This is a genomic window from Acinetobacter pittii (assembly GCF_022449185.1).
Taxonomy (GTDB): Bacteria; Pseudomonadota; Gammaproteobacteria; order Pseudomonadales; family Moraxellaceae; genus Acinetobacter; species Acinetobacter pittii_I.
The window spans coordinates 1-461,373 of the sequence record NZ_JAKUKO010000002.1; the positions used below are offsets into that span (position 1 = coordinate 1).

At 38.3% G+C, this 461,373-nt stretch carries 419 protein-coding genes, 8 tRNA genes, 1 rRNA gene, 6 pseudogenes and 1 riboswitch (1 of these 435 only partly in view); of the genes and pseudogenes, 255 read left to right on the plus strand and 179 right to left on the minus strand.

Going from position 1 to position 461,373, the window contains the following annotated elements; translation table 11 throughout:
- Both rrf and MKX14_RS06045 read left to right on the plus strand, forming a co-directional pair.
- A 5S ribosomal RNA gene (gene rrf, locus MKX14_RS18315) occupies nt 1-75 on the plus strand; the annotation flags it as partial.
- A 160-nt stretch (nt 76-235) separates the two neighbouring features.
- Nucleotides 236-832 (plus strand): glutathione S-transferase family protein, encoded by a 597-nt coding sequence (locus MKX14_RS06045; RefSeq protein WP_240282252.1) that lies wholly within the window; start codon nt 236-238, stop codon nt 830-832.
- 48 nt (nt 833-880) lie between these two features.
- On the opposite strand, the gene MKX14_RS06050 is transcribed toward MKX14_RS06045, so the two are convergent.
- A complete protein-coding gene (locus MKX14_RS06050; protein ID WP_240282032.1) occupies nt 881-1,585 on the minus strand; it encodes a TIGR04219 family outer membrane beta-barrel protein in 705 nt (234 codons plus the stop codon).
- A gap of 639 nt (nt 1,586-2,224) precedes the next feature.
- On the opposite strand from MKX14_RS06050, the gene MKX14_RS06055 reads away from it, so the two are divergent.
- Both MKX14_RS06055 and MKX14_RS06060 read left to right on the plus strand, forming a co-directional pair.
- Nucleotides 2,225-3,703 carry a sodium-dependent transporter gene (locus MKX14_RS06055; protein WP_046812143.1) on the plus strand — a complete coding sequence of 493 codons (1,479 nt, stop codon included), beginning with the start codon at nt 2,225-2,227 and terminating at the stop codon, nt 3,701-3,703.
- A 12-nt stretch (nt 3,704-3,715) separates the two neighbouring features.
- The gene (locus MKX14_RS06060; protein WP_046812142.1) at nt 3,716-3,859 is read left to right on the plus strand and encodes a methionine/alanine import family NSS transporter small subunit; all 144 of its coding nucleotides are present in this window, start codon (nt 3,716-3,718) and stop codon (nt 3,857-3,859) included.
- Nucleotides 3,860-3,900: 41 nt separating this feature from the next.
- On the opposite strand, the gene rsmB is transcribed toward MKX14_RS06060, so the two are convergent.
- Nucleotides 3,901-5,205, minus strand: coding sequence for a 16S rRNA (cytosine(967)-C(5))-methyltransferase RsmB (gene rsmB / locus MKX14_RS06065; RefSeq protein ID WP_240282033.1), 1,305 nt, complete (start codon nt 5,203-5,205; stop codon nt 3,901-3,903).
- Nucleotides 5,202-6,164: a methionyl-tRNA formyltransferase gene (fmt, locus tag MKX14_RS06070; protein WP_240282034.1), complete on the minus strand. Its 963-nt coding sequence runs from the start codon at nt 6,162-6,164 to the stop codon at nt 5,202-5,204. Before fmt ends, rsmB begins: the two co-directional genes overlap by 4 nt.
- 347 nt (nt 6,165-6,511) lie before the next feature.
- Between fmt and ilvD the strand changes: the two genes are divergently transcribed.
- From ilvD to MKX14_RS06085, 3 genes are all read left to right on the plus strand, one after another.
- Nucleotides 6,512-8,341 (plus strand): dihydroxy-acid dehydratase, encoded by a 1,830-nt coding sequence (gene ilvD, locus MKX14_RS06075; RefSeq protein ID WP_069124289.1) that lies wholly within the window; start codon nt 6,512-6,514, stop codon nt 8,339-8,341.
- 313 nt (nt 8,342-8,654) lie between these two features.
- A complete protein-coding gene (locus MKX14_RS06080; protein ID WP_240282035.1) occupies nt 8,655-9,944 on the plus strand; it encodes a hypothetical protein in 1,290 nt (429 codons plus the stop codon).
- A gap of 77 nt (nt 9,945-10,021) precedes the next feature.
- Complete coding sequence (locus tag MKX14_RS06085) at nt 10,022-10,753, plus strand: sulfite exporter TauE/SafE family protein (protein ID WP_240282036.1); 732 nt, start codon at nt 10,022-10,024, stop codon at nt 10,751-10,753.
- Between the two features lie 8 nt (nt 10,754-10,761).
- Here MKX14_RS06085 and MKX14_RS06090 read toward each other — a convergent pair whose 3' ends face one another.
- The 4 genes from MKX14_RS06090 to MKX14_RS06105 form a co-directional block, all read right to left on the minus strand.
- Entirely contained in the window at nt 10,762-11,652 is an 891-nt protein-coding gene (locus tag MKX14_RS06090; protein WP_108009639.1) for a LysR family transcriptional regulator, read from the minus strand.
- Nucleotides 11,653-11,732: 80 nt separating this feature from the next.
- Nucleotides 11,733-13,028: a solute carrier family 23 protein gene (gene ycdG / locus MKX14_RS06095; protein WP_032012852.1), complete on the minus strand. Its 1,296-nt coding sequence runs from the start codon at nt 13,026-13,028 to the stop codon at nt 11,733-11,735.
- 297 nt (nt 13,029-13,325) lie between these two features.
- The gene (gene ppc / locus MKX14_RS06100) at nt 13,326-16,010 is read right to left on the minus strand and encodes a phosphoenolpyruvate carboxylase (RefSeq protein ID WP_240282037.1); all 2,685 of its coding nucleotides are present in this window, start codon (nt 16,008-16,010) and stop codon (nt 13,326-13,328) included.
- Between the two features lie 170 nt (nt 16,011-16,180).
- Complete coding sequence (locus MKX14_RS06105) at nt 16,181-16,804, minus strand: TetR/AcrR family transcriptional regulator (RefSeq protein ID WP_240282038.1); 624 nt, start codon at nt 16,802-16,804, stop codon at nt 16,181-16,183.
- A gap of 149 nt (nt 16,805-16,953) precedes the next feature.
- Here MKX14_RS06105 and MKX14_RS06110 point away from each other — a divergent pair, with 149 nt between their 5' ends.
- The 4 genes from MKX14_RS06110 to dnaJ all read left to right on the plus strand — a co-directional run bounded on the left by MKX14_RS06110 (nt 16,954) and on the right by dnaJ (nt 22,915).
- Nucleotides 16,954-18,060, plus strand: a complete 1,107-nt coding sequence (locus MKX14_RS06110; RefSeq protein ID WP_240282039.1) for an efflux RND transporter periplasmic adaptor subunit — start codon at nt 16,954-16,956, stop codon at nt 18,058-18,060.
- Nucleotides 18,057-21,182, plus strand: a complete 3,126-nt coding sequence (locus tag MKX14_RS06115; RefSeq protein ID WP_240282040.1) for an efflux RND transporter permease subunit — start codon at nt 18,057-18,059, stop codon at nt 21,180-21,182. The genes MKX14_RS06110 and MKX14_RS06115 overlap by 4 nt, the downstream gene beginning before the upstream one ends.
- A 139-nt stretch (nt 21,183-21,321) precedes the next feature.
- Nucleotides 21,322-21,699 (plus strand): membrane protein, encoded by a 378-nt coding sequence (locus tag MKX14_RS06120; RefSeq protein ID WP_002119294.1) that lies wholly within the window; start codon nt 21,322-21,324, stop codon nt 21,697-21,699.
- A gap of 103 nt (nt 21,700-21,802) precedes the next feature.
- Complete coding sequence (gene dnaJ, locus MKX14_RS06125; protein WP_002119101.1) at nt 21,803-22,915, plus strand: molecular chaperone DnaJ; 1,113 nt, start codon at nt 21,803-21,805, stop codon at nt 22,913-22,915.
- Nucleotides 22,916-23,029: 114 nt separating this feature from the next.
- Here dnaJ and MKX14_RS06130 read toward each other — a convergent pair whose 3' ends face one another.
- Nucleotides 23,030-23,383, minus strand: coding sequence for a hypothetical protein (locus MKX14_RS06130; protein WP_032005063.1), 354 nt, complete (start codon nt 23,381-23,383; stop codon nt 23,030-23,032).
- Nucleotides 23,384-23,566: 183 nt separating this feature from the next.
- Between MKX14_RS06130 and dapB the strand changes: the two genes are divergently transcribed.
- Both dapB and MKX14_RS06140 read left to right on the plus strand, forming a co-directional pair.
- Complete coding sequence (dapB, locus tag MKX14_RS06135) at nt 23,567-24,388, plus strand: 4-hydroxy-tetrahydrodipicolinate reductase (protein ID WP_002119175.1); 822 nt, start codon at nt 23,567-23,569, stop codon at nt 24,386-24,388.
- 50 nt (nt 24,389-24,438) lie between these two features.
- Nucleotides 24,439-25,092 carry an START domain-containing protein gene (locus tag MKX14_RS06140; protein ID WP_002119284.1) on the plus strand — a complete coding sequence of 218 codons (654 nt, stop codon included), beginning with the start codon at nt 24,439-24,441 and terminating at the stop codon, nt 25,090-25,092.
- Nucleotides 25,093-25,132: 40 nt separating this feature from the next.
- Here the strand turns inward: MKX14_RS06140 and MKX14_RS06145 are convergent, their stop codons facing one another.
- Both MKX14_RS06145 and dkgB read right to left on the minus strand, forming a co-directional pair.
- Complete coding sequence (locus MKX14_RS06145; protein WP_240282041.1) at nt 25,133-26,323, minus strand: MFS transporter; 1,191 nt, start codon at nt 26,321-26,323, stop codon at nt 25,133-25,135.
- A 4-nt stretch (nt 26,324-26,327) separates the two neighbouring features.
- On the minus strand, nt 26,328-27,131 hold the full coding sequence (gene dkgB, locus MKX14_RS06150; RefSeq protein WP_240282042.1) for a 2,5-didehydrogluconate reductase DkgB: 804 nt from the start codon (nt 27,129-27,131) through the stop codon (nt 26,328-26,330).
- Between the two features lie 120 nt (nt 27,132-27,251).
- Between dkgB and MKX14_RS06155 the strand changes: the two genes are divergently transcribed.
- Nucleotides 27,252-28,154 (plus strand): LysR family transcriptional regulator, encoded by a 903-nt coding sequence (locus MKX14_RS06155; RefSeq protein ID WP_240282043.1) that lies wholly within the window; start codon nt 27,252-27,254, stop codon nt 28,152-28,154.
- Here the strand turns inward: MKX14_RS06155 and MKX14_RS06160 are convergent.
- Complete coding sequence (locus tag MKX14_RS06160; protein WP_240282044.1) at nt 28,138-28,512, minus strand: hypothetical protein; 375 nt, start codon at nt 28,510-28,512, stop codon at nt 28,138-28,140. The two genes, MKX14_RS06155 and MKX14_RS06160, sit on opposite strands and share 17 nt — an antisense overlap.
- A 90-nt stretch (nt 28,513-28,602) precedes the next feature.
- Here MKX14_RS06160 and MKX14_RS06170 point away from each other — a divergent pair, with 90 nt between their 5' ends.
- Nucleotides 28,603-30,027, plus strand: coding sequence for a PLP-dependent aminotransferase family protein (locus MKX14_RS06170; RefSeq protein ID WP_240282045.1), 1,425 nt, complete (start codon nt 28,603-28,605; stop codon nt 30,025-30,027).
- A gap of 2 nt (nt 30,028-30,029) precedes the next feature.
- Here MKX14_RS06170 and ahr read toward each other — a convergent pair whose 3' ends face one another.
- The 8 genes from ahr to MKX14_RS06210 all read right to left on the minus strand — a co-directional run bounded on the left by ahr (nt 30,030) and on the right by MKX14_RS06210 (nt 35,317).
- Complete coding sequence (gene ahr, locus MKX14_RS06175; protein WP_240282046.1) at nt 30,030-31,058, minus strand: NADPH-dependent aldehyde reductase Ahr; 1,029 nt, start codon at nt 31,056-31,058, stop codon at nt 30,030-30,032.
- 38 nt (nt 31,059-31,096) lie between these two features.
- Nucleotides 31,097-31,657 carry a DNA-3-methyladenine glycosylase I gene (gene tag, locus MKX14_RS06180; protein ID WP_240282047.1) on the minus strand — a complete coding sequence of 187 codons (561 nt, stop codon included), beginning with the start codon at nt 31,655-31,657 and terminating at the stop codon, nt 31,097-31,099.
- A gap of 30 nt (nt 31,658-31,687) precedes the next feature.
- Complete coding sequence (locus tag MKX14_RS06185; RefSeq protein WP_005066589.1) at nt 31,688-31,933, minus strand: hypothetical protein; 246 nt, start codon at nt 31,931-31,933, stop codon at nt 31,688-31,690.
- Between the two features lie 9 nt (nt 31,934-31,942).
- Nucleotides 31,943-32,479: a M23 family metallopeptidase gene (gene lytH / locus MKX14_RS06190; protein WP_240282048.1), complete on the minus strand. Its 537-nt coding sequence runs from the start codon at nt 32,477-32,479 to the stop codon at nt 31,943-31,945.
- A gap of 47 nt (nt 32,480-32,526) precedes the next feature.
- Nucleotides 32,527-33,561 carry an A/G-specific adenine glycosylase gene (gene mutY, locus MKX14_RS06195; protein ID WP_240282049.1) on the minus strand — a complete coding sequence of 345 codons (1,035 nt, stop codon included), beginning with the start codon at nt 33,559-33,561 and terminating at the stop codon, nt 32,527-32,529.
- A 142-nt stretch (nt 33,562-33,703) separates the two neighbouring features.
- On the minus strand, nt 33,704-34,066 hold the full coding sequence (locus MKX14_RS06200; protein ID WP_240282050.1) for an HIT family protein: 363 nt from the start codon (nt 34,064-34,066) through the stop codon (nt 33,704-33,706).
- 183 nt (nt 34,067-34,249) lie between these two features.
- The gene (locus MKX14_RS06205) at nt 34,250-34,987 is read right to left on the minus strand and encodes a dienelactone hydrolase family protein (protein ID WP_240282051.1); all 738 of its coding nucleotides are present in this window, start codon (nt 34,985-34,987) and stop codon (nt 34,250-34,252) included.
- A 171-nt stretch (nt 34,988-35,158) separates the two neighbouring features.
- Nucleotides 35,159-35,317, minus strand: coding sequence for a DUF1328 domain-containing protein (locus MKX14_RS06210; protein WP_002053759.1), 159 nt, complete (start codon nt 35,315-35,317; stop codon nt 35,159-35,161).
- 193 nt (nt 35,318-35,510) lie between these two features.
- Between MKX14_RS06210 and MKX14_RS06215 the strand changes: the two genes are divergently transcribed.
- The 3 genes from MKX14_RS06215 (at nt 35,511) to rarA (ending at nt 38,623) form a co-directional block, all read left to right on the plus strand.
- A complete protein-coding gene (locus MKX14_RS06215) occupies nt 35,511-35,969 on the plus strand; it encodes a YcgN family cysteine cluster protein (RefSeq protein WP_240282052.1) in 459 nt (152 codons plus the stop codon).
- Between the two features lie 110 nt (nt 35,970-36,079).
- Nucleotides 36,080-37,252 carry a PQQ-dependent sugar dehydrogenase gene (yliI, locus tag MKX14_RS06220; RefSeq protein WP_240282053.1) on the plus strand — a complete coding sequence of 391 codons (1,173 nt, stop codon included), beginning with the start codon at nt 36,080-36,082 and terminating at the stop codon, nt 37,250-37,252.
- Nucleotides 37,253-37,357: 105 nt separating this feature from the next.
- A complete protein-coding gene (rarA, locus tag MKX14_RS06225; protein ID WP_240282054.1) occupies nt 37,358-38,623 on the plus strand; it encodes a replication-associated recombination protein A in 1,266 nt (421 codons plus the stop codon).
- Between the two features lie 13 nt (nt 38,624-38,636).
- Here rarA and yfdC read toward each other — a convergent pair whose 3' ends face one another.
- From yfdC to dapA, 5 genes are all read right to left on the minus strand, one after another.
- Complete coding sequence (yfdC, locus tag MKX14_RS06230; protein ID WP_046812119.1) at nt 38,637-39,473, minus strand: formate/nitrite transporter family protein; 837 nt, start codon at nt 39,471-39,473, stop codon at nt 38,637-38,639.
- A gap of 149 nt (nt 39,474-39,622) precedes the next feature.
- Nucleotides 39,623-39,826: a hypothetical protein gene (locus tag MKX14_RS06235; RefSeq protein WP_032036259.1), complete on the minus strand. Its 204-nt coding sequence runs from the start codon at nt 39,824-39,826 to the stop codon at nt 39,623-39,625.
- Between the two features lie 192 nt (nt 39,827-40,018).
- On the minus strand, nt 40,019-40,738 hold the full coding sequence (gene purC, locus MKX14_RS06240) for a phosphoribosylaminoimidazolesuccinocarboxamide synthase (protein ID WP_002119240.1): 720 nt from the start codon (nt 40,736-40,738) through the stop codon (nt 40,019-40,021).
- A gap of 36 nt (nt 40,739-40,774) precedes the next feature.
- On the minus strand, nt 40,775-41,377 hold the full coding sequence (locus MKX14_RS06245; RefSeq protein ID WP_046812148.1) for a lipoprotein-34 precursor (NlpB): 603 nt from the start codon (nt 41,375-41,377) through the stop codon (nt 40,775-40,777).
- A 15-nt stretch (nt 41,378-41,392) separates the two neighbouring features.
- A complete protein-coding gene (gene dapA, locus MKX14_RS06250) occupies nt 41,393-42,286 on the minus strand; it encodes a 4-hydroxy-tetrahydrodipicolinate synthase (protein WP_046812118.1) in 894 nt (297 codons plus the stop codon).
- Nucleotides 42,287-42,614: 328 nt separating this feature from the next.
- Here dapA and pncA point away from each other — a divergent pair, with 328 nt between their 5' ends.
- From pncA to norM, 3 genes are all read left to right on the plus strand, one after another.
- The gene (gene pncA / locus MKX14_RS06255) at nt 42,615-43,259 is read left to right on the plus strand and encodes a bifunctional nicotinamidase/pyrazinamidase (protein ID WP_240282055.1); all 645 of its coding nucleotides are present in this window, start codon (nt 42,615-42,617) and stop codon (nt 43,257-43,259) included.
- A gap of 52 nt (nt 43,260-43,311) precedes the next feature.
- Nucleotides 43,312-44,250 (plus strand): bile acid:sodium symporter family protein, encoded by a 939-nt coding sequence (locus tag MKX14_RS06260; protein WP_240282056.1) that lies wholly within the window; start codon nt 43,312-43,314, stop codon nt 44,248-44,250.
- A 179-nt stretch (nt 44,251-44,429) separates the two neighbouring features.
- Nucleotides 44,430-45,773, plus strand: a complete 1,344-nt coding sequence (gene norM, locus MKX14_RS06265; protein WP_240282057.1) for an MATE family efflux transporter — start codon at nt 44,430-44,432, stop codon at nt 45,771-45,773.
- Nucleotides 45,774-45,788: 15 nt separating this feature from the next.
- Here norM and MKX14_RS06270 read toward each other — a convergent pair whose 3' ends face one another.
- Nucleotides 45,789-46,259 carry a DUF523 domain-containing protein gene (locus MKX14_RS06270; protein WP_240282058.1) on the minus strand — a complete coding sequence of 157 codons (471 nt, stop codon included), beginning with the start codon at nt 46,257-46,259 and terminating at the stop codon, nt 45,789-45,791.
- A 519-nt stretch (nt 46,260-46,778) separates the two neighbouring features.
- Between MKX14_RS06270 and hppD the strand changes: the two genes are divergently transcribed.
- A complete protein-coding gene (hppD, locus tag MKX14_RS06275; protein WP_240282059.1) occupies nt 46,779-47,834 on the plus strand; it encodes a 4-hydroxyphenylpyruvate dioxygenase in 1,056 nt (351 codons plus the stop codon).
- A 65-nt stretch (nt 47,835-47,899) separates the two neighbouring features.
- Here hppD and araD read toward each other — a convergent pair whose 3' ends face one another.
- The 4 genes from araD to fahA form a co-directional block, all read right to left on the minus strand.
- Nucleotides 47,900-48,679, minus strand: a complete 780-nt coding sequence (gene araD / locus MKX14_RS06280) for an IclR family transcriptional regulator (RefSeq protein WP_039254009.1) — start codon at nt 48,677-48,679, stop codon at nt 47,900-47,902.
- Between the two features lie 294 nt (nt 48,680-48,973).
- On the minus strand, nt 48,974-49,522 hold the full coding sequence (locus MKX14_RS06285) for a VOC family protein (protein ID WP_002119119.1): 549 nt from the start codon (nt 49,520-49,522) through the stop codon (nt 48,974-48,976).
- A 17-nt stretch (nt 49,523-49,539) separates the two neighbouring features.
- Nucleotides 49,540-50,172 carry a maleylacetoacetate isomerase gene (maiA, locus tag MKX14_RS06290; RefSeq protein ID WP_014207986.1) on the minus strand — a complete coding sequence of 211 codons (633 nt, stop codon included), beginning with the start codon at nt 50,170-50,172 and terminating at the stop codon, nt 49,540-49,542.
- Complete coding sequence (gene fahA, locus MKX14_RS06295; protein ID WP_240282060.1) at nt 50,159-51,466, minus strand: fumarylacetoacetase; 1,308 nt, start codon at nt 51,464-51,466, stop codon at nt 50,159-50,161. The genes maiA and fahA overlap by 14 nt, the downstream gene beginning before the upstream one ends.
- A 356-nt stretch (nt 51,467-51,822) precedes the next feature.
- Between fahA and aroP the strand changes: the two genes are divergently transcribed.
- From aroP to zigA, 3 genes are all read left to right on the plus strand, one after another.
- Nucleotides 51,823-53,211 carry an amino acid permease gene (gene aroP, locus MKX14_RS06300; RefSeq protein ID WP_240282061.1) on the plus strand — a complete coding sequence of 463 codons (1,389 nt, stop codon included), beginning with the start codon at nt 51,823-51,825 and terminating at the stop codon, nt 53,209-53,211.
- Nucleotides 53,212-53,372: 161 nt separating this feature from the next.
- Complete coding sequence (gene zrlA, locus MKX14_RS06305; RefSeq protein WP_240282062.1) at nt 53,373-54,059, plus strand: D-Ala-D-Ala carboxypeptidase ZrlA; 687 nt, start codon at nt 53,373-53,375, stop codon at nt 54,057-54,059.
- 141 nt (nt 54,060-54,200) lie between these two features.
- Nucleotides 54,201-55,466, plus strand: a complete 1,266-nt coding sequence (zigA, locus tag MKX14_RS06310; protein WP_133482260.1) for a zinc metallochaperone GTPase ZigA — start codon at nt 54,201-54,203, stop codon at nt 55,464-55,466.
- Between the two features lie 32 nt (nt 55,467-55,498).
- On the opposite strand, the gene MKX14_RS06315 is transcribed toward zigA, so the two are convergent.
- Complete coding sequence (locus MKX14_RS06315) at nt 55,499-56,611, minus strand: acyltransferase family protein (RefSeq protein ID WP_240282063.1); 1,113 nt, start codon at nt 56,609-56,611, stop codon at nt 55,499-55,501.
- Between the two features lie 353 nt (nt 56,612-56,964).
- Here MKX14_RS06315 and hutC point away from each other — a divergent pair, with 353 nt between their 5' ends.
- The 11 genes from hutC (at nt 56,965) to MKX14_RS06370 (ending at nt 70,157) form a co-directional block, all read left to right on the plus strand.
- On the plus strand, nt 56,965-57,717 hold the full coding sequence (gene hutC / locus MKX14_RS06320) for a histidine utilization repressor (RefSeq protein WP_005066641.1): 753 nt from the start codon (nt 56,965-56,967) through the stop codon (nt 57,715-57,717).
- A complete protein-coding gene (locus tag MKX14_RS06325) occupies nt 57,714-58,289 on the plus strand; it encodes a HutD/Ves family protein (RefSeq protein ID WP_240282064.1) in 576 nt (191 codons plus the stop codon). The genes hutC and MKX14_RS06325 overlap by 4 nt, the downstream gene beginning before the upstream one ends.
- A 252-nt stretch (nt 58,290-58,541) precedes the next feature.
- On the plus strand, nt 58,542-60,218 hold the full coding sequence (hutU, locus tag MKX14_RS06330; RefSeq protein WP_032059438.1) for a urocanate hydratase: 1,677 nt from the start codon (nt 58,542-58,544) through the stop codon (nt 60,216-60,218).
- An 87-nt stretch (nt 60,219-60,305) separates the two neighbouring features.
- Entirely contained in the window at nt 60,306-61,844 is a 1,539-nt protein-coding gene (hutH, locus tag MKX14_RS06335) for a histidine ammonia-lyase (RefSeq protein ID WP_133482266.1), read from the plus strand.
- Nucleotides 61,845-61,908: 64 nt separating this feature from the next.
- Complete coding sequence (proY, locus tag MKX14_RS06340) at nt 61,909-63,321, plus strand: amino acid permease (protein WP_240282065.1); 1,413 nt, start codon at nt 61,909-61,911, stop codon at nt 63,319-63,321.
- A gap of 51 nt (nt 63,322-63,372) precedes the next feature.
- The gene (gene hutI / locus MKX14_RS06345) at nt 63,373-64,578 is read left to right on the plus strand and encodes an imidazolonepropionase (protein WP_240282066.1); all 1,206 of its coding nucleotides are present in this window, start codon (nt 63,373-63,375) and stop codon (nt 64,576-64,578) included.
- Between the two features lie 10 nt (nt 64,579-64,588).
- Nucleotides 64,589-65,509: a formimidoylglutamase gene (gene hutG / locus MKX14_RS06350; protein WP_044099660.1), complete on the plus strand. Its 921-nt coding sequence runs from the start codon at nt 64,589-64,591 to the stop codon at nt 65,507-65,509.
- Between the two features lie 254 nt (nt 65,510-65,763).
- On the plus strand, nt 65,764-67,590 hold the full coding sequence (locus tag MKX14_RS06355; RefSeq protein ID WP_240282067.1) for a DUF885 domain-containing protein: 1,827 nt from the start codon (nt 65,764-65,766) through the stop codon (nt 67,588-67,590).
- 104 nt (nt 67,591-67,694) lie between these two features.
- Nucleotides 67,695-68,333 (plus strand): HAD family hydrolase, encoded by a 639-nt coding sequence (cbbZ, locus tag MKX14_RS06360; RefSeq protein ID WP_240282068.1) that lies wholly within the window; start codon nt 67,695-67,697, stop codon nt 68,331-68,333.
- Between the two features lie 23 nt (nt 68,334-68,356).
- A complete protein-coding gene (gene murI, locus MKX14_RS06365; protein ID WP_240282069.1) occupies nt 68,357-69,157 on the plus strand; it encodes a glutamate racemase in 801 nt (266 codons plus the stop codon).
- A 715-nt stretch (nt 69,158-69,872) separates the two neighbouring features.
- A complete protein-coding gene (locus MKX14_RS06370; RefSeq protein ID WP_240282070.1) occupies nt 69,873-70,157 on the plus strand; it encodes a hypothetical protein in 285 nt (94 codons plus the stop codon).
- 245 nt (nt 70,158-70,402) lie between these two features.
- Here the strand turns inward: MKX14_RS06370 and glmS are convergent, their stop codons facing one another.
- The 8 genes from glmS to MKX14_RS06410 form a co-directional block, all read right to left on the minus strand.
- Nucleotides 70,403-72,241 (minus strand): glutamine--fructose-6-phosphate transaminase (isomerizing), encoded by a 1,839-nt coding sequence (gene glmS / locus MKX14_RS06375; protein WP_240282071.1) that lies wholly within the window; start codon nt 72,239-72,241, stop codon nt 70,403-70,405.
- A gap of 12 nt (nt 72,242-72,253) precedes the next feature.
- Nucleotides 72,254-73,618 (minus strand): bifunctional UDP-N-acetylglucosamine diphosphorylase/glucosamine-1-phosphate N-acetyltransferase GlmU, encoded by a 1,365-nt coding sequence (gene glmU / locus MKX14_RS06380; protein ID WP_017386163.1) that lies wholly within the window; start codon nt 73,616-73,618, stop codon nt 72,254-72,256.
- 16 nt (nt 73,619-73,634) lie between these two features.
- On the minus strand, nt 73,635-74,150 hold the full coding sequence (pgpA, locus tag MKX14_RS06385; protein ID WP_032036213.1) for a phosphatidylglycerophosphatase A family protein: 516 nt from the start codon (nt 74,148-74,150) through the stop codon (nt 73,635-73,637).
- Nucleotides 74,128-75,045 (minus strand): thiamine-phosphate kinase, encoded by a 918-nt coding sequence (gene thiL / locus MKX14_RS06390; protein WP_240282072.1) that lies wholly within the window; start codon nt 75,043-75,045, stop codon nt 74,128-74,130. The genes pgpA and thiL overlap by 23 nt, the downstream gene beginning before the upstream one ends.
- Before the next feature lie 16 nt (nt 75,046-75,061).
- Nucleotides 75,062-75,511 carry a transcription antitermination factor NusB gene (gene nusB, locus MKX14_RS06395; protein ID WP_002119137.1) on the minus strand — a complete coding sequence of 150 codons (450 nt, stop codon included), beginning with the start codon at nt 75,509-75,511 and terminating at the stop codon, nt 75,062-75,064.
- Nucleotides 75,512-75,514: 3 nt separating this feature from the next.
- A complete protein-coding gene (gene ribH / locus MKX14_RS06400; RefSeq protein WP_002119264.1) occupies nt 75,515-75,985 on the minus strand; it encodes a 6,7-dimethyl-8-ribityllumazine synthase in 471 nt (156 codons plus the stop codon).
- An 11-nt stretch (nt 75,986-75,996) separates the two neighbouring features.
- Nucleotides 75,997-77,118: a bifunctional 3,4-dihydroxy-2-butanone-4-phosphate synthase/GTP cyclohydrolase II gene (gene ribBA, locus MKX14_RS06405; RefSeq protein ID WP_002053756.1), complete on the minus strand. Its 1,122-nt coding sequence runs from the start codon at nt 77,116-77,118 to the stop codon at nt 75,997-75,999.
- 238 nt (nt 77,119-77,356) lie between these two features.
- Nucleotides 77,357-78,664 carry a hypothetical protein gene (locus MKX14_RS06410; protein ID WP_080947672.1) on the minus strand — a complete coding sequence of 436 codons (1,308 nt, stop codon included), beginning with the start codon at nt 78,662-78,664 and terminating at the stop codon, nt 77,357-77,359.
- A gap of 59 nt (nt 78,665-78,723) precedes the next feature.
- Here MKX14_RS06410 and serB point away from each other — a divergent pair, with 59 nt between their 5' ends.
- The 3 genes from serB to MKX14_RS06425 all read left to right on the plus strand — a co-directional run bounded on the left by serB (nt 78,724) and on the right by MKX14_RS06425 (nt 81,423).
- Nucleotides 78,724-79,947 (plus strand): phosphoserine phosphatase SerB, encoded by a 1,224-nt coding sequence (gene serB / locus MKX14_RS06415; RefSeq protein WP_046812091.1) that lies wholly within the window; start codon nt 78,724-78,726, stop codon nt 79,945-79,947.
- A gap of 409 nt (nt 79,948-80,356) precedes the next feature.
- Nucleotides 80,357-80,692, plus strand: a complete 336-nt coding sequence (gene aciT, locus MKX14_RS06420) for a ciprofloxacin tolerance protein AciT (protein ID WP_002119105.1) — start codon at nt 80,357-80,359, stop codon at nt 80,690-80,692.
- 251 nt (nt 80,693-80,943) lie between these two features.
- Nucleotides 80,944-81,423, plus strand: coding sequence for a hypothetical protein (locus MKX14_RS06425; RefSeq protein WP_002119134.1), 480 nt, complete (start codon nt 80,944-80,946; stop codon nt 81,421-81,423).
- Between the two features lie 44 nt (nt 81,424-81,467).
- Here MKX14_RS06425 and dtd read toward each other — a convergent pair whose 3' ends face one another.
- Complete coding sequence (gene dtd / locus MKX14_RS06430) at nt 81,468-81,911, minus strand: D-aminoacyl-tRNA deacylase (protein ID WP_240282073.1); 444 nt, start codon at nt 81,909-81,911, stop codon at nt 81,468-81,470.
- A 168-nt stretch (nt 81,912-82,079) separates the two neighbouring features.
- Here dtd and pncB point away from each other — a divergent pair, with 168 nt between their 5' ends.
- From pncB to MKX14_RS06460, 6 genes are all read left to right on the plus strand, one after another.
- A complete protein-coding gene (gene pncB, locus MKX14_RS06435) occupies nt 82,080-83,294 on the plus strand; it encodes a nicotinate phosphoribosyltransferase (protein ID WP_005078724.1) in 1,215 nt (404 codons plus the stop codon).
- A 148-nt stretch (nt 83,295-83,442) separates the two neighbouring features.
- Nucleotides 83,443-84,291, plus strand: a complete 849-nt coding sequence (gene rhdA, locus MKX14_RS06440; protein WP_240282253.1) for a sulfurtransferase — start codon at nt 83,443-83,445, stop codon at nt 84,289-84,291.
- Entirely contained in the window at nt 84,288-85,139 is an 852-nt protein-coding gene (gene asd / locus MKX14_RS06445) for an archaetidylserine decarboxylase (protein WP_086376033.1), read from the plus strand. The genes rhdA and asd overlap by 4 nt, the downstream gene beginning before the upstream one ends.
- 427 nt (nt 85,140-85,566) lie before the next feature.
- Nucleotides 85,567-86,787 (plus strand): acetamidase/formamidase family protein, encoded by a 1,221-nt coding sequence (locus MKX14_RS06450; protein ID WP_240282074.1) that lies wholly within the window; start codon nt 85,567-85,569, stop codon nt 86,785-86,787.
- Between the two features lie 130 nt (nt 86,788-86,917).
- Nucleotides 86,918-87,337 carry a hypothetical protein gene (locus MKX14_RS06455; protein ID WP_240282075.1) on the plus strand — a complete coding sequence of 140 codons (420 nt, stop codon included), beginning with the start codon at nt 86,918-86,920 and terminating at the stop codon, nt 87,335-87,337.
- Nucleotides 87,338-87,376: 39 nt separating this feature from the next.
- A complete protein-coding gene (locus MKX14_RS06460; protein WP_240282076.1) occupies nt 87,377-88,573 on the plus strand; it encodes an alpha/beta fold hydrolase in 1,197 nt (398 codons plus the stop codon).
- A gap of 68 nt (nt 88,574-88,641) precedes the next feature.
- On the opposite strand, the gene phoR is transcribed toward MKX14_RS06460, so the two are convergent.
- From phoR to MKX14_RS06475, 3 genes are all read right to left on the minus strand, one after another.
- Nucleotides 88,642-90,000, minus strand: coding sequence for a phosphate regulon sensor histidine kinase PhoR (gene phoR / locus MKX14_RS06465; protein WP_002121907.1), 1,359 nt, complete (start codon nt 89,998-90,000; stop codon nt 88,642-88,644).
- Nucleotides 90,001-90,009: 9 nt separating this feature from the next.
- Complete coding sequence (phoB, locus tag MKX14_RS06470) at nt 90,010-90,720, minus strand: phosphate regulon transcriptional regulator PhoB (protein ID WP_000650776.1); 711 nt, start codon at nt 90,718-90,720, stop codon at nt 90,010-90,012.
- Nucleotides 90,721-90,974: 254 nt separating this feature from the next.
- Nucleotides 90,975-91,646 carry a TetR/AcrR family transcriptional regulator gene (locus tag MKX14_RS06475; RefSeq protein ID WP_240282077.1) on the minus strand — a complete coding sequence of 224 codons (672 nt, stop codon included), beginning with the start codon at nt 91,644-91,646 and terminating at the stop codon, nt 90,975-90,977.
- A gap of 210 nt (nt 91,647-91,856) precedes the next feature.
- Here MKX14_RS06475 and MKX14_RS06480 point away from each other — a divergent pair, with 210 nt between their 5' ends.
- Nucleotides 91,857-92,690 (plus strand): SDR family NAD(P)-dependent oxidoreductase, encoded by an 834-nt coding sequence (locus tag MKX14_RS06480; protein ID WP_039766441.1) that lies wholly within the window; start codon nt 91,857-91,859, stop codon nt 92,688-92,690.
- Between the two features lie 56 nt (nt 92,691-92,746).
- Here MKX14_RS06480 and ypnP read toward each other — a convergent pair whose 3' ends face one another.
- From ypnP to MKX14_RS06505, 5 genes are all read right to left on the minus strand, one after another.
- A complete protein-coding gene (gene ypnP / locus MKX14_RS06485; RefSeq protein WP_240282078.1) occupies nt 92,747-94,114 on the minus strand; it encodes an MATE family efflux transporter in 1,368 nt (455 codons plus the stop codon).
- 106 nt (nt 94,115-94,220) lie between these two features.
- The gene (ybdL, locus tag MKX14_RS06490) at nt 94,221-95,375 is read right to left on the minus strand and encodes a pyridoxal phosphate-dependent aminotransferase (RefSeq protein WP_240282079.1); all 1,155 of its coding nucleotides are present in this window, start codon (nt 95,373-95,375) and stop codon (nt 94,221-94,223) included.
- Between the two features lie 28 nt (nt 95,376-95,403).
- A complete protein-coding gene (locus MKX14_RS06495) occupies nt 95,404-96,714 on the minus strand; it encodes a DUF445 domain-containing protein (protein WP_005078711.1) in 1,311 nt (436 codons plus the stop codon).
- Nucleotides 96,715-96,727: 13 nt separating this feature from the next.
- Nucleotides 96,728-97,291: a CC0125/CC1285 family lipoprotein gene (locus tag MKX14_RS06500; RefSeq protein ID WP_108009723.1), complete on the minus strand. Its 564-nt coding sequence runs from the start codon at nt 97,289-97,291 to the stop codon at nt 96,728-96,730.
- A 59-nt stretch (nt 97,292-97,350) separates the two neighbouring features.
- Nucleotides 97,351-97,890 (minus strand): DUF924 family protein, encoded by a 540-nt coding sequence (locus MKX14_RS06505; protein ID WP_240282080.1) that lies wholly within the window; start codon nt 97,888-97,890, stop codon nt 97,351-97,353.
- A gap of 168 nt (nt 97,891-98,058) precedes the next feature.
- On the opposite strand from MKX14_RS06505, the gene gshA reads away from it, so the two are divergent.
- From gshA to MKX14_RS06535, 6 genes are all read left to right on the plus strand, one after another.
- On the plus strand, nt 98,059-99,636 hold the full coding sequence (gene gshA / locus MKX14_RS06510) for a glutamate--cysteine ligase (protein WP_005066727.1): 1,578 nt from the start codon (nt 98,059-98,061) through the stop codon (nt 99,634-99,636).
- A gap of 16 nt (nt 99,637-99,652) precedes the next feature.
- Complete coding sequence (locus tag MKX14_RS06515) at nt 99,653-100,168, plus strand: disulfide bond formation protein B (RefSeq protein WP_032009493.1); 516 nt, start codon at nt 99,653-99,655, stop codon at nt 100,166-100,168.
- Nucleotides 100,169-100,332: 164 nt separating this feature from the next.
- Nucleotides 100,333-103,626, plus strand: coding sequence for a type VI secretion system Vgr family protein (locus MKX14_RS06520; RefSeq protein WP_108009725.1), 3,294 nt, complete (start codon nt 100,333-100,335; stop codon nt 103,624-103,626).
- A complete protein-coding gene (locus tag MKX14_RS06525; RefSeq protein WP_240282081.1) occupies nt 103,616-105,520 on the plus strand; it encodes a glycoside hydrolase family protein in 1,905 nt (634 codons plus the stop codon). The genes MKX14_RS06520 and MKX14_RS06525 overlap by 11 nt, the downstream gene beginning before the upstream one ends.
- Nucleotides 105,507-106,247, plus strand: a complete 741-nt coding sequence (locus MKX14_RS06530; RefSeq protein WP_108009727.1) for a lysozyme inhibitor LprI family protein — start codon at nt 105,507-105,509, stop codon at nt 106,245-106,247. The genes MKX14_RS06525 and MKX14_RS06530 overlap by 14 nt, the downstream gene beginning before the upstream one ends.
- A 99-nt stretch (nt 106,248-106,346) precedes the next feature.
- The gene (locus MKX14_RS06535) at nt 106,347-107,072 is read left to right on the plus strand and encodes an SH3 domain-containing protein (RefSeq protein WP_108009729.1); all 726 of its coding nucleotides are present in this window, start codon (nt 106,347-106,349) and stop codon (nt 107,070-107,072) included.
- A 65-nt stretch (nt 107,073-107,137) separates the two neighbouring features.
- Here the strand turns inward: MKX14_RS06535 and MKX14_RS06540 are convergent, their stop codons facing one another.
- On the minus strand, nt 107,138-108,481 hold the full coding sequence (locus MKX14_RS06540; protein WP_108009731.1) for a hypothetical protein: 1,344 nt from the start codon (nt 108,479-108,481) through the stop codon (nt 107,138-107,140).
- A gap of 211 nt (nt 108,482-108,692) precedes the next feature.
- Between MKX14_RS06540 and MKX14_RS06545 the strand changes: the two genes are divergently transcribed.
- Nucleotides 108,693-109,274, plus strand: a complete 582-nt coding sequence (locus MKX14_RS06545) for a YqiA/YcfP family alpha/beta fold hydrolase (protein WP_005066751.1) — start codon at nt 108,693-108,695, stop codon at nt 109,272-109,274.
- 14 nt (nt 109,275-109,288) lie between these two features.
- Nucleotides 109,289-111,172: a DNA topoisomerase IV subunit B gene (parE, locus tag MKX14_RS06550; RefSeq protein WP_057106181.1), complete on the plus strand. Its 1,884-nt coding sequence runs from the start codon at nt 109,289-109,291 to the stop codon at nt 111,170-111,172.
- A 129-nt stretch (nt 111,173-111,301) separates the two neighbouring features.
- On the opposite strand, the gene allA is transcribed toward parE, so the two are convergent.
- A complete protein-coding gene (gene allA / locus MKX14_RS06555) occupies nt 111,302-111,805 on the minus strand; it encodes an ureidoglycolate lyase (protein WP_205668745.1) in 504 nt (167 codons plus the stop codon).
- Nucleotides 111,802-112,812: an allantoicase gene (gene alc / locus MKX14_RS06560; protein ID WP_046811819.1), complete on the minus strand. Its 1,011-nt coding sequence runs from the start codon at nt 112,810-112,812 to the stop codon at nt 111,802-111,804. The genes allA and alc overlap by 4 nt, the downstream gene beginning before the upstream one ends.
- Nucleotides 112,813-113,011: 199 nt before the next feature.
- On the opposite strand from alc, the gene hpxO reads away from it, so the two are divergent.
- The gene (gene hpxO, locus MKX14_RS06565; RefSeq protein WP_086266280.1) at nt 113,012-114,169 is read left to right on the plus strand and encodes an FAD-dependent urate hydroxylase HpxO; all 1,158 of its coding nucleotides are present in this window, start codon (nt 113,012-113,014) and stop codon (nt 114,167-114,169) included.
- Between the two features lie 51 nt (nt 114,170-114,220).
- Here hpxO and tsx read toward each other — a convergent pair whose 3' ends face one another.
- The 5 genes from tsx to puuE form a co-directional block, all read right to left on the minus strand.
- Nucleotides 114,221-114,946: an outer membrane protein OmpK gene (gene tsx / locus MKX14_RS06570; RefSeq protein ID WP_240282082.1), complete on the minus strand. Its 726-nt coding sequence runs from the start codon at nt 114,944-114,946 to the stop codon at nt 114,221-114,223.
- A 121-nt stretch (nt 114,947-115,067) separates the two neighbouring features.
- Nucleotides 115,068-116,435: a nucleobase:cation symporter-2 family protein gene (locus MKX14_RS06575; protein WP_240282083.1), complete on the minus strand. Its 1,368-nt coding sequence runs from the start codon at nt 116,433-116,435 to the stop codon at nt 115,068-115,070.
- Between the two features lie 24 nt (nt 116,436-116,459).
- Nucleotides 116,460-116,783 (minus strand): hydroxyisourate hydrolase, encoded by a 324-nt coding sequence (gene uraH, locus MKX14_RS06580; protein WP_046811817.1) that lies wholly within the window; start codon nt 116,781-116,783, stop codon nt 116,460-116,462.
- Nucleotides 116,780-117,283, minus strand: a complete 504-nt coding sequence (uraD, locus tag MKX14_RS06585; protein WP_046811825.1) for a 2-oxo-4-hydroxy-4-carboxy-5-ureidoimidazoline decarboxylase — start codon at nt 117,281-117,283, stop codon at nt 116,780-116,782. The genes uraH and uraD overlap by 4 nt, the downstream gene beginning before the upstream one ends.
- Nucleotides 117,284-117,382: 99 nt before the next feature.
- On the minus strand, nt 117,383-118,348 hold the full coding sequence (puuE, locus tag MKX14_RS06590) for an allantoinase PuuE (RefSeq protein WP_046811816.1): 966 nt from the start codon (nt 118,346-118,348) through the stop codon (nt 117,383-117,385).
- Nucleotides 118,349-118,600: 252 nt separating this feature from the next.
- Here puuE and MKX14_RS06595 point away from each other — a divergent pair, with 252 nt between their 5' ends.
- The 4 genes from MKX14_RS06595 to dsbD all read left to right on the plus strand — a co-directional run bounded on the left by MKX14_RS06595 (nt 118,601) and on the right by dsbD (nt 122,275).
- Complete coding sequence (locus tag MKX14_RS06595; protein ID WP_002053923.1) at nt 118,601-118,951, plus strand: HPF/RaiA family ribosome-associated protein; 351 nt, start codon at nt 118,601-118,603, stop codon at nt 118,949-118,951.
- 153 nt (nt 118,952-119,104) lie between these two features.
- Nucleotides 119,105-119,650 (plus strand): ankyrin repeat domain-containing protein, encoded by a 546-nt coding sequence (locus MKX14_RS06600; protein WP_032062527.1) that lies wholly within the window; start codon nt 119,105-119,107, stop codon nt 119,648-119,650.
- A 12-nt stretch (nt 119,651-119,662) separates the two neighbouring features.
- Nucleotides 119,663-120,430 (plus strand): transporter, encoded by a 768-nt coding sequence (locus tag MKX14_RS06605; RefSeq protein WP_046811815.1) that lies wholly within the window; start codon nt 119,663-119,665, stop codon nt 120,428-120,430.
- 18 nt (nt 120,431-120,448) lie between these two features.
- Nucleotides 120,449-122,275 (plus strand): protein-disulfide reductase DsbD, encoded by a 1,827-nt coding sequence (dsbD, locus tag MKX14_RS06610; RefSeq protein ID WP_240282084.1) that lies wholly within the window; start codon nt 120,449-120,451, stop codon nt 122,273-122,275.
- On the opposite strand, the gene MKX14_RS06615 is transcribed toward dsbD, so the two are convergent.
- Together MKX14_RS06615 and est are read right to left on the minus strand one after the other, a co-directional pair.
- Nucleotides 122,270-123,463, minus strand: a complete 1,194-nt coding sequence (locus MKX14_RS06615) for a GGDEF domain-containing protein (RefSeq protein WP_240282085.1) — start codon at nt 123,461-123,463, stop codon at nt 122,270-122,272. The two genes, dsbD and MKX14_RS06615, sit on opposite strands and share 6 nt — an antisense overlap.
- Nucleotides 123,464-123,635: 172 nt before the next feature.
- Nucleotides 123,636-124,547 carry an alpha/beta hydrolase gene (gene est / locus MKX14_RS06620; protein WP_086355271.1) on the minus strand — a complete coding sequence of 304 codons (912 nt, stop codon included), beginning with the start codon at nt 124,545-124,547 and terminating at the stop codon, nt 123,636-123,638.
- A gap of 152 nt (nt 124,548-124,699) precedes the next feature.
- Here est and MKX14_RS06625 point away from each other — a divergent pair, with 152 nt between their 5' ends.
- On the plus strand, nt 124,700-125,137 hold the full coding sequence (locus tag MKX14_RS06625; protein ID WP_005066784.1) for a DUF2147 domain-containing protein: 438 nt from the start codon (nt 124,700-124,702) through the stop codon (nt 125,135-125,137).
- 38 nt (nt 125,138-125,175) lie between these two features.
- Here MKX14_RS06625 and yffB read toward each other — a convergent pair whose 3' ends face one another.
- Together yffB and crc are read right to left on the minus strand one after the other, a co-directional pair.
- On the minus strand, nt 125,176-125,526 hold the full coding sequence (yffB, locus tag MKX14_RS06630; RefSeq protein WP_068564562.1) for an arsenate reductase: 351 nt from the start codon (nt 125,524-125,526) through the stop codon (nt 125,176-125,178).
- 452 nt (nt 125,527-125,978) lie between these two features.
- A complete protein-coding gene (gene crc / locus MKX14_RS06635) occupies nt 125,979-126,803 on the minus strand; it encodes an exodeoxyribonuclease III (protein ID WP_002122009.1) in 825 nt (274 codons plus the stop codon).
- A 38-nt stretch (nt 126,804-126,841) separates the two neighbouring features.
- On the opposite strand from crc, the gene pyrE reads away from it, so the two are divergent.
- From pyrE to MKX14_RS06650, 3 genes are all read left to right on the plus strand, one after another.
- Nucleotides 126,842-127,492, plus strand: coding sequence for an orotate phosphoribosyltransferase (pyrE, locus tag MKX14_RS06640; RefSeq protein ID WP_000211305.1), 651 nt, complete (start codon nt 126,842-126,844; stop codon nt 127,490-127,492).
- Nucleotides 127,493-127,817: 325 nt separating this feature from the next.
- Complete coding sequence (locus MKX14_RS06645) at nt 127,818-129,110, plus strand: AAA family ATPase (RefSeq protein WP_087400260.1); 1,293 nt, start codon at nt 127,818-127,820, stop codon at nt 129,108-129,110.
- A 26-nt stretch (nt 129,111-129,136) separates the two neighbouring features.
- On the plus strand, nt 129,137-129,811 hold the full coding sequence (locus MKX14_RS06650) for an RloB family protein (protein ID WP_087400258.1): 675 nt from the start codon (nt 129,137-129,139) through the stop codon (nt 129,809-129,811).
- 250 nt (nt 129,812-130,061) lie between these two features.
- Here MKX14_RS06650 and MKX14_RS06655 read toward each other — a convergent pair whose 3' ends face one another.
- Both MKX14_RS06655 and MKX14_RS06660 read right to left on the minus strand, forming a co-directional pair.
- Complete coding sequence (locus MKX14_RS06655; protein ID WP_240282086.1) at nt 130,062-132,248, minus strand: TonB-dependent receptor; 2,187 nt, start codon at nt 132,246-132,248, stop codon at nt 130,062-130,064.
- Between the two features lie 230 nt (nt 132,249-132,478).
- A complete protein-coding gene (locus tag MKX14_RS06660) occupies nt 132,479-132,691 on the minus strand; it encodes a DUF1737 domain-containing protein (RefSeq protein WP_002122004.1) in 213 nt (70 codons plus the stop codon).
- 802 nt (nt 132,692-133,493) lie between these two features.
- On the opposite strand from MKX14_RS06660, the gene hemG reads away from it, so the two are divergent.
- Complete coding sequence (gene hemG / locus MKX14_RS06665; RefSeq protein WP_240282087.1) at nt 133,494-134,048, plus strand: menaquinone-dependent protoporphyrinogen IX dehydrogenase; 555 nt, start codon at nt 133,494-133,496, stop codon at nt 134,046-134,048.
- A gap of 22 nt (nt 134,049-134,070) precedes the next feature.
- On the opposite strand, the gene MKX14_RS06670 is transcribed toward hemG, so the two are convergent.
- Both MKX14_RS06670 and MKX14_RS06675 read right to left on the minus strand, forming a co-directional pair.
- Nucleotides 134,071-134,940, minus strand: coding sequence for a hypothetical protein (locus tag MKX14_RS06670; protein ID WP_240282088.1), 870 nt, complete (start codon nt 134,938-134,940; stop codon nt 134,071-134,073).
- A gap of 1 nt (nt 134,941) precedes the next feature.
- Complete coding sequence (locus tag MKX14_RS06675; RefSeq protein WP_240282089.1) at nt 134,942-135,757, minus strand: hypothetical protein; 816 nt, start codon at nt 135,755-135,757, stop codon at nt 134,942-134,944.
- A gap of 961 nt (nt 135,758-136,718) precedes the next feature.
- On the opposite strand from MKX14_RS06675, the gene gshB reads away from it, so the two are divergent.
- The 8 genes from gshB (at nt 136,719) to lpxC (ending at nt 145,955) form a co-directional block, all read left to right on the plus strand.
- On the plus strand, nt 136,719-137,663 hold the full coding sequence (gshB, locus tag MKX14_RS06680; protein ID WP_063097684.1) for a glutathione synthase: 945 nt from the start codon (nt 136,719-136,721) through the stop codon (nt 137,661-137,663).
- 237 nt (nt 137,664-137,900) lie between these two features.
- On the plus strand, nt 137,901-138,998 hold the full coding sequence (gene murG / locus MKX14_RS06685; RefSeq protein WP_240282090.1) for an undecaprenyldiphospho-muramoylpentapeptide beta-N-acetylglucosaminyltransferase: 1,098 nt from the start codon (nt 137,901-137,903) through the stop codon (nt 138,996-138,998).
- An 11-nt stretch (nt 138,999-139,009) separates the two neighbouring features.
- Complete coding sequence (gene murC / locus MKX14_RS06690) at nt 139,010-140,458, plus strand: UDP-N-acetylmuramate--L-alanine ligase (RefSeq protein WP_240282091.1); 1,449 nt, start codon at nt 139,010-139,012, stop codon at nt 140,456-140,458.
- A 37-nt stretch (nt 140,459-140,495) separates the two neighbouring features.
- Nucleotides 140,496-141,422 carry a D-alanine--D-alanine ligase gene (gene ddlB / locus MKX14_RS06695; RefSeq protein ID WP_032054508.1) on the plus strand — a complete coding sequence of 309 codons (927 nt, stop codon included), beginning with the start codon at nt 140,496-140,498 and terminating at the stop codon, nt 141,420-141,422.
- A gap of 2 nt (nt 141,423-141,424) precedes the next feature.
- Nucleotides 141,425-142,279, plus strand: coding sequence for a cell division protein FtsQ/DivIB (ftsQ, locus tag MKX14_RS06700; protein WP_046811808.1), 855 nt, complete (start codon nt 141,425-141,427; stop codon nt 142,277-142,279).
- Between the two features lie 60 nt (nt 142,280-142,339).
- Nucleotides 142,340-143,602 (plus strand): cell division protein FtsA, encoded by a 1,263-nt coding sequence (gene ftsA / locus MKX14_RS06705; protein ID WP_133481201.1) that lies wholly within the window; start codon nt 142,340-142,342, stop codon nt 143,600-143,602.
- A gap of 164 nt (nt 143,603-143,766) precedes the next feature.
- Nucleotides 143,767-144,942 (plus strand): cell division protein FtsZ, encoded by a 1,176-nt coding sequence (ftsZ, locus tag MKX14_RS06710; RefSeq protein WP_002121912.1) that lies wholly within the window; start codon nt 143,767-143,769, stop codon nt 144,940-144,942.
- Between the two features lie 110 nt (nt 144,943-145,052).
- Nucleotides 145,053-145,955, plus strand: a complete 903-nt coding sequence (lpxC, locus tag MKX14_RS06715) for a UDP-3-O-acyl-N-acetylglucosamine deacetylase (RefSeq protein ID WP_199977150.1) — start codon at nt 145,053-145,055, stop codon at nt 145,953-145,955.
- Nucleotides 145,956-146,052: 97 nt separating this feature from the next.
- Here lpxC and MKX14_RS06720 read toward each other — a convergent pair whose 3' ends face one another.
- Nucleotides 146,053-146,499 (minus strand): DciA family protein, encoded by a 447-nt coding sequence (locus MKX14_RS06720; protein ID WP_005804431.1) that lies wholly within the window; start codon nt 146,497-146,499, stop codon nt 146,053-146,055.
- A gap of 100 nt (nt 146,500-146,599) precedes the next feature.
- Here MKX14_RS06720 and MKX14_RS06725 point away from each other — a divergent pair, with 100 nt between their 5' ends.
- The 5 genes from MKX14_RS06725 (at nt 146,600) to MKX14_RS06745 (ending at nt 153,488) form a co-directional block, all read left to right on the plus strand.
- Complete coding sequence (locus tag MKX14_RS06725; protein ID WP_046811806.1) at nt 146,600-147,292, plus strand: M23 family metallopeptidase; 693 nt, start codon at nt 146,600-146,602, stop codon at nt 147,290-147,292.
- A gap of 249 nt (nt 147,293-147,541) precedes the next feature.
- The gene (gene aceE / locus MKX14_RS06730; protein ID WP_046811805.1) at nt 147,542-150,259 is read left to right on the plus strand and encodes a pyruvate dehydrogenase (acetyl-transferring), homodimeric type; all 2,718 of its coding nucleotides are present in this window, start codon (nt 147,542-147,544) and stop codon (nt 150,257-150,259) included.
- Between the two features lie 2 nt (nt 150,260-150,261).
- Nucleotides 150,262-152,250, plus strand: coding sequence for a 2-oxo acid dehydrogenase subunit E2 (aceF, locus tag MKX14_RS06735; RefSeq protein ID WP_240282092.1), 1,989 nt, complete (start codon nt 150,262-150,264; stop codon nt 152,248-152,250).
- 146 nt (nt 152,251-152,396) lie between these two features.
- The gene (locus MKX14_RS06740) at nt 152,397-152,675 is read left to right on the plus strand and encodes a hypothetical protein (protein ID WP_032057090.1); all 279 of its coding nucleotides are present in this window, start codon (nt 152,397-152,399) and stop codon (nt 152,673-152,675) included.
- Nucleotides 152,676-152,711: 36 nt separating this feature from the next.
- Nucleotides 152,712-152,897: riboswitch (yybP-ykoY riboswitch) on the plus strand.
- 15 nt (nt 152,898-152,912) lie between these two features.
- A complete protein-coding gene (locus MKX14_RS06745; protein ID WP_005804434.1) occupies nt 152,913-153,488 on the plus strand; it encodes a TMEM165/GDT1 family protein in 576 nt (191 codons plus the stop codon).
- Nucleotides 153,489-153,546: 58 nt separating this feature from the next.
- Here MKX14_RS06745 and foxA read toward each other — a convergent pair whose 3' ends face one another.
- Nucleotides 153,547-155,703: a TonB-dependent siderophore receptor gene (gene foxA / locus MKX14_RS06750; RefSeq protein WP_240282093.1), complete on the minus strand. Its 2,157-nt coding sequence runs from the start codon at nt 155,701-155,703 to the stop codon at nt 153,547-153,549.
- Nucleotides 155,704-155,930: 227 nt separating this feature from the next.
- On the opposite strand from foxA, the gene MKX14_RS06755 reads away from it, so the two are divergent.
- The 5 genes from MKX14_RS06755 to recJ all read left to right on the plus strand — a co-directional run bounded on the left by MKX14_RS06755 (nt 155,931) and on the right by recJ (nt 162,244).
- Nucleotides 155,931-156,728, plus strand: coding sequence for an MBL fold metallo-hydrolase (locus MKX14_RS06755; protein WP_108009772.1), 798 nt, complete (start codon nt 155,931-155,933; stop codon nt 156,726-156,728).
- A 194-nt stretch (nt 156,729-156,922) separates the two neighbouring features.
- Complete coding sequence (guaB, locus tag MKX14_RS06760; RefSeq protein ID WP_002121951.1) at nt 156,923-158,389, plus strand: IMP dehydrogenase; 1,467 nt, start codon at nt 156,923-156,925, stop codon at nt 158,387-158,389.
- A 149-nt stretch (nt 158,390-158,538) separates the two neighbouring features.
- The gene (gene glmM, locus MKX14_RS06765; protein WP_046811800.1) at nt 158,539-159,876 is read left to right on the plus strand and encodes a phosphoglucosamine mutase; all 1,338 of its coding nucleotides are present in this window, start codon (nt 158,539-158,541) and stop codon (nt 159,874-159,876) included.
- Nucleotides 159,877-159,886: 10 nt separating this feature from the next.
- Nucleotides 159,887-160,543 carry a pyridoxamine 5'-phosphate oxidase gene (gene pdxH, locus MKX14_RS06770; RefSeq protein ID WP_046811799.1) on the plus strand — a complete coding sequence of 219 codons (657 nt, stop codon included), beginning with the start codon at nt 159,887-159,889 and terminating at the stop codon, nt 160,541-160,543.
- A complete protein-coding gene (gene recJ, locus MKX14_RS06775) occupies nt 160,544-162,244 on the plus strand; it encodes a single-stranded-DNA-specific exonuclease RecJ (protein ID WP_240282094.1) in 1,701 nt (566 codons plus the stop codon).
- 47 nt (nt 162,245-162,291) lie between these two features.
- On the opposite strand, the gene MKX14_RS06780 is transcribed toward recJ, so the two are convergent.
- Nucleotides 162,292-163,059, minus strand: coding sequence for a putative porin (locus MKX14_RS06780; RefSeq protein WP_005078653.1), 768 nt, complete (start codon nt 163,057-163,059; stop codon nt 162,292-162,294).
- A 392-nt stretch (nt 163,060-163,451) separates the two neighbouring features.
- Between MKX14_RS06780 and prfB the strand changes: the two genes are divergently transcribed.
- The 5 genes from prfB to MKX14_RS06805 all read left to right on the plus strand — a co-directional run bounded on the left by prfB (nt 163,452) and on the right by MKX14_RS06805 (nt 168,311).
- Nucleotides 163,452-164,547 (plus strand): peptide chain release factor 2 gene (prfB, locus tag MKX14_RS06785; RefSeq protein ID WP_240282095.1). Its coding sequence is split into 2 segments (ribosomal slippage): nt 163,452-163,523 and nt 163,525-164,547, totalling 1,095 coding nucleotides; the frame shifts between segments, so codons are not numbered across the junction.
- A gap of 221 nt (nt 164,548-164,768) precedes the next feature.
- Complete coding sequence (locus MKX14_RS06790; RefSeq protein WP_002121891.1) at nt 164,769-165,071, plus strand: ArsR/SmtB family transcription factor; 303 nt, start codon at nt 164,769-164,771, stop codon at nt 165,069-165,071.
- Nucleotides 165,072-165,098: 27 nt separating this feature from the next.
- Nucleotides 165,099-166,157: an alkene reductase gene (gene nemA, locus MKX14_RS06795; RefSeq protein WP_240282096.1), complete on the plus strand. Its 1,059-nt coding sequence runs from the start codon at nt 165,099-165,101 to the stop codon at nt 166,155-166,157.
- 157 nt (nt 166,158-166,314) lie between these two features.
- The gene (kdtA, locus tag MKX14_RS06800; protein WP_240282097.1) at nt 166,315-167,607 is read left to right on the plus strand and encodes a 3-deoxy-D-manno-octulosonic acid transferase; all 1,293 of its coding nucleotides are present in this window, start codon (nt 166,315-166,317) and stop codon (nt 167,605-167,607) included.
- Nucleotides 167,604-168,311: a 16S rRNA (uracil(1498)-N(3))-methyltransferase gene (locus MKX14_RS06805; protein WP_240282098.1), complete on the plus strand. Its 708-nt coding sequence runs from the start codon at nt 167,604-167,606 to the stop codon at nt 168,309-168,311. The genes kdtA and MKX14_RS06805 overlap by 4 nt, the downstream gene beginning before the upstream one ends.
- Here MKX14_RS06805 and MKX14_RS06810 read toward each other — a convergent pair.
- Nucleotides 168,291-169,271, minus strand: a complete 981-nt coding sequence (locus tag MKX14_RS06810) for a mechanosensitive ion channel family protein (RefSeq protein ID WP_240282099.1) — start codon at nt 169,269-169,271, stop codon at nt 168,291-168,293. The two genes, MKX14_RS06805 and MKX14_RS06810, sit on opposite strands and share 21 nt — an antisense overlap.
- Nucleotides 169,272-169,384: 113 nt before the next feature.
- Nucleotides 169,385-169,960: a DUF805 domain-containing protein gene (locus MKX14_RS06815; protein ID WP_240282100.1), complete on the minus strand. Its 576-nt coding sequence runs from the start codon at nt 169,958-169,960 to the stop codon at nt 169,385-169,387.
- Between the two features lie 564 nt (nt 169,961-170,524).
- Between MKX14_RS06815 and acs the strand changes: the two genes are divergently transcribed.
- Nucleotides 170,525-172,474, plus strand: coding sequence for an acetate--CoA ligase (gene acs, locus MKX14_RS06820; RefSeq protein ID WP_240282101.1), 1,950 nt, complete (start codon nt 170,525-170,527; stop codon nt 172,472-172,474).
- A 42-nt stretch (nt 172,475-172,516) separates the two neighbouring features.
- Here the strand turns inward: acs and ywoC are convergent, their stop codons facing one another.
- A complete protein-coding gene (gene ywoC / locus MKX14_RS06825; protein WP_108009794.1) occupies nt 172,517-173,059 on the minus strand; it encodes a cysteine hydrolase family protein in 543 nt (180 codons plus the stop codon).
- Nucleotides 173,060-173,164: 105 nt separating this feature from the next.
- Between ywoC and lrpB the strand changes: the two genes are divergently transcribed.
- Nucleotides 173,165-173,578, plus strand: coding sequence for an Lrp/AsnC family transcriptional regulator (gene lrpB / locus MKX14_RS06830; protein ID WP_240282102.1), 414 nt, complete (start codon nt 173,165-173,167; stop codon nt 173,576-173,578).
- Between the two features lie 92 nt (nt 173,579-173,670).
- Here the strand turns inward: lrpB and sfnG are convergent, their stop codons facing one another.
- Together sfnG and msuE are read right to left on the minus strand one after the other, a co-directional pair.
- Nucleotides 173,671-174,783, minus strand: a complete 1,113-nt coding sequence (sfnG, locus tag MKX14_RS06835; protein WP_240282103.1) for a dimethylsulfone monooxygenase SfnG — start codon at nt 174,781-174,783, stop codon at nt 173,671-173,673.
- Between the two features lie 44 nt (nt 174,784-174,827).
- Nucleotides 174,828-175,565: an FMN reductase gene (gene msuE, locus MKX14_RS06840; protein WP_005066848.1), complete on the minus strand. Its 738-nt coding sequence runs from the start codon at nt 175,563-175,565 to the stop codon at nt 174,828-174,830.
- Nucleotides 175,566-175,941: 376 nt separating this feature from the next.
- Between msuE and agmR the strand changes: the two genes are divergently transcribed.
- Nucleotides 175,942-176,592, plus strand: a complete 651-nt coding sequence (gene agmR, locus MKX14_RS06845) for a response regulator (RefSeq protein ID WP_002122041.1) — start codon at nt 175,942-175,944, stop codon at nt 176,590-176,592.
- 43 nt (nt 176,593-176,635) lie between these two features.
- On the opposite strand, the gene MKX14_RS06850 is transcribed toward agmR, so the two are convergent.
- Both MKX14_RS06850 and luxQ read right to left on the minus strand, forming a co-directional pair.
- Entirely contained in the window at nt 176,636-177,403 is a 768-nt protein-coding gene (locus tag MKX14_RS06850) for a hypothetical protein (protein ID WP_240282104.1), read from the minus strand.
- Nucleotides 177,404-177,792: 389 nt separating this feature from the next.
- Nucleotides 177,793-181,290, minus strand: coding sequence for a hybrid sensor histidine kinase/response regulator (luxQ, locus tag MKX14_RS06855; protein WP_240282105.1), 3,498 nt, complete (start codon nt 181,288-181,290; stop codon nt 177,793-177,795).
- Nucleotides 181,291-181,472: 182 nt separating this feature from the next.
- Between luxQ and MKX14_RS06860 the strand changes: the two genes are divergently transcribed.
- The 4 genes from MKX14_RS06860 to MKX14_RS06875 all read left to right on the plus strand — a co-directional run bounded on the left by MKX14_RS06860 (nt 181,473) and on the right by MKX14_RS06875 (nt 186,518).
- Nucleotides 181,473-181,805 (plus strand): DUF485 domain-containing protein, encoded by a 333-nt coding sequence (locus tag MKX14_RS06860; protein WP_108009798.1) that lies wholly within the window; start codon nt 181,473-181,475, stop codon nt 181,803-181,805.
- A gap of 1 nt (nt 181,806) precedes the next feature.
- Nucleotides 181,807-183,522, plus strand: a complete 1,716-nt coding sequence (locus MKX14_RS06865; RefSeq protein ID WP_108009800.1) for a cation acetate symporter — start codon at nt 181,807-181,809, stop codon at nt 183,520-183,522.
- A 168-nt stretch (nt 183,523-183,690) separates the two neighbouring features.
- Nucleotides 183,691-184,383 carry an ion channel gene (locus tag MKX14_RS06870; RefSeq protein ID WP_133481223.1) on the plus strand — a complete coding sequence of 231 codons (693 nt, stop codon included), beginning with the start codon at nt 183,691-183,693 and terminating at the stop codon, nt 184,381-184,383.
- Between the two features lie 167 nt (nt 184,384-184,550).
- Nucleotides 184,551-186,518 (plus strand): BCCT family transporter, encoded by a 1,968-nt coding sequence (locus tag MKX14_RS06875; RefSeq protein WP_240282106.1) that lies wholly within the window; start codon nt 184,551-184,553, stop codon nt 186,516-186,518.
- Between the two features lie 62 nt (nt 186,519-186,580).
- Here the strand turns inward: MKX14_RS06875 and omp33-36 are convergent, their stop codons facing one another.
- Complete coding sequence (omp33-36, locus tag MKX14_RS06880; RefSeq protein ID WP_046811782.1) at nt 186,581-187,489, minus strand: porin Omp33-36; 909 nt, start codon at nt 187,487-187,489, stop codon at nt 186,581-186,583.
- 1,005 nt (nt 187,490-188,494) lie between these two features.
- Here omp33-36 and MKX14_RS06885 point away from each other — a divergent pair.
- Entirely contained in the window at nt 188,495-190,204 is a 1,710-nt protein-coding gene (locus MKX14_RS06885; RefSeq protein WP_046811781.1) for a GGDEF domain-containing protein, read from the plus strand.
- 37 nt (nt 190,205-190,241) lie between these two features.
- Here MKX14_RS06885 and uvrA read toward each other — a convergent pair whose 3' ends face one another.
- Nucleotides 190,242-193,073 (minus strand): excinuclease ABC subunit UvrA, encoded by a 2,832-nt coding sequence (gene uvrA / locus MKX14_RS06890; RefSeq protein ID WP_240282107.1) that lies wholly within the window; start codon nt 193,071-193,073, stop codon nt 190,242-190,244.
- Nucleotides 193,074-193,369: 296 nt separating this feature from the next.
- Here uvrA and ydhM point away from each other — a divergent pair, with 296 nt between their 5' ends.
- The 4 genes from ydhM (at nt 193,370) to glpM (ending at nt 196,003) form a co-directional block, all read left to right on the plus strand.
- A complete protein-coding gene (gene ydhM / locus MKX14_RS06895; protein ID WP_092708387.1) occupies nt 193,370-193,972 on the plus strand; it encodes a TetR/AcrR family transcriptional regulator in 603 nt (200 codons plus the stop codon).
- A 3-nt stretch (nt 193,973-193,975) separates the two neighbouring features.
- Nucleotides 193,976-194,953, plus strand: coding sequence for a zinc-binding dehydrogenase (mecR, locus tag MKX14_RS06900; RefSeq protein ID WP_240282108.1), 978 nt, complete (start codon nt 193,976-193,978; stop codon nt 194,951-194,953).
- A gap of 64 nt (nt 194,954-195,017) precedes the next feature.
- A complete protein-coding gene (locus MKX14_RS06905; protein ID WP_000580165.1) occupies nt 195,018-195,371 on the plus strand; it encodes a DUF1304 domain-containing protein in 354 nt (117 codons plus the stop codon).
- A 290-nt stretch (nt 195,372-195,661) separates the two neighbouring features.
- On the plus strand, nt 195,662-196,003 hold the full coding sequence (glpM, locus tag MKX14_RS06910; RefSeq protein ID WP_240282109.1) for a GlpM family protein: 342 nt from the start codon (nt 195,662-195,664) through the stop codon (nt 196,001-196,003).
- A 42-nt stretch (nt 196,004-196,045) separates the two neighbouring features.
- Here the strand turns inward: glpM and MKX14_RS06915 are convergent, their stop codons facing one another.
- The 3 genes from MKX14_RS06915 to tenA form a co-directional block, all read right to left on the minus strand.
- Nucleotides 196,046-196,852 (minus strand): SDR family NAD(P)-dependent oxidoreductase, encoded by an 807-nt coding sequence (locus MKX14_RS06915; protein WP_240282110.1) that lies wholly within the window; start codon nt 196,850-196,852, stop codon nt 196,046-196,048.
- A 103-nt stretch (nt 196,853-196,955) separates the two neighbouring features.
- Nucleotides 196,956-197,327: a MerR family transcriptional regulator gene (locus tag MKX14_RS06920; RefSeq protein ID WP_240282111.1), complete on the minus strand. Its 372-nt coding sequence runs from the start codon at nt 197,325-197,327 to the stop codon at nt 196,956-196,958.
- 66 nt (nt 197,328-197,393) lie between these two features.
- Nucleotides 197,394-198,068: a thiaminase II gene (gene tenA / locus MKX14_RS06925; protein ID WP_240282112.1), complete on the minus strand. Its 675-nt coding sequence runs from the start codon at nt 198,066-198,068 to the stop codon at nt 197,394-197,396.
- A 262-nt stretch (nt 198,069-198,330) separates the two neighbouring features.
- Between tenA and MKX14_RS06930 the strand changes: the two genes are divergently transcribed.
- From MKX14_RS06930 to ssb, 3 genes are all read left to right on the plus strand, one after another.
- Entirely contained in the window at nt 198,331-199,413 is a 1,083-nt protein-coding gene (locus tag MKX14_RS06930) for a DUF475 domain-containing protein (protein WP_108009816.1), read from the plus strand.
- A 146-nt stretch (nt 199,414-199,559) separates the two neighbouring features.
- Nucleotides 199,560-200,924: an MFS transporter gene (yajR, locus tag MKX14_RS06935; protein ID WP_240282113.1), complete on the plus strand. Its 1,365-nt coding sequence runs from the start codon at nt 199,560-199,562 to the stop codon at nt 200,922-200,924.
- Between the two features lie 50 nt (nt 200,925-200,974).
- Nucleotides 200,975-201,562 (plus strand): single-stranded DNA-binding protein, encoded by a 588-nt coding sequence (gene ssb, locus MKX14_RS06940; RefSeq protein ID WP_240282114.1) that lies wholly within the window; start codon nt 200,975-200,977, stop codon nt 201,560-201,562.
- Nucleotides 201,563-201,602: 40 nt separating this feature from the next.
- Here ssb and MKX14_RS06945 read toward each other — a convergent pair whose 3' ends face one another.
- Together MKX14_RS06945 and MKX14_RS06950 are read right to left on the minus strand one after the other, a co-directional pair.
- Nucleotides 201,603-201,926, minus strand: coding sequence for an AzlD domain-containing protein (locus MKX14_RS06945; protein WP_032057180.1), 324 nt, complete (start codon nt 201,924-201,926; stop codon nt 201,603-201,605).
- Nucleotides 201,923-202,618 (minus strand): AzlC family ABC transporter permease, encoded by a 696-nt coding sequence (locus tag MKX14_RS06950; protein ID WP_240282115.1) that lies wholly within the window; start codon nt 202,616-202,618, stop codon nt 201,923-201,925. Before MKX14_RS06950 ends, MKX14_RS06945 begins: the two co-directional genes overlap by 4 nt.
- Before the next feature lie 68 nt (nt 202,619-202,686).
- On the opposite strand from MKX14_RS06950, the gene ydcN reads away from it, so the two are divergent.
- Complete coding sequence (ydcN, locus tag MKX14_RS06955; RefSeq protein ID WP_002117406.1) at nt 202,687-203,235, plus strand: helix-turn-helix domain-containing protein; 549 nt, start codon at nt 202,687-202,689, stop codon at nt 203,233-203,235.
- A gap of 305 nt (nt 203,236-203,540) precedes the next feature.
- The gene (locus MKX14_RS06960) at nt 203,541-204,983 is read left to right on the plus strand and encodes an amino acid permease (RefSeq protein WP_240282116.1); all 1,443 of its coding nucleotides are present in this window, start codon (nt 203,541-203,543) and stop codon (nt 204,981-204,983) included.
- 65 nt (nt 204,984-205,048) lie between these two features.
- Here MKX14_RS06960 and MKX14_RS06965 read toward each other — a convergent pair whose 3' ends face one another.
- Nucleotides 205,049-206,548 (minus strand): PLP-dependent aminotransferase family protein, encoded by a 1,500-nt coding sequence (locus MKX14_RS06965; protein ID WP_240282117.1) that lies wholly within the window; start codon nt 206,546-206,548, stop codon nt 205,049-205,051.
- A gap of 156 nt (nt 206,549-206,704) precedes the next feature.
- Between MKX14_RS06965 and gabT the strand changes: the two genes are divergently transcribed.
- Nucleotides 206,705-207,997 carry a 4-aminobutyrate--2-oxoglutarate transaminase gene (gene gabT, locus MKX14_RS06970; RefSeq protein ID WP_002117401.1) on the plus strand — a complete coding sequence of 431 codons (1,293 nt, stop codon included), beginning with the start codon at nt 206,705-206,707 and terminating at the stop codon, nt 207,995-207,997.
- Nucleotides 207,994-209,442, plus strand: a complete 1,449-nt coding sequence (gabD, locus tag MKX14_RS06975) for an NAD-dependent succinate-semialdehyde dehydrogenase (protein WP_017481786.1) — start codon at nt 207,994-207,996, stop codon at nt 209,440-209,442. Before gabT ends, gabD begins: the two co-directional genes overlap by 4 nt.
- Nucleotides 209,443-209,546: 104 nt before the next feature.
- On the opposite strand, the gene MKX14_RS06980 is transcribed toward gabD, so the two are convergent.
- Nucleotides 209,547-210,521: a LysR substrate-binding domain-containing protein gene (locus tag MKX14_RS06980; RefSeq protein WP_017387540.1), complete on the minus strand. Its 975-nt coding sequence runs from the start codon at nt 210,519-210,521 to the stop codon at nt 209,547-209,549.
- 20 nt (nt 210,522-210,541) lie between these two features.
- Entirely contained in the window at nt 210,542-211,168 is a 627-nt protein-coding gene (gene ycaC / locus MKX14_RS06985) for an isochorismate family cysteine hydrolase YcaC (RefSeq protein WP_002052204.1), read from the minus strand.
- A gap of 277 nt (nt 211,169-211,445) precedes the next feature.
- On the opposite strand from ycaC, the gene MKX14_RS06990 reads away from it, so the two are divergent.
- The 5 genes from MKX14_RS06990 (at nt 211,446) to MKX14_RS07010 (ending at nt 216,352) form a co-directional block, all read left to right on the plus strand.
- Nucleotides 211,446-212,318 carry a pirin family protein gene (locus MKX14_RS06990; protein ID WP_240282118.1) on the plus strand — a complete coding sequence of 291 codons (873 nt, stop codon included), beginning with the start codon at nt 211,446-211,448 and terminating at the stop codon, nt 212,316-212,318.
- Between the two features lie 440 nt (nt 212,319-212,758).
- Nucleotides 212,759-214,057, plus strand: coding sequence for an FAD-dependent oxidoreductase (locus MKX14_RS06995; RefSeq protein WP_050501297.1), 1,299 nt, complete (start codon nt 212,759-212,761; stop codon nt 214,055-214,057).
- A gap of 4 nt (nt 214,058-214,061) precedes the next feature.
- On the plus strand, nt 214,062-214,889 hold the full coding sequence (chiG, locus tag MKX14_RS07000) for an SAM-dependent methyltransferase (protein WP_240282119.1): 828 nt from the start codon (nt 214,062-214,064) through the stop codon (nt 214,887-214,889).
- A gap of 8 nt (nt 214,890-214,897) precedes the next feature.
- Entirely contained in the window at nt 214,898-215,323 is a 426-nt protein-coding gene (locus MKX14_RS07005) for a GFA family protein (protein ID WP_240282120.1), read from the plus strand.
- 18 nt (nt 215,324-215,341) lie between these two features.
- Nucleotides 215,342-216,352 carry a hypothetical protein gene (locus tag MKX14_RS07010; protein ID WP_046811766.1) on the plus strand — a complete coding sequence of 337 codons (1,011 nt, stop codon included), beginning with the start codon at nt 215,342-215,344 and terminating at the stop codon, nt 216,350-216,352.
- Between the two features lie 357 nt (nt 216,353-216,709).
- Here the strand turns inward: MKX14_RS07010 and MKX14_RS07015 are convergent.
- Nucleotides 216,710-216,785 (minus strand) — tRNA-Thr (locus tag MKX14_RS07015).
- Between the two features lie 124 nt (nt 216,786-216,909).
- The gene (gene sxtP, locus MKX14_RS07020) at nt 216,910-218,154 is read right to left on the minus strand and encodes a multidrug efflux MFS transporter SxtP (RefSeq protein ID WP_240282121.1); all 1,245 of its coding nucleotides are present in this window, start codon (nt 218,152-218,154) and stop codon (nt 216,910-216,912) included.
- 139 nt (nt 218,155-218,293) lie between these two features.
- Between sxtP and sxtR the strand changes: the two genes are divergently transcribed.
- From sxtR to MKX14_RS07050, 6 genes are all read left to right on the plus strand, one after another.
- Nucleotides 218,294-219,199 carry a multidrug efflux pump transcriptional activator SxtR gene (gene sxtR, locus MKX14_RS07025; protein WP_046811765.1) on the plus strand — a complete coding sequence of 302 codons (906 nt, stop codon included), beginning with the start codon at nt 218,294-218,296 and terminating at the stop codon, nt 219,197-219,199.
- 584 nt (nt 219,200-219,783) lie between these two features.
- Nucleotides 219,784-221,412 (plus strand): NAD(P)/FAD-dependent oxidoreductase, encoded by a 1,629-nt coding sequence (locus MKX14_RS07030; protein WP_133481255.1) that lies wholly within the window; start codon nt 219,784-219,786, stop codon nt 221,410-221,412.
- 40 nt (nt 221,413-221,452) lie between these two features.
- Nucleotides 221,453-222,415 (plus strand): isocyanide synthase family protein, encoded by a 963-nt coding sequence (locus MKX14_RS07035; RefSeq protein WP_046811763.1) that lies wholly within the window; start codon nt 221,453-221,455, stop codon nt 222,413-222,415.
- 33 nt (nt 222,416-222,448) lie between these two features.
- A complete protein-coding gene (locus MKX14_RS07040) occupies nt 222,449-223,243 on the plus strand; it encodes a TauD/TfdA family dioxygenase (RefSeq protein WP_240282122.1) in 795 nt (264 codons plus the stop codon).
- 22 nt (nt 223,244-223,265) lie between these two features.
- Complete coding sequence (locus MKX14_RS07045) at nt 223,266-224,573, plus strand: cation:proton antiporter (RefSeq protein WP_046811761.1); 1,308 nt, start codon at nt 223,266-223,268, stop codon at nt 224,571-224,573.
- Between the two features lie 43 nt (nt 224,574-224,616).
- Nucleotides 224,617-225,216: a TetR/AcrR family transcriptional regulator gene (locus MKX14_RS07050; RefSeq protein ID WP_080947629.1), complete on the plus strand. Its 600-nt coding sequence runs from the start codon at nt 224,617-224,619 to the stop codon at nt 225,214-225,216.
- A 154-nt stretch (nt 225,217-225,370) separates the two neighbouring features.
- On the opposite strand, the gene MKX14_RS07055 is transcribed toward MKX14_RS07050, so the two are convergent.
- Together MKX14_RS07055 and MKX14_RS07060 are read right to left on the minus strand one after the other, a co-directional pair.
- On the minus strand, nt 225,371-228,415 hold the full coding sequence (locus MKX14_RS07055; RefSeq protein ID WP_240282123.1) for an efflux RND transporter permease subunit: 3,045 nt from the start codon (nt 228,413-228,415) through the stop codon (nt 225,371-225,373).
- Nucleotides 228,412-229,539 carry an efflux RND transporter periplasmic adaptor subunit gene (locus tag MKX14_RS07060; RefSeq protein ID WP_240282124.1) on the minus strand — a complete coding sequence of 376 codons (1,128 nt, stop codon included), beginning with the start codon at nt 229,537-229,539 and terminating at the stop codon, nt 228,412-228,414. Before MKX14_RS07060 ends, MKX14_RS07055 begins: the two co-directional genes overlap by 4 nt.
- Before the next feature lie 133 nt (nt 229,540-229,672).
- Between MKX14_RS07060 and MKX14_RS07065 the strand changes: the two genes are divergently transcribed.
- On the plus strand, nt 229,673-230,290 hold the full coding sequence (locus MKX14_RS07065) for a TetR/AcrR family transcriptional regulator (RefSeq protein ID WP_240282125.1): 618 nt from the start codon (nt 229,673-229,675) through the stop codon (nt 230,288-230,290).
- Nucleotides 230,291-230,391: 101 nt separating this feature from the next.
- Here MKX14_RS07065 and MKX14_RS07070 read toward each other — a convergent pair whose 3' ends face one another.
- Nucleotides 230,392-231,276 carry a DMT family transporter gene (locus tag MKX14_RS07070; protein WP_240282126.1) on the minus strand — a complete coding sequence of 295 codons (885 nt, stop codon included), beginning with the start codon at nt 231,274-231,276 and terminating at the stop codon, nt 230,392-230,394.
- A 227-nt stretch (nt 231,277-231,503) separates the two neighbouring features.
- Here MKX14_RS07070 and MKX14_RS07075 point away from each other — a divergent pair, with 227 nt between their 5' ends.
- Together MKX14_RS07075 and MKX14_RS07080 are read left to right on the plus strand one after the other, a co-directional pair.
- A complete protein-coding gene (locus MKX14_RS07075) occupies nt 231,504-232,247 on the plus strand; it encodes a hypothetical protein (RefSeq protein ID WP_240282127.1) in 744 nt (247 codons plus the stop codon).
- A gap of 24 nt (nt 232,248-232,271) precedes the next feature.
- Nucleotides 232,272-232,664 (plus strand): hypothetical protein, encoded by a 393-nt coding sequence (locus MKX14_RS07080; RefSeq protein ID WP_240282128.1) that lies wholly within the window; start codon nt 232,272-232,274, stop codon nt 232,662-232,664.
- Between the two features lie 46 nt (nt 232,665-232,710).
- On the opposite strand, the gene MKX14_RS07085 is transcribed toward MKX14_RS07080, so the two are convergent.
- The 5 genes from MKX14_RS07085 to MKX14_RS07105 all read right to left on the minus strand — a co-directional run bounded on the left by MKX14_RS07085 (nt 232,711) and on the right by MKX14_RS07105 (nt 237,886).
- Nucleotides 232,711-233,712: an aldo/keto reductase gene (locus MKX14_RS07085; protein WP_240282129.1), complete on the minus strand. Its 1,002-nt coding sequence runs from the start codon at nt 233,710-233,712 to the stop codon at nt 232,711-232,713.
- 112 nt (nt 233,713-233,824) lie between these two features.
- Nucleotides 233,825-234,727: a helix-turn-helix domain-containing protein gene (locus MKX14_RS07090; protein WP_002052189.1), complete on the minus strand. Its 903-nt coding sequence runs from the start codon at nt 234,725-234,727 to the stop codon at nt 233,825-233,827.
- Between the two features lie 51 nt (nt 234,728-234,778).
- Nucleotides 234,779-235,642 carry a DMT family transporter gene (locus MKX14_RS07095; RefSeq protein WP_240282130.1) on the minus strand — a complete coding sequence of 288 codons (864 nt, stop codon included), beginning with the start codon at nt 235,640-235,642 and terminating at the stop codon, nt 234,779-234,781.
- Between the two features lie 63 nt (nt 235,643-235,705).
- Nucleotides 235,706-236,578 carry an aspartyl/asparaginyl beta-hydroxylase domain-containing protein gene (locus tag MKX14_RS07100; protein WP_240282131.1) on the minus strand — a complete coding sequence of 291 codons (873 nt, stop codon included), beginning with the start codon at nt 236,576-236,578 and terminating at the stop codon, nt 235,706-235,708.
- Between the two features lie 507 nt (nt 236,579-237,085).
- A complete protein-coding gene (locus MKX14_RS07105; RefSeq protein WP_240282132.1) occupies nt 237,086-237,886 on the minus strand; it encodes a GNAT family N-acetyltransferase in 801 nt (266 codons plus the stop codon).
- 697 nt (nt 237,887-238,583) lie between these two features.
- Here MKX14_RS07105 and MKX14_RS07110 point away from each other — a divergent pair.
- Entirely contained in the window at nt 238,584-239,135 is a 552-nt protein-coding gene (locus tag MKX14_RS07110; RefSeq protein WP_240282133.1) for a TetR/AcrR family transcriptional regulator, read from the plus strand.
- Between the two features lie 206 nt (nt 239,136-239,341).
- Entirely contained in the window at nt 239,342-240,253 is a 912-nt protein-coding gene (locus tag MKX14_RS07115; RefSeq protein WP_017403294.1) for an STM4504/CBY_0614 family protein, read from the plus strand.
- Between the two features lie 87 nt (nt 240,254-240,340).
- Here the strand turns inward: MKX14_RS07115 and MKX14_RS07120 are convergent, their stop codons facing one another.
- Both MKX14_RS07120 and MKX14_RS07125 read right to left on the minus strand, forming a co-directional pair.
- Nucleotides 240,341-240,559, minus strand: coding sequence for a DUF6500 family protein (locus MKX14_RS07120; RefSeq protein ID WP_240282134.1), 219 nt, complete (start codon nt 240,557-240,559; stop codon nt 240,341-240,343).
- A gap of 27 nt (nt 240,560-240,586) precedes the next feature.
- On the minus strand, nt 240,587-240,922 hold the full coding sequence (locus tag MKX14_RS07125) for a winged helix-turn-helix transcriptional regulator (RefSeq protein WP_240282135.1): 336 nt from the start codon (nt 240,920-240,922) through the stop codon (nt 240,587-240,589).
- 116 nt (nt 240,923-241,038) lie between these two features.
- Between MKX14_RS07125 and ywrO the strand changes: the two genes are divergently transcribed.
- The 5 genes from ywrO to MKX14_RS07150 all read left to right on the plus strand — a co-directional run bounded on the left by ywrO (nt 241,039) and on the right by MKX14_RS07150 (nt 245,717).
- Nucleotides 241,039-241,596, plus strand: coding sequence for an NAD(P)H-dependent oxidoreductase (ywrO, locus tag MKX14_RS07130; RefSeq protein WP_240282136.1), 558 nt, complete (start codon nt 241,039-241,041; stop codon nt 241,594-241,596).
- 150 nt (nt 241,597-241,746) lie between these two features.
- On the plus strand, nt 241,747-242,088 hold the full coding sequence (locus MKX14_RS07135) for a DHCW motif cupin fold protein (protein ID WP_001017481.1): 342 nt from the start codon (nt 241,747-241,749) through the stop codon (nt 242,086-242,088).
- Between the two features lie 537 nt (nt 242,089-242,625).
- Nucleotides 242,626-244,095 (plus strand): hypothetical protein, encoded by a 1,470-nt coding sequence (locus tag MKX14_RS07140; protein WP_240282137.1) that lies wholly within the window; start codon nt 242,626-242,628, stop codon nt 244,093-244,095.
- 371 nt (nt 244,096-244,466) lie between these two features.
- Nucleotides 244,467-245,345 (plus strand): YagK/YfjJ domain-containing protein, encoded by an 879-nt coding sequence (locus MKX14_RS07145; RefSeq protein WP_240282138.1) that lies wholly within the window; start codon nt 244,467-244,469, stop codon nt 245,343-245,345.
- 99 nt (nt 245,346-245,444) lie between these two features.
- Nucleotides 245,445-245,717: a hypothetical protein gene (locus tag MKX14_RS07150; protein WP_202724397.1), complete on the plus strand. Its 273-nt coding sequence runs from the start codon at nt 245,445-245,447 to the stop codon at nt 245,715-245,717.
- A 96-nt stretch (nt 245,718-245,813) separates the two neighbouring features.
- Here the strand turns inward: MKX14_RS07150 and MKX14_RS07155 are convergent, their stop codons facing one another.
- Nucleotides 245,814-246,548 (minus strand): hypothetical protein, encoded by a 735-nt coding sequence (locus MKX14_RS07155; RefSeq protein ID WP_240282139.1) that lies wholly within the window; start codon nt 246,546-246,548, stop codon nt 245,814-245,816.
- A gap of 79 nt (nt 246,549-246,627) precedes the next feature.
- The gene (locus tag MKX14_RS07160; protein ID WP_240282140.1) at nt 246,628-247,272 is read right to left on the minus strand and encodes a DUF805 domain-containing protein; all 645 of its coding nucleotides are present in this window, start codon (nt 247,270-247,272) and stop codon (nt 246,628-246,630) included.
- Between the two features lie 883 nt (nt 247,273-248,155).
- On the opposite strand from MKX14_RS07160, the gene MKX14_RS07165 reads away from it, so the two are divergent.
- From MKX14_RS07165 to MKX14_RS07200, 8 genes are all read left to right on the plus strand, one after another.
- A complete protein-coding gene (locus tag MKX14_RS07165; protein ID WP_240282141.1) occupies nt 248,156-249,196 on the plus strand; it encodes a DUF932 domain-containing protein in 1,041 nt (346 codons plus the stop codon).
- A gap of 235 nt (nt 249,197-249,431) precedes the next feature.
- Complete coding sequence (locus tag MKX14_RS07170; RefSeq protein ID WP_032049996.1) at nt 249,432-249,779, plus strand: DUF2513 domain-containing protein; 348 nt, start codon at nt 249,432-249,434, stop codon at nt 249,777-249,779.
- A 141-nt stretch (nt 249,780-249,920) separates the two neighbouring features.
- On the plus strand, nt 249,921-251,849 hold the full coding sequence (locus MKX14_RS07175) for an McrB family protein (RefSeq protein ID WP_240282142.1): 1,929 nt from the start codon (nt 249,921-249,923) through the stop codon (nt 251,847-251,849).
- Nucleotides 251,849-253,162 carry an McrC family protein gene (locus MKX14_RS07180; RefSeq protein WP_240282143.1) on the plus strand — a complete coding sequence of 438 codons (1,314 nt, stop codon included), beginning with the start codon at nt 251,849-251,851 and terminating at the stop codon, nt 253,160-253,162. Before MKX14_RS07175 ends, MKX14_RS07180 begins: the two co-directional genes overlap by 1 nt.
- 209 nt (nt 253,163-253,371) lie before the next feature.
- Nucleotides 253,372-254,277 (plus strand): helix-turn-helix transcriptional regulator, encoded by a 906-nt coding sequence (locus tag MKX14_RS07185; RefSeq protein WP_240282144.1) that lies wholly within the window; start codon nt 253,372-253,374, stop codon nt 254,275-254,277.
- Nucleotides 254,278-254,393: 116 nt separating this feature from the next.
- Nucleotides 254,394-255,473: a chemotaxis protein gene (locus tag MKX14_RS07190; RefSeq protein WP_125739103.1), complete on the plus strand. Its 1,080-nt coding sequence runs from the start codon at nt 254,394-254,396 to the stop codon at nt 255,471-255,473.
- A gap of 67 nt (nt 255,474-255,540) precedes the next feature.
- The gene (locus MKX14_RS07195) at nt 255,541-257,169 is read left to right on the plus strand and encodes a DNA repair protein (protein WP_240282145.1); all 1,629 of its coding nucleotides are present in this window, start codon (nt 255,541-255,543) and stop codon (nt 257,167-257,169) included.
- Nucleotides 257,166-257,435: a YkgJ family cysteine cluster protein gene (locus tag MKX14_RS07200; RefSeq protein ID WP_114172625.1), complete on the plus strand. Its 270-nt coding sequence runs from the start codon at nt 257,166-257,168 to the stop codon at nt 257,433-257,435. The genes MKX14_RS07195 and MKX14_RS07200 overlap by 4 nt, the downstream gene beginning before the upstream one ends.
- Nucleotides 257,436-257,722: 287 nt before the next feature.
- On the opposite strand, the gene MKX14_RS07205 is transcribed toward MKX14_RS07200, so the two are convergent.
- Nucleotides 257,723-258,313 carry a DUF805 domain-containing protein gene (locus MKX14_RS07205; RefSeq protein ID WP_032050375.1) on the minus strand — a complete coding sequence of 197 codons (591 nt, stop codon included), beginning with the start codon at nt 258,311-258,313 and terminating at the stop codon, nt 257,723-257,725.
- Between the two features lie 266 nt (nt 258,314-258,579).
- Between MKX14_RS07205 and MKX14_RS07210 the strand changes: the two are divergent.
- The 5 genes and pseudogenes from MKX14_RS07210 to dptH form a co-directional block, all read left to right on the plus strand.
- A pseudogene (locus tag MKX14_RS07210) lies at nt 258,580-258,861 on the plus strand (DUF932 domain-containing protein); the annotation flags it as partial.
- Nucleotides 258,862-258,953: 92 nt separating this feature from the next.
- Nucleotides 258,954-259,187 carry a helix-turn-helix transcriptional regulator gene (locus MKX14_RS07215; RefSeq protein ID WP_240282146.1) on the plus strand — a complete coding sequence of 78 codons (234 nt, stop codon included), beginning with the start codon at nt 258,954-258,956 and terminating at the stop codon, nt 259,185-259,187.
- 160 nt (nt 259,188-259,347) lie between these two features.
- Nucleotides 259,348-260,958 carry a DNA phosphorothioation-dependent restriction protein DptF gene (dptF, locus tag MKX14_RS07220; protein ID WP_240282147.1) on the plus strand — a complete coding sequence of 537 codons (1,611 nt, stop codon included), beginning with the start codon at nt 259,348-259,350 and terminating at the stop codon, nt 260,956-260,958.
- Nucleotides 260,958-262,271: a DNA phosphorothioation-dependent restriction protein DptG gene (gene dptG, locus MKX14_RS07225; protein ID WP_240282148.1), complete on the plus strand. Its 1,314-nt coding sequence runs from the start codon at nt 260,958-260,960 to the stop codon at nt 262,269-262,271. The genes dptF and dptG overlap by 1 nt, the downstream gene beginning before the upstream one ends.
- Nucleotides 262,252-267,405, plus strand: a complete 5,154-nt coding sequence (dptH, locus tag MKX14_RS07230; protein WP_240282149.1) for a DNA phosphorothioation-dependent restriction protein DptH — start codon at nt 262,252-262,254, stop codon at nt 267,403-267,405. Before dptG ends, dptH begins: the two co-directional genes overlap by 20 nt.
- Before the next feature lie 466 nt (nt 267,406-267,871).
- Here the strand turns inward: dptH and MKX14_RS07235 are convergent, their stop codons facing one another.
- The 6 genes from MKX14_RS07235 to dndB form a co-directional block, all read right to left on the minus strand.
- Complete coding sequence (locus tag MKX14_RS07235) at nt 267,872-269,134, minus strand: DNA phosphorothioation-associated DGQHR protein 1 (protein ID WP_240282150.1); 1,263 nt, start codon at nt 269,132-269,134, stop codon at nt 267,872-267,874.
- Between the two features lie 17 nt (nt 269,135-269,151).
- A complete protein-coding gene (locus MKX14_RS07240) occupies nt 269,152-269,694 on the minus strand; it encodes a hypothetical protein (RefSeq protein ID WP_240282151.1) in 543 nt (180 codons plus the stop codon).
- A gap of 168 nt (nt 269,695-269,862) precedes the next feature.
- Complete coding sequence (gene dndE / locus MKX14_RS07245; RefSeq protein ID WP_240282152.1) at nt 269,863-270,222, minus strand: DNA sulfur modification protein DndE; 360 nt, start codon at nt 270,220-270,222, stop codon at nt 269,863-269,865.
- The gene (gene dndD / locus MKX14_RS07250) at nt 270,203-272,209 is read right to left on the minus strand and encodes a DNA sulfur modification protein DndD (protein WP_240282153.1); all 2,007 of its coding nucleotides are present in this window, start codon (nt 272,207-272,209) and stop codon (nt 270,203-270,205) included. Before dndD ends, dndE begins: the two co-directional genes overlap by 20 nt.
- A complete protein-coding gene (gene dndC, locus MKX14_RS07255; RefSeq protein WP_240282154.1) occupies nt 272,206-273,699 on the minus strand; it encodes a DNA phosphorothioation system sulfurtransferase DndC in 1,494 nt (497 codons plus the stop codon). Before dndC ends, dndD begins: the two co-directional genes overlap by 4 nt.
- Nucleotides 273,700-274,821 carry a DNA sulfur modification protein DndB gene (gene dndB / locus MKX14_RS07260; protein ID WP_240282155.1) on the minus strand — a complete coding sequence of 374 codons (1,122 nt, stop codon included), beginning with the start codon at nt 274,819-274,821 and terminating at the stop codon, nt 273,700-273,702.
- Nucleotides 274,822-275,393: 572 nt separating this feature from the next.
- Here dndB and MKX14_RS07265 point away from each other — a divergent pair.
- Nucleotides 275,394-278,045, plus strand: a complete 2,652-nt coding sequence (locus MKX14_RS07265; RefSeq protein WP_240282156.1) for a type I restriction enzyme HsdR N-terminal domain-containing protein — start codon at nt 275,394-275,396, stop codon at nt 278,043-278,045.
- A gap of 23 nt (nt 278,046-278,068) precedes the next feature.
- Here the strand turns inward: MKX14_RS07265 and MKX14_RS07270 are convergent, their stop codons facing one another.
- The gene (locus MKX14_RS07270) at nt 278,069-279,238 is read right to left on the minus strand and encodes a tyrosine-type recombinase/integrase (protein WP_240282157.1); all 1,170 of its coding nucleotides are present in this window, start codon (nt 279,236-279,238) and stop codon (nt 278,069-278,071) included.
- A 183-nt stretch (nt 279,239-279,421) separates the two neighbouring features.
- Nucleotides 279,422-279,511, minus strand: a tRNA-Ser gene (locus MKX14_RS07275).
- Nucleotides 279,512-279,633: 122 nt separating this feature from the next.
- Between MKX14_RS07275 and MKX14_RS07280 the strand changes: the two genes are divergently transcribed.
- On the plus strand, nt 279,634-281,514 hold the full coding sequence (locus MKX14_RS07280) for a potassium transporter Kup (RefSeq protein WP_086264760.1): 1,881 nt from the start codon (nt 279,634-279,636) through the stop codon (nt 281,512-281,514).
- 55 nt (nt 281,515-281,569) lie between these two features.
- Here the strand turns inward: MKX14_RS07280 and MKX14_RS07285 are convergent, their stop codons facing one another.
- Nucleotides 281,570-282,013, minus strand: coding sequence for a hypothetical protein (locus MKX14_RS07285; RefSeq protein ID WP_240282158.1), 444 nt, complete (start codon nt 282,011-282,013; stop codon nt 281,570-281,572).
- A gap of 255 nt (nt 282,014-282,268) precedes the next feature.
- On the opposite strand from MKX14_RS07285, the gene MKX14_RS07290 reads away from it, so the two are divergent.
- From MKX14_RS07290 to MKX14_RS07300, 3 genes are all read left to right on the plus strand, one after another.
- Complete coding sequence (locus tag MKX14_RS07290; RefSeq protein ID WP_240282159.1) at nt 282,269-283,348, plus strand: DNA/RNA non-specific endonuclease; 1,080 nt, start codon at nt 282,269-282,271, stop codon at nt 283,346-283,348.
- A gap of 97 nt (nt 283,349-283,445) precedes the next feature.
- Entirely contained in the window at nt 283,446-284,045 is a 600-nt protein-coding gene (locus MKX14_RS07295) for a LysE family translocator (protein ID WP_032057207.1), read from the plus strand.
- A gap of 45 nt (nt 284,046-284,090) precedes the next feature.
- Nucleotides 284,091-284,333: a hypothetical protein gene (locus MKX14_RS07300; protein WP_108009872.1), complete on the plus strand. Its 243-nt coding sequence runs from the start codon at nt 284,091-284,093 to the stop codon at nt 284,331-284,333.
- A gap of 10 nt (nt 284,334-284,343) precedes the next feature.
- On the opposite strand, the gene MKX14_RS07305 is transcribed toward MKX14_RS07300, so the two are convergent.
- From MKX14_RS07305 to MKX14_RS07315, 3 genes are all read right to left on the minus strand, one after another.
- Nucleotides 284,344-284,508: a hypothetical protein gene (locus MKX14_RS07305; protein ID WP_017400529.1), complete on the minus strand. Its 165-nt coding sequence runs from the start codon at nt 284,506-284,508 to the stop codon at nt 284,344-284,346.
- Nucleotides 284,509-284,549: 41 nt separating this feature from the next.
- Entirely contained in the window at nt 284,550-285,239 is a 690-nt protein-coding gene (gene aqpZ / locus MKX14_RS07310) for an aquaporin Z (protein ID WP_063097739.1), read from the minus strand.
- A 132-nt stretch (nt 285,240-285,371) separates the two neighbouring features.
- Nucleotides 285,372-286,376, minus strand: a complete 1,005-nt coding sequence (locus tag MKX14_RS07315; RefSeq protein ID WP_240282160.1) for an AraC family transcriptional regulator — start codon at nt 286,374-286,376, stop codon at nt 285,372-285,374.
- Between the two features lie 109 nt (nt 286,377-286,485).
- Between MKX14_RS07315 and MKX14_RS07320 the strand changes: the two genes are divergently transcribed.
- Nucleotides 286,486-287,124 (plus strand): hypothetical protein, encoded by a 639-nt coding sequence (locus MKX14_RS07320; RefSeq protein WP_240282161.1) that lies wholly within the window; start codon nt 286,486-286,488, stop codon nt 287,122-287,124.
- A gap of 40 nt (nt 287,125-287,164) precedes the next feature.
- On the opposite strand, the gene hisF is transcribed toward MKX14_RS07320, so the two are convergent.
- Entirely contained in the window at nt 287,165-287,923 is a 759-nt protein-coding gene (hisF, locus tag MKX14_RS07325; protein ID WP_000880078.1) for an imidazole glycerol phosphate synthase subunit HisF, read from the minus strand.
- Between the two features lie 112 nt (nt 287,924-288,035).
- Between hisF and thrB the strand changes: the two genes are divergently transcribed.
- Genes thrB through MKX14_RS07345 form a run of 4 tightly spaced genes read left to right on the plus strand, consistent with a single transcriptional unit; the run spans nt 288,036 to nt 290,366 of the window.
- On the plus strand, nt 288,036-288,986 hold the full coding sequence (gene thrB, locus MKX14_RS07330; protein WP_240282162.1) for a homoserine kinase: 951 nt from the start codon (nt 288,036-288,038) through the stop codon (nt 288,984-288,986).
- Between the two features lie 12 nt (nt 288,987-288,998).
- Complete coding sequence (locus MKX14_RS07335) at nt 288,999-289,628, plus strand: DUF1294 domain-containing protein (RefSeq protein WP_240282163.1); 630 nt, start codon at nt 288,999-289,001, stop codon at nt 289,626-289,628.
- Nucleotides 289,629-289,664: 36 nt separating this feature from the next.
- Entirely contained in the window at nt 289,665-290,057 is a 393-nt protein-coding gene (locus tag MKX14_RS07340; RefSeq protein ID WP_005078529.1) for a DUF4870 family protein, read from the plus strand.
- 3 nt (nt 290,058-290,060) lie between these two features.
- Nucleotides 290,061-290,366, plus strand: a complete 306-nt coding sequence (locus tag MKX14_RS07345) for an antibiotic biosynthesis monooxygenase family protein (RefSeq protein WP_046812842.1) — start codon at nt 290,061-290,063, stop codon at nt 290,364-290,366.
- 33 nt (nt 290,367-290,399) lie between these two features.
- On the opposite strand, the gene MKX14_RS07350 is transcribed toward MKX14_RS07345, so the two are convergent.
- Nucleotides 290,400-291,302, minus strand: coding sequence for a DMT family transporter (locus MKX14_RS07350; protein WP_240282164.1), 903 nt, complete (start codon nt 291,300-291,302; stop codon nt 290,400-290,402).
- Between the two features lie 98 nt (nt 291,303-291,400).
- On the opposite strand from MKX14_RS07350, the gene MKX14_RS07355 reads away from it, so the two are divergent.
- Nucleotides 291,401-291,952 carry a helix-turn-helix domain-containing protein gene (locus tag MKX14_RS07355; RefSeq protein ID WP_002116909.1) on the plus strand — a complete coding sequence of 184 codons (552 nt, stop codon included), beginning with the start codon at nt 291,401-291,403 and terminating at the stop codon, nt 291,950-291,952.
- A 69-nt stretch (nt 291,953-292,021) separates the two neighbouring features.
- On the opposite strand, the gene hisA is transcribed toward MKX14_RS07355, so the two are convergent.
- The 5 genes from hisA to hisB form a co-directional block, all read right to left on the minus strand.
- On the minus strand, nt 292,022-292,753 hold the full coding sequence (gene hisA / locus MKX14_RS07360; protein ID WP_000905538.1) for a 1-(5-phosphoribosyl)-5-[(5-phosphoribosylamino)methylideneamino]imidazole-4-carboxamide isomerase: 732 nt from the start codon (nt 292,751-292,753) through the stop codon (nt 292,022-292,024).
- A 94-nt stretch (nt 292,754-292,847) separates the two neighbouring features.
- Complete coding sequence (gene wrn / locus MKX14_RS07365) at nt 292,848-293,489, minus strand: 3'-5' exonuclease (protein WP_133481306.1); 642 nt, start codon at nt 293,487-293,489, stop codon at nt 292,848-292,850.
- 86 nt (nt 293,490-293,575) lie between these two features.
- Entirely contained in the window at nt 293,576-294,124 is a 549-nt protein-coding gene (locus MKX14_RS07370) for a DUF805 domain-containing protein (RefSeq protein ID WP_133481308.1), read from the minus strand.
- 150 nt (nt 294,125-294,274) lie between these two features.
- Nucleotides 294,275-294,892, minus strand: a complete 618-nt coding sequence (gene hisH, locus MKX14_RS07375) for an imidazole glycerol phosphate synthase subunit HisH (protein ID WP_002116911.1) — start codon at nt 294,890-294,892, stop codon at nt 294,275-294,277.
- Complete coding sequence (hisB, locus tag MKX14_RS07380) at nt 294,892-295,485, minus strand: imidazoleglycerol-phosphate dehydratase HisB (protein ID WP_002116767.1); 594 nt, start codon at nt 295,483-295,485, stop codon at nt 294,892-294,894. Before hisB ends, hisH begins: the two co-directional genes overlap by 1 nt.
- A gap of 102 nt (nt 295,486-295,587) precedes the next feature.
- On the opposite strand from hisB, the gene MKX14_RS07385 reads away from it, so the two are divergent.
- From MKX14_RS07385 to MKX14_RS07395, 3 genes are all read left to right on the plus strand, one after another.
- On the plus strand, nt 295,588-295,971 hold the full coding sequence (locus MKX14_RS07385; RefSeq protein WP_002116928.1) for a GNAT family N-acetyltransferase: 384 nt from the start codon (nt 295,588-295,590) through the stop codon (nt 295,969-295,971).
- Nucleotides 295,972-296,077: 106 nt separating this feature from the next.
- Nucleotides 296,078-296,153, plus strand: a tRNA-Phe gene (locus MKX14_RS07390).
- Between the two features lie 126 nt (nt 296,154-296,279).
- Nucleotides 296,280-296,355, plus strand: a tRNA-Phe gene (locus MKX14_RS07395).
- A 169-nt stretch (nt 296,356-296,524) separates the two neighbouring features.
- On the opposite strand, the gene ypeA is transcribed toward MKX14_RS07395, so the two are convergent.
- From ypeA to ompR, 5 genes are all read right to left on the minus strand, one after another.
- Nucleotides 296,525-296,956, minus strand: a complete 432-nt coding sequence (ypeA, locus tag MKX14_RS07400) for a GNAT family acetyltransferase (protein ID WP_002116887.1) — start codon at nt 296,954-296,956, stop codon at nt 296,525-296,527.
- A gap of 130 nt (nt 296,957-297,086) precedes the next feature.
- Nucleotides 297,087-298,601, minus strand: a complete 1,515-nt coding sequence (locus MKX14_RS07405; RefSeq protein ID WP_002116671.1) for an acetyl-CoA hydrolase/transferase family protein — start codon at nt 298,599-298,601, stop codon at nt 297,087-297,089.
- 35 nt (nt 298,602-298,636) lie between these two features.
- Complete coding sequence (locus tag MKX14_RS07410; RefSeq protein WP_078210314.1) at nt 298,637-298,759, minus strand: hypothetical protein; 123 nt, start codon at nt 298,757-298,759, stop codon at nt 298,637-298,639.
- A 33-nt stretch (nt 298,760-298,792) separates the two neighbouring features.
- Nucleotides 298,793-300,250, minus strand: a complete 1,458-nt coding sequence (gene envZ, locus MKX14_RS07415; protein ID WP_002117035.1) for an ATP-binding protein — start codon at nt 300,248-300,250, stop codon at nt 298,793-298,795.
- 17 nt (nt 300,251-300,267) lie between these two features.
- Nucleotides 300,268-301,032 carry a two-component system response regulator OmpR gene (gene ompR, locus MKX14_RS07420; RefSeq protein ID WP_000060753.1) on the minus strand — a complete coding sequence of 255 codons (765 nt, stop codon included), beginning with the start codon at nt 301,030-301,032 and terminating at the stop codon, nt 300,268-300,270.
- Between the two features lie 657 nt (nt 301,033-301,689).
- On the opposite strand from ompR, the gene tex reads away from it, so the two are divergent.
- Both tex and ychM read left to right on the plus strand, forming a co-directional pair.
- Nucleotides 301,690-304,038, plus strand: coding sequence for a Tex family protein (tex, locus tag MKX14_RS07425; RefSeq protein ID WP_002116875.1), 2,349 nt, complete (start codon nt 301,690-301,692; stop codon nt 304,036-304,038).
- A gap of 295 nt (nt 304,039-304,333) precedes the next feature.
- Nucleotides 304,334-306,520 carry a SulP family inorganic anion transporter gene (ychM, locus tag MKX14_RS07430; protein ID WP_240282165.1) on the plus strand — a complete coding sequence of 729 codons (2,187 nt, stop codon included), beginning with the start codon at nt 304,334-304,336 and terminating at the stop codon, nt 306,518-306,520.
- A gap of 67 nt (nt 306,521-306,587) precedes the next feature.
- Here the strand turns inward: ychM and MKX14_RS07435 are convergent, their stop codons facing one another.
- From MKX14_RS07435 to MKX14_RS07445, 3 genes are all read right to left on the minus strand, one after another.
- Nucleotides 306,588-307,478, minus strand: a complete 891-nt coding sequence (locus MKX14_RS07435; protein WP_002116932.1) for an SDR family NAD(P)-dependent oxidoreductase — start codon at nt 307,476-307,478, stop codon at nt 306,588-306,590.
- Nucleotides 307,479-307,761: 283 nt separating this feature from the next.
- Nucleotides 307,762-308,187 carry a CopD family protein gene (locus MKX14_RS07440; protein WP_240282166.1) on the minus strand — a complete coding sequence of 142 codons (426 nt, stop codon included), beginning with the start codon at nt 308,185-308,187 and terminating at the stop codon, nt 307,762-307,764.
- Complete coding sequence (locus MKX14_RS07445) at nt 308,184-308,519, minus strand: DUF3817 domain-containing protein (RefSeq protein ID WP_240282167.1); 336 nt, start codon at nt 308,517-308,519, stop codon at nt 308,184-308,186. The genes MKX14_RS07440 and MKX14_RS07445 overlap by 4 nt, the downstream gene beginning before the upstream one ends.
- Nucleotides 308,520-308,790: 271 nt before the next feature.
- On the opposite strand from MKX14_RS07445, the gene MKX14_RS07450 reads away from it, so the two are divergent.
- Nucleotides 308,791-309,738, plus strand: coding sequence for a GlxA family transcriptional regulator (locus tag MKX14_RS07450; protein ID WP_240282168.1), 948 nt, complete (start codon nt 308,791-308,793; stop codon nt 309,736-309,738).
- 119 nt (nt 309,739-309,857) lie between these two features.
- On the opposite strand, the gene metY is transcribed toward MKX14_RS07450, so the two are convergent.
- Nucleotides 309,858-311,135: an O-acetylhomoserine aminocarboxypropyltransferase/cysteine synthase family protein gene (metY, locus tag MKX14_RS07455; RefSeq protein ID WP_240282169.1), complete on the minus strand. Its 1,278-nt coding sequence runs from the start codon at nt 311,133-311,135 to the stop codon at nt 309,858-309,860.
- 295 nt (nt 311,136-311,430) lie between these two features.
- Here metY and ettA point away from each other — a divergent pair, with 295 nt between their 5' ends.
- Nucleotides 311,431-313,092: an energy-dependent translational throttle protein EttA gene (gene ettA, locus MKX14_RS07460; RefSeq protein WP_005067029.1), complete on the plus strand. Its 1,662-nt coding sequence runs from the start codon at nt 311,431-311,433 to the stop codon at nt 313,090-313,092.
- 180 nt (nt 313,093-313,272) lie between these two features.
- Nucleotides 313,273-313,866 (plus strand): hypothetical protein, encoded by a 594-nt coding sequence (locus MKX14_RS07465; RefSeq protein WP_060465011.1) that lies wholly within the window; start codon nt 313,273-313,275, stop codon nt 313,864-313,866.
- 104 nt (nt 313,867-313,970) lie between these two features.
- On the opposite strand, the pseudogene MKX14_RS07470 reads toward MKX14_RS07465, so the two are convergent.
- Nucleotides 313,971-314,527: pseudogene (locus MKX14_RS07470) on the minus strand (hypothetical protein).
- A gap of 149 nt (nt 314,528-314,676) precedes the next feature.
- Here MKX14_RS07470 and MKX14_RS07475 point away from each other — a divergent pair.
- The 9 genes and pseudogenes from MKX14_RS07475 (at nt 314,677) to MKX14_RS07515 (ending at nt 323,756) form a co-directional block, all read left to right on the plus strand.
- Nucleotides 314,677-315,075 carry a cation efflux protein, CzcI-like gene (locus tag MKX14_RS07475; RefSeq protein WP_240282254.1) on the plus strand — a complete coding sequence of 133 codons (399 nt, stop codon included), beginning with the start codon at nt 314,677-314,679 and terminating at the stop codon, nt 315,073-315,075.
- A gap of 56 nt (nt 315,076-315,131) precedes the next feature.
- Nucleotides 315,132-315,326: a hypothetical protein gene (locus tag MKX14_RS07480; protein ID WP_240282170.1), complete on the plus strand. Its 195-nt coding sequence runs from the start codon at nt 315,132-315,134 to the stop codon at nt 315,324-315,326.
- Nucleotides 315,317-315,934: pseudogene (gene czcN, locus MKX14_RS07485) on the plus strand (methyltransferase family protein). Before MKX14_RS07480 ends, czcN begins: the two are co-directional and overlap by 10 nt.
- Before the next feature lie 144 nt (nt 315,935-316,078).
- Complete coding sequence (locus tag MKX14_RS07490; RefSeq protein WP_240282171.1) at nt 316,079-316,252, plus strand: hypothetical protein; 174 nt, start codon at nt 316,079-316,081, stop codon at nt 316,250-316,252.
- A gap of 199 nt (nt 316,253-316,451) precedes the next feature.
- Entirely contained in the window at nt 316,452-316,844 is a 393-nt protein-coding gene (locus MKX14_RS07495; RefSeq protein ID WP_345892610.1) for a cation efflux protein, CzcI-like, read from the plus strand.
- Between the two features lie 57 nt (nt 316,845-316,901).
- Entirely contained in the window at nt 316,902-318,311 is a 1,410-nt protein-coding gene (locus MKX14_RS07500) for a TolC family protein (RefSeq protein ID WP_240282172.1), read from the plus strand.
- Nucleotides 318,311-319,519, plus strand: coding sequence for an efflux RND transporter periplasmic adaptor subunit (gene czcB, locus MKX14_RS07505; protein WP_240282173.1), 1,209 nt, complete (start codon nt 318,311-318,313; stop codon nt 319,517-319,519). Before MKX14_RS07500 ends, czcB begins: the two co-directional genes overlap by 1 nt.
- Entirely contained in the window at nt 319,509-322,667 is a 3,159-nt protein-coding gene (czcA, locus tag MKX14_RS07510) for an efflux RND transporter permease subunit (RefSeq protein ID WP_240282174.1), read from the plus strand. The genes czcB and czcA overlap by 11 nt, the downstream gene beginning before the upstream one ends.
- Before the next feature lie 132 nt (nt 322,668-322,799).
- The gene (locus MKX14_RS07515) at nt 322,800-323,756 is read left to right on the plus strand and encodes a cation diffusion facilitator family transporter (protein ID WP_046813438.1); all 957 of its coding nucleotides are present in this window, start codon (nt 322,800-322,802) and stop codon (nt 323,754-323,756) included.
- Between the two features lie 19 nt (nt 323,757-323,775).
- Here MKX14_RS07515 and MKX14_RS07520 read toward each other — a convergent pair whose 3' ends face one another.
- A complete protein-coding gene (locus tag MKX14_RS07520) occupies nt 323,776-324,114 on the minus strand; it encodes a hypothetical protein (RefSeq protein ID WP_002117013.1) in 339 nt (112 codons plus the stop codon).
- A 273-nt stretch (nt 324,115-324,387) separates the two neighbouring features.
- Between MKX14_RS07520 and MKX14_RS07525 the strand changes: the two genes are divergently transcribed.
- The 4 genes from MKX14_RS07525 (at nt 324,388) to MKX14_RS07540 (ending at nt 328,499) form a co-directional block, all read left to right on the plus strand.
- Nucleotides 324,388-325,335: a hypothetical protein gene (locus MKX14_RS07525; protein WP_002116860.1), complete on the plus strand. Its 948-nt coding sequence runs from the start codon at nt 324,388-324,390 to the stop codon at nt 325,333-325,335.
- Between the two features lie 323 nt (nt 325,336-325,658).
- Nucleotides 325,659-326,651: a hypothetical protein gene (locus MKX14_RS07530; protein ID WP_240282175.1), complete on the plus strand. Its 993-nt coding sequence runs from the start codon at nt 325,659-325,661 to the stop codon at nt 326,649-326,651.
- 127 nt (nt 326,652-326,778) lie between these two features.
- Nucleotides 326,779-327,003 (plus strand): helix-turn-helix transcriptional regulator, encoded by a 225-nt coding sequence (locus MKX14_RS07535; protein ID WP_240282176.1) that lies wholly within the window; start codon nt 326,779-326,781, stop codon nt 327,001-327,003.
- Nucleotides 327,000-328,499, plus strand: coding sequence for a hypothetical protein (locus MKX14_RS07540; protein WP_033854111.1), 1,500 nt, complete (start codon nt 327,000-327,002; stop codon nt 328,497-328,499). Before MKX14_RS07535 ends, MKX14_RS07540 begins: the two co-directional genes overlap by 4 nt.
- Nucleotides 328,500-328,522: 23 nt before the next feature.
- On the opposite strand, the gene MKX14_RS07545 is transcribed toward MKX14_RS07540, so the two are convergent.
- The gene (locus tag MKX14_RS07545; protein WP_033854112.1) at nt 328,523-329,176 is read right to left on the minus strand and encodes a hypothetical protein; all 654 of its coding nucleotides are present in this window, start codon (nt 329,174-329,176) and stop codon (nt 328,523-328,525) included.
- A gap of 338 nt (nt 329,177-329,514) precedes the next feature.
- Between MKX14_RS07545 and MKX14_RS07550 the strand changes: the two genes are divergently transcribed.
- The 14 genes from MKX14_RS07550 (at nt 329,515) to MKX14_RS07620 (ending at nt 342,103) form a co-directional block, all read left to right on the plus strand.
- Nucleotides 329,515-330,144, plus strand: a complete 630-nt coding sequence (locus MKX14_RS07550) for a hypothetical protein (RefSeq protein ID WP_240282177.1) — start codon at nt 329,515-329,517, stop codon at nt 330,142-330,144.
- A 77-nt stretch (nt 330,145-330,221) separates the two neighbouring features.
- Nucleotides 330,222-332,042, plus strand: coding sequence for a hypothetical protein (locus MKX14_RS07555; protein ID WP_240282178.1), 1,821 nt, complete (start codon nt 330,222-330,224; stop codon nt 332,040-332,042).
- Nucleotides 332,043-332,524: 482 nt separating this feature from the next.
- The gene (locus MKX14_RS07560; protein ID WP_430622873.1) at nt 332,525-333,700 is read left to right on the plus strand and encodes a helix-turn-helix transcriptional regulator; all 1,176 of its coding nucleotides are present in this window, start codon (nt 332,525-332,527) and stop codon (nt 333,698-333,700) included.
- 122 nt (nt 333,701-333,822) lie between these two features.
- Complete coding sequence (locus tag MKX14_RS07565; protein ID WP_240282180.1) at nt 333,823-334,962, plus strand: helix-turn-helix transcriptional regulator; 1,140 nt, start codon at nt 333,823-333,825, stop codon at nt 334,960-334,962.
- A gap of 207 nt (nt 334,963-335,169) precedes the next feature.
- The gene (locus MKX14_RS07570) at nt 335,170-335,571 is read left to right on the plus strand and encodes a hypothetical protein (RefSeq protein WP_240282181.1); all 402 of its coding nucleotides are present in this window, start codon (nt 335,170-335,172) and stop codon (nt 335,569-335,571) included.
- Between the two features lie 69 nt (nt 335,572-335,640).
- Entirely contained in the window at nt 335,641-335,964 is a 324-nt protein-coding gene (locus tag MKX14_RS07575) for a hypothetical protein (RefSeq protein ID WP_240282182.1), read from the plus strand.
- An 81-nt stretch (nt 335,965-336,045) separates the two neighbouring features.
- Nucleotides 336,046-336,423, plus strand: a complete 378-nt coding sequence (locus MKX14_RS07580; RefSeq protein ID WP_240282183.1) for a hypothetical protein — start codon at nt 336,046-336,048, stop codon at nt 336,421-336,423.
- A gap of 272 nt (nt 336,424-336,695) precedes the next feature.
- Complete coding sequence (locus MKX14_RS07590) at nt 336,696-337,259, plus strand: hypothetical protein (RefSeq protein WP_240282184.1); 564 nt, start codon at nt 336,696-336,698, stop codon at nt 337,257-337,259.
- 28 nt (nt 337,260-337,287) lie between these two features.
- Nucleotides 337,288-337,644: a hypothetical protein gene (locus MKX14_RS07595; RefSeq protein WP_240282185.1), complete on the plus strand. Its 357-nt coding sequence runs from the start codon at nt 337,288-337,290 to the stop codon at nt 337,642-337,644.
- A 2-nt stretch (nt 337,645-337,646) separates the two neighbouring features.
- Nucleotides 337,647-338,465, plus strand: coding sequence for a caspase family protein (locus tag MKX14_RS07600; RefSeq protein ID WP_240282186.1), 819 nt, complete (start codon nt 337,647-337,649; stop codon nt 338,463-338,465).
- Between the two features lie 21 nt (nt 338,466-338,486).
- A complete protein-coding gene (locus MKX14_RS07605; protein ID WP_240282187.1) occupies nt 338,487-338,945 on the plus strand; it encodes a hypothetical protein in 459 nt (152 codons plus the stop codon).
- 15 nt (nt 338,946-338,960) lie between these two features.
- On the plus strand, nt 338,961-339,443 hold the full coding sequence (locus MKX14_RS07610) for a hypothetical protein (protein ID WP_240282188.1): 483 nt from the start codon (nt 338,961-338,963) through the stop codon (nt 339,441-339,443).
- Between the two features lie 678 nt (nt 339,444-340,121).
- Nucleotides 340,122-341,345, plus strand: a complete 1,224-nt coding sequence (locus tag MKX14_RS07615) for a DUF3800 domain-containing protein (RefSeq protein ID WP_240282189.1) — start codon at nt 340,122-340,124, stop codon at nt 341,343-341,345.
- A gap of 152 nt (nt 341,346-341,497) precedes the next feature.
- Nucleotides 341,498-342,103 (plus strand): hypothetical protein, encoded by a 606-nt coding sequence (locus MKX14_RS07620; RefSeq protein ID WP_240282190.1) that lies wholly within the window; start codon nt 341,498-341,500, stop codon nt 342,101-342,103.
- Nucleotides 342,104-342,529: 426 nt separating this feature from the next.
- Here the strand turns inward: MKX14_RS07620 and MKX14_RS07625 are convergent, their stop codons facing one another.
- The 4 genes from MKX14_RS07625 to MKX14_RS07640 are packed head-to-tail and all read right to left on the minus strand — an operon-like array spanning nt 342,530 to nt 344,618.
- Nucleotides 342,530-342,985, minus strand: a complete 456-nt coding sequence (locus MKX14_RS07625; protein WP_240282191.1) for an NF045616 family extracytoplasmic (lipo)protein — start codon at nt 342,983-342,985, stop codon at nt 342,530-342,532.
- A gap of 1 nt (nt 342,986) precedes the next feature.
- Entirely contained in the window at nt 342,987-343,652 is a 666-nt protein-coding gene (locus tag MKX14_RS07630) for a zinc protease (protein ID WP_240282192.1), read from the minus strand.
- Nucleotides 343,630-344,172 (minus strand): PAAR domain-containing protein, encoded by a 543-nt coding sequence (locus MKX14_RS07635; protein ID WP_240282193.1) that lies wholly within the window; start codon nt 344,170-344,172, stop codon nt 343,630-343,632. The genes MKX14_RS07630 and MKX14_RS07635 overlap by 23 nt, the downstream gene beginning before the upstream one ends.
- A 17-nt stretch (nt 344,173-344,189) precedes the next feature.
- A complete protein-coding gene (locus tag MKX14_RS07640) occupies nt 344,190-344,618 on the minus strand; it encodes a PAAR domain-containing protein (protein ID WP_240282194.1) in 429 nt (142 codons plus the stop codon).
- A 324-nt stretch (nt 344,619-344,942) separates the two neighbouring features.
- Between MKX14_RS07640 and MKX14_RS07645 the strand changes: the two genes are divergently transcribed.
- On the plus strand, nt 344,943-345,560 hold the full coding sequence (locus tag MKX14_RS07645) for a hypothetical protein (protein ID WP_240282195.1): 618 nt from the start codon (nt 344,943-344,945) through the stop codon (nt 345,558-345,560).
- A gap of 218 nt (nt 345,561-345,778) precedes the next feature.
- Here MKX14_RS07645 and MKX14_RS07650 read toward each other — a convergent pair whose 3' ends face one another.
- Nucleotides 345,779-346,189: a hypothetical protein gene (locus tag MKX14_RS07650; protein WP_240282196.1), complete on the minus strand. Its 411-nt coding sequence runs from the start codon at nt 346,187-346,189 to the stop codon at nt 345,779-345,781.
- Between the two features lie 845 nt (nt 346,190-347,034).
- On the opposite strand from MKX14_RS07650, the gene MKX14_RS07655 reads away from it, so the two are divergent.
- The gene (locus MKX14_RS07655) at nt 347,035-348,975 is read left to right on the plus strand and encodes a hypothetical protein (RefSeq protein ID WP_240282197.1); all 1,941 of its coding nucleotides are present in this window, start codon (nt 347,035-347,037) and stop codon (nt 348,973-348,975) included.
- Between the two features lie 86 nt (nt 348,976-349,061).
- Here MKX14_RS07655 and MKX14_RS07660 read toward each other — a convergent pair whose 3' ends face one another.
- The 10 genes from MKX14_RS07660 to MKX14_RS07705 form a co-directional block, all read right to left on the minus strand.
- A complete protein-coding gene (locus MKX14_RS07660) occupies nt 349,062-349,301 on the minus strand; it encodes a hypothetical protein (protein WP_024438261.1) in 240 nt (79 codons plus the stop codon).
- Between the two features lie 76 nt (nt 349,302-349,377).
- Complete coding sequence (locus MKX14_RS07665) at nt 349,378-350,610, minus strand: tyrosine-type recombinase/integrase (RefSeq protein WP_039210197.1); 1,233 nt, start codon at nt 350,608-350,610, stop codon at nt 349,378-349,380.
- Between the two features lie 173 nt (nt 350,611-350,783).
- Nucleotides 350,784-350,859: transfer RNA gene (locus MKX14_RS07670), tRNA-Glu, on the minus strand.
- A gap of 88 nt (nt 350,860-350,947) precedes the next feature.
- Nucleotides 350,948-351,023: transfer RNA gene (locus tag MKX14_RS07675), tRNA-Glu, on the minus strand.
- A gap of 121 nt (nt 351,024-351,144) precedes the next feature.
- Nucleotides 351,145-352,044: an alpha/beta hydrolase gene (locus MKX14_RS07680; protein ID WP_240282198.1), complete on the minus strand. Its 900-nt coding sequence runs from the start codon at nt 352,042-352,044 to the stop codon at nt 351,145-351,147.
- Between the two features lie 120 nt (nt 352,045-352,164).
- Entirely contained in the window at nt 352,165-353,586 is a 1,422-nt protein-coding gene (locus MKX14_RS07685) for an amino acid permease (protein WP_199997183.1), read from the minus strand.
- Between the two features lie 128 nt (nt 353,587-353,714).
- A tRNA-Glu gene (locus MKX14_RS07690) sits at nt 353,715-353,790 on the minus strand.
- 25 nt (nt 353,791-353,815) lie between these two features.
- Nucleotides 353,816-353,891: transfer RNA gene (locus tag MKX14_RS07695), tRNA-Ala, on the minus strand.
- A gap of 57 nt (nt 353,892-353,948) precedes the next feature.
- Nucleotides 353,949-355,457 carry a glutamate--tRNA ligase gene (gene gltX / locus MKX14_RS07700; RefSeq protein WP_046813105.1) on the minus strand — a complete coding sequence of 503 codons (1,509 nt, stop codon included), beginning with the start codon at nt 355,455-355,457 and terminating at the stop codon, nt 353,949-353,951.
- A gap of 116 nt (nt 355,458-355,573) precedes the next feature.
- A complete protein-coding gene (locus MKX14_RS07705; protein ID WP_133481333.1) occupies nt 355,574-355,873 on the minus strand; it encodes a DUF4179 domain-containing protein in 300 nt (99 codons plus the stop codon).
- 399 nt (nt 355,874-356,272) lie between these two features.
- On the opposite strand from MKX14_RS07705, the gene sbp reads away from it, so the two are divergent.
- Entirely contained in the window at nt 356,273-357,274 is a 1,002-nt protein-coding gene (gene sbp / locus MKX14_RS07710; protein WP_032004899.1) for a sulfate ABC transporter substrate-binding protein, read from the plus strand.
- Nucleotides 357,275-357,361: 87 nt separating this feature from the next.
- On the opposite strand, the gene MKX14_RS07715 is transcribed toward sbp, so the two are convergent.
- Nucleotides 357,362-357,961 (minus strand): TetR/AcrR family transcriptional regulator, encoded by a 600-nt coding sequence (locus tag MKX14_RS07715; RefSeq protein ID WP_240282199.1) that lies wholly within the window; start codon nt 357,959-357,961, stop codon nt 357,362-357,364.
- A 122-nt stretch (nt 357,962-358,083) separates the two neighbouring features.
- Here MKX14_RS07715 and MKX14_RS07720 point away from each other — a divergent pair, with 122 nt between their 5' ends.
- The 9 genes from MKX14_RS07720 (at nt 358,084) to rrmA (ending at nt 367,297) form a co-directional block, all read left to right on the plus strand.
- Nucleotides 358,084-358,689 carry an NAD(P)H-dependent oxidoreductase gene (locus MKX14_RS07720; RefSeq protein WP_240282200.1) on the plus strand — a complete coding sequence of 202 codons (606 nt, stop codon included), beginning with the start codon at nt 358,084-358,086 and terminating at the stop codon, nt 358,687-358,689.
- A gap of 258 nt (nt 358,690-358,947) precedes the next feature.
- Nucleotides 358,948-359,871 carry a 16S rRNA (cytosine(1402)-N(4))-methyltransferase RsmH gene (gene rsmH / locus MKX14_RS07725; protein WP_240282201.1) on the plus strand — a complete coding sequence of 308 codons (924 nt, stop codon included), beginning with the start codon at nt 358,948-358,950 and terminating at the stop codon, nt 359,869-359,871.
- Complete coding sequence (gene ftsL / locus MKX14_RS07730; RefSeq protein WP_002116847.1) at nt 359,871-360,203, plus strand: cell division protein FtsL; 333 nt, start codon at nt 359,871-359,873, stop codon at nt 360,201-360,203. The genes rsmH and ftsL overlap by 1 nt, the downstream gene beginning before the upstream one ends.
- 11 nt (nt 360,204-360,214) lie before the next feature.
- Nucleotides 360,215-362,047, plus strand: a complete 1,833-nt coding sequence (gene ftsI / locus MKX14_RS07735; RefSeq protein ID WP_046813101.1) for a penicillin-binding protein PBP3 — start codon at nt 360,215-360,217, stop codon at nt 362,045-362,047.
- Between the two features lie 3 nt (nt 362,048-362,050).
- The gene (murE, locus tag MKX14_RS07740; RefSeq protein ID WP_240282202.1) at nt 362,051-363,550 is read left to right on the plus strand and encodes a UDP-N-acetylmuramoyl-L-alanyl-D-glutamate--2,6-diaminopimelate ligase; all 1,500 of its coding nucleotides are present in this window, start codon (nt 362,051-362,053) and stop codon (nt 363,548-363,550) included.
- An 8-nt stretch (nt 363,551-363,558) separates the two neighbouring features.
- The gene (gene murF / locus MKX14_RS07745; RefSeq protein ID WP_240282203.1) at nt 363,559-364,959 is read left to right on the plus strand and encodes a UDP-N-acetylmuramoyl-tripeptide--D-alanyl-D-alanine ligase; all 1,401 of its coding nucleotides are present in this window, start codon (nt 363,559-363,561) and stop codon (nt 364,957-364,959) included.
- Nucleotides 364,960-366,078 carry a phospho-N-acetylmuramoyl-pentapeptide-transferase gene (gene mraY / locus MKX14_RS07750; protein ID WP_002116751.1) on the plus strand — a complete coding sequence of 373 codons (1,119 nt, stop codon included), beginning with the start codon at nt 364,960-364,962 and terminating at the stop codon, nt 366,076-366,078.
- 59 nt (nt 366,079-366,137) lie between these two features.
- Complete coding sequence (locus tag MKX14_RS07755; RefSeq protein WP_002116981.1) at nt 366,138-366,470, plus strand: DUF7709 family protein; 333 nt, start codon at nt 366,138-366,140, stop codon at nt 366,468-366,470.
- 2 nt (nt 366,471-366,472) lie between these two features.
- Nucleotides 366,473-367,297 carry a putative RNA methyltransferase gene (gene rrmA / locus MKX14_RS07760; protein ID WP_240282204.1) on the plus strand — a complete coding sequence of 275 codons (825 nt, stop codon included), beginning with the start codon at nt 366,473-366,475 and terminating at the stop codon, nt 367,295-367,297.
- Nucleotides 367,298-367,352: 55 nt separating this feature from the next.
- Here the strand turns inward: rrmA and ponA are convergent, their stop codons facing one another.
- On the minus strand, nt 367,353-369,914 hold the full coding sequence (gene ponA, locus MKX14_RS07765; protein WP_240282205.1) for a penicillin-binding protein PBP1a: 2,562 nt from the start codon (nt 369,912-369,914) through the stop codon (nt 367,353-367,355).
- Between the two features lie 161 nt (nt 369,915-370,075).
- Here ponA and pilM point away from each other — a divergent pair, with 161 nt between their 5' ends.
- From pilM to MKX14_RS07850, 17 genes are all read left to right on the plus strand, one after another.
- Complete coding sequence (pilM, locus tag MKX14_RS07770) at nt 370,076-371,134, plus strand: pilus assembly protein PilM (RefSeq protein WP_005067078.1); 1,059 nt, start codon at nt 370,076-370,078, stop codon at nt 371,132-371,134.
- Nucleotides 371,134-371,775: a PilN domain-containing protein gene (gene pilN, locus MKX14_RS07775; protein WP_032004890.1), complete on the plus strand. Its 642-nt coding sequence runs from the start codon at nt 371,134-371,136 to the stop codon at nt 371,773-371,775. The genes pilM and pilN overlap by 1 nt, the downstream gene beginning before the upstream one ends.
- Entirely contained in the window at nt 371,772-372,551 is a 780-nt protein-coding gene (locus MKX14_RS07780) for a type 4a pilus biogenesis protein PilO (RefSeq protein WP_240282206.1), read from the plus strand. The genes pilN and MKX14_RS07780 overlap by 4 nt, the downstream gene beginning before the upstream one ends.
- An 11-nt stretch (nt 372,552-372,562) precedes the next feature.
- On the plus strand, nt 372,563-373,090 hold the full coding sequence (gene pilP / locus MKX14_RS07785; RefSeq protein ID WP_108009930.1) for a pilus assembly protein PilP: 528 nt from the start codon (nt 372,563-372,565) through the stop codon (nt 373,088-373,090).
- Between the two features lie 62 nt (nt 373,091-373,152).
- On the plus strand, nt 373,153-375,306 hold the full coding sequence (pilQ, locus tag MKX14_RS07790; protein WP_240282207.1) for a type IV pilus secretin PilQ: 2,154 nt from the start codon (nt 373,153-373,155) through the stop codon (nt 375,304-375,306).
- An 11-nt stretch (nt 375,307-375,317) separates the two neighbouring features.
- Nucleotides 375,318-375,887, plus strand: a complete 570-nt coding sequence (gene aroK, locus MKX14_RS07795) for a shikimate kinase AroK (RefSeq protein WP_002116987.1) — start codon at nt 375,318-375,320, stop codon at nt 375,885-375,887.
- Nucleotides 375,888-375,915: 28 nt separating this feature from the next.
- On the plus strand, nt 375,916-376,998 hold the full coding sequence (gene aroB / locus MKX14_RS07800; RefSeq protein ID WP_240282208.1) for a 3-dehydroquinate synthase: 1,083 nt from the start codon (nt 375,916-375,918) through the stop codon (nt 376,996-376,998).
- Nucleotides 376,999-377,014: 16 nt separating this feature from the next.
- Complete coding sequence (locus MKX14_RS07805; protein WP_108009934.1) at nt 377,015-377,884, plus strand: hypothetical protein; 870 nt, start codon at nt 377,015-377,017, stop codon at nt 377,882-377,884.
- A gap of 461 nt (nt 377,885-378,345) precedes the next feature.
- Complete coding sequence (gltB, locus tag MKX14_RS07810; protein ID WP_171458911.1) at nt 378,346-382,821, plus strand: glutamate synthase large subunit; 4,476 nt, start codon at nt 378,346-378,348, stop codon at nt 382,819-382,821.
- 69 nt (nt 382,822-382,890) lie between these two features.
- Nucleotides 382,891-384,312 carry an FAD-dependent oxidoreductase gene (gene gltD, locus MKX14_RS07815; protein ID WP_240282209.1) on the plus strand — a complete coding sequence of 474 codons (1,422 nt, stop codon included), beginning with the start codon at nt 382,891-382,893 and terminating at the stop codon, nt 384,310-384,312.
- 173 nt (nt 384,313-384,485) lie between these two features.
- A complete protein-coding gene (locus MKX14_RS07820; protein ID WP_086399360.1) occupies nt 384,486-385,373 on the plus strand; it encodes a metal-dependent hydrolase in 888 nt (295 codons plus the stop codon).
- 130 nt (nt 385,374-385,503) lie between these two features.
- Nucleotides 385,504-386,094, plus strand: coding sequence for a LemA family protein (locus tag MKX14_RS07825; RefSeq protein ID WP_002117090.1), 591 nt, complete (start codon nt 385,504-385,506; stop codon nt 386,092-386,094).
- Between the two features lie 24 nt (nt 386,095-386,118).
- Entirely contained in the window at nt 386,119-387,201 is a 1,083-nt protein-coding gene (locus MKX14_RS07830; protein ID WP_240282210.1) for a TPM domain-containing protein, read from the plus strand.
- On the plus strand, nt 387,195-387,755 hold the full coding sequence (locus tag MKX14_RS07835) for a TPM domain-containing protein (RefSeq protein ID WP_240282211.1): 561 nt from the start codon (nt 387,195-387,197) through the stop codon (nt 387,753-387,755). Before MKX14_RS07830 ends, MKX14_RS07835 begins: the two co-directional genes overlap by 7 nt.
- 348 nt (nt 387,756-388,103) lie before the next feature.
- Entirely contained in the window at nt 388,104-388,598 is a 495-nt protein-coding gene (locus tag MKX14_RS07840; RefSeq protein WP_240282212.1) for a pilin, read from the plus strand.
- A 72-nt stretch (nt 388,599-388,670) separates the two neighbouring features.
- Complete coding sequence (tfpZ, locus tag MKX14_RS07845; RefSeq protein WP_240282213.1) at nt 388,671-389,405, plus strand: TfpX/TfpZ family type IV pilin accessory protein; 735 nt, start codon at nt 388,671-388,673, stop codon at nt 389,403-389,405.
- Nucleotides 389,406-389,502: 97 nt separating this feature from the next.
- A complete protein-coding gene (locus MKX14_RS07850) occupies nt 389,503-391,131 on the plus strand; it encodes a PglL family O-oligosaccharyltransferase (RefSeq protein WP_046811886.1) in 1,629 nt (542 codons plus the stop codon).
- Nucleotides 391,132-391,175: 44 nt separating this feature from the next.
- Here the strand turns inward: MKX14_RS07850 and bfr are convergent, their stop codons facing one another.
- The gene (gene bfr, locus MKX14_RS07855) at nt 391,176-391,640 is read right to left on the minus strand and encodes a heteropolymeric bacterioferritin subunit Bfr (protein ID WP_016143648.1); all 465 of its coding nucleotides are present in this window, start codon (nt 391,638-391,640) and stop codon (nt 391,176-391,178) included.
- Between the two features lie 244 nt (nt 391,641-391,884).
- Nucleotides 391,885-392,079, minus strand: coding sequence for a bacterioferritin-associated ferredoxin (gene bfd / locus MKX14_RS07860; protein WP_009392016.1), 195 nt, complete (start codon nt 392,077-392,079; stop codon nt 391,885-391,887).
- Between the two features lie 102 nt (nt 392,080-392,181).
- Between bfd and MKX14_RS07865 the strand changes: the two are divergent.
- Nucleotides 392,182-392,259 (plus strand): annotated as a pseudogene (locus tag MKX14_RS07865) (hypothetical protein); the annotation flags it as partial.
- A 39-nt stretch (nt 392,260-392,298) separates the two neighbouring features.
- Here MKX14_RS07865 and MKX14_RS07870 read toward each other — a convergent pair.
- The 5 genes and pseudogenes from MKX14_RS07870 to gmk all read right to left on the minus strand — a co-directional run bounded on the left by MKX14_RS07870 (nt 392,299) and on the right by gmk (nt 396,124).
- Nucleotides 392,299-392,682 carry a RidA family protein gene (locus tag MKX14_RS07870; protein ID WP_002116996.1) on the minus strand — a complete coding sequence of 128 codons (384 nt, stop codon included), beginning with the start codon at nt 392,680-392,682 and terminating at the stop codon, nt 392,299-392,301.
- Between the two features lie 146 nt (nt 392,683-392,828).
- On the minus strand, nt 392,829-394,934 hold the full coding sequence (gene spoT, locus MKX14_RS07875) for a RelA/SpoT family protein (protein WP_046811885.1): 2,106 nt from the start codon (nt 394,932-394,934) through the stop codon (nt 392,829-392,831).
- Between the two features lie 15 nt (nt 394,935-394,949).
- Nucleotides 394,950-395,072 (minus strand): annotated as a pseudogene (locus MKX14_RS07880) (hypothetical protein).
- A gap of 71 nt (nt 395,073-395,143) precedes the next feature.
- Entirely contained in the window at nt 395,144-395,422 is a 279-nt protein-coding gene (gene rpoZ, locus MKX14_RS07885) for a DNA-directed RNA polymerase subunit omega (RefSeq protein ID WP_002116990.1), read from the minus strand.
- Nucleotides 395,423-395,494: 72 nt separating this feature from the next.
- Complete coding sequence (gene gmk, locus MKX14_RS07890) at nt 395,495-396,124, minus strand: guanylate kinase (RefSeq protein WP_002116973.1); 630 nt, start codon at nt 396,122-396,124, stop codon at nt 395,495-395,497.
- 122 nt (nt 396,125-396,246) lie between these two features.
- Between gmk and ispH the strand changes: the two genes are divergently transcribed.
- The 12 genes from ispH to rplS all read left to right on the plus strand — a co-directional run bounded on the left by ispH (nt 396,247) and on the right by rplS (nt 407,336).
- A complete protein-coding gene (gene ispH, locus MKX14_RS07895; RefSeq protein WP_108009948.1) occupies nt 396,247-397,197 on the plus strand; it encodes a 4-hydroxy-3-methylbut-2-enyl diphosphate reductase in 951 nt (316 codons plus the stop codon).
- A 169-nt stretch (nt 397,198-397,366) separates the two neighbouring features.
- Entirely contained in the window at nt 397,367-397,840 is a 474-nt protein-coding gene (locus MKX14_RS07900) for a pilus assembly FimT family protein (protein ID WP_240282214.1), read from the plus strand.
- Complete coding sequence (gene pilV / locus MKX14_RS07905) at nt 397,834-398,394, plus strand: type IV pilus modification protein PilV (protein ID WP_078219781.1); 561 nt, start codon at nt 397,834-397,836, stop codon at nt 398,392-398,394. The genes MKX14_RS07900 and pilV overlap by 7 nt, the downstream gene beginning before the upstream one ends.
- Nucleotides 398,394-399,395 carry a PilW family protein gene (gene comB, locus MKX14_RS07910; protein WP_240282215.1) on the plus strand — a complete coding sequence of 334 codons (1,002 nt, stop codon included), beginning with the start codon at nt 398,394-398,396 and terminating at the stop codon, nt 399,393-399,395. The genes pilV and comB overlap by 1 nt, the downstream gene beginning before the upstream one ends.
- Nucleotides 399,392-400,201, plus strand: a complete 810-nt coding sequence (gene pilX / locus MKX14_RS07915) for a PilX N-terminal domain-containing pilus assembly protein (protein WP_240282216.1) — start codon at nt 399,392-399,394, stop codon at nt 400,199-400,201. Before comB ends, pilX begins: the two co-directional genes overlap by 4 nt.
- A gap of 11 nt (nt 400,202-400,212) precedes the next feature.
- A complete protein-coding gene (gene comC, locus MKX14_RS07920) occupies nt 400,213-404,067 on the plus strand; it encodes a PilC/PilY family type IV pilus protein (RefSeq protein WP_240282217.1) in 3,855 nt (1,284 codons plus the stop codon).
- Nucleotides 404,068-404,078: 11 nt separating this feature from the next.
- Entirely contained in the window at nt 404,079-404,561 is a 483-nt protein-coding gene (gene comE, locus MKX14_RS07925) for a type IV pilin protein (protein ID WP_017387038.1), read from the plus strand.
- Nucleotides 404,558-404,983 carry a type IV pilin protein gene (pilE, locus tag MKX14_RS07930; RefSeq protein WP_240282218.1) on the plus strand — a complete coding sequence of 142 codons (426 nt, stop codon included), beginning with the start codon at nt 404,558-404,560 and terminating at the stop codon, nt 404,981-404,983. Before comE ends, pilE begins: the two co-directional genes overlap by 4 nt.
- Nucleotides 404,984-405,130: 147 nt before the next feature.
- Nucleotides 405,131-405,382, plus strand: a complete 252-nt coding sequence (gene rpsP / locus MKX14_RS07935; protein ID WP_000260334.1) for a 30S ribosomal protein S16 — start codon at nt 405,131-405,133, stop codon at nt 405,380-405,382.
- A 19-nt stretch (nt 405,383-405,401) separates the two neighbouring features.
- The gene (gene rimM, locus MKX14_RS07940) at nt 405,402-405,950 is read left to right on the plus strand and encodes a ribosome maturation factor RimM (RefSeq protein ID WP_002116736.1); all 549 of its coding nucleotides are present in this window, start codon (nt 405,402-405,404) and stop codon (nt 405,948-405,950) included.
- A gap of 42 nt (nt 405,951-405,992) precedes the next feature.
- Nucleotides 405,993-406,748 (plus strand): tRNA (guanosine(37)-N1)-methyltransferase TrmD, encoded by a 756-nt coding sequence (gene trmD / locus MKX14_RS07945; protein WP_086265002.1) that lies wholly within the window; start codon nt 405,993-405,995, stop codon nt 406,746-406,748.
- Between the two features lie 219 nt (nt 406,749-406,967).
- Nucleotides 406,968-407,336, plus strand: a complete 369-nt coding sequence (gene rplS, locus MKX14_RS07950; RefSeq protein WP_002116654.1) for a 50S ribosomal protein L19 — start codon at nt 406,968-406,970, stop codon at nt 407,334-407,336.
- A 51-nt stretch (nt 407,337-407,387) separates the two neighbouring features.
- On the opposite strand, the gene lip is transcribed toward rplS, so the two are convergent.
- Together lip and MKX14_RS07960 are read right to left on the minus strand one after the other, a co-directional pair.
- Nucleotides 407,388-408,329 (minus strand): lipase family alpha/beta hydrolase, encoded by a 942-nt coding sequence (gene lip / locus MKX14_RS07955; protein ID WP_240282255.1) that lies wholly within the window; start codon nt 408,327-408,329, stop codon nt 407,388-407,390.
- Between the two features lie 115 nt (nt 408,330-408,444).
- The gene (locus MKX14_RS07960; RefSeq protein WP_240282219.1) at nt 408,445-409,476 is read right to left on the minus strand and encodes a lipase secretion chaperone; all 1,032 of its coding nucleotides are present in this window, start codon (nt 409,474-409,476) and stop codon (nt 408,445-408,447) included.
- A gap of 153 nt (nt 409,477-409,629) precedes the next feature.
- Between MKX14_RS07960 and truB the strand changes: the two genes are divergently transcribed.
- The 3 genes from truB (at nt 409,630) to MKX14_RS07975 (ending at nt 411,985) form a co-directional block, all read left to right on the plus strand.
- The gene (truB, locus tag MKX14_RS07965; protein ID WP_240282220.1) at nt 409,630-410,535 is read left to right on the plus strand and encodes a tRNA pseudouridine(55) synthase TruB; all 906 of its coding nucleotides are present in this window, start codon (nt 409,630-409,632) and stop codon (nt 410,533-410,535) included.
- A gap of 19 nt (nt 410,536-410,554) precedes the next feature.
- Nucleotides 410,555-411,331 carry a sulfite exporter TauE/SafE family protein gene (locus MKX14_RS07970; protein WP_108009960.1) on the plus strand — a complete coding sequence of 259 codons (777 nt, stop codon included), beginning with the start codon at nt 410,555-410,557 and terminating at the stop codon, nt 411,329-411,331.
- A gap of 213 nt (nt 411,332-411,544) precedes the next feature.
- Nucleotides 411,545-411,985: a hemerythrin domain-containing protein gene (locus tag MKX14_RS07975; RefSeq protein ID WP_004705252.1), complete on the plus strand. Its 441-nt coding sequence runs from the start codon at nt 411,545-411,547 to the stop codon at nt 411,983-411,985.
- 11 nt (nt 411,986-411,996) lie between these two features.
- Here the strand turns inward: MKX14_RS07975 and MKX14_RS07980 are convergent, their stop codons facing one another.
- The 3 genes from MKX14_RS07980 to serA all read right to left on the minus strand — a co-directional run bounded on the left by MKX14_RS07980 (nt 411,997) and on the right by serA (nt 415,166).
- Nucleotides 411,997-412,860 carry an EamA family transporter gene (locus MKX14_RS07980; RefSeq protein ID WP_240282221.1) on the minus strand — a complete coding sequence of 288 codons (864 nt, stop codon included), beginning with the start codon at nt 412,858-412,860 and terminating at the stop codon, nt 411,997-411,999.
- A gap of 90 nt (nt 412,861-412,950) precedes the next feature.
- Nucleotides 412,951-413,835, minus strand: coding sequence for an EamA family transporter (locus tag MKX14_RS07985; protein ID WP_240282222.1), 885 nt, complete (start codon nt 413,833-413,835; stop codon nt 412,951-412,953).
- A gap of 98 nt (nt 413,836-413,933) precedes the next feature.
- The gene (serA, locus tag MKX14_RS07990; RefSeq protein ID WP_002116919.1) at nt 413,934-415,166 is read right to left on the minus strand and encodes a phosphoglycerate dehydrogenase; all 1,233 of its coding nucleotides are present in this window, start codon (nt 415,164-415,166) and stop codon (nt 413,934-413,936) included.
- Between the two features lie 377 nt (nt 415,167-415,543).
- Between serA and MKX14_RS07995 the strand changes: the two genes are divergently transcribed.
- Nucleotides 415,544-416,953, plus strand: a complete 1,410-nt coding sequence (locus MKX14_RS07995) for an FAD-binding oxidoreductase (protein WP_002116692.1) — start codon at nt 415,544-415,546, stop codon at nt 416,951-416,953.
- A gap of 94 nt (nt 416,954-417,047) precedes the next feature.
- Entirely contained in the window at nt 417,048-417,416 is a 369-nt protein-coding gene (locus tag MKX14_RS08000; RefSeq protein WP_108009964.1) for a hypothetical protein, read from the plus strand.
- A gap of 44 nt (nt 417,417-417,460) precedes the next feature.
- Here MKX14_RS08000 and MKX14_RS08005 read toward each other — a convergent pair whose 3' ends face one another.
- Both MKX14_RS08005 and mdaB read right to left on the minus strand, forming a co-directional pair.
- On the minus strand, nt 417,461-417,775 hold the full coding sequence (locus MKX14_RS08005; protein ID WP_078224974.1) for a putative quinol monooxygenase: 315 nt from the start codon (nt 417,773-417,775) through the stop codon (nt 417,461-417,463).
- 13 nt (nt 417,776-417,788) lie between these two features.
- Nucleotides 417,789-418,376, minus strand: a complete 588-nt coding sequence (gene mdaB / locus MKX14_RS08010; RefSeq protein ID WP_046811870.1) for an NAD(P)H-dependent oxidoreductase — start codon at nt 418,374-418,376, stop codon at nt 417,789-417,791.
- A 237-nt stretch (nt 418,377-418,613) separates the two neighbouring features.
- Here mdaB and MKX14_RS08015 point away from each other — a divergent pair, with 237 nt between their 5' ends.
- Nucleotides 418,614-418,982: a hypothetical protein gene (locus tag MKX14_RS08015; protein WP_108009966.1), complete on the plus strand. Its 369-nt coding sequence runs from the start codon at nt 418,614-418,616 to the stop codon at nt 418,980-418,982.
- Nucleotides 418,983-419,350: 368 nt separating this feature from the next.
- Nucleotides 419,351-420,580: an MFS transporter gene (gene cmr / locus MKX14_RS08020; protein WP_108009968.1), complete on the plus strand. Its 1,230-nt coding sequence runs from the start codon at nt 419,351-419,353 to the stop codon at nt 420,578-420,580.
- A 36-nt stretch (nt 420,581-420,616) separates the two neighbouring features.
- On the opposite strand, the gene MKX14_RS08025 is transcribed toward cmr, so the two are convergent.
- The 5 genes from MKX14_RS08025 to parA form a co-directional block, all read right to left on the minus strand.
- The gene (locus tag MKX14_RS08025) at nt 420,617-421,153 is read right to left on the minus strand and encodes a hypothetical protein (protein WP_046811868.1); all 537 of its coding nucleotides are present in this window, start codon (nt 421,151-421,153) and stop codon (nt 420,617-420,619) included.
- A 25-nt stretch (nt 421,154-421,178) separates the two neighbouring features.
- On the minus strand, nt 421,179-423,329 hold the full coding sequence (gene yccS / locus MKX14_RS08030; protein WP_108009970.1) for a YccS family putative transporter: 2,151 nt from the start codon (nt 423,327-423,329) through the stop codon (nt 421,179-421,181).
- Between the two features lie 203 nt (nt 423,330-423,532).
- Nucleotides 423,533-424,102: a superoxide dismutase family protein gene (sodC, locus tag MKX14_RS08035; protein ID WP_075383285.1), complete on the minus strand. Its 570-nt coding sequence runs from the start codon at nt 424,100-424,102 to the stop codon at nt 423,533-423,535.
- A 125-nt stretch (nt 424,103-424,227) separates the two neighbouring features.
- Nucleotides 424,228-425,346: an AI-2E family transporter gene (locus MKX14_RS08040; protein ID WP_108009972.1), complete on the minus strand. Its 1,119-nt coding sequence runs from the start codon at nt 425,344-425,346 to the stop codon at nt 424,228-424,230.
- Between the two features lie 124 nt (nt 425,347-425,470).
- Complete coding sequence (parA, locus tag MKX14_RS08045; RefSeq protein ID WP_005804567.1) at nt 425,471-426,115, minus strand: ParA family protein; 645 nt, start codon at nt 426,113-426,115, stop codon at nt 425,471-425,473.
- Nucleotides 426,116-426,273: 158 nt separating this feature from the next.
- Here parA and MKX14_RS08050 point away from each other — a divergent pair, with 158 nt between their 5' ends.
- On the plus strand, nt 426,274-426,741 hold the full coding sequence (locus MKX14_RS08050; protein WP_108009974.1) for a Holliday junction resolvase-like protein: 468 nt from the start codon (nt 426,274-426,276) through the stop codon (nt 426,739-426,741).
- Between the two features lie 139 nt (nt 426,742-426,880).
- On the plus strand, nt 426,881-427,444 hold the full coding sequence (locus tag MKX14_RS08055) for a hypothetical protein (RefSeq protein WP_032036652.1): 564 nt from the start codon (nt 426,881-426,883) through the stop codon (nt 427,442-427,444).
- A gap of 53 nt (nt 427,445-427,497) precedes the next feature.
- On the opposite strand, the gene MKX14_RS08060 is transcribed toward MKX14_RS08055, so the two are convergent.
- Nucleotides 427,498-428,028, minus strand: coding sequence for a hypothetical protein (locus tag MKX14_RS08060; protein WP_005078420.1), 531 nt, complete (start codon nt 428,026-428,028; stop codon nt 427,498-427,500).
- 26 nt (nt 428,029-428,054) lie between these two features.
- Nucleotides 428,055-428,843: a class I SAM-dependent methyltransferase gene (locus MKX14_RS08065; RefSeq protein ID WP_240282223.1), complete on the minus strand. Its 789-nt coding sequence runs from the start codon at nt 428,841-428,843 to the stop codon at nt 428,055-428,057.
- Nucleotides 428,844-428,970: 127 nt separating this feature from the next.
- On the opposite strand from MKX14_RS08065, the gene MKX14_RS08070 reads away from it, so the two are divergent.
- The 8 genes from MKX14_RS08070 (at nt 428,971) to astE (ending at nt 440,619) form a co-directional block, all read left to right on the plus strand.
- Nucleotides 428,971-430,248 carry a hypothetical protein gene (locus MKX14_RS08070; protein ID WP_240282224.1) on the plus strand — a complete coding sequence of 426 codons (1,278 nt, stop codon included), beginning with the start codon at nt 428,971-428,973 and terminating at the stop codon, nt 430,246-430,248.
- 413 nt (nt 430,249-430,661) lie between these two features.
- A complete protein-coding gene (mmuP, locus tag MKX14_RS08075) occupies nt 430,662-432,095 on the plus strand; it encodes an amino acid permease (protein ID WP_240282225.1) in 1,434 nt (477 codons plus the stop codon).
- Nucleotides 432,096-433,126: 1,031 nt separating this feature from the next.
- Nucleotides 433,127-434,401 (plus strand): Glu/Leu/Phe/Val family dehydrogenase, encoded by a 1,275-nt coding sequence (gene gdhA, locus MKX14_RS08080; protein ID WP_017387023.1) that lies wholly within the window; start codon nt 433,127-433,129, stop codon nt 434,399-434,401.
- Nucleotides 434,402-434,536: 135 nt separating this feature from the next.
- Nucleotides 434,537-435,751, plus strand: coding sequence for an aspartate aminotransferase family protein (astC, locus tag MKX14_RS08085; RefSeq protein WP_005078409.1), 1,215 nt, complete (start codon nt 434,537-434,539; stop codon nt 435,749-435,751).
- 18 nt (nt 435,752-435,769) lie between these two features.
- Entirely contained in the window at nt 435,770-436,801 is a 1,032-nt protein-coding gene (gene astA / locus MKX14_RS08090; protein WP_016142929.1) for an arginine N-succinyltransferase, read from the plus strand.
- A complete protein-coding gene (gene astD, locus MKX14_RS08095; protein ID WP_086399341.1) occupies nt 436,801-438,270 on the plus strand; it encodes a succinylglutamate-semialdehyde dehydrogenase in 1,470 nt (489 codons plus the stop codon). The genes astA and astD overlap by 1 nt, the downstream gene beginning before the upstream one ends.
- Nucleotides 438,271-438,288: 18 nt before the next feature.
- Nucleotides 438,289-439,632, plus strand: a complete 1,344-nt coding sequence (astB, locus tag MKX14_RS08100; protein WP_108009986.1) for an N-succinylarginine dihydrolase — start codon at nt 438,289-438,291, stop codon at nt 439,630-439,632.
- Nucleotides 439,633-439,644: 12 nt separating this feature from the next.
- Nucleotides 439,645-440,619 carry a succinylglutamate desuccinylase gene (gene astE, locus MKX14_RS08105; RefSeq protein WP_240282226.1) on the plus strand — a complete coding sequence of 325 codons (975 nt, stop codon included), beginning with the start codon at nt 439,645-439,647 and terminating at the stop codon, nt 440,617-440,619.
- Between the two features lie 60 nt (nt 440,620-440,679).
- Here astE and MKX14_RS08110 read toward each other — a convergent pair whose 3' ends face one another.
- Nucleotides 440,680-441,480: a hypothetical protein gene (locus tag MKX14_RS08110; protein ID WP_240282227.1), complete on the minus strand. Its 801-nt coding sequence runs from the start codon at nt 441,478-441,480 to the stop codon at nt 440,680-440,682.
- Between the two features lie 586 nt (nt 441,481-442,066).
- Here MKX14_RS08110 and MKX14_RS08115 point away from each other — a divergent pair.
- Nucleotides 442,067-442,375 carry a hypothetical protein gene (locus tag MKX14_RS08115; protein WP_046811856.1) on the plus strand — a complete coding sequence of 103 codons (309 nt, stop codon included), beginning with the start codon at nt 442,067-442,069 and terminating at the stop codon, nt 442,373-442,375.
- A gap of 35 nt (nt 442,376-442,410) precedes the next feature.
- On the plus strand, nt 442,411-443,766 hold the full coding sequence (locus MKX14_RS08120) for a S8 family peptidase (protein ID WP_046811855.1): 1,356 nt from the start codon (nt 442,411-442,413) through the stop codon (nt 443,764-443,766).
- 102 nt (nt 443,767-443,868) lie between these two features.
- On the opposite strand, the gene MKX14_RS08125 is transcribed toward MKX14_RS08120, so the two are convergent.
- From MKX14_RS08125 to ilvY, 3 genes are all read right to left on the minus strand, one after another.
- Nucleotides 443,869-444,303: a hypothetical protein gene (locus MKX14_RS08125; protein ID WP_240282228.1), complete on the minus strand. Its 435-nt coding sequence runs from the start codon at nt 444,301-444,303 to the stop codon at nt 443,869-443,871.
- A 95-nt stretch (nt 444,304-444,398) separates the two neighbouring features.
- Nucleotides 444,399-444,818 carry a hypothetical protein gene (locus tag MKX14_RS08130; protein ID WP_240282229.1) on the minus strand — a complete coding sequence of 140 codons (420 nt, stop codon included), beginning with the start codon at nt 444,816-444,818 and terminating at the stop codon, nt 444,399-444,401.
- A 146-nt stretch (nt 444,819-444,964) separates the two neighbouring features.
- Nucleotides 444,965-445,831, minus strand: a complete 867-nt coding sequence (gene ilvY, locus MKX14_RS08135; protein ID WP_240282230.1) for a LysR family transcriptional regulator — start codon at nt 445,829-445,831, stop codon at nt 444,965-444,967.
- Nucleotides 445,832-445,939: 108 nt separating this feature from the next.
- Between ilvY and ydfC the strand changes: the two genes are divergently transcribed.
- Together ydfC and MKX14_RS08145 are read left to right on the plus strand one after the other, a co-directional pair.
- Complete coding sequence (gene ydfC / locus MKX14_RS08140) at nt 445,940-446,842, plus strand: DMT family transporter (protein ID WP_240282231.1); 903 nt, start codon at nt 445,940-445,942, stop codon at nt 446,840-446,842.
- Nucleotides 446,843-446,909: 67 nt separating this feature from the next.
- Nucleotides 446,910-447,194, plus strand: a complete 285-nt coding sequence (locus tag MKX14_RS08145) for a YciI family protein (RefSeq protein WP_100291038.1) — start codon at nt 446,910-446,912, stop codon at nt 447,192-447,194.
- Nucleotides 447,195-447,298: 104 nt separating this feature from the next.
- On the opposite strand, the pseudogene MKX14_RS18320 reads toward MKX14_RS08145, so the two are convergent.
- The 5 genes and pseudogenes from MKX14_RS18320 to MKX14_RS08165 form a co-directional block, all read right to left on the minus strand.
- Nucleotides 447,299-447,406 (minus strand): annotated as a pseudogene (locus MKX14_RS18320) (hypothetical protein); the annotation flags it as partial.
- Between the two features lie 20 nt (nt 447,407-447,426).
- Complete coding sequence (locus MKX14_RS08150; protein WP_240282232.1) at nt 447,427-447,900, minus strand: hypothetical protein; 474 nt, start codon at nt 447,898-447,900, stop codon at nt 447,427-447,429.
- Nucleotides 447,901-447,985: 85 nt separating this feature from the next.
- On the minus strand, nt 447,986-450,055 hold the full coding sequence (glyS, locus tag MKX14_RS08155; RefSeq protein ID WP_240282233.1) for a glycine--tRNA ligase subunit beta: 2,070 nt from the start codon (nt 450,053-450,055) through the stop codon (nt 447,986-447,988).
- On the minus strand, nt 450,055-451,032 hold the full coding sequence (gene glyQ / locus MKX14_RS08160; protein WP_104079784.1) for a glycine--tRNA ligase subunit alpha: 978 nt from the start codon (nt 451,030-451,032) through the stop codon (nt 450,055-450,057). Before glyQ ends, glyS begins: the two co-directional genes overlap by 1 nt.
- A gap of 89 nt (nt 451,033-451,121) precedes the next feature.
- A complete protein-coding gene (locus MKX14_RS08165) occupies nt 451,122-451,547 on the minus strand; it encodes a hypothetical protein (protein ID WP_240282234.1) in 426 nt (141 codons plus the stop codon).
- Nucleotides 451,548-451,576: 29 nt separating this feature from the next.
- Between MKX14_RS08165 and MKX14_RS08170 the strand changes: the two genes are divergently transcribed.
- From MKX14_RS08170 to MKX14_RS08185, 4 genes are all read left to right on the plus strand, one after another.
- Entirely contained in the window at nt 451,577-451,993 is a 417-nt protein-coding gene (locus MKX14_RS08170) for a lysozyme inhibitor LprI family protein (RefSeq protein WP_240282235.1), read from the plus strand.
- A gap of 109 nt (nt 451,994-452,102) precedes the next feature.
- Nucleotides 452,103-453,365: a putative DNA modification/repair radical SAM protein gene (locus MKX14_RS08175; RefSeq protein WP_199978355.1), complete on the plus strand. Its 1,263-nt coding sequence runs from the start codon at nt 452,103-452,105 to the stop codon at nt 453,363-453,365.
- Nucleotides 453,366-453,367: 2 nt separating this feature from the next.
- Nucleotides 453,368-454,159, plus strand: a complete 792-nt coding sequence (locus tag MKX14_RS08180) for a TIGR03915 family putative DNA repair protein (protein WP_240282236.1) — start codon at nt 453,368-453,370, stop codon at nt 454,157-454,159.
- Between the two features lie 138 nt (nt 454,160-454,297).
- On the plus strand, nt 454,298-455,398 hold the full coding sequence (locus MKX14_RS08185) for an HPP family protein (protein ID WP_240282237.1): 1,101 nt from the start codon (nt 454,298-454,300) through the stop codon (nt 455,396-455,398).
- 64 nt (nt 455,399-455,462) lie between these two features.
- Here the strand turns inward: MKX14_RS08185 and MKX14_RS08190 are convergent, their stop codons facing one another.
- Nucleotides 455,463-455,717, minus strand: a complete 255-nt coding sequence (locus MKX14_RS08190; protein WP_002116779.1) for a PspC domain-containing protein — start codon at nt 455,715-455,717, stop codon at nt 455,463-455,465.
- Between the two features lie 248 nt (nt 455,718-455,965).
- Between MKX14_RS08190 and MKX14_RS08195 the strand changes: the two genes are divergently transcribed.
- Nucleotides 455,966-456,613 (plus strand): hypothetical protein, encoded by a 648-nt coding sequence (locus MKX14_RS08195; RefSeq protein WP_014207770.1) that lies wholly within the window; start codon nt 455,966-455,968, stop codon nt 456,611-456,613.
- A gap of 70 nt (nt 456,614-456,683) precedes the next feature.
- On the opposite strand, the gene mmgC is transcribed toward MKX14_RS08195, so the two are convergent.
- Nucleotides 456,684-458,507 (minus strand): acyl-CoA dehydrogenase C-terminal domain-containing protein, encoded by a 1,824-nt coding sequence (gene mmgC, locus MKX14_RS08200; RefSeq protein ID WP_002116803.1) that lies wholly within the window; start codon nt 458,505-458,507, stop codon nt 456,684-456,686.
- Nucleotides 458,508-458,764: 257 nt separating this feature from the next.
- Between mmgC and MKX14_RS08205 the strand changes: the two genes are divergently transcribed.
- Nucleotides 458,765-461,107 carry a hypothetical protein gene (locus MKX14_RS08205; RefSeq protein ID WP_240282238.1) on the plus strand — a complete coding sequence of 781 codons (2,343 nt, stop codon included), beginning with the start codon at nt 458,765-458,767 and terminating at the stop codon, nt 461,105-461,107.
- Nucleotides 461,108-461,151: 44 nt separating this feature from the next.
- Here the strand turns inward: MKX14_RS08205 and aroE are convergent, their stop codons facing one another.
- Nucleotides 461,152-461,373, minus strand: partial view of a shikimate dehydrogenase gene (gene aroE, locus MKX14_RS08210; RefSeq protein ID WP_240282239.1) — the final stretch only. It continues 567 nt past the right edge of the window; 222 of the gene's 789 nt are visible here — the last part of the coding sequence; its start codon lies beyond the right edge, outside the window; it ends in the stop codon at nt 461,152-461,154.

The window sequence follows — 461,373 nt, forward strand, 5'->3', positions numbered from 1 at the left end:
CGAACTCAGAAGTGAAACCTCTTAGCGCTGATGGTAGTGTGGGGTTACCCATGTGAGAGTAAGTCATCGCCAGCTCATTATTCCAAACACCCCCATTCGTAAGAGTGGGGGTGTTTTTTATTGCGATAAAAAATATATGTGTGGGGGAATAAATATAAAAATACCAAGGAAGAGTTGTGCTATAAATAATAAGAAAATTAATCTTTTAAGTATGCATAATAAGGGAAGAGCATCTATGATAATTTATGGTGATGTCGGTTCGGGTAACTGCTATAAGATAAAACTATTACTTTCCTTATTAAATATTAATCATAGATGGATCCACGTTGATATTTTAAACAAAGAAACTCAATCAGCTGATTTTTTGTCGTTAAATCCTAATGGAAAAATACCTGTATTAGTCCTAGAAGATGGTCGTGTTATGAGTGAGTCGAATGCTATCTTAGGTTACTTGGCTGAAGGAACAAAATTTATTCCTACAGATCCTTTTATTAAAGCAAAAATGTACCAATGGATGTTCTTTGAGCAGTATAGTCATGAACCATTTATTGCAGTTGCTCGTTTTATTAATAAATATTTAGGGTTACCACCAGAAAGAATAGAGGAATACCATAATTTACAGCCAAAAGGCCATAAAGCACTGTCTATTATGGATAAAGCTTTAGTAGATCACGACTATCTTGTTGGAGATCAATTAACTATTGCTGACATTGCCTTGTATGCATACACGCATGTCGCTGAAGAAGGTGGTTTTGATTTGGAGCTATATCCAAATATTCAAGCGTGGTGTCAAAGAATTCGAAAATATTTAGGTTATGTAGATATGATTTAAATAAAAAAGAACTCATATCGAGTTCTTTTTTAGTTCTGAAATTCTGATTTAGAAATGTGCTTCTAGACCTACATATGGGCCTTTAAACTCAAATTTAAGATCATTGTTATCATAGTCATCTAAGTCGATATTAAGTACGCGATAACCTGCTGTTAGACCCAGATCAATGAGTAGGTTATCTGCAAATTTATATTTTACTTCTGCCAGTGCATCTGTAATTCGTGCATCATCAAAGTTTGTATAAGTTGCTTCACCTTTAGCACTTAAGCCTGTAAATGGAAGTTTTACTTCACCTGACAAATAAGCAATAGGATATGTTTTATCAATATCCACGCGCTTACCTGTATAGGCAGTAATATCACCATTTAATACAGTTGCACCAAGACCCGCATCTACACTTACGATATTATCTAGTAACTCGTAGTAGAGGATGAAATCGCTATGATCTAAATCAACTTTATAGTTGGCTTGACCTAAAGTTTCTGATTTAGTTTCGGTATCTAAATTTACATAACGAATTTTTGCATTTGGAATAAATGGAATTGGGTGTTCTACTGCTAATGAGATTTGAGCACTACCTTTTTGATCTAAATCCTGATCTTCAGGTGATTGAGAAGACATATTAGCTTTACCGTCATAGAACCAGTAACCTACGTCGCCTTTTACTCCTACGAAGTCTGCTTGAGCAAAGCCACTTAAGCCTATCCCGAGCGTTAATAAAGATATTTTTAATATTTTCATTTTTACATCCACATAAAAGAAATCTTTGAGCGCATGATATAGACATCTTGCTACAGATGCATTGATAAAAAATAAGGATTTGAGGTGTGTGATATGAGTAAATTTTTAAACCTTAAAAAAATTTATTTAATTCAAATAATTAATATTTTATTCTTCATTTAAATGAGTTTAATCTTGTAGAAAATTTAGTATAAATTTTGTCAATCGTATGGGACTTATTAAATTTTAATTGATAACTGGGGAGTTAAAAATAAATTAGTGGATAAGTTTAGTAATTAAATAAGTATTTTCAGGGATTGCAATAAAATTGCATTGAATAATAATTTTGATCTACAAGTAGTAGTACGTAAATATTAGCTGAAAAATAACCAATTGTGAAAAAAACTCAGAAAATTCGTAAAATTTCTGACGGAAATTACAGTAAAAAGAAATAAAAACAGGTATTGTTCAGCTATATAGGGGCAAAAAATGGACAAAAATCTTTAAGGAAGAATTTTCTATTTTTGCTTGTTTGTTAAGGGAATAAAAATACTCAAAAGGTGCTTTTTATTTTCTACAAACACAAAAGTATTTTTTGGTTCTTTTTTTGCATGCGGAATAACAATCAACAATAGCAGTAAAAATAAGTAATCTTTTAACATTAGGTGTTCTATGACAGATTCTCGTGAAAACTGGACGTCACGATCTGGTTTTATTATTGCAGCCGTTGGTTCGGCTGTAGGCTTAGGTAATATCTGGCGCTTTCCATACGTTGCTTATGAAAATGGTGGCGGTGCGTTTCTTATTCCCTATCTATTGGCACTCATTACTGCTGGTTTACCGTTATTATTTTTAGATTATGCGGTAGGACATCGTAGTACTGGTTCACCTCCTAAAGCGTATCGTGCCCTATTTAAAGGCGGGGAAACATTAGGTTGGTGGCAAGTTTGTGTCTGTATCATCATTGGTTTGTACTATGCAAGTGTACTCACTTGGGCTGGTAGTTATGTTTACTTCTCTATTGGCCAAATGTGGGGAAGTGATCCGGAAGGTTTTTTCTTTAATACCTATTTGCAGACCACAAAAGCAACCGGTTTTGATTTACAGTTTGTAGGTCATTTATTCTGGCCGATTGTTGGGATTTGGGCACTTACTCTAATCATTCTTTATGGTGGTGTGAAAAAAGGGGTTGAATTATCGAATAAGATTTTCATGCCTTTATTATTCATTCTCTTCACTATTTTAGTGATTCAATCATTACGTTTACCAGGCGCGGTTCAAGGCTTAAATGCTTTCTTTACGCCGAACTGGTCAGCAATGATGGATTATAAAGTTTGGCTAGCGGCTTATGGCCATACTTTCTTCTCATTATCTGTTGGTTTCGGGATTATGGTGACATATTCATCATATTTGAAACCTAAAACGAATCTAACGGGCTCTGGTTTGATCGTTGGTTTTGCCAATGCATCAACTGAAATTCTTGCTGGTATTGGTATCTTTGCTGCTTTAGGCTTTATGGCACATGCTGCGGGTACAGAGGTTAAAGATGTTGTAAGTGGCGGTATTGGTCTAGCATTTATTGCATTCCCGAAAATCATTTCAAGTTTAGGTGAAAGTGCTGATTTATTTGGTCTTTTATTCTTCTCTTCATTATTTGTTGCTGGTATTTCTTCAATGGTGAGTATTTTGGAAGTACCTATTGCAGCAATGCAAGACAAGTTGAAGTGGGGGCGTAAGAAGGCTGTAACTATTATTGGTGGTGGTAGTGCACTTGTATCAATTATTCTATTCTCAAGTGTAAATGCAATTAAATTAGTAGATATAGTTGACCACTTTATCAACAATATTGGTATTGTGGGTGGTGCCTTCATATCGATTATTTGTATTGTTTGGTTTAATCGTTCCGCTTTGGTTAAATTGCGTGATCATATCAACAGTATTTCAACTATTCATTTGGGTAAGGGGTGGGATTTCACTTTAACTGTGATCACTTCTTTAATCTTGTTAACTACGCTTAGTATGACCGTATTTAATTTGATCAAAAATGGCTATGATACTTATAGTATGAGCTTACAAGGTATATTCGGCTGGGGCAGTGTGATTTTCTGTGCAGTTGTTGCTATCGTGTTAAGTAAAATGAAAGATCGCTAGGAGAATAGAATAATGAATACTTCGGCAATCGTAATGATGGTAATTTCAATGGTGTTTGTATGGGGTGGATTAGCTTTATCCATCATACATTTAACAAAACATCCTGAAGAGTTAGATGATGTTTTAGAAGAAGTAAAAGATCAGCACACACTTTAATGCTGATCGAGTAAAAAAGCAGGCTTAAAGCCTGCTTTTTTTTATGCAATTTTTTGGATTTTACAATAATAAAATCCGTCACCAGACTGCGCTTGTGGCAGTAATTGGCGACCATAGGTTTGCTCAATTCCCCAATCAGCGTCAATCTTGATCTCTTTTGCATTTCGATTTACAGCAAAAAATTTCATCATCTGCTGTTCATTTTCAGCTTTTAAAATTGAACAGGTGATGTAAAGTAATGTGCCGCCAACTTTAAGTTGCTGCCACATGTGGTCCAAGATCTGCTTTTGTAGCTCAATGGTTTGAGCTATATCGGTAGATTGGCGCAATAGGCGTATGTCAGGATGGCGACGAATAACCCCTGTGGCAGAACATGGTGCATCAAGCACGATACAATCTACTGGCTGTGCAGGTACCCATTGAGTTGCATCGGCTGCCAAAATTTCCGTATGACTTTGATCAAGTGCTAAGCGATTTAAGTTCTCAGTTACACGCACTAAACGGCTTGGGTCCTGATCAATCGCAATGAGCTGAGCAGGTTTAAATTTTTCAAGTAAGTGAGCAGTTTTACCACCTGGGGCAGCACACGCATCAACTACTATTTTATCGTTCAAATCTGGCAATAATGTTGCGCAAAGCTGAGCGTGTTCATCTTGTACAGAAAACCAACCTTGTTCAAAACCAGGTAGTTGAGTAATTTGTACAGACTGTTCAAGAACAATACCTGCCCCAGACAAAGTACAAGCACGTGCCTGAATATCTAAACTTTGTAGTTTTGCTAAATAAGCATCGCGGCCAATATGACGTTGGTTCACCCTTAAGGTTAAAGGCGCGACTTGCTTCAAAGATTGACAGAGAGATTCAGTTTGTTCACCCCAATCCTTTTTTAAGCGTTTGAAAAGCCAGCTTGGTAAGCCATGCGCCTGCTGTAAGCCTTGCTGAAAGTCATCAGTCTCACGAGTAGCTCGGCGTAAAATTGCATTCACAATACCACTGAGTGCAGGGAAACCAAGTTGTTTAGTCGCATCGACTGTTTCTGAAATAGCGGCATGTACTGCAATACGCGTGCATAAAACTTGATAAAGACCAACATAAAGACAGGTTTCTAATGCCTCATTATTTAAAGGCTTGCTGAGTAGCGGTAGGCTAATTGATTTAAGTGCAAACCATTGACGCAATGTACCTAATACAAGCTCATGAAACAAAGCACGATCACGCTCTGCGACCTGATTCAACTGTGTATTTAAAATACTAGCGAGTGATTGGCCTTGCTGAACTTTTAGTAACGTCTGGACGACTTGAGCACGCAGGTTAAAACGTGAGGAATTTGAGGTAACCTGACTCATGGCAAAATTTGTCCTACATGAAGTTTTTGAGTTTGTGCAATTTGTTGAGCGTTTAATGCTTTGCCACCCGGCCACTGCACGCTAGTCAGACAAATAAATGTATTTTCACCGCAAGCAACGTGCACACCTTGTTTATCGATTGCAATAATTTCACCAGCTTGAGCATTCGCTTTGCTTTGGCTAGATACTAAAGAGTTCCAGACACGTAGAGCATTATTTTCATCAAGTTGAACAAAAGCAACTGGCCAAGGGTTGAATGCACGAATATTTCGGTCAACTTGAACAGCATTAATTGACCAGTCAATACGAGCTTCTGACTTTACGAGTTTATGAGCATAGACCGTTAAGCTTTCGTCTTGAACTTCGCGTTCTGCCAAATATTTTTGTAGTGTTGCTTCTGACTCGAGTACCGCACAAATTGCTGTTGCACCTTGAGCTGCGAGTTTGTCATGCAAAGTCGCTGAGGTATCTTCGGCAGTAATTGGACAGTATGTTTTATACATCATATCGCCTGTATCTAAACCAGCAGCCATTTGCATGATAGTGATACCAGTTTCGTTGTCACCTGTTGCAATCGCACGCTGAATTGGTGCTGCACCACGCCAACGAGGTAATAGTGAGCCGTGAATATTTAAACAGCCATATTTAGGTGTATCGAGCACAGCTTGTGGAAGGATCAAACCATAGGCTGCAACCACCATCACATCAGCACCTAAAGCTGCCAGTTCTTGTTGAGCTGCTAAACCTTCTTCGGTTGAAGCTTTGAAGTGAAGGGGTTGATAAACAGGGATATTATGCTCAAGAGCAAGTTGTTTTACAGGAGAAGGCGTTAGTTTTTGTCCACGACCCGATTTACGATCTGGCTGAGTATAAACCGCGATAATTTCATGGGAAGTTTTTAATAAAGCCGCCAATGCTGTTGCAGCAAATTCGGGGGTGCCAGCAAAAATAATTTTCACAAATGCAATCCAAAAAGAGTTTAGGCGTAGTATACGTGAAAAACGATTGAAGCCCTAAACTCATGGTGATTGAGCATTTTAGTTTTTAAATAGTGAACAAAAAATTATTGAAAAACTTTTATTGATAAAAAAAGGTTATGAAAAAATAAAAAATTATTCATGTAAGTTTTGCTAAATATTGACTGTCTATTACTGTTCTTGGCTTTCCGAATATTATTTGCTTCTATAGAATGGAGAATGATCAAATTATGATGATGAGTCAATATTCCGACTGATCTAACGCTATATCAGTATCATTCGCCAGAGCGGGAAAAATTCCGCTCAAGCACAACTTGTTGGAAACACTAATGCCTGACTATCGTTCAAAAACATCGACACACGGAAGAAATATGGCTGGCGCACGTGGCTTATGGCGTGCAACAGGAATGAAAGATGAGGATTTCGGCAAACCGATTATTGCGGTGGTCAACTCATTTACTCAATTTGTGCCGGGCCATGTACATCTTAAAGATCTAGGGCAGCTTGTCGCAGCAGAAATTCAGGCAGCAGGTGGTGTTGCTAAAGAGTTCAATACGATCGCAGTAGATGACGGGATCGCAATGGGGCATGACGGCATGCTTTATTCTTTACCATCACGTGATTTGATTGCTGACTCAGTTGAATATATGGTGAATGCACACTGTGCAGATGCCATGGTGTGTATTTCAAACTGTGACAAGATTACTCCGGGAATGCTCATGGCTGCGATGCGTCTGAATATTCCTGTTGTTTTCGTGTCTGGCGGACCAATGGAAGCTGGTAAGGTTAAGTTCCGCGGTAATGAAAAAGCGATTGACCTTGTTGATGCAATGGTTGTTGCGGCTGATGAAAGTTATACAGACGAAGAAGTTGAAGAATTTGAACGTTCGGCATGTCCAACCTGTGGTTCATGTTCAGGTATGTTCACTGCAAACTCAATGAACTGTTTAACAGAAGCTTTAGGTTTATCTTTACCGGGTAATGGTTCGATTGTTGCGACGCATGCAAACCGTAAAAAATTATTCTTAAAAGCGGGCCAACTTATTGTTGAATTAGCTAAGCGCTATTATGAACAAGAAGATGCAAGCATTTTACCTCGTTCAATTGCAACCAAGGCTGCATTTAAAAATGCGATGACCCTTGATATTGCAATGGGTGGTTCAACCAATACCGTTCTGCATTTATTGGCTGCGGCAAGTGAAGCAGAAGTTGATTTTACAATGGATGATATTGACGAATTATCACGTCGAGTTCCTGTACTGTCTAAAGTAGCGCCTGCAAAACAAGACGTTCATATGGAAGATGTTCATCGTGCTGGCGGTATCATGGCGATCTTAGGCGAACTTGATCGCGCGAAGTTGCTTGATGTATCTGTACCGACTGTACACGAGAAAACTTTAAAAGATGCGTTGGATAAGTGGGATATTATTCGTACTGAAGATGCAGACGTTTATGAATTCTACCGCTCATCTCCAGGTGGTGTTCCAACTCAAGTTGCATTCTCGCAAAATCGCTATTATTCAACATTAGATGGCGACCGTGAAAAAGGCGTTATCCGTAATGCAGAAAATGCATTCTCTAAAGATGGTGGTTTAGCAGTTCTATACGGCAATATCGCGCTTGATGGTTGTATCGTGAAAACCGCGGGTGTAGATGAATCGATCTTGAAATTTACGGGCACAGCACGTGTATTTGAGAGCCAAGATGCAGCTGTAGATGCAATTTTGGGTCATGATATTAAAGCTGGCGATGTGGTGGTGATTCGCTATGAAGGTCCACGTGGTGGTCCGGGTATGCAAGAAATGCTTTACCCAACCAGCTATCTTAAATCGAAAGGTTTAGGAAAAGACTGTGCATTAGTAACAGATGGTCGTTTCTCTGGTGGTTCATCAGGTCTTTCGATTGGTCATGTTTCACCAGAAGCGGCTGAAGGCGGTGCAATTGGTTTGGTTGAAGATGGCGATACTATTGAAATCGATATTCCAAACCGTACGATTCACTTAAACGTTGATGATGCGACTATGGCACATCGTCGTACAGTGCAAGAAGCGAAAGGCTGGCATCCGAAAGAAGAACGTAAACGTAAAGTATCAAAAGCGTTAAAAGTTTATGCAATGCATACAACAAGTGCAGCGAAAGGAGCTGTACGCGTTCTATAAAATATTCAATTTTAATAATTGATTATGAATCATGCACCCTTTAACACGATGAATTGCTATCATGTTAAGGGTGCATTTTTCATGTCTGGTAAATAAAATCAGCTTGTAGAAAAAGGTGTTTTTAGATCATTCTATGGGTTTGCCATAAAATGGTGATAAAATCTTCACCTACGTAGAAACTTGCTAAAAACATGACTTATTTTCTGCGTAAACTAAGGTAGTTATATTTCAATCTCGACTACTGTTTTACCTTGCACTATGATCAAAACAATCTTTGATCTCGCTTAGGATTTATTTTTTAGAGGCACAACTCATGTCACTGCTACGCCGTTGGTTTGACCCTATTCGATCGAGCTGGTTTTACCAAAAGCCTTCTCGTCAAGCGGTGTTACCCACGGAAAATGGTTTAAGTATTTATTTACGACTTGATGATGTGTATAGCTATTTGGCTGTTCAGCAATTGTCTCAGCTAGATGAAATTTTAAGTGATGAACTTAAGCCTTTAAAAATTATTATTTCCCATACGGCTTCTGAACCTCCAAACAGCATGTCGTATGAAGAGTGGCAGAATTATTGTCTGAATGATGCCAAGATATTAGCCAAACAACATCGTTTCGGTTTTGATGAGTTTCCAGAAATCCCAAGCCCAGAATCTTTAAAACAAGCGGCAGTCATATTAAAAAGAACCCCATTACAAGGTCAGAATTTCTTCCATTTACTAGAAGATATTTTCCACATGCTTTGGCAACAACAATATGGAAAGTTGCGAACTTTACATGCCATGGCAGTTAAACATCAGCTTCCTCAACATTTTTCAGAACGCATTTTTACGGATGAGCCTGTACCTGCGGCATACTTTGAATTTGGTGGACGTAAATATCACGCAGTAGATGATTTACTACGTTTAACTCGTCGTCTGAAGCAGCAAAAATTACTGACGGGTAATCCAATTTTTTTAATTAATCATATCGAATGGCGTGAACATTTGATTAATGATGCTGAGGCACTCACCGAGATTCAGACCCTTCATCCTGAGCTTGATATCTATATTGCTTTAGAAGATCCAATGAGTTGGCTGTTACTTGCCTATATTAAGGAAGAGCTGGCTGATTATTATGATATTCAACTGAAAGTTTACCCTTTAAGTTATCAAGGTCGGGACTGGTTTGACTGGAGTTTGGCGACTCGTGTTTCTAAACGAACAGGTGTGGCTTTTACGCCATTTTGTCGTCCTACTGAGGAAAGCACATTAGAGATGGCAAAGCTTTTCTATAGTGTGCAAGAGAATCAGCAAATCGATACAATTTTTACAATATTGCAGGCAGTTTGGACGAAAGGAAAAGATTTATCTTTCTTAAAACATTTTCAACAGTTACAGCAGCAACTTGGGATTGAGCAGCTAACCGACCAAGATGTGCAATCTGTTTTGGCGCAGAATGATGCACTTTGCAAAGACAAGCATCAGCCTGATTTGCCAGTTTTAGAGCTGCGTATTGATGGTCAGAGCTACGTATTTAATAGCTTGTATCGTGTATGGATGATCGAAAGTATTTTTAGTAATGTATTAGAAGAGAAATATAAAACAGCCTCAACTTTTAATTGAGGCCTACTTCTAAAAACAAGAATAGGGCAATACCTGTTTTTTCCGTAGCATATCCTTTAAGGAATCGGAGATAAACAGTGACTTTTTTAGCAATTATTATGGTGGTCTTTGCCTTCGCTGGCATGATTAAAGGCATGATTGGTTTAGGATTGCCCGCAGTATCTATGGGCTTACTCACCATCGCAATGAGCCCTTTTCAGGCAGCTTCTCTTCTGATAGTTCCTTCAATGGTCACCAATGTCTGGCAACTTTTTGCTGAAGGACATGTCTGGGCTTTTATTCGCCGTTTCTGGACCTTACTCGTAGGCATTGTGGTCGGTTCAATATGGAGTTTTCTACCGACTTTAAGTCAAAGCCATGGGCAGAGTAGTGAAATTTTATTAGGCTGTATGTTGGCCTTATATGGGCTTTATGGACTATGTGTCAAAAAGCTTCCGCACTTAAGTAAGTATGAGCGTTGGCTATCGCCGATTATTGGATATATTGGTGGGGCAGTGACCGTAGCAACTGGTGTCATTATTATTCCTATCGTTCCTTATTTGCAGTCTTTACATTTAAAGCGTGATGAGTTGGTTCAGGCTTTAGGACTAACGTTTACTGTCTCTACCATTTGCCTTGCAGTCTTTTTACACCACAACCCTATGTCGGGAATGACATTGGATTATCGTTTATCTTTTGCTGCATTGTTGGCAGCGCTCGTTGGAATGTGGTTAGGTAAAAAAATCCGTTATCGGTTAAATGAGCAGTTATTTCGCCGTATCTTTTTTATAGGTTTGGTGTCATTAGGGCTTTATATGATTTTACATTAAGCCAATTTTTAAGGGCGATGTTGCAATAAAAAATCTGAAAATTGTTGGTAACTGCTAGGCAGCTGGTTGAAATTTTGTGTGGCTAAAAGTAGTTTACGATTTGCCCACGCGCCTTGCAGTTGAATGGAATGAAAATCGTAGTTTGATTGCAAACGCTGTGCGGCACGAGCTGGCATAATCGCAATTCCAACGCCTTTGGCAACGACCTCAGCAATCGCCCCAAAGTTAGGTAAGCGCAAACGGTACTGTATGTTAAAGCCTAATAACTTAGCTTGAGTTTCAATGGACTGTTGCAAAGAGTGATGAGTCTTAAGACCAATAAAACCATAGCTTAGAGCCTCTACTAAGTTCAGCTCTTGATATTGAGCCAACTCATGCTTAGCAGGACAAATCAGAACTAATGGATCACTAGCAAATTCTTTAGTTTGCAAATGTCTAGTATCAAAAAAACTTGAGACCAGCCCAAGATTTGCAACTCCTTGCGTTAATGCCTCTACAATTTCTGAACTTTCTGCCTCGTGTAAATCAATGTTCATTTCAGGATGAAGCACCAAATATTGCGGTAATAACGGAGGCAAATATTCGCTTTGAGCAGAAGAGTTACACCAAAGCGTTAATGACTCTGTTGTAGGCGGCCTAAAACGCTGCATTTCTTGTTCGAGTTGTTCTTTTTGTGTCATCAGTTGACGGGCATGCTCTACAAACGCGTGTCCCGCTGTGGTGAGCTCCACTCCCGTCGTCTGGCGAATAAATAAGGGCGTTTCAAAATATTGTTCGAGTTTTTTTATACGTTCACTGGCGGCTTGAAGTGAAATTGCAGAGCGGTCTGCACCTTTGGTTAGACTACCCGTAGAGACAATATGAAGAACCAGTTGTAAATCAAAAAAATCAAAACGCATGACAGGGAACGTATTGAAGGCTAAAAAGTCATCATACTAAATAGTAATAAAAAAAGGCAGCTTGCGCTGCCTTTTTGAATTTAGGTTTTATCTTTTAAACTAAACAGCCAATTTAAAATAATGGCCGCAAAAGTTGCGGTACCAATACCACCTAAATTGAAGTTACCGAACAATAATTCAAAGTTACCAGCACCTAAAATAATCGTGACTGAAGCAACAATTAGATTTTTATTGTTAGAAAAATCAACTTTGTTTTCGATCCAGATTTTGGCCCCAGCAATGGTAATCAAACCAAATACGACAATAGATGCACCTGTTAAAACTGCGCTTGGAATCGTACTAATTACCGCGCCAAATTTTGGAGATAGCCCTAAGAAAATTGCAAAGACACCTGCGATGACGAAAACAATGGTTGAGTACACACGAGTGACTGCCATCACACCAATGTTTTCACCGTAAGTAGTCATCCCAGGAGCGCCGACACTACCAGATAATGTTGTTGCCAAACCATCTGCAACAAATGCTTTACCTAATTGTGGAGTCAGGTTTTCACCAGTCATCGCGCCAACAGCTTTAATATGTCCTAGGTTTTCTGCTACTAAGATAAGTGCAACTGGTGCAATAATTAGCATAGCATTCGTGTCAAAAGTAGGATGCGAAAAGCTTGGAATCCCGAACCATGCAGCTTGTGAGATCTGGCTAAAATCGATGGGTTTACCTAAACCTAACCCATTGGTGGTGATGGCGTAAATTGCATATGCCAAGATCAAACCAATCAACAGAAGTAAACGTTGCAACAGGCCACGAGTAAAGACTGCAATACTACCCATACAAAGTACAGTAATTAAGGCCATCCACATTTCAAATGGTTGGCCTGCAACACCTTTAATCGTAACAGGTGCAAGGTTTAGACCAATAATCATCACAATGGCACCAGTCACCACAGGCGGCATGAGTTTTTCAATCCAGCGTGTACCAGTAAGCATCACGATAAAACCGATGATGGCATAAAAAACGCCACATGCTACGATTCCACCTAAAGCCATAGATAGATTTGGATTGGCACCCGAACCTGTAATATGCCCAGTTGCAGCTGCAACCACACCAATAAAGGCAAAACTTGAACCTAAGTAACTTGGAACACGACCACCTGTAATTAAAAAGAACAAGATGGTACAGATTCCAGACATTAAAATAGCAAGGTTAGGATTAAAACCCATGAGTAAAGGTGCTAAAACAGTCGCTCCAAACATGGCAAATGCATGTTGAATACCCAAAACAGCACTTTGAACGGGTGGGAGATATTCATTGGTAGAGACTGGCCGATGGTCAATATCACCTTGGTAAGGCTGCCATTTTGGAAACCAATTGGACATAAAATAAGCTCATTATTCTTTAATTGCTGCCATGATACTCTTTCTTGAGAGTGCATTTAATCTCTACAGAGAAGTATGTGAGTGAAAAGTAATTATTTTTTAACGATTGGTATAATTTTAAAAAAACTAAATGTGCGTATTTAGTTATTTTTTTCTCATAAAAATTAATTTTATGATTTTTAAAAAATATTCAAAAAAATAGAAAATCGGAGAAAATTTAAGAAAAATAAAGAACTTTGCAAGTAAAAAGCAGCACATCGAGATGCACTGCTTTATAAAACAATCGGTAAAATCAGCTTAGCCTGTATTACGTAAACCAGCCGCAATACCTGCAATACTCACCATAAGTGCATGGTCAACAGGGGTGTGTTCTGCCTGACGCTCAGCAAGATAATCACGACGACGCTTCATGAGTTCAGCCTGTAAAAGATGCAAAGGCAATAAGTAAGGTTTACGAACCTGCATGGATTGATCAAGAACATCATTATTACTCAGAAGCTTTGATTCATCTTTTAAGGTTAATAAAGTTTGCACAGCATCTTTTAGGCGCTGACGTAATTGGTTACCAAGAACTTTCAAATCTTCATCTTCAGTCAAATGAGACTCGTAATAGAGTGCAATATTGGCATCGGCTTTAGACAATACCATTTCCAGCATATCAATCAGCGTCTGGAAATAAGGCCATTGCTGAAGCATTTCATCAAGTGTTGCTTTTTGCTGATCGGCAATCACTTCATTAATGGCAGCACCTGTACCTAGCCATGCAGGTAACATCAAACGAATTTGTGTCCAAGCAAATACCCATGGAATCGCACGTAAAGACTCGATGCCGCCACTCACTTTTCGTTTTGCAGGACGCGAGCCTAAAGGCAACATTTGTAATTCGAGTTCAGGCGTAACCGTACGTAAATACTTCACAAAATGTGGGTTTTCACGAACTGTCTGGCGATAGACCTTAACAGAATGATCTGTCATACGGTTCATGAGTTCACGCCATTCGGCTTTAGGCTCTGGTGGTGGTAATAATGTCGCTTCAAGTGTTGCTGCGGTATAGATTTCAAGGTTTTGCATGGCAATACCTTCTAGACCGAATTTGAAACGGATCATTTCACCTTGTTCTGTGACACGAATTGCACCAGAGATCGAACCCGGCGGCTGTGAAAATAGTGCTTGTTGGGTTGGTGCGCCACCACGGCTAATTGAACCGCCACGACCATGGAATAGTGTTAACTGTACGCTGTGTGTACGAGCAATAGCAGTCAGCTCTTCTTGAGCACGATATTGCGCCCAGTTGGCAGACATAAAACCGGCATCTTTTGCAGAGTCGGAGTAACCGATCATGACTTCGTGTTTACCCTGAATGTGCTGTTTATACCAATGCATATTGAACAGCGTATTCATGGTTGTTGCAGCGCCATCTAAGTCTTTTAAAGTTTCAAATAGAGGAACTACACGTAAAGGGTGCTGAATACCTGCTTCTTTTTGCAATAACAACACAGCTAAAACATCACTTGGATATTCAGCCATAGAAATAATATAAGCCCCTAAAGACTCAGGTGGTTGGTCTGCCAAAGTACGCATGGTTGCAAATACTTCTTGAACATCTGGATGACCAATCAAACTGCCTTCAGGCTCATTAATATATTTCGGTAAAAGCGGGCGTTTGCTTTGTAATTCCTGAATGAGGAAATTTTGGCGCGCTTGTTCGGTCCATGACTCAAAATTACCTAAACCTAAATATTCGGTAATTGCTGAAATCGCTTGGCGATGACGGCCTGATTCTTGGCGAATGTCGAGTTTAAGTAATTCAATACCAAAACAGTTCACACGGTGGATAAAGTCGAGCAGTTGACCATTCGCAATTTCAGGTAGGTTACTGTCGATTAAAGAGCGGTAGCACAGCAATAATGGTTGTAAAAGCTCATCTTTGCTTTTAATGACATTGCTATCGTCTGCTTCTAAGCCTTGTAAACGCTGAGCTAACCAGTGTCGAGTCGCTTTTAAACGCTCTCGTGTAGCACGTAAATATTCACGATAAGGTTCGGCATGTTGGCTACCAATTGCCTGAATCATTTCTTCGGAACACGTCTGGATTGAAAGTTCCCAACGTAAGTTTTCGATATCTCTTAAATACAGATCGGCAGCTTGCCAGCGTGATAACCACAGCACTTCTTGGGTAATTTGATGGGTAACGTTCGGGTTACCATCACGGTCTCCGCCCATCCAAGATGCGAAACGTACTGGTGCAATATTAAGTGGTAAATTGAGTTGGCAGTTTTCTTGAACTAATTCATTTAATTCACGAATGAATTTAGGTACAGCATTCCAAAGTGTTTGCTCAATTGTGGCAAATCCCCATTTTGCTTCATCGACTGGAGTTGGACGGTGCTGTCTGATTTCATCTGTTTGCCAAGCCGAACTAATTTGTTGCTTTAAATTCGCAAGTGCATTTTGGCGTTCGCGTGGGGTAAGTTTTTGCTGATCAAGCTGTGAGAGACAAGCGTTAATATCATCATATTTTTGAATCAGGGTACGACGACTCACTTCAGTTGGGTGTGCCGTAAGTACTAACTCAATCTTAAGATCGCAAATTTGCTGGAACAGTTTTTCTGTCGAAATACTTTTATCTTTAAATTTTTGAAATAAGTGAACAAGCGGATTCGGAGAGTTTGCATCCGAATCAAATTCTGCCTGTCTACGGCTACGCACTACATGATATTGCTCAGCAATATTGGCAAAATTTAAAAAATGAGAAAAAGCGCGGGTGAGAGGAAGTAACTCTTCATCGGGCAGTTCTAAAAATAATTGTTCTAGTTGCTTTTCGGCTTCAGCTTGACCATCACGTGCACCTTTGGCAAGAGCACGGATTTGCTCGATCTGATTAAACAGTTCTTGTCCAGCATGTTGTTTTAGGGTTTCACCTAATAAATTACCAAGTAAGCGGACATCCTCACGCAGTGGCGCATCGATTTGCTGAACCATGCTATTTTCTCCTGTTCTTATTCTTATCGAATATAGCGCGATTAACAAACATTCCAAGCTTTGAGCGTAAGAAAATGTGAATTTTTGCTTAAAAAATAACATTTAATTCGCTTGTCGTGTCTTAAAAGCTGGCATGCACTCAGCGCAACTTTTGACAATCGGACTTTGGTTTAATTCCGATATTTGAGCAAGAATAAATTAATTGTATCGCGAATAATTTGCTCTAGCTCCTGAGCATTTGGGGCAACCGTAATGCCCAGTAAAACTTTGTGATGGCGTACACCAAGCAATAAGGTCAAAAGTAATTCTGTTTGATAGATTGGATCATCGGCTTGAATAAAACCTAATTGAGCAGCTTTTTGAAAAAACTCAGCTAATTGATTTTCCATTCGTGTATGTGATGCATCAAAAAACTGTAGGGCAAGTGGATTCTGTTCTGCTGCAAGCTCCATCAATACATGGTCAAGCTTTAATGCTTCAGGTGAATAAATAATTTGTAACGCACGTGAACATACATTAAAGAGTGTTTGATGGAAGTCTGCTGATGTATCTAAGTCAAATTGTTTAGTATCCAATGTCTCTTCACAGGTTTCTTGAATAGCACAGATAAACAGATTCACTTTGTCTTGAAAGTGATTATAAACCGTGAGTTTAGTGACACCTGCTTCCTGCGCAATCTGGTTCATGCTGGTTCCGTGATAGCCAGATTTTAAAAAAATAGCTTTAGCGGCTTGTAGGATACGAGCACGCTTTTCCAGATCTTTAGGGCGACCACTTTGATTAATTGTTTGCACAAAATCCTCTAAATAATAATTTAAAAAACAATTGCTTATATTTTTTTCTTTAATTAATGTACCTATGGGTATATTAATTAAAAAATAAACAAACTATGATGCAAGCATATTGTGCCTTAAAAAATCAGTTTGAATAAGAGCGATAAGATATGAATCTGTTAAAACCTCTCATCATGAGTATGGTGATTGTTTGTACGGTCACATTAATAGGGTGCAGTAAAGAAGCACCTAAAACAGAAGAAATACCCTATGTGATGGTGGCGCAGCCATTAACCACACTCAATGAACAAAAAAGCTATGCAGGGGATGTGCAGGCTAGACAACAAACGGCTTTGGCATTTCGGGTGGGTGGGCAAGTTACAGCGCGCTATGTCGATGTAGGTGACCGAGTTAAAGTTGGACAAGTATTAGCAAAGCTCGATGTGGCAGATGCTCAGTTACAATTAAATGCTGCTAAAGCCCAACTGGATAATGCACAGGCTTCAGCAAAAACAGCAGCAGATGAACTTAAACGTTTTCAACAATTACTCCCTATTAATGCAGTGAGCCGTTCACAATTTGATACGGTAAAAAATCAATATGACGCTGCGCAAGCTGCGCTACAGCAAGCTCGTTCTAACTACGAAGTTTCTGCCAACCAGACAGGTTATAACCAACTCGTTTCTAATAAAAACGGGGTAATTACTGCGCGAAATATAGAAATTGGACAAGTCGTTGCAGCAGGACAAGCTGCTTATCAACTTGCAATTGATGGAGAGCGTGAAGTTGTTATTGGTGTTCCTGAACAAGCGGTTAGCGAGATTAAAGTTGGTCAAGGCGCTTGGATCACCTTGTGGTCTAAACCGAATGAAAAATTTGCCGGATATGTACGCGAAGTTTCTCCGGCAGCTGATCAGTCTCGTACCTTTACAGTGAAAGTTGCACTCAAAGAAGGACAGTCTGTTATCCAACTTGGACAAAGTGCACGCGTATTTTTTACCTCAACTCAAACCAACGTGATGAGTGTGCCACTTTCGAGTGTTTCAGCAACAGATAATCAGCCTTATGTCTGGGTTGTTAATGCGAATCAGACTTTACGTAAAGTACCTGTAACGGTTGGTGCATATGGCAGAGACAGTGTACCCGTGCTATCTGGTTTAACACCAAATGATTGGGTGGTGATTGGTGGTGTGCATTTGCTACGCGATAAGCAGAAGATTCACCCGATTGACCGTGAAAACCGTGCGGTGAAAATTCAGGGAGCAATCCAACCATGAAATTCAATCTCTCGGAATGGGCATTAAATAATAAAGGTATCGTCCTTTATTTTATGCTGTTACTTGGCATTATCGGCGCGATCTCTTATTCAAAACTCTCACAAAGTGAAGACCCACCATTTACCTTTAAAGTCATGGTCGTACAAACCTATTGGCCGGGAGCAACAGCGAAAGAAGTTTCTACTTTAGTTACGGACCGTATCGAAAAGGAACTCATGACAACAGGGCAGTATGACAAGATTATGGCTTACTCGCGTCCGGGTGAGTCAATGGTTACTTTCTTTGCCAAGGACTCGCTGACATCGGCACAGATCCCGGATGTTTGGTATAACGTTCGTAAGAAGGTGAATGATATTCGCCATGAACTGCCAAACGGTGTACAAGGTCCATTTTTTAATGATGAATTTGGGGACACTTTCGGTAATATTTATGTACTGACAGGCAAAGACTTTGACTATGCACTTTTGAAAGAATATGCAGATCGTTTGCAATTACAGCTTCAACGAGTCAAAGATGTCAGTAAGGTCGAATTGATTGGTCTGCAAGATCAAAAAATCTGGGTTGAGATTTCTAACACTAAAGCGGTACAGCTCGGAATTCCAGTTACAGCGATTCAAGAAGCCTTACAAAAGCAAAATAGTATGGCAAGTGCTGGCTTTTTTGAAACGGGTACAGACCGTATTCAAATTAGAGTAAGTGGTCATCTACAAAACATTGATGAAATTAAAAAAACACCTTTATTGGTTGGTGATAAAACCATCCAGCTTGGTGACGTTGCTGATGTTTATCGTGGTTTTAGTCAGCCTGCTCAACCACGTATGCGTTTCATGGGTGAAAATGGTATTGGCATTGCCGTTTCGATGCGTAAAGGCGGTGACATTATTGCCCTTGGTAAAAATCTAGAAACAGAATTTGCCCAACTGCAAAAGACCTTGCCACTCGGTATGAAATTGCAAAAAGTTTCTGACCAACCTGTAGCAGTACAACGCAGTATTCATGAGTTTGTGAAGGTACTCGCTGAAGCAGTCATTATTGTCTTGTTAGTGAGTTTTTTCTCTTTAGGCTTCCGTACGGGATTGGTGGTCGCTTTTTCTATTCCATTAGTTTTAGCAATGACCTTTGCCGGTATGAGTTTATTCGATGTCGGACTGCATAAGATTTCACTTGGTGCTTTGATCTTGGCATTAGGCCTGTTAGTCGATGACGCCATTATCGCCGTCGAGATGATGGCCATTAAGATGGAGCAGGGTTATAGCCGGATTAAAGCCGCCGGATTTGCGTGGAAAACTACTGCATTTCCAATGTTAACCGGAACACTCATCACTGCGGCAGGTTTTTTACCGATTGCTACGGCTCAGTCTAGTACAGGTGAATACACACGCTCTATCTTTCAGGTCGTGACCATTGCTTTATTGGTGTCTTGGATCGCAGCAGTTTTATTCGTACCTTATTTAGGTGAAAAGCTATTACCAGATTTTACCAAGTTAGGACATCAGGCCCCTTGGTATGTCCGTTTGTGGGCAAGATTAACTAAAAAACCGCAACCGCAAACTGTGGCAATTTCACAGGACCATCATTACGATCCTTATCAATCTAGTTTCTATTTACGTTTTAGAAAGATGGTCGAGTTTTGTGTGACTTATCGTAAAACCGTGATTGCAACGACGGTGGGGATTTTTGTGCTCTCTGTACTGATGTTTAAGATGGTACCTCAGCAGTTTTTCCCGCCTTCAAACCGTGCCGAGATTTTAGTCGATTTAAAACTTGAAGAAGGTGCTTCTTTAACAGCAACAGAACAAGCTGTGAAAAAGGTTGAAAAATTCCTGTCTAAACAAAAGGGTATTGACAACTATGTGGCCTATGTAGGGACAGGTTCACCACGTTTTTATTTACCTTTAGACCAGCAACTACCGCAAGCTAGCTTTGCTCAGTTTGTTGTACTCGCATCATCACTTGATGATCGTGATGACATTCGTCGTTCGTTAGAAACACAAATTAAGCAGTTACTCCCACAAGGCCGTACTCGTGTGTCATTACTCGAAAATGGCCCGCCTGTTGGTTATCCATTGCAATATCGTGTGTCAGGTGAAGATTTAAATCTGGTACGTAAAGAAGCGCAGCAAGTCGCTAAAGTGATAAGCGAGAACCCGAATACCACTAATGTGCATTTAGATTGGGGCGAGCCAAGTAAGATCATTTCTATTCAAATTGATCAAGACCGTGCTCGACAAATGGGTGTCTCTAGTCTGGATTTAGCGAACTTCATTAATGCATCAATTACTGGTAGTGCAATTGAGCAATATCGTGAAAAACGTGAACTCATTGAAATTCGCTTACGCGGGGACCAAGCAGAGCGTGTTGAAGTGGCTTCACTGGCAAGCTTAGCTGTACCAACGAACAATGGAACCACCGTACCTTTAGCTCAAATCGCGAAGATTGAGTATAAGTTTGAAGATGGTCTGATCTGGCATCGTAACCGCTTACCGACGATTACTGTTCGCGCAGATATTCGTACCAATTTGCAGCCTGCTACCGTTGTGGATGAGTTAGCTGAATCAATGGACAAGTTACGTGCTGAATTACCAAGTGGTTATCTCATTGAAGTGGGTGGAACTGTAGAAGAGTCTGCGCGTGGGCAAAATTCTGTAAATGCAGGTATGCCACTCTTTTTGGCAGTAGTCATGACATTACTCATGATTCAGCTCAAAAGCTTGTCTCGTTCGACCATCGTGTTGTTAACAGCTCCACTGGGTTTAATTGGTGTTGTTCTGTTCTTACTGTTATTTAATAAACCTTTTGGTTTTGTCGCTATGCTAGGAACCATTGCCTTGTCTGGCATGATCATGCGTAACTCGCTTATTTTGATTGATCAGATTGAACAAGATAGGCTGGCAGGACATCCAACTTGGGAAGCGATTATTGAAGCAACGGTGCGCCGTTTCCGTCCAATTATCCTTACCGCTTTGGCTGCGGTGTTGGCGATGATCCCACTTTCGCGCAGTATTTTCTTTGGTCCGATGGCAGTTGCAATTATGGGCGGATTGATTGTTGCTACCTTACTGACATTGTTTTTCTTACCTGCACTCTATGCAGCATGGTTTAAGGTGAAAAAAACCGCATAAAATACATAAATTTTTTGTGAATAAAGGTGCGAAATATTGAAAAGTTCAATATAGTAGCACCTGTCTTTACACAAAAAATATAGGATTATTTCACTGCATAAAAAATAGGCAAAATGCAGTGAATTGAGGTGAAATACAGATGGGGCAAGACCATATCGAACAGCATCGCCGTTATATAGTAATTTCTTATGCGTTCATGTTTCTTGCATTGTTTACGGTTATTTTTGCGGCCTTTGCTTATTTGGTCGCTCGTAAAGTGGCAGTTGTAGATAATGCAGAAGTTTGGATTCATGCGCATGCGCTATGGATTATGCGCAATGCGATTCTATTTCTATTTATGGCAATTTTTGCTGTTGTCTGGTTTATTCCGCTCTTCTTCTTTGCATGGGATAGTAATCTTTGGGTCACTGCCTCTACGGTTGCTGGCGTAGTTTTTAGCGCTATTGCGTGGTTATTTCTATTAAATGCATGGTTAAAAGGCTTGTCTAAATATTTAAAAAATAAGGCAGTTTTTTAATATATCTATTTTTTAAACATTTCCCCCTTGTAAATTCGGCTAAAGCCCCCCATTTAGTCGGCAATAGAGTATTGATAAAATTCCGTGAGGAGCACCGCCAAAAATGGCTAAACGTGATTATTATGAGGTTTTAGGCGTTTCAAAAACCGCAAGTGATGATGAGATCAAAAAAGCCTACCGTAAATTGGCGATGAAATATCATCCTGATAGAAACCCTGACAATGCCGAAGCTGAAGAGAAATTTAAAGAAGCTGCTGAAGCTTATGAAGTTTTATCGGATAGCGAAAAGCGTAGCATGTACGATCGCATGGGACATAATGCGTTCGAAGGTGGCTTTGGCGGGGGCGGTGGTGGCTTCGGTGGATTTAGTGCAGAAGATATTTTTAGCCAGTTCGGTGATATTTTCGGTGGCGCATTCGGTGGTGGTGGACGTCAACAGCGTCAACGTCGCGGATCAGATTTACGCTATGTAATGGAACTTACCCTTGAAGAAGCTGTAAAAGGGGTGAAAAAAACCATTACCTTTACTGCTCCTGCACCATGTGATGTGTGTGATGGTAAAGGTTCTAAAAATCCAAAAGATGTTGAAACCTGTAAAACTTGTCATGGTTCAGGACAAGTTCGTATGCAGCAAGGTTTCTTCTCTGTACAACAAACATGTGGTACGTGTCGTGGTCAAGGTAAAATTATTAAAAACCCTTGTCAGGCATGTCATGGTTCAGGTGTTGCCGATCGCCAGCAAACGTTGGAAGTTACAATTCCAGCGGGTGTAGATAACGGTGACCGCGTTCGTTTGAGTGGTAAAGGCGAAGCAATTCGTGATGGCCAATCAGGTGACTTGTACGTTGAAGTAGTCGTTCGTGAACACGAAATTTTCCAACGTGATGGCGCGGATCTTTATATGGACGTACCAGTGAGCATTGCTGATGCTGCACTTGGTAAAGAAATTGAAATTCCAACTTTGGAAGGTCGCGTTAGCTTGAAGATTCCTGAGGGAACTCAAACAGGTAAATTATTCCGTTTACGTGGCAAAGGCGTTCGCCCAGTACGTAGTAGCATGGTTGGTGATTTACTCTGCCGTATTGTGGTAGAAACACCAGTCAATTTAAATTCTCGCCAACGTGAATTACTTAAAGAGTTGCAAGCTTCTTTTGATGGCGAAGACAGTGCTTCTTCACCAAAGAAAAAATCATTCTTTGATCGTTTGTTCGATTAATACTTGATTAGATAAGAAATTAAAAAGAAGGCGGATATTTATAAAATATCCGCCTTTTTATTGCGCTGATTCATCTTATTATTTTTATTCTGCTTAAAAGAAAATTACGTCTGCTTACTCTGTAGGATGAGCAACATCAATATCGTCAACACTTACAGTCGGTTCGCTAGAAGCAAGAGTAGGAGCATTTTCGATCACTGGTGCGGCTACTGCTTCTGCCTGTACAGCTACTTTCGGTGCTTCTGCTGTTTTTTCGCCAATAATTGGGTCAATATCTTCAACTTTAACGTCAGCATTGGCATCGCTTGTTTGAGCTGTAGGCGTTGCTGTTTGAGTATTTACGTTTGTTGTAATGCGCGCTTTAGATAAGCTTTCTAATGTGTCTCCTGGCTGGATTGCAGGCTCTGCAAATGCCACTGAACTCATAATCCCCATCATTACTGTAAAACCAATAATTCTCGAATGCATGCTGAACTCCTTATAGTCATCTTTTTCTCATTCGTGGCTCCGTAGTCTGCCGATCAATTCTTTAACTTTTGTGAAAACAGCTTAAATTTCGTCCTAACTCAAAAAATAATTTTTACTTTTTAAGATGAGCAAAGAGTTTTGATATAGTAGATAAATTACGTAAAACCGAAGATTGGGAAGATTATGTCAGCAGCTCCACGCATTGGTATTTTAGGTGCAGGCGGTCGTATGGGCCGTACGCTTATTCAAGCAGTTCAACAGGCAGGCTATCAATTAGCTGCCGCGGTAGAGCGTCCGGAAAGTAGTTTGGTGGGCACTGATGCAGGTGAGCTTGCTGGTATTGGTTCAGTGGGTGTGAAGGTTTCAGGAAACTTGGCAGAAGTTCTTAAAGACTGCGATGTAATCATTGATTTTACTGCACCAGTTGCAACGGCTCAGCATTTAAAGCTTTGCCGTGAAGCTGGGGTTGCCATGGTTATTGGTACAACAGGTATGTCAGATGAGCAAAAAGCTGAGTTAGACGAAGTTGCTACGCATACCCCAGTGGTTTACGCTGCGAACTATTCAGTAGGCGTAAATGTATCAATCAAGTTACTTGAGCTTGCAGCAAAAGTATTTGGCGATACAGTAGATATTGAAGTGATTGAAGCTCACCACCGTCATAAAGTAGATGCGCCGTCAGGTACAGCATTAATGATGGGCGAAGCAATTGCAGATACTTTAGGTCGTAACTTAAAAGAAGTTGCTGTGTATGGTCGTGAAGGGCATACAGGCCCACGTGACCGTCAAACGATTGGCTTTGAAACCATTCGTGGTGGTGACATCGTTGGCGAACACACTGTCATGTTTATTGGTGAAGGTGAGCGTGTTGAAGTGACTCATAAAGCGACTAACCGTATGAACTTTGCTGCTGGTGCAGTACGAGCTGCTGCATGGGTTGTGGGCCGTGAAGCGCGTAAATATGACATGAAAGATGTTTTAGGATTGAACGACGTACAGGTTTAAAACCCTGTCCGTATTCCATGTGTAGCGAGAAAAACAAGATAGAGCAGAACATGAATAAAAAACAAATTGCCTTGACCACTCTTCTTTGCTTAAGCAGCCTCTGGACGGGGGCTGCTTCTACAGAAAAAGCTAAACTCAGCTTAGACCGCAATAATATTAAAGTCTGGACCTATCAAAAAACTGATAATCCAGTCTTTCAATATAAAGCAGAAACCACATTTGATGTGCCACTTGAACGCGCTGTTGCTGTGATTTTAGATGTAAATCGTGCTGACCAGTGGGTGCCTTATATGGGCAAAGTTGAAATGTTGTCTCAAGATGAGAAAAAAGGTGAGTTCACACTGTATATGGTGTTGGATTTTCCGTTTCCTTTGAAAGATCGCGATGTGGTTGTAAAAGGAAAAATGAGCAAGGCTGCAAATGGCGTTGTGACAATTAAAAATACTGCAATTAGCGGAAATTATCCGATACAACCTGATGTAGTGCGCTTAACACGCTATGAAGGGGATTGGACATTCCAGAAACTTGCAAATAATAAGGTGAAAGTAACCACCAGTGGTTACGCTGACCCTGCTGGTGCAATTCCGTTGAGCTTTGTAAATATGTTTGTTCAACAGCAGCCTTACCAGATGTTGCTTAAAATGAAGCGGGAAGTGACCAGTCCGATTTATGAACACCCTAAATTACCAGATATTTTAAAATAAATAGCTTAAAAAAAGCGCCTGAGATCAGGCGCTTTTTTTATTAATCTGAACACTGCTGTAAAGCTTGTGCAGGGATACTTTCGCGTTTGATTTGAAATAAAACCAATAACAAACCTAAGCCAGCCAGTAATGCACCAGCAAAAGATACTGCGCTATAACCCCAACCTAGATCGAGTACTAACGCGCCTGCTGCTGCACCTACGGCATTACCTAAGTTAAACGCACCGATATTTACTGAAGAGGCAAGCCCCGGTGCTTCATGAGCGACTGACATTACACGCATTTGCAAAGGTGGAACTAAAGCAAAAGTTGCAGCACCCCAGATCACTAATGCAATGGCTGCTCCAATCTGGCTTTGCGCAAGAATTGGGAAAGTCACCATCATCACAATCAACAGAACCAAGAAACCAATCAAAGTTTTATTAATCGACAAATCTGCAAAACGTCCGCCTAAATGGTTACCAATTGAGAAACCTACACCAATCAGCACTAACATGAACGTAATGAAAGTCGGTGAAGCATGGGTAAACTCAGTCAAACTTGGCGCAATATAGGTATAGAGCGTAAACATTGCACCTGCACCGAGTACGGTAGTGAGCAGTGCAAGAACCACAGGAGTACGCGTTAATACCTTCAATTCAGCTTTCACATTTGGTTTTTTGGCAACCATACCTTGTGGGAGTGCTTTCCATAAAGCGAGCATGGTAATTACACCAAGCAAGGAAATTGCAAGGAAAGACATACGCCAGCCAATGTTTTGGCCAACCCAAGTTGCCAACGGTACACCACCGATATTGGCAATGGTTAAGCCCATAAACATAGTTGCTACAGCACTGGCCTGTTTATGTGCGGGCACAATGCTTGCCGCTACAACTGAACCTATCCCGAAGAAAGCACCGTGGTTTAGGCTTGTGATAAGACGTGCACCTAATAAGCTCATATAGCTTGGTGAAAATGCTGCGATTAGGTTACCGACCGTAAAGATCGCCATCAGCAAAATAAGTGCATTACGTCGTGCAAAACCACCAAACCACAGGGTCATGAATGGGGCACCTAGCATGACACCAAGTGCATAACCTGTAATTAACATACCAGCCGTTGGAATTGAAATCCCTAAATCATTAGCGATATTCGGCAACAATCCCATTGGAGAGAATTCCGTGGTGCCAATGGCAAAGGCACCAATTGCCAATGCCAATAACGAGAACGCCGTATTTGATTGAGTGTTCATGAGTTTAGTCCCAAACTGGTGCCCATGGCTCTGGGCTAACTTCACGACTGTTACGGTCGAGCTCGGCAATCATTTGCATTTCAGCTGAAGTCAACTCGATATCCTGTGCTTTTAAGTTGCTAATCAGGTTTTCACGTTTAGTCGAAGATGGAATGACTGCAAAACCACGTTGCAATGCCCACGCTAGTGCAATTTGCGCTGTCGTTGCTTTATGTGCTGCTGCAATTTCAGCGAGAACTGGGTCTTGAAGCACTTTGCCGTACGCGAGCGTCATATATGAAGTAACATCAATATTCTTCTCTTGTAAAAAATTCACAAGTTTATGGTTTTGAAGATAAGGACTTAGCTCAATCTGGTTGGTTGCAATATTTTCAGCACCAATTGTGTCAATGGCTTGTTGAGTAAGCTCAATATTGAAGTTTGAAATACCAATTTGTTTAGTAAGACCTTGTTCTTTCGCTTCAAGTAAAAGCTTCATAACTTCAGGAATCGAAACGCCTAAGTCCGGTGCTGGCCAATGAATTAAAGTGAGGTCAACATGGTCAATACGAAGCTTTTGTAGGCTCTCTTTTAAGCTTGGAATAAACTTATCTTGAGCAAAATTATCTACCCAGATTTTTGTGGTTAAAAATAAGTCCTGACGTGATACACCGCTTTCGGCAATCGCTTGACCAATCGCTGCTTCATTATCATAAATTTGAGCAGTATCAATGACACGGTAACCTACGTCTAAAGCAGTTTTAACAGAATCAATAACTGCTTGTTCTTTAAGACGGAAAGTTCCTAGACCAAAACGTGGGATATTCATGTATTTACCTAAATTTGAATAATCATTTAACTTGATGTGCATTTTGCTTTTTTTATTGTTGCGAAAAAATAGATGAATAAGCAAAATATCTTTGATCATTAGTCAATAATGGAATAAGACATGAAATCAACAATTGAAGAGCTGGTTGCGTTTATCGCAATCGTTGATACGGGCTCTTTTGTTGCGGCGGCAGAACATTTAAAACAAACGCCTTCAGGAGTCAGTCGATCTTTAACACGCTTGGAAGCTAAGTTAGATGTAACCTTATTAGAACGAACGACACGTAAATTAAAACTCACTCAAGAAGGGCAACAGTTTCTGGTAAAGGCCCGTAAAATCTTAAATGAGCTAAATGCGGCTGAAGAAGAACTACAAAAATCTGATCAGGGCACTGCGGGACTCATTCGAATTGATTCGGCTACTCCGTTTGTTTTACACGTGATTGCACCATTAATGCATAAGTTTCGCGAGTGCTATCCAAACATTGAAATTGAGTTAAATAGTAATGATCAGGTGATTGATTTGCTGCAACATAAAACTGATGTTGCATTTCGATTCGGAGAACTTAATGATTCAAGTCTTCATGCCAAACTGGTGTGTAAAAGTCGCTTATTTATCGTTGCAAGCCCTGAGTATTTAGCAATTAAAGGTACACCGACACAACCGGAACAGCTCGAACAACATGATTTGATTGGTTTTACCAGACCTTCATATATCAATAGTTGGCCGATTAAAATCGGTGATGAATATTTTTTTGCGCAATCAAAAATTAAAGCATCGAGTGGGGAAACGGTGCGTCAGCTGACGATTAGAGGACATGGTATTGCACGACTATCTGAATTTGAAATTTGGAAAGACATTGAAGAAGGGCGATTGATTGCTTTATTTGAGGACCAAATTGAACATCAATATCAAAGCATCCATGCTGTGTATTATCAACAAGAGCACCTACCAAAAAGAATTCGTTTATTTATTGAGTTTTTGGCAGCACAGTTAAAAGACGGTTTTAAAAACGCTCTCTAAAAGTAGTGTAACTGTCAGTTGGAAAATGAACTTCTAAAATAGGAGTAATTTGTCCTTCTGCTGAATGCTGAGATAGAAAATAGTTTTTTTGCTGTTCTCGGCAGCTAAAATATAAAGTCGAATAAACTGAATTCACCATTACAACTTCATTTGAGCTATTACGTTTATATTGATAATGAGAAATCGTACTGGTCTTTTCATCAGTACGTTGTTCCAGTTTATAATCTTGCTGATTCGTCATTTTTAAATAACCTTCAATCAGACTTTGGCAAACAGTATGCCTGTGCTGCTCATTTTTTGGTGGTAGTTGGCAACCTGTTAAAACAATAGTAAATAACAATATAGCTTTTAATTTCATGACTTTGCTACTTTTTAAGTTGATTTCTATAGCCTAAAGGTGTTCTATAAAGGAGTACAGATACAGAAATTTTTAAAAAAGCAGCACAGAATGACTTTCCAATATCAGGTTCTTGCCAATCAATTAGCACATCGTATTTATCAAGATGAGCTTAAACCTCATCAGAAACTTATTTCTTTACGAGATTTTGCTCGTCAGCACAGTATTAGTTTAAGTACGGCAAAAAGTTGCTATGAATTGCTTGAGGCGAGGGGGCTTATTTATGTAAAGCCGAAGTCAGGTTATTTTGTGGTTGCCCGTGCACAAGCTGGCCCCATTCCTGAAAGTCCAGATTTCTTGTCTTTACCTCGACAAGTTTCAAATCTGGAATTGCATAATCAAATTCAGGAAGCTGCCTTACAAAGCCATCTTGTACCATTAGGCTCTATTCAGTTAACGCCTCATTTTATTCCGGTGGAAGGTTTACGTCGTTCTATTCAACGGGCTTTAAAAAATTGTCAGCCTCAAGACTTTCTTTATTGTAATAAACAAGGGCATGAGCAATTAAGAAAAGCATTATCTGATCATTGGCGTGAAGATGGTATTTTTATCGCGGCAGAAGATATTTTTATTACCAATGGCTGCATGCCTGCTTTATCTTTGGTGATTCAACATCTAACAGAAGTAGGCGATAGTATTTTAATTCCGACGCCTACTTTTAATGGACAACTACAGCTTATAGCCAGTTTAAAACGACAGATTATTGAAATTCCAGCGCATCATCGTGGTATCGATCTTGAGCGCTTAGAATCATTTATGAAGCAGGGTTTAGCTAAAGTTTGCTTAATGACAGCCAACTATCAGAACCCATTGGGATATTGTTTAAGTAATGCAGAAAAACAAAAGATTGCCGAATTAGCAGCAAAGTATCAGTGCTTTATTATCGAAGATGATATTTATGGAGAGTGTGGCTACAGCGGTGAGCGACCATTACCTATTCGCTATTGGGACCGCGAAGGCTATGTGATTTGGTGTGGGTCAGTTTCTAAGTCATTGTCGAGTGCATATCGCGTAGGGTGGTTCTGTTTAAGTGCGAAGCTACAACATTTAAGGCTTGAGCTGGTAGCCAGTAATATAGGGGTCAATACACCGCTACAATTAGGCCTAGCTGATTTTATTTATAGTCGTGGTTACAGGGAGCATTTAGAGCAGTTAAGACCGAATTTGATGCGGCAAGTCGAGGAGTATCGTAGTTGTATTTTAAATGCATTTGAAGGTATTCCAATTGCACTGAGTCAACCAGAAGGTGGTTATGCTTTATGGATGCAGTTACCTAAAACTGTAGATAGTTTGGCGCTCTATTACACTGCAAAATCTCACGGAATTACCGTAGTTCCCGGGCATGTTTTTGGTGAGGATGAACGCTATCGGCATTTTATTCGTTTAAATGCAGGTCACGAGTTAACAGCAGATGTCCGCCAAGCAATTAAAGACTTAGCGGACTGGTCACGGCAACAGATTAAAACAGCGAGTTAGTCTTATTCTGCAAAGTCTGCTTTAAGCACAATGCGGTAGCGTGCCTGCCCTGAGTGTAGACGTTCAATTGCTTCATTGAGCTGTGACATTGGAAATAGCTCAATTTGAGGTGCAATTTTTTTACGTGCAGCAAACTTTAAAAGCTGACGTAGTGCAGCAGGTGAGCCTGTAGGTGAACCAGTCACTGACTTAGCACCACCAATAAGAGAGCCAACAGAAACAGGAACAGGCTCAAGCGTAAGGCCTAAGAAATGTAAGGTTCCGTTTGGTGCCAGTGTTGCAATAAAAGCAGGCCAATTTAGAGTCACATTCACGGTACTTAGCAATAAATCGAATTTACCTTTTTGAGCTTTTACTGCCTCTGTATCGCGGCTATTCACTACATGGTCCGCTCCCATTGCCTTGAGTTCTTCTGTTTTGTCAGGATTAGAACTAAAAGCAGTGATTTCACAGCCCCATGCTTTAAGTAGCTTAATGGCTATATGGCCTAAACCACCAATACCAATTACACCGACATGATGCGTTGCCTGTATTTTGTGTTTGAGTAGCGGGTCAAAAACGGTAATTCCGCCACAAAGTAAAGGGCCTGCACTTTCAGCATTTAAATCTTCAGGGAGGGGAATGGCCCATTGCCAACCTGCACGGACCTTATCGGCAAAGCCACCAGCATGCCCGACGATTGTTGCAACATTTCCACCTGTACACAGTACTTGCTGACCACCAATACATTCATCACAGGCTTGACAACTTTCAGCTGTCCAACCAATGCCGACACGTTGCCCAATTTGTAGACCTTTTGCTTCTGAACCCAAAGCAACAATTCGTCCAATAATTTCATGACCTGCAACCACAGGGTACACGGTCGAACGCCATTCATTATTTAAAACAGAAATATCAGAATGACATAAACCACAATATTCAACTTTTACCTCAACTTGATGCGGTTGTAATTCACCTGCGTCAAATTGATAGGGAACCAGTTTTTCACCTGCCTGCATTGCAGCATAAGCTTGAATCGTATTATTGCTCATCGGAAACTCCTTAAGCGGCTTTGAACCGTTCTGGTGGGTTATGAAGCTTTAAATTGACAATCGTTTTCATGATCATCGACCATGCCTACTGCCTGCATAAAAGCATAGCAGGTGGTTGGGCCAACAAATTTGAAACCATTCTTTTTAAGAGTTTTGGAAAGTTTTACGCTCAGTTCTGTTTGAGCAGGGGCCTTACGATAATCTACAACATCATTGTTTTGTGGAGCTGCATCTACAAACTGCCAAAGCCATTTAGGAACATCACCGACTTGTACTTTGAGCGCTTGCCAAGCAATAGCATTATCACGAATGGCTTTGAGTTTACCTAAGTGACGAATTAAGCCAGCATCGGATAATTTTAGTTCTAGAAAATCATCTGTAAATGAAGCGATGTCTGCAATCGGATGATTAAAAAAATGCTGACGATAGCTTTCTCTTTTTTTCAGTACGGTAATCCATGAGAGGCCTGCTTGCTGACCTTCAAGACAGAGCATTTCAAATAATCGTGCTTCGTCGTGTTCGGGTTTGCCCCATTCTTCATCATGGTAAGCAATATAGAGTGGATCGTCGGAACACCATCCGCAACGTTGAATTTTCATGATAATGCTCCTTATATTTATCTTAGAATTTTAAAGTTTAAATAACACCCATTCATTCGGGCGAGTATCCCAATAATACAGTTCTGCTTGTGTTAAGTCTTCAAACTTTAGCCAAAAGTCTTTGCCAACTTTGTCTGAAAAACCGGTACTGATCAGTAGGGCATCATCGCTGATTTCCATGATCCAGCCTTGATAGCTATTGCCATTTAAAACGATCTTTTGCTGGTTGCCAGACTCGGCAAACTCTACTAAGCGATTGATCAGCGCTTCCGACATAAAATGTTCCTAGCGTAAATATGAATAAGGATTAACAGCACCACGACCTTTACCATCTAAGTAAAGACCATAATGAAGATGAGGTGAAGTATAACGTGCATTGCCCGTATTGCCGACATAGCCAATGAGGTCGCCCTTTTTGACATAGTCGCCTACGTTTAAGCCACGTTTGTGACCATCAAGATGAGCATAATAATGCCATGTTCCTGCTGGACCTAAAATCCAGATGACTTTGCCTCCGAGGTTATTATTACGAAGATCAGCAACGAGTCCTTCGGTTGTGCTGTACACTTTGGTTCCACGTGGAGCCAAAATATCAATTCCTTCGTGACTACGGCCTTGACTCCGAGCAGCTCCCCATGTGTCTTTTAATTCATCACGGTCAATACCTTTTACAGGTACAGCCAGTCGATTTGGAAGCTGCATACTTTTAAGTTTGAAGACCTGAGCAGGTGGAAGTGGGGCAGGTTTTTTAGGTGCACTAGCACAGGCAGCCAAAAGAATAATCAGAAAACCAAGTGAGAAATGAGAAACAAAACGTCGCACAAAATACTCCCTGTCACAGCCATATCAAAATTATTTTATTCACTATGTCATGAACGGCTTGTCGAGATCAATTTTTTCATCGCGGTTGGAACACCTTTGGCAATGGCTTGTTCCGGACTCAACCATTGACCTTCAAGTTCAATAGCCAGATGTTCTTTTTGATCAGGTTCCACGTGGAACACATGAGCATTAAGTAACCATGTGAAATGAGTGAAGCTATGGCTGATCTGAAAAATTTGTGCTTGAGGCTGTAGTTTAAATTGTTGGCTTAAGCTCAGTCGTTCATGTTCATTTTCTAAAATAGGTAAACAGAATAAACCACCCCATAGACCATGAGCTTGACGTTGTTGCCAGAACCATTCACCTTCGCACTGAATAATAAGAACATCTGCTGTTTTAACAGGCGGTGTTTTTTTCGGTTTTTTAAAAGGTAATTCTTGTTCTAACCCTTGCTGATAAGCCTGACAATGAGCTTGCATTGGACAATATAAACAAAGCGGTTTTTTAGGCGTACAAATGGTTGCGCCGAGATCCATAATCGCTTGAGTGTAGTCATGATTACGATGTGTCGGGCAAAGCTCTTCAGCCAGTTTCCACATTTCACGTTCGTGCTGTGGTTTGCTTAAATCATCTTCAATTGCAAAGAAACGAGCTAAGACACGTTTCACGTTGCCATCCATGATGACGCCATACTGGCGTAAACCTAAAGACATGAGCGCGCCTGCGGTAGAGCGGCCAATGCCGGGTAACGCAATCCATTCTTCTAGCGTTTCAGGAAATTTACCTTGCTGAGTGACAAGACCAGCCGCTTTATGCAAATTGCGGGCACGAGCGTAATAGCCAAGACCTGCCCAATAAGGTGCTACTTCATCCCAAGTTGCATGACCTAAAGCTTCTACCGTCGGAAAGCGCTCCATAAAGCGATCAAAATATTGCAAAACCGTTTTCACCTGAGTTTGCTGTAGCATAATTTCAGAAACCCAAACTTTGTACGGATCATCGGCAACTTGCCAAGGCAAATCGTGACGACCATGTTGGTCGAACCAATTTAAGAGGGCATCAGAAAAAGAAAATTCAGGCATGAACAGCTATAGAAGAAAAGTAAGGGGTAAATTATAGCTGAAATTTAGATGAAATTTTGTTTAAAGCAGGCAAACAAAAAGAGTGTATTAAAACAGAGACTACTTCAAAGCGCGTAATCTCTGTTTCAATCAGATAAAAGGATTAATCCTTTTGTACACCCCAACGTTGGTCAAGTTTCAACGGTTGGTTTTTATAGTAAGGAATGACATGAATGTGGAAATGATCTGAAGTTTTTCCAAAAACTTCACCATCATTAAAACCAATATGAAAGCCATCTGGTTGATGACGAAGCTGTGTCTCATGACGGGCAATTTCAAGAAGTGTAAGCAAGCCTTGATGCTCTTTAGATGTGATCTCAAAGAACGAGTTGACGTGACGTAATGGAGTTACGACACAGTGGCCTTTAGATAACGGATTAGAATCAGGCAAAATTACGGCAAATTCATTCTTATCAATGATGTCATATTCATCAAATTCGCAATACGGACATTTCTTGTCAGTCATTGTTGTATCCTCTCATGTTATTCCATTAAACCCCGAGTGCGGGAAATAAGACTAGGCTTTGCTCTAGCTCAACGGGAATATAGTTATTGAAGTATGGTTTAAAAAATACAGTAAAAATATTGCAAAGTCATAAACATTTAACGGAGCAAATGCAAAAAATCATTTGCTCCAAATTTGCTTCTTTTATTTTAGAGTACGATCTAATAAAGCGTACATTTTAGCAAGGCCTTGTTTTTCCGCTTCGCTATTGTAGCCAAGGTCTACACCGTTCGCTTTAGCTCTTTCATCGGCAAGCGGGTTACTAAAGCCATGTTTAGCACCTTCTAAAACCACTACCTCGTGTTTAACCTCAGCAGCTTGCATCTCTTTTTCAAAATTAGCAACATCTTCTAAGGTGACCATACTGTCTAGTTCACCATGTAGAACTAAAATTTCACCCTGAATGTTGCCTTTTTGAGCAGGAGCTTTAGGCGTTAATGTACCATGGAACGTTACACTTGCTTTAAGTGGAGCACCTGAACGCGCAAGATCTAATACGACTTTACCACCATAGCAATAACCTACAGCGGCAATTTTTCCACTGTTTACTTCCGGCTGAGCAGCTAAAGTTTGAAGCCCTGCATTAGCACGATCAGTCACCGTGTCTAAGTCTTCAAATGTCTGCATCATCCATTCATAGGCTTGAGCTGCGGTGGTTGTAACCTTTTTATCACCATACATATCAATTGCAAGCGCAGCATAGCCGTGTTCAGCAAGTTCACGTGCGCGTTGCTCTGTATATTCGTTACGTCCCCACCACTCAGGAGCAACAATCACACCCGCAACAGGTGTTTCGCTATCTGGAGCCGCAAAGTAACCAATTAAATGGCTACCATCTGGTGCAGTATATTGAATTTCACGGGTTTTAATTGCAGTACTCATGACATTAATCCTGAAATTTAAATCGATTTAAATACGCTTGATTAAAGCATAAAAATTAAGAACTAAAATAAATAACTATGTAAAAATCTACATCAAAAGAAAAAGATACAAAGCTATAAGCAATAAAAAAGAAGGAAACCAGTTCCTTCTTTTTATGTGATCATGATTAAATTAAGTTCGGCCTCGAGAAATGAACCCAATTACAGCTAGAATTACAGCTACAACTAATAAAATCACGGCAAAGTCTTTAGATAGCCCTGCAACACCACCAAACCCTAATAGACTGGCAATGAGTGCGATTACTGCAAAAATTATCGCCCAACGGAACATAATGCTGTCCTCCTTATTTTTCATTGTCATTTAACTATATAGCGTGTTTTTTACTCGGAATGTGTCGTTTATGTGGTTGAAATGTATATTAAACAATCATTTTGTGATGTCATAAATACAGCTTCTTTTTTAGTACAGACCACTTCAATGCTATACTGATATATCGTTTTATCTCATCAACTGTTAAAAGATTATGTCTACCGAGACCTCACTTCGACCACTCTTTTGGAAAAACTATCCGTTAGAGCAACTGACTCAGGCTGAGTGGGAAGCTTTATGTGATGGGTGTGGTTTATGCTGTCTGGTAAAACTAGAAGATGAAGATACGCATGAGGTGGCTTATACCAAATTGGCCTGTAAGTTACTTGATTGTGGTACAGGGCGTTGCACGGACTATCCTAATCGTCAACAGCAAGTACCTGACTGCCTGCAATTAACGGTAGAATCTTTAAAAACAATCCACTGGTTGCCATCAAGCTGTGCCTATAAGCGCTTGAATGAAGGCAAGAATTTACCTTCTTGGCATTATTTAAATACGGGTTCGAGACAAAGCGTGGTTAAAGCGAAAAAGTCAGTTGCAGGACGTTGCCTTTCTGAAGTTGATGTCCATGAAGATGATCTTGAAGATTATATTGTGCGGTGGGTGCGCTAATTTAGTCTTAAAAGAGAATGTTTGATTACAGCGTATAATAAAGTAACACTTTTATCGTAATTTTTTTGCTCATCTCCGTAATATAACAATAAAAACAAAAGGAGATAAAAATGATGAGACGATTAGCAGCCCCCTTATTATGTAGTAGCTTTTTTTTGTTAATGGCCTGTGGGTCTAATAATACCAATTCAAAAAATCCTGAACAAAATACGACTGCAAAAGCAGATCAGTCTGTTGCCATCAAACAAACTTATCAGGTTGAAGTAGTCTCACATTTTAATGAGCCTTGGGCTGTGACCAGTCTGCCTGATCAGCGTTTATTAGTGACTGAACGGCAAGGTAAATTAAAAATTTTTAACCCAAAAAATAAACAAATGTTGGATGTGCAAGGTGTTCCCACGGTGAACTATGGGGGGCAAGGTGGTTTAGGAGATGTCATTTTACACCCTGACTTTGCCAAGAATCATTGGGTTTATCTTAGCTATGCTACAAAAGGACAAGGCGGTTCTGGCGCAGTGATTTCACGTGCGAAACTAGATTTATCTCATCCTAACCAGCCAAAACTCACCGATATAAAGCAGATTTGGCAGCAAGTACCTAAAGTCTCGGGACAAGGCCATTATGGACATCGCATGCTTTTTGGTACAGATGGTAAGCTGTGGGTCAGTTCAGGTGAGCGACAAAAGTTTGATCCTGCCCAAAACATGAAAAGTAACTTGGGTAAAATCTTGCATTTAAATGAGGATGGCACCGCGGCTGTAGGTAACCCTTTTTATAAGCAAGGCGGGGTTACTGCTGAAATATGGTCACTTGGACACCGTAACCCTTTAGGTATGGCTTTTGACCGCCAAGGACAGTTGTGGGTGGTTGAGATGGGGCCTAAAGGTGGTGATGAGCTTAATATTATTACCAAAGGTGAAAATTATGGTTATCCAATCGTTTCAAATGGAGACCATTATTCGGGCCAACCTATTCCAGATCATCACACTCGGCCAGAGTTTAAAGCACCAGAAATTGACTGGACTCCTGTTATCTCTCCATCGAGTATGATCATTTATCGTGGTCAGCAATTTCCTGCATGGCAAAATAAAGCCTTAATCGGCGGGTTATCTTCCGAAGCGATTATTGTGGTGGATTTAGAGCATAAGCCCGTGAAAGAAGTGCAAAGATTGGATATGAAAAAACGTATTCGTGGGTTGCATGAAGCACAAGATGGTTCGATTTGGGTGATTGAAGATGGCTCAAATGCGCGTTTACTCAAGCTGAGTAAGAAACCCTCTTAATGCTAAGCAAGCGCCTGTAAATAAAGAACGTGTCTCATAGATTCAAATTGTAGATTTCTGTGAGACGCAATAGACTATAGCGAAAAGACGATAAAGCCATTTGAGATGTCAGACACCCATATTCCACTTCCCGAACGCCTGCGCCCAAGAGACTTGTCTGAAATTATTGGGCAAGACCATTTATTAGGTGAACATGCGCCCTTACGTCAAATGATTGATCAGGGTCATTTGCCTTCTATTATTTTTTGGGGACCACCAGGCGTTGGTAAAACAACGATTGCTTTACTTTTGGCTCAAGCGATAGATCGGCCATTTGTGAGTTTATCTGCGCTGAATACGGGCGTAAAAGAATTACGTGAAGTGATTGCAGAAAGTGGTGATTTACTGACACCTGTTGTTTTTATTGATGAAATTCATCGTTTTAATAAATCACAGCAAGATGCTTTGTTGGGTGCAGTTGAAAAAGGCAAAATTACTTTAATTGGTGCGACCACTGAAAACCCATCTTTTGAAGTCAATAGTGCGCTTTTATCACGTTGTCAGGTCTATACCTTAAATAGTTTAGACAGTGAGGCAATTCAGACATTACTCAACAATGCACTTCAAAGCGATAAATTCTTAAAAGAACGTTATATCCATATTGAAGAATATGATGCACTCATTCAGTTTGCAGCAGGTGATGCTCGAAAAGCGCTTAATTTACTGGACTTGATTGCAAGTACTTTTGAACCAGAAGTTGAAAACACGATTACCAATGCGGTTGTGGTAAAAGTCGCTCAGCAAAATATTGCGCGTTATGACAAATCGGGCGAGCAGCATTACGACCTTGTTTCTGCCTTTATTAAATCAATTCGCGGCAGTGATCCAGATGCAACGCTATATTGGATGGCTCGTATGCTTAAAGGCGGAGAAGATCCGGTTTTTATTGCAAGACGTATGCTGATTGCCGCCTCAGAAGACATTGGAAATTCCAACCCCAATGCGCTATTGCTTGCAGGTGAGTGTTTCCGCTCTGTACAAGCGGTAGGTATGCCGGAGGCCCGAATTATTCTAGGTCAAACAGCAGTTTACCTAGCAACAAGTGCAAAAAGTAATAGTACTTATTTAGCGATTAATAAGGCTCTTGAACTTGCTGAAAAAACAGCAAATTTACCTGTGCCTTTACATTTGAGAAATGCGCCAACCAAGCTTATGAAACAGCAAGGCTATGGAGTTAATTATCTCTATCCTCATGACTACCCAGAGCACTTTGTGCTGCAAGACTATTTGCCGCCTGAGTTGAAGGGAACCAAACTCTATGAGTCTGCAAGAAATAAGCGTGAGGTTGAAGGTGAGCGCTTACAGCAACGCAGATGGCAGCAGGAACAATAGTTCCTGCTTTATGCTATTCCAGCTCTTCAGTGACCTGACCATAAATCAGTAGCGTGAATACACCTGTACCGCCAATAATATTGCCAATAGTGGTTGGGATGAGGAAAGTAAACAGATACTTGCTAATAGAAGCTTCTCCTTGCCAGACCAGATAGGACATTTCTGTAGAACCAACCACTACATGGGTAAAGTCACCCAGTCCTATCAAATAAGTCATAAAAAAGATGAGCAGGAATTTATTACTGACCGAGGGTAACATCCAGACCAATGCAGCAATTAACAGCCCTGACATAATGCCTTTAAGCAGATTCTGGGTTGCAGAAAAGGAACCCACATGATGTGCGAGTTCATCTAGTGCTTTATCAATATCTGGCGTAAACAGGTGAGTAGTTAGGAAAAATAAACTCGCCAAAGCTGTTCCAATGATGTTGCATAGAATCACAATGCCCCATAAGCGGACCACTGCTCGTAATTTATCGAAAGTAAAGGGATTAAATAAAGGCACAACTGTGGTGATGGTATTCTCGGTAAAGAGTTGCATGTGACTCAAAATAGCGATTAGAAACCCAATGGTATAACCGACATTAGTGATTAAGTCGGTCCAGACTGCATCAGCTGGGAGATAAGCAGCAATAATCGCTTTAAATACAAATGAAAAACTGATGACTAAACCCGCGGCAATCCCTGAAAAGATCAGTGCAGTTGTTGGACGATCAAGCTCTTCGGCACCATCACGGCGGATAATTTCATAAACTAGACGGGGTGACAGTTTCTCATGTTCTTCGACTGCCATTTTTTCACGCCAGCTTAAAGTTTTCTCGACTTTCTTTTCCTCTATTTCATGGTCCATCAGGTTTACTCCTCACTGAATAAATATCTTATATTTATTGTTTTATTTATTGTTAAGGCAGTATTCAGGATAAATCTAGTCTATTCATAACAGCTTTATGTGTCTTTTTATAAATTGAATGCACAATGGCTGGATCATCAATAACAAGATTAAAGAAAAGTATAAGCTCTTAAAGTACGGATGAGTGCCATATAGTCGCCTTGAGAGGCTTCAGAAATGACGGTTTCTACTTCAGCTTCGCTCCATCCTTGTTTTAAGGCAGAAGTGCTAAAGTTGTTTAATAAGACCAAAGGATTTTCACCAAAATGGATTGGATGATTCATTAATCTCTTTTCAAGCTTAGATAATTCCATAGGTTCACCCTAGTTTTTAAATTTAATTATTGTGAAGTACTTTGTGTTTTTTTAGATTTTAGTGTTTTAAATTAAGCTTATGCAAGTATTAATTTATTAAAATAGACAAATCTGTCTACATTATTTGGGGCGCATGGCGCTGAATATAAAAAAACCGGGCTTTAGCCCGGTTTTTTTATGAAGTTTTACTGATTAGATGTCAGATAAATCTACGCCTAAACGAGCAGCAACTTCTTCATAAGCTTCAACAACACCGCCTAAACCTTGACGGAAACGGTCTTTGTCGAGTTTCTTCTTAGAGTCTTTATCCCATAAACGGCAGCCGTCTGGAGAGAACTCATCACCAAGCACGATGCGGTCATGGAAAACACCGAATTCAAGCTTGAAGTCCACCAAAATCATGTTGCCTTCAGCAAATAATGCTTTTAATACATCGTTTACTTTATAAGTTAAAACTTTCATTTGTTCTAACTGTTCAGCAGTCGCCCAACCTAAAGCAATCGCTTGAGATTCGTTAACCATTGGGTCGCCTAGACCGTCATCTTTATAGAACAATTCAAATGTAGGAGGAGTTAACTCTTTACCTTCTTCTACACCTAAGCGACGGCATAGAGAACCAGCTGCGTAGTTACGAATTACACATTCAACTGGAATCATTTGAAGTTTTTTAACAAGCACTTCAGTTGGAGAAAGCAATTTTTCAAAATGCGTTTCAATACCTGCAGCAGCAAGTTTTTCCATGATGAAGGCGTTAAAACGGTTGTTCACCTTGCCTTTACGATCTAGTTGTTCGATTTTTTCGCCGTTGAACGCAGAGGCATCATCACGAAAGACTAAAATCAGATGGTCGGCATTGTCTGTTTCATATACAGATTTTGCTTTACCAGTATAGAGCAAGGTTTGTTTTAACATGAGGGAACCTTTTTAAAAAAAATGCCTAGTAAACGACTAGGCTGGCCAATTTTGGTAAATCTGGTTTAACACTTCAGCAGCCACATCTGGGCTTGCAAAAGTGTTATCTACATTAAATAGAGCAAGAGTATGACTAGAACCTACACCAGTAAGTTTAAGCACATAAGTATTGTCATTTACTTTAATCGTCGCTTGATTACTGCCTTGAGCGATGATGTTGAAATTTAAAGTACTTAAAGTTGCTTTGGTGTATTGCCAGATCTCGGCTGTATTTCCATCAACTTTTAACAACGGGTTTTTATTACCGTCAGTCACAAGCTGAGGACGTCCAAGCGCAGTCGTCGTTTCAGCAGTGGCATCTGCTGTAGCATTACCTTGCGTTTGTTCAGGACGTGGTAATGCATAACGGTTGCCACGTTTGTTTTCAAACTTCGGTGCGTTATCAATAGCAAGCTGTTCTACAGTTGGAGCAGGATACAAAGGGGTCGCTGGTCGTACAGTTGCATCGGCAGGATATTCAAGCGGGGCAAGTTGCTTGGCATTCTTATAATCTAAAGAGTGATTATTAATTGCGAAGCGACCACAACCAGCTAAACTTAAGGCTGAAACTGCAAGGACTAAACCAAGACGTAATTGCATCATAAATTGCTCTTATTAAATAATTCCCGCATCTTTTAGGGCATTGCGGAGAGGTTCGCGATATTGCTCAGCGAGAGGAGTGAGTGGTAAACGAATACCAGTATCAATCAGTCCCATCTCATGTAGTGCCCATTTCACAGGAATTGGGTTAGATTCGCAAAATAGAATATTGTGTAAATTTGCAATCTTATTGTTAAGCGTCTTCGCTTGTTGTTCATCTTTGGCAATCGCAACAGCACATACTTCACTCATTGCTTTAGGTGCAATATTTGCAGTAACCGAGATATTACCATCAGCGCCAAGAAGCATAAGTTCCCAAGCTGTTTCATCATCACCTGAGTACACAGCCATCTTGCCATTTAACGCCTCAATTAAAGCTTTACCACGAGGTACATCACCTGTTGCATCTTTAATGCCAACAATATTCGAGATCTCTGCTAAACGTACAGCTGTGTCGTTTGAAAGGTCTACGCCAGTACGACCAGGTACATTATAGAGAATAAGCGGTAATTCAACAGCTTCAGCAATCGCTTTATAGTGTTGGTAAAGGCCTTCTTGGGTTGGCTTGTTATAATATGGTGTTACAAGTAAAGCTGCATCAGCACCGAGGTCTTTGGCAGCGTTAGTTAATTCGATTGCTTCACGGGTTGAGTTTGCACCAGTACCGGCAATAATTGGAATACGTTTATTGGCTACACGAATAATTTCTTTAATAACCTGTGTGTGCTCTTCCATGCTCAATGTTGAGGCTTCGCCGGTTGTACCGACGGCTACAATACTGTTTGTACCTTGTTCTATGTGCCACTCAACCAGCTTCTCAAGACCCTTCCAATCTACACCGCCGTCTTTCAACATTGGTGTGACGATTGCGACGATTGAGCCTTGAATGGTCTGTGCTTGCTGAGTCATTTTTAAAAATATCCTATTTATCCATCCGAATCTGAGGTAAGAAAAACAAAATGTGGGATGGTTGCAGTATTTTGATTGTCCAGTTCTAACAATAACAGATTGTTGAATGACAATTATGCAAATTATGACTGATCAGACGCATAAGAACAATACGCCTAACGGATAATCGCGATGTAAACTTGAGGAAAAGATAGGATGTTTTCGTTATTGCGCATTAAGAACACCCAATAAACACAACAATACAGTTGGATTCAGCTGAGCCTTACTTAATATGTACTTTTTTTATGGCAAGATAGAATGCAATTTCCCAGTTGGGATTGAAGATGACATGGAAATGAATAAACAACCACAAAATGCGGTTTTAATCGTAGTTGATGTACAAAATGGTTTTACACCGGGTGGAAATTTAGCAGTTGCTGATGCCGATAGAATTATTCCAACTATTAACCAACTTGCTGGTTGTTTTGAAAATGTCGTCCTGACTCAGGACTGGCACCCGGATAATCATATCTCTTTTGCAGCCAATCATTTTGGCAAGCAACCATTTGAAACCATTGAACTCGACTATGGACAGCAGGTGCTTTGGCCTAAACATTGTGTACAAGGTACTCAAGATGCCGAGTTTCATCCTGATTTAAATATTCCGACAGCTCAACTGATTATCCGAAAAGGCTTTCACGCTCATATTGATAGTTACTCGGCTTTTATAGAAGCTGATCACTCTACAACGACGGGTTTAACAGGTTATCTAAAAGAGCGCGGTATTGATACGGTTTATGTGGTCGGAATTGCTACGGACTTTTGTGTAGCATGGACTGCTTTAGATGCAGTTAAGCAAGGTTTTAAAACTTTAGTGGTTGAAGATGCTTGTAAAGGGATTGATCTGAATGGTTCGTTAGAACAAGCTTGGCAAACCATGCAGCAGCAAGGTGTTGTCCGTATTCAATCGAATGATCTGTTGAGCGAGTTTTAAGTATATTGCTCTAGTTTTTAACTTTCATATTTTATTTTTAGGGATAGAAAGTATGGCTGCATTCCTACGCTTTACCCAATTTATTCAAAAAACTTTTGCTCTATGGGTGATTGTTTTTGCAGCGCTAGCGCTATGGCAGCCTGAATTTTTTGTCTGGCTCAAAGCGTACATTCCATGGATTTTGGGCATTATTATGCTCGGCATGGGAATGACCATGACCGTCGATGACTTTAAAGGGGTATTACAAAGCCCTAAAGCGGTATTGATTGGGGTGGTAGCGCAGTTTGTCGTAATGCCTGGATTAGCATATGTTTTATGTAAATTACTTAATTTACCCCCTGAAATCGCGGTTGGGGTCATTTTGGTAGGTTGTTGCCCAGGGGGAACGGCTTCAAACGTAATTACTTACATGGCTAAAGGCAATGTGGCGTTATCGGTCGCCTGTACCTCGGTATCAACACTTTTGGCACCTATATTAACCCCTGCGATTTTCTATCTGCTTGCTAGTCAATGGCTAAAGATTGACGCAGCTTCGATGTTTATTTCGATTTTGCAGGTGGTGCTACTACCTATTGTAGTCGGTCTAATTTTAAGAACATGGCTTAAACGTCAGATCGAATCTTATATTCAAGTGATGCCTTTAGTTTCGGTTATTGCAATTGTCGCGATTGTGGCCGCCATTATTGGTGGAAGCAAAGCAGCAATTTTACAGTCGGGTTTGCTTATTTTGGCGGTAGTGATACTGCATAATGGATTTGGATATTTATTAGGTTTTGCAGCAGCACGCTTCTTTAAACTACCGTATGCGGACAGTAAAGCAATTGCCGTAGAAGTTGGTATGCAAAACTCAGGTTTAGGCGTGGCGCTTGCAGCAGTACATTTTGCTGCTTCTCCAATTACGGCTGTACCAAGTGCTATTTTCAGTCTTTGGCATAATATTTCTGGTCCTGCGCTTGCGACTTATTGGGCAAGTAAACACAAACAAGAATAACGGTATAAACAACATCTATTACAAAAGAAGGCCAAACGAATAGTTTGGCTTTTTTATTTAAAGAATATTTGAGGGGAAGCTGAATTTAGAACTGGTATGTCTTTTGCTTTGGATTGATGCACTAAAAATAACGTGAATATCAACATAAATCGCAAAGAAAAAAATAAGGCTTTTTTTTGATGAACCAGATTTTTAAATTATTTATTCCCATGCTCTCAAGCAATTTAATTCTAGTTTTAAGTGGATTGGTTGATATTGCTTATGTAGGGCATTTTAGTAATGACCATGTCGCCGCATTATCGGTAACCTTATCTTTATATACAGTGATTTATGTCATTGGAATGGGTATTCTGCAAGGTGTGATACTCAAGCTCTCGGAAGCATATGGTTGCCATGACATACCCCATATTCGTCAAATCTTTATTCAAGGCATTTGGCTGATGTTATGTTCGGCATTGGTGAGTATTGGCTTGCTTTACTTGTTCCATGATTTACCAAAATTATTTGGTGCATCTGAACATGTGGTTTCAATTACTAAAAACTGTATTTGGGTCTTGGTATTTATTTTACCTGCGCATTTACTGATGCGCCTATGTACAGCTTTGTCTCAGGTCACTGAAAATGCGCATAAGGTTTTACTATCAGATAGCATTTTTTTCATTCTTAAAATTATTTTGTCCTATCTTTTGATTTATGGGGTCGCTTTATTTTCAATTCCACCACTCGGTGCCATAGGGGCTTTGTTCGCTACTCTCATTGTACGGTGGTTTATGTTGGCTGTTTATTACCTGTTTTTCCTAGAGAAAAGCTACATTTTTATTGAGCAACCAGAACGTTCGGTTGAAGATGGCCGACAAAGTCTGCGTATGATTTTAAAAATAGGAATACCTACCGCGATCATGGCGTTGATGGATGTTGTTGCATTTTGTTCGGTGGCTATTTTGATTTTGCCTTTTGGGAGTGTGGTGTCAGCAGCCCATCAAATTGTCGCGAGCACGGGTGGTTTTATGTTTATTTTTCCTTCCTCAATTGCCTCGGCTTATAGCATTTTGGTGTCGCGATCTATGGGCAGTGGCGACATGGAAGAAGCAAACAAAATTGCCAGACAAAGTATATGGGTAATTATGGCAGTGAGTGGCAGTCTGTCCCTAGGTTTATGGTTGGAGCGGGACTTAATTGTTACCTTCTATTCAGATGATTTGGCTGTGCAGGTTTTGGCTGCATCACTGCTGTTAATTGTCTGTATATCTCATTTTCTAGATGGCTTCATGACCTTACTCACCTCTTTGCTGCGCTGTTGGGATGTCTCAATTTTACCCATGCTGATTTTTTTAGTCGTGGTGCTATGTTTCGGATTGGGTGGTGGCTGGTGGATGGCCTATAAAGGCCTGTATTGGGGGAGCCATTCGATTTCTGCAATGGGAATTTATGGTTTCTGGAGTATGGCTGCCATAAGTTATTTAGTGGCTTGTCTAATGAGTGCCTTATGTTTCCGTTTTAGAAAACAATTAAGAGGATTTTGATTGAGCAGACAATGGTTAAAGAGGATGTGCTGCTAACCAATCTTCAATTTCGTTTTCAGAAATCACTTTAAAACCATGGCGCTGTAACAGTGCTGTGGTAATCCCAACGCCCGTAATTTTCTCGCCTTGAAAAGTTCCGTTATAAATTTTTTGACTGCCGCAAGATGGGCTATTTTCTTTTAAAACCACACAGCTTGCTTTTATTTGCTGTGCAATTTCTAGAGTGCGGTGAGCACCTTTTAAATAGAGCGCTGTCACATCTAAACCAGATGAGTCAGTAATTTTTGCCTTGCCATCAAGCACATCTTTACCTGTTCCTCCTACAATTTCTGCGGGTAAGCGAGGCGTGCTAAATCCACCTAATAACTCTGGGCAAAGTGCATGGGCTTTTTTATTTAAAAATAATTGCTGAAGTGTAGTGTGCAGGCATGTTTGACCATCATAACGTACAGGTTCACCAATTAAACAGGCACTGATTAAAAGCATGAGTTTTCCGCCGTTAGAACTTTAAAAGCCATGTGAGTGTACCCAATGATTTATAAAATATGAAATTAAAAACGGGTGCAAACAAACGGCGTAATTTGATTAATAAATTACACAATTCATAATTAAATTATGTATTGCATAATTTAATTGTTTTTAGTAGCATCTGTTTTAAGGTAAATGGCCATTGGAGGTCCAACAAGGATGTTGGCCTCCATAAATCTAGGAATGACTTTAGGAAAAGGCGATTTTTAAAGGTTTATTGAAAAATCTCAATCGTACTTTTAGATAAGAAAGGACTGTGTGTATGGAAAATAAACACCATATAGAAGGGAAATTAATCATCGGCTTCGTGCTCACTCAATCATCGTTTTAATTATTGGTTTTTTTCTCATAGGATGCGTTGGGCTAAGGCATTTTGACGGTTCAAACACTCTCCCCGCAAATGCGTATTCTATAGAGAAAGGAGCTGACCAGATCAGCAGAAATAAACGGATCAGGTAATCACCAGAGGGAAACTAGATGGATATTTTAGAGAACCCATTAGAACTATGCGGTTTTGCATTTATTGAGTTTGTTTCAAAAGAAAATGAATTAGATACAATTTTTGAAACCATCGGCTTTTCAAAAGTAGCCAAGCATAAATCGAAAAAAGTGTACTTATGGCGTCAAGGAAATATCAATATTATCCTGAATTATCAGCCAGAATCTTATGCTTCATTCTTTTTCAATGAGCATGGCCCATCTGCTTGCGCAATGGGATTCAAAACACGTGATGCAGCAAAAGCTTTTAAAAAGGCTGTTGAGCTTGGTGCAGAACCAATGCAATCTAATATTGGGCCAATGGAGCTTAACATTCCGGCAATTAAAGGTATTGGTGGCATGCCAATCTTCTTGGTTGACCGTGACATTTATGAAAATGACTTTGTTTTCTTTGATGATGCGCAGCGTCACCCAGAAGGTGCTGGTTTAAAAGAAATTGACCACTTAACTCATAACGTCTACAAAGGCCGTATGGAGTACTGGGCAAACTTCTACGAGAAGATTTTTAACTTCCAAGAAATTCGTTACTTCGACATTAAAGGCGAATATACAGGTTTAACATCTAAAGCGTTAACTGCTCCAGATGGCATGATCCGTATTCCTTTAAATGAAGACTCAGACAAGGGTAACGGTCAGATTGCAGAATTCTTAGCTGATTTTAATGGCGAAGGTATTCAGCATATTGCGTTTATTTGTGATGACTTAATTTCGACTTGGGATAAGTTAAAGGGCTTGGGTCTGCAATTTATGACTCCACCGCCAAACACATATTATGAAATGTTGGAAGACCGTTTACCTGAGCATGGCGAACCGACTAATGAATTACAGCAGCGCGGTATTTTGCTTGACGGTAATACTAAAGACGGTCAGAAGAAGCTTTTATTGCAAATCTTCTCTCAAAATATGATTGGGCCAGTTTTCTTCGAATTTATTCAACGTAAAGATGACGACGGTTTTGGTGAAGGTAACTTCAAGGCACTGTTTGAATCGATTGAACGTGACCAAATTCGCCGTGGTGTTCTCGAAGCAAAATAAGTTTTGCTTTGTCTCTAATCTAAAAAAACCAAGAGCATTGCTCTTGGTTTTTTTATGGCTAATGATTAGCGGCTTTTAATATATTGATTAATTAAATTAATCTCATTTTTAAGCGTTTCAATAATTTTACTTTGTGGGTCGACGGGTAAAAACATTTCACTATCCAGTGCCACAATACAAAACTCAATGCTCTGGTTTGAGTTAAATACTGGTAGACCTACTGCGTTAATACCTGTGAGTAAATCACCTTTCGCTGCTGACATTTGTTGCTGGCGAATAGTTTCTTTAAGCTCTGTAAATGCTTGCCAGTTCTGTGGGGCAATATTTAGTCCAAGTTCCTGATGCTTTTGCCATTCGGCTTCCATTAAGGGACGAACAAAATGCTCTGGAAGATAAGAAGCAAATAAACGTCCTGCAGCAGAATTAACTAAAGGCATAATTGAGCCGACTTTAGTGACAATCGAAATAGGGTGGTTAGACTCAATTGACTGAACCACAACAGGCCCTTTCGGGGACCATTTACTAATTTGTATGCCGCAACCAATTTTGTTTTGTAGGTCGTAAATTAAATGCTGTACGAGCTGTAGTGTGTCGCTATGTTGAACACAGTTAAGACCTAAGCGCCATGCCTGATCACCTAAAGCATATTGTCCATCATCAAGCTGTTTTGCATATTCCATACGAATAAGGCTGACCAGATAGCGGTGAACCTTAGCAGGATGCATTTCGAGCTTGCTAGACAGATCTTTGAGAATAATAGGTTGATTGTGTTCCAAAAGGGCGTTTAGTACAGATAAACCGACTTCAAGTGATTGAACCCCCCCAGATACTTTTTCTTCAATCATTTAAATACCCTTAATAAATTTACTTTAGCTGTTAAACAGTGACGATCAAAACATAAATTGAAATTGGCGCGTTTTACATCATGCCTGAGCCTAGTGAAAAATAGAAATCACCTTTTTCTATTAGCGAAATTGACATGTTTAATAACCAAAAATTTTCTAAAATCACTATGCTCTTATTTATAGCGCAATTTTCTAGAAATTTAGCGGTTTTAAATAATATAAATCGGCATTGATATAGAACTGCTCTTAAAACAATTCTAATCAATGCCGATTTTTTAGTGCGCTCTTTAAAAATTAGGTTCCTAATTCTTCTTCATGCAAGAAATGAGTGTGGTGTGGAGCGCGTTTGGTTTTGCTCCATTCCTCTAGCATTTCAGTTTTCATTTCTTCAGTAATTTTTGCAATTTTTTCTTCAGCATGCGCATCGTTATAAGTCAGTTCTAAACGATGGCCATTTGGGTCAAAGAAGTAAATTGAGTGGAAAATACCGTGATTGGTCACACCCAAAACTTTCACACCATTTTCTTCTAAATGTTGCTTGGCAGCCATCAACGCATTTAAGTCTTCAACTTCAAAAGCAATATGTTGTACCCATTGAGGCGTATTTTCGTCTCGGCCCATTTCTGGTTGAGTTGGCAATTCAAAAAATGCCAAAACGTTACCTTGACCAGCATCTAAGAATAAATGCATATATGGGTCAAAGGCTTTAGTTGACGGCACATGGTCTTCAGCAAAAGCTAAAATAAAGTCCATGTTGAGCATTTTTTTGTACCACTCAACTGTTTCTTTCGCATCCTTACAACGATATGCAACGTGATGTATTTTTTTAATGGCAAATGTCATATTAAAACTCCTTTTTACTATTCCCAATCTGGTTGTTGTTCTGGCGCCGCGTTATAAAAGGCTGGGATAGACAAACAATGGTGATAAATCGATTCAATTTTTGGAAACGCAGATAAATCAATCTTGAAGCGTTTCGCGTTGTAGACCTGTGGAATCAGGCAGCAATCGGCAATGGTTGCTTGTTGTCCAAAGCAGAATTGTCCATTTGAATCTTGAAGTTGCTGTTCGAGATTTTGAAAGCCTTCAATAATCCAGTGTTGATACCAATAATTTTTCTGCTCATCTGAAACATTTAAGTCATTTTTTAAATATTTCAGTACGCGTAAGTTATTTAATGGATGAATATCGCAAGCGATTGCTTGAGCAAAAGCGCGAACTTTTGCTCTCTCTTGCACATCACTTGGAAGTAGTTTGGTTTCTGGATATTGCTCATCTAGATATTCCAAAATACTTAACGATTGAGACAAGGTTAAATCGCCGTCAATTAAAGTCGGGACCAGAGCACTACGGTTTAACTTTAAATAGTCTTCGCTTTGCTGTTCGTTTTTTACTAGATGAACCGGAACAGTCTCATAAGCTAAACCTTTAATGTTTAGACCAATCCGTACTCTGTAGGCTGCAGAGCTACGAAAGTAACTATACAGCTTCATAGTCAGGCTCCGAAGTTTCTGCAAAATCGAAATTTAATGCAGGAAGGACTGTATTTCGAACTTCACCGAAGCCAATGCGAATACCATTTTTCTCACAATGACCTTTCATGATCAGGGTATCGCCGTCTTGCAAGAAACCACGAGTTTCACCATTGGCAAGTGTTAAAGGCTTGGTGGTGTTCCATGTAAGCTCAAGCAAGCTACCATAAGAGTCAGGTGTAGAACCTGAAATGGTACCTGAACCCATTAAATCACCAACCTGAACATTACAGCCACCAATGGTGTGGTGAGTAAGCTGTTGAGCCATAGACCAATACATATATTTAAAATTGGTTTTGCAGATCACGTCAGCTTGTGCCGATTTCGGGCTTTGAATTTCAACACTCAAATTAATGTCGTAACTATTCGCGATATTTTCTTGTAAATACGCTAAAGGTTTAGGCTCTTGTTTTGGGCCTTCGACTTTAAATGGCTCAAGTGCTTCAAGCGTTACCACCCAAGGTGAAATCGAACTTGCAAAAGTTTTCGCATTAAATGGTCCAAGTGGAACATATTCCCATTGTTGGATATCGCGTGCTGACCAGTCATTGAGTAATACCATTCCAAAAATATGATCCCAAGCATTTTCAATCGAGATCGGCTGGCCAAGCTCTGTTGGTTTACCAATAACAAATGCTGTTTCAAGTTCGAAATCGAGTTTACGTGTCGCTGAGAAAACTGGGCGCTCTTCATTTGGAAGTTTAATTTGTCCAGATGGACGCACGACTTGAGTGCCACTGACGACAACAGAGCTAGCACGGCCATTGTAACCAACAGGCAATTCAGTCCAGTTTGGAAGTAAGGCATTTTTAGGGTCGCGGAACATACAGCCTACATTGGTGGCATGTTCTTTAGACGAATAGAAATCGGTATAACCAGATACTTGAAGTGGTAAATGCAAAGTAACACTGTCTTGCTTAACCAAAACTTCTTGGCGCAAGGCTTCATTTTCTTTGAGTGTTAAATTTTCAACTGAAAGAAGAGACTGTAGTGTCTTACGAGTTTTTGACCAGTTAGCTTTACCAGACTCAATAAATTTATTCAGTGTAGGCTGGTTAAAATATGTGTCTTGTTCTGAAAGTTTTAAAAGACCGTGCTTTTCAAGAGCAGCGAGATCAATCACCCAATCACCAATAGCTACACCAACTTGACGCTCACTTTCGTTAGCTCTGCTAAAAACACCGTAAGGCAAATTATGAATAGTGAAATCTGATTGAGGTGAAACTTCAATAAAAGAGTTTAGTTTTTGTTCCATTTTCGCTTCCTTGTCTTTATCTCGGGTCTTATACAAATAAAAGTTCGGTCTAGGACTGAGCTACTCAATAAGTTTTAACCTTTGCTTAGATCATCTTTTGTCTTATGAGTTTGATATAGACCGAGCACAACCAATTGCTTCATGTCTCTATAATACTGAATTCATCAAATTACGCAATACATAATTTAATTACACATTTCATAATAATTGTCATTTCTTGTATTTTCTGTTTTCATTCGCGGTCATGAGAAAAGTCACGCAATTATTTTTTCATGAATCTCTATGAAAGTTTGATCAATTTATGATATACGTAATTTATTGGAAAAAAATTACGTGACACGGATGAGAATAATCATATGTCAGCACAAGAGCAAGGAAACCTGAAACATGGTTTGAGTAATCGGCACATCCAGCTTATTGCATTGGGTGGGGCGATTGGCACAGGGCTTTTTCTTGGTATATCACAATCGATTAAATTAGCAGGTCCATCGGTCATCCTCGGTTATGCCATTGCAGGATTTATTGCTTTTTTAATGATGCGTCAGCTTGGCGAAATGGTGGTAGAAGAGCCAGTTAGTGGATCTTTTAGTCATTTTGCCTACAAATATTGGGGACCATTTGCAGGGTTCATGTCAGGATGGAACTATTGGGTACTCAATGTACTCGTCTGTATGGCAGAACTAAGTGCAATTGGTCTTTACATTCAATATTGGTGGCCGCAAATCCCGACGTGGGCATCTGCTTTAACTTTCTTTGTCTTAATTAATGGCATTAATCTGCTACACGTTAAGTTTTTTGGCGAAATGGAATTTTGGTTTTCTATTGTCAAAATCTTAGCGATTCTTGCAATGATTGGCTTTGGTTCATATCTACTTGCAACAGGCACAGCAGGTCCACAGGCAAGCATTTCAAACCTCTGGGCAATTGGCGGTTTCTTCCCGTTTGGTGTTGAAGGCTTAGTGATGGCCATGGCAGTCATTATTTTTGCTTTTGGCGGTATCGAGCTTTTCGGTATTACAGCGGCTGAAGCACGTGACCCAGACAAAACCTTACCTAAAGCGGTAAACCAGATTATCTATCGTATTTTGATTTTCTATATTGCAACGCTTCTTGTTTTATTCTCATTATTCCCTTGGAATCAAATGGCACAAGGTGGCAGTCCTTTTGTAATGGTGTTTGCTTCTTTAGACAGTCAAGGCGTTGCGACTTTACTCAACTTCGTGATTTTGACTGCTGCGGTTTCAGTTTATAACGGTACAAGCTATTGCAGTAGCCGTATGTTGTTAGGCCTTGCTCAGCAAGGAAATGCACCAAAAGTATTTGCACGTATTAATAAACGCGGTATTCCAACCAATGCTGTGATCCTTTCTGCGGCAGTTACTATTTTATGTGTGTTGTTAAATTACATTTTCCCTGAAAAAGCATTTGGTTTGCTCATGATGCTTGTAGTTGCAGCGATTGTGATTAACTGGGTCGTAATTTCATGGACACATTTAAAATTCCGTAAGTTTATGATGCGCCAAGGTCAAACTACGAAATTCCCAAGTTTCATGTATCCATTTAGTAATTACCTTTGCATGGTGTTTATGCTTGGAATTTTAGTTGTCATGTCGCTAACGCCAGATATGCGTGTGGCGGTGATGATGATTCCGGGATGGATTTTGTGCTTAATGGTGGCTTATCAATTTAAACGCCGTAAGTTAAAAGCTGAGCAGCCTGTACATGCTTTAGAAGCAGATATGTAATCAGGTCTGAGTTAGAAACTAAAAAGGACGTATCAATACGTCCTTTTTTATTTTTAAAATTTACAACAGAAATTAAAGGATTTTATTATTGTTATAATATAACATTTCATTAATTTAATGATGAGCAATTTTCCCATTTTTGGTGAAGATAGAGCATATTTATGAAGCGTTATTTCGGTTTAATTTTATTATCTCTCACAGCATGTAGCACTCAAACACCCAAGCCAACAACCCCTCTGCATACCCAAACATCTTTACCTCAACCTACAAAAACATTGGTCAAAATAAAGCCTCAACCCGAGGCGTATGTTGCGTGGTTAGCAACAGGTGATCACAGGCAGTCTGTGCAGGCTTATAAGCAATTTCTTAAGCAGAAAGGACTTGCCAATTTAGTCCCGGATTATGAGTTATTACGTTCAGCTCGAGAATGGCAAAAATGTGGCGTCGAGCCTTATGCGGTGCCACCAAGAGAGATTTGGTCCAACATCGTTCCGACACTTAGTATTTTAAAAGCGTTAGTTGAGGATGGTGTAATTAATGATTTTGAAGTGACTTCGGTCTACCGAGCGTTATCTCTAAACCGCTGTGCGGGTGGTGCTGATGCTTCTCGACATGTCTTTAATGCAGCGCTTGATTTTCGAATTGGCCCAGAACAGCCGAGTGATTTAGACCAGTTTAATATTCAGCAAACCAAAACCAAACTTTGTCAGTTTTGGGCGACAAAAGGTCAAGCGCTTAATATGGGACTGGGTGTTTATGCTTCAGGACAAATTCATATTGATAGCCAAGGATTCCGTGCCTGGGGGCCTGACCATCATTACAAAACCTCAATTTGTCAGGGACTATAAAAGCAATTTTTTCAACGACTAAGTAAATTGACCCAAACAAAAGCGGAATAAAAACTTGATCAATAGTTATGTTATAACATAACATTATTGTGGTTTAGAAATAGATTACGCCTGTGATCTGGTCATATTAAATGGCCAGCCATGATCAGTTTAAATATTATTCAAAGAGATCAAGCCATGCGCACTGCAATCGCCAACTCATTTGCCAAGCTTCCTGTCACTGTTCTATCGGGCTTTTTAGGTGCAGGAAAGACCACATTACTCAACCATATTTTAAATAATCGTGAAGGCCGCCGTATTGCCGTGATCGTCAATGATATGTCTGAGGTGAATATTGATGCTGCATTAGTACGTGAAGGTGGGGCAGAGCTTTCAAGAACGGATGAAAAGCTGGTTGAAATGAGTAATGGCTGTATCTGTTGTACGTTACGCGAAGATTTATTGGTTGAGGTGAGACGTTTAGCTGATGAAGGACGCTTTGACCAATTGGTGATTGAGTCGACAGGCATTTCAGAACCATTGCCTGTTGCAGAAACTTTTACTTTTGAAGATGAGGATGGAAACTCACTCAATGAGTTTGCTCGACTCGACACCATGGTTACGGTAGTCGATGCTTTTAATTTTCTTAAAGATTACAGTTCAGTTGACTCCCTGCAACAACGCGGCGAGTCATTAGGCGAACAAGATGAGAGAACTGTGGTTGACCTCCTTATCGACCAAATTGAATTTTGTGATGTGATTGTGCTGAATAAAATTGATTTGATTGATCTGGCGCAGCAAGAGCAACTTATCGCCATTTTAAAAACGTTAAACCCGCGTGCCCGAATTGAAATTGCTCAATTTGGAAAGATCGCTTTAGATAAAATTTTAAATACGCAATTATTTGATTTTGATGAAGCTGCGCAAGCACCAGGCTGGTTAAAAGAGTTACGCGGCGAGCATACGCCAGAGACTGAAGAGTATGGAATCAGTAGCTTTGTTTACCGTGCCCGCCGACCTTTCCATCCCGAGCGTTTTTATGATTTGGTACAGGCTGAATGGCCGGGAGTCGTGCGTTCCAAAGGCTTTTTCTGGTTGGCTGCCGAACCAACATTGGCTTATTCATGGTCACAAGCGGGTGCAATGGCTCGACATGGCTTAGCTGGTTATTGGTGGGCGGCCGTTGCAGAAGAAGATTGGCCGAGTGACCTAGCCAGCATTGAACAAATTAAGAAAAATTGGGATGCCCGCACAGGTGATGCGCGTCAGGAGCTAGTTTTAATTGGTATGCAAATGGATGAGCAAGTTTTAATACAACGCTTAGACCGTTGCTTGTTAAGTGATGAAGAAATGGCTTTAGGACCACAAGTTTGGCAGAGTTGGTCTAATCCTTTTAAGCAAGATGATGAAACCATGTTGATTGCTTAATTAAAAAGCCCCTATTTTAAAGGGGCTTATTTTTATGATTTATCTTTAATGAAAACCTTTCGAATGTAGCTGTTGAGCGGGGTGGAATAGTATTTTTCAATCGTTGCGCTAATAATAAAAGTCAAAACCAGATAGCTAATTAAAAGCATAATTTTGATGCTAGCGTCGGTTTGAGCAGGAATAAACGTAACTTTCATAAGGCCCAGCACAACCAGATGAAACAAATAAGTCTCATAACTTCTTTGCCCCAACCAGACCATCACTTTAGTCAATAGGTTATGCGCCTGTGTTTCGGAAGGATGCTGAAAACACAAAATGAGTAAGCCTGTAGCAAAAGCAAATAAGCTAATACCCCATGTACTCACTTCTTTAATTGGCGCATATAAATATAGCGCGGTCATGCTCAAAATAAGCAACCAAGAAAAAGGCTTTTTATAAGTCCAGTTTGGTCGGTAGGTATGAGAAAATATCGCCGTTAAACAGCCAATTGCTATACCATCAAAACTTGAAAAATAATGATATAAATAGGCGCCACTTTCTTCTCCAAAATGGAGAGATCTAAAATAAGGTCCGTAAAGAATTACCCCAATCAATACAGCAATAAAGACCTTATTACTACGCGTGAACAGGCACAATAATGGAAAAACAAAGTAAAAAACTTCTTCTACAGAGAGTGACCACAACACACCCAAAGCATAGTTTACCCAACCAAATTTAATAATCAGGATGTTCATCCAGAAGGTTAGAGCTGCAAATATGGTTAAGGGATAGGAAACCTCAATGCCATTGGGGGCTTGGTTCATAAAGGGTTTTAAGTCAAATGAACCAAGTATGCTGACCCCTAAAATGAGTAATATCAGACACGGTAAAATACGTGCTGCCCGTCGGATATAAAAATGCTTGAGGTTAATTGCAGAAAACTGTTTGTCTCGTTTTAACGTGTGATGGGTAATTAAAAAACCTGAAATCACAAAAAACATGGTGACGCCATAATTTCCATTTCTTGCGATGACTGTGCTAAATGCTTCACCTAAAAAATCAAAACCTAACCATGTATCTTTAAGTTTATAGGGAATATTAAAATGGTGTAAAAGAACCAAAAGGATAGAGATTCCTCGAAGAATATCTATTTTATAATTACGCATTCGATGTGCTTCCAGTTTTATTAATATACTGTGTGGCAGAAGAATACTATTGATCAGTTATTTTAAATAAAAATTTTAAGCAGCGTTTCGTAAATTAGAAAAGACGATACTTTTTACATCCTTGAATTGAGTACAGGCATAGCAGAAATAACGATTAAATAAATATTGATAAAGCCTTTATATATTTGAATTTCTCTACATAAAACTTTAAATTAGCTCTTATCGAGCGATGTTTATTTTTTAAACTTTTTAAAATCTATTTAATTCATAAATTAACATGTTGTATGTGGTTGTATATACATAGCATGTCAACTAAAATACCTTTTTGCCTGCCGCCTTTTTGAGTATTTGTTATGCCCAGAACATCAAAACAAGAACATGCTGAGCTTTCGATTGAAGCTGATAGTCCAGTTCCTTTATATCAACGCGTCAAACAGCTGATTTCACAAAAGATTTATGAAGGCTCGTGGGCTGTAAATAAAAAAATTCCTTCGGAAAGTGAACTGGTTAATCAACTCGGCTGTAGCCGTATGACGGTAAACCGTGCGCTACGTGAGTTAACGACGGAGGGCCTACTTGTGCGAATTCAGGGCGTTGGTTCTTTCGTAGCTGAAGGGCAAGGCCGAACTGCACTTTTTCAAATTAATAATATTGCTGATGAGATTATTGCACGAAACCATAAGCACCACGCTGAAGTTTTAGTCCTAGAACAAATTTATGCAAATGCAGAGCAAAGCGTGTTAATGCAGACTCGCGAAGGGCAAAGATTATTTCACTCGATTATTGTGCATTATGAAAATGATGTACCTGTTCAGGTCGAAGATCGTTTAGTCGATGCAGCACTTATTCCAGATTATCTACAACAAGATTTTAAAACCATTACCCCAAATGCTTACCTCATGGCAAAAGCTCCTGTCTCAGAAGGTGAGCATATTGTCGAGGCAGTTTTAGCATCTCCGCAAGAGTGTAAGTGGTTGAAAATTACTAAAGCTGAGCCTTGTTTACTGATCCGTCGCCGTACATGGTCAAACAAACAACTCATTTCAAGTGCGCGTTTGATTTATCCGGGTAGCCGTTATTATCTCGAAGGGAAATTTAATCCATGATTGAATTGATCAGGGCCGATCAATATACAAAAATGCTTTGGAAAAACGGTGCGGGTTTCACTTTAGAAATTGCGCGAAGCCAAGGTGAGGCTGACTTTGAGTGGCGCATTTCGATGGCAGATGTGACCAATTCTGGGCCATTTTCGTTATTTCCCAATAAGCAGCGCATTATTAGCGTACTTGATGGACAGGGCATGGTACTGCATGTCGATAACCTTCCTGCCAAAACGCTGAACCAAGGCGATATTTTTGCTTTCCATGGTGAGAGTCAGGTTCAAAGTGAACTGGTCGACGGTGCAATTCGAGATTTAAATTTAATTTATGATCCTGCAAAGTTTCATGCCCGTTTTCAGTGGTTGAATGATGCAGCGGAGCAGGCATTTATCAGCTCGGCAGACCTAATTTTTATTTTTAATCAGGGCGCTGAAACGGAAGTGAATGTTGATGATTATTCCTTTCAGATTGCTGCTAATGAGACTTTAAAAATTGAAAAAAATACTGGGGTAACATCAGTTCATTTTACGCAAAATCAGCCAAACAGTTGTTATGTTATTGAGCTAATTCAACGGTAAAACTTAAGTGATTTGCTTATTTGAAAGCACATGTCTCGTGAAAAGATATGTGTTTTTTTTATGCTAGATACAAAAATAAATTAATTTAATTCATAAGCTTATTCAATTTTTTTAAAAAAATATGAGCAAGCCTCTTCACGCCGAAAAATATTTGTGTAGTATATGGATGTATATACAAGTTAATACATTACTATACAAATGCAGAGACAAGTGATGTTCTGCTGATGTAAGCTCAAAGGAAGGAGTCCGACTGTGACAACAACGACAACAAAATTTCGTGATGTAGAAATTCGTGCACCACGCGGCACTGAATTAACGGCTAAGAGTTGGTTAACTGAAGCCCCATTACGTATGTTGATGAATAACCTTGATCCGGACGTTGCAGAAAACCCGAAAGAGTTAGTTGTATACGGTGGTATTGGTCGTGCAGCACGAAACTGGGAATGTTTCGACAAAATTGTAGATACGTTAAAAAATCTTGAAACTGATGAAACTTTATTGGTTCAATCAGGCAAACCAGTAGGTGTGTTTAAAACTCATAAAGATGCACCACGTGTTTTAATTGCAAACTCAAACCTTGTACCACACTGGGCAAACTGGGAACATTTCAACGAGTTAGATGCAAAAGCTTTGGCTATGTACGGTCAAATGACAGCAGGTTCATGGATCTACATTGGTAGCCAAGGCATTGTACAAGGTACTTACGAAACTTTCGTTGAAGCAGGCCGCCAACACTACAACGGTGATTTAAAAGGCCGTTGGGTGCTTACTGCTGGTTTAGGTGGTATGGGTGGTGCTCAGCCTCTAGCTGCAACACTTGCAGGTGCATGTTCTTTAAACATCGAATGCCAACAAGCAAGTATCGATTTCCGTTTACGTACCCGTTATGTAGACGAACAAGCAACTGATTTAGACGACGCTTTAGCGCGTATTGACCGCTATACAAAAGAAGGTAAAGCAATTTCAATTGCGCTTCATGGTAACGCTGCTGAAATTTTACCTGAGCTTGTACGCCGTGGTGTACGTCCAGACATGGTAACTGACCAAACAAGTGCACACGATCCACTTAATGGCTACTTACCAGTAGGCTGGACTTGGGATGAATACCGTGCACGTGCGAAAACTGAACCGGAAGCTGTTGTAAAAGCTGCAAAACAGTCGATGGCGAAGCACGTACAAGCGATGCTTGATTTCCAAAAAATGGGTGTTCCAACATTTGACTATGGTAATAACATCCGTCAAATGGCGAAAGAAGAAGGTGTAGCAAACGCTTTTGATTTCCCAGGCTTCGTACCTGCATACATCCGTCCATTGTTCTGCCGTGGTATTGGTCCATTCCGTTGGGCAGCGCTTTCTGGTGACCCAGAAGACATTTATAAAACAGATGCCAAAGTTAAAGAGTTAATTCCTGATGATGAGCATTTACATCACTGGTTAGACATGGCACGTGAACGTATTAGCTTCCAAGGCTTACCAGCGCGTATTTGCTGGGTAGGTTTAGGCTTACGTGCAAAACTTGGTTTGGCATTTAACGAAATGGTTCGTAGCGGTGAATTGTCTGCACCAGTTGTGATTGGTCGTGACCATTTAGACTCAGGTTCGGTTGCAAGTCCAAACCGTGAAACTGAAGCAATGCAAGACGGATCAGACGCAGTATCAGATTGGCCTTTATTAAATGCATTGTTAAATACAGCGGGCGGCGCAACTTGGGTGTCTTTACATCACGGTGGTGGTGTAGGTATGGGCTTCTCTCAACACTCAGGCGTTGTGATTGTGTGTGATGGTACAGATGAAGCTGCTGCACGTATTGCTCGCGTACTGACCAATGACCCTGCAACAGGTGTTATGCGTCATGCCGATGCAGGTTATGAAATTGCGATTAACTGTGCGAAAGAGCAAGGCTTACACTTGCCAATGATCACGCAATAAAAATACACGGAAGAACTGGCGGTGCTTTTTGCAATTGTGAAAAGCACCGTCTCAGCAGAATATAGTGCAAAAAATTAGGAAGCCAACATGGAATTATTGATCCAACCGGGAAAACTGACCTTAGCCGATTTACGTCAAGCCTACCTCAACCCAATTAAAGTTAAATTAGATGAAAGTGCTTCATCTGCAATTAATGCAAGCGTGGCTTGCGTTGAGAAAATTGTAAATGAAGGGCGTACAGCTTACGGCATTAATACAGGTTTTGGTTTACTTGCTTCAACTAAAATTGCTCCTGAAGATTTAGAAAAATTACAGCGTTCATTGGTTCTTTCACATGCCGCAGGTGTTGGTGAAGCACTTGATGATGCAATGGTTCGTTTAATTATTCTATTGAAAGCAAATAGCTTGGCGCGTGGTTTCTCTGGTATTCGTCGTAAAGTGATTGATGCTTTGTTGGCCTTAATTAATGCCGAAGTTTACCCACACATTCCACTAAAAGGTTCAGTAGGGGCTTCAGGTGACTTGGCACCACTTGCACACATGTCTTTAGTGTTACTTGGTGAAGGTAAGGCGCGTTATAAAGGTGAATGGTTACCGGCAGTTGAAGCTTTAAAAGTTGCAGGTTTAGAACCTATTTCTTTAGCAGCTAAAGAAGGTTTAGCACTTTTAAATGGTACACAGGTTTCAACTGCTTATGCTTTACGCGGCTTATTTGAAGCGGAAGATTTATTTGCAGCTGCAACTGTTTGTGGTGGCTTAAGCGTTGAAGCAATGCTGGGTTCACGTGCACCATTCGATGCTCGTATTCATGAAGTACGTGGTCAACGTGGTCAAATTGATGTAGCTGCGGCTTATCGTGACCTATTAACAGACTCAAGTGAAATTGCACATTCACACGAAGACTGTAGTAAAGTTCAAGACCCATACTCTTTACGTTGCCAACCACAGGTGATGGGCGCATGTTTAACCCAAATCCGTCAGGCTGCTGAAGTATTAGAAATTGAAGCAAATGCTGTATCTGATAACCCGCTTGTTTTTGCTGAACAAGGTGACGTGATTTCTGGTGGTAACTTCCATGCAGAACCTGTTGCAATGGCAGCTGATAATCTAGCTTTGGCAATTGCAGAAATTGGTTCACTGTCTGAACGTCGTATTTCGATGATGATGGACCGTCACATGTCACAACTTCCACCGTTCTTGGTGGCAAATGGTGGTGTTAACTCAGGCTTTATGATTGCCCAAGTAACTGCCGCTGCTCTTGCAAGTGACAACAAAGCACTTGCACATCCGGCAAGTGTGGATAGCTTGCCGACTTCAGCGAATCAGGAAGACCATGTATCAATGGCTCCGAATGCGGGCAAACGTCTTTGGTATATGGCTGACAACGTCCGTGGCATTTTAGCTGTTGAATGGTTAGGCGCTTGTCAGGGTCTAGACTTCCGTGAAGGCTTAAAAAGCTCGCCTAAACTTGAACAAGCTCGTAAAATCTTGCGCGCTCAAGTGCCTTACTACAGCGAAGACCGTTTCTTTGCTCCTGATATTGAGCAGGCAAGTGAGTTACTCGCGAGTGGTTGCCTAAACGAGTTACTCATTCCAAAACTACTCCCTAGTTTATCTGAAGTGTGATTGAAAAAACGGTCACATGGAGTGGCCGTATCTAACTAAATATCCTCAAGGATTGGAGATTATAATGTCGCAAAGCTCCACACTACAGCGGGGGTTGAACACTCGCCACATTCGTTTCTTGGCATTAGGCTCAGCAATTGGAACTGGGCTTTTCTATGGTTCGGCAACCGCTATTAAAATGGCTGGGCCTTCAGTCTTGCTCGCGTACATCGTCGCAGGGATTGCGATTTATATCGTGATGCGCGCACTGGGCGAAATGGCTGTCCATAATCCTGTCTCCGGTTCATTTAGTCATTATGCATCACAATACATAGGTCCTTTGGCAGGTTTTACCACAGGATGGACTTATGTTTTTGAGATGATCATTGTGGCTTTGGCCGATGTCACTGCTTTTGGTATTTATATGGGGTTCTGGTATCCCGATGTGCCGCGGTGGATCTGGATTTTATCTCTCATCATGTTCTTAGGTGCAATTAACCTCATTCATGTAAAAGTCTTTGGTGAACTCGAGTTTTGGCTTTCAATTATTAAAGTGAGTGCCATTGTTGCCATGATTTTAGGTGGAATCGGCTTAATGTTTTATGGTTTTCATGCAGACCATAGCAGCGTGGTACCGGGTATTCAAAATCTATGGATCTATGATGGTTTTATGCCACATGGGATTGCAGGCTTGATCGCATGTTTATCTGTAGTGGTATTTGCTTTCGGTGGTATTGAAATTATTGGTATTACAGCAGGTGAATCACAAGACCCGAAAACAACCTTACCAAAAGCGATTAATGCAGTTCCAGTTCGTATTTTACTGTTCTATGTACTAACTATTTTTGTGCTGATGTCGATTTTCCCATGGAACCAGATTGGTAGCCAAGGAAGTCCATTTGTACAAATTTTTGAAAACTTAGGCATTCAATCAGCAGCTACAATTCTAAATATTGTGGTCATTACCGCGGCAGTTTCAGCAATCAATAGTGATGTATTTGGTGCAGGGCGTATGCTGTATGGCATGGCGAACCGTGGTCAAGCACCTCGAATTTTCCAGAAATTATCACGTAATGGTGTGCCTTGGATGACGGTGGTGGTTATGGCTGGTGTGCTATTAATTGGTGTAGTGCTGAACTATTTGATTCCTGAAAATGTATTCATGATCATTGCCTCAATTGCAACATTTGCAACGGTTTGGGTGTGGTTGATGATCTTGCTTTCACAAGTTGCGATGCGCCGTAAATTATCTACTGCTGAAATTAAGGCATTGGATTTCCCAGTCATTGGTTGGCCATATGCTCCTGCTTTTGCAATTGGTTTTATGGCGTTCATTTTAGTCATGATGGGTTATTTCCCAGACTCGCGCCCTGCAATTTATGTCGGAATCACATGGCTTGTTCTGTTAATGATTGCTTATCGTATTTGGGTAAAACCTCAGCAAGATTTGGGAAAGCAAAATAATTCAGTCCCGCATAATATCGAGATAGAAAGCTAACAAATGAACTGCCCAATGGTTTAACGATTGGGCAGTTTCGAGGATAGGCGAATGAAAAAACTTTGGCAAAACTGCCATATTGCGACCATGCAAAATGGGCAATATTCCTACATTGAAGATGCTGTAATCGTCACAGAAGGGCATCTCATACAGTGGATTGGAAAACAACAAGAACTTCCTGCCGATACATATTCCGAAACAGTTGACTTAAATGGCGCTTGGGTAACTCCAGGATTCATCGACTGTCATACGCATAGTGTTTTTGGTGGCAACCGTAGTGTTGAGTTTGAAAAGCGTTTACAAGGTGTGAGCTATGCTGAAATTGCAGCAAGCGGTGGCGGTATTGCTAGTACTGTTCGTGCAACACGTGAAGCAAGCGAAGAACAATTACTAAGCTCAGCACTTAAACGTATTCGCTGTATGCAACAAGACGGTGTAACCACTATCGAGATTAAGTCTGGCTACGGACTCAATTACGAAAATGAGCGCAAGATGCTGCGTGTGATCCGTCAAATTGGTGAAGCTTTACCAATGACGGTAAAAAGCACTTGCTTGGCTGCACATGCGTTACCGCCAGAGTACAAAGACCAAAGCGATGCTTATATCGAGCATATCTGTACAGAAATGCTGCCTAAACTGCATGCCGAAGGTTTAGTCGATGCAGTTGATGCGTTCTGTGAGCATTTGGCATTTTCACCAGCTCAGGTTGAACGTGTTTTTAAAATAGCACAGTCTTTAAATTTACCCATTAAGCTTCATGCTGAGCAGCTCTCATCGCTAGGTGGCTCAAGTTTGGCAGCACGTTATCATGCTTTGTCGGCTGACCATTTAGAGTACATGACCGAAGATGATGTTAAAGCCATGGCAGAGTCGGGCACGGTTGCAGTGTTATTACCGGGTGCCTTTTATTTATTGCGTGAAACACAATATCCACCGATTGAAAGTCTTATTAAACATGGTGTGCGTATTGCGCTATCGAGTGATTTAAACCCGGGTACATCTCCAGCACTTTCTTTACGTTTAATGCTCAATATGGGCAGCACACTTTTTCGCTTAACGCCTGAGCAAGCATTAGCGGGTGTCACCATTCATGCTGCACAAGCGCTCGGTTTAGAGCAAACACACGGCAGTTTAGAGCAGGGTAAAGTCGCTGACTTTGTGGCTTGGGATATTGAGCATCCATCTGAAATAGTTTACTGGCTGGGCGGAGATTTGCCTAAGCGAGTCGTTCAGCATGGACAAGAAGTTATTTTTTAGACGGTGGCATATGAATCACACATTTAAATGGCAAGGCCGCCATGATGGCGAGGGTGAAGCACACCAACGTATTCACCATATTATGAATAAAACCCAACCTGCTGAATTTGCCCTGATTGGTTTTAGCTCTGATGAAGGTGTGAAGCGTAACAAAGGCCGAGTTGGCGCTGCCGAAGCACCAGATGCAATCCGTACTCAACTGGCTAATTTACCGATTCATCGCCCAGTCAGTATTGTCGATTTGGGTACAGTGACCTGCGAATATGACAATTTAGAGCAAGCACAAACCGAGTTGGCAGAACAAGTCGCAAACAGCTTGCAAAATGGTTTAAAGCCGATTGTATTGGGCGGTGGACACGAAGTTGCATTTGGCAGCTTTAGCGGTCTGTTCCAATATGTACAAGCCCACGCGCCAGATAAAAAAATAGGCATTATTAATTTTGATGCCCATTTTGATTTGCGTGAAGCAGAGCATGCCACCTCTGGAACACCATTTTTACAGGCAGCTCGACTTTCAGAACAGCATCAAAAACAATTTAATTATTTATGTATTGGGGTCGCCAACCATGCCAATACTAAAGTTTTGTTTGATACAGCCGATGCTCTAAATTGTTCATATTTACGTGATCATGAGGTTAATATTTTTAACCTAAACAACGTGCTCGCGGCGGTTGATGCTTTTATTGAAAAAGTAGACTGTTTGTACGTTACGATTGATTTAGATGTCTTCGCGGCTGCGGTTGCACCGGGGGTCAGTGCACCAGCTGTCAAAGGAATTGATTTAGCCACTTTTGAAGCGATTTTTAAGCATATTCAAGAGACTGGAAAAATTAAACTTCTAGATATTGCTGAATGCAATCCAAAATTTGATTTAGACAATAGAACAGCAAAACTGGCTGCCTATATTGTTTATCAATATTTGTTTTCTTGAGAAACAATTTTTAGTGTAGAAATTAAAAAGTGCACTGAGATCGTTCATGTGCACTTTTTTTTAAGTTCTTGGTCTATTAAAGTCAGATGTGGAATATAGATAGCAACTATAAATAATATAATTAAAAAGAAAATTAATTTATAAAATCATTTAGTTAAAAAAATACTCGATTTTTACACCATTTTATATGCTGCTTGGCACGTAATTTGTTTTGTCTTTATTTTAACCTTTGTTAAATATTTCTGGATAATTAAATGAAAAACAGAACCTTACAATTGGCTTGTATCAGTGTTTTATTTTGGATGTCTCATTCTTCTAATGCTACAACCCCCGAAATAAATACAAATAGCATCGAAAAATCACAATCTAAACAAAACAGTCATGTCTCTGTTCGAGTGAAAGCTTTAAACCAACTTTTACAGGAACAGTGGGAATATACTTTGAAAAATAGTCCTGAAACTGCAACGACTTTAGGCGATTTACGCTACAACGATCGATGGACCGAGGTTTCAAAAAATCAGATCGAGAAAGATAAAAAAACTACTCAAAATTTTTTAAAACGTTTTGAAGCAATCGATAGCACAGGGTTTTCAGCAACCGATCAATTAAATAAAGACTTAATGATTTATCAGTTGAAAGAGACGCTTAAAAATTATGATTTGAAACTCTATGAGATGCCTTTCAATCAAATGTGGGGACTACATTTACAATTTCCGGGATTTATTAGTTCGATTCCCTTTGATAATGCTAAACAATATCAAGACTATATTGCTCGTTTAAAACAAATTCCTCTTATTCTTGATCAAGGTATTCAGTTAGCGAAACAAGGCCAAAAAGATGGTTTGATGCCACCCAGATATTTAATTGAAAAAGTAGCAAAGCAGATTAATAGCATTGCGACTCCCGCAGGGAAGGACAGTGTGTTTGCCTCTCCATTAAAGCAATTTCCAAAAAATATTTCGAAAGCAGAACAAGAGCGTTTAAGCCGTGAATTACTACAGGCCATAGATCAAAATGTTCGACCTGCCTATCAAAAACTCGGAGCATTTATTCAGAAAGATTACTTACCCCATGGACGACAACACGAGGGTATATGGAGCTTGCCAAACGGTGACGAGCTCTATCGCTTTTATGTAGAAAACAATACGACAACCTCTGAAAGCCCTGAAAATATTCATCAGCTTGGGTTAAAAGAAGTTGCTCGCATAGAAGCGGAAATGCTGAAAATTGCCAAAGTACAAGGTTTCAACGACTTAAAAAGTTTCCAACAATCATTAAAAACAAATCCCGCTGTTTTCCCAAAATCTCGTGAAGAAATTTTAGAGATTTATCGGGGGTATATTGCCCAAATGCAGCCAGAGTTGCCGAAGCTGTTTGGTTTATTACCTAAAAATAAAGTCGAAGTTTTACCTGTAGAGCAATATCGAGAAAAAGAAGCGGCAGGTGCGGAGTATCACCAAGGAACACCTGATGGTTCACGTCCCGGACAGGTGTATGTAAATACTGGTGACTTCTCTGAACGTTCCAAAATATCCATGGAAGCGACCGCTTACCATGAAGCAATTCCCGGCCACCATATGCAGATTGATATTGCCCAAAACCTGCCAAATTTGCCGGTGTTCCGAAAGCAGCCGAATCACACCGCCTATATTGAAGGATGGGCACTTTACGCAGAGCAATTGGGCAAAGATGTGGGTTTCTATAAAGACCCGCTTTCAGACTATGGAAGACTATCGAGTGAGTTGTTCCGTGCTTGTCGTTTAGTGGTTGACACTGGCGTGCATTATAAAAAATGGACCCGTCAGCAAATGATTGATTTTATGCGAGAACATTCTGCGTTAGATGAACCAGATATTCAGGCAGAGGCAGACCGCTATATTGCTATTCCTGCCCAAGCATTAGCATATAAGATGGGACAACTAAAAATTTTAGAGCTACGGGAGCTCGCCAAACAGGAGCTTGGAGACCGTTTTGATATCAAAGCCTTCCATGACATGATCTTAAATGCAGGAACATTGCCTTTAAATATTCTGGATGCACGTATTGAAAATTGGATTAAGGAACAAAAAGCGGCAGCTTAAAACAAAAATCGAAATTTAGGTCAGGTCTTTAGGGGCCTGATTTAAAAAATAGATAGGAAATATAATATAATTATAAAAAATATATTTTATTTCAGAACTTTAAAATGGAAAAATCTTTAAAAGAATACCAAGCTATTATTTTTGATATGGACGGTACTTTAGTCGACTCCTTTAGCTTCTTTTTAGGTGCTTTAAATCAGCTTGCCAAGAAGCATAAATTTAAATCTGTAGAGCTACATGAAGTAGAGCAGTACAAACATCTTTCACCAAAAGAAATTATGAAAGAGATGAAAGTCTCCAGATGGAAACTGCCTTGGATTGCCAAAGATTTCATTCGTTTAATGAAAGAAAGAGATCAAGACGTTTACATGTTTGAAGGCATGCGGGATCAGCTAATAGAACTCCACAATCGAGGCTATACGCTCGCAATTATTACTTCAAACTCTAAAGAAAACTGTCAAAATCTTTTGGGTGCAGAGCTATGTGAGCTTTTTGCTCATATTGATGGTGGCTCTTCTGTATTTGGCAAAGCTAAACGAATTAAGCGTGTTCTCAATATTTTGAATTTAAATAAAGAGCAAGCCATTTATGTTGGCGACCAAACCACTGATGGCGAAGCTGCACATAAAGCAGGCATTGATTTTGCTGCGGTAGGTTGGGGTTATACATCGGCTGAAAAATTAAAAACCATTCAGCCCAAAGTCGTGCTCAACGACTTAGCAACCATGAAAGAATTTTTCTAAATATATGAAATGCAGGACAAACCATGAATAACAATAACAACCCAATTGGAATGATTGATTCTGGTTTAGGCGGGCTGTCTCTATTTAAGTACATTCGGCAGGCACTACCGAATGAAGATATTATCTATTTCGCTGACTCGAAATATGTCCCGTATGGAGACAAAGAAAGTGACTGGATTATTTCACGAACCACGCATTTAATTTCAAACTTAGTTGCTCAGGGCAAATGCAAAGCGATCGTGATTGCTTGTAACACCATGACGGCTGTAGCGATTGAAACGATTAGAACGCAAATTAATGTGCCACTTATTGCGATAGAACCAGCGGTAAAACCCGCTGTGGCAGTCACACAAACTAAGCATATTGCTGTCTTGGCAACTGCCACCACGGTAAAGGGCAAAAACTTAAAAAGTTTAATTGAAACTTACGCACAAAATATCAAAGTGTCTTTAGTACCTTGTATTGGTTTAGCCGAAAAAATCGAAACGGGCAAAGCGCATACCGCGGAAGTTAAGGATTATTTAGTAAATATTTTGGCGCCGTTAGTCGAGCAAAAAGTCGATACGATTATTTTAGGATGTACGCACTATCCGTTTGTCTCAGATACGATTCAGGAAATTGTAGGACGTGATATTCAAATTATTGAGCCTTCGGAAGCTGTAACTGCGCAATTAATGCGTCAACTCAATCAATATGATTTAAGTTCTGAAAGTCCAAATGAGGGGAATCATATTATTTGGACCAGTTCAGACCCGTTGGAAGTTGCGGACGTTACTTTTTCTTTGTTAGGTACGCGATTACCCGTAAAAGCTATAGAAAAGTAAACTCTAGAAAAGATGATAAGAGGTATATGCTTATCATCTTATATATCTATATAAAATATTAAATTAAAATTAAAGATTAATCTATTTTATTAACTAAATATATATAACCCAAGTTTATATTTTAAATTTAATTAAAAGTCGCAAATATAATAAAGATGATAATATTATTTAAATATTAATTAAATTATTATATTTAAACTTTTTTATTAAAATAAATTGACGTTCTTTATTATACCGATTATTATTTCGTTGCTGGCCTACATTGCCAGACGGTTTTGACAGACCGTAAGTCCCCATAGCGGATTATAGTTCTACTATAAGTCGTTAGACCCTTGCGTCCCCTTTCTTTGCGGTAGGACGGAAGGGGGACGCCCCGTGCGTGCTGGTCTCTATGGGCACCAGTCTGTCAACCCTCTTTCGTTCTACCACCCTAATCAATTGACGGTGATTTGGTGGTAGGACTCCATTTTTAAGGAGTTGGCCATGCCATTATTTAAACTCATTTTCTCTCTCAGTTAATAATTTTATTTATTTAAAATATGGATTTTCTATGTCCTGATTTTTTAAATTTATAAATTACTTTTATTTTATAATCTTAATTATTTTGTTTTCCTATTCTTGTGGGAGGGTTAATTATTATTTAAAAAATTATTTTAATATTTAAACGAATAATATTTTTATTTTATTTAAAGATATAAATAATCATGAGAATAATATGAAACTTCATAAATTTATATTGTTTTTAAACCTTGTGGTCGGTGCTTACGGTATTACAAATGATGACGCTAATGCTCAGCAGGAATTTAAAAGAATTTGCTTGTCAGGTGAACACATGCAAGCAAGTTGCGATTGTATTTGCCAACAGCTCGCGCAACTGTATTCACCTCAAATCGTGCAACGTTTAAAACACACCAGTTTGCAAAGTCCTGTTCTCCCACAGGACTTTGCCCCTAACTTGTTCAGCAGCATTCAACGCTGCGACAAAAATGAAATGAGCTAAGTATTTCGCTTAGCTCCTTTATCTCTGTGTCGCAATGATCTCTCAAACTTTAAATCAGCGCAAAAGTGAAAAGTCCGTTGTGACACGGGGACCTAAGCAGAGTTCTCTATTTTCTTTCACGGGAAAGGGGCTGTGTAGGCGTATGAAGGCAATAAAAAAGCCCGATAGGCAATTAATGCATATCGGGCTTTCTAATCAATAGAAGCGATCTACACCCTTTATGGCATAGATAGCATGTCTGATTATTATTCTACAGTTACTGACTTCGCCAAGTTACGTGGCTGGTCAACGTCCGTACCACGTAATACAGCAACGTGATAAGACAACAACTGAACTGGTACGCTATAAACGATTGGAGCTAACCATTCGTTTACTGTTGGAATATGAACCACATGTTGACGGTCTTTTTCGACTACACCGCTATTTTCATCCGCGAAAACAAATAATTCACCACCACGTGCTTGAACTTCTTCCATATTTGATTTTAGCTTATCAAGCATTTCATCATTTGGAGCAAGAATCACGATTGGCATTTCACTATCAACAAGTGCTAATGGGCCGTGTTTTAACTCACCAGCTGCATAGCCTTCTGCATGAATATATGAAATTTCTTTTAGCTTTAATGCGCCTTCTAATGCGATTGGATAATTCGTACCACGGCCTAAGAATAAGCAGTGATTTTTTTCAACGAATAATTCAGACAAACGTAAAATTTCTGGATCATGTTTAAGCGTATCAAGAATAACTTTCGGGCTGTGCCATAGCTCACGCGTAATTTCTTCAAGAAGAGCAGGGCTAATACGTTGTTTCACTTGACCAATTTTCAAGATTAACAACATAAGCGCAGCAAGCTGAGTCGTAAACGCTTTAGTTGATGCAACACCAATTTCAGGACCAGCAAGCGTCAATAAGTGATGATCAGTTTCACGAACCATTGAAGACGTAGCAACGTTACAGATAGTCAAAGTCTGAATATCGATATTGTTTGCTTTCGCACGTTTTTGAGTTTCACGTAGTGCAGCTAAAGTATCAGCAGTTTCACCTGACTGTGAAATACAAATATAAAGTGTATTTTCAACAATTACAGGGGTGCGATAGCGGAATTCACTTGCGATTTCAACTTGGCAAGGCACGCCAATCAGTTGCTCAAACCAATATTTCGCAATCATTCCTGAGTGGTAACTTGTACCACAAGCAATGATTTGTACACTTTGAATTTTGTTGAAATCTGCATCAGCATTTTTCAAGAAATCATCACGTAAGCTATTGCCATCAAGCGCTTGAGAAATCGTTTGCTTGATTGCTTCTGGTTGCTCATAAATTTCTTTGAGCATGTAGTGTTTGTATTCACCTTTTGATGCACTACTTACAGTTGCATCAAGCTCTCGCACTGGACGCTCAACGCGTTCGCCATTTGCAAATACTTCAATTGAAGTACGGGTAAGACGGGCAATATCGCCTTCTTCTAGGTACATAAAGCGGTTAGTTACAGGCAAAAGTGCAAGTTGGTCTGAACTAATAAAGTTTTCACCAATACCTACACCAATCACGAGTGGTGAACCTTCACGTACAGTAATCAGTTCATCTGGATAATCGCTGTGGATAATACCTAGCGCGTAAGCACCTTTAAGCTGAGGTACTACAGTTTCAACAGCATCTAAAAGGCTATCTGTGCTTTTTAGAGCTTCAGCAACTAAGTGTGCAACAACTTCTGTATCTGTTTGAGAAGTAAAAACATAACCTAAAGCTTGAAGGTCATCTTTTAGTTCTTGATAGTTTTCAATAATACCGTTATGTACAACAGCAACCTTACCAGACATATGCGGGTGAGCATTGTTTTCAGTTGGTTTACCGTGTGTTGCCCAACGGGTATGTGCAATCCCGATAGCCCCTGTAAGCTGGTGTTCAGCAACTGCATCGGCAAGATTAATAACTTTACCTACACGACGCTCACGTAAAATTTGTTGGTTATTCAGTAAAGCAACACCCGCAGAATCATAACCGCGGTATTCAAGACGTTTTAAACCTTCAATTAAAATCTCGGTTACACAACGTTCTGCAACGCCTCCGACGATACCACACATACTTCAATCCTCTTATTTTTTAACCTTTTGGGGACGTTGATAATTTGCTTTTGAAATTTGTTGCGCACGTTCAAAGGAGAGACTTTGTTCGGCTACATCTTTCGTAATCACAGAACCCGCACCAACTGTTGCGCCATTCCCAATGGTCACCGGAGCAACCAGCGAGCTATTAGAACCGATAAAAACGGCATCGCCAATAGTGGTTTTGTGTTTATTTGCACCGTCGTAATTACAAGTAATCGTACCTGCCCCAATATTCGATTCAGCACCGATTTCTGCATCACCTAAATAGGTGAAATGGTTGGCTTTACTGCCCAATCCAATCGTTGTGTTTTTAACTTCAACAAAGTTGCCGATATGTACTTCATTTGCCAATTTAGCGCCTGGGCGTAAGCGTGCAAATGGTCCAATTTGAGCATTTTCACCAACTACTGCACCATCAAAAACGCTATAGGCTTGAACCTTAGTGCCTGCTGCAATTTTGGTGTTCTTTAAAATACAACCAGCGCCGATTTCTACAAAATCGCCCAGTTCACAGTCACCTTCAATAATCACATTTACGTCAATACGAACGTCATGTCCAACTTTCACAGAACCGCGTAAATCAAAACGGGCAGGGTCTGCAAAAGTTACGCCTTGTTGCATAAGCTCTTTTGCTTGCTGTTGCTGGAACTCACGTTCAAGTGCAGCAAGTTGTAAGCGGTCATTGACGCCTTCAACTTCAAAAGCGAGTTCTGGTTGAATAGATGCGATTTCTAGCCCATCTGCAACAGCCATTGCTACAATATCAGTTAGATAATATTCGCCTTGCGCATTTTCATTTGAAAGTTTAGGCAACCACTCATGAAGTTTTGCATTGCTAACACAGTAAATACCTGTATTGATTTCTTGAATCTGACGCTGAGCTTCTGTTGCATCTTTATGTTCAACAATCGCTTGAATCTTACCTTCTTGACGAACGATACGACCATAACCTGTTGGGTTGTCGACATGTAAAGTAATCATGCCAATGCCCGTTTTACTTGAAACGTCAACAAGTTGCTCTAGCGTTGTTTGACGTACTAAAGGTACATCACCATAAAGAATTAATGAAATACCGTCTTTAGGAAGTACGGGTAAAGTCATTTGTACCGCGTGACCTGTACCTAGTTGTTCTGCTTGTTCAACCCATTGAATCTTTTCTTGTGCAAAAGTTTGTTTGACGTGGTCACCACCATGTCCATAAATCGTAATAATATTTTCTGCGTGTATTTTTTTTGCTGTTTGAATGACATGTCCTAAAAGTGGGCGACCCGCTAAAGGTTGTAATACTTTAGGAAGCTGAGAACGCATACGCGTTCCTTTGCCTGCAGCAAGAATAATGACGGTAGTTGACATGAATAACTCTAATGATTTAACTCAAATGGATAATAATTAGTGTACAAAGAGCAGCCCATACACCGGCAATAATATCGTCAAGCATAATACCAAAACCACCATGCACTTGACGATCAATAACGCGTATAGGCCAAGGTTTCCAAACATCGAAAATCCGAAATAATATAAATCCCCCAATCACCCACATCCAATTCATTTGTTGTAAATAAAGCAGGGGAAGGAAGGTAATAGATTGACCTGCAAACTCGTCCCACACAATTCGACCATCATCGTGTACATCAATAACTTTTGCAGTTTGACCACAAATATAAATCCCGACCAAGGACATGATGAGGATAGCGATCAAGCTTAAGTTAAAGCCAAGCGATAACCAGATTGGAATGAAGAGTAGGGCAAAGGCAGAGCCAAAAGTACCGGGAGCTTTAGGTGCGAGACCAGATCCGAAACCAACTCCACAGAAAACGATGCAGCGGTTGAACCAAGACATGTCCTTAAAATGAATCGGTGGCTTATGCAAAGTGTTGGTATCCATGAATTTGCAATGGGTAATCTGAACCCAAGTGCTCAAAAGTTAGTTGTGTTTGCTCAACGATCTCTCCGATCATTGTAATCTTAATGTCTAGTTGTTTTTGCAAAAGTTTTTCATAATTTTGCGGTGTTATTGTAAAACATAACTCGTAATCATCACCACCAGCTAAAGCATATTGCCAGCGCTGCTGTTCCGGTAATTCTTGTAGTGTTGAATCAATCGGTAACTTTTCTAAAAGTAACCGCGCACCGACCTTTGAAGCTTTTAAAATATGGCCTAAATCTTGGGCTAATCCATCAGAAATATCAATCATACTAGAGGCTAATCCCTTCAACTGTTGTCCAAGCTGACAACGTGGGGTCGGGTAGTCTAGTCTTTCTTGTAATGGATGACCTAGGTGCTGTAATCCATACGCGGCATCACCCACTTGACCGCTTACACAAATATAGTCACCGACTTTGGCACCTGAACGTAACACGGCTTGTCCGGTTTCAATCCAGCCCATGGCCGTAACAGTAATGGTGAGATGAGGGCCTTGGGTCGTGTCTCCACCAATGAGAGCAGCCCCAAATTGATTACAGCAGTCATAAATTCCCTGACTGAATCCTTCAAGCCATTCATGATCAATTGTAGGTAGGCTGAGCGCCAGTAAAATACTATGCGGTTTTGCCCCCATTGCTGCAATATCTGAAAGATTAACAGCTACGCTTTTCCAGCCAATTGCATGGGCAGAAGTATCAAGAGGAAAATGACGTCCAGCAACCAGTGTATCTGCACAGATCACCAATTGTTGGTTTACGGGAGGGGTAATTAAGGCTGAGTCATCTCCAATACCCAAGGTGACATCTGTGTAAGATTGTCTGTTAAAGTATTGGTCAATAATAGAAAACTCAGCCATATCAACTTCAAACCTATTAGTTTGCTTGTTGTTTTTCAGCACTACGTAGTGTTGAACTTAAACGATCTAGAACGCCATTAATATATTTATGGCTATCTGCTCCACCAAAGTGTTTAGCGAGTTCAATAGCTTCATCTAGAACGACACGATAAGGTACTTCTAAATGATCACGTAACTCGTAAGCACCCAAGCGTAATGTTGCGAGCTCTACACCATCAAGTGCACTAAGTTCACGGTCAAGAACCGGAATAAGTAATGCATCAAGATCTTCGTGCTGTGCAATCACTTGTGTTAGAAGTTCGTGATAGTAGTTTAAGTCTACCTTGTGCATTGCATTTTCAGCACGGGTGCGTGCTTCGATTTCATGTACAGGGTTGTGACTCATTTGCCACTCATAAATACCTTGTACAGCAAAACGACGTGCTTTACGTTTTGCTGCATAAGCGGCTTGCAGTGTTTGAGACATGCTTTAAATTGCCTTTAATAAATTAACCATTTCAATAGCAGTCAATGCAGCTTCGCTACCTTTATTTCCTGCTTTTGTACCTGAACGTTCGATGGCTTGCTCGATGCTATCAGTAGTTAATACACCATTGATGACAGGCAAGCTGCTTTCTAACGCCACTACACCTAAACCTTTAGCACATTCACCAGCAACGAAGTCAAAGTGTGGTGTGCTACCACGAATCACTGCGCCAAGTGCGATGATTGCATCAAACTGGTTTGATGTAGCTAATTTTTTAGCAACAATCGGGAGTTCCCATGCGCCAGGAGCGTGAATAACAGTAATGTTATCTTCATTTACACCATGACGTTTTAATGTGTCGATTGCACCATCCAATAAGTGTTCAACAACAAAGCTGTTGAAACGACCCACTAAAATCGCATAACGACCTTCGCTTGCGAGATGTAATAAACCTTCAATACGGCGAATTGCCATAGCAACCTCGATTATTTCGTTGTGATTTGATCAGCAGTGACATATTCCACTACTTCTAAATTAAAGCCAGATAAAGCATTGAAACGTAATGGTGAGCTAAGAAGCTTCATTTTTTCAACACCTAAATCACGCAAAATTTGAGCACCGACACCAATAGTTTGATATTGATGTGAAAGTGCTGCATTGGATTTCACCGGTTTTGGCTTATTTAAATCATCCAACGCTGGTCCCAAGTCTTGCAAATGATCTTGTCCGATCCAGACTAAAACACCGCGATCACTCGCTGCAATCGTCTGTAGGGCACGGTCTAAATTCCACGCAGGTTCACCATCAGCTTTATTTAGCTTAAGCAAATCGCGAATTGGACTAAAACCATGCACACGTACTGTTGTAACACCTTCTTTTGGCTCGCCTTTAACTAAAGCCAAATGAATGTCCGGGTTACCAATCTCACGATAACGATAAAGTTCAAATGAACCATATTCTGTTTGAATGGTTTTTTGATCTAAACGTTCAACCGTTTGCTCATTGGTCATGCGGTAGTGAATCAAGTCCGCAATTGTACCAATTTTTAAGCCATGCTTCTCGGCAAAAATTTCTAAATCTGCACGGCGTGCCATTGTGCCATCTTCATTGATGATTTCACAAATGACTGAAGCTGGTTCAAAGCCCGCTAAACGTGTTAAATCACAGCCTGCTTCGGTATGACCTGCACGGTGTAAAACACCACCTGGTTGAGCCATGAGTGGGAAAATATGGCCCGGCTGTACGATATCGCTTGGTTTTGCATGCGCTGCGACAGCCGTTTGAATTGTATGTGCACGTTCTGCTGCTGAAATACCCGTGGTAATACCTTCGGCAGCTTCGATTGATAGGGTAAAGTTGGTACTATGCTGAGCGCCGTTTTGATCAACCATCAACGGAAGATTTAACTGTTTACAGCGCTCACGGCTTAGCGTTAGGCAAACTAGACCACGTGCATGGGTAATCATGAAGTTAATATCTTCAGGACGAACATGCGTTGCTGCCATGACAAGATCACCTTCATTTTCGCGATCTTCGTCATCCATCAAAATAACCATTTTGCCTGCACGAATATCGGCGACAAGATCTTCAACACGACTCAGCGGCATTCGCTCTCACCTTTTTTTGTCGTTAGACAATTTCTATTTAATAAATTTTGCATAGTTTACGCTGTTTAGAGAATTTTGCCTATGATTCTGATTTATCCAAATTTACAACTCAACATAATAGATCTGGATTTACTTATCTCAATAAAGCATAAGAAAATAAAATTCTTGATTATAAATACCATGAATTTAAATAAAAAAACCTAGCCTTTAGGCTAGGTTTGAATGCGCACAATGACTTTTAAGATGCTGCACTGCTCGGGCTATCATTTTGTGGAATTGACTTTTTGCCCATCAAAATTTCAGTTCGAATATTTTGGGCAAGTTCAGCACATTCTGCATTCATACCATTGATCATAAATGCATGACGTGTCATCACATTGCTTGGGTTTGGCATAGCAACAAGTTGGTAGCTGTCTTGAATTGCTTTGAGTTGTTCATTTTCGAGATATAAAGCAGACTCTTTAGCGTGAAGATGCTGTGCTAAACGTTGAGCAGCTTCTTTTGCATCGATTTGCATAGCTTCTACAGCATTACATGTTGCACTACGAGTTTGCAGCGCAAAACGTTTATCTTCACGGTAACGTTTATATAAAACATCTGAAAGTAATTGGAATACGGTTCCAATCATAAGCAGACATTCTACGGCATGCGTATGAGAGGTTGAAATCGCAAGTGTCGCGCCTTCGGCATTAAACTCATCTACTACTTCAATATCTGTGAGCTTCAATTGATAATGCTTAACGCATAACTCAATACTCTTGTTTAAAAAGAGCTGGCAGAGTTTGAAATAAGGAACAGATACCGATTGGTTAACACTGCTTAATAACTGTTTAGGATCATAAAACTGAATATTGAGTGCCAACGTATGTTGGTCAGCTGAATCTGAAGTTTTCTCGGTTTGTTGGCGAGCTGCTGGTTTCGCTTTCGCTTGTTGTTGCGCTTGTGCAACCAAAGTTACCGTATTTTGTTTTTCTAGAGCCAATGCTTGAGTTAACTGCTGAATTTCATGCTTCAAGCGGTTTTCTTCATTAATGCGTGCCAAATATTCGCTACGGGTTGGACGAGCAATCGCGCGATAGGCAAGCCACAATAAAACATGCAAAAACAGAGAAGCTAAAATTGCAAGCCATTGAGTACGAAGAATTTCTCCAATACTTGGCTGAATCAGCGTAACTTCGATAGATCCCACTTTCTTTTCATTTTGAAGGGCATCACGAGCAAAAATTTCGCCTTGGCGGGTTTTTGAAATTCCGCTTGTTGCTAGAACCTGTTTGTTCGCATCAAGAATGCGAATAGACGCAACACTTGGATTGGTCGCATAGCGATTGGCAATCAGAGCTAAAGACACCGTATTAGCAGGTTCAAGCTCAGATAAGCTATCTGCAACGAGCTGACTGGTCATGAGCTGACCTTGACTCGCACGGTTTTCATTAAGCTGGTGTGTCGTTGCAATGACCAATAAAAAGGTATGCAATGCAAAACTAACGATCAGTAGGCTAGCAAATAGCCCTTGTCTAGGCGCAATCAAGTTAAACTTCCAAGGCAATTATATTGAAATTCGATTATGATTCTTACAATAGTTGTCACTCAGACTAGAGTCAATTCATGCGAGAAATCATTCTTATATCCTTTTTAGGACCGGACCAACCAAACCAGTTTACCCGATTAATGCAAGTACTATCCGTACATTCATTGCAAATACTGGATGTAGGTCAGGCTGTTATTCATAATCAACTTACATTAGGCATTGTGGTCGCTTCTGATAATGAAACTGCGACCGCATTGGCAATGAAAGAGATTCTGATTTTAGCACATGATATTGGCTTAACAGTGCGCTTTAAACCAATCACGGGCGCAGAATACGATCAATGGGTAAGTGAAGGTGGTCGGACTCGTTATATCGTCACGGCTTTAGCCCCAGAACTCACTGCGGCACACTTACAAGCAGTTACAAAAATTGTGTCTAGCCAAGGCTTTAACATCGAAACAGTAACGCGTTTATCAGGTCGTGTAGACTTCGAAAGAGATAACAAATTCCCACGTCGTGCCTGTGTACAGTTTGGTCTAAGTAGCGGCCCAACTTTAGATGCACAAGCCATGCGTGCTGCATGTTTACTTCTTTCAAGCGAATTAAATATCGATGTTGCTGTGCAAGAAGACAATGCTTATCGACGTAACCGCCGTTTGGTGTGTTTCGATATGGACTCAACATTAATTGAACAAGAAGTGATTGATGAGTTGGCGATTGAAGCAGGGGTAGGTGCTCAAGTTGCTGAAATTACTGAAAGAGCGATGCAAGGTGAGCTTGATTTCCAGCAAAGCTTCCGTGCACGTGTTGCATTATTAAAAGGGCTTGATGCTGCTGTTTTACCTAAAATTGCAGAGCGTTTAACCATTACCGAAGGTGCAGAACGTCTTATCTCGACTTTAAAAGCACTTGGCTATAAAACGGCAATTTTATCTGGTGGATTCCAGTATTTTGCTGAATATTTACAAGGCAAACTCGGTATTGATGAAGTTCACGCTAACATTTTAGATGTGCAAGACGGTTTCGTAACAGGCGAAGTGAAAGGTGCGATTGTAGATGGCGCCCGTAAAGCTGAGTTATTACGCGAACTTGCAAATAAGATGGGGATTTCTCTAGAGCAAGCGATGGCAGTAGGCGATGGTGCAAACGATTTACCGATGCTTGCGATTGCAGGTTTAGGTGTTGCCTATCGTGCAAAACCATTAGTACGCCAAAACGCAAATCAAGCGATTTCAAGTGTTGGTTTAGATGGTGTGCTTTATTTACTCGGTATGCATGATAAAGATTTAAATCGTGCTTAACCTATATGGATAAGCTTTAAGCGCTACTTCAGAGTAGCGCTTTTTTTATGCAGAATAGTCATAAAAACAAGCAAGTTATGACAAAATTTTGCACAGAAAAAAGGCAATAAAAAAATCTGAAAAAAACTTATTTTGGTCCTTAAAAACAGCATAGTTTTTTGTAATGACACGCCAGAATTGATGCCATATAGGGAATCGAACTTTTTGAATTTTACAAAAATGTAATGACAAAAGAATGTTGCGACAAAGTATGTCGCATTAAGAAAAAACGGGTCTTTTTTTCTAAAAAAAAACATCCATAATGCATCCTAAGCTTCAACACAAATCATGAATTAAAGTTGTTTTTGGAATGAGGTCGGGTATTAAAGACCGAATGTTTTTAGACGTTTTCATTAAGACGGAGGTTTCTATGGTAACAGCGAATTTTGCCGCTATCGCCGGATTCAGCTTAATTGCTGTCGCGCTTGTTGCTGTTTTCTTTTCTCCTTACCGTCGTTGGCTTGGTTTTATGCTTGCAGGGATGTTCTTTTGGGGGCTATTGGAAGTGGTCCGTTTTGGAGTTCAAGTCACTTTTGAAATGCCAGTCACATATAGTTATTTAACTGCATTAAGTCTAGCGATGGTAATGGTTACATTTATTTTGTTACGTGAGGATAAACAAGCACAAAAGGCATTGGCAAATCGCCAATATATAGAACACACGCCAGTATATGAAGATGATCAGCAGCAATGTTCTAGCCGATAATTAAATTGTTATCTAACGGTAAAAAGGTATGCACAGCATGCCTTTTTCATTTACGAAACGTGATTTTTATTATACAAAGCATTTATTAAAAAATAGCCAGTTATGCTACGATAGATGGGTCTGTTGACGTTTCATCTAGATTGCGTTGCCAGCTAAAAAATATCAATTGATGCATAAAACACAGGCAATGGTATGTCCTTGCTAAGTTTTGCTCTAAAGTTTTCATAAAAATACAATAGGCGTGAATGTTCATGAAACTTTCTTCCATACCTGTAGTCAAGTTACCTCTTGTTGATGTCAGTACAGACCCATTAGATTTGTTGGTAGCAGGTTTAGTGCTGCGTATGAAGCAGTTGGCGCGTACTAGCCCTAAGTTTATTGAACTGATTCATGACCGCGCATTCCGTATTCAGATCGGTACAGATTTAGGTGTTGCACGTCAGATCATTATTAATAATGGTCAGATTGATACCGTTGCAGGCGCACCTGAAAAGGCTGATTTTATTTTGCAATTTGCAGACAGTGAGCAAGGTGTAAAAACTTTGATCAAAGGTGACCCAACAGCATTTATGACGGGTATGCAAGATGGCAGCATTAAAATGGAAGGTGACTTCAGCCTATTGGTATGGTTCAACCAAGTTGCTAAGCTCATTCCGCCTAAGTTACCAAAACCAGTAAAAGATAAAGTGCGTCAGGCACGTGCTTTTATTAAAGAGAAAACTGGACGTTAATATCCAGATATAAAAAAACTCCCATTTTGGGAGTTTTTTTATATTTATGCTTCGATTTCTAGATTGAATGTCACCGGACCATCATTAATCAAATGAACTTTCATATCCGCAGCAAAAATTCCGGTTTGAACGTTTTCAAATTGAGAATGTGCATATTCAACCAATTGTTCGTATAACGCTTTTGCGTCGCTAGGTGGCATTGCTGGGCCAAAGTCTGGACGCAGACCTTTTTGTGTTTGTGCCATCAAGGTAAATTGTGACACAAGCAGGATTTCACCATTTGCTTGAGATACATTCCAGCCCATTTTGCCTTGCTCATCATCAAAGATTCGATATTTCAAAATCTTATCAATAAGTTTTTGGCCAATAGCCAAAGTATCATCTCGGCCAATGCCTAAAAAAACCAGTAGGCCGTGTTGGATTTCACCTGTAGTTTCACCGTCTACAACCACTTTGGCTTCAAGAACTCGTTGTATTAAAGCGCGCATAGTTAAAGCAAATTTCTATAATTAATTGAATTAACGTAGTTTAGCAGAATTTAAATTAAATGATTTTTAAAAGGAAATTTCATGGAACTGCAACAATGGTATAAAACCTCGTAATTCATCCATAAAAATATGCTTTAATGCTAAGAAGCAAGCGAATAATCATTGACTATGTCTCCAATTATCCATTCTTTACTAGATACAGACTTGTACAAATTTACGATGCTACAAGTGGTTCTGCATAAATTCCCACAAACACATAGTGTCTATCATTTTCGTTGCAGAAACTTAGAAGATACAGTCTATCCATTAGTGGATATTTTGGATGACTTAAACGAGCAACTCGACCATTTATGTAATCTCAAATATAAAGAAGACGAGCTACAATATCTAAGAAAATTACGCTTTATTAAAAGCGACTTTGTCGATTACTTAGAATTATTCCAACTCAAACGTCGTTTTATTCAGGCTAGTATTGATGCAGAAGGCCGTTTAGATATTCATATTGAAGGACCGATGGTTCAGGCGATGATGTTCGAGATTTTTGTCCTAGCCATTGTAAACGAATTGTATTTTAGCCGTATCAAAACAGATCAAGTTTGGGCCGAAGGCGAACGCCGTTTACAAGCAAAACTCGATTTGATTCAGCAATATGAAAAATCTCAACAGCCAAACGATCCACCGTTTTTAGTTTCTGATTTTGGTACACGCCGTCGTTATAGCTTTGCTTGGCAAAAACATGTCGTGGCAGCTTTTCATAAAACTGTACCAAATGTCTTCCGGGGTACAAGTAATGTGTTGCTGGCTAAAGAGCTTAACATTACTCCAATCGGGACCATGGCACATGAATTCCTACAAGCGTTTCAGGCACTTGATGTACGTTTGCGTGATTTCCAAAAAGCTGCTTTGGAAACGTGGGTACAAGAGTACCGTGGAGATTTAGGAATTGCCCTAACTGATGTGGTAGGGATGGACGCTTTCTTACGCGACTTTGACCTTTATTTTGCCAAACTATTTGATGGTTTACGTCATGACAGTGGCGACCCGTATGAATGGGGTGATAAGGCGTATGCACATTACCGTAAATTAAAAATTGATACCAAAACCAAAATGCTGACCTTTAGCGATGGTCTTAATTTGCCAAAGGCATGGGAATTACATCAATACTTTAAAGATCGTTTTCAAGTGAGTTTCGGTATTGGAACTAACCTAACCAACGACATGGGGCAAAAGCCGCTGAATATTGTGCTGAAACTGGTTGAATGTAATGGTCAGTCGGTTGCGAAGATCTCTGATAGTCCGGGTAAAACCATGACTGACAACGATACTTTCTTGGCCTATTTACGTCAGGTTTTTGAAATCGAAGAACTTGAAGAAGTGGTTTAAGTAAAAAGTAGTCTCGCTATTTTTTATTTTTAAAAGTGAGAATGCTGATATCTGATTTTCTGCTAAAGCGTAGCAGAAAATCAGAGTTTGTTAGATATATGCTTATGCTAAGATTGAAAATAAGCTGGTATAAAAAGAAACCATGACGATGATACTCCCTGATTTTAAACTCGATTTATTAATAGAAGCAGAAGAATTAGTGCCTTATTTAGGCAATGAATATATTCGCGTCGTAGATTTGAGCCGTGCATCGGTTTATGAACAACTCCATATTCCACATGCCATTCATTTACAGCCTAAATGGTTAGTGGCTCAACAAGAAGAAGCCACTGGTGTTTTGCCAGATGAAGCGGGTTTGCAAGCACTGATTGAAAAATTGAATATTTCACCTAATCATCATGTTGTGGTTTATGACGATGAAGGTGGGGCATGGGCTGGGCGTTTAATCTGGAATTTGCATTGCCTAGGATTTACCCGTACCAGTTTAATTAACGGGGGTATCCATGCATGGTTAGGTGCTGGCTTACCCACTACAGCAGAAGTTGAAAAAATTTCTCCTGTTACGGACTTACTTCAAATTGATTTATCACATGCTGCTCAGTTCCGTGTGAACTATGAAGAGCTACGCAAACAAGTTGAGCAAGAAAGTGTGCAACTGTGGGATTGCCGGACGAGTGATGAATATAGTGGTGTCCGTTTAGCAGCGCGACGCGGCGGTCACATTCCAAATGCCCTCCATTTTGAATGGAGTACTGCACTTAATCGTCAAAATCATCTAAAATTGCATCCGCTTGAACGCACGCGGCAGCGCCTTGAACAACTTGGGTTCGATTTACAACAACCTGTAGTTGTGTACTGCCAGTCACATCACCGTTCCGGTTTGGCCTATATTCTGGCTAAACTCTTGGGCTGGGAAGCAAAAGCCTATGATGGTGCGTGGAGTGAATGGGGCAATCGCCTCGATAGTCCTATTATTACTGGAGAATCACCGTCGTGAGTTTCACATCTCGATTAAAAAAAGAATTATTTATTAAGGCACAAAACCTTGTACCACAGCATCAATTGAGCCGTGTGGTAGGTAAAGTTGCTGCGAGTGAAAATCCAGTTGTGAAAAACGCTGTTATTCATGCATTTAAAGCTAAGTATGGGATTGATTTATCGATTGCTGAACAAGGCAATGCACTGAAATATAAATCTTTTAATGACTTTTTTACCCGTGCATTAAAAGAAGGTGTACGTCTGATTGATGAAAATGCAGATAGCATTGTGTCACCAGCGGACGGCGCAATTTCCCAAATTGGTAAAATTACTGCGGGTGAAGTCTTTCAAGCAAAAGGTCAAAGTTTCTCTGTAGAGAAATTAATTGGCGATCCACAACTTGCTCAACCATTCCAAGAGGGTGAGTTCGCGACAGTTTATTTATCACCACGCGATTACCACCGTGTTCATATGCCGTTTGCAGGGACATTAACAGAAACGTTATATGTGCCAGGCGAGCTATTTTCGGTAAATCAGGTCACTGCTGAAAATGTACCGGGATTATTTGCTCGTAATGAACGTATGGTGTGTTTGTTTGATACTGAACTTGGCCGTATGGCTGTTGTTCTAGTGGGGGCAATGATTGTTGCTGGTATTGAAACTGTGGCAACAGGCAAGGTAAAACCTTCAGGTCGTATCGAATTACAGCATCATCAGTTAAAGCTAGAGAAAGGTGCTGAGCTTGGACGTTTTTATTTGGGTTCTACAGCCGTTATTTTATTTGAAAAAGATAAGATCGAATGGGAACAACGTTTTAAAGCTGAGTCTGTAGTTGTAATGGGCGAGCGCATGGGACATACAGTTTAGTAAACGATATAACCACTATAAAATAAGTAAACCCTGACTTTAATTATTCAGGGTTTATTTTTTATTTAAGTTATATAAAATTAAAATATATAACTATGTTTGGATTTATATTATATGGAAATATAATTATTATTAAGTGATCTAAATGAGTACGTTATATAAGCTAGTCTATAAATATGTATCTGAAAAGAGCAAAAATATTAATATAATTGAAAATTAATAAATAAAAATAGAATGAAATATTTAAGTTAGACTTAAGTCGAGGTTTTAATTTTATTTTAAGATAAGTTATTAAATCTAAAAAAATTATTTATTTTTTATGACCATGAAGCGCTTTTTTGATATTACACAACTTTAGCCTTGGCACAATGCTTGCTACTTGTTTAGGACTTTACTGTAACTTTCATATTTTTTAGGTTCTGGAATCATGTTAAAAGTTAAACGCCTGACAGCTTCGGTTTTATCTGTACTTTGTATTTCACTCACCCATGCCAATGATTTTAAAGTTTTAAATCAAATTTCAAAACAGCCTACTCAACTTCAAACTGGGGAATATAAAGGTAATTATTATGTTCCCTCTACTTTAAATACCATTACATGGGGCTATTTACCAAATCGAGATGCTAAACCGGTGCTTACTGTTCCGTCGGGTAGTGTGGTGACATTCGATACGGTTTCTCATGAAGGTTTGCTTGAAGACCAGGGGCGTAATGCTGAAAAATTCTTTAAATCGAAAGGTGTCAAATCTAATGAAATATTGGAAGATGCAAAAATAATTACGCAATCAAATTTAAAGCATGATTTTCATAAAGATGGGCCGCATATTGTGACAGGCCCTGTTGCAATTGAAGGCGCACAGCCTGGTGATATTCTAAAAGTTGAAGTGCTTAAAGTTGAACCACGTGTTCCTTATGGTGTTATATCAAATCGACATGGTAAGGGGGCTTTAGTAGGGGAATTTCCTAAAAAAGCAAAGCAAGAAAATGCATCGGCTGAGCATCCTGAACGCTATGGAAATGTATCGATTTTCACTCCAATTGAAAAAAATGCTAAAGGTAAATATGAAGGGGTATTAAAAACAGAATCTGGTAAATCAATACGTTTTCCGCTCTATCCTTTTATGGGAATTATGGGGGTAGCAGCCAATACGTCTGAGCCTATTCACTCTGTACCACCTGCAATGTATGGCGAAAATATTGATATTAATGAACTAGGTGCAGGTTCAACTGCGTATTATCCTGTTCAAGTCAAAGGTGCATTATTCTATACGGGTGATAGTCATTTCGCGCAAGGCGATGGAGAGGTGGCATTAACGGCACTAGAAGCTTCAGCCCGCGCCACGCTGAAATTTACCTTACTCAAAGCAGGTAAGGACAAAATACCGGGCAAAGAGCTAAAACAACCTTTAGCTGAAAATGCTGAGTTTTGGATTACACCGGGACTTGATGAAGATCTTGATGAAGCGATGAAGAAATCTACACGTGAAGCCATTCGTTTCTTAAACCAAGAATACGGTATTGATGAAGCGACAGCGTATGCCTATTTAAGCGCAGCAACTGATTTTGAAGTTTCACAAGTAGTAGATAAAACTAAAGGGATCCATGCAAAAATTAGAAAAGCTGATTTTAAAGAGTTTGAGAGTAAATAATTGAGATGACCTGAGCTTGGTATTTAAAATATTAAATACCAAGTTAATTTTATTTTAACTATTAATAATTTTTATATATTTTATAATTGAGTATAATAAATATCACATATATTAATTAGTATAAAATCTAATGCACTCACTTCCGAACGTTCTACTATATCTTGCTGCACTATTAACATTCTGTGCTGCATTACTTCATTTTGTTTGTGTGTTCTGGGGAGCAAATGGTTTTCGGTTTTTAGGGGCTGGTAAAAGTATTGTCCAGATGGTCGAAAGAGGGCACTGGTATCCTAATTTTACAGCTATAGCTGTGGGGTTAATTCTAACTGTATGTGCTATTTATGCTTTCTTTGCAGCAAAGGGAATACAGGTATTACCTTTTACAAAAATTATTTTGTCGCTTGTTGCAGCGGTTTTTCTTATGCGTGGTCTGGCTTTTCCATGGTTAAAGGCTAGATTTAGTGGGAATAGTGATCTATTTTGGTATATAAGTTCTTTCATTTGCCTCTTGTTGGGTTCGTTATATGCAATAGGGACATATTTTTTATAAGTTCAATTTGAAATGATTAGAAAGTAGAGGAGTAATCCCTTGATTAGAAAAAGTAATTATTTTTTAAAAATTTTATTTAGCAGTGCTTGTTTGGTGTCAGGTTCTGCTATGGCTGCTCCAATTACTGATTTGAGTAAGCAAATTGTGAGCGAAAAACCGGGTTCAATATTGTCGCTAGAACAGCAAGCTGTGACGGATTTATTTCCTCATGCCGATCAGCGTTTGTTGGTCAATTATCGTAGTCGAGGTGTGAACGATGAACCTATCGTTACCTCAGCATTTATTTTACTACCGAAAGGAACGCCACCAAAAAATGGCTGGCCGATACTTGCTTGGGCGCATGGCACGACAGGAGTAGCTGATACTTGTGCACCTTCGGGCGACTATGTGGGTGGGCCAGTTCACTCATACCAAGAAGTTGCTTCCAAAGCTTTAGATGGTTGGCTTGCACGTGGCTATGCAGTTGTTGCACCTGATTATCAAGGTTTAGGTACATTAGGCGCACATCCCTATATGAATGCAAAGAGCCAACTGCATACAGTGGTTGATGCAGTGCGTGCATTACATATGCTTAAGCCCAAGAGCTTTAATAAACAGTGGTTGGTGATGGGGCATAGTCAAGGCGGGGCTGCTGCTATTACAGTGGCGGCTTATGGTCAAAAAGATGCTCCCGAACTAGATTTAAAAGGGGCAATCGCTCTTGCGCCAGGCGGCTATCAATATGAGGGCATTGCAGAATATGTGAAAACTAATCCGAACCCAGAACCTAGTGTGGCAGCATTTTTCCCGATTGTATTATTGGGAGCACAAGCAGCAGAACCAAGTATTGTTCCTGAAAACCTAGTCAGTCCAGAAATGAATGCGGTGCTAACTCAAGCACGTAGCCGCTGTTTATCTGAACTTCAATCTGATTTGAAGAAGTCTCCTTCTAGCATATTTCGCCCTAATGCAGACTTAAAACCTCTTCTGGCTTATCTAAAGCAACAGTCCATTGAAAATATGGTGCCGACCGTGCCATTAATGATTGTTCAAGGCTCTAAAGATCATTTAGTCGACCCTAGAGGCACATCTGCTTATTATCAACAGCTATGTAAATTAAAAAAACCAACTATTTATCAAACGATTGATGGTGGCGATCACCGTGATGCACTGCGTCAAAGTAATACTTTTGCCACTAGTTTTTTAAACGTAATAGAGAAAAATCAGACAAAATCGTATTGCTCTAATTTTAAGTAAATTGGTTTAAATGCTACAAAAAAGCCGACTTTTCATGAGTCGGTTTTTTAAATGTGAGAGGGGCAAATTTAGGTCATGTTATATAGTCTTTCTTTCGGAAAAACTGCGGTAAACGTTGATCCTTCATTTTCTTTAGACTGCACATCTAAATAAGCGCCGTGTTGCATCAGCACGTGTTTTACAATCGCAAGACCTAAACCTGTACCACCTGTTTGACGACTACGGTCACTATCAACACGATAGAAGCGTTCGGTCAGTCGCGGCAAATGTTTAGGGTTAATTCCAATGCCTGTGTCTTGTACACTAAAGTAAGCATGTTCACCATCATCATGCCAGCCAATGGTAATCGTTCCACCTTTTGGTGTGTACTTAATGGCATTGGTAATTAAATTACTAAATGCACTGGCAATTTCCATGTCGGAACCAATCAAGTCACAGTGGCTATCAATATGTAAATTGAGCGTGTGTCCATAATCGGCATTGTAGGCCTGAGCATCATCAAACAATTGATTCATTAAGCTCGGCATTTCAATAATCTGGTTTTTCGCAATTTTCTTGTTATTTTCTAAATTCGATAATAGCAGTAAATCATTGACCAAAGCATTCATACGCTTGGTTTGTGACTGCATTTGATCAAAGGCTCGTTTCCAGCGTGGACTAATATCTTCCTGATCTGTAAAGGTTTCAATATAACCACTGAGCACGGTTAATGGTGTACGAAGCTCATGCGAAATATTATCGACAAAGTCTTTACGCATTTGCTCAAGGTTATGCATACGAGTCACGTCGTAAGCCACCAATAAACGACTTTCTCCACCAAATCTTGTGAGTTTAACCTGCACATAACGGTCATCATCAAAATTTGAGTGAAGCTTAATCCCGTCAGGTGCCTGATCAATATTGTTAAAATATTCAATAAAGGTTGGCTGACGTAAAATCGTTAATAAGTTACGACCACGATCGAGAGGGCTGATTCCTAACAAACGTTCCGCAGCAGGGTTCCACCATTCGATTTGATGTTGGTCATCAATTAAAACAACCGCTTCAGCAAGCGCCACCAAAGATGACTGTGCACGGTCAATTAAACCGACCATTTCGGCCTGAACTATTCGTTCCTGACGCTGAGCACGGTAAACATTAAATAATAATGCCCCCCAAATCCCGTTAAGGTTTGGAGGAACGTCATAAGGTTTATTCGCAATCCAGTCATTGACCAGATATAAAGAACGCAACTGGAGTGTAAAAAACACCACGAAGGCGATAAAAATACAGCTCCAGAAATACCCAATACCGAAACCGACTAAACCGGCAATAATTAGAAAAAATAATAAAAGCCGTAAATCTTGTTTGGCAAACGTCCATAAACTACTGTAGCGAGAAAGCTTTTGTTCACGTACCTGTTCAGGGACGGGGTAGGGTTCATACATAAATCTTGGTTAACCTGCGGCTAAATCTGCACGTGTTGAGAAACGGTAGCCAGTTCCACGTACAGTCTGAACAAATCGGTCAACACCAAAAGGTTCTAGCACTTTACGCAAACGACGGATATGCACATCGATAGTGCGGTCTTCAATATATACATTACCGCCCCATACCTGATCGAGCAACTGGGCACGCGTATATGCACGTTCTGGATGGGTCATAAAAAACGCAAGTAAGCGATATTCAGTTGGGCCCATATCTAAAATGCTGTTGCCAAAGCTAACACGTTGGCTTACAGGATCAAGAATTAAACCATTGGCATCAATTGTTTTTTCACCACTTAATGCATTGGCACGGCGCAGAACTGCCTTAATACGTGAAACCAGTTCACGTGTTGAAAAAGGCTTCGTCATGTAATCATCTGCACCCGCATCAAGACCTTGTACTTTATGGTCTTCTTCTCCGCGAGCGGTCAGCATAATCACTGGAATTTCTGCTAGGTTCTCATCGCGTTTTAAGCGGCGGCATAAATCGACACCACTTACGCCTCCAGGTAACATCCAATCAAGCAAGATAAGCGCCGGACGTTGGTCGACGATAATTTGATGAGCCTGTTTGGCATCTTCTGCCTGTAAACACTGAAAGCCTGCCATGTCCAAAGAAGTATGGATCATTTCACGAATAGGAAGCTCATCATCGACAATTAAAATATAGTCATCTTTCACAACGCAATATCCTATAGATTTAACGGTGAACCGTTTTGTAGTTATGACAGGCTTATTACAAAGATTAATTATGACAATTTCATTGCAGAAAAGTCTATAAAATTGAATTTAGCAATAATTTGTGACAAAACCAAGGCAAAGGTATGACCAAATGATGACATATAAACTTTAAACTTCTTAAAATCATTCAATAGGTTATCACCTTAATTGCTTCGCTATTTTTTCACATTTTTAGCTGTCAAAAAACTTTAATATTATTTTGAAACTTGGGCTAATAGGGCTAAGAAAACGATACGGCATGCAGTTAAAACCTGCTCAAGCGACTGCTCAAATCCTCCCATGACCCATCGAATCGCAATTTGAGTGACATATCCATTCAAGCCAGTTGCGATTAAAGAGAGCTCATTTTCATGGTGTTGAATTTGCGGCATGGTGAGCATAACAAAGGCCTGAATCATGCGATCAAATTGCGCAAGCGTTTCTTGAATGGTGGCTTGATTATGTAATTCTTGTACCAAAACGGCATCGACATAGATGATACGAGCTAATCTTGGGTCATCTTTTAAGGTGGTCAGCAGTGCTCTCAAACCCGCATCAACCATTTTTTCTGGTTCGGGTGCAGCTTTAATCACGGCTTGCATCAGATTTTGCTGTAATTCTTCAATCATTTTTAAAAAGATGGTTTGAAATAAATCTTCACTTTTCTTAAATGATTCATAAAAATAACGTTCGGTGAGTTTTGCCTCTTGGCAGACATCTTTTACCGTTACTGAAAAAAAGCCAAGGGTTCCGTAGGTTGCAATACCCGCTTCAATTAGTTTTTCGCGGCGCGCCTCTTTACGTTCAGATAGAGATAACCCTTTGAACTGACGTTCTTTACTCACACTTTTTGTTTTCTTTTTACTGGTTGAGTCGTTAGTCGCCATAAATAAATTGTTTCCTAAAGAATGGTTTCCTAATTTATAGGTTTTAGCCAAATACGCTCACTATGATAAAGCCCTCAGCAGAATTGTGCCATTCTATCTGAAATTACAGTGTACTATATTGACAATGTGTATTGTCAAAATTATATTGAAGGTGTCTAAAGTGCACATGCAATGAACCGATTGTGCAAATCGAAAAACAAAGGATGGACAATGAAAAATTTTAAAAACAAAGTCGCTGCAATTACGGGCGCGGGTTCTGGCATTGGGCAACAGTTAGCAATTCTTTTGGCAAAACAGGGCTGCCATCTTTCGTTGAGTGATATTAATGAAAAAGGATTACAACAAACTGTTGAGCTTTTAAAGCCTTACAGCAATATTACTGTTACCACCAAAAAGCTTGATGTGTCTGACCGTGAAGCCGTAAAGCAGTGGGCACAAGAAACTGTGCAAGATCACGGTTCTGTTAACCTGATTTTTAACAATGCTGGTGTTGCGTTAGGTTCGACTGTCGAAGGCGCAACCTACGAAGATTTAGAGTGGATTGTTGGGATTAACTTCTGGGGTGTTGTGTACGGTACGAAAGAATTTTTACCGTTCATTAAGCAAACTCAAGATGGACACATTATTAACATCTCGAGCTTATTTGGTCTGACTGCCCAACCTACACAATCTGGTTATAACGCAACTAAATTTGCTGTGCGTGGTTTTACCGAGTCATTGCGCCAAGAGTTAGATATTGAAAAAAGTGGCGTGAGTTCTTTGTGCGTACATCCGGGTGGTATCCGTACCAATATTGCTAAAGCTGCAAAAATGAGTGACAGTTTGACTAGTTTAGGTATGGACCCGACTAAATCGATTCAAAACTTTGACAAGCTACTTCGTACTCCTCCAGAAGAAGCTGCCCGTCAAATCTTGGATGCTGTTTTGAAAAATAAACGCCGTTTATTGATTGGTAGTGATGCAAAAATTCTTGATGCATTCCAGCGTTTATTCCCGACCGGATACCAACGTGCTTCAACCATTGTGACTAAGTTAATGAAATAATTTTCAACGCAAAAAAGCCATCAATTGATGGCTTTTTTTATAATATTTAAATAGTTCTAAATAAGAACTTTGATCGTCTTTTTCTTCCAGATAAATTGATAATACAAGCCTTGAATAATACATAGACTGACAAATGCCAAGGCATAGGCAACCCAAATGCCTTTAAGTCCCCACATTGAGCTAAACCAGTAAGCACATGGAATTTCAATAAATAAAATGGCAGAGATGTTAATCAGCATTGGAACAGTCACGGTACCGCTCGCACGCATGATAGAGGCAAAAATGGCACCTGCGCCAAAGAATAAAATCGCCCAAAGTACAATAAATAAAAGCTGTTGACCTAACACCACCACAGTTGGGTCAGTAATAAACAAAGCCATTAAATATTTTGAAAATAGATAACCAAGTGCAATTAACACACCTGTAAATAAAAAGTTCATTCCCAGAGCCGTGCGAGTTACTCGTGCTAATAGATCTGATTTACCCGCACCAATCGCTTGCGCTGCAAAAATTGAGGCTGCGATGGAGATCGAAATCGCTGGAAACTGAATGTAGTTGAGTACCTGATTCACTGCACCATACGCTGCTGTAGCATGTGAACCATAATGGTTAACCAACCCAACAATAACTAAACCTGCCATTGAGGTCGTAATCATTTGAATACCAGTTGGGACGCCTAAGCGTAAAATGATTTTGCTCAGTTCTGGATTATGACGAATATGTTGCAGAAGTTGACGATTCGGCCGAAGTGAATGATTTTTCTTGTTAAGATAAATCGCAAGAAAAATTAATATTGCGATATAACTAATAATTGATGCTATAGCAGGAGCAATAATCCCTAGGGCAGGAAAGCCAAAATAACCTTTGAGAAGAATTGGTGTAATAATTACACCGATGACACTGGTTAAAGCGAGGGCCAGTAAAGGGGTCGTACTGTCTCCCACACCACGTAAAATTGAGGTATAGATAATATAAACGAACAGAAGAGGACTACCCGCCAACATCCATTGTACATAAGGCAAAGCAAGATGCATTACCTTGGGATCTGTACCTAAAAGCTCCAAAATATCATGGGCGAAAAACACACCAAGAATCGCGGTAATAATTCCACCAATGATGGTCATAAATAGGGTAGAACCGACCACACTTTGGACTTTCTCTATATTTTGCGCACCCCATGCTTGCCCTACTAAAACAATAGTACCTGTTGAAATTCCGATAATAAAAGCGAGTAGCAAAAATAAGATAGGGAAATATACAGAAACTGCCGCAATTGCATCTACTCCCATCATTTGACCAACAAAGATGGTATTAATAGTTCCCGACAAGTTCTGCAAAATATTGGTTGCAATCAAGGGTAGCAAGAAAACAAAAAATGTTTTCCATAGATTTTGCTGTTGAATTAAGGACTGTCTTGGTGGCATGTGTTCTCCATCGCCCATCTCTTTGATGAGCGGGGCGGATATTCAACTTAGCATAGTTGGAGCGAATGACTTGTAGTATTTTTACAGCGCTAAGTGGCTAAATTTATTAACATTGATTTAAAATTTCTCCTGCTTTTTGCAGAGTCTCATCATTTTTAGCAAAGCAGAATCGAATCAAGCGTAAAGACTCAGGCGCTTGCTGGTAGAAAACCGAAACTGGAATTGCCACAATCTTGTGTTGCTCGGCAAGAAACTGGCACATTTCCACATCGTTTAAGTCAGGTCTAATTTGACTGTAATCAAGGTTTTGGAAATAAGTACCTTGAGAAGGTTTTAGTAAAAAACGACTATTATGAATTGCCTGATTAAATCGATCTCTTTTCGTTTGATAAAACTGCGAAAGCTCTTGAATATGTTCTGGATGTTGCTCCATATATTCCGCTAGGGCAATTTGACAAGGTGTCGTGCCACAGAAATTTGCATATTGATAAATCTGGCGGAATAAACGCATTAGCTCAGGTGAGGCGACGCAGTAACCCGTTTTCCATCCCGTCACATGAAAGGTTTTTCCAAAAGAACCAATCACAAAACTACGCTCTCTGAGCTCTGGAAAATGCAATGCGCTAAAGTGTTGTTGACCATCAAAAACTAAGTGTTCATAGACTTCATCGGATAAAACCAGAATATTTTTATCTTGAATTAGTTCAATGAGTTCTAACCAGTCTTGTTTTGCCCAGATTGTACCAGTTGGATTATGGGGCGTATTCACCACAATCATACGGGTTTTGTCATTGATGAGATCTTTAACTTGTTGCCAGTTCACCTTAAAGTCAGGTGCTTCAAGTGCAATATGAACAGCTTTACCGCCTGCTAACTCGACAGAAGGGCCATAGCTATCATAACTTGGGTCAAAAATAATGACTTCATCACCTGCATTGATGCAGGCTTGTATAGCACAAAAAATTGCAATGGTTGCGCCGGGCGTAATCGTGATTTGAGTAACAGGATCAAGTTGAATTTGATCACGCTGCTGAAATTGTAAAGCGAGTTGCTCCCGTAAACCGAGAATACCATCGCCAGGCGGGTACTGATTATGTCCAGCTAAAGTCGCTTGAGATAAGGCTTCAAGTAAGGCTTGTGGCGCCGGAAAATCTGGAAAGCCTTGTGACAGGTTGAGCGCACCTAGACGATGTGCCAGTGCCGTCATGGTACTAAAAATAGTCACGCCTTGAGTGGCCAATTTTGACTGTAGCTGAAGCATATTGTTCTCTTATTAAAAATATTTAAAGTTATAAAATTGATTCAATCACTGCCCGAATTACACCGAGTGTCAAACCAATAAATGCACCCACTACCACACCATTTACACGGATCATGTGTAAGTCGCCACCGACTTCATTTTCAATTTTCCCGATCATTTCACGTGAATCCCATTCATGAATGCGTTCACTCACATAGCGTATGATTTTATGGCTATATTGATCCGTAAAATTCATGGCAAGTCCTGTCATTTCTTTGTTGAGAACTTCACGTACTTTTACATTTTGAACAAGGTTTTCACCGAGCTGCTGAATCGCAGCTCGCAGGTTCATTGCAATGCCAGAGTCTTCTTTCATTAAATCTTCTTTAATGGCATCACACAAAATGGTGACAGCACCACTAATAAAATTTAGAACTTGAGGACTATCAAGGAGCGCATCTTTACCGCTGTTAAGGCGTTGACTGGCAACACTATCGGGTTTCGCTAGCTCCAGCATGAGTGAATGTGCAATCGTTTCAATTTCTTGTCGCCATGGGTGTTCATGGTCGGCCAGCATCGATTCTACTTTTTCAACCAATGAGTCGATTGTACGTTGTTGAACATCAATTCCAATCCAGCTTGCACCTCTTGCAAGTGACCAGACGCCTAGTGCTTTAAACATTTTTCGGGTTAATTCACGAGTTTTATCTGGATTTTGTACGACCCATTCATGAGCGATATCGAGACCACGCTGTAAAACGTCTTGGTGGAAATCATTTTCCAATACCGCGCGTAGCATCTCACTGGCGAGTTTGTTGACTTGGGTATTACGTACCCATTGCACACTGTTGTTTTGCACGAAATTAGCAATTTGCTCTTGGCTCACAAATTCAAAAATTTTCGGTACAGTTTGCTGAATGAGCTGCACTACTTGCGTATTGTTTTGTGGACTTGCCAACCATTGACCAATTGCGAGACTTAAGTCTGTTTTTTCTAAGCTTCTTTCGACGACTTGAGGCGAAAGAAAATTTTCCTGTACAAAACGGCCCATTGACTCGGCAATGCGTGCCTTGTTACGCGGAATAATCTCGGTATGGTCCCGTAAAAACTTAGGAATTGGTAACTTACCAAAAGGGTTCCGAAATAGAACTGTAATCGCGTACCAATCAGCTAGACCACCAACTACACCTGCTTCGGCCCCTAGCATCAAAATATGAATAAAACCTGTGTACTCTGGCAGAAAACGGTCGGCTACCATCAGTGCAATCCACAGCACAACGACGATGATCAGCGCTAGGGTAGCAAAATATTTACTACGTTTAAGACTGGGCACGTGGTGAACTTCTTCTGCCATGCTCATAAATTTATCCTATTCATTTTTGTTTTACTGGAGGCTCGGGCGGTGGCAACAGCGCTCCTGTCGGACTCAATCCATATTTTTGTCCGATTGATTTCAAGATCAAGGTTGCATCAAAAGCGTCTTGAGGAGCCTGCTTTTGATCCCGATAACATTCAATAGTATACGACACTTGAACAGGGTCGATATTGACCACTTGTGGGAAATCATAGAACGGATCATGCCAGAAACCCGGATAGCGACGACCATAGCCATAAGGATAAAAGCTTGGAGCAGATGGATAAATCACAGCCTGACGTGGTGGTTTCTGACTTTGGTTACTTGGGTCATTCAGTACTTTAAAAAAGCGGAAACCTTTTTGTACGGTCGTTTGCGCTGATTTTACCAAAGTGATTTCTTCAGCTGCGCCGTAACTCATATTCGGATCGGCTTGAAAACTAATACGAAACGTTTGCGCATTTAAAGGGTATGCGGAAAATTGACCAAGTTGATCAAAGGTTTTTGGTTTACTTGGAGTCGTTGCACAAGCAGTTAAGGTTAAGGCAGTGCCTAATGCTAAACAAAGAGAGAGATATTTCATGGTGAACTCCCAGCTGAGCATTAAAACAAAGATGACTCAGCATTAAAAATTAAGAAGCTTTAAAAACTACTGTTCGGTTCTAATAAAAATTCGGTTTCCTCTGGAGTAGAAACACGTCCGAGAATGGTATTGCGATGAGGATAGCGTCCAAAGCGATCAATAATGACTTTATGCTTTTTCTCAAAGCTTAAGTTAATTTCATTGCCGAGACGTTGAAATAGTTTCAAGGCAAATTCATGGATCAATTTTGATTCACTATGCATAAACGGCATATATAAAAAAGAGCGTTGCTCTGGATTAAGCTGTGCATCGAGTTGCAAACTAATTGCTTCTTGTGCCAAAGCTAATGCCAAGTTGTCATAGGCAAAAGATTGGGGCTGATCACGATAGATGTTGCGAGAAAACTGATCTAGTACAATAATCTCTGCCAAACGGCCTTCAGCTGTTTTTCGCCAAGACCAGAGTTCTGCTTGAGTTGCCTGTCGATGAACATCAGAAAAATTTTCACTGATTTTTTTGTCAAAATCATCACTTTTTGCAAACCAAAGTGAACGGTGTTCAGGAGAAAACCAGAAGTTTAAAATGTCTTGTTCGTTCATGATATTGACAACTCTTTAGCAATTATTCTTCAATAAAATCACAATTCTTTCGTGTCTTAAATAACAAGATTGTGATAAAAATTGCCAAACTGGAATGATGTGATTATATAAGTAACCGTATCATCTCACGATTTTGTATATAGTGATCTTTAATAAGCGAGCAAATGCATGAGTCAACCCACTACACCATCTCAATCAGTTATTCCTGCTTGGGTGGATTCGTCGCTACTACAAGGCATGTTACGTGGAATAGAGCGTGAAAGCCTACGTATGCAAAGTAATGGGTTCTTATCACAAGAGTTACATCCGAAAGCATTAGGTTCAGCTTTAACACATCCAAAAATTACGACTGATTATTCAGAAGCGTTGATGGAGTTTATTACTTCACCTAAGCCAACGATTGAAGAAGCTCTGCACGAGCTAACCGATATTCATGCGGTTGTGCATCGTCATTTAGAAAATGGTGAAAAACTCTGGCCGCTGTCTATGCCATGTATGTTAGACGACAATGAAGAACGCATTCGTCTAGCGCAATATGGCACTTCTAATATTGGCCGTTTTAAAACACTATATCGCCGTGGGTTAGGAATTCGATATGGTCGTCGTATGCAGACCATTTCAGGGGTGCATTACAACTTATCTTTCCCAGATACACTTTTTGCTGAGCTGCAAGCTCATGAAACTGACGAACAATTAAAATCATTAAGTTTGCAGGATTACCGTAGCCATCGTTATTTTGGCCTTATTCGTAATTTTATTCGTTTAACACCATTGGTCATGTTCTTGGTGGGCGCGAGTCCAACGGTATGTCGCTGTTTCTTGACCGGACACAAACATCATTTGTTGCCTTTAATCAAAGGTTCATACTATTTACCGTATGCTACAGCACTCCGTATGGGGCGATTGGGCTATCAAAACTCAGCACAAAAAAGCTTAGGTATTCATTACAACAATTTGTCTGGCTATCTGGATGGTTTACAAAAAGCCGTTCATTCTCCTTACCCACCATTTAGCCGTTTAGGGTTAAATGATGCATCTGGTGAGCCGTTGCAAATTAATGATCATGTTTTGCAGATTGAGAATGAATATTACAGTCTAGTACGTCCAAAACAGGTGCCTCAAGCAGGTGAAACACCGTCTCAAGCTTTAAAAAATCGAGGCGTTGGTTATGTTGAGTTACGTGCTGTAGATGTAAATCCATACTCGGCAATCGGCGTTGATGAAACGACAGCAGGCTTTCTTGAAGTGTTAGCACTTTATTGTCTGTTAAGTGATAGCCCAGACTTGTTATGTCCTGAGCAAGACTTGGTTGAGAAAAATCAGACAGAGGTGGTCAACCGAGGTCGAGCGCCAAACGCAACCATTACAGATTTAACAGGGTCATATCACATCGAAGATTGGGCACGTTTATATATTGCAAAAATGCAAGATTGTGCACAGCTACTCGATCAGACCTATGCAACGGACTTGTATGGTTCAGCTTTGGCGGTCATGCAAGCACGAATTGATGAAGTTGATGAAACTTTATCTGCCCATGTCATTGACGATACGTTAAAGCATGGTGGAACTTGGAGTTTTGGTAGCCACATGGCTCAGTTACATGCTGAAAGTTATGAACAGCATGAGCTTAGTGTGGAAACTTTGAAACATTTTGAACAGTTGGCTGCGCAATCTTTACAGCAGCAAGAAAAACTTGAGCAAGATACCAAGATCAGTTTTGATCAATATCTTGAACAATATCGATAATAAAACGAGGTTTTACATGCGATTAAGTTACCGTTTGGTGAGTGGACTACTTGTTTTAGCAAGTATAGTCGGCATGTCTTTTGCGTTGTATCTGGAACATGTAAAAGGTTTAGAGCCATGTCCGCTCTGTATTTTTCAACGTGTTGGCTTAATGGCAATGGGCCTTGTAGCACTCATAGCCTTTTTGCATAACCCAGTTTCCAATGCGGTTAAACGTTTTTATGCATTTTTAGCAGGCATCGCAATTTTATGGTCAGTCGGTGTAGCAGGCCGTCATGTCTGGTTGCAACATTTACCACCAGATCAAGTACCAAGCTGTGGCCCGGGTTTAAATTATTTAATTGATGCCTTACCAATGAAAACGGTTTTACAAGAAGTATTGTCTGGATCAGGTGAATGTGCAGCAATTGATTGGACCTTTTTAGGTCAATCTTTACCAGTTTGGTCATTGGTCTATTTCCTCTTACTATTACTGGTCTGTTTATGGCAGTTATTCCGTTTTTATCCAGTGTTTAAGACTGCTAAAAAGTAAGTTTAAATAGATTAAAAAAAGCCCAATATTATGTTGGGTTTTTTTTATTGTTTTAGAATTAATCAAACTATAAAAAAACAAATTGAAAAAAAGAATAATGATGTAGACAGATAGTTCTGTTTTTTATAAAGTGCAGCCGTTTTATATCCTTATGATTATAAAAAATGCTTTTTAATATCTTTAATGTTTTGGAAAAAATAGGGTTAAGTGCGCAAAAACGTGCCGTTCATGTGCAATTTGCTAATGAACTACTCAATAGCCAAGTTTTTTTACAACGTATAGAAGGCCAACATCAGCTAAATGGGGGATTGGAAGCTGAGTTGATCTGCCTCTCAACGAGTGCCCAAATTGCATTGAAGCAGTTTATAGGTGTGCAAGTTGCCGTTGATCAGGTTACTGATTCTGGACAATTATTCCGAACTACAGGAATTGTAACAGAAGCGAGTTATGGCCAGAGTGACGGTGCTTTAACGCTTTATAAACTCACCTTAAAAGACGCGACAAACTTATGGCACAAGCGCCGTAATAGTCGTGTTTTTATGAATAAAAGCATTATTGAAGTCACAGAAGTTTTATTTAAAGAATGGCAAGAAAGAAGTCCACTTTTTGCGACAAGTTTAAGTCTCGACCTCAGTGGGTTAAGCCAGAGTTATGATATTCGCCCATTTATCATGCAGCACAATGAGTCTGACTATGACTTTCTTACACGCTTATGGCGAAGTGAGGGTGTTAGTTGGCTCATTGATGAAGCAGAGCTTTTTGTTCCTCATTTTACTGCACCTATACAACCTCAAAAACTTAGATTGGTTGATGATAATAGCCAGTACCAAGCTTTAGAACGACGCAGCATCCGTTATCACCGCAGTAGTGCGACAGAATATCAAGATAGCATTACAGGTTTTGTAGCAGTGCGGACTCTACAGCCGACTGCTGTACATGTGCAGCGTTGGCAACCTGATGCTCTAGCACATGAAGAAGGTGTAGGTTCAGTTATTACTACACACCTACATTCAGAGCAATTTGATTCAGCGAGTTTGAGCCTTGAACAAGCATGGCATGTTAGCCCTGCTTGGATGCAAGATTTGAAAGGGGAAGATCAGGCCACTGCTTCAAGTAGTAATCAGCTAGATAAATTAAATCAGCACTTCACTGACATGTATGCGAGTCAGGCCAAATACTTTAAGGCCTATAGTAGTGTCCGTGATAGCCAAGTTGGTTATTGGTTTAACCTACAGGAGCATCCTGAAATTGATCAGCATGAAGGGGCTGATCAAGAGTTCCTGATTATTGCTAAAAATTTTTATAACCAAAATAACCTACCGAAAGATTTACATCAGCAAGTGAGCCAGTTGTTAACCCAAAGTCGTTGGGATAAACATGGTTATGATGATATTGAGCGCCAAGGTAATGAGCTGACCCTAATACGCCGTCAGATCAAGACGGCACCTGAATATAATCCAGAACAGCATCGCCCAATTGCTTACCCGCAAAGAGCCAAAGTCGTGGGGCCAGAGGGAGAAACTATTCATGTTGATGAATGGGGGCGCATTAAGGTGCGTTTTCTATTCACCCGTAGTGATGATCATGGGCATGATGGTGGCGCGGGTAGCAATGACAATGATACCGACTCAGCTTGGGTGGATGTACTGACTCCTTGGGCAGGCGAGGGCTATGGAGCACGTTTCTTGCCACGTATTGGTGAAGTGGTGGTCATTGACTTCTTTGATGGCAATATTGACCGTCCATTTGTGACTGGGCGCATTCATGAAGCGCAGCGCTCACCCACCAAGTTCGATATAAAAGGGCAACTTCCTGCGACTAAAAAATTGAGCGGGATTCGCAGTCAGGAAATCAATGGAAGTGGCTTCAACCAATTACGCTTTGATGACACAACTGGGCAAATCAGTACCCAACTCCAAAGTAGTCATGCAGCAACACAGCTGAATTTGGGTAATTTAAGCCATCCGAAAGAACAAGCGACGAGTCAGGGTCGTGGTGAAGGCTTTGAGCTAAGAACAGATGCTTGGGGAGCTGTGCGTGCAGGTAAAGGCATGCTCATTAGTACCTATGCACAAGAGCAAGCTATTGCAGACCATTTAGAGGCGGCACAAGCACAATCCTTACTTTCACAAGGTTATGAAAGCATGAAAATGCTCAGTGAAGTTGCAGCAAAGCAACAGACTGATGCTTTGAACGTGATTAATCGCTTACCCAAATTCATCCAGTCACTTGAGCTAAAAACCACAGGACAGGCATTAAATAGTACGGTAAACCTATTTAAAGAAGGTATTAATAACGATCCTATTCACGCTTTAAAAGACTGTGGCGGCTTTATTCAAGACATTGGTGCACTAGGTGGAAATGCAAAAGGTGTCGTAGATGAATTTAATGCTTTCTTTACTGATGCCAAAGATGCGGTAGAAAATTTAAAAGCTTTCATCGAAAACGTTGAAGAACATGGTGCTGATATCGTTAAAGGTAAACTTGCCAGCATTAAAGATCGCATTCATAAAAATCCATTTGAAAGTATTCAAGAGGTCGGAAAAGTCTTAGCTAATGTCGAGACTAAAGACTTTGACATGATGAGTGTATGTGGAACATTTAGTAAAGGCAGTAAATTGGAAGTATCACCTTCTAAAGCATTAAGTTCTTTGCAAGGCTTTATGGAGGGCTATACCCAAGGTTTAGAAAGTAGTTCCGATACTAAACAGCAAGAACAAGGCAAAATTTTTAGACAAGCGCTTATGTTATTAGCATCGCCAAATGGCATTGCTTTGACGACACCTGAAAATATTATTTTGCAAGCTTCGCAAGATATTGCAGAAAGTGCTAGTGGCTCCATTAATTTAAGTGCACAGAAAAATATCATTGGGCATGCGCAAGACAAAATAAGCTTGTTTGCCGCGCAAAAGGGTTTCCGTGCTTATGCAGCAAAAGGAAAGCTCGAACTACAAGCACAAGACGATGCCATTGAAGCAATTGCTAAAAAGGTCATCAAGCTCATTTCTACTGAAGAAAAAATTGAGCTTACCAGTCCAAAAGAAATTGTATTAACGGCAGGTGGATCTCAGCTCAAAATTAATGCGGATGGCGTATTTTCAACAACAGGCGGCAAGTTTGAAAGTAAAGCTGGGCAGCATTTGTTTACGAGTGGAGCTAAGGTTTCTTATGAGGTTCCACAGCTTCCAAATACTGCTATGTATAGTAATAAGTTAGATGTTTATGATTTATTTTGGGAGAGCGATTTTAGTCAGTTTACTTATAAAGCTTTTATTCAAGAAACAAATTCATTTATCTCAGGAGCCTTAGATGAACATGGGCGAACTGGGAAAATTACAAAAGAAGACCCGTTTAATATAAAAGTTTTAGTTGGAAAAGAGCAAGAGCTGTGGGATGTAATTGTTGATGAATGGGATAATGAGGATTTTCTTTTAGGAGTAAAAAATAATGAAAAATAAATGTTTAGTAACCTTTATTTTATTAGACTTACTAGGGCATCCCATTAAAAATGCTAAATATCAAATAAAAAATGGTAATAATCTCATTGCTGAAGGATTAACAAATTCTAAAGGAGCGATTGTTGATATAAGTAGAGATAAAGGAGTTGTACTTGATGTTTATTTCCAAAATATTTTAAATCAGATGCAACTTATCAGCAGAGTTTGTCTTGAAAAAAGTCATGCTATCGTCAAGTTATATAGTCCATCAGTTTTAATAAAAACTCAGCTGAGAGAGAAAGGGAAGACTGGTCAATATAGTAGAAAAACATATAAAGTGAAAAAGGGTGATACTTTATTAAAAATTTCAAAAGATATGAATTGTAAAATTGAAGAGATTCAAAGAATAAATAAAATTAATGATGCAAATAAGATTTCGGAAGGACAAATACTAAAGCTACCTTTAAACAAAGGAAATAATGGAGAACCAAAGAAAATAAATAATAGTTCTAATATTAATAATGGAGTCGCTAAAAAGGATAATCATGATGATAAAGATGACCATTGGTTTGGTACATTAGCGAAAGCTCCGGATTGGATGCCAGATATTAGTGCAGATAAGATCTATAATCATATTAAAGATCAGATTCTTAATAGTACTGCACCAGAATTAAAAAATATGAATGCTGAAAGTCAAGATACTGGAAATCCAAAACAGAATATATCTAATTATAAACCCAGTATTATTTTCCCTTTTAAAGTAAAACCTATCAATGATATTGGTGGAGAACTATCAAATTATTATTGGGGAGCTAAACTCAATGATACTAATGCTTCAATGGCAATCTTTGGAAGAAATAGAAGTGGTAATAGAAAGCATGCGGGAAGAGATTTATATAGTAATTGTAAACCTGTCAGCAAAGCAGAAAGTGGCTTTGAAGTAGTTGCTATAGCACCAGGTAAAGTAATAGCTTCGCAAGGATTCTATCTACAAACTAATCAAGTAAGTATTAGGCATAAAACTGATGATGGTAGAGAGTTTGTAATTAGGTATGGTGAATTAGATCCAAAATCAATAACATTAAAAGTGGGGGATCCCGTTAAGCAAGGCCAAATATTGGGCAAAACAGGCGTAATGAAAAATAAGAATGGACCAGCTGCTATACCTATTGCTGGAAAAACAGCACATAATGTTTCAATGCTACATTTTGAATATTTTACAGGCAATGGTTTTTCATTAGATGATGCGTCAAATCTTACAATAAAAGAACATGGACTTTATTCGAGACGTGATGATATAGCTGATCCTTTAGCAATATTGTTAGAAGGATATAGAAATAGTTTTGATTTACAGTTGCCTCAAACTACTTCTCAGAAATCAATTGGAAATAGAATACCTATAAGCAATTTAACAACAAGTGCAAATGCAAGATTATTTGTTCAAGAATGGGAAGGAAAATATTTAACTCCTGATGGGCAAGGAACATACTATTACGATGATTCTAAAGGATATTGTACAGTTGGATGGGGACATCTCGTAGGTCAATCATCATGTAAAGCTTTAGGTAAAAAAGCTTTAAAAGATTTTATCTCAATATCTCAGACTAAAACTTATTTTGAAGAAGATGTTTTGAAACATGAAGCTTATGTCAAAAAAGCTATTAAAGTTCCTTTATATCAATATGAATTTGATGCTTTAGTATCGTTAGCATTCAATATCGGGAATATTGCTAGTAAAGCCCCAAATTTATGTAAGCTTATTAATGAAAGTAATTATAAAGATGGGCCTAAAGAAATGTTAGATATAAATAAAATAACTGTAAATGGGAAAAAAGTTCCAGATCTCGGTTTGACGAAAAGGCGTAATAGTGAATATCAATTGTTTATTAAAGGAACGTACGATGCAAGGCATTAATCTTAATTTTTTTAGTGTGCTATTAGTCTTTAGTTTGAGTGCCTGCTCAAATGCTGCAGATTATAAGCCACAACAGTTAGATGAGAAAACAGTATATAAAAATAGTGAGCATGATCTGAATAATACATATTCTGATATAAAAAGCTATATTAGTGATAATAAAAACGAAGTTAAGTATCTTGTTGATACTCAACGTTCTTGGTTGAGAAATAGAAATTTAAAATGTAATTTTAATGGGAAAGAAGCAAATAATGAAAATTATAAATGTCTGAGTGATTTTAATAACTCTAAAATTAAAGATTTAAGAATATCATACCTGGACTTTGATAGTTTAGAAGGGAACTTAATAAAGCCATTTAATTATAAAGATGGTGTTATAAAAGAATTAGAAGTAGGCGGGTGTTATTGTAGTGAAAGTACAATTAAGATTTTAAAAAATAAGATTTATATATATCAAGCTTGTGATCAAAAATTAAATGAACCACGTATATATAATATTGTTGGTAAGAAAAAAGATGAATTTTCTGTAGAGTATCAAATTGATACCAATAATAATAAAGTCCCAGAGTTTAATTTGGTGTTTGTAACTAATGGAAAAAATGTTTGGAATATTGTTCCTAAGGTTTTTAGAAAAGAAGACTTATTAAATTTAAATTTTAAAATTGGCTATACAACTGATGCGAATTTAAAAAATAAGAAAATTGATTGTAATGATTATGAGGAATAATTATAAATTATTAGAGCTTTGATTGTATTTTATAATAGTAATATTATCTAAAAAATAATATTACTATTTTACTAAAATTTAAAATGGAACTTATCCTAAATGAAGAAGCAACTTAAGTTTATAATTTTTACTTTTCTAATGATTGGTCCTATAGTATCTTCATACGCTGACTTTGGTTTTATTCAAGATAAGGATGGATACGTTAATGTACGAGGAAATTCAAGTTTAAATTCTAAAGTTACGTCCAAATTAAATAATAATGAAATTGTTTCTTGTGTGATGGATGAAGGGACAAATAATTTTTGTTTAGTTAATGCAAGCAATGGTGTAACTGGATTTGTCTATAAAAATAGAATAAATAATTTTAGTGGTTACACTTCTATTAAGCTATCTCAATATTCTAGAGAAAAGGTTGTCTATAGTGATAAAAATATAATAGTAGAAGTGGATGCAAAAAAAGCTATTTTAGATCCTAAACTTTATAAAACTTTTAAAGGTGAATATAAGTATTTTAATAATAAACAATTCTTTGGTACTGATGGTACTTTACCTAATAATGATTTTTTACAACTTGATAAAATCATAATTAAGGATAAAGATAAGAAAATAGAAATTGGTAAAAATGATATAGAGCAATACTTTTTTCCTAAAAATGGTATAGATAGTGACAAGAACGAGCTTGCTGATTTTAAAATATATTATTTAAATAATAATATTTATATTTTAAATACTTTTAATAATGGTGGTGCAGCAGCTTACAATATTGTTTTAAATATAAAAAATGGAAAAGTAATTGCCAATAAAGCTTGGAGGGCTGAAATTTAAAAATATTTTCTTTCTTCTACAAAAGTTAATTAATTAAAAAAGCCCAACATTAAGTTGGGCTTTTTTTACGTCTCTACAATTCCCTCTAAATCTTCGAGCTTATAGTTCGGCATATCAATAATATGGGTTTGAATACCTTCTTGAACGTAATCATTAGCATGAGGATATAACCAGCGAGTGATCTGTTCGGCAACACTCGAGTGATACTGAATTTCAAAATGATTTAAACCATAAAACACGGCTTTATGTGAGTCTGGAACCTTAAGCTGAAAACGTGGGTTAGGGTGTTCGCCTAGCGCGCTTTTTACACTCACTAAGTAGTCGCCAATTACGGTCAACGCTTTATTGCGCACCTTTTCAAATTCTAAGGTCCCTGCCACTAAAAAGGTGTTGATATGAGAAGGTAGCGGAGCAGGCGCGCGGTTATCATCCATCATACCAATACGAGCATCCATATGTTCCCAATCATCATCACGAACGCTGCCGTGGCGTAGGTCTAAAATACCATTACTCCGAATATTAACCAGTTGACCGAGTAAGCCGACAAAAGGGAAAGCCCCAAGTTTATCTTGTATGGTAAAGCCAAAGCGCTCTAAAACTGCCCCATGATGTGGAGAGCCAATACAGACTAGATTCTCGACCATATGGATCCATTGATACATATTTTGTTTGCCATAAAACAAGGCACTACGGGAAACCAGTCCGCCCATACTATGGCCAATGATATCAATGCTGGTAATTCTTGGATTACGTTGTACCAAGTCTTCTAATAAATTCGAAAAACTGCGTCCATTGGCTGAAATACGTCGGCCTGTATTGTAATTTAAATACAACATGGTGTTATGGTCACGCTGCGCTAACAGGCGCTCACCAATGCCGCCATAGTGTGCATTTGACCAACTCAGATGGTTCATACACAAACCATGAGCCAAAATCACAATACGGCCTGCAAGTTCACCTTGTTGTATTGCACCGTAGTGATCGTATAACACCATGGGTAAGGCGAGGGGGCTATGCTGTTTCAGTAGATAATCTCCAAAAATCCCATTCAAAATGCCGACTAAAAAATGTAGGCTTGGGGTGAGTGGTTTTTCGTGAAGTGTAGGATATTTTTCAATAATATGACGTAAGCTTGGCGCTAAAAAACAACTCCCATATTTTTGTAAAGCACCATAAGAAAATTGATATGCCTTTTGCACAAATGGTCGTTTTTGAAAGTTTTTAGCATTTTGTGTGCTCACACCAAAAGCATTTTTTAATACTTCAATATTAATAACTTGAATTAATTCATGTACACCATTTAAGCTGGTACTGAACAGTTGAGCTAAACCTTCTAATACGTCTGCCTGACTAGGTGGCGTACGATCCCATTTACAATAAGTTTCATGTAGTGGTGTTAAGCTCGGCATATCTTTTCCCCATATACGTTATAACCGACGTTTTAAGCTGTACTTTTTATCAACGGCAGCTAACGTTTCCATCTTAGTAGTTTAAATAACACATGTTTTTAAAATACTGATGAATGGTTAGTTGAGTGGTTTTTCTTGTCTGACAATAGTGTTTTTATATACAAACTGAGAACAAAAATGTGAGTTTATTCTCAATTTAGAGGGAAAATATATGAATATTATCTACCTCCATGGCTTTAATAGTAGCTCTCTTTCAATTAAAGGGCTGAGCCTTAAGCAGTATTGTAGCGAATTGGGCATAAATGTGCATTTGCCAGATTTAAACAGATCTCCTGATCTAGTGGTTGAGCAAGTTTCAGAGCTGATAGAGTCTTTACAAGATGTAGCCTTAGTCGGTAGTAGCCTTGGCGGGTTTTTTGCGACATATTTTGTCGCGAAATATAATGTTCCAGCTGTACTGATTAACCCTGCTATGCAACCATGGAAACTGTTTGATGAGTTATTTCAAGTTGAAAGTATGCCCTATGTGGTGAATGATCAATGGTCAATTGACCATGTTCAGTTACGGCAGTTACAACAACTGGAACTGAAACAACCTGAAAATGCCGACAAAATACTCGTCTTATTGCAACAAGGCGACGAAATTTTGGATTATCGTCAAGCACAACGCTATTATAGTGCTGCAACGCCATCCTCATTGATTTTGACGGATGCTCATGGCAATCATGCTATGGAAGATTTTGAAGAAAAATTACCGTTAGTGATCGAATTCTTTGCGCACACCATCAAATAAGGAAAACGTACAACGTGACACAATATACGGCTCAATCGCTTGAAGTCCTTTCTGGTTTAGACCCTGTTCGTCGTCGTCCAGGGATGTATACCGATACGACTCGACCTAACCATTTAGCCCAAGAAGTTATTGATAATGCTGTTGATGAAGCATTAGCGGGTCATGCCGACAAAATCTGTGTCACGGTTTATAAAGATGGTTCATTGTCTGTTGAAGATAACGGCCGTGGTATGCCAGTGGATATTCACCCTGAATATGGCCAAAGTGGTATCGAAATCATTCTGACCAAGCTCCATGCGGGTGGTAAATTCAGTACCGATAACTATCAGTTTTCAGGTGGTTTGCATGGTGTGGGGATTTCAGTTGTAAACGCTTTATCAACACGTGTTGAGGTCGAAGTTCAACGTCAGGGTAACCTATACCAAATGGCCTTTGAGCAAGGTGAACCAGTGGCACCTCTAGCTGTTCTCGAAGGTAAAGCTCCAAAGCGCGCGACAGGTACAACGGTACATTTTTGGCCAGAAGCGAAATATTTTGATAGTCCAAAATTTGCTTTAAAAGCACTTAAACACAATTTAAAAGCTAAAGCTGTTTTAGCGGCTGGTTTAAAAATTATCTATATCGATCAAATTAACGATGAAAAAATCGAATGGCAATTTGAAAATGGCCTCGTTGATTATTTGATGGATGAATTACAAGACCGCGAAATTTTGCCAAATCCCGCTTTTGTGAGTAATGGTCAGGCAGACCGTGCGGCGTGTGAATTTGCGATTTGCTGGAATGTAGAAGGCGGTGAGCAGGTTCAAGAAAGTTATGTGAACCTGATACCAACCGCACAAGGTGGTACTCATGTGAATGGTTTACGTTCAGGTGTAACTGAGGCATTACGTGAGTTCTGTGAGCTACGTAACTTGTTGCCACGTAACCTCAAACTTTCGGCAGAAGATGTATGGGATGGTGTGAACTATATTTTGTCACTGAAGTTCCAAGAACCGCAGTTTTCAGGTCAAACCAAAGAGCGTCTTTCGAGTCGTGAAGCATCCAATATTGTTTTAAATATTGCTAAAGATGCTTTTGCACTCTGGCTCAACCAACATGCTGAAATTGCCATGCAATTGGCAGAAATGGCGATTTCTAAAGCTGGTCGTCGTTTAAAAGCAGCAAAAAAAGTCGAGCGTAAAAAGATTGTTTCTGGCCCTGCTTTACCGGGTAAATTGGCAGATTGTGTTGGTCAAACACGTGAGGACAGTGAGTTATTTATTGTCGAGGGTGACTCAGCAGGTGGTAGTGCCAAGCAAGCGCGTGATAAAAACTTTCAGGCGATCATGCCAATTCGTGGAAAAATCTTAAATACATGGGAAGTTTCTTCAGATGAAGTACTCGCTTCCCAAGAGGTTCACGACATTGCGATTGCGATTGGTGTAGACCCAGGCAGTGATGATTTATCTGAACTCCGTTACGGTAAAATCTGTATTTTGGCCGATGCTGACTCGGATGGTTTACACATTGCGACTTTGCTTTGCGCTTTATTCGTTAAACATTTTCCAGCATTGGTTGAAGAAGGACATTTGTATGTGGCAATGCCACCATTGTTCCGTATCGACATTGGTAAAGATGTTCATTACGCGCTTGATGATGATGAACTTGAAACTATTTTGAAAAATATTAAAGGTAATCGTAATCCGCAAATTACCCGATTCAAAGGATTGGGTGAGATGAACGCGATTCAATTACGTGAAACGACTATGGATCCGAACACGCGTCGTTTAGTTCAGCTCGATCTAGATGATGTGCATCTAACGGCAGGTTTACTCGACAAGTTACTTGCGAAAAAACGTTCGGCAGATCGTAAGCAGTGGCTTGAGCAGAAGGGTAACTTAGCTGATATTACTGTTTAGCAAAATGAAAAAATCCCCGTTCAATTGACGGGGATTTTTTATATAAACCTAAGATTGTTAGAAATCACCACAACGATTTCTGCTATTAAGGTTTAGATCATTAAAATAGACAGATCTGTATATGTTAATTTAGGTCGTAATTTTTATAACCTGTGGAAATTGAAAAACATCACAATTTGCTCCACCTCCAATTCGATCTACCACTGCAAAATCACTCGGCGCTTCAAAGGTAAGCAAAGGATGATGCCATGTGCCTGCCCGATAATTAATACTTTGCTTTCCATTCGAGACGAAAGCACATAGTTTTGAAATATCAGGAGTATTTTCGTCCAAAGCGGGTGCCACGATAATTAAAAACTTTTGTTGCTGTAGTGGAATAAATGCCTGAGAGCCTTTCGGATGGCGTTCTAGCATTGAAATTTCTAGAGGCAACACACTGGCTTTAATATTACGGAAAATACTAATTCCTGCCTTTGCTTCCCCTTCAATTTCAGTTTCAACGAGCGCATGGTAGCGCTCGGTGTGGGCATCATTAATATGAAAAAAGTCATGCCCGTCGCAACAGATGACTTCTCCAAAGGGCTGAAAGTTTTCAATTGTTAAGGGCTGAATTTGAACATTCTTCATTATCATGACTTGGCAATTTTCCCCCATAAACGAACACGGCTAATACCACCATCTGGAATCATATTAATACGAATATGCGAGATTTTTTCATGTTGTAAAATCTCATTCACATATTCATGAATATGATCCATTTGCATCGGTTGGGCTTCTAGTAAGTACGACCAGAACATACTTTGAGGAATTAACTGTGCATCGGTTGCATTTTCAAGGTAAACCGCCTGAATAGATACTTGGGCAGGGAAGTTTCCTTTAAAATGAGCTGTATCAATTTCAAGTTTCTCAATTTTGCCGCTTTTACCCAACGCAAGAATACACCAGTCATAACCCGGTGCACGGCGGCGTTTGGTTTCCCATCCATCGCCCATATTGACTCCGCGGCCTGGGTTAATCAAATTACGCGGGTGTCCAAAATGAGCATCACTATAAGCAACTACACGGCCACCATTTTCAAGGGCTAATAAATCGAGAGTTTGTTCGCTGTCAGTTACCTGAATATGAACATCACCATAGACACGTAAACGGGCAATACCGCCATCTGGGAAAATATTAAGGCGTATATGAGTGAAAAGTGCATCATTATTGATCATAAAAATATGATGCTGGCTCGGGCCTAGTTCAGTATTTCCTAAAACATTCTCCCATTTTGCCCCTGTCAGGTCCCCATTTGGTGCATAACATGCTTCTAATGATGCAGATGCAGGATAATTTCCTGTAAAAAAGCTGGTATCAATATCAAGAGCAGTGATTTTTCCACTTACACCAAGCTTCACGATACACCAGTCATAGCCTGCATGACGTTTACGGCGCGTCTCCCATCCATCCATCCATTTGCCGTTGTCATCAAATTTATCTTCAACAAAAATAGGTGCATCAAATTGCAGCATACGCTTTGCTTCTGCAAAGAAATCATCTGAACACTCAATGACTTGTGCACCAATTCGGGCATCTGCCAAATTGGTTTTAGTATTCAAAATCTCAGGAAGTTCAAAAGCTGGAGCGTGCAATGTTGCCATAATGGAGTATCCGTATTTCTTGTTAAAAACATGATTTTTCATTTAAAACTGCGCCAACACAGAGCGTGCTGAGACGAGTTTTACACGTAAATATATAAGCATGGTGCATGCCAGTTTTGTGGAAAAGCTAAATAAATTTTGAACGATGGCATGTTTTTAGCATAAGCACCCTATAGGTGAATATCTATAGGAGAGTGTTATGAATGTGGTGATTATTGGTGCAGGAATGGGAGGTCTAACCACAGGCATTGCATTAAAGAAATTTGGTCACCAAGTTCGCATTTTTGAGCAAACTGAAAAAATTCTTCCTGTCGGCGCTGCAATTTCGCTGTGGTCGAATGGTGTGAAATGTCTGAACTATCTGGGATTAACTGACAAAATCGCCAAACTTGGTGGACAAATGGATGATTTGGCCTATGTGGACGGTTTAACTGGAGATGTGATGACACAATTCAGTTTACTGCCATTAATTGAAGAAGTGGGCCAAAGACCTTATCCGGTTGCACGTGCTGATTTACAAAATATGTTGATGGATGAATTTGGTCGTGATCAGATTTATTTAGGCAAAAAAATGGTCAGCCTTGAAGACAAAGCTGATTATGTCGAGGTTCATTTTGCAGATGGTAGCTCAACGCAGGCCGATCTATTAATTGGGGCCGATGGTACGCATTCACTGACTCGTGCCTATGTGTTGGGCCAGCAAGTACAGCGCCGTTACGCGGGTTATGTAAACTGGAATGGTTTGGTTGAGATATCTGAAGATTTAGCTCCGGCCCAGCAATGGACGACTTATGTGGGCGAAGGCAAGCGAGCTTCTTTAATGCCAGTTGCAGATGGAAAGTTCTATTTCTTTTTAGATGTGCCTTTACCAGCAGGATTAGATAATAATCGAGATGAATATAAAAAACTTCTAAAACAATATTTTGTTGATTGGTGTCAACCCGTACAGCAGCTTATTGAACGCTTAGACCCGCAAAAGACCAATCGGGTAGAAATACATGACATTGAACCGTTTACTCAATTTTATAAAGGTCGCGTGGTGATTTTGGGTGATGCTGCACACAGCACGACACCTGATATTGGGCAAGGCGGTTGCCAGGCCATGGAAGACGCGATTTATTTAGCGCGTTCTCTGCAAATTAACACTTTGGGGCTAGAAGATGCTTTGCGACGTTATCAAAACAAACGTAATGAACGTGCTAATGAATTGGTACTTCGTGCACGCAAACGTTGTGATGTGACGCATATGAAAGATGAAGCTGTTACTCAAGCATGGTATGAAGAATTACGTCGTGAACAAGGTGGGCATATTATGCAGGGGATTATTAGTAATATTGTGGGTAATCCACTCGATTAAAACAAAAACAGCAAGGAATTTTCCTTGCTGTTTATCTTCTAAATTTGGATTTTAGAAGTGGTATTTAACCAATGCACTAACGTTATTTTCGTCGGCACCTTTAATACCAAATTTGTTATTCCACACTGAGTGCTCGATACCTAGGTATAGGCGTGTATCAGGAGAAATGTGTTTGCCTACATTCCATTTCCACTGAGTTGTCCAGTTTAACTCGCTCGCATGGTCGCCTTCAGCAGTTGACCAATCAAGGAAACCGTCTACCAAGAAATCTTCAGATCCTAATTTTAATGGAATACCATATACGAATGTCATTTGATAATCGTCGTCGATGTTCTCATTATTTGCACGGTAGAAGTTTAAATTTGCATATTGGAAATATGGGATATCTAAATCAACTGCAAAACCATAAAGGAAGTTATCGAAGTTATTGCCGTCTTCACTGTTACCTTCCCAAGTAGTACTGATGAGTACATCTTTGATTGGGCCATACGACAGTTTTTTACCAGACACTTCGCCTAAACTTAGTCGTGGTGATAACTCGAAGTAAGTACTCTTGTGGTCATTTTCACCACGCATGCGGTCCATAAAGAAAAACACATCAGCGTATTTAACTTTCGCTGCATATTCCAAAGTAATCGTGGTTTCTTTGTCATCTACAACTTCATAGTTTTCACCATAAAGTCCAGTCACACTAAAATCTTGCCAGATTGGTTTCGCCTGAACCATGGCAGTTGCAGAAAACAAGGCACAAGTCGCCGCAAGTTGCTTTAATTGCATTTAAATGATCTCCCCCCAAATAAAGCACGCTAAGGATACAGGGTCTTAAGCAAAAATGAAGCCAAATTTGATCAACGGTTAAAAAAAGGCCCACCGAAGTGGGGCACTAAAAACTAAATCTTTAATGAGTATTTCTTGTATTTATTGTTTGGCTCAAATGTCGGGTACGCGAGCTACGAAATGAAGGTAAATGATTAAATAGTAAATTCAATAAGATAGCAAAAATACAAGTTGAACTAATGCCCGAATGGAACAAAGTTTGTACCCAAACTGGGAAATGAGCATAAAACTCATGGTTAATAATTGGGATCATCCCAGCTGATAAAGCGGTTGCGACAATAATTAAATTTTTCTGATCGTTATAATCTATCTTTGCCAAAGTGCGGATTCCACTCGCTGCAACCGACCCAAACAAGACCAAACCTGCACCACCAAGTACGGGCATTGGAATCGCTGCAATCAAACGACCCATAATAGGTAGCAGACCTAAAATAATCAGAATGACACCACCTGCTGCGACTACAAAGCGGCTTTTGATGCCTGTAATCGCAACCAGTCCAACATTTTGGGCAAAAGCGCTTTGCATGAATGAACCAAAGAGAGGCGCAAAAGCACTGGAAAACATATCTGCACGAACACCATTGGCGATACGTTTTGAATCGACTTCAGTTCCTACAATGTCTCCGACAGCAATAATATCGGCTGTGGTTTCCGTCATAATCACTAAGGTAACGATTAGCATTGATAAAATTGCACTTAGCTCGAAAGTCGGTAAACCGAAAGCAAATAAGTGTGGAAATTGGAGCCATGCGCCTGAACTCACCTGACTAAAATCACCAAAACCCATGAAGTAGGCGAGGATAGTACCAGCCACAATAGCCAACAAAATTGATAAACGACGAATGCTTGCTTGCGGCAGCATATTCAGAACAATCACAATGCCTAAGGTCAGCAGGGCCAAAGAGATATTTTCTACGCTCCCCCAGTCAGGTGCTTTATTGTTGCCACCCATCATCCAGCGAATCGCAACGGGTAACAAAGATAGACCAATAATCGTGATGACGCATCCTGTCACAACAGGTGGGAAAAAACGAATAATTTTAGAAAAGTAAGGTGCAAGACACAGTCCAATTAGAGATGCAGCAATGACCGCGCCGTAGACAGCAGGTAAACCACCGCCTGTAGTGATAATGGCGACCATGGTTGCAACACCCGCGAAAGATACACCCTGTACCAGAGGTAATTTTGCGCCTAGATATTTGGTACCGATGGTTTGGATCAGGGTTGCCAATCCACCTACAAATAGCGCAGCCGCAATTAACATTCCGATTTGTGCTGAGCTTAAGCCTGCTGCCGTTCCAATAATCAAAGGCGGGGCTACAATCCCACCATACATGGTCAGCACATGCTGTAAGCCGTAAGCAAAACTTTTGGAAATTCCTAAATATTCATGCTCTGGAGAAATTGTATTTTTTTGCTGATGATTCATATTTTTCTCCTATTCATAATTGAGTTAGCTACCGCGATAAGTGGAGTAAGCAAACGGGCTGATCAGTAATGGAATGTGGTAATGCTGATTGATGTCTTCTATAAAAAATTGGATACAAACACGTGGGAAAAAAGTCTTAATTTGCTGCGATGAAAAATAAGGAGCAATTTCAAATTCAAGCTGATAAGCACCTTTTGCAAAGTCTGTTATGCTAAAATCACTCACTCGACCATCTTGATTAGTGGTGGCTGTCGCTATCAGCTCATGGGTTGCTGCATGAAACAACTTCACTTCTACGTCTGCAGCTGGTTTACCTAAATTCGTATCTAAAATATGAGTGCTGATCATGCTTGTATTTCCTGAGATAGACGTAATAGAGCAATCGCTGAGAGTTGCTCATGTACAATTACTTTTTCGATAGCTAAGTCGTTTTGTAGTCGTTCATGTAGCTTTTTTAAAATTTCATCGCTACTGAGGCCTGCCGCTTTAATTAAAAAAATAAAGCCAAACTTTTGTTCATAATCAAGATTACCTTGCAGCAGAGCTTGTTGTGTTTGTTCATCTAAAGAAATGCCAGCTTGTTCTTTAGATGAAAAATCTTGCTCTTTTGCATTGAGTTGTTTTTTAGCTTGGCGTTCACCAATTTTTGGATGGGTGGCTAATGCCGCTAGTATCTCTTGCCATGACCACATTTGACTTAACTGTTCTGCATATTCCAAAAGAGATACTTTTGTTGAATAGGGACGATTTGAGATGATTTTTTCGGCCCATGCTTGAATGTGGACACAGTTTTTTAACAAAGTCTTGAGTTGTTCGGGCGGGGCTTGATTAAACTCGGCTAAAAACACTGTCATTCCTAAACTCATTGTCTTGATATAGAGTTTTAGCAATAACAGTGCCAATAGCGAGTTTTAATTCGCTTAAGGATTTTGAAAATTAAAAATCAATTATTTAGTTATGTGATTTTTATACCAATGTTCAGCAATATCCTGACGACGACATATCCAGACCCGATCATGCATTTGAATATAGTCGAGAAATTTCTGTAATGCTTTAAAACGGCCCGGGCGTCCTAAAATGCGGCAATGCATTCCAATCGACATCATTTTTGGTGCAGTTTCTCCCTCTGCATATAACACATCAAAACTATCTTTCAAATATTGAAAAAACTGTTCTGAACTATTAAAGCCGCCTGGTGAACAGAACTTCATGTCGTTACATTCTAAAGTGTAAGGAATAATCAGATGAGGACGTGATGCACCCTCAGCATTGGTAAGCGTTGTCCAAAAAGGCAGGTCATCACCATAATAATCAGAGTCATATTGTATTTGTGGAAACTCTGCGAGTAACTGACGTGTATTGGGGCTGTCACGTCCGGTATACCAACCTATCACTTTATTTCCAAACAAGTTTTCTAAGACTGTTAGAGCCTGTTCCATATGCTGTTTTTCAACTTCAATATCGGTATCTTGATAGTGAAGCCAGCGATAACCATGAGAAACCACATCGTAATCAGCTTGCTTAATCGCTTCTACAATATAAGGGTTGCGGGCAAGCGCCATTGCAACTCCAAAAATAGTCATTGGAAGTTTGCGCTTTTGGAATTCACTATGAATGCGCCAAAAACCAGCACGTGAACCATATTCGTACATAGAGTCCATCGACATATGTTTGGCTGGGTAACTTGCGGCACCAATAATCTCTGATAAAAACTGTTCTGAGCCATCATCGCCGTGTTCAATATGCTTTTCGCCACCTTCTTCATAATTAAGCACAAATTGCACAGCAACCTTGGCATTGTTAGGCCATTTAACCTGTGGCGGTTGCCCGTGATAACCGATTAAATCACGTGAATAAGGAGACTTCTGGATTTGCTCAATAAGCTCTGCTCCAGATAGATAAGATTTGGACACGATTGCTCTCCTTTTGTTCAATTTTTCATAAAAATTTAAAAAATCAGCTTGCATATTTTTATAGATGGACTGATATTGAAGATATGAAGATCTTCAAAATAAATTAAAAGCAGTACGTTTAAGTCAGGAGATAACAAACCATTACACCATCAAAATGTACAATTGAAGTCAGTTCATGCATGCTTAAAACATGCCAACATAAAAAAGTTTTGCATAGAAAAGATCCACAGTAAGAAAGAGAGGATGGTATTTATGAATATTGAAATCCGCACAGATAAAAACATCCATAACAGCGAACGTTTAATTACTTATGTACGTGCAGAACTTACTCAAGAATTCCAACGTCATAGCGAACGTATTACGCATTTTTCGGTTCATTTTAGTGATGAAAATGGGGACAAAGGTGGTGACAAAGATATCCACTGTATGATTGAAGCCCGTCCTGCTGGTTTGAAACCAGTTGCAGTGCACCATAAAGCAGGAAATATTGATGCTTCAATTCATGGCGCGATTGAAAAATTAAAACGTAGCCTTGAACATACGTTTGAGAAAAAGGAACACCCGAGAGGTGGTCAACCAGAATTCATTGATGATGAAGTTTAATTTAAAATCCTAAAAAGCCCTTCGGGGCTTTTTTTATATTTAATGAAAATAAAACTATTCACAACATTAGGTTTGCAATGCGATGCAATCAACCTCTAAAATCTTCAGAAGAGATTAGGCATAATAGCCCTAATATATTTTTGAGAGATGGTCATGTTAACCACCCAGCAGCAAGCTTTAATTAAAGCCATAGAAGAATTAGAACTCGCGCAAGTGCAAAAATTACTTGCTGAAGGACTTGATCCGAACTTTATTGATCCGGAACAAGGGCCACCTGTATCAATCATTTGTGATGGAATTTTTAAATGGTGGGAAGATGTATCAGAAGCTTATGAAGCGGGTACACCACTATCACAAGAAGAAAAGCAACAATCATTACAGGTTTACCTCGATATACTCGAAGCGTTGATTCAAGCCAAAGCGAATGTACACCTTTGGGATGCAGAAGAGTTTTATGGTCCGTTATGGGATGCGGCAAGCTCGGCATGTGCGCCAGCTGTTCAACGTTTATTAAATGAAAAAGTTGATCCAAACACACGCGATGAAGAGGGACTCACTATTTTATCTTCAATCAGTCAGTTGTTCTTTGATTGCGACTTTGATGAAATAGATTGGTCAGAAGCGCTTCAAGAAGAGCGTGAAACATTAGAATTATTGCGCCAACATGGGGCAAAAATGTCAAAAGAACTAACTACTTGATTGGATAATAGAATGAGAACATTTCAAATTTTAACTTTTGCTCTGACCACTGTTGCTGCTGGAAGTACTTTCGCTGCGGAGTTTTCTTTTGACCGCCCAGGTGCTGGTATTGGAACAGGGATTACTCCGGTTGGTAAATTGGCTTGGGAACAAGGTTTGCCAAGTGCAACTTATACAGAGTCAACGGTTGATGGTGTTAAAGAAAAGACCGTAACTGTAAATGAGGATATGTTATTCCGTACCGGTTTAGCCGAGGGCTTGGAATTACAATTAGGATGGCAAGGTCCAGCATGGACTCAAACCAAACGTGCTGGTAAAAAACATGACACTTCAGGCTTTGGTGATGTCAGCATCGGTTTGAAAAAAGCAATTGATCTAAACGATGAAAACTTATCAATGGCTGTGTTAGCGGAAGCGATCATTGCCACTGGAAATGATGAATTTACTGCACATGACGATATTTATAGCTTAAGTTCAGCAGTCGCTTATAAATATAATGACTTAGTCGGCACATCAATTACCATGCGCTACGAAGTACAAAATAGTAACTGGGCAGTAACTGCAATCCCGACGATTGATTATAAAATCGCAGGTAAGCTGTCAGGTTATTCTGAGTTTATTTACCGTAAAGCTGAAAGCCAAGACTACGAATATGGTTTAGGGACAGGTTTAGTCTACGCCGTAAATGATCGTACTCAGCTCGATGCAAGTATCGGGGTTGATTTAGAGGGTCAAGACAAGAGCTACAACGGTGGCTTAGGCGTGGCATTCTTGTTCTAATCGAAGCAATTTAAATTTATGTTAATGAAAAAGCTTATTCATCAGGGAATTCTTTATTTTCTAGCAGTTGCTGTTTGTGTGTTTAGCCAGTTGGTTTCTGCGCAAGATAAGTTACTCTCACCCGAACAAGCTTTTTCATTTTCGGTTGAATCTTCTGAGCCGCATACCGCGAGTTTATCTTGGCAGATTCAGCCAAATTATTATCTTTATCAGCATAAATTTTCTGTACAACAAGGTACTCAACCTTTAACTTTAAAGTTACCTAAAGCGGTTGCCCAATATGATGAAAATTATGGGCAAAGTCAGGTTTACTACCATCAAGTTAATTTCCAAATTAAGACTAAGCCTTCAGAGCACTATAGTGTGACTTGGCAGGGCTGTGCCAAAGACCGTATTTGTTATCCACCTCAAACCATTGAGTTTCAAACCGATGCAGATGGCTTGGTGGGTGTGCAAAACCAAGCAGGAACAGCGCCAAAACGATTACTAGATTTAGCGAATACACAATCCGACACTTCCTCGGGTTCAGAATCTTTAGAAAAAGAGCAGAGTACAGAGACAGCAGCTGATACAACTACACCTCAAATTGCACAAGATCAGATCTGGTCAGCTAAATTAATTGAACACTCGCTTTGGTATGGAGTTTTATTATTTTTAGGTTTAGGCATGTTGCTCGCATTTACGCCATGTTCTTTACCGATGCTTCCTATTTTAACTTCACTGATTATTCGCGAACATAAAGGTTTAAAGGCTTGGACCATTGCGCTTACTTTTGTGTGTAGCATGGCATTAGTTTATGCAGGCTTGGGTTTAATTGCTTCTTCGGCAGGCTTAAATTTCCAACGCTGGTTACAACAGCCAGCAACTTTAATTGCTTTTAGTTTGCTGTTTATTGTTTTTGCGCTGAACTTATTTGGTTTGTTTGAGCTTCGTTTACCTCAGACATGGTTAAACCGACTTGACCGTATTCAGTCAATGCAACAAGGCGGTACTTTGGTCGGTGCTGGGGTTATGGGTGTCGTTTCTGCGCTTTTGGTGGGGCCTTGTATGACCGCACCTCTCGCTGGAACTTTATTATTTATTTCTCAAACGCAAAATCAGTGGCAAGGTGCTTTGCTTTTATTCTGCCTAGGCTTTGGAATGGGAATTCCGCTATTGCTGGCAAGTATTTTAGGGGCAAAATTCTTGCCTAAAGCGGGCGACTGGATGCATCAGATTAAAGTAATTTTTGCTTTTCTGATGTTGGGATTAAGTCTTTATTTTATTCGTCCTTTGCTGCCAGATTTGGGCATGCAAGTGCTTAGCCTCGTATTAGGCCTTGCTTTTATAACCTATGCTGTTTATCAGTTTTTCTGGAAAAAAGGGCAGCTACAGTGGCTCTATGCGATTTTATTATTAATCGTTACCCCTTTTGTAGCCTATAACCAATATCAACACATTCAAAATCGAACTTTGCAAAGTTCTGACCACATGGCCGAGTGGCATATTGCAACTACAGCAGCGGACTTTGAGAAAATTTTAGTGGCAGCACCTACTGACCGAGCTATTGTGGTTGATATCTACGCAGATTGGTGTGTTGCCTGCCAACCGATTGAGCACCGTATTTTAAAAGCACCAGAGGTTCAATCTGCTCTTGCACCTTATTATTTAATTAAGCTTGATTTGAGCCATTATGACCAGTCGCATGAAGCGCTACTCAAGCAGTGGAATATTTTAGGGCCACCGACCTATTTATTTTTAAGCCCAGAGCAAAAAGAGATTCGTGCTTTACGTTTAACGGGCGCTTTTAGCCAGCAAGAGCTTTTGCAGCAACTCGCGAGTTTGGCAAAATTCAAAGAATCATAAGGTATCGATAGCTTCGGTCTGATGAAATGTACGTACCTGATTACGTCCCGAAGCTTTTACTGCATAGAGTGCTTGGTCAGCCTGCCGAATAACCAGATAAGGATCTTGTGCAAAAGCTGAACTGCTTATTCCAAAACTCGCACTAATGTGAATAGGATTATTTTGAGCGGTAAAAACAGGTAATTCTTGTAAAGCACAGCGACAACGCTCAGCAATTTTTTCAGCTTGAATAATATCGGTGTGGGGGAGTAATAAAATAAATTCTTCTCCACCAAATCGACCAATAATGTCCTCACTGCGCAAATTATCAGAAAGGCACTGCGCAATTTCGATTAAGACCTGATCCCCTTGGTGATGTCCGTATATATCATTAATTTTTTTAAAATGATCGATATCAAGAAGTACTACTGCATAATCAAATTGTTGTTGGTGTAGCGACTCTAAATGTGTGTTTAAACTACGTCTATTTAATACATTGGTTAAAGGGTCGATTTGGCTTAGACGTTGAATATAAGTTTCTCGCTGACGCCATTGGGTGAGTAATATTTCAAATAAAATAAAACAGGCCAATAAAATAGGCATAATAAAAAAAGCCATACTTCCTAACCAAAACGGATTAGTTTGGGCTCGTTGCATAGCAATAAGATTAAATAATGGCGCATAAGGCAAAACACCTTTCATACTTAGATACGTACATATTGTTAAAATAATCGTCGCAGGTATAAGGGCGCTATAAACAATTTTCCGCTCGAATAACACCAAACCCACACCGATAGTACCTACATAACCGACCATAGTGGCTGGACTGATACTGCCAATTAAATATCCATCGTGGCATAGCATGAGTGCAAAGAATTGTACACTAATCAAAGGAATAAATTTTTGAGCCCATTCGTCATTTTTGTAGCGATAACAGGGGATTATCAAAGCGCCTAATAAAAATAAAGTAAATAAATTGAGCAAGATTTGTGATTCGACTAAAGGCAGATTTGCCCATTGCCAAACGCTTGGCGTAATTAAAATATAGCCTTTCCATAAAATCCAACTGAAATTCATTGCACAGGCAAGTGTGAGCATCAGTGCACTTTTTTGTAAGGGAGTCCAGTTGATAATGTGATTATTGTGGATGAAATCGATTATCACCTGTTTTGTTCTATGTATTGGATGAGTGATTAAACGATTTTTCATAGTAAGTAAGGGCTCCTAAATATAGATGCCTCTTTATTGGACCATCCTAAAATTGGATTGTTTAAATAATTTATATTTTAAACATAACATGATTTTCAATTTATACATGATGTCTTTTATAAAGAAAATGATGTGAAAAGTTTTGGGACTATTCACATCATTCATCAGTAAATTAAGTTTTATCAAGCTCATGGGCAAATTCAGCAATATCTGCCAATGCTTGTTTAGCTTCATCAAACCATGCATTAAACATCTGGAAGTTATGCCACATGCCCGTATAAAGTTTGAATTGAACGTTAACACCAGCATCTTCAGCTTTTTCTCTAAAACGCTTGGCATCGTCTAATAAGATTTCTTTAGAACCCACTTGAACTAAAGTTGGTGGTAGGCCATGCAAGTCATCGAAAATAGGTGAAACACGCGGGTCATCGGCTGCGATATGATTGCCTATATAGTACTGAGTGCCTGTTTGTAGGGCTTCAATTGATAATAAGGCATCATGCTTTTTGTTAAACCGAAGAGACTCACTAGTTAGGGTTAAATCTAGAAAAGGTGACAATAAAATCAGGCCACTTGGCATAAGTTCGGGTTGTTCTTTCAAACGTAAGCAAAGTGCTAACGCTAAATTTGCCCCGCATGAATCACCCGATAAAATAATATCTTTCGGCTGAATACCTTGTACCACCAAAGACTGATAGATGTCATATAGGGCTTCAGTTGCCTCAGGGTATGGATGTTCAGGTGCAAGTGGATAGTCCACATGAATAATCTGCATTTGAGTACGGGCAGCTAAATCCGTCATAAAAGCATGATGTGTTTTGACACTACCAAGGAAAAAAGCACCGCCGTGAATGTGAAAAATCAGTTGAGTCGCAGAATCTTGCGGTTTGATTTCTTCACCTTTAATACCTGCTAGTCGAATCGGGCGCACGGATACATTTTTTTGTCGTGGGAAAGCACGACACATCTGATCCAGCACAGGGCGTAAGGCAGTAGCCGGCAAATTTAGCTGGCTTGGCTTGCGAATTGTTGTTTTAAGAAAAGTTTCTGTAAAATAATATTTCCAAACATTTGATATATTCATATAGCATCCATTTTTATGCTAGTTTCTTGTTTTCTTGTAAATTTTATTTTGCAAGATTACAAGGTTACACGAAACAGTCACATTCAAAAATTGCAATATCTTTGCGACTTCTGAATACTAAAAATCTTGAAAGACCCAAGGATATTACAAAAATGAAAAAGATTGCTTTAGCTTTAGGACTCATTGGTATGGCTGCATTTGCCAATGCGGCTGATTCACTCAATGGAACGGTATGGAAAACGATTGATGATCAGACCAACAAGCCAAAAGCCGTAGTGAAATTTACGGAACAGAAGGACGGAACCTTAACTGCAACCATTCAGAGCATTTTGACACCAGGTGAAGAAAACGCTTGTACAAAATGTGAAGGTCCGTACAAAAACAAACCGCTTAAAGGTGTCACCATTGTACATAATTTAAAAAATGTAGGTGGTAACAGTTATGAAAACGGTACGATTTTAGACCCAAAATCAGGTAAAACTTACAAACTGAAAGGTGAGTTAACCGATGGCGGCAAAAAGCTTAAATTACGTGGTTATATTGGCGTTTCTGCACTTGGTCGTAACCAAACATGGATTCGCGCGAACTAAAAGTTTTAATAAAAAAACGAGCCATTTGGCTCGTTTTTTTATGCTTGAATATTTTGATAGGCGGTTTCATCGAAACCTACAATAAAGCCTTGTGGAGTTTTTAAAACAGGTCTTTTAATCAAACTTGGTTGAGCAATGAGTGCTTCAATGAGGTTTTCTTCACTGCTTAGAGCACGATTTTGTTCTTCTTCTGAAAGCTTGCGCCATGTCGTTCCTTTTTTGTTGAGAACGGTATCTTGTCCAATTTCTTTTAACCAGATTTTTAGAGTATCTGCATCAATGCCTTGTTTTTTATAATCATGAAAATCATAGTTAAGCCCTTTAGCCTGCAAGGCATCAAATGCTTTTTTCATTGAGTTACAGTTTTTAATTCCATAAATTTTTAACATTTTATCGGACCATGTCAAAAAGAGAGATCACACAGCCTAACCCAAAATGCTTTTAAGCACTACTTTATACCGATACTTTTAAAACAAATGAAAATTAATGATTAATTGAAAGAGAAATGTCATGTTATTGTCATAAGACAAGGTAATAATGAGCTTAATAAGAAGAAGTTAAAACTAAAAGAACTTAGCGCAAAATAAGAGACAGAAAAGAGAAAACCCGCATTTAATCATCCTGATCATGCGGGTCTCATTTCAACGTCCAATGTCACATCCTTGCAAATAAACTTATCATAAGTTTATTTTATCTTCCTACGGCGTCCTATCCTTTTGCGTCATCCTGACTGCTTCCCTGTGCCGTGGGGCTATAATGCCGTTAAAGCTGTGTAAGAAAAATACTCAAAAACGACATATGCTGTAAGCGAAAACGACAATGTAAGTGAACAAGTGTTCACTTATTCTTGAATTTTATAGTCGATAATAACGGGTGCGTGGTCGCTAAACCATTGATCTTTATAAACCCAAGCATTAATTGTACGTGCTTTCCAGTCTGGCGAGCATGCATGGTAATCAATACGCCAACCTACATTTTTTGCACGAGCTTGACCGCGATTTGACCACCATGAATAAAGTTCTGCTTCTGTGCGAACTACACGGAAGGTATCAACATAACCAAGCTCATCATAGATATGATCAAGCCAAGCACGTTCATGTGGTAAACAACCTGATGATTTCTGGTTACCTGACCAGTTTTTGATATCAATTCGTTTATGAACAATATTGTAGTCACCACAAATGATGACTGACTTGTTTTCATCACGCCATTGTTTCAAGATTTTTGCGTATTCACCTAAAAATAAATCTTTACGTGCTTGCGCTTCTTCACCACTTGAGCCCGAAGGTAAGTATAATGACGCAATATGTACCGGATGTGACAAACCTAAATCGAATTCCGCGGAAATAAAGCGGCCTTGACTGTCAGCCAACTCAAACCCTAATCCATCTTTAACAGATACAAAGGGTAGGCGGCTATATATTGCAGTCCCGGCGTAACCTGCACGCTCTGCTGGAAAGAGATGGGTATGCCATCCTTCGGGTCTGAATTTTTCAGTCCATTGTTCATGGGTAATGCGGCTTTCCTGCATGCATACGACATCGGCATCTGATTGTTCTAACCATTCAAGTAAGCCTTTCGTCACCGAAGAACGTAAGCCATTTACGTTAATGGAAACGACTCGAAGAATTTTTACATCACTTGGATACTGATCCTTTGGTATCATGCGAAAATTTAACCTCAATTGTGAATTTGGAGCACCTCATGACAACGCCTGTGTCATTTCACCCGCAAGCATTTATCGAACTCGCATTATCACGCGGTGTGCTTAAATTTGGTGAGTTTACTTTAAAATCTGGACGCGTGAGTCCTTATTTTTTTAATGCAGGCCTACTCAACGATGGTGAAGCTTTATCTCTTTTAGCACAAGGCTATGCTGATAAATTAACACAATGTGAAAATGTTGATGTGATTTTTGGACCAGCTTACAAAGGTATTCCATTTGTAGCAGCGACTGCTGTGGCTTTATCGCAAGTCCATAACAAAAGCGTGCCATGGGGCTTTAACCGTAAAGAAGCGAAAGATCATGGTGAGGGCGGTGTTTTAGTTGGTGCTGCGGTTGAAGGTAAAAAAGTCTGGATTATTGATGACGTAATTACCGCAGGTACAGCGATTCGTGAAGTGGTAACGATTTTGAAAAACGCTGGCGCAACTATTGCGGGTGTTTTGGTGGCATTAGATCGTCAAGAACGTGGTCAAGGTGAACTTTCTGCAATTCAAGAAGTTCAAAAAGAATTAGAAATTCCTGTGCATGCACTGATTACCATGAAAGATTTAATGGATTACTTAGAAGCAAAAGGCGAAAAAGAAGCGCTAGCAAATATGCAAGCGTATCGCGAGAAATATGGTATCTAAGAGTTAGATGTAGAAAAAGGAAGCTAAGGCTTCCTTTTTTATAATTTAATCAAATTACTGGGTTGGTTGAATTATAGTTGCATGGTGCGAAAAATCATAAAAAGCCGTTTCTGTGCGCTGAATTTTAAAATGATTTTAAATAAGATTTTGATAATTATGGTGAAATTAAAAAAAATCGCATGAGTTGTATTGTGTAGATTTTAGAAAACGTTAAGTTATTTGTTGTTTTATAGTCTTTTGTACAAAAAAAAATTAAAAAAACATTTACTTTAGTTTTTTTTAGTCAATAATTGGTCTTAATATACCAATCACTGGTAATTTTTAAATGATTATTGAATTTTCTATAAAAAACTTTCGCTCTATCAAAGACGAACAAACGATCTCATTCGAAGCAACTAATTCTAAAGATTTAGAACAATATTTCGTGTTTGAACCAAAATTAAAACATCCCAAAAAGTCGCCTTTACGTCTTTTAAAGTTAAATATTATCTATGGAGCTAATGGCTCTGGTAAATCAACTATTATGGCTGGAATTAGGGCTCTAGATTTTTTAATGAGAGCAAGATCAGATGATAAAGATGATTCTATCCCTCTTATTGAACCTTTTAAATTCGATCATCAAACTATAGAAGAACCTTCCATATTTAAAATTTCTTTTATTGCTTCTGATAATATTATTTACAACTATGAACTAGCAGTTAATAAAACATATATTGTTGAAGAAGCACTATATTCAACAGATCCTGGAAAAGGTTTAATTTTCCATAGAACATCAGACCCTCTGAAAAAAATTAGCAATATTGATATAAAACCACGTGCTCAAATGAAAAGTGATGATAAAAACACTTTAATTAACAGTACATTATGGAATTCAACAGTTTTAGGAACTTTTTCTAGTCTTAATATTGAAAATAAAATATTTGATGTTGTTAATGAATGGGTTGAACATACATTAATGCAACCAGTTGACCCTAGAACTGATTTAAAAAAGTATATATCTGATCGTATAGATAATAATAAAATCAATAAAGATCAAGTTATTAAATTCATGAAAGAAGCAGACTTTTGTGTTAGTGATTTAACTTTAGAAAAAGCAAAGCTCTCAAAAGAGCAACTAGAATTAATAGAGAAATTAAAGAGTGAAGATGATGATGTGGCAAAAATTCTAACAAAACAGCTAGTTAATCAAAAGGATCTTTTCTTTACTCATACCCTTGAGACAGGTGATTTTAAACTCAAATATGAAGAGGAGTCTTTAGGTACTCAACGGTACTATCAATTGAGCGGTCTATTAGACATTGTAACTTCTCAAGACAAAGTTATTCCTATTGATGAGTTCGAGTCTTCATTACATCCCGATTTAATCCAACATTTTTTATTATCTTTCATAAAAACTCAGCACCATTCACAAATGCTTATTACTACTCATTATCGGGAGTTTTTATCGAATAAAGATTTTTTTAGGAAAGATAGTATTTGGTTTTGCGACAAAGATCATAAAGAATCATCAACAGGTCTTTATTCATTAATTGATTTTGATACAAAAACAATTAGAGAAACTAGTTCCGTTTATAATGCTTATAAAGCTGGTAAGCTAGGTGGAATTCCAAACATTTAATTTAATAATCACGGTTGTTATAAAATATGGCTCGACAAAAAAATAAAGGTTCAACCTTAAAAAAAGGGAACTTTTCTATTTATGTTTTAGTGGATGGTGAATGTGAGCAAGACTATTTGTCTGCTATAAAAACTGTTGAGCCTTTTAAGTCTTTATTAAGTTCTCAAAGAGTTAAAATTGCCCCAGAAATACCAAAAACTAAATCATTAGATGCTCAGTATAAAGCTGTAAGTCAAGCCTTAGATGACTATGATAAAGTTTTTTGGATTGTAGACTATGATGTTATTAGAAAAGAAACTTTGATGCAAAAAAGAGGAACTCAGACCTCTTTAGAAAAATTTTCGTTACTATCTACAAAATTTAAAAGTTTAATTTCATTAAAGAAATATAAAGGAAAAGAAGTTTATGTATTAATTAATAACCCTTCGATTGAGTTCTGGTATCTGCTTCATTACGTAAATACAGCAAAGCTCTATACAACATCTGAAGAAGCAGAAAAAAAGCTTGCTACTTATTTAACAACCTATACTAAGAATGACGAAAAATTTAGAAAATCAGTTTTTAGTTTATTAAAAGATAATTTACATACAGCTATTACTAATGCTAAAAACTTAATAGAAGATCCTAGCGATATTCAAGCAAGAGCTGATATGTATAAAATTTTTGAAAATGATCTAAAAATACTAAGACCGCCAAATTGATTAAATTATAAATATCTATAAAAACGTTCATATCCTAGTTCTTTATTTAATATAAAATCTCATGCGAATCACTTCTCACCACACTTCTTACACTCCATCGTCATGCTCCACTTGTCTTGCTGACCTTATTCAGTCATCACCAAAGGCGAAAAAGAAGCCCTAGCAAATATGCAAGCGTATCGTGAAAAATACGGTATCTAAAAATAAAAAGGCATACTTCTAAATAGGGGTATGCCTTTTTAATATTTACTTAAAACTGATAATTCAAACGCAATAACACATTACGTGGTGTGCCTGGCATACTGTCTGAACGCCAGTATTCTTTATTAGTTAAATTGTTCACCGCAAGTGTGACATTCCACGGATCTGCACTATAGCCAATTGCTGCATCGACACGATTGAAGCCTTCCATTTTTACCTGATTATTAATATTTGGATAATAAGACCCGACATAGGTCACACCCACTTCGGTATACCACTGTTCAGTTGGTAAATAACGAACAAATAAATTACCAGTGTTCTTAGATGTATTTGCTAAATAGTTACCTTCTTGTTCAGGCTTTTGTTTGTCTTCTTTTACTTTTGCATCTGTGTAACCATAACCACCACGGACAAAGACATTATCAAGTACACGACCAATAAAACTAAATTCAAGACCACGGGATTGATGCTGACCAGCAGTTGCCCATACATCTGGTTGTTCATTAGGATTTGGTTTATAGCGGATATTATTTTTACGAATATCAAAGACAGAAAATTGAGTATTTAAACGATTATCTAACCATTCGCTTTTTACCCCAACTTCATATTGCTCGTTATATTGAGGCTCTTTATCCATTTTTGTGACATCGGTGCTTCCAGTAACTTGGTTAACACCCATTTGTCCGCCAAATGGTGCAAAGCTCTTAGAGTAAGACGTATAAAAGCTATGTTCAGGAAGCGGTTGCCATACCAAACCAACATTTGGGCTAAAGCTGCTATCTTTTACATTACGATGTTCTTTAGTCAATTTGTTGGTGGTTGAAAAATCGAAGTAATCGTAGCGCACACCCAGCATGAGTTTAAGTTGGTCATTTAGACCAATTAAATCTTGAATAAATAGGCCGTAAGTTGTGCCTTCATTATAGTTATGCTGACTAATCTTTAATGGGCCATTACCACGACTGTACTCTCGTTCACCAGTGATTGGATTAACATAACCATAAATGGCTGACCCATTTTGAGTTTTATTGGCTAGACGTGGCTCTCGTTGTTCATAAGTCCAGTCTGTACCCACCATAATTTGGTGTTCAAGCTGACCAGTTTTGAACTTACCCTTAATATCAAAGGTATTGGTGGTGGTCTTATTGCTGGTTTGTTGCCAGTAGTAATTTTGGTCGATGTAACCTTTTTTAGTACAAGACTCATTCTTTGAGTTTTTACCATCTAAACCACAATAAGTTCCAAAATAAAAGTGGTCAAAGTTCTGTTCTGCTTGTCGGTAACTTGCTGCCCAGTGAAAGTTCCAATCAGGCGCATATTGATAATTCACATCGGTGCGGACAACTTGCAAAATATCATCAACATAATCGCCGTCTTGAGCAAATCCCATTTTAATTGAAGTTTCCGCAGGCAGAATGTCGCGTGATGGTCCGCGATCAGGCACACGAGCTAATTTGTCATAGGTATATTGTGTGGTCCAAGTGAGTGTTTCATCGTCATTTTTATAAGTGAAACTTGGTGAAAACATTTCAATTTTATTTTCAATACCAGAGCGGAAGCTGCCTGACTCACCATATTCTCCAGTTAAACGTACTGCTAAATTGTCATTAAGTACTTGGTTAATGTCAGCCGTTGTTCCGTAGTTATCATATGAACCAGCATACGCACCAACTGAACTTTTAGAGTCAAAATTGGCGAATTTACTCACCATATTCACAACCCCGCCGCCAGCACTACGGCCATATAAAACAGAGGCGGGGCCTTTTAAAATTTCAATACGTTCGATATTTGCTGTACTACGACGTACTTGTCCGCTTTCACGTATGCCATCACGGTAAATATCACCTGTATCAGCACCAAAACCACGAATCGTGATCCCATCACCGCGCATATCATAACTGGTTGATACGCCAGGGGTGCCTTGCAGCATAACGCTTAAATCATTTGATCCATAAATTTTATATTTCTGAACATCAATTGTATCAACGGTTTGAGGAATATCTTTTTTGTCTAAACCGTTACGTGTGACATTGGCCTTGTCATAGTCGATATAACTTTTAATTGGGTCGAGTTCGCTCATGGCCTCAATTTTTATAGTGGGCATGGTAGCGGCCACTTTTGATGAGTCACTCACATCTTCTGCATAGACACCTTGAATATTCAAGATCATTAAACTGAGTAAGCTCAGCGGGAAAAGACGCTTCATTTGGGGAGATGGTATAGAAATTCTTAACATAAAAATAAAATCAATTAACAAAAATAAAAGTATAAATGATAATTATAATCATTTAATTATTTAAAATAAAAGAACTATTGCCTTAAAAAATGACATATTTATTTTTTAATAACTGATTTTTAATAAGTTAATTATAAAAATAAACGAATTGTATGAGTTGACTCATTAGTTTTTCTTGTTAATTGGGTTTTAAAGGGGACTTTTCATCGATTAAAAGCACCCTTCTGGAATTACGCGTTATTTTTGAGAACATCTAAAATATCCATTTCTGGATCATAATTTTCATCAATTGTTTTGCAAATTGCTTGTCCCACAATAACATGCGTGCCGTTAAAGGTCATAGTGGGTGCTTCATATAACTCCCAACCATGATTCAGAGCTTTAGTTACTCGCGCACAAAAAGCAGAGTCATCGGGGCCAGTTAAATAGCGATAAAGTTTCATGTTTAGCCTTTAAAAATAATATTTTATGATCATAGTTTAACTGAATTTAGCTTAGTCTAAGCGTGAATAAGGAACTGACTTAAAAATATAAGCGCTGGAGTCATCAATAGAGTTACCGCACTAAATTGACATCTTTTAAGAATGAAAATAGTTCAACAGAGTGTTTCACAAATTAGCTTTATTGCTATTTTATAAAAATTTTTCGAATTTAATAATTTCAAAACGTTTTCTCATAGTCAAAATAATAACAAAGTCGTTGATTTAAAAGCTTAACTTGTAAATCAGCCCATATGTATTTCTTGATAAAAGCTCAATGATATAGTTTTATGGCTGTAAATTATATATTGCTTATATTAGAGTGATTATGCAATGAGGCAAAGTTTTATAGAAAAGTATTAGTGGATAGTTGTTGTATTAGTCAGGGTTTAAAAAGTAAACTGAAAGAGTAGGGAGTCCGTTGAATTTTCTTCATCAGATGAATAGCACTCAAAACAACCTAATGAAATAGAGACTTTATGTGCATATTAATTAGTATAACAAAATAATCCAATGATTCGAATTATGGAATCATTGGATGAAAAAGGATTTGGGTAATTATGAATAGTAATTTATTTTTTATACGATCTAAGTTTATTTTTGATCTTACAAAAGTAAATCGCCAATAGAAAATCGTATATATAATAAACATATTTATAGAGTTTCATACGTCTAAAAAATAATTTTAATTGTAAAATCTGTTGGATAATTTTAAAATATTTTATAGAATTAATCAATTTTAATGTATTAAAAGGATTTATTGTAAATGAAAAATATTCTTATATTATTTTCAACTACAGATGGTCAAACATTAAAAATAAGCAACTATATAAAAGATATATTGCTTGGTTATGGTTTTAAAATTTCTGTTTTTTCTCTAGATAATTACTCAAAAATAGACATTAAATATGATTTCATTCTTATAGGTGCTAGTATTCGTTATGGAAACTATAATCAATCTCTTTATAAATTTATTGAAAATAACTTGCAAGAGTTAGAATTAATAAATAATGGTTTTTTTTCAGTTAGTGCAACAGCTAGAAAAAAAGGTAGAGATATACCTGAACTAGATAATTATTTTAAAAAATTTAAAGAAAAGACAAATTGGAAACCTAATATTGTTGGTGTGTTTTCAGGAGCTATTAATTATCCTAAATATAATATTATTGATAGATACATGATAAAATTTATAATGTATCTAACCAATGGACCTACAAATTTATCTAAGAAATTTGAATTTACAGATTGGAATAAAGTCTCCTTATTCGCTATTAAAATAGTTGATATTTTAAAATATCAAAATAATTTTGATATTCAGTAAATTCATTTGATTACTAAAGATATTATTTTAGAGCTTCATACGCTGCATTAGAAAGTATGGGATCAGAACTTAACTTTGCATTTTCCCATATTTCATTACGTAAAGCCGGGTTAAATTTAGTTAGTTCCTTCATTATTTCAATGCGTGTTCTTCTACAACTATGGGAATCTTTTAATTTCCAAAAGCTTTCTGAGCATTTAGAACCGAGTAAATCAGCAATTAGATGTACAGTTTGAGCTCTTTTGAATGTGTCATTTTCTAAAGGTCTTATGATTTTTTTGTTTTTTAAGTCAAAAGCATATTGGTCATTAAATCGCTGTTGACCTCGTTTTCGCACAATCAAATTTAAGCTAATAGAAAAATCATCTGGAGAGCGTTGCTGATGTATTTCTTTACCTGCGCGAAAGAGATAAGTTTGACCTAGTTTTAATTGATTGAAAGAGATCTTTTTCATTTCAATACTTTCGCCAGTTTCACCTATGACTGAATCATAATCATATTCGTAAGTTTCTGTATAGTAACCAGAACCATAATGACCAACTGTTAAGAAACTGAAATCATGATCATGTGCTATAGAATAAATTAGTAGACCTCGATCAACATCTACATTTACAAACTTTCTTTCTTTATCTGAAATCCAACAAACTGCCCTTATCACAAAATCTTCATCTTTATAAAGAACATAGCCACTAGCTTGATAAGGATTACTTTCTTGAAAAGGTTTATTTGAGTACCTTAATTCGTCACATACAGCCTTAGGTAATAAGTCTTTATCATTACTTAATTTTATCAACATTGGAGCAGCAGAGTTAATAGAATTTAAATCATCTAAGTCTATATTTTTTTTAATATAATCAACAAATTCATCTAAAGAGATTTTATCTTTATTCATTTTATTTATTCCTATTTTTGATTAAAAATAAACTTTGATTAATTGCATTAATAACATGAGGATGTTGTTCCTCGGCTAAAACTCTTGTAAGGAATATTTCTGCTTGATCAGGGTTTACTTTACAGAAAGTTCTTGTGGCTTCCCATCTAATAAAGTAATCCCTATGATTAAAAGCTAAATGTTCTGCTACATCTGAACAATCTTTATAATTCATATGTCCCATAGTGAATAACATAAGTTCTAAACGTGATGACGCAAGACTATTTGATACTATATGGCTAAATTTCCCAGTATTTATAGAATAAACTTCTCTTATTGATTCATTAGTAACACTTGTATTATTAGTTAAATATAAAAGATAAGTTGAGACTGTAGAATTATTTTCTACGACCACCATCTCATGATCTATTAAAGTGGATTGTCCACTGGATATGGTTTCTTTTGAAATTTTAACTATTTCTTTTTTATCATTATTTTTTGAGAATCTTTGTATGTTGGCGCTGCCGATCAATACGCCAACAGTTTGTTTGCTGCCGTTAGTGGATATGAAATTCCTCGGTGGGATATTTGCAGGTAAAATTTCTAATTCTAAATGAATTGATCGTGTTTGAAGTAATGTTAGACGAGATGATATTGCTGGATTAAATGAAGGAATAAAATCGTGTTTTTTTTCTAATAACTCTAATAAATACTCACCTATAGTGTGACAAACTTTAGTTGATAGATATGTATTAAATATATCTAGATTAATAGAATTTTTACTAAAAACAGATTCTATACCATTAAAAACTTCATTAAAATTAAACTGTTTATTCATTTTAAGCTTATTTGGTAATATTAATTTTTAAGTTGAAAAAGAATTTATAAATGGTAATTAGGGGTAATTGAATTAAAAACTCTTATTACCCCTAATTCTTTATCTAACTAAAAATTAGATAAACCACCAAATCAGTGCTAACTGACCATTTCCATCACATACATTTTGTTCTAGGTTTACTAAACAATCATCAATACGCATTTTTAAATCCTCTGTAATATAGGGTTGAGGCCACAATATATATTAAAAAATTTGAAATAGTAAATATTAATATTCAATTTTTTATATTTTTTATTAAAGTAGTAAGATTAATTTAAAGGAGGGTTGTTTTATTTAATTTATTCTAAACAGCTTTTAAATTAATTTTAATAATATCGTTGGATATTGGTTTTTATATAAATAATAAGTTTAATTTAATAATAAATTTTTTATTAATTATTTTAAATTTAACTTAATAGAGGTGATGTAATTGTTAAATCATCTGAATCGAGGATAAGAAATTGACTTAAATATAGTGGTTAGAGTCATCAGTAGATTGGTAACACCAAACTAAAACCTTTTAAGAGTGGGAATGATTCAATTGAGTATTTCAGGCATTACATTACCTTTATTGCTATTTGGTATGAGTGTCCTAAATTTAATAATTTCAAAGTGTTTTCTGAGACTTAAAACAATATTAAAGCCATTTGTTTAGAAATTTACCTTGTTGTCTAGTCATGATTCATTTGATCTAATGCATAGATTGTCGATATTGAAATAGTTGAGCATTTAGTCAGACAAAGCATTGGCGATTAGTTATTACATCCGCTAGGATTTAAATTTAAAAACAAAAATGAAAGAACTGAATTCTGATTAGTTTAAAGTAAAAAAATAACCGATAAGGTTTTACTGAAATTAAGAAAAACCAGTGAAAAATCTCAGTTATACTCATGCTAATTTAAATTTTAAGAAGAGCTTGAGTATGCGTGTACTTGTCGTCATGGATCCGATTGAAACCGTAAACCTTAAAAAGGATTCAACCATGGCAATGTTGTGGGCGGCGAGCCGTCGTGGACATGAATTAGGTTATGCATTACAACAAGATTTATATATCGATCAGGGCAAAGCTTACGGCCTCATTTCACCGTTAAAGGTGTTCGAAGATTACAACCATTACTATGAGTTAGGCGAAAAGAAAAAAGAATCTATCGCGGCTTACGATGTTGTGCTCATGCGTAAAGACCCGCCGTTTGACATGAATTTTGTTTATACGACTTATGTGCTTGAGCAAGCTGAGCGTGAAGGTTCATGGATTATTAATAAACCTCAATCATTACGTGATTGCAACGAAAAACTTTTTGCAACGCAATTTCCAGAGCTACAAGTACCTACACTTGTGACATCACAGCAAAGTTTAATTCGTGAATTTATTAAAGAACATGGTGATGTGATTGTTAAGCCACTTGATGGTATGGGCGGTATGGGAATTTTCCGTTTATACCAAGACGGTGTAAATATTGGTTCTACCTTAGAAATGCTTACAGAGCTAGGTACTCGTCCAATTATGGCTCAGCGTTATATTCCTGAAATTGTAGAAGGGGATAAGCGTATTTTAATGGTGAATGGTGAACCTGTTCCTTACTGTCTAGCTCGTATTCCACAAAATGGTGAAGTACGCGGTAACTTGGCGGCAGGTGGTTTAGGCCAAGCGCGTCCGCTTACTGAAAATGATAAATTGATCGCAGCTAAAATTGGTCCTTTCTTGCGCGAAAAAGGTTTAGTTTTTGTAGGCTTAGATGTGATTGGTAATTATGTCACTGAAATTAATGTCACTAGCCCGACCTGTATTCGTGAAATTGATGCTCAATTTGGTACATCAATTGCCGATGATCTATTTGATGTATTAGAAGCTGGTCGCACAGCTTAATTATTTATTTCAGGTGATTTTCAGCGGTATTTATTGGAAATCACCTGAAAATATATGAATTAATAAAATAACAATACTAAATACACCACAGCTTTGTAGGCATATTTTCAAAAAAGCACATCTTTCTGTTATAAACGAGTGAAATTAGCTTTTCGTTAATGAAGCTTTAGGATTAAAATAAACGGCTACAAAAATAGATGACAATTTCCATTGTTTTTTGAGTTGAAGAATTAGACCGTGACCGATTCACAGCAAAGCAAACCTAAACATGTCATGATGATGGCTGCCGGTACAGGTGGACATGTTTTTCCAGCCCTCGCCGTAGCCAAAAAACTTCAACAACAAGGTTGTCAGGTTTCATGGTTAGCCACGCCAACAGGTATGGAAAACCGATTATTAAAAGATCAAAATATTCCAATATATCAAATTGATATTCAAGGTGTTCGTGGCAACGGATTAGTCCGTAAAATTGCTGCACCTTTTAAAATTTTAAAAGCCACTTTAAGCGCAATGCGTTATATGAAACAGCTTAAAGTTGATGCAGTTGCAGGCTTTGGCGGTTATGTTGCGGGGCCGGGTGGTTTGGCCGCACGTTTGTTAGGTATTCCTGTACTTATTCACGAACAAAATGCAGTTGCTGGTTTTACCAATGCGCAGTTGTCTCGTGTTGCTAAAGTCGTATGTGAAGCATTTCCAAATACCTTTCCTGCTGGTGGAAAAGTCGTTACAACAGGAAATCCTGTACGTCATGAAATCACAGATATTTTAAGCCCAAAGTGGCGTTATGATGAGCGTGTGCAAGCAGGACAGCCTCTAAATATTCTAATTGTTGGTGGTTCTTTAGGCGCCAAAGCACTCAATGAGCGCTTACCTCCAGCATTAAAACAATTACAAGTTCCACTCAATATTTTTCACCAGTGTGGTCAGCAACAAGTTGAGGCAACTCAAGCACTTTATGCAGATGCACCAGCTAATTTAACTGTACACGTTTTGCCGTTTATTGAAGATATGGCAAAAGCTTATAGTGAAGCGGATTTAATTATTTGCCGAGCTGGAGCACTCACAGTAACAGAAGTTGCAACAGCAGGTGTGGCTGCAGTTTTTGTACCACTCCCTATAGCAGTTGATGACCATCAAACTGCAAATGCCAAATTTCTGGCGGATGTCGGCGCTGCAAAAATTTGCCAGCAATCGACTATGACACCAGAAGTTTTAAATGAATTGTTCACTTCGCTGATGAACCGCCAATTACTTACTGAAATGGCAGTGAAAGCGCGTCAACATGCCCAACCAAATGCGACTCAGCATGTGGTTGATCTTATCCAAAAAATGTAATCGGATTTACTATGTCTCCATCAACAGCTGCGAACCAAGCAAAAAAACTGATTAAAGTGCCTGAAATGCGCCGTATTAAACACATTCATTTTGTGGGGATCGGTGGCGCTGGGATGTGTGGCATTGCAGAGGTTTTGGGTAACCAAGGCTATAAAATTTCCGGTTCAGACATTAAAGCGTCTAAAACTACAGAACAATTAGAGAAAAATGGCATCAAAGTTTATATTGGCCATCAACCAGAAAATATTAAAAATGCCAATGTGCTTGTAGTTTCTACAGCAATTGATCCGGAAAATCCGGAAATTAAAGCTGCAATTGAACAGCGTATTCCAATTGTACGTCGTGCAGAAATGCTAGGTGAGCTTATGCGTTACCGTCACGGTATTGCTGTGGCTGGTACACATGGTAAAACCACAACTACAAGTCTTTTGACGACGATGTTGGCGGAAGAAAACCTTGATCCAACTTATGTTATTGGCGGCTTACTTAACAGTACAGGCGTAAATGCAGCGTTAGGTGAAAGCCGTTTCATTGTGGCTGAAGCTGATGAATCAGATGCATCTTTCCTTTATTTGCAACCAATGGCAGCGATTGTAACCAATATCGATGCTGACCATATGGATACCTATGAAGGAAGCTTTGATAAATTAAAAGATACGTTTGTACAGTTCCTTCATAACTTACCATTTTATGGCTTGGCTGTAGTTTGTGGTGATGATGCAAACATTCGTGAAATTCTGCCGCGTGTAGGCCGTCCGGTCATTACTTATGGTTTTAATGAAGATAATGACATTCGTGCAGTTGATATTGAACAAGATGGTATGCAATCGCACTTCACTGTGTTACGTAAAGGTCGTGAATCATTGCGTTTAACAATTAATCAACCAGGCTTACATAATGTTTTAAATGCCTTGGCAGCAATTGGTGTTGCCACAGATGAAGGCGTTTCTGATGATGCAATTAGCCGTGCATTAGAGGGATTTAGTGGTGTTGGCCGCCGTTTCCAAGTGCAAGGTGAATTTGAACTTGCTGATGGCAACGTTAAATTAGTTGATGACTATGGACATCATCCAAAAGAAGTAGAAGCAACAATTAAAGCTGCTCGTCAAAGTCATCCGGACCGTCGTTTGGTTATGTTGTTCCAACCACATCGTTATTCTCGTACCCGCGATTGTTTTGATGACTTCATTGAAGTGCTCTCTCAAGTCGATCAATTATTATTGTTGGAAGTTTACCCTGCTGGTGAAAAGCCTATTGTGGGTGCAGACAGCCGTACTTTAGCGCGTAGTATTCGTTTACGCGGACAAGTAGAACCAATTTTGGTTGATCCGGTGGAAGGTAATTTGCAAAACATCATGCAAAATGTGTTACAACCAAATGACTTGTTATTAACGCAAGGTGCGGGTAACGTGGGAGCAATTTCAGTAGAACTTGCACAACACCATTTGTATGTGAAATAAACAAAAAGTATTGAATAATCGGGTTAAGGATTTAAACGTGTCAAATGCTACAAAATTCGGCAAAGTTGCCGTGTTATTTGGTGGGAAATCGGCTGAGCGTGCTGTGTCTTTGGATAGTGGTCAGGCAGTTTTGGACGCTTTGTTACGTTCAGGTGTTCAGGCTGAAGCATTTGATCCGCAAGACCGCAGTGTGACTGAACTTGTAAATTATGATCGTGCATTTATTGTATTGCATGGTCGCGGCGGTGAAGATGGCCAGATTCAAGGTGTGCTTGAATGGTTAAATCTGCCTTATACAGGAACTGGTGTGCAAGGTTCTGCTATTGGCATGGATAAAGTTAAAACCAAGCAAATCTGGCAAGGTAGTGATTTACCTACAGCGCCATATCGCATTATTACTAAAGAAACAGATTTAGATGCGGTGATTGCTGAGTTAGGCTTGCCTGTCATTATTAAACCTGTACATGAAGGCTCGAGTGTCGGTATGAGTAAGGTTGAGAAAGCAGAAGACTTTGCTGCTGCAATCGAAAAGGCGACTCAGCACGATGCTGTGGTGATGGCAGAAAAGTGGATCACCGGTCGTGAATTCACAATTTCATTCCTCAATGGACAGCCTTTGCCCGTTATTCGTTTGCAACCACCAGCAGATGTTGCTTTCTACGACTATGAAGCGAAGTATCAACGTAATGATGTAGAGTATGGTATTCCTTGCGGTCTGAGTGAGGCTGAAGAGAAAAACCTACAGGCATTGTGTTTACGTGCTTTTCAGGCAGTGGGTGCAGAAGGCTGGGGCCGTATTGATGCGATGCAGGATGAGCAAGGCAATTTCTGGCTTTTAGAAGTAAACACTGTTCCAGGTATGACCAGTCACTCTTTAGTTCCAAAAGCTGCTAAAGCTGTTGGTTATAGCTTTGATGAATTGTGTGTTGCGATTCTTGAGCAAACATTGGAAGGTACGGCTTAAATATGGCACAACTTCCGGCTTCCATGCGCCGTAAACGTGCGGCCATCACCTCTATTCATGATAAACCGCCTACGCGTAAGCAGAAGCTTGCGAATGCTGGTGGATGGGTGCTGTTGGTTATTGCTTTTGTAGTGCTGGCATTCGGAATTTATGGGTTATATAAAGTTATTACAGATGCAACAGTTGCAAAACTAGAGGTTGTAGGTTCAACAAGTTCAGTTGAAACACAACAAGTGATGCAACATGTTGCTCCAATTATAAAAGCGAATTATTTCACATCTGATTTAGAACAGATTCGTGACAAAACATTAGAAATTTCATGGGTAGACCGAGTTGTTGTATCACGTGCTTGGCCTAATGCTATTCGTGTTCGTGTCATGCCTCGACATGCTATCGCCCGTTGGGGAACAGGTCGCTTGTTAAGCGATGGAGGCGATGTATTTAGTGAGGCGGAGCCGACAATTCATCCTGAACTTCCGTTGCTTCATGGGCCGGTAAGTCAGTCAAAAATGATGATGCGACGCTATAATGAAATTAATCAATTATTCCATCCTGTTAATTTACGCTTAAAAGAGTTATATCTGACTGAGCGAATGACTTGGTTTATGCAATTTGATTCTGGTTTACGTATTATTGTTGACCAAGATCAAACAATGAATAAGTTGCAACGTTTAAGTCATCTGGCACAATCTGACTTAAAACCGGTGTGGTCGAAAATCTCAGCCATTGATTTGCGATATCGTAATGGATTATCTATTCAATGGAAGAACGCAACACCACCTAAAATTGTGAATGGTCAGTTTGTTGTAACGAGTGATGACACAAGCATTGCAGGTGGAACAAAAGCAAAGCCATAATATGTGGCTTTAAAATAGGCAATTTGCCTGGTATTAAACAACAAAGAAATGGTATGAGTGATGAGTGAAGCTGTTCCCTCAGTTGTTGCGATTGACATTGGGACGCATAAAGTTTCAGTTTTGATTGGAAAAATTCATGCGCCGGATAACATTCAAGTTATCGGTATGGCAACTGCTCGCAATCGAGGCATGAATAAAGGAAAAATTGTAAGCCTCGATAAAGTCATTGCTGCGATTAAAAATGCTGTTGCTGAAGCGGAAAATATGGCCGAATGTCGCATTCATAGCGCATGGGTATCTATTCCGAGTACCGAGTTGCAAAGTTTTTATGCCTCTGGTCGTACACCAGTATCTAATCCGGCACATGTGATTACAACAAATGAAGTCGTGCGCGCGTTAGAATTGGCAAAAGCAAGTCATGTGACTTCTGATTACTATTTAGCAAGTGCAGTGCCGTTAGGCTTTGAATTAGGTGATTCTGCTGAATGGGTGCAGAATCCAATTAATATGACTGCTCATAGTATGACTGGACATTATCAGTTAATGATGATGCCTATAGCGACTATGCAAAACCTTGATCGTGCCATGAAAGGTGCAAATATCGGGGTTGAAAAAATGGTGGTGTCTTGTCTGGCAACCGCTGAGGCAAGCTTACTGAAAGATGAAAAAGAGTACGGTGTTTGTCTGGTTGATATTGGCGCAGGCATTACAAATATTGCTGTTTATCTAGATGGTCGTTTGGCTCTAGCACGTACATTGCAACGCGGTGGTGAGCACGTTACGCGTGATATTGCAGCTGTATTGCAAACTACGACAGAAGAAGCTGAACGAATTAAAATTCTGCATGGTTGTGTCGATTTAAGTGCTGTTAAGCCAGATCACATGATTCAGGTAGAAGGAATTGATGGCCCTCAAACAATTAGCCGAATTGAGTTGTCAGAAATTATTATTGCCCGTTATGAAGAGATCTTTAGCCAGATTCGCGATGAACTCGAACAAAGCGGTGCAATTCATGGTTTATACCATGGGGTAGTATTGACAGGGGATGCTTGTCAAATAGAAGGTATGGTGAGTTTAGCTCGTCGTATGTTGGGTGTATCTGCACATTTGGGTAATCCGCCGTTACAGGTTTATGCTGATGATCAACATCAAGCAGCCTTACGTCGTTCTATGTATGCAACAGCAGCTGGTGTGCTCATGTTTAGCCAAAGTGAGTTGCAAGATGCTGTTGAAGAGCCTGAAGAGGCAAATGACCGTTCGGTATGGGAACGAATGGTAAATGGCTGGAATGCGTTTAATAGCAAGTTAAAAGCCATTTTTTAGGATGTATGTATTTATTGGTAGAATTGTTAGGAAGTTGTAAGAGAAAACCGCTGTACTTGACAAGGTTGGTATTGCACAGCATTCTTAAAATTAGTTATTTTTGAAAATCAAGGCAGTATACGGGCTGAAGTGACTGCCATAATGTATTAGGAACCCTAAAGGTCATGGCCTCATTTGAATTTATAGAAGATGAACTAAACGATGGCAACGGTCAAGCCCGTTTCACTGTATTTGGTGTAGGTGGTGGTGGCGGTAATGCCGTTCAACATATGGTGCAGTCTGATATTCAAGGTGTTAAATTCGTTTGTGCCAATACAGACAAACAAGCACTAGACTGTATGAATGCACCTTTCAAAATTCAGTTAGGCGAGCAAAGTACACGTGGTTTAGGTGCGGGTGCTAACCCTGAAGTAGGGCAAGTTGCAGCAGAAGAAAGCCGTGAAATCATTCGTCACCACCTTGAAGGTACGGATATGGTTTTCGTTACCGCTGGTATGGGTGGTGGTACGGGTACTGGTGCAGCGCCTGTTGTGGCTGAAGTTGCCAAAGAAATGGGCATTTTGACTGTTGGTGTAGTTACAACACCATTTAATTTTGAAGGTCGCCGCCGTTTAAAGTCTGCTGAACGTGGTATTGAAGCACTTGAAGCACATGTTGATTCATTGATTATTATCCCTAACCAACGCTTATTAAGCGTATATGGCGATATTTCAATGAAGGATGCTTATAAAAAAGCTGATGACGTGTTGTTAAACGCTGTACGTAGTATCTTTGACTTGGTTGTTAACCGTGGTCACATTAACCTTGACTTCGCCGATTTGAAAACTGCAATGAGTACTCGCGGTTATGCAATGATGGGTGCTGGTTTAGGTCGTGGTGAAGATCGTGCGCGTCAAGCTGCTGAACAAGCGATCCGTAGTCCATTACTTGATAACGTAAATATTATTAATGCCAAAGGCGTATTAATTAACATTACGGGTGGTGATGATATTACGCTACGTGAGACTGAAATCATTACTGACGTTGTGAACCAGATTGTTGACCTTGATGAAGGCGAAATCTTCTACGGTACAGTATTTGATCCAGATGCACGTGATGAATTGCGCGTAACAGTGATTGCAACTGGTTTAACTCGTAATGCAGCAGATGCTGAGCCGAGAAAGCGTAATACGGTCAGCCATGCATCGTCTCAATCAGCTCAATCTGTTGATGAAGATGACGTTCCTGCAATCAATAAGCGTCAAAATGCTGATAATGAAGTCAGTAGCACAGCAAGTTCTACTCCGCGTTCTTCTCCAATGAGTATTCAAGATTACTTGAAAAATCAGCAACGTAAGTAAATTATCGTTAGATTTAATGAAGGGCAGTGTTTAAACACTGCCTTTTTTTATTTTTGATCAATGACTAAATATGCTAACGTATAGCGGTTTTAAAAAAGAAGTTACAAAGCATGGTGAAACAGCGTACTCTCAATCGTGTGGTAAAAGCGAGTGGAATAGGTCTTCATAGCGGTCAAAAAGTGATGATCAATTTCATTCCACATACCGTGGATGGGGGTATTGTATTTCGCCGTATCGATTTGGATCCGCCAGTTGATATCCCCGCTAATGCATTGCTCATTCAAGAAGCTTTTATGTGCTCCAACTTAGTCACTGGAGATATAAAAGTAGGCACAATTGAGCATGTAATGAGTGCGATTGCAGGTTTAGGAATTGATAACCTGATTGTTGAAGTATCTGCTTCTGAAGTTCCAATTATGGATGGTAGTGCCGGTCCATTTATTTACCTTTTAATGCAAGGTGGATTGCGTGAACTAGATGCACCGAAAAAATTTATAAAAATATTAAAACCCGTTGAAGCACTTATCGATGATAAGAAAGCAATTTTTAGCCCTCACAATGGTTTTCAATTAAATTTCACGATTGATTTTGACCATCCGGCATTTGCTAAAGAATATCAATCTGCCACGATCGACTTTTCGACCGAAACTTTTGTTTATGAAGTCAGTGAAGCACGTACTTTTGGTTTCATGAAAGATCTGGACTACTTGAAAGCAAACAATTTAGCACTAGGTGCAAGCTTAGATAATGCAATTGGTGTAGATGATACAGGTGTGGTCAACGAAGAAGGTTTACGTTTCGCTGATGAATTCGTTAGACATAAAATTTTAGATGCAGTAGGTGATTTGTATTTGCTTGGTCATCAAATTATTGCCAAGTTCGATGGCTATAAATCAGGACATGCTTTAAATAATCAGTTGTTACGCAATGTTCAAAGTGATCCGAGTAATTATGAAATTGTAACATTTGATGACGAGAATCAATGTCCAATTCCATATGTGAGCGTGACATAAGTCATTGTCTTTACTTGGCTATGTTATAATGTAACATTAAAAAGTGTGATTATTATCACATAATAATAATGATTCTAATTAAGAAATTTAAAGCTCATCATTTTTTATTGCTTGCCAAACGTAGTAAAGCTTGGCTAAGCTTAGGGTCGCTCACAAAGTCGGCTGCACTACGTAACATTTCTTGTGTTTCCGGGGGGATGGGTTTAGATGGCTCAGATGAAGGTGCATTTGGAATATTTTTATTTCTTAATCGAACCTGAATTCTTTGTAGGTCTTTTAGCCCTTCGAGCTGAGATAATTTAGATACATATTGGTTCTGTAAATAACTGAGTTGACTAATCATCGCTTGATTTTCACCAGTAATGATTAAAGAACCATTTTGATAACACACAACCTGCCATTGTTCCGGTTGGGGCAATAAGGGTTGGATAATTTTCGTAAGTCTTTGCCATTGCGCGACTTGCGTTGTTAGAAACGTAAGGTTTCCTGTTTTTATGTGTTTTCCGGTTTGTTGAAAAACGTTATCGGGTTTGGACATGGTCATTCTCGGATAGATTCTTGTCTTAATCTTAAGCGTTCATTTCAATTGATATCAAGGAAGAGATCATAAGGAACTTGAGTAAGAACAGTTTCAAGAGGTTTTTATGCACACGCGTCGTATTTTATTAGCGTTTTCACTTGCAGCTTCAGCGGCATCAGTTGCTTTTGCAGATTATCAAACAATTAACCAATCTACTGACTCAGATCGATTGGAACAGCTATCAAAAACATTATCTCAAGGTTCATATACTCATCCCGATGATTTAGATCTTCCGGCGAGTGCGAAAGTTTCAGTGACCTTACGCCAAAAAACAGTTGAACTCAATAATGAGTCGCTCGCAAAGAAGTACGGTAACACAACAGCAAAAAATTCTTTTAATGCCTCTTCTTCAAATTCTTACTCTTGGTTAGTTTCTCATCCTCTTCCTGATACTGTACGAGTTTCTTCAAACTTTGGTGGCCGCACTATGGGTGGTCGTGCAGAACATCATGGCGGTTTAGATCTTGCTGCTCCGAGTGGTACACCAATCTACGCTACAGGCCCAGGTATTGTAACTAAATCTGGCTGGGGTACTGGCTATGGTCAATATGTTGAAATTAACCATGGTAATGGTTATTTAACGCGTTATGCTCATGCTTCACGTCTAATGGTGCGTGTAGGCGACCAAGTATCTGCAGGCGAACATATTGCTAATGTAGGGTGTACAGGTCGCTGTACAGGTCCACATTTGCACTATGAAGTAGTAAAAGATGGTCAACGTAAGAACCCAACTACTTACTTAGCGATGCTTCCATAAAAGCATAGTTAAAAAGGTAAGGTTATTAAATTTATGAATCTAAAACTAAGCTAAACCTTTTTTAACGCAAAGATTGTATAAAAAAACGCCATTATTGGCGTTTTTTTGTTATTTTGTTTACTGCTCGGTCAATGACTATTCATTCAGAAAATAATAGGGCCCCCTCACATTCACCCGAGGCAATAACTTGAAAGGGGTAAAACGTGGTAAAAATACAAAGTAGATTAGAGAACAAGGAACAGGTGAATTATGGCGTTTTACGGTGACTCCGACGCACAAGAAACCCAAGAATGGCAAGATGCATTCGATTCAGTTTTACAACATATGGGAACTGAGCGAGCGGCATTCTTGTTGGAAAAACTTTACCAACAAGCAATTGCTAAGCATGTTCCAATTCAACGTCTCAATACACCTTACTTAAATACAATTTCTGTTGAAGAACAACCTGCAATGCCAGGCGACCAAGATATGGAACGCCGTATTCGTGCATTGATTCGTTGGAATGCCTTGGCAATGGTACTTCGCGCGAACAAAACAGGTGATGATTTAGGTGGACACTTGGCGAGTTTCGCATCAAGTGCAACATTATATGACGTAGGTTTTAACCATTTCTTCCGCGCAAACAGCAATAACTTTGGCGGAGATATGATTTATTACCAAGGGCACTGTGCTCCTGGTATTTATGCACGTTCATTCCTTGAAGGACGTTTAACTGAAGAGCAGTTAAGTAATTTCCGTCGTGAAGTTGGCGGTAACGGTTTACCAAGCTATCCACATCCATATTTAATGCCTGACTATTGGCAATTCCCAACCGTATCAATGGGTCTTGGTCCAATCATGTCGATTTATCAAGCACATATTCAAAAATATTTGATGAACCGTGGCTTGATCAAAGAAGAAGATCGTAAAGTTTGGGCTTATCTTGGCGATGGTGAAATGGACGAGCCAGAAAGTACTGGTGCTATTTCACTTGCTGGCCGTGAAAAGCTTGATAACCTTATCTGGGTTGTTAACTGTAACTTACAGCGTCTAGATGGTCCTGTACGTGGTAACGGTAAAATCATTCAAGAACTAGAATCTTTATTCCGTGGTGCGGGCTGGCGTGTAATTAAAGTGGTATGGGGCCGTCATTGGGACCCACTTCTTGCAAAAGACACCTCAGGCGCTTTGAAAGCGGTAATGGAAGAGACAGTTGATGGTGAATACCAACGCTATCAAGTGAAAGGTGGTGCATACACGCGTGAGAAGTTCTTTGGCAAGTACCCAGAAGCTGCGGAACTTGTAAAAGATTTAAGCGATGAAGATATCGATAATCTCAACCGTGGTGGTCATGACCCTTACAAAGTGTTTGCTGCCTATGCAGAAGCAATGAAAGCTAAAGGTCAACCAACAGTTATTCTTGCGAAAACTGTTAAAGGTTACGGTTTGTCTGAAGAAATTGAAGCGGTGAACAAAACTCACCAAATCAAAAAAATGCAAATCGACTCTTTGAAATATGTACGTGACCGTTTCAACCTTCCATTTACAGACGATAAGTTAGAAGAGCTTCCATTCTATCGCCCAAGTGAAAACTCTCCAGAAATGAAGTACATGAAGGCGCGTCGTGAAGCGTTAGGTGGTTACCTACCTGCACGTCGTAAAGAGAGTGAAATTTTAGCGATTCCTGAATTATCAGTATTTGATGCTGTATTGAATGGTTCAGGTGGTAAAGAACAATCTACCACTATGGTGATGGTTCGTTTAATTGCTTCTTTACTCAAAGAAAAAGCGATTAAAGACCGCGTAGTACCAATCGTTCCAGATGAAGCACGTACTTTTGGTCTGGAAGGTATGTTCCGTCAGCTTGGTATTTATGCTGCTCACGGTCAAAAATATACTCCAGAAGACCAAGAACAGTTAATGCATTACCGTGAAGCAAGTGACGGTCACATGCTTCAAGAAGGGATTAACGAAGCTGGTGCGATGAGTGCATGGGCTGCGTTGGCAACAAGTTATTCAACGAATAACTTGCCAATGATTCCAATGTACATGTACTACTCAATGTTTGGTTTCCAACGTATTGGTGACATTGCGTGGGCAGCTGGTGATGCGCAAGCTCAAGGCTTCTTGTTAGGTGCAACTGCTGGTCGTACAACGTTGAACGGTGAAGGTCTACAGCACCAAGATGGTCATTCACATATCTTGGCGAACACTATTCCAAACTGTGTATCTTATGATCCATGTTTTGGTTATGAGTTAGCTGTAATCGTACATGACGGTTTACAACGTATGTATGTGAACCAAGAGCGTGTGTTCTACTACTTAACTGTAATGAACGAAAACTACGAGCATCCTGCAATGCCTGAAGGCGCTGAGGAAGGCATTAAACGTGGTATGTACTTGTTCGAAAAAGATGAAAAAGCAACTGTCCAATTACTTGGTTCAGGTGTAATTCTTCGTGAAGTAATCAAAGCTGCGAAAATCTTACGTGATGAATATCAAATCCACTCAAACGTTTGGAGTGTAACAAGCTTCAATGAGTTGTCACGTGATGGTATGGCATGTGAAGAATACAATCGTTTACACCCACTTTCTGAAGAAGTGAAAGAATCTTGGGTATCTAAACAGTTACGTGGTACAGAAGGTATCGTTGTTTCAGCAACAGACCATATGCGTGCTTATAGCGAACAAATCCGTGCGTATCTTCCAGATGGTCGCCCATTTGTTGCATTAGGTACAGATGGATACGGTCGTTCAGATACACGTGCTAACTTACGTAGTTTCTTTGGTGTTGATGCTGCACATATCGTTGTTGCTACTTTGAAAAAATTAGCTGACGAAGGTGAAGTGGATGCACGTTTAGTTAAAGACGCAATTTCTAACTTTGAGTTAGATACTGACCGTCCAGTGGCATGGGCTCCTCAAGCGCATCCAGAAGTTCAGGCAGTTGCTGAATATAATGAAACGCAAACAGGTGAGGGGAACTAAGCATGCAAATTAAGACCCCTGATATTGGTGTAGATAAAGCAGTTGTTGCTGAAATTTTAGTAAAAGTTGGCGACAGCATTGCAGAAAATGACAGCCTTGTTTTGCTTGAGTCAGATAAAGCCTCTGTTGAAGTACCTAGCACTTCAGCAGGTGTGGTAAAAAGCATCTTAATCAAAGAAGGTGATAGCGTAACTGAAGGTACGGTATTGCTTGAACTTGAAGCTGAGGGTGCTGCACCAGTAGCTCAAGCAGAAGAAGCTCCAAAAGCTGCACCAGTAGCTGAACAAACAGCAGCACCGGCAGCGGCTCAACAGCCTTCAACTGCTGCTCAACCAGCAACGGCAACCACTAGCCAAGTGGTTGAAGTTCAAGTTCCCGATATTGGTGTTGAAAAAGCGCTAGTTGGTGAAATTTTAGTAAAAGTTGGCGAACAGATTGATGTTGAACAAAGCATCGTTGTGGTTGAGTCTGACAAAGCAACTGTAGAAGTACCAAGCAGTGTTGCAGGTACTGTAGAAAGCATTCAAGTTAAAGAAGGCGATACAGTTAAAGAAGGTGTTGTTCTTATTCAAGTAAAAACAACGTCTGCATCAAGTGCGCAAGCAGAAGCTCCTGCTTCTACAACAGCAGCTCTGGTGGCAGCACCTGCACCAGCTCAGCAAGAAACTGTAGCATCGACTGCTGCTCAATCTGGACCGGTTGATATTAACGTTCCTGATTTGGGTGTAGATAAAGCAGTTGTTGCTGAAATCTTGGTTCAGGTTGGTGACAAAGTTGATGTAGACCAAAGCCTTGTTGTTGTTGAGTCAGATAAAGCAACTGTGGAAGTTCCAAGTACTGTTGCGGGTGTTGTGAAAGCAATTCACTTGCAAGCAGGCCAACAAGTTTCACAAGGCGTATTGCTGGCAACAATTGAAGCTGAAGGCCAAGCACCTGCTGCTGCACCAGCGGCGAAAGCAGAATCAGCTCCAGCTCCGCAGGCGGCAGTGCCTAAAGCAGCAGCTCCTGCTGCGACTCAAGCAGTATCTGCTCCAGCCTCTTCGGGTAATGATAAATTAACTAAAGAACAAGAAGCCGAAAACGCTAAAGTCTATGCAGGCCCTGCTGTGCGTAAGCTTGCTCGTGAACTTGGTGTAGTTTTATCTCAAGTTAAAACTTCTGGTGAACATGGCCGTGTTGTTAAAGAAGATATCTTTGCTTATGTGAAGAGTCGTTTAACTGCACCGCAAGCGGCGCCAGTTACTGCGGCTGCACCAGCGGTTTCGGGTTTGCCAAAGCTTCCTGACTTTACTGCGTTTGGTGGTGTGGAAGAAAAAGTACTGACGCGTTTGCAGCAAGTATCAATTCCGCAATTGTCGTTGAACAACTTTATTCCGCAAGTCACCCAGTTTGATTTGGCTGATATTACTGAGTTGGAAGATTGGCGTAATGAGTTAAAAGGCAACTTCAAAAAAGAAGGTATCAGCCTGACGATTATGGCATTCATTATCAAAGCGGTTGCGTATTTGTTGAAAGAAGAGCGTGAATTCGCAGGTCATCTATCTGATGATGGTAAATCAGTGCTCTTGCGCAATGAAATCCATATGGGTATTGCGGTAGCAACACCTGATGGTTTGACAGTGCCAGTACTACGTAATCCTGACCAAAAATCAATTAAGCAAATTGCAGTTGAATTGGGTATGTTGGGTCAAAAAGCACGTGATAAGAAATTAACACCAAAAGACTTACAAGGTGCGAATTTCACCATTTCAAGTTTGGGCGCAATTGGTGGTACAGCATTTACACCACTAGTGAACTGGCCGCAAGTTGCAATTTTAGGTATTTCACCTGCAACAATGCAGCCAGTATGGAATGGTAAAGACTTTGATCCACGCTTAATGTTGCCATTGTCATTGTCTTATGACCACCGTGTAATTAATGGTGCAGATGCGGCTCGCTTTACTAATAAGCTTACGAAACTTCTTAAAGATATTCGTACTTTATTAATCTAATATTTTTAAATGAATCATTAAAACCTCGCTTCGGCGGGGTTTTATTTTGATATTTAATTTAATTGGTTTTAAGTTAATCTAAAGACGAAAAATGAAATGTCGAGAGAGGAGAAATTTCTCGTTAGTCGGTAAAGGAGAAAGAATAAATGGTAGGATTTTTAAAAATTATGGTGCCGATTCTATTAATTGTATTTTTATTAATGGGGTTGTGGGTGAGTGTTTTACACTTTCCTTGGGAATGGATGACCTACGTTGCAATGGGCTTGGAAGTATTTGTAGCAATGCTTATTTTGCCATTTGAATTTCAATCTCAGCACGTAACTGGCATTAATAATTTTGGATTTATTAACTTAAGTATTTGTTTAGCTTTATTATTGGGTCTAGGACGATTGTTAGTTTGGGCGTGGATAAAATTTTTCGCCTGAATGTTTGAAAAATAGAACTACTCGAATATAATAAACGCATACTTCATTGGGGAGTAGCCGCTATTCATTTCTAAATGAATAGGTGATGATCAACATAATTGTTCAACAGAACATGGTCATCATAGCTTAAACGTCTCATCGTTTCCGAGTTGGCAAGACCTTTGATTTACCACTCTGCAGATATTTGGCTAGCAGGAGGGGTAGGTCATGGGCATTTATGCTAGCCAGAGAAACGACATGCAAGAATTTCTGATTTCTACTTCAATTGTTGCCCTCGCTGAAATGGGCGATAAAACTCAATTATTGGCCCTTTTACTGTCTGCACGTTTCCGTAAGCCAATCCCTATTCTTATTGCGATTCTTTTAGCTACTCTAATTAATCATGGTATTTCTGCTGTACTTGGACAGTGGATTACGACCGTCCTGAGCCCCGAAATTTTAGTCTGGGTTCTTGCAGCTGGTTTCATTGGTATGGCGTTCTGGATGCTTATTCCAGATAAGCTCGATGATGAAACGGATAGTATTAATAGATGGCAAAAGTTTGGTGTTTTTGGCGCAACCTTTATTCTATTTTTCTTGGCTGAAATTGGTGACAAAACCCAAATAGCAACAGTCGCTTTAGCTGCACGTTATGACAGCATTTTTTGGGTGATGTTAGGTACAACTTTAGGGATGATGATTGCCAATGCACCGGCTGTATTTATTGGTAATAAATTGGCTGAACGTTTATCTATCTCGCTCATTCATAAAATTGGTGCTGCTATTTTCTTAATTGTAGGTATCTCTACTTTAGTACAGCATTATTTCTTCTAACGCATTTTAAGCTGCCAAAAAAACGCACTCGAATCGAGTGCGTTTTTTATAGGTAATTTTAATAGTTAAATTTCACAGTAAAGTTAATTTGACGTGGATTACCTAAAGTCACCAAATTTTCATTTAAGGCACCTGCATAGTAATCTTTATCGAATAGATTACGGATCGCAAGTTGTGCGCCCCAATGTCCAGCGTCATAGCCAGCTTCTGTATCAAATACGGTATAGCCTGGAATATGGACATCTAGCTTATCCATAGTTTTATAGGTTTCACCACGGAAACCACCGCCGATATACCAACCAAGTTTTGAGGCAGGGTCAAATTTATAACGAGCCAACAGGCTGTAAGCATGTTCAGGAATATTGTCGAGTGCTTTTCCTACATTGCTCGCGTTTGCATCTTTACTAATTTCAGCATCAATGGTGTAGGTATAGGCAGCTGTTAATTTTAAACCTTCTAAAATTTCTGCGCTTAGCTCAGTTTCAATACCGCGAGTTAACTGTTCGCCACGTTGTACTTTATAGCCACTATTCGCAGTATCAGTGACTAAAACATTTTGACGTTTTAAATCATACCAAGCGATAGCACCTTGAACTCGTTGATCTGGGCTTTGTAATTTCATTCCGACTTCAACCTGTTTCCCTTCTTCAGGTTTGAACGGGTTGTTATTTACATCAGTACCGCTATTTGGGGTAAATGAAGTGGCATAGCTGACATAAGGAGCCACAATGTCATTAAGGGTATACATGACAGAGGCACTGCCCGTAAATGCATTGTCTGTTTGTTTACTTGTACTGCCAGTCACCAAACTTGTCGTTTGAGTTTGCGCCCAGTCTTGACGACCAGATAAGCTTAAAAGTAATTGGTCATTAAGCTGAATGCGATCACGTAAATAAAGCCCTAAATATTTGAGACGGTTGATATCACGAACATTTTGAGTCAATTTTACATTTTGACCATAAACGGGGTCATAGATACTTAAATCGCCAATATCGTATTTATCATTGGTGTAATCACTTTTTTCCTGAAAAGCATCTACTCCAATATTAAGGTCGTGTTGCATACCATATAAATCAAACTGTTTATTTAAACGGTTATCGATGGCAAAGCTTAAATTATCAATAATTTGGTGGCGGCTATTATTTTTACGGCTAATGGTTGTATAGTCGATTTCACCTTGTTTGTTTTTTGCCCAAAAGTTGTTACCTGTGCGAGCAAAGACAGCAGTGCCATCCATTTCAGTTTTTTGTACGGCAAAGTTCTGATTAAAGTTCCAACCATTATCAAAAGCGTGTTTAAAGGTATAACCTGTGCGGTAAACATCGGCTTCATATTTACCAAAATTAGGGTCGCCAATATATAAACTTCGGTCTATAGCGCCGTTAGGGTTATCTTTTAAAGTACCAATGACAGGCAAGCCTTGTTGACGAATGTATTCGCGATGCTGATAGCTTGCGATGACAGAGAGATCAGTATTATCCCCTAAGTCAAAGTTATAAGAGGGGGAGATGTAGTAATTTTTAAAATATACATAATCTGTTGGGTCATCTTGATCCGAGATACGGCCATTTAAACGGAAAGCACCTTTTTCACTATTATTAGGACTATAGTTTAAATCGAACGTTCCTTCTTTAAGGTTGTAGCTGCCATAAGTCATAGTGGCCCGAGCAAAGTTTTCAGCTTGAGGGCGTTTAGTCACTAAGTTGACCATACCTCCTGGAGCAACCAAACCAAAATTAATAGATGCAGGCCCTTTTAAAACTTGTACTTGATCCATGCCTGATAACTCAGTAGCAACATACGTATTTTGGCCTACTCTTAAACCATCTACATAAACTGAATCAGAAGAAGTTTGTCCTCGAATAACAAAATCATCCCAACCACGACGACCAAGTTTCCCAGCTTCTACGCCTGCGACACCTTCAAGAGCATCTGCTAAAGTTCTTGCTTGTTTCTGGTCGAGCTGTTCGCGGGTTACTACCGAAACCGACTGAGCAGTTTTAAATAAAGGTGCGTCTGATTTTAAAGCAGAGTTTGCTTTCGTTGCGACGTAAGGTGAAGTGCTTTCTTTTTGCGCTTTAACAGAAATCGTGGGGAGAACACTGGTCGAATTTTGTTGTTCTGTTATTTCTTCAGCGTGACTTGCTGTCATCGAAGTAAAAATAGCAACTGCTAACAATGTTTTTGAGGTTGAAAAACGAAAGGGTTGATTCATGGGAGGCCTAAGCAGCACAAAAAGTAAATTTGATAATGAGAATTATTTTAATTTATTGTGGTTTAATTTTAAATAACATTATGATTCATTTATAAAATAAGAAAAGCAAAATCAATTTTAAAATATTATGAGAAAGATCAATCAATTTGTTGCAAGTGTTTTGGAATCCCTTTATTTTAGTATGGATATAAAAATATCTAATATTTAAAGTTTTTTTGGGGAATTGTATGGGGTTTGAAAAAACAACATCGCAGATATTATTTGATAATGGCGTACATAAATGTATTAGTTTTACCAGCTTGGTTAAAGGGGAAGGCATCCAAGCCAATCAATTTTTAATTATTGACCATGAACGCGCTGCTGTAATAGACCCGGGTGGCGATTTGACCTACGTTCCATTAACGATGGAATTAAATAAATATACACGTTTGAAAAATCTAGACTATGTGATGGCCTCGCATCAAGATCCGGACATTATTACTTCAATGCCACGCTGGCTGGTTTATACCGATGCTAAAGTCGTTGCATCAAAATTATGGGCACGTTTTTTACCACACCTAAATTCCTCATTTATGAGTGAGCGTATGAAAGGGAATTGGGAAGACCGTCTTATTGAGCTGCCAGATCGTGGTCAAGTGATTCAATTAGGTGAATCAAAGCTTGTCATGGTTCCAGCACATTTTCTACATTCGGTCGGTAATTTTCAGTTTTATGATCCCGTTGCCAAAATTTTATTTTCTGGTGATATGGGAGCTTCTATTGTAGAGGATGCAAATCAGCCTCTAAAAGATTTCGATACCCATGTAATGAAAATGAAAGCTTTCCACCAACGTTATATGTGTTCCAATAAAGTGATCCGCTTATGGGTCAACATGGTTCGTCGGATGGATATTGAAATGATTGTTCCTCAGCATGGTAGCCCATTTATTGGTAAAGAGATGATTAACCAGTTTTTAGACTGGATTGAAACATTGCCATGTGGAGTAGATTTGATGACTGAAGAAATTTTTAGCTGTCCTACCTAAATATTATGTCTAATGATCAACCCAGATAAAATTCTGGGTTGCAAAAACCTCGATTAAAAAATAACGTTAAAACTATAATAAGTGACAAATATTTAGGACTGAGGAATATCTATTGCTGAAAAAGGCAAAGATAATATGAAAATTGCATTGAAATTTGTTTATAATAGCTCACGGAATTTACCAGTGAGATTGTTATGCTGACCATCGTTCAAGAAGCGCTAACCTTCGATGATGTCTTATTACTTCCTGCCTACTCTACTGTTCTCCCAAAAGATGTCTCTCTAAAGACACGTTTAACTCGCGGCATTCATTTAAATATCCCATTAGTTTCAGCTGCAATGGATACAGTGACTGAGTCACGTATGGCGATTGCGATGTCACAAAATGGTGGTATCGGGATTTTGCACAAAAACATGGATATTGCTGCTCAAGCTGCAGAAGTACGCCGTGTGAAAAAATTCGAAGCGGGTATGGTGAAAGATCCAATCACTGTAACGCCTGAAACTACAGTACGTGAACTCATCGCAATTACCTCTGCTAATAACATTAGTGGTGTACCTGTTGTTAAAGACGGCAAGGTTGTTGGTATTGTGACAGGCCGTGATACGCGTTTTGAAACCAATTTAGAACAACCTGTTAGCAACATCATGACAGGCCAAGATCGTTTAGTCACTGTACGTGAAGGCGAGTCTAAAGAAAACATTCAAGCATTATTGCAAAAACACCGTATTGAAAAAGTTTTGGTCGTTGGTGAGAGCAACGAACTTAAAGGCTTAATTACAGTAACTGACTTCCGCAAAGCTGAGAGCTATCCAAACAGTTGTAAAGATGATCTTGGTCGTTTACGTGTTGGTGCTGCGGTAGGTACAGGTGCTGATACACCAAGTCGTGTGGAAGCATTGGTTGAAGCTGGTGTTGACGTCATTGTTGTTGATACAGCACATGGTCACTCTGCTGGTGTAATTGAACGTGTACGTTGGGTGAAACAAAACTTCCCTCAAGTACAAGTGATTGGTGGAAACATTGCAACTGGTGATGCTGCATTAGCATTATTAGATGCAGGTGCAGATGCTGTAAAAGTAGGTATTGGCCCTGGTTCTATCTGTACAACACGTATTGTGGCTGGTATCGGTATGCCACAAATTTCTGCGATTGACAGCGTTGCTAGCGCATTAAAAGATCAAATTCCTTTAATTGCAGATGGCGGTATCCGCTTCTCTGGTGATATGGCAAAAGCGATCGGTGCGGGTGCAAGCACGATCATGGTTGGTTCATTACTTGCAGGTACTGAAGAAGCGCCGGGCGAAGTTGAGTTTTTCCAAGGTCGTTACTACAAAGCATATCGTGGTATGGGTTCATTAGGTGCAATGGCGGGAGCAACTGGTTCTGCTGACCGTTATTTCCAAGATTCAAAAGCAGGTGCTGAGAAGTTAGTACCAGAAGGAATCGAAGGCCGTGTTCCATATAAAGGCCCAATGGGTAACATCGTTCATCAAATGATGGGTGGTTTACGTTCATCGATGGGTTATACAGGTTCAGCTGTGATTGAAGATCTTCGCCAAAATGCGAAATTTGTGAAAATTACTTCAGCAGGCATGTCTGAGTCACATGTTCATGATGTAACGATTACTAAAGAAGCTCCAAACTATCGTGTTGGTTAGATTTTCGTAACCAAAACAACGAAGAAAGCCGTCATTACACTGACGGCTTTTTGTTTTTGGTGTAAAGTAAATCTGACGAAAAGAGATATGGCGGAATTGCCATATATGAAGTAAGCCACGGCTGAAGTGGCGTAAAAATGAGATAAGCTATGAGTTATTTTGGAACGGATGGTATTCGTGGAAAATTTGGGCAAATGCCTATTACTCCAGAGTTTGCTTTAAAACTCGGTTTTGCTGCAGGGAAGGTATTAAAACGAACGAGTCCAAAAAATAAGCCACTTGTTGTATTAGGAAAAGACACTCGTTTATCTGGTTATATTTTAGAGTCTGCTTTGCAGGCGGGGTTAAACGCTGCTGGCGTATATGTTCATTTACTTGGTCCATTACCAACACCAGCTATTGCACACCTTACCCGTGCTTTACATGCTCATGCAGGTATTGTTATTTCTGCATCCCATAACCCATATTTTGATAATGGGATTAAATTTTTCTCAAGCGAAGGTAAAAAATTACCAGATGCTCTACAAGAAGAAATTAACCTCGAATTAGAAAAAGATTTATATATTGATGACACAGCAAATTTAGGTAAAAGTGTTCGTGTAAATGATGCGAATGGTCGCTATATCGAATTTTGTAAATCTACTTTCCCTTACCACTTTGATTTAAATAATTTAAAGATCGTATTGGACTGTGCTCATGGTGCAGCGTATAGCGTTGGTCCTTCGGTTTTCCGTGAGTTAGGTGCAAAAGTTGTTGCTTTATATAATGAGCCGGATGGTTTAAATATTAATGAAGGTTGTGGTTCAACACATCCCGAAAACCTACAAAAAGCTGTAGTTGAGCACGAAGCAGATTTAGGGATTGCCTTTGATGGTGATGCTGACCGTGTTGTGATGGTCGATAAGTTTGGTAACTTAATTGATGGCGACCATATTTTATATATTTTAGCGACTCAGGCTCAAAATAAACCAGCAGGCGTAGTTGGTACTGTCATGAGTAACATGGCACTCGAAGTAGCCCTTGAAAAAGCGAATGTTGGTTTTGTTCGTGCTAAGGTTGGTGACCGATATGTGTTACAAGCTTTAGAAGAAAATGGTTGGGTAACAGGTGGTGAGCCTTCTGGTCATATTCTAACTTTAGACAAGAGTACGACAGGTGATGCGATTATTGCAGCACTTCAAGTTTTAACTGTGATGGTCGAGCAAAATAAAGCTCTTCATGAATTGGTTCAAGACTTTAAACTATTCCCACAAATTCTTGTGAATGTACGTTTAGAACAAATGCTTGATCCGTATTCTATTCCTGCATTGGTTGCCGAGTTTGATAAAGCAGAAGCACAGCTCAAAGGACGTGGACGAATCTTGATTCGTAAGTCAGGAACAGAGCCTGTAATTCGTGTTATGGTTGAAGGTGATGATGAGCAAGAAGTGAATGCTTTAGCTCAGCATTTAGCAGATTCAGTTCGTTCACAAGCACAAGTCGCATAAGGTGCATGACATGAGTGATGTCATTAAAGATTTAAGTGAATTACGCTTAAGCTACGAGCAAGGAGAATTGCATGAGGGGCAAGTTGAATCTAATCCTCATCATCAGTTTCTTGGTTGGTTTAACCATGCTCTAGCAGCCAATTTGCATGAACCCTATGCAATGTCATTAGCGACAGCAAGTGCGAATGGCAGACCTCATGTTCGAACAGTTTTGTTACGTGGGGCCACAGAATCAGGGTATGATTTTTATACTAACTACGACAGTCAGAAAGGTATAGATTTGGCAGAAAATCCATATGCTGAATTGTTATTTTATTGGCCAAGTCTAGAGCGTCAGGTACGAGTAGGTGGGCATGTTGTAAAAATTCCTGAACAGGAATCTACAGACTACTATCATAAACGTCCACGTGATAGCCAGATTGCAGCTCATATCAGTACTCCCCAAAGTGGCAAAATTGAAAGTCGCGAGCTGTTACAGCAACGTTTTCAAGACTTACAACAACAAGTTCAAAGCCACGAAGTACTCAATAAGCCGGAGTTCTGGGGTGGATACCGTCTACAGCCAGATTATTATGAGTTCTGGCAAGGGCGACCAAATCGTTTACATGACCGCTTGAGTTATGAAAAAATCGACGGTCAATGGACGTTGCACCGACTGATGCCTTAAATGACAAAAATACAAATTAAACAAAGACCTTTATTGACACGCCCTGAACAGTTTCAGGGCGTGCCTCCGTTTATTGCCGAAATTTTGGCAAGACGGGGCGTACAATTCGAGCAAGAACTAGAGTTAAAGCTTAAGAATTTATTGGCCCCTGAACTCAAAGGGTTGGACGCTGCTGTAGCATTAATGGATCAAGCCATCGATGAGCAGAAAAAAATAGTTATTGTGGGGGACTATGATGCTGATGGCGCAACCAGCACTGCTTTAATGATGCTCGTGCTTCGCGATATGGGGGCACAAGTTGACTATTTGGTTCCAGACCGATTTAAATACGGTTATGGGCTTACTCCCGCAATTGCAGAGCTTGCACATCAAATTTATCAACCCGATTTATTAGTTACTGTCGATAATGGGATTTCCAGCCATGCTGGTGTTGATGCGGCACATGCACTGGGTATGCAAGTGGTTATTACAGATCACCATTTAACCACTAAAGAAACACCGCTTGCAGAAGCAGTTGTAAACCCAAATCAGTTAGGTTGTGAGTTCCCAAGTAAGGCGCTTGCAGGTGTTGGAGTTGCATTTTATGTGCTGGCCAATTTAGCAAGTTTACGTAACAAGCAAAACAAAAGTACAAGTAAAGTCACTCAATATCTAGACTTGGTTGCTTTGGGAACGTATGCGGATGTTGCTGTTCTAGATTATAACAACCGTATTTTGGTCGACGCAGGTGTAAAACGTATTCAACAACATCAATGCCGAGTCGGAATATTGGCGTTGCTAGATATTGCTGGCCGTGAGGCTTCATCTTTGCGTGCACAAGATTTAGGTTTTGTTTTAGGTCCGCGTATTAACGCTGCTGGACGCATGGAGAGCATGCGTATAGGCATTGAATGTTTATTAGCTGACACTATGGAATTTGCCTATCCAATCGCGAGACAGTTAAATCAATTAAATATAGAGCGCCGTCAAATCGAAGGGGAGATGAAGCAACAAGCCTTGTCTGCTTTAGATAGCTTGCAGCTCTCAAAGGAAGACGTTCCTCCAGCTCTTATACTCTTCGAAGAAAACTGGCATCAAGGCGTGATTGGAATTGTAGCGGGGCGTTTAAAAGAGCAGTTTCATCGTCCCACTATTGTGTTTGCACCTGATGAAGATGGTATTCATATAAAAGGATCTGCACGTTCAATTGATGGGGTGCATATTCGAGATACGATTGAACAGGTTGCTGAACAACATCCAGAATTGGTGAGCCATTTTGGTGGTCATGCAGCAGCAGCAGGTTTAACTATACGTAAAGAAAACTTTGAAGCTTTTAAAACAGCATTTACCAATTGCATTGCAGCAATGGAAGAGTCTTTGTTTCAAGCAACGCTATGGACGGATGGGGAATTACCAGCTTCGGCTTTGCAACTAAATACATTAGATTGGATAGAACAGCTAGGACCGTGGGGACAAAAATTCCCTTTTCCTCAGTTTGAAGGACATTTTAAAGTTGTTGATTATCGCTGGCTTAAAGAAACGCATTTGAAACTTAAATTAGCACTCGACCAATACAGTTTTGATGCAATTGCTTTTAATGCAGCGGGTCGTTTTGAATTTGACCCAATGCGGGATTATGTACATTTGGTCTATGAAATAGATCGTAATGCATTTAATGGTAATGTGAATTTACAATTACGCATCGTACATTTAAACCAATAAAAAAAAATCCGCTCAATTGAGCGGATTTTTTATGACTTTAGGCTTGATTAGAAGCGGTATGCTGCACGAACACCATAAGTGTTGTCGTTATCACCAAATCCAACACGGCCTTCAACACTTACTTGCTGATTTAAGAATTTTTTAGCATTGATACCAAATTCATCTTTATCAGTTAAGTCGTTGTTGTAGTAATCAGCACCAACACTTAAAGTTTTGTCGATGTAGTAGTCACCACGAACTTTATATTCGTCTAGGTCACCGAACGCACCGAACGCTTCAAGGTTTACGTCATGTTGACCTACTTGAGTTACGTATTTAGCACGAACTGTTGGATCAGCGCCGTCTTTACCGTCTTTTTCGTCGTAGCCTTTAACACCTAGAGCAAGTAATAAACCTGGAGCTGGTAAATAACCTACTTCAGCTGCATAAGTAGTTACTTTGCTGTCAATATTGGTGTTGTCGACTTCACGCTCATTTCGACCTACATCACCACTAAGGTAGAAATCTGAGTTAGGAACGTAATATTCAACACCTACGCCATATTGAGTATCTTTTGTACCGCTGTTATCGCCATAGTTGATAAGGGCGTTAACGTTACTTGCACGGCTTAAGAAAGCTGCTTCAGCAAGTGGAGCGTTACGAGTTTGAACAGGATTAAAGTAATAAGTCCCGTCAACACCGAATTTACTTACGCTGCTACCGTTGTCCGGATCAAGATAATTGTAAGAACCACCAACTTCAGCTTGGTAAGCGTTTGCTGCGCCACTCACTGCGAGTGCAGATAAAAGAGCTGATGCAATTGCTAGTTTTTTCATGGAATCTCTCCCCTCTAAAAAGCGATTTTATAAATGTTTTGTTACAACTTTTAGTCTAGACGAAAAAGCTTGATCGTCAATCTTGCACGAGTAACCGTACTGTAACCGTGTGATACTTATGTAAACTAGTTTAATTTAAGATATTGATTTTAAAATATAAAAACATAATGTTTTATTTTATTAAAATTGAGGATATTTTGTGTAGATCATAAAAAATGCTGTAAAAGTACCCAATTTTGTATGAGGATGTTACCAATTAATCTTAAGTTGAACTGAAGAAAATTTATAAGTTAAATTGATGAAATATGATGAGAAATACAAAGCGGGTTCGTAGATAACCGCAGCTATGCTAAAATAATTGACTGTTTATCTGCTCTTATGGGAACACTCGCGTGGAAATTAATCCTTATCTAAACCAATTGAAAGACTTAACTGATCGTAGCCAAACACTACGGGGGTATCTTTGACTACGATCTGAAAAAAGAACGTTTAGAAGAAGTTTTACGTGAGTTAGAAGACCCAGCGATCTGGAATGATCAAAGCCGTGCTCAGGCGATGGCGAAAGAAAAGGGCGAACTAGAAAACGTTATTCATGTATTGGATGGCTTATCTACACAGCTTGAAGATGCAAAAGCGATGTTAGATTTGGCTGTAGAAGCCGACGATGAAAGCCTGCTTGAAGATGTTCAGTCTGAGCTTGGTGCTGCCGAAGATGAACTGGCTAAACTTGAATTCCGTCGTATGTTTAGCAACCCAATGGACCCGAATCCTTGCTATGTAGAGATTCAATCAGGTTCAGGTGGTACTGAAGCACAAGATTGGGCGTCTATGCTTTTACGCATGTATATGCGCTGGATTGAACGTCATGGCTTTAAAGCAGAACTTATGGAAGTGTCTGACGGTGACGTAGCTGGTATTAAATCAGCAACGATACGTGTTGAAGGTGAATATGCCTACGGTTGGTTACGCACAGAGTCAGGTGTACACCGTTTAGTTCGTAAATCACCATTTGACAGTGGCAACCGTCGTCACACTTCATTCTCTGCGGTATTTATTTCACCAGAAGTTGATGACAATATTGAAATTGATATTAACCCTTCTGATGTTCGTACCGATACGTACCGTGCATCTGGTGCAGGTGGTCAGCATATTAACAAAACCGACTCTGCTGTACGTTTGACTCACATTCCAACAGGTATTGTGGTGGCATGTCAGAACCAGCGTTCGCAACACGCTAACCGTGACCACGCATGGAAACAGTTACGTGCACGTTTGTATGAATTGGAAATGCAAAAACGTAATGAAGCAGCTCAAGCTCTAGAAGACTCGAAGTCTGATATTGGTTGGGGAAGCCAAATTCGTTCATATGTATTAGATGATTCGCGTATTAAAGATTTACGTACGGGTGTTGAAAACTCTAATACTGGTGCTGTTCTTGATGGTGACCTTGATCGTTTTATTGAAGCGAGTTTAAAACAAGGTTTATAAGAGTCTGCTGAACTTTTAGTTTAAATACAGTTCATCTATGAATATGTAGAACTCTTGGATTTTTAGCGATTAAAACGGCAAAGCAGTTCAGCCTTCGAATATTAATCGAAAAAATGCGATATGAATATCGAAAAAAATAGATATGAATATCGAAAAAATGCGATATTATACTTCCGAAATGCTGAACAAAGCTTTGTTCGTTTACAAGACGTGTTGAGCCTATGGATATTGATGCAATTAGCAAAGCCCTTTCCAACCCTCTACGTCGGCAAATTTTGCAATGGTTAAAAGAACCTGCACATTATTTACCGGTGGAAGAATGTGGTGGTAGTTTTGAGAAGGGTGTTTGTGCAGGTCATATTGAACGTTTGGGTAAAGTAGCTCAGTCTACGATGTCTAATCATTTGTCTGTGTTACAACAGGCGGGGCTTATTCAGGTCCAAAAATATGGTCAATGGTCTTATTTTTCACGTAACGAAGCTTTGATTCAGCAATATATCGAACATTTAAAACAAACACTTTAAATTATTAAAGTGTAAGTCGAGGCGATTATGGCTGAACTCAATACTCCTTTAACGGTTGGTGATTTTGAAATCAAAAATCGATTGGTCATGGCTCCATTAACGCGTGCGCGTAGTGGTGAAAGCCGAGTGCCTAATAATTTAATGGTTGAATACTATCAACAACGTGCAAATGCTGGCCTAATTTTGACTGAAGCAACAGTGATTGGTTCAAAAACTGTGGGTTACGCAGACACCCCAGGGCTATGGTCACAAGAGCAGGCACAAGCTTGGAATAAAATTATTGAGGCAGTTCATGCTCAAGGTTCAAAAATTGTAGTTCAGCTTTGGCATGTGGGCCGTATTTCAGACCCTGAACTTTTAGATGGTGATATTCCTGTTGCACCAAGTGCAATTCAACCTGCGGGTGAAGTGAGTTTATTACGTCCTAAACGTCCGTATGTAATACCGCGTGCACTTTCAATTGAAGAGATTCAAGAAGTTATTGCTCAATACAAACATTCAGCAGAACTGGCTAAAGCAGCAGGTTTTGATGGTGTTGAATTACATGCAGCGAACGGCTACTTAATTGACCAGTTCCTTCAAAGTAATACCAACCAACGTGATGACAAATACGGTGGTCCTGTTGAAAACCGTGCACGTTTATTATTAGAAGTCGTTGATGCATTTATTGAAGTGTGGGGCGCTGGCCGAGTAGGTGTTCATATTGCACCGCGTGGTGATTCACACGATATGGGTGATGAAAACCCATTAGCAACTTTTGGTTATGTAGTGGAACAACTTAACCAACGTAATGTTGCTTTCATTTTCTCTCGTGAATATGAAGCTGCTGATAGCATTAGCCCTAAACTTCGCGAAAAATTTAATGGTGTATGGATTGCCAATGAGAATCTAACACCAGAATCAGCAAAACGTATCTTGCGTGAAGGTCAGGCAGATGCTGTATCTTTTGGTAAGGCATATATTGCTAACCCAGATCTTTTACAGCGTTTAGAAAAAGACTTGCCATTAAATGAACTTCAAGCAACAACTTTGTATGCTAAAGGCGCTGAAGGTTATACAGACTATCCAACGCTAGAAGCTTCATAATATCTTTGAGATTTCGACTTACTGACCTAGTTCATTTCTTAAGTAAGTAAATTGCTTTTCTTGTAATGGTAGAGTTTAGGTATCGAAACTCTGCCATTTTTTCTATCTATGTTATATTTTCCCCAGTTTTAAACTTTGACTATTTGAGGCAAACCGCTTGGCGACCCCTTTTTGGTACAACACCGCACTCCATTTATTAAAACCTTTTTACCAATGGCGGATAAAAAGACGTGCAGAAAGCCAGGAATTATATAATCAGGAATGTCTTGAAAGATTTGGGCCGTTTGAATCTCCAAAAAATGTAAGAGCAATTTGGTTCCACGCTGTTTCGGTTGGAGAAACCAATGCTGCGCAGCCTTTAATCGAGCATTATCTTAAACTCGGTCAACCTGTATTAGTTACTAATACAACAAAGACGGGGCAAGCGCGTGCCAAATCATTATTTTTAAAAGCTCCTTATTTAGATTTATTTCAAGCAGTTTATTTGCCTGTTGATCAAAAGCATCTTTTAAAACAATTTTTTGAGTTGTATCAGCCAAAGCTTTTAGCATTGGTTGAGACCGAGCTTTGGCCAAATTTAATTGATCAAGCCAAGCTACAACAGGTTCCTTGTTTATTATTAAATGCGCGATTATCAGAAAAATCAGCAAAAGGTTATAGCCGCGTTTCAGGGCTAACTGCAGGAATGCTGAAACAAATTGACTGGGTGCTGGCACAAGATAATGTGACTCGACAACGTTATGTAGAACTTGGTTTAGATCAACAAAAAAGTCAGGTAGTTGGAAATATTAAGTTTGATATCCATGCGCCAGAGACTTTTATAAATCAGGCTGAGCAATTACAACAACAATGGTATTTGGGACAGCGTAAAGTCCTAACAATTGCCAGTACGCATGCGCCAGAAGAACAACAAATTTTGCAGGCACTTGCACCTTATCTAAAGTCAGATCCAGATTTAGTTTGTATTGTCGTGCCTCGACATCCTGAACGTTTTGATGAAGTATTTGAAATTTGCCAAAACCTAGATTTAATTACTCATCGTAGAAGTATGAATCATAGTATTCACGCCAGTACACAGGTTTATCTGGCGGATAGTATGGGTGAGCTTTGGCTATGGTATGCCTTAAGTCAGGTGTGTTTTGTGGGTGGATCACTTAATGAACCGGGCGGTGGGCATAATATTTTGGAGCCTATGGTTTTAAATGTACCGACCGTAATTGGACCTCGTTACTTTAATTTCCAAACCATTGTTGATGAATTTATTGATGAAAATGGGGTGCTCATTGCTCAAGACGCTGAGCAAGTTGTAGCAATCTGGATGGCATGTTTAGCCGAGCCTGTAGAAGCAAAGCAGGTGGTAGAGCAGGCGCATAAAGTTTTGCAGCGTAACCAAGGTTCATTACAAAAACATATTGGAGTAATTAACCGGTATTTGGTCGAAAAACCATGAATATCGTTTTACTAGAACCTGATGATGTTCAGTCAGATTTATGGTTAATCCGTTCAAAACGCCAATTGCAGCATTTACGTGAACATCTTGATATTACGGTTGGCCAAAATCTAAAAGTTGGTGTTCGTAATGGTGCACGTTATACCACTGAAATTATTTCGATGAATGAGCAAGAAGTTTGTATCAGACCTATTAGTGAAGAAGCTGTACCTGCAAAACTTCCAGTACATTTAATCGTAGCGTTACCAAGGCCCAAAGTTTTACGCCGTTTAATTATGGACAGTGTGACTTTGGGAGTTGAAAGAATTAGTTTGATTCATAGTTACCGCGTAGATAAAAGCTATTGGCAAACTCCATTTTTACAACAACTTGATAACTATGTGACTTTAGGGCTTGAGCAAGCAGGCGACACCATTGCTCCTGAAATTCAATTATATAAACGCTTTAAACCTTTTGTTGAAGATGTGCTACCAAACTTAATTTCAAAGGGAAGTCCCGCCTACGTGGCTCATCCGTATGCCGAGCAGAGCATGCCAGTTAATATTCCGCATGCGTGCAGTGTAGTCGTTGGACCCGAAGGCGGCTTTATTCCCTATGAAATTGATTTACTCACAAAAAACGGCTGCCAAGCTGTGAGCTTAGGCAACCGTATTTTAAGAACTGAAACGTCTATTTCTTATATTTTAGGTCGTCTCTTTAGTTGATACTTCAGGGTTTAACGGTGGCTGATTTGCTGCCATTTTTAATTCCTGAATAGGGTAAGGAATATTAATACCATTTGCATTGAAAGCTTGTTTGACTTGAGCTTGAATGGTGCTCGTAGATGACGAAATATCAGTTTCAGTGGTATCAATCCACCAACGTACAGTCAGGTTAACCGAGAAATCTGCTAAAGCTGTGACGTTAACCGAGAAAGCCGGTTGACTGAGTACATTTCGATCATTATTAAGAATATCTAAAACAATCTGTTTGGCTTTTTGTTCATCGTCTTCATATCCAATGCCGACTACAAACTCACAACGTCGTTGTTGATAAGCCGTATTTACAGTTAAAGCACTCGTATAAACAGTGGCATTTGGAATAACAATACGACGGCCATCTGGCGAACGTAAGAATGTTGCACGAATTTGGATATCTTCAACAGTTCCTTCAAGTGAATTGACCACGATTGAATCGCCAATACGGAACGGTTCGCTCAATAAAATCAAAATACCTGAAAGCAAGTTTTGGAAAATATCTTTAAATGCGAAACCAATTGCGACCGAACCGATCCCTAACGCGCTCATAAGTTGCCCTGGGGTAAAACCTGGGATCATGATGACAAGTGCAATTAAGAATCCAAAAAATAAAATTGTCGTACTTCCTACACGGTTTAGAACCAACACTAGGTTTTGGCGCGTATAAGAGCGATTTTCTAAGGTTTTACGAACAAAGAACTTAAATAATTTGGTGAGTAGCCAAAAAATAATAAAAACGATAATTGCAATACAAATATAAGGCACACGTTCCCAGAAGCTATCCACGATTTTATCAATAGTGGTATAGGCATCATGATACTTTTCGGTATGCTCTAGAACCGTTTGAGTGGTTTTAGTACCTGCTTCTTGCAAAAGTTCGCCTGTATTTTTTGCAACATCCGTTAAGGATTTTTGTTCATCAGCCACGACAAGTCTCTATTTTAAAAAATTATGAAAGCGATGATCAGCTTTCATCATAGTAGGAGATAAAATGTGCGCCTACTATAATGAGTTCATTTGAATAATAAAGTGTTTTTTAATTAAAAGTATTCGGTTCCTTTTTGTAAGATTTGTGACGGAGTTTGAATAGTATCGGTACCAGAGAAGTAGTAAAAAAAGCCTGCGGTAGAAATAAGGCTAATTAAAATAGCGAATAAAATAAACCAAGCCATTAACTTTTCTATGAATGTTGAGGGTCGAGCTGGACCATATTGATTTGGGCCTGCTGTACCTGAGGCAAGCAGTAAATAAATCATAAAAAAGAACTGAACAACTGGAATGAATAGTAGTAATCCCATCCAACCACTTTTATTTACATCATGCAAACGTCGCACGACGAGAACAATATTTAAATAAATCAGGAATAGCCAAAAAGCCCAGACTACCAAAGCACTGAGGCCAGAAAGAGAGCTATAAAACTCAAAATTAAATAAATTACTTGAAAGCTGAAAACTTCCAAGAAATGAGGCCAGAATAAAATAACCCACGATTGTGACTAAATAAATCAGTCCATATCCACCTAAATAACTCATACGGTTAAAACGGCCATGAATTGAAAAAGGGCTATCTTTTAAAGGCAGCTGTGGTGGGCGTGAGGAAGTTGTTTGGGCAAACATATTATTTTATTCCTAGGTTGCATATGAGAGACAAAATAATCTTTGTTGATGATCAAAACCATCAAATATTGAAAAAATTATAAAAGTAATGCGAGGGTCTGTTTATATTTTATCTATGATTGCGACAGAGAATACTTTTTAGATGATGGTAGGCAGATATTATGAATATTTAGTTATTCTAAATGAGTAATATCTAACGACACAGCATCAAAAAGTATTTCTGTCCCAAAGGATTGTAGCTAAAATTACCCAAAACTGCGTTATGAAATTTGACAATAGAGGCGCTATTTTTCTGCATTTCATGCCTTGTTTCGTGAAATTTTAGCTTACAACGCAATTTATATATAAAGTATGAACAGACCCTATAGACAAATGTTTTAAATCAACTTAATTTTATAAAAATGTTCATAATTTCGTATGCTTGAGTAAGTGATTAATATATGACCAAAGTCGCATTGTCTAGGCTTTGAAAGAGTCATCATGCTGAAAAGGCATACAAATAAGATCCAGTAAAATAATAGCCACAGTCTCGAGATGGGATGCACAAGATCAAGGAAGTTGCGTATGAATGAGATCTATCCAGTACCAGAGGAATTTAAAAAAACAGCTCGTACTGTTGAAGAAGACTACTTTAAACGTTATCAACACTCTATCGAGAACCCAGATGAATTCTGGGCAGAGCAAGCTAAAATTGTCGATTGGATAAAGCCATTTACCCAAGTTAAAAATACCAGTTTTGACAAAGACAATTTCAAAATTGAATGGTTTGCTGATGGTGAGTTGAACGTGTCAGCAAACTGCCTAGACAGGCATCTTAAAGAACATCCACATAAACCTGCAATTATTTGGGAAGGTGACCACCCTTCTCGTCATAAAATCGTTTCTTATAAAGAGTTACACGATGAAGTTTGCCGCTTTGCCAACGTTTTAAAGAAATATGGCATTGGTAAAGGTGACCGCGTTGTTCTGTATATGCCAATGGTGACCGAGGCTGCAATTGCCATGTTAGCCTGTGCCCGTATTGGTGCTGTTCACTGTGTAGTGTTTGGTGGGTTCTCGCCAGATTCTTTAGCAAGTCGTATTGAAGACAGCCAAGCTAAACTGGTGATTACCGCAGACTCAAGTCTACGTGCCGGAAAACTATTACCACTCAAAGAAAATGTTGATTTGGCTTTAGCATTGCCGGGTACTGAGTGTGTTGAAAATGTGATTGTGGTTTACCGTAATGCAAACCCGATTGAAATGAAGCCGGGCCGTGATTTGTGGTATCACCTCATTATTATGGAAGTGGATGCCAATTGTCCTCCAGAGCCGATGAAGGCAGAAGACCCTTTATTTATTCTTTATACATCGGGCTCGACAGGTAAACCGAAAGGTGTGTTGCATACGACAGGCGGTTACTTAGTTTATGTAACCAGTACCTTTAAAGAGGTTTTTGATTTAAAACAAGACGATGTGTACTGGTGTACAGCCGATATCGGTTGGATTACAGGTCATAGTTATCTGATCTATGGCCCACTTGCAAATGGAACTACGACCTTAATGTTTGAGGGTGTCCCTCAGTATCCAACATGGGCACGTCTTGGTCATGTAGTCGATAAACATAAAGTCTCTATTTTATATACGGCCCCAACCGCGATTCGCGCCATGATGCGAGAAGGTGATTCGTTTGTACGTGAAAGTAACCGTAGCAGCCTGCGTTTACTTGGTTCGGTTGGTGAACCAATTAACCCTGAGGCTTGGAATTGGTACTACAATGTTGTTGGTGAAGGCCGCTGCCCGATTGTTGATACATGGTGGCAAACCGAAACAGGCGGTATTTTGATTGCTCCATTGCCGGGTGCAACAGCTTTAAAACCAGGTTCAGCAACACGTCCATTATTTGGGATTCAACCCGCCATTGTGGATGGTGAAGGTAATGAGCTAGAAGGTGCGGTTGAAGGTAACCTTGTGATTAAAGATTCATGGCCAGGCCAGATGCGTACTATTTGGGGTGACCCAGATCGCTTTATTGAAGCTTATTTCTCGACCTTTAAAAATACTTATTTTACAGGTGATGGTGCTCGCCGTGATGAAGATGGTTATTACTGGATCACAGGGCGTGTTGACGATGTCTTGAACGTTTCAGGCCACCGTCTGGGCACTGCTGAAATTGAAAGTGCTCTTGTTTCGCATGAATCAGTAGCAGAAGCAGCTGTAGTTGGCATGCCGCATGATATTAAAGGGCAAGGTATTTGTACTTTCGTGACCTTACAAGCGGGCGTTCCAGAGTCGGAAGAGCTGCGTAAAGAGTTAATCAACTGGGTACGTAAAGTGCTTGGACCTGTAGCTTCACCAGATGCATTACACTGGGCACCAGCATTACCTAAAACGCGTTCGGGTAAAATCATGCGCCGTATTTTAAGAAAAATTGCAGCGAATGAATTAGATAGTTTAGGTGATACCTCAACCTTAGCTGAGCCTGCAGTGGTAGATCAGTTAATTGCAACGGTTTATCCTGATAAGCAAAACTAATTTAAAAAAAAGCCCCAATGGGGCTTTTTTATTGAGCCTTATTTAAGATTTCGCTAAAAAATCGGCAGTATTTTCTACATTTGCAAATGTACTCAGCGCAGTTAAAAAAGCAGTTTGTACGTCTTCAGCTTTTACAGTTTTTCCATCATGGCTTAAATCGCGAGTTGCGGTTGCATCTGCAATTAAGATGGGTTGATAGCCAAGTTCTTTGGCTGCACGAGTCCCTGAATCAATACACATATGCGTCATCATGCCTGTAACCACGAGTTGTTCAATTTGATGTGTTTTTAAAAGCTCATCTAAATTGGTTTCTAAAAAACTGTTTGGATAATGCTTTGTTACGATTAATGAATCACTGCCAGCACTGAGTTCAGGATGAAGTAAAACCCCATCTGTATTTTCTTGAAAGAAACTCGCTTGTGGCGGGTTAATATGCTGCACATAAATGATGGGCAAGTTTTTCTCGTTAAAATATTGTTCAAGCTGCTTTATTTCTTCTAGCGCTTGATCTGGCCCAACCAATTCCATTTTGCCATTTTTAAAATAATCATTTTGAACATCGATAACTAATAGGGCTTGTTTCATGAGATTACTCTTGTTGATATGAGATAAAACAAGATTATTCTCTGCTTGAAAAATCGGCTATAGTCAGATGAAAGCATTACCGCCAGTTTTCTTTCGCCATGAAAAATGAATATTGAATTAGACCCGATTGATCTAAAAATTATTGCATTGCTTAAACAAGATTCCCGTCTGACAAATAAAGAAATTGGGCAGCGTGTCCATCGGACAGGGCAGGCGGTGGGTGCTCGAATTGCTCAGTTAATGGATACTGGTGTGATTAAAAACTACACCATTGCTGTTCAATATTCGCATAAACAATTTATTCATTTGCATTTAAATGAACAACGCGCCTTTGAAGAAATTGAAAATTTAGTGAAGCAATACGAACAAATCGATGAATGTTTTAAAGTCATGGGTAATGCTTGCTATATGATTGTCAGCCATTTTGAACCAGCAGCATTAAATGAATTTATCGAAAAACTTTCAAAATGGTGTCGTTACTCAGTTGAAACTGTGATTCGAGAAGTCGAAAAATCTTAAAAAATAAAGCTCCAAGCCGAGTCTTGGAGCCAATAAATTCTTTATTTTTAATTTATTGTTTTTATTATCTTGCGCTGTTTTAACTGGAGTGTTTAGGCTGATTTAGCTTGAATTTCTACCTCCTTTTCCTGTTGAAGTTCTAACTGGCGAACGAGTGGTAGAACCTTTTCTCCAAAATATTCCACCTCTTCAATAAAATGTAAAAATCCGGAAAGAATCAAATCAACACCTACATTTTTGAGTGCCACAATACGCTCTGCAATTTGCTGCGGCGTACCAATTAAATTGGTTTTAAAGCCATCGTTATATTGCACTAAGTCTTCAAAAGTTGATTTTGCCCAGTTACCTTGTTGCTCTGGAGAGGCTGCTCCAGCTTCACGTGTAGCATCACCAAACGCATTTACCGCTTCAGTGTTGGCTTTATCAATAATTTCTTGAAGTACCGCTTTTGCTTCTTCTTCAGTATCTCTAGCAATGATGAACGCATTTACCCCAATTTTAACATGATGGTTATTAGCTTTTGCTTTGATACGAATATCTTCGACTTGTTTTTGAATTTCTTCTAACGTATTACCGTTGGTAAAATACCAATCAGAAACACGTGAAGCCATGTCACGCGCAGCACGTGAACTGCCGCCCTGAAAAACTTCAATATAAGGCTTTTGCAGAGGTTTTGGTTTAAGTGTGTAATTCTGAAATTGGTAATATTTACCATCGAAACTATAGTTATCAGTGGTCCAGATTCCTTTTAACGTGCGAATAAACTCTTCGGAGCGAACATAACGTTCATCATGCTCAGGCCACTCTTCACCAATGGCATCAAACTCACCTCTGAACCAGCCACTTACCACGTTAATCGCAATACGGCCTTGAGTTAAATAATCAATCGTTGCAAGTTGTTTAGCGGCAAGTGCCGGTTTCCAAGGGCCGGGCAGAATAGCCGCAATGACTTTTAATTTTTCAGTTTTAGCTAGTAATGCATGACTGAAACTTACCGATTCATGTTGGTTTTCTGCCCCGTACCCCGCCGTAAAACGAATTTGGGTGAGCGCATATTCAAAACCATTGTTTTCGGCAGCCTGTGCAAGTCGAACATTGTAGTTATAACTCCAGTCTGTACGCTGTTCGATATTACTCACTACAAGGCCACCGCTTACGTTTGGTACCCAATAAGCAAATTTAATTGGTTGTTGTAATTGCGTCATGGTTCGCTCTCCCCATTCGTTCTTTTTATTTAGCAATATTGCGCTTAGGCAACATGCGTTAATGATTTGCCAGACTTGTGATGCAAACGAGATTCTGCCGCATCAAGGTCTGGTACAGCTGCTGAAGGTAATACTTCTTCTTGCTCAATTTGCTTGTTAATACCAAGCTCTTGATTTGCTTGCTGTGATTTAGATTTAACCACTTCAGCACGTTTACCTTTCGCTGGCGCCCATTCTAAAATTGGTAATGCACGTGCCACTGCTAACGTAATACGATCTGATAATTGCTCGCTTTTTACTGTATATTCAGGAGTAAAGTCACGATCGGTCGCATATACGCCAATTGGTAAAGTTTGTGCTTGGAAGAAGCTAAATAATGGACGAAGTTGATGTTCAAGTACGAGTGCATGACGATCACTACCGCCTGATGCTGCTAAAAGTACAGGCACATCGACTAAAGCAGTCTGTTCAACAAAATCGAAGAAATGTTTGAAAAGACCTGTAAAAGATGCACGGTAAACGGGTGTACCTACAATTAAAGCATCTGCTGCTTCAACTGCTGCAAGGTCATCTTGTACGCGCTGTGGAAGTTGGTTGCGATAAAATGCGCCGCCTAATAGAGGCCCGATTTCGCTTAATTTAATAAAGTGAACTTTAATATCGATTGCTTCTGATAATTCATCAAGAATGGCTTGAACCAGACTTTCCGTTTTAGATGGGGTATTTAAGCCACCAGAAACAGCAACGATATTTAAAGGTTTTGGTGATGTGATACCAGTCATAATTTGGTTCCTAAGCCTAAAACAAGAGATTGGACTTATTAATCAACAACGACGGTAAACTGTAAAATAACGAAATTGGTCAACCTTATCAGTTTTAAATATAAAAGATAAATAGTGGATTTTTATAGTTTTCTTTTATATTAAGTTGCTGTTTTTACTTTATATAATTATAGGTGATATATTTTTTATAATAAAAAAGAAGCTTATATAAAAAACAGATTAATTTTTATTAAAAGTTAAAAAACATCAGAAAATATGGGCTAAGTTCTGCATTTATCAACATTTTGCATAAAAATGGATAAGATGAACGTATCTTTCATCTAAATAGTATGGTTACAATAGGCCATACTTATGCTCAAGATTACTTTAATCGCTTATGAATATTTTAATCGTTGATGATCATCCTTTGTTTCGTCATGCTTTAATTCAAGCAGTACGTTATAGCCTGCCACAGGCACAAATTCATGAAACAGCCTCGGTTGATGAGTTTTATGAGCGTTTGGAAAATGGGGCAGAACCTGATCTAGTATTACTCGATTTAAACTTACCGGGTGCTTCAGGCTTTTCGGCTCTGGTTTATGTAAGAGCACAGTATCCATCTATTCCGATTATTGTGGTTTCTGCACATGAAGAAACTTCAATCATTCAGCGTGCAATCGCTCATGGTGCGATGGGTTATATTCCTAAGTCGGCTCATCCAAGTCATATTGGCGAAGCGATTCGTCAAGTCTTAGAGGGTGATATCTGGTTGCCACCTAACTTGCCATCTAATCTTAACCTTGACCCGAGAGCAGCAGATGAAACTGCTCTAGCTGAACGTATTCAATCATTAACACCTCAGCAGTTCCGTGTCTTGATGATGGTTGCGGAAGGTTTGTTAAATAAACAAATCGCATATGAGCTTGATGTTTCAGAAGCAACGATTAAAGCTCACGTAACGGCTATCTTTAGAAAATTAGGTGTGCAAAACCGTACACAAGCCGTATTGGCCATTAGCGCACTCAATATTGAAGATAAGAAAATCTAAAAAGAAAAAAGACCTCGATTGAGGTCTTTTTTATGTGTGCCACTTAAGCAAGGCAATCTTGCTTTGGTGTTAGGCTGTCGCAGTACAATGGGTTAAGCGCGCATTGCAAATCATCAATTTGTTCTTGAGTCACATAGCCTTTCATTTTTAAATATTCAGCCACGCGGTCATCGCGTAGGCTTAAGAAGGCTGCATCATAAACGCCTAAATCAACAAACAAAGCAGCTGTTTCTAGACTGTTGAAGCGATCAAGGAAAATATCATTGCCATACATCAAGAAGATATGGTCGAGTTTTGCTTTTTCATCGACATGGAGTCGTTCAGCAAGTTGATCTGGATGCGTTTTAATAAAGAGTAAATCCGATAATTCATCAAACTGAGTCATATCTAACTGATTCTCGCCGAGTTTGACATGGCCAAGCCAAGCTTTGAAAACGAGTACAGCGCCGCCACGGAGTAGCATGCTCCAGATTTGATGACGTGTGTCATGATCAAGATTTTCACTTTCAGCGCTAAGAACTTTTAAGAAATTTTCTTCTTGTTTTGCCAATTTATCAAATAAACCTAAACCTTGCGGATGATAAGCCGCAGGTGCAAATACATCAAAATTTAGATCATGAAATACATTGAGTGCCAGCGGGACTGCACACTGATAAATCGTATTTAATGCTTTGATGTGGGCCTCATTCAGTTTGCTGTGGGGGAAAATACTTTGCCAATCTAGTTCAGGAAGTAAAGCATTGGCACTGTATTGACGATAAAACTGTTGAGACGAAAGTTGGCCTTGCGGGCTGTTATCAGAAATATTCATGGCAATTGTCCTTTGCATTAATTCGTGAGCAGGGGTACTTAATATGGAAATGGGTTATAAAAATAGCTGTACATAGAATAAATTGGTTTTGAATATTTATGTGTCATGAAGAATGCAAGAAGAATACGACTAAAGTCGTATATGGTTGTTTTTATCTAATTATAATTTTAAAAAACAGAAGCTTATGAAATTGTAACTAAGTATACAAGTGTTCACTTACAAAAAAGGTGAGCTTTGCCATAGAAAAAGGGCTATTGGAAAGTTTGGCCAATTATTTAATCAACAAAAGTAGACTTTTTGAGCAGTTCTGCCTATTGGCTTAAATTAGACCAATAATTTTTGCCAAAAATCTCTCCCAAACTTATTAAAAGGTTTGGGACAGAAAATATTTAATCTACCTCACTGGCAATTTTAAGTCCCGATAACCATGCTCTTAGAGAAGCAGGCTTAAGTGGTTTTTTGAGTAAAACAATATTCAGTTCTTTCAATTGTTGAGGTAACTCAGGATGAGAGTCGGCTGTAATCAGTGCAACCGGAACATCATGTTGACGATTTTGCAAAATAAAATCGACACCGAGTTGGTTGTTATTTAAATGCTGATCGATAAGCCAGACTTGAATATTTTCTTTTTGAATAATTTCAAGTGCTTGTTCTGGTTCAGTGGCTTTAAAAACCTCATACCCCCATCGACCTAATAAGCTACTCATACCCTCAAGAATGGTTTCATCATTGTCTAAACATAAAATTCGGTAGGCCTTAGTTTTTAAAGGCACTGCTTGTACGGTTGGGGTTATCACTTTTGGAGCTTCTACCACCGGAACCTCAATCATAAAGCAGGAGCCTTTATCGAGTTGCGAATAGACATGGACCGGATAGTTCAACAAACCCGTCATACGCTGCACAATAGCAAGACCCAAACCTAAACCTTGCTCACCCCACGGTGATAAATGCCCACAGCGTTCGAATTCTTGAAATAGTTTAATACGTTGCTCTTCGGCAATTCCGGGACCTGTATCCCAGACTCCAATTCGAATGTGTCCAGGTTTTTGAGCTGAGCGTAATACACCAACAATCACTCGGCCTTTGGCTGTATAGCGCAAAGCATTACTTACAAAGTTTTGGATAATACGTCGAATCCACTGTGAATCTGTGTCAATCCAGAATGATACATCGTGAACTTTGAGTGAAATATTTCGCTGTGCAGCAATCGACTTAAACTGTAGTTCGAGGTCGCTTAATAAATCGTGCAGAGGATAAGGCTGTCTTTTTGGCTGTATGGTACCGCCTTCCAAACGTGCAATATCGAGTAGGGCAGAGAGCATACTTTCTGCACCATACAAAGCACGGTCAAGTTGTTGCAAAGTTTGACGGTCTTCTTCGGTCGCAATGCTTTGTTCAAGAACCGTACTAAACAGACGAGCCGCATGCATAGGTTGTAATAAGTCATGACTGGCCGCAGCAATAAATCGGCTTTTTGACATATTGGCCATATCGGCTTGTTCGCGTGCAAGCTGTTGTTCGGTTAAGGCATCGGCAAGTTGTTGGGTTCGGTCTTTTACACGGGCTTCGAGTATTGCCTCATTCGCACGGAAAGCCGTAATGTCGGCGAAGGTAGTCACAAAGCCACCACCTGAAATAGGATTACCGCGCATTTGAATAACGCGTCCGTCTTTACGGATTCGTTCAAACTCATGCGCACTTCCGACTTTCATCCAGTGTAAGCGTTTACGAACATGTTCTTCGACTGAACCGGGGCCGCATTCGCCGCGTTCAGCGTTATAACGAATCAGATCGGCAATGGGACAACCCACATAGACTAAATCTTTAGGGTAGCCAAACAATTTTAAATATTGGTTGTTCCATGCGACTAAACACATGTTTTTATCAACCACACTCACCCCTTGGGTCATGTGGTCAATCATGGTCATCAGCAAGTTTTGATTGAAACGTTGCCATTGCGAGGCTTGGTCTAAAATATTGGCGACTTGGCCTAATGCCAAACCATTATTGATCATTGCTGTAGTGAGCAAAGTACGTGCGGAAGCAGCCCCAATAATGCCCGCAAGATATTGCTCGGTGAACCGCCACCACATGCCATTGGCGATACTATTCGTGTTAAGCGTGAGATGATTTTGTTCACAAAAGTTCTCGAACGCTTGAGTTGTGGGTTGCTCACCTGTAATTCTTTTAGCAAGAGCGAATAGGTCACCTACTTTTAAACGTGCAGCATCGTGCGGTAAATAAGTTAAATCGGTAGAGGTATGCGGTGATGGCAGGGGTTTGGTTTCATAGTAGAAAAAGCTTTCTGCCTGAATTTGTTCTGCCACACTTGGGCGGTAAAGTTTAGAAATCCAAATATATAAAACAATATTTAAACCAAGTGACCAAATAACGCCGTGGGTTAAAGGTGCAAATGATTCAAAACCAAAAAGTGACTCTGGTCGTAAAGCGTTAATTCCAAAAGGACCAAAAAGCAAGATACTTTGGGCTGTTTCTTGATAGGCTTCTGGCAAACTACGTAAGATGGTTGGAAATAGTAATGTGTAACTCCACATTAAAAAGCCAACAATAAGACCTGCATAAACGCCTTGGCGACTTCCACCTCGCCAATACAATCCTCCAATGAGAGCCGGTGCAAACTGGGCAACCGCACTAAATGCCAATAAACCAAATACTGAAAGCTGGTTAATATCATTAAAGAAATGGAAGAATAAAAAGCCAAGTAGCATCACTGCGACAATACTAATGCGGCGGCTGAATTTAAGAACTTTTGGGAGGTGTTTATCGTGTCGTGAAAGTAGCTTGAAGCGCCACAGGGCAGGCATAATCAAGTCATTACTGAGCATGATAGACAGGGCAACAGATGAAACCAGTAACATGCCTGTTGAGGCAGAGAACCCGCCTAAAAAGGCCAATAGGGCTAACCACTCTTGATTATAACTCAGGGGTAATGAGAGTACTGCAACATCGGGCACTGTTAGGAATTTTGGCGCTGCATGTAAAGCCCAGCTTGCAATCGGGATAATAGCTAGAATCGTTAAAATGAGATAAGCCGCAAACCATTTACGTGCACCGCGAATGTGCTTTTCATCGCGTAATTCGACAACAGCCACATGAAACTGACGGGGTAAACAGATAATTGCGAGGCCTGCCAATAAGGTCTGAATCCAGAAAGTTTCAGGTACCCCAAATAACTGAACTTCTTGAAAGGTTTGGTTTACGTCGGCCGAGACTTGTACTAAGTTCGCGGGTGCTTCAAAAATAAAAAATAAAGCGACACAGATTAGGGCGAATAATTTTACAAAAGATTCAAATGCCACCGCTAACATGAGGCCGCCATGCTGTTCGGTATTTGCAATCTGCCTTGTACCAAAAATCATGGCTAAGATTGCAAGTACACTGGTCAAAAGCAAAACACTATTGGTGGTCGTATGAATATGAGCATTTTGCTCTAATATGACTGATGTACTTAAGGCAATTGCGCGTAACTGTAGGGCGAGGTAGGGAATAATCGCAATAACTGCCAAGATCGTAACCAGCGATGCCAATACACCGCTTTTGCCATAACGTGCAGCAACAAAGTCGGCAATTGAAGAAATCGCGTGATGTTGACGTACTCGGCCTAAACGTCGCCAGATGTCATAACCAAACCAGACAAATAACAGCGGACCTAAATAAATAGGTAAGAAAATGACGCCTTCTCGGACGGCAGCTCCGGTTGCACCATAAAATGTCCAAGATGAACAGTAAACACCTAAGGTCAAACTAAACAAGAACATGCGGCCACGTGTACTCAGGCGACTAGCATGTTTCTCGCCAAAAAAAGCACAAATGAATAAGAGTGCTATATAAAGAGTGAGTACCCCAATAATCAGCCAGCTGTTCATATGACCTACATGATTAAAACCTTGCGCCTATCATACCGCAAGCAGAAACAAAGCTATAAATTGATTAAATTTTAACGACCAAAGTCTAAGTTACGAATTACACGTTATTTTGCTAATTTTAATAATGAGAAACTACTATTAAAAAAGTGACCAAGGTTGGGCACAGGGCAAGGAGTTTGGTTATGGATCAAAGCCAAGTAGAACAGATTCTACGCAATCCAAAGTTTCAAAAGATGGTCAAGAAAAAAAGTGCATTAAGCTGGACGCTCACAACCATTATGTTAGTGCTTTATGTGGGCTTTATGCTACTTGTTGGCTACAACAAAGAATTTTTAATGAGTTCATTTAGTGGTGGTGTAACGACATGGGGTATTCCACTAGGCTTAGGAATTATTATTTTATCTTTCCTACTGTGTGGCGTGTATTCCTATATCGCAAACAATACCCTTGACCAGTTGAGTGAAGAAGCGTTGAAGGAAGTTGAAGCCATCACGCATGAGAAAGGATTACACTAATATGAAATGGAATTCATTAAAAGCGAAAGCCTTATTGGCAGCAGCATCGCTATATTCAACTGTTGCTATGGCAAGCCCGGACTTAGGTGAAGCGGAGCAACAAGCCACCAACTGGCACGCCATCATCATGTTTGTCATCTTTGTTGGTTTCACTTTGTTTATTACTAAGTGGGCTGCAAAGCAAACCCAATCAGCGCAAGATTTCTATACTGCAGGGGGCGGAATCAGCGGTTTCCAGAACGGATTGGCAATTGCCGGTGACTATATGTCAGCAGCATCTTTCCTTGGTATTTCCGCGATGGTGTTTAGTTCGGGTTTTGATGGTTTACTTTATTCTCTTGGGTTTATGGTAGGTTGGCCAATCGTTTTATTCTTGGTTGCAGAGCGTTTACGTAACCTCGGTAAATATAACCTTTCAGATGTAGTGTCATTCCGTCTCGAAGAAAAACCGGTCCGTACCTTAGCTGCCTTGAGCTCGCTTGTGGTTGTAGCATTCTACTTGATCGCTCAAATGGTAGGAGCTGGCCAGCTCATCAAATTACTATTTGGTTTGAACTATAACATCGCTGTTGTCATCGTTGGTCTATTAATGATGGCATACGTAATTTTTGGTGGTATGTTGGCAACGACATGGGTACAGATCATTAAAGCGGTCATGTTGCTCAGTGGTGCGACTTTCATGGCATTCATGGTGATGAAAGCGGTTGGTTTCAGCTTCAGCAACATGTTTACTCAATCAATTGAAGTATTCAGTAAAGTCCACAGTGTAAGCTTTGAAGAAGCTGCAAAAATTATGGGTCCGGGTAAACTTGCCGCAAACCCGATTGATGCATTGTCTCTTGGCTTGGCACTCATGTTTGGTACAGCAGGTCTTCCACATATTCTTATGCGTTTCTTCACTGTAAAAGATGCAAAAGAAGCGCGTAAATCGGTTGTGGTTGCGACAGGTTTCATTGGTTACTTCTATCTTTTAACTTTTATTATTGGTTTCGGTGCGATCCTTTTCGTATCAAACAACCCTCAATTCCTTGATGTTGCGAAAATGGCAGTATCAGGCAAGCTTGAACTTGTTGGTGGTAACAACATGGCAGCCGTGCATTTAAGTGACGCTTTAGGCGGTGACTTATTCATGGGCTTCATTTCAGCAGTAGCGTTCGCAACGATTCTTGCTGTTGTTGCTGGTTTAACACTTTCAGGTGCATCTGCAATCTCACATGACTTATACGCTAACGTATTCAAGAAAGGTCAAACGACTCCAGCTTCAGAACTTCGTATGTCAAAAATTGCGACACTTGGTTTAGCAATCTTTGCCATGATTTTGGGTATTTTGTTTGAAAAGCAAAACGTAGCATTCATGGTGGGCTTAGCGTTCTCTGTGGCATGTTGTGCAAACTTCCCGATCCTTGTTCTTTCAATGTTCTGGAAAGGTTTAACCACTCGTGGCGCGGTTATTGGTGGTGTAGTTGGTCTTGTAACAGCAGTAATACTTATTATTCTGTCTAAAGCAGTTTGGGTAGATACGTTAAAAATCTCTGATACACCAATCAACCCGTTCAATGGTCCTGCATTATTTGCGATGCCATTGTCATTCCTTTGCTGTTGGTTATTCTCGGTGACTGACAATTCTGCACGTGCTAAAAAAGAGCGTGCAGCATTCGATGCCCAATACGTTCGTTCAATGACAGGTATTGGTGCTTCTGGTGCCTCAGATCACTAAAATCAACACTTAGTACATATCTCATTAAAAGCCCTGCGGGGCTTTTTTTGTTGATCGGATACATTAAAGTGAAAGAAGCTCTTTAATAAAGAACAACTTGTTTGTCTTATTTTTTGTACAGTATGATTTCCTATAATTCAAAACATAATGAAAAAGGAAAATAATTAAATGCGTTCTATTGTCGAGTTCTGGGCAAGCTTTCGATTGCTACCTTCTGCATGGTTGCTGCTTGTACAGTTTATTCTACTCATTTTGGCCATGCTGACTTTTCATGATGTATTTTACCGGACCCTAACGTGGGCTTTAGGAGTGCTTGCCTTACTTATTATTGCCAAAGTGATTCGCCAAACCCCCATGTTTACTTTTCTGGGATTAACTTTTGTCAGTGGGGCGATTATATCTTCAGTCTTTATTTTATTAGGTTATAACAATTTAACGATTCAGATTTTTGCCCATAGCTGTGAAGCGCTAGCTTACTTTTCGGCTGCTTACGGTTTATTTCGTTATATGTTTGCTGATCGATATTTAACAAGAGATGAATTATTTGCAGCTGCCGCCGTTTTTACTCTGCTGGCTTGGGGCTTTGCATTCCTCTATAACATTTGTCAGCTCTTGATTCCTGCTAGCTTCCAAAACCCAAACAATGTTCATCATTTACAGACTTGGCTAGATCTACTCTTTCTGAGCTTTAGTTTACAGTCTGCGACTGGTTTATCCGATTTAATGCCGCTTAGTCCCCCAGCACGTGTTTTAGCCATGCTACAAATGTTTTGTGGCGTAATGTATCTAGCTTTGATTGTTACACGTTTAATTGCGCTACAGTATATTGCTCATCCGACAAAAGGGGAATCTGATAAATAAGGAAGAAGGTGTTTCAATTTGTTTACACCTTTGTAACTGCAATATTATTTAAGTTTATTTAAAGTATTATCGGCTTTCTCTATTGAAAGATTTAACTTTGTTCATTCTGTGAATGTCTCTATTGGCTTTATGCCTGTCACTTTTCATTAAAATAACATGGAGGAGTTATGCCTTCCAAACAACCAGGTTGGTTCGCAAACGTTAATCCTAACGTATTTTTGGGTACGGTTATTATCATTGCCTTGTTTTTGGCAGTTGTAGTGATCGCACCGAGTTCTTTTGAACTTCTAACGCAGCAACTAAAACAGTGGATTACTGATTCATTTAGCTGGTTCTATGTTTTATCTGTTGCCTTCTTTCTCATTTTATTAATTTATATCGCCTGTTCATCAATAGGCCGAATAAAATTAGGGCCTGATCATAGCCAGCCTGAATATAATAATGGGTCTTGGTTCGCCATGCTGTTTACCGCAGGGATGGGTATCGGTCTCATGTTCTTCGGGGTTGCCGAGCCTGTCATGCATTATGTGAATCCACCAAGTGGAGATGCACAGACCATTGATGCAGCGCAGCAAGCACTCAGAGTAACTTTCTTCCACTGGGGATTACATGCTTGGGCAATTTATGCATTAGTAGGATTATCTCTAGCTTATTTTGCTTATCGACATAATTTACCCTTAAAGACCCGTTCAGCGCTCTATCCGCTCATTGGTAAAAAGATTTATGGGCCATGGGGAGACAGTATTGATATATTCGCGACCATTGGTACCGTATTTGGTGTCGCGACTTCTCTCGGATTCGGTGTTACCCAGATTAACTCTGGTTTACATTATTTGCTCGGCATAGAGCAAAGCACCCATATTCAGATTATTTTAATTGTTGTGGTAAGTATTTTAGCTTCTTTGTCTGTCTTCTTGGGTCTCGACAAAGGGGTTAAGCGACTATCTGAATTAAATCTGATTTTAGCTGTTATTTTATTAACCTTTGTTTTTATTTGTGGACCAAGCATTTACTTGCTTCAAACGACAATCCAAAACACAGGACAGTATTTTTCTAATTTATTTACTATGACCTTTAACCTCTATGCATACCAACCGAATGGCTGGATAGGTGGTTGGACAATTTTGTATTGGGCTTGGTGGATTTCTTGGTCTCCTTTTGTAGGAATGTTTATCGCAAGGGTTTCACGTGGTCGTTCAATACGAGAATTTATTGTAGGAGTTCTGCTCATTCCGACAGGCTTTACAATTATATGGATGGGCTTTTTAGGAAATGCAGCATTATTCAGCATTATTCATGAACACCAAACGACATTACTCCAAGCGGTACAACAAGATTCCTCTGTCGCATTATTTGAATTTTTAGGGCACTTGCCATGGTCTGGTGTCATGAATGTTATTGCAACAACGCTTGTTATTCTTTTCTTTGTGACTTCTGCTGACTCAGGAGCCTTAGTAACTGATTATTTAACGGCAAAAACTGACAACTCACCAACTTGGCAACGTTTATTCTGGACAGTTTTAATGGCTGTACTCGCCATTATCTTATTACTAGTCGGCGGTCTGGCTGCGCTTCAATCTTCAATCATTATGAGTGCATTGCCATTTACTGTGGTCATGCTGTTAATGAGTTGGGGATTAATAAAAGCATTGCATCTTGATGTCACTAAAATGACAGCGATTCAGGAAGCTCGTATCACTCCACGTGCTATTCATAATCCACGAAGCTGGCAACAGCGTCTAGGGTTAATCATGCATTATCCCCATAGTGAAGAAGAAGTAAGAGAATATATTGAAAAACAGGTAAGTCGTGCGTTTGAAAATATAAAACATGAATTTAGACGCCGTCATCTAGAAGTTTCAATTACTCAACTTAATGATGGGATGCAACTTCGAGTCGATCATCACAATGAAATTAATTTTATTTATAAAGTTGTTTCACGTGAAACAGTGCCACCAAGTTTTTTAATTGGACGCACTGAAGCTGAAGATGGACAATATTTCCAAGCCGAAGTTTTTTTAAGAGAAGGTGGACAGAACTATGATGTAATGGATTGGACTCAAGAAGATTTAATTCAAGACATTATTGATCAGTATGAACGTCATCTGTATTTCTTAAATATTGTACGAAGTTAATATTTGGCTGTAAAAAAAAGGACTCATTTGAGTCCTTTTTTTAATTCGATTTCTAAATTAAATTAGAAACGGAATTTAGTATTTAAACCGATAGTTTGTGTATCGTAGCTAGTAGAAGCATTTTTAACGTCAGCTTTCATGTACGATGCACCAACTGCTAAAGCTGGAGTAATGAAGTAGTTTACGTTACCACCCCAAGCTTGACGGAATTCACCAAGGTCATTGCCTTTGATGTCAGCTGAACCATCGTTACCAACGAAAGATGCGCCAACGCTTAACTTAGGAGTTAAGTAAAGGTCAGTTTTTAAACCGTATTGGTTTTCTTGACCGAAAGCACCAGCAGCTTCAAAACCAATTGCCATGTTAGTTCCATCGATTGGACCTACATATTTAGCACGAGCTGTAACAGCATCTTGGTCGTCTTGAATCGCAGCAGTTTGGTTTACAGCAGAGTAGATACCGTTGCTGATGATACCGAAGTTATCTAAAGCGAATTGGTTAGCAACACTTGTATAACCAACAGTCATCAAGAAGTTAGGTAACAACATAGCACCAACTTCTAATGCATAACGGTCGCCGTTGTCATCATGAGAGAAGTTGTTTTTACCATCAACATCAGTGTGGTTATAAGTTGCGCTAGCATATACAGGAAGGTAAGGAGTAGGAACGTAAGCCTCACCTTTAACACCGTATGTACCAACGTGATAGTTTAAACCGTTGTTCTGGTCATACTGTTGGTAGCTATAACCTAAAGATACGCTAGAAGCTTGGTTCAAGAAAGCTGCTTCAGCTAAAGGACCCTTAGCGGTATCAACATTTTTTAAATAGAATGTACCAGCAACGTCACCAGTGAAGTTTTTATCGTTTGCAGTTGTGTCAACATATTCAGATTGACCTTGAACTTCAAATTGATAAGCATGAGCACCGGTCATGGCTAATAATACAGCAGTGGCTAAACCAAGTTTTTTCATAATCATTTCCAGCATTAACAAGAGATAAAGCTGGAGTCATTGTATTGTAACAATTTATGAAGTCAATAATGTCAAAAAGCTAATGTTAAGCATATTTGGGACTTATGTTAAAAAAGGTGAAAAACTAATCAAATGAAAAGTGACTTGTCAACCTGATAAAAAAATGAACATTTACAATAAGCTAATATTTATATCTCATCACTAATTAAGTATTAAATGTTAAAAAGATATTACAATAATAATTGAAAAAATCGATCATTTTAATCGGTTTTAACATTAACAAAAATATAGCTGTGTTTATAATGTGAGTAAAAAATCGCCATTTTATTATCAAATTCTTTCTATTTTGAGGAATAGTTAACAATATTTAGATTAGTTTAACTAAAAAATTTAACTATTCTTAATTATTATATAAGTGAATAAAGTAAAAGAAATCTCTATTTTAAGTTAAAAAAACGATTAAAAATTCAATTCTGATTAATTTAATCAACTTTACAAAAGTAGAGATAAATCACATAATTCAGTTGCAAAGTTCACTACCTAACGTTTTTTAGGATTTAAAGTGCTTGCCCAGATACGATGTGTATAGCACATCAGACTTTACGAGCTCAGCTTTCCCCAAGGTTGAGCTTTTTTTTATCTGTAAGAAAATCTTAAAATTATAATAAAAGTTATGTGAAATTTATTAAAAAATCGTAGATCAAAAAAAATCCAGTATAGAGCTGGGCAGAGAGTGTTGGAAGAGGCATTCGAGAGGATAAGTAAATATGTTTTATTCTCATGATGAAAAAACTTTGATCTTTAAAGTAAGGTTTTTATAAAATCACTCAATTTTTCGATTCATTTTATTATTTAAGCTTACTAAAATGTAGGAATCGTATAATTATTAAAAGATAAATGAAGGGTCTAATGATGAAATTCTAGTTATTAAAATGCTAGGATGGATTTAAGCCTAATTTATATCGTATTAAAAATGGCAGGACATTTACGGAGTACCAGCTAGAAATGTCAGGATTACGTTCAGAGCATATTAGTAATCGACTGTTCTTTTTTATGCTGGTTATTATTTTATCCTTATTATTCATGGCAGTACCTCTTATTGTTGGAAGCTATCAGGATTATATAAAAACTAGACAAGCCCTAGTGGAAATAAAAAGTTTAAGAGCAGTAGCCGATATTGCCTATAAAGTTTCTAAGGAACGTGCTCCTGCCAATAAAATGATGTCGAGTGGTCCTAGTGATTTATTAAAAAATCAACAAGAATTAAAAAAATTTCGCATAATTGTCGACAAACAAATTGATGAAAGCATTTTTATTTTAAAACAAGCAGGTTATGTTTCATTAGCAAATGAGCTGCAAACCAGTTTCAAAGAAAATCTTAGACAAGCCCGACGAGTTGTTGATTATTATGGTGAAACTCCCTATGCAGTCAGAACTTCCATTCAAATGGATAATGCTATTGTAGGGATGTTTGGAGTCTGGGATCATTGCAGGGAAATACTGCAAAAATTGATGTTACAGTTAAAAAGTAAAGATAGCCGTATTTCTAATTACTTTACGCTGATTATAGTACTAACCGATATGCGCGATCAGGCGGGACGGATGGCGTCTAATATTATTGCTCCGGTAAGTTTTAAGGAAGAGATTCCAAGTAATAATCGGGCGCGTTCTCTACAAACTCAACACCAAGCTAGATATTTATGGATATTGGTCAATACTTTACAACCTGAACAGGCAAAAACTCCAGAATATCGTCGATTATATTCTCGTGTGAAAACAGAATTTATAGATAAGGGAATTCCGATTGTAGAAAAGCTATTAGAAGAAAGCCAGAAGGGTGAGCCGTATTATTTAAACGGTACTCAATTGACAGAAGCAATCGTAGGTAAATTCACTACTGTGGTTGATTTACAAAGTTATATTCTTGATAAAAGTATCATTATTGCCACTCAAGAGAGTGTAATTGCTCGAAATAATTTCTTTTTAACTTTATTAATTTCTTTAATTTCTTTAGCTACAGCCTTACTTACACTGATATATGCGCAAAGACGAGTATTTTCGCCTTTAATTAAAGCGAGAACTTTAATTTTAGATTTATCGCATAGTTCTGATCATTGTAAAGATGAGATGAATGTTACCACCAAAGGTGAATTTTTTTCCCTATTTGAAGCAATTGACCGATTACAACGTATGTTGCAACAACGGGACGCTTTTGAATTTCAGTTAAAGAATATTGCCAATACTGATCCACTCACTGGAGTTTCCAATCGTTTAGCTTTGTCTGAATATTTAAAAATTGTTGAAAGTTACCCTCAAAAATTTACGCAAACCTGTTTAATGATTATTGATATTGATCGTTTTAAACAGGTGAACGACCAATATGGGCATATTGTAGGTGATCGCGTCATTGTCAGTATTGCTGAGCAATTAAAGCAAAATATACGCAGTTCGGATTTAATTGTTCGTTATGGGGGAGATGAATTTTTAATATTGCTAGAGCAGGTGCAATTTGTAGATGCCCGTCTTTTAGCAGAGAAAATTCGGATTGCGATTTCTTTAGAAGAAGTTTGTTTATCTGGTTCAGATGAAAAATTGCATGTCTCTGTCAGTATTGGTTTTGCCATAGGCGCGGCGAGTTGGATAGAGCTTTTAGAGAAAGCTGACCGTTCGCTATTAAGAGCAAAAGCCCGAGGACGAAATGCAGTTGAGGGATAAAAAAGCCGGAAGCTAATTTCCGGCTTTTTTAAATTTCTTATTTCAACATCGGTTTCAAGAAACGACCCGTATGGGAAATCTCAACCTCAGCCACTTGCTCAGGTGTGCCTTCGGCAATGATCATACCGCCACCTGAGCCACCTTCAGGACCTAAGTCCACAACCCAATCCGCTGTTTTAATCACGTCAAGGTTATGTTCAATTACCACAATGGTATTACCCTTGTTACGTAGCTCATGCAAAATGTCGAGTAACTTAGCAATATCATGGAAATGTAGACCTGTTGTTGGTTCATCCAAGATATATAAAGTTTTACCCGTATCTCGTTTTGCTAACTCACGTGCAAGTTTTACACGTTGTGCTTCACCACCCGATAAGGTCGTAGCGGCTTGACCTAAACGAATATAGCCTAAGCCCACCTGAGTTAAGGTTTCTAAGCGGCGGTGAATGACTGGAATGGCATTAAAGAATTCAGCAGCATCTTCAACAGTCATTTCTAGAACATCAGAAATGTTTTTGCCTTTATAGCCGACTTCAAGTGTTTCACGGTTATAACGTTTGCCATGACATGCATCGCAAGGCACATACATATCTGGCAGGAAGTGCATTGCGACTTTAATCATACCGTCGCCTTCACACGCTTCGCAGCGTCCGCCTTTCACGTTAAACGAGAAACGGCCTGCACTATAACCACGGGCTTTTGCCTCTGGCGTTTGAGCAAATAACTCACGGATTGGTGTAAATAACCCTGTATAAGTCGCTGGGTTAGAACGTGGCGTGCGTCCAATTGGGCTTTGGTCAATATCAACAACTTTATCTAGATGTTGTAGACCATCAATCGAGTCAAACTTTTCAGCGGTTAACGTTGTTGCACCGTTGAGTTGTGTAGCTGCCAATGGAAGCAAAGTACGGTTGATTAGTGTTGACTTACCTGAACCTGAAACGCCAGTCACACAAGTCATAATGCCGAGCGGAATCGTTAAATCGACATTTTTTAAGTTATGACCTGCTGCACCTGAAAGCTTGATGACTTCATCTGGACGTGGTGATTCAGTACGTTTTTTTGGCACTTCAATTTTGAGTTTGCCAGAAAGATATTGTCCTGTAAGAGAATCAGCATGTTTAGCCAATTCATCATACGTACCTTCAGCAATAATCACACCGCCGTGTACACCGGCACCTGGACCGATATCAATAATATGGTCAGCAGCACGGATTGCATCTTCATCATGTTCAACGACTAATACCGTATTACCTAAATCACGTAAGCGAATCAGGGTTTGTAATAAACGATCGTTATCGCGTTGATGCAGACCAATTGATGGTTCATCGAGCACATACATGACGCCCATTAAACCTGCGCCAATTTGTGAGGCTAGACGGATACGCTGCGCTTCACCACCAGATAGGGTTTCGGCAGAACGAGCTAGACTTAAATAGTTAAGTCCCACACTCACTAAGAAGTGTAGACGTTCACGAATCTCTTTAAAGATTTTATCTGCGATTTCGCCTTTAGCTCCTTCAAGGTTTAAACCTTGGTAGTAGCTTTCAGCATCACCAATCGACATGCGGGTAATGTCAGCAATAGTTTTGTCTTTCACACGAACATGACGTGAAATTTCATTAAGACGTGAACCATCACATGCATCACACGCTGCATTAGAAAGGTACTGAGCTAAATCATCTCGTACATAGTTACTTTCAGTTTCACGGTAACGACGTTCAAGGTGCGGCAAAATTCCTTCAAATGGTTGTACGCGAGTGTGTTTACGGCCACGTTCGTCGATATAGCTTAAATCGACTTTTTCTTTACCCGTACCTTGTAAGAATTTCTTTTGAGTATCTTTATCTAGCTGGTTCCAAGGCGTATCAAGTTGAAAACCGAAATGGTCGGCAACTTTTTGTAGCATTGAATAGTAATATGGACGTTGACGATCCCATCCACGAATAGCACCCTCACTAATTGCAAGATCAGGATTTGGAATCAGCTTTTCAGAGCTAAAATGACTGCGTGTACCTAAACCGTCACAAACAGGGCAGGCACCGAAAGGGTTGTTAAATGAAAACAAACGTGGCTCAAGCTCTGCAACAGCGCGATCACATTCAGGACATGAGTGCTTTGCAGAAAAAACACGATCAGGATGTTCACCATTCATCCATGATAAAACAGCAATATCGCCACCTAAACGCAGTGCAGTTTCAAATGATTCGGCAATACGGTTACCTAAGTCATCACGCACTTTGAAGCGGTCAACTACGACTTCAATGGTATGTTTTTTCTTTTTGTCGAGTTCTGGTGGTGTATCAATATCAATGATTTCGCCATCCACACGGGCACGAACAAAACCTTGACCTTGTAGTTGCTCGAACAGGTTACTGTATTCACCTTTACGCTCACGAACGACCGGGGCAAGCAACATGAGTGCTGTGCCTTCTTCAAGGGTTTTTACCGCATCGACCATTTCAGAAACAGTTTGCGCGACCATCGGCAAATCATGTTCTGGGCAGTAAGGCGTGCCGACACGTGCGTAAAGCAAACGCAAATAGTCATAAATTTCGGTAATCGTACCAACCGTTGAACGTGGGTTATGACTGGTAGACTTTTGCTCAATGGCAATCGCTGGTGATAAACCTTCAATCGAGTCAACTTCAGGTTTTTCCATTTGCGATAAAAACTGACGGGCATAGGCCGAAAGTGATTCGACATAACGGCGCTGCCCTTCGGCATACAAGGTATCAAAGGCAAGAGAAGATTTTCCTGAACCTGATAGCCCCGTAATTACCACAAATTTGTCGCGTGGAATATCGAGTGACACATTTTTTAAGTTATGGGTGCGTGCGCCTCGAATACGGATATGACTTTGGCTCATAAAACATCTCAATTGTGTATTGATGAAAATTTAGGTGTTGAGTGATCAGCCGCAGGGAGGTGTGACTGGTTATAAACAACAGACCCTATATATGATAACGATTTAAAATTGTTCAAGTGGTATAAAATGATTTAAAGCGACAAATTGTGACGGTTAAACGACAAACGACAAAATTTGTTTAATTAAGCAGGTTGTATTTTTAACATTCCTCCTTCTACATTTCTACTCTAAGCAAATTTTAACCAGCAACATAATTTTACTAGACGACTGGTCTAATAGTTGTTTATGATGAATGCATGAAACGATTAAATAAAAGCGAAACCACACGACAACACATTTTAGATACCAGTTTTGAACTGGTGCTACATAAAGGTTTTGTCGGTGTTGGTTTGCAAGAAATTTTAAAGGCTTGTGACGTACCTAAAGGTTCGTTCTATCACTACTTTGCTTCAAAAGAGGCGTTTGGCTGTGCGTTGCTCGAGCAATACATGGCCAATTATAAAGTTCGTATGGAACAACTTTGGCAACATAGCGAGCAAAGTGCTCATGCCCGTTTAATGGCTCTATGGCAGGCATGGATTGATGATCCCGTAAACGGTAGTTGGGCTGAAAATTGCCTGATTGTGAAGTTGGCGGCAGAGGTTTCTGACTTGTCAGAAGATATGCGTCAAATTCTCAATGACGGTGTGTACAAATTAACGCAGCGTCTAGCTTTACTACTCAAAGAAGGGCAACAAGAAGGGTCAATTCCAAAACATATTGATCCTTTGAAAACTGCGCAAGTCATGTATCAGTTATGGTTGGGTGCCGCTTTACTCACAAAATTGTCTCAAGACAAAGCACATCTACATCTAGCTTTAGAAACGACCCAACAACTCTTAAAACCGATAGAGGAATAAAGAATGCGAAGTATTATCCATGGTAATTTTGGCGAACCTGTAGACGTTTTAGAGCAGGCGGATATGCCAAAGCCAGAACCGAAAGCAGGCGAAGTGCGTATTAAAACTATCATGTCTCCTATCCATAATCATGATGTATGGACAGTACGTGGAAGTTATGGCTATAAACCAACCTTACCTGCGATTGGTGGTAGTGAAGCAGTTGGTATTGTTGATGCGTTGGGTGAAGGCGTTACACATGTGCAAGTCGGGCAACGTATTGCAGTTGCAGCTGTGCATGGCAGTTGGGCTGAATACTTTATTGCTCCAGCACAAGGGCTTATTCCGCTCAATAATGAAATTGATGACGAAACAGCAGCACAGCTGATTGGTATGCCAATTAGTGCTCTCATGCTACTCGACTTTGTAAATGTTCAACCGGGTCAATGGCTCATTCAAAACACCGCGAATGGTGCAGTCGGTAAAACGGTTGCCATGATTGCGCAGGCACGTGGTTTACCTGTCATTAATTTAGTTCGTCGTACTGATGCGATTGCAGAGATGCAAGCATTAGGTATTCAACATGTTGTTGCGACTGATCAGCCTAACTGGAAAGAAGAAGTTAAACAGATTCACGGCGACCAACCGCTGATTGCTGGTGTGGACTCGATTGGAGGAACCGCAAGTGGCGAAATGCTGAATTTACTCAGTGAAAATAGCTTGCTCGTTTCTTTCGGTAGTATGACTGGCGAAACCATGCAGATTTCATCGGGCGATTTGATTTTCAAACAAGCGACAGTAAAAGGTTTCTGGGCGAGTGTGGTTAATAAAGAAATGCCAGCAGCTCGTAAAAAGGAACTGATCGTTGAGCTGCTAACACTAGCGACTCAGAAAAAATTAATTCTGCCTGTAGAAGGTGTGTTTAGTTTTGATGAGATTAAAACTGCCGCTCAAAGAGCAACGCAAGGTGCTCGACAAGGCAAAGTATTGTTAAAACCGTAAACACTAAAAGATCAGTCGAGAGACTGGTCTTTTTTCATATCTTTAAAATAAAAAGGAAAATCGTATGATCGGACAAATTTTAATTGCGCTTATCGCAATATTACATGTCTATATTTTAGTGTTAGAGATGTTTTTGTGGGACAAGCCTTATGGCATGAAAGCCTTTGGAAATAATGCCGAAAAAGCAAAACTCACCAAAGTGATGGCACAAAACCAAGGTCTTTATAATGGCTTTTTAGCGGCGGGTTTATTTTGGTCTCTATTGGCTGATGCACCGTTTGCGACATCAATCGCCAATTTCTTTTTAGGCTGTGTACTGATTGCAGGTATTTATGGCGGTCTGACTGCCAGTAAAAAGATTATTTATATTCAGGCGGTTCCTGCTTTAATTGCTTTGGTCGCTGTTAATTTTTTATGATGAAATGAAATCTAGGTAATACTTTTAATTTCACGACGGAGCTTTAATCCATGAGATTAGATACTATTAGTTAATTCTGTTACTTTTGTTTTGGCAAAAGTAACCAAAACCATTGTCATCTGCAAAACCTGTTGTTTTACATCATCTATCCACTCTCTTGCAAAAACATTCATTTATAATCATAGGTAGGTTGCAGATGACGTTTAGCACAAGCAGATTGTGGTTTAAGTATCTTTAGTCAAACTGCACAATATGGAAGTTTATAGTTAAGCGTTGGATCTAGATTAAATATGTGGGCGTTATTTTTAAAATGTATGTTGGGGGCTGGGGTTGTCCTCATTATTTCGATTTTATCGAAAAGTAAGGCATTTTATATTGCAGGTTTAGTCCCACTTTTTCCTACCTTTGCTTTGATTGCTCACGTGATTGTTTATCAGCAAAAAGGAGCCGAGGCATTACAAAAAACGGCTCTGTTTGGTCTATGGTCACTTATTCCCTATGCCATTTATTTAGTTGCCGTTTATGTGCTGGCAACGCGCATGTTGATGTGGTCTTGTCTAGGAGTGGCAACGCTATGTTGGGTTGTGGCCGCGGCAGGTTTGATTTATGGCTGGCAGTTATTTCAGCATTAAAAGATTAAGGAAAACTCCTTAATCTTTTAAATCGAACCATTTTTATGAATGCTCAATAACACGAGTTCTGAGCATGCCTTCAACTAAATTAATCATCTTTTGGCGAGAAAGGATTCGAGGCAATTGAGACGTTAAATAATTGCTACAACCCACCACAACCGTTGATTTATTCTTATCTAATGCTTTAACTGTTGCAGACACAACGTCTTCAACCGTAGAGCTTTTCATGCCACTGGTATCGGCATTTGCGACCTGAGTAAAATTGGTTTGGGTATTGCCCGGACAAACCGCCAGAAATTTAACTCCTGAAGAGCCGTATTCTCCTGCAAGAGCCTCAGTAAATTGCAATACATAAGATTTAGTTGCCCCATACACAGCAATATAAGGTAGGGGTTGAAACGCACCTGTAGATGAAATATTAATCATGATACCTTTTTTGTTCGCAAGCATGTGGGGCAAAAATAAATAACATAAAGACGTTACACTGCTGATATTTAGCGTAATCATTTCTTGATAGGTAGATATAGATTGATCTAAAAATTTAGTCCATTTTCCAAATCCTGCGTTGTTAATTAAAATCTCTACCGTTAATTTTCTAGCTTGTACTTCATCAAATAAGCTTTGAGCTGAATTGGCTTGAGCTAAATCTAAAACGATCACCTCAACATTTACGTTATATTTTTTTCTAAGTTCATCAGCTAAATCATTCAGTTTCTGCTCAGAGCGTGCCGTTAAGATGAGATGAATTCCTAAAGATGCAAGTTCTTGAGCATAGGCTTTGCCTATTCCTGAAGATGCACCTGTGATTAATGCTGTTGAATTTTTAAATGTAGAAAGGTGAGCACTCATTTTATTTATCCGTAATAAAAGAAGTTATTACCATAAACCTTGTCCCTAAGGGCAGAGTCAAGCACTCATTTTGAAAGCTATTTTCAGATTTTAATGAACAGTTTTAAGCAGAAACCTTATTGGTAATATAAGTTTTAATAATCTCATCTTCCAGTTGTTTTAAATCTTTTTGCAAACGGTTTAAAGCTTCTTTTTGCTCAATAATTTGTTGGTTCTTTTTTTGAATAAGCTGCTGTGCAACTTCTACAGGAAATCGATTATTTTTATATTTCAAAGCTGACAAGTCATACAGTTCTGAAAGGCTAAATCCGACAGCTTGCGCGAGGCGAATCATCTTAACCGATTGAACATCAATCTCTTCATAAATACGATAATTGCCTTTTCTTTTTGCGACAGGTAGCAAGCCTAATTTCTCATAATGCCGAATGGCCTTAGGAGTGGCTCCAGTCAAGGCCGCTAATTCGCCGATATACATATCTGTCTCGCATTTTATTGAAAATCGATCAGGCTATTAAGTGCACTGACCGATTCTTTTGAAGTTTTAAATGTGATCTAAACCTAACCACTGTCTTTGGTGATAGGCACTATCCCAAAATAACCACTCAAGTTTTGCACCCATGGTGTACGCGGCATGCATTTTCTCTAAAGTATCTGCATCACAACGTGCGGCAACTTTATCCACTGTCGCAATCACATTACGAACGGCAGTATGGAACTCTTCGCCTGCATAGGTATCGACCCACGCTTGATAAGGGTTATTAGGAATTGATTTATTTACAATATCTTTGCCAACTTCGGCATAAATCCAGAAGCAAGGTAATAGGGCCGCAAGTACAACAGGGTAGCTTTCAGACCAAGCAGTTGCTGTTAAAAATGAAGTGTAGTGGTGGCCTGCCAAAGTTAATGGTGTATTTTGAAATTCTTCTTTGGTGACACCAAAATTTTTCATGAAGTCATCATGCAAGCTACGTTCAACCACAATTGCAATTTTAGCTGCATCTGAAAATTGCATAATATCGTCGGCCTCGAAAGCTTTTGCAGCTGCAACAGCAAGCACACGACCATAGGCCACTAAATATTGAGCATCTTGAATAACATAATGACAAAAAGCTTCTTTATCTAAAGTACCGTTAGCAAGTTCCTGATTGAAAGGCAGGTCGAGAATTTTTTGATATAAATTTAAATTGCGTTGCCAAAGTTCTTGAGAAAAAAGCATAAAAACATTCCATTTAAATTAAGACAGCTGAACCCGATTTTAAATCAATTTTAAAATACAAAAATAATAATGATAGATATATCGAAAGAAAATATTTAATCCGATTAATAAGTTAATTAAATATTATAAATTTCTTTATTAAACAGAGAGATAAAGTAAAGGGAATAACGGCACAAAACAACATCGTTTTATGGTTAATTACCGATATAATAGCGGCGTTTTTAAGAAAGATTAAATTTAGTTCTTGGTATAGGTCTGATCCATGAAGCATTTCCGATTTTCGATATTTTTTACGGTGGTGTGTTTAGCACTATCCGCGTATTGGGGTTTTACCCACGGACCTGAAGCGGGCGTGTCTACCATGCTTAAAGCTTTAACAATTACAGCCATTTTAGCTGTAATGGAAGTCTCTTTATCTTTTGACAATGCTGTCGTAAATGCATCGGTTCTACGTAACTGGGATCCGTTCTGGAAAATGATCTTTTTAACGGTAGGTATTTTAATCGCCGTTTTTGGTATGCGTTTAGTTTTCCCTGTTGTAATTGTTGCAGTGACTGCAGATATGGGTGTTATTGAAGTAGCTAAATTGGCACTCAATGATCCGAAAACCTACTCTGAACGTTTAATGGCACACCACGCTGAAATTTCGGCTTTTGGTGGAACATTCTTATTATTGGTGTTCTTAAACTTCTTCTTTGATGATGAAAAAGAAACCCATTGGTTTAGATGGCTTGAAACTAAACTTTCTAGTTTAGCAAGCGTACCGGCAATGTCTGTTTTTATTGCTTTGATTGCTCTTATTGTGATGGCAGGTTACGTAGATGACCACCAACGTTTAGCAGTCACCATGGCTGGTATTTGGGGTATTGTGGTTTATATTGGCGTTGAAGTATTAAGTCATTTGTTAGGTGGTGAGCCTGAAATTGATGAAAATGGTAATGCTGTATTACAAGATGGCTCGGGTGCTGCGTCTGGTGTGGTTAAAGCAGGTTTAGGTGGTTTCTTATATCTTGAAGTATTAGATGCATCATTCAGTTTTGATGGTGTAATCGGTGCTTTTGCAATTACTAGCGACGTTGTTGTGATTATGCTCGGTCTTGCAATCGGTGCTATTTTTGTCCGTTCAATGACAGTTTACCTTGTAGAAAAAGGCACACTAGATGCCTATGTGTTCTTAGAACATGGCGCGCATTATGCAATTGGTGCTTTAGCATTCATTATGATTGCAAGTGGTACTGGCGTACATGTACCTGAAGTTGTTACTGGTTTAATTGGTGTAGCGTTTATTGTTTGGGCTGTTATTGCTTCAATTCAATATTCAAAGCGCGAGCAACAGTCGCCTTAAGCTAATTTTCAGTAAAGTTCGATAGAATAAAGAGGCTAAATGCCTCTTTATTTTTTTAAGCCCAAATCGTTATTTTAAATAAGGTGTTCCGTATTTTTAGAAACGAATCGGCTTATAATTTACCTAGTTTGATAACGTGTATTGATATGATGAATGCTTTGGAACGTCGCTCAACTTTTGCCTTAAGTAGTATTTTTGCACTACGCATGTTGGGCTTGTTCATGATTATTCCTGTCTTTTCTGTAGTTGGGCAGTCATATCAATATGCGACTCCAGCACTCATTGGTTTGGCTGTAGGTGTCTATGGCTTAAGTCAGGCGATTTTGCAAATTCCATTTAGCTTACTGGCAGATCGTTTTAGCCGTAAACCACTTGTGGTCTTTGGCCTATTACTTTTTGCGATTGGTGGTGCAATTGCGGGTTTATCTGACACCATTTATGGCGTAATTATTGGCCGTGCTATCGCTGGGGCGGGTGCAGTTTCAGCTGTTGTCATGGCGCTTTTAGCCGATGTGACACGTGAAGAGCAGCGTACTAAAGCCATGGCCGCGATGGGCATGAGTATTGGTCTGTCTTTCGTGGTCGCTTTTAGCCTTGGGCCTTGGCTCACAAGCCTTGTCGGTATTTCTGGCTTATTCTTTGTCACGACCATTATGGGCTTGATTGCGATTGCGATGTTATTGCTTGTACCTAAAGTCACTCGTCATCATCGTAATTATCAGCAAGGCTACATGGCACAGCTTAAGCAAGTCATTCAAATGGGTGATTTAAACCGTTTGCACGTTTCGGTTTTTGCATTGCATTTATTGCTGACAGCCATGTTTATTTATGTGCCTTCACAGCTCATCGAGTTTGCACATATTCCTTTAGCAAGTCATGGTTTGGTGTATTTACCCCTATTAGTCATTAGCCTGTTTTTTGCATTTCCAAGTATTATCATTGCTGAAAAATATCGCAAAATGCGAGGAATTTTCTTAACAGCAATTACAGGGATTATTGCAGGTTTGCTGCTGCTCATATTTGGTTATCAATCAAAATATGTTTTGCTTGCTGGCCTAGGAATTTTCTTTATTGCATTTAATGTGATGGAGGCTTTATTGCCTTCTTGGTTGTCGAAGTCTGCTCCAATCCAGTCAAAAGCAACGGCTATGGGCGTAAATGCCAGTAGTCAGTTTTTAGGCGCTTTTTTTGGTGGCACACTAGGTGGTCAATTATTGATGTTACATAATACTGCGATTGGATGGAGTGTCTTAGCAGGGATTGCTATAATATGGCTGCTAATTAGTTTTGGTTTAGCTCAGCCGCGGTATTTGTCATCGATTGTGTTGCCATTGCCGCAAGTGCAACAGGTGAATGAGTGGACCAAACAGCTATTGGCAATTCGTGGTATCGAAGAAGTTGTGGTGATGCCTGACCAGCAAGTTGCTTATATTAAAGTCGATAAACAGTCTCTTGATGATGCTTCGCGACGTGATTTAACGCAGTTGTTCGGTAAAGAGGTAGCCATTTAAGCATAACTCTTATAAAGTAAAACATAGAAATTATAGGATGAAGACAGCTAATGCGTGGTGTAAATAAGGTTATTTTGGTTGGTACTTTGGGTCGTGATCCTGAAACAAAAACTTTTCCAAATGGGGGCTCGTTAACCCAGTTTTCAATCGCGACAAGTGAAGTTTGGACCGATAAAAATACAGGTGAACGTAAAGAACAAACAGAATGGCACCGTATTGTTTTGCATAACCGTTTAGGGGAAATTGCTCAGCAGTTTTTACGTAAAGGTTCTAAAGTTTATATCGAAGGTTCATTACGTACACGTCAGTGGACAGACCAAAATGGCCAAGAGCGCTACACTACAGAAATCCGTGGCGACCAGATGCAAATGTTAGATGCTCGTCAACAAGGTGAACAAGGTTTCGCTGGTGGTAATGATTTTAACCAACCACGTTTTAACGCACCTCAACAAGGTGGTAATGGTTATCAAAACAATAACAACCAAGGTGGCGGCTACGGCCAAAACAGCGGTGGTTATGGTAGCCAAGGTGGTTTCGGTAATGGTGGAAGCAACCCTCAAGCGGGTGGTTTTGCGCCTAAAGCTCCGCAACAACCAGCTTCTGCACCAGCTGATTTAGACGACGATTTACCGTTCTAATCAAAGTTTCAAAAAAGGCGAGTTCATCTCGCCTTTTTTATTACTCAATTCCAAGCAAACGTATCAGTGCCGTGCCAGCAGCTGCCAAGCAAATCACTAATAACAGCGGTACTTTTTTCCAAACCAAGAAAAGCGCTAGAGCCACCCCAAATATACGCGCGAACCCCGCAAAATGTTGACCTTCAAAAAATGTAGTGGTCACGGCAATCGCACAGAGCAAAACAGTTGCACCGTTTGAGAGTAAAACTTGGTATTTTTCAGAAAACGAAAACTTGGCACCCAAGTGAAACCCAGCGAAACGGATCCCATAGGTTCCAAGTGCTAGCAAGCCTATACCTAAAATAATTAGTAATTGTTGACTCATTTCTTTCTACCAAATATTAAGCCAAAAAGTGAAATTAGAATTGGAAGTCCTGAGGCCAAAAAAGGTGTGGTAATCAGTGCCAAAGTTGATCCGGCAAATGCTGCTTTTCGGGTAGATTTATTCTTTAAAGCATTAAAAGTAAGTGCAATTAAAATTGCTGGGAAAATGGCATCTAAGCCGAATGTTTTAGGGTCTGGAATAGCACTTCCAATAAAATAACCCGCCGTTACACCCAGTGGCCAAGTCAGCATGATGCCTATACCACACAACCAGTAAGCAGCCTTTTTTGTCTCAAAATCGGGCTGTGCCATACCAAACAAAACGCTTTCATCGTTCATGATATGAGCCCCGAAATATTGAGAATACTTGCCACGGATTAGTTCATTGACTGCAATACCAAAAGGTAGATGTCTTAAATTGACGAGTAGTCCTGCAATCGCCGCTGCAATTGGGCTACCACCTACAGCCAAGAAACCAATAAAAATAAATTCGGCAGTTCCTGCGAGCACAAACACGGATAGGCAAAGCGGGATCCAGAGCGCTAAGCCATAACTTGCAGCGAGTGAACCTAAAGACATACCAACGACACTCGTCGCTAGACATACAAAGAAAATCGAGCGGGTAGTGTCTTTACTAAGTTTTTTAATTAGAGAGTATGTGGACATAGCATGATATAACGAACGATTTTCCATTATAATGAATAAGTCTGATCGTTTTGTCAAAACGAACGATCGTTTTTTTTATAGAACGGATGTGGTGAATGTCTCAGCCAATCGAAATTATTGCCAAAGGTTTAACGCGTGAACGTCAAAGAGCAGGGCTTTCATTGGCAGAGGTTGCTCGTCGTGCAGGTGTTGCCAAATCTACACTTTCGCAGTTAGAGGCAGGGCAAGGTAACCCTAGCATTGAAACCTTATGGGCACTTTGTGTTGCGCTCAATATTCCATTTGCACGGTTGATGGAAGAGCCGAGTAATCAGGTACAAGTGATTCGCTGTGGTGATGGGCCAACAGTGAGTTCTGAGATTGCCAATTACAAAGCGATTTTGTTGGCGACTTGTCCGCCACATGCGCGCCGAGATGTGTATTTACTGATTGTTGAGCCGGGCGAAGACCGTCTTTCAGAGCCGCATCCAGTTGGTTCTGTGGAGCATATTATTGTGGTTGAAGGTAAAGCTTTAGTGGGCTTAATTGATGAAGCTGTTGAGCTTGGAGTTGGAGACTATATTTGTTATCCAGCTGATCAAAAACATATATTTAGAGCGTTGGAAACAGGTACAAAGGCATTATTAATTTCTGAACAAAACTAAAGAATTTCAAGCTGATTAAAATAAAAACTAAAAGCCATTTACCAGCTTCCTCTACAAAAAGGGCCAATTTTGCGTATAAATTTTGCAATTGGCTCTCTCTTTTATTCCAAAAATGGCTCTCGTTTCTTGAGTGCCGAAACGACAAATTAAAGCTATTGGAAGTATGCATACGGAAGCGCCGGATAAGCTCAGTGAATTTTCTGTTTTAGGAATTGGGCAGAACGGCTAAATTTTTAGGGGATATTTTTTGGCTTCGGAGGATTTCCGAGACTAGCCGATATCCTCCATATATTAAGGAAAATGATATGGCAGCTCATCAAAATGGTTCTGAAGCCAATCACTCCCAAAGTTTAAAACATGGACTCAAATCACGCCACTTAACGATGATCTCGATTGCAGGGGTTATTGGTGGTTCTCTATTCGTTGGCTCAGGCAGTATTATTTACAATACGGGACCTGTAGTTTTCTTAACTTACGCTTTAGGTGGTCTACTCGTTTGGTTCATCATGCGTATGTTAGGCGAGATGGCCGTTTTAAACCCTGATAGTGGCTCTTTTTCAACTTATGCTGACCGTGCGATTGGCCGTTGGGCAGGGTTTTCAATTGGTTGGTTGTACTGGTGTACTCTAGCCATGCTCATGGGTTGGGAAGCCTATGTAGCAGGTAAGATTTTAAACAATTGGTTCCCGTTTATACCGATCTGGGTCTATATGGTCGTGGTGATTGGCGCACTGGTTGTCGTTAATTTACAAAACGTGAAAAACTATGGTGAATTTGAGTTTTGGTTCGCCCTCATCAAAGTCATCGCGATTGTTATTTTTCTTGTGATTGGTAGCTTAGCCATCATGCATTTGTGGCCTTGGGGTAATCCAGCTGCATCTGGTATCAGTAATTTAACCTCTCAAGGCTTTATGCCTAATGGTGGTTCATCCGTTATTACCGCCTTACTTGGGGTCATGTTTGCCTATATTGGCGCTGAAATTGTGACTGTAGCAGCGGCAGAATCGGCAAATCCATCTAAAGAAATTCGTAAAGCATCAAACTCGGTGGTTTGGCGAATTATTTTATTCTATGTAGGCTCAATGTTTGTGGCGGTATGTTTGATTCCTCACAACAATGAACTTTTGAAAGATTCGACTTGGGGAACTTATAGCGTTACGTTGTCTGCGCTTGGTATTCCGGGTGCGCGCCATATCGTAAACTTTGTGGTTCTAACCTCGGTATGTAGCTGCTTTAACTCAGCGCTTTATACGTGTTCACGTATGTTGTTCTCATTATCTAAACGTGGTGATGCACCGAAAAGCTTTGGCTCTGTAAACAGTAAAAGTAGTCCGTGGGTGGGCGTGATTGTGTCATGCTTCTTCTCTGTAATTGCTGTGGTTTTAACTGCAACTAAGAGTATGGATGTTTACGACTTTTTCATGCTAACGACGGGTGCAGCAACACTGTATGTATACCTGACCATTGCTTATTCTCAGCTTCGTATGCGTAAAAAATTAGAAGCTGAAGGCGTGAAAATCGACTTTAAAATGTGGATGTTCCCTTACTTAACTTACGTGGTAATCTTTGCAATTATTGGTGCAATTCTGACTATGTTGATTGAAGGTACCTATTTTAAAGAAGTGATTTACACTACAGTATTGTTCGGCATTATTGTGTTCTTCGGTTTGCTGTCTGAAAAACTGGGATGGGGGAAAGAGCGTAGAGCGACTCATTTAACTCATAGCCATGAAGAAAAGTTAGTTTAATTTTTTAAATAAAAAAGAGCCTCACTGCGAGGCTCTTTTTTATTTGGCTTAGTACGAGAAAACAACTAATTCAGCGTAGGGATGCCTGCTTCACGTAAGCATTGAAGCAAGACGCCAAAAGCCATCACCATATCTTTTTCATTTACACAGGCAAAGCCCATAAGCAGTCCACGTTCTGCATGTGCATGCGACTGCATGTAGTACTGAGACAGTGGTCGAACTTTGACACCACGTTCAAGCGCAGTCGCTGCAATCGCGACATCATCACAAGCGTTCGGTAGTTTTAAAACCAGATGTAACCCTGCGGCTTCATCATATTCATGAATAAATTCGGGGCCAAGGTAGCGTTGAATTAAGCTCACCAAGTAGTCGCGGCGCTTGCCATAGAGTAGGCGCATACGGCGAATATGCGCTTCGTAATGGCCTTCACGAATAAATTCAGCTAAGGCTTTTTGCTCAAGCAAATGGCCCCCACGGTAAAGCTCGGCTGCCACAATTCGTAATGGTGAAAAAAGTGGTTTGGGTACGACCAAATAACCAATTCTTAAAGAGGGGTAAATGGTTTTACTAAACGTGCCCATGTACAGCACAGGCGCATCATTTTCTAAGCCTTGTAAAGACGGATACGGTTGACCTGAAAAACGAAACTCACTGTCATAGTCATCTTCGACAATCCAGCTATTATGCTGGCGTGCAATTTCAATCAGTTTGCGTCGTCGATCTAGGCTTAAATGTGAACCTAGCGGATATTGATGTGATGGTGTGACAAAAATGAGTTTAGGCGGCTTTGCCGGATTTTCTTCAGGAATAATACCTTCAGCATCGACAGGCATCGGTTGAATATCGAGACCATTAATTCGTAAGGTATTACGCATTCCCCAATAAGCGGGATCTTCAAGCCAGATTCGATCACCAATATCACTGAGTGCACGTGAGACCAAATCAATCGCTTGGTGAATGCCTTCGGTAATAATAATCTGATCTGCATCGCACTGAACCGAACGTGCAACACGTAAGTAATCTGCCAAAGCACTTCGAAGCTCGATACAGCCACCAGCGTTGCTATAAATCAGGCGGTTAATGTCCGGTTCGCGGCTTAGGCGTGCTTGAATACGACTAAAAATATGATGTGGAAACTCTGTTACATCGGGTGCTCCCGGCACAAAAGCTCCCCATTGGTGTGGCGACGCTGCTGCATAGCCTAATAAGTTAGAACCACGCTGCGAAAGGGCATAAGAGCTTTGAACTTTCGGGCTTGAAACCGCTTTTTTCTTATTTTGAGTATTTAAAAAACTCTCTGGTAATTTTTCGGCAACCCATGTGCCATGACCTGTACGGGCTTCTAAGTAGCCTTCAGCTTGTAGCTGTTCATAGGCGGTAAGCACTGTATTTCTAGAAACATGAATTTCACTGGCTAAGTCGCGTGACGCAGGTAGACGAGTCTTGGGCTGGATGACTCCATCAATAATGGCACCACGCAGGCAACGGAAAAGGCGTTGATGTAGTTTCCCTTCAGTGTCCTGTTGGAGTCGTTGCAGCAAATGATCTCCAAGTAAACTACGCAATTGGCTCTCTCCTACAGTTAAAAAGTGGCTCTCGTCAGTTGGCGTCAGACGAGCGAAATTACATGCATAGGCAGTCGTTGTAAAGCACCCTGAAAATTAAGCACAGGATGCAAGAAACCAAAGCTGCAACTGATGATGAAAATATGAGGGAATCAAATGGATAATCAACATTCTGCACTTAACGCACGTAAACAGCAAGCAACTCCACGTGGTGTAGGCGTGATGTGTCAGTGGTATGCGGAAAAAGCTGAAAATGCCACGCTTTGGGACAAGGAAGGCAATCAATTTATCGACTTTGCTGGTGGTATCGCGGTTTTAAATACAGGCCATCGCCACCCTAAAGTGATTGCAGCGGTGACTGAGCAACTCACTAAATTTACTCACACTGCCTATCAAGTAACACCATATGAAAGCTATGTCGCTTTAGCTGAGCGTATTAATGAACGCGCGCCAATTGCGGGTCCTGCGAAGTCAGCTTTTTTCACAACTGGTGCAGAAGCAGTTGAAAATGCAGTGAAGATTGCTCGTTCTTATACAGGTCGTCACGGCATTATCACTTTTGGTAACGGTTTCCACGGTCGTTCATTTATGACGATGGCAATGACAGGTAAAACGGCTCCTTACAAACGTGATTTCGGCGTAATGCCAGCGGGTGTGTTCCACGCGCGTTACCCAGTGCCTGCTAAAGGTATTTCAGTAGACGCGGCAATTGAAAGCGTTGAAGATATTTTCAGTGAAGATATTGCACCACATGATGTTGCGGCAATCGTACTTGAGCCAGTACAAGGTGAAGGTGGTTTTAATGTTGTGCCAGCTGAGTTCTTAAAACGTTTACGTTCAATTTGCGACAAGCACGGTATTTTATTGGTTGCTGACGAAGTGCAATCAGGTTTTGCCCGTACTGGTAAATTGTTCGCAATGAACTATTACGAGACTAAAGCAGATCTCATCACGATGGCGAAAAGCTTGGGCGGTGGCTTCCCTATTTCAGGTGTTGTTGGCCGTGCAGAAGTAATGGATGCGCCTAACCCAGGTGGATTAGGTGGTACTTACGCAGGTAGCCCGATTGCAGTTGCTGCTGCGCACGCGGTTATTGATGCGATTGAAGAAGAAAACCTATGCGACCGTGCAAATGAATTAGGTGCAGAGTTAGTCGCTACCCTTAAAGATATTCAACAAGCAACAGGCGACGTCGTAACTGATATTCGTGCATTAGGTTCAATGGTTGCAGTAGAGCTTGAAACAGCTGAACAAGCAAAAGTTGTACAAAACTATGCAATGGAAAACGGGTTGTTACTTCTTACTTGTGGTAAATACGGTAATGTAATTCGTTTCTTATATCCATTAACCATTCCTGCTGAACAATTCCGTCAAGGCCTTGATATCTTGAAACAAGGTTTTGCAACTCTAAAAGCAGGTAGTGCAAAAGCAATGGAGCAATCTGCATGATTCAAAATAATTTGCAGTATTTATTAAAACATCCTGATATTTCATTAGAAGCACCTGCATCAAATGACTATATCGAGGTGAATGATGCTGCTACAGGTGAAACTTTGGCATGGGTAAAAACCTATGACCGTGCAGGAGTTGAAGCCGCAATTAACCGTTCAGCAAAAGCGCAGGCTGCTTGGAAAAAGCAAACTGCCTTGGCTCGTGCTGATGTGCTATTGGCATGGTACAACCTCATGCTTGAGCACAAAGAAAATCTGGCTCAAATCTTAACAGCTGAGCAAGGTAAGCCATTAGCAGAAGCACGTGGTGAAATTGGTTATGCAGCATCTTTTATACGATGGTTTGCCGAGCAAGCTCGCCGTATTGATGGTGAAGTGTTGACGCCAACCTTGCCAAACCAACGTCTGCTCGTGATTAAACAAGCGATTGGAGTTACTGCTGCCATTACGCCGTGGAACTTCCCTGCTGCCATGATTACGCGTAAAGCAGGTCCAGCCATTGCTGCGGGTTGTTCAATGTTGGTTAAACCAGCAGAACAAACACCGTTAACCGCCTATGCACTTGAAGTATTGGCTTTACAGGCAGGCTTACCAGCCGATGTTTTAATTAACATTAGTGGTGATGCGGTTGAAGTCGGTAAAACACTATGCGAAAGCGATATTGTTCGTAAGTTAAGCTTTACAGGTTCAACCCAAGTGGGCCGTATCTTGATGCAACAATGTGCGCCAACTATTAAAAAGCTTTCACTTGAACTCGGTGGTAATGCACCAGTTGTGGTATTTGACGATGCCAATCTTGAACAAGCTGTTCAGGGCATTATGGCAAGTAAATATCGTAACAGCGGTCAGACTTGTGTTTGTGCTAACCGTATTTATGTTCAAGACGGTATTTATGATGCATTGGCAGAGCGTTTGGTTGAAGCTGTGTCTAAGCTTAAAGTTGGCGATGGCCGTCAAGAAGGTTCAACTCAAGGGCCTTTAATTGATGAAGATGCGATTGCAAAAGTTCAGTCTCATATTGCAGATGCAACTGAGAAAGGCGCGACAATTCGTATTGGTGGTCAACGCTCGGCACTTGGTGGCACATTCTTTGAACCAACAGTTTTAACTGGCGTAACGCAAGATATGAAAGTGTCTAAAGAAGAAACTTTTGGTCCGCTTGCCCCACTGTTCCGCTTTAAAACTGAAGATGAAGCCGTAGCAATGGCGAACGATACCGAGTTTGGTTTAGCTGCTTATTTATTTACTCAAAGCACAGCTCGTCAATGGCGAGTGGGTGAAGCACTTGAGTACGGTATGGTCGGCATTAACACGGGCGCAATTTCAAATGAAGTTGCTCCGTTTGGTGGCGTAAAACAGTCAGGTCTAGGTCGTGAAGGTTCAAAATTCGGCATCGAAGAATATGTCGAAATGAAATACCTCTGCGTAGACTTATCTGAGTAAGGAACAAAGCGAGTTCGTTTTGTTCTGAACGAAAACATACAGTTATGCTGTATGTGATGTTTCACAAAAAACCGGTCATGCCCATTCATGACCGGTTTTTTATTTTAAGTCGATAGATAGCCATCACGACTTTCAGGCAAACGCCTGAGTTCATCAATCAGCGTTTCAATGAGTTTTTCAACTACAAGACGCTGGCCTTTTCTCGAAACATATACCAATTGCAGCGTACCAATATTCGACTTCCAGTCAGGAAGAATATGGATAAGCGTACCCTTACGAATTTCAGATTCGACGGTTAAAAAAGGAAGGTCGGCAATGCCTAAACCATCCATCACGGCATAATACACACCAGCCAAATCATTACTTTTGATTCGTGGTTGATAAGGCACATCAACCGATTCACCATTACGAATATTGCATAAATGCCAAATAGGATTTTGCTTTTGCGTACCTAAGCTAATACTTGGAAAGTCCTGTAATTCTGAATAATGTTCAATGATCCGACCTTGCAGTAATTCAGGCGAAGCCACCAGACAATGATCGGTTTTAATCACATCACGAACAATTAAATTCGAATCTTCATTGGGTTCGAAATTGGTGCGAATCGCGAGGTCGATGTCATCATGCAAGATATCTACTCGACGGCTTGTTAGCTCGAGTGCGATCTCAACTTTGGGGTAGGTTTTTAAAAACTGATTTAAAATTTTTCTAATTTGAAAATGCATCATCAGAGGTGGGCAACTTACTTTGACCAATCCTTGAGGTTCACTTTTTTGCTTTAATAACACGTTTTCTGCACATTCAACTTGAGTAATAACCTTGCAGCATTCCTCATAAAACTCTTGGCCTAAATCGGTCACCTTAAAATGACGTGTTGTCCTTTGAATCAGGCTGACATTAAATTTATTTTCAAGGTCAATAATGCGTCGGCTGAGCTTAGATTTACTAATATTTTCGGCTTCACTAGCCGCACTAAAGCCGCCGTGTTTTACGACCAAATAGAAATAATAAAAATCATCAAAAGAGCTTATCAATGTCCGATCAATCCATTTAAATTTAAGATTAGAGCGCTTAAGCACTCTAATCTTGGCAATTCAGCTTATTTTTGCGATGTATTAAAGCTATAGCTGGTCATCAGGTTGCGGTAATCAGGAATATGATTTGAGAACAACGCACCTAGACCTTCCACATCATTACGCCAGTCGCGGTGTAACTCACACGCCATACCAAACCACGTCATAAGCTGAGCACCTGCTTTTGACATACGATCCCAGGCAGCATCACGTGTTAATTCATTGAAAGTACCAGAAGCATCGGTAATCACAAACACTTCAAAGCCTTCAGCGAGTGCAGATAAAGCTGGGAATGCCACACAAACCTCAGTCACTACCCCTGCAATAATCAGTTGTTTTTTACCTGTCGCTTTAACCGCTTTTACGAAGTCTTCATTGTCCCATGCATTGATTTGACCAGGACGTGGAATAAATGGTGCATCTGGGAAAAGTTCTTTTAATTCTGGAACTAAAGGACCATTTGGACCATTTTCAAAACTAGTGGTAAGAATAGTTGGTAAATTAAAATATTTAGCAGCATCTGCAAGTGCTAATACATTGTTTTTAAATTTATCTGGATCGATATCTCGAACTAAAGAAAGCAAACCTGCTTGATGGTCAACTAAAAGAACCGCAGCATTATCCTTGTCTAAACGCACGTAATCTTGAGCCATTTTTTATGTCCTCGTGTTATCAAAATAAATAATCAAAAATTATTGAGTAGGTCGTTATTGCCTAAAATTATGCTAGTTGAGTTTTATGTCGTGATTAAGTCTAAAAAATAGGATTAAGAATTTTAAAAATAGGACGATCTTAAAAAGAGTACCTCAAACTTTATGATTGTCTCATAGATGAAATAATGTGTTGCTAATCCTGATCTATAAACTGCAATTATTGAGGCGTAAAATCAATCTCAGTTCAAGAAAATCCTACATATATAGGAGAGATCAGATGAAGAAATTTCTTGGTGCATATCAGAATAACCACATGCATTGGGTGGGTGATGGTTTCCCTGTATATAACCTATTCTCTTATGACCGTTTAGGCCAAACCCTAAGCCCATTTTTGCTACTCGATTATGCAGCGCCATATACATTCTCGCCAACGACTGAACAGCAAGGCGTAGGTTCGCATCCTCACCGTGGCTTTGAAACAGTGACCATCGCCTACCAAGGTGAGGTGACTCATAAAGATTCAAGCGGCGGCGGCGGAACCATTAAAACCGGTGATGTGCAATGGATGACTGCGGGTGCAGGCGTTTTGCATGAAGAGTTCCATTCTCCTGAATTTGCAGAGCATGGTGGTCTTTTTGAAATGGTGCAATTGTGGGTAAATTTACCTGCTCATTCAAAAATGACGCCTGGAAAATACCAAGCAATTGAAGCGAAAGATATTCCAGACATTGCACTAGACGAGCACGGTAGTCATTTGCGCGTGATTGCAGGTGAATATGCAGATGCAAAAGGTGCAGCAAGTACATTTAGTCCGTTAAATGTATGGGATGGTAAATTGGTTAAAGGCCAAAAACATACCCTCTATGTACCTGAAGGTCACACCACGCTTGTTGTGATATTAGATGGTGCGGTTGTAGTCAATGATGCAAATCGTCTTGAAGGTAAAACCGTTGCGATTTTGTCTCGTGAGGGTGTTGAGTTTAGTTTAAATGCAGAAGAAGACACTAAATTTTTAGTGTTGACTGGTCAACCACTCAATGAACCAATCGAAGGTTATGGTCCATTCGTCATGAATACCAAAGCTGAGATTATGGAAGCGATTAATGATTTTAATCGTGGAAAATTCGGTTCAATCATGCAAGAAGCATAAATTGCCGAATTGCATTTGAATAACCTCTAAAAACAAAGTAATAAAAAGCCCGCTATCAAGTGTGAATAGCGGGCTTTTTCGCTGTAAAGATTCTGTTTTTATGATGGTTTTCATTGTTGTTGCGGCATTGTTTTATGTGATTTGCTTCTCATTATTATGAGTTAATAATATATTAAAAAAAGATGCTTGTAAAACAAATGATATAAAAATAGTTAAATTATCTTATTTTATTTAAAAGATTTTTTTTAAATTTTCAAAAAATATAAGGTTTTATCAACTTCTATGATTTTGTAAAAAAATATAAAAACTTGATCTGATTAGCAGCTAAATATTTTCTATATAAATTGATGCAAAAAATAAAAATCTGGTAGTTTTTAATACGGTGTTTTTTTGGGGTATGAGTGATAATCAAAAAAATTCTCGAAAAATGGGACATCATTTTGAATATCGCAATTATTGGCAGTGGAATGGCAGGGCTTGCGGCAGCAAGAATTCTGAAAGATGCAGGGCATACGATCACGATATTTGAAGCACTTCCTGGCCGGGGAATGGATAGCCATAGCATTGAGTTCGATGGTGGAATTATTGATGCACCGCTACGTGTGATGAATCCTCACTTATGGAAAAATACACTCAGCCTTGCTGCTCATTTAGGTATTAAGACCTTTCCAGTTCGTACTTATATGTCATGTAGCTGGTTATTCGAAGATCGTACGGAAACATGGTTAACGACATCTCGTAGCCGTATTGGTAATTTCCCGATTATTAATAACCGTAAAGGCATTCAGCAATATGGCTGGCGTCTTGTGAAAGGGATGTTGCAACTAAAAACTGCGATTCACCAGTTTTTCAAATCTAAAAATCAAGATATTACCCTCGCTGAATTTATTAATCAGAACGATATTGAAGAAGTATTCTGGCATGGTGTGGTTATGCCAGTGCTCTATACAATTTGTACGTGTAATCCAAAAACAATTGGCGATTGGCCTGCAAAAAACTTACTTGAGTTTTTACGTCACTTAACTGATGGCGACATGTTGTTGCGCATGAAAGGTGGCACACCAGCATTTGTAGATAGCTTGATTAAAGGCATCGATATCCATAGCGGATCGGCAATTAAGAAAGTTGAATTACAAGGCGAAAAAGTACTGGTTGAAAACAGCCAAGGCGAACAGAACTTATTTGATCGAGTAATTGTTGCAACGCCAACATCTAAAATCGATGAGTTTTTAAATCCTGAACAGTTTGCAGAAGATATGAACCTGCTTAAGCAATTCCGCTTTGAGCAAGGTGATCTTGTTATTCATACTGATGCGACCGTTATGCCACCACGCCGTAAGGACTGGTCAGTGCTGAGCTATATGATGGACCGTAAGTTTACGCGTCAGCAATTTACAGTTTGGATGAATGCGGTTGAGCCAACACTCGTGGGTAAAAATCCTGTATTCCAAACTTGGCGTCCAGTGGTTGATATTGACCCTAAAAAAGTTATTTCAAAAGTGACTTTAACGCGTGCGGTTGTAGACTCACAAACGGTTGCTTTAAACAAAGAATTGCAACAACGCCATTTAGACCCAAGCCGTAAAGTATTTTACTGTGGTTCATGGTCGTGTGATGGCTTGCCAATTTTAGAGTCAGCAGTGACTTCTGCCATGCATATTGCTGAAATTTTAGGTGCACCTTTACCATTTGTAGGTTTAAAACCTAAGGTGGAAGTTGCCCCAGAACTCGGCTACTAAAATTGTGAAAACAAAAGTTCGAGCAGCTCTCTCTCGACTCATTCCCCATAAATATGCAATTGATGCATCAAGCTTAGGGGATGATGGGGAGCTTGCTTGGACAAATTTGGGTTTTTGGAAAAATACCCAAAACTACCGTGAAGCTTGTTGCCAATTGGCAGATCATTTGGCACAAGCTGTCAATTTAAATTCAAAAGATCATCTCTTAGATTTAGGCTGCGGCCAGGGTGCAAGTTTGTTGCACTGGTTACAGCATTATCAGCCTAAAAGCCTCAGTGCAGTTGACTTACAAGCCCAATGTGTCCATAAAATTCAAAAGCTTATTCCCGAAATAAGCCAGATTTTTTGCGGTTCATTTTTAAATTTAAAACAATTTGAATTTAAACAATACTTCGATGTGGTGATGTGTATTGATGCCGCTTATCACAGCAATTTAAATTCATTTCTAGATTCCATCGCTCCAGTTTTAAATTCAAAAGGCCGATTAGGCTTTCATTACCTAATGCGTGCCGATTCATGTCAAAACATGACCGCTCTACAAGAACAAAAGCATCGTTATTTACTCAAAGCAGCAAATGTCGCTTGGGATACTGTGCCAAATGAAAAAATGCTCAGAGCTACCTTGGAACAACAAGGTTTTGTCGATATTCAAATTGAAGATTTATCTAAGCAAGTGTTACTCGGTTTTTCGCAATATATTCAAAATCAACAAGGACAAAAGCAAAGCCGAGGATTGGCAAATTTTAAAATTCAAATGACTGCAAAGTTATGCCAACAACTCTACCAAAATGGATATGTACGTTATATTCAAATCACAGCAATAAAAAAATAGGATGAGCTATGTCAGCCAAATATCAAGGATCGTGTTTATGTGGAGCTGTGAGCTACCAAAGTGAAGCAGAGCCACGTTATAGCTTTAATTGCCACTGTCGAGATTGCCAAAAGGCCACAGGTTCGGCCTATGCACCAATCGCTTTTTTTCACCAGTCTGAATTGAAAGTAAGTGGTGAACTTAAATATTTTGAGACTTTGGGATCTTCTGGCCGACCTATTAAAAGAGCGTTTTGCCCGACGTGTGGTTCTCAGCTTTTTGGCTTACCTGAAATTGCGCCTGAAATGATTTCAATACGTGCAGGTACTTTGGATGACCCGAGCCTGTATCAGCCTAGAGCAGAGGTGTTTGTGAGCCAAGCCTATGAATGGGATACGTTGAACCCAAACCTTAAACATTTTGAAAAAATGATAGAGAAGAGAAAAGAAGGTTAATAAATATCGTCAAAAATTATGATTCCTTTTTCTTTTAACTATCTCTGGATTTTCTTAATTGCTTCCTTAGGGAGTTTCGTTTTTTTTCTATTTGCAGTGGGCATAATTTTTAGTTCTAAATTACGCTCTGCAATTAGGAATGGAAATATATTGAGCGGGCTCATTTTCTTAATGAGCTTCTTATGTTTCTTGTTAAATATCGGCTTAAATGTGCTCTTACTCATCAGTGAGGATAGTGTAAAAAAAGAACATGCGGCTTTAAATAAAGTACTTGTAAAAGAAGAAAAAGTTTTAGGTATTCAGATGCCTAAAGGTACTCAACTTGAGCTATATCAACCTGATCAGTTTGAGTCATTTAGAAGTGCGACTTTCCCTAAACCTATTCATTTCGGAAATTTCAACATCAGTTCTATTGAGATAGCGAGAGGATATGAACTTGAGCTATTTAATGACAGATCTATTACTTTAGAAGGAGAGGGTACAGATCTGGTTGAAGGATGGCCATGTAAGGTTTCTGTTTATATAAAAGTTTACCTAGACAAAGATGCCAAAATTAACGGACTGGAATACTGTTCACTTGCGCATTTAGTTCGGTTGAATCATCTGGAAATTCAGCCAGTAGCTAGTATTGAACGTTCAAAAGACCAGAAATATCCAGATGGCTTTGTTTCAACGGATTACTGGGAAATTAAAGGCGCTTCTATAAAATATAAAAATATTTCGATGAGTTGGGCTGATATTTATTTAGACCAAGATAAAAACTTAGTAGGTATTGAAAATGCAAGATTGGAAGAAGATTTAAAAATAGGCAATATTAAGTATCCTAAAGGTACTGAATTCAATTTACTGGTTCGTCCTTTAGCTAAGCAAGAAGCATGGTTATTCATTCCCCCTGAAAAGTTGAACGCAATAGATAAAAATGGAAAAATTTATACCCATCAACAAGCAATTCTCCAAAGCCCAAATGGAGTAGTAAAACAGGTTCTTGATATATCCGACCCTAATCTTATGATGAGAATGATGAATTAATAGCTTTGGATTAGTAAATATTTGGCTAGAAAAAAATGAGGTGTACGCTTTTTCGTACATCCATTCGGGAAATTTGCGTCTTTCTATGACTTCATAAATTATCTATGATGCACTTAACGGGAACAGGAAGTTCCAAAACGTAAAACAACAATAATAAGTTTAAGCATCAGGACGTGAGGTATTACAGGAAGTGTACCTAGTAACGAAATACGAAAAAAGCCCAACAGGATGTTGGGCTTTTTTCATTTCTTATTAACGAATTTCTTTGCCACCTAAGACAATAGAGTCACAAGGTAGATTGTAAAATCTATAGACAACAAAAAACCCCATAAATCAAATATTCATGAGGTTTAATGATGGTGCCGGCACACGGATTCGAACTGTGGACCTACTGATTACAAGTCAGTTGCTCTACCAACTGAGCTATGCCGGCGATGTGGAGTGAATTTTACAGTTTCTTAAAAAAATTACAAGCCAAAAAATGAGCATTTAAATTTTTTCATATCATTTTTAAATTCTCATTGGGTTTAGCCTGAAAAAGTTAGGGTTTCAACACATTAATGCGCTTTCGCGTGTTTTGTATAAATTACTAAAAATATTCCAAGTAATGACAGTACAACGGTTAAGCCAACAATCGCACTCCAACCACCGTGTAGCCAGAACCAACCGCCTGCCGAGCCGACAATACTTGAACCCATATAGTAAAAAAGTAAGTAGAGCGAACTAGCATGTGCTTTAGCTTGTTTGCTTTCAGCGCCAACAGAACTACTGGTAAGTGAGTGGGTAATAAAGAAACCTGTGGTAATAAATGCAATACCAATAATAATGCCGAAAAGAGAAGTGAGCAGGGTCATAAGGCTACCCACAATCATGAGCGCAAAACCACTCATCATCATGGTTTTTTTACCAAAGCGATCCGCTAAGCTACCTGCCAACGATGAAGACACCATACCAAAGCTATACGACAAGAAAATAAGACTAATTTGTGTCTGACTGAGTGAATAAGGTGCTCCACTTAAACGGAAAGTGGCATAGTTAAACAAGGTGACAAAAACACTAGTCAGCAAGAACCCAATGGCAAACAGGCGTAATAATTTAGTATTGCTTAAATGAGCGCGCCACATTTGCATGTGAAAGCCTAAATTCAGCCCTTTTTTCAGCACAAAATTACGCGAAGCAGGAAGTAGTTTCAAAAAGGCAATTGAGCAAACAAAACAGATTGCCCCAAGTAAGCCTAGGGCTGTGCGCCACGAAAAATATTCAACCAAAATACCCATGCCGACACGGCCCATCATGCCACCAAAGGCCGTACCTGCAATATATAAACCCATAGTTTTACCTAGATGCTCAGGTGCAATTTCTTCGGCAATCCAAGCCATCGTTACTGCTGGTACACCACCAAGTAGTAAACCTTCTAATGCACGTGCCATCAGTAAACTGTGCCAGTTAGGGGTAAACATTGAGACAATATTTAAAGTTGCTGCACACAGCATTGAGCTGAAGATTACACCACGACGGCCAATCGCTTGTGAAAAGGCACTCGATAGCACAATCGAAATTGCTAAAAAGGCAGTTGTTAATGACAGTGCCAAAGAGCTACTCGCAGGGCTAATTTGGAAACTTTGGCTAAATGCAGGCAACAGCGGCTGTACACAATAAATTAGTGAGAAGCTAGCAAAGCCAACCAGGAATAAAGCGAAGCCTGCATGCTTATAGGCCTTAGTGCCTTTGTGAATCCACTCGCGGGACAGAACAGAAGTCGTCTCAGTGCTTAAGGTACTGGGTGTAGATGAAGAACTCATATCATGACCATGACAGAAAGAAAGAGCAGTGCCTGAAAGCATGCTGCATTGAGAAAATTCGATAAATTAAAATTAGCAATTTGAATGGTATTTTTCTAATATATTTAACAATGGGTCATGATATGTTTTATATATAGCGATGGAACTCAGGCATATACGCTACTTTTTAGCAGTAGCAGAAGAAAAAAACTTTACCAGAGCTGCGCAGCGTTTAAACATGAGCCAGCCACCTTTAAGCATGCAAATCCGCGACTTAGAAGAAGAATTAGGCGCAGATTTATTTATTCGATCACCTCATGGGGTGGAGCTGACCGAAGCGGGGCTTGCCTTTTTAAATGCGGTTCAGCCTGTACAGCAGCGTGTAGAAGATGCAGCGAACCTTGTTAAACAAGTGGCAAATGGTGAAGTGGGCCAATTGCGATTAGGCTTTACAGGCACTTCAATGTTGAACCCTCTAATTCCTAAATGTGTTCGCTATTTCCAGCAGCAATATCCGAAAGTGAATTTAAAACTTGAAGAAGCCAATACCTTACTTCTCATCGATTTATTGCTCGAAGACCGCTTAGATGTTGCAATTATTCGCTCACCACGCAACATTCCAGATAGTTTAATTATTCAAGAATTATTAGCAGAGCCACTCATTGCTGCTTTACCTTCCGAGTCTTTCCAACTCGACGATGCATCATCAGAAATTGATTTAACAGCACTACGAGAGCTTGATTTTATTGTCTCCCCACCATCCATTAGTGCAGGGCTTTTTGATGCGATTAAACAAGCCTGCCATGAGCGTGGCTTTGAACCTAAATTTGGACAAAATGCCCCACAAATTGTGTCGATTTTATCGTTGGTGTCTGCAAATTTAGGGGTGTCTTTGGTTCCTGAGTCGACCAAACAATTGCAAATTCAGGGTGTGGTATATCGCTCTTTGAAAGCGCCTGCACCTACGGTGGGCTTAGGGCTTGCTTATAAAAAACATGCCCCTTCACAAATGGCGATTAATTTTGTCTGTATAGTAGGAAATGTCCTCTATAAAACACATACATAATCAGTATTGATAATTGCTGGCTTAAAAGATTTTGGTATAGAAGAAAATTAATTGTGAGTAAAAAATAGACTTTCGAATAGTGTTTTTGTATTTATAATTTTGTGAAATAGAGAACAGAGTCATTAATTTTCAATGTTATAATTTATTTATTCTTAATAATGTTTCATGTTTTTATGGAAAAGTGAACTTTATATACTATTTTTTAATGATAAACTAAAAAATAATTGTAAAAGACTTTTTAATCTTTGTGATTTTTAAAAAAATTAAGGTAATTTTTTTAATTTTAATGATTTAAATTTGACTAAATGGTTATTATTAATATCTATATTTTTAAAAATTAAGTGTAATTAAACTTAATAATAATGGTTTTTAAATTTTTTATTTTTAAATTTTTTTTAAATATATTTTAAATAAATTAAATCCTTAGTATTTTGAATGTTTAACTAAACTGAAGAAAAACAATTGTAAAAAGATTATTTAAGTCAAATTAAAGCCTCATAGATTTACATTAAGGCCAATGATACACTCGCGTATCGTTTTGGAAGCGATATATAAATAATCATTTTTATAATTAGGAGATAATAATGAAAGTACACTCAACAGATGTACTTATTATTGGCGGTTCAATGGCCGGAAGCTGTTTAGCAAGACAGTTGAAATTAGAAAAACCTGAGTTAACAGTCACGGTTATAGAAAGAAAGAAATCTTTTGATCATGGTATTGGTGAATCAATGTTAGAGATTTTCTGGGACTATGCATGTAAGGATTTAGGGCTCTCTAAATATCTGGAATCAAATTATTACTATAAGCATGGTCTACGTTTTTTCTTTGAAAAAGATAATAAGGATACATCAATCACTGATATGAGTGAGATGGGTCGTACTTGGTACCATACCATTCCTGCGCATCAAATAGACCGTTCTAAATTTGATGAAGATCTTGTTGCTATGAATGAAAAAATTGGCGTCATCACAGAAAGAGGAGTGACTGCTACAGAAATTATAATTGGGGAAGACAACCAGCAACATGAAGTCTTAGCATCGAATGGTAAAACGTATCAATGTCGTTGGTTAGTTGATGCCTCTGGATTAGCAGGTGCCTTAAATAGAAAATTACAAGATGTAGAGAAACTAGATGTTCATCCTGTTTCGGCAGCATGGATGAGAGTTAAAGGTCTACAAGACCTTGATAGTATGGGGGATAAGGAATGGAAACAGCGTGTACGTTTTACTAACCGTTCATTATCAACTAACCATTTTATGTATCGTGGATATTGGGTTTGGTTAATCCCACTTGATGCAGATACATACAGTATTGGCGTGGTCTGGCACCATCAAAAGTCTGATGTATCGATAAAAAGTCAAAAAGACTTAGAGGAATTTTTATTATCCCATAAATGGGCTCAGGAGCTATTCGGAAGTGATTATGAAATAGTTGATTTTTCTGCCATCAAAAATATGGCACGTATTGCAAAAACTATTTTCTCTCCACAGCGTTGGTTTAGAACGGGGATGTCAGCCGGATTTATCGACCCGCTTTTTTCTTCAGGTTCTGCATGGTTAACCGATCTAAATAGAATGATAGTCGATATTATTCGATCAGATTTAGAAATGCAGCCCGAAGAGGCTGAGAAAAAGATACGTGGTTATGATTTATATGCACATTGGTGGTACGAAAACTTCCTCTTGCATATTACGGGTAATTATCATGGAAATTATGAAATGCATAAGGTGTTATTTAGAGCACTCCTTATGGATTATTTCGGAATTGTATTTCCAGCAAGTGTAGGAGAATATTGGAAAAACTTCGCTAAACTAAATAATGAAGAACTCATTGAAATTGAAAAAAATCTAAAAAGCCAAATTATGGAAGGTGGAGCAGCCTTTGCCCATAAAATTAAAGATGAAATGGCGGTTATTTTAGAAAAAACTGGTCAACCATTATTAAACAATATTAAAAAATTCCATGATGTTGAAATTCCATCAAAATATATGATGAATGCACATAATCGTGGTCAAAAAATTGATGAGAATGAAATTAATAATGTTCGGCAGAATATTGAAATTGAATCATTAATCGAAGCAACAAAGTCAATTGCTGGTTTATTTAATCGAACTTTATCTGAGAACGATTTAAATGAATTAAGTGAAAAATATTTGCAAGGAGATATTAAGAATCTAAATCAAGGTTTAAAAGATTTAAGTTTAATTTAAAAGTTTTCAAACATTTATAAGAGAAATAAGGATTTTTGCGGTGGAACAAATTTTAGATAATGATTTAACTTTGGCTGAACAGATTGTAAAGTTAATTTTTTATAAACGTCGTTTATTAACGAATGACTTAGAACAAGAAAACTTTCAAGAAGAAGCTTCTTTACATATTCAGAAAGTATTGCATTTTGTAAAGAATCAGCAACCTATTCATATGATTTTACCTGCATTTCCAGCCAAGTCACCGAATAGGAAAAAAACTTTAGATATTTTCCCTGATAAGGGTGAAGAGCTTGCTTTAGCTACCTTAAATAAATTATGCGAGAAAATAAAAAATATTTATGCACCTGGAGCAAAGTTAACCATTTGTTCTGATGGAAGGGTTTTTGCTGAACTGGTACGAATTCCAGATGAGGCCATATCTTCTTACAAGTATGATCTCATTGAGAGAGTAGGAAAACCTTATGCAGATAATATTGATTATTTTGATTTAGATGATGTTTTCCAAGATATACCTGAATATAGCACATTGCGTGAAGAGTTGATGGTTCAATATGGCGAGTCATTATTAAGCTTAAAACACCGTTGTAAACAAGAAAAACCAGCAGCTGAAATGTACCGCGGGATTTGTCGCTTTTTGACTGAGGATTTTTCAGGTCTTGATGAGTTTAAAGGCTGGTCAAAGAACCAGATATTAAATGTAGCTCGTATGAATGCATATCGGGTAATTCAAAGAAGTAACGCATGGACTAATTTACTGAAGGAACAATTTCCGCATTCAGTTCGTCTCAGTATTCATCCACAACCTCGAGTTTCAGAAAAAATTGGAATATTTCTGATGGACTCAGATGACAATTGGCGCACACCTTGGCATTCGGTTGTTATACAAGATGATGAAGGATTTACTTTGGTTCCCCGCCACAAAGCAGAAGAAGAAAATGCTTTATTAATCTTTAAAAATGGAAGAGCTAGCCATTATCTGCGTAATAGCCAACAAGAAATGTAAGTAAATATAGTTTTATATTTAGAGATTTTAATAATGTTTACTGTAAAAGATTTATCTCCATTTGGAGCATTAATAACGGCATCAGTCGATCATGACAATATTAATGAGATTGGTACCGAAGTTTTAAATAACTTGTTGTCTCAACACAAAATTTTAGTATTTCGGGGATTTAAACCTTTACCAGATCCACAATACATTAACTTCTGCGAATCATTAGGAGATCTGATGTACTGGGAGTTTGGTGCTTTACTTAACGTAAAAATGGAACAAGATCCTAAAAACCATATTTTCTCAAAAGGTCGGGTTGAATTGCATTGGGATGGTGCTTTTGCCAAACAAACTCCAAGAATCAATGCTTTTCAGTGTACCGTCTCATCAGAAGACGGACGAGGTGGGGAAACACTTTTTGTTGATACCACACGTATTTTAAAGGATATCCCTACTAGCCAATTAGAAAACTGGAAGAATATTAAACTGTCTTACTCGACTGAAAAGAAAGCACATTATGGTGGCTCAATTGATGTAAAACTCATTGAGACCCATCCTCATAAAGGTCATTCAGTTATCCGGTTTATTGAAATCGAAAATGAGGATAATCAGGAAGTGAATCCTGTAGAGCTCTCTATTAAAGATACAAATCATCAACCCATAAAACCACAAGAAATTGTTCAGTCAATTACTGAAATTTTATATGACCCTAAATATATGTACCGACACCAGTGGGTCAGTGGCGATTACATGTTGATTGATAACAACTCGGTATTACATGGCCGCGCAAAAGTTGAGGGGAATGTAGATAGACATTTAAAACGCGTCCACATCCTATAAATAAAGGATAGATAATAAACCTATGGAAAGTGTTAATGGAGCAAATGCTTCAGCAGTAAGTGCTTCAGCTGAAGTGATTACAACGGATTTTTTTATTGAATTAATGGTGATTCTGCTTGTTAGCAGAATCATTGCCTGGATCGCACAACGTTTTTTAGGTCAAACCAAGTCGGTAGGCGAAATTATAGCGGGAATTATATTAGGACCTAGTATATTTGGGCTTTTTTTCCCAAATGCATTTGCCTCATTTTTTAACCCTGATGTATCCATCATATTTACAGCAATATCCCAGTTTGGCTTATTGTTATTGATGTTTCATATGGGGTTGGAATTTGATATATCCTCTGAATTTAAAGAGCGTAAAAAAACCATTATCTCAATTAGTGCATTAGGTATTGCTTTACCTTTTTCATTAGGGATAGCGAGTGCTGGATGGTTTTGGAGTAGGATTCATGAGGCTCAACCAGATCGTTTGAGTTTTGCTCTTTTTATGGGTGTTGCTATGTCTATCACAGCGATTCCAATTTTAGGGCGAATCTTTATGGAAATGGGGCTCGAAAAAACTCGCATTGCCTCAGTGACGATGGGTGCTGCTATTATCGATGATATGTTGGGATGGATATTATTAGGAATAGTATCTGCTTTGGCAGTGAGTAATCTAGATATTCTCTCTTTCTCGATAAAAATTCTACTTCTGGCTATTTATATATTTTTCATTATTATTTTTTTTGGGCCTTTTGCCAGAAAGAATATTGATCGATATATTCAGAAAAAGAAGGGACTCGATGTTACTTTAACCTCAGTTCTTATTATTTTACTGCTTCTTTCATCCATGGTAACAAGCCGTTTAGGTGTGTTTTCAATTGCTGGGGGAATTATCCTTGGTATCGCATTGAAAAAAAGTGAATTACTCCATAAAGAATGGAAGGAGAAAATATCACCTCTTGTATATACTATCTTTCTACCGATTTTTTTTACATATACTGGTTTAAGAACAGATATTGGATCATTGCAATCCATTTCTGATCTATGGGCATTACTGTTCATTTGTGCGATTGCTTTTTCTGGTAAGTTTTTCGGTGGCTATCTTGCTGCTTTATTTTCAGGTGAAAAGCATAGGGATGCGTTGGTCATCGGTATATGTATGAACACGAGAGCACTGATGGAGTTAATTGTGATTAATGTTGCGTATGACTTAGGTGTGTTACCAAAAGAAATATTTACAATGTTAGTCCTTATGGCATTAATCAGTACCTTTATTACCACACCGATTATTCGTCGTTTATTAAGAAAGCAGCTTGTTGCTAATCAAGTAAGCACGGTATTTTAATTTCTAACATTTATTGTTTTCTACTTAGGAAGGTAATGAGTACATGAAACAAAAGAGTCCCCAAATTAGGGCTGAGTTAATTCGGATAGCAACCGAAAAATTCTTGGCTTTGGGATATGAGCGAACTACGATGGCTCAAATTTCAGCAACATTTGGGGGCTCTAAGACAACTTTATATACTCACTTTCCAACAAAAGAAGAGTTGTTCTTGGCCGTTGTGGAGGTTCTGGCGAAAGGACCTGTTGAACATGCATTTGCAGCACTGACAATAGAAGGAGATATTCACCAAACACTCATTAATTTTGGCAGAAAATATCTTGAGGTAACATGTAGTGAAAAAATTCTAAAAATTTTTCGTATGGGAATCGCCGAAAGTGAAAATTCTGAAGCAGGCTATTTACTATATGCTTTTGGTCCAAAGCTTTGCAGACAAAGAATTACCCGTTATTTTGAAGAAAAGAAAGAAAATAAAATTATAAAAAATTGTGACCCGCATTTAGCAACAATTCACTATTTAAAATTAATCGAATCTGACCTAATGGAACTGTTCCTTTTAGGAATTAAAGATGTCCCATCTAAAGCAGAAATTGAAAATTCTGTACAATCAGGTGTAGAAATTTTCTTAGCAGCTTATCTTGTTTAACTCCAGTTTTTATTCAAATAAAATTTGAATAATGAGCTACTTCAAATTTAAAAGTTACTCAATTTCCTACACCATAGATATTTTTAAACCCTAATTTTATAAATTATAAAAAAGCACAAATAGAAAATCTATTTGTGCTTTTAAGTTATAAACCTTAGCTTTTTACCCTAAACCAAGCTGCATAAAGCGCTGGTACAAAGAATAAGGTGAGTACAGTCGCTACAGCCAAACCACCCATAATTGCAATTGCCATTGGTCCCCATAAGGTGGAAAGTGTTAGAGGGATCATTGCTAAAATTGCAGCCAAAGCTGTGAGTAGAACAGGACGAGTACGTCCTACAGTGGCTTGAATAATTGCTTGTTCAGGTGATTGACCTGTCGAAATATTCCTATCTATCTGATCAACCAGAATAACTGAATTTCGCATAATCATGCCAGCCAGAGCAATTACGCCTAATGTGGCCACAAAACCGAATGGTGCACGAGTAATCAATAAGGCTAGGCTTACTCCGATCATGCCAAGTGGAGCTGTTAATACCACCATAAACATGCGACTGAAGCTTTGCAGCTGTAACATTAAGAATATTGCCCACAGTAACAACATGACAGGCATAACAGATTGAATGGCTGCATCTGCTTTAGCACTTTCTTCAATCGTTCCACCTGTTTCGATACTGTATCCAATAGGCAACATTTTACGAAGGTCATTTAACAAGGGTTCAATTTGTTTTGAAACATCTGGTGCTTGAGCACCATTTACATCAGCACGCACGCTGAGAGTGGGTAAACGGTTACGTATCCAGATCCCGCCTTCTTCTAATACAGGTCTAAGTTCAGCAACTTGGTCGAGAGGAATATTTCTTCCGTTTAATGCACGAATCGTAATTTGGCCCATTTGAGCTGTATCAAGCCGATTATCTGCTTTCGCTCTTGCTACCACATCAATTAATTCGGTACCTTCTCTAATTTGAGTGACCGTATAACCACTTAATAACATTTGTAAGGTACGTGAAATATCTTGCGAACTGATTCCTAAACTACGGGCACGTTCCTGATCAATGATAAATCTGATGGCTTTACTGCGTTCATTCCATTGAAAATTGACATCGCGTACATTTGGATGTTGACGCATAATGTCACGGACTTCGCCAGCAATTTCACGAACTTTTTCCGGATCTTTACCACGAACCCTAAACTGTACAGGGTAGCCGACCGTCGGTCCTAACTCTAGTCGATAAACCCGTGTGCGAATATGTGGAAACTGTTGAGTAAGACGATTATGCAAATCAGAAGTTAGCTGACTCGCTTGTTTAATGTCTTTAGGATAAACAATTAACTGAGCATAATTATTTTTAGGTGTTTCCGGATCAAGAGATAAATAAAAACGGGGAGAACCACTTCCTACATAAGCTGTGTAATCTCGAACCCGTTGATCGCTAGAAAGTAATTTTTCAACCTGTTTCGTTGCATTTAAAGTTGCTGTGTAGCTAGCACCTTCTTCGAGTTGTACATCAATTAAAATTTCTTCACGCGGTGAATCTGGAAAGAATTGTTGAGGAACAAATTGGAATGCAACTAAAGATAAAACAAAGCTGAGAACGGTTGCCAGTAAAACCCATTTTCTGTTTTTGACGCACCATACAATTTTACGGCTAAACCATTGTGAGAGTTTATCTCTATAGGAATTTTGTGTGGAGTGAGGCTCATGAGGTTTTACCTTGGGAAGTAAAACGGTGCCTAGAAAAGGCGTAAATAATACTGCTACTAACCACGAAACAATTAAAGAAATCCCAACGACCCAAAAAATTGATCCGGTAAATTCACTGGTTGAAGATAAAGCAAAGCCAACTGGGACAAAGCCCGCGGCTGTAATTAATGTGCCTGTTAGCATTGGAAAAGCTGTACTACTCCAGGCAAAACTGGCAGCTTTAAAACGGTCTAGACCTTCTTCCATTTTAACTTGCATCATTTCAACTGCAATAATCGCGTCATCAACTAACAAGCCCAAGGCAATAATAAGAGCACCTAACGAGATTCTTTGTAAATTGATATCTAGGCGCCACATCAAGAAAAAGGTAATACCTAAAACTAGAGGTACAGATAAAGCAACCACAATCCCTGTTCGCACACCCAAAGCAAATAAACTAACAGCTAAAACAATGGCTAGTGCTAGCACAAAGTGTCCGAGAAACTCATTCACCGAATGTTCGACAAGGCTAGGCTGGTCTACTATTTTTTCAATAGTAATGCCAGCAGGTAAGGCTTCTTGTACCTCTTTAATGCGCTGATCAAGTTGTTTTCCTAAAGCAAGAATATCGCCTTTTTCTGTCATGGAAACTGCAAGTCCAGTGACTCGTTCACCATTTCGTCTCATTGAGATTTGGGGAGGGTCAATAAACCCTTTACTAATATGGGCAACATCTCCTAGATGAATATTGTGTGATCCAACCTGAACTACAATATTTTTTAAGTCTTGTACGGTTTTTACATCTCCATCAACACGAGCATATATACGTGCATGAGGACCTTCAAAAGTTCCTGCTGATTCAACCGCATTCTGTTTTTGTAAATCGTTGACCAAATCTAAGGGTGAAATACCCAGCTGGGCTAACTTTGCATAATTGAATTCAATATAAAAGCGAGGTTCTTGAATACCTAACAACATAACTTTTGATACATCGGGAACCTGAAGAAGATGATCTCTTGTAGAAAGAAGTACCTGCTTCATTTTGACGTCGTCAAATCCATCAGCATGAAATGCATAAATAGATCCAAAGGTATCCCCAAAGTCATCATTAAAAAAAGGACCTTGAATATCTTTAGGTAAATTCTGTCGTATGTCGTTTACACGCTTACGTGCCTGATACCAGCTTTCTTCAATTTGGCTTTTACGAGTCCAATCCTTCAGAACTAAAAAGATCGTTGCTTGACCTGGGCGTACATAACTTTGTACATAATCATAATTAGGTACTTCTTGCAGTGTACGCTGAATCTTTTCGACCACCTGTTGTTCTAGATCACGTGTGGTAGCACCTGGCCAATTGACGTCTATAGTCATGACTTTGATCGTCAAATTAGGGTCTTCAGCTCGCCCTAATTTAAAATAAGCCACGGTACCTAAAAGTAGGGAAAGTAGCATCGCAAAAATAACTAATGTTCGATGCTGGAGGCCCCAGCTGGATAAGTTAAATCCTTTCACGGCAACCTCCCATCCCACGCTTTTACAGCCATCTTAGTGTCTAGGCGATGTACCCCAGCCGTGACAATTCGTTCGCCAGCCTGAATTCCTTTGGCAACCGTAATGGTTTCAGTATTGATTTTGCTCAATAAGACGGGTCGAAGTTGAAGATTTTTCGCGCCCTGAGGGAGTACCCAAACCGCGGTTTGCTGTCCTTTTTGAAACAGGGCACCAATAGGTAAAATAATTTCCTGATTTACATTGTTATTTAAAAAATGGACGGTTGCTGTCATACCTAATTTAGCTGCAGCAGGTAAATTCGATATAGAAATTCGAACACGATAAGTTCGGCTGTTCGGGTCTGCAACAGTCGCTATCTCACGCACATGCCCTGTAAATGTATGCTCGGATAAGCTAAGTAATTTGATGCTAGCTTGTTGATCTATTTTAAGTTGATTAATCTGACTTTCTGGAACATCGATCTGTACTTCATTTTCACCGTTTTGAGCCAGTTTAAATATAGGAGTTCCAGCTGAGATAACCTGCCCACTTTCTGCCTGAACTTCAGCAATTGTTCCCGCTGCGGGTGAACGCAAAGTCGTATAACTTAGATCGTTTTTTGCTCGGTCAAGTCGGCTTTGAGCTGCATTGACCTGTGCTTGAGTATTTTGATATAGGTTTTCAAGACTATCGAGATCGGCTCGTGAAATAGCGCCTATGTTAACCAGACTACGATTGCGATGTAGATCTCTTTGTACTCTTGCGAGGGTACTTTGAGCTTGGTGCAATTCAGCAGATGCTTCCTGAATACTTAGTCTAAAAGGAGTATCGTCTAACTGTGCTAATGGCTGATTTTTGCTAATGGTTGCGCCTGTATCAACTAAACGTTTTATGATACGACCTGCTACCCGAAAAGAGAGTTGGCTTTCAACTCTAGGCACAATATTTCCGGAAAAAGATAAATTAGAAAGTTCACCAGCAGGAGATGCTGTGGTGAGTTGAACCGCAATAACTTTTTCTGGCTCCTCGGTTTTATGGCTACAGCCAACGAAGAATATAAGACTTATAAAAATTAAAACGATAAAAATCATATAGATATTTTGTTCTAATGATTTCAATTGATTTTTAAACTCTATTGGAGGCATTTCATAGGTCCTTAAAGGGAGTTTTTAAATAACTAAAGTTTTCAGAGAAATATTTTTGTACTGGTTCGCAAAATATTTGAATTTTGTACTGATTTGTATAAAATAGTCAATGAATTTTTCAAGGTGATGAGTAATGGAAACTAAATCACGAGGAAGACCGCGTTCTTACGATCCTGAACAAGTACTAGAGCGTGCTTTACATGCATTTTGGAAAGGTGGGTTTTCTGGAACTTCTCTAGACACTTTAGCTTTGGTCACAGGATTAAACCGACCAAGTCTTTATGCGGGTTTAGGAGATAAACGTACAATTTATATAAAAGCCATGCGTTATTTTCAAAAATATGCCAAAACCGAATTTGGCAAGGCATTGCAATCTAAAGAGACGGATCGCTCTTTTGCCGATGTGATTTTGAGATATTTGCAAACAGCCCTTGAAGTGGATGGATACCACGAAGATATTAATTTAAGCGGATGTGCAGTTATATCTACTGCCATGGCTGACGCGCTGGCAGATAATGAGATTCAGGCTGTATTAAAAGAGGTCTTAACGGAAATGGATGAACAGCTGTATCAACGTCTGGATATGGCTCGGCTAAATCTAGAATTGCCTAGTGATACTGATATTAATGCCTTAGCTTTCTTAATGACTTCGGCTGCACATAGTATTGGAATTCGCGCTAGGGCTGGTTTGAATTTACAACAAATTGAAGGATTATTGCTTTCTGTATCTAAAATGCTTTGCCCTGCGTAAGAAAAAAATTCGGTTTAAATTAAAGCTCTCTAAAATTTATCATTTATGTTTTAAAGAGAGCTTAGATTTTATTTTTCAGTAATATAGACGTAAAATTGATATCAATGTTTAGGCGTTCTGTTCATTAAAAAGATGCCGAAAATAATAAAAATCGCGCCATATAAAAACGATAAAGTCGGCTGTTCATGAATGAAAACCCAAGCCATAAGTGCTGCAAAAATCGGTTCTGAAAGCTCGGTCACTTGTACCTTTGCCGCACTCATATAAGACAATGCTTTAGTAGTACAGAAAAAGCCGAGTATGGTCGGCAGCATAGCTAAACCAATCAAACCTAAAACAATGTCACTATTAAAATTAATACTGTGAAAATTAATTAAAAACGGAACGGCAAGATAAACACTGCCAAACAGTAATAAATACTTGGTAAGAAACAGCCCGCCGTTTAATTTGAACTTTTTCACTAAAACCGAAAATAGGCCATAACCCGTACCGGCAATAGAAGCATTGATCAGCATTAAAAGGCTATTTTCACCTTTCCATGAAATAATACTAATACCAGCGACTGCCAATAATGTTCCAATAAGAGAGTGAATATAGATGCTTTCTTTTAAAATGAACCGACCAAAAAATAGGGCAGAGATGGCAGCCGAAGCCATGAGTACCACGACTACATTGGCGGCAGCACCGTGGTTATAGGCAATCGTCTCGAAAAAGAATAAAGAGAAAATCCCTAAAAAAGCACATATGGCAATTTGAGTAAAAACGCTGAGTTTACTTGGCGTGCTGCTAATGTATGCAATCTTTTGGCTAACAGGGACTTTAAATAAAAAAGCACTTAAAAAGAAAAAGGCGATAATGGTTTTTAAAAAGGCAATGTCTTGTGGGTTTAAACCACTGTGCATGAGTAATTTACTAATTACACCAATAGAGGCATTGAGTGCAGCTGCACAAAGCGCAAATAGGCTTCCAATAATTAGATTATTCACTCTTATAATTCTTCCTAAGTTTTACGCATGCAGTCTACAATATTTTTTGGATGAATATTCAACAAAAATAATCAATTAACGCTTAATATTTTCAATGATTTATTTTGAATTGATTTAATAAATTTTACTCAAGACTAAAGCATTCTATAGACTTTTGTTTCAAATAATTGTGATTTAGAGCGCCAGCTCATATTATATAATTAGTTAATTATTAAAGAATTTTAAAAATGATTAAATCAATTATTACAGGCTGCGCGGTTCTTACACTTTCAGCTTTGGCGGTCACGCATGCAGAGTTTTCTTATGAACAAGAGCTACAACAAAGCTGTAATAAAGTGAAGCAATACGCGAGCTTAGGTAAGAAATTCTATGACCAAAAACAATATAAAAAGGCGCTCGAAAATTTCCAAAACCAAGCCTCTTGGACTGCTTTTTGTAAAGCTAATGCAGATGAAACCACAGTTAAATTTACTGACCGTGATATTGAAGTTGCCAACAATAATGTGGGCTTAGCCTATGCTAAATTAGGTCAGCCACTTTGGGCGAGAGCATGGTTTATGCTCGATGAAAAATCAAAATCTAGTCAGTTTAATCTTAAGCAATTACCTACACCTAAAGCATCAAATGACCTATCAGGTGAATATGTCCGTTACTCTGGTTTTGGGGAGTGGGATCACATCACGGTAAGCCGTAAGCAGGGCCAATATGCAATTAGCTATGCCGGTTTATATATGGGACTTAGAAGCTTGATCTATGGCCCAAATATGGGTGAGTTTGACACCAAAATGCCGACTAATAAAAAGCAAACGGTTTATAAAAATGAAGACTGCCGAATTCAGCTCGATTTTAAATCTAACGCAAAATTAGGTAACTATATTCAAGTTAAACAAAGCGAAGGCGAGTCGGGTTGTGGCTTTGGACATAACGTCTATGCAGATGGAACGTATTTAAAAGTTGAGTCTGGGAAATAAGACCAAACATATAGGAACTAAATAATGAAAAATATATTTGCGCCTTTACTACTTCTTTCGACGGTTATTTTTTCTGCTCACATTTATGCAGAGCCAACTAGCACATGCAAAGAAGTGAAATTCCAAAAGGCCGATCAAACTTGGAGTGGGCACTATTATCTAAATGGTGTGATGGAAGTGGGTTCGGAACTTTTACTTCAACCAGACGGCAAGTTTCAATGGATGCTCGCTGTTGGCGCTTTAGATCAATATGCCGAAGGCACATGGTGGAAAAATGAAGACTGTATTGGTTTAAAACCAGAGGCTAAATTTAAAAAGGATTTAAGCATTTTCCCTGAAAGCCTAACGATTTCGGATAAATCCTTAGATGCGATCTGGGAAGGTGGACGCCAGCAGGGCACATATAGCAAAAATTAAATTAAAAAGTCCGACACAGAGTCGGACTTTTTTTATAGCTTCGTTTTTAATGATTTACCGCAGCAAGTTGCTGAGCGTTATAGCGTGCGCCCATGTTTGGATATCTCGCAATAATCGCGTCGATTTCTGCCAAATCTGCCGCTGTTAAATGAAGGTCTACAGCACCTGCATTTTCCACAAGTCGCTCGATTTTACGTGTACCCGGAATTGGAATAATGTCGTCACCTTGCGCCAAAATCCAAGCCAAAGCCAGTTGAGCCGCTGTTGCGTTTTTGCTTTGAGCAAAGTCGCTAAATGCTTGCGCCAAGCTTTGGTTATTTTTCCAGTTATCGCCTTGATAGCGTGGCAATTGACGACGGAAATCGTTTTCGTCTAGGCTACCCACATCAAGCGTATTGGTGATTAAACCACGTGACAGCGGTGAATACGGCACAAGGCTAATGCCTAACTCGCGAATCGTTTGCAAATGAGTTTGCTCAAACTCACGGGTAAGCAATGAATATTCATGTTGAACCGCTGCAATCGGGTGAATTGCATGCGCTTTACGAATGGTTTCCGCCGACGCTTCACTGAGTCCTAAATAACGAACTTTACCTTGTTTGACCAAGTCCGCCATTGCACCAATGGTGTCTTCAACTGGAACATTCGGGTCAATGCGATGCGCATAATACAAATCAATCACGTCTGTATTTAAACGTCTTAAACTGTTTTCGACCGCAACTTTAATCCACTCAGGAGAGCCGTCGATATAAGACTCTAAAGAGTTTTGTGGGTTAAGGTTATCTTCTTTATAGCGGAAGCCAAATTTGGTCGCCAAAAATACTTTGTCGCGATGTTTTTCTAAAACTTTTGAGAGTAAAACTTCGTTTGCGCCGTTGCCGTACATGTCGGCGGTGTCCCAAAAGTTAATGCCGAGGTCTAAGGCCTTTTCTAGAGTTGCAATGTTTTGTGTGTCGTCTGAGGCACCATAGGCAAAGCTCATTCCCATGCAACCTAAACCAAGTGCTGATACTTTTTCGCCTGTTTGTCCTAAAGTTCTATATTTCATTTTTCACACTCTTTTTTGCAAAATCACTTGAGTAGAAAAACTATAAAATGCTTTGGCTCAAACTGACGTATAACATTCAAACCAATAATTATAAAATTCAAACAATCTGTTTTTAGGCCACACAGTCTTCACGGAACTTTTTAGGTGAAAAGCCCGTATTTTTCTTAAAGAAGTTGGTGAAATACGCTGAATATTCAAAACCTAAGCTATACGCAATTTCAGAAATATTCCAACTAGTGTGCTGTAGCAGCGCTTTGGCTTCTTGCGTAATACGCGAGCTAATATGCTCAGAGGTGGTTTTACCTGTGGCTTCTTTTACAGCTCGGTTTAAATGGTTCACATGCACCGACAAGCCATAGGCATAGTCATTTGCAGTTTTGAGTTTAAGCTGAAAATGGGGCGAGTCGATCGGGAACTGGCGCTCTAATAACTCAAAGAATAAATGGCAAATCCGAACCGCAGCATTGCTATGTTTTTCAAACTGTTGGGTCGGTTGCATTTTCATGGCTTCATGCACAATCAGGTGCAAATAGTTTCTTAAAACGTTGTATTTATGAATATAGTCTGAATTTATTTCAGTCATCATCTTTTTGAAAATAAATGAAATTTCTTCAACTTGTTGATCATTTAAAAAATATAGCGGGTCGCCGTCGACCTTAAACAGCGGGGAATCTTTTAAAAAGCTTTGTCTTGATTCTTGGTTTACAAACTCTTCGGTAAATAGACAAAACCAGCCTGCCTGTTCAGGCGAATTAATTTCCCATGCATAAGGAACCATCGGGTTTGAAAACAGTAAAGCAGGGCGGTCGACTCGTATCCAGCGGTTGGCGTAGTGAAGTTCGCCTGTGCCTAAAACTAGTGAAATTTTATAATAATCGCGGCGGCTATAAGGTGTGAGAAACGAGCAGGCATCGCGTTGGAACACGTTAAAATGTCCAAACGAGGTTGATGGAACCGAGTAATCGCTATCTCTGGTTAAAGAAAAGCGGCGATAAAAATCATGTATGGTTTCCATGTCTTTGCCTGCATGCGTTATCAATTTATTTAAAGTTATAAAATTCAAACTTTATTTGCTATAACTTTTTTGCTTATTAAAAAAATATATGGAAATAATAACTATTAAAGTACTAATACCTGTTATCCATGAAATTTTAGTATCAAAAACTAAATAATCAAAAAATATTGTTACAATTGGGACTAAAAAGAATAAAACGCTTACTTTATCTGCAGAATTATTTCTTAATAAATGAAATAGAAGAAGCATTGCCGAGATAGATACAATAATAGTCATCCACAGCACACTAAAAGTAAATTTCAGATTCCATATTACGTGATGGTCAACAAAAGGGAGAATACTTATAAATATTACAGATGAGAGCAATGAATGAAGTAAAGCAGAAACTAATAAATCATTATTATTATTGTTTTGAAAAATTGAACCTATCGATATACTTGCCATAGCTAGAATCGAAAACAAAACTCCGGCAGTAGTGATATTTGAGACATCTCTTGCACCTGCTACAGCCATAATAAGGCCAAAAAAACCAGAAAATAAGATAAACCATTTATATAAACTATTTATTTGTTGTAATAGTAACGCTGTTAATAAAGGCTGAAGGCCTAGAAAAATTGAAAGTAAACCTGGTGATAGATGATTGAAAATAGCTAAAAAGTAAAATATTTGATATAAAACTTGTAACAATAAGCCTACTAATAGAACTCCTAGTAAGCTTTTTTTGTCTAAATTAAATATATTTTTATATTTATCTCTAAAAAAGATAAATATTATTGCAGATAATATTAAGAATGAAAAAAACGATCGTAGAGCCAAAAAAGACCATACTGATGAATATTCTAATCCAATTTTTACAAAAATTGCTCCACTACTCCACATAAGTAAGAAGAGAATAGGTATGATTATATTTTTCAATTTTTTCTTCTCTATTTTAATAAAAATTACCCAAGATATTTATCTTGGGTAATTTAACTTATATTATATTGCCCAATCATTTATGAAAAACCTTTCACCTATATTACGTTTTTCAGTTAAATATTCTTTAAGGTTCTTTATCTTAAGTGTAACTTCATCATTTCCAGCCTTTTGTGCGGCTGTATGAATCCAATTATAACATTCGGATACTTGAACATCGTAAATAAAATGTAATTTTGATAAAGCAAAAACTATATCCTTAAAAGTATGTTTTGAAATAATTTTTGATGTCGATTCAATTATCTCATTAACTCTATCATTTGTAAGCTCTTCACGAACTATTAGATAATCTCGCTTATAATCTAGTATTTTAGCTCTTTCTGAAAATATTGCCTCTGGTTTGAAGATATCGCTAAATATATAATCTAAACATAGGAACATACGGCTTTTATTTGAAAAGTTAATTGCGGCATGGTCCATACTTGCATCCAAAAACCAAACTTCTCCTTTAAGCATTTGAAAAACTCCACTTTCATCTGAGTGAAAGGAGTTTTTATTATCTTCTAAGGCAATAAAAACACGAAAATAAGTTACTTCTGGGCTCAATTCGACAAAGTCTTTATGAGGAATAACCATACCATCGATTAGACTTCTAGCCCTCACCATTTTTAAACTTTCTTTTGTAAAATTTTCATCAATAAGTCTGGATATATTAGGTAATTTATCTAAATATTCTGTTGAAAAACAATTTTCTGAATTTTTGTATTGAGTATCATCAGATTGCCCTGAGCTATTATATAAGGAAATATTCTTCCAATAACCTTGTCCAAACTCATCATATTCTTCCTGTTGCTTTTTAATGCTATTGATAAAGTCTATTTCTTCCGTTAAATTATAAGAACTTAAATCAATTTTAGCTAAAAGATAAGATGACATATTCAACTCCAAATATAATTTTGTTTGTGGATTGAGTATTTTTTATACAATACTTATTTTTAAAATTTTAATGTTGTTAAATAATTTTACTTTTTATTGGTCTATTTATAAATTAATCATACTAAATGAAATATTAATTTCATAAAGTTTAAATATTCTTCTGATTTTAAATTAATATTTATATCTTAATATGAAATTTTAATAAGTAAATAAGATTGATTTTTATTTAATAGTTGTTATTTTTTATTATTTCTCTTTAGTGAGGTAATATTAAGAATATTTCTATCATCAGAAATGTCTGAAATCCTAAATATTGCATATTACCCTTTCACTGCTGGCCTACATTGCCAGTCGGTTGTAGCAGGCTGACTTTACATACAGCACATCAGATTTACTCCTTTTGAGTTCTATGTATAAAAAACCACCGACCCCTCACGTTGCGGTAGGGTGATCTGCCCCTATTAAAGTTGGATAGCTAATTAAGTTGGTTTGAAAATGAATGATTTTTTATAAATACTCTGGGTAAGCAATGTAAGAAGACTCTACACATTCGAAGCCCATTTGCCGATAAAGACTAACCGCTGGGGTGTTATCAACGTCAACAATTAAGTGGGCAATCCGTCCATTTGCAACAATCCGATTAACTGCAAATTTTAAGATGCGTTCGGCAAAACCTTTTCGGCGATAAGTAGGGAAAGTATATGTGCCGCCAATAGAAACCAGACGATCAGTTTCTATGCCTAAACGCACAATTGAAACGATTTGTTGATCTGCTTCAAGCACAATAATTTTTTGTTGTTGAATTAGAGATACCCAATCAGGTGTTTCATTTACGGATCGCTCTTTATTGTATAGATGTTGATATTCATCAAGACGGGCAATATCCGAAAGTTCAGCCAAGCGCCCTTGAGCTTCAGAAAATTGGCGTGAGCAAACCATGATCCATTGATCATATTCTCGTAAAATACGCCCTTTTTGTTTTATCTTGACATGTAATAAGTCTCGCCCGATTGCGGTCGTTACAATCCGACGCGGTTGAAGCTGTAAAATTGAGGTACAGAGCAATGAACCAGATGATGCCTCTGACGGAACCCAGAAACAGGTGCCACCAGCAACGATGACCGCGACTCCTAGCAGTTGCTCGGCGTTTTGTGAGTTATACAACCGCAAGAGTTGCCACTCTGCATTGGTAGCTTGTGTTTGAGCAAGAAAGGCCATCGCCCCAATAGAATAATTGGACCGTTCATCAAGCCATTGAAAGATAAGTTGGTATTCTTCTGAACTGGTGGGAGGTCCCTTTATTATCATTATTAATTACCTATTCAAATCATGAACTCAATCATAATTCACTATCCTATATTTTTATTATCATGACATCGTTAAATTTAAGTTGAAGGTCTTTTTAGCTTAAATATCTAATTGAATAAACAACAATAATTATTTAACCAATTTCTATTCAACCTTACATTGACACTCAAAAACTCGCGGATTATCCTTTGCCTGCTGGCCACATTGCCAGCCGGTTTTAGCAGACCGCGGTACAGTGCATCAGATTTAATCCTTCTGAGGATGGAATCTGCTTGTATTCCACTCGTCTCCCTGACGTTACGTTATGGTAGGGCGGAGGGGGGACACCTTCGGGTGTGCTGGTTCTGTACCCAGTCTGCTAACCCCCCTTCGTTCTGCCACCATCTTTTAGCAGAGATTGGCAGAATTCTTATTTGTACAGGAATCCGTCATATGCGTACTATTTTATCTATCTCATTGGCAACCTTTGCCAAAGTCTTTACGTCCATACCCAACTGGTCTTTAAAACGGTTTAATCGACTCTAGGTTTTAAGCCATAGGTCATTACGACTAAAAAATCATAGCAACAATAAAACCCGAGATAGACGAGCACACCTTCTCGTGCGGCTTTTGCATGCCTGTTTTTAGCGCTCAATTTAAGAGCGACGGCATTTCTATCTCTTTTATTTACAACAAGAAATTATTTTAAACGGTATACATGAAAAATTTAGAAGCTTCCTTTCGAGCGACGCGAGCGCTATACACAGCAGCAGAGTTATTTAAACAACATGGCTTCAACAAGGTCGGGGTGGACCGAATTGTTCGCGAGGCCAAAATGACTAAAGCCACCTTTTACAACTACTTTTACTCCAAAGAAAGACTGATTGAAATGTGTTTGTTGGTTCAAAAAGAGCAGTTAAAAGAAAAAGTACGGGCAGTAAGCGAAGCTCGCCAATATCCAGATTTGGTTCATCAGCTCAGGCAAATTTACCTTTTACATGCTGACCTAAAAGGTGCCTATTACCTTTTGTTTAAAGCGATTTTTGAAATTAAAAAGCTTTATCCAAATGCCTATCAAACTGCACTCAGATATAGGCGCTGGCTTAAAAATGAAATTTTTTGGGTACTGAGGGAATCTAAAAAAAGAGCCACATATGAAGAGTCTGATATTTTTGTATTTATGATTGATGGCGCGATTTTTGGTCTTTTAGGTTCAGATCAGACAAAGGACAGAGATACATTGCTTGAGTATTTTTTAAAGCGGGTTTGATAGGGGAAGGCCCGACAGGAGTTGGGCTTTGTAGTTTATAATTACTTTTTTAATAAACTTTAGAAATTTATAATTTATTTCTCTTAAGTTAATAGAAAAAATATATGTTTGAATTTTTTATAAAATACTTGATATTAACTGTAATAAATTTTTATAAAGAAGACATCTTTTTCATTTAATAAATTATCAAATTTGAGGTCCATAAATTGAGTATATTTGATTTATTTTCAAAAAGACAAAAAAAATTACGGGGGGAAATTCCAGATGTTTATCAATATGAAGATATTCCTAAAACTCTCAAGATTCAAATTATTCATATTATAAGAGATGTATTAGGTAACGAGAGTTCTCCCTCTGCACACCAAGTATATGAGTTTATACATAAAACTTTATGTAAAGAATATGGACGATTTTCTTTAGGTGAACACTATGAAAGTGATCATAAGGTTATATTTAACTTTTTATTGAATGAAAAGAAACATGAGTATTGTTTAGATGTTATTGAAATATTTTTTAAAGTAATTAACAAGTATGTGAGAGAAAATGCACATAAGTTTTTTTCCTCTAAACAAACACCTGATAAGGCAATTGAGGAACTAAATATAAGGTTTAAAGAAGCTGGTGTTGGATATCAATTTGAGCAAGATGAGCTGATTAGAGTTGATTCACAATTTTTACATTCTGAGGTTGTAAAGCCTGTTCTTCAACTTCTTGGAAAAGATCGAGATTACCAAGGAGCATTTGCCGAATTTTTATCTGCACATGAACATTATCGGCATCAGCGATATAAAGAATGCTTAAATGAATGTCTTAAAGCATTTGAAAGCTTAATGAAATCTATCCATAAAAAGCATTCTTGGCCATTTAATCAAAATGATACCGCCAAAAAATTAATTAATAGTTGTTTAAATAATGGTTTAGTCCCTATATATCTTCAGAATCAATTTTCTTCATTGAATATTTTGTTAGAAAGTGGTGTACCTACAATACGGAATAAAGAAGGTGGTCATGGACAAGGACATGAAATAAAAGAAGTTCCTGAATATTTAACAAGTTATGCGCTACATTTAACTGCTACTAATCTATTATTTTTAATTAAATGCGAAGAAAGTATATAAGTTAAGGAGATGTTTATTTTGATGGATATAATAAAAAATTTAGCCGTAGTAAATACGGCTTTTCTATCATTTAGATAACTTTAATTTCTAGCGCTCACTCAAAACCAGCTTCTTAATTTTCACAGCTTTCTCAAAGTGATCTAGCTTATGCTCCATAATCCACCAATGCGCTGCTTCCATCAGTAGCTCAGGATTATCGTTCTTATTTTTAAAAAAAGCGTAAAAAGACAGACCGACATTGTCTCCCTTCTTTTCAATTTTATCGTCACATCCCTTAATAAAAATTTCTCTTAATTCATGTCTCATATTGAGTATCACTTTCAGTCTATAAAACTAAGCCGGCTTATTCTGCTCGCCCCATTGGCACATCATATCTAACAAAGGAATCAAAGACTGTCCTCTTTCTGAAAGACGGTACTCAACTTTTGGCGGAATTTGAGGATATTCTTTACGATGAATCAGTCCATCTCTTTCTAATTCTTTAAGAGTATTGCTGAGCGTTCTAAAAGAAATATTGCCAATACAGCGTTGCATCTCATTAAAACGCATGACATTTTTTTCATACAGCCAATACATAATAATCATTTTATATTTGCCATTAATTAAAGAAAGAGTGTAGCCAAAACCTGTCTCTTCTAATGGTGTATATGATGGAACGCATTCAGTCATTTTTAAAATCTACACTATCTTTTGGTATAGTATATAACATAAATTACCGTACTTATATTTAGGAAAGCACACTTCTATAATCGATTTATCAACTTTTCGATAAGAGTGTTTTCATAATGAAAAAGACATTAGTCATCGTTACTCATCCTCACATAGACCAGTCTGTTGTAAATAAAAGATGGGTAGAGGAACTAGAAAAACACCCAGACCAATTTACGGTTCACCAAATTTATCAAGCCTACCCAGATGGGGTGATTGATGTTGCCAAAGAGCAAGCATTGGTAGAAGAACACGAAAATTTAGTATTTCAATTTCCTGTGTATTGGTTTAACTGCCCACCGCTTTTGAAACAATGGCTTGATGAAGTTTTAACGTATGGGTGGGCTTACGGTTCAACAGGCGATAAGCTTAAAAATAAGAAGTTTATGTTGGCTGTGTCTGCTGGTGTAAAAGAAAAGGTCTATTCAGAGTATGGTGAATACAAGCTTTCTTTAGAGCAGATTTTTACTCCATTTAAGCTAACAGCTTTATATATTGGGGCGGACTATCAACCGCTTCATGCATTTTATGGTTTAGATACCAATCCATCAGAAGAAGATGATGTTCCGACGCACCAAGATATAGAAAATAATGCGGTTCAGTATGTTCAGAAGTTATTAGCGTTGTCTGAGTAATTTTTAAGGTAGGGAGGCCTAAGCGTGAGAGTTTGGGTCTTTTAAAAGTGAAAAATAGTTTTGCTATCTTTCTGATTTTCGATAAGTCATTTGCAAAAATCAAATTTGTCTATAAGTTGAAAATACAATAATACGTCTTTGGAAAAAATTATGAATATCGCGCCTTTTCCATTTCAAATTACAAACTGGGAAGAAATTGAAGTCACTGAATATAGCGGTGAAACTGGAAAAGCTTATTGGAAAACTCAATTTTTTGGTGAAGAAACAAATAAAATTAGAGTAAGACTTGTCGAGTACTCAGCAAACTACTTGGCTGACCATTGGTGTGAAAAAGGGCACATACTATTTTGCCTAGAAGGTGAGCTAGAAAGTAGATTGAAAGACGGACGAACATTTACTTTAACGTCAGGCATGAGTTATCAAGTAGGAGATAATTCAGAGCCACACCAGTCTTTTAGCCTGAATGGTGCGAAGTTACTTATTGTTGATTAGATTGTCTTTATTTAGATTTATTAAAAAAGTGCAATAAAAAAGACCTAAATCAAAACGATTTAGGTCTTTTTTGAATTCTGGCGGGAGAGAGGGAAATAACTTTTAACATTAAAATTTTGATAATTAATAAGTAAATAAAATAGGATTTTGTATTTTACCCCCAGTTATACCCCCAACTGATAGGAGGTAGGTGCATGTTAACCGAGCTGTTAGGTTGTAATTTAACATAAGTCATATAAGAACTTATTTGCTTTTATCACAATCATTATTTTTCTAATGAATGATCATTGCCCTGTATGAATAGAACAGTTTTACTATACTTTCGTTTAGAAAAGCACATTCTTTAAGAACACCCTAATAGGGTGTTTTTTATGCTGTTCTTCTGGGTTATATATAATTTGATAGCTTATATATCTTGGAATAAGTAAGAAAAAACCATGGAATAAGTATAAAAAACATTAGGAATTAGTGTCTTAAATATATGGAATAAGTATACTAAAAATTAGTAATATTTTGGTTAGTAATAAGGAGTTTCATTTGGAGAAGCGTAGGGCCTATGGGGAAAAACAGTCTCAAGAATCTGAATTAAACTGGCAGAATACTAATCAGGAAGCTTCTCATGAAGAGTTAGCTAATTTGATCGTTGCAAAATTATTAAGTAATGAAAGTATAAAGCACTTGACTTCTCTTACTAAGAAAGAAAAACAGCAAGCAGGTCATCAAACCTCTAATAATTTGAACTCTGTTGAGCGTAGAAAGAAGCGATTAAGTTTTTTATCTAAAGTCTCAGATGAAAAACATTTAATTATTTTTGAAAAAAAATTTAAATTTGTTCAAAGCTATTTGGATGGAGTGAAGATAGCAAATCAAGAGCTTTATGAGGACTTTCAGGTATATGGCTTTCCTGAAAAGCGAAGAATCAAAGAAGAGCAAGTTGATTTAGCTCAAAAAGTTCTTGATAGTTATAAAATAGATTTGCTTAATCGTATAGAAAAATTCATGTTGGTATTAGCTTTAAAACCACTACCTGCATTTATTGAGGAAAATATAGATGAGCAGAGAGTATTACAGGGTCTTGATAGAAGTATTACTTCTATCGGGAAAGAGTTCATTTATTTATTATCAAAATACGAAACGATTAGTAGGTTTGACCATGAATATTTGACTGTAAGTGTTAAAATTTTTGTCTCTTTTATTATAAATAGATTAAATCCAGAAAGTAGAAACTGTGAATTTTATTTAGATACGGATATTTCTAAAGAATCTATTTATGAATTAAATAATTTACTCTTTATGCTAAGAAAAGCTTTTATTCAAGGCCGTTATGATAATGTTTCAGTCGGTGCTCTGAAAGGTTTCTATGCGAATAGAGTGGGACCGCAATTTCGTAACTACGCGGAGCTTTATAAAACTCTTCAAAATTTAGAAGTTAAAGCAGAAAAGATGAGGTTAAGATTAAAACCTCACAAAACTAAGGACGTTGCAGTCTATAGATTCCAAGTAGAAATTTTTCAAAATAGCAAATCCGTTCGACATGATTTCTTTGGTGTTTTTCTTACCTCGTTGATTAAAAAAGCAAAGCAGCCAAATGGTTTGGTAGGATTGATTGACCATATCTACTTATGGAAAGAAATGGAATCCTCAACATTACAACTGGACATTATTTTATTTTTTGATGCAAATACACTGACAGTTCATAAAGATGAATCTTATTTATTCGGCTCGATAAAAAATAATTTTGAAAAACTAATAGGAACTCTTCTTGATAAGAAAAATAGTCATCAAGAAGCTAGTGATCATTTTAAGCATAATTTTAGTGTTACTCAAATTCCTATTCTATACAGATTTTTATCGGAAACGGTCTTATTACTGGAAAGCCGGGATCCAAGATGGAAAGAAATCGAAACTAAGCTTATTCCCTATTTCCTTATTATGGCCGGTGTTTATGAACGAGGATTTTCGGATAAAATTACAAATCGAATTGGTGGCGGCAGAAATGTAACATAAGCCATTTTAGGCTAATGAAAAGCATTTTTGATTACATCTTAATAAGCTAGTGGCATCGGATAACTGTACAAGTTTTAATTAATATTATATAAGCTCGATTTGCTGATATATGGAATTTGAGCTTATAAAAAAACTTTATTATCAAGAGGGGTGTTCCACCAGAAGGAGTTATCACATTGGTGTAATGACTTAGTTAATACACACCAACATATCCAATCTCTAAATCATAGCCTATATCCTATAACCCTATTATATATCTACTTAAAACCTATTACATAATCACATTACTTAACTATGATCTTAAAACCTTTAGGTAATTAATAACACCATAGCCACTTCATGTAGTCCTAAACAACTACAGGTAAGTGAGCATGAACTTAAGCCTAAACCAAAATGAAATCAGCGAAGCATCCCTACTGATGGCAATTGAAAGATTTGTTCTAACTAGTCTCGATGCTATAAAACAGCCAAGATCATTTTATGACACCTTCACAGACCTTCTCTTAGACTTTGATCAAGTCTATAACCCTGACTTTAGCTATACCTGTTTAATCGATCTATTTTGCAGTTTGCTCCATGACTACGATCTGCAATATGAAACCTCATTATCACTTTGCAATCGCTTGAAACGAAGAACCTTTAAAGACTGGCAAGCTTATTTCAATCAAGCTAGAGCCGATCACCTGAATGAATTACGCCAACATCGTTATAACGAAAGATTAAATGCTGCCAAGCTTGATAAGCGCCTTGAGGGAATATTGAAAAGCTATTGTGCTGTGCTGGTGGTACGGGTTGATTTAGCCTATGTGGTTAGTCCAGATATTGAACAGGTGGATAATGATTTAGAAACGCTTAGAAGAAAGATCAAGCGTTCTGAATATGGAAAGGATGTATTGCTACTGATATGGGCATTAGAACAAGGGGAGAAGAAGGGATATCATTGCCATATTGCATTGATCTTTAACGAGCGTAAGCGCACGAGTGCATGGAATATTGCCAAGGCTGTGGGGGAGTTATGGGAAGATGTTACAGCTGATGATGGAAGTTACTTTAATTGCCATGATCGTAAGTACCTAAGGAAATATGAAGAGTTAGATACCGTGGGTATTGGCATCATCTATAGTAAGGTCGATTATCAGGTGCGAAGAATGTGTTCAACGTTATCCTATTTAGCACGACCTGAAAAAGAACAATACCTTCGAGTAAAAACAACGAGGAAGATGCGTACCTTTGGCATGTCACAGCATTAATTGGAATCATACACAGATATGTACCATCTAGATGAGAAACATCTTCTCTTTATTGGCTTATCACATCGTTAAGCCTTTTCTATTTCAGAGGTATATCTTATGAACATTACTTGCCCAAACTGCCATTCAGAACATGTCATCCGTGTAGTACAAAATAACGCTTCACAGGCAGGAAATCAAAGTCTGGCATCATCAGCTTCGTTTGCTACGATGGGTGCAGCATTATCCAAGAGCTTGCCTATTTCACCTATACTGGGGGGAATCGCAGGAGCCGTAGTTGGTGGTTTATTAGGTTCAATATTTGGTTCTGGTTCTACTGCATCAATGCAATCTCATTTTCAATGTCAGGGTTGTGGGTTTACTTTTTATTAACGAAGAGAAAATGAATTAAGGGAGGATAAACCTCCCTAAACTTTACATTAAGGAATGTTCGTTAAAGAAGACTTAAGTGTTTAAAGCAATCCGCTTTTATGAACCGAACTTCCAGTCTCCTTGATCGGTAGAAACGACTATTTCAATAATCTTTGCTCGACCACAATTGTTCGTATCTACGGACATTGTTTGCCCGAAGCCTAGTCGTCTTGGTGTAGTTATTTTTTGGTATAAAGGGCAATTACCACGGTTGACCGTGACATTTGAAACAGAAACATCATCTACAAGTGATTGAATCTTAATGATCGACATGAATGAGTGATGTGGATTTTCTTCAACTACAACTTTTACAGGTGAGGTTTCTGGTACGTTGGAAGCTGTCTCATTTAGGTTTTGAGAATGATTGCCACGCTCAATGATGTTAAAGCACTCATCATTTAAAGTAGATTCAATATCTGAGGTTTGCCTATTCCATGACAACTGTTGGCTATCACAACCATAGATATCATCCGATTGATTATCCAAAAAACGGATGTTCCATGTATAAAGAAAAAGTTCTTCAGATTGCTGACGCAGGAATCTAACATTATCGACTGAAAAGGCGGTATAACTATCCGGATGTTTTTGATCAAGTAGGTGCTGTAAAGTTTCTTTACCATAGGTGGCAATGTCATTTTTGCCTTGTTCAATGAGCTGTTGTGAATCAGTTGTATTGGCTTTAGCTGTTTCAGTTTGAGCAGTATTTGAAGAAGCCTTGTCTGTCGATTCATTTTTGGTGCAGGCTTGCATTAAACAACTTACAAGCAAAGTAAGAATGATTTTATTATTCATGGTATTTCCTAAAACGTGTACTTCCATTAAATGCAGAAGTGATGGTTGTTATTGATGTGTCATGGAATAGCTTGATTACTTATGCTTTGGGTGATTCGCCATATTGATTTGCTGATGGATTACCTTCTTGGGCAGCCCAAAACAGCAGTAGTAGAACGCCTACAATTGGTACGAGAGCAATCAACATCCACCAACCTGAACGATCAATGTCATGTAGCCGTCTTACATTGACAGCAATATTCGGAATAAATGTAATCAGCATAGCGATTGTGGCTAAGTCTTCATTCATGAAGCTTAAAAGTAGGCTTAATAGCACACAGAATAATTCGAAATACCAGAACTCACGTCGTCTTGCACGGCCTTTAAAATCTGCAAATTTCTTAAAGCAGGTAAATATGGCTTGTTGATAGTTGTCTTCACCTTGTTCCCATTTTCTAAAAGCCTCTTTAGCTTTATGTGAACTTTCTTGACTAGCGGGAGCTGTGTATGAAGAGTTACTTTGAGTTGGTGTATTCACTATGGCAGGAATTGGGTTGGCTGTTATTTCAAGATAAACCCCTATTGCTTGCCCCTCAGCATTTATCTCAAAATCAACTTCATAGCCACGGACTGGTGCTTGAGTTTCTTTCCACTCACTGCCTACAAAGTTATAGCGTTTGTGATCTTCGCCTGTAATGATCCCAGTATTAGTCTGGATTGAAAAATCAAGAATTCTACCTTTCATTGTTATGTCCTTGTTTTAGGTATTTGATAAATTGATATAGAAGTGAAAGATGCATTCACCTAGATTGGTTTAACCATCACTTCATGTCACAACACCAAACAGCTTTTATTTACTGTCTAAGCTCTAGAAGGGAATTACTCTTGCCCCACAAAACAAGGAGGCTGGTAAGAGTTACAAATTGTTAAACCCTAACGCCTATAAGGTATACAGAACATTTTCACTGGGCGTATTTATCCCTACTTCATGAAGCATAAGCAGAATAAAAGTTGATTGTGTTGGTGTATAAAAGTTTTGTTATTAGCCGAGTGGCTTATCTTTCAAGAGACAGGAGCGCACAGGTTTTCTGCCATCGAATCGATGAGCGAAAGAAAGGAAGGATGTCTTAAAACAGGAATTGAAATTAGTCATGGTAACCACTCCTATATAGATAAGAAGTTCTACCAGACATGATTTATTGATTAATGGTGGCAGAACGAAAGAGGGTTGACAGACCGGATTGGATTGACACCAGCACACTCGAAAGTGTCCCTCTCCCGTCCTACCGCTACGGGAGGAGACGAGATGTACCCTCAAAATTATCCCTCAGAAGGAATAACTCTGATGCAATCCAATAAACCGACCTGTCAAAGTCGACTGGCAATGTAGGCCAGCAACGTCATCATAATCTCTGAAAATGATCCCGTCAATTTACTGCGCGGTAAAGTTGCATCGTGTGTCTAAAAAATAATTTAAAAAACTTTCAGATATATACCATCTAAGTGAACTCATTCTGATTGAATCCATTTTCAGAAAACTTCCCGTTTTGGCCTGCTCCCCGCAGGCCTTTTTTTATGCAGCAATTCAATTTTTACATCTTAGTTATCGTGAATAGAGAGGTTACTTTATGGCACATTTAGTAGAAACAATGGCATTTGTTGGCGACACCCCGTGGCATGGATTAGGCAATCCACTCAGTCCAAATCAGCCGATAGAGGTATGGGCACAACAAGCAGGTATGGACTGGCGTATAGAGTCATCTAATGTCAGCTATATGGCAAAGAATGAGCGTGGGCAAAATATCCTTATGCCCTATGAGGAACAGCGTGTTTTATATCGTTCAGATACTCATGCACCGCTATCCGTTGTAAGTCAACGTTTTAAGGAAGTACAACCTAAAGAGATTTTAGAATTTTACCGTGATTTGACGGAGCAATCAGGTTTTGAGCTGGAAACAGCGGGTGTACTTAAAGGTGGACGTAAATTTTGGGCATTGGCTCGTACTGGGCAATCGGCAGCCCTGAAAGGCAAGGATGTGAGTAATGGCTATATTTTGTTGGCAACGGCATGTGATGGCACACTCGCAACCACGGCACAATTTACATCTATACGTGTGGTATGTAACAACACCTTGGCGATTGCTTTGAAAGGGCAGAACTCCAATGCAGGAGTCGTGAAAGTTCCACATAGTACCAAGTTTGATGCTGAGAAGGTTAAGCAACAACTTGGTATTTCAGTGCGTGCATGGGATGAACACATGTATGAAATGAAGCAACTCAGCCAGCGTAAAGTCACCCAGAGTGAAGCTGCTGCTTACTTCGATGCAGTGTTTAATAACACAACGATGAGCATTGTCGAACAGGATGACAACATCATTCAGTTTTATCGTGAAGTTGCTACTCACGCTCAAGCCAATAGTAAAGAAAAACCTGAACCCAATGCTAAATCCATGAGTAAAGCTATGGAGATGTTTAATGGACAGGGGCGTGGAGCAAACCTCTCTTCAGCTAAAGATACTGCCTACGGATTACTCTGTTCGATGACAGAATTTATTGATCACGAGCGTCGTGCCATGAGTATTGATCACCGACTTGATTCTGCATGGTTTGGTGCAGGTGCAATGATGAAGCAGCGTGGACTGGAACAGGCTTTAAGACTTGTCTCTTGATCTGAAAATACATCACTGATTCATGAAGGGTTGGTGATAACTAATTGTTTTAAAATGAAAGTTAAAAAGAAAAAACCATAGCTTCGGCTATGTTTTTTTATGCTCGCTATTTCTGAGTACATTCATTTATTTAATGAAAGATTACGACAAGTTTCGTCGTTCGTCTTTTCTTAACAAAAGATACTTTAACTAAGACATGGTAAACTTAACTTTATAAAATTATTAGGAAATAGCCATGAAAAGAGATTGGGATATTATTCGGGCAGTTCTTATCGCAACAGAAGAAGACCGCTTTGATGAGTATGTTGAAGAGTTAGAAGGCGATTCACTTGTTATTGGAAATACAGTTCTTTTAATTCAGGCAGGTTTTATAACTGGAGAAGCTCTACTAAGTCTTGATGGAATAGATGATGTTTCCGTGCATGATTTGACTTGGCAGGGACATGAATTACTAGATGTGATTAGAAGTAAACCTGTATGGGAAAAAATAAAAACAACGGCTTTAGAAAAGGGGCTTGAACTTACCTTTGATGTAGTTAAAGCGTTAGGTGCAAAAGCTATAGCACTTATTATTGGCAATTAATTGACTAGATATCATTTATAGATTGATTGTTCTTGTTAAAATAAAATTGGAAGAACTTAATTTTTAATAGTTTTTTGATAAATAAATAATTTTTTAGGGTACTATTGGATGGTGGACAGCTTCACGAGTGAACACTTTCGGTTGTTAGACCAATGGAAAGAACAAAAGAGGGATAATGTTAATGAGGAGCAGAATCTTGCGTATGATGAACTCAAAAGAGCATATGAAATAACAGAGCTGTGGGCGAATAAAGTAAAGGCTAAGCTATTTCCTGAAGGTTATGTCAAAGTTCGTAAGCGTCCAACGAGTCGGGCAAACTCTTTTTTTGCATATAACTGGGCACGTATATATCCAACGAAGAATTCTCCAGAAAAAATTGCTTATACAGTTGGTATAGATGTTGAGGGGTTTGTTGTCAAAATTGATACGGTTAATCTCAATGATAAAGATCCTACTCGTCGAAAATATTTTTCTATACGAGGGCAATATAATAACTCTTCCCCAATTATAGCAATGATTTCCAAGTCCGAAGGATTGTCTAAATCGTTAGATGAGTTGGTTGATTGGAGTATAGACTCTATCCAAAAATTCTCTCTTACTTATGATGAGCTTGTATCTAAGCTAAATATGAGAGCAGAGCAAAACAATGACACTTTCAATGATGAGGACCAATTTATGGGAGAGGGTATTATTACACAGCCCTTTAATCGTATTTACTATGGCCCGCCAGGCACGGGTAAGACATATCAAGTATCTAAACTGTTAAAGCAAGATTACGAAGTGCAAATGACAGCGATGTCTGAAGAAGAATGGAAAGCTCAATTTATTGAAGAAAAAGTTGCAGCATTGAAATGGTGGGAAGGAGTAGTTCTAGCTTTATTAGATTTAGGTGGAAAAGCAAGTGTTAGCCAACTATTGAAGCATCCTTTTATTGAGGCAATAGTATCAACGAAAGGTCGTAAAGATTATCTAAGACAAACCCTTTGGACTACGTTACAAGAGCGTACTATTGATGATTCTTCTACCGTTAAGCAAAAGTTACGTTTTAGTCCTCAAGTGTTTGATAAAGATGAAGAGTCATTTTGGAGGCTGGCAGGCGAATGGAGAGAGGCTTGTGCTGATCTTATTGCATTAATGGATGTTTATAGAAAAGGTAGTACTCATTCTCCAGAAATTATACGCCATCATAGTTTTGTTACATTCCATCAATCCTACGGTTATGAAGAGTTTGTAGAAGGCTTGCGTCCTGTATTAGATGATAATGAATCAGATGTTGTTAAATACGAGATTAAATCTGGAGCATTCAAGGAACTTTGCCGTAAAGCAAAACTGTTACCAAACCAAAGATTTGCTATGGTTATAGATGAAATTAACAGGGGTAATATTAGTAAAATATTTGGTGAATTAATCACCTTAATTGAGCCAGATAAGCGTGAAGGGCAGAAAAATGAAATTTCTGTTATTTTGCCATATTCAGGTGAATTATTCTCAGTTCCATCTAATGTCGATATTATTGGCACGATGAATACAGCTGATCGATCTTTAGCTTTCTTGGATACTGCACTACGTAGAAGATTTGAATTTGAGCCTGTTTATCCTGATGTTCGTAATGAAGCGAATGCTCCACTGTGTGGACTTCACGTTGTAGTAGATGAACAAGTCATAAATATTTCTCAGATGTTATCTGCTATTAATCAACGTATAGAAGTACTTTATGATCGAGATCATTCTATAGGACATGCTTATTTTACTTCCCTAATTAAAGCCCCTGATGGTGTTGAAAGATTAAAAGCATTATCTCTAATATTTAAGAATCGTATTATTCCCTTGCTTGAAGAATATTTTTTTGAAGACTGGCAAAAGATCCGCTTGGTTTTAGGAGATAATCAGAAAGTTAATGAGGAAAAATTTATAATTGAAATTCAAGAACATGAAGAGAATTTAAATAATCTATTCGGCAATAATCATGGTATGGGGCCTTATGATATTAAACCATCTTATGTGCTTCAGGATTCATCTTTTATGAACCCAAATGCATATATAAGTATTTATCAAACGTTGTTTCAGTAATGACTTGTTTAACAATATATGAATTTGATGCATTAACAACTGCCGATAAGATTGCATCAGATAGCAAAGGCGTACACATTGTTCCAACAAAAGTGTTTGATTGGTTAAGAGAACAATGTTTACGTATTGCAGATGTTGGGAATGCACCTTGGCTAAGATGGACGCAACGCCGAGGCCACCATGTTATACAGGTGACTAGTTTCGTGGGGGTAATACGTGCTCCAGATGGATTCCAGATAGAAGTACTTCCAAAAATTGGTAAGGCTATGGTCAACAGTACTATAGAAGTCCGTCAATTATTGATTGATATGTTGTGCTGTTTAAAAGAGTTTCGGCACATTAAAACTGATAGTGCAAAACTTTCAGCAACTCGTATGCCTTTACCTGAAATCTTTATAAGCGAGTTTCTACAAGAAGTTGGAATTATTATTAAACGTGGTATGAGGAGTGATTATCTTAGACGACAAGGTAATTTATCCGCTTTACGCGGAAAGCTTAAATTATCATCCCATTTACAGCAAAACCTATTTAGAGCGGATCGTTTTTTTACAGAATATGATGAATTTATAAATGATCGACCTGAAAATCGATTAATACGTTCAGCATTACGTCAGGTTATACTTTTAACGGAAACGCAGTTAAACCAACGCTTAGCTCGTGAACTAGATTTTGCTTTTACAGATATTCCTATTTCTACACAAATTAAAACAGATATTCAAAAAATTAGGCTGGATAGAGGAATGAGCTATTATGCACAAGCCTTGGCGTGGGCATGTCTTATTTTGAATGAAGAGTCACCATTAACAGGTTCGGGACAGTATTATGCTCCATCTTTACTGTTTCCAATGGAGGCAGTTTTTGAAGCTTATGTTGAAAAGCACTTATCAATGCAATTAGAGAAAGGTTTTAGTTTAAAGGCACAGGCACGTAGCCAATATTTAGTTCAACATAATAATCAAAATTGGTTTCGATTAAATCCAGATTTACTGGTTCAACTAAGAGGTACTACATATTTAGTCTTAGATACAAAATGGAAGCTATTAGATTCATCGAAGAAGAATGGACGTGAGAAGTATCAATTAAGCCAAGCTGATTTTTATCAATTATATGCCTATGGTCATCATTATCTTGATGGTAATGGAGATATAATACTAGTTTATCCAAAAACGGATACTTTTAATGATGTACTAGATGTTTTCGAATTTCCTAAGTCAAAAGGAATGAGGTTATGGGTATTGCCATTTTGCTTAAAAACACGAAAATTATTGGTGCCACAGTCAACTATAATTGATAATTATTTCTCAATAAAATAATTATAAAGGTATTTAAAGAGAACCTTTAATTTTAAAAAAATATTAAAAAATTAGAGTAAATGACACCACCTGTCAGTATGATGAGTAAAAATAGAACATGTTAGATATTTTAAAATAAAAGATGGCTTTAAAACTTTCTAATATCTAAAAGATTGTATAGCATCTTAAAGATTTCTAGCGAAATAAATGAGGTAGATATCGGGGTAAATATGAAAACGATTCTTTCAACTCATGAAAGATTGGCAGAGCGTTTAGTCAAAATTATTGTGAAATTAAATTCAGGTGAAAAACTGAGTATCCAAGATTTGGCGCAGGAATTTAAAACGCATCCTCGTACTATACAACGTGATTTTGAACGTTTGGAGATTACAGATTTACCTATTGTGCGCGATGAGGAAACGAAAAAAATCTATTTAAAACCAATAGCTCTAGGTAATTATGGAGTACATGATATAGTCCATTTTGCTCATTTGTCTGGTATCCAAAAATTATATCCTAAATTGAATGTTCCTTTTTTACGCGGGCTTTTGGACCAAAAGAATCCACAGACCTTTTCGGCAAAAGGTTATACATTTGAAGATACAACGCTTTTTACAGAAAATTTTCAACAATTAGATAATGCTATAAAGCAAGGCAAACAAATTCATTTTTTTTATAAAAATGTGATTAGATATGTGCATCCATATAAAATGATTCACCACCATGGTACTTGGTATTTAGCAGCTACTGAACAAGGAAAACTAAAAACTTATCGATTAAGCAATATTCGAGATCTAATTATTTTACATGACCATATTTTTGAACATAATTCTGAAATATTACAGTTATTAGACACTGAAGACAGTATCTGGTTCGGTTCAGAAAAGACAGAAGTAATTCTAACTGTTAGTCCTGATGTAGCTATATATTTTTTACAACGAATTTTGTTTCCTGAGCAAAAAATAATTAAAAAATTAGATGATGGAGCACTTTTAATTTCGTGCCGGATTAATCATTTTCAACAGCTTTTACCTTTAGTTCGTTATTGGATTCCACATATTAAAATTGTAAATCCAGAACCATTACAGGAGAGGTTAGAATATGAATTAAAAAAATATTTAGATATGAATAATTAAAAATTGAACTTTAAAGGTTAGTAATTTAAGTAATTCTAAATATGTTTTCTTAATTAGCTAATCTTTAGTAGGTATAACTCCCCCTTAAACTTAATATTGTTAAAAAGGATATTATCATGCCATTACCTTTTCTTCTAATTGGTGCAGCAGCAGCAGCTACAGCTGTGGGAGCCAAAAAAGCTTATGATGGACATAAGAAAAAAAATGATGCGGACGAAATTCTTGTAAAAGCAAAAGATAGATATACAAAATATAGAAACAGCCTTGATAAGGCGAATGAAGATGCTAGTTTTTCTTTAGAAAAACTAGGAGATTTAGAATTAAGAATTGGCGCCGATTTTGCGAAATTTGATAAATTGATTGAAGAGATTCTACAAAATAATAATTTTAAGAAATTAGGGAATATTACATTGGATATTCCTCAGCATAAGTTGAACCAAATCAAAGAAGTTGCAATTAGTGCAACAGATTATTTGAAGACCGTTGTTGCTGGAGGAGTTTCTGGAGCTGCAACTGGATTTGCAGTTTATGGTGGGGTATTAGCATTAGGTGCAGCTTCCACAGGTACTCCTATAGCAGCGTTATCTGGCGTAGCTGCATATAATGCTACTATGGCCGCTATTGGAGGAGGTTCATTAGCTGCTGGCGGTTGGGGAATGGCTGGTGGTGCGATGGTATTAGGAGGAGCTGTAGTTGCTCCTGTATTAGCCGTCGCTGGGATTGCTTATGGTATGCATGGTTCAAAAGCATTAAAAAATGCTGAAGATGTGGAAAAACAAGTTGAACGTGCAGTTAGTACAATGGCTAAAGCTAAACGTCAACTTGTAAATGTAAATTATTACTCAGAACAAATAAAAGCAGAATTGGAAAAAATTTATGAGGTATTTGGTTTATATGTATATAAATTACAAGAAGTTAATGAGATTGTAAAACAAGGTGATGAGGAGAAAATTATAGCTATTGTAGAAGAAGCTAATTTAACTATTCAAAATGGTATAAGTTTAGCAGCGATCATGGCAAAACTAATTTCAAAGCCTTTATTTAAACTAAAAGTTGATATAGATGGAAAGATCCTTATAGATAAAGATGGTAATCCAGAAATTTTAACTGATAAGGATGGCATGCAGGTATTAGATAAAGAAGGTTTGACAGAAATTCTTGAGGAAACCAAACAAAACTTTAAGGCTGCTAACTAAATAATTTATAAAGGGTTTGCTCTTTAGTTTGTATAAAAGTTAAAGAGCAAAGTAAAAGGAACACTATATGTCAGTAAAAGTTTTTGATTGGACACAAGAGATTAATCAAGTAATAACTAGGAGTTTGGTTACGACGTTCGGACTTGATTTTTTATTACTAGAAGATAAGAAAGGTGGTGATGTTGATACAGTATATAATGTACGTCAAGGAATTTGGGCAACGGTTGAAGAAAAACAAAAGTATATAAATAGAGAAGAATATAATTCAGATGCCTATCATCAAGATGTAAACTATATTAAAAAGGGGCATCAAGACAAAAAATTACAGCAGGAGGGGAGCTTAAAAGATCATTATCGTAAAAATAAAAATTTAGGATCTAAAGACAAGCGGGACCTTGATCATGTGATTTCAGCGTATGAAATTCATAATGATGCTGGGCGTATTTTAGCTGAACTGGATGGTGTGGTTTTAGCTAATAAAGATTCTAATTTATTTTCAACTGTAAGTAGTATTAACAGAACTAAGAAACAATATTCTGTAGATAAATTTTTGCAAAATTTACCTCAAACAATTAAAAACCGTGAAGTTGAATTAAGCAAGTTAGAACATAAATGTAAGACGATGCTACAAGATACTCCTCAACAGAAGCATCTATATCAACAATTACAGGATAAAATTAGAAAGAAACAGCAAGCCTTAGGTGAATTAAAACAGACTGATCAGCATGGTATGAGAAAAGTTGATCAGGAAGCAAGGGCAAATAATGAAAAGTATATTAATACGTATTATCAAAGTACCAAATTTTTTAAAAACAGTTTTGAGGCAGCAAAAGTTAAAGGTCTTAATATGGGACTAAGAGAGTCAGTGGGACTTATTCTTGCTGAAATCTGGTTCGAATTCAAAGAGAATATTCCTACTTTATTAAAAAAGTATAAGAATATTGAGTTTAAAATTTCTATTTTTTTTAAAGACCTACAGGATATTTTAATCAATATTGTTGAAAGAGTGAAAGTACGTTTTAAGGATATTGTTGAGCATTTTATGGAAAGTGCGTTATCTGGTTTTTTTGCTAGCTTGACAACAACAATTATAAATATTTTCCTGACAACTGCTAAGTTGTGGGGCAAAATTATTCGTGAAAGTTGGCTTAATATTGTCAATGTTACTAAGCTAGTTTTCTTTAATCCTGAAAATTTAACCACAGGGCAGCTTACTAAAGCAACGTTTAAAATTCTTTCAGCAAGTGTTGGTCTTCTTCTTGGTATGGTTGTAAATGAAAGTTTGGTTTGTTTAAAAACATTACCACTGGGGAATGAAATTTCTACATTTATAAGTGCATTATCAAGTGGTATCGTGATATTGGGCTTAAATTACTTTATTGAACAAAACCAAACTATGCAAAAATTTTGGGTATATTTAGATCAAATTAAAAATAAATATGAAAAGGTTTTAGACCACTTTAAAGAAATTAATATTGAACTTGATCGTTATGTGCTTGAGTTAACTCAACTTGAATTTGGAATTGATATAAATCAACTCTCAATTTTTGCAAGAAATTTAAGTTCTGCTACAGATGAGATGGAAAGAAATATCATTCTAAAACAAGAGATTGAAAAACAGTCTATTAAATTACCTCTTGAAATGGGAAATGTTGAAAGTACACAAAACTGGTTGTTAGGTTTGGCAAGAAAATGAGCAATTTCCCTTGTACTCAGTGTGGGGTATGTTGTAGACATGTGAACTTTTCGGAATTGACAGCTTATCTTGATCGTGGTGATGGTGTTTGCCGTCATCATGATATAAATACACATTTATGTACTATCTATGAGCATCGTCCTGCCGTGTGTCGGGTAGATATCTTTTATGAGCAATATTTCAAAAAACAGTATACGTGGGATGAGTTTATAGAACTTAACTTGATTGCCTGTAAGCAATTAAGTGAATTAGATAAAAATGAGTAGATTAAATAATGCAAAAAATTTCTTTATCTTTCTCCAAAAATTCAAAACGGTCCATCCAATTACCCTGATGCCTTGAATCTTTGGATTTATCGAGCGTTAAGTTGTAGTAGGCGGAACAAAATTAAGAATAGGATAGTAAATTTATTTTCTATTAGATCACATTTAATGTGATTCATATCCAAGAATTGAGTCATGGTATAACCTAAGATAAAGCTTTATATTTATGATGTGTATTATTTGATATAAAAATGAAAACTGCCCTTTCGTATAGAAAGGGCATGAACTTTTTATTTGGCAGGTTCACCATATTGGTTGCGATTCGAAGAACCTTCACTTGCCCACCAGTAGATCAGCAAGAATATACCGATGATGGTTAAACTAATTAAATACCACCAACCTGATTTTCCAATATCATGTAAACGACGGCTACTTACAGCGAGTGTTGGTATTACAGTAGCCAAGTAAACTAAGGCATAAAATAAAAATTCTGTTCCGAAGATCGCATCTAAAATCATGGCAAGCATATTACAAAGGACAACCCCTAAATTAAAAAACCAGAACTCTTTTCGTCTTGCGCGTCCATTGAAGTTAGCATAATTTTTTAAGCCTTTGGCAAACCAATCAAATGGGTTGTAATCATCTTCATTTTTTGATGATTGCTCTGTATTTTGAGTTGAAAAGGTAGAGGTTGCCTTTATCTCAAAATAAATCGCCACTGCCTGTCCTTGTTCATTAATGTCGTAATCGACTTTTTGACCACGTTGTGGCGATATAGTTTCCTTCCATTCTGAACCAGTGAAGTGGTAACGTTTCGTATCTTCGCCTGAAATAATTCCAGTATTAGTTTGGACGGAAAAATCAAGAACAATGCCTTTCATATTGACCCCATGATGATGTTGTAATCTTTATTAAATGTGTTTAGTCGAGTGTATTGAGGGGAATTGACAGGTTGTGTCCAGTTAGGAAGAGCATGTTAAAAATATAAAAAATAAATAAAATTTAAATACATATTACTTCTAAGAGAGATGTACAGCGTTGCAACGCATGTACAGGTCAATTGAAGAAACACTTATTTATATAAGGAAAATGATCATGGGTGCATTTATGAAATTTATATTGCCAGCTTTAATGATTTCACCGTTGGTTTTACCGTGATGTGGCTACTCAAGCCAATGGCAAAGAAAAATCTGAACCGAATGCTAAATCCATGAGTAAAGCTATGGAGATGTTTAATGGACAGGGGCGTGGAGCAAGCCTCTCTTCAGCTAAAGATACTGCCTATGGATTACTCTGTTCGATGACAGAATTTATTGACCACGAACGTCGTGCTATGAGCCGGGACCATCGTCTCAATTCAGCTTGGTTTGGTGCAGGTGGAGTACTTAAACAACGTGGTTTAGAGCAAGTTTTACGATTGATTACTTGAGATCCTTCATCTAAGTAGAAAGTGGTTTTTTACAGGAATGACCTATTGTTTGAGCGAAATGCGCTCGCTTCATTGATTAGGAGAGAAACATCATGAGTGTGTTCATAGGTCAAACTTTTCAGATGAACCAAATCATTAATATTAAGCATGTAGTTGAATTTACTGCTCTTAGTAAATCAAAAATCTATGAAATGATTAACAAGGAATCAAAGTACTATGATCCTACATTTCCTAAGCCAGTAAGGTTGACTGAAATGCGTATCGGTTGGTCTGCCTGGGAAATTCATCAGTGGATTGAGAGTAAGTTAGAAAAACGAGAAGAATAGGGAGCCTTTGCTCCCTTTTTTTATCTTTAAAGAGAGAGTATTTCTAAAATTAATTTACTGTTTAAGAATAGTATTAATTCCCTTTAGAGATTGTTCTGTGTTAGATTGAATAAATTTATAATATAAATCTAATATTAATCAATAGCATGTCGAGGGTATTATGAAGTTTGTTGATGCATTGGGTGTGTTGTCAAAATCTTCATCATATGCGGTATCTACAGAACACGATCTAGATGAAAATTTAGTTAATATAAAAGAAAATCTGTATGTAGATATGCCTATTGAAAAAGATGTTATGGAGCTATTAGCAGGAATAGCAGGAAACTCCCAAACTAAAAAAGTTATTTTTCTATGTGGAAGTAGCGGTGATGGTAAGTCGGAAATACTCCTTCGAGCTAAGCAAAAGTATGGCAATTCCCATATCAAATTTCATTTAGATGCTACACATAGTTTTGAGCCGCATGATACAGCTATTGGGACCCTAAATAAGGTTTTTAGAGAGTTTGAAGCGGGGAACCATTCTTTAGTGATTGGCATTAACATTGGGATGTTAGGTAACTATGCTGAAGAAGCGGAAAATCTTTATATCCGTGAAAAACTTAAAAAATATTTAGAATTAAAAGAAAATTCAGATGATGTCAATTTTATAAATTTTGAAGATTATCCGAAGTTTGAAATCACTGAAGATGGGTATAAGAGCGAATTTATTACTAGACTTCTACAGAGAATTACTTGCCCCTCATCTGAACTTTATCAGCTCTTTCTAAAAGATGGGCCTGAAGGTTTAAACAGTAAGGATCGGTTTAAATTCGTCAATTATAAATTACTATGCAATGAACAGGTACAAAAAGTACTCGTTGAATTATTATTAAAAATTAGATTATTTAGAAATCAATTTATTACAGCAAGAACATTTTTAGATCTAATCTATGAGTTAATTGCGAAAAAAGATTATTTATTTAACAACTTATTCAACTGTAATGAAAATGAAATTTTAGAAAAATCAAGTGAATTTGATCCATCTAGATTAAGAACAAAGACGATCGATCGATTTGTCATTGGTTATGAACTTGATAGCCTCCCGAATGATTTTGAGGTTTTTAAGCTGAAATTAAAAGCTGAGTTAATGATTGAGGATTTAAAAGACTCAACATCTTATATAAGATTGTTTTATATATTAAAATTCTTGGATTTGGGAAATAATTATCATAAAAATTTTACTGATGATTTTACTGAAAACCTATTATTGAATTATTTAAATATTTATAGGCATCATATTTATTATGTTTCGGTTAAATCAAAATCTGTACTACGAAATTTTTATAATAAAGAACTCATTAATGCGATTAGGGGGTATATTAACAAAAAAGCACCCTACTTAAAGGATGATCAATTTTTAATCTCTGAATATGATGAATATAAAGTAATTTCACATTTGAAACTTGGCCCTGATTTTTCTGCTATAGAAAAAAAGCAGCCTAAAAATGGTAAAGGCTATTTTGTTGTTTACATCCGGATTAAGGACTTTTCAGAAGAAGAAAGTGATCCTACGGTACAATTTAGTGTAGATATTAATTTGTATGAACTATTAAGCAGACTTAGAGCTGGATATAGACCAAATAAAAATGACAGAAGTGTGGTTGTTATGCTTAATGAAATCGTAAATAGGTTACTTAATTTTGCCAATAAGTCTAATCAAATTAATTTTAAGTCTATTTCGAATGAAATTAAATTTATTCGTGAAGATGATTGTATAGAGGTGGAATATTGATGGTGAGTTTGATAGCTGATCTAAGGCCAACAAGTAATAGTATGGCCAGCTTCTATCCTATCAGTACTAATGAAAATAGTAATGACTTCAATTGGGAGCATGTAACGAGCTTATTTTTAAGTGAGTTATATGGATTACTCTCAGAGAAAAAATTAAATAAGTTTGAAGAAGATTTGAAGAAATTTCATGCAATCTTTGAGCAAAATTTTAAAAATGAAATCCAAGATCAACAAGCTTGGGCAATGGTCAATGATATTTATTTTTTAAAAAATAATATTGCTAAGATTTCACCTAAATTACGTATTTTTTCATTATCTGATGATAGTCTGAATCTATCAGCTGAAAAGCGAATAGTAAGTCTTTTAAAAACTTTATTTAAGAAAGATTTTATCTATAAAAATGATGTAAATAATCTTAATTTTATAGAGCAGAGAATTTATGAGACATTTGAAAACTCCTTTCCCAGCCGCTTACCAGATTATGAAGCTTTACACTCTTATCTACCACAGCTTTCTAATATTTTTGCTGAAGACTTAATTTTTTTAACGAATTATTCAAAATATTTTTTAGAAAATATTCAACTATTTTTGGAGTTGTATACATTCTTATATACAGCCCAATTGTCTATCGTGATTAATGGTTGGAAAGAGGCTGATGCACCATCTATCAAAGACTGTTATTTTATATTAGACAGCGAAAAAGCAAGCCGAGAGCGGGCTTTACTGCAAAGAAGCGGCTATAAGTTAGTAGAAAAGGGATTAGATTCGATATTTCCAACTTTAGCTCTCTGTGAAGGTTTACAGAATAATAAAGGTCAAAAATTACCTTTATGGAAATTAGTAACGCAGTTAACCGATACTGATCTTGAAAACTTAGAGAGTTACTATCAAGCATTTGCTGATAATAGACGTTTAAAAATAAATAATAATGAATTTGATAATGTGGTTTCGGCACTTGAAGCATTACAACATTTATTTAAGGCTCAATTTTCAAAAGGTGAAACGAGAGCAAGTCGAAATTCAAATGTTGTTCGTGCAATAAAAAATATTATTTTAAAACCTTTTACACAGACTAGGGGAAGTGCCGGCACGGTATTTGTACTTGCTCAAGAATATTTATTGCTATTAACGAATTTAGTGATTGGTCAGAGAGAGAAGCTACGTTTATATGATGTTATTACAGGATTAGAGTTTCGAGGAATTTTCTTTGATAAGGAAAGTAGAAAAGCATTAGTTAGTTTTTATGAGCGTTTGGGGAATGTTGAAAAAATGAGTGATAGTGGGGATGCAATTTATGTCAAAAAAACAATATGAAGATTTTCTAGTTGAATTATTTTTTGACTGGGCAAAAAATTACTTAAGCATCAGTGAGAAACTCCACTTTAAATCACCAGATGATAAAAATAGCCTTAAACTTTTTGAAGCTTTTTGCCGTAAATCAGAATTATCATTCTATTTAGATAATCAAGAAATTAAATATTTTTTAATAAATGGTTTTAGGATTATACCAGTACTTCATTCTGATGATGCTCCTGGATACTCAGAAAATTATATTTCCTATTTGAGAGACCATGTATCAAGTCAAAAAGGAAACTTTAAGAATTCTATTTTACTCATCATACATAACTCATCTTTAGACACATTAAATAATTCATCTAGAGATTTAACTTTGCCAGGGAATATTTGGAATACTAAAGCAATTTATGTGGCTTTATTAGGGTTTATAGATGAAAGTTCTTTCAAAGAACATGAGATATCTAAGCATCTTTTAAGTCATCAGTTTGAGTTGATTTGTGCTGATGGAGCCACTATGTTCGGCTTTAGAGAGCTATTCAATGCTGTTCAAGATGGAAATATAGAGTTTAATGAACTTGGCTATTTAAACGATTCTGCACTAGAAAGTTGGAGTGAATGTAATATTAATCAAATTGAGAAAAGGCTTAATGAAAATAAAAGACTTAAGGAAGATATAGAATATATTATTGAACAATTCCCAACAGAGTATATTGAAAAGCTAGTCGATTTAGATTTCAGTGAAAAATTTATTGAGAAATTTTTTTCTAATGATGATTTAGAGTCATGGAAAAAGACTTTAGATTTCGGTGAATGTCAGCAAGAAAGAGAAAAAAACTCTATAGATCTTATAGAGTTTTCTGAATTGAATACTTATGAGTTAAAAAAATATCACCGAACCAAAGGAATTACTTCACAAAAAAATAGTTCGGCAAGTCGTGACCACCATTTGATTCTAGAAATTGCCCCTAATCAAACATTCATAAACTTTGATATTGTATTCATAAAGGGGCAGCTTTCTGAAGATGAAATAAAAATATCAAATAAATTTAAGAAGCTTTTTAATTTTAGAGTTAATAATCGTTTTAATAAAAAGACAGTTATTAGTTTAGAAACTGAGTTTGATGGAACACCCAAATATCTTAATTTTGAAATTAAAAGGGCGAAGCCGAAAGAATGCTTCAAATTTAGAGTACTATTAATTCCAGAAAATATTTTCCCAGTGAGTACATTTAGGGATAAATTTCTTATAGTACCTAATAAAGAATTGATCATTCTTGAGACAGACCAATCCGAATTCACTTTCGATTCATCCATTAGTACAACTTATACCTTATCTGAATGTGGTGAGATTATAAATACGAGTGAATTCGGTGCTATAGATTTTGATAAACCTCTAAATACAGAAGAACAAGTTAATTTTATTTTAAAGAGTAATGAGTACACTTTAACTTTTGAAATACAGGGTATTCTTTCAGTCTCAAGCCTAAATCTACCTCTAATTTTCAACCCGGAATCATATCAAGATTTCTTTGATGATCAAGTGTTTGGGATTTATAATGCGAAAAATTCAAGAATATCCTTCTCAGGTCGAGAATATAGAGCTAAGAAAGAATATAAAAAGTTACTAGAATTAGAAATAGAGCTTGTTTCTAAAAAAGTATTGTCTACAAGTACTATTCGTGGCGCTGAGATTTTAATTGATGATTTAGCATCCGATTATCCTGCACTAAGCATGGCTTATACGCAGCTTTACCGCTATTTAAAAGACAAAAATACAACTTTAAGTTTAGTTTCATGGGGTACAGAATTCAGGTTAGTGGTGAATCGAATAGTTACAGAATATGTGAAACTTATTCTTGCCATCCCCACTGAGAGAATGCTTTCACGTGAGTCAAAAATTCTTGTGAATCTTGGATTCTGTGAGCTAGATGGGGTGGAATATATTACCCCATTTCATCCATTAAACCTTTCCTATTTCTTAAATTTAATAAATGAATGTTTAAATGATTCTACAGATTCTTTTAAGACCTTACATGCAATAACTCTAAGACGCTTAAATGCAGAAGGATTAATTCCTTTCAACTGGCATGTTGAACATGAATTTAGTTATAGCCAAGCTGTTGTTGAACATCCTATGTGGATTCAGGTGATTCCACAGAAACAGACTCAGTTAAAATATATTCGACCATTGGTTCGACAAAAAACAACAGAGTTTGTAGAGGCTTTTAAGATTTTATTCAATCAAGGTGAAAGAGATACATTATTAATAAACTCAATTCATAATGGGCATAATCAGGAGCTATTCCTAGGCCTGGTTGGTTTTGTTCAAAAACTTAAGCCTCAAAATGTCCCTAATATTCATGTTAATCTATATGACGATGAGTTAAAGACGACATACTTTGATATAGTTGCTGATACAGTTAGTCAAACGCAGCTTAAGCAACTCTGTAAGCTATCATTATTGGATAATAGTCTAGATCAAATTGCTGATGTTATTCGCAGACGGATTACATATAGCAAATTTGAAATTAATGAAGAAGCTAATTTTGAGTATGCTCACCTGACATTTATACGCAATAATACCCCTGTTGAAGTAGCTCATGTCGATTTAAAAGCAGAAAAAACAGGAATTGCTTGTAATGGGTTATTAGCTGGGGATACCTCCTATAATCAGCAAAGTACATATTTCACGACAGCTGGCTTAAAAGGAATCCAATGTGATAAACCCCTACTTCAGATCGTTCAGCGTTATAGTGCTTTAAGTCATGCGGCATGGAAAAATCAGAATTTCTATGAGTCCAATGGGTTAGCATTAAAAGTATCAAATCAGTTACAACAATTACTTGATCGGGCCTATGAGGATAGTCTGTGGACAGTGATTATTGATCCGAAAGTAACTTTGGACTTTTTCAAAGCCAAACAGGATGTTGTGTTAATTCATTATTCTGATAACTATACAAATTCTGCGCATTATGATGCAATCACTGTAACCAAGCGCCGTGACCTTTATGATCAAATTTTAAGTCAAGGTCAAGCAGGACGAATTGATGAATTCAATGCTTTTAACGGCGAATGGCTTTTAAAGATGCTGACTCTTCCAGAGAAAGACCGACGAGAAAAGAAAAGTATTATTGCTGCTTATAAGTATATTAATTCACTTCTTTACAAGAGTGATATTACTTGGGTGCCACTCAGCGTTGCTGAAATGATCCGAGTCTCTGGCAATATTGGTTTAAAAATGAGTGAATCTGACTTTAGCACTTATTGTCAGGGTGAAAAATATGGTGTCATTTCTGATGATGTAGTATTTGTTGGGTTTAAAGATCAACAGATGTATTTACTACCATTAGAAGTAAAAGTTGGTCAAAAGCAAAGACATGATAAGGGAATTCTCCAAGCGGAAAAGTTAAAAAAATATCTAGAAACTTGTTTATTCGGTCGTCAGGATTTGATGGGATATATTTATCGAGGTTTATTCATTCGACAAATTATGATGCAGGTTGAGAAGTATCAGCTTTACCAGACCTATCCTGAAAATTACTTTGATGGTTTGCTTCAAAATCGAGAATGGTGGTTAGGAGGTAATTATCAGATAGCTAATATCAAAAATTATCCGAAAGGATTTGTATTAGCCTTTGTAGAAAGTGATACCTTCTTCCAAGAAAAATTTAATTTAGAAAATGATATTCTTGTAATCAAACTACCAGGCGCTTGTCAAAATAAATTTATTTCTACGTCTTTGAAAGTTTTGCTTGAAGAGGCTGACAGTAAGCACTTATTTAATATTCCAGACTCTTATATCCTTAATGGTAATACAAACTATTCACAGATTGATCTTTCAGATTCATCAGAGATAGGTAATGAACGACACATAATTTTTGAAGATTTAGTTCAAGAAAGTAATTTAAAAGAAGAACATCAGCAGAATTTATTAGATTCAAGTACTGAAATTAAACAACCTGAGGCCACTGAGATTATAAGGATGCCTGTTCCTCAAATTTCTATCTATGATGGTCCTTTACGTGCGCATTTTGGTGAAAATGCTATTACTCATGAACAGTTATATTGGGAGCCTACCAATACTGCTAAGTTTATGAATACTAATACAGGGATTATTGGCACGATGGGTACAGGTAAAACACAATTTACTAAGTCGCTCATTACTCAGTTGATGCAAAATCAAGAGTCCAATGTAAATTCAGCTCCTATAGGCATGCTAATTTTTGATTACAAATCAGATTATGTAGATGATCTGTTTGTTCAAATTAATGCTGTAAAAAAATACATACCTTATAAGTTGCCATTTAACCCTCTTAGCTTATTTGGAGATACACCATTACTACCTGTGCATACGGCTCGTGGTTTTGCTGAAACAATGGCTAAAGCTTTTAGTTTAGGTGTTAAACAGCAGGCGACATTACGTAAATTGGTATTAGATGCTTATGAGCAAGCAGGTATTGATAAATCAGATTCAGCTACATGGCATTTATCAGCACCCACAATTAAGGATATTTGGAATTTATTTGAAGCCACTGATCCATCTATAGATTCTTTATATGCTGCACTTGAAAGTTTAAATGACTTAGAGATTTTTGAGCCAGATCACAATAAGTGTTCAAGCCTCTACGATTTATTAGAGGGTGTATTAGTAATTGAATTAGCTAGATTTACACCTCAAGTTCAAAATCTTGTTGTAGCTTTAACTTTGGATCTTTTTTATTCACAAATGCAGAAACAAGGTAAACCACAAGTTCAAGGTGACTATAGACAGATTACGAAGATGATTCTTGTGGATGAAGCTGATAACTTTATGTCCCAAGACTTCCCAAGTTTACGTAAAGTCCTTAAAGAGGGACGTGAATATGGTGTGGGTCTAATTTTGTCTACACAAGATATTATGCACTTTAAAACAGGTGAGAATAACTATTCTGCGTATATTTTAACTTGGGTGATTCATCGGGTGGCGCAGATCAGCAATGCCGATATTAAAGCAATATTTAATATTGATGATAAATCCGAGCAAGAAAATTTGATGGAAACAATTCGTAAACTCGATAAGCATTATAGTTTATATATCGATGGGAATAAGAAACTTGTGAAAATGAAAGACAAAGCTTTCTGGGAGCTGTGTCAGCAACGTGAAGTTTCTTAAGAAGGAAAAAGAATTAGATAATCGTGAGTCAACATTCACTGAGGTCCAATTACGTAAACAGCAAATTTCTGCAGCTTTTTTAGCTGCAGAAATTTTGATATTGTGTTAGTGATATAATTTAACTATGCATGATTATGAATTAGAGGAGTATTTTAAATATTATTTTATCTTAGAGAGATTAGGTCAAGAGTTTTATATAAGTGGGGAACGAATTATTAAGTTATATGAAGCTGATAATAGATATTTGAAGAAGCCGCTTTTCTTCGTAGTGCTTCAGACTTATTAGGGTCTTTATTTGGTTTGTGTTTGTGATAAACATAAAAGAGTGAGTCTAAAAACAAATTTTCTCCTTTAAATTTATTTAATAAATACATAATTCGATTGAATAAAACAGCAACATGCTTATATATTAAGCATGTTGCTGTAATTTTTAATCATATTTAGCCTTTTTGAGGCAGCCTCTTTGTTAGAATATTTTATCCTCAATAGCTTTCCTGATAATACTGCGACCAGATCCTGAAGCATTTTTAAATTTGTCTTCAGTAAATGTTAATTCTGCCGCAGGTTCTAACTTTCTAGTGAAAAAATCTAGGCTTATATCTTTTTCTGATAGGGCTTCAGGTAAAATTTTTCTTAATATGTCGAATATGGCTTGCACTCCTACTGTCTTTATAATAAAAGAATTAGGCTTAGCATTTGACCAAAATATTTTTTCACAAGAATTTAGATAGTTTAGGATAATGGTATATATAAAATTATCATTTCCAGCTAAATAATATTCTCTAAGGATTGAGCTATCTCTTCGCTGAGAACGTTTTAGTATCTCTCTTTTTGAATTTTTATTACTTAAAAGGAAATTAGAATCTCGAGTTGGATTTGTTGAGAAGAGCTTCATGATTCCTTCCACAACAACAGCTGTAGATATTGACCATTTACCTCCTTCTAGTATTGCTGATAAAGCATCATCGGTCTTGGGTGCAATTTTAATTTTACCTTTAAGCGGTGATTCATCTAGTGTGGCTAGTTTTCTTGTAAAGAATACGGCCAGTTTATCTGGTGTCCAATTTTCTGATTTTTCTTCTGAGATATTGTAGCCATATAATTCATAAGTGAGACTTTTATCTACAGGCTTTTGTGTTGAGTTAATTGTGGCGAATAAGTCTGCTTGATAGGCTTTTGGTAAGTCAAGATAGATTGAACATAAAAGATGCATTTCTAATCGTTCAGGGTTTTTTAGATAATTACTTGTATAACTAAATAATCTATGTTGTCCATCAATTACTGCTGCAAGCTTTTCTTTAGAAGGAATGGTTAATGTATAATTAGAACTATTTTGGTCATCTGTAATATGATTTATAACCCATCTAGCATTTGATAGTTTATACTTTTCTATGTCTAGTTCATTTTTATTTAAGGATGAATCATCATCACTGTTTAACTCTAGAAACTCATCAATAGTAAAACCAGATGTATGAAAGTTTGCTGCTAAAATAATAGCATTTGGAAAAGCTGAGTCTTCACGGTCAATATACTCAGCAATTTGTTGAAGACGACTATCTTTTTTATCGCGTTGAGTTCCCTTTAATTCATAGCCTAATAGTGTTTTCTCAGCTCTCATACGATCACTAAAGCAGACTTCAAGTAATAATTCTGCTGGAAGAGAAACAGCGAAAAAATCTCCCAGAGGCTGGGTAACTTTTAGTGCAGGTACAGTAATTGGGAATTGCATTTTATTTTTATCCAAAATTATGATTTAAAGCCATCAGGAATATCGCCCTTCAGCGGTTCATTTAATTTTTCACCACCCAGTGATGCATGTTTAGGGGGAGTATCATATAAATCTATATTCAGTGATGACTGTACCCAAGCTGCCCATATAGTAAAAATTAAGATAAACAACATAGGAAGCCAAAATTTAAAACTGCTAAATTGAGGATCAAATATCAGTAGAAGTACGCAAGCTAAATTCACTAAGACAATGAAAATAATTAATGTTGATTTGGTATGCTGTTCAACATCATTTTTTGATAGACAAAGTTGAATTACAGAAGTATTAATTAGTGGGGGGGCAAAAAGTATTAATGCTGTCTTCATTGCACTTGAAGAGGATTCCTTTGCACTTAAGAATTTAATTAATTCAAACCAAAAACCCAAACCACCCAGAAGTAAAATTCCAAGAAGTAAATACATCCAGAATGTAGATTGATCTGCGGGCTTTTTAGTTTGGTTCCAAATAAATTCCCATGCTAAAAGGAATCCATTTTTCTTTGGTTGTGGATCATCACTCATAACTTTATATTTCAATAAATTTTAAACTGATAAGGGCATCTATATTCTTGCAAAATTAGTAATAAAATATAATTTTAATAAGTATAAACATAATTAGTTATAAATTAAAGTATTTGAACATAGGCGAAATTTTATAGAGGTAGACCGTTTGTTGATCTACCTCACACATTATAATTTTGCTATTAAACTTTCAGCGGATTTATAACGGACAGACATTGCTCCGATTCCTCTATGGATATGTCCACGCATACGGTCAAGAAGCACTTTATTTTCTAATGGCTCGTCTTGATTGTCTTCTATATATCTAAGAAGTGATAAAAAGAGTTCAGTGTTTTCACCAGTAAGCGTATAAGCATTAAATTCAGAGCCATCCTCGTTAGGTAATGGAATATTTCCTAAAGGACCTTCTTCTAAAGACATCATTAATGCAATGCGGCAAAGTAAGTTTGGTGTTAGGCCTGTACGTTGTTTTAGCATACGTAGTCGAGTAGTTGCCTCAGATGAAATTTTAAGCTTGCTGTAATGCAATTCTCTTCTCCGTATTCATACGTTTCAAATCGGTAAAATAACCTGACAATACTTGGGTCGAAGCCAACTCGTGATTATATTCAAGTAAATAACTTTCAGAGATATGAGTATTTAACTGATTCACATAGAGATCATCGATTTCTGTATCCGTAGAAAGAATAATGACTTGATGACTGACATGAGGAAAATATAACTTCATTAAGTTATCACGATGTTTCCGATCTAAACGTCCTAATGGCGTATCCACAATCATTGGTAAATGGCGGCCACTGGTCTTGGCTAGTGCCCATAGCATTGCTATCGCATAAATCTGTTTTTCACCAGCAGATAACGCAGACTTTTCAATGGACTGCCCATTTTTTTTGATCAGACATGTACTAAAATTTTTCGCATCAATTTGAATATCTGTAATAAAGTTCTTTTTGCGCAGAAGAGAGTTAAATATATCTACAAAATTATTACGTACTTGAATAATTTTTTGTTCAAGTAATGCTATTTCAAAATCAATAAGTGCCTTAATACCTTTAGCAGCTAATGAATTCTTATGATTTTGAAGCTCAAAATCAACAACGGCTTCATTTGCTAGTTTTAGGCTGCGTTCTACTTTTATAATGTCCCAACTTAGCTTACGATATTCTTCATCTTTTTGATTTAGAATAATATCTAGTTCGCCCAATTTGCGTTCCTTCTGAAGTAACTCATCTAAATAAGCGTTTGAATCCTCAGCATTCTCTGCACGGGCAATAGAGAATTCTGTTGCTTCTTTTTCCTGATACAGATGCACAAAATGACTATAAAGTTTTTGTACTTGTACTTTGGTGTTTAATTCTAGCTCCATTAGTTTTGCCAAAGATTCTTGAGGCTTAGTGAGCTCACTAAATGCAGGATGTGCACTTAGTTTTGATTGGGCATTAAAATAATCTTTAAGAAACTGATTTAGATTTTCCCAGTGATCTTCTGTCCATAATTCTTCTTTATGAGCTGAGCTATTTTGGAATGATAATAATGTTTGCTCAATAAGGAGTCTATTTGTAGATTGATCAGCTGATGAAGACTCTAAATGATTCATAAATTTAGAAATAAGCTTAGGTGCAAACAGAAAAGGAAGCAGGTTATTAGCTAAACTTGTAAGTTCTTGCTTACATCCATTAATTTCTTTATTCAGTTGAGACAATTTAGTCTTTAATTGATCATATTTTAATGCGATTGCTCCACCTTCTGATACAAACCGAAGTCTCTTTTGCTCAATATTTTTTAGTAAAGCTTGGTGTTCAAATTTAAGTTGAGCACATTCATTTTTTAAAGTAACTTCTTGAAGTTTAAGATGATCTAAACGTTGGGTAATAATCCCGATATCATTCTGACCACTATCATTTAATTTATGACGGTTTAGATAAGAATGCAGATCTAGACGTAATTTTTCTATTAAATCAATTCCGAGCAGATTTTTAATTGCATCTGATAACATTACATTCTTATCTTCAGCAATATCTTGAATTTTCTCACCATCAAAAAAGAAAAGTTGTGATATGCCAACTGGAATCAACTCTAATAAAAAGTTTTCCCACTCCTGTTCTGGTACGGAAGTAACAGTTTCACCATTCTTTCTTAAATCAAGACTCTCTCTCATTCGTCCATCTGAATCAATAGCCCATGTACGGCATACAGCAAATTCAGCGGGAATACTTCCTTCAGTATAAATAAAATTTAGTTCAATCTTGGATGTGCGATCCAGATGGTTTTGGTTCATTTTACTTAAAAGGTACTGATGATATTCTTTTTCGCCTATGCCTAAACCAAGTGCACGCTTACCATAAAGAGCCAAACGAATAGAGTCTAAAAAAGTTGTTTTACCTGAACCATTTCGCCCTCCGATTAAGATAATAGGTTTATTAGTAGCGGTTGATGATTTTTTGGGCTCAAGTAAAAATTCTGTATGCTGACTATATAAACCAATATTTTCAAGAATTAATGATTTAATAATCATGGTTTAGCTCCAATATTATTTAATAAATCTAACTGGCCAGAAGAAATTTCTTCTGTAAATGAAGATTCATCATCATCTACTTCGATAATTTCATTAATGTCCTGCTGAGAATTACGAGCAGCTAAGATACTTGCTAAATCACGCCATTCTTCGTTTAGAACTTTGCTGAGTTGATTATGAATATTGTGGCGGCGTTTTAAACCATGAGAAGCCTTTTCGACACCAATAAGCTTAACCATGAGTTCAGTAGGAAGGTCATGTTCTTTGCAAATTTTATCAAGCAAAGTAAAGTCTTGAGTGTTGTAAAGAACGCTATCTTCGATTTCCCAATCTAATTCAATACCAAGAATATTTTTAACGATTTGAGGAACAGAGTCCGCCCAATCGCCACTCTCTGAACGCCATAAACGTCGTATTTCATGTAATTCAGCTGGATGGATCAGAACTGGCGCTTCACCAATAGGCGCTTCAGCTTGTAATTGTTTTTGAATACCCAAAAGTTTACTGAGTAATTCTTTACGAAATTCCAATTTATAAGGACCAGGAACTAACTTGCCATTTGCATGATTGAAAGCGACCTGACCATTACGGCGTTTAAATTCACGATAAATAAATTTTTTCTCAGGATCTTGAGTTGATGATAGTAAGTCGCGATATTCTAGTAAGGGTTCAAGCCACTCTTCGCCGGATTCAACCATTGCTTCCATCGATTTGTCTTGCTGAACTACTGTACATACCCAGCAACCAAAACGTGAATTACCGCAGCTTGGAGTTGTTTTGTCGACAACAAGTGGACACTCTCCTGCTTGAGCATTTCTGTACATAGTAACTAATTCACGGTTGTCATTATTCCATGGTGATTTGCTTTGTAGTAAATAATTCCAAACGTCATCAGTTGTAAATTGTTCAATTGGCGCAAATACAAAAGCATTTAGGAGAGAGGAGTGGCGTGCAAGTTTAGTCCCTTTAATTTTGTGCATTGCAATAACTTGTGCACGTGTAGCACTTTCAGCTGAACGTACACCTAAGACCACAACTACTTCACCAAATTCAGCAACACGCTGTGTAATAAAGTCATTGGCAGGTTCAATCTTTAGTCGTTCAGTACACCAGCGGAATTTATTACTTGGGGCAGGATAGCCACGACCAATTAAATTGACCCAGAATGAACGTTCAACGCGTGGACTTACTTTTTGAACAATAAAAGGCATACCTTGTTCATCAGATTTCTTCTGAATGCTTTCTAGATTTTTATCGATATAACGAACAATAATAGGGGTTTCAACCAATGTATCTGAACTGATGACATATATGGGTTTCTTTCTTTGCTCAGTAGGTAAAAGTGCTAATGCATTCCATACTAATTGTAATGCACAGGTGGAATCTTTACCGCCCGAGTATCCTACGACCCACGGTCGTTGATCAGAAAGATATACTTCCTGAATTGACGCATGAATATCTTTTAGTGAGTTGGTCTCAAAAAAACTCATTTAGACCATCTCCTCAATGTTTGCTACTGTTTCGTGTTTAACTTTAAAAGAGTCCATCAATATATCTTCAACTCTTTGGGACTCGATACTCAAAGGTATTCCTAAGACTTTTTGAATGTAATTGGTCACTAGAACCAAATTGTTACGGGACTTATTGATTTTTCCTGCAACCAAAGCACGACTATCCCATATAGCCAAATTACTACGTGACCATTCAACGTGAATTAGTTTGCAAAGATAATTTTGCCAATCTTGAGGATATTCCTTCAATAGAATATTGCCAACTCTTGCGAGTGCCTGTAAAGCAATACCATGAGCGTGAATATAGTTTTGTCGCATTTGATAGGCTGTTGTTCTGCCTTCAATTAGGTCAAGCCAGCCAGGAATGTATTGTATTACTTCTTTCCAGAATTGAGTGGCTTTTTCTATAGCATCTTCCGTTTTAAGATCTGAATTTTTTGATATGAGGAGTTCTTTTGTTGCTTGATGTATCGAACTAAAAGTGAAAACTTTAGTTGAGCGGTGAGAAATACTCGATTTTTCAAAATCAGTATATTGTTTGAATAGCGGTATTGCATCAATTACAGACTTTGTAATATGTGTTTGTTCATCCCTATGGTTAAATAGTAATTTAATTGACTGAGCAGGTTTAACAGCATGCATATTAAGGTCAGCAAACATTTGTTGAGAACGTTTTAAACCTTTATCAGCATAAATCACTACTGAAATAGTTTCATCACCTAAATAAGGCTTAATTTTTATAGCTTCTTCAATTGCAGCACGTCTGTGTTGACCATCATTTATTAGAACCGTTGCATCTATAGAGATTTTTAGTTTTCCCATGTTATTGCATAATTCATTAGGTTCAAATTTAACCTCTCCATCTACACACGCGCACAGAGAGGACATAATGTATTCTTCGGGGTTCTCGGTTATATAGCGACTAATTTGAGGAATACGTGCTTTATTGAGAGTTCTTTGAGCTCGAAGTGGGGTTGGTAAAGATTCATCATCAAATTTAAAAAATTTCGGTACGAATTTAAGTGGCACCATAATGACGTAGTAAGCTGAACGTGCTTGTAGACCTTGCATCGCGACGAATTCGAACCAATTACCATCCATAATTGTACTACTTAAATTTATCTTAATGCGATGATCATATCATATGGACGTTAATATGCATCATTTGGACGTTTATTTTTTTATTTTTTTGCTCTGGATCTAAAGAAAAAATATAACGTTTATTATTAACTGTTGTATATAAGATTTACTAAATACGGAAATATTTCCAATCAAAAATGTTATGACTAAGAAATCCTTCTTAATCAAATTATAATTTTACTCTTGTAAATGGCCTAGTTTGAATTTTCAATTTATCAATTGAGCTATCCACTCATGAATTGGTTCAATTAGTGATAAATTTCTAAATCTGCAAAAGTATTAGCCACACTAAATTTCTTATGTAAGTGCAATTAGGTATAAAGTTAGGTTGTTAATCGCATAATTATTTTTTTGAAAACTGTTTTAACGATAAATCTGAGTAAAAATCAATCTTTTTCTTATGTTTAACTCACAATATACTGTCAGTGGATTGCATAAAATTATGTTTCATATCAGTAGTTAGTAATTGTAAAAATCTATAGCCAGTTACATTAATTTTACATTTTCTCTACTATACTTTAGGTTTTTAATTTATGAGTAAAATCAATATAGAAGAGGCTTTAATATCATCATCAAAAGTATTATCAGAAGACGACGTAAGATCAAAAATAGTTATACCTTGGTTAATAGAGCGCGGTTTTAATTTAAATGATTTGTCAGTTGAGTTTTCATTTTCTATCCGCTTTGGAAGATCAGTTGTAAATGTTGAGAAAGGAGGGATAATTAGACAACAAAAATCGACTAGTAAGCAAAAGGATTTTCAATATTCTTATTTCCGGCCAAGAGCAGATGTACTTGTTCGTAATATGGATGGAAAAAATCTGTTAATAATAGAAGTTAAAGGGCCAAACGAATCTTTGGATAATGACGCTAGAGACCAAGGTATTTCATATGCGCGTATGTTAGAAGGAAATATTGCTCCCTGTTTAGTTTTAACTAATGGAAAAGAAACAAAAATTTTTGATACACTCACAAAAGTAGAAATAACTGATTCTGAAATAAATCTAAATATAGGTTCTTATATACAAAATTTTAGAGTTGGTGAAGAGTATTTATCTTTACAGACAGAAGCTTTAGAAAATCTCATTTCTCTTTCATCCGAGAATCTCGTGTCTTTTTGTGAAGTACAAACAACTTTTCGTATGAGGCCTTTAAGAAGTGAAGATTTAAACTCAAATAAAAAATACATTCCAGCCTTATATATCGAACGGGAAGAAGCTAGAAAAAAATTACTGAAATTGATTGATGAGAGAAGTAGGCGAGTGATTTTAGTCGTTGGAGCTCCTCAGATAGGCAAGACAAATTTTATTTGCCATATGGTTGAGGATAGGCTGAAACAAGGAACCCCTTGCCTTTTTTATCCTGCTATAGGGTTAATGCAAGGATTATTAGGTGAAATAGCTGAAGATTTTGGATGGATTTTAAAAGATGGAAATAGCACTTCGAATTATATTGTTCAGAAATTAATAAATATTCTCCGTAAAGGAAATAAGCGACTTCTTATCTTTATTGATGGCTGGAATGAGGCAAATACAAAGTTAGCGAGAATAATAGATCAAGAAAGTGAAAGGTTGGCCTCTAATCATATTCAAATAATTATTAGTTTAACACATGTGGCGGCTAGTAGACTTTTGAGAGGAGAAGGTGGAAATCCATCTTTTATTTCAGAAGCAGCCTCAATTCCGGTAAAAGCTATTCAGCTTATTGAAATTAGCCCAGAATACGCTGATAACAGTCTCGATTCGAGTGTGATTAATATCAAAAAATATTCTCCTGGAGAATATGAAGAAGCATATAGAAAATATAGTTTGGCATATAATGTCAGAGTGCCAAATAGTCATCAAAGAGTCGATGATCCTTATACTCTTGGTATTGCAATGAATTTATTCCAGGATGGAGTTCTTCCTAATATTTTAGAAGAACCAATTCTATTAGAACAGATTATTAAGGAAAAGATTAATCGAACTATCGGGTTGGCAGAGCATAATATTCAAGTTTGTTTAACTATCTTGGCCAAAGAAATGTTTGAAAAGGATGCACCAGTTAAAATAGAAAGAGTTTGTAATCTATGGAATATTCCTTTAATTGAGAAAATCCCTTCTGGTTTTTTTGATGCAGCTTTATTGTCGCAGGTAACAAATGAACTGAATTCTCCCGCTATTGATTTTTACTATGGAAAAGAAAGGGATTTTATTATTTCTTACTGGGTTCAAGATTGGTTTTCTAAGCTTAAAAATAAGCAAGAAATTTCAAATATTTTTGATATGGCTGTTCAATCGAATGCAGGTTTAGAAGCATTAAGATGGTTTTTAAAACAAGTTAAACATATTGAGTATTTGCAGTTGGTAACTAAAAAGTTACCGAAGTATGAAAACCCAAAAATTCAGCAAATTCTTTTATCTGCTCTTTATGATATATCAGTTAAACATTTAATAAATAAAGAGGAATGGTTAAATTATGCAATAGATCAAGTATTCAATAATCAGTCTAACTTGGTAAAAATAGAGGCAGTTAAGCTAATCTCATTACTAACTGAGGATAGTGAAGAATTAATGTCAGTTTTGCCAGATGATAGTTCTTTAAAAAGTTTTATCGAAGCTATTCTTTCAGTAGATGGGGAATACTCTCTAGAATCCAAAGCTACAGGGGTAGTTGTACTGGATGCCTTACGATCATTACACTGGGAGCTCCATGAGGGTGATCCAGAAAAGTCTATTGTTACAAAGGCTCTAATGGATTTGAATTTAAGTGAATCTAGTATAATCAGAGAAAGTGCTGCTACATGCTTAGGTTATGTTTCACCATTTGCTTTGCTTGAACTTATTTTACTAAAAATTCAAAGTGGTATATTGGTGAATAAAATTGAAATGATAAATGAATACAACTTCGGTTTAGAAAATGCTCATACACAACTTCATGAAATGTACTATGGTCATATGTGTCCAGGTATTCTGGAGGGTATGCGAGAAGATCAAGAGATAGATGATTCATTAAAAAACGAGTATGAAAAGATGTATATCTTGATGCAGCCAATAGTTTCTATCTTTCCTCAAACAGGAGCAATATTGGGTTTGATGAGTATTCTAGAAGATTTAAGACCACAAAACTATATTAACGAAAAAAGTAGAATTGAAGTTCCTTTTTTGGACATATCTACACTTCAATTACCATTTGGTGATAAGTAATAAAGAAAACATATAATGATATTTTAAGCCTTATTCCTTAACCCATCAATAAAATCAGACCATTCTTGCATCATCTTAGCCCGATAATCTAAATGCTGTGCATGGTTGTAGGCTTGTGAAACACTATTTCCAACTCTATGAGCTAATTGGATTTCAATCGCATCATGCATATAACCTTGCTCATGCAGAGTAGTGGATGCAAGTCCGCGGAATCCATGTCCAGTCATTTTACCGTTGTAGCCCATTGTACGAATTGCACATAGAAGAGCATTACTACTAATTGGCTTAGCTGTACTGTAATTATAGAAAACATAAGGTTTTATACCTGTGATTGGTTGGATTTTTTTCAGTATTTCTAAAGCCTGTTTTGATAATGGCACAATATGAGGCATAGCCATCTTCATTTTATGAGCTGGAATCCTCCATAAATGATTCTCATAATCAATCTCGCTCCATTCCATCATTCTAAGTTCTGCTGTTCTGACAAAAGTGAGAGTCATCAATTGTAATGCTGATCGAATGATTAGATTTCCATGGTAACGATCCATACGTTCAAGAAAAGCAGGAAATTCGGAAATATCCAGTCTAGCCATATTTTTTACTTTACGTGGCTTAAGAGCCTCACCTAAGTGTGGGGTAGGATCATTCTCAATAATGCCTTTTCGAATCGCAAAGCGAAAAATACGGCCAGCTAAAGGAATAGAGCGTTTTGCCATTTCCAATGCTCCACGCTCTTCAATTTTCTTAGCGCAAGCGAGTACGTCTTTCCCTTTAATTTGATCAATTGGCATATTGCCTAAAGTTGGGAATAGGTCTTTTTCAAAAACAGATAAGTCACGTAAGTAGGTAGCCTCTTTAATGACTGCTTTACGATCTTGCATCCATTCCATTGCAAGAGCTTTAAAAAATATACTTTCATCTACTTGTAATTTTTTTTGTTTCTTTAATTCGTTCGGATTAATACCATTTTTTAAATTTAAGCGTGCTTCATCACGGATTCTTCTTGCTTGGGCAAGTGTGGTGTCAGGATATGTACCAATACTGAAAATATTTTCTTTACCATGAAAGCGAAATTTCATACGCCAATACATTCCACCTGACGGTGTAACTTCCAGATACATGCCTTTTTCATCAGAATACTTTGTTTTCTTTTCTAATGGTTTGATCTTTCTGACTTGGGCATCTGTAAGCATTGCGGCAGTTTCCGTGGAAATTTGGGGGTATAAAAATGGGGTTGATTTACTATACCCCCAGTTATACCCCCAACCAATCTAGGATTCAATGGTTATTATGGGAAAACATAAGACAATAAAAAAAGCCTAAATCCTTTAGATTTAAGCTTTTTGGAATCTATAAGATATCATAGAAATTAAATTTGGCGGTGAGAGAGGGATTCGAACCCTCGATACGCGCAAACGTATACACACTTTCCAGGCGTGCTCCTTCAGCCACTCGGACACCTCACCAAGGCGTGCGATAGTAACTAAAAAAACGAGTTCTGCCAAGTTGTAGTCAAACAGATTTGCAGAAAAACTTTTTAGCTAGTGATAATATTGCGGCATACAACGTTCTATTTTGAAGACAACATATGCAAAGCACTGCAAAAAAAGCCGGATTGTCAGTGATGACACTGGCAGCCTTAGGGGTGGTCTTTGGAGACATTGGAACAAGTCCATTGTATGCCATACGTGAGTGTTTCAGAACGGGGCATATGCCAATTAACGAAGCATCTGTTTTAGGTATATTGTCACTGATTTTTTGGTGTATGAATTTAAGTATCAGCTATAAATATGTTTCCGTAATTATGCGTGCTGATAACAATGGTGAAGGGGGGATCATATCGCTGTTGGCGTTAAATCTTCGCTCTACGGTCTTTTCAGATAAAAATAAGATCTATCTCATTGCCCTTGGTTTTATTGGCGCATCCTTATTTTTTGGCGATGGAATCATTACACCTGCAATTTCTGTACTCTCTGCGATTGAAGGTTTGAGTTTAATTACACCTGCTTTAGATCAATGGCTAGTTCCAATTGCATTAGGAATTTTAACTGCACTGTTTATGGTACAGCGACATGGTACAGCGACAATGGGGAAATTCTTTGGTCCAATTACCTTACTTTGGTTTATTTCTATCGGCTTGATTGGTCTATGGAGTATTATCCAAACACCATATGTATTGATGATGATAAATCCATACTGGGCACTGAATTTCGTGTTTGAACAACCAGCCGTTGCTTTTATCACCATGGGTGCTGTTGTACTGACGATGACAGGTGGCGAGGCGCTATATGCTGATATGGGACACTTTGGACGTATGCCAATTAAATTGGCATGGTTCATTATTGTATTACCATGTCTATTGTTGAATTATGCGGGTCAAGGCGCATTGTTATTGCGTAATCCTCAAGCGATTGAAAATCCATTCTATATTTTAGTTCCAGAATGGGCTTTGTTCCCGATGATTGGATTAGCCACAGCTGCGGCAGTGATTGCTTCACAAGCCGTGATTACAGGTGTATTTTCAGTTGCTAATCAGGCAATTCAATTGCGTTATTTACCTCGATTGACAGTTCACCATACATCAGACGTAGAGCAAGGGCAGATTTATCTACCTTTTATTAATTGGGTATTATTTATTTCTGTCTTGATTCTGATTTTACTTTTTGAAAGTAGTGCAGAGCTTGCTAGTGCATATGGTGTCGCGGTTACCATGACCATGTTATGTGGTACGATTTTAATCTCAACATTGGCTTATGGGGTTTGGCGTTGGGCATGGTGGAAAGTCGCATTATTTACTATTCCATTCTTATTCCTTGATTTAGTTTTTGTTACATCAACATCGCTTAAAATTTTAGCTGGTGGATGGGTGCCAATTCTAATTGGTGTCGTGGTTTATACGATTTTGATGACATGGAAACGTGGTCGTGAAATCGTATATAAGCGTATGGAAACCAATGCATTACCGATCGATTTATTCATAAAAAGCATTGGGATGAGTAAAGAGACACATTTTGTTCCTGGTGAAGCAATCTTTTTAACAGGTACTCCAAATATTGTTCCACATGCAATGTTGCATAATATTAAACATAATAAAGTGCTGCACAATCGTAATGTAATGCTCACGGTGTATACGCAGGATATTCCTTATGTAGCTGCGGCTGACCGCTTAAAAGTAGAGAAACTTGATGATCATTTCTATCGCATCTTTGTTTACTATGGTTTTAAGGATCAACCGAATATTCCAAATGCTTTGGAACAAGCTTATAAAGAGTTAGATTTTGAATTTGATATGATGCAAATGAGTTTCTTTATTTCAAGAGACCGTATTGTGCATACAGTGGGCGAAGGTATGTCTCCATGGAGAGAGAAACTCTTTATCTCTATGCAGCGTAATACTAGTCCAGTGAGTGACTTCTACCAAATTCCAACCAACCGTGTGGTTGAGTTAGGTAGCCAAATCGAAATATAAAAATTGATGTAATAAAAAAACCAAGACAGATGTCTTGGTTTTTTTATGGCTCTGATTATTGAGCTTGTTGCATTGGTGCATCTGCTGGTAAAGCACCATCTTTTGCCATCGGATCTGCCGACTGATTTGGAGCTGCCGGAGGCGGTGGTGTGTTTGGATCTTGTGGCGCTGGAGGCGCTTGATTTGGTGCAGGTGGTACTGCATCAGTTGGTGTTGCTGGTGGCGCCATTTCACCACCTGCTGGAGGTGCTGGTGGAACATCTGCCGGAATAGGAGCACCTGTAGGCGCTGCATTTGTTGGTGCAGCAGAAACTTGCTGTACTTGTCCGCTATTGACTAAATCGCTAATAGAACCAGGTTGGCCATTTACAGTGGTAGTAACTTTCACTTTAGACAAACTTTCTAAAGTATCTCCTGGCTGGACTGCTGGCTCAGCTAATGCTGCCATACTACACAATCCTGTGATTACGCCAATACCAATAATCTTTGAATGGATCATTAAGTGGACTCCGATTATATTTTTATCCAAATTTGTGGAGCTAACCATGTCATAAGCCATAAGTGCATTTCAACGAAAGATACGCAATTGACGTAATTCAATAGCCAAAGCCTCTCATAATTCCAACAGATTGTTACGTAAGGGGAAATAGAGTTACAAAAAAGATGACCATGTTTTAACCATATGAAAGATAAGAGATATACTTAAAAAAGCAGGATTGTTAAGCTGCGTCTGGACAGTAGTATTGATAGAAACATGGCAAGTAAAAAACGCAGTAAAGGTAAAAATTCATTCTCTCTAAGTGAGCATTTTGGCAAGATTATTCTTGCTTGTATTGCAGCTGGAAGCTTTGCAATTGCTTTCGGTAGTGAAAAGATTTCGCAGTGGTTTTCGCCTTTAAGTACTAACTCGACTTGTCTTAACCAGTTTTATCGAGAAGTTCCGCCTGCTTTAAATAAAGAAAGCTTAAAAAAAGACAGCTATCCACTGTGCTTTAATGGTTTTAATGTCCTCTATTCTGGCATTTCTAAAACACCATTATGGTCGGCCGAGCATTTAGATGCAGAACGTTTAAGTGTCAAAATTAAACGTGAAGATAACTTCCATGAAGAAACGCGTGTTCCTCAAAAGCATCGGGCACTGTTAAGTGACTATCGCGGTTCAGGCTATGACCGTGGGCATATGGCACCTAATGGTGATATGTCAAATAAAGAATCCCAATCTGATAGTTTCTCGCTCAGCAATATGGTGCCGCAAGCGCCTAAAAATAACCAAGAAGTCTGGCGTAAGCTCGAAGAAGCGACCCGTGCCATTGCCACTAAACAAAAACAAGATATTTATGTGGTGACAGGTCCTGTTTTTGAAGGCAAGCGTCTTAAGACGATTGGGCAGGGTGTAATTGTTCCAACTGCAGTTTATAAAGCGGTGTATATGCCAAAAACTGGGGCGATCGGCGCTTATTACGCACCTAATAATAACTCTCTACAAGTGAAGGTTGTGAGTGTTTGCTACCTTGAGGAGCGTTTAGGCGTCAACCTGTTCCCGCAGTTAACTGAGCAACAAAAGCGTAATGTCTATCGCCTACCTTTAACAGCGAGCCAAGTTAAACCAAATCAAAAGCTCGACTATTTGCATTGGGATGGCGAAAGTCAGTGTGAGCAAGACTTAAACGCAGAACAAATTCAAGCGCTACAAGATCAGTTTAAAAAGCAAAAAACTGGTTCTTCGGAGCCAATGGAAGCAAAAGTTCCAACAATTGATGAAGAAACCAGAAAGGCGATTGTGAAACAACTGGTAGAAGCCTTAGTGAACTATTTCTTGCAAATAATGAAATAAGCAGCTTTTTTGATTGTTGTTGCAATACTCTAATTGTTTAAAATAGAATCCATAGACAGATCTGTCTATAGATTCTATTTTAATAAGGACAATAACAATGTTTGCCTCGATGTTTCTTTTTTCATTTGCAATGTCTATTACCCCAGGCCCAGTCAATACTGTCATTTTATCGACCAGTTTAAATCACGGTTTAAAAAGATCTCTTCCCTATATTTCAGGGGCCACAATTGGTTTTACCTTGCTTTTAATTTTCATGGCATTTGGTCTTCAGAGTTTATTAACTCAGTTTCCTGTTGTATTAAAAATTCTTGCAGTTTGTGGAACGCTATTTGTTTGTTATATCGGGATTAAAATTATTCTTTCTGCTGCAAATATTTCTATTTCCAGTGTTCCTGTTGAACAGATGATTGTTCCCAATTTTAAAGATGGGTTCTTGTTACAGTGGCTGAATCCCAAAGCTTGGTTGGCTTGTGTGTCAGGCATTACCATGTTTACCAGCATTGAAAACCCGCAGTCGTTGCCGATCTTTATCGTTATTTACTTTTTTACTTGCTATGCGTGTTTGTTCTTTTGGGGGTTCTGTGGTGATAAATTTTCAGTGGTGCTCAATCAGGGCAATCGTTTGAAATATTTTAATATCTTGATGGGCGCTTTTTTAATTTTATCTGCTCTTTTAATTTTGATCGATTTTTTTTAAATTGACCGTATTACACTGTGACGATATAACAACGAGACAACACCTATGTTTAAGCCATTTGAAAAGGGTACAGAGTCTTCATCAATTGAAGATTTAACATTAGAAAATGATGTAGATTGCGTCAGTATTTATGGCAACTTGCAAATTACCAAAGATAAAGTCGGGTTAGAACAGGCAAAGGCATTGCAGAGCTTTTTAAACGAAGTGGTTACGGCTTTGGAAAAAGAAGAATTGCCTGAGAAAATTGAACGTCCAGCTGAACAAGAAATTAATAATCCGTTTTTATAATTTATGCATGCTATGCGTGATATTTAGTATGGTCATGCTGCCATACAGTCTTTAATACCACGTTAGATTTTATTGAATGTGTATAGACATTTTTTACTTTTGAAAGCCCAAAAGTAAACAAAAGGCTTTGTTGATCAGAGGGTACATCCATGTACCCCTGCTCAACAGGTGACATCCATGTCACCTTCCGCGATAGTAGATTGAGTCTAAGAACAGTTAATCTTTATCTCCAGCTACCACCTTATAAATAATTGCCCCAATCACAGCCCCTAAAATCGGTGCTACCCAGAACAACCACAACTGACTTAAAGCAGCAGTTTCAGCAAAGAACGCTACACCTGTACTACGTGCAGGGTTCACCGAAGTGTTCGTCACTGGAATACTGATTAAGTGAATGAGTGTTAAGCCTAAACCAATTGCAATAGGAGCGAAGCCAGCAGGCGCACGACCATGTGTTGATCCTAAAATAATGATTAAGAAGAAAGCTGTAAGTACCACTTCAATAATAAACGCAGAACCTAAACCAAATTTATTTGGTGATAAATCACCAAAACCATTTGAAGCAAAGCCGCCTACACCAGTGAAGCCTGCTTGGCCTTGAGCAATAATATAGAGAACAAATGCAGCAGCAGTCGCACCGACCACTTGAGCAACGATATAGGGAATTAAATCTTTAACATCAAAGCGGCCACCGACCCAAAGGCCAACACTTACCGCGGGATTAAAATGTCCACCTGAGATATGCCCTAGAGCATAAGCACCTGTGAGTACGGTTAAACCAAAGGCAAGGGCTACACCTGCAAAGCCAATACCAAGTTCAGGGAAAGCTGCGGCTAATACTGCGCTACCACAACCACCAAAGACTAGCCAAAACGTACCTAGAAATTCAGCAAAATATTTATTCATTGTGATTACTCATCTATTGATCTATTTTTTAATTAGTGTGAAATATGTCACAAAAAATTAAGCATGTGACTATATGAAATTTTTGTTTTCAGTGTTGTTTTAATCAAGAAAAGATTTGTAAGTTTTGGTTGGTTATTCTTTGTATAAAAATTGATCCCTCCATTGCTGGGGTGTTTGATTGGTCCAATGTTTAAATGCTCTTTGAAAGGCACTTTGTTCTGAATAACAAAGTAAAAGTGCGATCTCTTGTAGGCTCAAATGAGGGTCTTTTAAATACTCGGTTGCGAGCATAAAGCGCACTTGCTGAACACGTTCCTGAAAGGTGGTGTCTTGTTGTTGTAAGTGTCGTTGGAGTTGTCGAACTGATAGGCCTAATTGAGCAGCAATATGTTCAATTTGATATTGATTCTTTTGTAGCCCAGTCAAAATCGAATGCTGTAAACGCTGATCAAGTTGGGTCGAATTTGGTAATTGCTCTAAAAGTGCTTGGGCCTGCTGAACCAATAGTTGCTGTAAGGTGTGGTCGGCGCTGCTAAGTGGCTTATGAATTTCTGTAATTGGAATGAGTAACTCTGTACGGGGCTGACTAAAACGAACGGGACATTGAAAGTATTGTTCATAGACTCTGATATTTTTAGGGGCAGCATTTAAGAAATGTACTTCATGTAAATGCACATCTTCATGAGACATAAAAAGACGTAAGAACTGAATCACCAACGCAATTGCGATTTCATCGGTAAGCTGAGTAGGGTGTAGCTCGGTCGCTTCCCAGCGAATAGAGCCATATCTCCCTTGTAGCTCAACCACTAATGGGCTCCCGTCATAAATTAGACGGTGAAAATCATGATAGCGAATTAAAGCTTCACCTAAGTTGTCGCAAGAGAGCGCGAGGTAAGCAATAATTCCTAAGTGTTTGGGTTGTACATATTTGGCAATTTCTAGACCTAAACCGGACTTCGGGTCTAGTTTATAAATCACTTCTAATAGATCACGCCAAACCACATAGTCAAAGCGTTCCAGATTTTGAACTTGTTCTAATTGTTCAGGAATCGCTAATTGATTGGCTTCGCAATAAGCTTTTAATAGATGTCCCAGCCCTCCATACACTGAGCCTGTATAATTCTTTAGTTGTGGCATCCCTAACCACCTCTTTCTTGTCGTGATTTGTCAATGAAACCATAAATTCTGGTCAATACCTAGCATAACGAATTTTATATGCTGAATAAAAAGAAAAAGGAGTTAGGTGATGTTAAAAGGGTTTATTGCCGGAATTGCAGTTGCAAATGCATTTGAATGGGTGGCACACAAATATATTTTGCATGGTGTGCACCGTGCTGGACAACCCCGCTATAGCCCAGTGCCCAGAAGCATGGAGTCACATTGGGCACACCATCGTGAAGTCCGTAAACAACAGTTTCATGATGATTGCTATGTTGAGGGCGTTGGTAACTGGCGAACTAAAAATGAGTTAATTTCGCTTGCTGTGGTGGCAACCGTTTCAAGCGCAATTTTCTATCCATTTTCAAAAGGCATGGCACTCGCAGCTTGGTATAGTGCTGGAAATTATTATTATATTCATCGCCGTGCACATTTAGAGCCGGATTGGGCAAAGCGTAAAATCCCGTGGCATTACGACCACCACATGAACTCTAATCAAGACGCCAATTGGTGTGTGACTAAACCTTGGTTTGATTATGTGATGGGAACACGGGTGGTGTCTTCAGCAGATTTAAAAGAACAAAATCCTTTGGGTGTTCGGTTGCCTACTTTATTTGCTAAACCGTTAACTCAAGCTGTAGAAAAAATCTTTCCAGCAAAATGGGTCGAGAAAAAAGAAAAACTAGAACTTCCTAGTGAAGTGAAAGAAATAGATGGTGCGGCATAAAAAATAAAGGGGCATATCGCCCCTTTAATTATGATTAAGCTTACAAGCGCATTTCGATGCCTTGTTCAGCCAAATATTGTTTAGCTTCTGGAATGGTATATTGACCAAAGTGGAAAATACTTGCTGCCAATACTGCATCGGCACCACCCTGTAGAATACCGTCTGCAAGGTGTTGTAAGTTGCCCACACCGCCTGAAGCGATCGTTGGAATGGTAACGCGGTCATTAATAGCACGCATTAAAGCAATATCGTAACCTGCTTTAGTACCGTCAGCGTCCATACTGGTAATCAGCAACTCACCGGCACCGTAGTCAGCCATTTTTACAGCCCATTCAATGGCATCAATACCCGTTGGTTTACGGCCACCGTGAGTAAAGATTTCCCATTTGTTGTCGCCAGTTTTTTTGGCATCGATCGCAACCACAATACATTGTGCGCCAAAGTGCTGTGAAGCTTCTTGAACAAATTCTGGATTAAATACGGCAGCCGAGTTAATACTCACTTTGTCTGCACCTGCATTTAATAACGCACGAATATCTTCAACCTTACGTACACCACCACCGACAGTTAATGGCACAAATACAGTCTCGGCCATACGTTCAACAGTACGGTAAGTGGTATCGCGTCCATGATGTGTAGCGGTAATGTCTAAGAAAGTAATTTCGTCTGCACCTTGTTCGTTATAGCGACGTGCCACTTCAACAGGGTCGCCAGCATCACGAATATCGAGGAATTGAACGCCTTTAACTACGCGTCCGTTATCAACGTCTAGGCAAGGAATAATACGTTTAGCAAGCATAGCTTTTTCCAAAAATAATCGCCGTTGGTGAAAGTTCCTACACAGGCGCTACACCTTCATGGAGGGAAGAGGTATTCTATCAAACTTCACAGATGTTTTTTGCAGGTTTTCCATGTCGGTTTATACCCCGTTGAGTTTAGATGAAGTTCGCACCTTTGCTGCACCTTATGGATTAGAGGTGTTGGAGCTGAACCCAATTCAGGGAGGTATTCAAAACACCAATTATTTTTTGGTTGATGTAAACCGCAAACAATATGTACTCACCGTATTTGAAGAGTTAGATGCACAAGGGGCGGGTGAACTTATTCCTGTACTTGAGCAATTAGGTACCCATGATGTACCCGTTGCAGTGCCATTAAAGCACAGCGGACAAGCGGTTCATGTGATTGCAGACAAGCCTGCACAAATTGCACCACGTTTAATGGGACACCATCCCATGCAAACTACAGTAGCGCAAGTTGCAGCGATTGCAGATGCACAGGCGAAACTGCATGTGGCTTTACAAGATTTTCCACTTGAACGTGAATATCGCCGTGATCATCAATACTGGACAGGTGTTGCAGAGCAGCTTAAACCAAATATGACTCAAGACGACCAAACGTTACTTGAGCAGGTCTATCAAGCTTTTAATGCGAAAACAGCGAAGTATTCAAATCGACCAACAGGTTTTATTCACTCTGATTTGTTCCGCGACAATACTTTGTTTGAAGGTGAGCAATTACAAGGTATTCTAGATTTTTATGAGTTAAATCAAGATGAATTGCTATTTGATATTGCGATTACCATCAATGATTTTTGTACCGAATATCCAGCGGCGCATTTAAACTCAGACAAAGTCACAGCTTATTTAGAGGCATACCAAAAAGTTCGTGCGCTGACTTCAGATGAGCTTGCATGTTTAGATGTATTCTTGGCAATGGCAGCTTGCCGTTTCTGGTCAATGCGTTTGCAAGTTGCTCAAAAAAATAAAGAAGAAGGACGTACTGGCGATGACATTTTGCAAAAAGACCCGCAAGAAATGCGAGCAATGATGCAAGACCGTTTAAGTCAGGTAAAAGCATAAAAGGGAATAAAGATGCGAGATCAGGGGCGCTTAGTCGAATGGTTCGACGAAAAAGGTTATGGCTTTATTCAGCCGGATGATGCTGAAAAAGAACGAGTCTTTTTGCATATCAAAGATTTTGCACGCCCCGGACCTCGGCCAATTATTGGATGTGCACTGGAATATCGGGTGATTCTCGATGAACGAGGCCGTTTTCGTGCTCAGCAGGTCACCTATTTAAAAGCATCTCAAACTCGAAAAGCGTCCAAGCCTGCAAAAGCAGAATCTTCCTTTCAAGCTAACCCTTGGTCTGCAATGCAAATGGGGATCGTGTTTTATTTCGTTTTAATGGGAATTATGAGTTTTATTCATATTTTACCCGCCTACACCTTGTTACTTGTTTTAATGATGAATGCCTTAAGTTATTGGCTTTATTCACAAGACAAAGAAGCCGCACAATTGGGTAATCGCCGTGTACCTGAACAAACATTGCACATTGTTAGCTTTTTAGGAGGTTGGCCAGCTGCATGGTGGGCACAACAAAAACTAAGACATAAAACACAAAAACAACCCTTTCGTAAGATTTATTTTTGTACCATATTCTTTCATTTACTTTTGATTTTGTGGCTAATTTCTCCTTTAAACGTATTGCGGGGCTCATAAAAGTAAATCGTTTTAATAAACTTGAGAGGTATAAAAATGAATAGTTCTATCGACCAAGATCCAAATCGTACTTTAACACTTATTTTATATGTACTTTATATTGTTGCCATTTTTACAGGCGGCTTACTTGCGGTTATTGCTTTAATTATTAACTATGTAAAACGTTCTGATGTACAAGGCTCGATTTTTGCGAGTCACTTTACGTGGCAAATCAGGACATTCTGGTGGTATTTGGCTTGGAATATTATTGCCTTTTTGCCGTTTATTTTCCTGTTCTTTACGGGCGAAAATACTAATCTATTTGCAGGCGTTGCCGTTTCATCGACCGTATTCTGTGTGGGCGTAATTGGCGCTGCGTGGATCTGGATTGTATATCGTGCCATTCGTGGATTGATTGCGTTAAATGATAACCGCCCGATGTATCAATAAATCATGATTATTGAACATGTGCATTTGAGTATAAAGCCTGGGCAAAGTGAAGCATTTCTTAAGGCATTCGAGCAGGCTAAACATATTGTTTATCCAATGGAAGGCTTTAATGCGGTCCAACTGATTAAGCATGCAACCGATCCCCATCATTATATTTTAATGATTTTCTGGGATGAAATTGAAAACCATACAGAAGGGTTTAGAAAGTCTGAGGCTTATCAGAAATGGAAAGCATTGCTCCATCCTTTTTATGATCCAATGCCGACGGTTGAGTACTACCAGCCTTGTATTTTATTGAAGAAAAAATAATAGATAAAAAAGAGAGCATTAAGCTCTCTTTTTTTATTCTCGAATTCTTTTAGTTTCTTTAATTGGCAACTTAAGTTTTAACTCACTGACTAAAACACCTAACACCACTAATGCACCGCCAAAAAGGGCAATCAATGGCAAACGCTCACCTGCAATTCGACCAATAATGCCAGCCCAAACAGGTTCGCCTGCATAGATAATTGCAGCACGTGAAGGATCAACCATACGTTGAGCCCAGTTCATCACAAATTGAATAAGCGCACTGGCTAAACCTAATGCAACAGCAAGGAGTACAAGTGGCCATGAAAATGTAGGAATTGCATGTTCACCCACTACAGGCATAATGGCAAAAGAAACCAGAGAAGCTACGCCGAGTTGAATGACGGTGACGCGACGTAAATTTACTTTTCCAGCAAAGTAACTAATAAAAATAATTTCTAAAGCAATCGCAAGTGATCCGAGTACTGTTACAAGCTGTCCAAAACTTAATGAAATTTGCTCAAAACCATTACCTGTCAATAAAATAAGGCCAGTAAAAGCAAGGACTGCTCCCACCCAAGTCATGATGTGTGGAGTTTTTCTAAAGATGAGCCACATTAAAATAGGAACAAGCGGTACATATAGCGCCGTTAAAAAAGCGGATTCACTACTTGGAATGGTTTGTAAGCCAATGGTCTGGGTGCCATAGCCTGCCGCAATTACAAGACCAATCGCACTACCCGCACCTAAGTCTTTTAACGTAACACCTTTCATACTTTTTAATGAAATAACAAGCAAAGTAAGAGCCGCAACAGCAAAACGGCAGCCTACAAAAAACATAGGCGATGAAAAATTCAGTGCATACTGCACAGTAAGAAATGTTCCACCCCAAATGATCGTAATCAAAATGAGGGCTAACTGTGGGGCTTTGCTTGAACTCAGAGAAATTGGTGACATACTCAAGTTAAATTAAATTGTGCAATATACTGCACATATTGCGCTATTCTTGTATTTTGTGCAATATATTGCTCATATTTTATTTACTACTTTAATTTATGAGCCAGTCGAGTACCGTTTTACAGCACGTAGGCACAAATATTCGTTCCTTAAGAGATGAACGAGATTTGAGTCAACAAGATTTGGCAGATCTGGCAGGGGTGAGTAGACGAACCATTGCTGCTTTGGAAACTGGGCAGGTCAATATTAGTTTGGCCAAACTCGATTCGATTGCAGCAGTGTTGGGTGTGGATTTTAAAACGATTGTGAGTGCACCTGAGCATAAAGAACATGCTGTAGTCAATGCACTTGCTTGGCAGGGGAAAGATGAAGAAAGTAAAGCAACCTTGCTCGCTTCAGTTCCCTCTCGTTCCCAAGTTGAGCTTTGGATATGGTCTTTGGCAGTAGGAGAGTCTTACGTTGCTGAAGCAGATGCAGACGGATGGCAAGAAATTATTTACGTATTAGAAGGTGAGCTGACCATACAATTTACAGATAGCAAAAAAATAATACCTGCTGGTTCATCTTTTATTTTTGAAAGTTCTGTTACTTATACTTATATCAATAGTGGTAACCAAGTGCTTAAATTTACTCGTAATGTGGTGTATTGATTTGGAATATATTTTCATGACAGCAATAAAAAAAGAGCCTAAAGCGGCTCTTTTTTTACATCTTAAAAATTAAAGACGGTTTTCATCTAACAAAAGCTGAGCTTCACGAAGGTTTAAAGTACCTTCATAAATTGCGCGGCCTGTAATCGCACCTAAAATGCCCGGTTGGCCTTTTAAGTTACGAACGTCATCAAGGTTGGTTACACCACCAGAAGCAATTACTGGTAAGCCTGAGTATTGAGCCAAGTTTACAGTTTGCTCAACATTTACACCTTGCATCATGCCATCACGTGCAATGTCTGTATAAACAATGCTAGACACGCCTGCATCTGCAAAGCGTTTCGCTAAATCAGTTGCTTTCACATCAGTAACGTTTGCCCAACCGTCAGTTGCAACCATACCATTCATGGCATCAATACCAACAATGATGTGGCCTGCAAAACGTTTACAAGCTTCTTCTACAAATTCAGGCTCTTGAACGGCTTTAGTGCCGATAATGACAAAAGTCACGCCAGCTTCTAAATAGTGTTCAATCGTTTCTAATGAGCGAATACCACCACCAATTTGAATTGGTAATTCTGGCTGAGCTTTAGCAATCGCTTCAACAACAGGCTTATGAATTGGAGTACCTGCGAAAGCGCCATTCAAATCAACCAAATGCAAACGGCGCGCACCTTCATTTACCCAATGCTGGGCAGTTGCAACCGGATCGTCAGAGAAAACGGTATCGTCTTCCATACGCCCTTGTTTTAAACGCACACATTTACCATCTTTCAGGTCAATTGCTGGAATGATTAGCATGCTTCCGCTCCTTGCTTCATCATGTTTATGAAATTGTGCACATCTTAGCAAAGTATTGATCAATCGCTAAGCCTTAGAAAAGACTTTTATTACTTTACGCTTGAAGTGCGGTTTGAATAGTTTGTGAAATATGAGCGGGTAATAGATTTTGGTTTCTGAGCTCTTCAAATACGAGTAATGCAGCATAAGCATCAGCGGCGGCATAATTTATTTGCTGAGATGTAAGTGGCTTTCGTGCCCAGTTTGAAGTTCCAACTTTTTTCGACTTTGCCAGATATTGTCCAAACAACAGTGCCACCGCTTTTTGTAAGCCCATTTGCTGTTTAAAACCAAAGTGACTAAACCCTTTGGCAAGGTCGACACAACTTTCTAGCTCTATACCTTTTTTATGAAAAATGTGCTTATCATTTTTAAGGCCAAAACCGACTTTAATTTGCTTCTGGTTAGATAAAATGGGCTGCAAGAATTTTAAAGTCGATGAATTGACATGAAATAAATAGGCTTTTTGTGGTGTAGCGAGTTGAATTAAATGTGGCCCAGTTGAGACTTCACCCACTTTAAATGTAGGTTTAGATTCAGAATCAAATCCCAAAATTGCAGCGTTTTTTAATTCTTCTTCAATACTTTTGCATTGCTCAATATTTTCAATCACCACAATATTGTGGTGGTTAAGATTTTCAAAAGGAGGAAGCTGCTGAATAGAGGCTTTATCAAGGAGGGCAACGGCTTCGGACATATTTAACAGCGTACAAATGAATTGGGCTATTCACTTTATATATGAATAAAGCCTAGAGGACTAGGCTTTATGAATGTCTTTAAAAATTACTGAGACTGAGAAGGTGTACCAATGACCACACTTTCACTTTTCTCGACATAGCCTTCATAGGTCGGAGACATGATTGTGGCAACGACAGCAAAAACCAAAGCAAGTGGAATTAGGATAATATAAATCCAGCCTAAAACGCGTTCCCAACCAGGAGTAGGGCGCTTTGGGCCGTAATCATTATTGCCTTCTGTACCTTTCGCCGCAAAGAGATAAATCATAAAAATCAGGTTTACGGCAGGGATCAGCATCAGTAACGATAGCCATCCTGTATTATTGCGGTCGTGCAAGCGGCGGATGGTAAATACAAAACTTACATAGAGGCAAACAATATAAAGAATGGCGATAACAATCATGCCTGCCGTAGAAAGACCCGTTAGTTCCTGACTAGATGTAAACCCAAAAGTAAAAGCGATGATGACAACGGCGATACCGATGACGAGTGAAAATAAGAATGTCCAAGCAGCATAAGAGAGTCGCCCAAAACGACCACTAGCTTTAAAGGGGGAATCTTGTTGAAGTGGTTGATTTTCGAAAGGTGAATTCATTTTGTTTTCCTGATCATTTGGTTTTATTTAAAAGTATAAATATTCAATATTTTGTTGAATAAAACATCATTCTATAAATGATTAGTTGTTATTGTAAATAAAAAAAAGATCAGGCCATCTAGACCTGATCTTTTTCAGTTTTAAATCAGTTTAAATATTCCATTCCACAAAGTTTTTAAGTAACTGCAAACCGGCAGTATGACTTTTCTCTGGGTGGAATTGAGTCGCGAATAAATTATCTTTATGAATTGCTGTGCAGAAATTCACACCATACTCACAAGTCGCAGCCACAACGCTTTCATCTTTTGGTTCGACATAGTAGCTATGTACAAAGTAGAAGCGAGCATCTTGTTCGATGTTGTTCCACATTGGATGGCTTGGGTCCATTTGGTGAACTTGGTTCCAGCCCATGTGTGGTACTTTTAAACCTTCCATTTGAGGGAAATGTTTTACTACGCCGTCAAAAATACCTAATGCGTCTACACCGCCATTTTCTTCTGAGCTTTGTAGTAATGCTTGCATGCCTACGCAAATCGCAAGAACAGGTTTATTAAAAGCAGCTTTACGTACAACTTCATCAATCCCTGCTTCACGCATACCTTGCATGCAGTCACGCATTGCACCAACGCCTGGAAAAACAATTTTGTCGGCTTGTGCAATTAACTTTGGATCATTGGTCACATCGACTGTAGCGCCCACATGCTCAAGTGCTTTAGCTGCTGAGTGTAGATTGCCCATGCCATAATCAAGTAACGCGATACGTGTCATTAGAGGCTACCTTTTGTCGATGCAATCGTGTTTTCTGCACGTGGATCAACTTCACATGCCATACGTAAAGCACGAGCAAGTGCTTTGAACACACTTTCGATTTGATGGTGGCTATTTTTACCTTTTAAGTTATCGATGTGTAAGGTCATAAGCGCATGGTTTACGAAACCTTGGAAAAACTCGGAAAATAAATCGACATCAAAGGTACCGATGCGCGCACGAGTAAATGGAATATCCATGAATAAACCCGGACGACCAGATAAATCTACAACAACGCGAGATAAAGCTTCATCTAATGGTGCATAAAAATGACCATAGCGTTTTAAACCTTTTTTATCGCCTAAAGCTTGTGCAAAAGCTTGTCCAAGCGTGATACCACAGTCTTCTACGGTGTGGTGATCATCAATCTCGAGGTCTCCGTCACAATGAATATCGATATCAAATAAGCCATGTCGCTTGATTTGATCAATCATATGGTCTAAAAATGGAACTCCAGTGTTTAGCGTGCCTTGACCAGTACCGTCGAGATTTAAACGAACTCGAATTTTGGTTTCATTGGTATTTCTAACCACTTCACTGATACGTTGCGTCATGGACACGTTCCTCAAAAAACGTCAAAAATGATTGGATGTTAACGACAATTTCGCTGTGACGAATTCGTGACAGCATCATAGTTTGCTCAGGAGGGTTAATCAATGCCTATTACCGTACATGCTTATAGTTCTCTAGATAATTCAGAGATCCGCGATCAGCTTGAGCGTTTGTATGATACAAGTCCGGAGTTTGGTGACGGGCACGATGCGATTGAACAACTTGAACAAGATTTACAACAGTATACCACGCTATACACTGCTGAATTTAACACCAAAATTATAGGTGCAATTTGGTCTTCAGGACAAGGCGAAAGCAAGGTTCTTGAATACATTGTTGTGCATCCTGCTAACCGTGGTCGTGGGGTAGCTGAGCGCTTAGTTGAAGAAGCTTGTCGCATAGAGGAGTCAAAAGGTGTTAAAACTTTTGAACCAGGTTGTGGCGCGATTCATCGCTGTTTGGCTCACATTGGTAAACTACATCACTAAAAGCTTCTATTATTTTGTGGTTGTGATTTAAAAATAATCACTTGTTACAAAAAACACGGAAGTTGCTTGACGTCTTCTTATAAACATTGTTTAATACGCCCACTTCGGCGTGATAGCTCAGTAGGTAGAGCAACGGATTGAAAATCCGTGTGTCCCCAGTTCGATCCTGGGTCTCGCCACCATTATTTGTGTTTTCAATCCCTGATCCCATCAGGGATTTTTTTTAAGTATAAAAAATACTCATTTAAATCAGAAACTCAGGATAATTGTTGACTATTGTTCTGAGATACGGCTTAATACAGGCCATTGGCGTGATAGCTCAGTAGGTAGAGCAACGGATTGAAAATCCGTGTGTCCCCAGTTCGATCCTGGGTCTCGCCACCATATTCGAAAAAGCCCCATACATAATGTATGGGGCTTTTTTCATGCCTGTTTATTTAATAAAAATATTACGACCTTACCTGTGTATAAATCTCATTTTATCCACAAGCAAAGAGGGTTATCCCCAATATTGCCTTAACTTTCTAAAAATGGCTCAACTGAAAACTTGTCTCTAATCGTGAGAACTATCACGAATAAGTCGTTTTCCTAAGCACACTGCTTCTACCTCGTCATAGCCAAGCTGTTCGTAAAAGTTCAACACATTCAAATTGTCTTTACGGACTAATAATTGAAGTTTTGGGCAGCCGCGAGCAATGAGGCGCTTCTCAAGCTGCTGAACGAGCGCTGTAGCGATTCCTAAGCGTTGTTGGTGGGGGTGAACAGCCAGATAGTTAATCCAGCCTCTATGGCCGTCGTAGCCGCCCATAAGCGTGCCAATTAGTTGCTCATCTTTAATAGCAACTAAAAACAAATCATCCTGTTGTGAGACTTTTCTGAAAATATCGGTTTCAGGATTATTCCAAGGACGAGTCAGACCACAGCTTTCCCATAAAATAACGACATCATCCAGATCTGCATTTGTAAATTGACGAATAATAAACATATGGATTTCTACTTTTTGTTTTGATGTGCTGAAAAGATAAAATAAAAATTTGGGCTTGAGCAGTTTTTTATTAATAATTTAGACAAATAAAAAAGCACCCCCGAAGGAGTGCTTGAATTAAACCAGTGATTTAAGCTGATTTTGCAACTGGTGCTGCTTGAAGCATTTGACCTGTTTCTTCGAAGTTTGCATGCCAAGACAATGCTTCACGAAGTAAGTGAGGAGTATGTCCACCTTTAGCACATGCACGGTCAAAGTAGTCATTTAATGCATCACGATAAAGTGGGTGTACACAATTATCGATAATAGCGCGAGCGCGTTCACGAGGCGCTAAACCGCGTAAGTCTGCTAAACCTTGCTCTGTCACTAAAATATCAACATCGTGTTCACTGTGGTCAACGTGGCTTACCATTGGCACGATAGAAGAGATATCGCCGCCTTTAGCAATTGATTTGGTCACAAAGATCGCTAAGTGAGCGTTACGAGCGAAGTCACCTGAACCACCGATACCGTTCATCATTTTGGTACCACACACGTGAGTTGAGTTCACGTTACCGTAAATATCAAACTCAAGCGCAGTGTTAATGCCGATAATTCCTAAACGACGAACCAATTCAGGATGGTTAGAAATTTCTTGTGGACGAAGCACTAATTTGTCTTTGTAAGCTTCGATATTACCAAAAACTTTTTCGCCACATTTTGCAGAAAGGGTAATTGAGCTACCAGAAGCAAATTTCATTTTGCCTGCATCAATGAGTTCAAAAGTACAGTCTTGTAGTACTTCTGAGTACATGATGAGGTCTTCAAAATCAGAATCTTTTAAACCTGTTAGTACTGCGTTGGCAATAGAGCCAATCCCTGCTTGTAATGGACCAAGGTTTTTCGGTAAACGACCTTCTGCAACTTCTTTATTAAAGAAAGCAATTAAGTGGTTTGCAATGCCTTGAGTCTCATCATCTGGAGGAGTTACTGTTGATGGTGAGTCATGTGTATCGTTAAATACAATACCTACAATTTTTGCAGGATCGATTTGGATTGCCGTTGTACCAATACGCTCATCCACTTTTGTCAATGGGATTGGAGTACGTGTTGGACGATAAGTCGGAATATAGATGTCATGCAAACCTTCAAAGCTTTCGCTTAAAGATGTGTTGATTTCAACAATAACTTTTTCGGCAAAAATAGCAAAGCTTGCAGAGTTACCTACAGAAGTTGTTGGAATAATACCGCCATCTTCAGTAATCGCAATTGCTTCAATAACCGCAACGTCTGGACGTTTAAGTTGCTGGTTACGCATTTGCTCAACAGTTTCTGATAAATGTTGATCAATAAACATAACTTCGCCGTTGTTAATCGCACGACGTAAAGTGTTGTCTACCTGAAATGGCATACGACGAGATAAAACACCTGCTTCCGTGAGTTGTTTGTCTAAGTCATTACCTAAGCTAGCACCCGTAATTAACGTGATTTTTAACGGATTTTTCTTTGCATGCTCTACAAGTGCTTGTGGAACAGCTTTAGCTTCACCGGCACGAGTAAAACCACTCATACCAACGGTCATTCCATTTTCGATGAATTGCGCAGCTTGTTCAGCACTGATGACCTTGTCATGAAGAGAAGCTAGGCGAATACGACTTAAAGACATTGGACATCCTCAATATTGTCAAAACATACGGGATTTTAGCTATGAAAAATTGAAAAGTGCATAGGTGTTAGGCTAAGGTCTAATTTTGTAAATAAATGGCGGTATAAATTATATTTATGGTTTTTATTTAATTGATTTTTATTGCTTTTATTTATCATTAAAACAAGGCTTTTAATTGCTGATTGATCAAATTAAAAGCGCTCACTTAATGTTTGTTTTATTTTTTCCAAAGGATTCGTCGTGGTATTTTCTTCGGTACTCGGTTTTGGGATTGGCAAAGAAATAATAACTTCTAAACCACCTTGTTCACGATTATGAATTTGAATCTCACCATGATGAATATCGACAATACGTTTAACAATAGCCAGCCCAAGACCACTACCTTGAATGGTTCTTGCTGAGTCTCCGCGAACAAAAGGTTGCATTAACTCTTCAATTTGATCTGCCGGAATGCCTTCACCATGATCAGCAACAGTAATTAAAATAGATTCATTTTCAACTTTTGCACTGAGCTCTATTGGTTCAGCACCATAGCGTTTTGCATTATTAATCAAGTTGGCAATCAATCTTTTTAAAGAAAGGCTACGTGCTGGAATAATAGGTACATCCTGCATCTCGAATTGAATATCGAGAGGTTTAAATTGCACAACAAGTTCTTGTAAAAGCATGTTGATATTGGTGTCTTTCAACTCCTCATCTGAGCCATCGCGCATGTACGAAATGAACTGATTAAGAATTGCATCCATATCATCTACGTCATAAACCAAACCTTCACGCAAAAACTCATCAGGCAGCATCTCTGCTGTTAAACGTATGCGTGTAAGAGGGGTACGTAAATCATGTGAAATACCTGCCAACATAATACGTCGTTCACGCTCAGTCTGATCGAGTGTATAGACCATACGATTAAAGGCTTGGTTTACTTGACGAATTTCTAGTGGACCGTGATTGGTATCAAGGTACGGCGCTGTTCCGGATTTACTGTATTCATTGGCAGCATTCTGTAAACGACGCAGAGGGCGGTTCATCTGTCGAACCAAAATTAAAATAATGATAGCCGACAGTAATGGAACACCCACGACCCAACCCACTAAAAGTTCAGGACTGTAGTTGGCATAGGTTTTTAAAGGCTCTCGAACCCAGTTTCCATGCATTTCAGGTGTTTGAATCCAAATGCGTGGGCTCGGTTTGAACTGGAAGTAAACGGTAACATCTTTAGTCCCAATCTCATTTGCCAGCTTTTTTTCGACGTGATTGGTAAAAAACTCGGCAATGACTTTTTCTCGGACACTTGGATATTCTTTGGGGTTGGTAACGTATTCAATACCGACTCGATTACGCAACCACGCATCAATATCTACTTCATTTTCACGATGAAAAATTCGTATATCAGGATTATTGACGAGCTCAAGCTCGACCGCAAGATAACGGGCGTGCTGTTGAATTTCAGGTAAATAAAGAGTGCGCCAAAAGAACCATAACGACATAAATAAGCTAAAGAACACCACCAGCAGTACCAAAATAGTGGTACGCATGGCAGCAGAACGTGGCTTTATTTTGTCGAGAAAACGTTCCCATCGAGTCCGTTTACGCTCTGAATAGGTCACGTAATCGGTAAAGTTCTGTGGGGCGATTGGTTCTAAACTCACTCTATCTTATCTCAAGCTTATTCAGCACCATCTGGAACGAATACATAGCCTACACCCCATACAGTTTGGATGTAACGTGCACGTGCAGGGTTATCTTCAATTAAACGACGTAAACGAGAAACTTGAACGTCAATTGAACGTTCCATTGCACCCCATTCACGGCCACGCGCTAAGTTCATCAATTTATCGCGTGTTAATGGTTCACGTGGGTGTTGTACCAATGCTTTTAATACAGCAAATTCGCCAGTTGTTAAGGTAACGATTTGTCCTTCACGTGTCAGCGTACGAGTTGATAAGTCTAGAGACCATGGTCCAAAGCTTACAACTTCAACTTGTTGGCTTGGCGCGCCTGGAACTTCACGAACTTGGCGACGTAATACTGCACGGATACGTGCTAAAAGTTCATTTGGGTTAAATGGTTTTGGCAAGTAGTCATCTGCACCAGCTTCAAGACCAGCAATACGGTCTGAATCGCTACCGCGTGCTGTGAGCATGATGATTGGCGTATCAATATTTGATTGGCGTAAACGACGGCAAATACTCAAACCATCTTCAACTGGCAACATAAAGTCGAGTACGATAAGTGAAAATAACTCACGTTGTAATAAACGATCCATTTGTGAAGCATCATGGGCAGTTTTTACAACAAAGCCTTTATCTTCCAAAAAACGTTGCAAGAGGGTACGTAAACGCACATCGTCATCGACCACTAAAATACGTTCGACACGGTCCGTTTCGTTGTGTACGGTTTCAGGATGTTCAGCAGGTACAACTAAACTCATGATGTACTCCCTTTTAAAGTCATAATTTATATATTATTGGGTCGGATAGGCTTATTGCCAACAAGCCCTCAGTATAATGCCGATGTTCTTGTTTAGACTATGTATCAATTTGCTCAAAATTACAATTTTCAAGGTGGTTTGAAACCAAAAAACAACATCTTAAGCCCATAATTTAGCAAAGACCGCCCTAAAACAACAAATAGTTAAATTTTCAATAAATTTCTAATCACTCAATAGTAATAACTAATTGTTTCAAATCAGTTATTTGAAATAAATATAATAGACTTTTGATTGCTGAATAAGATCAAAAAACTGAGTAGATAAGAAATTAGAAGAATAAAGTAGTGCTCAACCTTAATATTTTTGTCTTTTGGGCTATGTATCAATATGATCAATTTCTCATAAATTATATTAATTTTTTGTCATGTTCATGACATAAGTCATACGTTTATATTTTATAAAGATTAAAAGGTAGGGTTCAGTCTTAACTTTTTCATACTTAAACCACTGTTTTTACGTGCTCTAGTAGTCGTAAAAAGTATAAATATTCAGAGTCAATACAAAAAAACGTTTTGAATACGCAAACAAGTGTGGATTTTATGGGCTTGGTCTTTATAATCAGTGCTTTTAAACTTTATCCTTGTGGGATCAAACACGATGACTGACTTAGTTCAGCAGTTGGCAAGTGAGCTTGCCGTACGTCCAAACCAAGTAGAAGCTGCCATCCGCTTAATTGACGAAGGTGCCAGTGTTCCATTCATTGCCCGTTACCGTAAAGAAGTAACACAAGGTTTAGATGATACGCAGTTACGCCAATTAGATACTCGTTTAGCGTATTTACGTGATTTATATGAGCGCCGTGAAAAGGTCATTCAGTCATTGCAAGAACAGAATAAATTGAATGATGACTTGTTGGCGCGGGTGAATGCAGCCGAAACAAAAAATGCTTTAGAAGAAATTTATGCACCGTATCGTCCTAAGCGTACAAGTAAGTCTTTTAAAGCAAAAGAAGCAGGTTTAGGACCGATTGCTGAGAAAATTATTGCAGAACAAGTTGACCCGACAGAAGCATTGGCTGGTTTTAGTCATGAAGACTATCCAGATGTTGAAAGTCAGTTAGATGCGATCCAGCATATTCTGATTGATGACTGGGCACAAAATATTGCGCTTACTACAGAATTAAAAGCAACTTTTGCAAAAACTGCGGTTTTAAAAAGTACAGTTGCTTCTGAAGAAAAGAAAGAAGTCGGTAAAAAATTCCGCGATTACTTTGAATTTTCTGAAGGTTTAAACAAATTACCTTCACACCGTTTATTGGCGATGTTACGTGGGCGTCAAGAAAATGTATTAGGTTTAAAAGTTGATGGTGAAGATGATGCACCATTAGCGCGTATTGAAACTGAATACAACCTTGAGCAAATTCAACCTCAAGCACGTCAGGACTTCTTAAAACAAACTGCAAAATTATTCTGGTTGGGTAAAGTTCGTCCTCAAATCGAGCATTCATTGCTAACAGAGAAGCGACTTACTGCCGAAGCAGAAGCAATGCAGGTATTTGCTGAAAATCTTCGTCATTTATTATTATCAGCGCCAGCAGGTGGTCGTACTACTTTAGGTGTTGACCCTGGTATTCGTACTGGTGTGAAACTTGCGGTAGTAAGCGATGCAGGTGATGTACTTGCTCACAGCACGATCTATCCATTTGCGCCTAAAGAAGATAAAGAAGGTTCTATTGCTGAGCTTGCACGTCTATGCCGTGAATATAATGTAGAGCTTATTGCTATTGGTAATGGTACAGCTAGCCGTGAAACAGAAGCTGTAGTGGCTGAAATGATGGCTGCTAATACAGACCTCAAATTAACACGCGTGACTGTAAGTGAAGCGGGTGCATCTGTTTACTCTGCAAGTGAGCTTGCTGCGGCAGAACTTCCAGAGCTTGATGTTTCAATTCGTGGAGCAGTGTCGATTGCTCGCCGTTTACAAGATCCACTTGCTGAACTCGTTAAGATTGATCCGAAATCAATTGGTGTAGGTCAATATCAACACGACGTAAATCAAACTGGTTTGGCTAAAACACTTGATGCGGTAGTTGAAGACTGTGTGAATGCTGTTGGTGTTGATGTAAATACCGCTTCACCAGCAATCTTGGCTTATATTGCGGGTTTAAACAAAGCAATTGCTCAGCAAATTGTTGAATACCGCAAAGAGCATGGTCGTTTTGATAACCGTCAAGCTTTGAAAAGCGTACCACGTTTAGGCGAGCGTACTTTTGAACAAGCGGCTGGTTTCTTACGTATCCAAAATGGTTCTGAACCTTTAGATGCTTCTGCTGTTCACCCTGAGAGTTATGGTCTTGTTGAGAAAATTGTTGCAGCAAAAGCGACAACTGTGAAAGACATCATTGGTAATACCGAAATCATTCGCCAAGTAAAAGCTGATGAATTTGTTGATGACAAATTCGGTTTGCCAACAGTACAAGACGTATTAGCTGAACTTGAAAAACCAGGTCGTGACCCCCGTCCAGAGTTCCGTACAGCTAAATTCCGCGAAGATATCACTGAAGTTGGTCAATTAACTGAAGGTATGCAACTTGAGGGTGTGATTACTAATGTCACAAACTTTGGCGCCTTTGTTGATATTGGTGTACATCAAGATGGTTTAGTTCATATTTCGGAATTAGCGAATGAGTTTGTTTCTGACCCGCATAAAGTTGTAAAACCAGGTCAGATCGTACAAGTGCGTGTTATGCAGGTTGATGTTGAACGTAACCGCGTGAACTTAAGTATGCGTGCTGAAGGTTCTGCACCTGTAAAAGCACAGCGTCCACCACGCCGTGAACAAAATACAGAACAGCGTTTTGAACGTAAGCCTCAAGGTAAACGTCCTCAACCGCGTAAAGATCAAGCTGAACGCCCTCAGCGTAGCAAGCAAGAGAAACCACAAGAACAAAAGATCGGTGGTTTAGGTGCATTGTTATTACAAGCAGGAATTAAAGGTTCTAAATAAGAGTCTTTAGTTATAAAAAGGCCTCCAATTGGAGGCTTTTTTATGGGTTAAATATTATGTTTTCAATAACTATATAAAAGCAAAATAAGAAAAAAATAATCGTAAAGATGAGGTGAATCTTAAGATCAACAAATCGTTATTAAATACACAATTAAATACACAACGTTATAGCATAACTAAACTTTAATGATATTCAGTTGTCCGACATCATCAGCCCAGCCTTGAAGCATTTACTCTCTTTCAGGCTGTAATAGTACAACTTTGCTTATTTCTTTTTATTATAAATGGTTGTTTTATGTCGGTTTTAAACCTGAAAAATAGATTTCATTTAAAAGACCTCTTGTCCGGAGTTGTCGTATTCCTCGTGGCATTACCGCTGTGTTTGGGTATTGCTTTAGCTTCAGGTGCTCCCATCATCTCTGGTATTATTGCAGGTATTGTGGGCGGCATTATTGTGGGTTTACTAAGTGGTTCTCACATTAGCGTTGCAGGCCCAGCGGCAGGGCTGACTGCTGTCATCCTTGTACAGTTAGAACAATTAGGCGGCAATTATGCCGCCTTTTTATTATGTATTATTTTTGCCGGTGTTCTACAAATTCTATTTGGATTATTTAAGTTAGGTTTTTTTGCGAACTTTATTCCAAATAATGTCATTTTAGGGTTATTAGCCGCTATTGGTGTCATCCTGATTGCCACACAATTACCTTATCTGTTTGGACTTTCTGATTTTTCATGGAAACAGGTTTGGACTTCAACACCAGATGCATTCCTTCAACGTTTTGATGGAGGAGCGGCACTTATTGGTTTGCTCAGTCTATTCTTAATTTTAGCATGGGATAGCAGTCCGCTTAAAAAACTAGCTTTACCTTCGGCTTTGATTGCGGTTGTGCTCGCAGCAGTTTTAAATTTTATTTTAGTGAGTATGGGCTCTTCATGGGCAGTACAAATTGATAACCTCATTCAATTGCCGAATATATTACAGGCACCCGAAAAAGTATTAATTTTCCCTGATTTTAGCTATTTAGCTGAGCCTATGATTTACACAGGGGCAATTACTCTGGCTGTTGTGGCCTCTTTAGAAACCTTATTGAATTTAGAGGCAGCAGATAAAATCGATCCTCAAAAACGCTCTTCTCCTCCTAATCGCGAACTCTGGGCACAAGGCACAGGGAATATCGTTTCGGGCTTAATAGGTGGCATGCCCGTGACTTCAGTGATTGTACGTAGTTCGGTGAATGCAAATACAGGCGCACGTAGTAAGTGCTCTACCATTATTCATGGGGTATTGTTGCTGTTAGCGGTTTTATTCTTCGTGCCATTAATGAACATGATTCCTTTGTCTGCATTGGCTGCGATCCTCATCGTGACAGGCTTTAAACTTACCCATCCAAAACTATTCAAACAGCTTTATCAAAAAGGTTGGAAACAGTTTTTACCTTTTATTATTACCTTGGTTGCAATTTTACTGACCGATCTTTTAATGGGAATTTTAATTGGTCTGTTCACCAGTAGTGCTTTTATTCTCTATGGCAATTTTAATAAAGGTATTCGTGTTTATAGAGAGAAGCGTTTGCATGGCGTAGTGACTCGTATTGAGCTTCCTTCCCAAGTCACCTTTCTTAACCGTTCTGCACTTATTTCGGCATTAGAACATGTGCATAAACATCAACAACTCATTATTGATGCAACCCAATGTGATTCGATCGATCCTGATATCTATCAAGTTATTCAAGATTATCAAAGTGAAACGGCTATTAAACGCCAAGTAAATCTTAAATTGGTCGGGTTCAAACAGCACTATCAAGACGTTGATGATGCGGTACTTGATATTGATATTAGTACACATGATTTGCAACAAAAGCTGAGTCCACAACAGGTCGTTAACCTACTTAAAGAAGGGAACGAACGTTTTGTAAAAAATGAACGCCTTCAACGAGATATTTACCGACAAATTCGTGTGACCGCAGATGAAGGACAGCATCCGATTGCAGCAGTTCTTGGTTGTATGGATTCACGTGCACCCACCGAGATGATTTTTGATGTGGGTATTGGTGATCTGTTTAGCTTACGAATTGCAGGTAATATTGCTGGGCAAAAAGTATTGGGTTCACTTGAGTTTGCATGTCAGGCCAAAGGTTCTAAAGTCATCGTTGTTTTAGGACATACCGATTGCGGTGCGGTGACGAGTGCATGTCAATTGCGTTTAGAGCAAAAGCAAGTGTCTGATGTGAAGGAAATGCCACACATTCAATATGTGCTTGGACCATTAATGCATTCGGTTGATAGCGTATATGACATTATGCAGCCACGTGAATTAGGTAATGCTTTTATTAGTCAAGTCACAGCAATGAATGTTCACTACAACATCCAGTACATTATTAATAACAGCAGTGTGCTCAAAGATATGGTTGAGCGAGGTGAGATTGTAGTTGTAGGTGCAATTTACGATGTAAAAACAGGACACGTTCAATTTCTTGATTGATCAGTTTTTTAGTTAAAAAAGCGCCTTATTTAAGGCGCTTTTTATTTGTTATGCGATTAACTCAAAATTACCAGTGTTCACCAGGGAAAATGCGTGCATAAGCTTTTTGTGCCCAGTTTAATTTCTCAGTTTTTTGTCCCTTCGCTGCATCTGAACTCGGGAATAAACGGAAACCAATCGACATAAACATATTATTGATGCCTGGCGCTACAGAATAAGTCATTGAAGCTAAGCGACCTAAGTTGGTTGCCATACGTTTTGGACGTTTTACAATTGCATAAGCAATTAAGTCAGCAGCCTGCTCAGGTGAAAGGGTTGGAACATATTTATAAATTTTAGTTGGTGCAATCATTGGGGTACGAACCAATGGCATATAAATTGAAGTAATTGCGATTTTGTGTGCATGAACTTCGGCAGATAGGCAGCGGCTAAATGCATCAAGAGCGGCTTTAGAGGCGACATATGCAGAGAAGCGAGTAGCGTTTGCTAACACACCAATCGAGCTAATGTTAATGATTTGACCGTCTTTACGCTGAATCATATGCGGCAAGATATTGAGAACTAGGCGAACCGCGCCAAAATAATTTAATTGCATAGTGCGTTCAAAGTCATGAAAACGATCATAAGACTCATGTACAGCACGGCGAATAGAGCGACCTGCGTTATTAATTAAAATATCAATGTGATCAACAGTCGCTAAAATTTCTTTAGATACTTGGTCAATCATTTCCATATCGTTAAGATCACAAGGGAAAATTGATGCCTTACCGCCACGTTTTTCGATATCTGCTTTTACTTCTTCCAAAGTTTCTTGAGTACGGGCAACCAGCAGAACATGTGCACCAGCATCAGCAAGTTTGTTTGAAATCGTTAATCCGATTCCACTCGAGGCGCCTGTCACTAAAATGACTTTATCTTGTACCTTTTCCTGGAACAGAGCTTCTAATTTTTTATTCACAGCATTTTACCTAAGTAGGGGCAGGGACTATTTATTCCGGTATGTAATTTTTATTTTTTACAACCGTAGGTTCATCCAGATGAACTCATAAATATTGTCCTTATCTTAATAGATGTTTAAAAATTGTCTAGTGTGTAAATATATGAAATTTAACAATTTATTTAGAGTAAAAACTCTAAAGTGAAGGTTTTGGTATTACAATATTCTATTCTTTATTCTAATCTTCTGAATAATATAATAATTGTTCAATAGATTTTCATTGATTCAAAGAAGATATAGTAAATTATGGTTTAATGACAGCAAGGATAATAATTGAAATAGTACAGATCAGTGTAATCAAGATAGCTTGTTTTTTTCTTACATTTATACCATTTGCGATCTGCCGTAAAAGCTTAGCTTGAAACCCGTGAATACCTGCCAAAATAAGTACAAATACAATTTTTGCAGGTAACCACTTTGAGCTGAACCATTGACCATGAATTGCTAATATTAAACCAGAAGCAAAAGTAATAAAGAGCGCCGGGGTCGTCATAGTTTGATCCCATCGGTATTCACGCTGAGCCCAAACAGGAATATGGATATTTTCAGTAATATCCAGATCTATTTTAAATGAAAACGAAGCCGCAAGAACGCCACTTATAAAAATAGTCATTGAGATTATATGTATAGCTTTAAGCCACGGATTTAATGTCGTAAAAAGCTCGATCATGATGATTGAGCTTCGTCTAAATTAGTCATTTTATTTTTTATAAATGATAGATTAAAGTAAACGCCGAACGGAATAAGGGTAACTACCACTAATCTTAATAGTTCTAATGGTGTCCATTTGCTCTCTGCTAACATTTGTACCGCGAACCATATATAAGTAAAAAATGTAAGTCCGTGGATAGGCCCCATAAAATGAACGCCTGTATCCCATCCATTGAAATATTTTAAAGGCACTGCAACAACAACCAATAACAGCAGAGAAACTGTCTCTAATAATGAAAAAAATTTCAATTTTTGAAATTGATTAATATTGAGTGTTTTTGGATTAAGCATATTTATTGATCCATATTTAGCCCATTTGAAGATTTAATTTGTCATTAATAAGAATGGGGTTAGATAGCTATTCATTCTATATTTTGAAAATAGACAAGCTGAACTGAAAGAATAGTGATTCCATTCTTGGTTTTGACATAAAAAACTTTTCTAAATCATTCTGTCAGGTATTAGACTTTTATTATAAGTGGCAGAAATGACAATAACCGTTCATTTACTGCCAATTTGATTTCTGCCAAAATAGGAAAAGTTTTTAATTGAGCTCTCACCAATGCATACGGTAGCCATTTTAGCTTTGCATAATTTCATTCCATTTGATTTGGGTATTCCATGCGAAGCCTTTGGTTTTGTACGGTTATTAAATGGTGAAACGGGCTATTGTGTAAAAGTTTGTGGTGAAGCTGACTATGTAAATACAGGAGCATTTACGCTTCAGGCTTATTTTGGGCTTGATCATCTTATTGATGCAGATACCATTATTATTCCCGGTATTAAAGATCCTAAACAGCCCCTTAATCCCAAAGTAAAAACTGCAATTCTTAAAGCGTGGCAAAAAGGAGCAAGAATTGCTTCAATTTGTTCGGGAGCATTTGTTTTAGCAGAAACGGGTCTTCTTGATGGATATCGGGCCACTACCCATTGGATTCTTGCAGAGGAGCTGGCTACTCGATATCCCAAGGTTAAGGTCGAACCCAAAGTATTATTCGTTGATGAAGAGCGTCTTATAACTTCAGCAGGGGCTTCATCCGGATTGGATATGTGTTTACATCTTGTGCGTCGGGATTATGGACAAAGCGTGGCTGCTCAGGCTGCAAAGCTTGCTGTCGCTCCATTAAATCGTGATGGGGGACAAGCGCAGTTTATCCAATATGAAATACCAGAGACACGTGATAGCTTAGCGATGCTATTGGAGTGGATGAACACTCATCTGGATGACGAAATTGATATTAAATTACTTGCTTGTAAAGCAAATATGAGCCCAAGAACATTTGCCCGTCGTTTCCGTGAACAGATTGGAACTACACCATTACAGTGGTTGCTCACCATGCGCATACAACGGGCTCGGGAATTACTTGAAACTTCTTCACAGTCGATTGAAGAAATTGCCATATGCTGTGGTTTTAATTCTCCTGTCACTTTTCGAACTCGATTTAAAAATAGTGTAGGTGTTAGTCCTAGCACCTATCGGGCTAAATTTATTTCTTATCTTTCATCTTGAATTAATTGTTTTGTATGAATAGATCAATTAGCTGTTTCAAGTGAATATAGATTTAAATTGAATTTAATATAGCCATAAAAAAGCCTCTATTTCCAGAGGCTTGATGAATAGTTTAAAATTTATACAGCTGAAAGTGCTTGGTCTAAATCGGCAATTAAGTCATCAATATGCTCAATTCCAATGGAAAGACGAACCATATCTTCACTTACACCGGCAGATTTAAGTTCTTGCTCATTGAGCTGACGGTGAGTTGTAGTTGCAGGGTGGCAAGCCAAACTTTTCGCATCACCAATGTTTACAAGACGAGTAAATAGCTGAAGTGCATCAATGAATCGAGTACCGCCTTCACGCCCATCTTGCACTCCGAAAGATAAAATTGCAGAAGGTTTACCTTTTACATATTTTTGAGCAAGCTGGTGCTGTGGATGATCTTTTAAACCTGCGTAATTCACCCATTTTACTTTTGGATGAGACTGTAAATATTCCGCAATTTTTTGCGCATTTTCAGTATGACGCTCCATGCGGAGGTTTAGAGTTTCTAAACCTTGTAAAATTAAGAAAACGCTCAGTGGGCTAATTGCAGCGCCTGTATTACGCAATGGTACAACGCGAGCTCGTGCTATATAGGCAGCCTCACCCAATGCTTCGACATAATTAACCCCATGATAACTTGGGTCTGGCGTGTTCAAAACTTTAAAACGCTCTGGGTATTTAGCCCACGGGAATTTGCCGCTATCGATAATCGCGCCACCAATGCTATTACCATGTCCACCAATATATTTGGTAAGAGAATGAATAACGATATCGGCGCCATATTGAAATGGTTTTAATAAGGCAGGGGTGGCAACCGTATTATCGACGATGACAGGTACGCCATATTCATGTGCGATTTTTGAAATTGCTTCTAAATCGATAATATTTCCGAGTGGATTCCCAATCGACTCAACAAAAACAAGTTTAGTTTTATCATCAATTAAATTTCGTAAGTTTTGAGGTTGTTGATAATCAAAAAAGCGAACTTCAATGCCTTGTTTTGGTAAGGTGTGGGCAAATAAATTATAAGTTCCGCCATATAAGGTTGAGACGGAGGCAATGTTGTCTCCTGCTTCTGTAATCGTCTGGATGGCATAGGTAATCGCTGCCATTCCAGAAGCCAAGGCTAAAGCACCAATTCCTCCTTCGAGTGCAGCAAGACGTTGCTCAAGCACAGCGGTAGTTGGGTTCATAATACGGGTATAAATATTGCCTTGAACTTTTAAATCGAAAAGATCAGCGCCGTGTTGTGTATTGTCAAATGCATATGATGTGGTTTGATAAATAGGGACCGCAACCGCTTTTGTTGTTGCTTCTGGAGTGTAGCCTGCATGAATGGCTAAGGTTTCATCTTTATAAGTCATGATTACTTCATCTTCGTGAGTTAAATATTGAGTGAGTCTAGCCTAAAAATTAAATAGAAAATTGCAAAAATTCTGGTTTGTTTTCTAATTTTAGGAATAAAGATAGAAAAATATACGCTGAAATGCTGTACAAATCTTATCCATAAACATTTTGCAACTTATTGAAAAAGAAAATTGTTTGATAAATCCGTACGATGGAAATCATAACTTCAAGTCATCGATGTTTTCAGCGTATAATACGCGCGATTATTTATCGCTTATGCGATGTATTGGTTTTTCAATTGAGGAGTCCTGCGTGGCCCAATATATTTATACGATGAACCGAGTGTCTAAGATGGTTCCGCCAAAGCGCGAAATCTTGAAAGACATCTCTTTATCATTTTTCCCGGGTGCCAAAATTGGTGTGCTCGGTTTGAACGGTGCAGGTAAATCTACCTTGCTTCGTATTATGGCTGGCGTAGATAAAGATTTCTCTGGTGAAGCTCGTGCACAACCTGGAATTAAAATCGGCTATTTAGAGCAAGAGCCACCTCTTGATCCGACTAAAGACGTTCGTGGTAACGTTGAAGATGGCGTGCGTGAAGCTTTAGATGCATTAGAGCGCCTTGATCAGGTTTTTGCAGAATATGCAGATCCGGATGCAGATTTTGATGCACTTGCAAAAGAGCAGGAAAAATTAGAATCAATTATCCATGCTTGGGATGCACATAACTTAAATAACCAGCTTGAAATCGCGGCAGATGCCTTGAACCTTCCAGCTTGGGATGCAGATGTAACTAAGCTTTCAGGTGGTGAACGCCGTCGTGTAGCACTTTGTCGTTTATTGCTTTCAAAGCCAGACATGTTGCTTCTTGACGAACCGACGAACCATTTGGATGCAGAGTCTGTATCTTGGTTAGAACGCTTCTTGAAAGATTTCCCTGGCACAATCGTTGCGATTACGCATGACCGTTATTTCTTAGATAACGTTGCCGAGTGGATATTGGAGCTTGACCGTGGACATGGCATTCCTTACCAAGGTAACTATTCTTCTTGGTTAGAGCAAAAAAATGCTCGTTTAGAACAAGAGCAGAAACAAGAAGAATCTTTTGCTAAAGCATTGAAAAAAGAACTTGAATGGGTTCGTTCAAATGCGAAAGGTCAGCAAAAGAAAAACAAAGCGCGTATGGAGCGTTTTGAAGAGCTTAACTCTAAAGAATTCCAGCAACGTAATGAAACGTCTGAAATCTACATTCCACCTGGCCCTCGCTTGGGTAATAAAGTTGTGGAAGTGGAAGGTATCAGCAAATCATTTGACGGCCGCGTATTGTACGAAAACTTATCGTTTACTGTACCTCCAACAGCTATTGTAGGTATCGTTGGTCCAAACGGTGCGGGTAAAACGACTTTATTCCGTATGATGACTGGCGAACAGCAACCTGATACAGGTACTGTGACTTTAGGTGAGTCAGTTAAAGTGGCTTACGTGGGTCAGATTCGCGACACTCTAGACAATAACAAAACTGTTTGGGAAGAAGTGTCTGGTGGTTTAGATATCTTGAAAGTGGGCGATTATGAAATTGCTTCACGTGCTTATATCGGCCGCTTTAACTTCAAAGGTCAAGATCAGCAAAAACGCGTAGGCGAATTGTCTGGTGGTGAGCGCAACCGTTTACAACTTGCGAAAATTTTACAGCAAGGTGCAAACGTTATCTTACTGGATGAGCCATCAAACGACTTGGATATTGAAACTTTACGTGCGCTTGAGGATGCAATTCTTGTATTCCCAGGTACAGTAATGGTGGTATCGCATGACCGTTGGTTCCTTGACCGTATCGCGACACACATCTTGTCATTTGAAAATGAACAGCCAGAATTCTACACAGGTAACTATGCAGAATATGAAGCATACCGTCAGTCACGTTTAGGTGAAGATGCTGTTCAAAAACGTACTAAATACAAAAAAATTAGCGGATAATCTCTGTTAATTTAAAAAACCAGCCTAAAGGCTGGTTTTTTTATTTCCTATTCAAAAATATTAAGAAATGAGAAATTAAAAATCTCTAAAGTGATTGAATTTATACTTATATTTTTAATTTATTAAGATTAATATTGTGTCTCAATTTATTAAAAGGTAAATATACCTCTTTGGAAAATCATGAAAAAAATTAAACTTTATACTATTGCTTTAGGGGTAGCTGTAGCTACACAACTTACTGGATGTCTTTCAGTAAAATCGTATGTTGATCCTGCTTATAAGTCTGTCACTTATTCGGAAATTAAAAGACCAGCTCAACCTATTCCAGTGGTTTTAACTACTGAGTTTCAGAGGAATGGAGAGGTTATTCCAAAAGCAGGTAAAGAACTACAATCTGCAGTTGAGCGTAGTTTAAGAGCAACGGGCGTATTTTCTCCAACAACTCAGTCGAATGGCGAGAAGCAGGCACAATTACATTTAACTGCGAATAATGTGGCCGATTTGGGTGAAGCTGCAGGTAAAGGAGTTTTAACTGGTTTGACTTTTGGGGCTGTTGGTAATGCGATTGCTGATAAATATGAGTTTAAATTTAATTATGTTGATGCTCAAGGTAAAGAAACTTCTCAACGTTACCCACATATGATTTTAACAACCGTTGGAAATAAAAAAGCGCCTATTGAGAATGTGCAGCCAATGTCGATCAATCAAGCATTTAATAAAGTTGTTGATGATGTTGTAATTCGTTTCTCTTCTGATCTGCAAAAACAGCAATAAATCCTAGATTAGATAAATAAGTCATTTGGAATAATATATTGCTAGTTGATTTTTATTTAAAAACCAGCCTAAGGGCTGGTTTTTTATTTAAGGATTTGGAAATATTAATTACTAAATTCGCCTCGTAAATCAGCCCACATCAGTGATGGAACGACCGTAATCACGTCGAAGGTCATGGCAAATGGATAGAGCACCATACGGGTTGCCTTTTTCAAAGGATGTTTTTTGGTAATTTTATTTTCCTGTTGCAGGATAATTGGATAAGGTTGACTAAATTTTTTTGCGAGTCATTTAAATCAACCATACGCGTGTTATAGCGTATTTGTAAAACACCATGAAAATGATTGGGATCATCCATGGTCAGTACCAGTGGGGATGGACTGGTCAGACTTCGTTGGTCTGCTGGGATTGCATGAAGAAGTTTTGATAGCTCAACGCTTCCCTCGGTCATTAAATAATTATAGTCTTTGCCTACAAAGATGATCCCTTGTTCTTGCTGGTTTTGAACAGCTTGTCCTAAAGCAATGATTTGATCTTTTGCTAAAATGAATTTCTCGGTTCTTGTGGTTTCGCTAGGTAAGGCTTCTGAAAGCAATGTCGTGGCACAAGCACTCAAATTTAAACAGACGACAACGAGGAGGGTGGAAAATACTTTATGCATTGCAGCAACTCAAAACAGGAAATTAATTTTTCTAAAGAAAAAACTTTTTTAAAACAGCGATAAATTAACCAAAAATCATTTTGTAATTTTATTACATTGGTATCGCTTGCTATAGTGACTTAGTGCAATTTACTGTACATGGTGTACCGTTGCCACGTTCTACAGTTTTTATGTCCGTCTTGTTTAGTTTGCTTATATTCCAAAGCTTATGGAATGTGGCAGCGGCATTTTGCGTGCATAAAAATCAGGAAAAGGCATTACAACATTTCGGTCATCATGCAGATTTAAATGTATATCAATCTTCAGACCATATACAGACTGAACATGTGGGTATTGTAGAAAATTCTGAGAATGCTCCATTAAGCTGGCAAGATCATCACGATCATTTACCTTCATGTTTTCATGTAGTGATGACTGAAAATGCACAACAAGCTCAAGAACCTTTTGTGCGTGTACATGAGCTTTCACAAATCTATTACTGGTCTAATTCTTATCAGTCTCCGTATCTTGGCTCTTTAAATCCTCCTCCTGTCTTAACCCTGCTATAGGTGGGGTAGCCGAAAAATAACCCACCAGAAATTTATTTATTTCAAAGGGTTATTTTATGCTTAATTATATGTGCAAACAAAGCGCAGCAATCTTCTATGTAGATTACTCGCTTAAACATTCACGTCTTTATGTTAATGACAAGACGGGATATAAGGTTCTGTCAAATTTTTCCGGAAAACAAAAATATCATTTTAATGAATCGGTTATCTCATCTCTGATGATTCACAGTGATGGAGGTTTATGGAAATGAATATTTTATTTTCTCCCCGTGTTAGAACTGTGAGCTCCCGAGTGATTGGGCTGATTTTAGCTATTATTCTTGCTTTAAGTTTTAGTAAATGGCATTTCCAGGCGACATTTATAGAACATATTTTATGGTTCTTTGGATGGTTTTTTGTGGGCATCGGAGTAATGGGAAGAATATGGTGCAGTCTTTACATTTCTGGATTTAAGAATGCCAAGTTAGTAACCGACGGTCCCTATTCTTTATGTAGAAATCCACTTTATCTGTTTAGTTATCTGGGTGGAGTCGGGATCATGTTGATTACAGAGACGTTTATCTTCCCAATATTATTCACACTTTATTTTCTCTGTTACTACCATTTTGTTATACGCCAAGAAGAAGCATTCCTGAGTGAAAAATATGGAACTGCATATTCAGATTATATAAAGACAATTCCACGCTTTTTACCAAGTTTCAAAAATTTTAAAGAGCCTGAGTTCTATCAGGTTTCACCGAAGCATTTCCGTGTTTTTTTGACGCAGGTGGTGTGGTTTATCTGAGTTGCGGCCTTAGTCCAACTTTTTGATGAGTTACGACTGCACGGTGTTCTCCCTTCATTGTTTAGTTGGTTCTAAAAATGAAATGAAAGTATATCCGCATGCTTCTTAGAGACTCAGAAGATTTATCCTAAATTGTTTAACTAAGGCATGCGAAAAATTAATTTTATTTCTGGGCTAAGCCCTTAAATAGATTCGGAATATTTAGATCTGGTGATTATTATGTCTATTAAACTAAATACAAAATCGGTTTTGATGGTTTTACTTCTTTCAACAAGTTTGGCTCATGCTGATGGAGGGTTAATTTTCCTCGAAAAGAATATTAAGTCTCAGCAAGAAACGAAAGCTAAAGCTGAAAAAAGAAAGAATCCTCATTTAACTTGTAAGCGTAAATAATTTTTTATTTTGTAGGAAACTAATTAATTAATAATTAGTTTCCTATGAGTAAAGATAAAGATTCTTAATGATTTATTCTTATCTTTACTCAGGCGAGGTTAGGATCGCTTCTATACTGTTACTTATAGATGTAATTTTATTACATGCCCACGGCCTGCTATAGTGGCTTTGTTCAACTTCTTAGTTTAATGGTGTGCTGTTGCCACGTTCTGCACTTTTCATGTCCGTCTTATTCTGTTTGCTTATATTCCAAAGTTTATGGAATGTGGCAGCAGCATTTTGCGCCCATGAAAATCAGGAAAAGGCATTACATCATTTTGGTCATCATGCAGCGTTGAGTTATGAAGCTTCACAGCATAGCCATACGGAAAAGACAGAGATCGCAGGGACTCATAAAGCTCCTTTAACCTTGTCTGATCATCATGACCATTTACCTTCATGTTTTCATGTTGTGATTGTAGAAGCACAAGAAAAGCTTGTTTCACCGTTAATACAGTCATCTGAGCCAAAACAACAATATTATTGGTCTAATTCTTATAAGTCCCCTCATATTTCTAAACAAGACCCGCCTCCTGTTTTAACCCTGCTATAGGTGGGGTAGCCGAAAATTAGCCCACCAGAAATATTATTTATTTCATAGGGTTATTTTATGTCTATTTTTTTATACGAAAAAAGTTTCGTTAGTCTGAGTACATCTTGGGTATTTAAATCATTAGTTGTTGCTGTTGCACTTTCAACTGGTGTCGTAACAAACGCAGCCAGTTCAAATCAGAACCTTGCTGAGAATACACAACCACAGCGTGTACAGAATGTTTTAACGTTTGAACAAGTACTCGATCAGGTTAAGCAGTTTCAGACTCAAACAGGAATTTGGCAAGCTCAACAAGATATTGCAGACAGTAATATCAAGCAGAGCCAGCTATGGGAAAATCCGACGGTTTCTGTACAGCAAACGGGTTTTAAATCTGGAAAAGATCAGGAGTTAGAACTTGGGATCTCGCAAAAACTAGATATTTTTGGTGTACGCTCCGCAGCAAAAAAACTAGCAAGTGTTCAGCAAAATCAGGTTGAGTTAAATCAGGTTTTATATGAGGCTCAACTGAAGCTGGCGGTAAAATATTTATGGTCACAAGTATCTATTTTAGAGCTTGAACATGAAGTTACTAAAGCCCAGTTAAGAACGAGTAAGAACCTTTTAGATGCGACCCGCTTACGCTTTCAGGCCGGCAGTATTGCTCAGGTTGATTTAGATCGAACTCTTATGACGCATGTTGAAAATCAGCGTTTATATCAGGAAGTTGAATTATCACTGAGTAGTGCTAAAAGAAAATTGGCTAACTTATGGGGTGAGACAGAAGATAACTTCACGTTACGTCCAGATATAAAAAGTGCGTGGCCTTTAAAAAATGAAAGTGATATCGACCAATATTTAAAACAGAATTTGTTAGAACAGTCCCTGCGGCTTCAAGCAATACAACAAAATTCTGAAATTAATTATTTAAAGGCAAAAAATCGGCCTACGCCTACTGTAAATATGGGTGTGGTTCGTAGTAAAACCGCAGAAACGAGCAGTACCGAAAATCAGATTCGAGTCGGTATAGCAGTTCCTTTAAACATTTTTAATCGCCAGCAATATGCCCTAAAAGTTGCTCAAAGCAAACTTAATTTAATTGACCAGCAGCAAAGCTTTTATAAAAAGCAAAGCGAGAATTCTATTCGTACTCTACAGTACGAGTTAGCGGGTTTAAAGCAGCAATATAATTTAATGAATGAGCAGCAAATCCCTTTATCAGAGACGGTACAGGAGAAAATGTTGCTTGGCTTTAAAGTCGGTAAATTTGCAATTACCGATGTTCAGCAATCTACACTTCAATTACAAGAACAACGTTTGAAAAAAGTTCAACTCCTTAAATCTGCTTGGCAAAAAGCAATTGAGGCAGAAAGTTTAGCTCTCGGGATCGATCCAAATATGGTGATGTCTGGAGATGCATTAAATCAAATTAATCAAAATTTATGGCAAGACACCTATAACTTGCCGACAGTTGGAGGGGCAGAGTAATGTCAGTTAAAAAAATGAAAAACCAATGGCTTATTGCTCTTTTGTTGCTGATTTTCTGCCTTGCTTTAAGTGCTTGGTTATTTTTCTCTGGAAAAAAACAGCCTAATACTGATGAAGGTGAAGAAGAGCATGCAGAGGGTGAAGCTGGTCATGAAGAATCTGAAAAAGAGGAAGGGAGTTTAAACCTCACGTCTAAGCAACTGGTTGAATATGGAGTGAAGTTAGAGCAAGTAGGACGTGGAGAAGTTGAACAGAGCCTCTCTTATCCTGCCAAACTCGTTGTAAATACGGACCAGCAAGCACATGTCTCTTCAACGTTTTCTGCGCGTGTAGATAGCGTAAATGTTGCGTTGGGACAACAAGTTGAAAAGGGTCAGGCACTTGCAACTTTATTTGTGCCGGATTTGGTTGATCAACAAGCTAACTTAAGCATGGCACAAGAAGCACTGACATTAGCCCAGCAAGATTATCAACGTGAAAAACAATTGTGGGAACAAGGAGTTTCAGCACGTCAAGATTATCAGAGAGCTTACAATGCCTATCGTCAGGCACAGATTCAGGTGCAGGCCGCAAATAGCCGTTTATCTGCTTTGGGGGCGAATCGCTCAAGTAAAGGCCGATATGTTTTAACTGCACCTTTAAGTGGTGTAATCAGTAATAAAGATATTGTCATTGGTGAGCAAATTGGTCCTGAAAAACAATTATTTGTTATTGATCGCCTAGATCAGTTATGGGTCGAATTTGTGCTACCAAGTGCAAATACCAATATTCAGCCTAATCAGGAAATTGAATTTAAATCACTGCAAACCAACAACATTTTTAAAGCACAGGTACAAAGCCTAACTTCAGAAGCGGATACTCAAACTGGTCGTTTACAGGTTCGTGCCAAGGTACTCACACCTTCAAAAGAATTACGTCCTAACTTAATGGTCAATGTGTTACTAAAACAAAATAATGCAGCGACTGTATTACGAGTTAACAAGACAGCGATACAACAGATTGATGGCAAGAATGTCGTCTTTATTGCAAAACAAGAGAAGGACAAAATTCATTTTGCTCCTGTTGCAGTTGAGTTAGGTAATTATTCTTCAGATGCACAATGGGTCGAAGTTAAATCCGGAATTACTGAAAAGCAGCAATATGTGACTCAAGGTAGTTTCTTGCTCAAGTCCGAACTTGAAAAAGGGGAGGCTGAGCATGGACATTAATAAACCTGATCTGCCAAAGGCTGAAGGTTTGTTTGATCGAATCATTCAGTTTTCAATTAACAACGCCATTTGGGTCATGATGTTTGTCGTGGCTTGGATTGGTGTCGGAATTTATAGCTACCAAAAACTTTCAATTGATGCCGTGCCTGATATCACTAATGTACAGGTACAAATCAATAGTCAGGCCAATGGTTTTACGGCACCTGAAGTTGAGCAAAGGATTACTTATCCGATTGAAAATGCCATGTCTGGTATTCCAAATCTTGAGCAGACGCGTTCAATTTCCAGATATGGTCTTTCTCAGGTCACGATTATCTTTAAAGATGGTACAGATATTTACTGGGCAAGACAGTTAATTAACCAGCGTTTACAAGAAGCTAAGAGTGCTTTACCCGATAGTATTGACCCACAAATGTCTCCAATTTCAACTGGATTGGGTGAGATTTATCAATGGGTGGTAAAAGCAGAGCCAAATGCCAAAAAAGCAGATGGTTCAGCCTATAGCGCGATGGATCTGCGTGAAATTCAAGACTGGATTATTCGTCCTCAGTTACAACGCGTACAAGGGGTAGCCGAGGTTAATAGTATTGGTGGATATAACAAAACCTATGTGGTTTCACCCGATCTGACGCGGTTACAGCAGTTGCAGATTCCACTCACTGACTTACAGGATGCGCTTCAAAATAACAATGAAAACCGCGGTGCTGGATTTATTGAAGAGAATGGTCAGCAACTCACAGTTCGTGTTCCGGGCATGCTGACATCGATACAAGATATCCAGAACGTTACGGTCGCCACTAAAAACGGTTTACCTATACGGGTTGCCGATGTAGCGTCAGTATCGATTGGTCATGATTTGCGTACAGGTGGTGCTACCTATAATGGACAGGAAACTGTTTTAGGTATCGCCATGATGATGATGGGTGAAAACAGTAAAACTATTGCCAAGGCGATTGACGACAAAGTTCAGGAAATTCAAAGATCACTTCCTCAGGGCGTTGTGATTGAAACAGTCTATGATCGTAGTAGCCTCGTAGATAAAGCGATTAAAACTGTAGCTAAAAATTTAATTGAAGGGGCGATTTTAGTCATCGTTATTCTTTTTATTTTTTTAGGAAATTTTCGTGCTGCTTTAATCACTGCTTGTATTATCCCATTGGCAATGCTTTTTACCTTAACAGGTATGGCAGAACAGAAAATCAGTGCCAACCTGATGAGTCTGGGCGCTTTAGACTTCGGGATCATTGTTGATGGGGCAGTTGTCATTGTTGAAAACTGTATTCGGCGTTTGGCTGAAGCACAGCATTTAAAAGGTCGTTTATTAACACGTTCAGAACGTTTCACGGAGGTCTTTCTAGCCGCTAAACAAGCACGACGACCATTAATATTTGGTCAGATCATCATTATGGTCGTGTACCTACCAATTTTTGCTTTAGCAGGCGTTGAAGCAAAGATGTTTCATCCTATGGCAATGACCGTTGTCCTAGCATTATTGGGAGCAATTATTTTATCTGTGACCTTTGTTCCGGCAGCAGTAGCTCTGTTTGTTACGGGTGAAGTGAAGGAAAAAGAAAGCCGCTGGATGATGACGCTGAAAAAAGGTTATGCAGGCTTACTCGATAAAGCATATGCCTTCCGATATGTTGTTGTCACAGCAGCGGTCAGCATCTTGATTCTTACTGGTGCAATTGCAACAAGAGTGGGGAGTGAGTTCGCGCCTCAACTCAGTGAGGGTGATTTTGCATTACAACTCATGCGTGCACCGAGCACAGGTATAGAAGAGTCGCTTAAGATTCAGGAGAATGTAGAAAAGCAGTTACTGAAAGCTTTCCCTGAAATTAAAGCCATTTTTGCAAGAACAGGAACAGCCGAGGTTGCTACCGATGTCATGCCTCCAAATATTTCCGATGGTATTGTTCTATTAAAACCACATGATCAATGGCCAAACCCTAAAGAAACGATAGATGAATTGCGTACCAGAATGCTGCAATTCGTGAATCAGATTCCTGGTAATAACAGTGAATTCTCGCAACCCATTGAACTACGTTTTAATGAGCTCATTTCAGGTGTCCGTAGTGATATCGGTGTGAAAATTTTTGGGGATGATATGCAAATCCTCAATCAGGAAGCGGAAAAAATAGCCCAACAGCTACGTAGCATTCCAGGCGCTAGTGAAGTCAAAGTTGAACAGACTGATGGTTTGCCATTACTTAATGTAGATGTTGATCATGCTCTGGCTGCCCAATACGGATTATCAGTCAAGTCTATTCAGGATATTGTCGCTGCGAGTATTGGAGGACAGAGTGTAGGGCAAATTTTACAGGGCGATAGACGTTTCGATTTCGTGATTCGCTTACAGGAAAACATGCGTACGCCTCAGCAGCTAGCACAATTACCGATTCGCTTACCAAACGGCGGTCTGATCCAGTTACAAGATGTTGCTAAAGTTGAGAATATTCTGGGCCTTGCTCAAGTGAGCCGTGAAAATGGCAAACGCCGAGTGATTGTGACGGCAAATGTGCGTGATCGTGACCTTGGGTCTTTTGTACAAGAAATGCAAAGTAAACTGGCGCAGCAAAAGCTACCTAGCGGTTACTGGTTAGGTTATGGAGGGCAATTTGAGAATCTTGCTTCTGCCACTGCAAGAATGCAAATCGTCGTACCGATGGCACTCATCATGATCTTTGTATTGTTGATGGCGGTATTTAGTAATTTTAAAGACAGTTTACTTGTATTTAGCGGGGTTCCTTTCGCTTTGTCCGGTGGATTAGTGGCTTTGTGGCTGAGAGATATTCCACTTTCTATGTCTGCTGGAGTCGGGTTTATCGCTTTATCAGGTGTTGCGGTATTGAATGGTTTGGTCATGCTCACATTCATTAAAGAGCTAAGAGCAACCCTAGATGTTCATACAGCAACTTGGAAAGGTGCTGTACTGCGACTACGCCCTGTATTAATGACGGCATTTGTTGCTTCACTTGGTTTTATTCCAATGGCTTTAGCAACTGGAACTGGTGCAGAGGTACAACGACCTTTGGCAACGGTAGTAATCGGTGGCATTATTTCATCTACGATACTAACGCTGGTTTTATTGCCAGTCATTTATCGATGGATGAATGAAAGCAAGACGAATAAAGTTGAGCATTCATAATGTCATCGATTTGAGATATCTTTTTTGATGAAAAAGTTTGAGTCAGAAAAGTATTTGAAACAGGTAAAGGTAAACATGAATTCATGGTTACTTTTACCTCACCATAAAGATAAATAATAAGGAGTCCGCAAAATGGGTGGACAACATGGTCATGACCATAGTCATGCTGTAGTGACTGAAGGTAATGCCAAGAAACTAACGATTGCCTTGGCGCTTACTACGACATTTTTAATTGTTGAGGTTATTGCAGGTTTAATCACACAAAGTCTGGCGTTGCTCTCTGACGCTGCGCATATGTTTACAGATGCAGCTGCTTTGGCAATTGCTCTGGTCGCAATTCAGATTTCAAAACGTCCCGCTGATAATAAGCGTACTTTTGGTTATCAACGCTTTGAAATTCTGGCCGCTTTATTTAATGCACTCATGCTGTTCGTGGTGGCAATTTATATTTTATATGAAGCCTATATCCGATTCTCTAAGCCACCTGAAATTCAAAGTGTGGGAATGTTGGTTGTAGCGACTATTGGTTTGGTAATTAACCTCATCTCAATGAAAATCCTGATGTCGAGTGCCAATAACAGCCTAAATGTGAAAGGTGCTTATCTAGAAGTATTGAGTGATGCACTAGGTTCGGTAGGCGTTATTATTGGTGCAATTATTATTTACTTCACTAATTGGTACTGGATTGACACGCTTATTGCGGTACTGATTGGATTTTGGGTGTTGCCAAGAACATGGGTTTTACTTAAGCAAAGTATTAACATTTTGCTCGAAGGTGTACCCGAAGAGGTTGATATTGAGAAGCTACGTGCAGATTTACTTTCTTTAAATGGTGTTGAGAGTATTCACCAACTCAAAGTGTGGGCGATTACGTCTAAAAACATCCATTTAACCGTGCATTTATTTGCACCTGAAGCTGATCGTACCAAGTTGTATCAAGATGCTGTTGAAATGCTTTCCCATGAACATGGTATTGGTGAAGTGACATTGCAAATTGAGGACGATGCCGAGATTAATTGTCAGCATATTGCTCAGCATGCTTCGCATAAACATGATGAAGCAGACAATGCACATTCACATCAGCATTAAGCTGATGTGAACAGTTTTTTTAAATTTCCCATTCGTTATTGCAGTCACGGCATTTCCAGTGTTTTTGTGACTGCATAAATGCTTGCATAGAAAGTTTAAAATCAGGCAAATCACGCCAGAACATAAAACCTGCCCCTACAGTAACCACAAATGCAACTACTGTTGCGATTTGAAGAGAACTACCTGCACCATTGCCAAAAATCCACATAAAGATGCTAATGACTACTAACAGTAAAAGCACAAAAATTGCAGGAATCAAGATAACCAGACTTTTAGGAACGACAGGTTTTGCGCTGTTCACGCCTTGGCTCACAGGCATAATTTTAACACTTTGACATTTAGGGCAACGATATTGCATGAGAACTCCACATTTAGTTTGAATCTATTCTAACGGAAATGTGCAGAAAGAAAAAAATTTGTAAGATATCGATGAAATGCGTTGAGTTAGCAGAAAAATTACTTATGAATAAACAAAGAAATATAAAAAACAGATGATTTATCCGTACACATAAAAATTAAAATAATATTGTAGAGCATGCTAATCTACAGAAAAATGAAGTGTGATTAGCACAATAAATGAGCTTAAATACTCGAATAGGATGTGGGATAAATATAAAAAGGAGAGAGGGACTTGGGTCAACAAGATGACAATAAGTCGCAGCCTACAACGACAGCATCGGTTTTAGCTACCCCAGATACCGCTAAACCGTCATTATCTCGTCGATTACTGCATAAGACATTGCAACATGCCCAAGATGCAGTTGGGTTTGCTAGCGACACGACACGTAATATTGCAGAGGTTGCTGATGCTGCTTTGGACGCGCTCGATCAAGTAACTACTCATACACGACGTGGAGTTGTCGGAATGACAAATCTGGCAGCAGGCACGGTAAGAGATATGGTGTCTGAAACCAGTGAAACAGCACGCCAAGTCGCGTTGATTATGGCGCGAACTTTTTTGGGCAAAAGTACCTTAACGTTGTACTTACCCGAAATGTTATTAAATAATCAAATTCGTAAGCGCATTGATCGCTCAGAAATTGATGATATTAAAATCAAGTGCGGCAATGACAGTTTCCAAGTCGAGATCGATGGGCATTATCATCGCTTCATGTATCGTTTGAGTTTAGATTTTAAAGTATTGGAATGTCGTATTGGGCAGGAAAAATTCTTACGCTTGCGACAAATGGATGAAAGTCTTGATGTTCAGATTCGACATGGCGGCACCTTGTCAAATTGGGCTGTGCGCCGTATTGGTCGAGTTGGTTTCGAAGTCGTAAATATGTTGCCTATTCCATCACTCATTAATCACTTGATTGGCGATATTCCCGGAATCCAACGCGATGGGCATCGCATGTGGTTTATTGACCTAGAGCAAGCAGGATTTATTGACTTTATTAACAACCGTTCATGGATGGTTGAAAAGCTTTTAAGTTTGACTGATTTTAGTATTTTACCAGGCTTGAATATTTTGAGAGAAAGTCGCGAGCTTGTGCAGCAGCTCGTAGATCAGTTTGAAATTAGAGGACTACGAGTGCAGTCAGGTCGCCTTGAAGTACAAGTAGGAATTGCGGGTTGATAGAGCATATGAAAAGCTAATCATTGATTGGCTTTTTATTTTTTTAGGCAAGAAAAAAGCCACTGACTTTATGCAGTGGCTTTTTAGAATTTGGCGTCCCTACGGGAATCCTTATTGGGTATTTATATTATTGATTTTAATAAAAATAAAATATTTTAAATCTATTTGATACCGTTATATATACCGTCAAAAAAACGAGCTGTAATTTTTAGTATGGTAGGGATTCATTTTAAAAATTATCTATTTTTTTAGAATTTTGATTGTAACAAGAATGTTATCTTTTGTAATCTTGACTATATTTTTTAAAGTTTTGAGCAAAAAGAATGGCTGATTACAAGGAACAATTAGAGCAGCAGGACACAAATAAATTTATTGAGAAGTTTATTGCTGATTTTGATTCAAAAATATTGAAATATCCTGAAAATGGGGAAAAGAACGATTACCTAAGTTTTGAAGAAAGCATTAAATTATTAGACACTCCTCCATACAAATTTAATGATTTGATTATTAGTGGTTCTTTAAAACCATGTTTTCCATGGAGTGGATTTCTTGAAGTAAAAAGAAAGATAAGTGTATACGAATATAGGAAATTATTTTATTCAGACTCTAGTGGTGATGATTTTGCTAACAATTTTATTGAAGAGCCTGATGTTTTAGTTAGAGCTTATGTAAATTTTAATGGTTATGTAAGACCCGTAGAGTCAGCTCACTATCTGAATGCTATTCTTGTTGGTGAGTCTAAAAAAATTGCAATCGAAGATGTATATTTAATTGAAAATCTAACATTGGATTCTATGGTTCACCTTATGGGTAATCATGGTGAACCGCCTAAAAAAGTACTAGGTAAAAAAGAGCTTTTTTGTAGAGATCAAGCGTACAAAATTTATGAGGCTGAGAACAACAATTACATTGATATAAAAAGTTATGTTTTTCTAAAAGATGATATTCAGCAACTTATTGGAAAAAACCAAAATATTGAAGTTGACGATATCAATGAAAAAATTAAAGCGGACTTACTAGCATTAAGAAAAAGGCGAAATGGTCAAGTAGAAGATATAACCACAACAACTAGAATTTATACAGAGGTTCCAAAGCTCATTATTGAATTAGGTTATCAACTTAATGCGTTGCCTCAAGTAAAGCAAATTAACGGTAGAAATGGTCGTGACGGTCTAAGAGTACAAGTGAAGTATCATATGGAACGAAATCATAAAGCACTACATAAGGATTTAATGCGTAATGAGAGTACCTTTAATCAAGTATGGACTGATCTAATGGGGGATATTAAGAAAATAATTATAAATAAATATAAATAAAACAATTAGATGGAATTTATTTTTAGAGTATTTAAGAATACTCTACTTCTTCATACTCCAATTCAAGGTGCATATTTGTTGTGTGGGGTAAGACCTACATATTCTTTAATTAATTTAAGAGACACATATGCAAAGTACCAATATTGGCAATGGTGACAGTTCACTATTGCCTAAAACAGGCTATATCTGCCTAAACGATATGCTTCCACATCTACCTATTAAACGTTCAACTGTTTGGAAGTGGGTTAAAGATGGTCGCTTTCCTGTTCCCGTGAAGATTCATACGCTAACTCGTTGGCGCTGTGAGGTCATTCACAGTTGGTTGAACCAGTATGGAGGCACGGAATTATGACGATGGAGGAGTTCAATAATGAAAAAGGCTATCAAGAGATAGCCCATTCAACTGATGAACAGAACTGCAATTCTGTCCATTCAGAAACTGATCAAATTGAGAGTCAATCAGTACTACATTTTAGCATTGTGAATAAGGGAGGTGAGAAAGAAGATTGTAAAACAGATGATCTAGTTATTGAGGGTGGGGGAAATCAAGTTGTTATCCCTGCTTGTATTAGCGGACCAACTGGAATTGTTAAAAATACTGTAGAAGATATTCCTCAATCAGAGATTATCCAAAATGAATTGCGAGGACTCCACCATTTATTTAAGGTGCGAGGGGAAGAATTCTTGTTTCTGACAGAACAAACTTTTTCAGTGCTCTTTTGCTGGTCTGTCTTAACTCGGTTTTTATCCCTTTACGATGAAATAAATGCTAAAGATTTGTATTTTGCTCCTATCTTGATGATTAATGCTTCAGGATCTGGATATGGCAAGAGTACACTTCAAATGTTTCTAGCTTGGGTGAATGGCATTAATGCTAATGAACGTGTAGCTAATGCTACACCTGCTGGATTAGTGCGGATGACTGATTCATCAAGAGGTCGTCCTGTATTTGCTGATGAAGTAGATGTACTGAAAAATGTCAAAGACTTTACAGAATACTTTAATAGCGGTTTTGAGCGAGATGGTCCAGTTACTGCTCGTGCTAAAGCATCTAAAAGTGTTTTTGGTTTTAAGTGTGTTTCAGGAATCAATATTGCTGAAAAGCTAGAAGTAGCAACAGTCTCACGTTGTATTGTTGTTGAAATGCAGAAAGTACCTAATGGGGTAAATCTCAAGAAGTACAAATATGTCGAGACGGCGGATTTAATCAGCCTTTCACATGCAATAGATGAAGTTATAAAGGATTATTACGATGAAATTTTAGAGTTCATTCAAACATTGAATGTACCGTTAATTGAATATATTGATAATCGCTTAGGTGATGTGTGGGAGGACTTACTAAAAATTTCTATCTTGCTAGGTGAAGATATTTACAACGATGTCACTAACTTTATGTTTCAGTCTGGCTTGGTGAAAGATAAAATTTTGGAAGTTGCAAATATTGATTTCACTAAGGTTAAGTATCCTATCCCACGTGAAAAACATGTTTCTCAAAAGCTTGTAATATTTGATGTGACAGATAAAACTACATGGGGGAACGTACCTACGAAAGTGTTTGTAAAAGCCTGTGGAGATTATCTAGTAGCATCTGATGATCTACGAAAGGGTATTCGCTCCATCGAATTGGAACGGTTTCAGGAAAAGCTTCAGCTTGCTGGGGTGCCAATTACATCTCGACTGATTACGCGGGCATTTAATGCTGAAACTGGTGTGCAAGTGGTTGATAAAAATGTTGATGGTAGTAGTGGTTATCTATTTACAACATTGAATACCATTAATCTAACATCAACTGAGCAACAAATTTATGATGGAATAATCCTTTTACTCAAAGAAAAGCAGCCTTTATAGGCTGCTTTTTTTGTTTGTGGTGTCTATAGTTTTTGTAGTCGGTTTTGAATTAACTCATTAAGCTTAAGGCCTTGATGTAGAGTCATTTCAGATAAAGTTGCTCTGAAATTTGTTCCTTTACCTGTCGCTTTTTTAAACTCTTTTGCTGAAATTGCTTTAAATCCCGTTTTGAAATTAGCAAGTTTTTTAGCATATTTCTCATCGGGTTGCCCTTTATAATCACTTATAATCAAATCACCAGTAGCATTTCCTGAAGCAACAAAACCTACACCACTTTGGTATAAGTAAACTTTATCTCCTTCACGGAGATTTAAAATTAAGTGCTTCCAACCAGTAACAAATGCAGCAGCTTCTTGGTTATTGATCATTTCAAAATGTGCTTCAGGATTGTTACTGTAATTAGTATTCAAAATAAAAACTTTCTGTTTAGTAAAATCGTTAGGTTCACGCTCATCATTGATAGGTAAATTTTCAGTATGTTTTTGAATAAGTTCATGGGTACGCCTAATACCATCCTTAATATACTCATTAATCAAAAAACTTTTAGATTTATCTAAAGTGATCGATAGTTCTTCAAGTTCATTAATTAGAAGGTTGGGTAATCTTATTGACACTGGGGTAGTTGAGCTTTCATCTACTTGGTTAAATAATGCTGAAGCAAGTAAGTCTGGTTTCATAAGAGGTCTATTTTTGTCATTTAATTTGTAATTTATATGTAATACAAATTGTGGTCAATAATATTTAATATAGAAGTTCATATTTAGAAAACTATTGACGTTTACAATAACCAACAATTATCATCTAGTCGCTGACCACATTGTCAGCCGGTCGTCGCAGACCGCTGTAATACCGCATCAGAACTATTTCTTCTGAGGAATGTTCTCGTGTGTAACTATCGTCCCTCGCTCGTTGCGGTAGGACGAGTGAGGGACACCTTCGGGTGTGCTTGTGTATTACCAAGTCTGCGAACCCTTGCTCGTTCTGCCACCATAATCAACGAAGGGACTTTATAATAATGAAACCTAATAAACTAATTTTAGGCGTTATTGCCTGTACATTAGGCGCGTCTATGTATGCTCATCAATTGCATGCAGAGAATAGCTTACAAGTACCTAATAATGGCAACAGCAAAGATAGCCAAACCTATAATCTAGTCTTTATTGATGAACATCAAAAAAGGGTTGATCGTCCTCCACAGCTTGTGCCTTCTAATTTATATAACTCAACGAACACCTTTACCCAAAGTGAAAATGGATACGCTCCTATACCTTATGAATCAATTTTGAGAGCTGTAAATTATGGACAGATCGATTATTGGGTAGAAAAAGGTATTCGTGCTTATCAGCCTTCAGAAAAAACAGGAAAGTTTTTTACATGGAAAGTAAAAGGAACGAAACTTTTTGGTTTAGATGTTATTGGCATTAAGCGCGGTGTTTGTGACATAAGTGGAAATGATAGATGTGGTGATGCAAGTCATACCGTCATTATCTTTGACGCTAGCACGGATAAAATAAGAAAAGAAATCAAAGAAAAAACACGTATTGATTATGGAAATTTAACAACCGATCAAAAGAAATCATATCCATATTTAGGTTCAATTAATTTTGAAGGTAAAGAAAAATCCGCTTTATATTTTTTAAATTAAAGCCTTCAGCGTTATTGATTTTAAATTGATTCCTAAAAATATTTCTAATATTTATCAGAATGATAAATGGGGTTGTTATGAAAGATATAAATGCGGTTGAACCAGTTAGTTTAATTATTCAAAAGCCACCATTGATCAATAGTCCTGTCTTTTTAGGTGCTGTTATTTTCTATACATCCATTATGGGTGTTGGTTTCTTAGTAGAACCAACATATGGTTTGATAGGGCTCTTCTTAATTGCTTTAATTTCTATTTTTAAAATTCTGTTTAAAAACTTTGCACTTATTGTTGGTATGATCGTATTGGGAGTGGTTTGTACGGCTATTCCATTTTTACTCATCATTTATATACCTATCTTAATATTCTTTTTCATCGCGAGATTAGGATACTTTATTGAGCATTGGCGCGTAGTTCTGGTTGGTCTGATTGTTTATTTCTTGCCTGTATTTATCCTTGTACAAGGGATGAAATCACAATCTTTCTTGATATTTCTGATTATTCCAACAATTTTATTTCCAATCGCAATTCATTACTTTTACAAGAACTATGATTATACGGTAGGGAAAATATTAGAGTTGTTTTCAGAAGCACCTATTTTGATCATATCAATCTTATTACCATTTCTGAAACTAGGCTTTTCTGTCGGTGATGCACCTGTAGCGGTGGAAAGTCATGTAATACCTGATGGGCATACAATGCCAACAGAAGCTTTAGCAGCTAAACCAATTAACCCTGTTATGACACCCCTTGTAAATAATGTACCAGTGGGTGTAGAGCATGTTGCTCTTGATCCTGTTACCCCAGTCGTTGTACCTAGTCACATCAATCCAAATTTCAATTTAGATAGCTTTTATCAAACTTTGTCACAAAGTCATCACTTGTTTGGTCAAGCAGGTAGTGAAAATATTATGTCATTTGGAGATAAAGTACAGATTGGTGTAGGTTCAGATCATATTGCGCTGGTCAAGGATGGCTTTCATGTCAATGTTTTGAATAGTGAGGGGCATCAAATTGGAACGATTGAAAATAATTTATCAGGTCACGGTGCACTAGAGATTAAAGATACTCATGGTATGAAAATGGGAGAAATTGAATTCTCTCAAGAGCAAAATACAATTGTGTTTAAAGATGCTCATAATCTTGTTGTAGCCAGTGTTGATCAATCGATTCAATCAGATTTATCTAAGAGCTTCTTACAAGCAGAACTTGATAAAACACAAGCTGCTTTAGATCAACTAGACAAGGGTCAGACTCCTATAGATCAACTAGGGAAAGAGCAAATTCCTGTAGACCAAATTGATCATGCTAATAGTATTAGTCTTGCAATGCTCTCTATTCTGGCAGTAGCTAAAGAGAAAAAGAGTGAAGACTTTGCTCAAGCAGCAATAAAAGATGTTAGTGAGACTGCGACAATTTCAGGTTTAGAAGATAATGTCCAGTTATGTGAATCATCAACATCAAATTTTAAACCTTTGCATTCAATAACATTGGCAAAATACATCGAGGAGCATTGTTCAAGAGAGTTTAGAAAGCATGAAAAAATCTTTGTATCTAAAAGATTTGATGAAATAGATGAAGCAGATTGGAAGATGATTTGTGAGTCATATAAAATTTCTAAAGATGATATAGCTTTTATTGCCTCCACAGCTCTTATATATAAAGGATCAAATGGCTTTCTTATTACAAAAAATGATGTGATCTATGCGCGAGAAACATGGTCGGAACCCGTTGGCTATCATGTATCACAAATTGCTGGTATCAAAAAAGGTGGTTTAACAAATTCGGAGAACAAATTGGATAGTAATAAAGTCTTTATTATTAATTTCGATGAAAGTGGAATGAAGCCAATTTTTAAAGAGTTGAATGAGCTGTTTATGCAATATCGAGAGTTGGTTTGAACTGGTTTTTAAGGAAATGCTTGATGGAAGATGTACTTTATCAAGCATTAAAACTTTAATTATTAGGTTCTAACTTTACATATTGAAATAAAATAAATGAATTAGTATTGAGGGTGTTGAACTTTCGGGTAAAATTATTTATTTTAATAAGTATTTGAAATTAAATAAATAACTTTATGTCAGGGCGCTTGAACCTTCAGGACTTTATTGCGCAAACCTATTGTTAAGGGCTTCTTCATTCAGCAATATAATTTCTGAATGAAGAAGCCTACACCTAAAATTTATCGTATAACCAATTGGCTCTCGTATAGTCGTACTCAATAAATTTACAGAATTAGGCCGACCTCATACCCGAGTTGTAACTTAAATTTGGGTGAGTTGGGGAGGTTTCAAATTATAAATTTTTGTGCAACAAAGCCTACTTGAAATAATAGATATAAAACAATAATGTAAGTCATTGATGGTATTGATTTATGCAAGAAATGGAATTACTTGACAATTACTATAATGAGCTTTGTGAGCTCATTTACAACATCACTTTAGATAAAAGTGGATGGTTCAATTTTTCAAAGAGGCTTTTGAATGTCTTAGATGTATCGTACGTACATATTCAAGCTATAGATTTCACTTATAATGTTCTATCTTATAGTAATGGCGTTGGTGTTTTTCCATTAGAAAATTATGCAGCTGCGGAATTAGATTATTTAAGATATCCAATAGAAGCAGATCCTCGATGGGGTAAATTTTTAGATCCAGATCGAGAAGGATGGTATCAATGCCATACACACGTTACAGATGAATTTGTTAAACAGTCTGATTTATATCAGAAAATCTTATTACCGATTAATTTAAGATATGTTGCTACCCATGAACTACTTTGGGACGAAAAGTTATGCGTATTTTGGAGTATTAGTACTTCTGAACAACGTCAACCACTAAGTTCCCAAGAACTAGAATTCTTGGATCGTCTTATGCCACATTTGAAACGTATCATGCTGGTTAAACGCGAGTTATTTGAGTTTTCTATAGATAATATTGTTGGGTATAATTTGATTGATAAGCTTAGTCAACCGATCATTTTGTTAAATTTGTCAGGTCAAATCATCCATTACAATCAGGCTGCTGATCAACTGTTGAAAGACAATAATCATATACAATCTAAAGATAATAAATTAATTCTACCCAGAGATGATCAAGTTAAATTATCAGATCATTTATATGAAATTGAAGAAATGTTCCGTTATAACCAAGAGCAGCTAAACTCTTGTAAAGATATTCTATTTTCAATATCAAATTCGGATTTAAAATTCACATCGAGTCTATTGGCTTCTGAAAAGGAAATGTCATTTTTTGGCATTCGTCCACTCGTAATGCTTAGTTTTGAGAAAAATGTAGGTAATTTAACGAAAGATAAGAGATCAACTCACTATAAGTTATTAAATGACGATCTAAAGGAAAAATATAAGTTAACAAAACGAGAATTAGAGCTGTGCCATTTGTTTGTAAACGGTATGAATTTAAAGCAAATTGAACAACAAATGGAACTTACACGTAGTTCAATACGTACTTACCTACGAAATATTTTTACGAAAACAGAATGTAATTCTCAGGCCGAATTGATGCATTTTTTAATAGGATTAAGTTCTGATTTTCAATAGGAATAACTTTAATTCAAACAAAGCTTAAATTTTTCTTAAAACATCCTTAAATGAGGATATGTATAAATTATGTGACTCAGTTAACATGAATGTGTGTACGATTTAATTCGGGGGATACACTGATGTTGGCCGAACAAGAAAATAAAGTGATTGGCATGATCTATGAGGCTGCCTTAAATCCAGGGTTATGGCAGGATGTGCTGACAGAAATTGCTGACTTTACAGGAAGTACCACAGCGATTTTTACTGCAACAGACCAGTTAAGTCCTAATTATGATTTTGTATTTACCCACAATATACCACCTGAAAGTATGCTGGCTTATCAGGATGAGCACGTTAAGGTTCTGGATATGCGGTTGCATGCACCGTATTGGATGGAAAAAGGTCTAGGAGATACTGTACTTAATACTTTTGCATCTTATGCTTCAATGCCAGAGGAAAGTGATGAATTTATATTTTACGAAAAATGTGCTAAACCGACCAATGTCAGTCATGTAGCAGCCGTTTTATTAGAGCGTAGTGCCTATAGTTGGGCAGTATTTGCGGTACACCGTTCACCACAATTAGATGAATATAGCGAACAGGAAGAAAAGATATTACAGCGTTTAGGCGTACATTTACGTCGAGCATTACAGATTTATCGTCAGATGACTATATTGCAGGAAGATAAGAAGAATATTTACCAAGTATTAGATCATTTTAAAATAGGCGTAATCTTAATAAATCAGGATTATCGTTTATGTTATACCAATGCAATTGGAAAAAAAATATTTGAAAATTCATCTATATTAGGATTGGATAAAAATAATAATTTAAAGACCTTAAAATTTTTTCAGGAAAAACTAAATCAGCTTATACGTAGTGCCTTGTTTGAAAATGATGACCTGAATAATGAAGCGGGGGGAGTATTGGCACTTTATAATGATAATCGCTCATTAATGTTGAGTGTTTTACCATTTTCAGAAAAAGACGCACAGTATCATCAAAAACAGACCGTTATTTTTGTGACTCAAACCAATCAACCACAATATCTAGCTAAAGATTATCTTATCCAAAAATATAAACTAGCTAAACGTGAACTGGAAGTTTGTGATTTATTTGTCAATGGTCTGAGTTTGGAACAGATTGCCGAACAAATGGACATTACCTATGGTTCTATTCGTGTCTACATTAAAAATATTTTTGCTAAAACTGAATGCTCTTCCCAAACTGAATTGATGCAATTGTTGATGAGTATCACGCTTGAGTTTGAGCATATTTAGTCATCATTTTTATCTTGGTTAGTGATCTTTAATCAAATCCATAAAGCAGTCGAGAGTAAAGGGGAAATATTTCACTACTGTTTTATGGAAAGTGGCTTGGTTTTTGTAGTTAAACTAGATTTTTATGCATGGGGATATTCCCATTTGGGAATGCCTGAGAAATTTTTTAGTGAATATACTGAAGTATATTTTAAAAGGAGATGGAAAATGAAACGTCAAATTTTATTGGGTTTGAGCGTATTAATGATGGCAGGAGTAGTTACGGCTTCTGATTATGATGGAACAGCAACAGGATCGCATTATAGCAGTAAAACCTTAGCTTGTAGTGATGCTCGTACCGAAATTCCTTATGGTGCTGTGCAAGTGGGGGGGTGTTATTGTGATGAACCTGATGATAACGGGCATTTTTGGACTTGTTATGTAGATTATCGTGAAAAATCTTCAAGTAGCAGTCGCTCATCTTCATCTAGCTCAAGCAGCTATTCAAGCGGTAGTAGCTCATACTCAAGTCCAAGTTATACACCGACACCATCATATGGCGGTTCATCAGGTCGTTTTACTCCAACTCAAATACCACGTAATCCTTATGTTTTATCTGGTCAACGTTAAGAATGGGTTTAAGCCATTTATTTCGTAATAAATGGCTTAATTTTAATATGTGGTTTTAGGAGAGAAAATATGAAAATATCAAATATTTTTTTATTATCTTTGATGTGTATTGGTTTTCAAAATATATATGCGGAAGATCGATATTATGTCTGGTGTTCACATCTCGATTTTAAGGCGGAAACAGCAAGTTTTTCTCCTGTTCGTTCTATTAGTATAAAAAATATGAATCAATTTAATAATGATGATTTGGTAAGTAAATATGCAGAAGATATTGGCAGAGCTGGAAGAACTGCCTGTTATGGTGGAAGTGATTATTCCGAAGTGGATGATGGGCGAGATCGTGGAATAAAATTTTCAGAGGATAATCATTGGAAAGTTGTTATTGTGGAGTGAAGTGGATATTTTGAATATTTAAGAAGATTGTATAAGTAAGTGTTATTACAAATTGTAAATTAAATAACCTGAGGTTAATAAATGAAGGAAATATCAAAACTAATTTTGATTGGTGTTTTGAGTGCAATGTTTGGCAATGTTTATGCAGGAAATATATATTACTTTTATTGTATGCATATCACTGCTGATACATCACGAGCCTATTTTTCTCCAGTTAGAACCGTGAATAAAAGTCGTGATGATATCAATACCATAGAACTAGGTCGACAATTTGCTTTAAGTATCAATAAACCAGGAAAAACATCTTGTTATGGTTATGATAGTGATAAAGTAGGTGATGATGATGAGGCGATAGAGGGGAGAGAAAAAGGCATTAAATTTCTAAAAAATAAAGGTCTTGTCGTGAGTAATTCTGATATGCAGAATTTTTCCGATTATGTCAAAAGTTTAAATGATTAATTAGACCTATTGCGCAAGTCGTTATTGCAAGTTGATTCAGTTTATCATTGCAGCAATTAACTTGATGTGTAAACCGATTCTTTTCCGTCTATTTTGATAGTATTCACTTAATATTCTAATTTTTTTCAATTAACTATTAATCTGTTCGATCAAAACTCGTATTTTACAATCATTTTATTTTGCTTTTTCTCAACTTTTATATAGAGGAATATGTACTAAATTTGAAAATAAAGGGTTTTAATTTTAGATTATTTGTTCAAGGATAATAAAAAATGGAAAAGTTAATGGTTTGGATTGCAATTTTAAGTGTGTTAAGTTTTTCGGGATGTAGTTATCATCAACTTTCACATGGAGAAACTAAACCACACGTTAGTTTTGTGAACTTAAGTAATCCAAAAAGTAATGCCACTGATGGTTCTACAATATATGTTTGGAGTCCAAAAAATAATGCTGCGGTAATTAATAAAGAGGGTAAAGGATGTATTCAAGGAGCTGATGTTTTTCATAATGAAGATATAAGCGTAAGTGTAAGTAATAAACTCTTGGAAATAATTAGTGGTGTTGCTGCATCTCCAAATGTTACCGCAGATGATAAATTAGCAGCAATTAATACAGTGAGTAAAATTGTTCAATTGAAAACAAATACAGAGCGAACAAGCTATCTTTCAATTGGTATGTTTGGATTATGCCAGCTATATGTAAATGGTCAATTGTCTAACAGTGACCTTAAAACATTAGTTAATACATTAATTACTGCATCTGCACAGGTGGGGCAAAAAACTGATCTAGCAATAGAAAGTTCTAATACAGCTCCATCAGGCGAAGAGAAGAAGTGAACTCTATGATATTGGATATCTTCATTATATGAGTATGAAACCTTTACTAATAATTATATTGACTCTCATAAGTAATTTTATTTATGCAGATTCCAATATCCAAAGAAGCGATATTTTTGCATTTGATCCAAGTCAGGCGTGTGATGTTGTAACACTTAAATTGGAAAAAATGGAAGCAGCATTAGATGAAAAGAAAATGACTATAACGGAGTTGCTGAAAAGTCTGAGAAGTGCCGCAACACCTACTGCCAAGTATGGAAATATCCTCTTGGATTATCATAGAACGCTAGATCAATTTAAATCTATGAAAAAAGATTATGATCAATTGATTTTAGAAAGAGAAAATCATTGTATGCCCAACTCAAATGAAAAAAGTACAAATTAGAGATGAGAAATCTATTTAAAAGAGTTTTATTAATCATTTCAGTATTTTGTATAAATGGCTTACTTTATGCCAGTCCATCATTAGAAAAAAAGCCAAAACTTTATGCGATTGTGATCGGTATTGGAGAATATCCAAAAGTTAATTTTTCTTCAAAATTCGCAAAAAAAGATGCAAATACTATCTATCAAAAACTAAAAGCACAAGTTGGATATACCTATACAGAAGGAAATATTAAACTTTTAAATCAACCTGAACAAACTTCACATACTTCTATCCAGCAGGCTTTTGAGGATGTGAAATCTAAGATAAAACCCATAGATACATTTGTTATGTTTATTGCAGGTGAGGCTGATCGTGTGGATGAAGAATATTATTTACTCACCTCAAAAACAAAAGATTTTTCAGCAAAACAATTACAAAGTACAGGCTTAAGTGCTACGCAACTAAAAAACTTGATCGCAAATATTCCTACGGCATACAAGCTTATTTTAATTGATACACCCATGAGTGATTCAGTTATGAAAACGACTGACCTATTTACCACTCACAATATCAAAACGTGTAAATCAGGCATGATACTAACTGCTGGGCGTTATGCAATTGATGAAGAATTTAGAGGGCATAGCCTATTTACCTATACGGTACTTGATGCTTTCTCTGGAATCGCAGATACCAATAAAAATAGTTTTATCGAAAGTAATGAACTTGCCCAGTATGTTGCAGCAGCTATTCCAATGATTGCTAAACACGCTTTTAATAGACGACAAACACCCTATATAGACCGATGTGCTGGTAATCTACGGTTTAAGAAAGTTCAATAAAAATTAGAGTGGGGAGACACAATGATGAAACTTTATATAAGCCTTTTAATTTTGATATTTAGTTTTTCTACGTACGCCAAAAATACAACTTTTCAGGATTATCCTGCACCAGCCTATGTAGGTAAAAATCAGCCATTAAAACTGACTGCGCAAAGTCAAAAATATCGAACTTTATTTAAACAAATGTCACAACAACAGCCCAACTTTGCAGGGCACTATGTCATGGAAACTGTCGGTTGCGGTGGAGGATGTAGCTTTGCTATCGCCTACAATGCGAAAACAGGGCAGAGCTTTATATTTCCCCATACCTTTGCTGATTGTTATAGTAAAGAAAAAGGCTTTAAACAAAATGATATTTTTTTTAAAAAAGATAACCGTTTAATCATTGCTGTGGGTAGTCGTTATGGGGATCAAGAAAAGTGTGAAACAGTATACTATCTTGTTGAAAATGCTCAGTTCAAGGAAATTTTTAAAAAATAGAGATAACTACACAAAATGTTTATACAAAAAGGAAAGATTCGATTTTCCCAAAAGGAAGTCTGGGATTTAGATACCCATTTAGCCAAAATTATTTATATAGGCTTGGTGCAGTTTAAACAATCAAAACGACAGGGTACGCCATCTTTCTTTTTAACTGCAAGTACGGTAGAGCATCCATTGGGCACAGTAATCGAAGAAACAAGACAAGTATGGGAAGAAACTTTAGATCAAATGATCTATGCTTTTTCACCACAACAGGAATATGACGAAATTGAACCGAGTATTTATGAATTAAAAATGATTGAAGATGTGGAGCGAAAAAATAGCTTTGATGACTGCATTCCAATCAAAGTACTCAAAATTCCTAAAGCTGATTTTACTAAGCAGGATATAGAGGCTTATAAAGAACGTAAAAACCGATGGGAACATCTCGATGTACAAAAACGGCAGCAAGGACGTGAGCTGTTTGTAAAGTATTTTAATTGTCTTTGGGATTGAATTAGGTCTTGTTGCATAAACCTATCTCTAAAAGCTTATTCAACAATATAATTTCAGAATGAAGAAACCTACACCTAAAATTTATCGTAGAACCAATTGGTCCACATGTAACCGAGTTCTCATTGCTAGCCCTCAAGAAGCGTTACGTGATTGTCTAAAGCATCCAAGTAACTTTGAAGACAAAAGTAGAGTACAGAATCCATGTGAAGAGGGTACAGATTGTTCTTATGCATGGGAATATGAACAAAGATGTGGATTCATTTTAGATACTTATTACCCAAACTGCTTCTTTGATGTTAGTTACTCTGTCCAAGTAAGCTGCTTAACAAGTGGTGAAAGAGTTTTACGTGATATTGACTATTGGGATCCGAATTTAAAATTTAAAGAAAAAACTACTCTTATGGATTTGAATTATTAGGTCAAGCACAGATTTTGGTTATTAGAATGCATCTACAGGCAATAATACTACTGAATATGTCATGAACTTTCACGAAATGTTTGATGAGTGAGAGATAGTATTTAGTTTTAGAAAGAGGAAAATCAAACTAGGTAGACTCCTCAGATTAATTTTTTTAAAATATTTATATATACTTTTGTCGTATTAAGCTGAAAAGTTATATTTTATATAGAATAATAGTTTTTTTAATTGAAGTAATAAAAATGATACCTAAATTCCTCATGGAACCATGTCAAGATAAGCTGTATTTATTTTTTGATGAAACCAATAATGTTAGAAAATTATCTTTAAATGTAAATAAGGATAATGGTTTAAATGATATTAATACACTTTTTGTTATTGGTGGAGTTTTTTTTAAATATAATGTTAATTGTGTTAGATTGAAGAAGTCATTTATAAGTTTTTTTGATGACAATAAGGTTAAACTTGATGGTATAAATAATGAATTAAAATTTAGTGAATTTTCAAATGGTGGTAAAGGTGAAAATGTTGAAAAAATTAAAAAATTACTTAATAGTAACAAGCTAAATATTTTATTCAAATGGATGTTGAAAAACAAAGTGTATATTCACTACTCATCAATTGATTTGATATATTATATATTTATTGATATTGTTGAGTCGGATCAACTAATTAAAGAAATAGAGCTGTATGAAAACCGCCTACCTGAAACAATTTTATTAAATTCAAAAGTTTCTGAATTTCATCTTGGTTTAAAGAACTTATTTGATAAAGTAGTACGATATGATCAATTAAATTTTTTCGTAAAGCTTCATGAGTTAAATTTTCCAGATATAAATAAAGTCGATGTAGATAAACTTCGGATATTAGTTAAGGCGCAATTAGATAATTATTTGAAGAATAACAAATTAACAGATATTGAATGTGATTATCTTAAACCTTTAGAAAGAATTTTAGATGCAAATGATTTTTATTTTTCACTTGATGCCCCAAAAAAAGAATACTGTTTGTTAGATAGCCTTACATTTGTTTACTTCTCAAGATTGTTAGATTATCCAAAATCAGTTCATATTTTGGATAATGAATATGATATACAAACTGATCTTTTTAATTATAAGAAAAAAGATAAGAAAAGTTTTAAAAAAGGAAGTGTATTGGGTGATCTCTCTAAAGTAAAATTTAACTTTTCAGACTCTAAGAAAAATTTTATTTTACAGATTTCAGATATAATAGTCGGATTTATAAAGGAAATTTATTTATTTTGTGATAAATCTAAGGTTGATGTAGAAAACTGGAAAGATATGTTGGAAATAATGGATAAGAACTTCACCGAAAAGCAAAGAAATACATTGATAATGTTTTGTAATATACATCAAAAGTCACTTCTTATAAGCAATGTTAATCAATTAACTACTATTCCATTAGATAGTAGAAAAAGGTTTGATGAATTAGTATGTTATTTTTGTGATAAGAATGAATCTTAGTCTTTATATGAATGTGCATAATTTTTTAATATATGCACATACATATTTTTTCAGTTTTTAGAATTTAATTTGTTATTTAAGAGTGTATAACATTCTAGCGCAATAATAGTAGAATGTATCATGAGTTTATAGCTGTATAAAATTTATGGAATATGAGTACAAAAACAAATACATTTAGTAGATTGGTCGCTTTGTTTCTGCTTTACATTTTTTTAGTAGCCGTTGGATTCTTTGTCTATGCGGTTATTATAGGGAAACTTGATGATGGTGAAAGAGGGGCGACTATAGCTGGTATCTTAGGATGGACTGCTACTCTCTATGCTCCCGTTGCTGCGTTCTTCATAATTGATGTTTGGAAAGATCAGGTAAAACACCAAAAAGCTTTAGATCACTTGTCGAATGCATATAGTTTAGTTGGAAAGTTTAACACAACATTGCAACGGTTAAGATTGGACCGTAGCTATAGTCATTTGGGAAGAATCTATAATAAAACTAGCTTTCTTGAGCTTCAAGAATATCTTTTAAAACTAGAAGTTCAATTTTTTGATCAAGTTAATATTCTGATAACTATTTATGATGATATACAAAATGAATTAAGCCTATATAAATTAGCATTAGGCGATGAAAATCTAGATTTTGATGAACTAACAAAAGAGGTTTTTAAAATTACTTACTATTTGAAAGATATATATAGTAAATTTATAGAACTGCACCTTGATGCAAAAGAGGAATTTAGCCCATATATATTGAAATGGTAAAATTAAGAGAGTTTAATATTCTATTTTATCAATTGAGTGGAATTAAGTTTAATAATAGAAATAAAGATTATATTGATGAGAATCTCACAGATATTTACTTTTTAACGCCAGAGTGGATTGTTAAAGTTATTAAATTTATTAAAGGAAAAATTATTCAAATGAGGAATGAACTTTAATTTTTATGACTGATAGTAGTTCAATTGAAAAATAAAAAAAGCTCTTCACTTGGGGAAATGAAGAGCTATAAACTTTAAATACGTACATAGTATATAAAATAATCTATTGGTTTTCAATACTGAACCATCTGTATTTTATATTAATAAAAGTAATCAATAATCTATTGATTGGTGTTTAAGTTGCTGTAAAAACTAGTGTTTTCACTTTTAGTTTTTCATGGCATTTCTATCTCATTTTAATAGAAAATTATTAAAAGCCAAATAAATTAAGAATTTTTTCCCACAAAGATAAATTTTTCACTTTACAGGTGTTCGAGAAATCTTGAATAGTTTTAGTTGCTGAATCAACGCAAAAATCTTTACCAAAGCTAAATCTATTAGTTTCTAGAACCACCAAATATGGAGTGTTATTTTTATACTTGAAATTATCTTTTATTTCATTTGTTGTAATACAATTTTTTTTGTCTGGATATCTTTTAGAGGCTAATATTGATGAAATACTACTAATTTTATAAAGACCAGAATTAATATTTCGTTCATAAAGTGTAATGTCGTAATCCCCACTTATGTTTTTATTGTTTATATAAAAACATGGAGAACTATCTTTTATTGTTATGTAGACATCTCCACCTGAATATTCTTTGCTCATTGCAAAAACTTGCTGTGAGAAGCATAAGCTAATTAGTATAAAAAGAGATTTATTCATATTATTTAAACCAGTAGTTTTCCTGACCCCTAGATAATGAAACTAATTGTTTGTTATCTGGGTTGACTAAAAATTCAGATAAAACTTGTCGGAGGTTAGGCAGATTCATAACATTTTGTTTATGAAGACGTGGGCTATTGTGAATAGTTTGGTATGTATGGGTAGCATCAAAATAGTGTGAAACAATTTCAGCTTGTTGTTCCATATTGTACTCATTAAATTTTTTACTTTTGTCAGCTAAGCTATACTCATAAGCTAAACTTCTCTGTGTGTATCCTCCATTAATTCCTGTGTTAATTCCTGCACGTGCATTATTAAAGCCATGTTGGTATTGCCATACATGTGTCATTTCATGGATAAACCAAATTTTTAGTGTTGCATCGACATTATCCAGTCCAAAATCTTTTGTGGCATTGTAATCTTCACTAGGTAGATGAATACTTCCAAAAGGGGTCATAGCATTTTTACTAGCATTTGGCATTCCTAGTAAACCGCCATTAATAATTTTTACTTTTGAATAGTCAATGGAATCTTTAAAGACTTCTCTCGCAAGTGTAATTTCACGAGCAGTTAAAGAACGTTGAGAACTAACTTTAACTTGTTTGATCTGATATTCATCTCCTATTCTTTTTGGTAATTTGCTTTTATCCTTTGCAACAATAGCCATTATGGTCTCCCTCTTCAGAATGTATAACTATTTCAATTTCTTCTTCATTTTTACTTGTAACTACTTCTGTATATCCTTGATCATCAGTTTTTCCGTGAGTACAAAGAGCACCTGATTTATAAATTTCATAGCATACATTGCTTAGAGGGGCTGCTGTTATTTCATCAATCAGTAAATATCTTTGGCCATAGTCATGTGAGTCAACAAAATTATCCTTATTATTAGTTTGTGAGGTTGCGCGAGAATAAGGACTACCGCTATCACCAACAACATGAGACTGTTGTGGTTGAATAGTCGCTCCACATGATAGCTTATCACCTGCATACGCTACTGGCTTACCATCCATAATGATATGGTCATGGCTTTTGATAACTACAGACCAACACCTGCATTTAGGACACATATGACCATCACCAGCTCTAACAAATAAGTTTCCCATTTGAGAAGTTCTCATTTGAGTAGATGGAATAACTCCACCATGATCAGTAATAGCATTGTGAATTGCAAAACCTTTAGCCATGTTCTACTCCTTAAAAATTAGTCATGACTCAAAAAGTTTTTAGGTATGGGCTGATCTTTGTAAATTCTGATAGCGATAGTAGTATTAGGACTATCAATAATTTCATCACCATTTTCTAAGCGACTCCCTACTAATGCTACGGGTGAGCCATCAACAACACATGCAGAACCAGCACCAGAGATAATCTTAGAGGTTGTACCATCTGCATAAATGACTTCATCACCAACACGAGCGATAGATGAACCACCAATTTTTCCTACATTAGAAGATGCATTAACTAAACCACCATTCTTAGATTTAGCACCATGTACAGCAACATGGTAGATAGTATGAGGTTTGTTATTCCAATAGAGTTGTTCAGCATTAGAAATTTTTTGAATATCATTTTCTGAAAGCTTTTCTAATTGTTCAATAGGAAGGTCTTTTAAAAAAATAGGACTTGTCATTATGTTTCCAGTTCTCGTTATTCAATTCAATAATATCAAAACTCTCTCAAATTAAAAAATAAGTTATATGTAAATAATAATATTGGTGTTAGAGGAGTAGTATTTTATTGTCTTCGGTGAGAGGGGGAATATATTTTAAGATGCTATTAGTACTATATGATGTAGGAGCATTACTGAACTTTCGCATAAAATTTAATTTTTCATTAAGATATTGAAAATAATATTAATTTTTAAATAAATTAATGTGTTTGATATGGTATGTCAGTAGTAATTCAGTGCATAATTTAACATCTTCGATATATCTACTTTTAGTAAATTAATTGTATGAAAAAAGAGCTAGTTAATAAAATTATAGTAGCATTTGTAATCTGTATGGTTATAAGTATCACTATTTGTGGAATTGCTTACTTATGGGATAGAAGTAGTGTAAATGTTTCTTTTGTAAAAGATGTATTTTCAATAGTAATGAGTATACTAGCTCCTTATGCAGCAGTTATATTATTTACTGATTGGAAAGAGCAGCATAATAAAACTACATATTCGTTACAAGCTAAAGATGTAATTGTTAACCTAAACGAAGATTTAAGACTTTTAGCATTTTTGTGTGCATTAATGAGAAGGAGGGATGGTACTGAAAAATTAAGAGATGAGCTAATTCCTAAAATAAATCAACGTATGAAAGATTTTACAGATCACAATTCTCTCACTATCTCTAGCAGTCATCTATTGTTTGTAATAACTAGAGATAATGACTATCAAAAAGTTAAGGTAAAATATGATTTATTTATAATGAGAATAGTAGTAGGTATGCAAAATATAATTGAAAATCAGAATTCAACTGTAGGGGATCTTCTTGGTTATATCGATCAACATAGATCATATATTTTTAAATTAAATGAAGAATTAAGCGAAGCATCAAGAAGTTATCTTATCTATAAATAAATTGGCTTAACTCTTTATTCATTTAAATTATAGTTTATTTTATGTTTTTAGTAGGTATTTTAATAACTCCAAAACCTTTATGTCTTATACCTTCTTTATCATCAACTTTAGCTAAGTAACTATATCTGTACATTGCATCTATGAATTGTTCTTCCGTTCTTAAGTAATGTACAGGGAAGTTCTTACCTTCTTGATAAGCAATAGTCCATCTAACTTCATTAGCTTGTCCGTTCGATTATTAGTTCTTCTTTTCTCACTCCATCCAACATAGCACATTCATATATCATCTTATAAACAGTGTAGTAGCTACGATGTACTTCAGCATTGTAGATGAACATGCAATGTAAGTGATGGTTATCATTTTCTGATAGTTCAAAGCTATAGAGATGTACTAAGCCTTCATCTTTAAACTTAGCTTTTAGACGGCGATTAAACTTCTCAATGCTAAAAGTATCCTTGTCTGTAAGTCCTATAGTGATGTGCATTGCTCTAGGTTTTGATATGTTCTTTAAAGACCAAAGCATTGAAGAGTGTATGGTTTCTAATGAACTCTTTCTTAGTGAGTAATGTGGGTTTACTTCATATCCTTTGAATGTTGTGGTTTTTAATAGGTATTTTGGATTAATCATTTATAATTTCTCTTAATTATTAGTTTATTGGTGAGTGTTGAGGTGTAGAAGGAATAGATATAAGAAGTATATATATCTATATAATACACGTCATAGATGAACTACTATGAAAAGCATATATGGTGGGGCTTTTACAGTATTGAATGGGTTTTTATACTAACTGAGATATGGGCTATTTTTAGATAAAGATGTTGGAATGATAGAAGATGTGAAATCATAGGGAATTATTTTTATTAAGATCTAATATATATTAGTGGTGTGGAGATGTCAAATTGATAGAATTTTTATGATCAACTAAGAGTGGAAACTAATATACATATTGTAAGCACTATAAGCTTCATACAGCCATTTAGTGGTGTTTGATATATCATTAATGCCATTATTTTAAAGTTGCTCTGAAGTGAAATGAGCGCAATATAGAATATGTTATGTTCTTAGATCAAAGACCTAGGTATGATATAGCCTAAGTGTATGGGTAATAAACACGGGCGATACCTGATTTTTGCCCCCGTACCCCTATATACTCCGTTTTAAGGGGGAGTTATTTGTGGTCGAGTATCTACTTCAGGATTAAATCGTATACAAGATTATGAGAGCCCTTATCGCCTCTGTTACTCTCATTACTAATAAAATTTTAACAGTCGTTGATGCCTTCCATTCATTGTTGCTCTGATTTTATGGTGATTTAATTGGATTTTAGTTAGTTTGCAACAATGAATGGAAGGTGAAATTTAAAAAGTCAATATAAAATAATTGTATTCTAGTATATAAGTCTAATAGTATTTGATGAAAATATTATTAAAAATAGTAACTTGTGAGAAATTTTAGATAATTCAGGGGGGATAATGTTTAACTTTCAAAACTTCATAGAAATTCATAAAAAAGCAATAACTCTAAAATCGAGTCAAAATTATAAACAACAACTTACTAAAGATGAGATGCAAGAAAAAATTAAAGAACTGGTTAAAGGGGAAGATTTTTTAAGAGAAGATATATTAAAATTATTGGAGAGATTTCATATCCAATATAAAAACTCAAAAAGTGTTAAATATTTAGAAATTTATAAGAATATTAAATATTTATTTAATTATTTTCAACATGAAAATGGTTATACGGGTAATAAGGATAATATTATAGAAGCCTATATTTACTCATTAAAAAGCATTGAAGGGGATAGTAATATTATAGGACTGGAACCTTCGGCTGAGGATAAGATTGAATGTTTATTTCAATCTATTTTATATTTTAGAAAAGCTGGTTTTAAAATAAATATAAATAATGGTGAAATTGTCTTTAATGAGGCTCCAAAAATAGCTAAAATAATTGACAGTAAAATGGAACTGTTAGGAATTTGGGGTGTTGAGAAAGTAGTAAAACGATTTAGAAAGTGGGAAAAATCAGAGATATATAAATATGTTGATGCATCAAAAAATATTATAGAGCCGATAGGATATATTTTTAAAAAATCTTTAAAACATCTTAACTCACCCAAAGTTTCTTTAGAAAATTGTGAAAAAATTTTTAAAGAAGTTCTTGAGTTATCATCGCATTATATATCAATGTACGGCGTGCAAAAATATAGCTATGCACAGTTTGAATACATATATAGTTCTCCTAAATCTATGATTGATTTACTTAGTAAGCAGGCACTTGCTGATCAAGCTTTTAAGGTTGAACAATATGATTCGGAATCAATTTTTTCCTTTATTAGTTATGTTCGAAAGCAATATGATTATAAAGAGATTGAGTATTTGTATGAAATTTCAAAAAATATATTGGAGTGTAAGAATAATATTCCCATTCTAGTTAATAAGAAATTGGATGACTTGGATAGAAAATATCATAATAATCTTGAGTTTAAAGTAAAAGATTTGTTGGTAAATAAAAATGTAAATTTAGATTTCGTCACTATTCATGATTTTGGCAATCTTAATTTTCTTGAAAAACCTTTCTTAAGCAATGAAGAGGGAAATATATTTTTTCTAAATCATAATTTCTTTTATGTAGGATTTTATAATGTTTTGTTTAAAATTTTATATTTAAAAAAGCAAGATAAAAAACAGGGTGAGCTAATTGAAAGATTTGCAGAGTCACAATTACATAAAACAAATGATTTATTTATTGAGGGAGAAAAGAAATATAAGGTATCTAAAACTCTTAGAGGAAAATTGAATATTCCATCACATGAGCTTGAGTCGGATATGATTGTATACAATGATAATTCAATTGCTTTTTTTGAAATTAAATTAAGAGAATTGGTAAAAAAATCTAAGGCAGGAAATCCCTATTCTATTTTAGAAGATTTAACTCAATCACTTGTTAGGTCTCAAACACAGTTAAATAAACATATGAGATTTTTGGTGGAAAACAAAGAAATAAAATTTAATTCAGATAAGTATTTAAATTATAATAATCAAAAAATTTTTAAAGTTAGTGTTTCTTCTTTAGATTATATGGGTTTGAGTTCAAGGCTAGTATATATAAATTTTCTTAAATTAATTGTAACTTTTAGATTGGTTGTTGATAGTAAATTTAAGAAGGAAATTGATTTTATAAATAAACATTTTGATGAATTCACTAACGAGATAAAAAATAATAATAAAGATGAGGATATTTTGATTGGGCATGCATTTAGGGATACTGCTTATCTTAATGTATTTCAATTAATTTTCCTTATTCATAGAAGCAGTTTGAAAAAAGTTAGCTTAATCGATGAAATAATGGAAACTAGAGCTTTTTTTCCAGATCAGACAGACTTTTATTACTATTATAAGTTTTTTGATTAAAAGTTTTTTTGTTTAGTTTAAATTGTACGTGAAAATTAAATTATTATCTTGTGACAGAATAAATTTTATTTACGTACAATTTTGAATTACCAATGAATATCTATAATCACTCTTTTATTAATATCGTACTGAATAGCAGATTGAGTCCGTTGGAAACCTCTAATAGATGTATGATCGGTATGGTCTACATAACCAACAATATCACCCTTAGAGTTAATAATTTTGTATTTGTAAATATCAGTTTCACCTACTGGGCCTTTTGTTTTATGGCTAATTTCAACAAGTGTTTCTCCAGAATTTAAAATGATTTTATCTTTTAACTCCATGTTTTGTTCTCCTATATTTCAACCAAAAACTCTTTTATACGAATTTTATCCTACATGGTTGTAGAATTTTTATTCATTATATTTCATTAAGTAATGTTTTAGTCAAATAATCTGCCCATATTTGTAGCATAGCTTTTCTGTTTTTCACGTGCTTAGTGCGATTGTAAGATTCTCCATTAGCGTCTCTTACTTTATGCGCAAGCTGTCTTTCAATCCATATTGGTTCAATATCAAGTTCTTCCTCAAGTATTGTTCTTGCAGTAGCACGAAAGCCGTGAGCAGTTTGCTCTCCTTTAAATCCAATCCGCTTGAGTGCTTCATTAACAGTGCTTTCACTAATGTAAGGTTCTTCACCTCGATTACTTGCAAATATGTATTCTCGGTGTCCTGTAAGTGGATAGAGTTGTTGTAGTAGTTCAATGGCTTGTGTTGGTAAGGGGATAACTATTTTAGGTTTATCTGTATCTTGCTTTGTAGCCTTTTGCTTTAACGGGTATATGTTTAATACTCCATCTTCTCTATTGTAGTCTGTCCATTTTATTGTTCTGATTTCTGTGGGACGTGAAAAGATGAATAAAGAAATTTTGACAGCACAACGTGTGACGAAAGTCATTCGAGTATCTGTATCATCCCATACAGCTTTGATGAGTTCTGAAAGAGCAGAGGGGTCTGTAATTGCTGCAAAGTTTCCACTAATCGGTTTAGGGAGTATCACGTCATGCGCTGGATTGATCAATATGAGCTTTTTCCGTCTAGCGTATTCCAGTATCTGCTTAACTGAAATGAGAACCTTACGGGCTAATTCAAGCGCACCACGCTCTACAATACGGTTTGTGACTTCATTTTCAATAACTTCAATTGAAAGCTGCGATATGGGCATATCTCCAATAAAGGGTAGTACGTCTTTGTTTAAACGGCGTATGACCTCACTATCTTTTTTGCCTTCTTTTTCTCGTAGTGCAAGCCAATCTTGAGTAATAAATTTGAAAGCATTGCTCATGCTTAATTTAGCTTGTTCTCTTTTAATATCACGTTCGCTCGCTGGGTCTTTGCCTTCTGCAAGTTGTAGCTTTACTTCATCACGGCGCTTTCTTGCTTGTTCAAGTGCAATTGTTGGATAAACTCCTAGAGCAAGTGTATTACGCTTTTTAGTGATTGGATTGGTGTAGTCCATGCGCCAGTACTTACTACCATTTTTATTGATCTGCAAATACAAGCCATCCCCATCGGTGTACTTGTTACTAGTAGACTCATCAAATTTTAAATTTTTTACTTTTAAGGCTGTTAGTCTATTTATTGCTCTGGACATAACTGTTTTCCCCTTAACGGTATCATGGCGGTATCAAGATATACCGTTAAATATACCGTTTAGAATGGTAGATTTGGGGGAAATATTGTGAACAGCTATAGACAACAAAAAACCCTTGAACTTAATGAATTCAAGGGTTTGTGTACTACCGTAGACTACAGTAGATTTGAATTTGGCGTCCCTACGGGGATTCGAACCCCGGTTACCGCCGTGAAAGGGCGATGTCCTAGGCCTCTAGACGATAGGGACTTATATGAGGCTAGTTACCTGCGCGCAGTAAACTGCTTGCCTAAATTCTCGGCAAAGATAATCAATCTTTGCTTTTCCTCGAATTTAGTGGCGTCCCTACGGGGATTCGAACCCCGGTTACCGCCGTGAAAGGGCGATGTCCTAGGCCTCTAGACGATAGGGACGTTTCAGAGGTGGGCGTATATTAGGTCGATTTAATAAAAGTGTCAAATAGTTTTCTGAAGAAATATTAAAAAAAACAGTCAAGCGATTAAAAATAACTCAAATTGTAGAAAATATATACATTTAGCCTTCATTTTTCTGAAAAGGTTCAATAATTGCCTTTATGACCGACGGATGTTGTAGATACCCTAAAATTTCATGCGGTTGGTTGGCAAAGGTATAAATTTTCTGATTGATAATGGCAGGATCAAAATTAAATGGGGCCTCGCATAAGGGAAAAGCGGTCAAAAAATCGTCCTGAGAGTAAAAATTAAACCAATCACCGTAAATACATGGCGGTCTAGAAATTGGACTCGGGAGCTTACTTTGAATCACGCGAAAAGCTAAAGGGGAAGCTAGAGTAATAAAACGCTTAACTGAGAATTGATAAGATGGATCTGATAATAATTGGAAAGCGATAACTGAACCAAGAGAGTGTCCGACCACAATATAATCTTCTTCTTCTCGCATTTTCTTTAAAATTCTTTGATGTACTTCCTCCATAAACTCAGGATTAGACAAATACATATACGTTTCAATCAGAAACTGCTGAATCAAACTTTCATGTAATTTAGGGAAGTTATTTAAAAGAACGACTAACTCTTTGAGTACGCGGTCTTTTACAAGCTGAGAAGTGAGATAAAGCCGTTCCGAAAAGCTTTTTTCAGATGGGTCTGTTGCTGGAGGTAATAAGGGAACAAATGGGGTGTGTTCTTTAGCTGGGGGATTGTTATGATGTAAGTGAATCGGCAAATAATTATTTAAAAAAGATTTAGGTAATAACGTATTAAGGTCTAATTGGTTACTTAACTGGTATTTGGTCATTAAGTCGCCATAAAATGGCATGTGGATATGAAGATCGCGGACATTAACTCTGCAAGGCATTTGTTTTAGGCCGAGCTTAAACACTTTTAACCAATGCTCTTTCAAGCGATGTGCTGTGTAGTTTTGTTGATTCATCCCATGGATAAATATAATTTTCATTCTATACAAGATTTTGTTTTTAATATAAATTTTAATCTACAACGGTATGTTATTTAAAACCAGTATATAGACAAAAAAAAGTGTAGCTTTTTGCTACACTTTAATTGAATAACGACTGGTTTACTCTTTATTACGATAAAAAATAAAATAACTGACATAACATAAAGCTGTAAAAATAAGACAGCCTACAAAACCAGCACGCATTTCAGGGTCTGCTGCCATACTTAAACAAGTAATAAAACAGAAAACAAAACCTAAAATTGGAACGATAGGGAATAAAGGTGCAGCATATTGTAAGTCTTTAACTGTATGTCCTGATCTATACCATTGGCGGCGGAAATTGAACTGACTTAAACAAATACTCATCCATACGATGACCATGGTAAAAGCAGCTACACCCAGCAGATTCTTAAAAATAGTCTCAGGTGCAAATTGCTCTGATAATAAACCTGGAATTGCACCGAACATGGTTACAACTAGAGCTACGATTGGTGTTCCACTTTTTGATAAAGTCGCAAACACACTAGGTAGTAATTTTTGTTCTGACAGCGACCACATCATACGTGAAGCTGCATATAGGCCAGAATTGGCTGCTGAAAGCAGAGCTGTGATAATTACAAACCTAATAATGTCATCCGCATATGGAATGCCAATATAATTAAATACCGTCACAAAAGGACTGCTACTTACGCCGTCACCGCCTAAACCTGCAAGTTGGAAAGGAAGTAAAGCACTAATAACAATGATGGTACCCACAAAGAAAATAAGAAGGCGCCAGATCGCGGCATTAATCGCTTTTGGTACATTTTGAGCTGGATCTTTTGTTTCGCCAGCTGCTACACCAATTAATTCGGTTCCTGAGAAAGCAAAGTTAACAATTAACATGGTCGTAAAAATAGGAATTAAACCATGAGGGAACCAGCCTTGAGCCGTAAGATTGCTAAATAGTGGAGCAGTTTGGGCACCATGGAATGGAATTAAACCAAAAATTGCTAATAAGCCAAGAACAATAAAAGCAATGACCGTGACGACTTTAACAAGGGCTAGCCAAAACTCAGACTCAGCAAAAATACGCGTTGAACTAATATTTAAGCCAAAAATAGTAACTGCAAAAATAATTGTCCAAATCCACATTGAAATCTGAGGGAACCATTCTTGCATGAGCAATGCTGCGGCTGTGAATTCTGTTCCAAGCGTTGCAGTCCAAGTTAACCAGTACATCCAAGAAATCATATAGCCTGTACTTGGACTAATGTATTTTTTGGCATAGGCACCAAAAGAACCTGAAACAGGCATGTGTACAGCGAGTTCTCCTAGGCAGAGCATGACCATGTAAGCGATCGCGCCACCAAGAATATAGGCAATAATTGCGCCAATAGCTCCAGTTTGTGAAATGACTTCCCCTGAACCTAAAAATAGACCAGTTCCGATCGCTCCGCCCAGTGATAACATCACAAGATGGCGAGTACTCATGGCTCTTTTTAAAGGTGCAGTACTGTTCTGATGCTGATGAGCATCTAGTTGATTGTCAGATGGCTGCATATTACACATTGAGAGAATTAAGAAAGACGCTATTTTAGATAAAATAGACAAATGTGCAATCTAGAAAGAGATAAAGAATAAACAGTAAGGTGACGATAGAGTCTTTTTATAATTTTTAAAGCAGAATATGGCGTCCCTACGGGGATTCGAACCCCGGTTACCGCCGTGAAAGGGCGATGTCCTAGGCCTCTAGACGATAGGGACTTGATGAGGCAAACACAAAGGAGCGTGGTGGAGTCAAGCGGGATCGAACCGCTGACCTCTACAATGCCATTGTAGCGCTCTACCAACTGAGCTATGACCCCAGTTTGTGTGAGCGCAATCTTAGGGTGAATGCGCTCACACGTCAACAAAAAAATGAATTAAACTTCGCTAGTTGCGTCATTTTTCGGCAATTTTAAGCTCTCATTGAGTTTTTCCCAATTTTTAACTTCTTTCTTGCTCGGTCCGCCCACAATTTCTAAGGCATGACGTAAACGAGCGAAAGTTAAATCAGGTCCAATCGTAACCATTGATTGCATCACTGGTGTTGAACTCGTTGAGCCGGCAATTGCGATAAAGAACGCTGGCATGAAATCACGTAATTTAATGCCCATCTGATTCGCAAGATCCATTAGGGTTTGGCTAACGGTGTCATTATTCCAAGTAAACTGACCTTCAAGACGCCAAATTGCAAATTGTAAACTTTGACGAACTTGCTCTTGAGTCAATTTTTTACTTTCAAACATTTCAGCAGTAATTTGTGGCATATGGTTAAAATAGAAACCAGCCCAATTCACAGCTTCTGAAAGTAAATTAATACGTGGTTGAATAGCGGCAGCAATGTCTTCTAAAGTGCTGCGGTCATTTTTCCATGTTAATAAGCGGTCTAATAGTTGCCCTGGAGTTAACCCTTTGATCCACTGACCATTAAGCCAGTTCAATTTTTCAACATCAAAAATTGGTCCACCTAGTGATACACGCTGAATATCAAAGTTATCCATCATATCTTGTAATGTGAAAACTTCTCTTTCATCCGGCATTGACCAACCCATACGGCCTAAATAATTTAACAAGGCTTCTGGTAATACACCGATGTCGCGGTAGTAGTTAATTGATGTCGGGTTTTTACGTTTAGACAATTTTGATTTATCTGGGTTGCGCAACAATGGCATATGGCAAAGAGTTGGCATTTCCCAACCAAAATATTGGTAAAGCAACTGATGCTTCGGTGCAGATGGAAGCCATTCTTCACCACGTAATACATGAGTGATTTCCATTAAATGGTCATCAACAACGTTAGCCAAGTGGTAAGTTGGTAAACCATCTGTTTTTAGAAGGACTTGCATATCGACTTGTGCCCAAGGAATTTCAACCTCACCACGTAGCAAGTCATTAAATTTACAAACACCTTCTTCAGGCACTTTCATACGAATGACATGAGGTTCACCCGCTTCAAGACGTCGAGTCACTTCTTCTTGAGAAAGTTTTAAACCACGGCCGTCATATTTTGGTGTTTCGCCACGTGCTTGTTGTTCAGCACGCATTTGATCAAGTTCTTCTGCTGTTGCGAAACAGTAAAAAGCATGACCTTTTTCAACAAGTTCTAATGCGTATTGCTTATAAATTCCCATACGTTCAGATTGGCGATATGGTGCGTGTGGACCACCTACATCTGGACCTTCAGACCAATTCAAACCTAACCAACGTAATGAATCCAAAATCATTTTTTCAGACTCTGGTGTAGAACGAAGTTGGTCTGTATCTTCAATCCTTAAAATAAATTCTCCGCCATGTTGTTTCGCAAAACACATGTTAAATAAAGCAATGTAGGCTGTGCCGACATGAGGAAAACCAGTAGGGGAAGGTGCAATACGAGTACGAACTTTCATAGATAAAGGGTCAGAATAAAAATTGAAACTATTATAACGAAAAAGCCCAGTATTCTGACGTTTTATTTAACGACAGTCTGGGCTAAAACTGAAACGAAGAGGGGATGTTTCAGATTTTAAGAAGCATGCGGCTGGAAGATTGCTTGAACAAAACGTGAAAAACGTTCGTGTTGTGCAGCAAGAAAATTTTGGGTTGGAGTAACGCGAATAGTATTAAGAACCTTAAGCTCATCATTTGTAGAAGGTAACACGATAGGGTTACGTTTCTGCTGATCTAAAGCTTTTTCAATAAGCGAAGTCTGTTTCTCTGAACCTGTTTTGTTTGGAGTGTCTTTAAGTACTGCTGCGGCAGAAAACTGTGATGCTAAACCGAGCACCAAACTTAAGCTTAAAGCTTTTCCATAATGAATTTTCATTGTTAATCATCCCCTCTGTTCATTACATTTCATCTATTTTTTGAGTTTAACAAAATGTAAAATTACGGTAATGCTACGATTTAAACATAAATATTAATAAAAAAGTGGAACTATGTCACACTTTTTACAAAATTTACCTATATTTTAAACTGGTCGACTCAAATGTAGACCCTATGTATCCTTTACGCTTCATTATTTAACAAATTAATGTGTAGATAAAGTGAAGGCTCTCATTAAGTTGTAAGAATAATTACAAAATTTTTCAAAAATGAAATAACTTAGACATTCTAAGCTATATATCTAAAAAAGATTAATAAAAAAGTTATAAATATAAGTAATTGATTGTAAAAAATAAAATTAAAAATATAGTTAAACTAAAACGAATGATGGATTTTGTAAATGAAAAAAATATCAATAATAGCTGTCGCTTTATATGTGGGAATAGCGACAACAGCGGCTCAAGCAGCGACCTCTTTTTTAAATGTTTCTTATGATCCGACTCGAGAGTTCTATCAAGAATATAACCAAGCATTTGGTAAATTTTGGAAACAGCGAACAGGGCAAGACGTTGAATTCAAACAGTCACATGGTGGATCTGGCAAACAAGCCCGCGCGGTAGCCACGGGACTTGAAGCTGATGTCGTAACGTTAGCATTAGCGAATGACATTGATGAGATTGTGAAAGCTGGGTTTATTCAGCCGAACTGGCAAAAAGAATTCCCAAATAATTCTGCCCCCTATACGTCAACTGTCGTGTTTCTAGTACGAAAAGGTAACCCGAAAAATATACGCGACTGGAATGATTTAACAAAACCAGGTGTGGAAATTATCACTCCTAACCCTAAAACAGGTGGTGCACCGCGTTGGATTTATCTCTCTGCGTGGGGATATGCTTTAAAACAGCCGGGTGGAAATGATGCTAAGGCTCGAGAGTTGGTGAAAAAGCTTTATCACAATGTGAAAGTTCTAGATTCGGGAGCCCGTGGTTCACTTACGACATTTGCCGAACGTGGCATTGGTGATGTTTTGTTGTCTTGGGAAAATGAAGCTTTGTTGGCAACGAAAGGACCTGATAAGGATAAATATCAAATTGTTTATCCATCAATTTCAATTTTGGCAGAACCATCTGTAGCGATTGTAGATAAAACCGTAGATAAAGATGGAAACCGGACCTTGGCAAAAGGTTATCTGAACTTTTTATATTCACCTTTAGGCCAAGAATTGGCTGCTAAACATTATTTCCGCCCACGTAATGCTCAAGTGGCTGCGAAATATGCAGCGCAATTCCCAAAAATTAAATTATTTACCATTAATGATGTGTTCGGTGGTTGGGCTAAAGCTCAGAAAACTCACTTTGCAAACGGTGCTATTTTTGATCAAATTTATGATGGCAAGCAGTAAATAACTAAGTTTTCTATGTGGCCGCTTATTTAATAATTAAGCGGCTTTTTTGAATTTTAAGATTTTCACATCTAATTTTTGATTAATTTAGAAATTACCCAATCTTTTTAATAAGGTGCTGATAAAGATATTGATGTAGTGGTCTACATCACCTTTAAAAATTATATATTGTAAAGCTAGCCCATAACTTAATGATACAAGCTCTATAACAATAGAATCATAGTCATCAGGCTCAGCCATCTGCATTAAAGAAAAAAATTGTTTCATGATCTTGGTTATTTCTTGCTGATGAGTTTTCCAAACCTTTTGATACTCCTCGGCGAATGTAAGATCACGTGCAGCAAATAGTTGTAGTTCTATTGATATCTTAAGCCATTCATCGTTTGTAAAAAAAGCTGTTAGCCATCGGCGCAGTGAATTGATTAATTGCTCAGTATTTGAAGGAGTACTGGTAAATATTTCTTGTAATTGTAAATTTTCTTTAGCGAATTGAAGTTCCATCAGCTCAAGTAAAAACGCTTCTTTATTATTGAAATTAGAGTAAAAGGCACCTTGAGTATAACCCGCTTGTTTAGAAAGATTCCTGATTGATACTGCGTTATAACCATATTCAGAAATGAGTGCAAACCCAGCTTCAATGAGATGCTGTCGAGTTTGTACCTGTTTTTCATTGCGAGAAAGAGTCATAAGAGCCAGATCAAATAATAGTTGAGATATCACTTGCTATCTTAATTTTTATAAGATATTTTCGCTACTTATTTATTCCAGATCTCACTTGATATTTGAATGTGCGGCAATAAAGGCGATATATGTCTCAACTTTCTAAACGTATTGTAGTTATTAATGGTCATCCATCCGATATCAGTTTTAATCATGCAATAGCTCACAACTATGTGGAGCATGTAAAAACATTAGGTGTTCATGTAGATCTCATAGAAATTGCGAAGTTGGATTTCGAGCCTAATTTAAAATATGGTTACGAGAAACGTATGAATCTGGAACCTGATTTAATGAATGCGTTGGAAAAAATTCAAGCCGCTGATCATTTGGTATGGTTCTTTCCAGTGTGGTGGGGAGGGCTTCCGGCTATCGCTAAAGGTTTTATTGACCGACTCTTTTTACCGAATCTTGTATTTAGTTACCGAGAAAATAGCAATCGTGTTATTGGCCACTTACACTCCAAATCAGCGCGACTCATTACTACTCTAGATCAGCCGGGCTGGCTTTACCGTTGGTATTATGGTGAACCAAGTACTCGTCAACTTAAAAAAGCGACTTTGCAATTTTGTGGGGTCAGTAGAGTCAAAGTTAATTATATTGGAACAGTGCGTGGAGCAAGTTCGGAACAAAGGCAAAAATGGTTAAATCAAATCGGTAACTATGCCAAAAAAGATTGCCAGCTCATCTCGTCCTAATGTAAATCCATGAGAGTCCCTAACGGAATAAGCGTAAAGGAAAAAGAGAATTTTTTAGGTAAAGCGGTTAATAATAATTTTTATAAATTCGTATTTAGCTACAAAAAATTATTCTAGGTTTCTTATTTTGCTTAAAAAGTGCTAACAAAACGGTTTTATCTATGAAAAATTAATATTTTCCTACAAAAAGCCGTTTGGCGTTGGTCATAAACAAGGTGATAATGTGCAGTTACATTTTAACGCTATGATTTAACACCTATGTCGCATATTTCTGTCTTACTTTCCGAGACCATTGAGAGCTTATTGGCAGATCGCACAACAGGGGTGTATATCGATGCAACCTTCGGACGAGGTGGGCATACACGTTTATTGCTCTCGAAACTTGATGAAAATGCACGAGTATATGCATTTGATAAAGACCCTCAAGCTTTGGAAGTCGCGGCTGCTTTGGTGCAAGAAGATCCGAGATTTACCATTATTCATGCCAGTTTTGCTGATATTAAAGAAAAAATGCAGGAAATTGGTGTGATGAGTGTTGATGGCATTATGGCTGATTTAGGCGTGTCATCCCCTCAACTGGACCAAGCTGAACGTGGTTTTAGTTTTATGCAGGATGGTCCTCTAGACATGCGAATGGATAATTCTAAGGGATTAACCGCAGCTGAGTGGTTAATTGAAATTGAAGAAGAACAATTAGCAAATATTATTTATCAATATGGCGAAGAACGTTATAGTCGACGTATTGCAAAAGCGATTAAACAAGCTGGAAAACTAGATACAACAGCCCAATTGGCAGAACTTGTTAAAACAGCTCATCCAAAGTGGGAAAAACATAAGCATCCAGCAACACGTACATTTCAGGCAATTCGTATTGCTATTAATAAAGAACTAGATGATATTGAAGTATTTTTACCGCAAGCTGTAGACTTACTAAAACCAAAAGGGCGTTTGTCTGTGATTAGCTTTCATTCTCTTGAAGATCGCTTGATCAAACAATTTATTCAAAAAGAATCGACTCTAGCAGAAGATTTTGGCTGGGGAATGCCTCAGCAACAGGTAGATACAAGAAGGTTAAAGAAAATTTCACGGGTTCGTGCGAGTGAAGAAGAAGTAAAAGCGAACCCACGTTCACGTAGTGCATGGCTTCGGGTTGCTGAACGCTTGGAACAAAAAGGCGCGTAATGAAAAGCAGTGATGAAATTGAAACCACCGAAAATAAAGTGGTGAAAAAAGTTGTGGCATACACCGTATTAGTGGCGCTTGTTTTTATCAGTGCCATGATGGTGGTATTTCAAGTGTTTGAATATCGTCATGATTATAGAGAGCTTAGCTCTTATATGCGTGAACGTGATGATCTCAATGCTGAATGGGGGCGTTTGCTTATTGAGCAACAAACCTTCGGTGCAACAGCACAGATTGGTACGCGTGCTGTAACCCAACTACGCATGTTTTCGCCACCTGCTGCAGAAACGGTGGTAATTTCTTTACCGATGACCTCAGAGCAAAATAAGTAAGGCCTTGCTGTATGGTAGATAAGCGAACAAAGCAAACACGGAAAAAACAGCAGTCTATTTCGGAAAAACCAACTCTTGCCTTTGATATGTGGCGGTTTTATCTGCTCTGGGCAACAGTACTGCTCTGTTTTGTTGTATTAATTGCACGTGCATTTTATGTGCAAGTGATTAATAAAGACTTTTTACAAAACAAGGCCAATGCCAATATTTTGCGTACGGAACGTATTGAGGCAATGCGTGGGGTTATTAGCGACCGTCATGGCGTGCCTTTGGCCATTAGTACGCCTATTATGAAAATTGTCATTGATCCGCGTGATTACTTTGATACCAAGCATTTATATGACGAAATTACAGCGGAATTAAAAAAAGATCCAAATAATCGTAAGTTAAAACGACAATTACCAGATAAAAACCTAAACCTTGATGAGTTAGCGGATGTGGTTGGTTTAGATCGTGCAGATCTAAAAAAACAGATGAATGCGCGTCCACGTTCTCGTTATTTGGTTTTGAAAAAAGAAGTGCCGCCACAGCAGGCAGATCTCATTACAAAGGGTAACTTCCAAGGCGTTTATGCTGAGAAAACATATAAACGTTATTATCCTCAACCGCAGCCAAATGCTCAGATTATTGGTTTAACCAATAGTGAAGGCCAAGGGATTGAAGGTTTGGAAATGCAGTTGAATAAACAACTGTCTGGGGTAGATGGCGAACAAAAAATTATTCGTGATAAACGTGGTAATCGCTTAAAAGTTTCAGAGGTTATTCGTGAAGGTGAGCCAGGCGAAAACATCACTTTAAGTATCGACTCTCGTTTGCAATACATTATGTACCGTGAGTTGACTGCTGCTGGTGTTGCAAATAACGCCCGTTCGGCGACAGCAATTGCTGTAGATGTTAAAACTGGCGAAATTCTGGCTATGACCAGTTGGCCATCTTATAACCCGAATGATAAAAACGGTTTATCTAATAAAGATGCCATGCGTAACCGCGGTGCGATTGATATGTTCGAGCCGGGTTCTACCATGAAGCCTTTTACAATTTCTGCAGCACTCGAAACTGGACAATATACTCCAAATACAATTGTCAACACTTCGCCAGGTTCAATGCGTTTAGGTTGGCATACCATTCGTGATACGCATAACTATGGTGCTTTGACTGTTAGTGGCGTAATTATTAAGTCATCAAACGTGGGTTCAGCAAAAATTGCGTTGTCGCTTCCGAAGGAAACTTTACCGAGCTTCTTTAGTCGTGTTGGCTTTGGTAAGCGGTCTGCTGTTAAATTCCCTGGTGAGAGCTCTGGTTTGTTACTTCCTGTAAGTAAATTAAACTCCTCCCAAATTGGTACCATGGCTTATGGTTATGGTCTAAATGCAACTATTCTTCAGTTAGCGCAAGGCTATGCAATGCTTGCAAATCATGGGGTAGAAATGCCTTTAAGCTTGCATAAGCTTGATCAAGCTCCTAAAGGTGAGCAAGTTCTTGCTCCAAAAATTGCTGATCAGGTTTTGCTTATGCTAGAACAGGTGACGATGCCGGGTGGTACTGCAAAGCAAGCTAATATTCCGGGTTATCGCGTTGGTGGTAAAACAGGTACGGCTCATAAACTTCGTGCAGACCGTAAAGGTTATTCAAATAATGAATACCGTGCTTTATTTGCAGGCGTAGCTCCGATTAGTGATCCCCGTTTAGCGGTTATTGTGGTTGTTGAAAATCCACAAGGCCGTTATTACGGTGGTTTGGTTGCGGCCCCTGTTTTCGCACGAATTATGCAAGAATCATTGCGCTTAATGAATGTGCCGCTTGATAAGCCCCTTGATACTCCAGAAAATCCTATTCGCAGGTAAGCTATGTCTGTTTCTTTCCAAGAAATTAATCCAGTCGAGATCGATGCACAGTGGTCTAAACAGCCTTTTCAAGGCTTTAGTTTAGATAGCCGTAAAGTTGAGTCGGGCCAAATTTTTATTGCCTTGACCAGTTATAGCCAACCTGAAAAAACACGTACTTTTGCTGAAGCAGCTATAGCTAATGGTGCGCTTGCAGTAATCAGTGAAACTGAGCTGGGTGTGACAAATGAGTGGACGTGTCCAGATGTACGTCAACGTATGGGTGAATGGCAAAAGCGTTATTTACAACAAACAGATGCAATTACACCAGCAAGTGTTATTGCTGTGACAGGGACCAATGGCAAAACCACAATTTCCCGTTTAGTTGCTGAATTAATTAGTTCACAGCAGCAGCGCTGTGCAGTAATGGGGACAACTGGAAATGGTATTTTACCGAACCTGACCCCTTCTACGCATACCACCCTCGATGCCCTACAGTTACAAAATGCTCTCCATGATTATGCGAAGCAGGGTGCAACTTTTGCTTCTTTAGAAGCGAGTTCACATGGTCTTGAACAAGGCCGCTTAAATGGCTGTGATATTGAAATTGCTGTTTATAGTAATTTGAGTCGTGATCATCTGGATTACCATGGCACTTTAGAGGCTTATGCAGAAGCAAAGGCTCTTTTATTCCGTTTTAGCTCTTTAAAAGTAGCTGTTATTAATTTAGATGATGAGCATGCTGCTCTCATGATCAATGCAGCAAAGCAAAATCCTGCTCAACCGAAAATTTTAACGTATTCACTTACTCAAAATACTGCTGATTATTATATTACTGACCTGAGTTACAGTTTAGCAGGAGCGACATTTAATTTAGTGAGCCCGCAAGGTTCTTTTGCTGTGCAAAGTCCATTGTTAGGGCATTTTAATGTCGAAAACTTGGTTGCAGCACTTATTGCTGCTGAGCAAGCAGGTTTTGATTTGGAATCATTAGTTAATTTTGTTCCTAAACTAATTGGTGCCCCAGGTCGAATGCAGGTTATTCGTGATGGTGAGCGTTTATTTGTTGTTGATTATGCGCATACACCAGATGCATTAATTCAAGTGCTTAAAACATTAAAACGTCATGTTTCTAATCAACTTTGGGCCGTATTTGGGTGTGGTGGGGACCGCGATCGCGGTAAGCGCCCATTAATGACTCAAGCAGCTTTAGACGGCGCAAATCCAGTTATTTTGACGTCGGATAACCCAAGAACAGAAGACCCTGAACAAATTTTTGCTGACATGAAGCAAGGAATCGACTTTTCAGGGCACCGTATGCATGAAATTCATGACCGCCGTGAAGCAATTAAATTTGTTACACAGCAGGCTCAGGCTGGTGATATTGTTGTAATTGCCGGTAAAGGACATGAAAATTATCAAGAAATTAATGGCATACGTCACTGGTTTGATGATGTTGTTGAAGTGCGTTCTGCGATTGATGCACAACATCACACTGTAGACGCTGCTTACCCTGCACAATAGGACAAATTATGCATACTTCAACCACCAGTACCGTGCCTTTGGAACCGTGGACAGCTCAACAATTACAACAGGCAACACAGGGCTACTGGCATAAAGATCAGATCCCTCAAACTGAAATTAAACGTATTTTGACGGACTCGCGTCATGCGGAAACTGGGGATGCCTTTTTAGCACTAAAAGGTGAGCGTTTCGATGCGCATGATTTCGTTGTGCAAGTTGCTGCAAATGGTTGTCAAATAGCTATTGTTGAACGTCCGCTAGATGTAGATATTGCACAACTCGTTGTTGCTGACACCCGATTGGCTTTAGGGCAACTCGGCGCTTATCGCCGTGAGCAAAACTCACAATTAAGGGTGATTGCCTTAACGGGAAGTAGTGGTAAAACTACAACCAAAGAAATGCTGGGAAGTATATTGTCGCGCTTAGCGCCGACACTAATCACCCGAGGGAATTTAAATAATGACCTTGGTGTACCAATGATGTTGCTAGAGCTTCGCAAGGAACATCAATATGCGGTGATGGAGTTGGGTGCAAGCCATCAAGGCGAGATTGATTACACATCAAAACTCGTTCAGCCTCATGTTGCGGGCATATTAAATATTGGTACAGCTCATTTAGGCGAGTTTGGTGGCCGTGAAGGTATTTGCCACGCAAAATCGGAAATTTATGGTCATATTTTACCAAATGGCGTTGCAATCGTGCCGCAACAAGATGACTTCACTGCCGAGATTCTTGATGCTGCAAAAGCTCATCGTATTTCTACATTTGGTGTAGGAGGCGATGTCTATGCAACAGATGTGGAGTTATTGCCTCAATCAACGAATTTTATCCTTCATACACCACAAGGTAGCAGTGCAGTTAAGCTTCCTTTTGCGGGTGAGCATAATGTTCAAAATGCGACCGCAGCTGTAGCTTTTGCTTTAGCAATTGGTATTGGACTAGAAGATATTGTCCAAGGTTTAGAGCAAGCTCAAGGAGCGAAAGGTCGTCTTAACTTTATTCAAAAGTCACCTTACTTATTTATTGATGATACCTACAATGCCAATCCGACTTCTATGCGCGCTGCTGCACAAGTGTTGTTGCAGCAACAAGGCGTAAAAGTGATGGTCATGGGGGATATTGGTGAGTTAGGTGATAGCAGTTGGCAAGAGCATCATGATTTAGGCCATGATCTTGCCGAACTTCCCTTAGATCATATTATTGCAGTTGGACAGTTCGCTCCAGCTGCTCTCGAGGGTGCAGACTCTCATTCTAATAAAGTGAAAGCATTTCAGACACAAGCTGAGGCGCTTCCATTTTTAATCAATCTAATCCAAACACATCAACCCCAGTCCATGAGTTTCCTGTTTAAAGGTTCTCGCTTTACTCATATGGAAACGTTGATGGCTGATTTGATGGAGAAACTTTAAATGCTGTTATGGTTGTTTGAACAACTTGCGGGCTATCACAGCTCGTTTCAGGTCGTTCGTTATTTAACATTACGTTCTTTACTCAGTGTATTAACTTCACTGACCATTGGTCTGGTCCTTGGACCGATCATGATTCGTAAATTACAAGCGTTAAAATACGGTCAGGCAGTAAGTTCGTTTGCTCCTGAAAATCATGCTAAAAAAATGGGTACACCAACGATGGGCGGAATTTTAATTCTGCTTTCTATTGGTATTAGTACTTTGCTATGGGCTGATTTATCTAACCCTTATGTCTGGATTGTGCTTGGTGTAATGGTTGTATTCGGTGCTGTAGGCTGGGCAGATGACTGGATTAAAATTCGCTATAAAGACAATGCGGGTTTACCTGCACGTAAGAAGTTTTTCTGGACTTCTGTTGCATCGCTGGGTGCTGGTATTGCGTTATATTTAATCGCAACTCAACAGTCCAATGCAGAACATACCGCCAACATGCTGGATTTATTGATTCCATTCTTTAAGAATCTTTCAATTCCACTCTCAATTGTTCCGTTAGGTCTGGCATTTATTGTATTTACCTATCTGGTGATTAATGGTGCTTCTAACGCAGTTAACTTAACAGATGGTTTAGATGGCTTGGCAATCATGCCAGTTGTTATGGTAGCTACGGGCTTAGGCGTATTTGCTTACTTGTCTGGTGATATCCGTTTCGCTAACTACTTACATATTCCATATGTGAAATATACCTCTGAACTCGTAGTAATCTGTTCTGCCATGATTGGTGCAGGTTTGGCATTCCTTTGGTATAACGCGCATCCTGCTCAAGTATTTATGGGTGATGTTGGTGCTTTAGCTTTAGGTGCGATGCTTGGAACAATTGCAGTTATGGTTCGTCAAGAAATCGTATTTGCAATTATGGGCGGTGTATTTGTAATGGAGGCAGTATCTGTATTCTTACAAATCGGCTCTTTGCGTATGCGTAATAAACGTGTGTTCTTAATGGCGCCGCTGCATCATCACTATGAAAAGCAGGGCTGGAAAGAAACGCAAGTTGTGATCCGTTTTTGGATTATTACAATTATATTAGTAGTTTTAGGTCTAATGACTTTAAAATTGCGATAGATCTTATTTTAGTGTCAATATAAAGCCAGTTCTACTGGCTTTTTTTATTGGAGAGGTGAATGACAAAAGTTGCTGGTCTAGACCAATTATCTGTGATTAATCAAAAAGTAGTTGGAGAGGGCGAAGTATTACCTCAAGTTGTACTTAAAGATGGAAGTCAGGTACAAACAGGAACTGTAGCGACAATGCTGCACAATATTGAATTGTATAATGCTGGGCAAAGAGGACAAATTGAGGAAGAACTAAAGATCGCAATTCCAACTTTAGTCAAGGTAGGTCTGTTTGATTTGTTTCAGGTAGATGAATGGATTAATGGTACAAATGCAGGTCGCACCTTTGTTGGATTGCATGCAAAGACTTATTTACAACAAAAAGAACAAGAGAATAATTAAACGTGGCTATGCAAATTTTAATGTGTCCTGTGTGTCGTCAGCCCTTAAATTTAACGGAACGAACTTGGCGATGTGAGCAAGGACATAGTTATGATGTAGCTAAACAAGGCTATGTCAATTTACATGTGGTGCAACATAAACATAGTAAAAACCCAGGGGATACGCCCGAGTCAGTAGATGCTCGACGAGCTTTTTTACAGGGTGGTTATTATCAGCCTTTACAGCAGGCTGTCGTCGCTTTATTAAAGCAACTAGATGTAAAAGCAATACTCGATATCGGATGTGGTGAGGGCTATTATACAAGTGCCATGCAGCAAGTCGTTGAGCAGTGTGTTGGAGTTGATATTGCAAAAAACGCGGTACAACGTGCGGCAAAACTCAACACTGAAGTAACTTGGGTGGTGGGAACAGGAGCAACTTTACCTGTGTTAGATCGGAGTATGGATGCTTGCACCAGTTTATTTAGCCCAATTCCGCAGGCAGAAATTGCACGTGTTTTAAAAGATGATGGCTATTTAATTGTTGTCACGCCTGCTTCTAAACATTTGTATGCGATGCGTGAGGCTTTATTTGAGCAAGTGAATCCTCACACACCAGAAAAGTTTGTAGAGCAGTTGCAAGATTTGTTTGAGCTAAAGCAAGAGCAAATTATTGATGCACCTTTTGTGCTTGAGCAGCAGGCTTTAAAAAATCTGATTGCTATGACGCCTTATGCTTACAAAGCTTCTCCTGAGCGTCGTTTGCAGTTAGAGCAGCAATTGAAATTAGAAGTAACGGCATCATTTCAAATTTATGTCTTTCAGAAGCGCAATAAAAAAGCCATCTAACGATCTATTTTAAGAGCGCAAAAAAGAAGCCATCTGATGATGGCTTCTTTTTTTGCTATTCAATCTGATTAATCAGATTCTCTAGTGCATCTTTTTCTCGCTTAGGAGCGGACTCCTGTGTAGGTCTCATGGCAGGAGGCACAGCTTTTGATGGAATAATAATTTCTTCACCTGGTAAATCGGAAAAGTCATTGTCATTGTTCAGTTTCGGTTGTGGCGGTGCTGGGCGATAGAGCGGACGCGCTAGTGGTGGTGCTGCACGATAAGTTTTCTTGTCGACTATTTCAGTAACGGCTTCTTGTTTGTCACGTGAAATAGGACCTTGAGCATCTTTGTCTAAGCGAACCCAAGATGCAGGTGTACCTTGCAATGCTTGACCCATAAAGTTAATCCAAATCGGTAATGCAGCAATACCACCATATTCACGACGGCCAAGCGTAGTTGGTTGGTCAAATCCAACCCATGTTACTGTTACTAACTTGCCGTTAAAGCCTGCAAACCATGCATCTTTTGCATCATTCGTAGTACCTGTTTTACCACCTAAATCACTGCGGCCAATTTTAAGTGCAGCACGACCTGTACCATGCTCGATAACATCACGTAAGATGTTCGCCATATCATAAGCAGAGCTTGATTTTAAAATACGTTGAGCTTGGCGATATTGACTGTTGTTTTTGTCAGTCTGTTTAAGATTAAGCTGCTTAGCTGCGTTTTCTTTCTGTTCTATGTCTTTATTCGTAACTTCAATAACTTCATCATCAGTCGTTTTAGGTTTTTGCTCATCATTTGTGGTGTCAGGTGCATTAATACATGGAATACACGCGTATTCTGGTTTGGCTTCATAAATGACTTTGCCGTAAGCATCTTCAATACGTTGAATGAAATGCGGTTGAACACGGTAGCCACCGTTTGCAAACGTTGCATAACCAGTTGCCATTTGAATTGGTAATACTTGAGGAGTACCTAAGGCAATGGTGTAGTTACGAGGAATTTGGTCTTCCTGTAAACCGAAATCCATAAATAATTGGCGAGTACGTTCAATCCCTACTGTTTGTAGAAGTCTTACTGATACGGTATTACGAGACAAATATAAAGCACGACGTAATGGGATCATACCTAAGTAACGCCCATCAGAGTTTCGCGGTGTCCATTTGCCAATCGTAATAGGGTTATCATTCACCATGCTATACGGTGTCATACCTCTTTCTAATGCTAAAGCATAGAGGAATGGCTTGATTGTGGAACCTGGTTGACGCCAGCCTTGTAAGGCGCGGTTAAATTTTGATTGGTAGAAGTTATAGCCACCTACGATTGCTTCAATTGAACCATCATTCGGGTTAATGGCAATGAGTTGACCTTGAACTTTTGGAATCTGAACTAAAGACCATGCGGTTTTATTATCATTTGGGCGTAAACGAACAATATCTTTAACTTTAACAATTTGAGACGCACGTGAAGGAGCACCACCTACACTATTTGCATTGCGATAGGGGCGTGCCCATGACATGCCAGACCATTGAACCGTAACGGTTGAGCCATCTTGCATTAATGCTTCAAAAGAGCTGCTATTTACCTTAGTTACTTGTGCAGGATAGGTGTTGGCATATGCTCTAAATTCAGTTAACGGTTTGTCATGTGCTTCTGCACCACGCCAGCCATGACGACGGTCATAAGCTTCAAGACCATCTTGCACAGCTTTTTCTGCAATTGCTTGGCGTTTAGCATTAATTGTTGTGTAGACTTTATAACCAGAATCAATGGCTTGTTCACCAAAATGCTTTACAAGTTCTGAACGAACCATTTCCCCAGCATAGGGATGAATATTATTTAAATCCCGATTGGGCATGTTTAAATTGATCGGTTCTGCAACTGCTTTTTGATATTCTGCTTGAGAAATATAACCCAACTGTAACATACGGCCTAAAATCCAGTTGCGTCGTTCGAGTGCACGCTCAGGATTAACTACAGGGTTATATTTAGAAGGTGCTTTTGGCAAACCTGCGATCATTGCCATTTGAGCAATGCTGAGCTCATTAATGCTTTTGTTATAATAAATTTTGGCTGCTGCCGCGATACCATACGCATTTTTCCCTAAGAAGATTTTATTCACATAGAGGCTGAGAATTTCTTCTTTGGATAAGTTTTGCTCAATTTTTCGGGCCAAAAAGATTTCGGTTATTTTACGTTTTAGAGTTCTTTCTGGGCTCAAATAATAGTTCTTTGCAACTTGCATGGTGATCGTTGAACCACCAGTCTGCACATCTGAACCTGTCACACTTTCGCTCAAAGCACGACCTAAACCCTTAAAACTGATCCCGCTATGTTCAAAGAAAGAAGAGTCTTCTGCTGCTAAAAATGCATGAATAAAAGCAGGGGGAATTTGTTTGTATTCAACCGGAATAGAAAGCTTACCACCGTACTCAGCAATCAGTTGATTGTCTGAAGTGTAGACCTGTAATGGTTTTAAGAGGGGAGCTTTTTTTAGTGAACTCATTTCTGGAAGCGATGGGGCGATATAGAGATACATGCCATAAAAGCCCATCGGAAGTGAGACTAAGATAATAATAATGATCAAAAAAATTGGACGCACGAAGCCCAAACTGGATAGCTTTTTCATGATAAGTAAGCTTTAATAAGATCGAATACAAACTAATTGTGGTCAGTATAGCCTTTAGACATGCGGATTGTTAGATGAGATATTGTATCCGTGTAAAAATAAAGACCTAGATTATTGGTTTGTAATTTTTTTTGGGGATAAAAAAATAATAGGACAATAGTGTGCTCAGGTTATATCGTAAACCGAATAAGGGGTTAATGGGCGTCGATATTAGTTCGACTTCTGTTAAGTTGTTAGAGCTCTCTGTTAAGAACGGTAAATATTGGGTAGAAAGCTATGCTTTAACGCCTTTACCTGAGAACAGTGTAGTTGAAAAAAATATCTTGAATCCAGAAGCAGTTGCAGAAGCTTTGGAACGGGCGATGAATTTAGCAAATCCCCATACCACTAACGCTGCAATTGCTGTTCCAACATCGACGGTTATTCATAAAACCATCGAAATGGATGCAGATATGAACGATGATGAGCGTGAAGTTCAGATTCGATTAGATGCGGAGCAATATATACCGTTCCCTTTAGATGAGGTGAGCCTTGATTTTGAGGTTTTACCAGATCGACTGCCGAATCCAAATCGTGTGAATGTACTTTTAGTCGCAACACGAACAGAAAATGTTGAAACACGCGTAGAAGTACTGGAACTGGTTGATTTAACGCCTAAGCTTGCTGATGTTGAAAGTTATGCTGTCGAGCGTGCTTTTAGTGTGTTTGCTGATAGCTTACCCATGGGTGCAAATACCATTGGTATTTTAGATATTGGTCATACCATGACGACATTATCGGTTATGCAAAATGGCAAAATCATTTATACCCGTGAACAAGTCTTTGGCGGTAAACAGCTTACTTTGGAAATTCAAAGCCGTTATGGTTTGTCATTAGAAGAAGCGGGACGCGCTAAAAAAGAACGTTCTTTGCCAGATGATTATGACATCGAAATCTTAGAACCATTTTTAGATGCTGTAGTTCAGCAAGCTGCTAGATCTCTACAATTTTTCTTCTCTTCATCCCAATTCAATGAAATTGACCATATTTTGCTAGCAGGTGGTAATGCCAATATTCCAGGGCTTGCTAAATTGTTGCAGCAAAAACTCGGTTACCGAGTCACTATTGCCAATCCATTTTTACAAATGGGTTTCTCTCCTCAAGTCGACGTTCAAAAAATCGAAAATGATGCTTCCTCATTAATGGTGGCATGTGGCTTGGCTTTAAGGAGTTTTGATTAATGGCAACAATTAATTTACTCCCTTGGCGTGATGGGCTTAGGGAGCAGCGTAAAAAACAATTTATTATTTTATGTTTTGGGGTCGTTGTTTTGGGGATAACCACTGTATTTGCAGGATGGTTTTATTTGAATCAAAAATTAAATGATCAAGAACAAGCAAATCAGCTCATCATCAGTACAAACCAGAATCTAGATCAACAACTTAAAACCTTAAATGGCTTGCAAGAACAGCGGGACGCAATTATTGAGCGTATGAAGCTCATTCAAGGTTTGCAAAGCCAGCGTCCGGTCGTTGTACGTTTGGTGGATGAATTAGTACGTGTGACCCCAGCAGCCATGTATTTGACTAAATTCAGTCGAACCGGAGATAAATTTACGATTGAAGGTAAAGCGGAAAGTCCAAATACAGTTGCAGAATTATTACGTAATCTCGAAGCATCGCCATGGTATCGCAACGCTTTTATGAGTTCTTTCTTGGCGACCGAAGAGAAAAAAGATAAGGCTGTAAGTTCTTTGCTTCCTCGAGTTGAAGATAGCTATGGCAGTTTTGTTGTTACTGTTGATGTAGGGGAAATGGGCGTGACTACAACAGATGATACCGCCAATACGTCTGTAGGTACGGATAAGGAGGCGGCAAAATGAGTCCTGATGAACTTCATGAGCTGTCTTTAGAACAAGCTCCATCTAAGAAAAAAAAGATCACCTTAGAAAAATTTCTTCAGCAATTTAACACGCTTGATATGAACAGTTATGGCAGCTGGCCATTATCTGTGAAAATTACGTGTTGGATTTTTATTTTCTTTGCTGTATTGGCTTTAGGGTATTTTGTTGCTATTCAACCAAAGCTACAAGCAATTGATAATGCTCAAGCACAAGAAAGTAATTTATTAAATGAGTTTCGAGAAAAAGACTCAAAATTACGCAACTTGCAGCAGTACCAGCTTCAACTTCAAGAGATGCAAGCCAACTTCAATCAGCAGTTAGAACAATTGCCAAAAGAAACCGAAATTCCAAGTTTAGTTGAAGATATTAATTTAACAGGGGTGAATTCTGGTCTGAAGTTTAAAAATATCCGCTTAGAAGATGAAGTGAAGCAGGAAATTTTTATTGAACAGCCTATTACTATCGAAGCAACTGGGGATTATCACGCTTTCGGTGCTTTTGTTAGCAGTATTGCGGCATTACCACGTATTGTGACGATGCATGATTTTATTGTTGAAGCTGCTCCTATTAAAGATAGTAAATCAGATATTCCTGTGCTTAATTATTCTATCAAAGCAAAAACTTATCGCTATATGGGCGCGGTTGAAAACCAAAATAATAGTGATCCTCAAGTAATAAGTGGTGAAAGTCAGATAAACGCCTCCGATAACCGTAATGCACATATTCCTTCTATAAAGAAGTCAAAGCGAAAGTAGGAGGATAACTAATGAAACTAAAGAAAATTTTACTTTCTCTGGGGATAGGCCTTGTTTTGGTTGGATGCGACTCTAGAATCGACGCCGTAAATCAGCAAATGGCCGATATACGTAATCAGCCACCACAAGCTATAGAACCAGCGCCTGTTTTTACGCCTGTGCCACAATTTAATTATGCAGCCCATCAGTTAAAGAGCCCATTTTTACCAAGCTCACTTGCTGCTGAGCTCAAAATTATGGCGGGGAAACGAGTATATCCGAATTTCTCACGAGCACCACAGCCACTCGAAAGCTATGCATTAGAATCTTTGAACATGAAAGGAAGTATGCGTAACAATCGCGGGCAAGTCATGGCTCTGATCCAAACACCTGATCAACAAATTGAGCGAGTGCAGGTAGGGAACTATATCGGGATGAATCAAGGCCGGATTACCCATATTGGTCCTACTCAGATTGACTTGGTGGAGATTGTCCCTGATGGGCGAGAAGGCTATGTGGAGAGACCAAGAACCTTAGTGTTAATTGGACCTGCGCCCTAAAATTTAGGGAATAACAAAGAAAAAATTATTTTTAAAGATTATTTATTGGGGATGGTTAGACAATGAATCACGTATTCCGTCAGTTTTCGATGGGGGCTGTAGCGATTGCAATTACGCAAGTTGCATCTGCACAGGTCAGCATGACCAATATTGTACCGACGCAAATAGCGGGCCAAGGTACAGAAATTCGAGTTATGTTTAATGGCTTGCCACCACAACCGCAAGCATATCAACTTGAAAATCCTTCACGTTTGATTTTAGATTTTAATAAAGCGCAGCAGAATTTAACACAATCAAAAGTAGCGATTGGAACGAATGAAGCGAGTTCGGTCGATGTAAGCTCTGATGATCAGCGTTCACGTCTAACTGTAAATTTGAAAGAGGCAGGTGCTTTTACAACTCGTATTGAAGGCAACACTTTTATTTTAAAGATTAATTCTGCGCAAGCTGTAGCTAAACCTGTAGCAACAAGTGCGGCACAACCCCAAGGCGTTTCAAATATCGGCTTCCAACGCGGTAGTCAAGGGGAAGGTCTTATTGTTATTGACCTATTGGGAAGTAACACCCCTGTTGATGTGCAGCAACAAGGTAGCAAAGTTGTAGTAAGAACTTTAGGTTCTAAAATTCCTACACATTTAGCTAAACGCTTAAATGTAAATGATTTTGCAACGCCTGTTTCGACCATTGAATCTTATAATGATAAAGGCAATGGTATTATTACGATTCAATCTACTGGTAGCTATGAATATATGGCTTATCAGGCGGAAAATAAATTAACAATTAGTCTAAAACGTCCACAGGACAAAAATGTAACCTCTTTATATAAGACACCTCATTATTCTGGTAATAAGCTTTCTCTTGATTTTCAGGATATTGAAGTCCGTCGAGTTTTACAATTACTTGCTGATTTTACTGGCATTAATATGGTTGCGGCTGACAGTGTTCAAGGTAATATCACTTTGCGCTTAAAAGATGTTCCATGGGACCAAGCGCTTGATATTATTTTAAAGACTAAAAATCTAGATAAACGAAGAAATGGAAATGTAATTTGGATTGCTCCAATTGCAGAGTTGATTAAGGCTGAAGAAGAAGAAGCAAAAGCTGTTGCGCAGAGCGTGAAATTAGCCCCATTACAAACTGAGTATATTCAACTTAAATATGCGCAGGCTCAAGATATTATGAGTTTAATTACTCAAGGATCAAATAATAGCAATGGTTTACAACGAACCTCTGCTGGCGCGACATCAACTTCGACCAATTTAAATACAGGTGTAGATAGTTTAGGGAATAACGTAGGAAGTTTATTGAGTCCACGTGGAACGATTACTCAAGATGATCGTACCAATACCTTAATTATTAATGATACAGCGCAGTCGATTGATCAAATTCGTAAAATGATTGATTTGCTGGATGTACAGGTTAAGCAAGTTATGGTTGAGGCGCGAATTGTAAGAGCATCTACCTCATTTACCAAAGAACTTGGCGTTAAATGGGGGATTTTATCTCAAGGGGTAAACAGTAATAACAGTTTGTTGGTGGGGGGGAGTGACACAACGCTTTGGAATTTAAGAGAGCCAGATGATGAAGGAAAGTACACGATTGAGCGGCCAGATAATTTAAATGTTGATTTGGGTGTTACATCAGCTGGAGCGAGTAGTATAGCTTTTAGTTTAATCAGTCTGTCTGATTTTATGCTTGATCTTGAACTTTCTGCATTACAAGCTGACGGTTATGGTGAGGTGATTTCCACACCTAAAGTGATGACAGCAGATAAACAACCTGCAAAAGTTGCAACAGGTCAACAGGTCCCATATCAAACTACGACTAATTCTGCTGCTGGTGCTACAGCAAGTACATCTTTTAAAGATGCACTTTTAAGTTTGGATGTGACTCCGAGCATTACGCCTGATGGTAAAATTCAAATGAAATTGGATATTTCAAAGGATTCGGTTTCTGGTGCGGCTCCTAATGGTGAGTTGATCTTAAATAAAAACAACATCAAGACGAATGTATTGGTGAATAATGGGGAAACGGTCATTCTTGGTGGTGTTTTTGAGCAGACAACCCTTAACTCTCAAACTAAAGTTCCATTCTTTGGGGATTTGCCGGGAATTGGTCGCCTATTTAGGAAAGATCAGAAATCAGATGATAAACAAGAGTTACTGATTTTCGTTACGCCACGAATTGTTAATGACACTTTGGTGAGAAATCATTAATATATTTTTTAATGAAAGCAATTGAAATAGGTGGCGCCTTGCCAAGCAAAGCGTTTGAAACCCTGCCAAATATTTATTTGGTAGGGCCCATGGGGGCAGGAAAAACAACCGTTGGACGTCATTTAGCCGAACTATTAGGGCGTGAATTTTTAGATAGTGATCATGAAATTGAACGCAAAACAGGCGCCACTATTCCCTGGATTTTTGAGAAAGAAGGGGAGTTTGGATTTCGTACTCGTGAAACAGTAGTGTTAAATGAGTTGACTTCCCGTAAAGCGTTAGTGTTGGCGACAGGTGGAGGTGCGATTACTCAAGCTCCCAATCGCGAATTTCTAAAGCAACGTGGTATTGTTGTTTATCTTTACACTCCTGTAGAACTACAATTACAACGAACTTACCGCGATAAAAATAGACCTCTATTACAAGTTGAAAACCCTGAACAAAAATTACGTGATTTGTTAAAAATACGTGATCCTTTATATCGTGAAGTTGCGCATTACACGATTGAGACCAATCAGGGTGCTGCTCGTGATCTTGCTCAAAAGATTTTGCAACTTATTTTGTCCAACCCGCTAAAATAGCCAAACTTACTTGTGGTTTTATAAACTCATGCAAACTTTACATGTTGAATTAGGCGAACGCCGTTATCCTATTTTTATTGGCAGTCAACTTGATCCTAAGCAGTTGCTTGAGCCTTATACTCATGGTCAACAGGTCATGATTGTGAGTAATGAAACGGTCGCTCCTTTATATTTATCTCATTATCAAAAAGCTTTAAAAAGTTTGGGTAAAACGGTAGCGACTTGTATTTTGCCGGATGGTGAGAAATATAAAGATATTCAACATCTAAATTTAATTTTTGATGCTTTGCTTGAAGCTGGTTTTAATCGTGATTGTACGGTTTTAGCTTTGGGTGGTGGTGTTATTGGGGATATGGCTGGTTTTGCCTCAGCATGTTTCCAACGTGGTGTTTATTTTATTCAGGTTCCGACTACCCTTCTTTCACAAGTAGACTCAAGTGTGGGTGGTAAAACGGGGATTAATCATCCTCTTGGTAAGAACATGTTGGGCGCATTTCAGCAACCTCAAGTTGTTCTGGCTGATATGGCTCAACTCGATACTTTACCGGATCGAGAGTTATCTGCTGGATTATCAGAAGTCATTAAATATGCCTTGTTGGGTGACGCTGATTTTCTCGTTTGGTTAGAGCAGAATATGGATGGGTTAATTGGGCGAGATGCTGAACTTTTAGCGGAAGCTGTTTATCGTTCATGTGCTCATAAAGCGCGAATTGTTGCCAATGATGAAAAAGAGCAAGGCGAACGAGCTTTACTCAACTTAGGTCATACTTTTGGTCATGCAATTGAATCTTACCTTGGTTATGGTACTTGGTTGCATGGTGAGGCCGTGGCGACAGGCATGGTCATGGCCGCTGATTTATCACAACGTTTAGGTTGGATTTCAAGCGATGATGTAGAGCGTACAAAAAAAATTATTCAACGCGCTAATTTGCCGATATCATGTCCAAAAATTCCATTGGATGAATTCCTTGGATATATGGCGCATGATAAAAAAGTTCTCAATGGTCAATTGCGTTTGGTGTTGTTAAAACAACTTGGTCAAGCAGTAATTACTAAAGACTTTGATGTTGAACTCATGAAACAAGCTATTTTGGCAAATCAACACGGATAATAAATTAAGGTAACACATGACTGTATCACGCACATTTTGGCAGAATGTTCAACAATATATCTGGTTAGTGGGTGGTGTCGTCTGCTTGTTTTTGGCTTTTATTTTCTGGGTAATGACTGATAGTAAGAAGCTTGTTGAGGTTGAAAAAGTAGCTGATTCAGATGCGCCTGTGCAAATTCAACCAGAAAAAGTGGCAACAACGGCTAATTTGGGGGCTTTAACGGATGAAGTTAGGCCTCTTGATTTAACGACCCGTGCAGTTGCTTCTGGTCAGCATGAGGCAGAGTTCCGTGGTACAAAATTTATTAATGAAAACAAGAAACAATGGACGCTTGAGCTTTTCCGTGCGTCTGATGAAGATATTATTAAAAACTTTTTAAAAAATCGTCCAGAACGGAATAAATTTATCTACTTCCGTTTAAGCGGAGATAAGCAATCTGAGCAATATGTTTTGACATATGGTGTATTTAAACGTTCTGAAGATGCAATTCAGCAGTTAACTCAACTTAATCTTGATTTACCTGAATCAATTAAACCTCAACCGCAACAATTTTCGACCTATGCGCCATTAGTCAATGATTTAGGGGCGGATGAAATGAAAGGTGGTATTAGCCAAACTTATGAAGTGCGGTTACGTCCAGCTGCTCTGCCCAAAATTGATGAGTCCTTACTCATAGGGGGCGGCGTGGCTACACAACCTAAAGTAACGGCTCCAGCAACAAATTCTACAACTCGTACAACGATTATTCGTCGAGATGCTGAGGGGAATGTTGTGGATGTACATCAGTCTAATTCGGCAGTTGATGTGGCTAAAAAGGCTCAACAGAATCGTACAACAGAACCTACAGCAAAAAATGCAACAAATGAGGGCACAAGAGGTAATTAATTATAAGGATGTATCGCACAAATATGGTGCAATAATAAAAAGAGTATATATATTTTGATCATATATGGTGCATATTTAGTCATTTATTAAAATGATAACGCGAATAAAACTTATCTATTTTCAATAATTATAAATACTTAAATGCAAAAAAATACATTGGCATAGTTTTTGCTTTATTCTTGTGCTTATTAATGTGCTGTAAACTATTTTAGCGCTCTAAAGAGTAAATTCTATGCAGAGTCGAGGGGTCGAACTGCTTTAAAAGAGTGCGAAATAAGTCAAAACATTTTTCTAGCAAAAACCAGTGTACGTAAAAATGGAACAGCGTATATTGGCTTATCAGCCCAAAAATTTTTTTTGTGAAACATTGAGCTAACTGTCGTCCGTAGGCACTATCGCAAAAAGAAGTTGTTTGTTTGACGCTCGAAAGAGCCTTATTGAAAGAAGGGTACGCTATGCACATGCCATCGCCTAATACTGTAGCTCCCGCTCAAGGTTTATATCAGCCTGATGAGTTTAAGGATAACTGTGGTTTTGGACTGATCGCCCATATGAAGGGTGAATCAAGTCATCATTTAGTTGAAACCGCGATTCACAGTTTAAGTTGCATGACGCACCGTGGTGGTATTGCCGCAGATGGCAAGACGGGAGATGGTTGCGGCTTATTATTGGCGATGCCAAAGCAATTTTTCCGTGATGAAGCAAAAAAACTGAGTGATATTACACTGAGTGAAATTTTTGCTGTGGGTACTGTATTTTTAAATACTGATCCGGCATTAGCGCAACATTCTAAAAATATTTTAACGAAAGAAATCGAGTCAGATGGCCTACGTGTACTGGCTTGGCGTGTTGTCCCTACAAATAACGATGCATTAGGTGAAATTGCGCTTCAATCTTTACCAGCTTTTGAACAGGTCATTGTGAACTGTCCAATGGGCGTGACTGAAGTCGAATTTAACCGTAAATTATTCTTGGCACGTCGTCGTGCAGAACAACAATTACAAAATGATCCGTCATTCTATGTGACTACGCTTTGTTCGACAGTAATCAGCTATAAAGGCTTGATGATGCCAGCTGCAATTGCTGAGTTCTATACAGACTTAGCAGATGAGCGCTTAAAATCACATATCGTGGTGTTCCACCAACGTTTCTCTACTAATACATTGCCGCGTTGGCCATTGGCTCAACCATTCCGTTACCTTGCACATAATGGTGAAATCAACACAATTACAGCAAACCGTAACTGGGCGTTGGCGCGTACTCCTAAATTTGAGAACCCATTATTACCAGGTCTTACTGAGCTTAATCCGATTGTAAACCGCACAGGTTCAGATTCTTCAAGCTTAGATAACATGCTTGAGATCTTGGTGGGTGGTGGTATGGATTTATTCCGTGCCTTACGTATGCTCGTGCCACCAGCTTGGCAAAACGTAGAAACTTTAGATGCAGACTTACGTGCATTCTATGAGTTCAACTCTAAACATATGGAAGCTTGGGATGGCCCAGCTGGTCTTGTGATTCAAGATGGTCGTCATGCGATCTGTATGCTTGACCGTAACGGTTTGCGTCCTGCGCGTTGGGTAATTACCAAAAATGATTACATTACCTTGGCATCTGAAATCGGTGTTTGGGGTTATGAGCCTGAAGACGTAGTTTCTAAAGGTCGTGTAGGTCCTGGCCAAATTTTAGTAGTTGATACTTTAACAGGCAAAGTACTTGATACTAAAGATGTTAGTACGCATTTGAAAAACATGCGCCCATACCGTGAGTGGTTACGTGATCATGCAATTCGCTTAAAAGCAGATCCAGAACTTGAAGAACAATTAGTCGATAAAGGCTTAACTGGCGATGCTTTAAAAGCGGCTCAAAAAATGTTTATGGTGACATTTGAAGAGCGCGACCAGTTGTTACGTCCAATTGCTGAAAGTGGACAAGAAGCTGTTGGTTCTATGGGTGATGATACGCCAATGGCTGTATTGTCTCGTCAAGTACGCCACGTGACAGATTATTTCCGTCAACAGTTTGCTCAAGTGACAAACCCGCCAATTGACCCGCTACGTGAGTCAATTGTAATGTCGCTTGAAACCTGTTTAGGTCGTGAGCAGAATGTATTTGAGCAAGGCCCTGAGCATGCTGATCGTATCATCATCTCTAGTCCAGTATTGTCAAATTCAAAAATGCAGCAAATCCGTAGCATTGAGCGTCCGGGTTATGAAGCAGTTGATATCAATTTAAACTATGCTGAAGAAGAAGGCTTGCAAGCTGCGATCACGCGTATCTGTGAAGAAGCGGCGCAAGCAGTTCGTGATGGTAAAACTTTAATTGTTTTAACAGACAAAAATATTCGTCAAGGTTTACTGCCAGCAAACGCAGCACTTGCAACAGGTGCGGTACATCATTACCTCATCAAAACTGGTCTGCGTACTGATGCAAACATCATGGTTGAAACTGGTTTTGCACGTGATCCGCATCAATTTGCGGTATTACTTGGTTTTGGTGCAACCGCAGTTTACCCATATCTTGCATATGACGTGATCAATGATTTGATCGCTAAAGGTGAGCTTTTAGGTGACCCAATCCATGCGCAAGCAAACTTCCGTAAAGGTATTGAGAAAGGCTTATTAAAAGTTCTTTCAAAAATGGGTATCTCTACAGTTGCTTCTTATCGTGGCGGTCAGCTATTTGAAGCAGTAGGTTTATCATCAGAAGTGGTAGATCAGTGTTTCTTAGGTGTTCCAAGTCGTATTCAGGGCGCAACATTTGCTGATCTTGAAAAAGACCAGAAAAAACTAGCAGCGACAGCTTGGTCAAATCGTAAGCCAATTGATCAAGGTGGTTTACTTAAATTTGTATTTGATAAAGAGTACCATGCGTTCAACCCAGATGTGATTAACGCATTACACAAAGCCGTTCGCTCTGGTAAATACGAAGACTTTAAAGAATATGCTGAGCTGGTGAATAATCGCCCAGTAGCGACTATTCGTGACCTATTTAAGTTAAAAACAACGAACTCAATTCCAGTTGAGCAAGTTGAATCAGTTGAAGATATCTTGCCTCGTTTTGACTCGGCAGGGATGTCTTTAGGTGCTCTTTCTCCAGAAGCACACGAAGCAATCGCAATCGCGATGAACACGATTGGTGGTCGTTCTAACTCTGGTGAAGGTGGTGAAGATCCTGTTCGTTACGGCACAATTCGTAACTCGAAAATCAAACAGATCGCATCTGGTCGTTTTGGTGTAACTCCTGCATACCTAACTTCTGCTGAAGTATTGCAAATTAAAGTTGCTCAGGGTGCGAAACCAGGTGAGGGTGGTCAGTTACCGGGCGGTAAAGTAAATGGTTTAATCGCACGTTTACGTTACTCGGTACCAGGTGTAACGCTAATTTCACCTCCTCCACACCACGACATTTACTCAATTGAAGATTTGTCACAACTTATCTTTGACTTGAAACAAGTTAACCCGAAAGCAATGGTATCTGTGAAATTGGTATCTGAGCCGGGTGTAGGAACAATTGCAGCGGGTGTTGCAAAAGCTTATGCAGACTTCATTACCATTTCAGGTTATGACGGTGGTACCGCAGCATCTCCACTTTCTTCAATTCACCATGCGGGTTCTCCATGGGAGTTAGGTTTGAGTGAGGCGCATCAAGCACTTCGTGTAAATGACTTGCGTGGAAAAGTACGTGTACAAACTGATGGTGGTTTAAAAACTGGTCTTGATGTGATCAAGGCAGCAATTTTAGGTGCTGAAAGTTTCGGCTTTGGTTCAACACCAATGATCGCTCTAGGTTGTAAATACCTCCGTATTTGTCACTTAAATAACTGTGCAACTGGTGTTGCAACTCAACAAGATCATTTACGTCAAGAGCACTACATTGGCGAGCCAGAAATGCTCATCAACTTCTTCCACTTTATTGCGGAAGAAACTCGTGAATGGTTGGCTGCATTAGGTGTTTCTTCATTGAAAGACTTAATTGGGCGTGTTGATTTACTTGAAGTATTACCAGGTGAAACTGAAAAACATGCTCACCTTGATTTAAGCGCTCTATTAACTTCGCATCCTTCTGCCGAAGGTAAAGCACAATATTGTCAAGTGGAAGGTAATGCACCATTTGATAAGGGTGTATTAGCTGAGAGAATGGTCGCTGAAATGCTTCCTGCAATTGAGTCGAGTGCAGGTGGTCAGTTCAACTTTAATGTTGTGAACTGTGACCGCTCAATCGGTGCTCGTGTATCGGGTGAAATTGCTCGTCGCTACGGCAACTTGGGTATGGAAGCTCATCCAGTTGTAATGAACTTAACTGGTACAGCTGGTCAGTCTCTTGGTGTATGGAATGCTGGTGGTTTACACATCCGTCTTGAAGGGGATGCAAACGATTACGTAGGTAAAGGTATGGCGGGTGGTCGTATTTCGATTTTCCCACCACAAGGTTCGCCTTTCCAAACACAAAACACGGCAATTATTGGTAATACCTGTTTGTATGGTGCAACTGGCGGTAAGCTTTTTGCAGCAGGTACAGCGGGTGAGCGTTTTGCAGTTCGTAACTCTGGCGCATTTGCGGTAATCGAAGGTGCGGGTGATCACTGCTGTGAATACATGACAGGTGGTGTTGTGACTGTACTTGGTAAAGTAGGCCATAACTTTGGTGCGGGCATGACTGGTGGTTTTGCTTATGTACTTGACCTCGATAATGACTTCGTAGATTACTACAACCACGAGTTAATTGATTTAAATCGTATCTCAACAGAATCTATGGAAGATCATAAAGAGTTCTTGTTGCGTATTATCGATGAGCATATCAAAGAAACAGGTAGTGCTTGGGCTTATAAAATCCGCAATGAGTTCGATTTCTACAGCCGTAAATTCTGGCTTGTGAAACCAAAAGCTGCTAATTTGCAAACGCTTTTGAAAACAACACAAGCTGACCCACAATAATTCCACGACTGCAAAGACATAGGCAGGTGCGGGCAACAAGGAAATCCGCGCCTACCCACGGAGAGAGACATGGCAGAACGCCTAAATAATGACTTTCAATTTCTGGATGTACCACGCCAAGATCCAGAGAAAAAAGATATTACTGTCCGCAAAGCAGAATTTGTGGAAATTTATAAACCTTTTACATCGGAAACTGTCACTAATCAGACTCACCGTTGTTTAGGCTGTGGTAATCCATATTGTGAATGGAAATGTCCTGTACATAACTACATTCCAAATTGGTTAAAACTTATCGCTGAAGGCCAAATTTTCCAAGCTGCTGAGCTTTGTCATCAAACCAACACACTACCAGAGGTATGTGGTCGCGTATGCCCACAAGACCGTTTGTGTGAAGGTGCTTGTACCTTAAATGATGGTTTTGGTGCAGTAACCATTGGTAATGCTGAGAAATATATCAATGACACAGCTTTTGCTTTAGGCTGGCGTCCAGATATGTCAGGCGTAAAATGGACTGACAAAAAAGTTGCAATTATTGGTGCGGGTCCTGCTGGTTTAGGCTGTGCGGATATTCTAGCTCGCGGTGGCGTTAAACCAGTTGTATTTGATAAGCGTCCTGAAATTGGTGGCTTACTTACATTCGGTATTCCAGAATTTAAAATGGAAAAGGATGTAATGAAACGCCGTCGTGAAATCTTCACAGGTATGGGCATCGAATTCCGTTTGAATACTGAAATTGGTAAAGACATCACGATTGATGAATTACTTGCAGAATATGATGCGGTATTCATGGGTATGGGAACTTATACCTACATGAAAGGTGGTTTCCCTGGTGAAGATATTGATGGTGTTTATGATGCACTTGATTTCTTAATCTCTAACGTGAACCGTTGCCAAGGTTGGGAAAAAGATCCAAGTGAATATATCAGCTTAGATGGTAAAAAAGTTATTGTTCTAGGTGGTGGTGATACCGCTATGGACTGTAACCGTACTTCATTGCGCCAAGGTGCTCACGATGTAACTTGTGCATACCGCCGTGATGAAAGCAACATGCCAGGCTCTGCGCGTGAAGTAAAAAATGCCTATGAAGAGGGTGTGAAATTCCTATTCAATCGCCAACCAGTCGAAATCGTTGGTGAAAATGGCAAGGTAACAGGCGTAAAAGTGGTAACGACACAAATGGGTGAACCAGATAGTCGTGGCCGTCGTAGTCCTGAGCCAATTCCTGGTTCTGAAGAGGTATTACCAGCTGATGCGGTTTTACTTGCTTTCGGTTTCCGCCCAAGCCCAGCAGACTGGTTTGGTAATGTGAATATTAATCTTGATGGTTCAGGCCGTGTTGTCGCAGCTGAAAAGCAAGAATTCAAATTCCAAACATCAAACCCGAAAATCTTTGCTGGTGGCGATATGGTGCGTGGCTCAGATCTTGTCGTTACTGCGATCTGGGAAGGCCGTCAAGCTGCTGAAGGCATTTTGGATTATCTTGGTGTTTAATAAATTAATTTGTTAAATAACTGAAAAAAGCCTGCTTCAAGTAGGCTTTTTTATTATCTACCATTAGTCACTTTGATGTTTTTGGCAAATATAATAAGCTTTTTTGCCCTTTTTAGCTTTTTAAGGTCGCGACATACTCGAAACTTCCTTCTTCAATACAGTAGGTGTTGAATATGAACATCGCAGGTATGACGGCAGAAAAATCATATTTAAATCGTCGAAAAGCGTTGGGTATTACAGTGCGTCGTCTTGAATTTAATCCAAAGGCAATCAAGCGGCACTATTTTGCAAATTCACCCCTCATGTCGCATTTTTTAACTGCACTCTCATCAACGTTTCCGGTGGGTGAGCAATTTTTTGTAAATAGTGTACGTAATGTGCGTGATAAAGTCTCAGATCCTCAGCTACAAGCGCAAATTGCAGCTTTTATTGGACAAGAGGCCATGCATTCCAAAGCACATGGTGAGTTTAATGAAGCTTGGCGACGTGATAATTATAATCTGGACAGTTTTCAAAATTGGCTAAATGAGCGCGATAAATATTTAAGAACAATTCCACCTAAACTGCAATTGGCATTGACCTGTGCATTTGAACATTTCACTGCTTTACTTGGGGGATATGTCTTACAACATCCAGAGTTATTAAAAACGCTAGATGAAGATGCGTTAAAACTTTGGGTATGGCATGCGATTGAAGAAATTGAACACCGTTCAGTTGCATTTGATGTCTATCAACATGTATATGGTGATGATCGTATCCGTCGCTTACTCATGCGTAGCGTCACTACTGGATTTGCGAGTCTCGCTTTTTATGGGACAACTCGTTTATTTTGGCAAGATAAATGGAATAGCTTACCTAAAATTGGGGGTAATTTATTTGGATTATATTTGCTGATGAAGATGCTTGTTCAATTAATGCCGGAATACTTCGCATATTACAAAAAAGACTTTCATCCGAGTCAAAAAGATTATGGCAGGATGGTTAATTATTGGAAAAGCTCTTTAGCAGAAGAATATCAAATGGCAAGTTTTGAACAAGAAAAAGATCAGCGATTGAGCTAATAGAGAACCGGATTTAAAAGTCCGGTTTTTTAAAATCAATAAAATAAAAGCAACACAATAATGCCTAATTCATCATACAATCAGGTAAAGAGGTTAAAAATATAAAGAAAAACTTGAGGATAATGTGACGATGAAAACGTTGAAACAATTTGCGATCGCAACAACACTTGCCAGTACCTTACTGTTTTCGGGATGCGGCTATAACACTCTACAAGTAAAAGATGAGGCTGTAACAGCAGCGTGGTCTGAAGTGCAGAACCAATATCAACGTCGATCAGATTTGGTACCAAACCTTGTAAACGTTGTTAAAGGCTATGCTAAGCACGAAGAGCAAGTATTAACCGAAGTAACTCAGGCACGTTCTAATGTTGCAGGTTTAAAAGTTGATAAAGAAGTTTTAGAAGATCCGGCTTTACTTGAAAAATATCAACAGGCTCAAAGTCAATTAACAGGGGCATTATCTCGACTCATTGCTGTTTCGGAAAATTACCCAGATTTGAAGGCCAATACTCAATTCCAAGAATTACAAGTTCAGCTTGAAGGTACGGAAAACCGTATTGCTGTTGCACGTAATCGTTACATTACAACAGTACAAGACTATAACTCATATGTGCGTCAGTTCCCGCAGGCAGTAACAGCAAAAGTAATTGGTATGCATCCAAAAGCCAATTTCTCTGCAGAAGCATCTGCACAACAGGCTCCAAAAGTTTCTTTTGATTAATTTTATAAATCAAAGGAGTGCCGTATGAGAAATACTCTATTGCTTCAATCAAAGCAAATTAAGGTCTTTGTTTCGACCTTAATTTTGCTCTGTTGTGGTGTTCTTTTTCAGAATACGGCATGGAGTGAAACTAATATTGCAACTGCTACCGATGAGGCTGATGCAATAGTTGCTGGCAAAATTATTCAAAAGCAACAAACTCAAGCTGCTGCAACTAAATTAGAGGGGCAAGCTGCTTCAAGTCCTGCTCCTCAAGTCCAAGTTGCGAATGATATGGCTGATGGTGAATCAATTCGTGGTTTGCCAACTTTAAACCAGCCTGTGATTGATCAAGCCAATATCTTAAGCGAGGCTGAGAAGCAGCAACTTAATCAAAAAATTCTAAGTTTATACCAACAAGGCAAAGCGCAGATTGGTATTGTGATTGTTCCGACCACTGGCCAAGAAGATATCTTTGATTATGCATTACGTGTTGGTGAAAAATGGCAATTGGGATCATCTAAACGTGACAATGGATTACTCATTGCAGTCGCTGTAAATGACCGCCGTATACAAATACTAACTGGTTATGGCCTAGAAGGTGTGTTGCCGGATATTGTGGCAAGTCGGATTATTCGAAACCAAATTACACCTTATTTTAAACAAGCCCAATATGCCCAAGGCTTGAGTGCAGGTGTGGATGAAATTGGAAGAATTTTAAATCTTGACCCGGAAGTAGCACAGCAAGCTGCTCAAGATTTAAAAGAACGTCAGCATAAAGCTGCAGAAGAGCAGCAAGCCAAGCAGACAACGCTGACAATGGCTTTATTTATCCTTGTTGCTGGAATTGTGGGTTCGTTTATTGTTGGTCGTCCGCTTAGTGCATCTACAGCAGGTGTGGCTGCTGCGGTAGCAGGATTCGTAAATGGGGCAGGGTTGGTCACTAGCTTACTACTTGGTTTTGGTATTTTCTTTTTACTCATTACATCAATTGCTCAACTTATTTTACAGGCTATTTTAAGTGGTTCTGGCGGTGGTGGACGCGGAGGAGGCTTCGGCGGAGGTGGCGGAGGCTATGGTGGCGGTGGAGGCCGTTTTGGCGGTGGAGGTGCTTCAGGCTCATGGTAACAACATCAGAAACAACACAAATTATTACTCAACCAAAAATTGAGGAATCTGTAGAGCCAAGCATAAAACGTTGGTTTAAACATCTATGCTATTTACCTGCCAGTAGTCGTTATTTTTCAAAACAAGATAAGCAAGCTATTGCAGATGCTGTACAGCAAGCAGAACATGGCCATGTTGGGGAAATACAGGTTGTAATTGAAGGCCATATTCCAGTGTCACAAGCCTATAGACAAAATACCCGTTTAAGAGCACAGCAGTTATTTGCAGAATTGGGCGTTTGGGATACTGCCTTAAATAGTGGCGTATTGTTATACCTAAATTTATGTGAACGAAAAGTAGAAATTATATTTGATCGTGGCATTCGAAATGCGACTAACGAGCAAGTCTGGCAACAGATTTGTGAAGCAATAGTACAGAAGCTTAAACAAAAAGAATATCAACAAGCTGTAGTAATCGGTGTACAACAAATTGGAGAGGTGCTGTCAAGATTTTATGACGAAAACATGCCTGATCAATCCAATGAATTGGGGAATGCTCCAATTATCCTTAATTAACTCGCCTTGTAACATTCCAGTATTAGCTAATTTTCATAATTTTACTTTTAAAGGTGACTGACAAAAAATGTCACCTATTTATTCATTTTTAAAGAGATTTTATTCACAAAAACAAATATAAAATTTGAAGTGGGTAATTTGTTTTTTTTAATTTGTGATTTGGTTTTATAAAAAGCTCTATGACATTTTTTGTCAATTATTTACAGAGAATATGTGTCTAATAATAATTTAATTTAATATAAGTATTTGTTTTTAAAAAATAATAAAAGTTGGCATGGATGCTGCAGTATAGTTAATAGCTGAAAAAGCTTATATAAAAACATACATACAATCTTTGGGGAAAAGGCTATGAATGCACAAAAAGGTTTTACATTAATTGAGCTTATGATCGTGGTTGCCATTATTGGTATTTTGGCTGCTGTTGCATTACCTGCATATCAAGATTATACCAAGCGCGCAAAAGTAACAGAAGGATTATCTTTAGCGGGAAGTGCTAAAACAGCGGTAGCTGAGAATGCCGCTAATGCTGCTCAATATGATAAAGGTTGGACTTCGCCTACAGCCACAGCAAATGTAAAAAGCGTTGCCATTGCTAATGCAACAGGTGTTATTACCATTACCTACGATACGCCAGTGTCTGATTCAGCAGCTAATACTTTAGTGTTGGAACCATATACTACCGATGGTGCTGGTAAAGCTGGGGGATTGCCTGACTCTACAAAAGCTTACACTCCACCAGAAGCTCAAATTCAATGGGCTTGTTTAGCGGCAGGTGCTACAGCTAAAGCAGGGACTACGGCTGGAACTTTACCTTCAAAACTAGCACCGTCTAGTTGCCGTTAAAAGTTAGATTACATTAAAAGACTGGTTTACCAGTCTTTTTTATTTTAGTGATAAGAAAGTGAGATTTTAAAGATGTCTAAAGGCCTTAAATTTTCTCTAAGTCATCTATTTATTTCTATAGTTGTGGCTTTAATAATTATTGCTTGGATCTTTCTTATTTGGTATCCCCAACCATTAGCTCAAGCGGTAGGTGTTACCTATATTTTTTTAATGATGGTTGCCATAGATGTAGTGTTGGGGCCTATTCTGGGTTTTTTTATCTATAAAGAAAGTAAAAAAACACTTAAATTTGATCTTGCCGTTATCATTTTAATTCAACTTTCTGCATTAGGCTACGGTTTATATAGTATTGCACAAGGTCGTCCTGCGTGGTTAGTGTATAATGTGGACCGATTTGAGCTAGTGCGTAATAATGAAATTATTGATGCAACTAATCAAAAAGTTCAAGCACAGTTTATGAAGCCTTCATGGTTTAAGCCTAAATTTGCAGCAGTCCAGATAGCTAAAAATAATGAAGAACGTAGCAAGAATATGTTTGAAGAGGTATTGGGTGGTGTTTCTTTAGCGCAACGACCTGAGCGGTATGTGGGCTTACCTCAAGTTAAACTACAAATCCAAAAACATGCTCAAAACTTAAATGAGCTTGAAAAATTTAATTCTAAACAGCGAGTAAAAGAAATTCTAAAAAAATATCCATCAGCTGATGCTTGGGTTCCTTTAAAAGCGAATGCTATTGATATGGTTGTACTGATGAATAGAAGTTCAGCTCAGGTGGTTGAAATCGTAGATCTTAGACCCTGGAAGTAAAAGTAAGACATAGCATGAGGGAATACAAATAGGACTTAATTATTATCATCCGCTTCCATGTATAATTCCCACAAGTTTTGGTCTCTAACCTCTCACTATGCAAGTATTCTTCCTATTTCTCGCTGCAATCCTGTTGGGTTCTGCATGGTTGTCTCCATTTCACTACAGCCCTTGGGTCATGTTCTCAAGTGAAGTCAGTACTTTTGGGGCTGGGTTATGTGTATTGGCGGCTCTAATTCAACAAAATATTAAAATTCCTAGAGCACAACTATTGTTGCTTCCATTTACTTTAATTCCTATTGCGCAGTGGGGCTTCGGTCTAGTTTTTGATTTAAGTACGGCCTTATTAAGTTCATTTTACTTGCTAGGTTTTTGGTTTATGGTCTTGGCTGGCTACAACCTATCTTTAGATCAAAAAAAGAGAGATCAAATTTTTTCAGGTTTTAGCTTATTAGTAATTATTACATCGCTATTAACCAGTCTTATAGCAATTTTCCAATGGTTGAATATTGAATCACATTTAATTTACACCCTTCACTTGATCGGTAACCGTCCTTACGGAAATTTTGGTCAACCCAACAACATGGCAACATTCTTAATTATTGGGTTGTTAGGATGTTTATACTTATATGAAAAGAATAAAGTAACACTTTGGTTATTATTGCCTTCAGCACTGATTATTTTGTTCACAATTGCTCTAAGTCAATCACGAACATCATGGATCGTTTTTCCATTCTTATTCATCTACTGGATATTTAAACAATTTGGGAAACAAAAAAGATTTGGAGTTTTTCAAGGTTTTTTGTGGTGCGTCGGTTTTTTTCTAATTGCGGGGCTAATCTTACCTTATATCACTCAATTTATTGAATTCTCTACAAATACAGAAATTACTGAAACAAGTTCGTTTGTCGCACGTGCGGGATCGGGGCATGAGCGTATAGGGATGTGGATACAAATATTACATGCTATAGCTCAGCAGCCATGGTTAGGATATGGATGGAGTCAAACCAGCGTTGCTGTAGTCGATAGTATCCAATATGGGACAGTGCATATATGGTTTAATAGTGCTCATAATGTGCTACTGGATATCATCATCTGGAATGGTGTCCCATTAGGCGCTGTAATCATTACTTACTTTGTTTTTTGGTTTCTTTGGCTAAATCAACAGGCTAAAAATACTATCTCAATTATAGCGATTATGATGATATCTGCGGTACTTATTCATGCTATGTTTGAGTTTCCACAGCGCTACGCTTATTTTTTGCTTACCTGTGGATTCCTACTTGGTATAGTACAAGCTCAGACTCCTGTGCTTAAAGGAATTGTCCTCAGTAAACATCTTCTTCGTTTAACGTGGGTTGTAGGCTTGCTGCTTATTATTGCAATTCTACGTGATTACAATGTCTATGTTCTGAATAGTAATTTGCTTTTTAATAATAAGCGTCCAAATGCTGAATTTATGGGAAGTGATAAAATTTTTGTTTTAACACAGTTTGAGCAGCGTTTACGTTGGATTGAACTTAATCCTAGAACTACCTTATCTGAGAATGATTTAGTGGAATGGGGAAATTTAGTAAAGAATAAAGCAACTCCATATAACTTACGTAAATACGCAAAATTGCTTGCTTACAATGGAAAAGTGGAACAAGCACAACAGCAGATATTCATTTTACAACATCTTTATAAGCAAAAAATAACGCTATCGGAATTACTAAAAGAGAAGTAATAAAAAAAATCCCCTTAAGTATAAGGGGATTTTTTTATGAGAAATTACATTTGGCTCTGGATATAATTTTCAATACCTACGCTGCCAATAAGATCAATTTGGGTATCTAGCCAGTCCCAGTATTCTTCTTCTTTTTCTAGAATTTCTTGAACAAGGTCACGAGTGACATAGTCTTGCTCTGTTTCAGCTAAAGCAACCGCTTTTTGAATTGCTTCTATATTTTCTTTTACTTTACGAATGTCACAGTGCAAAACTTCTTCTGTGTGTTGACCAATATAAAGCTTACCTAAATGTTGAAGGTTAGGTAGTCCTTCTAAAAATAAAATACGTTCAATGATTTTATCGGCATGTTTCATTTGACGAATTGATTCTTTATATTCAGCAGAGCCAAGCTGCTCAATTCCCCAGTCATTAAACATGCGCGAATGTAAAAAGTATTGATTAATTGCAGTTAAATGATGATACAGCACTTGATTGAGCTGATTAATGACATCACGATTGCCTTTCATTGTGGCTACTCCAAAACAATTTCTGCCTCAAACTTAATTAAGGCAATCTATAAATCCATTTTAGTGAACAATCATGGAGATGGCGAGTAATTTATGGAACAGCAAATGAAAATCGCAATCAAAAACAACACAGTATTAGAAAGGATATTTTTATGTCAAAAAAAACCGCTTGAATGAGGAACTATAAATGTTCCGCAAAAAGCGGTGGAGGAGTCAATAAATTTTGTTAAATATTAATTTTTTATTATGCAGCTACAGAAATGCGAGCAGCAATTTCTGCTAATTCTTCGCTAATGATAGCGCGGGCCTCTGGTGCACAGCGTCCACAACATGTACCAAGATCAAGTAAATCGCGAATTTCACGATAGCTTTCAGCGCCATTTTCAACAGCGTCTTTAATATCCTGATCGGTAATGCCACGACACAAGCAAACGTACATGGGAGTGATCCCCAAATATAAATGCGATAATTGATATTATTGATAATTATTATCGTTTGTCAATGAAATTCATTTAAAATCTCATTTATTATTATTGGGATTTTGAATAAAAAAAGACCACCTAAGCGGAAATCTAATAAGAATTTAGATTTTTATACCAAGGTGGCTTGTATTTTAGAAAACTAAATAGTGAAATTTAGATATTTTAATTTTTATATCTTATTGATTAATAATTACAATCCCGTCCATTTCCACTAATGCACCCTTTGGCAAGCTTGCTACACCAAGAGCTGCACGTGCAGGGTAGGGTTGAGCAAAATATTCACCCATAATTTGGTTTACGAGTTGGAAATTTGATAGATCAGTTAAAAAAATATTGAGCTTAGCAATATCTGCAAGTGAGCCACCAGCAGCTTCACAAACTGCTTTTAAATTATCAAATACACGGCGAATTTGAGCTTCGATACCTTCTACAAGTTCCATACTGTATGGGTCTAAACCAATTTGCCCTGAAAGATATAGCGTATTATCTACTAAAATAGCTTGAGAGTATGTGCCGATAGCAGCAGGGGCATTTTCAGTATGAATGACTTGGCGGGACATTTGGTTCTCCTTGATTAAATCTATTTCCATCATAATCGATGATAGCTTTGGACAAAAGTATCATCGATTTAATTGATTAAGTGAATTTGGAAAGTTTGATTTTGTTAAGGAAACAAAAATTTATAAGCAATAGTCCCTATAAAGATTTAACTTACTTTTGAAATTTCCATTTGCGGAGCAGGAGCATCTAAACGTTCAATCCGTGGGAAACCATAGTGCATGCGTAAATCACGAATGACTTTTGCAATATGTTTTCGGTTATTCACTACAATATTCACAAAAGTTCTTTGCTCATTTGAGTGAACCATTTCTACCCCAGCGTTATTTTTACGACATTGATAGATTAGGTCTGATACCTGTTCGTCATTCATCGCCATATAAATAGCAAGGTATGCCGTAAAACGAACATCATCTACATCATCTGCTTTCCATTGAAGCGGCATAATATTTTCAGGGTGTAGATGTTGTTCATGTAGTAAGTTATGACAGCGAGTACGATGTACAATTAATCCACGACGTGTTAAGTGCCCTTGAATTGGATCGCCTAAGATTGGATTGCAGCAGTGTGCATATTTAACGTCGACCCCTTCAGTGCTTTGAATAAGTCGATCTGAGTTTTCTACTTGCGGATGTTTATCATGGGCAAACAGATGGTTTGCTACAAGTTGAGGTAGTAAATCGCCAACCGCAATTTGTTCAAACAATGTATTTTTATTATCGATATGGCGCCATTGCAATAGATCTAACCAATCAGCTTCAGAAAGATCATTGATTGATCGATTAAAGAGTTTTAGTGCTCGAGAAAGCGCTTGTGCACCAACAAGACGTTGTTCTTCGATATCTTGATCTTTTAGTACATGCTGTAATGCACGACGTGCTTTTTGCGTATTAATAAAGCTTAGCCAGTCTGGGTTTGGTGTCGCTAAAACATCCGTAATAATTTCGATAACCTGACCGCTAACTAATGGTGTAGAGAGTGGTTTAATCTCTCCATCGACTTTTGCACCAACCGCATGGTTACCTAAAAATAAACTTGCTGAATAAGCAAAATCAACTACGGTAGCGCCTTGCGGTAGCTCATGCAGTTGACCATGGGGCGTATATACCCAGATTTTTTCTTGGTGTAGATAATCAAGCAAATCATTAAAAGTTGTTTTAGCACATTCGCCGTCAATCAATGTATTTAAGTTCTGCATTGAAGCTTGAATAGCAGAGCGGCAAGTTTGCGGCGCATTTTCGCCTAACACTACCCCAAAACGGGCAGCTTTACGCATGAGTTCAGTTTGAATGGTAAGAGATAGTGTTGTTTTTTCGCCTTTAAGCTTTATCAGTAAAGACTGATTACCACCAGGTAAGGGGCGACGAATATGGTCTTGGTACTGGATAACCTGAAAATTTTCTCTTAATGCTTCTTCTAAGCGGTCACAGTCGGCAATGCTTTGTAGAACAATTTCAAAAGCATGACTATGGGTAAGCTCTTGGAGATCCATCTCGTTTTTAACGAAATGGCGTAATAATTCGATATTGTTATTTTTCTTTTTAATACGGCCTTGAATATGATAATTATGCAGAAGTTCAGCGAGGTTTTGTTCCCAGATACTTTGATATTTACAGCGTTCTGGCTTTGTTTGAAGCAGAGCATTCTGAACGTTATCAAACATATCAAGGTCAAGGTTTTGATAGCAGAGATTCTCTAGATTATCGCCCATTTCATTCATGCCGACTAATCTTGCCATCGGTACAAATATATCAAAAGTTTCTTGAGCGATACGGGCTCGTTTATCTGGGCGTAGAGCACCTAGAGTTGTCATATTATGATAGCGATCTGCTAATTTAATAATGATGACACGCGGATCTTGTAAGGTTGCTTGCAAGATTTTTCGGAATGAAGCTGCCTTGTTATATTCTTTATCGCTTGATTGGCTAAGTTTGGTTACACCATCAACTAGCTCTGCAACGGTTAGGCCAAACTTCTCAATAATATCTTCTTTTGTATATTGAGTATCTTCAATGACATCATGCAAAAGTGCTGCCATTAAAGTTTCAGCATCTAAACGCATGTTTGCAAGAATGCAGCTTACCGCAATCGGATGCAAAATATAGGGTTCGCCACTTTTACGTGTAATGCCAGTATGCGCTAGATCGGCAAAATCGCAGGCAGCAAGCACTTTTTCGACTTCACTTACCGATAAGTAAGGGTCGATAATTAATTTGAGCTGTTGCTTGGCTTGGCTGACCTCTTCGCCTGGCATAAATCACCCTTTTTCCTATTGCTGAAAAACTAAATCTATCTGCTTCTTAATGAAAAGCATATTGCGGAACTTGTCAATTTTTTCATTTGAAAAAGTGTATTTTTTTTTCAATGAAAATAATTGCTTTTCTCAATATATTTAAATATGGAACAAAGCCAAATAAAAAACCATCGCAGAAAAACGATGGTTTTTTTATGAAACAGGGTGAATTAGAAAGAAAAACCTTCTAAATTCAAGCTGTTTGTAGAAAGGGCAAGATCAAGACTAGAAGTTTGGTAATCTTGCTCACGTTGTTTAAGAATTTCTTTCGTAACGTGCCCTGCCGCGATTTCGCGCAAAGAAACTACAGTCGGTTTGTCGTTATCCCATTCTACAGTTGGCTCCATGCCTTGACGTGCCAATTGACGAGCACGTTTACTTGCAACGAGCACAAGCTCAAAACGGTTGTCTACATGATCTAAACAATCTTCAACGGTGACGCGTGCCATAAAAGTTCTCGTTTTGGAATGGTGAATTTGAACAGACTAAATAGTATAAAAGGCTTTCGATCTAGACTCAAGTTATTCCTGTTTTGGTTGAGGAGTAATCAAGTCCTGAATTAAAGTTTGATGACGTTTTGCTTGCTGAGATAGCACCAAACGGTTCGCCGTAATCACAGCTTCAAGCTCATGTAAGGCTTTATTAAAATCATCATTAATAATGATGTAATCAAAGTTCGTATAGTGCTGCATATCTTCTACTGCACAGCTTAAACGATGCTCAATGACTTCAACTGAGTCCGTGCCACGGTTAGATAAACGCTGACGTAGATCAAATTGAGTTGGAGGTAAAATAAATATTTGCTTGGATTCAGGGAAAAGTTTGCGGACTTGTTCTGCGCCTTGCCAATCAATTTCGAGTAAGACATCGTGTCCTTGAGCTAACTGTTGTTTTACCGTAGCTTGAGAAGTGCCATAGTAGTTACCAAATACTTCAGCGTATTCGATAAAGCCATCATGGTTAACTTGGTCTAGAAATTCATCTTTTGTAGTGAAGTGATAGTGAACACCATCTAACTCACCGGGACGTTGACCTCGGGTTGTATGCGAGACTGAAACATGTAAATTGCTCACACGGTCAAGCAGGGCTTTTACCAAAGATGTTTTGCCCGTTCCTGATGCAGCAGAAACGACAAACAATAGACCCGACATGATATTTTTCCTGATATGATAAAATATCTTCGCTATTGTAGTGTACCGTGCGTTTAAACTGAATAGTTTTAATTGCAAATATTCAAGAGAAATTCCCCTGTTTTATTAATTTTGAGGCTGTTATGGAAATTGTGTTAGCTAATCCGCGTGGTTTTTGTGCCGGTGTTGATCGAGCCATAGCAATCGTCAATCGGGCTTTAGAATGTTTCAACCCTCCTATTTATGTACGTCATGAAGTTGTACACAATAAATTTGTGGTAGATGACTTGCGTCAGAGAGGGGCCGTTTTTGTTGATGAACTAGATCAGGTTCCAGATGGCTCAATTGTAATTTTTAGTGCGCACGGTGTTTCAAAAGCAGTTCAACAAGAAGCTGAACGCCGAGGCTTAAAAGTTTTTGATGCGACTTGTCCTTTAGTGACTAAAGTTCATATTGAAGTGACTAAATATGCGCGTGAAGGTACTGAAGCTATTTTAATTGGTCATGAAGGTCACCCAGAAGTTGAAGGCACAATGGGGCAATATGACAAATTAAAAGGCGGTGATATTTATCTGGTTGAAGATGAAGAAGATGTTGCTGCACTTACCGTACGACATCCTGAAAAACTTGCATTTGTGACTCAAACAACGCTTTCTATTGATGATACAGCTAAAGTTATTGATGCTTTGCGTGCAAAATTTCCGCATATTCAAGGTCCGCGTAAAGATGACATTTGCTACGCTACTCAAAACAGACAAGATGCTGTACGTGATTTAGCTGAGAAGTGTGATGTCGTATTGGTTGTAGGTTCACCTAACTCATCAAATTCAAATCGATTACGTGAGCTTGCAGAGCGTATGGGTAAAGCCGCTTACCTTGTAGATAATGCTGATCAGTTAGAGCAGTCATGGTTTAATGAGACGTGTAAAATTGGTGTTACTGCTGGTGCCTCTGCGCCAGAAATTTTGATTAAACAAGTGATTCAACGTTTACAAGATTGGGGTGCTCAAGCACCGAAAGAATTAGATGGGCGTGAAGAGAACATAACCTTTAGTCTTCCTAAGGAATTACGTATTCATGTGACTCAAGCGTAAAGTGTGATGTATTTAACATACTGATTTTAAAAAGTTAAACAGATAATTGTTGATATGGCAGTTATCTGTTTTTTTATACCCTTTATCTGCTTTGTATTTGTTTTGTAAACATAAGGCGTAAAATTTAATTAATAAATAAAAAATTTTAAAGTTTATTTGGGGTGTGGGGATGAGGGGAATTATTCCGCAAGATGGGTTCACCTTGGTTGAGCTTATGGTGACGATTGCGGTCATGGCTATTATCGCGATGATGGCTGCACCATCTATGTCGAATTTATTAGAAAGCAAACGACTAGATGGAAACCAACGAGATCTAATCAATACTTTATCGGAAGCAAAGAGCCAAGCCATACTTGGTCGACAAGACGTTTCTATTAATCTGAATTCAACAGCTTTAAATACTCCCACTTCCTTGAATTGGAAAGCTGATTCCAATAACAGTCTTGAGCTTAAAAATATCGCTGCTGATGGTACGCAGAGTTCGTTAACAGCGACGACTTTAACTTTTAATGCGAATGGGGTGATAACCAACATCACCCAAGACACACTTTTATCTATTTGTAATTCAAAAATAAATAAAAAGAAAACTCTTATTTTAACAAAGCTTGGCACATTAATTTTTAAAGCTGAGGAGACATGTTAATGCAGGGCTCTAAACAAAAAGCTCAAGTTGGGGTGGGTTTATTAGAAGTGTTGGTTGCCCTAATTTTAATTGCGATAGGGGTTTTAGGATATGTTGCCTTGCAAGTCCGTGCTATGGATGCTTCTTCAGAGGCATTAAGCAAATCTCAAGCGATTATGATCATGAGAGGATTAGCAGAAAACATTCGCGTAAATAGTTCTCAAGCTAGTCAGTATCCCGCATTTGTCCGTAGTTATAGCAATTATTCATCTACCACCGCAGCTCCTACATTGTGTTTCAATGCGGCTTGTACACCTTCTCAGCTTGCCCAATTTGATGCATATCAAGCAGCAAGAAATGCTGATCAACTTGGCATGAAAATTACCATGACAAATTGCCCAGGGGTTACAAGCACAATGGCCCAGCAGAGGCAATGTTTGTTTGTTTTTTGGGGAAAAACCGCTCCAGTAATTACAACAAATGAGGGAGTCACGAGCGCGGATGTGTCGAGCTGTATGAGTACAAATGGCGTTTATGTCAATAATTCGAACTGTTTAATGATGGAGGCATATTAATGGCTCACTCATTTGTATTATTGAAACAACGAGGCTTTACATTAATTGAGCTGATGGTTGCATTGGCTTTAGGTCTAATTTTGGTAGCTGCGGCGACTCAATTATTTATTGGTGGACTTCTATCAAGCCGTCTACAAAAAGCAAATGCTGAAATACAAGATAGCGGTATTTTTGGTTTGGAATATATTGCCCGTGATATACGGCTTCTAAATTATGGAAATGTAACCAACCCAATATTAACTGATACAACCCCTTGGGGCGGTGTTGTATTAACTGGCTCCACTGCAACCAATAACAACAATGTTAATTTTGTCCCTAACGTTGGAACAAATACCTATATTGCTGACACATTACTTAGTCGTGGTGCTGGCGATACGGTGAGTACCGTGAGTAATCACTGGAAAGGTCTTTCAAATATACAGAACAGTTCAAATGCAGCTGTGCAAAGTGATCAGCTGACTATCCAATTTATTGCACCTACGAATATGACCAATTGTGAAGGTGTAAATGTACTTGCAGGAGATTTAATTGTAGAGCGTTATTTTTTACGTCTGGATAGTAATGGTAGTTCCCAGCAAGATTATGCACTTGCATGTGATGCAAATACTCCCTCGGCTGTAGCCACAGCTCAACCGACCACTATTGCTGGGTTGGGCGACGCTGGTCAAATTGTATTGCCGCGTATTGACCATTTCCATGTGCTGTTTGGTGCAAAAAATGCGGCTGGCAATTTTGCTTATTATACCATTCCCCAATATCGCGCTGCTGCACAGGCTGCACGAGATGCCACACCATCTGTGATGCCGCCACGAATTCTTTCAATACAAATATCTGTATTAGCGCGCTCTACTAATAATGCCCAAAACAAAGCAATAGATCCTGCGCAATCTTTTCTTATGTTGGATCAAACCGTGCATGCTTCTGATAATACAACTCGATTCTTACGCCGCACTTATAACTTAACAATTGCTCTACGCAATGCGATGGGGGAAAGTCTATGACCCATTTAATTCATAAAAGTAGGTCTAAAGAAAAAGGGGCAACCCTTATTGTTGTACTGATTATTTTATTGATTGTTATTTCTGTAGGCGTTTTAGCAATAAGAGTGGCTATTGTTTCTTTAAAAGTTGCTACCAATAGCCAAGTTAGCCAATTAAATTTTCAGTCATCTGACACTCCTTTAGAACTCATTGTGCAGATGAATCCTACCACCCTAACTAATATTACTAATGTGATTGGTGCCGCGCTTAAAGAGCATGAAAGTAACCCAGGTGCAGAATACAATTTTTGTTATAAGCCTGTTTCTACATCAACAAATTTTGCTCAGACCAGAGGCGCAAGTTTACTTCGAGCAGGAAGTGCCAATAATGCGGTTGTCGAAGATGGCGGAGTGGCGGGTTTCTGCGATTTAACAAGTGATTATGGAAGTAATCGTCAAGCAGTGGTTACCCAAGTTGCTGTAAGTGTTCCAACAGATGCTGCTAACGATATTCCAGGTTCAAATTTACCACGAGGAACAAACACCTCGGAAGGTACGCAACTACCTAAAAGCATGTTGTCTACGCAACGTATTCGAGTGATCACAACTGCGTTTTTGCCAGCCTATGCTTCTACCTCTATTGAAACTTTACAAAGAGATTGCTTAAGCACGAGTTCGGCAAAAATTAGCGACAATTTTGATACCGCATTAACGGCTAAACAAACATTGGCGGAATGTTTGGCAAATCATAACGTGCCTTTTAGTACTCAAGTTCAAGAATTTAACTATACCAATAAACTCACTCAAATTACGGCACCAGGTTCATAATGGGGAATATCGTGAAACTAAAATTGAAGAATTTTAAGCCAAATAATTTATGGTATGCCATCTGTTCGAGTTCGGTTGCTTTTACATGGCTAATGACAAGCTCCGTTGTGCAGGCGAGTGATTTACAAATTTATGCTTCACCTACAGCGGGTAAAAAAACCATTGTGATGATGTTGGATACATCAGGAAGTATGACCAACAATAGTTATGGCGAAAACCGTCTGGCTATGCTTAAAAATGGTATGAATGCTTTTTTAGCAAGTAATAATCCTGTTTTAAATGACACTCGTGTGGGGTTGGGAAATTTCTCTGCAAATGGTGATAGCCGAAGTGGGCAGGTTCTAGTGGCTGCCGCTCCTTTAGGAGATGCGAGTACGTTAAATACAGTGGGTTCTCAACGTTATAAATTAAAACAGGCTGTTGCAAATTTAACTGCTGGCGGGTCAACGCCTTCAGCACATGCTTATGCGGAAGCTGCTGCTTATTTGATGGGTACAACGACCTATTCAGAGGCAAATTATGCCATTCGAAAAGATAGCTATATAAAGCGTGTGCGAAAATCTGATAATAGAACGGAATACTCATATTGTACGAATTATCGCGATTCACAAATCGATACTACAAATCTATGGCAACCTTGTCGTTCTAATAACTATTGGAGTAACTGGTCAACTTCTAATCCGGGTGTGGATACGGCAACTGCTTATGATACTTCGTCGGATTGGACCTATTCTTATACTTATTACTACACCACTTTTAATTATGCTGTAGCAAATGCAGATAGTGGTATCCCAAAATCAAAATCAAACGATACAGCCAGCAATCCGAATATTGTTGTAGATAGAAATGCTTCTAATTTAAATGCTATTTACCAATCTCCTTTGCCTGCGGTGGCCAATCGCCAGAGTTGTGATGGGCAGGGCATTTACTTTTTATCAGATGGGGAACCGAACAATACAACAAATACACGTTCGGCAACTGTCATGTCGACAGCCCTAGGCAGCACTTTGGGAGCAAATTTTACTTGTTCTGGAGGTTTATCTAACACGACAGCAGACTCTGGTTGGGCCTGTATGGGGGAATTTGCAAAAAGATTATTTGATAAAACAAAAAATCCAGCTGGAGTTTCTATTCAAACAGCATTTGTCGGTTTTGGTAGTGACTTTTCTAGTTTAAGTTCTTCTGATGTAAAAAATGCCTGTCGTTTAAGTTCGAGAACCCAATCTGATCGTAAAAGTGATGATAATTGTTCGCCGAATCAGACCACAAATGCGGTCGCTGCACCTGGTTATGGAAATGGAGGATTTTTCCCTACCCAAAGTGCGCAAGGTGTAACAGATAGTGTTATCGCATTTATTAATAACTTAGATAAAGTTCCTTTAGAACCCTTAACCACAGGTGCTATCTCTGTTCCTTATGATGCACTAAATCCTAAAAATTTACAGGAATATGGTTACTTACGTGCTTTTGAGCCAAACCCGGCTAACACCTACTTAACATGGCGAGGAAATTTAAAGAAATATCATGTTGTTTTATCGGGAACAAATGCTGGCGCTTTTGAAGCTAATACTGGTGGGTTGGTTTACAACGCAACTGGGGCATTTAGAACGGGTACAAAAGATTATTGGAATAGCTCTACTTATAATGATGGAGGTAAAGTCTTTTTTGGTGGTTCATATGCAAAAGTTCCTTTACCAATTGCGGGACAAAATGAAACACGTGATGAAGAAGGAAATATCACAAAATATTATTACGCAGTACAAACTAAAATCCGCAACTTATTTACTGATGTTTCCGCCGTCGCATCAGATGGTAGCTTAACGAAGCTATCAACTTCTGGAACTAATTTGCTAAAAATTCCAGCTACTCCACCAGAAGGAACTAATCCTTTTGATAGTGTGGCTAATACAGCAAGTTATGTTTTAGGAAAATTTAATGCATCAACGGGACAAGATATTTTAAAAGCTTTCCCGATTAGCTTGAAATTAAAAATATTAAATTATCTAGGTTACTCAACTGATATTAGCGCTACGACTTTACCTTCGTCATTAGTTACATCGAATGAACCATATTTATCGATGGGCGGTAGTATTCACTCTTTACCGGTACAGCTTACCTATAATGGAACATTAGATGAAAATGGGAATTTAACATCTGCGCGTGAACAATCCATTCTCTATGGAACGATGGAAGGTGGTCTGCATATTGTGGATGCCTCAACTGGCGTAGAACAAATGGCTTTCGTTCCCGCTGATATATTAAATGATCCAGTTGCATCAAAAGCTTTAGTGGTTGGCCAAAGTGATGCCTCAGCTCCTGCTCACGGTATGGATGGGGCTTGGGTATCTGACCCTGCATATAGTATTACTACAACGGGAAGCGGTAGCTCAGCAGTATCAAAAGTAACTGCAAAGCAAATGAATATTTATGGTGGCATGCGAATGGGGGGCAGCAGCTATTATGGCTTAAATGTCTTAAATCCTGTCTCACCTAAGCTCCTGTTTAGAGTAGGAGCAGATCAAACTGATTATAGCCGTATGGGTCAGAGTTGGTCTAAACCTGTACTTGCAAATATACGTTATAACGGAGTTATTAAACGCGTTATGATTGTTGGTGGTGGCTACGACCAATGTTATGAAAACCCGAATATTACCTTGAGCAATTCTTGCTTTACGAATGGAAAAGCAAAAGGGAATGCTGTTTATATTATTGATGCTAAAACTGGGGAGCGCTTATGGTGGACTAGTGATACAGGCTCTAATATAGATAACTCTAATATGAAGCACAGTATTGTTAGTCGAATTAGTACCTTAGATCGAGATGCTGATGGTTTGGTGGACCATTTATATTTTGGCGATCTAGGTGGGCAAATTTTCCGTATCGATCTTAATAATAACCAGACAAAAACAAATTCAACTTATAGCAGTTTCGGTATTCGAGTTGTTCGATTAGCCAATTTAGCAACGAATGACTCAACTTATGATGCTTCGAATGACTATACCGCTGGGAATGCGCCGCGTTTTTATGAACCGCCAACAGTGACAATTCACGATTATGGTATCCACACCTTTATTACTGTAGGCATTGCTTCAGGGGACCGTAGTACACCTTTAGATGTTTATCCGCTTACAGGTCGTGAGGGAATGTCACCTAGCACGGCATTAAGCGGAAGACCTGTAAACAATGTCTATGGGATTATCGATAAAGACTTTATCAAAAAGAATCTGATGTCTTTAACTGATAGCCAGCTTGAAACGAAAGATATTACTCGATCGACGCTTCGAAAAAATCCACAAATTTTACGATCTGGAGAAACACGTGTAGCACAGATTTTCTTTCCCAATACGGGGACGGGACAAAACGGTTGGTATCGCTCACTTTCTAGTATGAGCGATGGTACCGAGAAAGCTAATAATAGTTTCCGTATTAAAGGAGGCCTTAAAGCTTTTGAAGAGCCTATGGCAATTACAGGGACTTTAATTGTGCCTGTTTATGACCCGCAGGGAACAGGCATTGTAGCGGCAGACCCATGTTTACCCCGGGTAGTAGGTGAAACTGACCAGCAGACGTTCTGTTTACCATTTGGCGCCTGCCTTAATTCTGATGGATCAATTGATCAGAATAAAGAGAATGGAAGTGGATTTAAAACACAAACTGGTACCAATTGCCCAGTAGGAGTTTCTGAATGTAATGAAAATGTTATTGGCTCTGGTATTCGTGGCGTAACATTTGTACCAACGGAGGATAACCCACCTGCGACTAATAGTTGTGGGAAATTAAAGTTGTCTGGTAATGAGCAAGGGACTGGACAGTGGCAATGTACGAGTCATTTAGTTCCTACGCGTTGGTATGAGCGTTATCGTTAAGGGAATGACTGATGAATAAATATTATATTCTGCGGTTTAATCAGGGTGTTACCTTGATTGAGCTCATGGTTGTCATCGTGATTGTCGCTATTTTTGCTTCGATTGCTATCCCTTCATATCAAAGTTATAGCCGTAGAGCGACGGCTTCTGCTGCTAAAGGTGAAATTCTAAAATTGGCAGAACAGTTGGAACGGCATAAATCCAAGAACTTTACCTATAGAGGATTTACCACCACATCTGTAACTTTGCCACGGGGTGGTTATACGATTGAAATTAGTGATGATACGACGACAGGAAATTTATTGACGAATGCTGCTGCAAATGGGCAAACATGGGTCATTAAAGCGACAACTACAGATTCAAGAAACTTTAATTTTATTGCTAAGAATTCAGGTTTGCGTTGCCAAAGTTTAACAGCTACGGCTGTTGATAATGACTGTGGTGGAACAGTCACTTGCAATGTATGTGAAACAAATAGTGAGAATTGGCAATGAAGAATGGTTTTACTTTAATAGAACTCATGATTGTAGTAGCAATAATTGCAATTTTAGCAGCTATAGCGACACCTTCATATTTGCAGTATTTACGCAAAGGACATCGTACAGCTGTTCAATCTGAAATGATGAATATTGCCCAAACATTAGAAGCAGAAAAAGTAGTTCACAACCGTTATCCGTCGAATGCGACGATTACATCGATTTATGGGTCTAGTGTCAGCCCTCAACAAGGCCAAGCCTTATATAGCTTAGCTTTTGCCACTATAACAGATTCAAGCTGGGTGTTAACTGCCACACCTATTGCTACTAGTTCTCAAGCTGGTGATGGGATCATTTGTCTTAATGATCAAGGGCAAAAATTTTGGGCAAAAGGTGCAACGAATTGTGCGTTATCTGCCGCATCAAATTGGCTACAGTAATTTTAAATTCAAAACTGCGGATAACTCAAAAAATAATCTTTCTTTCAGGGCGAAAATCACGTAGAATGTCGCCCTCTATGAAAGGGGTTTGAAGTGTTGCCGATGGTCGGTGCAGGGATAATCCGTAAGAATTATAAGGCTTTTATCATGGTTGTTATTCGTTTAGCACGTGGCGGCGCAAAAAAACGTCCATTCTATCAAATCGTTGTGACTGACAGCCGCAATGCACGTGATGGTCGTTTCATCGAGCGTATCGGTTTCTTTAACCCGACTGCACAAGGTCAAGCAGAAAAACTTCGTTTAGACGCAGACCGTTTTGCTCACTGGGTTTCTCAAGGTGCTCAACCTTCTGAACGTGTTGCTTCTTTAGCTGCTCAAGCTAAAAAAGCTACTGCATAATTTTTGTAGTAGGTAGCCCATGACATCAACACAGAATGTTCCCGAAGATCGTATTCAGATTGGACAGTTACGTTCAGCTTATGGATTGAATGGGTGGCTCTGGGTGTATTCAAATACAGAACCTATGAGCAACATGTTTGACTACCTGCCTTGGTACATTGAGACCAAGGCCGGTTGGCAAACAATAGATGTAAAACGTTGGAAACCACATGGCAAAGGCCTAGTTGTTGCGTTGAAAGGTGTGAGTGATCGCACTGGAGCGGAAAGCTTGGTTGGCGCTAATATCTGGATTGCTAAGTCTCAACTGCCAAAAGCAGATGTAGATGAGTACTACTGGTCAGATTTAAAAGGCTTAACTGTGTTAGGTCTTGATGAAGAAGAACAGGAAGTAAACTTAGGGAAAATTCATGAGTTGTTTGAAACTGGAGCTAATGATGTGATGGTGGTGCATGCTACCCCTGACAGCATTGATTCAGAAGAGCGCATGATTCCTTGGCATAAAGATGTAGTACAACGTGTTGATCTTGAAGCTGGTCGTATTTACGTCAATTGGGGCGTAGATTATTAATCCTTTTGGGATTAGTACAGCAGGAAAATAGAGGAGTCTGTAATGTTTTTTGCAGTCATTACGCTTTTTCCTGAAATGTTTGAAGCGATTACAGCCTACGGCATCAGCGGACGTGCGGCAAAACGAGATATTGTACAAGTCACTTGTATTAATCCTCGTGATTTTGCTGAGGGAAACTACAGAAGAGTGGATGAACGTCCATTTGGTGGTGGCCCCGGTATGGTGATGATGGCTGAGCCTTTGGCGAAAGCAATTTCATATGCCAAACAGCTTGCCTCACAAGCAGGACATGTTAATGTCCCTGTGGTGTATATGTCCCCACAAGGCAAAACCTTAAATGAACAGGCAGTAAAGCAGTTTGTCGATTATGACGGCTTAATCGTACTGTGTGGACGTTATGAGGGAGTAGATGAACGTTTGATCCAGCATTATGTTGACCAAGAATGGTCAATTGGTGATTATGTTTTATCTGGTGGTGAACTTCCCGCTATGGTGTTACTTGACAGTATTATTCGCCGTTTGCCGAATGTAATGTCAGATGAACAATCAGCAGTACAAGATTCTTTTGTTGACGGTCTTTTAGATTGTCCGCAATATACAAAGCCTGACCATTTTGAAGGGCTGGATGTGCCAGAGGTATTAAAATCTGGACATCATGGCAATATTGAAAAATGGCGTTTTTTGCAGCGATATCAAAGAACTCTAGAGCGCCGACCAGAGTTGGTTGAAAACGTAGAGTTGACTAAGCAGCAAAAAAAATGGCTAAAAGATACGCAAGTGAATAACGGTAACTCTTAATCGTTATTCTCAAGAACGAAAGTTCTGCAACAAGACGAGAAGCAATGCTTCGAGTTAAAGCATAATTCTATTTAATGAATAGTTTTATGTAAATTTAAAGGCTCTTTATAGACATATTGTCGTAAAGGGAAAGATAAACGGGTTGATATGCGCTTTAGCCTCTATCCCCAGCGGAAATTCAGACCTCTTCTGACTCCGCACATATTGGAGATTCCCACAATGAGTGGTAAACATCCTTTAGTTCAAGCTGTTGAAAATGCACAGTTAAAATCTGATATCCCTGCTTTTGCTCCTGGTGATACTGTCATCGTTCAAGTAAAAGTAAAAGAGGGTGATCGTGAACGTCTTCAAGCATTTGAAGGTGTTGTAATCGCTAAGAAAAACCGTGGTTTGAACTCTGCGTTCACAGTACGTAAAATTTCTAGCGGTGTTGGTGTAGAGCGTGTATTCCAAACTCACTCGCCAGTTGTTGCTAAAATCGAAGTGAAACGTCGTGGTGACGTTCGTCGTGCTAAACTTTACTACCTTCGTGACTTGTCTGGTAAAGCTGCACGTATTCGTGAAAAATTACCAGCTCGTAAAGCGTAAGCTTATAGCGAGTAAAAAAATGCGCCTTTTGGCGCATTTTTTGTTTAAAAACTATAGTCCTTGAAGTTTCAGACGATTTGCATGTTGACGATAAACCGAGACAGGATCGGAAGCAAAAATAGAACGTATACCAAGTACTTGGTTCACTTCATCTAAATGATTCCAGTTGTAATCATCACGAATTGTTTTACCAAATTTGGCACTGCATCGGGAAACAAGTCCATCATTATCACCAAATGGATCGACTACTAAACTACTGCCTGTAAGAGCAATATCAAATGGATCAAATGGATTGGTCAGCGCTTTATTCCCCGAGAAAGAATACATATAAATGCCTTTCTCTTGATATGTCCCTTCACCACAAGAAGTCGTTGGTACACCCATAGGGAACTGAGCATTAAATTGAGCTGAACCTTGAGTTGATAAGCTATGAGCACCTGCTAAAGAGTCGTGAGGATAGCTTGTTGGGTCTAGTCCTCCTGCCCAAGTAATTGCTGCTGAAAACCAGTTTACTAACGTTGCTATTCCAGACAGAGGAGTACCCTCAACTTTCAGGATAACATCTGCCATTGGTGATCCCTTATGAGGTGCACCTATCGTGGTGAGTGAGGCAACTTTCTCTGGCATGATGCCGGCCACATAACGAATTGTCGGGCCCCCATGGCTATGACCGATCAAGTTGACTTTAGGCTTACCGGTAATAGCAATGATCTCTTCTACTTGCTGGGCAAGTTGTTCACCACGCACTTCTGTTGAGTTAAAAGGTGACACTCTGGTTGCCCAGACATTTCCTCCATTACGAGCAAGATCCGGAAGAATTTGGTACCAGTAATCGAGACCAAGAGTATCTGTTCCAACTCGGTTAAAACCTGCCATACCGTGGTTAAAAACCAGTGGATATTTGGTTTGTGCATAAGATGAATAGACGAACGAGTTTTTAACTTGTTCAGCATTTGTGGCATGGGCCGCTGAAATACTCAATCCAGAGAGCATTGCAGCGCAAAAAAACGTTAACTTCCTTTTCATTTTTTACTCACTATTTTTATTTTGTATGAAAAGCAGCTTCTTACTGCTAGTGCTTGTTTAGCCAGTTCCTAAAAGAAAAGGCTTAATAATTAAATGGCAGTTCACCTCCCTGATCATGGACCGTTTCAAAAGTTCGAAGTCTTAATTGTTCTTGTGATGAGTTAAATTGTTGTTGGCGTAATTGTTGTATAGCTTGGTTTTTAGCACTATCGCTCATATTGCTTTTAATAATTTCATCTCGTCCACTCAAGTAACTTGTGACCCTTTGCTGCCAAGCACTACGCTGTGTATCTAAAGTTTCTAATCGTTGAGTCGCCTCGGCTCCAACAAGTGCTGTACGCATCTGCCGAAGTTCCTCTGCTGAACCATGACGTGCTTTAATTTGTTTGGTCAGTGCATGTAAGTCATCAAGTTTAGAAAGTTCTTGTAGGTTTTGTTGCCAGTCTTCAGGTAGTTGTTCAAAGCGTTCTTTAAGCTTTTGAGCCTTTTCAATTTCGCTTAAAGAAGAATCCTCAAGTATTTGCATACGATCTAGTGTGTAATTCTGATAGATATCTTCAGTTGAGAAGAGTCCATCAATTTCAGCAGCCGAAAAGAAATGTTTTCTTAAATCTTGAATTGAATAAAAGATTTTTTGAAAATAATTTTTATCTTGTTGTTTTGATGGAGGCGTTTGGATTTGAGCAAGCTGTTCACGGTATTTTAAGTAGCGGGTCCATAAATCCAGAATCTGTGAGCGAGCTGGTTCTAAATATTTTCCCTGAATAAATTGTCCAAAGTGATTTTTAATTTGCTCTAAATCATTTTCTCCATATTGAGTAATAAAATATTCAAAGCAGTCGCGTGTTTGACTGTTAACAACCAAATGTTGGGAACTATCAATTTTTAACTGACAGTTAACCTCAGTATCTAGCTGACTTTTACTATGGTAAGCATCTGCATTTAGCGATGAGTGATTTGTAGGTGGAACAGATGCTAAGTTTTTAGCTTCATCCTGATTTAGTTGAGTCGATGTATTTTTTGAATCAGGGCTTAACCAATAGACACATGCAATGAGGCTCAAAATAAAAAATCCGAGCACGCACCACAATACCTTCTTCTGCATCCCTTGCATAAAGATATCTTCCTTAAGTTTTAATTTGTTGTTTTTTTACTCGATCATTAATGTGCCATAAAATAAGTGAAAAGGCACCTAAATATTGTGAAAATATCTTGCCGAATTTGCTAACATGTCGGCACTTTTTTCTAGCTTTGTGTTCCAGTAAAAATGACGACAAAAAATCAAAAAATTTCTCGTCGCCATATCAGTGGTGTATTTCTATTAAATAAACCATTAGGCTTAAGTTCAAATGCGGCTTTGCAAAAAGTGCGTTGGTTATATCGCGCCCAAAAAGCAGGCCATACTGGAGCGTTAGACCCCTTGGCGACAGGTTTGCTCCCGATTTGTTTGGGAGAGGCGACCAAGTTCTCACATTATTTGCTGGACTCAACAAAGCGTTATCAAACCACTGTTCGATTGGGACAGACCACAACAACAGGTGATGTGGAAGGGGAGATTTTACAAGAGCGACCTATTCCGGTGCTTAGCCAAGAACTTATTGAACAAACCTTAGAGAAATTTAGAGGTGATATTCAACAAGTTCCACCCATGTATTCGGCTTTGAAAAAAGAAGGTAGGCCGTTATATGAGCTGGCGAGAAAAGGTATAGAGATTGAGCGTGAAGCACGTCCAGTCACGATTTACGCTTTAGAGCTTATTGAGTTTACCGAAAATACGATCACTCTGGATGTAACCTGTTCTAAAGGGACATACATCCGTGTACTAGGTGAAGATATTGGTGAAGCACTTGGTTGTGGTGGGCATTTAACGATGCTAAACCGGACTCAAACAGGACATTTTGAGCTTATCCCGAGTTATACCATTGAATATCTGGAAAGTTTAACAGAAGAGCAAAGAGAAGCTTTGCTACTTCCAGTTTATGCACCAGTTGACCATTTCTTAAAAATTCAGGTTCCAGAAGGGCGTGAAAAATATTTTTGCAACGGTTTAGAAAGCAATATTGAGCATTCTGCAGAAGCAGAAGTTTTGGTGTTTTCTGGTGAGCGCTGTTTAGGCTTAGCCGAGATTACCGATAAAAAGCGGTTGGTACCAAAGCGTATCTTAAATTTGTAGTAGATGTAGAGTATAGAGCATGGGCATGGAATGGGATGTTATCCTTAGTTTGATCTTTTTTGCGTTTACTGCGGGAGCGATTGATGCTGCTGTAGGCGGAGGCGGACTTATCCAGATTCCCGGAATCATGAGCACTTTCCCGACCATGCAGACTGCAACGGTGATTGGCACTAATAAAGTCTCATCCATTTTTGGTACGGCATCGGCGGCTTATACGTTTGCAAAACGAGTGAAGTTGCAATGGAAGCTTCTTGCTGTGATTGCTATTTGTGCTCTCATTAGCGCATTTGCTGGAGCAGCATGTTTATCACTTATTCCCCAATCGGTTTTACGTCCATTTGTGTTTGTAATGCTGATCGTAATTGCGATTTATACTTTACTTAAAAAGAACTTTGGGCAAGTTCATACCGAACAAAAAATTACTAACAAAATGTTAATTCTAGCGGGTATTGGTAGTTTGGCAATCGGTTTTTATGACGGTATTTTTGGACCAGGTACTGGTAGTTTCTTTATCTTTTTCTTTATCCGTTTCTTACAAGTCGATTTTTTGCATGCCTCGGCATTGTCGAAAATTGGTAATTTCATGACCAATCTTGCAGCGCTGAGTTTTTTTATTCCTACGGGTCACGCTATTTTGCATATTGGTTTAATGATGGCGGCAGCCAACGTATTAGGTTCTGTTGTTGGAGTGCGGACTGCACTCAAATACGGTAGCGGTTTTGTGCGTATTATCTTTTTAGTTTTGGTCAGTATCTTAATTTGCCGTTTGGGTTATCAGATGTTTGTGACTGGCTAAAATAGTATGAAAAGTATGAACTGATTTTAAAACAGCAGTTCATACTTTTATGTATCATTTGAAATTATAAATATAAAAAATTATTACAGAAATTTACTAGAAAGAAAACTGTGTAAAAAATAGTCTCATTTTAAGCTACGGAAACCCTATAAATTTCAACGTATGATAAGCATTGAAATAAAAAAGATTTTTTAGCTAAAAATGAGGAAGAGAATGAATATTTTCGAAGCATTAAGAGAAAGCCATGAAAATCAACGCAACCTTTCTGAAAAATTAGTCCAAACACATGGTTTAACCGAAGAACGAAAAGAATTATTTGATGCATTAAAAAATGAACTTTATGCCCATTCGGTTGCCGAAGACCGTTACTTATATATTCCTTTAATGTTTGATGATGTCGGTTTAGATATTACCCGACATGCTTTATCTGAACATCATGAAATGGATGAGTTGGTTGAGCAACTTGAAAAAACCGATATGAGTAGTCCTAGCTGGTTGGCAACTGCGAAACAGTTGAGTGAAAAAGTCCATCATCATTTAAAAGAAGAAGAACATAAATTTTTTCAGCAAGCTGGAAAAATTCTTAAAGATAGTGAAAAAGAAAAACTTGGTAATCAATATTTAAAGGAATATAAGAAGTATAAAAAACAGTAGTAGGATTATATCTATGATGCTGTTTTAGTACTTCTTAGAGTAACCCCAATTGAAGCGAGCATTACGCAAGCTAAAGCCACCCATTGCAGCATACTAATTTCTTCATGAAGTAATAAGAAGCCCGTTAATGCTGCTAATGCGGGTGCCAAACTTGTTAGGGTACCGTAAGTTAATTTATTAAGTTGTTTGAGAGCCATTAAATCCAGTGCATATGGAATAGCAGTCGCTAAAACTGCAATAAGTAAGGCTTTGCCCCAATACTGTGTTTCAAGTAATGCTGGGCCATTATACCAAACACCAATTGGTAATAAGGCGAGCGCAGATATCGCGATCGCAATTGTTAAGGCATGCATTCCTATATTTTGGGTCACGACCTTTTGACCAAAATAAATATAGAAGGCCCAACATAGACCTGCACCCAGTGCACAAGCAGCACCTACATATGAAAAATGATGCTGTGTTGAGTCTTGCCATGGCACCATGAGCGCAATGCCTAACATAGCAAATGCTACCCAAATGTAGTCACTCTTTCTTTTAATCGAAAGTAGAGCAAGACCTAATGGTCCAATAAATTCTAAGCCTACCGCGATCCCCTGAGGTAGTTTTCCTAAAGACGTATAAAATAAAATATTCATTAGCCCTAAAGATGCGCAATACATTAATAAATCACGCCATTTTAAATAGGGTAAACGAGACCAGATTTTCCACGAACGGAACATGATTGCAACAATAATAGTCGCAAAACTTAATCTTAAAATAGTAACCGTCAGAGGATCTAAAGCTGCAATAAGTTGCTTGGCAAATGAAGCGCTGATTTGATATGAAACCATCGACAAAATCATATATAGCACAGCAATAAATGGACGATTTTGCATGGAAAATACTCTAGCGCTTCATCTGATGTCTAAAAATAATGGTGGGCAATTGTAACGAATACTATATTTTAGCTGGCAGATTTCATTAAATTAACTTGCTGCTTTTTCACGTTCTTGGCGAGCTTTTTGGGTGGTTATGGTACAACCAACGGAAGCGGTAATAATTGTCGCAAGTGCTAACCATTGATTCCATAAAAGATATTCACCCAAGAATATAAATCCAGATAGTGCTGCAACTGCGGGCTCTAGGCTCATCAATGTTCCAAAGCTTAAAGGTGTCAAATTGCGCAGTGCTAACATTTCTAAAGAGAATGGGAGAGCACTGGCTAAAATAGCCAAACCAATAAAATAAAAAAGATAGGGAAGTTCTATAACTTGTGCAATTGAGCCTGAAAAAAAGGTAATGGGTAATAAGATGCACGCACCTACACTCATTCCTAAACACACAGTGTGATTGCCTGATATACCTGACGGTTTTTGTCCTGCAATAATATAAAGCGCCCAACATGCACCTGCACTCATTGCAAATAAAACGCCGATCCAATCCAAGCTATGAGCTTGATTAAAAGGGAATAATAAAATAAGCCCAACAATCGCAAAACTCACCCAAACAAAATCATATTTTTGACGTGCGTGGTAGAGCGCCACACTTAAAGGACCTATAAATTCAAAAGCAACTGCGATCCCAATCGGTAGTCGTTCAATGGATAGGTAAAAAAGTGCATTCATGCCAGCAAGCGCACAGCCATAGCTTAAAATTGCTTTCCAGCGGACCTGACTAAAATTAATCCGCCAGATTTTAAAAATTAAAGCCAGAATACATGCTCCAATACATAACCGCATTGCAGAAACAGTAAGTACTGGAAAGTTTTGAAATAGGACTTTAGCCAAGGATGCGCTACTTTGAACGCTTAACATGGCAAGAATAAGAAAGCCCAAAGCGTGTAGCTGAGTTTTCTGGCTTGAAATGGACATTTTATTATTTGATCAATTGGTATACTTTTCACATGATAATGTAAATACCCATAAAAAAGCCACAGACAATGCTGTGGCTTTTGAATTTACAGTTCGTATTAGAACAATACGCGCACGCGAATTGTACCTTCAACTTCATGTAACATATCTAAAGCTTCTTGAGAAGCAGAAGCGTCAACATCCATGACGAGGTAACCGATGTCACCTTTAGTCATAAGTGACTGACCAGAAATGTTAATACCTTGTTCAGCAAACAAGTTGTTGATTTTAGACAATACACCTGGCACGTTTTTGTGGATGTGCAATAAACGGTGTTGACCAGCTGTCAATGGTAATGCGATTTCCGGGAAGTTCACCGCAGAAAGTGTCATACCTTTGTCAGAGTAAGCAACAAATTTCTCTGCAACTTCTAAACCAATGTTTGCTTGAGCTTCCATGGTTGAACCACCAACGTGAGGAGTTAAAATCACGTTGTCTAAGCCGCGAAGTGGAGATTGGAATTCTTCACCATTTGCTTTTGGTTCTTTCGGGAATACGTCAACTGCTGCACCAGCAATATGACCAGACTTGATTGCATCAGCTAAATCTTCAATCACTACACATGTACCACGTGCAGCATTTAAGAAGATCGCGCCTTCTTTCATTTTCGCAAATTGTTCTTTCGTGAAGAAGTTACGTGTAGACGGAACATCTGGCACATGCAATGTTACAACATCTGCAGTTGCTAAAAGTTCATCTAAAGAACCAACTTGGCGAGCATTACCCATTGGCAATTTGGTTACTGCATCATAATAAATAACATGCATACCCATGCTTTCAGCAAGAACTGAAAGTTGAGAACCGATGGAACCGTAACCCACAATACCTAAAGTTTTGCCACGAGTTTCAAAAGAACCGACAGCAGATTTGTCCCAGCCACCACGATGACAAGCCGCCGATTTTTCAGGAACACGGCGAAGAAGAAGAATCGTTTCAGCAAGTACAAGCTCTGCAACCGAACGCGTATTTGAATACGGTGCGTTGAATACAGGAATACCACGTGCCATTGCTGCTTTAAGATCAACTTGGTTTGTTCCGATACAGAAACAACCTACTGCGATCAATTTGTTTGCAGCTTCGAAAACTTCTTCAGTCAATTGGGTACGCGAACGAATACCAATAAAGTGAGCATCTTTAATTGCTTCTTTAAGCGCTTCGCCTTCAAGAGCAGTTTTACGATAGTCAATATTGGTGTAACCCGCAGCGTTTAAAGTATCGACTGCGTTTTGGTGAACGCCTTCTAACAAAAGGAAACGGATTTTATCTTTAGGTAGTGAAAGATGTTGGCTCATTACGGCTCCGCTACAAAGGCCAAATTTGGTGGCGGTATAATAACATACTGGGCGGTGCTATAGATATTTCGTTTATACCATCGCCTTATGGCAATTTTATCTATGTCTAATCACTTCTGTTTATGGCTTGTCGAGCATTTTAAAATATGCTTGGTATGGGGGAAATGTGATTTTTCCCTGAAAGCCCCATAGAAAGCATTTATTTACGTTAAACATGTTTTGTAGTGACAGTATCTCTATTCTGAACTTTATCGCTTGCGCGGATACATGTAGAATATAGGAGTTCCTTGAACATTATGACTTTGCTCAGGTGAGAACCTTGAGAATTATGAGGTCATAGTCCCACCACAGTTTACTTCTTGCTAGGTCTGCAAACGATGAATGCTCCAGTCGCTTTAACACCTGAGTTACTCACCCAATTAACAGCAATCGTCGGTGAAAACCGTATTAAAACCGATGCTGATAGTCTCGAAAACTGGGGTAAAGATCATACCAAGCATTTTAATCCGAACCCATCGGTCATCGTTTTTCCGTCAACGACTGAACAAGTTCAGGCGGTTGTGAAGCTTGCGAACCAATTTAATGTTGCGATTACACCATCGGGTGGTCGTACTGGTCTCTCTGCTGGTGCGGTAGCAACCAATGGTGAAATTGTCATTAGCATGGACAAAATGAACCAAATTCTTGAGTTCTTCCCGGCAGACCGTATGGTGCGTGTTCAAGCTGGTGTTGTGACTGAGCAATTGCAAAATTATGCAGAAGAACAAGGCATGTATTATCCGGTGGACTTTGCGTCAGCGGGTTCTAGTCAGATTGGCGGTAATATTGGTACCAATGCTGGTGGTATTAAAGTTATTAAATATGGCATGACACGTAACTGGGTACTTGGTTTAACTGTAGTGACTGGTAAAGGTGACATCCTGCGTTTAAACAAAGGCATGGTTAAAAATGCAACTGGTTATGCATTACAGCATTTGTTTATTGGCGGTGAAGGCACATTAGGTTTAGTGACTGAAGCAGAAATTAAACTTGAGCGTCAACCACAAAACTTACAAGTTTTAGTTTTAGGTGTTCCTGACTTTGATGCAGTAATGCCTGTATTACATGCGTTCCAAAAAGACATCGACTTAACTGCATTTGAGTTCTTTGGTGAACTTGCAATGCAAAAAGTTTTAGATCATGGACATGTACAACGCCCATTTGAAACTCAATGCCCGTTCTATGTATTACTTGAGTTTGAAGCTCCATATGAGCCGATTCTCGATAAAGCAATGGAAATTTTCGAGCATTGTATGGAGCAGGGTTGGGTACTTGATGGCGTAATGAGCCAGAGCCTTGACCAAGTAGAAAGCTTATGGCGTTTACGCGAAGATATCTCTGAATCAATCGCGCCATTTATTCCATACAAAAACGATATTTCAGTATTAATTACTCACGTACCTGCATTTATTCGTGAAATTGATGCGATTGTTCAAGAAAACTACCCAGACTTTGAAATTTGTTGGTTTGGTCATATCGGTGACGGTAACTTGCACTTAAATATTTTAAAACCTGAAAACTTAACCAAAGATGAGTTCTTTGCGAAGTGTCAGGTGGTAAATAAATATGTGTTTGATACCGTTAAAAAATACGACGGTTCAATCTCTGCTGAACACGGTGTCGGTATGACGAAAAAGCCATATTTGGAATATTCACGTTCGCCTGAAGAAATTGAATATATGAAAGCTTTGAAAAAAGTATTTGACCCGAATGGTTTGATGAACCCAGGTAAATTGTTTGATCTTTAAATTAGATCTATTTTGTAGGACTACATAGTTTCTACAGAGTAACCGACAAAGCCATAGCATCATAAAGCTATGGCTTTTGTTTTTGGTGATAAAAATGCAACGTTTATTTTTAATTTCAGCGCTTTGTGCTGGGCTTTTCACTGGGTGTGCGACGACCAGTAAATTAATCCCTTTTGTGGGTTCTGAAACCCCGATGCAACAAGTACTTAAAGCTCAGCCTGAGATCGTAAAAGAGCACAATAATACCTCAGTTCAGCAAGTATTTAACCGAGTAGAATCTCCAACAGTTTCCCGTATTACCGTTATCCAAACAGGTTTAATGGATGATTCTGTTTCTGCAATCCGAACAGAATATTCATTTAAGCTAGTTGATGAAAAGTGGCAATTGCAAAATAGGCAAAAGAGCTATCAATGCGCGAGAGGGAAAGGCTCTAGAGGTTTTCAAACCCAGCTTTGCTCTTAAAAATAAAAAAGACGATAAATATATCGTCTTTTTTATAGTCTAAATTATACGCCGTTTTCTAAAATTTTAATTTTAACGTCAACTACATCATCTTTAACTGCTTCATGATGTGCTTGCATATGGGGCGTCGCTAAATGCGCTTCAAGATGGGCAACACTTTGCCATTTTTCTAGCATGACAATCATGTCAGGCTCTTGGGTTTGGAAGCTCGCATTTGATTTGTGATCAACTAAAGGTTCATAACCATGACAACCATCTTCTGCTAAAACAGTTGGAATGATTTTTTGAAAGGCATCCAATACGTTCTGGCGATGCTGTCCACCCGATTTAGTACGAATTTCCGCAATAATGGTTAGCATGGATTTCTCCTTATTAGGCTGTTGCAAATACAGTATTTAAGTGTGCTTTATATTCTTCAACATAACTATCAACGTCAGGCATTTTAATCACGTCATTTACAATAAATGTCGGAAGGGTGCTCATGCCTAAGAACTGATTGGCTTTATGAAATGGTAAATAAACACCATCTACACCTACGCCGTGGAAGAATTGATCTGCATCTTCAAATGCTTCCATTGGAGCATTCCAAGTCAATGACAGCATATATTTTTTGTCATGAATTAAACCACCTGAACCATATTTTTTTGAGGCATCAGAACGGCTACGCCCATCACTTGCATAAAGTGAACCATGACCAGTGGTAAAGACATCATCAATGTACTTTTTGACTGTCCAAGGTGCGCCCATCCACCAGCCTGGCATTTGATAAATAACAACATCTGCCCATAAGTATTTTTCAACTTCACTTTCAGCATCATAATTGCTGTCTGCACGGGTGACTTGAACTTCGTGGCCGAGTTCCGTGAGATGTGTCGTTGCTAGGGTGGTTAATGTGTCATTTAATTCACCGTTTGAGTGGGCAAATTGTTTCGCACCATTAATCACTAAAATCTTACTCATGGAGGTTGCTCTCATTAAATTCCTGTATTTGACGCATACTCTATGAGATTTACTGTTGTAGAAAAATGCAAGAATAGGAAAAATATTGTTGATAAAAAATCAATAATTATTGTGGGTTTTCTATTTAAAATTAATCTATCTCATTAATATCAATAAATTTATGTTTATTTACAAAGCTCAAAAGGAAAAAGTGGCCTATTATCTTTAGCATTAATTTTGAGTAAATAGAGGGGAAGAGTGATGAAAAAGAATGGTTTGTTGATTATTTTCAGCTTAAGCATATTAACAGCTTGTGCTCCACCTCAAAATTCTTCTACTCAACTTGCTGATAGTCCTATACAGGCTGTATTACTCGATCAACCAGATCTTTTAAATGATGCAAGCAATTTAGATATTTCACAGCAAATGAATGCTTCGGATGATCCTTTCAATGCTCAAGTTACTATTTTGCAAACAGAACCTAGTCCAGATGCGGTGTCGAAAATACGTACTGAATATTTATTAAAACGAGATCAGCAAATCTGGAAAATTGTGAATAAAAAGCAAAGCTATCAATGTACAAAAGGAGAGGAAACTACAGATTTTCAAGTTAATCCTTGCCCATGATGCTTAATTTTTTATCGAATATGTGGATAACTTTGAGTTTGTGCACAACCATAATTTGCATACCCTTTTGTGCAAAAAACTGAAATTTAAGCTTCTTGAAATTGCATGATTGCTGATCAATTTAAAAAGTGCTATTGTTGCGCTCGGCAATTGTGCCAATTGGTAAAAATTACCGAATCTCACGTCATATATTTTTTCTCGTTTTAGACACCTTGTGAATACGGTGTTTCACACTCTAAACATGCACTCTCACGGCATATAACAACTTAACTAAAGATTGATTGACCATACATGTCATCGTCATGACTACATCTTATTTTATAGGTAGTCGTACAGACATATGGCCGCTATTTTGAAGTGTACAACTCATGAAAAATATTCAAACGACAACGTTGAACCGTACAACGTTGATGTTTCCTTTGGCCTTAGTGCTATTTGAATTTGCGGTTTATATTGGTAATGACCTGATTCAGCCAGCCATGTTGGCAATTACTGAAGACTTTGGTGTAAGTGCAACTTGGGCACCATCTTCGATGTCATTTTATTTGTTAGGTGGCGCATCTGTTGCATGGTTACTTGGTCCTTTGTCGGATCGTCTCGGTCGAAAAAAAGTACTATTAGCTGGAGTTTTATTCTTTGCTCTATGCTGTTTTTTAATTTTACTGACGACGCAAATCGAGCAATTTCTAGCTTTAAGATTTTTGCAAGGAATTGGCTTAACCGTAATTTCAGCAGTTGGATATGCGGCTATTCAAGAAAGCTTTGCTGAACGTGATGCGATTAAAGTCATGGCACTCATGGCAAATATCTCATTACTTGCACCCTTGCTAGGACCTGTACTTGGCGCTTTCTTAATTGATTATGTGTCATGGCACTGGGGCTTTGTCGCCATCGCAGTATTGGCATTACTCAGTTGGATCGGGTTGAAAAAACAAATGCCGAGCCAGCACGTCAGTGTAACCAAGCAACCTTTTAGTTATCTTTTTGATGATTTTAAAAAGGTGTTTACCAACCGCCGTTTTTTAGGTTTAAGCCTCGCATTACCTTTAGTGGGTATGCCTTTAATGCTATGGATTGCTTTATCTCCAATCATTTTAGTAGATGAGTTAAAGCTCACCAGTGTGCAATACGGTTTAGCTCAATTCCCTGTATTTTTGGGTTTAATCGTAGGCAACATTGTCTTAATCAAAATTATTGACCGTTTGTCCTTAGGTAAAACCGTCATGATGGGTTTACCGATTATGCTCACTGGTACACTTATTTTAATATTAGGTGTGGTGTGGCAAACCTATCTCATACCTTGTTTGCTTACAGGGATGACACTCATCTGTTTTGGTGAGGGAATTAGCTTTTCAGTCTTATATCGCTTTGCACTCATGTCATCTGAAGTATCAAAAGGAACTGTTGCAGCAGCAGTTTCAATGTTACTGATGATGAGCTTCTTTGCAATGATTGAGCTTGTACGTTATCTCTATACGCAATTTCATTTATGGGCTTTTGCATTGTCTGCATTTACCTTTATTGCTCTTTGGTTTAGCCAACCGCGAAGTGCTTTGAAGCAGGAAATGCAAGAAAGACTGCAACAAGGCAACAATTAAATAAAAAAATACCGGAAGTGATATTCCGGTATTTTTTTATTCTTGTAAAATTTTTTCCATTTCTTCACGGTCTGCTTCATAGGTACAACCTAACAGTACCATTGGCTTTTTCCCTTTCATTTCTGATAAGTTCAAATTATGGTAAAAAGTAACCGAATCTGAAGTGGCGGGTTCTGTTTTAATTGTACGTACCCCTCTAAACAGAGGAAGCATTGTAAAATCAGGATGTTGAGGAATATCAAATTTCTTTGAAAGTTGCTGAACATTTACCTTACGAAAAACAGCAGTTATACCTTGACCAGCCAAAGCAATCTCGTTTGTCTTTAAGCCAAATAGCTCAATAGGTTGATTGGTTTTATACAAATAAATGAAAGGTTGGTCTGAATCTTCAACTCTTTTAAAGCCAAGCGCTGTTAAGTTCTCGTCATATTCGGAACCAAAATCTGAATAGGTCGCGTAATCAGATTGACACTCGATAATCTTTTTTAAATCATTTCTTTCAAACGCATAAGAATTACTACTAAGCATTATTAAAATCAAAGAAAGAATCGAAGGAATTTTTGGGAAATGCATTTTTATCCTCAATAAAAATCTATGTCTATTTAATCTCTTGTTCTAAAAGTTTACCCTTGAGAATTAATAATTCAGGCAAGGTTTCTAATAATAAACTAATTTGTTTTAACACGAGTGTGTAGTTCTCTGAAAAGTGCTTATGAGTAGTTAGGCTTTGAATTTGCGCTAAAGTCTGCTCAAGGAAATTGAAATCAATATAAGCCGGATCAAATAAGCTCTGTTTAAGAATTTGCTGACAATCCAGTAAGAGTTGTAATACCTGTTGATCATCAATTTTTTGTCGTTGGCTTCCTAACGCTGCTACGTAACTCAGTTGGCTGTGGCTATAAACCAGATAACGGAAAGCATAATGGATGAGTTGAGGGTTCGGGTTCGGTTCAGCACTTAAGCTTGAAATCATATTCGATAGTTCAATTTGCGCGTTATGTGCAGCACGGCGAATTCTACGATATTCGATGTCTTGATTTTTGCCATATTGATATTGCTCAACAATCACATTGAAATAATCTAAGGTTGCTTTGCTGCTTTTATTAATATTATTAGGGATGTTTCGAAAGTTCCAGTCGGGCCAAATAAAGTTTACGGCGAGCCATGCAATAAAGCAGCCTAATAAGGTATCTATCAGTCGAGGCAAAATAATACTGTAGCCAGCGCCTTTTAAGTTGAAAATTAATAGCACCATAAGGGTAGCCATGAGCGTAGCCAAAGCATATTTCTTTTGACGTAAGTAAAAAAAGCAGACTCCACAAATAATTGTAATGATGAGCTGGCCTTCAATACTCGGCACAAAATATAAAATAGGTATTCCTAATAAAACACCGAGTAAGGTACCAATCGTTCTTAATTTAAGACGGCTTTTAGTCGCAAAATAAGTAATCTGACAGACAAACAAACTGGTGAGTAAAATCCAGTAGCCATGCTGCGCAAAGGGTAACAGTGAAATTGCATAACCTGCGGCGAAAACCACAGCAATTCGTATGGCATGCCTAAACAGCGCTGACTGTGGCGTAAGTTGTTGCCGAAGTTTTAAGATAAGATCTGAAAATCCTTGAATATCATCATCAAGTAAATTTAAGTGTTCTTGTCTTGTTTGAGTGTTATTTTCAGGAACAGGTTGGGCATATTGCAGTTGTTCAAACTGTTCATGCATTCCTTTTAAATTATCAAAAATAAGTTTTAAATGTTTAACTTCAAAATTTTGTGGATGTTGTTGTATCCAATCTTTTAAAGAACTTTCCAAATGTCCTAGTACTTTCTGACTTTCTTGCGAAGGCTGATATGGCTGGTTATATAAAATACATTGAGCTAAGTCTTGGCATGCTTGTGCTTGTAGACGCAGGTTTTTTTGGAAACGGAAAATAAGATCACTACGGCTAAAATTCTGTTGAATATGTTCGTAATGTAAATAATTTGAAGTGGCTTGCTCGTGAATATCTCGTGCGAAAAAATATAGGTTTAGCCAATAGATGCTTTTATTACTGACTCTGGAAGCTTTGAGCCGAGTAAGTAGTGAACTGCGTATTTGATTGAGGCTTTGGGCAACTTGCGTATTTTGTAGCGATAATTCATATAAAAGCTGTTCAACATTCTCTTTATTGTCCGGATCAAACAAACGAGCTTTTGCTTGTAGTAGAACAGAAATTTCTTTAAAAATTTGTGAGAGCTTATCTTGTAAGGGAAGTGTCGGTTTAATAATAAAAAATAAAATAGAAGTTAAACCGTACCACAGAGCACCATAAACAAAATAAGTAGGTTGTTGATACCAATGTACGTATTCGCCTAAACCGAACATACTATAAATAGAGAGCAGAATCGTGCCAAAAGAAATCGTGGCATAACGTTGCCCTAAGGCGCCTAGTAATATGAAAAAAGCGCTTGAGATAGAGAGATATAAAATAAAGAAAATTTTGTAAGGAGCTAAAAAGCCAAGAATACTACTGACTATAAAAAAGAGCAGGCAGACATAGACCAAGTTGCGTAATCGAATACTTAAACGATCATCAAAGTCTGTTAATGCTGCTGCAATTGCGCCTAAGGTCACGGGAACAATAAGTTGATTATAGCCCAGCCACAGCAAACCTAAAGTTGTGCCAGTGAGTACAATCAGAATTTGCAGGCAATAAATTAAAATAGAGTTTGTCTTAAAGCTATTAAATATTTGGGTCAGATAATTCACGGCTTTTGTTCTAAATTAGAGAATACGTGAGAAAGCAGTATGTAACTTTAAATTTTTATTACTTCAAAAATATTATTCTTTTTATCTACAAAAGTCAGTCATTTTTTAAGATTTTATTAGACTTAAATCAAGTTGTAATGATCAATAAATTAACAAAATTGTGGATATCTTTTTAGATACCCACAATTTGAAAAATACATAAATTATTTAATCACACCACACGCAATTCGTGCTCCGCCACCGCCAAGAGGTTGAGGTGAGTCTGAATAATTGTCGCCACCAGCGTGGATCATAATCGCTCGACCTTGAATATCAGCAAGTTTCAATCGAGGTGCGATTACGGCAGTTGTTGCAACACCTGTATTATCGACAACTAAAACAGGTAGATCGCCTAAATGGCCAGTGGTTGGAGTACCATGATGAGGGGCTTGGTTCGGGTTATAGTGGCTACCCGCAGCTAAAGCAGCACCAGGTTTTCCATCTTTTACAGCAGGTGCACAAGAAGCATTTTCATGAATATGGAAACCACGAGTACCACTTGGTAAATCAGCAAGAGCAGGGGTAATAATTAAACCTTTGTCGCTATCTTGAAAGCTAATCGTACCTATTTTTTTTCCAATACCGTTAGCTGTCACTTCATTTACATCGACCACTTTTTTAGTGTGCATTGAGGTTAATGCTTGGGCTGTGTCAGATACAGTTTTAGTTACCGAACTACAGCCAACGGTAAAAAGGGCTGTAAGCGCACAGACTGCGCCAATTTTATTAAACATCTGCATGATTGGATGTCCTTATAAATATATATGATCGTTTGATTCAAACAAACAGAGGTCTGACCTACAAGTTAATTTAAATAGTTAATTTGTATCTAGAAACATTTTTAAATTAAATCTCTATGTCACTTTTCATCATTAGACGATTCACTCTCAGAATCATAAATCATGGTTGTTTTTGGCATAGGTTCAGGCTCAATCGTCTCATGTAACCATTCACGCCAAATTGCCAATAAAATAGCCAGAATTACAGGACCAATAAATAAGCCGACCAAGCCAAAACTCGCAATACCGCCTAAGACACCAAACATAATTAATAAGAACGGAATCTTGGTTGCACCAGAAATGACGAGTGGTCTAATCACATTATCTGAGCTACTGACAATCAGCACACCCCAAACGACAACACCAATTGCTTCCATAGTTTGTCCCTGAGAGAACAACCATAGACCGACACCTAAATAGGAAATTGGAGTACCAAATGGAATTAAAGCTAATAAGAAAGTAACAATCGTGAGTACCATAGGGTTTGGTACACCTGCTACGAAGTAACTTAATCCAGCTAAAACGGCTTGAGCAATTGCAGTTAAACCCACACCATATACGACTGCGCGAGTTGTTTCAGAAATTGTATCGAGATAATGATGAATACGAGGGCCAATGACCATTTCTAAAGCTTTACTCACTTGAGATAAAATCATTTGTCCATCACGATAGAAGAAAAATAGGCTAAATACTGCAAAACCAAGTTTGACAATATTTTTACTAATTTCACCAAGCAGCACGCGACCATAACTTAAATGGCTTTGTACCCAAGCCGCGATATTTTGAATCGTACTATTAGGGTCGTTGTTCAATTCATTGAGTGTACGAGAAATTTCTTTTCCTACAAAAGGAAGCTCGCGTATAAAATCTGGAACGCTTAAATGGCCCGAAAAAACCTGACGTTGTAAGTCAAAATATAAGTTACGTCCCTCATGCTGCAAAATGAAAATAGCGCATGTAAAGGGGATGCCAACCACCAAAATGACCAGACTAATCATTAGGGTTGCGTTTAAAGTATTACGTGATTCTCCAAAAAAACGCTGAATTCTTAAATAGATAGGCCAAGTCATATATGCAATGATGGCAGCCCAAAGTACAGGAACAATAAAATATTTCAGGATATTAAATCCTAAAAAAATCAAAATAAAAAACAGCCCAAACAATAAAACGCGCTGTAAATTAGGAGCGTATGGATGCACGAACAATATTTCTCTAATTTTCTACATAGAATAAAGTCATATTAACTGAAAAATAACCTGAGGCAAATTTTAAGGTCGTAATATAAAGAACCTTATACATCCAGTTTTAAAGGCTAAAATTCCTTTAAAACCATTCGGCTTTATCTTCAATTAACTTGTTTAGAACAGGTTGCCATTGATTTTGGATACTAATAAAGTTCTTTTGCGGTTTATCAAAAATGCTTAAACCCTGCATGGCTAAGCTGCCATACGCAGTGCGTTCAGCAATCCATGCAACAGGTTCCTGTTCAATTTTTTCAAAGAACTGTTGGATATCTTTTGAGCTTGCACTGTTTGGTTTTACACGGTTAGCAAGAAGCAAAATCTGTACTTTGCCTTTGCGAATACGTTTAATATCTTGTAAATGCTTCAAAAATCGACGAGTACTGTCTATGTCAAAAAATGAAGGCTGAAGCGGAGTAATAATGGCATGAGCTTCACTAATAAGTTGTTCAGCATGCTCACCTGAAAGTGCGCCAGGCGCATCAATAATTAAATAGTCCAGATTTTTGGGTGCATCACCAATTGATTTCTCATGACGCCAGTCTAGGCTTTGAATCGTTGCAACGGTATCGGGGCGCTGTTTTAACCATTGTAAAGCCGATTTTTGATTGTCCGAATCTGCTAATGCTACTTTATATCCTTTTTGTGCCAATGCTGTTGCCAACGTAATGGCCGTCATAGTTTTTCCGCATCCGCCCTTTTGATTTGCAATAAGTATCGTTTTCATAAATCCAGTTATTTTCAGCAGCACATTTGTTTATGTTTTATACCTTAGCATCTTTTTGTGTGAAGAAGATGACCACATTTGACAAAAGTTTAAGCTGTTTCGTTATTTTAGATATGATTAGATCTGTAATCTTAATTCGTGCTTTTTAAGGAAAATTTATGTCTGTATGGCTTGCCATGCTTATTGGTGCTGGAATTGGCATCATTATCACTACTCTTATTTTATCAAATACACGTAATGGACGAATTAAGGCTGAATATGAGCAATATATTGCTGAACTTGAACTAGAGCATCAACAAGCGCTTACTCAAGCACAAAAGAGAAGTGTAAATACAAGTCGTGCGGTGTTGAAAGGAAAAATGGCAGAACAATTTGCTCCGGTTTTGCCTGAATTTCAGTATTTACCAAGCGATGCAAAATTCATGGGCGATCCGGTGGACTATATTATTTTTGATGGATACACCGATTTTCGTGATGGAGATGGTACGGCAGAAGACATCAATATTATTTTGCTTGATGTAAAAAGTGGTGGAGCTAGACTTACGAAAGGCCAACAGGCAATTGCACAAGCTGTTCAACAAGGTAAGATTCGTTTTGAAACGTTGAGAATAGATTTCGAAGATTAACAAGCTGTTTAATTCAGCACAAAAATAGACGAAATTGATCTGTATTGTTACTAAATTTCGATATTTTTTTCATCGCTTAGAGCTATTATAAATTGAAGATCTATTCACATTGATCTAGTAATATTTGAGGTGTAACACGATGAAAAAACAACGTTTGATGATGGGCTTACTCGCCGTGATTGGCATGAGTTCAACATTTGCATCGACCTCAAGTGAATATAATATTGCCAATGGCTTGAGTCCAATAGAAAAAGATCAATCTATTTCTGTATTACAACCTTTTCAAGGCAATTTCAGAATCTTGGGTTCAAAAGTTTATCAAAATGATGAACAAGCTAAATTTTCTCCTATCGACTATGCCGTAAGTTGGGGATTGTTTGCACAGCCTGAAATCGCACGTCATATTTCAGTGAAACAATATGACCGTTATTTAAACTGGAAAATTCCTAAATTACCTGTTCCAGCAGAGCAAGCAATGCAAATGGTGTCTAACATGCACATCATTCCTGCGAACCCGGAGATTGCTCAGCAGATTAAACAGGTTAAACGTGGTGATTTAGTTTATCTAAAGGGTGACCTTGTCGAGATTAAAGACAAAAATTTAGTCTGGAAATCTTCACTTACGCCGACTGATACGGGTGATGGTGCGTGTGAGTTATTCCGCGTTCAGGCAATTCATTGGGTTGAAAAGCAAAATATATAATTTGAAAAAAAGCCTTCATAAGTTTGAAGGCTTTTTTATAACCACTACATTGCTTATTTCTGTTGCGATGCTTTCCAATATTTTAATTGATTTTGTGCTTGTAAATAGTCGGCAAGATCATTGATCTGTTCATCTTTATTGGCTTGCTTATCACTCAAGTGTTTTTCTTGGTTTTCCCAATATTGATAAAGTAGACCCTGAATGTAACGGCCCTGCTCAGTTTTTAAATCTAAATCTTTTAACATGGTCAGAGAAGAGCGCACATTATCGAGAGTACGCTGTTGCTCAAACTCTGTAGTGAGGGTTCCAGCTTCATGCATTTTTGCTAATTCACTTTCCATCTCGTCACTCATTTCTGTAAAGCGACGGTCATAATCCTCTAACAGCGCAATATCGTGTGCATCATCAGCAGTGGCAGGGAACGTCTTAACAGGTCTTTCATTCAGTTTTTCTAAAACCTGATCGGTAGATGAGGTGGCAGAAGGTTGCTCCGTCTTAGCAGGCTCATCCGCTTTTTTACAAGCAGTCAGAAATAGGCTAGAGCAAAGCAAAGACATTAATATGATTTGAGGTGTTTTCTTCATAACTTTCAACCAAACCTATTCACTAATTATTTAATGGGTAACGTACTTTTCTGAAAGTGATATGCATACGTAATATATGGAAAATCAATCTGATCTTGAGGACCTAATCCCGTAAAATCATAAACAATTTTTTCAAACTGTGCTTTGAGTTGTAATTGATCTTTTTCAGTCATTGCAGCAATAAAGCTCGTAGAGAGTAAACGTTTGCTTACGACTTGTTCGACAGAACCGTGTTGTGACTGTGTGAATGTTTGTAGGCTATCAAATACGAATAAATCTTGTTGTTCAAATACGCGTTTCCACTTTTCACTATGATAACGAGGTGTGTCACCTTCAAGTGGAAGTAGGAAGTCAGCTAAAGCCTTGACCCAATCTGTACGTTCGTCTCGTTGATTCCAAACTAGCCCTAAATGTCCTTCTGGTTTTAATACTCTATGCATTTCTGTTAGGGTATCAAGGTTGTCAAACCAGTGAAAAGATTGCGCACAAACAATGGCATCAATTTTATGATCTTCTACAGGAATTGAATGGCTAAAAGCCTGTAATGTTTTGATATCAGGATAAACTTGTTGAAGCTGCTGTAACATCTCGCCAATTGGCTCAACTGCAATAACATCTGCATGCGTTTGTTTTAAGTAGGGTAAGAATTTGCCAGTACCCGATCCAAGATCAATAACAGTAGAGTTTTCCTGTATTTGTAGGCAATTTTGCAGCCAACTTACTATTTCTGCGGGATAATTGGGTCTAACTTGCTGATATAGTTCAGCAGCTGAACTGAAGCCTTTTTGAGCGGCAGGATGTAAGGATTGTGTCATATTTTGCGCTTTTTAATCTGACTGGCATCTATAAAATAAGATACTCCGCAATCATAAATTGGCAAAACACCTATTTTGTTTCATTTTTGACGTTGTATGTGGGAGTAAATTTTCTTTCGGTGTGAGCATGGATAAGCAAATTATTTTTGAAGACGAACACATTAGAGCCATTTTTTTACCAGGCGATTCTAATACATTAGTTCTCTCTTTTGGCGATTTGATTACCAGAGCGAGTGGCTTATCTATCAATGCTGAAAAGTCTCTAATTAAATACCAATATAATGTTATTGGGGTAATGCCAAAACAAAAATCATGGTTTCCTCAAGCAAGCATGATTGAGCTGGCAAAAGCAATTTCGCCTATTCTAGAAGGCTTTAAAAATATTGTGGGTTATGGCGGTTCAATGGGCGGCTATGCGGCAATCAAATATTCTAATTTATTGAATATGAACCGTGTGATTGCATTTGTGCCTCAATATTCAATTGACCCAGAGCATGTTGAAGACCGACGCTACGCTGAGTTTTTTGATTCGGTAGCAAACAAGGACATGCAGATTCAGCCGCAAGATGTCGATTCAGCGCGTGAATACGTTATTGTTTATGACCCATATTTCTCGATTGACCGTGAACATTACTTAAATATAAAAGAGCTGTTACCTAGCTTACATACGATTCATTTACCATTTACTGGTCATGAAGCATTGTCTGTACTGGCAAGCTCAAGTTTGTTGCATGATTTTATTGAACATGATTTCGATGAAATCTATTTTTATCAGCAAGTTCGTAAGGTCAAAAAGCAAAGTAAGTTTTACTTCCGTAATGTACTTGCGCATGTACTTTCACATCATGATGAAATGTTGTTAAAAATATTACGCCAAAATGATTTTCAGCTAGATGAACGTTATTTTGATAATCCACTTAAACAGGCTATTACACGTAGTCTGATAAAAACAAATCAAGCAACTGAGTTGGACTTTCAAAAGCTTGGTATTAAAGTACAAAGAACTCAAGAAGATGCAAATTATAAAGAAGGCTTGCAGACTAGCTTTGGTTTAATTTTGATATTTAACCTTATCAATTCAAAGTTTGAAAGTTATACAGTAGATACTCTACTGGCGAATAAATCTTATTTGGTTCCAATTGTGGCTGAGCAAACTGGTGTAGTGCGTATTGAATTAAATAATGAAATTTATTTGTTAGCGATGAATGATCGTAAGATTATTAAATTGTTCAAGAGTGAAGAGCCTTTAACATCGGATATGAGTCCTTTTGTAATCAAAAAATATTCGGATTCTTTTGCGATTAGCTATAAGCAACTAAATTTATCTTGTGATGAACAAGGGCTGTGTGAATTTACGGAAGGTTCAATTCAACCTACAGAACAGTTGACTACCATCAGCTATTAAAACTTTATAGTGTTTAAATAAAGCTCAGACCTTTAGGTTTGGGCTTTATTTTTTGCTGAAAAAATATTTTTTTATAAACTTATTTGTATATTATTTTAAAATTCATTATTTAAATAAATAGTAGGTTTATTATATGGTGATCTGCTGTATTTAAAGTAGGCATAACCAGTAATGTATATAAATATTATATTTAAAAATAAATGGGCTTTCATAATACATAAATTGTAGAAATAATATAAGATTAATTAAAATACAGTTATAGCTATAAAAGAATATAACTAAATGTTTTTACTATATATTTTATTTTTACCTGAAGAGCTTGGTTAAAATAAGTTCACTATTCAAAGATAATTGCATATTTATTTTTTTCTCCTAAAATGATTTTTTACTAAATTGTCGTTACAGTTTTTTATATGCAATCATTAAATTATCGGAATAATGATGCATCGCAACATGGAAGTTCTGCACCTTTGAAACGAGCAATGAGTACTCGACATTTGGTGATGATCTCCCTTGGCGGTGCCATAGGTACAGGTCTTTTTTTAGGGTCTGGTGATGTAATTTCCCAAGCAGGCCCAATTGGCGCAATTATTTCTTATTTTTTGGGCGGTTTAATTGCCTATACCGTGATGTTATGTCTTGGTGAGCTTGCGGTTCATGTACCAGAATCAGGTTCTTTTGGTGAATACGCCCGCCGTTATATTGGTCCGGGTACGGGCTATATGATTACTTGGCTCTATTGGTTAACTTGGACTGCAACTTTGGGGACTGAGTTTACTGCGGCAGCTTTATTGGTGCAGGAGTGGTTTCCATCTACCTCGGTATGGGCTTGGACTCTTTTTTTTGGCGCCTTAGTTTTTTTCCTTAATATCAGTTCAACTCGATTATTTGCCGAATCTGAATTCTGGTTGGCACTCGTCAAAGTTATTACAATCATCTGTTTTATTGGTTTAGGTTTGCTGGCAATTTTTGGTTTTATTCCTTACCACGGACATGAAACAGCGCCATTATTTAGCAACCTGACTGCTCACGGTTGGTTCCCAAACGGTCTCTTCCCAATTTTTGCTACTATGCTGATTGTTAACTTTGCTTTTTCGGGCACAGAATTAATTGGAGTAGCGGCGGGGGAAGCCGAGAATCCAGCACAGACAGTTCCTAAAGCAATCAATGCGGCTATTTGGCGTTTACTGATTTTCTTTGTTGGTACAATTGTGGTGATTAGTTCATTACTGCCGTTCCAGCTTGCAGGCCTTAGTGCAAATGAAGTAAGTAATAGTCCTTTTGTGACGGTATTTAACTATATTGGTATTCCATACGCAGAAGACATTATTCGCTTTGTAATTATTACGGCTTTACTATCTGCTGCAAATTCTGGTTTGTTTGCTGCTTCACGTATGATGTGGTCGCTTTCGGCGAAAAATCAGTTACCAAAAATATTTTCTAAATTAACTCCTTCTGGAACACCGATTGTTGCCATTACTGTAACTATGTTTGGTGCAATTCCTGGATTGCTTTCAGAACAATTCGCGCCAGAAACAATTTTTAAGAATTTGTTGGGAGTAGCTGCTTTTACGATGGTTGTGGTTTGGATTGCTATTTGCGTTTCACAATTTAACTTCCGTAGACAGTGGTATAAGTCAGGTAAAACAGCAAAAGATCTACGTTTTGCCGCGCCTCTTTTCCCTCTTACTCCAATTGTAGGTGGGCTGTTCTGTATCATTACCTGTATCAGTATGGTGTTTGACCCATCTATGCAAGTTGGTTTTATCTGTTGCATTATTTTTATCATTTTATGTTATGCAAGCTACTTCATTTTTTATCGAAAGAAAGATCTAGTGCAAAGCTAAGCTTTTTAGTCGAAAAATGTGTTTTAAAAGGTCCCGAAAGGGGCCTTTTTTGTGCCTTAGAGGAACTACAGAGGAGAGAATTTCTGTATTTTTTTTTAAAATGAAGTTTTATTTTTAATCATGAAAACAAATATTGTTTTATAAAATTACCTTTTATCGGATTGTTATTAATATTTATTTATTATTAATATTTGATTAAGTCTATGTTTAGCTTGGTTATTTGATAAAGAGGTTTTTGGGATTTTATGAAATATGAATTAGAAATGGACTTATTATAGATTTAATGTAGAGAGGGTATAGTTTTTTGACAATTTTACGAAGGTGATTAATTTTTAAGTTATTGTTATTTATAATTTTAATTTTTTGTATTTTTTTAAATTATGATTTTGTGTTTCCTATAAATTTTTTTTATTAAAGTTAAGCTTTTTTTAATATTTGTTGTTTTTTTATTATAAGGATTAGTGCGATTTGATTATTTTTTCTCTGCTTATTTATTTTAAAATGTTCTAAATGAGTGTGCTCTATGCTATATTTATTGGAAGATTTTATAGCTATGTTCCGGCTTAATTTTAAGCGGTATGTGTAGAGATAATTAATCTGTAGCATTATTGAACAATGTTTATTTTTAAAAAGACTAATGGAGGGATCTATCGATTAGTCAAAATAATTTTTATGGACATATGATTTTTTTATAAATCATCGTTCTTTTTAACTCCCAAACGGTTATGCCATTTCTTTTGTATTTATATTTCAACCGACTGGATTAAGTGGGTTGCGGTTAAACTTTGCTTTTATAAAGATAGCTTTATAAACAGTAACTTAAATGAAAGAAAGCTTGTAAAAGATATCGATATATAAAAGTAGATCATACTTTTAGTATCAACAAATGGAATTTAAAAAACCTAATGCTTTAGAAGAGCAGAAGGTTTAGTAAATAAACTAAGACTTTGTTATTGCAAGGTTTTGGTTGCTGAATAATAAAGACTACGGATTTATCAAATCTGAGTCTATGAAAGTATATAGGAAAAAAGATGTCAGATCTTTCATACGTAAACGAACACAGCGATGCATGGCAAACTTACTTGGCACAAATTGACCGTGTTGCTCCGTACTTAGACCACTTAGCTGAGTTTATCGACACTTTAAAACGTCCAAAGCGTGCGCTTATTGTTGACGTGCCAATCGTAATGGATGACGGTTCTATTCAGCACTTTGAAGGCTACCGTGTACAACACAACTTGTCTCGCGGTCCTGGTAAAGGTGGTGTACGTTACCATCCAAACGTTGATTTAAATGAAGTGATGGCGTTATCTGCATGGATGACAATTAAAACTGCTGTTTTGAACTTGCCATTTGGCGGTGCAAAAGGTGGTATCCGTGTTGACCCACGTAAACTTTCAAATCGCGAATTAGAACGTTTAACTCGCCGTTATACGACTGAAATCGGTCACATTATCGGGCCTCAAAAAGATATCCCAGCTCCAGACGTTGGTACAAATGCCAATATTATGGGTTGGATGATGGATACTTACTCTACAAGCCAAGGTTATACAGTAACTGGTGTTGTAACTGGTAAGCCAGTTCACTTAGGTGGTTCTTTAGGTCGTGTGAAAGCGACTGGTCGCGGTGTATTCGTTACAGGTCGCGAAGTAGCTGCAAAAATCAATTTACCAATTGAAGGCGCGAAAATCGCTGTTCAAGGTTTTGGTAACGTAGGTAGTGAAGCTGCTTTCTTGTTTGTTGAATCAAAAGCAAAAATCACTCACGTTCAAGACCACACTGGCACAATTTTCAATGCTGACGGTATTGATCTTGTTGCATTACGTGAACACGTAAATGCAAACCAAGGTGGTGTTGGTGGTTTCGCTGGCGCGCAAGCAATTGCTGATGAAGATTTCTGGACTGCAGATGTAGACATCATTATTCCTGCTGCGTTAGAAGGTCAAATCACAGTTGAACGTGCTCAAAAACTTAAAGCTAAGTTGATTTTAGAAGGCGCGAACGGCCCGACTTATCCTAAAGCTGAAGATATTTTAGTTGAGCGTGGCATTGTTGTGGTTCCTGACGTGGTATGTAACGCCGGCGGTGTAACTGTAAGTTACTTCGAATGGGTTCAAGACATGGCGAGCTACTTCTGGACCGAAGAAGAAATCAACGAACGTTTAGATAAGTTGATGGTTCAAGCTATGCATGACGTTTGGAATACAGCAAACAGCAACGCTTGTACTTTACGTACAGCAGCTTACATCTTGGCATGTGAGCGTATCTTAAAAGCTCGTAAAGAACGCGGTATTTTCCCAGGCTAATCTGCGGAAATTACTTTAGAAAAAGTGGTTTGAGCAAATATAAAGGATGTTATAGGGTTTATTTGCTCATTCCCTTTTTCTGAATTATTCAAATTTAAGTGTTATCGAATATATTAAATAAATACTGAGGTAAGCATGGAACAGCCAATTTCTGTAACTCGAAGCAACTTTAACGACTGGATGGTTCCAGTTTTTGCACCGGCAAATTTCATTCCGGTACGTGGTGAAGGTTCACGTATTTGGGATCAAGAAAATAAAGAATATATCGATTTTGCAGGCGGGATTGCAGTAAACGCATTAGGTCATGCGCATCCAGTGGCAGTAAATGCTTTAACAGAACAAGCAACAAAACTTTGGCATGTAGGCAACGGTTATACAAATGAACCCGTTCTACGCCTTGCAAAACAACTCACCGAAAATACATTTGCAGACAAGGTTTTCTTCTGTAATTCAGGTGCAGAAGCGAACGAAGCAGCATTAAAACTAGCTCGTAAAGTTGGACTAGACAGCGGTGTTGCTGGCAAAAGTGGCATTGTGGCATTTAACAATGCGTTTCATGGCCGTACCTTATTTACCGTTTCAGCGGGTGGTCAACCTAAATATTCACAAGACTTTGCACCACTTCCAAATGGTATCAACCATGTTGCCTTTAATGATTTAGAAGCTGCAAAAGCGGTGATTAATGAACAAACATGTGCCGTGATTGTTGAGCCAATCCAAGGTGAAGGCGGTGTTATTCCTGCTGACATCGAATTTTTAAAAGGTTTGCGTGCACTGTGTGATGAGTTCGGTGCATTGCTGATTTTTGATGAAGTACAGACTGGTGTTGGTCGTACCGGTGCACTGTATGCCTACATGAACTCTGGTGTTATTCCAGATGTGCTAACGACTGCAAAAGCACTAGGTGGTGGTTTTCCGGTCGGTGCAATGTTAACAACAGATAAATTTGCTCCGCATTTTTCTGTCGGTACACATGGTACGACTTATGGTGGTAACCCGTTAGCAAGTGCGGTTGCAGGTGCAGTATTTGAGTTTATTAATACGCCTGAAGTACTTGAGGGTGTAAAACATCGTCATCAATATTTCCTAGACGCATTAAATAAATTAAATACTGAGTACCCGATTTTTGAAGAAATTCGTGGTCAAGGCTTACTCATTGGTTGTGTATTAAAAGCTGAGTATGCAGGGAAAGCGAAAGACATTACCACATGGGCGGGCGAAGAAGGTTTGCTTGCTTTAATCGCGGGACCAAACGTGGTTCGTTTTACACCGTCTCTAATTATTCCTGAACAAGATATTGATGAAGGAATTGCTCGTTTAAAACGCGCATTGGCAAAGTTGGCTAAATAAAAAAAAGGAAAGCTAGCCATGATGATCGTCCGTCATGCCGAGTTTCGAGACCTTGAAGATATTTATAAATTAGCAGGTAAGTCGGGTGTAGGCCTGACTTCCTTGCCACAAAATATGGATACACTTTCGGCTCGAATTTCACGTACTCGCAATACTTTAAATGGCAATGTCCATAAAAGTGAACAAGGCTATTTATTTGTTCTTGAAGATACAGAAGCTCAACGTGTTATTGGATTAAGTGCAATTGAAGTTGCTGTAGGGCTCATTGAACCTTGGTACAACTTTCATGTTGGTACTCAAGTACACGCTTCAAAAGCATTAAATGTCTATAAGTCATTACCTACTTTATTTTTAAGTAATGACAGAACAGGTAGTAGCGAACTCTGTACACTATTTTTAGATCCAGAGCGTCGTGAAAACCAAAACGGTAAATTCTTATCGAAAATCCGTTTTATGTTTATCGCTGCCTTTAAGCAATATTTCGAGAAAAAGTTAATTGCTGAAATGCGTGGTTTCTCAGACGAAAATGGATGTTCTCCATTTTGGGATGCAATTGGTCACCATTTCTTTAATATGGATTTTTCGACAGCAGACTATTTAAGTGGAATTGGGCAAAAAGTGTTTATTGCAGAGCTTATGCCACGTTTCCCAGTCTATGTAGATCTCTTGCCAAAAGACGCGCAAGAGGTAATTGGAAAAATGCATCCACAAACTTTGCCTGCTTATCATGTGCTTGAGTCGGAAGGCTTACGTTATCAAGGATATGTCGATATTTTTGATGCTGGTCCAACCATTGAAGCCAATATTGATGAATTGAGAGCAGTAAAAGAAAGTCAGTTACTAAACGTCAAAATTACAAGTGAAGCTACGGTCGGTAAGACCCAATATCTCATTGCCAATGATAATTATCATGACTATAAGGCAATGTTGTTAAAGCTTGATCTTGTTGATAACACAATAAATTTAACACATGAACAAGCTGAAAAACTCGGTGTACAAGAAGGTCACGTTGTTCGTGTGTTATCACTAAATCCAATGGAAGTATCCTGATGTCAAACTCTTTATTTATAAACGGTGTCTGGTTACAAGGCAGCGGTGCAACATTTGAAAAAACAAATCCAGTTGATAACCAAACTGTATGGTCAGGTGCCGAGGCTACTGCTACTGATGTAGAGCAAGCTTGTCAGGCAGCGCGTACTGCGTTTCCAGCTTGGGCGCGTTTACCACTTGCAGAGCGTGTAGCGATTGTTGAAAAATTTGCCGCTTTGCTTGAAGAAAATAAAAAGCATTTAGCAGAAGTCATTAGCCAAGAAACCAGTAAGCCATTTTGGGAAACATTAACTGAAGTTCAATCAATGATTGGCAAGGTTGCGATTTCGATTCGTGCTTACCACCAGCGTACAGGCGAAAGCTCAACTGAAATGGCTGATGGTGTGGCATCTTTACGTCATCGTCCGCATGGTGTACTTGCGGTTTTCGGTCCATATAACTTCCCGGGCCATCTACCAAATGGGCATATTGTTCCGGCATTACTTGCTGGCAACACAGTTGTATTTAAACCAAGTGAATTAACGCCATGGACTGCTGAAGAAACTGTAAAACTTTGGCAGCAAGCTGGTCTGCCAAATGGTGTGATGAATTTGGTGCAAGGTGGACGTACCACGGGCGAAGCATTAGCTGCTTCACATGAAATTGATGGTTTATTGTTTACCGGAAGTGCAAACACTGGTTATCACTTGCATAAGCAAATGGCAGGTGCACCTGAAAAAATTCTTGCGCTTGAAATGGGCGGCAATAATGCATTGATTATTGATGAAATTGTTGATGTTGATGCAGTAGTTAATCTTGCTATTCAATCTGCTTTTGTTTCGGCAGGTCAGCGTTGTACATGTGCACGCCGTATCTTGGTAAAAAATGGTGCTGAAGGTGATGCATTTATTCAACGTTTTGTTGAAGTTGCTAAAAACCTAAAAGTTGGCCGTTGGAACGACGAACAACAACCTTTTATGGGTGGGGTAATCTCGTCAGTTGCTGCAACAAATATGATGCATGCTCAGCAAAAGTTACTTGAGCTGGGTGCAAAAAGTTTATTAGCAATGACGCGTCCTCAAGAAGACAGCTCGCTACTTACTCCGGGTATTGTTGATGTAACAGGCGTGAAAGATATTCCGGATGAAGAATATTTTGGTCCGCTTACGACCATTCAACGTTATGACAACTTTGATGAAGCATTAAAAATTGCTAACGCAACTCGTTTTGGCTTGTCAGTTGGTTTGGTTTCACCAAAACGTGAACTGTTTGATGACTTACTTATTGAAGCGCGTGCCGGTATTGTGAATTGGAACAAGCCATTAACTGGGGCTTCAAGTGCTGCACCGTTTGGTGGTGTAGGGGCGTCAGGTAATCACCGCGCGAGTGCTTTTTACGCTGCCGACTATTGTGCTTGGCCAATGGCATCACTTGAAAGTGACAGCCTAACCTTACCAGAAAAATTATCTCCAGGGATTGTGTTGCCTTAAACACTAGGGAAAGAAAAAATGAAAGGATATGAAGTAAACTTCGATGGTTTAGTGGGACCAACACATCACTACGCGGGTTTGTCGTTTGGTAATGAAGCATCGACAAAAAACCGTAATAATACCTCGAATCCAAAATTAGCAGCGAAACAAGGTTTGCTAAAGATGAAAGCCTTGGCTGACATGGGAATGAAACAAGGTGTACTTGCTCCGCATGAGCGTCCACATGTTCCAATGTTACGCCGTTTAGGTTTTACAGGTGATGACATTAGCGTTGTTGCTCAAGCAATGCGTTATTCACCAGAGCTATTATCATCTTTAAGTTCAGCTTCTCCAATGTGGACTGCCAATGCGGCTACTGTTTCACCTTCGGCAGATAGTCAAGATGAGCGCGTGCATTTTACAGCAGCGAACTTGAACAATAAGTTTCACCGTTCAATTGAAGCTGAAACTACAAGCCAAGTTTTACAAGCAATCTTTAAAAATGAACGCCACTTTGTACACCATGAAGCTTTACCACAAGTGGCGTTGTTTGGTGACGAAGGTGCAGCCAATCACAATCGTTTAGGTGGTGATTATGCTAAGCGCGGTGTTCAGGTGTTTGTTTATGGTCAACAACATTTAAATAATGGCTTGCCGGGACCAAAACGCTATCCGGCTCGTCAAACGCGTGAGGCAAGTGAAGCAATTGCACGTTTGCACCGTTTAGATGATGCACATACTGTTTTTGTTCAGCAAAATCCGGATGTAATTGATCAGGGCGTTTTCCATAATGATGTGATCGCGGTAAGTAACCAACAGGTTTTATTCCATCATCAACATGCCTTTTTAAATCAAGATCAGGCCTTTGCTGAAATTCGTCAAAAAATGGCAAGCATCGGTGAAGACTTTATTTCAATTGAAGTCCCTGAAAACCGTGTTACCGTTGACGATGCCGTAGCAACCTATTTATTTAATAGCCAAATTTTGACTCGTCCAGATGGTGGAATGACTATCGTTGTACCAGAAGAGTCTCGTCAAAATACAGCTGTGTGGGGCTATTTAAATGACATGATTCAAATGGGCACACCAATTGATGCTATTCAGGTATATGACTTACGCGAAAGTATGCGTAACGGTGGTGGTCCAGCTTGTCTACGTTTACGTGTAGCTTTAAACGAAACTGAGTTAAATGCCGTAAATCCAAAAGTACTCATGAATGATCAGTTGTTTGGCACACTCAATCAATGGGTTGATAAACATTATCGTGATCGTTTAGCACAAGAAGATTTGGCTGATCCGCACCTACTCATGGAAAGCCGTATGGCGCTTGATGAACTGACCAAAATTTTAGGTTTGGGTTCGGTTTATCCTTTCCAAAAATAATGAGGAGGTGACATGCAAGATTTTCTAGCATTAACCTTACAAGGTGAGCAGCCTACAACTCGCGAAGGAAAACAAAATAATTTTTCTTGGCGCTGGTTGGGTGAAGGACTTCTTGAATGTACGCCAAACGCACAGTACGACAAAGCTGTCGTACTGTCAGCTGGAGTGCATGGTAATGAAACAGCACCAATTGAATTATTATCTCATCTTTGCACGGATTTATTTGCAGGGCGTTTAAACCTTGCTGTGAGGTTGCTGCTTGTATTGGGTAACCCTTATGCAATGCGTCAAGGCAAACGCTATGTGCATGACGATGTAAATCGAATGTTTTGTGGTGGATATAAAACTCTAGCCGTGACTGAAGAATCAAAGCGTGCTGAAGTTTTAGAGCAAGTTGTCACAAATTTCTTTCAAGAAAGTGCAAGTGATGCTAAACGCTATCACTATGATTTACACACAGCAATTCGTGCTTCATTGTTACCAACCTTTGCTTTATTTCCCTATCAAACGCATGGCTATGATGCTGATTTAACAGCAAGTCTTGAAGCAGCCGATTTAGATGCTTTGGTTTATCACAATGCGGTAGGTAAAACATTTACACATTTTACGAGTGAGAATTTTAAAGCTGCGAGCGCAACTTTAGAGTTAGGCAAAGCCTTACCATTTGGGCAAAATGACTTGAGTCAATTTGCTGCAATTGATGAAGTTATTCGTAATGTAGTTTCTGAGCAAGCCTTGCCGCTACGCAATAAAACAAAAATTCGCGTCTTTAAAGTGTCTGATTCTTTAATTAAAAAAGATGAAGATTTTCAGATGAATTTATCTGCTGAAGCTCCGAATTTTTCGACTTTTACCAAAGGGGAAATCATTGCAACTCAACCTTCTGGTAATTATGTCGTTGAGCAAGATCAGGTCTGGATTTTATTTCCAAACCCAAATGTTAAGCTTGGTTTGCGTGCAGGCTTAGTTTTAACTGAAACGAGTTGAATACTTGATTTTTGACAAATAAAAAAGGGCAATTAATTGCCCTTTTTTATTTATAACTGATTAGTTAGTGCCGAAAAGACCTTTAACCCAAGATTTCTTTTCAGCTTTTTGTGTAGATGCTTGAGCACCAGCGTTTATATTTGCATTGGTGTTAACTCCAACAGGACCAACGTTAACACCAACATTTAAACCAGTTTGAGCATTAATTGCATGAGCTGGTTGAGCTGCATTTAATTTTGCTTGAGCATCAGCTTTAGTGTCAGCTACAAACTCTTTTTGCTCAGCTTGGTTTTGAGCTACACGAGTTTTTACAGCATCTACATGCGCTTGAGCATTAGCTTGTTTTTCAGCAGTAAATTCTTTTTGGTCTGCTTGTTTTTCTGCAACTTTAGTTTTTACAGCATCAACACGTGCTTTTGTATCAGCTTTCGCTTCAACTGCTAGGTTTTTAGTACCGTTTGCAGCTTTAGTCGCTACATTTTTAGTACCTGTTACTGCTTCGGTAGCAAAATGTTTAGTACCAGTTGCAGCTTTAGTTGCTACATTTTTAGTACCTGTCGCAGCTTCGGCAGCAAAATGTTTTGTACCATTTGCAGCTTTAGAAGAAAGTTCAGTCACTTTTCCTGTTGTTTTTTTTGTAGCTTTAACTGTAGTGTCAGCCGCTACATGACCAGCATGCTTTGCTGTGCTACCCACAGTATGTGCAGTATTTTTGACTGTATTGGCTACGCCACTAACAAGACCACCCGGTTGTACATTTACTTGAGCAGAAGCACCTGCATTAACGCCCGCACTTTGTGCAAAAATAGAGGCAGAAGCAAGAACACTTGCAGTAACGATAGCTGTTTTCATCATTTTCATTGCGATATCCTTCAAAGAATATACCCTTTTAGTGAGGTATTTCATAAACGCAAGCGAATCATAGCCAAGGAAATATGGGCTTGGGAACTAACTTCATCAAAATGTTACAACAGTGTTACGTTGAGTAAACAGACTAGGGATAAATTGTGAAGATTAATAAAAATTAATAATAAAGTGAAAAGGAACATTTATTTGTTAGATATTCTAATTAAGCTCCCTTGTCTTTCCTTTTTTAAAAAATATCCTTTAATTTTTTCTCTTTCGTTTTTTCCTGACTTGTTCTTTATATCTTTAAATGTGATGTGAATCTAATTATTTATTAGAGGAAACGGCATAATTATTGCTTATTATGATAATGGAGTGCTTTTTTAGTACTTTTTTGAACCATCTTCTGCCAGAAATATAAGTGTACAGGGCAGAACTGTATTTTTGTTTATTCGGGAAAAGGTACTTTGGCTTTTCTCAGGTTTGTATATTTCATGAAATAGAAATTTCACATGAAATATATTGAAAGAAATGACACTTTATTTCGAATAATCAAAAATAAAAATAGATATCTATAAACAAAAAAACAGAGATATGACAGATGAAAATTATTGCTTCCCTTCTTGTATTGGTCGGCTTGGTCGCCGTTGTTCTTTATCTTAAGCCAACAAGTGGTGCATCTGATGTGTTCAATTCTGCTTTACATGAGTCGAATTCGCCACAACCAGACACCGCGTCCTTTCTTTCTAAACTTAAGGAGCCTACTCAACCTAAAAATCTATCTCAACATTCAACTCATCCTCAATCGGTATCAGCTGATACCGTCCCTTTTTATGACACAAAAAGTGATCTTTCTATTCAACCGATTGATCCAGAAAAAGATCCAGCAAATGAAATAAAAGCGAAATAAGCAAATTGTTAGTTGAAAAACTACGGAGAAAAATAATGCAAAGTAAAACGTTATTTCTATTAGGTCTATGTACAATATTAAGTACAACTGCATCCGCTCTTCCTTTGGACTCTAAAGGTGCTAAACAGCGGTTAAATCAAGCAGCAAAACAAAAAGTATTTCAGGGCAAAATTGATTTGGATGCCTTGGTTAATAATGATTCGAATGATTTAATCGTCGAATACAATATTCCTTCGGTGAGTGTGCCTTCCGGTTTAGAACGGCGGAGTTATATTGCAACAAATAAAAAGAATATACAGGCAAGGTTTAACCGTGCTGGTGGTGTACAAGTACTTCGGGACTACAATAATTTGCCTTTAGCTTTCTATCGAATTAGTAATCGCGAAGCTTTGGTGACTTTATTAAATGATCCAAATGTTAAAGCGGTTTATCCGAACCGTATTAACCAGACTACGACCAATGAAAGTTTACCTTTAATTAATCAACCACAAGCCAATACCAATGGTTTTACGGGCGAAGGCTCTAGTGTGGCAGTGATTGATACAGGTGTGAATTATCTTCATTCTGATTTTGGCTGTACGGCAGTAAATACACCATCAAGCACATGTCGAGTTGTTTATTCATTTGATAGTGCACCAGATGATGGTGCTTTAGATGATGATGGGCATGGGAGTAATGTTTCAGGCATCGTATCTAAGGTTGCTACCAAAACCAAAATTATAGGCATAGATGTTTTTAGAAAGGTCAGATCCCAAGGTAAGTGGGTAAGCACAGCTTATGATAGTGATATCCTCGCAGGGATTAATTGGGCTGTAAATAATGCACAAACCTATAATATTAAAGCAGTCAACTTAAGCCTTGGCGTACCGGGTGTTAAATATACCTCGGAGTGTAGTGATAGTAGTTATGGAACTGCATTTGCCAATGCGCGAGCTGCTGGTGTGGTACCTGTAGTCGCTTCAGGCAATGATGCATTTTCAGATGGAATTTCATCTCCTGCTTGTGTTGCTGGTGCAGTAAGAGTTGGTGCTGTATATGACAGTAATATTGGTGGTGTGTCATGGGGGAACCCTGTGAAATGTTCGGACCCGACCACAGCAGCGGACAAGGTAGCGTGCTTTAGTAATGGTGGCAGTCTTGTGACTTTATTAGCACCGGGAGCAATGATTACGGCGGGTGGTTATACCATGGGCGGTACATCTCAAGCGACACCACATGTGGCTGGTGCAATTGCTTTATTACGAGCAAATCGTGTGAGTCCAACAGAAAGCATTGACCAAACGATTAGTCGTTTAAAAACGACAGGTAAGCCAATTACTGACCCAAGAACGGGATTGGTTTTCCCGCGTATTGATTTGCTGGCAGCAACAAATGGTTTGACTATTAATTAAATGGCTTATTTATAATTTTTTAAATTAGGTCCAAGAAATTTTTAAATAGCTATAACCCGTTGCAAAGGGTAACTTCTGCAACGGGCTTTTTATGAAAAAGTATTAATTACACTTTGCTAGATTTGCTGGATTAAAGTTGTTTTGGAGTTTCTTGAAATTATTCTGAATTTCTGGATCTTGAATATTAAATGTCGTTGAACTTTTGGTTGTAGAGTTGGTTGCCTGATTTAATATGCCTGATTCATCAGGATACTGCATAGTCGATGAGGTCGCTGAAATCAGACCATCATTATTAAAAGTCCAGTGCTCAGTTACATGTCCGCCCCCTAAATAGCCAGTAAATTCGATCATACAAGCCTGTTTATCTTGTTTAATGAGTTTGGCTACATTACCAGTAGTTGATGGATAAGCTTCGATATTCGTATCTTGTTCTAAAACTTGTGCCTGAGAATAAGATGAAGAAGGAGGTGTAGAGGTCGCACATGCAGTTAATGTTAAACAGCATAGTGTTGAAAAGAGGAGTTTTTGACTATTCATAGGGCAGATTCCCAGCTTTCTTATAGTTAATGACATTATTTCTAGATGAATATCTGTGTTTATAAGCGCGCGAAGTTATCGCGCTATCCAAAAAATTAGTTAGCTGTTGTGCTCGATTTACTTAGCTCACCTTGTTCAATTGGAATATTTTCACCATTTCGGCTACTGGTGATATTTTGTTTAGCTTGTTCTATTTTCTCTTCAGTATATGCTTTTGCAGTATCTACTTTTTGCTGGGCAACTTCTGATTTTTCAGCTGTAAATTCTTTAGTGCTTTGCCATTTTTCACTAATTTTATTTGACGTATTTTCAGAAGCACCTTGAATAGAGTTCCCTAGGTTTTGTATGCCTTTGCCTGTTTTATATAACAACACACGACCTAAACTTGGATTATCACCATAAGGTTGAGCTTTAGACGTTGTCTCATTTGTAGGTTGAGGCTGTGTTGTTTCAGCAAAAAGCGTCGATGAAGCCAATATAGAGCTTGCAATACATAAAACTTTTAAGGTTTTCATTTGGTTCAAACTCCCCAATGACTGCCAAAATATCAAGTGCTGATCTTACTGTTAAAAATAAACCTTGTGCAGCAATGAGATAAAACCCATACGATTTGATTACGATAAATCATCATTTATAACGCTAAGCCAATCATTGCAATGGTTCATAAGCTAAATTCAGTCTTAATCAATTCTATAAACATGTCTCTGGCTTTATGGTTGCTCACATTTTTGTGCCAAAAAAAGTGATTTTGCATAAAGGCAAGATATTCAAATTTATAACTATGAATATGGGCCAAATTTTTATATTGCTCATAAATGCTCTTGGGCACCAGAGCCACCCCTGAACCTGCACTTACGCAACCAATAATCGTGGCATAGCTGGTAATGCTGGTGATGGGAAGAGAGATATTCTTCAGTTTAAGCCATTCTTCAAGGGCTGCACGGTAAGGACAGCCTTCCGTCCACATAAAAATTTCTTTACCAATCAGGTCTTCTTGGCAATGAATTTCTCCCAAAGAGTGAGATGCGATTAAGACCATATCTTCTTGGTAAATACCGAGCTTATTGAGCATTGGAAACTCAATATTACCCGCGACAATTGCCCCATCAAGTTTATGCTGAGAAATATCGACTAATAACTGTTTCCATGTGCCAGTAATAATTTGAATAGAAACTTCTGGAAAACGTTGATGATATTTCGCAAGTAAGTTTGGCAGACGAGTGGTAGCAGAAGATTCAATTGCTCCAATTTTTAATGGGCCAGAAGGTGGGGCATCTGGATGAATACTTCGTTTTGCCTCATCGCATAGCGCTAAAATTTTATGGCAATAATCTATAAAGATTTCTCCTGATGGGGTGAGTTTTAAAGCTTTACCTTCACGATAAAACAAAGGTGCACCAAGCTCTTCTTCGAGTTGTTTAATCCGTGTCGTAATGTTGGAGGGTACACAGTGCAGTTGCATTGATGCCTTTGCCATTGTTCCGCATTCAACTACGGTTTGGAACATCTTTAACTGAGCGATATCCATGTTTTATCATTCACTTTTAATGAATATTCAACTCAATATAAGTTAATTTTATTCAACTATCCATGCGCATATGATGAAAGTGTTCCATTTCATTAGTGCAGATTTAACATGGCAATTTCTCTTGCTGCCGAAACCCAGCCTCCCGCATTTAAGCTCTATTTATGTATTGCTGTGACTGTCTTTTGTTGGGGCTATTCACCTATTGGCGTGCATAGTGCTTTGCATTCATATACACCGCAGCATATTGCCTTACTTCGCTTTTTGATTGCATCGTTTTTTTTACTGCTTTTGATCATGAAAAAAGGCATTCAGCCTTTAAAGTGGAAAGATGTTCCTGCACTTGCTGTATTAGGGTTTTTCTCTGTAACGCTGCATCATTTGCTGATAAATACAGGGCAGCAATATGTGACTGCGGTCGCATCTAGTATTTTGAGTCAATCCATTCCGCTATTTACCTTTATTATTTCCGCTTTGCTTTTTAAGGAAAAAATCAGTTTTAAACAGTGGCTATGTATTTTGTTGGGGCTTTGCGGTGCCGTGTTAGTAGTCGGTGGAGATCATGGTTTTGGTGTGCCGAGTCCTTATAGTTTATTGATTGTTTTAGCTGCAATTGCATGGGGTCTCTACTTTAATTTATATAAGAAATTTGCTTTAAATTACGATGCCTTGAGCATGATGTGCTACATCATTTGGTTCGGGAGCATTCCTTTACTGTTTTATAGTGCTCATTTATCTAGTGAAATTTTACATGCCACTTGGCAGGCCAATATGTCTATAGTTTTGTTGGGTATTTTCCCAAGTGCGATGGCTTATGTGCTTTGGGGTTATGTACTTAAAAATATGCCATTAACGATTGCATCGAATTTTTTATATTGTTCGCCCATTGTCGCAATGAGTCTGGCAGTTGTTTTCTTAAATGAAAAACCGTCAATGATGGTGCTGTTAGGTGGAGTGATTATTGTGGGGAGTTTGGTGTGGATGAATTGGGGGAATAGGCGTACTATCGAATAATCTATAGATCATTAAACTATCTATAGATTAATGCTAAGTCATACGCTATTTGCTTTAAGAGAATGAGATGATTGTTGTTACCTTGACCTATAAAAAACCATTAACCGAAGTTGATGCTGTACTGAAAGAGCATATTGCATTTTTAGATCATTACTATGAGCAAAAGAAGTTTCTAGCATCAGGACGTCGAGAAAATAGAGTAGGCGGGGTAATTTTAGTTTTAAGCTCTTCGGTTCAAGAAGCTGAAGAAATCATGAAAAATGATCCGTTTTATATTCATGATGTGGCCGATTATGATTTTATGTGGTTTGAGCCGTCGAAAAGTTTAGAAGAAATTAAAGAATTTGTTTAACTCAAAAAAATAAAGGGATCTATAAAAGATCCCTTTATTTCATAATAAGCTAATTAGCCCTGCAACACGCTCACATCAGCCACAGCAGTAAACAAGTTACGTAACTAAGCTAATAAACGTAAACGGTTTGCCTTCAGGTCAGCATCATCTGCCATTACCATTACACCATCAAAGAAGGCATCAATCGGTGGGCGAAGTGCTGCAAGCTCAGAATCTTTACTTAAACCATTTTCTAAAGCTCTGGCAAAAAGAAGAACAGCACAATAGCTCCAAAAATTCCGCTTAAGATCAGCCAGTCTTTTTTACGCATATCTGCAAGGCGAATCACCGAAAGATAAATACTGATGAAAAAAACCAAAACAAAAACCAGCAAAACTAGCGGATTATTGAAGAAGAATTTGCTGATGCCAAATAGTACGAAAATAATGGTACTAGAAACCCAATACAGCAGAGCCAAAATAAATTTGTTCACTGATAAATTATGAACAGAACGATCTAAACGAGGCAAAGTTATAGCTAGCATAATCAGCCCTGCGAAACCGCCTAGAATAGAGATAATCATAAAGAACAGGCCGCTCATATCTGGTTTGGTCTTTATATGAGGATATACTTTCCATAGACCATAACCGATTACCAGTAAAAGGGTGTGGCAAAGAACAAGATAAGCATCTATACGGTAAAACTTTTTAATTGAAGTGGTATTCATTATGATAACTGCTGATTTATTCTTAATATTAAAAAACCCCACTAATCTATAGAAGGGTTCTCATTAATTTACAACTAATAAAGGCTTAGCCCTGCAACACGCTCACATCAGCAACAGTAGTAAACAAGTTACGTAACTGAGCCAATAAACGTAAACGGTTTGCTTTTAGGTCAGCATCATCTGCCATTACCATTACGCCATCAAAGAATGCATCAATCGGCGCGCGAAGTGCTGCAAGCTTAGAAAGGGCAGCTGTGTAATCTTTTGCTGCAAGTAATGGCTCAACCACAGGTGTCACTGCTTGGAGCTCAGCAAATAATGCTTTTTCAGCATCTTCAACCAAGTTAGCTTCAACTACAGAGCCTTCAGGTGTTGCTTCTTTGGAAAGAATGTTCGCAACACGTTTATTTGCAGCAGCAAGTGCAGCAGCTTCAGGTAATGTACGGAAGTGGTTAACAGCATTTACGCGCTTGTCAAAATCAAGTGGAGATTTTGGTGCAAGTGCTTGAACTGCTTGAAGCACATCAACGGCAACGCCTTGGTCTTCGTACTTAGCACGGTAACGACCTTCCAAGAATGCAACTGCGTCAGTACGAGTTTTGTCATGGTCTTTAACGATATCGCCATAACCTCGAAGCGCAAGATTCACTAATTCTTCAATTGTTACGTCTAATTCATTTTCAATGATTAAACGTAAAATACCAATTGCTGAACGACGCAGAGCAAACGGGTCTTTAGAACCTGTTGGTGCTTGTCCAATACCGAAAATACCAACCAACGTATCTAAACGGTCAGCAAGTGCAATGGTTGTACCTGTTTTGGTTTTAGGTAAAATATCACCCGCAAATTTTGGTAAATATTGCTCACCTAAAGCTTCTGAAACTTCAGTGTTTTCGCCTTCAATACGTGCGTAGTAAGTACCTGCAATACCTTGAAGTTCCGGGAATTCACCAACAAGCTCAGAGGTTAAGTCACATTTAGCAAGTAATGCAGCTTTTTCAGCATCGGCTGGGTTTGCACCAGTGATTGAAGATAATGCAACAGCAAGTTTTGCAATACGTGTTGATTTGTCCCAAAGCGTACCAAGCTGTGCTTGGAATACCATGTTTGCTAGTTTTTCTTTACGAGATGCAAGCGGTTGCTTTTGATCTTGTAAGAAGAAGAACTCAGCATCAGACAAACGAGGGCGAACAACTTTTTCGTTACCTTCAATAATTTGAGTCGGGTCTTTAGACTCAATATTTGAAACAGTAATGAAGTAAGGCTGTAATTTGCCTTCCGCATTGATCAAACAGAAATACTTCTGGTTGTCTTGCATTGTCGTAATAAGAGCTTCTTGAGGAACAGCTAAGTAGCGTTCTTCAAAAGTTGCACGTAAAGCTACAGGCCATTCAACTAGACTTGTTACTTCATCAAGTAAGTCAGCTGGAACAATCGCAGTTGCGTTCACTTCATCAGCTAACTTTTTCACTTGTTCTTGAATAGTTGCTTGACGCTTTTCAAAGTTCGCAACAACGTAAGCTTTTTCTAAGGCAGCTAAGTAGTCATTTGCATGCGCTAAAGTCACTGCTTCAGGTGCATGGAAGCGGTGACCATAAGTCACATTGCCAGCTTTATGATCTTGAATCGTTGCGTCAACAATTTGGTCATCTTTAAGTAAGAGAACCCATTTCACTGGACGTACAAATTCGGTGCGGCTTGCCGCAGAACGCATACGCTTAGCAATTGGTAAGTTGTCTAGCGCAGTTTGTAAAATCTGTGGAAGTAAAGCGTCAAGGCTTTGACCTTTTACATCTTTTAAATAGCAAACTTTTTCAACTTTACCAGCTTGGAAAGTAGAAAGCTGATCAACTGTAATACCTTGACCACGCATAAAGCCTTCGAGCGCTTTAGTCGGTTTGCCTTCTGCATCATAAGCTGCTTGAACAGCAGGGCCATCAAAACGTTTTTGAGTGTCCGCTTGAGCAGCATCGATATCTACAATTTTAAGCGCTAAACGACGTGGAGCTGCATAGGCTTCAATTGATGCGAAGTTTAAGCCCGCATCTTTTAAGCCTTTTACCGTTTCTGCTTCTAAAGCATCACGTAATGTTTTCAAGCTTTTTGGTGGAAGCTCTTCACAGCCAAGTTCGAATAAAACAGTATGTTTGCTCATTAGTTTTTCTCCGCCTTTGCTGTTTCACTTTCAGCTTGTGCTTTTAGCTGTGCCAATACTTCATCACGTAGGTGTGGTTCTGCCATTGGGAAGCCAAGCTCTGCACGTGCTTGTACATAACTTTGTGCAATAGCACGTGCTAAAGTACGTACACGTAAAATGTAACGTTGACGCTCAGTTACAGAAATTGCGCCACGTGCATCAAGCAAGTTAAAGGTATGAGACGCTTTAACCACTTGCTCATAAGCAGGAAGAGAAAGTTTTGCTTCAATTAAACGGTTTGCTTCTGACTCGTAAAAATCAAACAGTTCAAATAGTTTTTCAACTGGAGCGTATTCAAAGTTATAAGTCGATTGCTCAACTTCATTTTGATGGAATACATCGCCGTAAGTCACAGTACCGAATTGGCCTTTCGTCCAAACAAGGTCATAAACCGAGTCAACACCTTGAAGGTACATTGCAAGACGTTCTAAACCGTAAGTGATTTCGCCTGTTACTGGGTAACATTCAACACCACCGACTTGTTGGAAGTAAGTGAACTGAGTTACTTCCATACCGTTAAGCCAAACTTCCCAACCTAAGCCCCAAGCACCTAGCGTCGGAGATTCCCAGTTGTCTTCTACGAAACGGATGTCGTGAGTAAGCGTATCAATCCCGATTGCTTTTAAAGAATCAAGATAAAGCTGTTGGATATTGTCTGGGTTTGGCTTAAGCACCACTTGGAATTGGTAGTAGTGTTGCAAACGGTTCGGGTTTTCACCATAGCGGCCATCTTTTGGACGACGTGAAGGTTGAACGTATGCAGCATTCCAAGTTTCAGGCCCTAAAGCACGTAAGAATGTTGCGGTGTGGAATGTTCCAGCGCCCATTTCCATGTCGTAAGGTTGTAATACGACGCAGCCTTGTTCGGCCCAATAGTTTTGTAGGGCAAGAATTAAGCCCTGAAATGTATCAATGTGCGAGATGGCGCGACTCATGTAGCATCCACGAATTTATGAGAAAAATTGCCCCTAAGTATAAGGATTTTGTAGGGGAGTGGCAAAGGCTTAATCACAGGAATATGTGTTTAGCCTATTTGTTTTCGCCTCAGCCGTTCCAAGCCTAGCCAGTAGCAAAAGCTGATAAATAAAATCATAAGATAAAAACTATAGATCTTATAAATATGCCACCAAGGAGAAGGGAATGAACCGACAAAAATTAAGCGTGTAACAGGGCTAATCAAAATCCAGATGACAGTTGCGCAGATAAAAATACTCATCAGATTTAAACGATTTTTACGCGCGAGAAAATATGAAGTGATATATGCGAAAGGAATAACCAGAAGACCATAAAAAAGTAAATAAAATAAGAAATGGGCTAGAAAAATAACTGCAACCGAATAAAGACTAAACTCCGCATTGAAGATGATTATTCCTAAAGCAGATATACTCAACAAAGGGATGGGAGCTAGCGCAAGTGCGCGAATAATCATTTTTTTGTTATATTGAGGCATATTAAAAATTATAGAATCGAGAATAAATTATGCTGAAATTTTGCTGCAAACTCATTGTTTTATCCAGCCTTTTTTGTAGTCCATGGTTGTATGCGCAGACCGAAGCTGACGAGCAAGATGAATACAACCAATGTGTAGAGCAGACCATTAAAGAAATGCAGCTTGAAAGTATTAATAACATGGTCGTGCATAGCTGTTCTGAACAAGCTAAAAAGACTTATGAAGAAAAAATTGTTGCTCTGATTGATCAAATTCGTACACAAAGCGAAGAATACAAACAGCCAGAACGTTACCAAGATATTTTAAAATCTCAGAGACTTTGGAAAGCTTATGTAGATCAGGAATGTAGTAATGCAGGTTCATACATTGGCTCACCGATGTATTCATATTGTCCAATGCAAGAGTATGCCGAGCGTGTAAAGCAACTAGAAGAATATGTTAATTAAGACGGATTATTTTAAACGTCACCTCATGACGCTGAGCGTACTTCACTGGGTTAAATTTAAGAGTGCAAAATGATATTTTTTGAACGATGCCATAAACGAGTCGTTTGATATGTCTGATCGCATTCGGGAAAAACTACAGATTCTTGCTGATGCTGCTAAATATGATGTGTCTTGTTCATCAAGTGGCAGTGACCGTAAAAATAAAGATAAAGGTTTGGGAGATGCCAGCCATTCAGGAATTTGCCATAGCTATACTGAAGATGGCCGCTGTGTATCTCTCTTAAAAATTCTATTTAGTAATGTTTGTATTTTTGACTGTGCCTATTGTGTTTCACGCCGTTCTAACGACGTTCAGCGTGCAGCATTTACGGTACAAGAGGTCGTAGACTTAACCATTAATTTTTATCGCCGTAATTATATCGAAGGCTTATTTTTAAGCTCAGGCATTTTTAAATCGGCAGATCACACGATGGAGCGTATGCTTCAAGTTGTAAAGAAGTTACGCCTTGAAGAAAACTTTAATGGCTATATTCATCTAAAAACCATTCCGGGGGCATCTCCTGAACTGATTCATGAAGCAGGTTTATATGCTGACCGGATGAGTATTAATTTAGAGATGCCGACCGAAATTGGGCTAAAAACTTTTGCACCAGAAAAATCACATCAGGAAGTGCAAAAAGATTTAGGTTTGGTCCGTGACAGACTGATTCAACTTAAAGATGAGCGACAAATCATTAAGCATGTACCGAAATATGTGCCAGCAGGGCAGACTACTCAAATGGTTGTTGGTGCTCATCAAGAGTCAGATCAAGATGTCTTGTTTATGGCAGATAAGCATTACAAAGAATTTAAACTCAAACGTGTCTATTTTTCTGGCTATATCCCAATTAATACCGAAAATAACTACTTACCCGCAGTGGGTTCTGCACCGCCGTTGCTTCGTGAAAACCGTCTCTATCAAAGCGATTGGTTGATGCGTTTTTACGGTTTTGAAGTTAATGAAATCGTCAATGAAAAACACCCAAATTTGGACTTGGATGTCGACCCAAAATTAAGCTGGGCCTTAAGACATCCTGAACAGTTTCCAGTAGATTTAAACCGTGCCGATTATCAAATGATTTTGCGTGTACCGGGCATTGGTGTGAAATCGGCGAAGAAAATTGTTCAGGCTCGCCGTTTTGGAAAAATCCATATCGATTTACTTAAAAAACTCGGTGTGGCCTATCAGCGCGCAAAATACTTTATTCGCTGTGAAGACAGTCCAAAATTCCAAAAAGAACTGTCTTCAAGTTTTATTCGGCAGCAGATTTTAACGCAGGGATCTTCGAAATATGTGCAGCAACTCTCGCCACAATTAAGCCTTGGGTTTTAGTCATGTTTAATGATGAAGTGGCTTACTATTTTGATGGTTCAATGGTTGGACTGTTGAGCTGTGTTTTTCGTGCATTTCAATTTAAAGAATTACAGGTCAGGCTTTGCTTGAATGATGCGGCTCAACATGGCTTATTTGCTGATAAAATTGAGGTTTCAAATAACGAGCAACATGCAGAACGTGTTTGGTCAGCGCTACAAAAAAAGCTTTCATCTTCTTCGCTAAAACAATTCTATTTTGCTTATTTGTCTGAATCTTTAGATGCCTATCAGCATTTATTTAATTACTGTATTTATGTGTTTACTAGCCATGTTTCCATAGAAAAAGATTATTCAAATCCTAGTGTTTTAGCGATTGCGCAGTGGACGAAAAAGGTCGGGCGAGAGAAGCATCGGATGGAAGCTTTTATTCGATTTAAGAAAACCAAAGATGAGCTTTTTTTGAGTTTAGTACGTCCTGATTTTAATGTTTTACCGCTTATTCAGCCACATTTTAAACGGCGTTATCAAGATCAACGTTGGCTTATTTATGATGAACAACGCAAATTTGGAATCTATTATGATTTACGTGAAATACATGAAGTTTCACTCAAAGCCTCTGAGGTTGACCGCAATTTAAAAAATGGGATGAGTCAAAGCTTTCAGCTTGAGCTTGATGAGCAGGAAGTTTTATATGATCAGCTTTGGAAGGATTATTTTAATAGCGTTAATATTACTGAACGCCAAAATATAAAACTTCATGTGCAATATTTACCAAAAAGATACTGGCGCTATTTAAATGAAAAATTAATTTAATATTAAAGTTTTAAGATAGTAAAAGTATATTCAACAAGTTTTCTGATAATTGAAAGATATAATTTAAATGCACTTTATGTAGCTTTGGGCGTATACTTTTGCCCGTTATAAATAACGGCATATCCCCTAAGGTGTACTGTGAGTGTTATACAGCGAGAATGGTTACAGATTTTAAAGCCAAATTTTAAGGTTTTACCCTTAAAAGAACGGTTACTTTGTGGCGTTGGAGCGCTATGTGGTTTAGCAATTTCCTCCTTAATTAGCTGGTATGTTCTCGGTGGAATTAATGCATGGTACATCGCCCCAATGGGAGCCTCATCCGTTCTTCTTTTTGCTGTGCCGACCAGTCCCTTGGCTCAGCCTTGGAATGTGATTGTTGGTAATACCTTAGCCGGAATTATTGGTGTAGCCTGTGCACAGTGGATTCCTGATTTAACTACAGCTTTTAGTGTCGCAGTAGGTTTTGCCATTTTTTTAATGATGACTACCGACTCTTTGCATCCGCCAAGTGGTGCAGTTGCGATTACAGCCGTGCTGGGTGGGGCAGCAATTCATAAGTTGGGCTTTTACTTTATTTTTTATCCAGTTTTACTCAATTCGTTACTTCTACTTGGGTTTGCTGTTTTCTTCAATCGATTGATTGGGCGACATTATCCGGTTACCGCGCATGTAAATGAACGTAGTAAAGACCCAACGCCAACTCAAAAAGTATCAATTCAGCCGAAAGATATTGAGTATGCATTAGGCCATCACACTGAACTTTTAGATATTAGCCAATACGACTTAGAAAAAATCATTTTAGAAGCTCAGGAACATGCCAATGAGCGTATGGTAAATCAATATATCTGTCAGGATATTATGAGCCGTGATGTGATTAAACTACATGAAGATGATGATATTCATCAGGCACTCGATAAGTTTAAACAAGTGAACTTAATGAGCCTACCTGTAGTAAATGCAGAAAACCATTTGGTCGGAACTTTAGCGTTATATGAAGTCGTAGAGTGGTTTAAAGGTGCAGCCGACCCAAGGAATTCTTGGCAGCATTACGTAAAACAAATTATGAGCCGTAGAGTGGTTACCGTACTGCCAACTCAACCTATTCAAGATTTGGTTCCATACTTTGTTGAAAAGTCTTTTAATTACATTCCTGTTGTTGAAGATCGTAAGCTTATAGGAATGATTAGCCGTGCAGATATGATTGCTGCATTACAGCAACAGTTAAATCGAAAGCTTTAATTTTTAGAATAAAAAAAAGCTACGGTTGATTAGGGGATGCAACCGTAGCGACCAAAGTTATGAATTAACGTACTTGTTCTTCATTTACTGTTCGGACGGATTGTCGATAGCCTTCAATATGTTCTGGCTGTTTTTTCGGAATCACTAACCATAAAACCAGATAAACTAAAATTCCTGGAAAGGCAGCACTCATAATTGAGATCAAAACAAAAATGACACGTAGTAAAGTTACGTTCCAACCAAAACGTTCAGCAATACCACCCATTACACCGGCGATCATGCTGTGTCGGTTCGAGCGATATAAACCAGAACTGGCCATCTAATTCTCCTTTAAGATAAAAGTTACAAGAAGCTATTGCCCTTGCTTAATAAAAATATGGAGACAAAATAACGGGTTTAAAGTCCTTTAAAAAGTAAAATAGTTAAAATATGTAAAGGATTGAAAGGAACGAAACCAACATCTACTAAAATGCACCCTTTCAGGGCTTAAGAGTTTAAAGCGGCAATCAGCTAATACTTGATTTGAAGTGTAAATATAGCTGTTGCTGTTATCTGTGAATAATGTATATGTCTTTGAAGTGGTCTCGTTTTTCAGTTAAGCATGTGGTTGTAGTGGCTGCGATGTGCATGACACTGAGTGCTTGCGATATAAACCATACCAATTCAAAAGATCACTCGACTACAAGTTCTAGTTCTAATCATGAAGAAAACTTAATAAAAAGTAGTACATCTATAAAAACATTGGATTATGTCGCTGGACGAACTTTCTTACCTGAAGATACCTCAGATCAAACCCAAAAATTAAACGCAGCCTCATTGCAATATGTAGGGCGATATCATACTCGTATTTCATGCGAGGATGCTTTTGCTGATTGTGAATCAGGCGAAGCAGAGTACATTTTAAATTTATTACCAAATGGGTCGGCTTATTGGAATGTTGTTCATTTTGGTCGTGTGGGAAGTAAAGACGGGGCTAAAAGTGCCGCTGTAAATCAATTATGTCCTACTCTAAATTGGAAAGTGGATGAAAAAGAGCGTGAGTTAACGATTCAATGTCCATTATCTAAAGTTAATTTTTATTTTAATATTGATTCAAATAAAAGATTGGTCACAAATTTAGAAAAATTACTTTATAGCGACTATGGAAAAAATCGTGAATTTTTAGAGCAAAACTATTTTGTTCCAAATCAGGCTTATGTTTTAACTAAAGAATAGATATCCGATAAATATAAAAAAAGAGCGCAATATTAAATTGCGCTCTTTTTATTTTATGACTTAAAAATCATTAGTAGTCGAAGCTAAAGTGTTCAACTGGTAATGATGTTAATGTGCGAGATGTAGTCACCATTGATTCTGCATGACCTTGAGCACGTGGCAATAAACGGTCAAAGTAGAAATCAGCAACTTTGATTTTTGCTTTATAGAACTCAGCAGTTTCTTGGCCGTTACCTGCTTCTAATTTTTCAGAAGCAACCACAGCTTGTTGAGCCCAGAAATAAGCCATCATCACGTAGCCTGAGAACATCAAGAAATCTACAGAAGCAGAAGATACGATGTCGCGGTCTTTACGTGCAGCAAGCATGATACGAACTGTTAAAGTGTTCCACTGAGCACAAAGCTTAGTTAAGTCCCAAGCAAAACGACGTAAATATTTATTACGTGCATGTGCAGCACAGAATTTTAAGATTTCAGCAGTGTATTCACGAACTACTTTACCTTTTGAACTTAACAACACTTTACGACCAATTAAGTCGAGTGCTTGAACACCAGTTGTTCCTTCATACAAAGTCGCAATACGTGCATCACGTGCGATTTGCTCCATACCCCATTCTTTAATGTAGCCATGGCCACCGTAAACTTGCATACCGTGGTTAGCAGCTTCTAAACCAAGTTCAGTTAAGAAACCTTTTAAAATTGGTGTATAGAAACCAAGTTTATCATCGTAGTCTTCAAAAGCAGCTTGATCACCACGTGCTAAAGCATCTGTCATTTTGTCAGCGATTTGAGCAGCGTAGTAAATCATAGAACGACCGCCTTCAGCGATTGCTTTTTGAGTTAACAACATACGGCGTACGTCTGCATGGTGAATGATTGCATCAGCAACTTTATCTGGATCTTTTTTACCAGAAAGCGCACGCATTGACATACGATCTTTGGCATATGGTAATGCGCCTTGGAAAGATAACTCAGCGTGTGCAATACCTTGAACAGCAGTACCAATACGTGCTGTATTCATGAAGGTAAACATTGCATGTAGGCCTTTGTTCACTTCACCGATTAAATAACCAGTTGCATTATCAAAGTTGAGTACCGCAGTTGCAGATGCACGGATACCCATCTTGTGTTCGATTGAACCACAAGCGACTGTATTACGCTCACCAACACCGCCATCAGCTGTAGGCATGAATTTTGGTACGATGAATAATGATATACCGCGCGTACCAGCAGGTGCATCCGGAAGGCGTGCAAGTACGATGTGAATGATGTTTTCAGTTAAATCATGTTCACCGGCAGAAATGAAGATTTTTGTACCGGTGATTTTGTAACTACCGTCTGCTTGAGGTTCAGCTTTAGTTTTTACCTGCCCTAAGTCTGTACCACATTGAGGTTCGGTTAAGCACATTGTGCCGCTCCAAGTGCCTTCAACAAGCTTAGGCATATATGTTTGTTTTTGCTCATCAGTACCGAATTGCAAAATAGTGTTCATACAACCAGAACTTAAACCTGGGTACATGGTAAATGACCAGTTTGCAGTACCCATCATTTCTGATTTAATCAGGTTTAAAGACATTGGAAGGCCTTGACCACCAAATTCTTCTGGGTAAGAAAGACCTTGCCAACCGCCCATTACGAATTGGTCATAAGCTTCTTTAAAGCCTTTAGGAGTAGTTACTTCGCCGTTGTCAAAATGGCAACCTTCTTCATCACCAGATTGGTTAAGTGGCGACAATACGTTTTCACAATAATCTGCCGCACCTTCAAGAATCATATCAACAGTATCTGGATCAGCATTTTCACCATTTGATAAAGTTTTATAGTGAGCAGGGTAATCTAGTACTTCATTCATTAAGAAGCGGATATCGTGTAGGGGAGCTTTATATGCTGGCATGGCTTTAATCCTAATTTTGAATCATTGTGGGATTATCTGTATCGATGATTTGATTATTCACTCGCATGATAAAAATACAATGTTAATCGCACCCGAAAGAAATGTCAGAAAAGCGAATTTTGTCGAAAATAAATACACCTGAAATTATAATTTCTGCTACATTCAGGACTTATACTTTTATGTGAAAAAACAACTAATTTTCTTATTTTTAGCAAGTTTTGTTAAAAAGATAAAGCGATAAGGTTTTAAAAAAGGTTATGCATTTAAAATATCTCAGTTTATGTTTATTTAGTTTAGGTTTGACTGCTTGTGCGCAGCATAACCTACGTCCATCGGTAGCATCTACTCAGTTAGATCAAAAAGTCATTCAGGGTATGAATGCAATATATGAATACCCAAGCTATGACTATCGTGGGCATTTTAAAGTTAGTGTTGATCCAAATCAGTCAAAAAAAATAAATAATGTAGAAAAAACAGTGCAGCTAGATGCTGCAGTGCAAAAAAAAGTAGATCAATATTTACGTGAACAAAAAATTAATTTGAATAAAAAACAGAAGCAGGCCCTGTATGCCGCAATTGCAAATGAGCAAGCGGACTCGGGCATTTCTGGTGAATCACGCTCAGAAAAAGTAAACGCCGTATTAATTAATTTGTTAAATGATCTTCAATTTAGTTACGATGGTTCGGTTCATTATCGTCAAAAAATGGGGTCTTTAAACCTTACAGCAAGGTATGAAAAACCGACGCTTTTGGTACAGGCAAAATTGCCAATGGTACTCGATCTGAAAGATTATAAATTTTACGTTAATTATTTCGGATTAATGCCTTATTTGGTCAACAAAGATAATCAAAATAATTTGGCGTATGTCGATTTTTCAAAATATAAAAATCTGTTCACGAATGTCGATATGAAGAAATTCGTTGAATATGCGAAAGCTTCTGGCGCTGTATCTTATCGTTTGGCTGAACCGCAAAATTTACAGCGCTTATCAGTTAGTGACGCTGAGCGTAAAGCGGGGATTGTAGAGAAGATTCGTTTAAAAGATACGGTTGAAGCGTTATTACTACAATCGGAGCTCTATAGTCAGGTCAATGCAAAATATTTGCAAAAAAATGTTTTTGGATTTGATGAAGAAAAAATTGCCGAATCTATAGCAACTGAATTAGCTGCTTCGGAAGCGAAGAGAAAGGTAGGTGGTGCTGAGGAGCAGAAAGTTTCTTCAGAAGATGCAGCAGCAGTTAGCCAACAACTTTACTCACTTATTAATGCTCATTTCGGCAATGCTTTAGATTCTGAGTATGGTGATGAAGACCAATCAAGTACAGTTCAAGATGAGGCAGCCGAAGAGGAAGCTTCTGATACGGCTCAAGCCGAAGATGTTGCTGTAGCAGATGCTGAAGAAGTCACACAAGATGAAGAAGTGGCTTCACTCACAGAAGATCAGTGTGTCGAATTACAGTCTCAAAAAAGTTCCGTTGCCTTAGGTGATATTAATTACTGTCAAATTTACGGTATTGATGTGCTTGATCAGAGCGCTGTAAATACCGAAAAAACTCAGATTAAAGCTCGTCAAGCTGCATTGAAACAAACTTTTGCTGCTTATGATCAAAACCAGTTTGTTGATGATGAAGCATTCAAAGCTCTATGGATCAAGCATAAGGCAGAAATTGAACAAGCTTTACCAAAACAACGAAATCCGGTTGCGATTGATGTCGGACTGGATGAAAAGGGCCGTTTAGTCAACGCGGATTATGATATTGCGTATACACCAGCTGAATTTAACCATCGCTTTAATATTAAAGCAGACATGCAAATTCTCAATTATGGTAAAGCGACCCCAATTAATCAGCAGCAGCTTAAACAAGCTAAATCAGTTGCAGAGGCAAGTAAGGGTTCGTTATTTGAAAACTTCGTAAAAGGATTTAGTGAAAAACTTGGGCAGAGTGACGTTTCTGAGCACCCAGTTGGCGCACATAGCGATGTACAAGATTTAGACTCGACTCTGGCGCTGTTGGCTAACCAAACTTATGATGCAACACGTGCCTATGATAAAACGTATAAGACTGTGTTTATTGCAAAATTGACTGCCGAAAAACCGTCATATATTCATTATTATTCAGTTCAACAGTTGCAAGAAATTGCCGAGGTTTATGCCTACTGGTTCTCTGAAGAAGAAACTTATAATCCTCAAGGTAAGGCTTTAGAGCGTATAGAAGCATTGCAGAAAAAGCATCATCTTGAGCAAGAAGACCAATTTGATAATGACTTAGGCCGAGCTGTGGACCATATTGTGATCACAACAATACAAGGTGAAGCTGGGCGTGAAGCATGGCAAAAACTACAGAAACAATATAAGCAACCTGAACAGCTTTTCTCAAAACAGTATCAATTAGAGTTTGAAAAACAAAATGGTAGTTCTGATGAAGAAAAACACTTGTTGTCAGAAACAGCTGATATTTTAGGTAAAGTTTATGTCGCTGCTCGCAAACAGCAACTTACGGAAAAAACAATTCAGAATTTAAAACCTGAACATAATGAATTTATTGATTATGAGATTTTCCGAGATGTTTATAAGCAGATGGTTGCAGCTAAAAAATAATAGCTGAGATAAAAAGAACCTACTTAAGTAGGTTCTTTTTTGACTTATAGAAAATCTTTTAATTCTGGCTTTACGCCATTCCAGATATAGAAAGCTTCAATGGCTTGGCCAACGAGCATGCCAAAACCTTCGGCATAAGGCACATTGCGTTGTTTAGCTTGCTCAAGGAAGCTGGATGGCTTGCCATAAGCCATTTCATAGGCATATTTGAACTCTAAATTTTCAGGTAGTTGTAGTGCTTCACCTGAAAGGCTTGCAGAAGTTGC

Coding starts and splice junctions, on each gene's coding strand:
- MKX14_RS06045 (WP_240282252.1), top strand. CDS start 236: ATGATAATTTATGGTGATGTCGGTTCGGGTAACTGCTATAAGATAAAA.
- MKX14_RS06055 (WP_046812143.1), top strand. CDS start 2,225: ATGACAGATTCTCGTGAAAACTGGACGTCACGATCTGGTTTTATTATT.
- MKX14_RS06060 (WP_046812142.1), top strand. CDS start 3,716: ATGAATACTTCGGCAATCGTAATGATGGTAATTTCAATGGTGTTTGTA.
- rsmB (WP_240282033.1), bottom strand. CDS start 5,205: ATGAGTCAGGTTACCTCAAATTCCTCACGTTTTAACCTGCGTGCTCAA.
- ilvD (WP_069124289.1), top strand. CDS start 6,512: ATGCCTGACTATCGTTCAAAAACATCGACACACGGAAGAAATATGGCT.
- MKX14_RS06080 (WP_240282035.1), top strand. CDS start 8,655: ATGTCACTGCTACGCCGTTGGTTTGACCCTATTCGATCGAGCTGGTTT.
- MKX14_RS06090 (WP_108009639.1), bottom strand. CDS start 11,652: ATGCGTTTTGATTTTTTTGATTTACAACTGGTTCTTCATATTGTCTCT.
- ycdG (WP_032012852.1), bottom strand. CDS start 13,028: ATGTCCAATTGGTTTCCAAAATGGCAGCCTTACCAAGGTGATATTGAC.
- ppc (WP_240282037.1), bottom strand. CDS start 16,010: ATGGTTCAGCAAATCGATGCGCCACTGCGTGAGGATGTCCGCTTACTT.
- MKX14_RS06110 (WP_240282039.1), top strand. CDS start 16,954: ATGAATCTGTTAAAACCTCTCATCATGAGTATGGTGATTGTTTGTACG.
- MKX14_RS06115 (WP_240282040.1), top strand. CDS start 18,057: ATGAAATTCAATCTCTCGGAATGGGCATTAAATAATAAAGGTATCGTC.
- MKX14_RS06120 (WP_002119294.1), top strand. CDS start 21,322: ATGGGGCAAGACCATATCGAACAGCATCGCCGTTATATAGTAATTTCT.
- dnaJ (WP_002119101.1), top strand. CDS start 21,803: ATGGCTAAACGTGATTATTATGAGGTTTTAGGCGTTTCAAAAACCGCA.
- MKX14_RS06130 (WP_032005063.1), bottom strand. CDS start 23,383: ATGCATTCGAGAATTATTGGTTTTACAGTAATGATGGGGATTATGAGT.
- dapB (WP_002119175.1), top strand. CDS start 23,567: ATGTCAGCAGCTCCACGCATTGGTATTTTAGGTGCAGGCGGTCGTATG.
- MKX14_RS06140 (WP_002119284.1), top strand. CDS start 24,439: ATGAATAAAAAACAAATTGCCTTGACCACTCTTCTTTGCTTAAGCAGC.
- MKX14_RS06145 (WP_240282041.1), bottom strand. CDS start 26,323: ATGAACACTCAATCAAATACGGCGTTCTCGTTATTGGCATTGGCAATT.
- dkgB (WP_240282042.1), bottom strand. CDS start 27,131: ATGAATATCCCACGTTTTGGTCTAGGAACTTTCCGTCTTAAAGAACAA.
- MKX14_RS06155 (WP_240282043.1), top strand. CDS start 27,252: ATGAAATCAACAATTGAAGAGCTGGTTGCGTTTATCGCAATCGTTGAT.
- MKX14_RS06160 (WP_240282044.1), bottom strand. CDS start 28,512: ATGAAATTAAAAGCTATATTGTTATTTACTATTGTTTTAACAGGTTGC.
- MKX14_RS06170 (WP_240282045.1), top strand. CDS start 28,603: ATGACTTTCCAATATCAGGTTCTTGCCAATCAATTAGCACATCGTATT.
- ahr (WP_240282046.1), bottom strand. CDS start 31,058: ATGAGCAATAATACGATTCAAGCTTATGCTGCAATGCAGGCAGGTGAA.
- tag (WP_240282047.1), bottom strand. CDS start 31,657: ATGAAAATTCAACGTTGCGGATGGTGTTCCGACGATCCACTCTATATT.
- MKX14_RS06185 (WP_005066589.1), bottom strand. CDS start 31,933: ATGTCGGAAGCGCTGATCAATCGCTTAGTAGAGTTTGCCGAGTCTGGC.
- mutY (WP_240282049.1), bottom strand. CDS start 33,561: ATGCCTGAATTTTCTTTTTCTGATGCCCTCTTAAATTGGTTCGACCAA.
- MKX14_RS06200 (WP_240282050.1), bottom strand. CDS start 34,066: ATGACTGACAAGAAATGTCCGTATTGCGAATTTGATGAATATGACATC.
- MKX14_RS06205 (WP_240282051.1), bottom strand. CDS start 34,987: ATGAGTACTGCAATTAAAACCCGTGAAATTCAATATACTGCACCAGAT.
- MKX14_RS06210 (WP_002053759.1), bottom strand. CDS start 35,317: ATGTTCCGTTGGGCGATAATTTTTGCAGTAATCGCACTCATTGCCAGT.
- MKX14_RS06215 (WP_240282052.1), top strand. CDS start 35,511: ATGTCTACCGAGACCTCACTTCGACCACTCTTTTGGAAAAACTATCCG.
- yliI (WP_240282053.1), top strand. CDS start 36,080: ATGATGAGACGATTAGCAGCCCCCTTATTATGTAGTAGCTTTTTTTTG.
- rarA (WP_240282054.1), top strand. CDS start 37,358: ATGTCAGACACCCATATTCCACTTCCCGAACGCCTGCGCCCAAGAGAC.
- yfdC (WP_046812119.1), bottom strand. CDS start 39,473: ATGGACCATGAAATAGAGGAAAAGAAAGTCGAGAAAACTTTAAGCTGG.
- MKX14_RS06235 (WP_032036259.1), bottom strand. CDS start 39,826: ATGGAATTATCTAAGCTTGAAAAGAGATTAATGAATCATCCAATCCAT.
- purC (WP_002119240.1), bottom strand. CDS start 40,738: ATGTTAAAACAAACCTTGCTCTATACTGGTAAAGCAAAATCTGTATAT.
- MKX14_RS06245 (WP_046812148.1), bottom strand. CDS start 41,377: ATGCAATTACGTCTTGGTTTAGTCCTTGCAGTTTCAGCCTTAAGTTTA.
- dapA (WP_046812118.1), bottom strand. CDS start 42,286: ATGACTCAGCAAGCACAGACCATTCAAGGCTCAATCGTCGCAATCGTC.
- pncA (WP_240282055.1), top strand. CDS start 42,615: ATGGAAATGAATAAACAACCACAAAATGCGGTTTTAATCGTAGTTGAT.
- MKX14_RS06260 (WP_240282056.1), top strand. CDS start 43,312: ATGGCTGCATTCCTACGCTTTACCCAATTTATTCAAAAAACTTTTGCT.
- norM (WP_240282057.1), top strand. CDS start 44,430: ATGAACCAGATTTTTAAATTATTTATTCCCATGCTCTCAAGCAATTTA.
- MKX14_RS06270 (WP_240282058.1), bottom strand. CDS start 46,259: ATGCTTTTAATCAGTGCCTGTTTAATTGGTGAACCTGTACGTTATGAT.
- hppD (WP_240282059.1), top strand. CDS start 46,779: ATGGATATTTTAGAGAACCCATTAGAACTATGCGGTTTTGCATTTATT.
- araD (WP_039254009.1), bottom strand. CDS start 48,679: ATGATTGAAGAAAAAGTATCTGGGGGGGTTCAATCACTTGAAGTCGGT.
- MKX14_RS06285 (WP_002119119.1), bottom strand. CDS start 49,522: ATGACATTTGCCATTAAAAAAATACATCACGTTGCATATCGTTGTAAG.
- maiA (WP_014207986.1), bottom strand. CDS start 50,172: ATGAAGCTGTATAGTTACTTTCGTAGCTCTGCAGCCTACAGAGTACGG.
- fahA (WP_240282060.1), bottom strand. CDS start 51,466: ATGGAACAAAAACTAAACTCTTTTATTGAAGTTTCACCTCAATCAGAT.
- aroP (WP_240282061.1), top strand. CDS start 51,823: ATGTCAGCACAAGAGCAAGGAAACCTGAAACATGGTTTGAGTAATCGG.
- zrlA (WP_240282062.1), top strand. CDS start 53,373: ATGAAGCGTTATTTCGGTTTAATTTTATTATCTCTCACAGCATGTAGC.
- zigA (WP_133482260.1), top strand. CDS start 54,201: ATGATCAGTTTAAATATTATTCAAAGAGATCAAGCCATGCGCACTGCA.
- MKX14_RS06315 (WP_240282063.1), bottom strand. CDS start 56,611: ATGCGTAATTATAAAATAGATATTCTTCGAGGAATCTCTATCCTTTTG.
- hutC (WP_005066641.1), top strand. CDS start 56,965: ATGCCCAGAACATCAAAACAAGAACATGCTGAGCTTTCGATTGAAGCT.
- MKX14_RS06325 (WP_240282064.1), top strand. CDS start 57,714: ATGATTGAATTGATCAGGGCCGATCAATATACAAAAATGCTTTGGAAA.
- hutH (WP_133482266.1), top strand. CDS start 60,306: ATGGAATTATTGATCCAACCGGGAAAACTGACCTTAGCCGATTTACGT.
- proY (WP_240282065.1), top strand. CDS start 61,909: ATGTCGCAAAGCTCCACACTACAGCGGGGGTTGAACACTCGCCACATT.
- hutI (WP_240282066.1), top strand. CDS start 63,373: ATGAAAAAACTTTGGCAAAACTGCCATATTGCGACCATGCAAAATGGG.
- hutG (WP_044099660.1), top strand. CDS start 64,589: ATGAATCACACATTTAAATGGCAAGGCCGCCATGATGGCGAGGGTGAA.
- MKX14_RS06355 (WP_240282067.1), top strand. CDS start 65,764: ATGAAAAACAGAACCTTACAATTGGCTTGTATCAGTGTTTTATTTTGG.
- cbbZ (WP_240282068.1), top strand. CDS start 67,695: ATGGAAAAATCTTTAAAAGAATACCAAGCTATTATTTTTGATATGGAC.
- murI (WP_240282069.1), top strand. CDS start 68,357: ATGAATAACAATAACAACCCAATTGGAATGATTGATTCTGGTTTAGGC.
- MKX14_RS06370 (WP_240282070.1), top strand. CDS start 69,873: ATGAAACTTCATAAATTTATATTGTTTTTAAACCTTGTGGTCGGTGCT.
- glmS (WP_240282071.1), bottom strand. CDS start 72,241: ATGTGTGGTATCGTCGGAGGCGTTGCAGAACGTTGTGTAACCGAGATT.
- glmU (WP_017386163.1), bottom strand. CDS start 73,618: ATGTCAACTACCGTCATTATTCTTGCTGCAGGCAAAGGAACGCGTATG.
- pgpA (WP_032036213.1), bottom strand. CDS start 74,150: ATGGATACCAACACTTTGCATAAGCCACCGATTCATTTTAAGGACATG.
- thiL (WP_240282072.1), bottom strand. CDS start 75,045: ATGGCTGAGTTTTCTATTATTGACCAATACTTTAACAGACAATCTTAC.
- nusB (WP_002119137.1), bottom strand. CDS start 75,511: ATGTCTCAAACACTGCAAGCCGCTTATGCAGCAAAACGTAAAGCACGT.
- ribH (WP_002119264.1), bottom strand. CDS start 75,985: ATGGCAATTCGCCGTATTGAAGGTTTATTACATCTCGCAAGCGAAGGT.
- ribBA (WP_002053756.1), bottom strand. CDS start 77,118: ATGCCGCTGAGTCGTGTTGAAGATCTTGTCGCCGATATTCGTGCAGGC.
- serB (WP_046812091.1), top strand. CDS start 78,724: ATGCGAGAAATCATTCTTATATCCTTTTTAGGACCGGACCAACCAAAC.
- aciT (WP_002119105.1), top strand. CDS start 80,357: ATGGTAACAGCGAATTTTGCCGCTATCGCCGGATTCAGCTTAATTGCT.
- MKX14_RS06425 (WP_002119134.1), top strand. CDS start 80,944: ATGAAACTTTCTTCCATACCTGTAGTCAAGTTACCTCTTGTTGATGTC.
- dtd (WP_240282073.1), bottom strand. CDS start 81,911: ATGCGCGCTTTAATACAACGAGTTCTTGAAGCCAAAGTGGTTGTAGAC.
- pncB (WP_005078724.1), top strand. CDS start 82,080: ATGTCTCCAATTATCCATTCTTTACTAGATACAGACTTGTACAAATTT.
- rhdA (WP_240282253.1), top strand. CDS start 83,443: ATGATACTCCCTGATTTTAAACTCGATTTATTAATAGAAGCAGAAGAA.
- MKX14_RS06450 (WP_240282074.1), top strand. CDS start 85,567: ATGTTAAAAGTTAAACGCCTGACAGCTTCGGTTTTATCTGTACTTTGT.
- MKX14_RS06455 (WP_240282075.1), top strand. CDS start 86,918: ATGCACTCACTTCCGAACGTTCTACTATATCTTGCTGCACTATTAACA.
- phoR (WP_002121907.1), bottom strand. CDS start 90,000: ATGTATGAACCCTACCCCGTCCCTGAACAGGTACGTGAACAAAAGCTT.
- MKX14_RS06475 (WP_240282077.1), bottom strand. CDS start 91,646: ATGGCGACTAACGACTCAACCAGTAAAAAGAAAACAAAAAGTGTGAGT.
- MKX14_RS06480 (WP_039766441.1), top strand. CDS start 91,857: ATGAAAAATTTTAAAAACAAAGTCGCTGCAATTACGGGCGCGGGTTCT.
- ypnP (WP_240282078.1), bottom strand. CDS start 94,114: ATGCCACCAAGACAGTCCTTAATTCAACAGCAAAATCTATGGAAAACA.
- ybdL (WP_240282079.1), bottom strand. CDS start 95,375: ATGCTTCAGCTACAGTCAAAATTGGCCACTCAAGGCGTGACTATTTTT.
- MKX14_RS06495 (WP_005078711.1), bottom strand. CDS start 96,714: ATGAGCATGGCAGAAGAAGTTCACCACGTGCCCAGTCTTAAACGTAGT.
- MKX14_RS06500 (WP_108009723.1), bottom strand. CDS start 97,291: ATGAAATATCTCTCTCTTTGTTTAGCATTAGGCACTGCCTTAACCTTA.
- MKX14_RS06505 (WP_240282080.1), bottom strand. CDS start 97,890: ATGAACGAACAAGACATTTTAAACTTCTGGTTTTCTCCTGAACACCGT.
- gshA (WP_005066727.1), top strand. CDS start 98,059: ATGAGTCAACCCACTACACCATCTCAATCAGTTATTCCTGCTTGGGTG.
- MKX14_RS06515 (WP_032009493.1), top strand. CDS start 99,653: ATGCGATTAAGTTACCGTTTGGTGAGTGGACTACTTGTTTTAGCAAGT.
- MKX14_RS06520 (WP_108009725.1), top strand. CDS start 100,333: ATGCTTTTTAATATCTTTAATGTTTTGGAAAAAATAGGGTTAAGTGCG.
- MKX14_RS06525 (WP_240282081.1), top strand. CDS start 103,616: ATGAAAAATAAATGTTTAGTAACCTTTATTTTATTAGACTTACTAGGG.
- MKX14_RS06530 (WP_108009727.1), top strand. CDS start 105,507: ATGCAAGGCATTAATCTTAATTTTTTTAGTGTGCTATTAGTCTTTAGT.
- MKX14_RS06535 (WP_108009729.1), top strand. CDS start 106,347: ATGAAGAAGCAACTTAAGTTTATAATTTTTACTTTTCTAATGATTGGT.
- MKX14_RS06540 (WP_108009731.1), bottom strand. CDS start 108,481: ATGCCGAGCTTAACACCACTACATGAAACTTATTGTAAATGGGATCGT.
- MKX14_RS06545 (WP_005066751.1), top strand. CDS start 108,693: ATGAATATTATCTACCTCCATGGCTTTAATAGTAGCTCTCTTTCAATT.
- allA (WP_205668745.1), bottom strand. CDS start 111,805: ATGATAATGAAGAATGTTCAAATTCAGCCCTTAACAATTGAAAACTTT.
- alc (WP_046811819.1), bottom strand. CDS start 112,812: ATGGCAACATTGCACGCTCCAGCTTTTGAACTTCCTGAGATTTTGAAT.
- hpxO (WP_086266280.1), top strand. CDS start 113,012: ATGAATGTGGTGATTATTGGTGCAGGAATGGGAGGTCTAACCACAGGC.
- tsx (WP_240282082.1), bottom strand. CDS start 114,946: ATGCAATTAAAGCAACTTGCGGCGACTTGTGCCTTGTTTTCTGCAACT.
- MKX14_RS06575 (WP_240282083.1), bottom strand. CDS start 116,435: ATGAATCATCAGCAAAAAAATACAATTTCTCCAGAGCATGAATATTTA.
- uraH (WP_046811817.1), bottom strand. CDS start 116,783: ATGATCAGCACTCATATTTTAGATACGAATTTAGGTAAACCAGCTGCA.
- MKX14_RS06595 (WP_002053923.1), top strand. CDS start 118,601: ATGAATATTGAAATCCGCACAGATAAAAACATCCATAACAGCGAACGT.
- MKX14_RS06600 (WP_032062527.1), top strand. CDS start 119,105: ATGTTAACCACCCAGCAGCAAGCTTTAATTAAAGCCATAGAAGAATTA.
- MKX14_RS06605 (WP_046811815.1), top strand. CDS start 119,663: ATGAGAACATTTCAAATTTTAACTTTTGCTCTGACCACTGTTGCTGCT.
- dsbD (WP_240282084.1), top strand. CDS start 120,449: ATGTTAATGAAAAAGCTTATTCATCAGGGAATTCTTTATTTTCTAGCA.
- MKX14_RS06615 (WP_240282085.1), bottom strand. CDS start 123,463: ATGAAAAATCGTTTAATCACTCATCCAATACATAGAACAAAACAGGTG.
- est (WP_086355271.1), bottom strand. CDS start 124,547: ATGAATATATCAAATGTTTGGAAATATTATTTTACAGAAACTTTTCTT.
- MKX14_RS06625 (WP_005066784.1), top strand. CDS start 124,700: ATGAAAAAGATTGCTTTAGCTTTAGGACTCATTGGTATGGCTGCATTT.
- yffB (WP_068564562.1), bottom strand. CDS start 125,526: ATGTTAAAAATTTATGGAATTAAAAACTGTAACTCAATGAAAAAAGCA.
- crc (WP_002122009.1), bottom strand. CDS start 126,803: ATGATACCAAAGGATCAGTATCCAAGTGATGTAAAAATTCTTCGAGTC.
- pyrE (WP_000211305.1), top strand. CDS start 126,842: ATGACAACGCCTGTGTCATTTCACCCGCAAGCATTTATCGAACTCGCA.
- MKX14_RS06645 (WP_087400260.1), top strand. CDS start 127,818: ATGATTATTGAATTTTCTATAAAAAACTTTCGCTCTATCAAAGACGAA.
- MKX14_RS06650 (WP_087400258.1), top strand. CDS start 129,137: ATGGCTCGACAAAAAAATAAAGGTTCAACCTTAAAAAAAGGGAACTTT.
- MKX14_RS06655 (WP_240282086.1), bottom strand. CDS start 132,248: ATGTTAAGAATTTCTATACCATCTCCCCAAATGAAGCGTCTTTTCCCG.
- MKX14_RS06660 (WP_002122004.1), bottom strand. CDS start 132,691: ATGAAACTTTATCGCTATTTAACTGGCCCCGATGACTCTGCTTTTTGT.
- hemG (WP_240282087.1), top strand. CDS start 133,494: ATGAAAAATATTCTTATATTATTTTCAACTACAGATGGTCAAACATTA.
- MKX14_RS06670 (WP_240282088.1), bottom strand. CDS start 134,940: ATGAATAAAGATAAAATCTCTTTAGATGAATTTGTTGATTATATTAAA.
- MKX14_RS06675 (WP_240282089.1), bottom strand. CDS start 135,757: ATGAATAAACAGTTTAATTTTAATGAAGTTTTTAATGGTATAGAATCT.
- gshB (WP_063097684.1), top strand. CDS start 136,719: ATGCGTGTACTTGTCGTCATGGATCCGATTGAAACCGTAAACCTTAAA.
- murC (WP_240282091.1), top strand. CDS start 139,010: ATGTCTCCATCAACAGCTGCGAACCAAGCAAAAAAACTGATTAAAGTG.
- ftsQ (WP_046811808.1), top strand. CDS start 141,425: ATGGCACAACTTCCGGCTTCCATGCGCCGTAAACGTGCGGCCATCACC.
- ftsA (WP_133481201.1), top strand. CDS start 142,340: ATGAGTGAAGCTGTTCCCTCAGTTGTTGCGATTGACATTGGGACGCAT.
- ftsZ (WP_002121912.1), top strand. CDS start 143,767: ATGGCCTCATTTGAATTTATAGAAGATGAACTAAACGATGGCAACGGT.
- lpxC (WP_199977150.1), top strand. CDS start 145,053: ATGGTGAAACAGCGTACTCTCAATCGTGTGGTAAAAGCGAGTGGAATA.
- MKX14_RS06720 (WP_005804431.1), bottom strand. CDS start 146,499: ATGACCATGTCCAAACCCGATAACGTTTTTCAACAAACCGGAAAACAC.
- MKX14_RS06725 (WP_046811806.1), top strand. CDS start 146,600: ATGCACACGCGTCGTATTTTATTAGCGTTTTCACTTGCAGCTTCAGCG.
- aceE (WP_046811805.1), top strand. CDS start 147,542: ATGGCGTTTTACGGTGACTCCGACGCACAAGAAACCCAAGAATGGCAA.
- aceF (WP_240282092.1), top strand. CDS start 150,262: ATGCAAATTAAGACCCCTGATATTGGTGTAGATAAAGCAGTTGTTGCT.
- MKX14_RS06740 (WP_032057090.1), top strand. CDS start 152,397: ATGGTAGGATTTTTAAAAATTATGGTGCCGATTCTATTAATTGTATTT.
- MKX14_RS06745 (WP_005804434.1), top strand. CDS start 152,913: ATGCAAGAATTTCTGATTTCTACTTCAATTGTTGCCCTCGCTGAAATG.
- foxA (WP_240282093.1), bottom strand. CDS start 155,703: ATGAATCAACCCTTTCGTTTTTCAACCTCAAAAACATTGTTAGCAGTT.
- MKX14_RS06755 (WP_108009772.1), top strand. CDS start 155,931: ATGGGGTTTGAAAAAACAACATCGCAGATATTATTTGATAATGGCGTA.
- guaB (WP_002121951.1), top strand. CDS start 156,923: ATGCTGACCATCGTTCAAGAAGCGCTAACCTTCGATGATGTCTTATTA.
- glmM (WP_046811800.1), top strand. CDS start 158,539: ATGAGTTATTTTGGAACGGATGGTATTCGTGGAAAATTTGGGCAAATG.
- pdxH (WP_046811799.1), top strand. CDS start 159,887: ATGAGTGATGTCATTAAAGATTTAAGTGAATTACGCTTAAGCTACGAG.
- recJ (WP_240282094.1), top strand. CDS start 160,544: ATGACAAAAATACAAATTAAACAAAGACCTTTATTGACACGCCCTGAA.
- MKX14_RS06780 (WP_005078653.1), bottom strand. CDS start 163,059: ATGAAAAAACTAGCAATTGCATCAGCTCTTTTATCTGCACTCGCAGTG.
- MKX14_RS06790 (WP_002121891.1), top strand. CDS start 164,769: ATGGATATTGATGCAATTAGCAAAGCCCTTTCCAACCCTCTACGTCGG.
- nemA (WP_240282096.1), top strand. CDS start 165,099: ATGGCTGAACTCAATACTCCTTTAACGGTTGGTGATTTTGAAATCAAA.
- MKX14_RS06805 (WP_240282098.1), top strand. CDS start 167,604: ATGAATATCGTTTTACTAGAACCTGATGATGTTCAGTCAGATTTATGG.
- MKX14_RS06815 (WP_240282100.1), bottom strand. CDS start 169,960: ATGTTTGCCCAAACAACTTCCTCACGCCCACCACAGCTGCCTTTAAAA.
- acs (WP_240282101.1), top strand. CDS start 170,525: ATGAATGAGATCTATCCAGTACCAGAGGAATTTAAAAAAACAGCTCGT.
- ywoC (WP_108009794.1), bottom strand. CDS start 173,059: ATGAAACAAGCCCTATTAGTTATCGATGTTCAAAATGATTATTTTAAA.
- lrpB (WP_240282102.1), top strand. CDS start 173,165: ATGAATATTGAATTAGACCCGATTGATCTAAAAATTATTGCATTGCTT.
- sfnG (WP_240282103.1), bottom strand. CDS start 174,783: ATGACGCAATTACAACAACCAATTAAATTTGCTTATTGGGTACCAAAC.
- msuE (WP_005066848.1), bottom strand. CDS start 175,565: ATGACTGGTATCACATCACCAAAACCTTTAAATATCGTTGCTGTTTCT.
- agmR (WP_002122041.1), top strand. CDS start 175,942: ATGAATATTTTAATCGTTGATGATCATCCTTTGTTTCGTCATGCTTTA.
- MKX14_RS06850 (WP_240282104.1), bottom strand. CDS start 177,403: ATGAATATTTCTGATAACAGCCCGCAAGGCCAACTTTCGTCTCAACAG.
- luxQ (WP_240282105.1), bottom strand. CDS start 181,290: ATGAACAGCTGGCTGATTATTGGGGTACTCACTCTTTATATAGCACTC.
- MKX14_RS06860 (WP_108009798.1), top strand. CDS start 181,473: ATGGATCAAAGCCAAGTAGAACAGATTCTACGCAATCCAAAGTTTCAA.
- MKX14_RS06865 (WP_108009800.1), top strand. CDS start 181,807: ATGAAATGGAATTCATTAAAAGCGAAAGCCTTATTGGCAGCAGCATCG.
- MKX14_RS06870 (WP_133481223.1), top strand. CDS start 183,691: ATGCGTTCTATTGTCGAGTTCTGGGCAAGCTTTCGATTGCTACCTTCT.
- MKX14_RS06875 (WP_240282106.1), top strand. CDS start 184,551: ATGCCTTCCAAACAACCAGGTTGGTTCGCAAACGTTAATCCTAACGTA.
- omp33-36 (WP_046811782.1), bottom strand. CDS start 187,489: ATGAAAAAACTTGGTTTAGCCACTGCTGTATTATTAGCCATGACCGGT.
- MKX14_RS06885 (WP_046811781.1), top strand. CDS start 188,495: ATGTCAGGATTACGTTCAGAGCATATTAGTAATCGACTGTTCTTTTTT.
- uvrA (WP_240282107.1), bottom strand. CDS start 193,073: ATGAGCCAAAGTCATATCCGTATTCGAGGCGCACGCACCCATAACTTA.
- ydhM (WP_092708387.1), top strand. CDS start 193,370: ATGAAACGATTAAATAAAAGCGAAACCACACGACAACACATTTTAGAT.
- mecR (WP_240282108.1), top strand. CDS start 193,976: ATGCGAAGTATTATCCATGGTAATTTTGGCGAACCTGTAGACGTTTTA.
- MKX14_RS06905 (WP_000580165.1), top strand. CDS start 195,018: ATGATCGGACAAATTTTAATTGCGCTTATCGCAATATTACATGTCTAT.
- glpM (WP_240282109.1), top strand. CDS start 195,662: ATGTGGGCGTTATTTTTAAAATGTATGTTGGGGGCTGGGGTTGTCCTC.
- MKX14_RS06915 (WP_240282110.1), bottom strand. CDS start 196,852: ATGAGTGCTCACCTTTCTACATTTAAAAATTCAACAGCATTAATCACA.
- MKX14_RS06920 (WP_240282111.1), bottom strand. CDS start 197,327: ATGTATATCGGCGAATTAGCGGCCTTGACTGGAGCCACTCCTAAGGCC.
- tenA (WP_240282112.1), bottom strand. CDS start 198,068: ATGCTTTTTTCTCAAGAACTTTGGCAACGCAATTTAAATTTATATCAA.
- MKX14_RS06930 (WP_108009816.1), top strand. CDS start 198,331: ATGAAGCATTTCCGATTTTCGATATTTTTTACGGTGGTGTGTTTAGCA.
- yajR (WP_240282113.1), top strand. CDS start 199,560: ATGATGAATGCTTTGGAACGTCGCTCAACTTTTGCCTTAAGTAGTATT.
- ssb (WP_240282114.1), top strand. CDS start 200,975: ATGCGTGGTGTAAATAAGGTTATTTTGGTTGGTACTTTGGGTCGTGAT.
- MKX14_RS06945 (WP_032057180.1), bottom strand. CDS start 201,926: ATGAGTCAACAATTACTAATTATTTTAGGTATAGGCTTGCTAGCACTT.
- MKX14_RS06950 (WP_240282115.1), bottom strand. CDS start 202,618: ATGGAAAATCGTTCGTTATATCATGCTATGTCCACATACTCTCTAATT.
- ydcN (WP_002117406.1), top strand. CDS start 202,687: ATGTCTCAGCCAATCGAAATTATTGCCAAAGGTTTAACGCGTGAACGT.
- MKX14_RS06960 (WP_240282116.1), top strand. CDS start 203,541: ATGGCAGCTCATCAAAATGGTTCTGAAGCCAATCACTCCCAAAGTTTA.
- gabT (WP_002117401.1), top strand. CDS start 206,705: ATGGATAATCAACATTCTGCACTTAACGCACGTAAACAGCAAGCAACT.
- gabD (WP_017481786.1), top strand. CDS start 207,994: ATGATTCAAAATAATTTGCAGTATTTATTAAAACATCCTGATATTTCA.
- ycaC (WP_002052204.1), bottom strand. CDS start 211,168: ATGGCTCAAGATTACGTGCGTTTAGACAAGGATAATGCTGCGGTTCTT.
- MKX14_RS06990 (WP_240282118.1), top strand. CDS start 211,446: ATGAAGAAATTTCTTGGTGCATATCAGAATAACCACATGCATTGGGTG.
- MKX14_RS07005 (WP_240282120.1), top strand. CDS start 214,898: ATGTCAGCCAAATATCAAGGATCGTGTTTATGTGGAGCTGTGAGCTAC.
- MKX14_RS07010 (WP_046811766.1), top strand. CDS start 215,342: ATGATTCCTTTTTCTTTTAACTATCTCTGGATTTTCTTAATTGCTTCC.
- sxtP (WP_240282121.1), bottom strand. CDS start 218,154: ATGAGTTCTTCATCTACACCCAGTACCTTAAGCACTGAGACGACTTCT.
- sxtR (WP_046811765.1), top strand. CDS start 218,294: ATGGAACTCAGGCATATACGCTACTTTTTAGCAGTAGCAGAAGAAAAA.
- MKX14_RS07030 (WP_133481255.1), top strand. CDS start 219,784: ATGAAAGTACACTCAACAGATGTACTTATTATTGGCGGTTCAATGGCC.
- MKX14_RS07040 (WP_240282122.1), top strand. CDS start 222,449: ATGTTTACTGTAAAAGATTTATCTCCATTTGGAGCATTAATAACGGCA.
- MKX14_RS07045 (WP_046811761.1), top strand. CDS start 223,266: ATGGAAAGTGTTAATGGAGCAAATGCTTCAGCAGTAAGTGCTTCAGCT.
- MKX14_RS07050 (WP_080947629.1), top strand. CDS start 224,617: ATGAAACAAAAGAGTCCCCAAATTAGGGCTGAGTTAATTCGGATAGCA.
- MKX14_RS07060 (WP_240282124.1), bottom strand. CDS start 229,539: ATGCCTCCAATAGAGTTTAAAAATCAATTGAAATCATTAGAACAAAAT.
- MKX14_RS07065 (WP_240282125.1), top strand. CDS start 229,673: ATGGAAACTAAATCACGAGGAAGACCGCGTTCTTACGATCCTGAACAA.
- MKX14_RS07075 (WP_240282127.1), top strand. CDS start 231,504: ATGATTAAATCAATTATTACAGGCTGCGCGGTTCTTACACTTTCAGCT.
- MKX14_RS07080 (WP_240282128.1), top strand. CDS start 232,272: ATGAAAAATATATTTGCGCCTTTACTACTTCTTTCGACGGTTATTTTT.
- MKX14_RS07085 (WP_240282129.1), bottom strand. CDS start 233,712: ATGAAATATAGAACTTTAGGACAAACAGGCGAAAAAGTATCAGCACTT.
- MKX14_RS07090 (WP_002052189.1), bottom strand. CDS start 234,727: ATGGAAACCATACATGATTTTTATCGCCGCTTTTCTTTAACCAGAGAT.
- MKX14_RS07100 (WP_240282131.1), bottom strand. CDS start 236,578: ATGTCATCTTATCTTTTAGCTAAAATTGATTTAAGTTCTTATAATTTA.
- MKX14_RS07105 (WP_240282132.1), bottom strand. CDS start 237,886: ATGATAATAAAGGGACCTCCCACCAGTTCAGAAGAATACCAACTTATC.
- MKX14_RS07110 (WP_240282133.1), top strand. CDS start 238,584: ATGAAAAATTTAGAAGCTTCCTTTCGAGCGACGCGAGCGCTATACACA.
- MKX14_RS07120 (WP_240282134.1), bottom strand. CDS start 240,559: ATGAGACATGAATTAAGAGAAATTTTTATTAAGGGATGTGACGATAAA.
- MKX14_RS07125 (WP_240282135.1), bottom strand. CDS start 240,922: ATGACTGAATGCGTTCCATCATATACACCATTAGAAGAGACAGGTTTT.
- ywrO (WP_240282136.1), top strand. CDS start 241,039: ATGAAAAAGACATTAGTCATCGTTACTCATCCTCACATAGACCAGTCT.
- MKX14_RS07135 (WP_001017481.1), top strand. CDS start 241,747: ATGAATATCGCGCCTTTTCCATTTCAAATTACAAACTGGGAAGAAATT.
- MKX14_RS07145 (WP_240282138.1), top strand. CDS start 244,467: ATGAACTTAAGCCTAAACCAAAATGAAATCAGCGAAGCATCCCTACTG.
- MKX14_RS07150 (WP_202724397.1), top strand. CDS start 245,445: ATGAACATTACTTGCCCAAACTGCCATTCAGAACATGTCATCCGTGTA.
- MKX14_RS07155 (WP_240282139.1), bottom strand. CDS start 246,548: ATGAATAATAAAATCATTCTTACTTTGCTTGTAAGTTGTTTAATGCAA.
- MKX14_RS07160 (WP_240282140.1), bottom strand. CDS start 247,272: ATGAAAGGTAGAATTCTTGATTTTTCAATCCAGACTAATACTGGGATC.
- MKX14_RS07165 (WP_240282141.1), top strand. CDS start 248,156: ATGGCACATTTAGTAGAAACAATGGCATTTGTTGGCGACACCCCGTGG.
- MKX14_RS07170 (WP_032049996.1), top strand. CDS start 249,432: ATGAAAAGAGATTGGGATATTATTCGGGCAGTTCTTATCGCAACAGAA.
- MKX14_RS07180 (WP_240282143.1), top strand. CDS start 251,849: ATGACTTGTTTAACAATATATGAATTTGATGCATTAACAACTGCCGAT.
- MKX14_RS07185 (WP_240282144.1), top strand. CDS start 253,372: ATGAAAACGATTCTTTCAACTCATGAAAGATTGGCAGAGCGTTTAGTC.
- MKX14_RS07190 (WP_125739103.1), top strand. CDS start 254,394: ATGCCATTACCTTTTCTTCTAATTGGTGCAGCAGCAGCAGCTACAGCT.
- MKX14_RS07195 (WP_240282145.1), top strand. CDS start 255,541: ATGTCAGTAAAAGTTTTTGATTGGACACAAGAGATTAATCAAGTAATA.
- MKX14_RS07200 (WP_114172625.1), top strand. CDS start 257,166: ATGAGCAATTTCCCTTGTACTCAGTGTGGGGTATGTTGTAGACATGTG.
- MKX14_RS07205 (WP_032050375.1), bottom strand. CDS start 258,313: ATGAAAGGCATTGTTCTTGATTTTTCCGTCCAAACTAATACTGGAATT.
- MKX14_RS07215 (WP_240282146.1), top strand. CDS start 258,954: ATGAGTGTGTTCATAGGTCAAACTTTTCAGATGAACCAAATCATTAAT.
- dptF (WP_240282147.1), top strand. CDS start 259,348: ATGAAGTTTGTTGATGCATTGGGTGTGTTGTCAAAATCTTCATCATAT.
- dptG (WP_240282148.1), top strand. CDS start 260,958: ATGGTGAGTTTGATAGCTGATCTAAGGCCAACAAGTAATAGTATGGCC.
- dptH (WP_240282149.1), top strand. CDS start 262,252: ATGTCAAAAAAACAATATGAAGATTTTCTAGTTGAATTATTTTTTGAC.
- MKX14_RS07235 (WP_240282150.1), bottom strand. CDS start 269,134: ATGCAATTCCCAATTACTGTACCTGCACTAAAAGTTACCCAGCCTCTG.
- MKX14_RS07240 (WP_240282151.1), bottom strand. CDS start 269,694: ATGAGTGATGATCCACAACCAAAGAAAAATGGATTCCTTTTAGCATGG.
- dndD (WP_240282153.1), bottom strand. CDS start 272,209: ATGATTATTAAATCATTAATTCTTGAAAATATTGGTTTATATAGTCAG.
- dndC (WP_240282154.1), bottom strand. CDS start 273,699: ATGAGTTTTTTTGAGACCAACTCACTAAAAGATATTCATGCGTCAATT.
- dndB (WP_240282155.1), bottom strand. CDS start 274,821: ATGGATGGTAATTGGTTCGAATTCGTCGCGATGCAAGGTCTACAAGCA.
- MKX14_RS07265 (WP_240282156.1), top strand. CDS start 275,394: ATGAGTAAAATCAATATAGAAGAGGCTTTAATATCATCATCAAAAGTA.
- MKX14_RS07270 (WP_240282157.1), bottom strand. CDS start 279,238: ATGCTTACAGATGCCCAAGTCAGAAAGATCAAACCATTAGAAAAGAAA.
- MKX14_RS07280 (WP_086264760.1), top strand. CDS start 279,634: ATGCAAAGCACTGCAAAAAAAGCCGGATTGTCAGTGATGACACTGGCA.
- MKX14_RS07285 (WP_240282158.1), bottom strand. CDS start 282,013: ATGATCCATTCAAAGATTATTGGTATTGGCGTAATCACAGGATTGTGT.
- MKX14_RS07290 (WP_240282159.1), top strand. CDS start 282,269: ATGGCAAGTAAAAAACGCAGTAAAGGTAAAAATTCATTCTCTCTAAGT.
- MKX14_RS07295 (WP_032057207.1), top strand. CDS start 283,446: ATGTTTGCCTCGATGTTTCTTTTTTCATTTGCAATGTCTATTACCCCA.
- MKX14_RS07300 (WP_108009872.1), top strand. CDS start 284,091: ATGTTTAAGCCATTTGAAAAGGGTACAGAGTCTTCATCAATTGAAGAT.
- MKX14_RS07305 (WP_017400529.1), bottom strand. CDS start 284,508: ATGTCACCTGTTGAGCAGGGGTACATGGATGTACCCTCTGATCAACAA.
- aqpZ (WP_063097739.1), bottom strand. CDS start 285,239: ATGAATAAATATTTTGCTGAATTTCTAGGTACGTTTTGGCTAGTCTTT.
- MKX14_RS07315 (WP_240282160.1), bottom strand. CDS start 286,376: ATGCCACAACTAAAGAATTATACAGGCTCAGTGTATGGAGGGCTGGGA.
- MKX14_RS07320 (WP_240282161.1), top strand. CDS start 286,486: ATGTTAAAAGGGTTTATTGCCGGAATTGCAGTTGCAAATGCATTTGAA.
- hisF (WP_000880078.1), bottom strand. CDS start 287,923: ATGCTTGCTAAACGTATTATTCCTTGCCTAGACGTTGATAACGGACGC.
- thrB (WP_240282162.1), top strand. CDS start 288,036: ATGTCGGTTTATACCCCGTTGAGTTTAGATGAAGTTCGCACCTTTGCT.
- MKX14_RS07335 (WP_240282163.1), top strand. CDS start 288,999: ATGCGAGATCAGGGGCGCTTAGTCGAATGGTTCGACGAAAAAGGTTAT.
- MKX14_RS07340 (WP_005078529.1), top strand. CDS start 289,665: ATGAATAGTTCTATCGACCAAGATCCAAATCGTACTTTAACACTTATT.
- MKX14_RS07345 (WP_046812842.1), top strand. CDS start 290,061: ATGATTATTGAACATGTGCATTTGAGTATAAAGCCTGGGCAAAGTGAA.
- MKX14_RS07350 (WP_240282164.1), bottom strand. CDS start 291,302: ATGTCACCAATTTCTCTGAGTTCAAGCAAAGCCCCACAGTTAGCCCTC.
- MKX14_RS07355 (WP_002116909.1), top strand. CDS start 291,401: ATGAGCCAGTCGAGTACCGTTTTACAGCACGTAGGCACAAATATTCGT.
- hisA (WP_000905538.1), bottom strand. CDS start 292,753: ATGCTAATCATTCCAGCAATTGACCTGAAAGATGGTAAATGTGTGCGT.
- wrn (WP_133481306.1), bottom strand. CDS start 293,489: ATGTCCGAAGCCGTTGCCCTCCTTGATAAAGCCTCTATTCAGCAGCTT.
- MKX14_RS07370 (WP_133481308.1), bottom strand. CDS start 294,124: ATGAATTCACCTTTCGAAAATCAACCACTTCAACAAGATTCCCCCTTT.
- hisH (WP_002116911.1), bottom strand. CDS start 294,892: ATGACACGTATCGCGTTACTTGATTATGGCATGGGCAATCTACACTCA.
- hisB (WP_002116767.1), bottom strand. CDS start 295,485: ATGACGCAACGTATCAGTGAAGTGGTTAGAAATACCAATGAAACCAAA.
- MKX14_RS07385 (WP_002116928.1), top strand. CDS start 295,588: ATGCCTATTACCGTACATGCTTATAGTTCTCTAGATAATTCAGAGATC.
- ypeA (WP_002116887.1), bottom strand. CDS start 296,956: ATGTTTATTATTCGTCAATTTACAAATGCAGATCTGGATGATGTCGTT.
- MKX14_RS07405 (WP_002116671.1), bottom strand. CDS start 298,601: ATGTCTTTAAGTCGTATTCGCCTAGCTTCTCTTCATGACAAGGTCATC.
- MKX14_RS07410 (WP_078210314.1), bottom strand. CDS start 298,759: ATGATAAATAAAAGCAATAAAAATCAATTAAATAAAAACCATAAATAT.
- ompR (WP_000060753.1), bottom strand. CDS start 301,032: ATGAGTTTAGTTGTACCTGCTGAACATCCTGAAACCGTACACAACGAA.
- tex (WP_002116875.1), top strand. CDS start 301,690: ATGACTGACTTAGTTCAGCAGTTGGCAAGTGAGCTTGCCGTACGTCCA.
- ychM (WP_240282165.1), top strand. CDS start 304,334: ATGTCGGTTTTAAACCTGAAAAATAGATTTCATTTAAAAGACCTCTTG.
- MKX14_RS07440 (WP_240282166.1), bottom strand. CDS start 308,187: ATGATCGAGCTTTTTACGACATTAAATCCGTGGCTTAAAGCTATACAT.
- MKX14_RS07445 (WP_240282167.1), bottom strand. CDS start 308,519: ATGCTTAATCCAAAAACACTCAATATTAATCAATTTCAAAAATTGAAA.
- MKX14_RS07450 (WP_240282168.1), top strand. CDS start 308,791: ATGCATACGGTAGCCATTTTAGCTTTGCATAATTTCATTCCATTTGAT.
- metY (WP_240282169.1), bottom strand. CDS start 311,135: ATGACTTATAAAGATGAAACCTTAGCCATTCATGCAGGCTACACTCCA.
- MKX14_RS07465 (WP_060465011.1), top strand. CDS start 313,273: ATGAAAAAAATTAAACTTTATACTATTGCTTTAGGGGTAGCTGTAGCT.
- MKX14_RS07480 (WP_240282170.1), top strand. CDS start 315,132: ATGCTTAATTATATGTGCAAACAAAGCGCAGCAATCTTCTATGTAGAT.
- MKX14_RS07490 (WP_240282171.1), top strand. CDS start 316,079: ATGTCTATTAAACTAAATACAAAATCGGTTTTGATGGTTTTACTTCTT.
- MKX14_RS07500 (WP_240282172.1), top strand. CDS start 316,902: ATGTCTATTTTTTTATACGAAAAAAGTTTCGTTAGTCTGAGTACATCT.
- czcB (WP_240282173.1), top strand. CDS start 318,311: ATGTCAGTTAAAAAAATGAAAAACCAATGGCTTATTGCTCTTTTGTTG.
- czcA (WP_240282174.1), top strand. CDS start 319,509: ATGGACATTAATAAACCTGATCTGCCAAAGGCTGAAGGTTTGTTTGAT.
- MKX14_RS07515 (WP_046813438.1), top strand. CDS start 322,800: ATGGGTGGACAACATGGTCATGACCATAGTCATGCTGTAGTGACTGAA.
- MKX14_RS07520 (WP_002117013.1), bottom strand. CDS start 324,114: ATGCAATATCGTTGCCCTAAATGTCAAAGTGTTAAAATTATGCCTGTG.
- MKX14_RS07530 (WP_240282175.1), top strand. CDS start 325,659: ATGGCTGATTACAAGGAACAATTAGAGCAGCAGGACACAAATAAATTT.
- MKX14_RS07535 (WP_240282176.1), top strand. CDS start 326,779: ATGCAAAGTACCAATATTGGCAATGGTGACAGTTCACTATTGCCTAAA.
- MKX14_RS07540 (WP_033854111.1), top strand. CDS start 327,000: ATGACGATGGAGGAGTTCAATAATGAAAAAGGCTATCAAGAGATAGCC.
- MKX14_RS07545 (WP_033854112.1), bottom strand. CDS start 329,176: ATGAAACCAGACTTACTTGCTTCAGCATTATTTAACCAAGTAGATGAA.
- MKX14_RS07550 (WP_240282177.1), top strand. CDS start 329,515: ATGAAACCTAATAAACTAATTTTAGGCGTTATTGCCTGTACATTAGGC.
- MKX14_RS07555 (WP_240282178.1), top strand. CDS start 330,222: ATGAAAGATATAAATGCGGTTGAACCAGTTAGTTTAATTATTCAAAAG.
- MKX14_RS07560 (WP_430622873.1), top strand. CDS start 332,525: ATGGAATTACTTGACAATTACTATAATGAGCTTTGTGAGCTCATTTAC.
- MKX14_RS07565 (WP_240282180.1), top strand. CDS start 333,823: ATGTTGGCCGAACAAGAAAATAAAGTGATTGGCATGATCTATGAGGCT.
- MKX14_RS07570 (WP_240282181.1), top strand. CDS start 335,170: ATGAAACGTCAAATTTTATTGGGTTTGAGCGTATTAATGATGGCAGGA.
- MKX14_RS07575 (WP_240282182.1), top strand. CDS start 335,641: ATGAAAATATCAAATATTTTTTTATTATCTTTGATGTGTATTGGTTTT.
- MKX14_RS07580 (WP_240282183.1), top strand. CDS start 336,046: ATGAAGGAAATATCAAAACTAATTTTGATTGGTGTTTTGAGTGCAATG.
- MKX14_RS07590 (WP_240282184.1), top strand. CDS start 336,696: ATGGAAAAGTTAATGGTTTGGATTGCAATTTTAAGTGTGTTAAGTTTT.
- MKX14_RS07595 (WP_240282185.1), top strand. CDS start 337,288: ATGAGTATGAAACCTTTACTAATAATTATATTGACTCTCATAAGTAAT.
- MKX14_RS07600 (WP_240282186.1), top strand. CDS start 337,647: ATGAGAAATCTATTTAAAAGAGTTTTATTAATCATTTCAGTATTTTGT.
- MKX14_RS07605 (WP_240282187.1), top strand. CDS start 338,487: ATGATGAAACTTTATATAAGCCTTTTAATTTTGATATTTAGTTTTTCT.
- MKX14_RS07610 (WP_240282188.1), top strand. CDS start 338,961: ATGTTTATACAAAAAGGAAAGATTCGATTTTCCCAAAAGGAAGTCTGG.
- MKX14_RS07615 (WP_240282189.1), top strand. CDS start 340,122: ATGGAACCATGTCAAGATAAGCTGTATTTATTTTTTGATGAAACCAAT.
- MKX14_RS07620 (WP_240282190.1), top strand. CDS start 341,498: ATGAGTACAAAAACAAATACATTTAGTAGATTGGTCGCTTTGTTTCTG.
- MKX14_RS07625 (WP_240282191.1), bottom strand. CDS start 342,985: ATGAATAAATCTCTTTTTATACTAATTAGCTTATGCTTCTCACAGCAA.
- MKX14_RS07630 (WP_240282192.1), bottom strand. CDS start 343,652: ATGGCTATTGTTGCAAAGGATAAAAGCAAATTACCAAAAAGAATAGGA.
- MKX14_RS07635 (WP_240282193.1), bottom strand. CDS start 344,172: ATGGCTAAAGGTTTTGCAATTCACAATGCTATTACTGATCATGGTGGA.
- MKX14_RS07640 (WP_240282194.1), bottom strand. CDS start 344,618: ATGACAAGTCCTATTTTTTTAAAAGACCTTCCTATTGAACAATTAGAA.
- MKX14_RS07645 (WP_240282195.1), top strand. CDS start 344,943: ATGAAAAAAGAGCTAGTTAATAAAATTATAGTAGCATTTGTAATCTGT.
- MKX14_RS07650 (WP_240282196.1), bottom strand. CDS start 346,189: ATGATTAATCCAAAATACCTATTAAAAACCACAACATTCAAAGGATAT.
- MKX14_RS07655 (WP_240282197.1), top strand. CDS start 347,035: ATGTTTAACTTTCAAAACTTCATAGAAATTCATAAAAAAGCAATAACT.
- MKX14_RS07660 (WP_024438261.1), bottom strand. CDS start 349,301: ATGGAGTTAAAAGATAAAATCATTTTAAATTCTGGAGAAACACTTGTT.
- MKX14_RS07665 (WP_039210197.1), bottom strand. CDS start 350,610: ATGTCCAGAGCAATAAATAGACTAACAGCCTTAAAAGTAAAAAATTTA.
- MKX14_RS07680 (WP_240282198.1), bottom strand. CDS start 352,044: ATGAAAATTATATTTATCCATGGGATGAATCAACAAAACTACACAGCA.
- MKX14_RS07685 (WP_199997183.1), bottom strand. CDS start 353,586: ATGCAGCCATCTGACAATCAACTAGATGCTCATCAGCATCAGAACAGT.
- gltX (WP_046813105.1), bottom strand. CDS start 355,457: ATGAAAGTTCGTACTCGTATTGCACCTTCCCCTACTGGTTTTCCTCAT.
- MKX14_RS07705 (WP_133481333.1), bottom strand. CDS start 355,873: ATGAAAATTCATTATGGAAAAGCTTTAAGCTTAAGTTTGGTGCTCGGT.
- sbp (WP_032004899.1), top strand. CDS start 356,273: ATGAAAAAAATATCAATAATAGCTGTCGCTTTATATGTGGGAATAGCG.
- MKX14_RS07715 (WP_240282199.1), bottom strand. CDS start 357,961: ATGACTCTTTCTCGCAATGAAAAACAGGTACAAACTCGACAGCATCTC.
- MKX14_RS07720 (WP_240282200.1), top strand. CDS start 358,084: ATGTCTCAACTTTCTAAACGTATTGTAGTTATTAATGGTCATCCATCC.
- rsmH (WP_240282201.1), top strand. CDS start 358,948: ATGTCGCATATTTCTGTCTTACTTTCCGAGACCATTGAGAGCTTATTG.
- ftsL (WP_002116847.1), top strand. CDS start 359,871: ATGAAAAGCAGTGATGAAATTGAAACCACCGAAAATAAAGTGGTGAAA.
- ftsI (WP_046813101.1), top strand. CDS start 360,215: ATGGTAGATAAGCGAACAAAGCAAACACGGAAAAAACAGCAGTCTATT.
- murE (WP_240282202.1), top strand. CDS start 362,051: ATGTCTGTTTCTTTCCAAGAAATTAATCCAGTCGAGATCGATGCACAG.
- murF (WP_240282203.1), top strand. CDS start 363,559: ATGCATACTTCAACCACCAGTACCGTGCCTTTGGAACCGTGGACAGCT.
- mraY (WP_002116751.1), top strand. CDS start 364,960: ATGCTGTTATGGTTGTTTGAACAACTTGCGGGCTATCACAGCTCGTTT.
- MKX14_RS07755 (WP_002116981.1), top strand. CDS start 366,138: ATGACAAAAGTTGCTGGTCTAGACCAATTATCTGTGATTAATCAAAAA.
- ponA (WP_240282205.1), bottom strand. CDS start 369,914: ATGAAAAAGCTATCCAGTTTGGGCTTCGTGCGTCCAATTTTTTTGATC.
- pilN (WP_032004890.1), top strand. CDS start 371,134: ATGGCAACAATTAATTTACTCCCTTGGCGTGATGGGCTTAGGGAGCAG.
- MKX14_RS07780 (WP_240282206.1), top strand. CDS start 371,772: ATGAGTCCTGATGAACTTCATGAGCTGTCTTTAGAACAAGCTCCATCT.
- pilP (WP_108009930.1), top strand. CDS start 372,563: ATGAAACTAAAGAAAATTTTACTTTCTCTGGGGATAGGCCTTGTTTTG.
- pilQ (WP_240282207.1), top strand. CDS start 373,153: ATGAATCACGTATTCCGTCAGTTTTCGATGGGGGCTGTAGCGATTGCA.
- aroK (WP_002116987.1), top strand. CDS start 375,318: ATGAAAGCAATTGAAATAGGTGGCGCCTTGCCAAGCAAAGCGTTTGAA.
- aroB (WP_240282208.1), top strand. CDS start 375,916: ATGCAAACTTTACATGTTGAATTAGGCGAACGCCGTTATCCTATTTTT.
- MKX14_RS07805 (WP_108009934.1), top strand. CDS start 377,015: ATGACTGTATCACGCACATTTTGGCAGAATGTTCAACAATATATCTGG.
- gltB (WP_171458911.1), top strand. CDS start 378,346: ATGCCATCGCCTAATACTGTAGCTCCCGCTCAAGGTTTATATCAGCCT.
- gltD (WP_240282209.1), top strand. CDS start 382,891: ATGGCAGAACGCCTAAATAATGACTTTCAATTTCTGGATGTACCACGC.
- MKX14_RS07820 (WP_086399360.1), top strand. CDS start 384,486: ATGAACATCGCAGGTATGACGGCAGAAAAATCATATTTAAATCGTCGA.
- MKX14_RS07825 (WP_002117090.1), top strand. CDS start 385,504: ATGAAAACGTTGAAACAATTTGCGATCGCAACAACACTTGCCAGTACC.
- MKX14_RS07830 (WP_240282210.1), top strand. CDS start 386,119: ATGAGAAATACTCTATTGCTTCAATCAAAGCAAATTAAGGTCTTTGTT.
- MKX14_RS07835 (WP_240282211.1), top strand. CDS start 387,195: ATGGTAACAACATCAGAAACAACACAAATTATTACTCAACCAAAAATT.
- MKX14_RS07840 (WP_240282212.1), top strand. CDS start 388,104: ATGAATGCACAAAAAGGTTTTACATTAATTGAGCTTATGATCGTGGTT.
- tfpZ (WP_240282213.1), top strand. CDS start 388,671: ATGTCTAAAGGCCTTAAATTTTCTCTAAGTCATCTATTTATTTCTATA.
- MKX14_RS07850 (WP_046811886.1), top strand. CDS start 389,503: ATGCAAGTATTCTTCCTATTTCTCGCTGCAATCCTGTTGGGTTCTGCA.
- bfr (WP_016143648.1), bottom strand. CDS start 391,640: ATGAAAGGCAATCGTGATGTCATTAATCAGCTCAATCAAGTGCTGTAT.
- bfd (WP_009392016.1), bottom strand. CDS start 392,079: ATGTACGTTTGCTTGTGTCGTGGCATTACCGATCAGGATATTAAAGAC.
- MKX14_RS07870 (WP_002116996.1), bottom strand. CDS start 392,682: ATGTCCCGCCAAGTCATTCATACTGAAAATGCCCCTGCTGCTATCGGC.
- spoT (WP_046811885.1), bottom strand. CDS start 394,934: ATGCCAGGCGAAGAGGTCAGCCAAGCCAAGCAACAGCTCAAATTAATT.
- rpoZ (WP_002116990.1), bottom strand. CDS start 395,422: ATGGCACGCGTCACCGTTGAAGATTGTTTAGATCATGTAGACAACCGT.
- gmk (WP_002116973.1), bottom strand. CDS start 396,124: ATGTCGGGTCTATTGTTTGTCGTTTCTGCTGCATCAGGAACGGGCAAA.
- ispH (WP_108009948.1), top strand. CDS start 396,247: ATGGAAATTGTGTTAGCTAATCCGCGTGGTTTTTGTGCCGGTGTTGAT.
- MKX14_RS07900 (WP_240282214.1), top strand. CDS start 397,367: ATGAGGGGAATTATTCCGCAAGATGGGTTCACCTTGGTTGAGCTTATG.
- pilV (WP_078219781.1), top strand. CDS start 397,834: ATGTTAATGCAGGGCTCTAAACAAAAAGCTCAAGTTGGGGTGGGTTTA.
- comB (WP_240282215.1), top strand. CDS start 398,394: ATGGCTCACTCATTTGTATTATTGAAACAACGAGGCTTTACATTAATT.
- pilX (WP_240282216.1), top strand. CDS start 399,392: ATGACCCATTTAATTCATAAAAGTAGGTCTAAAGAAAAAGGGGCAACC.
- comE (WP_017387038.1), top strand. CDS start 404,079: ATGAATAAATATTATATTCTGCGGTTTAATCAGGGTGTTACCTTGATT.
- pilE (WP_240282218.1), top strand. CDS start 404,558: ATGAAGAATGGTTTTACTTTAATAGAACTCATGATTGTAGTAGCAATA.
- rpsP (WP_000260334.1), top strand. CDS start 405,131: ATGGTTGTTATTCGTTTAGCACGTGGCGGCGCAAAAAAACGTCCATTC.
- rimM (WP_002116736.1), top strand. CDS start 405,402: ATGACATCAACACAGAATGTTCCCGAAGATCGTATTCAGATTGGACAG.
- trmD (WP_086265002.1), top strand. CDS start 405,993: ATGTTTTTTGCAGTCATTACGCTTTTTCCTGAAATGTTTGAAGCGATT.
- rplS (WP_002116654.1), top strand. CDS start 406,968: ATGAGTGGTAAACATCCTTTAGTTCAAGCTGTTGAAAATGCACAGTTA.
- lip (WP_240282255.1), bottom strand. CDS start 408,329: ATGCTCTCTGGATTGAGTATTTCAGCGGCCCATGCCACAAATGCTGAA.
- MKX14_RS07960 (WP_240282219.1), bottom strand. CDS start 409,476: ATGCAAGGGATGCAGAAGAAGGTATTGTGGTGCGTGCTCGGATTTTTT.
- truB (WP_240282220.1), top strand. CDS start 409,630: ATGACGACAAAAAATCAAAAAATTTCTCGTCGCCATATCAGTGGTGTA.
- MKX14_RS07970 (WP_108009960.1), top strand. CDS start 410,555: ATGGGCATGGAATGGGATGTTATCCTTAGTTTGATCTTTTTTGCGTTT.
- MKX14_RS07975 (WP_004705252.1), top strand. CDS start 411,545: ATGAATATTTTCGAAGCATTAAGAGAAAGCCATGAAAATCAACGCAAC.
- MKX14_RS07980 (WP_240282221.1), bottom strand. CDS start 412,860: ATGCAAAATCGTCCATTTATTGCTGTGCTATATATGATTTTGTCGATG.
- MKX14_RS07985 (WP_240282222.1), bottom strand. CDS start 413,835: ATGTCCATTTCAAGCCAGAAAACTCAGCTACACGCTTTGGGCTTTCTT.
- serA (WP_002116919.1), bottom strand. CDS start 415,166: ATGAGCCAACATCTTTCACTACCTAAAGATAAAATCCGTTTCCTTTTG.
- MKX14_RS07995 (WP_002116692.1), top strand. CDS start 415,544: ATGAATGCTCCAGTCGCTTTAACACCTGAGTTACTCACCCAATTAACA.
- MKX14_RS08000 (WP_108009964.1), top strand. CDS start 417,048: ATGCAACGTTTATTTTTAATTTCAGCGCTTTGTGCTGGGCTTTTCACT.
- MKX14_RS08005 (WP_078224974.1), bottom strand. CDS start 417,775: ATGCTAACCATTATTGCGGAAATTCGTACTAAATCGGGTGGACAGCAT.
- mdaB (WP_046811870.1), bottom strand. CDS start 418,376: ATGAGTAAGATTTTAGTGATTAATGGTGCGAAACAATTTGCCCACTCA.
- cmr (WP_108009968.1), top strand. CDS start 419,351: ATGAAAAATATTCAAACGACAACGTTGAACCGTACAACGTTGATGTTT.
- MKX14_RS08025 (WP_046811868.1), bottom strand. CDS start 421,153: ATGCATTTCCCAAAAATTCCTTCGATTCTTTCTTTGATTTTAATAATG.
- sodC (WP_075383285.1), bottom strand. CDS start 424,102: ATGTTTAATAAAATTGGCGCAGTCTGTGCGCTTACAGCCCTTTTTACC.
- parA (WP_005804567.1), bottom strand. CDS start 426,115: ATGAAAACGATACTTATTGCAAATCAAAAGGGCGGATGCGGAAAAACT.
- MKX14_RS08050 (WP_108009974.1), top strand. CDS start 426,274: ATGTCTGTATGGCTTGCCATGCTTATTGGTGCTGGAATTGGCATCATT.
- MKX14_RS08055 (WP_032036652.1), top strand. CDS start 426,881: ATGAAAAAACAACGTTTGATGATGGGCTTACTCGCCGTGATTGGCATG.
- MKX14_RS08060 (WP_005078420.1), bottom strand. CDS start 428,028: ATGAAGAAAACACCTCAAATCATATTAATGTCTTTGCTTTGCTCTAGC.
- MKX14_RS08065 (WP_240282223.1), bottom strand. CDS start 428,843: ATGACACAATCCTTACATCCTGCCGCTCAAAAAGGCTTCAGTTCAGCT.
- MKX14_RS08070 (WP_240282224.1), top strand. CDS start 428,971: ATGGATAAGCAAATTATTTTTGAAGACGAACACATTAGAGCCATTTTT.
- mmuP (WP_240282225.1), top strand. CDS start 430,662: ATGCAATCATTAAATTATCGGAATAATGATGCATCGCAACATGGAAGT.
- gdhA (WP_017387023.1), top strand. CDS start 433,127: ATGTCAGATCTTTCATACGTAAACGAACACAGCGATGCATGGCAAACT.
- astC (WP_005078409.1), top strand. CDS start 434,537: ATGGAACAGCCAATTTCTGTAACTCGAAGCAACTTTAACGACTGGATG.
- astA (WP_016142929.1), top strand. CDS start 435,770: ATGATGATCGTCCGTCATGCCGAGTTTCGAGACCTTGAAGATATTTAT.
- astD (WP_086399341.1), top strand. CDS start 436,801: ATGTCAAACTCTTTATTTATAAACGGTGTCTGGTTACAAGGCAGCGGT.
- astB (WP_108009986.1), top strand. CDS start 438,289: ATGAAAGGATATGAAGTAAACTTCGATGGTTTAGTGGGACCAACACAT.
- astE (WP_240282226.1), top strand. CDS start 439,645: ATGCAAGATTTTCTAGCATTAACCTTACAAGGTGAGCAGCCTACAACT.
- MKX14_RS08110 (WP_240282227.1), bottom strand. CDS start 441,480: ATGAAAATGATGAAAACAGCTATCGTTACTGCAAGTGTTCTTGCTTCT.
- MKX14_RS08115 (WP_046811856.1), top strand. CDS start 442,067: ATGAAAATTATTGCTTCCCTTCTTGTATTGGTCGGCTTGGTCGCCGTT.
- MKX14_RS08120 (WP_046811855.1), top strand. CDS start 442,411: ATGCAAAGTAAAACGTTATTTCTATTAGGTCTATGTACAATATTAAGT.
- MKX14_RS08125 (WP_240282228.1), bottom strand. CDS start 444,303: ATGAATAGTCAAAAACTCCTCTTTTCAACACTATGCTGTTTAACATTA.
- MKX14_RS08130 (WP_240282229.1), bottom strand. CDS start 444,818: ATGAAAACCTTAAAAGTTTTATGTATTGCAAGCTCTATATTGGCTTCA.
- ilvY (WP_240282230.1), bottom strand. CDS start 445,831: ATGGATATCGCTCAGTTAAAGATGTTCCAAACCGTAGTTGAATGCGGA.
- ydfC (WP_240282231.1), top strand. CDS start 445,940: ATGGCAATTTCTCTTGCTGCCGAAACCCAGCCTCCCGCATTTAAGCTC.
- MKX14_RS08145 (WP_100291038.1), top strand. CDS start 446,910: ATGATTGTTGTTACCTTGACCTATAAAAAACCATTAACCGAAGTTGAT.
- MKX14_RS08150 (WP_240282232.1), bottom strand. CDS start 447,900: ATGAATACCACTTCAATTAAAAAGTTTTACCGTATAGATGCTTATCTT.
- glyS (WP_240282233.1), bottom strand. CDS start 450,055: ATGAGCAAACATACTGTTTTATTCGAACTTGGCTGTGAAGAGCTTCCA.
- glyQ (WP_104079784.1), bottom strand. CDS start 451,032: ATGAGTCGCGCCATCTCGCACATTGATACATTTCAGGGCTTAATTCTT.
- MKX14_RS08165 (WP_240282234.1), bottom strand. CDS start 451,547: ATGCCTCAATATAACAAAAAAATGATTATTCGCGCACTTGCGCTAGCT.
- MKX14_RS08170 (WP_240282235.1), top strand. CDS start 451,577: ATGCTGAAATTTTGCTGCAAACTCATTGTTTTATCCAGCCTTTTTTGT.
- MKX14_RS08175 (WP_199978355.1), top strand. CDS start 452,103: ATGTCTGATCGCATTCGGGAAAAACTACAGATTCTTGCTGATGCTGCT.
- MKX14_RS08180 (WP_240282236.1), top strand. CDS start 453,368: ATGTTTAATGATGAAGTGGCTTACTATTTTGATGGTTCAATGGTTGGA.
- MKX14_RS08190 (WP_002116779.1), bottom strand. CDS start 455,717: ATGGCCAGTTCTGGTTTATATCGCTCGAACCGACACAGCATGATCGCC.
- MKX14_RS08195 (WP_014207770.1), top strand. CDS start 455,966: ATGTCTTTGAAGTGGTCTCGTTTTTCAGTTAAGCATGTGGTTGTAGTG.
- mmgC (WP_002116803.1), bottom strand. CDS start 458,507: ATGCCAGCATATAAAGCTCCCCTACACGATATCCGCTTCTTAATGAAT.
- MKX14_RS08205 (WP_240282238.1), top strand. CDS start 458,765: ATGCATTTAAAATATCTCAGTTTATGTTTATTTAGTTTAGGTTTGACT.